This is a genomic window from Propionimicrobium sp. PCR01-08-3, assembly GCF_030286045.1.
Classification (GTDB): domain Bacteria; phylum Actinomycetota; class Actinomycetes; order Propionibacteriales; family Propionibacteriaceae; genus Brooklawnia.
In genome coordinates this window covers 2,066,449-2,527,821 of sequence record NZ_CP127390.1, presented here as the reverse complement: position 1 = coordinate 2,527,821, position 461,373 = coordinate 2,066,449, and the positions used below count along the sequence as shown (strand labels likewise).

Below are 461,373 nucleotides of genomic sequence, written 5' to 3'. Positions count from 1 at the left end.
GGAATGATCCCTCGGTCAAGTCGGGGGGCTTCCCGTCCATTCGATCCAGTCATCGTTTGTCGCGTCGATCCCTCGGCCGGGGCCTGAGGGCTCCAAGACTCGGGCGGCTACTCGGCCGGGCCCCCGAGATCCAGGCCGCGGACGATCTGCTGGACCTCGGCGAAAGCATCGTCCAAATTCGTGCTGCCGAGTTGGGTGATGCGGATGGCCGAGGTGAGGAACGTCATCGCCAGGTCGGCATAGACGATGCCGCGGCGTGCGGCCTCATCGGCGTCCATCCCCTGGGCCCGCAGTTGATCGGCGAGCACGACACGCACGGTGGCCCTGGCATCCTGAGTGACGGTTCGCACGCTGTGCACGAGCTGCGGGTAGCGGTTGATGATCTCCTGGCGGAGCTGGTAGTCGTCCAATTGCCGGCTGAACAGCCCGCGCGCGATGAGCGTGATCGACTCCCAGGGGTCCTCGTCGGCGGGCCGGGCTTCCAGTTGGGCCTTCATGCGCTCACCCACGTTCGGCGGCAGCCCCAAGATGGCGGCTTCCTTGGTGGGAAAGTAGTTGAAAAAGGTCCTCGGTGAGACACCTGCCGCGGCCGCAATGCGGTCGACGGTCGCCGCGTCCAAACCCTCTTTTTGGACGAGAACCAGTGCGGCGTGATGCAGATCGCGCCTGGTCTGGCGCTTCTTTTGTTCGCGCAGGCCGCACGTCGATTCGTCACCGGCCTCGTTCGGCGACCAGACGACAGGTTCCTCGGCAGGGGTGCCGGGCATATCGGGATACCTTTCTCTGCGAGATCTGTTGCGACCTCTTTGAAGATCGCGCGGGTAGCTCAGCAAGAGGCATCCTGCGCGTGCAGTGCGAACTTGCGTCCGCCATGGCGTCAGGAGCCCAAAATGTCCTTGTCGTGGCTGAGCCCATCCGCACGGCCTCTGTGGGTGATTTTAGATCATGGCCGAATTGCTGCCATATCTTTGGCAGTGGTTGCCAGGTGGTGAATTCGCTTGCCAGCCGCCTGTCTTGCCAGCCTCGCCGGTTACGCCGGTACCGCTTCCTGGTGGCCCAGGTGTGGTCGCGGGGAGGAACCGGTCTTCGGAATCCGCTAAAGACTGGGTGGATGAGAGCATGGCCATTTGCACAATGTCCGGGTGGGTCACAACCAGATGAAACAAATTGCCAGCCTTCATCATCTGCAATCTTGCATGGACTGCAAACACGAGTATAGTCGTCTCATCGCCGCGGATGGGACGTCCGTGACTCTTGTAGTTCTTGGAGGCAAAACAACAGTGAGTGCTCAGGCACCAGCAGTCTCGCCGAGTCGGGCGAGCAGGCGCGCCGCACGCCGCGAACAAGCGGCGGCGTCCACCCCACAATTCAAACTGAGCCCAGCTGCACGCAATGTCTTCATCGGTCTGATGCTCGGCATGCTCGTCAGCTCGATCAGCCAGACCATCGTCGGGCCCGCCATGCCCCGGATCATCGCCGAGCTGGGCGGGATGGAGCACTACTCGTGGGTCGCCACTGCGGCCATGCTGGCATCGGCCTGCGTGGTGCCGATCGTCGGCAAGCTGTCCGACATGTTCGGACGCCGCGGCTTCTACATCGCCGGGCTGATCGTCTTCATGTGCGGGGCCGCCCTGTCGGGAGCAGCTCAGAGTTTCTGGTGGCTGGTCGCCGCCCGGGCCGTGCAAGGCCTCGGCATGGGCACCTTGCAGCCGCTGTCGCAGACCGTCATTGGTGACATCATCCCGGCGCGATCCCGCGGCAAATACCAGGGCCTGATGGGCGCTATGTTCGGCGTGACCTCGGTGCTCGGCCCGCTCGCCGGTGGGGCGATCACCGATCATCTCGGCTGGCGCTGGCTGTTCTATCTGCCGATTCCGCTCGGGCTGGTGGCGCTCTACTTCATCGTCCGGTTCCTGCGCATCCCGAACAACGGGGTCAAGACCAACTTCGACATGTGGGGCACCCTCACTCTGGTTCCGGCGCTGGTGGCCATTCTGCTGGCGACCAGCTGGGGCGGCGGCACCTACGCATGGAACTCTGCGACCATCGTCGGCATGTACGCGGCAGGTGCGGTGCTGCTCGCCGGGTTCGTGATCGCCGAGCTGCACGCGGACAATCCGCTGCTGCCGCTTCGGATGTTCAAGCAGAACGTCTTCACGCTGTCGGTGTTGTCGGCATTCGCGATGTCTGTTGCGATGTTCGGTGCCATCATCTACGTGCCGGTTTTCGCCCAAGGTGTGCTCGGATCGTCCGCCACCAACTCGGGGATCATCTTGATGCCGTTGAGTCTCGCCATGATCGTGACCTCGAGCGGCGTCGGCCTGCTGATCACCAAGTTCGGACGCTACAAGGGCTTCATGATCACCGGTCTGCTCGTCCTGATCGCCGGATATCTGGGCCTGACCACCCTGAACGTGGACTCGTCCAAAGTCAGGCTGTCGCTGATGCTGGTGGTGATCGGTTTCGGGCTGGGGCTCGCGATGCAGGTGTACACGCTGGTCGTGCAGAACCAGGCGAAGCGCTCCGAGATGGGCATCGCCACCTCGGCCGTCCAGTTCTTCCGCAACCTGGGTTCCACGGTGGGCACCGCGGTGCTCGGCACAGTGATGAGCTCGTCGCTGCAGCCGAATATCCTCGGGTATCTTTCGGACGACATGAAGGCGCAGATGGCCCAGTCCGGCCAGACGATCGATGCCGGGTCGGTGCTCGATTCGTCGGCCCTCAGCTCGCTGCCGCCTGAGATCGCTCAGGCCGTGCGGTTCGGGATGGCCGATTCGATGAATCAGGTCTTCTGGATGGCGGTGCCGTTCGCCGTGGCCGCGTTGGCATTGACGTTGTTCATCAAGAACACGCCGCTGCGCACCACGCTCGCGCCTGATGACCGGGTGGAAGCCCGGGTGTCGGGCTTGGCCGAGACCGGTGCTGCGATGGGCGTCGGGGATACCGGGAACGGGAATGCCGCTGACGCTGATGCTGCCGTCGCCGAGGGAGCCGAGCAGATCCTGGTGGACGCCGAGCGCGGCGTCAAGCCATCGGGAACCGAGGCCGGTAGCCGCGATCCGAGCTACGCGAAAGCCTGATCGGTTTCTTCTCGTGGCCCGAGTTGGCTCCCGGTGTGGACGCCCACTCGGGCCACGCTCGCGTTGTGGATTCTCGCTCTCGGCACAACACGAGCAAACGCCATAGCGCGAGCGAGGCTGCGGTGGATCGACGATCAGGCGCCCACTACGGAACCAGGATCACCTTGCCGGTTGTCTGACGTGATTCCAGGGCGCGATGGGCGTCCGCGGCTTCGACGAGCGGGAACTCGCGTCCGATCGGCACCTTCAATTGGCCGGACGCCGCCTGGCCGAACACCTCGCCTGCACGCCACAGGGTTTCGTCCCTGGTCAAGGTGTAGTGGGCGAGGGTCGGACGCGTGATGAACAGCGATCCGGCAGAGTTCAGCCGTTGCAGATCGAACGGCGGCACCTGGCCAGACGATCCGCCGAACAGCACCATCATGCCGCGAACCTTCAGGCTCGCCAGGGAGGCGTCGAAGGTGGTCTTGCCGACCCCGTCGAAGACCACGTCGACCCCGCCACCGGCCAGCGCGCGCACCCGGCGGGGCAACTCGGTGGTCAATTCATCGGCGGGGATCTCGGTGTAGAGAATCACATCGGACGCTCCGTAGCCCTTGGCGATCTCGGCCTTCTCCGGGGTGCCCGCGGTACCGATCACCCGTCCGCCGTGCGAGGTGATCATTTGGGTGAGCAGGCCTCCGACGCCACCGGCCGCGGCATGCACCAGCGCGACGTGGCCCTCGTTGATCGGGAAGATCGAGCGGCACAGGTAATGCGCGGTCAGGCCCTGCATCGGCAGCGCCCCGGCCGCCTTCATGTCCATGCCTTCGGGCACCGGCAGCAGCTGATCTTCCTTGACAGCGACATATTCTGCGTAGGAGCCGGGTGCGGACGCCCAGGCCACCGGATCTCCCTCCTTGACTTCGGACGAGACCCCGGGGCCCACCGAGGCAACGCGTCCGGAGCCCTCATCGCCTGCGATGTACGGATAGTCCATCTTGTACACGCCGGAGCGGCGATAGGTGTCGATGAAGTTCACGCCCGCGGCGTCCACCTTGACGACGACTTCGCCGGGACCGGCGACGGGGTCGGGCGCATCTGCGTATTCGAGTACTTCTGGTCCGCCAGCGGCGGTGACGATGACAGCCTTCATGGGGCAATTCAATCACTCGTATCGGCGAATGATCGCAGTTTCGCCGTGCTCGGCCTCCTCTGTGGCGAGGCGATTGGGTGAAGCGATTGGGCGCCCAAAGGTCCCGTCATGGGGCCAAACTGCACCCGGGTGGATGGGCTGGCGGCTGGTGTGAAGGGTTTCGGTTCGGGGGAGAGGCCTGGGCGAGGCGGCTGGGTTCCGAAAGATCCCGTCATGGGATCAAACTGCACCCAGGAAGGCTGCGGCACCGGGCGGAGCCGCAACGAGGGATGAGTTTCCCTGCGCGGCCCCGCCTCTCTTGGTATTTGGGCGGGCTCGGCCTGAATCCGAATCACCCAACCGGTGGCCCTGAATCAACCTATCGGCAGCAATGACGCCGCCATCACTATCGGCAGCGAGATCAGCGAACCCATCGCCGTCACGGTGGTCATCGTCTTCAGCGTGCCCTGGGTCGAGAGCCCGAGCAGCGCCTTGTACATCCAGAAGAAGTTGCTGTTGACCTGCAGAGCGAACAGCGAGCCGGAGGCGATCGCCAGACCGATGATGATCGGGGCAATCGGCAGGCCACTGACGACCGGGGCGAGGATACCCGCGGCGGTGATCGCGGCGACCGAGACCGAGCCGATAGCCATGTGCATCAGGGCTGCCACGAACCATGCCATCAGGATGATCAGGACGACCGGCATGCCGTGCTCCGCGGTGAACAGGCCACCCAGGATGTCGGCCAGACCGGTGGCCTTGATGACGTCGCCCAGCGAGCCGCCGACACCGGTCACCAGCAGGATCTCGCCGGAGGTACGAAGGCCGCTGGTGAAGGCGTCCTGGGTTTCCTCGGCCTTCACGTAGTGGCGGGTCATGGCGTAGGCGATGAGCAGGCCGACGAACAGCGCGACGGTGGCGTCCCCGATGAAATTGACGATCGGCACATCCAGCCCGGCGAGCCCCGCGAAGGCACCGAAGGCGATCATGAGCAGCGGAACCAGGATGGGGCTCATCGCCGCTAGCAACCTGGGGCGCTTCTCGGCGGCCATGGTCTCGGAGGTCTCGACGTCGGTCAGGTTGTCGTCGCGGTCTTCTTCGTCCTTCTCCTCTTTCCACCAGCCGTGGGTCAGCATGCGCCGATAGATCCAGATGGTGATCATCGCGGTCAGCGGGCCGATGACGATGCCGAAGAGCAGATAGGTGCCCATGGTCAGGTCGAGCAGGCCGACGATCGAGATCGCGGCGAGCCCCGGCACCACGAAGACGTAGCCGGCGAAGATGCCGATACCGAGTGCTCCGGCCATCCACGGGCGTCCGATTGCGCCGATGTACTTGGCGGACGACCGGGCCACGGGTGCGGCCAGCACGACCTGTACGTCCACGTAGATGGACGGCGCGATGGTGGCCAGCACGGCGGCCAGCGCGTAGGGCAACCGCTTGGCGGGCACTGCGCGCACCAGCGCCTCGACCATCATCTGGAAGGCGCCGATCTTGTTGAGCATGGCCCCGATGAGCACGCCGAAGCCGATCAGCAGACCGATGTCGGCCATGATGTCGCCGAATCCGGTGGTGATGGCCTCGACGGTTGCCATCATGCCGATTCCGCTGGCCAGGCCCAGATAGAGGGCGCCCAGCACCAGGGCGACGATCGGATCGAACTTGAACTTGATGATGAGTAAAACGACCGCGACGATCGCGATCACGGTATGCAATGCAGCCATGGGCAGACTCCCTTGTACAGAATCCCAATTTCGCCGCCTTGCGTCATTGCGCGGCCTCGCCCGGGCGATCGGTGCGCGGGCAGACACGCTGGGAATCGGGGTAAGGCCGATATCCCGGCAACGGCGTACATCGTTGACTCCGGGGGTTCCCGTCGCGCCGATGTGGCGGTATCACCCCAGCTTCGTGCTCTTGGTGCGCGCAGGGCATCCTTGTGTTCATAGTGTTCACCGTTCCTCGCAGCGTCGCCTCGCACGTGCTCGCCGTCCTCGGCGTGGTAGCCGTGCTCGTCGTCGTGCTGTCGGTGGCGATGGCCTACGGGCAAGCCCGGCGCCAGGTCGAGGCGACCGCGGTGCAGAAGGTGACCAGCATCGCTACGACGATCGCGGCCACCGACGATGTGCGCGAGGGCATCGAGGCGGACGATCCGGCTGCCGCTCTGGCAGGTTTCGCCGAGCATGAACTGGCCCTGACCGGTGCGGATTTCATCGTGATCATGTCGCCTGACGGGGTGCGGTACACCCATCCCGACCCTGATCAGGTTGGCGAGATCTATCTCGGCACGGTCGCGGACGCCCAGGCCGGCGGGACGGTCGTGGAGGATTACGTCGGAACCCTCGGCCCTTCCACCCGTGCCGTGGTGCCGGTCATGGTCTCAGGCCAGGTGCGGGCGTTGGTGGCCGTCGGGGTGCTGCGTGAAAAGGTGACCGCACAGATGCGTCCGCTGATGCCCCAGATCGTGGTGGCCGGACTCACCGCGGGCGTGTTGTCGGGTGCGGCCGCCTTCGTGGTGGCTTCGCGGGTGAGACGGCAGACCATGGGGCTCAATGCGGACGATCTGAAGCGCCTGCACGATCATCATGAGGCCGTGCTGCATGCGGTGCGCGAAGGGCTGATCATCGTCGGCGCGGACGGCAGGGTCGAGGTGATCAACGATGAGGCACGGCGTCTGTTGGGGTTCGAAGACGATGTCGCCGGACGCAGGCTTGTCGAGCTGGGCCTGCCCGCAGACCTGGAACGGATGCTGACCGCCTCGGGTGAGCAGGCTGATATTCCGCAGGTGCAAGGTGGCAGGGTGCTGCTGGTGTCGTCGCGCGAAGTCTCCAGATCCGGGCGTGGCGCCGGGCCGGCGAGGTCGAAGGCTGAGCCTGATGATGCATGGCCGGCAGCCGTCAAGACCTCTGATCATTTGGTGTATCTCGCGCCGAGGACTGCTCTCGTCCGGCTCCTTCGCCAGGGGAGCGGAGGCAAGTCGGATGGCGACCGGCACGATCAGCAGCCGAACGGGAAGGGGATGCGAGCGCAGGGATCGAGCACGCTGACCACTCTGCGGGATCGTACGGAATTGGAGGCGTTGACCGGCCAGCTGGGAGCAGCCCGCAGCCTGGCGAATGCGTTGCATGCCCAGGCACACGAGGCCGCCAACCGGATGCACACCGTGACGACACTGATCGAGCTCGGACGCACCGAGGAGGCATTGAGCTTCGCGACCGATGAGTTGCGGGCGACACAGCGGCAGCGCGACGCCGTGCTCGCTGCTATCGAGGAGCCTTCGGTGGCGGCCCTGTTGCTGGGAAAGAATGCACAGGCTGCCGAGCGAGGGGTGTCGTTGGAAATCGATGACGATGCCTACCTGCCCGAAGGTGTCATCGGGGTGCGGGCTGCGGTGACCATTCTCGGGAACCTGATCGATAATGCGATCGACGCGGCGGCCGGTTCGTCCGAGAAACTGGTGACGGTCGACGCCGAGGTTGCTGATGGACGGGTGATGTTGACCGTGAGTGATTCCGGCCCGGGGCTGGACGCTGATGCTCTGGCTCACGGTTTCGAGCGAGGCTGGTCGACCAAGCAATCCGGCGCTCCGGCCGGAAGGGGGATCGGACTGGCGTTGGTGCGCCAAACGGTCGATCAGCTGGGCGGTAGCGTCCAGGTTTCGGAGGGGCCGGGTGCGGTCTTCAGCGTGAGAGTTCCGGTCAAGCCCGGTGCCGGTCATCCGGATTCTCGGGGGACGGACGAAGAGAAAGGTTAGGAGGAGCCGATGATCCGTAGTTTGCCGGGCCGTCGGTATGATGCCCACCCGTTTATCGGGGTCGGCGGTGTCCGGGGCCAGGTTTTTGCACCTGTCGCACGCCGGGGAGCAACATGAATGACCTGCGAGTGCTCGTGGTGGACGACGAGCCATTGGCTGCGGAAGGGCATGCGTCCTATGTGCAGCGGGTGCCGGGGTTCGAGGTGGCCGGAGTTACCGGCACGGTGCAGGAGACGCTGCGGATGCTGCGCGGGCATGAGGTCGATTTGGTGCTGCTCGATCTGAATCTGCCGGACGGGAACGGTCTCGATATCGTGCGGCGCATCCGGGCGGCCGGAGGTACGGTCGACATTCTGCCGATCACCGCGGCCCGCGAGGCCCGGCTGGTGCGCAACGCGGTCGCGCTCGGTGTGATCGGGTATCTGCTGAAGCCGTTCACCTTCAACGATCTGCGTGAGCGGCTGGAGGCCTATCAGCGTTTCCGATTGCAGCTGGCGTCCGACGAGGTAACCACTCAGCGTGGCGTGGACGCGGTCTTCCGTGATCTGCGGCGCCCGGTGGAGGCTCCCTCGGTTGCTCCGAAAGGTCTGGTCAACGAGGTGTTGGACGAAGTCATCGCAGCGTTGCGTGCGTCCGCACCCGAGGGCATGAGTGCGTCCGAAGTTGCTCACGGTCTCGACACCTCGCGGGTGACGGCCAGACGCTATCTGCAGTATCTGGCCGATCAGGGACGCGCGATCCGCAGTCAACGCACCGGCGGCTCCGGTCGTCCGGAAGTGATTTTCACCTGGCACGAGTGAAGGCTCAGGGTCGTCTGCCTCAGGCTCTTCGATTCGCTCACGTTGGGTCGCGTGGCCGATCGCGGGGACATCCAAATCGAAGCATGCAAGGCGCACGACGCTTATCGCCCGCTGGCTGCAAGTAAGAAGTCAGGGCCCACTGGTAACCCAAGATGCCAACTAGGTGCTAGCGAAAACGCAGATTCAAATCTGGGCAAAATGCCGATCCGGCACGATGCAAAATGTCGAGTGAATTAGCCTGTGGGCTGCGGTCGAGAAGCTAGAAACCTGTAGATGATTTGGTCTACGGAGATTAGCCTTAGAGGCATGAGTGATACGACGACGATCCGGGTCAGCCGCTCCACCCGCGATCTACTCAACGAACTGGCGGCCCGCCGAGGCGTGACTGTGGCTGCTGCTGTTGCCCGCGCCGTGCGGTTGCTCGAACAGGAAGCCATCGGTGACGATTTGGCCACTGCCTTGCGTGACGATGAGGTGGACTGGCTCGATGCTGACGCCGGGTGATGTTGTAGATCTCGATCTAGGAGCACCGACAGGATCCGAAGCAGGAATGCGCAGACCTGCGGTCATCATCACGGCCAACCGGATTCTTCGTGGCGGGTCAAACGTCGTCCAGGTGGTTCCCCTCACCCGCACGATCCGCGACAGCGGTTCCGAGATTGTCATCGAACCCGATGCGCATAACGGCCTGGTCGCAGTTTCGGCCGCGCAATGCCAGCACATTCGCGCAGTCGCCACCACGCGGGCGGGGGAACGGCTCGGCAACGTTGGGCCGGTCGTCCTTCGGCAGCTCCGCGATACGGTGGCGACCATCATCGACGCCTGAGGCTGAACCCCCATGAGGACGCGTAGTAGCCGAAAAGCGGCGGATGCAGACTTATTGTGAGTGATTTCGTGTCCTGCATGCACCAAATCATTCACGATAACGTCGGTCCGGCGACGGGGCCTAAGTTGTGCCCTATCAATACTGCGTTCCCGATGCTGCGTCCAGGAAGGTGAGTGCAGCTCAGTCGCTGAGATCATCGGATAGCTCATCAGCTACGGCGTCGAGCATTCTCTCCATGAGGCTGTCATTGAAAGTGGGCACCCACGGCAAACGATGTTCTGTGCACAAACCGGTCCGAAGACTCATCCCGCCCTTCAAGCGTGCTCCCGCGATGATGAGGGTGCGGGTGACTGGCGAAGCGAGGACGTTGGCGTCGAGAAAGAGAAGATGTGCCTCACTCACGGAATAACTCGGCTTCGATATCGGCGGCAGACTCTTCGGCCATCCGGTGGAGCAGTTCTCGACTGTAGCGTTCGTATTCGGCGAGCGGAATGCGATGGTGGCTACCGACCTTCGTGGCGCGAATATCGCCGTCGGCGATTCGGCGCAGCACCGTGGAGCGTGACATTCCCAGACGGTGAGCGACTTCGGCTGGGGTCAACAATTCGACCCGTGAAGTGAAGTCGACGACTTCGCCGCGCTCCTTCGCGGATTCTAGGAACGCGTCAATGCGTGCCCTATCATCACTCGATAGGTGCGCCGGGTTCACGGTAATTGTCTCGCTCATCTGGCCAGTCTACATTTTTCTGGTCACTTACAAAGGTGCAAGTGGTCATGATCGGGTAAGAGGCTGTCGGATGGCAGCCGAATCGATCATGCCTGCTTCTCACTGGGCTTACCAGACCGCTCAATCGCTTCAAAATGGCAGACAAACTCGCATCCATCACCTGACGGGTGCAGTTTGGTCTCGTCATGGGGCCTTTCGGGCCTAACACGGACGGCGTGCGTTCAGGTCAGCGCTCCCACAACTCGGGCTGGACGCCGCCGCCTCGCTCGTTGACCGAGGACTGAAACCAGGGGAGGGTCATCTCTTGGACGAGCTTGGTGCGTTCGGCGTGATCCAGGAACAATGCGGACGCTCCGGCGAGCGCGATCTGCGACATCTGCATCGTCGACAGCCCGAAGGCCTCGCTGACAAGGGAGTACTCGCGGCTCAAGGTGGTATTGCTGACCAGCCGGTTGTCGCAATTTAGCGTCACATTGAATCCGAGCCAGATCAGCGTGCCGATCGGATGCACCTTCATCTCGGACGCCACCCCGGTCTGCAGATTTGAGCTTGGGCAGATCTCCAGCGGAATCTGCTGGTCACGGACGAACCGGGCGAAGCGTCCGAGCTGGTAGCGTCCGGTCGTCTGATTGCGGGTGATGTCTTTCACGATGCCGACGCCGTGCCCGATACGCAACGCGCCGCAAGTCTGCACCGCCTCGTGCATAGATTCCAGCGGGCCCTCTTCACCGGCGTGGATGGTGTACGGGAAGTCGTTCTCACGTAGCAACTGAAAAGCTGCGAGATGCTTCGCAGGGGGATTGCCCTGCTCGCCGCCTGCGATATCGAAGCCGGTCACCAGGTCAGAATCGCGGTGCCGCAAGGCAAGCTCGGCGATCTCGACGGCCCGGCCGGCGTGCCGCATGGCCGTCACGATCTGCCCCGCGATGAACGATTTCCCGGAGGTCTCGGCCTCGGCGATGCCTTCGCGCAGCCCCTCGCCGACCGCCTCGACCGCCTCGTCCAGACTCAACCCGGCACGAAGATGCTGCTCGGGAGCCCACCGGGCCTCGCCTGCAACCACACCGTCGGCGACCTGATCGGCCACCCACTCGCGGGCCACCCGGCGCAGATCGTCGGCGCGCTGCATGCAGGCGGTGGTGTGATCGAAGGTGGTCAGGTATTGCGCGAGCGATCCCGAGTTGGCTGTTGCGAAGAACCAGTCACCGAGTTCATCTGCCGAAGAAGCGGGCAGCCGATGCCCGATCTCGTCCGCGATCTCGATCATCGTCTGCGGACGCAGACCCCCGTCGAGGTGATCATGCAGGGAAACTTTGGGCAGATTGCGGAAGAACTCAACGGACGCCATGGAGGGTAATCCTAGAGGGTTCAGGCCAGCAGCGTCCGGTCGCTCAGCTGGACACCTTTGAGACCATCGAATTGCGCCATCAGGTCGGCCACCGTGGCCTTCTTCTTGGCCTCACCCTGCAGCTCGAGGATGATCTCGCCCTCGTGCATCATGATCAGCCGGTTGCCGAGTTCCAGCGCCTGCTCCATGTTGTGGGTGACCATCATCGAGGTCAACTGATGGCGTTCGACCATCTGCTTGGTCAGCCGGGTGATCAGGGCGGCGCGCTGCGGGTCGAGGGCCGCAGTGTGCTCGTCCAACAGCAGGATGCGCGGCTGGGTGAAAGCGGCCATCACCAGCGACAACGCCTGGCGCTGCCCACCGGACAGCAACCCGACGCGGGCGGTCAGCCGATTCTCCAGCCCTAGCTCGAGCGTCTTCAACTCTTCACGGAACTGCTCACGGCGGGCATTGGTGACGCCCATCTTGAGGCCGCGTCCACGATTGCGGGCCCAGGCGATCGCCAGATTCTCTTCGATCGTCAAGTGCGGGCTGGTGCCCGCCATCGGATCCTGGAAGACCCGGCCCACCTGCCGGGCAACCCGGTAATCGGGCAGCCTCGTGACGTCTTGGCCGTCGATCCAGACCGACCCCAGATCGGGGCGGTATCGTCCGGCCACCACATTGAGCAGCGTCGACTTGCCGGCTCCGTTCGAGCCGATGATGGTGGCGAAATCACCGGCGTCCAGGGTCAGCGAGACATGCCGCAGCGCGATCTTCTCGTTGATGGTGTGCGGAAAGAATGCTTTCGTAACCTGGCGAACCTCAAGCATCGGTGCGCTTCACCTTCTTCACGATTCCCGGACGCACGGCTCTGACCTCTCCCGCGTCAACGGCCTCAGGTGCGGATTTTCGATCCGGTTCACCGAACACCTCGGCCGCCGACTCCTTGTCGCGGCGGCGAGACCGCATCCTGTTGAAGACATCCCACCTGGGCAGCAACAACGCGATGACCACGATCAGCGCACTGAGCAGCTTCATATCGTTCGGGTCGAACCACGGAATGGTCAACGCGGCCTGGATGATCAAGCGGTAGATGATCGAACCGATCACCACGGCGATCGCGGTGATCCAGATGCGTCCGGTGTTGATGATCGCGGTGCCGATGATGACCGAGGCCAGCCCGGCCACGATCAAACCGATGCCCATACCGATGTCGGCGTAACCCTGGTATTGCGCGAACAGCGCCCCCGAGAGCCCGACCAACCCGTTACTCAAAGCCAGCCCGAGCAGGGTCATCGCGTCCGTATTGACGCCCTGCGCCCGGGCCATCGACTCGTTGTCGCCGGTCGAACGCAACGCCAATCCGACATCTGTCGACAAGAACCAGATCAGAACGATAACGAAAACCGCCAGCACACAGGCCAAGATCCCGACAGACACCCAGGTGCCGAGCAGTGCCTGATCACGCAGCGGGGTGAACAAGGTGGTATTGCGCAGCAGCGGCACATTCGCCTTGCCCATGATGCGCAGGTTGATCGAATACAGCGCGATCTGGGTCAAGATGCCGGCCAGCAGCGGATGAATCTTGCCCCAGGTGTTGAGCAGCCCGGTGATCAGGCCAGCGATCAATCCGACGACAGTTGCCACCAGGGTGGCCGTCCATGGCTGCCAACCCGCAACAATCAGGGTCGCGGCCGTGGCGGCACCGGTGGTGAAACTGCCGTCGATAGTCAGATCGGCGAAGTCAAGAACGCGGAAGGTGATATACACCCCGAGCGCCATCAACCCGAAGATCAGACCAAGATCGATCGCTGTGATCATGCGTTACTCAACCGTTTCGTCAGCCTTGTCGAGCAGCTCCTGCGGAATGGTGACGCCCATTCGCTCGGCTGCGGTGGTATTGATGACCAGCTTGGGAGTCTTCTGCTCCTCAACCGGCATGGACGCAGGGTCTTCGCCATTGTTGAGGATCCTGACCGCCATCTCGCCGGTCTGCCTGCCGAGCTCATAGTAGTCGAGCCCGTAGGTGATCAAACCGCCCTTTTCGACGGAGTCGGTCTCGCCCACCACCAGCGGGATCTGCTGGTCCTCGGCGACCGAAATCACCGAATCGAGACCGGCGACCACATTGTTGTCGGTTGGCACGTAGATCGCATCCACGTCCAGTGACTGAGCGGCCTGCAACACCTCGGCGGTCGTGGTGATGGTCTTCTCGACCACCTCCAGGCCCTCATTGTCGGCGGCCTCTTTGGCGAGCTCCACCTGCACGGCCGAGTTGACCTCGCCGGAGGAATAGATGATGCCGACCGATTCGGCGTCCGGCGCGATCTGCTTGATCAGGCCGATCTGATCGGCGACCGGGTTGAGGTCAGTGGTGCCGGTGATGTTCGCGCCAGGGGCCTCGTTGGAGGCGACCAGGTCGGCGGTCACCGGATCGGTGACCGCGGTGAAGAGAACGGGAGTGTCGGTGATCGACTGGGCAGCGGCCTGCGCAGCGGGGGTCGCGATCGCGAGCACCAGATCGAGATCGGCGCTGGCGAACTTGTTCGCAATGGACGAGGCCGTCGCCTGGTCGCCCTGCGCGTTCTGCTCGTCAAAGACAGGATTCAGGCTCGCCTCCTCAACGGCAGCCTTGAATCCCTCGCGGGCATTGTCCAAGGACGCATGCGACACAATCTGGGTGATGCCGATATGGACAACGCCCGTCGTCGGCTCGCCGCCACTGGCAGAGCTCGAGGTGTCGGAGTCTGAGCCGCAGCCGGCCAACAGGAGTGCCCCGGCCGAGGCGAGCGCGGCGAATGCGCGCCAAGTCTTCTTCACGATGGTGTTCCTTCCACGTCATTCGCGCCGCGGCCGCTGCGGCACGCTGCAAGAACGTACGCTACCTGTTGCTGATTTTGCTGCGACCAGCATCTCATCCGCATCTGACAATCTGTAACCGGCCCGCAGCGAGGTATATCGGCTATCTTGTGGACGAACCGGGTGGCTGATTCCACCGGCCGGTCTCGCCGCCGTCTTCATCGTCCGAATCAAAACTGTCCTGGACGCGTGGCGGAGCCTTGGGCTGGTTCTGCTGGAAAGGCGGGATCGGTTGATAGGGCGGAACGATCGGGCCGGGTCGATTCTGTGGACGATGCATCTTGGAGCGCATGCCGCGCGGGAAGACAAACATCAACAGGAAGAACATCCACCAGAACGAGAAGTAACCGTTGCCCATCACCATCAACAGCACGATGCCGATTCCGAGGATCACACCCCAGTAGGTGCGCAGAAATTCCTGCCAGCCGCCGCTACGTTGCTGGGTACGGCTGACGTGTGCGCCGTACGAGCCGGTCTGCGGAGAATACGGGCTCAACTGCTGCCCGGGTTGCGGCGTCCACAAATAGGCGCTGCCGCCGGGCAGATCGCTCAGCAGGTTGTTGAGCTGGTAAGGATCGTCGGTTTGCAACGCGATCTCCACGCGTTGCTTGAGGCTCTTCTCGTCGATTTGCCCCGAGGCGTGGCTACGTTGCAGCGCACCGATCACGCGGTCGCGGTCCGCATCCTCAATGGGCATCTGGCTCATGTGTCAAGGCTACCCAGCGGGCAGAACCGGCCAACCGTGGTCCGGTCAAAGGGTATGCGTGAAGTCAAGGGATACGCCTAAAGGCGCTTCCATGGACGCAAAAGTGGTGCGGGCCCGGGTCTCATTTTGACTCCGGGCCCGCACCATCAGCCAATATTCTCTGTCCTGCCCGCCGGTGACGTGTTGCGGCCAGAGGCTGTTAGCAGTTCGTCGAGCGCGACTTACGCAGCCGCACCGGTCAGCTGCTCGGTGATCGCCTGGTTGAATGCGGGGATGTCACCGGGATTGCGCGAGGTGATCAGCGTCCAGCCGTTGGCCGGGCATACCTTCACCTCTTGGTTGACCCAGGTGGCTCCGGCATTTGTCAGGTCGAGACTCAGCGTCGGATAGGAGGTCGTCGTCTTGCCCCCGGCCACGCCGGAGTTGATCAGCAGCCACGGTGCGTGGCAGATGGCCGCGACGACCTTGCCGTTGTTGGCGAACGCCTGGACGATGCGCTGGGCGTCGGGATCGACACGTAGCGAGTCGGCGTTGATGGTGCCACCGGGGACGACGACGGCATCGTAGTCTGACGGGTTGGCGTCGGCGAGCGAGATGTCGGGGTCGACCGTCGCTCCTGGCGTCTTGTCGCCTTCGAGGGTCTGAATGGTGTCGGTCTGCGGAGCCGCGACCGTCACGTCCGCACCCTGTTCCTTGAGATAGGCCAGCGGCTTGGTGAGCTCCGCAGATTCGGTCCCATAGTTCGTCGAGAGGATGAGAATCTTCTTGCCATCGAGCGTTGCCATGAGTTTTCTCCTTCCTTGGTAATGAGGGGTTCCAAAGAGCTTCGCGGCATGCAGCCTCCCGGACGTTGTTCGCCGGAGCCGCCAACCGACGCGTGAATTCTTTGTCAAAACCCTTTGTAACCCAGCCTGCTGCAAGAGACCGGCTTATCCAAGCCCGCTATCGGAAAGAAGGTTCTTGCCCGCGCTCACTCGTCCGAGTCGTGTGAGTCTTCGAAGATGACCGCCGATTGCACGCCCTTGATTTCGGATAGCTCGGCAACCAGGTCACGCAGCGGCAGGCCGCCACTGAACCGGACGACGACCTCCACGCTCGGCGGGTCAGATTCGCGGCGCTGTCTCGTCGAGATCACCGACGATTGAAACCCCATTTCGGTGGACGCCGTCAGTACGCGTCTCAGCACCCCGAGCTGATCCTCGTAGCAGATTCGCACCAGCATCCGGCGATCGCTGCCCGGAAGGCGGCGGACAAGCGGCCCAACCCCCAACACGATGATGAGGTAGAGCACTGTTGTGACAAGGGCCAACAGCAGTAGCCCTGCGCCGCACGACATGCCGACGGCCGCCGACAGCCAGATACCGGCCGCCGTTGTCATACCGCGCACCGAGTCCCGGTTCACGAAGATGACGCCCGCGCCGAGAAAGCCGATGCCGCTGACCACCTGGGCGGCCACTCGCATCGCGTCCCAGGTGATCGGGTGGGCCGCATTCAGCAGCGGATACATGCCGACGATGGTGAACAGGCAGGCGCCCATCCCCACCAACGCGTGGGTGCGCACACCAGCGTTCTTGTGATGGATCTGCCGTTCCAAGCCCACCGACCCGCACAGCACGGCGGAGGCCAGTACATAGAGCGCCTCCGACCCGAAGAGCGTCCAATCGATCTGGCCCATCTGCGCGCTGCACCCCCTGTGGCTGGAACCGCCGCTTACAGCTTACGGCGACCGGCTAGAGTTGATCCGGCGTCGGACTGCTCCATGGGCGTCAGGGAGGCACAGATGAACCAGAGTGGCAAACACCGGATCGTCCAGAAATTCGGCGGTTCGTCGGTTGCCGACGCCGAGTCGATCAAGCGTGTTGCCAAGCGGGTTTTGGCGGCCGGCCAGGCCGGCAACGAGGTCGTCGTCGTCATCTCTGCGATGGGTGACACCACCGATGATCTGATGGACCTCGCCCTTGAGGTCAGCCCCGATCCGCAGGCCCGCGAGTTGGACATGCTGCTCACCACCGGCGAACGGCAGTCCGCCGCGCTGCTGGCCATGGCCCTCAACGATCTGGGTGGCCAGGCACTCAGCTACACCGGTAGTCAGGCCGGTGTCATCACCACCGCCCAGCACGGCAACGCCCGCATCATCAAGATCACCCCCGGACGCATCGAGAAGTCGCTGTCGGAGGGCTTTATCGTCATCGTCGCCGGATTCCAGGGCGTCGCCCAGGCCACCAAAGACGTCACCACCCTCGGACGAGGCGCCTCCGACACCACGGCGGTCGCGCTCGCGGCCTCCCTGGGCGCCGATGTCTGCGAAATCTATTCGGATGTCGACGGTGTCTTCAGCGCCGACCCCCGCATCGTGCACGGCGCCCGCCAACTGTCCAAGATCAGCTACGACGAGATGCTCGAACTTGCTGCCTGCGGCGCGAAGATCTTGCATCTGCGCTGTGTCGAATATGCCCGCCGCGAGGGCGTCACCGTGCATGTGCGCAGCTCGTTCAGCGACAAGCCCGGCACTTTGGTCACCGGCCAGATCAGTCTTGAGAAAGGCAACGCCATGGAAGAAGCCATCATCAGCGGCATCGCTCACGACCGTAGCGAGGCCAAGATCACCGTGGTGGGCGTGCCCGACAAGCCCGGCGTGGCAGCGTCCATCTTCGACATCATCGCCGATCAGGACATCAACGTCGACATGATCGTCCAGAACGTTTCGGCGGTTTCGACCGGCGCGACTGACATCACCTTCACGCTGCCGATGAGCGATGGGGCAAAGGCGATGGAGGCGCTGACCGAGGCCAAGGAACGCATCGGATTCTCCGAGGTCCGCTACGACGACAAGATCGGCAAGGTCTCGGTGGTCGGCGTCGGCATGCGCACCCATCCCGGTGTCACCGCGGATTTCTTCAGTGCGCTGGCCAAGGCCGGCATCAACATTTCGATGATCTCCACCTCGGAGATCCGTATCTCGGTGGTTGTCGACGTTGCCGATGTGGACGCGGCAGTTCAGGCCGCTCACACCGCCTTCGGCCTCGATAGCGACCAGGAGGCGGTCGTCTACGCAGGAACCGGGCGTTGAGCTCAGGCAACCGGCCTCCCGAGCAGCGTCCCCGCAGGGCCGCTGCCAACCCCCCAGCAGGCGCTGCCGTCCCCAAAAGGGCGGCAGATTCCTACGAGCCCGCAACCAGCTCTTTCCAGCGCTTCGATGATGCCGAGGCATTCATCGAGACCCGGCTGATCCCGAAGATCGATTGGACGAGCGAGTTCGGCGACTATCCGAATTCTGCTTCGTCCACCCGGCATGCCCCACGCCGGCCGGAGCAACCGCCGGACGATGCCGACGCCGGGAAAACCGAACTGCTGCCCACGGTCGGAACCAGCGGAGCCGAGACGACCGGCGAAGAACAACCCGGGGCGATGCTTGACCAGATCGACGAAACCGATCGTAAGAACCTCGGCCGCAACTCACTGCTGATGGCGTCCGGAACTCTGGTGAGCCGCATCCTCGGCATGGTCAATGCCTCCCTGCAATTGGCGGTGCTCGGCACCGCGATCGCGGGTACGGCGTTCAAGGCCGCCAACACGTTGCCCAACTTCTTTCTGGTTTTGTTGTCGGACGGCATTTTGAACGCCGTGCTGATCCCACAGATCACCAAGGCGATGAAGCGCCCCGACGGCGGCCAGGACTTCGTGAACCGCCTGCTGACGGCTGCATTCGCGCTGATCGCCGGGGTCGCGCTGGTGTGTACCGCGGGCGCCGGATTGCTGATGACGGCGCTCACCTCGCTGTCGGGCACCGGGCTGGATCTGGCCATAGCTTTCGCGTTCATCTGCATGCCGCAGGTGCTCTTCTACGGCATATTCGCCGTTCTCGGGAACATCTTGAACGCGCGTGGCCGGTTCGGGGCATTCGGCTGGGCGCCGGTGGCCAATAATGTGATCGCGATCGCGGGCTTGATCGTCTTCTTGTGGATGTGGGGCAAACAGCCCGATGCCGCCAGCTGGACGGCCGAGATGATCTGGGTGATGGCGGGCAGCGCCACGTTGGGCATCGCGGTGCAGGCCGCGATCTTGATTCCCCCGCTCTACCGCTCGGGGTTCCGCTGGCGTCCACGTTGGGGGCTGCGCGGGCATGGCTTCGGCCAGTTCGGACGCTTCGCCGGGCTGACCTTCTTGGCATTGGTGATCGCTCAGGCGGGCGGCCTGTTCATCATGAAGGTCGGTACCTATCTCGCTGATGCCAGCCATGCGCAGGGCACCGAGGTCGGCAACTACGTGCACTATCAAAGCGCGCTGAGCCTGTTCCAGATGCCGTATTCGCTGATCGCGGTCTCGTTGTTGACGGCGCTCTTCCCGCAGTTGGCCAGGGCCTGGCAACGCCGCGATGACCCGAAGGTGGGATTGCGCGATATGCAAGACCTGGTGCATCGAGGGCTGACGCTGCCGGCTTTGGGCATCATTCCGGTGGCGGTGCTCTTCTTCGCCCTCGCCACCCCCGCGGTGCGGGTCGTCTATTTCTCTGTGGACGCAGACCAGGCCCGCGGCATCGCCCAGGCATTGATGGTCATGTGTGCGGCCATGCTGGGCTACACGATCGTCACCTTGCAGCAGCGGTACTGCTTCGCCACCGAGCAGGGCAAGACCAACCTGTGGATGCAAAGCCTGCTGACGGCGATCCAAGTGGGTTTCGGGGCGTTGGCCTATGTCGTCCCCTTGGAGTACGGGCTGTTGACGATCTGCTTGGGTATGTTCTTCGGCAATATGACGGTGGCCCTGGTCTTCGTCGCCTACGCCAGGCGCCAGATCGGTGGGCTCGGATTGGGATCGGTGCTCGCCTTGTACATCCGGCTGTTCATCGCATCGGCGATCGCCGGGGTCAGCGCATGGTTGACCTACCGGCTGGTGTTGGCCTTCGGAGGAGCGGGCGCATGGATCTGGCAAGTCGGCGGGGGAGTCGCCGGCGGTGTGGTCTTCATCGCGCTGCTGGTGATCGGCGCCTGGCTGATGAGGATCTTTGAGTTCTTCGATCTGGTCAATCCGGTGCTGCGCAGGCTGCATCTGCCGCAGCTGGGGAGCAAGCGCTGAGCCCGAGGTCCGGGATGATTTCCACTGCGTTCATTGGAATACTCAAGCGGTGGTTTCGGACTACCTGACCGAATGGTCACGACGGATCGCTCTGGGGCGGGCATTGAGTCAGATCCGCGTGCTGTAGCAGCCTGTGTAGCGGGAGCTCAGCTTGCGACGTCGTCCCAGGCCAGCTGCGGTTTGAGCAGCCACTCGAGCGCATTGCAGCGTTGGGTGACGATGACCGGATCTGCTCCGGAGCCGGCCTGGGCATGCGAAGGATCGCGGTTGTCGAGCGCCCATTTCAACGACGCGAGGCATTCGTACTCGTCCAGTAGCTCACCGAGGTCGCGTGCCTGAATTCCCTCCAAGAAGCCCTGTTCGCCGCCTTGGAATGCGATCTCCTTCACCTTGGCAGGCTGGCAGGCCACCGAGGGCCAACCCAGGGTGGTGCGATCGATTGCCCACAGCAGCTCATTGGCGGCCTCGGAGCCTGACTGCAGGCGGCGGGCCAGGTCGAGGTCGTGGGCGTCCATGAGCTCACGCTCCGATGGGGACAGTGCCGACATCGCGTGCGGGAACACCGCCCGCATGGCGCGGGGGTCGAGGGGCTTTTTGGCGATGACCGAGCCTGCGAAGTCGTTGGTCATGACGAGGGCGATGATTCGCAGCCCCACGTCCGAGGCGTCCCGCACCCGGGTTTCGTCGCGGCTGCGCACCGGCGGCAGCTCGCCAGGTACCTGCAAACCGTGGGCAGAGGCCAGCCACCCGCGAATGGTCTGTGCCCGATGGGTCGATTCAGTGGTCAGCGGGACGCGTCCGGTTGGTGCGCCATGGGCGCCTGCCAACAGCGGACGCCCGGTCGGGTCGAGTACGGCGCCTTCTGCGACCAGGATCGCGTTGGCCGTGGTCGCCCACGCAGCAAGGGCTGTCAGCTGGGTGGATTCGGACGCATCGAGAGTGAAGGTGTAGCTGCGCTGGGTGTCGCGAACGTGGCGCAGCAGAAGGCAGATGGATTCGCCCGGTTGACCGGCGCCCGCGCGCCTGACGTAATCCTCGAGTGCTGCAAGATCGGCGGTGAAGAAGGCATCTTGTTCACCGGAGGTGTGCCAGCGAAAATGCTCGTCCACGGGGGTGAAGTCGTGCGGCACATGCTCGTACCGCGTCGAGTAGGCGCTGATCAGCATGTCTCACACAATAGTTGGGTTGGCCCTGGAGTGCTCACCTGGACATCAAGCGGGACGCCCGGGTCAGCAAAGACAGGCGGCTTGGGCCGATTCGAGGTCGTAGCTGTCTTGGAGGCCGAGCCAGAACTGATCAGTGGTGCCGAAGTAGTGGGCCAGGCGCTGTGCTGCGTCCTGGTTGACGCTGCATTTGCAATGGACGAGGTTCTGGATCTGCGCGAGCGATAGCCCGGTGGCCTGCGCGAGGCGCTTGGGGGAGACGCCGAGCGGGATCAGTAGCTCCTCCCGGAGGATCTCGCCGGGATGAATCGGAGCGACAGTGGGAGCAGCGAGGGTGGTCATGAATACCCCTTCTTGACGGCCGACATGTCCGGCGCCGGATCGGCCGGCGTCGATGCTAGTTGTTACGGGGCCGCCATTGCTGGTCGGTCTCAGGCCCAGCCCATCTCCGCCGAGCGGTGCACATGACGCGCGCCTACCGTCAGATCCGGGGCCGATCCACCCCGGGGATTCCGCGCTGTGCGCGGCCGGCCGTGAAGCAGATCTTCGTTGGACCCAAGGAGAAAACATACTCGGCCTGTCAAGTCGGTGAGTGCGCGTTCGCAGCGCAGATAGTAGACACATCAATTCAGTCGTTCAGCCGATACTCCCAATAGCCCGGACGACGGCGTTCATGAGCGCACACAACAACCATGATCTCGGCCTCGTGAAAGAAGTAGATGACATGGAACGGGAATCCCGAGACTCGCCGTGAATAGATCTGTGGCTCAGTCTTTTTCGCGCGGTAGTAGCTCCAGTGCATCGTTGGATCGAGGATGCTCTCGACAGCGTCTCGCGCTGCTTGAGCCAGCTCGTAGCCCACGCCAGGCTCCCTACGCTCTTACCATTCGGCGGCCAGCGCAAGTTCTTCTTCAGCATCAGGGTGCTGGTCCCAGTCAAGTATCACTCGTGCAGCGCGTCGAGCCGGGCGCGGATACGGTCGAAGGATTCCTGGCCGCTCACAGACTTCACCTTGCCAGTGAGAAGATCATTCACCCGCTGGCTGACTACCTCATACCCGGCTTCGATGTAGTCGGCAAGTTTCGGCGTCATGACCGAAGTTTACGGGCGCGGGAACCGCAAAGAAAGCTTGCCCCTCGCCGACAGCAACGGAGCCTGCACCGGGGTGACCATGCACGACGACCCGCACCATATCCGCGCCAAAAATAAGAAAAATCCCGCAGCATCAGTAAACGATGTCGCGGACTTTACAGTGTCGGGGTGCTTACGCTGATGCACTCAACCCTCTCCTTGGCCTCGGCAATTCGAGCAAGCTCGATTGCTCTCGACTTTCGTCGGGGTGACGGTGTCTGGTTGCAGGACATCGTTCATTGGTGTCCCGTGTCATCGTTCACTTAGTGTTTCAGGACATCGTGCAGAGCATGTGTCGCGGCATCATTCACCTGGTGTGCCGCGTCATCGTTCAGTCATGAACCAATCAAACAAGAACCGTGTCATCGTCCTGGCCATCATCGAGGGCGGCCTATCACCAAGCGAAGCTGCTACCCGATTCAACGTTTCAGAACGGTGGATCTACATACTGCTCGCCCGATACCGGCAAGCCGGCCTCGACGCGGTCGGGGTCTGATGCAGGAACAGGTGACATTGAACATGGCTAGTCAAGAGCGCTGGCCTGGAAGGATGTCATCATGCCCAAGCCGTTCCCCAAGGAGTTCCGTGACGACGTGGTCCGTGTCGCGGAGAATCGTGATCCAGAAGTCACTCTCGCGCAGATCGCGAAAGACTTCGGCGTCCATGTCGGCACTCTCGACAAGTGGATGCGACAAGCCCGCATCGAGGCCGGTGATCAGCCGGGCGAGACGAAGCAGGAGTCCGTGGAGGTACGTGAGCTGCGTAAGCGCAACCGGCTCCTCGAGCAGGAGAACGAGGTGCTGCGTCGCGCGGCCGCGTATTTCGCGCAGGCGCATCTGCCGGGAAAAGGGACGCTTCTATGCCTCCGTGTCAAGCCATCCGAGTCCGAAGTTCTCGGAACAGAGACCTGCAGACGTATCGCTTGAGGCACCGTCGAATCTCGCGCTTGGAGAGCCCTTCGGCACGCCGGCGCTCAACGTATTCGCAGGTGACGGGGTCGTAGCTCATCCGCGTGCGGACGACGACATCGACGGCACGGTTGAGTTGCCGGTCGCCCGAGCGGGAGAGTCGGTGGCGACTGGTGTTGCCCGAGGAGGCCGGCAATGGAGCTATACCGCCGAGAGCGGCGAAAGCCGCTTCAGAGCGCACCCGCCCGTGATGCGAGTACGAGGCCACCAGGATCGCTCCTGTGACCGCGCCGACCCCCGGGATGCTCTGGAGGCCCGGGGCAAGAGTCTCGGTCAGCACGGACAGCGCCTGGTGGTTCTGCTGAAGTGACCTGGTCTGCTCGATGATCGACTTGGCCAGCCTTCTTCCCTCTTCCCGGAAGACTCGTTTCGATGGCTGATCTCGCCCGGTTCGCCAGGTCGCGATGGTGGCGATTTGCGCGTCTGTGAGCGGTTTGCGCGCATCTATTCCGACGTCGGTGGTGCGCAGGAGTGCTGTGAGCGCGTTCTTGTTGGCCGTGCGCTGCTGATCGATCAGTGACCGGCTCGCCAGCAGCACGCGGAGCGCCGCGCGGTCACCGAAGCGACGTGGCTGAGCAAGTTTCTCGACGTCCGTGGAAAGCGCCGTTCGAGCGGCTGCTTCTGCATCCAGCGGGTCCGACTTGCCTGTTTGTGCTCGGGAACGGCGGTAGAGAGGTCGGATCTCGGCCACCTCGATCCCCTCTGTCAGAAGGGCGGTGGTGATGCCGGCACCGTACGAGGAAGTACCCTCCACGGCGGCGAGCACCGGCTTCCCGTGAGTCCTTCGTCGGATCCAGGTGACTGCACGCTGCATCCCGGGGGCAGTAGTCGGGAACGATCTCGTATCGACCACCGCTCCCGTCCGGGATTCGATGATGCAATACGTGTGAGTACGCGCGTGGGTATCGATCCCTACGACGTGCTCGTAGCGTTCAGTAACGGTGGTCATGGTGAGTTCCTCCAGTCGTCAGCACATCAGCGGACTGGCCCGGGTCGCTCAGAGTCACATCTGTAATGAGTCACGCCCCTGGGGACGGACAGGCTTCTGATCAAGGCATCTGCGCGGAGAGACCGAGCCGTAGCTCAGCCGAGGACACGTCCTTTTGAAGACATCGCGAACTATTCACGAGTCGGTTCTACCCGGAGTCACTCGGCCGAGCTACGGCTCAGCATCCCAGCCGGCCGCGGGCCCGCCAGAGGCCATTACAGCTCTACCCGCTCGTGAGTGAGCTCGCCGTGGACGGGATCCCCGTCGTGGTGTCGTGCCGGGTCTTGAAGCTTGCTCGCCAGCCCTACTACCGCTGGTTGCGTCGTCCCGTCTCCCGGCGGGAGCTGGACGAGGCGTATCGCGCGAACGCGTTGTTCGACGCGCATCGCGATGACCCGGAGTTCGGGTATCGGCTCCTCGCCGACGAAGCCCGCCAGGAGGGCGAGTCGATGTCGGATCGAACGGCGTGGCGGATCACGTCGTCGAATGGGTGGTGGAGCGTGTTCGGGAAGAAGCGTGGCAAGAACGGCAAGAAGCCCGGCCCTGCCGTTCACGACGACCGCTGCGTCGTCATCGATGAGGACGGGCGTGAGCGTCACCAGTTCAGTGCCTCTCGGGTGAATGAACTGTGGCTGACCGATATCACCGAGCACAAGACCGCCGAGGGCAAGCTGTATCTCTGCGCCGTCAAAGACGCATTCAGCGGCCGGATCGTGGGCTACTCCATCGACTCGAGAATGAAAGCGTCACTCGCGGTCCGCGCCGTCCGAAACGCCGTCCGGATGCGCGGCAACGTTGCGGGCTGCATCGTCCATTCGGACCGAGGATCCCAATTCCGAAGCCGGAAGCTGCGCCGTGAACTCGCTGCGCACAAACTTGTCGGTTCGATGGGCAGAGTCGCGTCCTGCGGTGACAACGCGGCGATGGAATCGTTCTTCAGCCTGTTGCAGAAGAACGTGCTGAACCGGCGCTCCTGGGCCACGCGTGAGGAGCTTCGCATCGCGATTGTCACGTGGATCGAGCGAACCTATCATCGCCGTCGCCGGCAGGCCCGCCTGGGTCGTTTGACGCCGATCGAATTCGAGACCATCATGAACGAAGAACTGGCCCTCGCGGCCTAACCAGAACTGTCACCTGTTCCTGCATCAGACCCATGACCCGACACACCAAGTGAACGATGACCCGCAACACCCACCCCAAACCATGCACGATGACCCGCAACATACCCGCGCCAAAAACACGAAAAATCCCGCAACATCACTGAACGATGTCGCGGGACTTCACATCGTCGGGGTGACAGGATTTGAACCTGCGACCTCTTCGTCCCGAACGAAGCGCGCTACCAAGCTGCGCCACACCCCGATGGCCCTTGAGCCGCGAGCTAGCTTATCGCACCTTTTGATCGGGCACCAATTCAGTTGTCCCGAATCGCATGCAGCACGGGCCGGTCTCGGCTTCCTAGCGTTGCTCGGCGCGGATTCTCTGGAGTGGTCGTGCTGCTCGCAGCGGTCTGGCTACGGCGTCGGACTATCCTCGCCCAACCAATCTCAGCAGCGTTGCCTCCGGACGACAGAACAGCCGCAATGGAACGGTCGGGGCCGTGCCGATACCGGCCGAGACATGCAACCAGGATGCGCGGCCCTCGCTGCTCCAGATACTCAGTCCGGACGCCTGCTCGGTCGGCAGATCACAGTTGTCGATGATCGCCCGATTCACGGGCAGGCAGATCTGGCCGCCATGAGTGTGGCCGGCGAAGATCAGCTGCACACCGTCGGCGGTCATGGCGTCCAAAATGCGTCGATAGGGGGCATGGGTCACGCCGATGGTCAGGCCGGCATCTCGGAGTGCGGGCCCGGCCACCGCCGAATAATCGTCGAGACCATGGTGAGCGTCACCGGTGCCGCGGAAGTCGATCGTCCGGCCGCCAATTTCGAGCCTCGCCGACTTGTTGTCCAGATAGGCCCAGCCGGCCTCGGTCAGCGCGTCCTTCAGCTGCCAGGTGGGCAACGGGCGACGTTTCGCCGACTTGCGCGAGTTGCCGAACAGGTAGCTTGCCGGATTGCGGAATCCGGGCTCCACGAAATCGTTGGAGCCGAACACAAATGCTCCCGGCCGCGCCAGTAGCGGAGCCAGCGAATCGAGCAGCGGCCCGATTGACTCGGCGCTTGAAATGTTGTCGCCGGTCGTGATCACGAGGTCGGGCTCAAGAGCGCCCAACCAGTCGATGAAGCGGCGCTTGCGCAACTGATAGGGCATCAGGTGAATATCCGACAGATGCAGCACTCTGATCTCGGGCGATCCGAAGGGCAGCATCGGCACATCGACCCGGCGCAGGATAAAGGCACGTGCCTCGGCCCACGCTCCTGCGGTTACTGCACTTCCCAGACCCACCAGGCTTCCGGCCGCGAGCGCGGCGAGTTGGCATCTCCTCATGGATGGGCAGCGCTATTCATCGACCGGTGGGCGCGGCCCACGCGTTGAATTTCGACTGGGGCATGCCTTCCATCGCCACTTGCATGATCGGACGCCAGAGGCCACCCGCATCATTACGACCGTTGGCGTGGAATGTTCCGCCACCCAATGGTGTGAGCGGAATGTGCGTGACATCGCGGGACTGCTCGGGCAAGGCCTGCCAGGCCGGGCTCATGTTGTCGCCGGCCACCACGACCGAGGTCGAGATGTCGGGGGTGTAGCCGACGAACGCCGAGCTCGATGCCGAGTTGTCAGAGGTACCGGTCTTGGACGCCTGATCGATTCCGTTGGGAATATTCGTGGACGACGACAAACCTGAGGTATGAGTCTTATTCAATACGTAGTTCACGCCGTCGGCCACCGATGGGTCGATCGTCTGCTGGCAATCGGCGCTGGGTGCCGGAATCTCGACACCGTTGCGGTCGTAGAGCGAGTCGATGATGATCGGATTGCAGCGAGTGCCTCGGTTGCCGAAGGTCCCGTATCCGACGGCCATCGACAGCGGGGTCACCTTGGCGGCACCAAGGGTGAACGACGGAATGTAATCGTAGTCATCCAGGGTGGCTTCGCCCTCAACAGGTTGGGAGATCTCGACTCCGGCCCGCTTGGCCATGTCGACGGCCTGGCAGACGCCGACATCGCGTTCGAGGGACACCCAGTAGTTGTTGACCGACCACATCATGCCGGTCACCATGTTGAAGTTGCCCTTGTCCTGACCACTTACAGCATTGGTGGTCGAATAACTGTCGCCGAGCTGGAACTTGTCATCGCCGCAACCGCGGAACCATTGTCCCTGCCAGTTCTGCGTCTTTTGCACGTTGTAGTACGTGGAATCGGGGAAATGGCCCTGCTGAATCGCAGCGGCCGCCGTCCAGGTCTTGAACGTCGAACCGAAGAGGTACCCGTCGGCGCCACCCATGGCATAGTTCACCGAATAGTTCCAGGCCGTCTCGCCGGCACCTTCGCCCATGGTCGGACGCGACTGAGCCATCGCCAGGATTCGTCCGGTTGAGTTCTCGACAGTGTCGGCGACGGCAATCACAGCATCCTCAGGCCCGACGACAGCGCTGATGGTGCTTTGCGCGGCATCCTGAATTGTCGGATTGATACTCAGCGTGATCTCCAGACCTGCGCGGTTCAGCACATCGCGGCGAGCGTCCTCGTCGTCACCGAAAACCGACATCTGGTCACTGGTCAGCACCCTGGACGCATAGTCGCAGATGAAGGGATAGCGAGTGCCCTGGCAGCCACTGCCGATCGTCTGCACCTGGGAAGCATCGAAACCGGCGGCGGCGGCTTCGTCTGCGGTCTCTTGCGACATGCCTTGATAGCGCACCTGCGCATCCAGCACGGCCTGGCGGCGCGCGACGGCTGCGTCCGGATTATTGACGGGATCGGACTGACCGGGGTTCTGTACGATGCCAGCCAGCATCGCTGCCTGAGCGACGTCCAAATCTGCCGCGTCGATATTGAAGTAGTGCCGCGCTGCCGCCTGCACCCCATAGGCACCGTCGCCGTAGTAGGCGATGTTGAGGTAACGCTCCAGGATCTCGTCCTTGGACAGGCTGTTCTCGAGCGCGATCGCGTAGCGCATCTCGAGAATCTTGCGGTTCATATTGGGGGCCTGGGCCTCCTCGACGCAAGCCGTATCCCCGTTACACATCTGCAGCCGCACCTGCTTCACGTACTGCTGAGTGAGCGTCGACCCGCCGCCGCTGATGCCACCACCGGCAGCGTTGCCGAGAGCGGCACGCACGATCGACTGAATATCGACCGCACCATGCTCATAGAAGCGGTGATCCTCGATGCCGATCTGCGCGGCCTGCATCTCGGGTGAAATCTGATCGAGCGTCACATACTGGCGGTTCTCGTCGAAGAAGGTCGCGAGCACCGAGCCATCGGCCAGGTACATCTTGGACGCCTCGTGCTGTTCGGGCACCGACAAGTCAGCGGGCACGTCTCGCAACGCTGCCGCGCCCGCCCGGGTCACCCCGGCGGCCAATGCCGCGAAGGGGACGCCGAGTCCGGCAGTCAGCACTCCGGCCAGAATGCTGACTACCGCGAACATCAGCAGCGAATAAGCTTTGCTTCCCGCAGTCTTTACGCTCACGACCTCTAGGGTACGTGACGAGACTGACAATTCTCACGCAGGTTTGCAGCACGGCTTCATTGTTGTGGACTGCCTATGAGGCTCTGCAAGACAGGGCAGGGGCGTCCTGACTATCACGAATGCAAGATTGAAGGAGCTGCCCTGGGTCGTCGCCCGTTGCAGCGGAATGCCCGTTGTCCAGCACTCGTCTCAGCGCAGCCCGGAAGTTTTACACCCCTAGTCGCCAGGTGTAAGTTGGGGGCTACCCCACCACTGAAGGGAGCGTGCGTCGATGGCCGTGCCTGACCCTGAAGACTGGCCGCTGCTGGCCAAATGCAGAGGAATGAATGACGCCCTATTTCCTGAGGGCAAAGACCAAAAAAGAGCCAAAACAATTTGTATGGGATGCCCGGTGCGCGCCCAATGTCTGGCAGAGGCGCTGGACAATCGCATCGAATGGGGCGTTTGGGGCGGCATGACCGAGCGGGAGCGACGTCAGCTGCTGCGTCAGCGTCCGGATGTCGAGTCATGGTCGGCTGTGCTGAACGCGGCCGTCAACTCCAGCGGTACCGTTCGCGTCGTGGACGAACAGTTTGACTCTCCCGAACAAGGGTCTCGCACCAAGGGTCCATCCCACCCGATTCAGGGCAAGCGGATCACATCTCAACGTTGAGGTTCGATGTATTACGACATTCGAGTTTCCCGACTGGTCGGGCCCGTGTGCGACTCGGGGTTTCCTGACTATAACTGTCGAATGATGTGTTCGTCGGTCGAGCCGAACGAGCACCAGGAAACGAAGTGACGGTCACGGCGCAGCGTGAGCTCGATGATCAATACATCGCGCGCAATGTTTTTTGGCGGCCGCCGCAGTCCAGATCGATTGGGGACGGTCGGGGAGATTTGCGCTGGGCTGTTCGTGATCTCGTGACAGTTCGGAACGATGGGCTTGACTTACAGCGCGGTGGGGCATTAGGAATATTGCCAAGCAGTCGGGTCGGCACTACTGGTTTGATTCGCTGAGGTAGGTGAACATTCAATCGTCTTGACGTGAAGATAATTGAGTGAATGTCCAGCAGTATGCAAAGAAGCTCTGGATTGTTCTTTATCTATCTAAACGCGCGGGCGTGGCGCGTTATTGGGGGCATCTAGGGGTAAGTGCCCCCGCCGGACGAGGGGAATTTCGTGGGGATTAATGAAGTCATTGTATGGATTTTAATGATCTGTATGGTGTTGGGCGGGCTGGACCGGGCAATCGGAAATAGGTTTGGTTTAGGCGAAAAATTCGAAGATGGCATCAATGCCATGGGGCCGCTGGCGTTGTCCATGGTTGGTGTCTATGCTTTGTCACCTATTCTCGCGAAGATTCTGGGTGTCGTTATTCGTCCGGTCTATGAATTCTTGGGAGCCGATCCGGCAATGTTCGCGGGTACATTGCTAGCGAATGACATGGGAGGTTGGCCGCTCGCGCAAGCACTAACTGACAATCCAGATGCGCAGAAACTTTCCGGTTTGGTGTTGGGCGCCATGATGGGCGCGACGATCGTCTTCACAATCCCGGTCGCATTGGGGATCATCAACAAAGAAGACCGAGGCTTCCTGGCACGAGGAGTGCTGGCAGGCATTATCACAATCCCAATCGGGGTCGTGGTCTCTGGTTTGGTGGCAGGTATGCCAGCGGGATGGGTGTTGCGTCAGACGGTGCCGATCATTTTGGCCGCTGCCTTGATCGCTCTCGGTCTTTGGTTCAAGCCGGACGCCATGACCAAAGGCTTCGAAGCTTTCGGTAAGGGTCTGGTATTCATGATCTCCGTCGGCCTGGTGATTGGTATCTTCCAGGAGATGACCGGGGTCATGATTTTCAGGGGTGAGTGGGAAATGCTTCCGGTCACCGATGGCTTTGCGACCGTGGCATCGATCGCCATGGCCTTGGCAGGCGCGTTTCCTGCCGTGCATCTGATCGTCACCTTCGGCCAGAAACCGCTGGCAGCACTCGGTAAATTGATCGGCATCAGCGATACAGCGGCCGGTGGACTGATCGCGACGCTCGCGAACAACATTGCGATGTTCGAGATCATGAAGAACATGGATGCCAGAGGCAAGATCTTTAACGCGGCCTTCGCCGTATCAGCGGCTTTCGCTTTCGGCGACCATCTGGGCTTCACAGCAGGTGTCATGCCCGACATGATTGCCGCAGTTATCGTTGGCAAGCTGGCGGCCGGAATCACAGCGGTGGCTGTTGCTTACCTCATCTTCGCCAGGTCCTTCCCTGGCGTCGGGAAGGCCAGCGACGAAGCGAAGACGGTAGTCGCTGGTGGCGACACTTCTGATCCGGATACCGGTGCAACCCCCTCAGGGAGCTGAACTCAGATGCGCATTGCTCGAGTCGTCGGATCGGCGGTGTCGACCATCAAGGTGGACACGTTGCGTGGCAATAAGTTGCTGGTAGTGCGAGAAACATCCGTCAATGATGAGCTTGAGGGTAAGCCATTCGTGGCGGTCGATGGCATTGGCGCGGGTGAGGGTGAACTGGTCTTGATCAGTGAAGGTAGTGCTGGGCGGCACACCGATCTGACTACCGACGCGCCCGTTGATGCCGTCATCATGGCGATCCTCGATTCTCTCGAGGTCGGCGGCGAAACCACTTTCAGAAAGAGCTGAACTCGTAAATCGGTCCCGAATAAGCGGGGGCCGAGACATGCCAAAGGGGCGGCAATCGAAATAAGGCAGCTGTGCAGATGCTTGGATAGATCGAGAAATTACAACCACGTCTATTCATGAAGTCTTCCACAAGATTTCGGGCGAATGAACAGACGCGCACCGGTGATCTATTTGCCGGTAAAGGGTATGGGAAACCCGCATAACAAGGGAGCATGACCGTGGATCATCGAAATCAGGGGGTGAAGTGATGTTGTTGCGGACGAAACTTTTCGGGCATACCTACGAGTTCGCTGACATCAAGGAATTGTTGGCGAAAGCCAATGAAGAAAAATCTGGTGACCAGCAGGCAGGCATCGCGGCGATCTCTGCCGCGGAGCGCGTTGCCGCACGTGAGGTGCTGGCGCAAGTCCCCTTGAGCGTGCTGCGTGAAAATCCGGTGGTGCCTTACGACGAGGACGAAGTCACCCGTGCGATCGATGATGCTCTCAACGAGACAATCTACAACGATATCAAGGGCTGGACGGTCGGCGACTTCCGCGAGTGGATCCTCTCCAACCACACCACCGGTGCAGATCTGCACCGGGTGAGTAACTCGTTGACAGGTGAGATGATTGCCGGTGTCACCAAATTGATGGGCAATCTCGATCTGATCGTTGGGGCGAAGAAGATCCGCAACGTCACCCATTGCCAGAACACGATGGGTCTGCCCGGCACCATTGGTTCCAGACTTCAGCCGAACCATCCGACCGACTCGGTCGAGGGCATCCAGGCAGCCACTTACGAAGGCCTTTCTTACGGCTCGGGTGACTCGGTCATCGGCATCAACCCGTCCGACGACACAGTCGGCTCGGTGAGCCGACTGCTCGAGATGACCTACAACGTCATTCAAAAGTGGCAGGTTCCGACCCAGAACTGTGTACTGGCTCACGTCACCACGCAGATGGAATGTCTGCGGCAGGGAGCTCCGGCAGGTCTGATCTTCCAGTCCATCGCAGGCTCGCAGAAGGCCATGGAGAGCTTCGGCATTTCTGTCGGACTGCTCGACGAGGCTTATGGTCTGGCAAAAAGGTACTGCTGGACCTCGGGCCCGAATTACATGTACTTCGAAACCGGCCAAGGATCGGCATTGTCCGCCGATGCGCACAATGGTGGCGATCAGCTAGTGCTTGAAGCTCGCAACTACGCAATCGCCCGCCGTTGGCATCCCTACCAGGTGAATACCGTGGTCGGCTTCATCGGTCCAGAGTATCTGTATGACTCGGTGCAGATCATCCGCGCCGGCCTCGAGGACCACTTCATGGGCAAACTCGCGGGCATCTCGATGGGTTGTGACGTCTGCTACACCAATCACGCGAGATCCGACCAGAACAGTAACGACAATCTTGCCGTGCTGCTTGCCGCTGCCGGCATCAACTTCATCATGGGCATTCCGATGGGGGACGACGCGATGCTGAGCTATCAAACGACCAGCTTCCACGATGCTCCGGCTATCAGGCAGGCACTCGACATGAGCCCACTGCCCGAGTTCGAGAAGTGGATGGAAGAGATGGGGTTGTGGGCGAATGGACGGCTCACTGACAAGGCCGGCGACGCGTCCATCTTCCTGCAGAGGTGAATGAGATGAGCCAGAGTATTGAGGAAATCGTTGCCCGCGTCCTGGCGGAACTGAAGACCGAGGGCCTCGAGCCCCATGACGCGGCCACCGCGCCCCAGACCTCCAAGGTGTCGAACGAGGGCGGCGATCTGGTTATCGACCTCGCGGACCCCACGTTGGAGGGCCCACGTCACGCAATGCTGGTCGACGATCCCGCCGATCCCGAGGGCCTGCGTGATCTGATGGATTCGACCAGCGCCCGGTTGGGGGTTGGTCGCGCGGGTCCTCGTCCGAAGACCCAGACCATGCTGCTCTTCCAGGCCGACCATGGTGTCACTCAGGACGCGATCTACGGTGTGGTGACCGACGAGGTCAAAGACAAGTTCAACCTTTTCACGGTGCACACTCGTGTCGATGACCGCGCCGAGTATCTGCTGCGTCCCGATCTCGGCCGGTTGCTCAGCGATGAGGCCAAGCAGGAACTGAACGAGAAGTGCGTGAAGTCTCCGGACGTGCAGATCTGCGTCGCCGATGGTCTGTCGGCCGCTGCCATCGACAACAACCTGGGTGATATCTACCCGGTTATCGAGCAGGGCTTGAAGTCTGCAGGCCTCAGCATGGGCACTCCGTTCTTCATCGAGAACGCGCGCGTGGGGGTCATGAATGATATCAACGCGATCATCAAGGCGAAGGTCTTGATCTTGCTGATCGGTGAGCGTCCGGGTCTAGGCATCGCGGACGCGATGAGCGCCTATATGGGCTTCGATCCGCAGCCGGGTAAATCAGATGCCGATCGGGATCTGATTTGCATGATCACCACCCATGGTGGCACCAATCCACTCGAGGCGGGCGCGTACATCGTGGAGTTCATCAAGCGCATGATCCAGTATTCAGCTTCGGGCGTGAAGCTGCGCGAAGTTGCTGGCAGCTAGGAAAGGAAGGGTAAGGAATGGGGATTCTCGATCCTGTAAAGCCGTCAATCCTGGCGGTGCGGATCATTCCGAATGTGGACCGTGGCTTTGCTGAAAAGCTTGGCCTGAATGCTGATCAGCGCTCGGTGGGTTTGATTACCTGTGATATCGATGATTCGCTATATGTATCGCTCGACGAGGCAACCAAGTTTGCCGAAGTCGACGTGGTCTATGCCAAGAGCTTCTACGCCGGTTCCGGATATCCGTCTGGCCCGCTCTCTGGTGAGATCATCGGCATGCTGGCAGGTCCCACGCCGGCAGAAGTGCGTTCCGGCGTGGACGCCTGTGTGTCCTTCTGCGAGGAGGAGGCCTGGTTCTACGCGGCCGATGAGGCAGGGGAGTTGACCTTCTTCCCGCACTTGATCAGCAGCACCGGTTCGTACCTGTCAAAGGAGGCAGGCATCAATCGAGGCGAGGCGCTTGCCTACCTGATCGCGCCACCTCTCGAGTCGGCCTATGCACTCGATCTCGCTATGAAGGCCGCCGATGTGTCGATGCAGGTGTATTTCGAGCCACCGAGCGAGACGAACTTCTCCGGTGGTCTATTGACTGGGTCACAGTCTGCATGCCGGGCTGCCTGTGCAGCATTCCAGGATGCCGTACTTGACGTCGCGGCCACTCCGAAGAAGTTCTGATCCGCAACCATCTGTCAAGGAGTGAATTGATGAGTCAGACAATGGACGCCGACCTGCGTTCGGTTCAGCAGGCGCGTGACTTGGCCGTTGGGGCACGGGAAGCCATGCGTTCGTTCCAGTTCGCGTCGCAGCAGCAGGTCGACAAGATCTGCGAAGCGATGGTAGCTGCGGTGATGAGGGAGGCGGGGCGTTTGGGCCAGCTGGCCCATGACGAGACCGGTTTCGGGTATCCGGCGCACAAGAAGTTGAAGAACGAATTTGCAGCGCAAGGCGTGTGGGATTCGATCAAGGATATTCCGACCTGTGGCGTGCTGCGTCACGACGAGGTCAACAAGGTCGTCGAGATTGGCTGGCCGGTCGGCGTGATCGTAGCGTTGACGCCATCGACCAACCCGACCTCGACGGCAATCTTCAAGATCCTGATCGGCGTGAAGGCACGCAATGCTGTGATCGTGGCACCGCATCCGTCCGCCCAGAAGTGCACAGCCGAGGCCGTGCGGGTGATGGCGGAGGCGGGCGAGGCTGCGGGGCTGCCGAAGGGCATGATCGGTTGTCTCACCGAACTGACCATCGAGGGCACGACCGAGCTGATGAGCCATCGAGCGACTTCGATGATTTTGGCGACCGGTGGGCCGGGCATGGTCAAGGCGGCGCACAGCCAAGGCAAGCCGGCCATCGGTGTCGGGCCCGGCAACGTTCCGGTCTATGTCGATCGTTCGGCGCATATCGTGCGGGCGGCTCAAATGATTGTTGAATCGAAGTCGTTCGATTGCTCGACCATCTGTGCCACCGAGCAATGCGTCGTCGCTGATCGTCCGATCGCCGATCGGTTGAAGGCCGAGATGCAGGCCCGTGGTGCCTACTTCATGTCCAAGGCAGAAGCCGACAAGCTGGCTGCCATCATGTTCCGTCCCAATGGCATGATGCTGGCGCAGTACGTGGGCCGTACCCCCCAGGTGCTGGCGAAGGCGGCAGGCTTCAGCGTTCCGGATTCGGCTCGGATCTTGGTCGCCGAGCTCGACGGAGTCGGCCCTAAGTATCCGCTGTCGCGCGAGAAGCTCACTTCGGTGCTCGGATTCATGGTTGCCGATGGCTGGCGGGCCGGCTGTGAGCGGGCCATCCAGCTGCTGGAGTTCGGCGGCGAGGGGCACTCGGTGGCGATCCATTCTCGAGACGAGGAGGCGATCTTGGCGTTCGGTGTCGAGAAGCCCGCCTTCCGGGTCCTGGTGAATACCTGGGGCTCCTTGGGTGGTGTCGGTTTCACCACCGGTATTCGCCCATCCATGACCTTGGCTCCCGGCGGCATCGGCGGTTCGGTGATCTCCGGAAACGTGACCGTCGAGCACGTGCTGAACGTGAAGCGAGTTGCTTACCACAAGAACCAGGTTCCCGAGGTGGCACGTGCCCACGGTGGCATTCTCGAGAACGTTGACTCCGAGGTTCGTGAAGACGATCCGGTTTCGGTGCCGACGTCGACGTCCGGTAAGGGAGCGGATGCAGATGCGGCGCTCGTGGAGAAGGTCGTTCGCCAGATCCTCACCGAACTTCACAAGTGAGGCCCGCAGGAGGTAGTAGATGAGCGAGACTCAGAGTAAGCAGGTCGCGCGAACTCGCAGAGTTCGGGCAGCCGGAGTGAACTCCGCCGCCGAGCCGAACCCTCGGAGCGCGACCAGCGGTAAGGTCTCTGCAGTCGGCGAGGCCTTACCGACGGTGACCGAGACGGCGGTGGACACCGTCGACGAGGCCGCCGTGGAATCAACCAAGACAACTGAACAGGCTAATGAAGATCGAGCCGAGACAACCGTCACGGTTCCTGAACCCGCAACTATTGAAAACAAAGCAGCAAACACTAGAAGGAGTACTTCCATGGCTGATATCAACATGATCGCGCTCGGAATGGTCGAGACCAAGGGTCTCATCGGTTCCATCGAGGCCGCCGATGCGATGGTGAAGGCCGCCAACGTCAAGCTGATCGGCAAGGAGCAGATCGGCGCCGCTTACGTGACCGTGATGGTGCGTGGCGATGTCGGCGCCGTGAAGGCAGCAACGGACGCCGGCGCTGCCGCGGCCGCTCGTGTAGGCGAGTTGATCTCGGTCCACGTGATCCCGCGTCCGCACGGTGATGTCGAACTCATCTTGCCGCATCGTTCGGCTGAGTGATCTTTGTCTGGGCGCGACGAAAAACTAGCGATATTCAGCGGTAGTTCTTTTGAACGCCCCTAACGGACGCCCGGGGCGCCGCAGCCCGAATCGACGGACTGCGGCAATGCTCCGGTGAGTATTCGACTGCTTATCTTCGAAAGTGATGCATTATGGCCAAGATCGTTATCACAGCTGATCAAGTGCGCGAGGCTTGCGCCAGTGGCGCACTCGACGTTCCTGTGGATGCTCTCGTCACTCCGTTGGCAAAGGACGTAGCTGCCGAATTGGGCGTGACGATCACCCAATCGGGAGCGGCCGCGTCTCCGCAATCGTCCGGGCAGATCTCAAGTCAGGCACCGGCGGCTGCCGGCGACCTGTCCGATCGCGTTCGGGCCATAGTGACATCGTTGTTGGGTTCGGGTGGGGGTGGCTTTGCCGCCCCCACCGTGGCCCGCCGTCCGGTCAAGCTCTCGAGCTACCGGGACGCGCCGATGTCGGTGTTCCCCTATCCGGGACCTCCCGCAGGCATGGAGGTCAAGACCGGGGACGTTGTAACCGGGAACGATGGCGCGCCAATGGCCGCCGGGTATATGACCCTCACGAAGGGTGACTTTCCGTGGACATTGACCTACGACGAAATACAGATCGTTCTTGAAGGCGAATTGCGTCTGGGTGGTGACGCCGGCAACAAGGTCGGACACCCCGGAGATGTCTTTTACGTGCCGAAGGGCTCGTCGATCACTTTTGGCACCCCGAACTGGACGAAGTTTATTTACGTGACGTTCCCCGCGGAGTGGGAAGACCAGATCGGATGATCGTCACCGAAGCTGATCTTCGTGACCAACTTCGGCGTCCATCGATGGGTGCCGAGGTCACGGTTCCGGCGGGGGCCCGTCTTTCGCCGTCAGCGGCCGATTTCGTCAAACAGTGGGCCTTGGTGATGGTTGACTCGAATGGCATGGCCGCCGGTGCGCAGCATGCCGCTACGGAGCCAGGCAGCGCCAACGATCAGGATCACGAGTGGGACAGAGCCTCGGTGTTTCCGGTGAACTTCGCAGGCGAACTGCCCACCTGCATGACCTGCGGTACTCCGCTGAAGCACAAGCCCTCCGAGATGACTCAGTTGGACGCGCATCATTTTGCATTGAAGACTCATCCGCGAATCAAGCTGCGCGGGGAGGTCGACTCCTTGCACGCGCTCGTGCTGTTGACTCAGCGGATGGCCAAACTTGAGGGCGACAGCAAGCTGGTCCGCGACCTGGGCACGGTCGCGGCCTATTGCCGTGAACTCACGTCGGCCGAATACAACGAGCGGCCGGTCGCGCAGCTGGAACTGGCCGACTGGGATGCCGAGCGTATTCATCAAGCGACCCACGATCCGAAGGGCACTCTGGGTATTGAGCACCTCACGATTGACGAGGACGAGCCCGAACTGCAGCACTGGCTGAATATGGCGCGTACCAAGTCGCGCGAGATCGAGATCACGGCCATGGAGGCATTCGGATCTCCTGCACCCGAGTGGGGTGCGACGATCTGTCATGCATTCAATCGGCTGTCGAGCACCTTCTACTTCTTGCAGTTGCGAATGAAGGCGGGTCTCGAGTAATGAGCCCGACCATTGAACAGACGATGCGCCGGGCGGCCTCCGTGCTGGCGAAGCCAAGACGTATTGATCCGGCGTTGCCGATCAAGGTCGGGGTTGATCTCGGGACCGCATTCACGGTGATCGTGATAACCGACGAGCGTGGCAAGCCACTGGCGGCGGCCAACACTTTCGCCGACGTGGTGCGTGACGGCATCGTCTGGGATTTCGCCGGTGCAATGGAAGTTGTCCGGGATCTCAAGACTCATCTCGAGCAGGTTACTGGACGCACTCTCAGCGCCGGATCCGTGACTATTCCCCCCGACGTATCGCTCAGCGATAGTCGCGCCCACCATTATGTGTTGGAGGGTGTCGGTATCGAATGCGCCGATGTCGTCGACGAACCGACCGCGGCCAACGCTGTACTCGGTGTGAAGAACGGGGCCGTGGTCGACGTGGGCGGCGGCACAACCGGCGTAGCGATCATTCGTGACGGCGAAGTCATCGCTACCACCGATGAGCCGAGTGGCGGCACGCACATGTCGCTGGTCATTTCGGGCGCCTTCAAGATCCCGTTTGCCGATGCTGAGGCGCGCAAGGTCGACGTCGGCCAGCAGCAGATGCTGCTGCCGGTGGTGCGTCCGACCATGCAAAAGATCGCCAGTATCGTGCGCGACGCGATTGCGGGCCACGGCGTGGAGAAGATACATATGGTCGGCGGCACCAGCGCGTTCTATGGATTCGCTGAGATCATGGAGCAGGTTACCGGCGTCCCGAGCCGGGTCGCACCCGAACCGATGCTCGTTACTCCTCTTGGCGTGGCTCAATGGGCCAGGCCGATCATTGAAGAGGGGATGTGAACGCGATGGCCATGAATGTGGGCAGCTATCAGCTACGGGCCTTCTGCCATCTCGATCGTCTCCAGCCGCAATTCGCCGGATTTGTCGGCAAGATCGCCAGCGGTGCGCCACCGGTTGAAGGCATGAGCAGTCTGTATGTCGAAATGGCCCCGGGTAACTGGGTGTTCCAGGTCATGGACAAGGTGTTGAAATCAGCAGATGTCCTACCGGGAGCGCAAGATGTCGAACGTCAGTTCGGCATGTTCGAAGTGCACTCGATGTCTCAGGCCGATGTGATCCGCGCAGGTGAGGTGGTACTCGACTGCCTCGATTTGCCCATCGAGTCGAGAGTAGCCCCGAAGATCGTCTCCGAGCAGATCATCACCAATGTGCATCCGTCCCAGGCACAGGTAATGAATCGTCTGCAGATGGGGACGATGATCGAGGGTGGTCAGACGGTGTTGATCATGGAGATTGAGCCCGCGGCCTACGTCACCATCGCGGCCAATGAAGCCGAAAAGGCCGCTCCAGTTTTCCTCAATCAAATGAATGTCCTTGGTATGTACGGACGCATGTGGATGTCCGGCACCGAGTCGGACATCCACGCAGCGCGGGAGGGCGCTGCCCAGGCAATCAACTCCATCGTCGGTCAGTAAGGGAGCGCTCATGTCACGCCATGTCATCACCGCCACGACAATCAGCGAACTGTTGAACGAGGGCACGACGTGCCTGCAGCTTGCGCCGGGCGACATCATCACCGCGCTGGCCGCCGAGGAAGCGCAGAGCAAAGGGGTGCGGGTTATTCCTGCTGCCAACAAGCCGCGCGGGAATGATAGTGGAGTTTCGCCGCAGCCTCATACTCAATCGGCGACCACTCCGCGTCCCTCCGAGGTAGCCCAGGCACTGTCGGTGGAGGATCACTCGGACAACACGCATTCTGACGTGCGGAAGGCGGTCATCGCAGCCTTGGGTCATGCCCCCGAAGGGCTGGACCAGATCATCTCCAAGGTCATGAAGTAGGGCTGCTGCCGTGACGAGCGAATATGGACGGCCTGCCGTCTACCTGTGTCCGACTGAGCATTGCCCGCACCTGTTGCAGATGGCCATCGGCCTGCTTCCCGAACTAGCCGGGCGCTTCGGCGCCGTTGGAGTCTTTAGGCCGATTATCGCAGAGCCGCCCACTGACCCGGTGCTGGACGAAACCATGCGGCAGGCGGGCACGCGTTCAGCGATCCGGCACTGGGGGGCAAGTGCCGACGAAGTACTACATAACCCCGCTGATGTAATGGCGCAGATCATCGAGCGATACGCAGAGTGCGCCGCCCAGTACGATGCGTTGCTGGTGTTGGGCAGCGAATATGATTGCTCGTTGGCTCCCATTGAGCTTTCCTGGAACACCCGCATCTCGGCCAACATCGATGTTCCGATGATTTTGGTGGTGCCGTCGCACGGTGGCGCGCAGCAGACCGTCCGGCGTGCCGAGGTAGCCATCGACGAAGCGACCCGCAACTTCGCACAGGTTCTTGCGGTCATCACCCCCCGCTCCCGAGGCCAGCAACTCGAAGTTTCGGAGTTATCCGAGATCGCCGTCCCGGCATTTGTGGTGGACGAAGTGACGAGCGCGTCGACCGGGCTGACCGGTGCTTTGGATGAGTTGGAAGCACGCGTGGTCGCAGGCACCGAGGACCTATCTGCCTTGCAAACCGGCAAACTGCTCGTCGCCGACATGGGATTGCGCCATCTGCTACCCGAATTGGAGTCCGATTCGACCGTCGTGTTTTCAGCAGACCGTAGCGAGATCGGCTTGGGGATGCTGATCGGCGGCGCGTCCGGTCAGTTCAGCAAACCCGCCGGGGCTGTGGCTGTCGGACCATGGCCGCTGGCGGATGAAGTTTGCGCCTTGTGGAACAAACTGAATCCGAACGCTCCTCTGCTCCGCTCACCGAAGTTGATGGAGCAGGTCTACCGAGTGGTCACCGAACGAAACCAGGTGCCCACGCAATTGAGTGCCGTGGAGCAAGCCGAGGCTCGTAGTGTTGTTGCCTCACAGGTGAATATGGCGCTCCTGTTCGATGCCGCTCGCCCGCTCGGACGCGAAGACATCGTCACGCCGCTGATGTTCGAGCACCGACTGTTGGAGCAGGCTCGCAAGGCCGACCAACACATCGTTTTGCCCGAGGGTGCCGAGGAACGGATATTACGTGCGGCCGCCCGCCTGCTCGCCGAGCGGATCTGCCGATTGACCCTGCTCGGGAACCCCGAAGCCATCAAGCAGATGGCGTCCGATCTGGGGCTCAGCATCGCCGGCGCACAGATCATCGATCCCGAGACGAGTGAACTGCGCGAGAAGTTCGCGGCGCAGTACGCCCAGCTGCGGGCAAAGAAGGGTATCAGCCTGGAGCAGGCCCGTGAGCGGGTCGGTGATGGCAGCTACTTCGGCACCATGATGGTGCTCGAAGGCTTGGCCGATGGCATGGTCTCCGGATCGGTCAATACCACCGCGCACACGATTCGTCCCGCCCTTGAAATGATCAAGACGAAGCCGGGTGTCTCGGTCGTGTCGTCGGTCTTCTTGATGTGTCTGGCGGACCGGGTACTTGTCTTTGGTGACTGCGCGGTGAACCCGAATCCAACGCCTGAGCAGGTGGCCGATATAGCAATAACATCAGCTGCCACTGCGAAGCAGTTCGGTGTGGATCCCAGGGTCGCGATGCTGTCGTACTCGACCGGCAGTTCAGGCAAGGGCCCCGATGTTGATCAGACGATCGAGGCAACAAGGATCGTCAGGGAGCGGGCACCCGAACTCGTCGTCGACGGCCCGCTGCAGTATGACGCGGCGGTTGATGCGGCGGTTGCAAACACCAAGATGCCCGACTCTCCGGTGGCAGGTAAGGCAACCGTGATGATCTTCCCGGATCTGCAGACCGGCAACACAACCTACAAGGCCGTACAGCGCAGTTCAGGGGCGCTGGCCATCGGGCCCGTGCTGCAAGGACTCAACAAGCCGGTCAACGATCTGTCGCGCGGAGCCTTGGTATCAGACATCGTCAACACGGTCGCTATCACCGCTATTCAAGCCGGATTGGAATGATGATGGAGAAGACGATGCGAGCTGCTGTTGTCACGCAGTTCCGTCAGCCGCTAGAGGTCCGAGAGGTGCCAGTGCCGCGACCCGGACGCGGCCAGATTCTGATCCGGGTGCACGCTTGCGGCGTCTGCCATACCGATTTGCACGCTGTCAATGGTGACTGGCCGGACAAGCCGCCGCTGCCGCGTATTCCCGGGCATGAGGTCATCGGGGAAATCGTTGAGGTTGGCGAAGGCGTCGACTACCTGAACGTCGGTGAGCGGGTAGGAGTGCCCTGGTTACATTGGGCTTGCGGAACCTGTGAGCAATGCCTGTCGGGCTGGGAGACTTTGTGCACACAGCAGCAGCGAACCGGCTACGAAGTCGATGGTGGCTTCGCTGAATACATGGTCGCGTCCGGCCACTTCGCCACCAAGATCCCGGTTGGCATCGACGATCTCACGGCCGCGCCATTGGTTTGCGCCGGCCTGACCGTCTATAAAGGCCTGATGATGACCAGCGCTGACCCGGGCGATTGGGTGATCATCTCGGGCATCGGCGGGCTGGGACATCTCGCGGTGCAGTACGGAAAGGCAATGGGCTTCCAAGTCATCGCCGTCGATATCGAGGACGAGAAGCTGGACTTGGCGTCCAAGCTGGGTGCGGCGATGACGGTCAATCCACGTAACACCGATCCGGTTGGCTATCTGCAACGCCAGATCGGCGGCGCGCATGCCGCACTGGTGACAGCGGTTTCGCCGCCGGCATTCGGGCAGGCAGTCGGTATGATGCGCCCGGGCGGCACTGTCGTGCTCAACGGGCTCCCGCCGGGAGATTTCCCGTTATCGATCTACGACATGGTGATGCGCGCGATCACGTTGCGCGGGTCCATCGTCGGTACCCGTTTCGATCTGGGTCGGGCCCTGCACCTGGCCGCGCAGGAGAAGATCATTCCGACCGTGCATACCGCGAAGCTGGACGACATCAACGAGGTCTTGGAGAACATGCAAACGTCGTCGCTTCCAGGCCGCACCGTTCTCGAGTTGGGCTGAATCATGGCTGAGCAGATACTCAGCGTAGGTATCGATGTGGGGACGTCCACGACGGAGGTGGTCTTCAGCCGATTGACCATCGAAAATACCGCCAGTGCCTTCTCGGTCCCGCGTATCTCGATCGTCGCGAAAGAAGTCATCTATCGAAGCCAGATCTATCTGACGCCCCTTGTCAGGCCAGATCTGATGGATGTGGACGCGTTGCGGGCCATCGTCGAAGCCGAGTACCAGGCGGCGCAGGTGCAGCCGGGTGAGGTCAATACCGGCGCCGCCATCATCACTGGCGAGACGGCTCGCGCCGATAACGCCGAGCAGGTGCTGCACGCACTGAGCGAACTAGCCGGCGACTTCGTGGTGGCAACTGCCGGTCCGGCACTCGAATCGGTGCTGGCGGCTCGTGGCGTCGGCATCGACTCTTGGTCCAAGGAGCATCGTGGCATCGTCGCGAACCTCGATATTGGCGGCGGCACCACCAATATCGCTGCTTACAAGTCGGGACGGCTACTGGGGGCGTCGTGCCTCGACATCGGGGGACGGCTTGTTCGGGTCATTGACGGCAAGATCAGCTATCTGTCGCATCAGATCAAGCGCTTGGCCGAAGCATCTGACATCCCGCTGGCAGTCGGAGATACCGCCGATCCCGCACGGCTGCAGACCTTGACGAGGGTGATGGCACGGCAGCTTGCGATGGGGCTCGGCTTGGTGCATCCGGATGCGACTCATGCTTCGATGTATACCAACGCCGGGCGTGCCTTGAACTCGGAGATCGCGCCGGGCACGATCAGCTTTTCCGGTGGCGTGGCAGATCTCATTGATGCCGATCGTGCTCTGAATCCCTTCAGGTATGGCGACATCGGGCCGCTGCTGGGTGCGGCGATCGCCGATGACAGCGCATTCAGATTGGTCGAGCGGTTTCATGGTGCCGAGACGATCGGCGCGACCGTCGTTGGTGCGGGAGTGCACACGACCGAGATCAGCGGTTCCACGATCGAATATGCGCGGGACCTGCTTCCCATGCAGAATGTGCCCATTCTTCGGATCAGTGACGAGGACGCGGCTGATCCCATCCGGCTTGCGGCGACCATCAAGGCTGAACTCGCGATGTTGAATCCTGATGACCCCAGTCAGAGCGTCGCCGTGGCTTTCAGCGGATATGACATCGACTCGTTCACGGCCGTCCAGGAGACGGCCGATGCGATCATCTCCGGCGCAGACGTGGTGCTGAGCGGCCCGTACCCGCTTGTCATCGTGCTCGAGAACGACCGAGCGATGGTGCTCGGCCAGGCGCTCAAGGTGAAACGCGGACGTAGCGATGATGTCGTCTGCATCGACAGCATCTTTACCGGGCTGGGCGACTATATCGACATCGGTGTGCCGGTAGGGGCCGGGCAAGCGGTGCCTGTGGTCGTGAAGACTTTGGTGTTCAACGATTGAACATCAGAATCGTGTGTGCGGCTCGTGGTTTGTCGCCCGAGTTGGCTTCGGTCGCGGCTCTCAATTGGCGATCATGCAGCGACAAACATTGTCTGGCGTCGGGCTCTCTTTCGTTTGCAGGAAGACCGTGCCGCATTGGCTCAATCGTCGTAAAGCAACTACTGACCATAGGATTAGCTCATGGAGCTGGCGAAACTTGGGCTGAGCAAACGGATGGGCGATCAAGTCTTCGATGCGATTCGGGATGCCATCATGAACGGTGATCTTCCCGGTGGTCAACGGCTTCAAATCCGTCAGGTCGCTGAACAGTTGGGCACGAGCGTGATGCCTGTGCGAGAGGCGATCAGACGGCTGGAATCGACCGGGCTTGTGGAGTCTCAGCCGTACCGGGGTGCCGTCGTAAAGGACTTTACGACCATCGAACTTCTTGATGTTTACGCGGTGCTTCGACTACTTGAAGCTGAGGCAGCTGCCTTGGGAGCAAGCCATGCGTCGGTCGAGGATGTGCAGCGTTCACGTGAATTGCTTCACAAGATGGAGCACTCGTTGGCCGACAAACGTGCAATTGACTATCTCGACGAGGACGAAGAATGTCTCGCTGTCATCTATTCGGCGGCCGGTAACCCTTTCCTTGTGGAGACTATCAAGCAGGTGTGGCAGCGCTGCCGCTCTTACAAAATACTTGGCGCGCGGCGAGCAATCAGCGCGGAAATCGATTCTGACCTACTTTCTTATAGGGAGCGCCTCGTCGATGCCGCCCAGGCGCAGGATGCCGAGATGGCGGCTGAAGCTACTCGAGGGTCGTTGGATGCGGCCACGACGCTCATTCAGACCGCTCTCGCCGCAGCTGCCCGGAAGTGACAAGGATCCAAAGCCCGCATCCGTCGGTTTACGCTTACTGCGTCTCGTCCCGATGTCCTGGTTGTCTCTTGCATGGTGGGCCCACGCATGCCTTAATGCTCGGTTGCAGCGGCCCCGGTCTGGTGCCTTTCCAATACTGCACCTAGTCGAATTGGGGGACGATCACGAAGCTGCAGGTCAACGACAGGCCGACCGCCGCGCATTCGTTATGCTTGATAACGTTGGCCGAACGGCCACCCCAGCACCGTGGATGGGGTGCATCAACAATGAGGAGCAGACCTTGATGTCGCGACCCTTTCCCCTGATCACCACCGTCGCTCTGGGACTTGCGCTCGGCTTGTCCGCTTGTGGCGCCTCATCGACGCCATCTATGCCGGGCGACAGCGCGAGTGACGTCACCGAGACCAGCGCGAGTGCATGTGATCTCGTTGCCACCGACCCCGATTGGTACGCCGATAATCTCGATCGCATAAACGAGATGATCACCGAGCTCGGCGACTGCGGGAGCTCCGGAGACGCCGATGGAGCCCCATTGGCGCTCTTCGACTGGGACAACACGGTGGTCAAGAACGATATAGGCGATGCACAGACGTTCTGGATGATCGCCAACGGTAAGGTGAAACAGCCCGCCGGAAGCGACTGGGCAACGGTGAGCAGCTATTTCACCGATGACGCCGTGAGTGCTCTCAACACGGCCTGTGGCGCCGTCGCGCAGCCCGGGGAGACCTTGCCAACCGACACCGAGGCAGGCTTGGCATGCGCCGATGAGATCATCGAGGTCTATTCCGAAGGTGAGACGACCGGCGACAAAGAGGCGTTCCAGGATTTCAATGCCAGACGAATGGAACCGAACTACCCCATGGCAGCCCAGCTGTTGGCCGGATACACCCAGGACGAAATCAAGGAGTTTGCCGGACAGGCACGTGATCAGAATATCAACGCGGACGAAGGGACCGAGCAAAAGGTCGGGTCTCACGAAGTGACGGGCTGGGTTCGCTACTACGACGAGATCACCAACCTGATCGAGGTACTGAACGCCCACGGGTTTGATGTGCGAATCATCTCGGCGTCGGCCGCGCCTGTCGCCGAGGCCTGGGGAGAATCGCTTGGATTCACTCCCGAGAAGGTGATGGGTGTGATGACCCAGGAGATTGACGGTAAGTGGAGTTCAACTATCGCGCCGTGCGGTGGCGATGACGCGTCCATTCCCTACATCGAGGGCAAACGATGCCGGGTGAACGAAGAGGTCTTCGGTATCACCGGCGCGGCAGCCTTCGAGCCTGCTCCGCAGGATCAGCGCCAGGTCTTCGGGGCGGGCGACTCCGACACCGACGTGACCTTCCTGTCCGATGCGACCTACCTACGGCTGGCCATCAATAGGAACAAGACCGAACTGATGTGCAACGCCTACGCGAATTCTGACGGCAAGTGGATGGTCAACCCGATGTTCATCGATCCGAAGAACCAACAGGACGAACCCTACGAATGCTCAACCAAGGGACGCATCGAGCCCGACGGTTCGACGTCTCCCTTGATGGATGCCGACGGCAACGTCGTTCCTGATCAGGAGGACACGGTCTTCTAGCAATTCGGCGATCAAGGACCTGGTGCAACGTCTCAGCAGGGGACGCGTATTCTTGTTACCCGAAAGTCGCGGTTCGGGGCACAGTAGCGTCCGGGCCGTCCGTAGTAGCCATTGCTCAGAGGGGAGCCATGATGGCCATGAGCCAGTTTGGCAACAACGCCGTATCTCGTCCACCATCCGCCCAGCGGCGCGGCGCGAGAAGGACGCTCGGGATACTCGGGCTTGGGGCCGTCGGCTTACTGGCCGGTTGTTCGGCAGGTGGCAGCCAATCCGAGGGTGTGCACGGCGGCGAGGCCAGCCTTGTTTTGCCCGACCTGTCGTCCGTATCGTTTTTCGGAGTGCAGGGCAACCATCTGCTGATGTTCGGCCAACTGGTTTGTTTGGCAGGCCTGCTGTTCGGAGTGCTGACCTACAACAAGCTGCGTAATTTGCCGGTGCATGAATCGATGCGCGAGATCAGCGAGCTGATCTATCAGACCTGTAAGACCTATCTGGTGCAGCAGGGCAGGTTCCTCGTGGTTTTGTGGTTGTTCATCGGTGCGGTCATTTTGCTGTATTACAAGGCGTTGGTCGGTTTCTCCTGGGGTCGGGTGGCTGTCATTTTGGCTTTCAGCTTGATCGGGATGGCCGGTAGTTTCGGAGTGGCCTGGTACGGCATCCGAGTGAATACCTTCGCTAATTCGAGGACGAGTTTCGCGGCTTTGCGCGGCAAGCCGTATCCCGCACATGCCATCCCGATGCAGTCGGGAATGAGTGTCGGGATGGTGCTGATCAGCGTGGAGTTGTTGATGATGCTCGTCATCATGCTTTTCCTGCCGGCGAACATTGCGGGCTCCTGCTTCATCGGGTTCGCGATCGGTGAGTCTTTGGGCGCGTCTGCACTGCGTATTGCGGGAGGCATTTTCACGAAGATCGCCGATATCGGCGCGGATTTGATGAAGATCGTTTTTCATATCAAGGAGGACGACGCACGTAATCCGGGCGTGATCGCTGATTGCACGGGTGACAATGCGGGTGATTCGGTGGGCCCGTCTGCCGATGGCTTCGAAACCTACGGGGTGACCGGTGTCGCGTTGATCACGTTCATTCTGCTGGCCGTCGATGACCCGATGGTGCAGGTTCAGTTGCTGGTGTGGATCTTCACGATTCGTATCGTCATGGTGATTGCCTCCTTCGTGTCGTATGCCATCAACTCGGCGATCACGAAGGCGCGCTACCAGGATTCGGCCGAGATGGATTTCGAGGCGCCGTTGACCCAGCTGGTGTGGCTGACCAGCATCGTGTCAATCGTGCTCACCTATCTGACCAGCTTCGCGATGATCTCGAATCTGGACGACGGCATGTGGTGGAAACTCGCCACGATCATCTCGTTCGGCACGCTGGCCGGCGCGTTGATTCCGGAGTTGGTGAAGGCGTTCACTTCGGTGAAGAGCCGTCATGTGAGAGAGGTCGTGGTCAGCGCCCAGCAAGGCGGAGCGTCCCTCGACATCTTGTCCGGGTTGGTGGCCGGCAACTTCTCGGCGTTCTGGCTGGGTGCTGCGATTCTCGGGCTGATGGGTGGCGCGTTCTTCGTCAGCACGCTCGGGCTGGGTGCGCTGATGCTGGCGCCGGCGGTGTTCGCGTTCGGTCTGGTGGCGTTCGGGTTCTTGGGTATGGGCCCGGTGACGATTGCCGTCGACTCGTATGGTCCGGTGACCGACAACGCGCAAAGCGTGTATGAATTGTCGACGATTGAAGAGATCGACGGTATCGAAGCCGAGATCGAGCATGATTTCGGCTTCACCGTGCAGTGGGACAACGCCAAACGCTATCTCGAAGAAAACGACGGTGCCGGAAACACGTTCAAGGCGACCGCGAAGCCGGTTTTGATCGGCACGGCCGTGGTCGGCGCCACCACGATGATTTTCTCCATCATCATGAGCCTGACCGAAGGATTGCAGAATGGTGTGGAGAATCTCTCGCTGATTCATGCCCCGTTCTTGCTCGGATTGATCGCGGGCGGGGCGGTCATTTATTGGTTCTCCGGAGCGTCCACCCAGGCCGTCACCACCGGCGCCTATCGGGCGGTCGAATTCATCAAGAAGAACATCAAGCTCGACGGCGTCACCAAAGCATCGGCCGACGATTCGAAACGAGTGGTGGAAATCTGCACCCGCTACGCGCAGCGCGGCATGCTGAACATTTTCCTGGGCGTTTTCTTCGCCACGCTGGCATTCGCGTTCGTCGAACCGTATCTGTTCATCGGCTACCTGATTTCGCTGGCATTGTTCGGTCTCTATCAGGCCATCTTCATGGCGAACGCCGGCGGTGCTTGGGACAACGCGAAGAAACTCGTCGAGGTCGATTTGGACGCAAAGGGAACCGAATTACACGATGCGTCGGTCGTGGGTGACACCGTGGGTGATCCCTTCAAGGACACCTCGTCGGTATCGCTCAACCCGATCATCAAGTTCAGCACCCTGTTCGGACTGCTGGCAGTCGAACTGGCGGTCTCGATTTCGTCGGCCGGCAGCGGCCTGCTGACCCACATCCTCGCGGCAGTGTTCTTCGTGATCGCCATCTACTTCATCTGGCGGTCGTTCTACGGCATGCGGATCGGCCACGACCTGGGCGACGTCAAACAAGAACTCGCCGGTGACTCCCAATCGGTTGACGCCGGGCGTCCTGTTGACCTTCCGGCGGCACAACCCAAACCACGATACGGTCACCCGGAGAACTTCGGTCACGAAGTCGTACCCGGCACCGAACTCCAAGGATCACACTCGTAGCATCCTGAACCCGAAGCAGGCGGCGATCCTGGGATCGTTCCCGGCGGTCGCCGCCCGCAACGAGTGGTAGTCGCGCGCTTCAGCTGTGGCGCACTCACCACTCTTCGTGGACGTTTGCGTCCCAGGCCTTGTCCTCGCCGAGATCGACGGTCGCCAGGTCGGTCATCTCCTGGTCGCTCAGTTCGAAGCCGAAGAGGTCGGCGTTGCGGTGCCAACGTTCCCGGTTCTTGGACGCGGGGATCACCACGATGCCCTGCTGAACCGCCCAGCGCAGCACGACCTGTGAGACATCGACGCCGTGGCGCTCGGCGATGGTCTGCACGATGATCTGGTCCATCGCGTGTTCCTGGTTGCCCAGCGGACGCCAGGCCTCCGCGACGATTCCCCGTTCGGCCAAGAAGGCGCGGACCTCGGTGCGGGCCAGGGCGGGGGAGAGCTGAATCTGGTTGACGACCGGCCAGACCCCGCTGGCCTGATAGAGCTCCTCGAGTTGATGCGGCAAGAAGTTCGAGACCCCGACGTGCTTGACGAGCCCTTCGGATTGCAGTTCCAGCATTTCCTGCCAGGTTTCGGTGGCGAGCCCCCGCGACGGGTTGGGCCAGTGGATCAGCAGCATGTCGACATAGTCGGTGTTGAGCTTGCGCAGCGAATCCTCGAGCCCGTGCCGGGTGAGCTCGCGTCCCTGATCGACGCCTGCCACTTTGGTCGTGACGAAAATCTCGTCGCGCGGCACACCGGACCGGCGGATCGCCTCGCCCACGGCGACCTCATTGGCATATTGCGCTGCGGTGTCGAGCAGCCGGTAGCCGTCCTTGATGCACTCGGCCAGCAGATTGGCCAGCTCGTTTCCCTTGGTAAACAGGGTCCCGGTGCCGACCAGAGGTATGGAGCCTCCGTCGAGCAGCGGGACTGTGGGAATGGTGATCTGTTCCATGAATCCACTCTGGCACGGTATGGCGTCCGGGCGCGAGGGACTCCCGAACAGCGAATGTGCCGAAAGCGAATCAGACCACCCCGCACAAGGCGGCGCCGGCCGCGGTCGAAGCGACTACATTCCGCTGAAGAATGGCAGCGGCCGCCGCGCCGAAGAAGGAAAACCGGCCGCCCGGTCGAGGATCGATACGGGCCTGCCGACACCCGATAACCTTGGAGACATGAGTGATGCATCGCAGCCAACCAAGTGGGAGTACTTCGTCGCCCCCGTCCTGAGCCATGTCGCCCAGCAGATTCTCAACAACTTCGGCCAGGACGGCTGGGAGCTCGTCCAGCTTGCCCCCGGCCCCAACCCGGACTCGCTGGTCGGCTACTTCAAGCGTCCGCTCGTCCAGGAGGCATGATGAGCGCCAGCCAGCGATTGGACGACCTGGGCATCGAACTGCCGGCCACCCCGGCACCTTTGGGTGCCTATGCCCCGGCCAAGACCGTCGGGACGCAGGTCTTCACCAGTGGTCAGCTGCCGATCGAGGCCGACGGCGAGGTGGTGACCGGGCGTCTCGGTGCCGATCTCGGTGTGGACGACGGCAAGCGTGCGGCCAGGGCGGCGATCTTGCGTGCATTGTCCGCTGTGGTTTCGGTCGCCGGCAGCCTGGACGCGATCCGCGAGGTCGTGCGGGTGTGTGTCTTCGTGAATTCAGATCCCGGGTTCACCGACCAGGCGCTGGTGGCCAACGGTGCGTCCGAGCTGCTCATCGAGATTTTCGGAGAAGAAGGACGCCACGTGCGCAGTGCTGTCGGCGTGGCAGTGCTGCCGGCCAACGCGGCCGTGGAGGTCGAATTGGTGGTCGAGGCTGCGTGAACGCCGAACCCGAGGACGTCTTCGGGTTACTGCATGCGACCTATCCGGACGCACGCTGTGAACTCGACTTCACGGGTCCTTTCCAGTTGCTCGTGGCGACCGTGCTGTCTGCACAGTCGACCGATGTCGGGGTGAACAAGGTCACGCCCGTGCTTTTCAAGCGCTGGCCGACTCCTCGCGCCCTCGCCGAAGCCGATCGTGCCGCGGTCGAGGAGGTCATTCGTCCGACCGGGTTTTTCCGCAACAAGGCCGCGTCCATTCAGGGCCTGGCCATGATGATCACCGACGATTTCGACGGCAAGGTTCCGGTCGAGATCGAAGACCTGGTGAAGCTGCCCGGAGTCGGACGCAAGACCGCCAATGTGGTGCGAGGCCACGCCTTCGAGCTACCCGCGATCACCTCGGACACGCATGTCATGCGCGTCTCGAAACGGCTCGGCTGGACGGCATCGTCCAAACCCGAGGTCGTCGAGAAAGACATTCAGCGGCTTTTCGATCCGAAGCTGTGGACGAAGGTCAGCGACACCCTGATCTTCCATGGACGCCGCTGTTGCCATGCCAAGAGGCCCGCCTGCGGGGCATGCCCGGTGGCTGAATTGTGTCCGAGCTTCGGTGCGGGGCCCACCGATCCCGATGTCGCAAAAGCGTTGGTGAAGTCGTGAACGGACAGTTCGACGACTTGGCGTTGAAGCTGCATGATCCCGAACTACCCGACCTGCTCACTCCCGAACGCAGGCCGCACGGCCGGGCCCGGGCAGCGGTGCTGATCCTGCTGTCCGAAACTCACGACCCCGACCTGGTGTTCACCGAACGCGCCACCGGATTGCGCAAACACGCCGGTCAGATCTCCTTCCCCGGCGGTTCCTATGAGCCCGGCGATGCCGATGCTCCCGCGACGGCGCTGCGTGAAACTCAGGAAGAAGTCGGTCTACCGCCCGACAAGGTGAAATTGCTGGGACGCCTACCGGTCACCAGGCTGCCGGTCTCCAGCTTCGATGTCGCACCGGTGGTGGGCACCTGGAGCGGCCATGATCCGATCGAGATCACCAGTCCGGACGAAGTTGCGTCCATTCAGCGCTGGACAGTTTCGCAACTTTCCGACCCCGGCAACCGGGTGACGGCCCGCCATCCGGGTGGGCACACCGGACCGGCGTGGGTCTTCGGCGATTTCTTTTTGTGGGGCTTCACGGCGTACTTGACCGATGCTCTGCTGCGCCTGGGTGGTTGGACGCAGCCATGGGACGAACAGCGTCTGGTCGATGTGCCCAAACGGTTTATGCGCGACCGGCTGCCTCGCTAGCCCGATCCAGGTCTGGCCTGAATTGCGGAACCGGCTTGAGGGCCCTTAGGCGGCCGCCCAATCGTCCGGCTGCTGGGATTCGTCCAGGCGAGCGGCCGAGGTGATGGAGATCGCGTCGCTCGGCCCTGTGGAGTTCTTGGCGTCGGCACTGCCGCGTCCGATCGCCTCGGACACCGCGCCGATGCTGGCCTTGGCCTCAGCGATGGTTGCTTCGGGTGCTTTGACCTTGCTGACCTGGCTCTTGCCGAACAGCGCCAGCGCCGCAACGATCAGCAGGCAGAGGACCGCCATGGTGAGGAATCCGAACATGAGCGCGGTGAGCTCGTTGCGGTTGGCGATCTCGTGGAAGAACATCGACAGCGCGAATCCGCCCGTCAACATCAGCAGAAAGAGCGCCGTCAGCGCGACCACCAGGGCTGCGATGAATGAGCCTGCTCCAATGCCGCCATGCTTGGCTGCAGGCTTCAGTTCCGCCATCGCCAAGTCCTTGATCTGGCTCAGCATGGTCGGCACGGTGGTCTTTAGCACCTGGATGTAATCGGCGATGCCTGGGCGATCGGCCATTGTCAGTCCCTTCGTCAACTGGCCGTCATACTATCCGGACATTTACGGCCAGTCCCCAGCCTAGTGCTGTGATCACGCGCGCGAGCAAAGGATCTCCAAGAATGTTGAGCGCGAATCCGTGGCTGGGGGCGAACACAGATCAGCCGCTTCTGGTCACGGCCCGAAGTCGGGAGACCAGCTGAATGGGGCGGAGAACTGCAGATCACAACCGATGATCGAACACGGCGAAACAGCCCGGTGGCAACCGAAGCCGAGTTGTTAACTCATCGGACGCTCTCGTAGCGTGGTCACTGTGCGTCCCCATGACCCGAGCTTTGGCATCGGCCTGTCCATCGCCTTGTTGTCGTCGTTTTGTTTCGGTATGGCAGGAACGCTTGCCGCAGGCTTGTTGCAGGTCGGCTGGTCGCCTCTCGGCATTGTGATACCGAGGGTAGGCATCGGCTCATTGGCCATGCTCGGACCGGCGATCATTGCTCTCAAAGGACGCTGGCATATCGTCCGCGAAAACTGGAAACTCATGGTCGGATATGGACTGTTCGCGATCGTGATGCCGCAAATCGGGCATTTCAATGCCGTGCAATATGTTCAAGTCAGCCAGGGGCTGCTGATTCAGTTTCTGGCGCCCATCGCGATCGTCATCTGGTTGTGGATTCGTCGGGGCGAGCGTCCCTCGATACGCACGGTGCTCGGTTCTTTGGTTGCGATCGGCGGCCTGCTGCTGGTGCTCGAGGTCTTCGCAGGTGGCGCCGCTTTCGACATCCGGGGTGTCGCCTGGTCGATATTCGCGATGGTCGGCAATGCTGCCTATTTCGTTTTTTCCGCAGAGAACCGGATCGGACTGCCACCCATCGTGCTTGCTGCGGGCGGGACGACGGTAGCAACGCTGGGGCTCGGTGTGGTCGCGGTCATCGGGCTTCTGCCGTTCGAGACATCAACCGCTCCGGCGAACTATGTGGGTATCGATGTGCCCTGGTGGTTGCCGATCGTCGCGCTCGGGGTGCTCAGCTCCGGCATGTCCTATGTGACCGGAATCATGGGCGGCAGGCTGCTCGGCGCCAGGTTGTCGTCCTTCGTCGGCTTGGCCGAGGTGCTGTTCGCCACGATCCTCGCGGCCGTACTGGTGGCGCAACTGCCAGCCATCGGGCAGATGGTCGGCGCCGTGCTGGTGCTGGCCGGGGTGATTCTGGTCAAGCTCGGGGAGAGTCCTGCTGCCGAGGGCATCGCGGATGCCGGGAAGGATTTCGGCGCGGAGGCATTGCCGCCGACCCGGCGGGCACGCGGGGCAAGGGCCGAGCAGTAAGAACCGCAACCTTCGTTCTTCCGAACCGCGGGCGCCTCTACCAGGCTTTGTCTACTGGTGTTGCCGCCTGTCAGCAGCCGGAAACCCGCTCAGGACGTTCCGGACAACTGCGCCGGGGTCGGACGCGGCCATGATCGCGCGGACGAGCGCCACGCCGGCGATACCTGTCGCTGCCAGCGCCGGCACATCTGCCGGCTGCACATCGCCGATCGCCACGATCGGCAGGCTGGTCGCCTCCACCAAGGGGCGATAGCCTGCCATGCCCAAGGGCGTGCGTCCGGAATCTTTGGTGGGCGTCGGACGAAAGGGCCCGGCCCCGACGTAGTCGATCACGTCGGCGAGTTTGTCTGCTGCCCGCACCAGTTCGAGGGTGCCGGTGGTCATTCCGATGATCGCGTTCGGGCCGAGCATCGCGCGGGCATCGCGTGCCGGCAGGTCATCTTGTCCCAGGTGGACGCCATGCACCGCCGCGCCCGAACGCATCGCGGCGTAAGCGACATCGGCCCGGTCGTCCACCACTACCTTGGTGTGCGGATTCGCCGCGTGCACGGCATCGGCCGTGTCCACCGTGAGGTCGAGCAATTCCCTGGCAGTGATGTCCTTCGCACGTACCTGAATCATGCCGGCGCCACCAGCGGCTGCCTGGGCGGCCACCTCGACGGTCCGGCGATCGGTACCCGAGGTGACCAGATAGCAGCGCAGGTCGAAATTCGCGGAGTGGTTCGGCATCGGCGGCCTTTCTCGGAGGATTTGTGGTTATTCGCGGACAGGGGATTTTCTACGGGATTGGCGCTGCGAGCGCCGCTGCCTGCTCGCCGACCTCGTCCAGCGCATCGAGCAGCGCCGCGCGGAAGGTACCCGGGCGCGGGGCTCGGGCGGCGGCGATCTCACCCGCGATATTCATCCAGATCGTGGCTGCCAGCGCTGCCTGTAGGTGATCACCGGTAACGGCAACGCAGGCGGCGGTGAGGCCGCCCAGCAGGCAACCGGTGCCGGTCACCCGCGACAGCAGCGGATCGCCTCGGTGCACGTGCCGGTCGTCACGGCCATCGGTGACCAGATCGACCGCACCGGACACCGCGACCACCCCGCCTGTTCGTGCGGCGACCTGGTGGGCGGCCTCGGTCACCTGCAGGGCCTGGGTACCGATGCTCGCGTCTGCCCCGCGCCCGCCTTCGCCGCCGGTCAACGCCACGATCTCGGACGCGTTGCCGCGCACCACGGCGGGCCGGGAATCGAGGAGTCGCCTTGCCAGCGGCGTGCGTACCGGGGCGGTTCCGATGGCGGTCGGGTCGAGCACCCACGGCCGCCGGTCGCGCAGCGCAACCTCGACGGTGGCCGGAATCCCGGTCATGGCATCGGTGCTGAGGGTTCCCAGGTTGATCAGCAGGGCGTCGGCGATGGTGTCGACTGTGGGTGCCTCCTCGAGAGTCTCGGTCATCACCGGACGCACACCGGCGGCGAGCAGACCGTCAGCGACGATGCCCATCGATACGGCAGCGGTGATGCAATGCACCAATGTGCTTCGCTGACGCACCTGCGCGATGATCTGTGCGACCGATCCCAGATCGGCGTCGTTCGCCAAGTCCAGAGAACTCATCGGGTGGCTCCCATAGCAACGCTGTCGATGTCCGCTTCGATGTCTGCAGAGCTCAACTTCGGCCCCATCAGTGCACCGACGGTGACCAGGATTCCACCGACGGCCACCAGGCCCATGATCGCCGGATGCGATCCGAAGACGCCCTCCAGCAACGGAAGATAGAAGGGATAGAGGGCGGGGATGATCAGCGAGAGGCTGTATCCCATGCCGTATCCCGTCGAGCGCACCTCGGTCGGGAAGCGCTCCGACAAATAGCAGGCGATCGGGCCGTAGGCGGCGACGGTCGCCACCTGCAAGGCGGCCGCGAGCAAGGCGGCGCGTCCGAGGCTGTGCGAGTTCACGGCCGCCCACCACAAGAACGGACCGAGCACCGCTGAACTGATTCCCCAAGTCACCAGCAGATTGCGGCGTCCGGTGAAGGTCGACAGATGGCCTGCTACCGCCATCGCAATGGCCTGCGCGAACGAGGCAATACCCATTGCCACCGACACCTGGGTGGCGGGCAACCCGGCGTCCGACGCGAGGCGCGCCGTCAACAAGATCACCGTGGTGTTGGTGAGCAGCCACAGACCGGTCATCATGGTGAAGACCTGCCAGAAAGCGGGCGCCTAGCGTCCGAAAAGCACCTCGCGAACCCCGGCTTGAGGGCGGGCCGGCGCCTTCTTGGCATGATGAAACACAGGCGCATCGGCCACCCGCGAGCGGTAGTAGGCGAGCATGCCCAGCGAGAAGCAGGTGCCGATCACGAACAGCAGCCGCCAACCCCACGCGGCATAGCGGTCGGGTCCGAGAAGGACCAGAGACCCCGCGACCGCGAACGCGATCGAGCCCTGTGCCCAGGGCGCCATCGACAAGATCAGCCCGCTCATCAGGCCGCGCCGGTTGGGCTTCGACCACTCCATGGCCAGCGGAATCGCTGCCGAATACTCACCGGCGACGAAGATGCCGCCGAGAAAACGCAGCAGCAGGATCAGGGCGATGGTGCCGATGCCGATCAGCTCATAGGTTGGCATGCAGGCGATCAGCAGTGCGCAGGTGGCGGTGCCGGTGATGGCGACCTTCGTGGTGCGGGTGCGTCCGAGCTTGTCGGAGATGCGTCCGAAGATCATGCCGCCGAGCGGACGCCCGAGCATCATGGCGATCACCACCAGCGCTCCGGTGCTGGCTGCGACGGTGGGGCCGGCGAGTATCACCAAGGCGGGGGCGAGCGCGGTCAGCGGCAAGAAGACGTGCACGTTGTCGATCCAGTTGCCGATGACTCCGGCGCGCAGGGCGGCGCGTCCCTCGCGGGGCATCGAAGACTGCATGGCGATCTGGGTTGCGCTGGGCGGATCGTCGGCGATGAAGGTCGAGGACGATGAATCTGTTGGTTGATAGGCAGAGGTATCCAAGGCGGACAATCCCTTCGCTAGTACGAACTAGAGCAGGTTCCACGGGTGTGATCTCAGCGCCCATTGGGGCACCCCGTGTCCACCGCCCAGTATGGCACCGCGGGTGAATGGGTGAAGCGGATTCTCCGCGATCCGGCGCTTGCGCGGCAGCACCAGGGCTCGTTCGCTCGCATTGGGCGCGGGCGAAACCTCAGATCGGGATGACCAGAGACCCGTCGCCGAAAGAGATGGGTTGGGTGAGTTCGTGGTGATCGACATGTGCCCGCCAACACTGCATCTGGTAGGGCAGACGCAGCTCCGACATGCGAGCGGCGCTATCGAGAATCTGGTTCACTTCGCTGATCAGATGCCGTTTGGTGGCGTCGTCCAGTCCGCTCACCTGACGTTGGCTCGAAACCATCTCGACCAGATCGCGGCGGGCGACCGGAGCCCACAGCCTGAACTCGCGGCGCTCGATTCGCGGAAAGTACTTGCTCGTCAGGAGGTCTTCGTGGCCGCCGCCTCCGCTGCCTGACATGGCGTCCGGATCGATGGTGCGCATCAAAGTGATCAATCGGCGCACCCACGGCACTGTGTCGTCCCGGACGATTTGCCAGCCGGCGACCCAGCCGCCGGCCTGGAGTGCACGGCTGATCTGGCCGTGAGCCTGATGTGCACTGATACGGGGACGACCGGGTTGCGAGCGCCACGGGCCGCCGAGGAGTACTACATGTGCTACGCAGGGCTGGACGGGAAGCTCGTCCGCGCGTCCGACCATCGCGATGAGGGCCTCGCTCGCGGGGCGGCCGGCAAGAAGCTGACGGCAGCGCTGGAGGTCGGGATCGATTGCGACAACTCCGTGCCCCTCCTTGACCAGCCGGTTGACGATGCCCCGCGAGCAGCCGAGAGCGACGATGCGCACCGGCTCGTCGCCCACCAGCCACTGCAAGGCTGTGGGGGGCAATGAGAGACGACCGACCGCTGACATGGAGACCACTTTAGAGCCGATCCGATGATCTTCGAACTGCTGGCGAGAGTCTGAGTTCTATGAAGGAACCGGTTCGTCCGATGCATGAAGCACGCGCTCAATGAACGCTGCGACTCCGTCCTCGGTATTGGCCGCGATGATCTGGTCGGCTGCCGCCAACGCATCCGGGGTGCCGCTGGCGACCGCCACACCGAGCCCCGCCCAGGTGATCATCTCGACATCGTTCGCAGAGTCGCCGATTGCGGCGACTTCACTTGTGGCAATTCCATGACGGGTGGCCAGCAGCTCAAGCGTGCTGGCCTTGCTGACTCCGGCCGCCGACATTTCGATGAACGGCACACCAGATGTCGTGGGGTTGACGCCCGCATGTGACGCCCGCTGACAGATCTCGAAGAGCTCGTCCAAGCCGATGCTTGCGTGCCGGGCGATGATCTTCACGGCGTCCTGCGCCCACAATTCATCCAGTGATATCTCGTCGAGGTCGTCGGGATTGCGTCCGTGATTGCCCGGTTGCATCAAGGAAAGGTAACCAGGGCCAGGCAGTATTCCGTAGCCGCGGTCGATCAGGGTGGCGAATTTCGTGCCCGGAGCGAGCCTGGATACCTCCTTGATGAGAGTCTTGCAGACCCCGGCTGAAATCGGACGCTCCAGGAGTACCTGGTCGGCGTTAGCGTTGTAGACCACCGCCCCGTTGGAGCAAACCGCCAACTCGCCCAATTCGGGCGGAAGGATGGCAGGCATGTCGATGACCGATCGTCCGGTTGCCGGGATCACGAGGATCCCTGCCTCTTGAGCGGCCCGGATCGCGTCCCGGGTGCGCGGCGAAGTGGTTTTGTCCGGCAACAGAAGTGTTCCGTCGAGGTCCGTCGCGATCATCCGGATTGCCATGGTGTTCGTACGCTGACCTTTCGCTTAGGTGAACCTGGGTTACAAAGACCGTCCGCTGCTTCCGTCGTCGCGGAAATTCTCCGAGTTATCCACAGCGGCCAACTATTTTGAACGATCGGGGTCCGACTTGCCAATACTTTGGGCATGTCGGCACCTTTGATCGTTTCCCGAGATTCTGCCATTGTCGAGACCATTATGGCCGCGGCGGCAGCCGTGCAGGCCACCCCGGAGGTGGCGCGTGATACCGAGACGGTGCGCCGTAATTGGCTCCGCGCATCGGTCGTGCTGATCGGCTCCGATCAGGCCCCCTCGGTGGCGGGTCTCGGCCTGCCGGCGCGCCGCAACGTGCATCTATGCGGCCAGGACGCGACGGCTTTGACCACCTGGTCGGTTCCATTGGATGCCTCGGTGATGGTGCTTCCGGCCCAAACCGGATTCGTGAGTTCGCTGCTCGCCGAAGGTGGTGAAGCAAGCGAGGAAGCCCCGGTTATCGTCCGGATCGTCGGCGGCAGCGGTGGCGTGGGAGCCACAACCTTGGCGGCGGGCCTTGCGCAACGTGCAGCCAAACACGAGTTCAGAGTCGCATTGGCCGAACTCGATTCGACCGGTGGCGGCATCGATCTGCTGTTCGGCGCCGAGCAGATGCCTGGCTGGCGCTGGCCGGATCTGAGTTCTGCATCCGGGCATATCAGCGATCTGAGCGGCCAGTTGCCCAATGTCAGTGGAGTCGATCTGATCTCGACGGGGCGTCCCCGACTCGATCCGACCGTCCGCGGTGCGACCGGACTGCCCGGCATCGAGTCGATCAATGCTGTGATCGCCTCGTTGACGCGAACCCACGACGTTGTGATACTCGATGCCGGTTCGCATCCCGACGATCCGGCACGCTCACGCGCGGTCACCGTCCTGGTGGTGGCGGCTGAGGTCAAGGCCGTGATGGCTGCCAGGAGCCGTATCGCGGCGTGGGGTCTCGGTGACGCCCTGATCGTTTTGCGCAAGGGCCCCGGATGGCACCTCGATGTCGAGACAGTCTGCGAAACCCTGGGATTGCCGGTGATCGGAACGCTCCCACACGATTCATCGCTGCCCGGTTTACAAGAGGCAGGGACTCCACCAGGCATGAAACGAGGCAAGTATTCCCGGGCTTGTGACGCCATCCTGGTCGAGCTGATGCGAGATGAAGGATGACCTGGGATGGATGATCACGATCTCGAGATGGTGCGCGTCCGACTCGCCGGATTGGGCAGGCGATGGACGCCGCAAGACGTGGCCGACGCATTGCGTGCGCTCGGCCTGGTCGTCAGCGATGCGATGGTTCTCTATACCGTGGGGGCTTTGCGGCAGGGCAGTATCGGTGCCGGACGCCTCGAACCGCTGCTCTGCCTTGAGGGCCTCACCGACATCTTGGTGAACGGCCCGGATCAGGTCTTCATCGATCGTGGGCACGGGCTCGAGCCATCCGACATCTGCTTCGATTCGGACGCCGAAGTGCGGCAGCTGGCCACGAGGCTTGCGGCCAGCGTGGGACGCCGATTGGATGACGCCTGCCCATTCGCCGACGCCCGGCTCGCCGACGGTACCCGCCTGCATGCCGTGCTCGGCACCATCACCGACCCCGGAACGTGCTTATCGCTGCGGATACCTGCGCGCCGCTCCTTCTCATTGGACGACTGGGTCACCAACGGCTCGATTTGCGAAGAAATGGCCCAGGTGCTGCGCGCGCTCGTCGCATCGAAGACAGCATTCCTGATCTCCGGCGGCACGGGGTCGGGAAAGACCACGTTGCTTGCCGGACTACTCGGACTGATGCCACATGACCAACGGCTGGTGATCGTGGAGGACTCACGAGAGCTCGCCCCCGATCATCCGCACTGCATCCGGATGGAGTCCCGACAAGCCAACTCCGAAGGCGCCGGCGCAATCACCCTGACCGACCTGGTCAGACAGGCCTTGCGGATGCGCCCCGACAGATTGGTGCTCGGCGAGGTGCGCGGTGCGGAACTGTGCGACCTCCTGACCGCGCTGAATACCGGGCATGAGGGCGGTTGCGGAACGGTGCACGCCAACTCGGTCGCTGATGTTCCGGCCCGATTGGAGGCCTTGGCCGCCCTCGGCGGATTGAACAGGGACGCCTGCCACGCGCAGGTCGCGTCCGCGCTGCGGGCGATCGTGCAGGTGAGCCGGTTGCCCGATGGCAGAAGAACCGTGACCCAGATCGGGAATGTCATACGCGCCGAGAACGGCCAGGTGTCGATCGAGGTCGCGCTGGCGAGCCGGGACGGCACTGACGTTCGACGTGGGCCGGGTTGGCAGGCGCTCGCGGAACTGCTCGGACTCACGATCACCCAGGGTGTGGTCAATGCACCGATTGCCCGGGCTGCGATCGATCTACCGCATAGCCAGGCGACAATCGACGCACACCTCACCCGGGCCGAGGTCTATACACCGCGTAGCCAGGCTTCGGTGGGAGGTCATTCTCTGGCACCCGATGGCTTCGCTGCAGCTCCGCGTAGACAGGCCGCCGCATGATTGCCCTCGCCTGTATCGCACTGTCCTGCTGTCTGATCTGCTGCTGGCCGACGCGCTCAGGCCGGCGGTTAACCGAACTCCTGAAAGGCGGCCAGAAGAATCGGCAATCTCATCGCTCAAACCGCTGGTTGATCGTTGTCGCGGCCGGGATAACGGTGACGATATCGGCAGTTCTGATGCCATCGCTGTTGGTCTGGCTGATCCCCGGCTCGGTCGTCGGCTGCACTGCCTACTGGCTGATCGCGAACGGGCGTGCCGAGAGAACTCGGCACCACAACAGCGAGGAGGTCGTCCAGATCTGTCTGGCCGTGGCGACTCAGCTGCGAGTCGGCGACATTTCGGCCGCGGCGCTCAGCACGGTTGCCGCGGATGCGCCGCTGTTACAGCCGGTGGCCGCGACCCAGGCGATCGGCGGAGACGTGCCGGCCGCCCTGCGTACAGCGGCCGAGCAGCCGGGATGCCAAGGGCTGGCGGCATTGGCCAGGTCGTGGCAGTTATGCCAGGTGACCGGCGCCCCGACAGCCGATGCCGCGACCCGGGTTGCCGATGGACTCCGAGCGGAAGCTGCCGCCGAGCGTCTGGTGGCGTCCGAGCTGGCTTCACCGAGAGCGACCGGACGTATGCTCGCGTTCTTGCCGGTACTCGGCATCGGCTTGGGATTCACCACCGGCGGCGACCCGCTCACGTTTCTGCTGGGCGGGCTTATCGGGCGCATCTGCCTTGGGGCGGCCATCTGTTTGGTGTGTGCAGGATTGGTGTGGACGACCCAGCTGGGCAAATTGCCTGGGTCAAAGGCGGAGGCGTCATGATTTCTCTCGTCGTTGCTGTCGTCGCCTGTGGGCTGGCGGTGACTTGGCTTGTGCCCGGTCCCAACCGAGCGGCGCTGCGCCACGTGCGTCCGCCGGGCGCCGGAGATGTTTGGCCCGCAAGTCGAATTGATCGGAATGCGGATCGTTGGTCGGCCGTCTTCGGAGTAATGCGTCAGGTGTCCTCACTGCAGTGGCGGTTCGGGATGCTCGCTGGAGCTCTTTGCTGGCTGTTGATGGGGCAGAGCGTTGGTGCCGTCGTGGCGGGTTGCGCCGTTGTGCCGGCTGCGATTGCGTTACTGAGATGGCTCGAAGGGGCAGAGGAACGCCGCAAGATTCAGGTACAGGCTACGCAGCTGCCGGCCTGTCTGGAGTTGTTTGCCGCCGCTTTGGATGCGGGCCTGCCATTGCGTGCTACGGTCCGCCATCTTGCCGCCTTGGTCCCCGAACCGAGCGCCGAACTCCTGCGGGGTGTACTCGGCCATCTCGATCTCGGACGATCGGACTCGCAGGCCTGGCTCGAACTGCGGGAGCATCCGGTCTGGGGCCAAGTCGCGCGTGATTTGGCCCGCTGCGCCTCGTCGGGTGCGGGCGTGGCCGAGACGCTCGCCGTCCATGCCCAAGAGGCGAGGGCAACCGCCAGAGCGCGTCGAGAGATGGCCGCTCACACCGTCGGCGTGCGCTCCGTGTTACCGCTGTCGTGCTGCTTCCTGCCTGCTTTCATCCTGGTGGGTGTCGTCCCGATCATCGCCGGAACCATCGGATCGTTTGCCCTGCTCGGATGATGCGTGAGGTGGACGATCGTCGAGGTCTGGGTTGTATCGGGCACCGCGTCGTAGGCCAGCTGCGCGGACCCGCCGAGTTCATGGCGATGGACGCGGCCCACGCAAGGCTGTGGCCGGTGGATGGAGAGTCCGGAGACGCTGTGCCAAATTGTGACCGGTTCCTCGGCGGGCGCTCAGGCCGGTCTGATGTCGCGCTGCCAGGAAGGACAATAAGGATGCGCTATAATTCTGTACATGGTTACCATTTCTTTGGCCGCTGCTCGCGCAAATCTCTCGAAGATCGTGGAGTCCGCAATGACTACTCATGAAAGGTTCGAGATCACGCGCAATGGAGAGAGCGCCGCGATGCTGTTGAGCATGGATGACTACGACTCTCTCCTGGAAACAGTCGATATTCTGAGTCGCCCCGATGAGGTCGATGCAGTACATGAAGGGCTTGCGGATGTCGACGCAGGGCGGCTTGAGAGTCTTGATGAGGTTCATGCGGCGATGATTTCTCGCGGCAGGCAGTCGTGAGTCAAAGGTATGACGTCGAGTTCACCAGGTCCGCTCGGCGTGCGCTCACCAAGGAACTTCCGGAAAAGGTGGCGGCTGCGGCATTCGAGTTCATCAGTGGACCGCTCCGGGAGAATCCATATCGAGTCGGCAAACCCCTGCGCGAGCCGCTGGCCCCGCTGTACTCAGCACGGCGCGGCGAGTATCGAGTGCTCTACCTGATCATTGATGAGCGTGTCGTGGTTCAGGTGGTCGCCGTCGTCCATCGCAGGGATGCTTACAAGCGGTAGTGCGGGTCCCTCGCGTGCTGGACGCTGATCTTCTTCGGTGCCGAGTTCGGTGACGGCTTGCGGGTTCCACACGTGCTGGACGTCCCTATTGAGAGCGGCGCCGGCCTCGCGATTCTGCAAAGCAGCAGGATCTATGTCCACGGTGGCCGAAGTCCTGCTGCAGCTGCAGTCTGCGTGGCCACGAATCGGATCTTAACGGGGCGGCGACGTAGCTATGACGCGCCGTCCGGCGGCCGTCAATCTTGGATTCCTGACTCGGCGCCTCCGATTTGTCCACAAAGTGTTGTCCGTTTGAACGGTCTGCGATCCATTTACCAATACTTGGGACGGCCCGCAGAAGCGGAGTCTCATCACTTGAAAGGAGCCAGTCATGGCCATCCAGCTCGATACCTGCAAGACCAATACTCAAGTCGACCTCAATGCTGAGAAATTGCCGATTGCTGTCGTCCAACCGAATCTGCGTGCTCTTCGTTTGCGCAGAGCCTGGGAGAGGGGAATGGCCACAGCTGAGTATGCTGTCGGGATTCTTGCCGCGGTTGCGCTCGCGTTGGTCCTGCTGAACATCTTTAAAGACAGCGAGTTTCTCAGTGCAATGTTAAAGGTCGTCATCGGCCTCATCGGCAAGGTCGGAGATACCATGTCAGATATCTCCCTCGTCAATCCCTGATCTGATTTTGCTCGGGTGAGATGTGCGTCCGAGAGTCAGTGCGATCGGCATGTTCGTACGCGCATTCACCCGAGCAATCTATTTCCAATGATCGGCCATTCGGCAGGAGAAACAACGATGTATCGAGGTGGGGGTTCTGTCGTAGTCGCGTTGCGAAAACAGCGTGGGATGGTCACATTCGAGCTGGCCATCGGAATATTGGCCGCTTGTCTATTGGCCGGGATGCTCGGCTGGACGATCGGTCTGGTCGCACTGCAGGCGCGCTGCTCGGACGCTGCCGGCCAGATCGTGCGGCAGTTGGCCCGTGGTGACGACGAGGCAGCCCAAGAGGCCGAAAACCGGGCGCCCGACGGCGCGGACATAGAAGTCACCGAGGCGCCGGGCGTGATCACGGTACTGGTATCGGTTGATGCCAACTGGGGAGCGCTCGGCCCGGTCGAGATTAAAGGGCGTGCAAGCGCTCCTGACGGTGGGCGGTGAGACCCATGGCGGATAGACGCTCGCTTTCACGACCTGCCATGGGATCCGAGCGAGGTGCCGGAAGCATGCTGATCCTGGCCGTCGTGATCGTGCTGTTCATGGTCGCAACGGTAGGAGCCTGGTTCGCTGGTTGGCTTGCCAGTGGAGCTCGTGCCAGGAGCGCTGCAGACGTGGTAGCAATCGCTGCTGCGCAAGCCCAACACGACGGGCGAGAGGCCTGCTCGGTCGCCGAGGAAACTGCGATCAACAACAATGCGGCATTGACGAACTGCGAAGTGACCACTGGATGGGGCGAATTCGTGGTTGACGTCTCAGTCTCCGCCGAGATGCGCCCGCAGGTTCCAGGAGGTCCCGAATCGGTCGAAGCGGATTCGCGGGCCGGCATCGTCTCCGACGAAGGATGATTCGTGCCAGTCCACGGAGTGACGAGATGACGGCGAACGTTCCGGATTCAACCCCACTGAAAACGCGCGGTCGCGCCGCGGGGCTTCGCCAGCGAGGTGCTCTGCTCCGGCAGAACTGTGGCTTTTCTCGCTGTTCGGGCGGCGGCACCCGGCGGCCTGAAGGTATCAAGTTGGTACCATTTGATTATGGCCATGCAATTGAGGATCAGTGATGAGGAGAACAAGATGCTCGAGGAGCTGGCTCAACAAGATGGACAGTCGAAGACCGCGACGGTGGCAGCACTCGTCCGCGAGGAGTGGGAACGCCGTGAAGCGCGCGCCTTCACACGAGCAAGCTTGGACGATATTTCGCGGCGCCGGTCGAATCTGCTGGACCGGCTCAGCAAATGAACCTCTGGTGGCCGACTTTCACCGATGTCCAGGAATGGCTCGCTGATAACGGCTACGGCACGAGCGACTGGGGTTTGGTAAATGCCGCCCTGGCCCGACCGCTGACCACGGTCGGGGGAAACGACGCTTACCCGGATCTTTTTGACAAGGCGGCGGCTCTGTTGGACTCCATCGAGCGCTCCCATCCGTTCGTTGATGGCAACAAGCGAGTCGGGTTCTTGTTGGTCGATCTCGTGCTGCGTGGCAACGGGATTGATGATTCCGCGGTTACCGACGATGCCTGGTATGAACTCATCATGGAGACAGCCTCAACTCATCTGGAAGTCGCTGAACTTGCTCAGCGCCTGCGAGGCCTCGTTGACGCGAATTGAACTACTCTCTTTCGGCCGATCAGCGTCCATGCCTATCTGTGCAATCTTCTAATCAAGCAGAACGGTAAGCAGTTCCGCGGCGGATGACTTATCCAGCATCCGATTGCCATTACCGCATTTCGGGGAAACGCAGCATGACGGGCAGCCCGTCTCGCAGCTGCAACTGTCGAGCCGATTCAAGGCCGCCTTCCACCATGACTCGGCCACCTCGAATCCGTGCTCCGCGTAGCCAGAACCACCGGGCGCGCCATCGTGCACGAAGATGGTGCACATGTCGGTGTCGGGGTGCAGCGCCGTCGACAAGCCACCGATATCCCAGCGGTCGCATGGCGCGAATGCTGGCAACAGTCCGATCGCGGTGTGTTCGGCAGCATGCACCGCGGAGCCCAGCCGGGCAGCCGAAAACGACAGTCGGCCAATGGCATCGTCCGGGATCAGCCACCACATCGACTGAGTGGTCATCTGTCGTCTCGGCAATTCCAGGGGCGTTTCATCCCAGACATCACTGGTCACCGAATCGCGGCGCAGATATCCGGTCACCTGACTCGACAATTCGACTTCGCCCCGACAGACAATTCCTCGGCCACAGGGGTATTCGTCCAAGGTTGAGATAATGTGCACGTCACTGATGCCCAATGGCTGCGTGTAATAAGGCAATTCCACCGATTTCACCAAGGCGATCTTTTCGCCCGGAAGATATTTGGTCACCAGCCATTGCTCGCCCTGATGCAGATAGACCGCGCCCTCGTACACCGTGCGGTCGGCGGCCGATTGGTCGACGCTGCCCAGCACCCGGCCCGACGACGCTTCGACGATTTCCACCGGACGATCGTTCGAACCGCGAAGATCGATCTCGTCGACCGCGCGGTAGTCCTTCGTCCAGAACCAGCCGGTCGGCCGCGCCCGCAGCAACCCGCGGTCGGTCAATCCGCTGGCAAGCGAGGTCATCGTCGGCCCGAACCACCGTTGGTCCTCGGATTTCAGCGGTGCTTCCTGCGCGGCAGCGGCAAGCTGTGGACCGAGCACGTAGGGATTCTGGGGGTGCAGCACCGTCTGCTCCACCGATCCATCGAAGATGAACTCCGGATGATCGAGCAGGTGCTCGTCCAAGGGATCATTCTTGGCGAGCAACACCACCAGTGCGTCCTTGTCGCCGCGGCCAGCTCTGCCGGATTGCTGCCAGAAAGAACCCAAGGTACCGGGAAATCCTGCCATCACCACCGCGTCCAGACCCGAAATATCGATGCCCAATTCCAAGGCATTCGTCGCCGCAACTCCGGCCAATTCTCCCGACCTCAAATCCGATTCCAGTTTCCGCCTATCACCGGCCAAATAGCCCGAACGGTAACTGGCGACCTTTCGTCCGGAATCGATGTGCTTGCCCGCTCGCAGGGCAATGAGTTCGGCCTGCGCCCGGCTTGCGACGAAAGTGATCACCTGCTCGCCGTCGTCCACCAGCTTGGCCAGCAGCTCGGACGCCTCGCCCGGCGCATCGGTTGCGGGTTTCCACAAAACGACATCGCGCGCGGCATGCGGAGAGAAATCCTCGGATACTTCGGCGATCGGCTCGTCCTCACCGATCAGCAGCGCACCGGAACGTCCGGGATCATTGGATGTCGCCGAGGCCAGAATGAAGACCGGATCGGAACCGTAGGCATGGCACAACCGGCGCAATCGGCGAAGCACCGCCGACACCTGAGAACCGAAAACACCGCGGTAGCGATGAGCCTCATCGACCACCACATAGCGCAGAGAACCGAGGAAACCGGACCAATTCGCGTGGTTCGGCAGTACCGAGCGGTGCAGCATGTCGGGATTGCTGAGCACGAAAGAGGCGTAGTCACGCGCGAATTGCCGCTCGGCTGGCAGGGAATCGCCATCCAGGCAGGCAACCTGCCAGCCCTTCGGTCCGAGCGCCCGGGCGGCCGCCCACTGATCATGAGCCAACGCCTTGGTTGGGGCCAAGTAAAGCGCAGTGTGCCTGGCCACGCCGAGCCTCGACCGCAGGTCATTTCCGGTGAAACCCAAGCTTGCCTGGCCCGGTGGTACCGCGGTGGCGGCCATGATCGGCAGCAGATAGGCCAGTGATTTTCCGGACGCCGTGGCCGTGCTCATCGCCACATGCTCGCCACCCCATGCCCTGTTCGCGGCGTTGACCTGGTGCAGCCAGGGCCGCTCGATGCCGGCTGCCACGACCGACTCCCGCACGGCGGTGGGCAGCCAACCGGGCCAATCGGCACATTCGCCGGCAACCGCATCGCGATGCCGCACACACACCACGCGCGAATCACTCGCAAGCCAACCAGGAACTGCCACGGCTTCAACATTGCCACGGGCCTTGATTTGTTCGACCTCGCATGACGCCTCGGCCATCGACCGCCGGTCGACGGTTACTGGCATCGACCAAAGACCGGTGGCTAGGTGCGGCGTTCTCGAGTGCGCTCCTCAGCCATGCACCGGGATGTCGGTTCTGGTAAACCGGGCGGTGGCAACGGCAAGCATCGCGCAGGCCCACAACGCGAGCGTGACCATCGCAGCGGGTGCGCTGATGCCTGCGGACAATTGCACATCTGCCCCGAGCGCGGAGAGCGGAGTGCTGGCGATGAGATCGGGGCCCAATCCGAACGGCAGATAGAGCGTCGGGTTACCGGCTTCGAAGATGAGCAGCGCGAGAGGCCGGACGATGCTCTCGATGACAATGGCGGCGAAGACCGCGCTGATCGTCGCCACCTGGTTGCGGACGAGTAGCCCGATCCCCATCCCGAGCAGTGCGTAGAGAATCAGAGCGGCAATACCTCGACCCCACATCGACAGGAGCGCTGTGACATTGATCAGGAGAGGTACATTCTGAACGATCAGGCCGAGGCCCAAGATGCCGCCTTGGACGACGATGAGAAGGATCGCTGCTGCGACGCTCGTGGCGATGATCGCGGTCGCCTTGGCAAGGATGAGGCGCGGCCGAATCGGCTGGTTGAGAACCGCATTGATGATCGAGCCGCGACGGAATTCTCCGGTGATGGCCAGGGCGCCGAACAAAGTCGCCGCGATCACGGGCAGACTCGTGCCGACGCCCGTGTTCCCAAGGATGTCGGCGATGAGTGTTTGGATTTGCGGGCTCGCCAAGGTCAGGGCGGCGAGTTGCTCCTCGCTGAGCCGATCCGCGCTGGTTGCATTGGGGATGACCTTGTTGAGGGCGATCAATCCGTCGATCAGGCTCGGCAAGAATGCAACGAGGAGCCCCACGAACAGGGCTTCCGCGACCAGGATCGCGAGAACGACTCGCGTAGTCAGGCTGTAGCGGATGCGAAGCAGTTCACTGCTGATCATGATGACTCCTGGGGCGTGTGGTTGAGCGTGTCGAGATAGAAGGCTTCGAGGTCTGCGCCGGCGGGGAGTTCGTCCATCCGTGCCTGTGCGACGATGCAGCCACTGGCGATGATGACGATGTCGTCGATGAATCGTTCGAGCTCGTTGAGGATATGGCTGGTGACCAGCACGGTCGCGCCGGCATTCGCGTACTTCGCCAGCAGGTCGCGAAGCCAGATCATCCCTTCCGGGTCGAGTCCGTTGGCGGGCTCATCGAGAATGAGGACGCGAGGCTCGGCCAGTAGAGCGAGAGCGAGTCCGAGTCGCTGGCGCATGCCCTGGGAGAATCCGCGGACCTTTCGGTTCGCGGCGTCGCTCAGTCCCACTTCTTCAACGACCTCCCGGATCCTGCTGCGCTGCGTCCGGGTTGCCGACGCCGCGATCCTGAGATGTTGGACGGGGGTGAGCCCCGGATGTAGGCCGGCGTTTTCCAGCAGCACCCCGACGGACGACCCCGGCCGCGTCAGTGATCGGTAGCCAGCGCCTGCGAACGATGCGGAGCCACTATCGGGTTCGGCGAGTCCGAGAGCGATCCGCACGGTTGTGGTCTTTCCCGATCCGTTCGGTCCGAGGAATCCTGTGATGCGTCCCGGGGACGCAGAGAAACTGGCCGCGTCCAAGACCCGCCGCGTCCCATAGCTTTTTGTGACGTCTTGAATGACGAGGGGCATGCTCATGGCCGGTGCTCCCGTCCGGTGAGCACGGCGTTCGCCGGCCTTACGAGCCAACTGGGGACGGGCTGTCCTGACGCTGATACTGGTAGAAGGCGTCGCGGAGCATGACCCAACACTTGACCGACAGCCTCAACTCGGAGCTGGTCTTTGATTTGATCTGTCTGCCCTGAGGCGCGGCTGGGTATGGGGCGGGCACGTTGCTTCGTGAGGTGATCGCTCATGCCTCTCAATGCTGTCGAGGCTGCTTCGCCTGCACATCTGTCGCAAGATAGAGATCTGCGGGAGGTTCTTCTGAAGATGTGATCTCGTGATGGGGGCGCCCCTTTTTGCGAGATGCCCATCAGTGGAGGCCTCGGCCGTAGCTGTGATGCTGCGGTGTTCGTCCAATCGTCGCGCCAGGCTGGGATCAGTGAGAGCTTTTAATGCAGGCAGGCTGGGATGGGATACACGTGGTGGACTTCTGTCTTCCGCCAGAGGCGCTGCGCGTCTTCAGCGATCAGAATTGAAGATATGAATTCGCCAGCATCTCCCGGCCCCGAAGCTCGGCACCAGAGTCCGCCCGGCCGCTCGCAGGTGCTGGCCGTCGCGGTGGTGGGTGGGCTCAGCTTGCTCGTCGTTGTGTTCTATCAGTGGGCCGTCCGTCTGATGGCCGGGACCAACCCGGCTCTCGGAGTTCCGCCCCTGTGGACATACGCGATATGGATTGCCGGCACCCTCATCTCGGCAGGCATCTTATGGTGGCATCAGCGTCATCCGATCGCCGTATTTGTGAGCGTGTTTGTTCTGCACCTGATCGGGTCGGTCTTGATCGGCAATGGAGGCCTCGGCGGTGTTGCATTGCCGCTGTGGTTCAGCGTGTATGCGCTTGCCGCCTTCGCTCCTTTGCTGACCGCAGTCATTCTGGGCATGAGTGCGTGGTTCGTCGCAACGATCGTCCAACTGCTTGTCGTGGCGGCGTCGGGGCTGTCGCTGTCCGGGCCCGAGATGGCCTTCGCAGCGTTGAACCAGGGGTTCTTCTTCCTTGCCTCGTTCATGATCGGCGTCGGCATGCGGATGCAACGGCAGCGCACCCATGACGCGGCCGAGCGGGCGTCCCTGGCCGAAGCCCGTACTCGCGCGGAAGCCGCTGAAGCCGTGACGCGCGAACGCAACCGGATGGCGCGAGAGCTGCACGATCTTGCCGCGCACCAGATCATGGACGTGCTGCTGACAACTCGTGCGGCACTGTTGACCGGTCCCGATCCGGTTCTGGAGGAGATCGATCAAAAGACCGCTAAGGCGTTGGAGAGCGTCCGATCGGTCGTCGGGGCTCTTCGCGAGGCGGATACGGATACATCGGACGATGAGCTGCTTGCCGACGCAGTCGTGCGCACGATCGAACAACTGAGCCGCGAACGTGGTCTGCAGGTCAGCCGCCGGATCGACATCGGGTACGAACCAGCGAGTGCTATCAGGGTGACCACGATCAGCGTCTTGACCGAGGCGCTCGTGAACGCTGCGACTCACGCACCCGGAGCGAGTGTCACGGTCGTGCTGAGCAGCGACGCCAGCAGCCTTCGGCTCGAGGTTCGAAACCCGCTGTTTGCGGGCGCGGATCGAGGCATAGGCGCCAGCCATGACGCCGGAGCACTCCCTCCGCCCCGTGGGGAAACAGAACGAGGCCTGACCCCACCAATTCATCAGTTGGACGCCGTTCGGGTTCGTGCGGGCACGCGACATCGTTCGGCCGACTCCGGATATGGGCTGCTCGGGGCGGCAGAACGGGCACATATTCTGTCCGGCCGTTTGACCGCCGGTGCCGCAGACGATGGTGACTGGGTACTTGCACTCACGCTGCCGACGACATCGATGCCGACAGAGGTGACGCTGTGATCGAAGTACTGATCGCCGACGACCAGGCCAGCGTCCGCCGTGCGCTTCGTGCCTTCCTGGAGAGCCAAGACGACATCCGGGTCACGGCCGAGGCCGGCAGCGGCCCCGAAGCCGTCCACAAGGCAGGAGAGCATCGCCCCGATGCCGTGCTGATGGACGTCCGAATGCCCGGTGGCAACGGCATTTTGGCAACCGCGGCTCTCGCGGGTCCCGACGTTGCCGATCCGGTACCTGTCGTGGTGATCACCACTTTCGATCTTGATGAGTATCTGTTCGGCGCGTTGGAGAACGGGGCGGTTGGTTTTGTCCTCAAAGACGCGCCGCCTGCGCACATCATCGATGCCGTTCGCGCGGCGGCCACCGGAGACGGGCTTGTCTCGCCGGCGGTCACGAGGCGAGTGATCAGTGAATTCGCCCGCCGCCGCAGTACTGCGCGTCCGAGATCGCCGGTGCCGCACTTGACGCCCCGTGAGCGGGACATCCTCGACGCGCTCATCCAGGGGTACAGCAATGCCGAGATCGCTGAGCAGCTGTTCATCGAGATCGGCACGGTGAAGACCCACGTCTCCAGCATCATCCGCCAACTCGGCGTCCGTGATCGTGTGCAAGCCATCGTGTGGGCCTACCAAAACCCAAACTGGCGGATCGACGTCGAAGGAGAACAATCACGGCTGCAACGCTCATGATGTAGCAGCAAGCGATGGATCATGGCTCAGCCGAGGTCGTCCGTTCATCAAGAAGCTTTGCTGTCATGTGAGAGGCGAACTCGGTGGCGTCGTCTTCGGTGTCGAATGGCTCGACCTCAGCGTCCAGACGGATGTCGAACGGGAACCCACGGTGCTGGTTGAACGCGGCCACGAATACCCGCATTGCGTCGGCGGGCGTGGTTCCCAACCGTCGGGTGGTTTCGCGGAACAGTTGTTCTTGGGATGTCTCGACGCGGGTAGCGAGCTGAACAGTGTCTGCCACGTTCTTGCCTGTCGTTGTCCTCCTCATAGCGACCTCCTGCTCACAAATACTACCAAGTACTAGCAATCGCGATCGAGGATTATTGGCTGGCTTCCTTGGCGTGATTTCAGGCAGGTCATGCAACAGTAGAGGGGTGAACACAATCGATGGGCTGCGCGAGGCGCTGATCAAGGCGGATTACACGACTGACGCCGTGCTCGAGCGAATCGGGGAAGCCGGGCAGGAAGGCTTGCACCGCAACTGCACGATTCCCGCTCGCGATGCATTGCGCGGGGACGATTCGCCCCTGGCAACCTTGATCAAGTTGTTTCCGCTCAATCGGACGGTCGATGCCGGCCAGGCGAAGGCTGCGCTGCCGGTCGAAGCGTTGATCACCGAAGGGCTGCTGGAGCCGGTAGGGGACGACCAGGTCCGGGCGACGGTTGATCTTCGTCCGTACGGGTTCGAGATCGGTTCTGACCAGGCATCAGATGGACGCCACAAGCTTGCCGGGGATCAAGAGATCGGCGATGCCAACTACACCCGCCAGTGGGATGGCTGGGTCGTCTCCGATCCGACTCCCGGACTCGACTACCAGACCACGCCGACCAAGCCGGACTATGTTCTCGGCGTAAGTCCCGCGTCCACCACGCTCGCCCAGCTGACCATCGACGCCCACGTGGGCAGCGCGCTCGATCTGGGCACCGGATGCGGCGTCCAGAGTCTGCACCTGTCGACGCATGCTGACCGCATTACCGCCACCGACGTGAACCCGCGCGTCCTCAAACTCGCGCACCTGACCGCGGCACTCAACCAGATCGATGTCGACCTGCGCAAGGGAAGCCTCTATGAACCGGTCGAGGGCGATAAATTCGACCTGATCGTCAGCAATCCGCCCTATGTCATGAGTCCGCCCACCGGCGAGCGGCTCATCTACCGCGAGACCGAATTCACCGGTGACGGACTCGTCGAAGAAGTGGTCAGCAAATCGGCTGATCATCTCAATCCGGGCGGGGTGTGCCAGGTGCTGGGCAACTGGGCCGTCACCGACCAGCCCTGGGAAGACCGGATCGCAGGTTGGGTGCCCGAAGGCTGCGACCTGTGGGTGATCGAACGCGAGCGGCTCGACCCGTACGCCTATATAGAGATGTGGCTCACCGATGCCGGCCTGGTTGGTGGCCCGGAATGGGAGGCCAAGTACCGCGAGTGGCTGGACTACTTCGATCAACTCGGCGTCCGGGGCATCGGCATGGGCTGGATCACCGTCACCAATGCCGGACGCACGACCCCCGACATCACCATCGAATCCTGGCCGCACGAGGTGCAACAACCAGTCGGCCCGGTGATCGCGCAACGCCAGACCGACATCAGCCGGGCGCAAGCAAGTGATGACCAGCTGTTGTCCGCCAACCTCAAACTGAGGAGCGACATCGTCCAAGAAAGCCTCGGCGCCCCCGGAGCCGAAGACCCGCAATATATCGTGCTGCGCCAGCACGCCGGGCTGAAACGGGCCCTGCAGGTCGACACCGCGCTCGGCGGGGTGCTCGGAGCCTGCGACGGAACCCTGCCGCTCGGGGTCATCATGGACGCAGTCGCGAACCTGCTGGACGCCGATCCCGCCGAGCAGCGCGGCGATCTGCTGCCGAAGATCCGCAGCGCGATCGCCGAGGGATATTTCGAATCCCTATGACAGGCGTGGTAACTTCCCGAGTGTCTGGGGACAACCCTCAAAGGGAACGTCGGTAAGAGAACACTGCCGCTGCACATGGCACGCGGCGATCGATGACCGGCGGGCCCCGAAATCATTACGAGAAATACCGAAGGACCGCACAGTGGCCACTGCACCCCGCCGATTGGTGATCGTCGAGTCGCCTACCAAGGCGACCATGCTCACCCGCTTTTTGGGTTCCGGCTACATGGTCGAGTCGAGCCGCGGCCACATCCGCGACCTGCCCACCAACGCGTCCGAAGTGCCCGCCAAGTACAAGGGCCAGTCTTGGGCCAGGCTCGGGGTCGATGTCGAAGACGATTTCACCCCGCTATATGTGGTGAGCTCGGACAAGAAACCGACGATCCGCAAGCTGAAAGACCTGCTCAAGGACGCCGACGAACTCTATCTGGCAACTGATGAGGACCGCGAAGGGGAGGCCATTGCCTGGCATCTGCTCGCGGAACTCAAACCCAAGGTGCCGGTCAAGAGGATGGTCTTCCACGAGATCACCCCCGAGGCCATCAACGCCGCCGTGCAGCACCCGCGCGAGCTCGACACCGACCTGGTGGACGCCCAAGAGACCCGCCGCATTCTCGACCGCCTTTACGGCTACGAGGTTTCGCCGGTGTTGTGGAAGAAGGTCATGCCGAGGCTCTCGGCCGGACGCGTGCAGTCGGTCGCGACCAGGCTGCTGGTCGACCGCGAGCGTGAGCGGATGGCGTTCACCTCGGCGTCCTATTGGGATCTGCTCGCCACCATGGATGCAGGCCAGGGCGCCAACCCCCGCCAGTTCGATGCCCGGCTGACCGGACTGAACGAGTGGAAGGTTGCCCGCGGCTCCGATTTTGATTCGACCGGAAAGCTCACCTCCGACGCGTTCGTGGTGGACGAGAAACTCGCCACCGACCTCGCCGAGGCCCTCAAGAACGCCGCGTTCAGCGTCGACTCGGTGGAGGCCAAGCCGTTCAGCAGGCGCCCGGCGGCACCGTTTCGCACCACGACCTTGCAGCAGGAGGCCGGACGCAAGCTCGGCTTCACCACCGACCGCACTATGCGGGTCGCCCAGGAGCTCTACGAATCGGGCTTCATTACCTATATGCGTACCGACTCGGTCTCGCTGTCGGACCAGGCCATCAACGCCGCCCGGGCGCAGGCCACATCTCTCTACGGGGCGGACTACGTGCCCGCCAAACCGCGCATCTATGCGTCCAAAGTGAAGAACGCCCAGGAGGCGCACGAGGCGATCCGGCCCGCCGGCGACACCTTCCGCACCCCGGCGCAGGCGAAGCTCGGCGGCGACCGGGCCAGGCTCTACGAGCTGATCTGGCAGCGCACTCTGGCCTCTCAGATGACCGATGCCCGCGGGCAAACCGTCAGCGTGAAGATCGGCTCCGAGCTGGCGCAGCGGCTGCGCGCCGGCGGCACCGAGATGACCACCATCGAAATCCGCACGGCCACCTTCTCGGCGTCCGGGCGCACCATCACCTTCCCCGGCTTCTTGAAGGCCTACACCGACGCGACCGACGATGAGCAGGGTGATCAGGCCAAGCTGCCACAGCTTGCCCCCGAGCAGAAGCTCGACCTCGCCGACGTGGCAACCGAGTCGCATCAGACCAAGCCACCGGCCCGATTCACCGAGCCGACTCTGATCGCGAAGCTCGAAGAGCTGGAGATCGGGCGTCCGTCGACCTACGCGTCCATCATCCGCACCATCACCGCCCGCGACTATGTCTACAAGAAGGGCACCGCGCTGGTGCCGACCTGGCTGGCGTTCGCGGTGACCAGGCTGCTGGTCGAGCACTTCCCCCGGCTGGTCGACTACCAGTTCACCGCCGCCCTCGAGGACAAACTCGACGAGATCGCCGCAGGGGATGCGAAACGGCTGAAGGTGCTCAGCGACTTCTTCTATGGGGCGCCAAGCCATGAGCGTGAGGGCCTGCGCGACATGGCTGCCGATCTCGGCGATATCGATGCCCGGGCGCTGTCGACCTTTCCGATCGGCGATGCCGAGCTGGGCATCAACGTGCGGGTCGGGCGCTACGGCACCTATGTCGAGGACGCCGAGGAGCGCCGGGCGAATGTGCCCGATGACATGGCTCCCGATGAGCTCACGCCCGAGGTCGCCCAGCAGCTGCTGGCTACGCCGAACGGTGAGGAGCGCGAGCTCGGCACCGATCCTGAATCCGGTCACGAGATCATCGTCCGCACCGGACGCTACGGCCCCTACGTCACCGAGGTGTTAGACGTCGACGAGTCGGTGCCGAAGACCAAGCGTCCCAAGCCGCGCACCGCGTCGCTGTTCTCGTCCATGCAACTCGACACCGTCACGCTCGGCGACGCGCTCAAGCTGCTGAGCCTGCCCCGGGTGGTCGGCACCGATGACGAGGGCGTCGAGATCACCGCGCAGAACGGACGCTACGGCCCCTACATCAAGCGCGGCAGCGATTCGCGAACCTTGCCGAGCGAGGAGTCGTTGTTCACGGTGACCGTGGACGAGGCCAAGGAGCTGCTGGCCGCGCCACGCACCCGTGGACGCCGGGCCGCCGCCGGGCCGTTGGCCGAACTGGGTGCCGATCCGGCCACCGGGAAACCGCTGGTGATCAAGGACGGCCGCTTCGGGCCCTACATCACTGACGGCGAATACAACGTGACGGTGCCGAAGAGCCAGCCGGTGGCCGAGGTCACCTTGGACATCGCCGCTGACCTGATCGCCGCCAAGCGCGCGAAGGGCCCGGCCCCGGCCAAGAAGACCAGGAAGGCGTCGGCCGGTAGGTCGTCCGGGGCGAAATCGACCGCCAAGACGACCACGAAGAAGGCGGCATCGTCCACCAAGAAGGCTCCGGCCAAGAAGACGACAACCGCCAAGAAGGGCAAAACGGCAGGGGAGTGATCCGCGGATCGGTCCACTTGGGGCCATCCGAACGGGCGGGGTGAGCTCTTCGGAGATCGGCGCGCGCCGACGCTGCGGGGCGACGGCTCTCGAAGTATCTGGGATAATTCGAGAGATAAGACCACCACGCAGCACTTCCACGGGCAGGACGATCGACATGGCAAAACGCCAACGCAGTTATCTCTTCGAGATGCCGTATCAGGTGGATGCCCCGATCCTGACCGACGAGGCTTCGGGCATCGACCGGGTGCTGCTGCGCTGCCGGGGTGATCGTCCAATTTGCACCATCACGCTGATTGACACCAGCGACGAGCGGCTCAGCAGAGCAGGGATCCTGCTGGCGCACCGAGTGGTCGAGCAACGTGGCGAGTGGGTTCTGCAAGCACCCGATTGGCAGCCCTGGTTGCCCGCCGACTATTCGGAACCACTGGACTTGGGCGACGAACTGCCGGAGGATCTCGCCGGGCTCCTTTGCTCGTTCCGCAGGCGGGCGGCCATCGGCCCGGTGGCCAGCGTCACCGTCGAGCGCGCCTGCTATGTGCTGCTCGACGTCGACGGTGCCGTGATCGGTGAAGTCCGCGACGATCGGACGACGGTACGCCGCGGCGGGCTCGCCGTGAGCCGGCATCGCGACGTCACCTTCACCCCGGACGATCAGATGACCTCGCTACAGCGCAGCGTCGTCATCGAACGACTCGCGCAATCCGGTGGCGTCAAGGTGGCCGGGTTCGGGGAGCCTCTGCAGCGTCTGGTGGCTATCACCCACCCCCAGCCGCACCCGCAATCGGTGCCCAAGCCGGCCAAGATCAGCGGTGAGGATTATCTGACGTGGCTGTTCACCGATCTGCTCGATGCCGTGCTGTGCGCCGATCTGCGGGTGCGCAAGAACGAGGTGTCCGATACGGCTTTGCTTGCCGACGAGGTGAGCCACGCGGCCGGCACGGTGCGTGGCCTCGACTGCGTGATCGATCCGGCCTGGTCGAGCGAGTTCGTCTGGAACGCCGACAAGGTGGCAAAGCTCTCACCCCGCAGCAATCCGGCCGAGCTGGGCGACCCCTACTTCGCAGTTTTGGATCTGTTGGCGCAGGCGATCAGGGCTCCCCGGTTGCGTCCGGTGGCCGACGATGACGAAGCTCCCGATCCGAGTGCTCCGGGGAGCGCCCGCCGGATGGTGAAGGACTGCGCAGTCGAGCAGCTCGCCGAGTTGGTAGCGGCAGCCGATTCGTTGACCACCGAGTCCGGTGACCACGAGTGGACACATGCGCTGGGCCTGGCACAAGGATTGGCCCGCACCCTGCAGGCCGGCGAGCCGGTGCTCGGCAAGCTGCGCGCCAGAATGGGCCGGGTGGCAAGCGTGCTGAGCGCACTGGCGGGGGCCACGGTGGATCTCGATGATCCCGGCAGCCCGAGCATCGCCGACATGACTCCCGCACAGGCGTATCAGGCCGGACGCGACTATCAGCGCTCGCTCGATCGGGCCGGTGATCCGCGACGGGAGTTCTGCGACTCCTGGCCGAAGGTGCGTGCCAGGATCATGGACGAGTGGCCCGAGCTGAATCAGAGCAAGGCGAGCCAGGTGAAGGCTCTGCTGCCGGGGCCACAATCTCCGGGGACGAAATCGTCAGCAACGAAATCGACGCGCGCTACCAGGGCTGCGGCTAAGAAGGCGGGCGAGGCGCCCGATGGATCGACGAACCCGGTGGGTACGGGGATCGATGGATCAGTCAACGTGGCGGGGACAACCCCTGATGAGGCCGCCGGACCGGTTGGCAAGGGACGAGATGGGTTGCCCGAACCGGCCGACGAGGGGCAGAGCGAGCCGGTCGATGAACAGTCCGACGCAGCAGCAGGCGAGCCGGAACAGGCCGCCGATGAGTGATCGCGGATTGTTCATCGTCTTCGAGGGCGGCGACCGGGTCGGCAAGTCCACACAGGTGAGGGCGCTGGCGAGCGCCCTGGAACTGTCGAAGATCGACCACGTCGTCACCTACGAGCCGGGCGATTCGGTCGTGGGAACTCAGATCAGGAAGCTGCTGCTCAGCCCGGCGTCCGATCTCGATGATCGTTGCGAGGCTCTGCTCTACGCGGCCGACAAGGCACAACATGTCGCGAGGGTGATTCGTCCGGCACTGGCCGGCGGGAAAATTGTCGTATGCGACCGCTACGTTGACTCCATGCTTGCCTACCAGGGAGCCGGACGCTTGATCGACACCGATGAGCTGGCCCAGATCGCCGATTGGGCGACCGGCGGGCTGCGCGCGGATCTGACGGTGCTGCTCGATGTCGATCCGGCGCAGGCGGTGTCGAAGGGCCTCGACCTTGACCGGCTCGAACTGGCCGGCGCTGATTTTCATGCCCGGGTACGCGAGGCGCTGCTGGCTCGCGCCCAGGGTGATCCGGGACGCTACCTGGTGCTGCCCGGGCTGACGAGTGTGCGCGGCACGGCGGCGTCCATTCGCGAGCTGGTCGGCACAATGCTCGGGCGCGAACTGAGCGTCCCCGAACTGTACGAGCCGGGAGAGCGCCGTGGCTGAGCATCCGGGCGACCTCGCGGCGGCCCCACCAGGCGGACAGTCCACCGCCCGTCCTCTCCAGGGCGTGTGGGCAGAACTGGTCGGTCAGGATCGTGCCGTCGCCACCCTGAGCGCCGCGGCCGATGCCGCCCGGAAAACCGGCGGTGACACACCGCATCAGGCGATGACCCATGCTTGGCTGATCACCGGCCCGCCGGGTTCGGGACGCAGCAATGCCGCCCGATCGTTCGCTGCGGCCTTACTGTGCGACCGGGGTGGCTGCGGCGAATGCGCGATCTGCCGCAGTGTGATTTCCGGGGCACACCCCGACGTCACCTTGGTGCGCACCGAACAACTGTCGATCTCGGTGGCCGAGGTGCGCGAACTGGCGCTGAAGGCGTCCATGTCGCCGACGGTCGGACGATTCCAGGTGATCGTCGTGGAAGACGCCGACCGCATCACCGACCAGGGCGCCGATGCCCTGCTGAAGGCATTGGAAGAGCCCCCGCCGCGTACGGTGTGGTTGCTTTGCGCCCCGACCGCCGAAGACGTCATCGTCACGGTGCGATCCAGAACACGCCACGTCAACCTGCGTACCCCGCTTGATTCGGAGGTGGCCCGGCTGCTCGTCGAGCGCGACGGCGTCGACCCGGCGGTGGCAGCCCACGCGGCCCGGGCCGCGCAAGGACATATCGGACGAGCCCGTGCGCTCGCCCGCAGCGACCAGGCGCGCGCCGCCCGCGAGCAGGTGCTGAAAATCCCGGGTTCGCTGTCCAGCGTCGGCTCCTGCCTGCGGGCCGCCGCCGACATCGTCGAGGTGGCCACCAAGGACGCCGAGCGGCGCACCGGCGAGATCGACGCCCGCGAACTGGCCGAACTCAAGGAAGCCCTGGGGTATGGCACCAAAGGGGCGCGTCCCAAGCAGGCGGCCGCTGCTCTCAAGGAGTTGGAGGATCAGCAGAAGGCTCGGGCGAAACGCCTGCTGCGAGACGCCCTCGACCGGGTGCTGACCGAGCTCACCACCTGGTATCGCGACGTGCTCACCGTGCAGGTGCATGCCATCGACCCGTCGCGGGAGGTGTCGTTGCAAGGATTCGGCCTGATCAACCAGGAGATGAGCGAACGGATCGCGAGCCAGGCGCGTTCGTCCACCGCCGAACAGACGCTACGCAAAGTGGACGCCATACTGGCCGCCCGGCAGGCCTTGGAGCATTCTGTCGCCCCTCTGTTGGCGATGGAGGCCCTGATGCTGAATCTCGCCGATCCCGACTGAGGGAGCTGATCAAGGCGCCGTCGGCGTGTCACCCTACGTTTTGCAGGGCCGAGGCCTCAAGATGGGAACTGATTTATTGGGCTCAACCATCGACAGCGAGGACAGCTTGTGAGTATCGCCACCGAGGATGTGATCGGACAGGCCACGCGCGCGCTCGACAGCGAACCGCTGGCCTCGAGCCAATCTCGGGCTGTGCGTGCCTCGTCATTGGCAGGCGCCAGCCCGGCTGTGCCGCGTGACCCGAGGCTTCTGCAGGCCGAGCAGGCCGACTATGAGGCGCGGCAGGCTGCCGCAGATGCCGAAGCTGCGCAGGCAGCCGCTCAAGAAGCTGTTGCGCGGGCTGCAGCCGCGAAGGCCGCAGCCGAGAGGTCGAAGGCAGAACTGGCGACCGCCCGGGAAGAGGCGAAGGCAAAGGCAGAAGCTGCCGCGCTGGCGGTGCGCCTCGAGCACGACAGAGCAAATGAAGCAGCCGCGGCGGCGCGGGTGCGACGCCGTGCGGTGCGCGACGAGCAATTGGGCACCGTCCACACGGTGGAGACCGCCGCCGAGCCGCAAGTCGTCACGGTGGTCAAGAACAGCACGGATCGTCTTTCCGGATCGCTGGCGCTCTTCCTGGTTCGCCTGGCGCTGGCGGCGTTCGTCGCCATCATCGGCTGGCAGTCGCTGGTTGATAGGCAGGCAACTGTCGATGCGCTGAGCTATGTGGGCCTGGACGCCCAGACGGCAGGGGCTGCAGGCTGGGGCGTCAGTATCGCGCTGCTCGTCATTGCGGTGTTCCTGCTTATCGGTCTCGGAACCCGGGTGTTCTCAGTGATCTTGTTGATCGGCACTGTCGGATTCCTGGTCTTTTTCCGGTTCGGAAACTTCAGCCCATTCATGGAAGGCCAGTTCGGCTTCTATGGCGACCGGGATGTGCTGTTGGCTGTGATGGCCGCGATTCCGGTTCTGATGGGCGCCGGCAGGTGGAGCGTGGACGCCTACTTGCGCCGCCGTAGGCAGCGGAACAAACTCGAAGACTGACGTTTGACCAAGGCGAGAGGTGCCGGATCGAAACATGACCGGCGGTAAGCTGTCGTCCGTGCCCCGGTCCCGACTTGTCATACTCATCGTGGTTTGCGCTGTGGCGCTGAGCGGCTGTCTGGCATCTCCACTCAAGCTGTTCGGCGGATATCTGCCGCGTCCATCGCACACCTATGCGGACGAACCCTCACCCGATCGTCCGATCGAGGCCGGCATCAGCCAGGCCGAACCGCCCGGCTTCGCCAACGCGTTGGGCGACTCGGTCAAGGACTACGCCGGCCAAGAGCTGACGTGGAGCGACTGCGACGGCTATCAGTGCGCGACCTTCCTGGCACCGCTGGACTGGACCGATCCTGGTGCGCAGGCAATCACCATCGCCATGAAGATGCGTCCGGCCAGCGTCGGCCCCTATCAGGGGGTGCTGATGGTCAACCCGGGCGGTCCCGGTGGATCGGCCCAGGACTATGTGGATGCGATTCCGGTGTCGGGGCTCGAAGGCTTCGACGTGATCGGTTTGGATTCGCGCGGATCGGGGCAATCGACGCCGGTCGTTTGCGGTACCGGACCCCAGACCGATGCCTACTTCGACACCGACCTCAGCCCGGACGATCAGGCCGAGCGCGACGCTCTGATCAGCGCGCAGCAGGCTTTCGACCAGCAATGCCGCGACAACTCCGGGGCGCTGCTGGATCACATTTCGACCATCGAGACCATCTACGACTATGAGCTGGCTCGTAAGTTGATGGGTGCCGACAAGATCAGCTTCTACGGAACCAGCTACGGTACCTTCCTCGGCGCGGTCTATGCTCAGCTGTACCCGAAGAACGTTCGCCGCATGGTGCTCGACTCGGCCATCGATCCCCGCCCGGACGAAGAGGTCACCCAGGCCGAGGGTTTCGACCGGAGCCTGCGGGCCTTCGCGGATTGGTGCGGATCGGTTCAGTGCGGCCTGGGGGCCGACGAGCAGAGTGTGATCGACACGATCACCGGTTTCTTGGATGGGCTGGACTCCAGCCCCCTCCCGACAAAAGACGGACGACTGCTCACCCAGTCTCAAGCACTGTCGGGGATTCTGCTGTACATGTACGACGACGCCGACGCCTATCCCGAGCTGAGTTCGCTGCTGCAATACACCATGGAAACAGGCGATGGCAGCTACTTGCTGCAAGTCGCCGACGCCATGAACGATCGCAACGACGACGGCTCCTACGGTTCGCTTGCCTATTCGTTCCCGGCGATCAGCTGCGCCGACTGGGGCGACAAGGGCGTGCAGGATGCCTTCGACCAATGGACCCAGGACGAGCAGGCCGCCCCGATCGTCGGCACGTACTCCGGGCCCTCGCTGGTGTGCCCGCTGTGGACCGCAAAGGCGGCGCCGGCGATCGACTTCGACGGCAAGGGCGCTCCGCCTATCCTGATCCTGCAGAACACCGGGGATCCGGCAACTCCTTATGAGGACGGTGAGGCCCTTGCAGCGGAGTTGGAGTCGGCGACCCTGGTTACCCGGGATGCGCCGGGTCATGGTGTCTATGACGCGGGCAGCCAGTGCATCGACTGGATCGTGGTCGATTATCTGGTGAACGGTACCGTTCCGCCCGACGGCACTCGCTGTACCGACGGCTGAATCAATCCGGGCTCAGCCGGCGAGCGGGACAACGATCTGGTCGTCCAGCCGGTGGGTGCGGCCGAACAGATCCACGTCGAGCGGGTCTCCCGACAGCAGCTTCAGTTGCACATCCTCGCCCGAAACCTGCACTGCAATGAGGCGATCCCTGAATCCGATGGTGAAGGAATAGCGGGTCCAGCCGTCGGGGCAGAACGGACGAAAACCCAGTCTGTCGTCCCGAACCCTCATGCCCGCGAATCCCTGGACGATGGCCAGCCAACCGCCGCTCATCGACGTGATGTGCAAACCGTCGTCGGTGTCGTCGTTGTAATTGTCGAGGTCGAGCCGGGCGGTGCGTCGGTAGAGTTCGACGGCCTTGCCTCGCTCGCCGATGGCTGAGGCGATGACCGAATGGATCGATGCCGACAGCGATGACTCGTGCACCGTCATCGGCTCATAGAAGTCGAAATTGCGCTTGATCTCGTCCGGGCTAAACCCATCCTCGAACAGGTAGATCCCTTGCAGCACATCGGCCTGCTTGATGAAACACGACCGCAGAATCTTGTCCCATGACCAGTGCTTGTTGAGTGGTCGCTCAGCCGGGTCAAGCGTGTCGACGGTACGCAGATCCTTGTCGAGGAACGTGTCGTGCTGCACTTGAACACCGAGTTCGGGATCTGCCGGCAGGTACATGGTGGCAGAAATCGTGCGCCAGTGTTCGCGCTCGGTGTCGCTGATGCCGAGTTCGGACGCGCGGTCGGGTAGTTCGTCCAGCACATCGCAGGTATAGCCGAGCACCCAGGCTGCCAGATAGTTCGTGTACCAGTTGTTGTTGACATTGTTCTCGTACTCGTTCGGGCCGGTCACCCCGTGAATCATGAATGCCCGGGCACGCTTCGAATAATGCACCCGGCCCGCCCAGAATCGGCTGATCTGGGTCAGCACCTCGATGCCGGGGCCGTCGAGGTAGGAACGGTCACCGGTGTAGCGCGTGTAGTTGGCGATGGCATAGGCGATCGCACCATTGCGGTGAATTTCTTCGAAGGTGATCTCCCATTCGTTGTGACATTCCAGCCCATCGAAGGTGACCATCGGGTACAAGGCCCCAGGCAGCCCCTGGCGCCCAGCGTTGGTGCGGGCCTGCGGGAGCTGATTGTGCCGATAGGTCAGCAGCGACCTCGAGACCAACGGATCGGCGACGGCCAGATACAACGGCAGGAGATAGATCTCGGTGTCCCAGTAGGTCGCGCCTCCGTACTTTTCTCCGGTGAACCCCTTCGGCCCGATGTTGAGCCGCTCATCCTCCCCGTAGTAGGTGGAGAACAGCTGGAAGAGACTGAACGCGATGCCCTGTTGTGCCTCGTCATCGCCTTCGATCAGCACGGCGGCTCGCGACCAACGCTTTTCCCATAGCGCGGTATGAGTTGCCTTGTGCGATTCGTACCCCCGGGTGGCAGCATCACCGAGCAGTCTTGCCACCGCCTCGGCGTGCTGATCCGGGGCGAGGTCACGTGAGGTGACCACTGCCACGGTCTTGTTCAGGCAAACCGATTCTCCGGCGCCGAGATTACTGTTGAGTCGGCATCCCACCCGCAGCGGGTCGTCGATTTCGCCACTGAGATTCAGCCCCTCGGCATGAAGCGCCATGCCGCCGGTCACCGTGAATTGCGGGGTACCGAACAGATTAGGTTTCGTCCGCATCGAGAGGGCCGGGTGCTTGCCACCGCAGCGCCACACGACATCCCAGAAGCGTTCGTTGTAGTTCGATTCCACGTTGTAGACGTCGCCGTCGATCTGGGGAGATAACTCAATCGCAGCGCTCCCGGAGACCACGGAGATTCGGACCTTTTGAAGACACAGTTCAGGGGTTGCCAGTGACAAGAATCGCTCGAACTCCACATGCACCTGAGCGTTGTCGACGTGATAGTCGAATGACCTCGTCAGCAGCCCGTTACGCAGATCGAGGCGGACATTGAAGTTTCCCGGGGTCCCGCGATACAGATCGACCTGCTCGCCATTGATCCGGATCGGAATGGCGATGATGTTCATGGCATTCACCGATTTTCCGAAGTACTCCGGATAGCCGTTTTTCCACCAACCCACGCGGGTTCGGTCGGGATACCAGACGCCGGCGAGATAGGTGCCCTGATGCGTGCTGCCCGAATAGCCCTCTTCGAAGTTTCCACGCATGCCCATGTGGCCGTTTCCGGTCGACGTCATGGATTCCATCAGCGCCATGTCGGCGTCATTCAGCGTCCGCGCCGAAATCGCCCAGGGCTCTACCGCGAACACCCGCTGCGTCATGTCGACCTCCTCCTGCGTTCCAAGTACCATCATGGTACGGAAACGTTTCCCGTGAGAAGATATCCGAAGCAACGAGCCTGATACAACATGCATGGTTCGGGCGGTCCGTCGGAGGAGGTGAGAATGTTCTCACGTCTGTTCAACATGGACGCTCCGTTCTGGCGTGCGATGGGCGCCATCGGTGACCTCATCTGGCTGAACGTGCTGACCATCGTCTTCTCCGTACCGGTCATCACGGCAGGGGCCGCGCTGACCGCGCTGTACGACACCGCCCGGCGTGTCAACGAGGGCATCGACGCCGGAATCACCCGCACCTTCGTCGCATCCTTCAGAGCGAATCTCGGCCAATCCACGCTGGAGTGGGGTGTGGTTTCGGTTGTCGGTGCGCTGATCGCCGGGTCCTGGCTGGTGGGCGGTCCATCGCTGCTAGGGATCCTGAAAGCCGTAGTCAGTATTCTATATCTGATGGTCTTTCCGTTCGTCTGGGCGCTCCAGGCGAGGCTTGCGAATACGGTGCCGAATACCTTACGCAACGCTGTACTGGTCGCCTTCGGCAGGCCGCTTCCGGCACTAGCAGTGCTGCTGATCGAGTTGGCCCTCGGTGGCTTGACGATCGCCGTGGGCACGTGGTGGCCGCAAGGGTTGATACTGCTTCTGCTGCTCGGATTGCCGATGGTCGTGTTCGCCACCACGCCGCTGATCGAGCGCGCCATCGCACCGATCGTCGCGCAAGCCGCGCCGCAACCACACGATTAGATCTCGATCCGGTTACGGCTGGTTGCGGTGCCGCACGGCGAAGTGTAAGTTCTGGACTACCGACCGGAATCGGTTCCGATGCAGCACCGCCGTTCCGGACGAAAAGGCCGGACCAAGGAGAGTCCGGCATGCAGTCCTCACGAAGGAGTATCCCCGACGATGAACAAGCACAAGATCCTCACGTCCGTGGCCGCGGGCCTCGTGGCGTTATCACTGACGGGTACGCTCGCCGCGTGCGGATCCGGTGACTCGGACAAAGGCTCCGACGGCAGCGTCTACTACCTGAACTTCAAGCCGGAGCAGGCATCCGACTGGGAGGCGTTGGCCGCCGACTACACCGCCGAGACCGGCGTGAACGTTACCGTGCAGACGGCCGCCTCCGGCACCTACGAAACCACGCTGAAGTCCGAGATGGCGAAGTCCGAGGCGCCGACCCTGTTCCAGGTGAACGGCCCGGTCGGCCTGCAGACCTGGAAGGACTATGCGTCCGACCTGTCCGATACCTCGATCTACGAGCACCTGAGTGACCAAAGCATCGCATTGACCAATGACGAGGGCGCGCCGGTCGCGATCCCGTATGCGATGGAGACCTACGGCCTCATCTACAACAAGGCGCTGCTCGACAAGTACTTCGCGCTGCCCGATGCCGCGATCACCTCGATCGACCAGCTGACCAGCTTCGATGCGCTCAAGAAGGTCGCCGAAGGCATTCAGGCCGACAAGGACGAGCTGGGCGTGAGCGGCGCATTCACCTCGGCAGGGTTCGACTCATCGTCCGATTGGCGCTTCAAGACCCACCTGGCCAACCTTCCGCTCTACTACGAGTACAAGGACGACAACATCGTCGGCCAGCCGGCCACCATCAAAGGCACCTACCTGCCGCAGTACAAGAACATCTTCGATCTGTACATCAACAACGCGACCGTCGAGCCGTCCTCCCTGTCGGGCAAGACGATCGAGGACGCGAATTCCGAGTTCGCGCTCGGCCAGGCGGTCTTCTATCAGAACGGCACTTGGGCATACAACGACATCAAGGGCCAGTCGGTGAGCGACGAGGATCTCGGCATGCTGCCGATCTACATCGGTGCTCCAGGCGAGGAGAACCAGGGCCTGACAACCGGTTCCGAGAACTACTGGGTGATCAACAATGAGGCCTCTGAAGCGGACCAGCAGGCCACCAAGGACTTCCTCGACTGGGTCATCACCTCCGATACCGGGCGTGATGCGATCGCCAACACCATGGGATTTGTGACCCCGTTCGATACCTTCGCCGACTACCAGTCGTCCAACCCGCTGGTACTGGCAGACGCCGCCTATCAGGAAGCCGGAAAGACCTCGGTCACCTGGAACTTCACCACGATGCCGTCCGAAGAGTGGAAGAACGGCGTCGGCCAGGCGCTGCTCCAGTACGCGCAGGGCACCGGTGAATGGGACGCGGTCAAGACCGCATTCGTCGATGGTTGGGCGACCGAATACGAGCTCACCAACGCCAACGGCTAGTCGGCCGATCACCGTGGGTGGGCGCTGCTGGGCGCCCACCCACCTTTTCCGCGAGGACTCTTTTAGATGAAACGATCGTTAACCCGTTGGGGCTGGCTGTTCACCGGCCCGACGGTGCTCGCCTTCATGATCGGTTTTGTTGTTCCGTTCGTGCTCGGCGTCTACCTGTCATTCACCCGATTCACCACGGTGACCAAGTCAAAGTGGGTCGGCCTGGCCAATTACAAGGGTGTGTTCTCGGACGCCACGTTCCTGCATTCCCTGTGGTACACGGCGGCGTTCACGATCGTCACGACCGTGTTGATCAACGTCATCGCGTTCGTGGTGGCCTATCTGCTGATCAAGACCTTCCGCGGGACGAATATCTTCCGCTCGGTGTTCTTCATGCCCAATCTGATCGGCGGCATCGTCCTCGGCTACATCTGGATGCTCTTGCTGAACGGCATCCTCGGCTACTGGGCGAGGTCGATCACATACAGCGGCTCCTACGGGTTCTGGGGCATGGTCATCTTGATGTGCTGGCAGCAGGTCGGCTACATGATGGTGATCTACATCGCCGGGTTGCAATCGATTCCGACCGATCTTTTCGAGTCGGCCGAAGTCGATGGGGCCTCTCGGCGGCAGACCCTGTTCAATATCACGATTCCCTTGGTAATGCCCTCCATCACGGTGTGCACCTTCCTCACCATCACCAACGGCTTCAAGCTTTTCGACCAGAACCTGGCATTGACCAACGGAGCACCCTCAAGGATGTCCGAATTGCTCGCGCTGAACATTTACAACACGTTCTACGGACGCACCGGTTTCGAGGGCGTCGGCCAGGCGAAGGCCGTGATCTTCCTGCTGATCGTCGCGGCACTCGCGATGCTGCAGAACAGACTGACTCGTTCGAAGGAGACGCTGTCGTGAGCAAGGTCAAGCGTCCGGGTCTGTGGACCGTCATCTTCACGATCATCAGCATCGGTTACATGTTTCCGATCGTTCTCGTGGTGATCAATTCGTTCAAGGACAAGGTGTTCATCTCGTCCCAGCCGTTTTCGCTGCCCAACTCGGAAACGTTCGTCGGGCTGGCGAACTATGCGCGTGGCGTGCAGCTGACGGAGTTCTTCTCGTCCTTCGGATGGTCACTGATCATCACCGTCGGATCGACGGCGCTGATCCTGCTATGCACCTCGATGACCGCCTGGTGGATCGTGCGGGCCGACAACAAATACGCGAAGACGCTTTATTCGGCGTTCCTGCTGAACCTCGTGGTGCCGTTCCAGATGGTGATGTTCACCCTGTCGTGGCTGACGGACTTCTTGCATCTGGGCAATCCGTTCGGTCTGTGGATCGTTTACCTCGGATTCGGCGCCGGGCTGGCGGTGTTCATCTTTACCGGGTTCGTGAAGTCGATCCCGCACGAGATCGAGGAAGCCGCGACGATCGACGGTTGTGGGCCGGTGCGGACCTTCTTCCAGGTGGTCTTGCCGATCATGCGGCCGTCGGTGGTCACCGTCGCCATTCTCGAAGTCATGTGGTTGTGGAACGACTACCTGCTGCCCTATCTGACCCTGGACATGAAGAAGTTCAAGACGATTCCGATCGCCGTCCAATACCTCAAGGGTGGCTATGGCTCGGTGGATATGGGTGCCATGATGGGCATCCTGGTGCTTGCGATGATTCCGGTGATCGTCTTCTATCTGGTCGCGCAGCGCCACATCATCAGCGGAGTGGTGGCCGGCGCTGTCAAGGGCTGACCTCGCTTCATCGCGAGGGGGTGTAATGCGTGGGCGATATGACGATCAAGGAGCTTGCCCGCATCTGTGGGGTGGCTGTTTCGACCGCGTCCAGAGCACTCAACGATCGCGAGGGCATCAACGCCGAGACACGTGACCGCATCCTCGCCACCGCGAAGCAGTACGGGTATGTGCCGAACGCAAGTGCCCGAAGCCTGAAGATTTCGGCCAATCGGACGATTTCGGTGATCATTCAAGGCGAGCCGAGCCCGCTGCTCATCGATGTTCTGCTCATCCTCGAGGAAGCGTTCGGCAAGGCAGGATTCGCCATCACGATGTCGCATGTGCCGGTGCGCAGCGCGCATTTTGCGACGGTGGAGCGCATCGTGCGCGATGGCAAGTTCGCCGGTGTGGTCTTTCTCGGACGATACGGAGACGCGCAGTCCACCGACTCGCACCTGCTCAGCAGACAACTCGCCGAGCTCGACGTCCCGATCGTGTTCTGTACGACATCGGACTACTCGGGCTTGCGCTCGGCTCATTCGTCGGTGTGTGTGGACGACTATTCCGGCGGCTTCGATCTCGGCGCGCGTCTGGCAGAACTCGGGCATCGGAAGGTCGCGTTCGTGGGTGCGGGTTCTGCGCAGGAACAAGGTCAGGTGTGGGCGCTGAGGTTTGCCGGGGTGCGCGCGGCGCTCGCCCGGGCCGGGAACCAGGCCGATCCGCACGTGATCGTCCCCTCGGAGTTGCCACACGAATTGTTCACCATGGACAACGGCTACCGCTCGATGCAAGCCTGGCTGGCCCACGGCGAGCACGAATTCACCGCCCTGGTCGCCTCCTGTGATGCGGTGGCGGTCGGTGCGGCGCGCGCGTTGCACGAGGCCGGGATCCGGGTGCCGGGCGACTGTTCGGTGACAGGATTCGACGGCCTGAACGTGGGGCGCTACTTCGTTCCGCGGCTCACCACGATCACCCAGCCGCTCGCCGAGATCGCCAGCGCGACGGCGCGGGTGCTGCTCTCCACCATCGCCGATCCCGGGCGCCCCACCGAACAGGTGCTGATCAGAGGGCGGCTGACCGAGGGCGAGTCGGTGGCGGCGGCGTGACAGCGGACCGGATCCGGTTTCGCGCAACGGCGCCGGTGTCGGTATAGTTTGCGTGGTTGGTCCGGCCACGGACCAGCGTGCCACCATAGCTCAGTCGGTAGAGCGACGCTCTCGTAAAGCGTAGGTCACGAGTTCGATTCTCGTTGGTGGCTCCAGCGCTCGGCCGGTCGGAGCCGGATCAGCCTAGCTCACTGCGGTGAACTGCGATGTGTCCTCGTCCCGATAGATCGTCTGCGAGCCGATGTCGGTCGCGCCGGTCTTGCGCCGCAGCAACGGCAACCCGACAAGCATGAATGCCACCATCAGCCAGGCTGCACCGACCTCGACCATGAATCCGCCGTGCGATCCGGCGGCATCCACCAGGCGCCCACCGACGGCGGACCCGAGCGACACTCCGACATTGAGCGCGGTTGTCGTCCAGGTCAGGCCCTCGGTGAGCTGCACCGGTGCGAACACCCGCGTCACGATCGTGTTGACGTTGGTCATGGTGGGGGCGCAGGCCGCGCCGGTGATCAGCATCACCACCGCCAGCATCACCAGAGAATGTGCGAACAAGAAGGTAGATACCCCGACCGCCAGCGCCAGCACGCCCGCGGCGAACAGCTTCCATATCGGGCTGCGCCAATTGCGAGACCCGTATGCCAATGCCGCGGCGCACGAACCGAACGAAAAGATGGCCAACAATATGCCGGATGCGCTCGCCGCACCTTGCTCCTGGGCGAATTCGACGACCGCGACATCGTTCGCGCCGAACAGTGCACCCGCTCCGATATAGGTGGCCATCAGCACCAGGACGACAGGGTTGGCTAGCACGCTCCGGCGCTTTTCGGATGCGCTGCGGGGGCGAGGAACCGGTTCGGTGGCCCGCTGGGCGAAGAAAATCGTGCTGCCGACCAGAAAACACGCCACGGCAACAAGCAGTCCTGTGACCGGGTGAAGCATGGTGCCCAGCACGGTGGCAAGAATCGGTCCGACGATGAAGGCGAACTCGTCGAAGGCCGCCTCCAGCGCGTATGCGGTACCGAGTTGATCGGCCCGGTCGGCGACCCGCGCCCACCGTGAGCGGACGAGCGCGCCCGGCGATCCCCAGGTGGCGCCGGCAATCATCGATGCCGCGAAAAGCAGCCACGCCGGCGCGTGGTAGACGATGGCGACGGCCAGCGTCAAAGTCGCCGCAGCCGAGGCCAGCAGCGAGGGAAACATGACGCGACGCTGCCCGTACTCATCAACGAGGCGGGCCAGCAACGGCGCACAGGCGCAGGTGGCCAAAATGTTCGCGGCACCTACCGCCCCGGCCAGGGTGTAGTTGCCGTACGCGGCCTTCACCGAGAGGATCGTCGCGATACCGATCATGGCCATCGGCATCCGCATGATCAGGCCCGAGATCGAGAACTTCCATGCCTCGTTGATTCGCAGAACATCCAAATATTTCGAGAGCACGATCATCCACGATATCCGACGTCGCAAGGCGCAAGTGAATCGGAGGGTGGCAAATCAGCGTTTCCGATAGGGTTCGAACATGGGACAGGTTGCCGACCCGAGGTCGCGGGTGCTGATCGGGGTGGATGAGTTGCGAAACCGGTTCGGTACGCCCGAGATGCCGCAACTGCTGGATGTGCGCTGGCGGCTCGGCGAACCCGCAGGTGCCGGACTAGAACGCTACCGTGCAGGGCATCTGCCCGCTGCCCGATTCCTGAGCTTGGAGGCGGTGCTCACCGGCCCGCACACCGACCCCCTGCTGGGGCGTCATCCCTTGCCGTCCCCAGAACTGGTGGCCGCCGGGCTCGGCGAACTGGGCATCGAACCGGACAAGGAGATGGTGGTCTACGACGAGCCGGGCTCGTTTGCTGCCGGCCGCGCGTGGTGGGTGCTGCGCTGGCTGGGACTCGAGGTACGTGTGCTGGACGGCGGCATCACCGCCTGGCAGGCGGGCGCCGAACCAGCTTTGGAGACCGGCGACCCAGCCCCGGTCGAGCCGACCGAATTCGGGCCGCTCACCTCGGGCCACCTGCCCACTCTCACCGCCGATGAGGTGTCGGCCTTCGACGGCACGGTGATCGACGTCCGGGCGCCCGAGCGGTACCGCGGTGAGTCCGAGCCTCTCGATCCGGCGGCCGGGCATATCCCTGGTGCGGTGAATCGTCCGGTGGGCGCGTTCTGGGAGACCGACGGAACCCTGCCCTCGTCCGAACGGCTCGCCCAACTCCTGGATCTTCCTGCCGAGGGCCCAGTGGCGGTTTACTGCGGCTCCGGTGTCTCCGCGGCCCAGGAAATATTGGCGTTGGCCGGCCTGGGCATCGAGGCCGCGCTCTATCCGCCATCCTGGTCGGGCTGGTCCGCCGACCCTGATCGTCCGGTGGCGGTGGGGGAGTAACGCCGTTCGCGCGATGGGGTCAGTGAGCGGATTGCCAGACGACGTCGAAGGGTGTCGGGGCTGAGATCTTGCGCTGGATTCCTGCGGTGACGAAGTCTTTCGCGGCATCGACGGCGTCGTGCAGTGAGTGTCCCAGGGCGAGGCCCGCAGCAACGGCCGCGGCCAGGGTGTCCCCTGCGCCGGATACCGGTGCGCCGGCGACCTTGGGGCGTGCGTAGCTCACCAGTTCGGAGCCGTCCCACAAGACGTCCACGGCGTTGTCGCCGGGGATGGTCATGCCGCCCTTCGCCAGCACGGCGGAGCCGATGGCGTCACCGATCTTTTTTGCGGCGTCGGCCAGGGCGCCCACTGAGTCGATGGAGCCCACGCCGGCGAGGGTGCAGGTTTCGAAATAGTTGGGGGTCACGACGTCGGCCAGTGGCAGTATGTCGGCGCGTAAGGCGGTGTCGATATCCAATGCCGCGCCGGGTTCTTGTCCTTTGCAAATGAGGACCGGGTCGACGACGATGTTCCTCAGCTTGGCCGCTACCAAGATGTCGCGGGTGGCCTCGATCGTCGGCACGGTTCCCAGCATGCCGACCTTGACGGAATCGGGTGCCGTCCATTCGGCCAGGATGGCTTCGCTTTGATCGCGCAGTACCTGCGGGTCGACGGGGGTCAGACGGTGATTCCAGCCGTTGTTCGGGTCGAATGCCACGATGCAGGTGAGCGCGGCTGCGCCGAAGACGCCGAACTCTTCCAGGGTGCGCAGGTCGGCTTGGACACCGGCCCCTCCGGTGGCCTCTGAACCCGCGATGACGAATGTGACCGGCGGCTGAGACACGAGCATTCTCCTTCGGACGAGCGATGGATGACACAACAAGGATGCTGTCTATCGGTGCCCACTTTAGAACCGTCGTGTTCACCCGGTGGACGAGAGGCTCCCGTGGAACCGGCCGGATCAGCTCACGATGACCGGAACCACCGTGAACCCACCGATCGGCGGCTGCGCTCGCTCGGCGGGAATGTCATCCGAGAGCCTGATCTGCGATACGCCATTCAGCAGGGCGCGGATCGCCACCCGCAACTCCAAGGTCGCCAGCGGACGCCCAGGGCACACATGTACGCCGGTGCCGTAAACCAGATTGTGCTCGGCGTTGTGCTGCGGATCGAAGCGATCGGGGTCACCGAACACGGCCGGGTCCCGATTGGCGCCCGTCCAGTTCACGATCACTCGCTCGCCGGCATGAATCAACATCGCGTCGACCTCGGTATCGACGGCCGCGACCCTGCGATTCGACACGAACGGGTCATCGATCCGCAAGATCTCGTCGATGGCGCGGTCCAGTTGCTCGTCCGGCAGCCCACGGAACGCCCCGATGTGCTCCGGGTGGGTGGCGAGCCAGTGCACGATCACGCCGACACACAGCGCGATCGACCCCAGATCGCCGCCGGTCCAGTTGCGCAGCACGGACACCAGAGTCGGCTTGAAATCAGGCTCGTCGCGGAGCACATCGATCAACTCGTCGGTGACGTCACCGGTTCGGGGCCGCGCACCGCTCAGGCGTGGCTCGACGATACCCATGATGATCTCATCGAAGCGCTGCGCGACCGCCGCGGTGCGCGCCAGCTCCCCCGAGCGAGTGGCCTCATGGTTCTCGGCCATCCAGGCCAGCAACGCGTGTTCGCTCTCGTGTGGCCAGCCCAGCCAACGCGACTGGGCACGCACCGCGAACCTGGCGCCGAACTCGGTGACCGCGTTGAAGACCGTGCCACGGTCGAGCCGGCCCACCAACTCGCGTGCAACCTCCGAAATCACCGGCTCGAGCGCAGCCATACGCTCGGCGGAGAAGAAAGGATCGATGATCTGCCGCATCCGGGCATGTTCGGCACCGTCAAGCCCGTTCGGTACCTGCAAGAACCTCGACACGGCGCTGGAGAACCTGTCATCTGCCTTCGCGATCGCGGCGACATCGGCATACCTGCAGGCCACCCACGCATCATCTCGCCTGGTGAGGCCCTCCTCGCGCAGCCGATCGTAATCCTGCCGGGGATCCGTGTGTGTCATAGGGCAGCCCTTCTGCACTGTTCGATGGTCGCATGTCCAAATGAATTGTATTAAATAGCGGACGGGTGGGTGTCCGGTCGGCGATGCGCCTGTGGAGAACACCCAGATCCTCTTTCCTGGAGCATTGGAGTGGCCTGACCAATGGCCCCACCGTCGGGCGCTGGTTGAGTGCTCGGTAGATTGGTGGCTGTGTTGGATTGCGTAGTGATTGGAGCCGGTCTCGCTGGGCTCGCTGCAGCGGACGAACTGATCGCGCGCGGCAAGAGGGTCGCGGTCGTCGAGGCACGCGATCGCGTGGGTGGACGAGTCCGGGCGACCGATGTCGATGGCGTATCCGTCGACAGCGGTGGTCAGTGGATCACTCCCGGCAACGAATCCATGCTCGAACTCGTCCGTGAGGCAGGGTTGGACCTCGTCGGGCCGCAGGAGGGCTCATATCTGCTGCGCACCGGCGGATCGGTGGTGCGCAGCCACCAGCAGGCGGACAGGACACCAGCCCTTTCGCCGTTCGAAACCGCGGATCTGGGCCAAGGCGTCGTCCGGTTCCGCAGGTTGTCCGAGCGCATGGTTACCGATCCGACGTGGACCTCGACCAACAAGACGTGGCTGAACCAGCCACTGTCTCGCTGGATCAAGACGAACGTCCGCACTCCGGCGGCGCAGCAGGATTTCAGCACCGCGATGAAAGGTGTTCTGGGCGCGGAAGCCGATTCGGGGGTCACGCTGGGTGCTGCGCTGCGAGCCGGACGCAACGGCATCGATCTCGAATCGCTGTTCGCCGTCGGTGGTGGGCTGAAGCTTCGCAGGGTGCTGGGCGGTATGCACCAGGTGGCCGATCACCTGGGCGACCAGGTCGGGGATCGGATCCAATTCGGTGTCCAGGTGACCGGAATCACCCAGGCGGCCGACCGCGTCATCGTGCACACCGCCTCCGGTGAGCAGATCGAGGCACGCACCACACTGGTGACGCTGCCCCCGTGGCTGGCCATGAAGCTCGACTATTCGCCCGGTTTGCCCGAATGGCGTTACGAGACCGTCGCCCGTACCTCGCCCGGAGCCGCGATCAAGGCATTCGTGGTCTATCCGACGCCGTGGTGGCGTGAATCCGGGCTGAGCGGGCAGATGAGTGCGGACGACGGCACCATCCGCGCAACCTTCGATCTGACCGAACCGGGTGGGCCCGGCGTGCTCACCGGAATGTTCGGAGGGAAGACCGCCGTTGCCATGTCGCAGGCCGGCCCCGCGGCCCGCGAGCAGGCTTTCATCGACGCATTGGCTGCCGTTTTCGGCCAGGTAGCCCGCCAGGAGCACAGCTACCTCGATCATGACTGGTATGCGGACCCGTTCACCCAGGGCAGCAACACCCCCCACTTCGCGCCCGGCATCTGGAGCATGAACGGTCAGCTGTTGGCGCAGGCGGAGGGGCCGATTCATTTCGCAGGGTCCGAATATGCGCACAAGTTCAACGGCTACCTGGAAGGTGCCATTCGCTCGGGACGCGACGAGGCCCGCGCGATCGCCCGTGAGCTGGGATAGAGCCGCTATCTTTTGATTGAGTGTTTGGTCGGCAGTCGGCGCAAACCATGGTCGTCCGTCGTGCGCGGGCACGTGATAAAGGAGTCACGATGAGGGCACTTGTCATTACGGGGGCCCGCGAGGCCGCAGTGCAAGACGTTCCGGCGCCGGTCGCGGTGCCCGGTGAAGTCGTCGTGGACGTGAAGCGATCCGGTATCTGTGGCACCGATATCGAACTTTTCACCGGCGAACAGCCCTACTTCGACACTGGTCACACATCCTTTCCGGTACGGATCGGACACGAGTGGATGGGCGTCGTGTCGGCGGTCGGCGAGGGGGTCGATGCGGCCTGGCTGGGAGCTCGGGTGACCGGCGACACCATGCTCGGCTGCGGCAAGTGCAGGCTGTGCCGCACCGGTCGAGGCTACGTCTGTGAGTCCCGCACCGAACTTGGTATTCGTGGCGGACGACCCGGAGCTCTCGCCGAGCAGGTCGCCGTGCCCGAGACTGCGCTGCACAGGTTGCCCGACTCCGTGGACGATGCGATGGGCGCGATGGTGGAGCCGGGCGGTAACGCGTACCGGGCCGTGCAGGTGGCAGCGCTCGATCCGGGCGACCGATGTCTGGTGCTCGGGGCAGGGACGATCGGTCTGCTCTGCGGACTGTTCGCCAGGGCCGCCGGTGCCGAGGTGCATCTGCTCGGGCGAAGCGAACGATCGCAGGACTTTGCCCGGGCCATCGGTTTCGAGCACGTCTGGACCCGCGAGACCCTCCCCGACCTGGGATGGGATGCGGTGATCGAGGCATCCAACGCGCAGCAGCTGCCGGCGACGGCACTCGACCTGGTGGAACCCGGCAAACGGGTGGTCTACATCGGGCTGGCCGGCACCCCGAGCCTGATCGACACCCGGAACCTGGTGCTCGCCGATGTCACCGCGGTGGGCGTGCTGAGCGCCTCACCGGGGCTCGCTGGAACCATCGAGACCTATGCGGCCGGAGCGGTCGATCCGCGTCCACTTGTCGCCGCGACCCTGTCGCTGGACGAACTGCCCATGGTCCTCGCCGGCGGGCGGCCGCAGGGCAGCGGGGCAGGGCCCAAGTTCCACGTCAGGATCTAACCAACAAAAAGGATCTGGGGTGGCAAGTGCCACCCCAGATCCTTTGTCGGTATTCAATTCGTCGATTTCGACCTAGATCGCCGAGTCGCCCCGCTCGCCGGTCCTGATCCGGACGACGTCTTCGACCTGGGTCACCCAGATCTTGCCGTCTCCGATGGATCCGCTGCGGGCCGCTTGACAGATCGTCTTGACGATCACGTCGACATCCTCGTCCGAGGACAAGATGTCCATTCGGATCTTGGTGATGAAGTCGATGGTGAATTCTTCGCCGCGGTAGACCTCGGTGTGGCCACGCTGACGGGCGTAGCCCGAGCATTCGCTGACCGTCATTCCGCTGATGCCCTGCTGAGCCAGCGCGATCTGCACTTCGTCGACCGCGTCCTCTCTCAGAACAGATGTGATGAGTTTCATACGGTCACCTTCGCAGAGTCGTCGTCGGAGGTCTTGGTCGGGTCAGCGATAAGGAGGGTCTTGTTGTAGGTGGAGTACTGCACCTTCGACAGGTCGTAGCCGACCTCGGCGTGCTCGACCAGGTCGATGCCGCTGGTCTCCTGCGACGGGGCAACCCGCATGCCCATGATCTTGTCGATCACCTTGGCGATGATGAAGGAGACCACGAAGGAGTAAACCAGGACGATCGCGGCACCTGCGGCCTGACGGCCGAGCTGTGCGACGCCGCCACCGTAGAACAGGCCCGCGGTATCGATGCCACCGGTGAGGTCGGGGGAACCGAGGAAGCCGATGGCCAGGGTGCCGATCAGGCCGCCGACCAGGTGAACGCCGACCACGTCGAGCGAGTCGTCATAGCCGAACTTGTATTTCAGCGAGATGGCCATCGAGCAGCCGACGCCGACCAGGATGCCGATGATGATGGCGCCGACAGGGGTGACAGCGGCAGCGGCGGGGGTGATGCCGACCAAGCCTGCGACGATGCCGGAAGCGGCGCCGAGGGAAGTAGCGTGACCATCGCGGATACGTTCGGTGAGCAGCCAGGCGAGCATCGCGGCGGCCGGGCAGACCATCGTGTTCACCCATGCCAGACCGGCGGTTTCGTTGGCTGCGAGGGCAGATCCGGCGTTGAAGCCGAACCACCCGAACCACAGCAGAGCGGCGCCGAGCATGACCAGGGTCAGGTTGTGCGGACGCATGGGAACCTTGCCGAAGCCGATTCGTTTGCCGAGCACGAGGGCCAGGGCCAGAGCGCCGGCACCGGCGTTGATGTGGATGGCGGTGCCGCCTGCGAAGTCGATCGCGCCGATGGTGTTGGCGATGAAACCACCATGGGCCGAGACCGAGTCATCGAATGCGAACACCCAGTGAGCTGCCGGGAAGTAGACCAGGGAGGCCCACAGAAGTGCGAAGAGGCACCAGGCGCCGAACTTCATCCGGTCCGCCGCCGCGCCCGAGACCAGAGCCACCGCGATGATCGCGAATGCCGACTGGAACCCGACGAAGACGTATCCCGGTATGGTGCCGACCTCGAGACCTGCGATATTGCTCAGGCCGAAGAAGTCACCCGGATTGCCGAGGAATCCGCCGATCGAGTCGCCGAATGCAAACGAGAAGCCGTACAGCACCCAGGCAACACCGACGACGCCCATTGTTCCGATTGAAAGCATCATCATGTTGAGCACGCTCTTGGAGCGCACCATGCCGCCGTAGAAGAAGGCGAGGCCGGGAGTCATTATCAGGACGAGGGCCGCACTGACCAGGACCCAGGCAGTGTCGCCAGCACTGATCTCAAGGATTGTCATGGCCTCAATCGTGGGCGACCAGCGTTGCCGCCGAGTTGTGACCGTGTTACAAGCCGGTTATCGAATGGTCCTTCACGTTACGGTGTGGTTTCGGCGCTGCCGCCATCTCACGGCAACTCGGCGCTGATACTTTCACGTTTTTGTGAGCCCGCCGGGGTAACCTTAGAGCTACCCCGGGGCCGCAGGACGACGGCTCATGGCGGCCACCACGGTAAGTTGAGCGATCACGGCTTCGCAGCCACCCATCGCGCACGATCGGGCGTGGCTGCCGGGACGCTACTGGCGGTAGCCGGATGAGGTGGTTGGAGGCAGATGTTCTGCTCGCAGTGCTTGATGGCTGTGGGTCCGCGAGATCGGGTCTGCAGCGCGTGCGGGGCTGACCTCACCTCTCCAGGATCGGTCCGGCTGACCGATCCACGCCGAGTGCCGGGCACCTCACGGCAAAGCTCGGCCTCATCAACCAGAGCCGGTGGCGGGCCACAGCCGGTGGCCGATGTCGTTGCCGCTGCGCCGGTCTTCGTTCCGCCCGAGAGCACCCAGCCCGCCTTTCCGGACGACGCCTCGGCTGTCGTCGAGGCGCCTCCCGCCGCCGGGCAGGACGCGCTTTCGTCCGAAACCGCAGACTCGGCCCCGGCTGCGTCCGGTCCGCAACCTTCCGGCCGATCCGAACCGCAGACAGGCGAGCCCGGTCCCCGACAGGTGAGTGGCTCGACTCGCGCACCGGTGCCCGGCCAGCTCGTCGCCGCGGCGACGTCCGGCCAAGTTGCCTCCGCGGCTGCGTCCGGGCAGGTGGCCTCCGCGGCCGCGCCTGCCGCACCCGCCAAGGGCGGAGCAACCAGGGCGTCCCATCCGCAGGTTCCCCGCGTCGAGCCGTACCGGCGGATGATCAGCGTGCCCGTCGAGCGCGATCCCGATGAGCTCAGCCTGTGGGATGACTACGGGGTGGCCGATGCCCCCGAACCGGCGCGGGTCGACCTCGATTCGAACCGCCGCGACCAGGTCAATCAGATGATCGGGGCATCCGCGGTGCCGGCTGCGAAAGCGCTCTCGGTGGCGGTGGTTCTCGGCGTGACCGCACTGGTGCTGGTCTTGCTGGTCGGACGACTGCTGACCCTCGATTCTTTGATACTCAACCGCGCGGATGCGGCCTCGGCCGAGACCAGCGTCTCGGCAGAACCTGCTCCCGAGGAGACCGCTGCGGCAGAGCCGGCCACCGAAACCGAAGAAACACAGTCGCCCAGCCCGACCCCGACACCATCCGCCAAGGTCACGCCAGCGATGGACGCCGGGGCCAAGGAATGCGATTCCGGAGTCTGGGCAGGATCCCAGACGTCGTGTGTGCTCGCCAACGAGGTCGCCAAGCAGGTCGATCGGGCGATGACCGACTCGGTGACGGTCGAGGCGTTCAGCTCCTCGTCCAACCGGAATTACCGGCTCGAATGCTCGGCATCCGAAGGTATCAGCTGCGTCGGGCTCGACGGAGTCGAAGGCCTCGCGGTGTGGATCGTCGCCGAACCCGCGGCCTGATCACCCGTCTTTCGATCATCTGTCCTTCGCCGGCCGTGTGACGTCGGTGAGTTGGGCACCCTGCCCGTAGTCCGCGATGTTGGCCCAGCTGGTGTCAAGACTGAACTCGCTATAGGCCGAGGTGGGGAACCAGCAGCTGATCTGATCTGCCTCGTGTGGTGCCGAGGTCCACGCCAATTCTGCCGCGAGGCTGGGGATGCCGGGTGAATGCGCGATCACCAGCAAAGACGTGACGTCCTCGGTGATCTCACTGATGCGCTGCCGAATGGCGTCGGCCGAACCCAGATAGAGGGCATCCATGAATTCGACCGGAACACTGTCGCCGGAAGGGGTCCGAAGCCTCAACGCCTCATAGGTCTGCCTGGTGCGCATGGACGATGACGAGAGCACGAGCTGGATGCCTCGTCCGGCCAACTGCAGCCCTGCTTGCCGAGCCTGCAGGATGCCCGCCGGCGCCAATTCGCGATCGAAGTCGCTGACCGGCCGGTGTGATTCGGCCTTGGCATGGCGCATCAGGAACAGCGTGTGAGTCATGGCTGAACTTTACCCGTGGACCGGCGATCAGGTTCGGTCTGCGACGGCGACCACCAGATCACGATTGATCGAGGCATCGACCCGGTGTTCGAAGTTACGCCAGGGACCCTCGTCGCGCGGGCTGAGCCCTGCACCGGCGAGCATCGCGACCATCTCGGAGCGGGGCAGGGTGTAGGTGTTCCAGGAGATGCCGATCGCGCCGCCCGGCTTGAGCTGTCCGCGCCACACCGGGATCGCCTCCGCAAGCAGATGTGCGGGCGAGCGATCCCTGCCGGGGGTGGGCCGCCCCGGCCGGCCCTTGGGCCCTTGCCCGGACGAGGCACCCCGCCGGTCGGAGCCGCGTTGCTCGGCCCCGTGCACGACCCCGTACGGAGCGTCGGTGACGATCGCATCGAAACGTTTGCGGCCGAACAGCGCGGCCGAATCCCGGGTGTCACCGGTGAACACCGTCATCTGCAGGCGTGGCCTGCCGGGCATTGCCGGACGTTCGTGAGTTGCCTCGTCCAGTCTTGCTTCGGCGTCAAATCTGCGCCCGATCGAACGCCCCTCCCGGCGCACCGGCGACACATCGGCCGAGTGCTTGATCCGTTTGGTGCGCAGGTAGGTCTTGAGGTAGCCGGCCAGTGCCTCGAAACTCTTGGCATCGGCTTCCACACCGAATCCGTTGTGCCCCAACTGCCATGCGGCCAGCAGCGTGGTGCCGCGCCCGGCCAACGGATCGAGAATGTCCAATGGTCCCGGACGAGAAATCTGACTGCAGACCAAGTGCAGCAGCATCCGGGTGAACGCCTCGTTGGTCTTGCCCGCGTACTTGGGGATGGTGACCAGGTCATCGTCCATGACATCGAGGTTCGGCAGATCCAGCGGACGAAGCAGACCGGCGCCGGTCTGTTCGAATCCCATCAGCAATGCGGACTGGGCGGCCAGCGCCAATTCATCGATCTCATCGGCGCTGAACCGTATTCCCTGCGCCCTGCCCCAGACCGCCGGGCTGATGGAGTGCGCGAAGTCCGACGTGACCGCAAGCTCCGCCGCCGACAACGCAGGGGTGGCTTCGCGATAAACACGATTCGCCGAGGGGTCCAGCAACATCAGATAATCGGGCACCCGACCATCGTGTCACGTGCCGCGAGGCGGGCAAAAGTGAAGCTGCTTCAGGTAGCCGCCGACGAACCAGCGCAACCGGTCGGTCCGGCGTCGGGTGGTCTATTGCAGGTCGACCTTCTTGTGCTCGTAGCTGGTGCCCTTGGCACGGTCGATGGACCGGCGGACCTCCGCCTCGGCGGCCTCGCGTCCGACCCAGCTCGCGCCCTCGACGCTCTTACCGGGTTCCAGATCTTTGTAGACGGTGAAGAAGTGCTCGATCTCCAACAGCATGTACTGCGGGATCGCGTCCAGGTCGTCCAGATGGTTACGGCGGGTATCTGCGGTGGGGATGCACAGCACCTTGTCGTCACCGCCCATCTCGTCTTGCATCTGGAACATCGCGACGGCGCGGCACTCGACAAGACAACCGGGGAAGGTCGGCTCGGCGACGATCACCATGGCGTCCAGCGGGTCACCATCCTCGCCGAGAGTGCCCTCGATGAACCCATAGTCGTACGGGTACTGAGTCGAGGTGAACAAGGTGCGGTCGAGACGGATGCGCCCGCTGGTGTGATCCATCTCGTACTTGTTCTTGGTACCGCGGGGGATCTCAACGGTCATATCGAACGTGATACCGACCTTCGGTTCCACGTCGTCGTTATTCCGGAAGTCGTCGATCACCGAAACGCTCCTTAAGATGAGACTGTTAGACACCAGAAGACTGCAAATGTCGAGACTAACGCTATCCGGTCGGGAGGATTCAGGTGGGGAAGAGCGAAGGACGCGTCAGACGATTTCGCCCACCACTGTGGTTCGGCTGGCTGAGCTGGCTGCTCGTCGTGCTGCTGTTGGCGGCATCGGCCGCGTACGTGGCAGGCCCGCTGGCACGCGAGCGGGGATGGAGCGTCGACGGTGGCCAACCGAGCATCGATCCCCAGATCATCGCCGAGATCCACAGCGCCCCATCGGGAAACGGCGCGATCTCCGAAGCCTCCGAACCCGGCTACCAGAGCGCGGACGCCGATCACATCGCTGCCGTTTTGGACGCGACCCAGCCGACGCTGTCGGGTAGCTACGGTGTCGCGGTCGCCGACCTGACGCAGGACGGCCTCAGCTATGAATCGTCGGCGCACACCGCGCTGACCCCGGCGTCCACCCTCAAGATCATGACCGCGATCGCCAGCCTGGATGCCCTGGGTGCCGAGCACACCTTCATCACCTCGGTGGTCAGCACCGCCCAGGATCAGATCGTGCTGGTCGGTGGCGGGGATCCGCTGCTGGCTTCGACCGACGACAGCTATTCGGCGGCGTCCACCATCGATTTGCCGACCACCGCCGATCTGGCCGCGAAGACCGCGGCTGCCCTGCAGGCGCGAGGCGTGACGCAGGTCAGCGTGGGCTACGACGACTCGCTTTTCGCCGGCGATGTGTGGCATCCGGACTGGGCCGAGGGCGACCGCGAGTTCGTGGCGCCGATCGGTGCGCTGAGTCTGGACGAGGGGGCCGGCGTCGCCGGTACGGACTCCGGCTCGGCGACCGTCGCCGCGAAGTTCTGCGAGCAGCTGGCGGCGGCCGGAATCGAGATCACCGGCGAGGCGACCGCGGCCTCCGCCGACGCCGGCGAGGAACTGGCCAAGGTGGAGTCGGTGCCGCTGGGCCTTCTGGTACAGGAGATGCTGACCCATTCCGACAATTTCATCGCCGAGATGCTGCTGCGCCAGCTGGCGATCGCCGACGGGCACGAGGCGTCTTTCACTGGCGGCACCGAGGCTCTCACCGATCGCCTGACCGAACTCGGCCTGTGGGACGACGGCCAGTACCTCGCGGACGGCTCGGGCCTGTCGATGAACGACAAGATCACCCCGGCGGCGCTGGTCGAGGCTTTGCAGCTGGCCTATCAGCGTCCCGAATTGAGCGCGGTGCTCGCCGGGCTGCCGGTGGCCTCGTCGACCGGCACCACGGCCAGCCGGTTCGCGGACGATCAGAGCGCCGCGGCCCGCGGTGTGGTGCGCGCCAAGACCGGCACCTTGGACAGCGTCTCCTCGCTGGCGGGATACACCATGACCACAGACGGCGCGCTGATTGTGTTCGCCCTGATGGGTAACGGTTTGCCCACCGATCAAGACGTCCGGACCTGGTTCGATCAGGCGGCCGCCGCCCTGGCCGACTGCGAGTGCGCGGCGGGCAGCTGAGGGTTCGATACTCTGGGGGCCATGACTTCGATGCCGTGGATCGACTGGGACGCTGCCGCTCGAACCGGTGGCACCCTGGTGAATCCCGGCCCACGGGCCAGCCGTACCGAACGCGAGCAATTGGTCGCCGAACTGCGCGCCGACGCCCGGCGCAGTACCGAAGCGATCGTGGACGCAACCAAGCTGCCCGTCGCCGGCCACGCGCGCGAACTGGTGGTCGACCGCGCGGGCATCATCCGGGCCAACTCGAATACCGCACGGCAGATGCTGGGTTCCGTGACCGACGACCGGCCCGCCGGCCGGGCAGCACAGCTGGCCGGCCACGCGCGCGGTGTGAGCATCGGCACCGCGCTCGGTCTGCTGGGTTCGAGGATTCTAGGCCAATACGATCCGTTCGGTGCAGAACCCACGCTGTATCTGGTGGCGCCGACGATCATGGCGGTCGAACGGCAGCTCAAGGTACCGGCGGCTGATTTCCGGATGTGGGTGGTGCTGCACGAGCAGACTCACCGCGTCCAATTCGCCAATGCGCCGTGGCTGCGTGACTATTTGATCGAGCGGGCCCGGGCGATCGCGGCGGCCGAGACCGAGGACGGCGGCGAGGGGTTCTGGCGCGATCTGCCGGGCCGTGTCGCGCAGGCCCGAAGCGACCGCGAAGACCATCGGCCGGCCAGCATGCGTGTGCTGAATGCCTTTTCGTCGCCGCAGACCGTGACCGCGATGGCCGAGGTGAGCGCGGCGATGTCACTGCTCGAAGGCCATGCCGACGTGATGATGGACCGCAGCGGCAAGAAGCTGATGACGTCGGTCTCGATGATCCGCAAGAGGTTTCAGGGCAGGCGCACGCCGAGCGGCATCTGGGTGGTGCTCAACAAGATCTTGGGCATGGACGCGAAGCAGGCGCAGTATGCGGAAGGCGCCGCATTCTGCCGCGAGGTGCTGCGCAAGGGTGGCGCCGAGTTGCTGAACGAGGCGTTCGCCGGCTCGGCGGCCCTGCCGTCCATGACCGAATTACTGCACCCGCAGCAGTGGTGCGAACGAATCTCGGGCAATGGCTAGACGGGCCTTGGGGCCGGCCGCACTGCAGGTCGTCCAGGCCGTGCAACAGGTATTCGCAGCGCTGGACGACCCGAGCCGCGAGATCGTGGTGGCCTGCTCGGGCGGTGCCGATTCCACGTCGTTGGCCTGCGCGGTGGGTCATCTGGCAGGCAAGCCGGCCGATCGGACGCCCAGCGTGCGCGCCGTCATCGTCGACCATGGTCTGCAGCCCGGTTCTGCGCAGGTCGCCGCGGCCGTGGCTGCCCGGTTGGAGGGTATCGGCATGCCGGCGCAGGTGCGGCGCGTCGAGGTGCTCACTGATTCTCCGGACGGCACGGAGGCGGCCGCCCGCGACGCCCGCTATCAGGCGCTGAGTGAGATGGCCGGGCCACATGCGGTCGTCCTGCTCGGTCACACCCTGGACGATCAGGCCGAGACCGTGCTGCTGGGACTCGCCAGGGGGTCCGGCACCCGCTCGCTGGCAGGCATGCCACCGCGTTTCGGCACCGCACCCCAGTTTCGGCGTCCGTTGCTCGGCTTGCGCCGGACGACGACGGCCAAGGCGTGCCGCGAATGGGGCATCGAGGTCTGGGACGACCCGCAGAATGCCCAGCCGGAATTCGCGCGGGTGCGCGTCCGGCAACGGGTGATGCCCATGCTGGAGGCCGAGCTGGGGCCGAGGTTCGCCGAGGCGCTGGCCCGCACCGCGATCCTTGCCAGACAGGATGGGGACGCCCTCGACGACTGTGCCGAAGCCCTGATTCCGGCCTCGGGCGAGGGCTTGGACGTGACCATGCTGGCGGGGCTTCCCGAAGCCGTCGCATCCAGGGTCTTGCGTGGTTGGCTGGTACGCGCCGGTGCCGACCAGCCCGGTTTCGCTCATGTCCGTTCGGTGCAGGCGTTGGTGGATCGCTGGCATGGCCAACGTGGTGTCGATCTGCCCGGGGGAGTACGGGTGCGGCGCAAGGCCGGTCTCCTCGTTGCCGATCGTCCGGGCGAATAGGCGGAGACGGTCGCCATGGGTCGTGGCAAGAGATCGGCGCGTCGATCTGCGCCGGTGGTTCCTCGAAGGGGCCAGAGTCCGGTGGCTGCCGGGGCGCCCGTGAGTGGGCCGGGAAACGCTCGGTGTCATCGTGCCGACCGGCCCGCTAGACTCCGGTGAGTGGATGCCGCGGATATTTCTGAAGATCTTGCACACGTATTGCTGAGCTCCGATCAGGTTCATGAACGGGTTTGTGAGCTGGCCGAACAAATCGACGCAGATTACGCAGGTCGTGACCTGCTGATGGTGGGCGTGCTCAATGGCGCCATGATGGTGATGTCCGACCTCACCCGGGCCATGAAATCGCATTGCCGTATCGATTGGATGGCCATCTCTTCCTACGGTTCGGGGACGAAGAGCTCGGGCGTGGTCCGGATTCTCAAAGACCTCACCACCGACATCACCGGGCTCAATGTGCTGATCGTCGAGGACATCATCGACACCGGCCTGACCTTGAGCTACCTGATCCAGAATCTGCGCTCGCGTGAGCCTGCCAGCATCGAGGTGATGACGATGTTCCGCAAGCCGGACGCCATCACCTCGGCGGTGGAGGCACGCTATGTCGGTTTCGATATTCCCACCGAGTTCGTCGTCGGATACGGCCTTGACTACGACGGGCGCTATCGAAATCTGACCGATGTGGCCACCTTGGCGCCGCATGTCTATTCCTGAACAAGTGCCGGCCCGGCGCCCCAGCCGACCGTCGCCGCTTCGATGATCCACAGGCCGTGCGGCGGCGAGGTCACGCTCAAAGCGTAGTTTCGGCCGGTTCGTCTTCTGACGAGATGACAGGCAGATGGCCCGGATGTGGCTAAGCTGTGGCTTATTCGGCCGTTCGGCGAAGACGAATGTGAAGGACGATATGTCGAACCAAAACTACGGCCCCGATAACCGACCCCAGGGCCCTCAGCAGCCTGGGCAAGGCGGGCAGCCAGCATCCCAGAATCCCGGCGCTCAGCCGTCGTCGCCGAATCAGGGCGGCGAACAGCCGACGTCGCAGTATCCGACCAGCCAGCAGCCCACATCGCAGTATCCGGGCGCTCAGCCATGGAACGGACAGCAAGGCCAGGGCGCCAGCGCCTCCCAGCAGTCGTTCCCCGGAAGCCAGCCGTCCGGCCAGGGGTCGCAGTACCCGGGTTCGCAGCCCGGTAACCAGAACTTCCAGGGCGGCTACGGCCCACAGGGAGCGGGCCAAAACTACGGTGGTCAGACTCCTCCGCCTGGTGGCCCCAACCCACCCACGGCAGGGGGCAAGGGCGGCCCGGGCAAGTGGATCGCGATCGGTGCCGTCGTCCTGATCGTGGCCATCATCGCCATCTTCGCCTTCACCCGCTTGGGCGGCAACAATGATGAGCCGACCGGGCCGTCGAGCGACATCGGTTCCGCCTCGGCTCCGGCCACCTCGGGCGACGTGCCCAGTGCACCGGCGAGCGGCGGCACCCAGATGGACGAGCTCGAGGTCGGTCAGTGCCTGCAGTTCGTCGAGGTTCCCGGCGCGACTCCGGAAGCCGATGGCAGCATCTCCGTTACCCATCAGGTGGTCGACTGCAACCTGGCAGGCGAATTCAAACTGATCGTCGCCTCGGTTGACAGGGGCGATGTCGAATGCGCCACCGACTACGTGAATTACTACCAGACCGGCTACCTGGGCAGCGACTACGCAACCCTGTCGCTCTGCCTGGCACCAGTGCTCGATGTCGGCGTTTGCTACGTGCCGGACAACATCAAGGAATGGATCCCGGTTCCCTGCACCGATCCGGAGGCTGATTTCAAGGTCGAGAGCGAAGTCCCGGGCACGGACGCGTCCAGCTGCTCCTACCCGGACGTCGCCTTCATCCTGCCCGATCCGGAACCAGCAAAGGTCTACTGCATCACAGATCCGACAGCGTGATCTCCTGACCTCGAACCCACCGGCGGGTCACATCCAAAAACAAGCCGGTGACTGTGAGGCCAGCACATGGACGCCAGGTGGGCGCCGGGCCCGAGAGGGAACCGGCGCCCACCTCGTGTCGCTAGGATGTTGCCCGACTTCGTGAACCGAGAGGAAGACATGGCCGACTCGAAGAAGAAACCCCGCAGGGCGGTGGTCCAACTCGCCGAAAACCCGGCCGGTTACGATCCTGAGCGGATCGAGGCCGCGGTACGGGAGTTCCTGATCGGCATCGGTGAAGATCCCGATCGCGACGGATTGCAGGAGACCCCGGCTCGCATCGCCCGTGCCTGCGCAGAGATCTTCGCCGGGTTGACCCAGGATCCCGAAGAGATTTTGTCGACGACCTTCGATGCCTCGCACGACGAGATGGTGCTGGTGCGCGACATCGAGGTGCAGAGCTTTTGTGAGCATCATCTGCTGCCTTTCCATGGGCTCGCCCATGTCGCCTATATTCCGCCGGAATCGGGCCGGGTCACCGGCCTGAGCAAGATCGCCCGGCTCGTCGATGTCTACGCGAAGCGTCCTCAGGTGCAGGAGCGGCTGACGACTCAGATCGCCGATGCCCTGGTGGCCCACCTGCACGTGCGGGGCGCCCTGGTGGTGGTCGATTGCGAGCACATGTGCATGACGATGCGTGGCGTCCGTAAACCCGGCTCCCGGACGACCACCTCGGCAGTGCGTGGGCAGTTACGCGATCCCGCGACCCGGGCCGAGGCCATGAGCCTGATCGTCCAGGGACGATGAACCGGCAGCGCACCTTGGTCATGGGGGTGGTCAACGTCACCCCGGATTCTTTTTCCGATGGCGGCCTGTGGCTGAACCCCACCGACGCGATAGCTCATGGTGAAGAGCTCATCGCCCAAGGCGCGGACCTGCTGGATGTCGGCGGTGAATCGACCCGGCCGGGGGCCGTGCGTCCGGCCGCCGAGATCGAACTGGAGCGGGTCCTTCCGGTCGTCCGTGGACTTGCCGGGAAGGCTCCGGTGAGCGTCGACACGATGCGGGCCGAGGTGGCCCGGCAGGTGATCGATGCGGGCGCGAGAATCATCAACGATGTCTCCGGCGGGCTGGCCGATCCCGGGATGCTGGGCATCATCGCCGCGTCCGGTGTCGAATACGTCTGCCAGCACTGGCGGGGGCACGGCGCGGTGATGAACCGGCTGGCCCGATACGACGATGTGGTGCCCGAAGTCATCGACGAATTGCGGGCCCGGCTGCAAGCATGCGAGGAATCCGGGATCGACTCCGAGAAGATCATCGTCGACCCCGGGCTCGGTTTCGCCAAGACGGCCGAGCAGGATTGGTCGATACTCGCCCACGTGGACGCCTTCTCGGTGCTCGGCCATCGGGTGCTGATCGGGGCTTCCCGCAAACGGTTCCTCGGTCATCTGCTGGCCGACAGAGAGCCCGCCAGCAGGGACGGCGCGACTGCCGCCATCTCGGTCATTTGCGCGCAGCAGGGGATTTGGGCGGTCCGGACCCACGAGGTGCGCGGGCAGCGAGATGCGATCGCCGTCGTCGAGCGCATCAAGCGGTCACAAGGTTAGCTGCGGCCAGACCGGTGGGCGACGGGAAGTGAACCGGCACACCTGATGACAGGCCGATCGACCCGGGCCTGAATCAGACCGTGGTGGTCAGATGAGCCGAACCTGGGCAATCGGCCGACCGGGTCGAGTAGCCTTCGCGCATGGACACTCAGCAGCGGGCGGTCATCGCCCTCACCGGTCTGGCCGGCCGGGGATATCACGGAGTTCTGGCCGACGAGCGTCAAACCGGTCAAGATTTCATTGTCGATCTTGAACTCGTGGTCGATATGCCATCCGCAGACGAGATCACCGAAACCGTCGATTATGGCGAATTGGCCACCACGGTGGTCGGTATTGTCGAGGGTGAACCGGTGAATCTCATCGAAACACTGGCGGACCGGATCGTATCCGCGGTGCTCAAAGATCAACGCGTCCAAAGCGTCACCGTTACCGTTCATAAGCCACAGGCGCCGATCACCGTCCGATTTGACGATGTGGCCGTGATGATTTCAAGGAGTAAACATGACTGAGATCTTCGCTATTGATGTCGACACCCTGGGCGATCTCAGGCCACTCAATCAGGTGGTCTTCAGTCTCGGCTCGAATGAAGGTGATTCGGTCGAGAATCTTCAGGCAGCCGTGGACCGGCTGGCGGAAACTCCGGATGTGATCGTGGCCGACGTCTCGTCGATCTATTGCACGGCGCCGGTGGGTAATGTCGATCAACCCGACTTCTATAACGCAGTTGTGATTGCCGATTCAACTCTCGAGCCATTGACGCTGTTGCAGCGCTGCTTGGCAATAGAAGAGGCATATGGCCGGGTACGCGACCCGGATAATCCGCACGGACCCCGCACTTTGGATATCGATCTGATTCAGGTCGGACGACGCGTCAGTGATACCGAAGAATTGACGCTGCCGCATCCGCGAGCACACGAACGCGCTTTTGTGCTCGTCCCGTGGCTGGAAATCGACCATCGTGCAGAGCTTCCGCAAGGACGCGTCGATGATCTGGTAGCCACCATGGATACTTCGGGGGTAAACAAACTCACAGGCGTTTCGTTAATCAAACCGTGATCCCGACTTGCAGTTCGGCTATAGTTGCGGTGGAATTACAGGGACCGCAAAACGTGTGTCACCCACACCTAGGAGAAGAAATGGCTCAAAGAGTCGAGATTATTCTGATCGACGATATCGACGAAAGCCCCGCTACCGAAAAGGTCCGCTTTGGCCTTGACGGAGTCAACTACGAGATCGATCTTTCGAAGAAAAATGCTGATTCCCTGCGCGAGGCATTGGCGCCTTATGTCGGCGCCGCACGCCGCGTCCGTGGCCAGCGCGCCCGTTCGGCGGGCAGCACCGCTGCGGCCGGCTCCTCGCCCGCCGAGATCCGGGCCTGGGCTGCTGACAACGGTTATGAGGTGAGCGCCCGGGGCCGCGTCCCCGCCGAGGTGCGCGCCGCCTATGAGGCAGCCAACAACTGACATACCGCGATCGCTTCCGGTTCGTCGGTTGTCCTGACCCCGTGACTCGGGCCGAAAACGCTTGAAACGGTGCCGAATGATGGATCAAGCCGACGGCGAACGTAGGAAGTTTGCCGAACGGTAGACGGTTATAGGGAGTGTCACCTGATGCTGGTCCCTTGAGGATCAGGATTGGGAGGCACTCCCTAGACTATTTGTGAAGGCGCCAGGCAACTGGCGCAACGGAGGGCTTGCAAAAGCCAACCAGAGGAGTCGAATGTTCGAGCGTTTCACTGATCGCGCGCGCCGAGTTGTGGTCCTGGCCCAAGATGAGGCCAAGATGCTCAACCACAACTACATCGGCACAGAGCACATCCTGCTCGGCCTGATCCACGAAGGTGAGGGTGTGGCCGCCAAGGCCCTCGAGCAGATGGGTATCTCGCTGGAGGCCGTCCGCGAACAGGTAGAAGAAATCATCGGTCATGGCCAGACGCAGCCGACCGGTCACATTCCGTTCACCCCACGTGCCAAGAAGGTGCTGGAGCTCTCGCTTCGCGAGGCGCTGCAGATGAACCATTCCTACATCGGCACCGAGCACATCTTGCTCGGTCTGATCCGTGAGGGCGAGGGCGTAGCGGCGCAGGTGCTGATCAAGCTCGGCGCCGATCTGAACCGCGTCCGCAACACCGTGCTGCAGTTGCTCAGCGGCTACCAGGGGTCCTCGTCCGAGGGCCAGCCGATCACCTCGGGTGCCCCCGAGATGGGCGAATCCCCGCGCGGCAATCAGACCGTCCTCGACCAGTTCGGTCGCAATCTGACCCAGGCGGCCCGCGAGAACCGGCTCGACCCGGTGATCGGACGCCAGACCGAGGTCGATCGCGTGATGACCGTGCTGAGCCGCCGCACCAAGAACAATCCGGTGCTGATCGGCGAGCCGGGCGTCGGCAAGACCGCCATCGTCGAAGGCCTCGCCCAGCGGATCGTCCGCGGGGATGTTCCCGAAACCCTGCGCGACAAGCAGATCTACACCCTGGATCTGGGTGCCTTGGTCGCCGGTTCGCGTTATCGCGGTGACTTTGAGGAGCGCCTGAAGAAGGTGCTGAAAGAGATTAAAAGCCGCGGCGACGTGATGCTGTTCATCGACGAGATCCACACCCTGGTGGGTGCGGGTGCCGCCGAGGGCGCGATCGACGCCGCGTCCATCTTGAAGCCCATGCTGGCCCGCGGTGAGCTGCAGACGATCGGCGCCACCACTCTCGAGGAATACCGCAAGTACATCGAGAAGGACGCCGCCCTCGAGCGCCGCTTCCAGCCGATCCAGGTCGCCGAGCCGTCGATCGCCCTGACGATCGATATCCTCAAGGGCCTGCGTGATCGTTACGAGGCGCACCACCGGGTGACCATCACCGATGAGGCGTTGACCGCCGCCGCCAACATGGCCGACCGCTACGTGCAGGATCGTTTCCTTCCCGACAAGGCGATCGACCTGATCGACGAGGCCGGCGCCAGGATGCGCATCAAGCGGATGACCGCACCGCCGGATCTGCGCGAGTTCGACGAGAAGATCGCCAGCGTCCGCATCGAGAAGGAGGCCGCGATCGACGGCCAGGATTTCGAGCGTGCCGCAGGCCTGCGGGACGACGAGAAGAATCTGCTCGCCCAGCGCAGCGAACGCGAGAAGGCCTGGAAGGACGGCGACTCGGATTCGCCCGCCGTTATTGGCGAGGAGGAGATCGCCGAGGTGCTGGCCAGCTCGACCGGTGTGCCGGTCGCCCGGCTCACCGAGGAAGAGTCCAGCCGGTTGCTGCGGATGGAGGACGAGATCGGCAAGCGTTACGTCGGTCAGGAAGAGGCCGTCAAGGCGCTGTCCCGTTCGATCCGGCGTACCCGCGCCGGCCTGAAGGATCCGAAGCGTCCCAGTGGCTCGTTCATCTTCGCCGGCCCGTCCGGCGTCGGCAAGACCGAGCTGACCAAGGCGCTCACCGAATTCCTGTTCGGTGACGAGGACGCCCTGATCACCCTCGACATGAGTGAGTACTCCGAGAAGCACACCGCGTCCCGGATGTTCGGTTCGCCTCCCGGCTACGTCGGATACGAAGAGGGCGGGCAGCTGACCGAGAAGGTTCGCCGCAAGCCGTTCAGCGTCATCCTGTTCGACGAGATCGAGAAGGCGCATCCCGACATCTTCAACTCGCTGTTGCAGATTCTGGACGAAGGACGCCTGACCGATGCTCAGGGCAGGGTTGTCGACTTCAAGAACACCGTCATCGTGATGACCACGAACCTCGGTAGCCGCGACATCTCGAAGGGTGTCTCGCTCGGGTTCTCGCGTGCCGACGATGCGACGACCAGCTACGAGGCGATGAAGGCGAAGGTGAACGAAGAGCTCAAGCAGCACTTCCGTCCCGAATTCCTGAACCGCGTCGACGAGACCATCGTGTTCCACCAGCTGAGCCTGACCGATATCCAGCACATCGTCGATCTGATGGTCGCTCAGGTCGAAGAGCGGCTGGCCGATCGCGACATGGGTATCGAGCTGACCCCGGCCGCCCGGGAACTGATCGCCAAGCGCGGTTACGATCCGGTGCTGGGTGCCCGTCCGCTGCGCCGTGCGCTGCAGCGCGACATCGAGGACCCGATCGCCGAGCAGATCCTCTTCGGCGGGCTGTCCGCCGGGTCGATCGTGGTGGTGGACGCGGTGCCGGGTGCCGACGAGCACACCACCGATGCCTTCACCTTCGTCGGAACTCCGAAGGAGGCTCTGCCGGATCACCCGTTCGCAGAGCTGAGCGGAGACGCCGAGGCAAGCTGATCGGCTGATGTGGGCGTGAAGCTCAGACCATAAAGAGTGGGTGGTGGTTCCCAACCGGGAGCCACCACCCACTTTCTGTCTTTCTAGCTCGAGCGGATCGTCCGCCGCCCAATGGCCAGCAGACCGGCCACCAGCAGCACGGCACTGCATGCGACCAGGAGCGCAGCTCCCTCGCCATCGAAACCGGAGTTCAGCGGGTCGCCACCAAGCGCCCAATGCCAGGGGGAGAGCCGTGCCCAATCGAATTCGAGATCTGCCAACGGCAGTAGGGCGTGCAGCACGTATCCGGCTGCGATGACCGCGAACGCGACGGCATTGACGGCAGAGGCGCGCATTCCGATGCCGGCCAGCGCCAGCACCAATGATGCCTGCAGCATGCCCAGAAGAAAGACGCTCAAGGTGACCGCTGCGATGCCTGCCGGTTCGATCTCCATATCGAACCATGGGGCAGTTATCCAGATCGTCGCACCGGTGACCGCGGCAATACCGGCAAGCACCAGAAATACCGCGACGAAGCGGCTGATATAGACCTGCATCCTGGATACCGGAAGTGCCAGCAATAGTTCGAGCCTGCCCGCGTCCTCATCGGCTGCGGTGAGCGCATTCATCTGCACCGTGCCCAGCACTGCGAACAATAGCGGCATGAAAACCGCATAGAGGTTTCCGTTGAGGAATCCTGCCGGGGAACCAAAGTCGTTCAGTCCGAGCGAGGAGATGACTTCGGGCGGTAACCCCGCAAATATCGACTCCAGTGATCCGGAGCCACTCATTGAAGGCCAAAGCGCCACCACTGACGCCGTGAGTGCTATCAGGCAGATGCACCAGATCACGGCGGCGCGTCTTTGCGTGGCCATGGCCCGGGTGAACAATTCGAGTTTCATGATTCACCTCGTTTCGCGTCCGTTGGCTGATCGGAGCGGTAGTAGGAAAGGAATGCCTGCTCCAAATCCGGCTCGGGCGCGGTGAGCGAATCGAGTTCATAATCGGCCAGCCGCGACAATAGTGGGCCGGGAGGCCCCGACCAGTGGATCAGCAATTCTCGGGAGTGCGGCTTTTCGACCTTTATGGTGCCGGTCAGTTGCTCGAATTGCGTTGCCGCCGGGGCATCGGTTCGGAAGTTGGCCCGGAAGATCTGTGGCAGATCTCCGCGCAATTGTTTGGTGGGCCCCGACGCGACGATTGCTCCGGCCCGAATCACGAGCACCAGATCGGCAATGCGTTCGACCTCGCTGAGAATATGGGACGACAGCAATATGCTGGTGCCCCGCAGCGCGGCTTCGGAGAGAATGGTCATGAATTCTGACTGGACGATCGGGTCGAGCCCATTTGTTGGCTCATCCAGAATCAGCAGGTCGGGTTTGGACATCAGTGCGCCGACCAACGCGACCTTTCGCCGGTTTCCGGTGGAGAGCCCGCGCACCTGCCGGTCCGGCTGAACGTCCAGCCGTTCGATCAACTCGTCGCGAAATCCGGCGTCCACCGTGCCCCGCAATCTGGCCCAACTCGCCAGCGTCGTCTTGACGCTGAGCCGGTCGTCCAATCGCAACTCACCGGGGGAGTAGCCGACTCGTCCTCGCACCTTGACGTCGCGCTGCGGCTCGGAGCCGAAGATTCGCACACTTCCGGCACTCGGACGGGCCAAACCGAGCAGCATCCGGATGGTGGTGGATTTTCCGGCGCCGTTCGGACCGACGAAACCCAGTACGGTTCCCTCCTCCAGTGACAGGTTGAGGTCACGGACCGCCGTTAGATGGCCGAACTTCTTGCTAAGGGCTATGCATTCGATCGGTGGTGACATCATTACTCCTTCGGTTGATTGTCGAGAGCCTCTCGGGTGGCGTCCAAGATTCCCTGATCGCGGTAAAGGCCCCGGGAGAACAGCTCCATGGTCGGCATGGTGAGCCGGGCCAGTCCCTGGCCGGTCAGGGTGCCGGTGCCGAGCACGCGGGCAACCTGCCGATGCATCACCACCGGGGCGAGCCCCATCGCGGTGAGCAACAGTGCCATGCCCTGAAGATCTGAGACCGGATGGATCACGCCGGCCGCCTGCTGGGCTTCAAGCATCTCCAAGGTGCCCTGCAGCATCCGATCGAAGAGATCATCCGAGCTTGGTGAGTCGTCTGTCAGCATGCGCGCCAGGTAGTCCAGCGCCGGATCATAGGAATCCAGATCGCCGAGCATCGCCTGAATCGACTCGAGAGTCGGAGCCGTGCCCACCGAATGCCGGTCGTCAGTGAACTCGGCGACGACATATTCATCGCACGCCTTCTTCAGCCCGTTCTTGTCTCCAAAGTGGTGGACGACCAGGCCTGCGCTCACCTCGGCACGCTCTGCGATGGCGCGCAGGCTGGCGCGCTCGAAGCCCTTCTCGGCAAACAACTCGATGGCGGCATTCCGGATCCGTGCCTTGGTGGTGAGGTCACCACGATCGTTGATTGAACGCATGTTTAATAGTGTAAACAATCGTTCAAGTTATGTTGAGGATGCGGCGTGCACGATAAGGTGAGGTCAGGGTATGACGAAGAACGAACGGTTGTTGCTCGTCCGGCCCCAATGGCGTACCGACGGAGGTGAACCGCGTGAAGCTCGTGGCGATTACCGGAACCAATGCAAGTCATTCTTTTAACCGTCTGCTGCTGAATTTCATGAAGCGACACTTTGCCGAGGCCGCCGACATTGAGGTCTGCAACATCGCGGATGTTCCGATGTTCAACGAGGATGTTCCTGAGCAGGATCCGGAGCCGGTCACCCGGTTGAGCCGTCAGATCGTGGCTGCCGACGGGGTGATCATCGGTTGCCCGGAGCACAATCATTCGGTGCCGTCGGCGCTCAAGAGCGTGCTCGAATGGCTGTCGTACCGGCAGCATCCGCTCAACGGCAAACCGGTGATGATCGTCGGCGCTTCCTACCATCCGCAGGGGTCGTCGCGGGCGCAGATCCATCTGCGTCAGATTCTGGATTCTCCGGGCGTCAGCGCCCGGGTGCTGCCCGGCAACGAATTTCTGCTGGGTGGGGTCAAGGACGCTTTTGACGATCAGGGTGAGTTGGTGGACCCGGGCACGATCACTTTCCTGGAGCAGTGCTTCGCCGATTTCATCGATTTCGTCCGCCTCGAGCAGGGCCGAGAGCAATCGAGCGTGCTGGAGTCCGCGGGACGAACGAAGGGGTTGCAGCCGACCGGATACAGCAGTCAGCCCGAACCCGCATCAACGATCAAAGGAGATCAAGAGATGGTGCAATCACATGCCGTTCATTGGGACGCGACCTATGACGTCGTCGTGCTGGGCTTCGGCGGGGCGGGAGCTACCGCCGCCAGGTTCGCAGCGGACGACGGCGCCACGGTGCTGCTCGTGGACTCGGCTCCCGAAGGCCACGAGGGCGGCAACACCCGAGTGTCGGGGCAGTTGGTCTGCTACGGCGACGATGAAGAAAAACTGCGTGCCTACTACCGTGCCCAGTTGGGCCCGATGGATCTCGATGAGGCGATCGTCGACACCTATGTCGAGGGCATGGCCGGCATGAAGAGCTACTTCAGGCAGTACCTGGATGTCGAACCCGTCAGCTCGAAGCAACTGCTGGGCGCAGATTTCGGGATGTTCCCGGAGTATCCGGAATTCGAGGGCGGAGACTGCATCGACCTGCTGCTCGTCCACGAAGGATTCTTCGACGGCGCACTGTGGAAGATCTTGCACCAGAAAGTGGCCGACCGGGCCGACGCGATCGATGTCTGGTACAGGTCTCCGGCCCGCCATCTGATCAAGGCGGACGATGGACGCACGATCGCCGGCGTCCAGATCGAACGCGAACACGTGCTGCGCAACATTCGGGCGCTGAACGGTGTGGTGCTGGCCACCGGCGGATTCGAGAACAACCGGCGGATGATCCAGGACTACCTCGGGGCGCCACGGCTGGCACCGGCCGGATCCCTGTTCAACAAGGGCGCAGGGGTTGACCTGGCGATCGAAGCGGGCGCAGACCTGTGGCACATGGCCAACTACGAGTCGCTCGGCCTGCAGCACGGACTGACCTTCGCGGTGCCCGACGGTGAGCGCGGCCCGCTGCTCGTCTTCGGCTACGACGACCTCGCGACCGGCAGCCTGCTGACGGTTGGGGACGATGGCTCCCGCTACTTCCGCGAAGACGAGACGAACCGCCACGGCCACATCTTCGATCACGGGATCTGGCGGGTGCCACCCGCGCAGGCGCACCCGCACCTGATCTTCGACCAGGAGAAACACGACGAGATCGTGCACGGCGAGCATCCGGAGGTGCTGGACCGGGCCGTGCAGGCCGACACCGCAGAACAACTGGCGGAACTCATCGGGGCCGATCCGCAGACCCTCGCGAAGACCATCGAACGGTTCAACTCCTTCGTCCAGCAGGGTACAGATTACGAGTTCGGACGCGACCCCGAGACCATGCGCGCCTTCGATCAGGGGCCCTACTACGCCATAGCGATGTTGCAGGGCATGCTCAACACCCAGGGTGGCCCTCGGCGCAACTCGCGCGCCGAGATCCTCGACCCCGATGGGTGCCCGATCGGGCACCTGTATGGCGCCGGCGAGCTCGGCGGGGTGTGCGCGGGCGTCTACCAGGGCGGCCAGAACATCGCCGAGTGCCTGATCTTCGGCAAGATCGCCGGGCAGAACGCCGCCGTGCCGAAGCAGCAATCCGGCGTGCAGGCTTCGCGCCAGGACGATGTGGCGCCCGCCATGGTGGCGACCAACACCGGGCAGACGCTCGGCAGCTTCAAGAGTGACCTGGCGCAGAGCCAAGCAGACATTCCGCTTGGGCCCGGCCAATTCATCGGACGAAGCAAGGCCGGCATGGGCGCCGAGATCACCGTCCGCGTCACGGTGGACGACGACCGGAAGCTCCGGGACATCGAGATCATCAGCCAGTCCGAGACCGGGGACGTCGCCGGCGAGGCACTGCAGAAGCTGCCCGCGCAGATGGTGGCCCGCGACAGTGCCGACGTCGATGTGATCTCGGGTGCGACGGTGTCGAGCAACGCTCTCAAGGCAGCCGTCGCCGACGCGCTGCGCCAGGTGCCCGGACGCTGATTGTGAGGAATCGATGAAACTGGCAGCCATCGTCGGGACCAATGCCGAACTCTCTTTTAACCGGCTTCTGCTGCTCTGGATGCAGAAGCATTTTGCCGGGCTCGCCACCATCGAGGTGCTGGAGATCGGTGGGCTGCCGGCCTTCAACGAGGACTTGGAGACCGGCGAGCAACCCGAGGTGCTGGCCTTCGCGCAGCAGATCGAGGATGCCGACGGTGTGATCATCAGTTGCCCCGAATACGATCACTCGATTCCGGCAGTCCTGAAGAGCGCGTTGGAGTGGATGTCGTATCAGCTGGAGTCGCTGAAGGGCAAGCCGGTGCTGATCGTGGGCGGTTCTTACGGCCCTCTGGGTTCGGCCCGTGCCCAGCTTCATCTACGGCAGATCCTCGCCTCGCCCGAGATCCAGGCGAACGTGCTGCCCGGCAAGGAGGTACTGCTCGGCAACGTGCAGCAGATCATCGACTCCGATGGTGAGCTGACCGACGCGTCGGCCGTCGAGGTGATGAACGACTGTTTCTCGGACTTCCTGCGCTACGTGCAGGGCGTCCAGCGGGCGCAATCCGAGAGGGAATAGCCGTCATCGGTGAGCGTGAAGCTGTCGGCCAAGCCGGGTGACAGATGGATCGTCCGATCTCGGGTGACGAAGACGAATCCGATTTCGAGGCCCGGAGGGATCAGCTCAAGGGTTGCTCGCGCGCCGTTGAAGAAGCCGATGGTCGACCAGATCTCCGCCGTGGTGGACGAGGCGGTCACCGCGGTCACACTGACCAGGTCGGTTTCCAGCGGATACCCGGTCCGCGGATCGAGAATGTGGTGCCAGGTGCGTCCGTTTGCCGTGTGGGTTCGTTCATAGCTACCCGTCGTCACCACCGAACAGGCGGGCAGCGCGAGCGTCCCGAGCGAATGCCCGCGGTCGGCTAACGGTGATTGGACGCCGACCCGCCAGCGTCCATCGGGATGCGGTGATCGGCCAACGGTGACGACGTTGCCGCCGAGATCGATGACACCACGGCGAAATCCCGGAGCCCGCCGCCAAACCTCGGCGATGGCGTCGGCGATGTACCCCTTGGCGATCGCGCCGAGGTCGAGCCTCATGCCGACGCGCTCGAGAAAGACCGAATGGGCGTCGTCGTCAAGACGGATCTGCTGCGGATCGATCAGCTGCCGGGCCTTTTCGACCTCGCCGGCCGACGGCTCGCGGGCATCGTCGAAACCGATCCGCCACGCCTGGACGAGCGGCCCGATCGCCACATTGAAGCCTTTGTCACTGCGGCTGACCAGCACCGATTCCCTGACCAGCCGATAGCCGGCCGGGCTGACTTCGACCGGCGCGATCCCTGCGGCCTGATTGATGCGCCCGATCTCGGACGAGGACAGGTTGGCGCTGAGTAGCTCTTCGTATTCTCCGACGAAGGCCACCGTGCGACCGAGCAGCGCGTCCGGATCGGGGGCGTCGACCATCAGCGTGACACGAGTCCCCAGCGCGTAGTAGCTCCTGGTCGCCCGCGTCATCTCACCGACGCTAGCCGAGAGTCGCGCAAAACTGGTTGTCGTCCGTCTATCGACAACCCATCGGGTCGGTGGCACCATTGACCCTCGTGAATATCTTCGGGGTCAGCCCCAAGGTAACTGAGAAGAACGAGAACACCGGCCCGGCCGGCCGCCCCCGCACCCGGAGCAGAGCTCTCGCCATCGGGGCGCTGGGCGTGGTCTTCGGCGACATCGGCACCAGCCCCCTCTATTCGTTGCAGACCGCATTCAGCGTCAACCACAACGAGGTTCAGGTCACCCGGCTCGATGTCTACGGCATCATCTCGCTGATCGTCTGGTCGCTGATCCTCATCGTCACCATGAAATACGTCGTCTTGGTGATGCGCGCCCACAACGACGGCGAGGGCGGCATCCTGTCGCTCACCGCCCTGCTGCGCGGCAGGCTGAGCGGCACGAGGCTTCGCGCCACCATCCTGACGATCGGCATGGTCGGGGCCGCGCTGTTCTTCGGCGACTCACTGATCACCCCGGCGATCTCGGTGATGTCCGCCATCGAAGGCCTCCAGGTGGTCAACCCCGACCTGGACGCGGTGGTGCTGCCGGGATCGGTGCTCGTCCTGGCGGTGCTGTTCTGCGTCCAGCGGTTCGGTACCGGAAAAGTCGGACGCGTGTTCGGGCCCGTGATGATCTGCTGGTTCGTGACGCTGGCGCTGCTGGGCGCGGCACAGATCGTCCGTCACCCGGGCATCCTGCTGGCCTTGTCACCGACCTATGCTGTGGAGTTCTGGCTTGCCCGCCCGCTGATCGCTTTCGTCGCGATGACCGCGATCGTGCTGACCATCACCGGGGCCGAGGCACTCTACGCGGATATGGGGCATTTCGGTGCCGGGCCGATCCGCAAGGCCTGGTTCGGTCTGGTGCTGGGCAGCCTGCTGCTCAACTACCTGGGGCAGGGCGCCATGATCATGAACAATCCGGCGGCCATCGTCAACCCATTCTTCGAGCTGGCGCCCGACTGGGCGCGTATCCCACTGGTCGTGCTCGCCACCGCGGCAACCGTGATCGCCTCGCAGGCCGTCATCTCCGGGGCCTACTCGATGGCCCACCAGGCAACCAGGCTGGGCCTGTTGCCCAACCTGCGCGTCCAGCACACCTCGAACGACGAGTACGGCCAGATCTACCTACCGGCCGTCAACTGGCTGCTCTTCGTCGGAGTGCTCGCCCTGATCTTCGGTTTCGGCAGCTCGACGGCGCTGGCCAGCGCATACGGGCTATCGGTGACCGGCATGCTGGTGACCACCACCGGCCTGCTCACCTTGACCGCCACCCGGATCTGGCACTGGCCGGCTTGGCGCGTCGCGGTGCGGATAGTCCCGGTCGCTGCACTGGAACTGCTCTTCCTGGCCGCGAATGTGACCAAGATCGTGCACGGCGGCTGGCTGCCGCTCGGTGTCGCGATGCTCATCGTCACGGTGATGGCGACCTGGCTCAAGGGCAACCGTTATGTACTGAGCCGGCGTGCCGAGATCGAGGGCGAACTGCCCGACTTCCTGAATCGCATCAAGGCAAGCGTGACGACCCGGGTTGCCGGAGAGGCCGTCTATCTGCACGCCAATCCGGGCACCGCGCCGCTGGCACTCAAGGAGAACGTGCGTTTCAACCGCGCACTGCACGAACGGGTCTATGTGGTGCGCGCCAAGACGGCCTCGACTCCCCGGGTCAGCGACGACGACCGCGTCCGGATCGACGAGTTCCCTGGCCACTACTCGGGGCTCTACCATCTGACGATCACCTTCGGGTTCAAGGAGATCCGGGATCTGCCCGGCGTCCTCGATTCGGTGGCCGAGCGCTGCCCTCAGCTGCAGATGGATCCCGACCAGATTCGCTACTTCGCGTCCGTGATGACTCTGCAGACCGGCGGCGCCTCGAAGATGGCCGGCTGGCGCAAGCACCTGTACATCTGGCTGGCCCGCAACGCCGCTCCCCGCGGCGAGGCATTCCACCTGCCGCCCAATCGGACGATGCTGATGGGCGGCACGCTGCAGATCTGAGCCTCCGACAAATTCCTTAGGTTGGCCGCCGCTGCAGCAGGTATCGGACGCGGTCGCCGCGGTCGGCGATACGGACGAACCCGCAGGCCTCCAGTACCTGGATGGATGCCAGGTTTCCGGCGTCGGTCTCCCCGACGACGGACGACAGGCCCGGCTGGGCGAAGCCCCACGCAGTCAACAGGCGCACGGCCCGGCTCGCGAGACCCTGGCCGCGGGCCGACGGCGCCAGCCCGTAGCCGATCTCGGCGCTGCCGCGCAGATCGGGTGGGGTGTGGAATCCGGCGTCGCCCACCACCAGACCGTCGCCGGCGCGGACGATCAGATAGATGCCGAATCCCGGCACCCAGTTGTCGATGCCGAGGCTGTCCCGGAAGATCCTGGCGGCGGCCGCGGTATCGGCATGCGGGTAATCGGGCACGGCCGGCAACGGACTGCGTCCGGAAGCGAGTTCTTGAGCCTGGGCAGGATTGACCGGAATCAGTTTGATCACGCCATCGCTGAGTTCCATATCACGGCCTACTCTCAAAGGTCGCGGCCGAGCAGCTCCATCGCGGACAGCACTTCGTCCAAAGGAAGCTGGCCCGGCGCCGAACCCTCGCCGCCCAGAGTCGCGAATGTCGCGCAGGATCCGAAAACCTCCCCGGCGAGCCTGGACACCACGCCGAGAGGGCCCATCGACATGGTGATCAACGGCACCTTGGACGACGCAGCAGCCACCGCCGTCGCCTCCAACAGCGCTGCCACATCAATGGGCTTGCGCGGCATCACGGCGATCTTGGCGATATCGGCACCCAACGACGCCATCGCGTCCAGCCGGTCGGCGATCTCGACCGCGCTCGGAGTGCTCGCAAAGTCGTGATTCGAGGCGATGATCGGCACCTTGTGTGCCCTCGCCGCCTCAAAACACCTCTTGACTGCGGGATTCAGATACTGCACATCGACCATGTCGATAGCACCCGAAGCACAAGCATCGGCGATGATGTCGCGGTAAGAATCGCCCGGCGGGTTCCAGTCGCTGCCCTCATGCTTGGTGCGCGGGGTGAACAGGAGAGGACGCTCGCCGATGATCTCATGCAGCCGGGCGGCCATCGCAACAACCTTGGAGTGATCGTCGCGCGCGGCATAGCGGTCGACGCGCCATTCGACCATGTCGGTCCTGCTGGCCGCGATCCGCTTCGCCGAGGCGATCAGGGTGGCGTCGTGAGCATCGGTCAGCGGCACGATGACTTTCGGGCGCCCAATGCCCAACTCGACTTGCCGAATCTTCAAGATCGGACGGCCCCTGACTACGCTCATGAGCCAACGCTAGCCGTCGCCCGGCGTCCGTGAAACCCACCGGCGCTAATGAGGTGCTGAAAAACGGGCATTCGGCAATACTTGGTGCGTGGACGCGATGGATTCGACGAGAACTGGTTCGGCATATAAACGAAAAGCCGGCAATTCATTGCGCAGAATCTTCCAGGTCGGTATTCGCTTCGGGCTCACCGCGCTGGCGCTGATCCTTCAGCTGGCGGTCTTTGCCATCTTGATGCTGCGCGGCAGCGAGGTGGCGCCATGGATCGGCACTTTGTCGGTCGCGGTCAGTGTCGGTGTGGTGGCATTCATCCTGAACTCTCACATGCAGGTCGAATACAAACTGGCCTGGGCGATACCGATCATGCTGATGCCGCTTTTCGGCGGCGCCTTCTATCTGCTCTTCGGATCGCGCACCGGTGGGCACCGGCAGACGCTGCGCTACAGCGCGCTGCAAGATCTTGCCGCGCTCGACCTTGAATCGAGCGTGGGCACCGTCAACGCGATCGCACCGAGCGGGGACGCAGCCCCCGCGTTGGAGGTGGCTTCCGGTGCCCGGATAGTTCCGAGCAGCGGATCCGGTGCGAGCCGGGACAACGACGGCAGGTCGAATGCCCGGCCGGACGGCGGTGGATCGGACGGTGCCGATCCGAGGGTCGCTCAAGCCGACGCGGACGGGGACGCTGCTGCCCTTGATGCCGGCGACTCGGCCGCAGCCAACGCCCAGGTCGCCGTCACTGGCCCGGCTGCCGATGAGCCGGTCGCGACCACCGTCCACTCTATTTCGGCGCCCGTCGACCCGGGAGCCGCCAGGCAGATCGCGTTCTTGGAGGCCATCGGCCCATTCAAGGCATACGAGCAGACCGAAACCACCTACTATCCGGTCGGCGAGGCGGCCTTCGCCGACATCCTGGAAGCTCTCGAGAACGCCCAAGATTGGATCGCGATGGAGTATTTCATCGTCTCCGACGGCAGCATGTGGCGGCAGATCTTCGATGTGCTGGTCCGTAAATCGGCCGAGGGCGTGCGCATCTGGTTCATGTATGACGACCTCGGTTCGCTGTGGAAGCTTCCCGACGGCCTGGTCAAGGACCTCCGGGACGCAGGTATCCGCGTCCACGCCTTTAACAGGCTCGGTCCCGGCCTGACGCTGCGCTACAACAACCGGGACCACCGCAAGTTCACCGTGGTCGACGGAGTCGTCGGATTCACCGGCGGCATCAACCTGGCAGACGAATACATCAATGCCATCGAGCGTTTCGGGCATTGGAAGGACACCACGATCCGGCTTCGCGGGCCCGGCGCATGGGGCATGGCGTCCCTGTTCTTCACCATCTGGGATCTGGTCACCGGCGATCAGACCAATCGCGCGGAATTGCACCCGAGCGAAGAACGCCTGGCCGGCTGCCCCAGCGGGTCCGGAGTGGTGCTGAACTATGACGACACCCCGTTCGACGATGTCTCGGTTGGCTGGGCCGCCTACCGCGCGATGATGAGCCGTGCCAATTCGAAGATCGACCTGACAACGCCCTATCTGGTTCCCACCAGCGAGATGATCAGCGAGCTCACCGCCTTGGCGCAATCCGGGATCAGGGTGCGGATCGTGACTCCCGGCATTCCCGACAAGGCGTATGTCTATGCGGTGACCCGGTCGAACTATCGTCCACTGGTCGAGGCCGGTGTCGAACTCTACGAGTACACGCCCGGGTTCGTGCACGCCAAACAAATGATCGTGGACGATGAGACCGCGATCATCGGGACGATCAATTTCGACTTCCGCAGCTTCTACCTGCACCAGGAGAACGCGGTGTGGATGTACCAGACCTCCGCGATCGCGGACATGTCGGAAGACTTCGAACAGATCGTCGCAAAAAGCCGCCGCGTGAGCGTGGACGAGGTGCGTTCGACACCATGGTGGCGCCGCGCCTACTGGCTGGTGCTGCGCACCTTCTCGCCGCTGATGTGATCGGGGCGGCCGATCATTCGGCCGAGAAAGCCCACATCACGCCGAAGCGGTCGAAGACCTGACCGTACCAGCCGCCCCACGGCGCCTTCTCGAACGGCATGCCCACCTGGCCACCGGCGTCCAATAGCTTTTGCTGATAGCCCCTTGCCTCATCCGCAGAGTCGGTTTCGATCAACAGCGAGTAGGCGGTGTCGCGCACCGGATAGTCATGCTCGGGGTCCATCGAGTCACCACCGGCGAGCACCCCGAAGGGCAGCGTCAGCGTCACATGGGCGACGGCATTCGGATCGGGTTCGAAACCCATCCCCTCCATCGCCGGCGCATCGCCGTAGCGCATGAGGTTGAGCTGGCCGCCGAACACGTCATGCCAGTGTTCGAACGCCTCGCCCGTGGTGCCGGGAAGTGCAATGTAGGTAGCGAGAAACTTGGCCATGATGGCCTCCCTCGGTCGTTACGTGTTGTGCCTCCGATATTCAATTCTGCCGCAAGTCAGGAAACGCTCCCATGCCACGGCGGCCCCGATGGGGCATTCTCGTTAAACATTCATGAATCGGCGTGGAACCCGTTGAGGGCGTGCTTAGGCTGGGATGCGTGAAATGGAGCAACTACCGCGCCGCCTTGTTCGACCTCGACGGAGTTCTCACTCCCACCACAGACCTTCATAGACGGGCCTGGTCGCAGATGTTCAACGATTATCTGCGCGGCCGGGGAGTCACCGACCCCTACACCGACGACGACTATTTCGCCTACGTGGACGGCAAGCCCCGCTACCAAGGGGTGGCGGCCTTCCTGAACAGTCGTGGAATCGAACTGCCTTTCGGTGATCCCGGCGATGCTCCGGCCATCGAATCGGTGGCGGGGCTCGGCAACCGCAAGAACGAATACTTCAATCAGGTGCTCGCGCGCGATGGCATCCAGCCCTATCCGGGATCTTTGAAGCTGCTGAATCAGCTGCGCCGAATCGAGCTGCCGATGGCAGTGGTGTCGTCCTCGCGCAACGCCCGGGCTGTGCTGGAATCGGCCGGTATCACCGGCTATTTCGAGCTCGTCATGGACGGCAATCTCGCCGGTGAACTTGACCTGCCCGGCAAGCCTGCGCCCGACGTCTTCGTCCGCGCTGCCGAGATGATCGGCGTGACGCCTGCCGAGGCGGTCGTGCTGGAGGACGCCCTGTCGGGCGTGACCGCCGGTGCCGCCGGAGGCTTCGGCCTGGTGGTGGGCATCGACCGCGGGGCCGGCGTGCAACCATTGACCGATGCCGGAGCAGATCTGGTCGTTGCCGATTGTGAGGAGTTGCTCGCGTGATTCACAGGACCAAGACCGATCTGAATCCGCTGGACGATTATCGCTTTCCGGCCGATGAGTGGGCGTTGATCGAGACCTACCCGTGCGACGACGACCTCGGCAAGACCGAGACCTTGTTCTCGACCGCAAACGGCTATATCGGGATGCGCGGTAACCCCGAAGAGGGCCGCGATTCGTACATGGTCGGCACCTTCATCAATGGTTTTCACGAAACCTGGGATATCCGCCATGCCGAGAACGCCTACGGCCTGGCGCGCACCGGCCAAACGATGATCAATGCGCCGAGCGCGATGATGATCCGCCTTTATGTGGACGACGAACCGCTGCTGCTGAGCGTGGCAGATCTGCAGTCATATGAACGCAGAATGGACTTTCGCGAAGGTGTGCTGCGCCGTGAATTGGTGTGGCGAACACCGGGCGGTAAAAGGGTCCAGGTGACATCGACCAGAATGGTCAGCTTCACCGAGCGGCATCTGGCGTTGATGACATTCGAGGTGAAGCTTCTCGACGGCGATGCCCCGATCGTCATCTCTTCTCAGATCGTCAATAAGGAAGATTTCGACGACATAGCCGGCCGCCGCGCCACGCGTTCGGACGAGGACCCGCGTAAGAGTCCGGGACTCAATCACCGGGTATTGCAACCCGAAATGAGCTGGCATAGCCCACGCCGGATGATTTTGGGATATCAGGTCGCAAATTCGGGTATGACATTGGCCGTCGGTGCCGATCACCGCATCGAAACGTCGAATATGTACACCGAATTGGACGACACCACCGCCGACCAGGGGCGCAAGATCTACCGGGTGGCCGCCAAGAAAGGACAACCGATTCTCGTCACCAAGGCGGTCGCCTATCACTCGTCGCGGGGAGTGCCGGTACGAGAATTGAGCGATCGGGTGCGGCGCACTCTCGACCGCGTCCGTGAAACCGGATTCGACATCTACTACGAAGCTCAGCGGCAATGGCTGGTCGATTTCTGGGAATCCAGCGACGTCTCGGCCGGGACCACCCCGAGAATCCAGCAGGCCATCCGCTGGTGCACCTTTCAGCTCGCCCAGGCCACCGCGCGCGCCGACGGGTCGGGAATCCCGGCGAAGGGTCTGACCGGGGACGGCTATGAAGGCCACTATTTCTGGGACAGCGAGGTATACATGGTGCCTTTCCTGACCCTGACCAATCCGGAGCGTGCCCGAAGCGCCTTGCGGTTCCGCTACACGCATCTGGACGATGCCCGCGAGCGCGCCGGTGAGATGTCGACCAAGGGTGCGCTGTTTCCGTGGCGCACCATCAATGGTGAAGAGGCGTCCGCCTATTATGCGGCAGGAACTGCCCAGTATCACATCGATGCCGATATCGCCTATGCGATCGGGCATTACCTGGCGATGACCGGCGATGCCGAATTCGCATTCGGTGAAGGCGCCGAGATACTGGTCGAAACTGCGCGAATGTGGGTCGACCTCGGATTCTGGCGAGTCAGCGAGGTGGAGACATTCGAGATTCACGGCGTGACCGGCCCCGATGAATACACCACGGTGGTGAACAACAACACCTATACCAATGTGATGGCGCGGTGGAATTTGCGGTTGGCCGTGTGGATGGTGCGCACCATGGCGGAACGAGCCCCGCAGGCCTATCAGCGGCTGGTGCATACCGTCGGGCTGCGCGACGAGGAGATCGCCGAGTGGGACCGTTGCGCCAATGGAATCAGGATTCCTTTCGATGACAGGCTGGGAATTCACCCGCAGGATGATGCTTTCGTTGCCAAAGAAGTCTGGGATCTGGAAAATACCCCGGAAGATTCCTATCCGCTGCTTCTGCACTATCACCCTTTGGTGATCTATCGCTTCCAGGTGCTCAAACAGGCCGATGTCGTATTGGCGCTTTTCCTGCGCAGCAACGAATTCAGTCTCGAAGAAAAGCGCGCCGACTTCGAATACTACGATCCGATCACGACCGGAGACTCCAGCCTCTCGGTGGTCATGCAGGCGATCGTGGCCGCCGAGGTCGGCCATCAGGACATGGCCCTGGACTACTTCTACGAGGGGCTGTTCGTCGACATCGGCGACACTCACAACAATGCCTGCGACGGCGTCCATATCGCGTCGTCCGCCGGCACCTGGCGGGCCTTGGTCTGTGGCTTCGGCGGGCTGCGCGACGACGAGGAGGTGCTGTGCTTCGATCCGCGGCTGCCGCGCAAGTGGGATCACATGAACTTCGCGCTGGCCTACCGGGGCAGCCGCATCCGCGTGAATCTGACCCGCCGCAACATCGGTTTCACCTTGCTCGACGGAGAAGCCGTCAAGCTGCGGGTGCGCGGCACCGAGTATGTTGTCGCGCCGGATACGCCGCTGAATGTGAGGCTGTCTCATCAGGGCGTTTATCTGCCTCCGCTGACCTCGACGCATCCGATCATCGGCGGCCGGCGCACCGACGGCACGTTGATCACTGCGGAGGTGCCGCAGGCCTCCGATGTGGAGTTCCACACCGAGGAGTTCCCGGCGGTGCCGCAGACCGTCGAGAACGAGTAGCGGCGTCGAGAACGAGTAGCGGCGTCGAGAACGAGTAGAAGATGGCGCGGATAGAGCGGCCGTAGCGATCATGTTCCGATGGGGGCCGGACGCCAGAACCGAGCGGAGCTGGGTAGAAGGCCCATGCACACCGAACCGTTCAGAGGAACCTCAGAGCGTCACCATCCCGGCGTCTTGACGGACGAGCCCATCGGTGACCAGTGCGGCGAGGCAGTCTGCTGCTTGCTCCCGGTCATGCCAGCCCGAAAGCAGGGCCTCGACCGGTAGGCCCTCGGGTGAGTTGCGGACGATGTCCAGCAGCTGTCCGCGGCATTGCCTGTTGGTGCCGTGCCAGCTCTGAGTTCTGGACGCCACCGCAGAGGCCGGGTAGCCGGCGCCCCGCCAGCTGCATTGCTCGCTGACCGGGCACGACGCGCACGCCGGCGTCCGGGGGAGGCAGGCCAGCGCGCCGAATTCCATCACGGCCGCTGCCCATCGGGCGGCCTTCGCGCCGGCGGCGTCGGTGTATTCCTGGGCGCGCATCCGCTCGGCCTTGGTGAGGTGGGCCGGCGGTGCTGCCTCGGGCAACTCGAGACGGGTCAGCACCCGGCGCACATTGGTGTCGAGAACCGGCACGCTGGCGCCGAATGCGAAGCTGGCGATCGCAGCGGCCGTGTAGGCCCCGACTCCGGGCAGTGCCGACAGCGCGTCCACATCACCGGGAACCCGGCCGTCATGACAGCGGACGATGGCCTGAGCGCTGGCATGCAGCCGAAGCGCGCGGCGTGGATAGCCGAGGCGTCCCCAGGCAAGAACTGCCTCGCGGCTGGGCTCGGCGGCCAGATCGGCCGGGGTCGGCCAGCGCTGCAACCAGGTTTGCCAGACCGGCAGCACTCGGGAGACCGGGGTCTGCTGCAGCATGAACTCGCTGACCATGACTCCCCACGGGGTGCTGTGCCGCCAGGGCAGGTCGCGTTCATTGTCGTCGAACCAGTCGATCAGCGCCCGCACCGTCGTTGCGCGGTCGTGTTCGGGCTGGTTGCTCACCTGTTCCAGGGTAGAGCCTGCCGATTGCGCAACCGGGGCAACTGCCCGCGTGGGAGCCGATCGGCAGGCGAGATTCCGCCTACGATAACGCCATGCAGGGTTGGCTCAAACCCATCGGCCCCGAAGACCCGCGTATCTACTGGATACGGCGGGCCGTCGTGCTCTTGGTGATATTCGCGGTGATCGCAGCGATCGTTTGGCTGGCAGTACGCCCCAGGTCCGTCACCGCGACCCCGGTCGAGTCGAGCCCCTCGAACAGCGCAACCGTCTCGCCGGACGCCGAGACACCGCAGCCGTCGCCCTCCGAGAGTCCCTCGGAAGCCTCCGATGGCGAACCGACTCCGGGTGCGGAGGCGACCGAGGCGACCGAGGCAGAGACATCAGAGTCCGCGGACGCCGAGTCCTCCGAAACTCCTGATGCCGCCGAGCAGGCTCCGGCTGCCTGCCAGCCGAAGAACCTCAGTTTGCGAGTCGAAGGCAACGAGGCGCTGGCACAAAGCGAGACCTCGTCCGCTTTTCATGTGGCAGTGGCTACCACCGAGGAAAGCTGCCGGCTCGATCTCGGAGCTGCCGGAACGGCGCTGGCGATAACCTCGGGCGCCGATGCGATCTGGAGCACCGCCGACTGCGATCAGTGGCAGCCGAGCGATGTGCTCGAACTGACCGCCGGCGCAGAATCCGGCTTCGATGTGAGCTGGCCGGTGCGGCGCTCCAATGGCTGCGAGATCACCGAATCCGTGCTCGGTGTCGGCACCTACGTGGCCACGGCCACGATAAAACAGGCGAGCGCCCGATTCGTGATGCAGATTCACTACTGATCCGACTGCGGTCACCATCGCTAGTCAGCTGGTCATTTCCTGTGGTGTTGCTCTCGGGGCCGGGCCAGAAGTGCTCAGCTCTGTGCTCTGCTCATGATGTGTGGCGCATCTTCTGGACGGTGACTACTGGATATGGACCGACTCACGTCGATCTTCGAATAGCGGACTCACACAGCTAGCGGATCGAGTCCGAGATCCGGGCGAGACCATCGCGGATGGCCCTGGCCCGGGCCGGACCCACACCGGAGACGTCGGCGAGCTCCGACCGAGAGGCGGCCAGTACCGCCTGCAGTGAGCCGAAGTGATCGAGCAAGCGTCCGGCGGTAGCGGTGCTCATCTGGGCCGATTGCGAGACGATCCGGTAGCCGCGGGTGCTGAGATGCTCGTCCAGATCGCCCGATGCGAAGCCGATGGCATTCGCCACCGTCACCGGATCCAGCAGGTCACCGGTCGGCAGATGCCTGAGCACGTCGAGAGTGAAACGTTCGGCATCGTCATTGCGATAATCCAGCTCCAGCAAGGTGGCGAGCTGATCGATGCCCTGGGTCAGCTCGTAGAGCTGCAATTGCAGGAGCCGGCCGTCGACGCCGAGGGCCTCGACATGGCCTTCCAATTCTTCGGCGAGTCTGCGGACCATGGCGAGTGGCTGCACTGCCTGCACCAGGTCACCGACGGTGACCAGCCCGTCCATCTCCAGCCCGGACAGCGTCAAGGTCGAGGCATTGAGCCGTTCGCGGTACCTGGACAGCGTTGCGACGGCCTGCTCGGCGCGAACCAGGATCTGGTCGGAGGACTCGATCGGATATCTGAGACCCGACATGAACAAGGCGATGGTGGCCATGGCGGCCGACACGGTCACCACGGGCACGTTCGACTGCAACGCGATCCGATCGGCGGTGCGGTGCCTGGTGCCGGTTTCGATGGTGGGCAGGCTGGACGAGGGAGAGAAGTGGACGCCGGCGGCGATGATGGTCGTCAGTTCGTTGTCGACAATGATGCCGCCGTCCATCTTCGCCAGCTCGCGAAGAGCGGTGGGCGTGAAGTCGGTGTTGATGATGAACCCGCCGGTCGAGATCTGTTCGATGACCGGGTTGGTGCCGAGCACGATCAATGCGCCGGTGTGGCCGGCGCGGATGCGTTCCAGGCCTTCGCGCAGCAGCGTGCCGGGTGCAAGCAACGCTCGATACTTGCGGTACCGCTCGGCGTCGTGCCCCAGATCTTTGCTCACGGCGTCCAGTCTATGAGGCCGATGTGTGCAAGTCCCGGGAATGCCGTAGCCCGAGGACGCCCAGGGCCTCGGCAACGGTCGAAACCTCCACGACCTTCAACCCGTGCATGCGGGGCAGCTTGTTGTTCGGGTCCCGGTTGCCGGTGGGCACCAGAGCGAGATCGAATCCCATCCGGGCCGCCTCGCCGACCCGCTGTTCGAGGCCGGGCACCCGGCGCAGATCACCCGCCAGCCCGATTTCGCCGAACGCGACGACCTTGCGGTGACAGCCCTCGTCCAGGCCTGCGGAGGCGATCGCGATGGCCAATGCGAGGTCGGCGCCCGGGTCCATGATCTTGGCGCCGCCGACCGTCGACACGTAGATATCGCTCCTGGACAAGGTGAAATGCGCTCGCCGCTGCATGACGGCAACGATCATCGCTACCCGGGAGCCATCGACCCCGTGGGTGACCCGGCGTGGGGGAGTGTCGCCCGCCACCGACGCGACCAACGACTGCACCTCGGCGAGCATGCAGCGGCTGCCCTCCCTGGTGACGGTGACGCAGGTGCCCGGTGCCGGGTCGTCGTTGCGTGAGGTGAACAAACCCGAAGGGTCGGGCACTTCGACGATGCCGTGCTCGCCCATCTCGAAGCAACCCACTTCGTCCGAGGGGCCGAACCGGTTCTTGACCGCGCGCACCATCCGGAATCCGGAATGCCGATCGCCCTCGAAGGAGAGCACCACATCGACCAGATGCTCCAAGAACCGGGGGCCTGCCACTTGGCCGTCCTTGGTGACATGCCCGACGATAACCACTGCCATGCCTCGGCGCTTGGCCACCCGCACCAGAGCGCCGGTCACCTCGCGCACCTGGCTCACCCCGCCGACCGAGCCCTCCGCCTCGGCCGTGCCGATGGTCTGCACCGAGTCGACCACCAGCAGGCTCGGCGCGGTCTGCTCGATATGGCCGAGCACGGTGCCGAGATCGGTCTCGGCCGCCAGATAGAGCTGGTCGGCCAGCGCGTGGGTGCGTTCGGCGCGCAACCGCACCTGGGCGGCGGACTCCTCACCCGAGACATAGAGGGTCTTGTTGTCGCCGCCTGCCCACTTGGCTGCGACCTCCAGCAACAGGGTCGATTTGCCGACCCCCGGCTCACCGGCCAGCAGGACGACCGCGCCGGGAACCAGACCGCCGCCCAGCACCCGGTCGAGCTCACCGATGCCGGTCAGCTTACGTTTGGCGGTCTCCAGGTCTACTTCGCCGATCGGTACCGCGGCCTGCGCCGGAACCGATGAGCTGACCGTCTGTAACTTGGGTGCGCCACGCTCGGCGACCGACCCCCAGGTCTGGCACTCACCGCAGCGTCCGACCCAGCGGACAGATGTCCACCCGCATTCGGTGCACTGATACGCGTCGGTCTTGGTAGCCATGCAGATGAGACTAGAGGGGAGCACCGACAATTCTTATGGGTGCAGCCATGTCTGAGGCGAGTGCGTCAATGACTGGGTCAGTGCGGCGCAAGATTCGTAAGATCCCCTAGATGGAACGAAAACTTTGGCGGATCGGTATCCCACGCGGAGGACCTCGCTTAGTCCCCGCCCAATCCGCCGGGCGCCGTCATGTTGGGGACCCCGTCGCAATCAGCTTGAACCGCACCAGGCCGCGTCCGGGAACTTCGAACGCCGGACTCAGCCTGAGCCGGGAATTGTCTCAGATCTGCACCGCTCCTCGTCCGGGCACTTCGAAGGTGACCGACGAGATACCGGGCGAACCGTTCGGGCTGGTGAAGTCGATCTTGATGTCGTCCAGCAGCTCGCTGATCGGTGCGCCCACCCAATCCTCGACGCGGGCACGGGATCCCGCGATCTCGATGGTGTCAACCCGCACGTCGCTGTGCAGTGCTGAGGGCAGCACATCGGGCTCGGACTCCCATTTCAAGAAATAGGGCAATTGCGGGTCGGTGATCAGGCCCTTGACACCGATCTGATGCCACTCGAGGCGACGGCCGTCGGGGAACTGCCTGGAGCCGGGCACCGCAGCGCGGTCGAGGCGACGTTCGAACGGGGCGAGATCGTCCACGGCGATGACCCAGCCCAGCCAGCCACCACCCTTCTCCTGCCGGTCGCGGACGACCTGGCCGTAGACGGCCTTCTCCGCGGCCGGATGATCGAGCACCTCGACCGCTTCCAAATAGCGGCCATCGGTCAGCGGCAAGATGTGGTTCCTGGTTCCGAAACGAGGGTGAAAACCGCCGTCCTTGAACTCACGTCCCAGGGCCTCGCTCAACTCGTCGACGGTGGCCTGCAGACCTTCGGGACCAGCTACGAATGTCAGATGGTCGATATGCATAAAGTCATTGTGGCAACAGCGGGTGTTATTAGCGAATCGTGTAGCAGCGCCGATGGTTGCCAGCGGCGGCTGGTGCCTGAACCGCGGGTGGGCCGGCGAAGTACCGTGGAGTCGTGCAAGCTGCTGAAGATCCGGAACGTGCCCGGCGAGTGCTGCCGGACGATGAGGCGGAGAGCTGCGCGGGTGAATTCGGTCGTGGCTACGATGCGGGGGCGATCCGAGGGGATGACCAAACACCCCGACGGCCCGCGAGGGCTTCGGCCGGCACCGACTCGGCCGGCCTGCCTTCGGGTTTGCCGAGGGTCGGGCTGAGCACGTCATCGGTTTTTCCCGAGTCAACTCACACTGCCTTTCGGATGGCGGCCGATCTTCATTACGACGGCGTGGAGTTGATGGTCGGCACCGATGCCGCCAGTTGTGACCTCGACAAGGTTCGTGAGTTTCAGGACGAATACCAGGTCGCGGTGCTGAGCGTCCATGCACCCTGCCTGATGCTGACACCCCGTGTGTGGGGGACCGATCCCGAAGGGAAATTACGGCAGGCAGTCACCGCGGCGACATTGCTGGGCGCTGATCTGGTGGTCGTTCATCCGCCGTTTGCTTGGCAGCGCACGTATGCGGCCGGTTTTGCGCACTTGGTCCGTGAGCTGTGCGAGCACAGTGGGATCATCGTCGCGGTCGAGAACATGTACCCGTGGCGGGGGCCGGGTGTCGCGGCGCAGGCCTACGTGCCCGATTGGGACCCGACCGATCAGCCCTACGATCATCTGACGCTCGATCTTTCGCATGCTGCCACCGCCGGGGCCCGTTCGCTGAGCTATTTGGACGATTGGGGGCCCAGGCTGCGCCACCTTCATCTGACCGACGGCAATGGCTCGGTACTGGACGAACACCTGATGCCCGGCGAGGGAAATCAGCGTGCCTGGCAGGTCGTCGAGACGCTCGTTTCCCGCGGCTATCAGGGCCATATCATTCACGAGGTGAGCACCAGACGCCGGGCGGGCTACGAAGCACGTTCTCAGGTGCTGGCCGAGTGTCTGGCCCGGACTCGTGAGCAGATAGCTGCCGCGGCTCCCGTTGCGGGGTACGGTGAACGGCAATGAGCGAACTGGTGATGCGCTGGGCACAGCGTCCACGGGTGAAGAAGGCTGCACTGACGACTTCTGCAGCACGTGATCTGGTGGCCCGCTATGTTGCGGGCCAAGAAATCCATGACCTGATTCCGGTACTGAAATCGTTGATCGGAAAGGGGCTATTGGTAGGGGTCGAATATCTCGGCAATCGCGTCGACAATCTCGAAGAATCTGCTGCAAACGAGCAGACCTATCTCACGATCGTGCGTCGGCTCGAATCGGCCGGAATCGCGTCGCAGGCAGAGATCTCATTAAGGTTGAGCCGACTCGGCCAGCGCTTGGGAGCCGAAGGCAGGCAATTCGCGCTGCTCGCCGCCCGGAGGATCAGCCGAGCTGCCAGCAACGCCGGGGTCGCAGTCACGCTCGACATGAGCGGAAGTGAGTTGACGACCCCCACTCTGGATGCCTGGGGCGAGCTTCAGCAAGACATTCCCGCGACCGGAATCACCGTGCAGGCTGCGCTTTTTCGCACACATCGTGATATCAACGATTTGGCGCTGCCCGGCCGACGAATTCGGCTATGCAAAGGCGGATTCCAGGAATCCAAACAGGTTGCTTTCACCGCCCGGCATGAAATCGACCTGGCATTCGTCCGTGATCTTCGAGCATTGATGAACAGTCAGGCCGAGGTGCTGGTCGCCAGCCATGATCCGCGGATGATTTCGATAGCCGAGGAATTGGTCAGGCGCAGTGGCCGCCGGCCGGAGAGCTACGAATTTCAGATGCTCTATGGCATCAGGCCCTATGAACAGCGTCGGCTGGCCGACATCGGTCACCGGTCGAGGGTGCTCGTGCCGTTCGGGCCGGGATGGTACGACTACTACTCGCAGCGGCTGGCGGAGCGTCCGGCGAACGCTGCCCTGTTCGCCCGTTCCCTGATCGGGAAGCGCTGAGATGAAGCTGGTCGCCCATGCCTGCGCAACTTGTACCTGCCCGGCCCTGACGAGGGCCTGCTTCGGCCAGAACACACCCGGTTCGCCGAATCGCCGGCCGGCCGAAAGGGTCTGAGGTGGCGGCCACCGCAGTGCGCTCGCGTCCGCACCTGGTGCTTGAGACGGTGATCGTGCTCGGCATTTGTCTCGGCAAGTCGGCCGTGATGTCGATTCTGAACATCATCAACCGGCTGACCTATCAAGTGCCCTTGTCGGAGCAGACATCGACGATGAACTCGGCGGTCACCCCCGACCGGCCGTGGCTCGATCTGATGTATCAACTGGCGAACAACCTGTTTCCGTTCTTCTTCGCCTTCGCGGCGATTTACCTGCTGTGGCGGGTATGGCCGCCGCGCGGCGGCAGCGTGTGGCAGGCGATCGGGCTGGACGGCAGACACGTTGGGCGCGACATCGGCGCCGGAGTCGGTGTGGCGGCTTTGATCCTCGGGCCAGCGCTCGGCTTCTACCTCCTGGCCAGACAACTCGGCATCAATACCACGATCGTGATGGCGAACCTCGGCGAGAACTGGTGGACCATTCCGATGTATTGTCTCGCCGCCTTCCAGAACGGCTTTCTGGAGGAGGTCGTGATGATCGGCTACCTGACCACCAGATGGCGGCAATCCGGCTGGCATCCGGCGGCGGCCATCGTGGTCAGCGCGCTGATCCGCGGCAGCTATCACCTCTATCAGGGCTTCGGCGGATTTGTCAGCAACCTGGTTTTCGGGCTTTTGCTCGGCTGGCTCTATCACCGGACGAAGCGGCTGTGGCCGCTGGTGATCGCGCACACCGTGATCGACATCACGGCCTTCGTGGGATATTCGCTGTTGGCCGGAGTGGTCAGCTGGCTTTAGCGTTGTGGGGGTCCGTCGGCTCGCGCTCGCGGTATGGCGTTTGCTCGCGCTGTGCTGCGAGCTGGAATCCATAAGGCGAGCCGGAACGAGTTCGTCGTCCAGAAAGGGAGCGGGAAACGGGGCCGGAGTCCGCAAAGGGTGCGGGGTCAACCTGCTTGGCGCGCTGCTCCGCAGTGGGCACGTCGGGTGCTGCCGGGCTGTGGACGATAAACTGAGCGTCATGCGAGTTGGAGTATTCGGTGCAACCGGTCAGGTGGGCGGCGTCATGCGGACGCTGCTCGACGAGCGCAATTTCCCCGTCGATTCGATGCGTTATTTCGCCTCGGTTCGTTCCGCGGGCAAGAAGCTCGACTGGCATGGTGAGCAGATCACTGTTGAGGACATGGCCACCGCCTCGTTCGACGGCCTCGATATCGCGATCTTCTCCGCAGGTAAGACCGCCTCCAAGACCTATGCACCGAAGGTCGCAGCGGCGGGCGCGATCGTGGTCGACAATTCGTCGTGCTGGCGCGGCGACCCGGATGTTCCGCTGGTGGTCTCCGAGGTCAATCCCGAAGACGCGGTGAACCCGCCCAAGGGCATCATCGCCAACCCGAACTGCACCACCATGGCCGCGATGCCGGTGCTCAAGCCGCTGAGCGACGCCGCAGGGCTGGAACGGCTGATCGTGGCCACCTATCAGGCCACCTCAGGCTCCGGCGTCGCCGGCGTCCGCGCCTTGCACGATCAGACCGAAGCCGCGGTCACCCAGGACTTCGCCAGGTTGGCCCTCGACGGTCAGGCGGTCGCCACCCCCGACGACCTCGGGCCCTACGTCGCCCCGATCGCCTTCAACGCCGTGCCTTATGCCGGGTCACTGGTTGATGATGGCACTCTAGAGACCGACGAAGAGCAGAAGCTGCGCAACGAGTCGCGCAAGATCATGCACCTGCCCGAGCTGCTGGTCAGCGGCACCTGCGTGCGCATCCCGGTGTTCACCGCGCACTCCCTGGTCGTGAACGCCACCTTCGGGCGTCCGATCAGCCCGGACGAGGCCAAGGCGCTGCTCGCCGATGCTCCCGGCGTCAAACTGGTCGACATTCCGACGCCGCTGCAGGCCGCAGGCATCGACCCGAGCCTGGTCGGACGCATCCGCGTCGACCAGTCGGTGCCCGACGGTAAGGGACTCGCCATGTTCATCTGCTGCGACAACCTGCGCAAGGGCGCGGCGCTGAATGCCATCCAGGTCGCTGAACTTGTCGCCGCCAACCGTGGCTGAGCAATTCATGGCCGAGCAACCGAACGAGGCCGATGGGCCCGATCGCAGTCAGGCCGTCGTCATTGTCGGTGGCGGCGTGATGGGTGGCGCGATCGCGTCCGGGCTGGCCGCCGATGGTTGGACGAATGTCACCGTCGTCGAGCCGACCGAGACCCGCCGCGCCGAGTTGGCCGACGAATTCGGTCTGAAGGCCGTGGCCGGAGCCGACGAGATCGCCGAGTCACCGGACGTCGTTGCGATCGTCGTCAAGCCCAAGGTGGCGCCGAGCGTATGCGAACAGGTCACGCCGCTGATCGCCGACCGAACCCTGGTGATGTCGATGTGCGCCGGGGTCACTCTCGGCGAGCTCGAAGCCAATCTTCCCGACGCGGTTCCACTCGTCCGGGTGATGCCGAACACTCCGGCCCAGGTGGGCAAGGGCATGTCGGCGCTGTCACCGAATCCGCACGTCAGCGACGAACAGTTGGCGTTGGCCGACGCTTTGATGCAGGCCGTCGGCGAGACCATGGTCGTGCCCGAATCGTTGCAGGACGCGGTCACCGGGGTCAGCGGATCGGGCCCCGCGTACGTCTTCTACTTGGCCGAGGCACTGATCGAGGCCGGCGTTCAGGTGGGGCTCACCCGTGCACAGGCCGACAAGCTGGCCCGCCAGACGATCATCGGATCGGCCCAGCTGCTCGCGTCGGGCGAACACCCGACGATCTTGCGGGAGCGCGTCACCTCGCCCGGCGGCACCACGGCGGCAGCAATCCGTGAGTTGGACGCTCACGCCACCCGCGCCGCTGTCAGCGATGCCGTGTGGGCCGCGTACCGGCGCAGCCGCGGCGAGTAGGCGAATAGGCGTACTCCGGCGATGTGATCAACGCCGGAAACAGGGTTTGTTCAATCCAAAGCCAGCGCGGTAAACTGCTCAAGTTGCGGTTTTACCGCGCAGGGGCGAAGTTGTGCTTGTCGCAGCTCGCCTCACCTAAGCATTCAGATTCTCGAGAGGGTCACAGTGGGATCGGTCATCAAGAAGCGCCGCAAGCGGATGGCGAAGAAGAAGCATCGCAAGCTGCTCAAGAAGACGCGCATCCAGCGCCGCAGGGCAGGTCGCTAAGTTCAGTCTGGGCCAGGTGCCCGGCAGCAAGCTTCGAATTGTCGGCGCTCACCGTTAATGTTCTCGGTGAATCCACGCTGACGTTTCGTCATACGTCCGCAGGTTGAGGAGTTGCCGTGAGTGAGCAGCCATCAGCGGTGGCGCTGGCTGATTGTGACCCCACCGCGTTGGCGGTGAGTCACGATGACGGGCGAGGCAACCCCGGATACGTAATTTTCGCCGGAGTCGGCCTCGGCGGTCCGCTGCGTCTGACACTGGCGGGGCTGAAAGCCATCGAAGAGGCAGACGTTCTCGTCCTCAGCCCCGGCGTTGACGAAGCGCTGCTTGGCGAGCCGGAGGTCGCCGTACCGGCCGAGGTGCCGCGGCTGCTGGCTGGCGCTACCCCGGATCTCGGCGTCATCACCTCGCTCGTCGACTCCGGCCTGTGTGTGGTCTGGTTGTTGTCCGGAGACCCTCTGATGGATTCCGAGGCAACCCCGTATGCGGCAAGGCTCAAGGCAGCCGGTTGCCGAATCGACATGGTTCCCGGGCTTTCCCGGCTGAGTTTGGCTCTGACGTCCGCCGGCATCAGCCCGGACGCCGGATTCCAGTTGTGGTCCGGTAAGGCCGACGCTGCCGACGAAAAGCCGTCCTTCGTGGCGCTGACGCCCGGGCAGAATCTGGACGACATCGCGCGCCATGCGTCCAAGGTCGGTCTTGGTGACGACACTCCCGCCCTGGTGGTCTCCGACTATGCGACCACTGCCCAGGTGAGCAGGACGACTACACTCGCGCAGCTGGCCGAGACCGTGCAAACGATCGAGGGACGCCCGGCCGCGGTCGTCGTCGGTGCGGCGGCCGATCGCGACCCTGATCTCAACTGGTACGAGTCGAAACCGCTTTTCGGCTGGCATGTGCTGGTGCCCCGAACCAAGGGTTTGTCGGGCGTGATGGAACGCCGGCTCGAACATCACGGTGCCATCCCGGTGCAGGTGCCGACCATCTCGGTCGAGCCGCCGCGCAACCCGCAGCCGATGGAGCGCGCCATTCAAGGGCTGGTCGACGGCCGCTATCAGTGGATCATCTTCAACTCAGCTCAGGCCGTGCGGGCCGTCACCGAACGCCTCGTCGGGCTCGGCCTTGATTCCCGGGCATTTTCGGGATTGCGCATCGCTGCCGTCGGGCAGAACACCGTCGAGGCCTTGCGTGAATGGGGCATCAAGCCCGATCTGGTGCCCGAGGGCCTGCAGCGCTCGGCAGCGCTGGCGGTCGAGTTTCCGACCTTCGACGATCTGCTCGATCCGATCAACCGGATCCTGATTCCCCGAGCCGATATCGCGGTCGATGCGCTGGTGAAAGGCATGAACGAACTCGGCTGGGAGGTCGAGGACGTGGTCGCCTACCGGACCGTACGTGCTGCTCCGCCGCCGGCAGAGATTCGCGAGGCCATCAAGGCCGGACGATTCGACGCCGTCGTTTTCGGTTCCGCATCCACCGTGCGCAATATGGTCGGCATCGCGGGCAAACCGCATCCCGAGACGATCATCGCGGCCATCGGGCCGGCGACAGTGGCCGCATGTGAAGAGGCCAATCTGCGGGTCGATGTGGTCGCCGAGAATCCGACCCACGTTCAGCTGGTGGACGACCTGGCCGAGTTCGCGGCCAAACGCACCGAGGGGTTCATCGCTCGCGGCGAACAGGTGCGCAGGCCGTCCCAGCGCAAGGGACGCCGCAGGCAGCACAGTTCTTGAACGATGGGCCGGTAAGGTTTAGGCGTGGAAGACAGCTATCCGACAGACCCCGAACCCGCCGTCCAGGTGCACGTGGTGCGCCACGGCGAGGTCTTCAACCCCACCGGCATTCTCTACGGGCTCCTTCCCGGATACCACTTGTCAGAAAACGGCAAGGCGATGGCCGCCAGGCTCGGTGAATGCTTTGCGCCGGTGCCGCTCAAGCAGTTGCGTTGCTCACCCCTCGAGCGGGCGCAGGAGACGCTCGCGCCGATCGCTGCAGCCCATCCGTCCCTTGAGGTGCACACCGATCCGAGACTGATCGAGGCCGACAACAAGCTGGCAGGCCAACGGTTCGGTAAACGCAATACGGCCATCTTCGATCCGCGCAACTGGCATTATTTCGTCAACCCGATGAAGCCGTCGTGGGGGGAGCCCTATACCGAGCTGGCGTCCAGAATGCTGGCGGCGATCACCGAGACCGCCCATGAATTGCCGCCCGGCGCCCAGGCCGTGCTGGTCAGCCACCAACTGCCGATCTGGATCGCCCGGCTCGCCGCAGAGGGACGCCGGCTCGCCCACGACCCGCGCAAGAGGCAGTGCACGCTGGGCAGCGTGACGACCTTCCGGTTCACCGAAGGCAGGCTGAGCGGTGTGACCTATGCCGAACCGGCCCGCGACCTGCTGAGGGAAGACGGCAACAAGGCGTTCTCGTCCGGGCATTGATGTGCGACGGCGAGCGTGCTGGCTGCGTCTTCGACGGTTGGAATAGGGTTGACCCATGCAAAACACAACGGCCGGCCCCGATCATGTCGATCTGTGCATCATCGGGTCGGGATCGGGCCTGTCGCTGATCGACGATGACATCAATGACTGGCAGATCGCACTGATCGACGACGGCATCGGCCCCAACGACATCTTCGGTGGCACCTGCCTGAACGCCGGCTGCATCCCCTCCAAGATGCTGTCGCTACCGGCGAGCGCGAGTCTGTCGCCTCAGCACGCCGCTCAGGTCGATGTCGATCTGAGTCTGAAGAAGGTCGACTTCAAGGCGATTCAGACACGCACCTTCGGACGCACCGACTCGATCTCTGCGGCCGGGCTGGTAGGGCTGGGCACCAGGCCCAACGTGCAGGTCTTGTTCGGGTCGGCGACCTTCGTCGACGCACACACCATCCAGGTCGGCAGACGGCGGTTGACCGCGGATCGCATCGTCATCGCCGCGGGCTCGCGTCCACGCCAGATGACCGCACCGGGCTTCGACGACCCCTACTTGCATGCGTTCGTGCATACCTCGGAGTCGATCATGCGGATTGACGAACTGCCGAAGCGACTGATCATCTTGGGCGGTGGCATCGAGGCCGTCGAATTCGGCCACATCTTCGCTGGCATGGGTTCGCAAGTGTCGATCATCAATCGTAGTGAGCCATTGCTGCGGGCCTACGACTCGGCCATCGGTATCCGGGTGACAGAGGAGCTGTCGCGACGGGAGCGCATCATGCTGCGGCTCAACCAGCGGGTCACCGGGCTCGACACCGACGACGTCGGCGGCGTGGTGCTGACCACCGAAGATTCCTTCGGCATCGAGTACAGCTATGAGGCGGACGCCGTGCTGGTCTGCATCGGTAGGGTGCCGAACGGCGACCAACTTCGCGTCGACAAGGCCGGCATCGTCCTGGACGACAAAGGTTTCATTCCGACCGACGAGCACCTGCGCACCCCGGTGCCGCACATCTGGGCGCTCGGCGACGTCTGCTCTTCGATAATGCTGAAGCATCTGGCCAATGCGCAGGCCCGGCTGGTGAAGCGCAACCTGCTGGCTGAGCGGGATGGGCGTCCGCTAGAGGTGCGGGACGAGCGCTTCGTGCCGAAGGGCATCTTCACCGAGCCGCAGGCCGCCTCGGTGGGAGCCAGCGAAGAGGGGCTGCAAAAGACGGGCGTCGAATACATCGTTCACGTTCAGGAATATGCGTCTGTTGCCTATGGCTGGGCGATGAACGACTCCGGACACTTCGTGAAGCTGCTCGCCGACCCCGCCGGCGAGCATCTGCTCGGAGCGCATATCGTCGGGCCGCAGGCCACCACTTTGATTCAGATTCTCGTTCAGGCGATGAGCCTCGGGCAGACGATCAGCGAGACGGTCAAGGGCCAGTACTGGACGCATCCGGCGCTCACCGAGGTGATCGAGAACGCCCTGCTGGGAGTGCTGCAGAAGGCCGAACTGCGCAGCGAGCCCCGGTAGCCCGGTGAAGGATATCTCGCTCGCATTCGGAGATGCAACAGGTGCCCATTGAGCCGGTTGATGTGGGTGGTTGCCGGGATGCTTCGGGGAAGGGTTTACGAAATTTCGTGCGATGTTGCCCGCCGTCATCTCTGAATCGGAGGGGAGAAGAATGAGGTTTATTCCCAAATCGTTGATGGGAGCACTCATTGTGGTGCTCGGGCTGAACGCGTGCGGCACGAACTCGAATGGGCCGGACGGGTCTGCTGAGAGTAATTCAGCGAGTTCTCCAGCCACCTCCTCTGTGAGTAACTCGAACCCCGCTTCGGATGGTGCGACGAGCAGTGATCCGGCGGCGGCCTGCCTCGACTATGCCGGTGAGTTGAGTCTTGCTCAGCAAGTCGGCCAGCTGTATATGACGGTATTGATGGCCGATTCGAGCCCGGACGATGTGATTGCGCAGATCGGCGCGAACGGCAATGGTGCGGTGATCCTGCTTGGCAATCGTACCGGCGGCATGTCCGCTGTACAGGCCGAGACGGGTCAGCTTCAAGGGTTCGCTCCCGGTGGGGTACCGCTGCTGATCGCCACCGATCAGGAGGGCGGCCTGGTACAGAAGCTCGCCGGTCCGGGCTTCGATACCATTCCCTCCGCTACCGAGCAGGCGGCGCTTTCCGACGATGAATTGCGGACGAACTGGCAATCATGGGGTGGGCAACTCGCCCAGGCGGGGGTCAACTGGAACCTCGCCCCGGTGGCCGACGTAGTGCCGGCCGATCAGGTCGGCAACAATGCGGCCATCGGACAATTGGACCGTGGTTACGGTTCGGACGCGGCGATGGTTGGCGACAAGGTCACGCAGGTGATCACCGGATTGAGCGATGCCCAGGTGGCGAGCAGCGTCAAACATTTCCCTGGGCTCGGACAGGTGAATGCGAACACCGATTTCGAGGTCGGTTACGACCGGGTCAGCACCTTGAGCGCCGATGAACTCACGAGCTTCCAGGCCGCGATCGACGCCGGTGCATCATCGGTGATGGTGTCGTCCGCTGTCTATGAGCAGGTCGATCCCGACAACCCGGCAGTTCTCTCGTCCCAGATCGTGACGGGCGTGCTGCGTGACCGGATGGGTTTCGACGGTGTGGTCATCTCGGACGATCTCGGCGTAGCCGCGGCCGTGTCCGGTTACCCGGTGGCCGAGCGTGGCACGGATTTCTTCAAAGCAGGCGGCGACATGGCGGTGGTGGCCGACGGCGCTGCGGCCCAGCAGATGCTGGACGCAACGCTGGCCGAAGCCCAAGGCGACGCAGAGTTCGCGTCCGAGATCACGAAGAAGACAGCGCGAGTGCTGCAGCTGAAATCAGATCTAGGGCTGATGAGTTGCACCGTCTGACCGCTGGCTCAGCGCAGTTTGACCGACCGGGCGGCCCAGTGCCGCATCGGCGGCGTCGAGATTCCCTGAGTCGGCTATAGCACACATTGGCCACGACCTCGGGCAAGCCCTTCAATCCGTCGGCGTGATCACGGGTCCAGCCGGTCGACGCGACCAACGCGTCCAAGATCTCACCCCTGTGGGTCTTGCCCCGCTCACGCGTACTCGCGGGCGAACTTCTTCGTGATCTCACGGCGGGCAGCCATCGACAGATCCTTGCTCACACGGCCCAGGAACCCGATCAATCATGCGGACATTCTCATCTGAGGCACGCGTGAACTTTCCCGGACCTTTTAGCTGAGTCAAGTCGCAGACTAGACAACTGACGCTAAAATATCCATATACGGCATGTTCGTTCGGTGGCAGTGTCGCCACAGACCTGGTGAATCACTCGATGAGGTGCTGGCGTCGCGATCAGAGGATGCGGCCCTTCCGTCTCATCACGCCAGTTCAAGGGGTCGGGCGATGCGTCACCCCTTCCAACCGATACGACCTACGTCAGGACGAGACCATGAGCGATGAAAAGCGAACGTTGAAGCTGGTGCGGCCCCTTGTGCTCGCGCCCATGGCCGGAGGACCGTCGACACCGCGACTCGCCGCTGCCGTCGCAGAGGCCGGCGCACTTCCGTTCCTGGCAGCCGGGTACCTCACCCCCGGCAAGCTCCGCGAGGACATCGAGGACCTGGAGAGCCGAACTGCGGCGCCCTTCGGCGTGAACCTCTTCACCCCGGACCCGAGCGGCCAGGACTGCGATCTCGGCACCTACCGCCGCTACCGGGACAAGGTCCTCAAGGCCGCCGACGCCGGCGAGGCACTGTTGCCGGAAGACCCGGTCTGGTCCGATGACGCCTTCGACGACAAGCTCGAGGTCGCCCTCGCCTCGTCTGCGCACTTCGTGTCCTTCACCTTCGGTCACCCCTCGCGGTCTATGATCGAACGCATCCACGACGCAGGGAAGCTGGTCGTGCTCTACGCGACGAGCCGCCCGGGCATCGACGCCATCGCAGCATCGGACGCCGACGTGATCGGCATCCAGGGGCCGGAGGCCGGTGGCCACCGGGCAACGGTCGCTGGAGTCGACGACGACTCCAGCGAATCGCTCGTCACGCTGATCGAGCATGCCCTTACTGTTTCCGATAAGCCCGTGTTCGCCGGTGGCGGTGTGGCCACCGCCGCCGATGTGCTTGCCCTGCTGCGTGCCGGAGCGACCGCCGTCCAGGTCGGCACCCTGTTCCTCGATGCCGACGAGGCAGGGACCAAGAAGACCCACCGCAGGGCACTTCGCGAGCTCACCGACCGCAACACGGTCATCACGACGGCCTTCACCGGGCGGCCAGCGCGTGCGATCGCGAACCGGTTCACCGACTCCCTGTCCGAGAGCGCCCCGGGCCTCTACCCGCAGCTGCACTTCCTCACGTCCGCTCTGCGCAAGAACGCTGACGAGCACGACGATGCCGAGAACCTCAATCTCTGGGCCGGAACCGGCTTCACCCACGTGAGCGCACAACCCGCCGCCACCATCGTGCGCAGTCTTCTCCCATACGCACCACCGGTCGAAGAGCCCGCCACATCCGATGCGGAATCTCGGCAGCGGGTAGCGGTCGTCGGCGCCGGACCGCGTGGGCTGGCCGTCGTCGAACGTCTCGTGTCCCTGGCCGCGACCACCGGCAGGCAGTTCGACCTCGACTGGTACGACGACACCTCGTTCGGGGCCGGACGGGTGTGGAGCCCGTACCAGACGACCGCGCTGCTGATGAACACCGTGTGCTCCCAGCTGTCCGCTTTCCCCGACGCCTCAGCCGGATTCGAGGAGGACTACGTACACGGCCCGGCGTTCTATGACTGGCTCCAGACCCCGGAGGCCGCACGCTGGCTCAAGGATGACCCTGTCCTCCTGGCCGAACGGGCCGACGTCGAACCGAACACCTACACCTCCCGCGCGCTCTACGGCGCCTACCTGACCTGGTCCGCCGACCGTATCGTCAGCGCTGCCGGGCCGAACCTACGGATCCGGCGCATCTCGAAGAGGGTGACCGCTCTCGACCGCGACCGGAACCTCCGCCGGATCTCGACCAGCGACGACACCCAGCGGAACTATGACTACGTCGCCCTCGCCCTGGGGCACCTGAGCGCTCAGCCGACTTCGAAGGAGAACCGGCGGTTGACGACGGCGGAGGACGCGGACTGATCCGTTCCCCCTCGCACACGAAATCGTGAATCGGCGTTCTGCCGCATGATTCCGCGGTTTCTGCGAGGCCCACCTGTGGATAACTGCACCGCGATTCACAACCTAGCAGCGTCGGTAGCACATGAGTTAGCACATGAAAGCGGGCCGGATCACGAGAAGCGGCCTATCCGATGGCCACGCCAAAGAGTGCCCCAATGGCGTATGTGGCGATCATGGTCGCTGAGCCCATGACCACGTTCCGGAGAATTGCGCGACCGCGCGGCGCGCCACCGAGCGCAGCGCTGATCCAACCGGTGAGGAAGAGGCCGATCACAACTGCGATGGCTGCGATCCAAACTCGGTGTCCGCCGACGGGGAGCAAGATCATGATGAGTGGGATCAGCGCTCCAACGGCGAACGCAATGAACGATGACACGGCGGCTGCCCACGGGCTTGTGAACTCTTCATGGTCGATTCCGAGTTCGACCTCTGCGTGAGCGGCGAGAGCGTCCGTCTCGGTAAGCTGCACCGCGACCTGATGTGCGAGGTCATCTGAGAGGCCCCGCTGTCGATAGAGCTCGGTGAGTTCTTCAAGCTCCTCCTCGGGCATGGTTTCGAGCTCCCACCGTTCTTTTGCGATGAGCGCTTTCTCTGTGTCGCGTTGGGTGCTCACCGAAACATACTCTCCGCCAGCCATTGAGAACGCCCCGGCAACTACGGCGGCGATACCGGCCCCGTCGCGATTGCCAGTACGTTGTTTGGTGTAGCGGCAGCGACACCGACGACGACACCCGCGGTAGAGACGATGCCGTCGTTTGCGCCGAGCACCCCTGCACGTAGCCAGTTCAAACGTTGGCCCACGTTCTGCAGGTGGGCTTCGCCGGGATGCGGCGTGGTGCTTGAGTCGGATGCCATATTGTTCATTTCCTGTCTTGGGTCGTGCTGAAGTGAAGTTGTTCCGTCGATGCGACTGGTGATGATCGTGTGATTCGCTCAGATCGTGGGCCGACTGCACGGAGTGCGCCGAGGATGGCCACCAGGTCAACGACTTCTTGCAGCCACGCGCCGAGGAGTGCTGGGAGGAACCCGAAGGCGGCGATGAGCATGAGGCCGACGCTGATGATGATGCCGAGCCAGATGCTTTGCAGTGCGATGCGCACGGTGTCCTTGCCGATGCTCACCGCGCGCGGCAGGGCCGAGAGCGTGTCGTAGCGGTTCACGATGTCCGCAGACTCCGATGCTGCGGTTGCACCGCGCGCCCCCATTGCGAAGCCAATATCCGCAGCAGCGAGCACCGGGGCATCGTTGAGGCCGTCACCGACCATGATGAGCGGGCGGGGCTGCACGCTACTGACAATGCGAACTTTGTCGCCGGGGCGGCACTCCGCGTGCACCTCGCTGATTCCAAGGCGCCGCGCGATGGGATCGGCGGTGGCTGCAACGTCTCCGGTGACCATGAGCGTACGCTCGATACCGAGTGCGCTCAGCTGACGGAGAGCCTGGGCTGCTTCTTCGCGCACTTGGTCGCGCATGACGATGGCTCCGGCGAAACGGCCATCGACTGAGACGTAGATTGCGAGTTCCCCTGGAGCAAGGTCTGCCAGCACGAGGTCCGGCGCGGAGTGGCGCACCCAGGAGGGCTTGCCGACACGAACCGTCACTGCCTCAGGTGCGTCAGGAGTGCGGAACACAGCCGCGACTCCGTTTGTCGCGATCTCCTCGGCATGTTCGGCTTCGACGAGCGACAAGCCGTGCTGTTTCGCGGCCTGCACGACGGAGTCCGCAAGCACGTGAGAGGAGTACACCTCCGCTGAGGCTGCGAAACGCAGCAGCTCGTCTTCGCTGGCGCGGTCGGTGGGCAGAAGGCGTTCGAGCACTGGCTTGCCGGTCGTGATGGTGCCGGTCTTATCGAATGCCGCCGAGCGGGCTCGTGAAAGCTGTTCGAGGGTGCCGCCGCCCTTGACGATCAGCCCGAACCTCGCGGCACGGCTCATGCCACCGAGAAACGCGACCGGCGCGGCGATCAGCAGCGGGCATGGGGTCGCCACCACCAGCACCTCGGCAAACCGGACAGCCTCTCCACTGACCGCCCACGCGATCCCGGCGATCACGAGCGCGAGCACTGTGAACGGCACCGCGTACCGATCTGCGAGCCGCACGACTTTGGCTTTGCTCCCCGCGGCTTGTTCGACGAGCCGAACAATCTGCTGATACTCGCTCTCGGCGGCCGGAGCCGCAGCCCGCATGGTGACTGCGGCTTGTCCATTCACCGCACCGCTCGACACTTTCTCTCCCGCGTCACGCTCAACGGGCAGACTTTCACCGGTCAATGACGACTCATCGAACACGGCGTGCTCGGAGACGAGGATCGAGTCCACAGGCACGAGTGCACCCGGCCGCACCAACAACAGATCACCCACCTCGACTTCTTCGACCGGTATGTCCTCGGTCGTGACCTCGGCAGTATGCCCGTGCATGTCCGCGCCGGGTGCGCTTGGGGCGAGGATGCGCGTGGCCTGCTGGGGTGCCTTACGCAGCAGCGCGGTCAGTTCCCGCTTCGAACGGTTCTCAGCGTAATCTTCGAGGGCCGCCCCGCCGGTGAGCATCAGCACCACCACGAGCGCCGCCCACGGCTCCCCAACGAGCACTGCAGCGGTGATTGCCGTCACCGCAAGAATGTCGAGCCCGGCGTGCCCTCGGATGAGCTGCCGGATCATCCCGACCGCCTCCCACCCGGCAATCACGAGCGCATACGCACCCACAATCCAGCTGGCCGACTCACTGGCCGGAGTCGCTAAGAGAACCAACCCGATCATAGCCACCAACAGTGTTGAGATCACGAGTGGATATGCCCTGACCAGAGATGAAAAACGGCTCATGCTTCAATCCTCCCAGGCGGGCACGCTTCTCGCATTGCAGGCCAGCCTCGCCTGAGTATCCGCGTAGCGCGTTCAGAGCAGCAATGCCCCGGCTCCTGCGGCCCCGAGCACTACCGCCCATGCCGGTGTTTTCCAGGACGTGAGTGCGACAAACGCGAGTGCCGCGACGACGAGTGATGCGGCGTTCGTGACACCCGCGGTGAATACGGGGTCGTACAGCGCGGCGGCGAGCAGCCCGACGACTCCGGAGTTCACGCCCGTCAGCACACGCTGCACTCTCGGCGCACGACGCAACCGCTCCCAGAAGGGCAGCACCCCCATCACGAGCAGCGCACACGGCAGAAAGATCGCGAGCAGCGCAATGGATGCGCCGAGCAGCCCACTCGGGCCGCTCGTGGTGACCGCTCCGAGAAACGCGGCGAAGGTGAACAGCGGCCCTGGCACCGCCTGCGCGGCACCATACCCCGCGAGGAACGCACCCGGCTCCACCAGTCCAGTCTGCACTGTCTCAGCCTGCAAAAGCGGGAGCACGACATGCCCGCCGCCGAACACGAGCGACCCCGCACGATAGAAGGTGTCAATCAGGCCTACCGTGGCGTTGCCGGTGAACGCAGCAAGAATCGGCAACCCTGCGAGCAGCATGACGAACACAGCCAGGCTCAACCATCCGACTGCGGGCCGCAGGCGCACCCGGAAACGCGGTTCATCGTTCTCGGCCGTGCTCGGGGATCGACAGACGAAGAACCCCGCGATCCCGGCCAAGGCCATCGCGCCGAGCATCGTCAGCGGGCCGGGTACGAGCAGCACGACAGTGAGCACCCCGACAGCAATCGTCGCTCGTCGCGCATCAGGCGTGAGTGACTTTGCCATCCCGAGCACAGCATGACCCACGACCGCGACCGCCGCAGCCTTCAGGCCCAGCACCCATCCAGCCTGCGATACGTCGCCAAGGGTCGATACGCCGAGCGCGAACCCGAACAGCAATACCGCAGATGGCAGTGTGAACCCGAGCCATGCCGCGACAAGACCGAGTATTCCAGCTCTCTGCAAACCGATCGCCATGCCGACCTGGCTTGATGCCGGGCCGGGAAGAAACTGGCACAATGCGACAAGATCCGCATACGCGCGATCACCCAGCCACCTGCGTCGCTCGACGAACTCTGCTCGAAAATATCCAAGATGAGCGACCGGGCCACCGAACGACGTGCACCCTAACCTCAAGAACACCAGAAGGACCAGCAATGGCGCGCCAAATGTCGGTGCCGCTCGAATTCTGGTCGGTTTTGCTGGTCGAAAAGTGAACGGTTGTGGGCAGTTTAGCCCTCGTTGTTGTCGGTTGTTGTTCTGATGCTGGGGAGGCTGTCGATGCCTCGGTTGCGGAGTCGGTAGCTGGCTCCTTTGAGGGTGAGGACGTCGGCGTGGTGGACGATGCGGTCGATCATCGCAGCAGCGACGACTTGGTCTCCGAAGACGCCTCCCCAGCCGGAGAATGGCAGGTTGGAGGTGAGGATCAGGCTGGCGTGTTCGTACCGGCTGGACACCAACTGGAAGAACAGGTTCGCGGCGTCTTGTTCGAAGGGGAGGTAGCCGACCTCGTCGACGATGATCAGGCCGTAGCGGCGTAGCCGGGTGAGTTCGGCAGGCAGTTTCCCGGCGTGGTGGGCGTCGGTGAGGCGGGTGACCCAGTCGGTCGCGGTCGCGAACAGGACGCGATGGCCGTAGTGGGCCGCCTTGATACCCAGGCCGATGGCGAGGTGGGTTTTGCCGGTGCCGGGCGGGCCGAGCAGGACAACGTTACGGGCCTCGGCCAGGAAGCCGCCGGAGGCGAGCGCGGCGACTTGCTGGCGTATTGCGGGTTGGGTGTCGAAGTCGAAGTCGTCCAACGTCTTGCGGGTGCCGAACCCGGCGGCCCGGATCCGCATGTCGGCGCCGGAAGCGTTGCGGGCGGACAATTCGCGTTCTAACACGGCGGCCAGGTAGTCCTCGAACGTCCAGCCGGCAGCCCTGGCTTGATCGGCCAGCCGGGTGGCCGATTCCAGGATCCGGGGCGCTTTGAGGGCGCCGGCCAGCCAGGTCAGCTGCTTGGTGCTGTCGTTGGTCTCGGTGGTCATCGTGGGCCTGCCTGGGTGTCGATCCCGAACGCCTTGTCGTAGTCGGCCAGGTCACGAACCAAGTCATCAACCGTGGGTCGCGGCCGGGGTTGTTGGAACTCGCGTCGCAGCCGGGCGGCGGTGGCCACATGGGCCGGGTCGGTGAGGGTGAGGCCCCGGGCCCACAGCCGGGAATGCTCGCCGACGAGCCTGCCATCCAGCCGCACCTGGACTCGGTCGAGGTCGGCGCGGGCCTCGACCATGCGGCCGATCGCGGTCGGGTCGACGGAGTAGTCGTTCGACGCGATCCGCACGTAGTAGTCGCGGCCCAGCCGCACCTGGTTGCGCCACCCGACCACAGGTGGCACCGGCGGCAGGGCGAGCATCGCAGCCCGATCGATCTCGAGCCGGTCAGCAGGCCGCGCGGCGATCGTGCGTACCATCCGGGTGTTCGCCGTGGCCAGCCAATCGGTGAACTGCTGGTTGAAATCGGACGGGGACATGAACTTCCTCTACGTGCCCACCGGTGATGCGACGGTGCGGACGGCTGCGAAGCTGGCCGACAAGCAGCACGTGCTCCTCCTCGGTCTGGGGCTGACATTCTTCGACTACATCGAACTGCTCACGACCAGGCTCGGCGGCAGGTACGTGCGCACCGAGGACGGACTCAGCTACGAGCCCTCGGGCACGGAGCCCCGCCTCTACGTCAGCTCCCGCCGCGGTGTCCCATACCACGCGCGCGGGGTCAACGAGAAGGCCCCCGACGAGCGGTGGGAACCGAAGTTCCTCACCCTCGCCTACACCGAGCAGCTGCGCAGACAGCGCGAAACCGGGCCGGTGTCCTTCGGCCGCGACGTCTGGCCAGCAGTCGTGCGTGAGGTCGAACTCGCCTACACCCTCGCACAGGCCAACGAACGCTCCGCGGGACTGACGACCGAGGACGTCCATGCGGCGCTGACGGCAGGCCCCGAGGCCTACCGGCAGTTGCGGCAGCATGCGGGTCTGCCGGCTGCGGGCTTCCCGTGGGTCAATGTCAAGAAGTGCTCTTGAGTGCGCATCTGCTGCTTGCTTCCTGCGAAGATTGACATGTGACTAATCAGTCACATAATCTTTCAGTGTGGACAATGACGCTGTTTTCAAGGCCCTGGCCGACGAGACGCGCCGCGCCCTGTTGGACCGTCTCTTCATGCATGATGCCCTGACCCAAGGAGAGCTTGAGGAGGGGTTTCCGCTGAGCCGTTTCGGCATCGCCAAGCACTTGAACGTGCTCGAAGACGCCGGGCTGATCACCACGCGCCGCGAGGGCCGATACAAGCTCCACTTCCTCAATCCCGTCCCGATCCGGCAGATCCACGACCGCTGGATCGGCAAGTACACCGCGTCACGCGTCGCGGCGCTCACTGATTTGAAGACACAACTCGAGGAGTCATCATGACGAACACCGATGCCGGGGCACCGGCCACCGCACCGCAGATCTACCGGATCTTCATCAAGGCATCCGCCGACGCCATCTGGGACGCGATCGTCACGCCAGAGTTTACCGCCAAGTACTTCTACGGCTCTCACGTGGAGACCAGCGGCGAAGTCGGTACCCCGTTCCGCTATCGCTCGCCCGACGGCACCTCTCTCTGGGGAGACGAGACGGTCCTCGAATCCGAACCCCCGCACCGGCTCGTCGTTGGCTGGCGATCCCTGTTCAGCCCCGATGCGGTCGACGAGCCCGCCAGCCGCGTCACATGGCAGATCGACGATCAGGCCAACGGTACCTGCATGGTTACCGTCATCCACGATCAACTCGATGAGTCCCCGCACACCGCGGCCGGGGTCTTTGGCGCCGGATGGATGCTCGTCCTCAGCGGCCTGAAGACCCTCCTAGAGACCGGCGAATCGCTCGCCGAACGCCGCTGATTGGCTTCGACCACAACCACCGTCAAGAGAATCATGGCGCAGAGTCAGAAGACACCCGAAACCGACCTTCGCGGAAGGTTCTTCACACCTTCACGCTACGACGAGTTCTGCCATTTCCGGCCCCAACGACGTCACCCTCCCGGCCGCCGGGCCCCGTCGCAGTACCGTGAACACGCTCCGCGCCAGATGCCGCTTCAGCGCGCGGATTGCTTCTATGTTGGAGTTCCCGAGCGCCCGCCTCGCGGCAAGGTATTCCTGCGCGGGCGGATACATGCGCTTCTGCGTGATTGCGATGCGATGGATCGCAGCGTTCATCCGCCGGTTCCCACCACGATTCAGTCTCACCCGCTGACTGTTTCCAGAGGACGCTGGGATCGGCGCGCAGCCGGTGAACATCGCGAACGCCGCCGCCGACTTGAATCTTGAGGGATCACCGGTCTCGGCAACGATCCGCGCCGCCGACATCGGTCCGCACCCCGGCAACTCCAGCAGTTGCGGAGCCTCGACCTTGACCCGTTCTTCCAGTTCACGCTCCAGGCATCCAGCGCGGTCGCCGAGCTCCTTGATCCGTTCGATCAGGTCCAAGCAGATCGAGACCTCGACACCGCCGTCACGCTCGCTTAGGAACGCAGCGACCATGGTGTTCCACTTCGGCCGATGCAGTTTGCGAGCCGGGATCGTCGCGGCAAAGTCCGGGTCTATGTCATGGAGATGCCACCGCAGCCTGCAACACATCCGTACCATCTCACCCACCAGATCCTCCCGATGGTCCAGGAGCACCTTCACCTCGCGGACATCGGTCTCCGGCACCGCGACCGGCAGGTCCTCCGCCAACGCTGCACGTGCGCAAGCCAGCGCGTCGATCGGATCGGACTTCCCGATTGCACGCACCCGACGCCGGTAGTCCGAACTCATATGCGTCGGCACCCACACGACCTGCTCGTCTTCGGCGAGTAGGAACCGCACCAGACCGCCAGCGACGTGACGCACGTCCTCTACCGCCCATCGATGAGGGCCGAGCTTCCTCGCCCAGGCCAGCAGGACCCGATACCCGCGGGGCCGCGCGGTGGCGTCTTTCACGTCGAGCTGTCGGCCGTTGCCGTCCACGGCGACGGCGACCAGGACATCTTTATGCGGGTCGAGCCCGATCACGATCTTCTCGTTCATCTCTGTTCTCCTCTCACTTTTCAGGGGTCGACCGGTGGACATGCCTCAATCAAGAACCCATTACGGGGTCACGCTCCAATGAAGTCACACCGGCCCTCAGCGAAGCGGCGACGGGCGACATGACAAGACCACGTCAACCACGAAGGCGACCTCAGGGAAGGAGCCAACCCGCCACCACGCTTCCCATTCTCGAAGCCCAGCACGATCCGTTCCTTCCTCGCTCATCGTGATGACAGCACGGGAACGAGTCAGCCCGCCGCCGCTTCACCGGCCACCGTCAACGAAGACGGCACGACCACACTGACATTGGAGCGACAAGACGTGCTCGAACCCCGGATCAGCACCGACGGCGTCGAGAGCACCGCGCAGTACCAGCAACGGGCCATCGCCTATCTGCAGCGCGATATCACCGAGACCCGACGGGGCAACAAGCGCGGCGCCTTCAAAGCGGCACTGGACGTGCTGCGCGACATCCGCAACGAAGTCCGCCAGGCCGTCCAAGAAGGCACCATCACGGACTGGTCCTTCCGCGAGGAACTCAGCTCGTTCTACACACCGTTCAACTCCTTCGTCTCCATCGGCCCGCCGCTCTATCGGGTCGAGCAGCTCGCCGCGGCGATGCGGGCAGGAACGGTCACCCTGTTGCCGCCGGATCCGTTCATCAGCCCCGACGCGGACATGCGCACCGTCACCGTCACAGGCCGCTACTTCCCAACCGAGCCCATCTCCGTCGAGGCGGTCGTCGAAGCTCGCCAACCCCGGGTCGACGCGCTCGGCACCGCCGACGAGCTCCTGCAGAATCTGCTCAACGCGGGCCTGGTCGGCGTGCACCGGTTCGATGACAACTTCACCAGTTCCGGTGCCGTTGCCGTGAACCCGCGCGACTTCCGCGTCCTCGACCCGCACGGGCAAGCCGATGACCGCGTGCTCCTCTACGGAGTGCCCTCGGAAGGCCTGCACTGGGGCACCGCGGCCACGATCCGGCCCTTCGTCAACTCCGTGATCTTCCAGGACGCGAACTCCATCGCCCATACGATGCTCACAGACGACAGCGACAGCCCGGCGACGACTCACCACGAAGGGAGCCAGCCATGACCAACGCAGAACGACCCGACGCCGACGCGATCCGGCGACAGGTACTCGGCAACAACTACGTCAACACGACCCTGAAAGGCTGGGCTCCTGCCGAGCCCGTGCTCGAACTGCTCGAGAACACCCCGTGGGGGTTCCTCTGGCCCCGAGACGAGCTGACCCTGCGCGAACGCAGCCTGATCACCGTGGGCATCCTCGCCGCTCTCGACCGCACACACGAGCTGCGCACACATATCCGCGGCGCCCGCCGCAACGGCTGCACGTTCGAAGAGATCGTCGAGGCGATCCTCCACGCCGGGGTCTACTCCGGCATGCCCGCCGCCGTCGAAGGCGCGAAAGTCGCCCAAGCGATCGCGCAAGAAGAGCAACAAGAAGCAGACCCCGGCGACGCGACCGCGCGCGACTAACCCCGACGCAGGGAACGAATCTCACGTCATGGTCAACGGTCGCGCGCGCGTGCTCACGGCACAGGTGACCGCCGGATTCGCCGTGGCGATGGGCATCGGCAGGTTCGTCTACACCCCGATCCTGCCCATCATGGCCACCGCCCTCGCGCTGCCGGCGGCCTGGACCTCGTGGATCGCGGCGGCGAACTACCTCGGGTACCTCATCGGAGCACTCCTGCTCTCCCGCTACCCGGCCTGGATCAGCACCACGCTCCTGCGGACCTCGCTGGTCCTAGTCGTCGCCACACTCGCGGTCATGCCCTGGTCCGAGGGGCTGATCTGGTTCTGCGCGACTCGGCTGCTCTCCGGGCTCGCCTCGGCCTTCGTCTTCGTCTGCCTCTCGCACAGCGCGATCGACATCGGCCGCAAGGGCGGGGAGCCGGGTCTGGCCTACGGCGGAGTGGGAGTCGGTATCTGTCTCTCCGGCCTGCTTGTCCTCGGCCTCGGCACCCTCACCTGGGACGCGCTGTGGTACGTCTCGGCAGGCCTGGCTGCCGTGCTCACCGTGCCGGCCTGCGCCATCCGCCTGCCCACTGTAGAGCCAGCCCCAGCCTCGGGCGCCGGCTCTGCTGTGCCCGAGCAGCTGCCCGGCCGAGCGGGTGTGCGAAGCCGTCGGGCGTTGATGGTCACCTACTTCCTCGAAGGGGTCGGCTACATCATCGTCGGCACCTACCTCGTGGCCGTCGTGCAGGAGACCACGACCACGGAGATCGCCACCAGTGTGTGGGTCGTCGCCGGAGTTGCTGCGATCGTCTCACCAGCGATCTGGCGACGCCTCCGCCTTCGTGCGAGCGCCCGTATGACCTTCGCCGCCGCGTATACCATCCAGCTCGGGGCCGCGCTGTTGCCGCTGATCTCCGGCAGCGCCGCCGCGGCCTTCGTTGCTGCCGCCCTGTTCGGGGCGACGTTCATGGGTATCACGCAACTCTCGATCAGCGAGGCCCACGAACTACGCATCAAGAGCGCTCCCGCCCGCCTTACCGCGGTCTACGGCCTTGGGCAGATCCTCGGCCCGATCCTCGTCGCACCGGTGATCGGAAACGGGTACAGCAACGCGTTCATCCTCGCCACCGCACTCCTCATCGGATGCGTCCTCGGATCCCTGCTGCTCCCCGCAAAGCGGTAGCGCCGGCGCCGGTGGCCTGCATCTGGTCGCCCGTGGTCGACGATGGTGCCGGTGCTCCGACATCCCGGCCCTCGGTGGTGTTCAGGCGTGGAAGGAGTGCATGTCGAGGAGCCACTGCTGGGCCTGCTCGACGCTCGGCACAAAGCCGATGCCGGCCCGGTGGCAGCGGAAAGCGCCCGTTCTCCACCGATTTTTCCACCATTTGCTCGTCATTTCCCCCAGCCTTTCTCGCCACTTTCGCCCTTTCGCTGAACAGCGCGTTGGGTATGACTTTGGAGGATTCGGCGTGGGCTGGGCTGGTATAACGGTGGTGCTGAGCTCCTACCCAAGCCAAGGGTTGACCAGATCTACTCCGGTCTGGGCAAAGTCTTTCGTGTTGCGTGTCGCGCATATCGCGCGGTGTGTCCTGCAGATGGCCGCGATCTGGGCGTCAGCCGTGCTGATCGGCATCCCCGCTTGTTCGCGGGCGAACAACACGTCGGCGTAGTGCGTAGCGGCGTCATCATCGAATGCCAAGATGGCCGATGTGTCGCGATACGGGCCCACTGCAAGGTCAATTGTCATGTGCAGCTGGAATCTACGTTGTCCATCGGGCAACCGCCGCACTCCGGCGAGTAGTTCGCCGAGTGTGATGGCGGTGATTGCGACCTCGCCTACCAGCGTCTCCATCCAGGAGACAACGCGAGCATCTGGCCGTGACTTGATCGTCTCAGATATGACGTTCGTGTCGAGGACGATCATTCGAACTCCACTGCACGCGCTGTGTCCGTTCTTTCGGGCACAGCGAGGTCGTCGATGCCGCCGATCTGCTGAGCGGCATGCATGAGGGCCAGGCCGATGTGCGGGGGATTCACACCCTTAGCCAGGATGTCGCGCGCCTCTGCTTCCATGGAACGCCCGTGGCGCTTGGCTTGATTAGCGAGTTGTTCTTTCACGGATTCGTCGAGTCCGCGCACGATGATGGACGACATCTGATGCCTCCGTTAGCCTTGTATTGATATCACGAATGCTAGCATCCTGGGTCAAGCGCTCCGCTGGAGTCACTGTGTCCATAGGCAAGGCAGGTGTGGACGACCCCGGCGTGCTATTCCATGGCCGCCTTGATTTGGTTTTGGGTAAGAGCGCGGTCGGCGTAGATCAAGCGGATCGCGGCCGGATCGGGGTTTCCCGCGTCGGGGCCGCGGTGTTGCAGCGCGAGTCCCACCTTTTCGGCGACGTGGGCCGAGGCGAGATTGTGCTCCAGCAGGTAGGCGACCACGGGTAGCGCGGGATTTATCCGGTGCGCCTGGCTTATCGCGTGTTTAGCCACACGGGTTGCGATTCCTCGGCCTTGCGCTTCGATGCCCAGCCGGTAGCCGAGATTCCAGAATGCGTCATGCTTCACCCAACAGCCCACGTTGCCCATGACCTGATTCGTCCTCGCATCGCGGACTATCCAGGACGAGAGTCCGTCTTCTTCCCAGCCAGCGATCCAGGCTTGCACCATGCTTTCGGTCGTCTGAAGCCGCTCGTGGCGTCCTGAGGGCAGATGCGTCCATACTCTCGGATCGCTGTAGATCGTGTGAATAGCCGCTACGTCGTCGAGCGTCGGCCTGTCGAGATGGAGATCGTCCATGTGCATGTACCTCAGCCTCGCAGACATCCTCCGGATGATCCACAGCCCGTCCTGCTGCAGGGCATGCATGCCGAGACGTTTCGACTGGACGCGGGCGGCCATTAGGACTTTCATGTGGGACGTGGAGGTACGTCGTGGAGTGTTGCTGTCGGGGATCAGATCAGCTTGCGCGAAACCTGCCGAATGTACTCACCGTAGTCACGCAGCGCAAGTGGGACGGCGGCGGCCACTTGGGCAAGGTCGATATCGGTGTATTGATGAACCAGTATGTTGCGCAGCCCGATGAGGGCTCGAGAGCCGCTGCCAGTTCGGTAGTGATGAAGTCGGCCTTCGCGATGAGATCGAATCCTTGGCGATAATCCTCGGGAGGCTCCTTGCGAGCAGCTATCGGCTCGTGCATGAAACCGCTTCCAGGTGGGAGGCGTCGGACTTGTTTCGAGACGTTGAGTCCATCCAAATCGTCAAGCTTGCCTGGTCACCGTGCCAGGAGAGATCCCAGTTGCCTTCGTCCAGAGGATTTGCTCCCGGATCATCGGACGACCAGCCGGAGTCCGTTCGCTCTAGCAAGGCGAATGCCGAGGACGCGACATACACGCGGCCGCTGGCTCCCAGCAGTCCCTCGTTCATAGACAGGATCACTCGGCAGCCTTCGGGGCCTACGGGGGTCAAGACTCGATAGTGGGTTGCGAACACCGCCATCAGGAAGACTGCCAGTGCGATGAAAGCGAACATGAGCACGCTGTACAGAGTGACGAGCACGAACTTTGCGTGTGCCAGCTTGCGCCGTGCTTTGGTCTCTGGCCACGGAGGGGGATCCGTGAACGCACACCAGGTCCAGCAAGCCAAGCCGAGACCGCATCCGATAGCGACAAGATGATGGGGTGTGACGACTACCCGCCCGAGCAAGTATGCGGAGTCTGCATTCAAAAGCTGTTTGCTGAACCGCTCTGAAGCAATCAAAAAGATAAGCAGCGGAGACATGAGAAGCAATCCGATCCACCACATGACACGCCTTTTGGTGAGAAATGACTGCTTCTTCATGGGGTAGATCGTCGCACGGACGCCTCAGCGGTCGTCGTCGACTCTATGAATCGCGACCCTGGTAGGGGTGCCGGAAATGACGTTCGGACGAGCGTCCGACCTAGCGGTCATGCCTATCGACCAAAGTGAGTACTTTCGTCGCGGACTTTGACGGCGGAGGCCGGGCTATTGGTGATGATTCCGTCGATGCCCTGGGCGATCAAGTCACGCCAGACCTGCGGGTCGTCCACTGTCCAGGCGCGTACCGGGATGCCTACCTGCTGATAGCGGAAGACTTCCCCGCCGGGTTCGAGGAGTTGGGTGAAATGTGGGTGGGCTTGCGGAATGCCGACCGCTTTCAGATAGGTCCACGGCTCGAGCATCCCGTCGGGATAGAGCGCGGCGACCTGGATCGACGCGTCGAGTTGCTGGATCTCGCGGAGTAGCCGGTGATCGAAACTGCTGATCACGATTCGTTCTGCCATGCCCGAGGCGGCAATGTGCTGCAGCACGTTGCGGGCATAACCGGGGTAGACCGGCGGTAGGTTCTTGAGCTCGACGTTCAGCAGCCGGTCGGTGGGCGCGAACAGCTCGAAGACTTCGTCCAATCGTGGGATGCGTGCCACGCCGGTACTGGCATCACCCACATCGAGCTTGCGCAGATCGGCGTAGCTCGTCTCGGCAATGACCTTCTTCTCACCGCCGGGGCCTTCCAAGGTTCCGTCATGCGCGCAGACCAGGACGCCGTCCGAGGACTGGTGGACATCGAACTCCAGCCCGTCGGCTCCGTCTTCGATGGCCGCTTCGAACGCCTCCAACGTGTTCGACGCGGTGATCTTCTCAGACCTGGCGTGCGCCCAGATCAAAGTCATGAGCCCTCCTTGCGATTCAGTATGAGACCAAGCCGAGCCGTTCGACGACAGATCAGCTCATGCTGCTTGCAGCGGAGTGATGGCATCGATTTCTTCGCGAGCGCGATCCTTGGCGAGCTCCAGGTCATGGTGCGTCTGCAGATTGAGCCATATTTGCGCAGTGGTGCCGAAATAGCGGCCCAGCCGCAACGCGGTGTCAGCCGTGATCCGGCGCTTTCCGTGGACGATCTCGTTGATACGCCGTGGCGGCACACCGATGGAGACCGCCAGTCTGTTCTGAGTGATACCGAGAGGTTCCATGAACTCCTCTTGGAGTATTTCTCCAGGATGCACAGGAGCCATTTTCTCAGTCATGTCATCCTCCTAGTGGTAGTCCGTGATTTCGACTTCAGTGGGTCCTGCCTTGGTCCATGTAAAACAGATCCGCCATTTCTTGTTGATACGGATGCTGTGTTGTCCTGTGCGATCTCCATGAAGGGCTTCGAGGTGGTTGCCCGGCGGGATCCTGAGATCCTGCAATGTGTCGGCGGCATCGAGTAGCCACAGCTTGATCAGTGCGTTGCGTTGGATTTGCGGATCCAGTGTTCGAACGGTCTCGCGCATGAACAGCCGTTCGGTCTGCTTGTCAGCGAACGATCTGATCACAACCAGCAGCCTATAACGTGATACGTCATAGGCGCAATGTCTTGGTCCTCAAGGCTCACTACTTGCTGCGCAAGTTACCCGAACTGGCCGGTGATGTAGCGCTCGGTGTCGGGCAGCGAGGGGTTGGTGAAGATCTTCTCGGTGTAGTCGAACTCGATCAGGTGACCGGGCTTGCCGGTGCCCTCGATGTTGAAGAAGCCGGTCTTGTCGGACACCCGTGAGGCCTGCTGCATGTTGTGGGTGACGATGACGACCGTGAAATTCTCCTTGAGCTCTTGAATCAGGTCCTCGATGGCCAGCGTCGAGATCGGGTCCAGCGCCGAGCAGGGCTCGTCCATCAACAGCACCTCGGGCTCGATAGCGATCGCCCGGGCGATGCACAGCCGCTGCTGCTGGCCGCCCGACAAACCGTTGCCGGGAGCATCCAGCCGGTCCTTGACCTCGTTCCACAGATTGGACCCACGCAGCGAACGCTCGACGACCTCGTCCTGTTGGGACTTGGGCATCTTGCGGTTGTTCAGCTTGATGCCGGCGAGCACATTGTCGCGGATGCTCATGGTGGGGAAGGGGTTGGGCTGCTGAAAGACCATGCCGATCTGTTGGCGCACCCGCACCGGATCGACATTGGACGCGTAGATGTCCTGCTCGTCGAGCAGCACCTGGCCCTCGACCCGGCCACCCGGAGTGAGCTCCAGCATCCGGTCGAGACTGCGCAGCACCGTCGACTTGCCGCAGCCGGACGGCCCGATGAACGCGGTCACCGAGCGCGGTTCGACCACCATGCTGACCCCCTGCACGGCAAGGAAACTGCCGTAGTAGATGTCGAGGTCTTTCAACTCCATACGCTTGGCCATGAGTGGGATTTCTGCTTTCTGTTTCAGGTGTGCGTCCAGCCGGTTTCGGCAATCGCGCAGCGTGCTGCGCGGAGGTAAATACAGCTCAACGATTGAGTTTGGGGGCGAACTTCTTGGCGACGATGCGTCCGACGATGTTCAACGCCATCACGATGAGTACCAGCACCAGCGCGCCCGTCCAGGCCCTGTCGAAGAAGGCATCTTGGGGTTTGCCGGGCCTGGTGTATTCGTAATAGACGAACACCGGCAGCGAGGTCATCGGATTCACATCGTTCGCTCCGCCACCGGGCAGCGGGTTGGTGACCAGTGAATCGGTGAAGCCCATGGTGACCAGGAGTGGGGCGGTCTCGCCGATCACCCGGGCGATCGCCAGGATGACGCCGGATACGATGCCCGAGATGGACGTCGGCAGCACGACCTTGAGGATTGTCCGCCAGCGGGTCACCCCCAGCGCATAGGAGGCCTCGCGCAGCGAGTTCGGCACCAGCCGGATGATCTCTTCCGAGCTTCGCACCACATAGGGGATCATCAGCACCGACAGCGCAACGGCACCCGCCAAGCCCGATTTCGAGCCGGGGGAGAACAACACCGCGAACAGGCCGTAGGCGAACAACCCGGCCACGATCGACGGGATACCGGTCATCACATCGACTAGGAAGGTGATGGTTCTCTTCACCCAACCCTTGCCGTACTCGACCAGGTAGATCGCGGTCAGCAGACCGACCGGCACCGACACCACGGTGGCGATTCCGGTGACGATCAGCGTTCCGGTGATGGCATGCGAGGCCCCGCCACCGTCGCCCACGATGTTGCGTTTCGACATGGTGAAGTAGTCGAGGTCGAAACGCGCCAGGCCACGCGAGGTGACCTCGACCAGCAGTGACACCAGCGGAATCAGGGCCAGCACGAAGGCGCCGAAGATGATGTAGCGGGCTAGCCGGTTGGCGGCCCGGCGCCTGCCCTCGACTGCGAACGAGAGCGCATAGATGCAGACCAGGAAGATCACCACACCCAATACGAGCGCACCCGCGAGATTGAACGAGCCCATCAGCGCGAGCACTGCGGCGCTGACGCAGACGGCGATCACGAACAGGCCGACATCGGTGAACTTTGGCAGCTGACCCGCGGTCAGCACGGTCTCGGCCGAGCTGAAGCTGTGTGAAGACTCGGTCGGACGACCTGTCTGCTCGGTGACGGTGCCGCTCACTTCGACTCCTTACCCGCGCGCCTGCTTTCGCGTCCGGCTCTGCCGAATGCCGGACGCCCGGTGATGGCTCGTCCGGCCATGTTCACCAGGAAGGTGATGACGAACAGCACCAGCCCGGTCGCGATCAGCTGAGGAACGGCGAAGCTGTCGGCCTCGGGGAAGCTCAGGGCAATGTTCGCCGCGATGGTGTTCGGATTCTCCGAGGTCAGCAGATCGAAGCTGATCGCGCGTCCACCCGACAGCACCATGGCGACGGCCATCGTTTCGCCCAGTGCGCGTCCGAGCCCCAGCATGGACGCGGAGACGATGCCCGATTTGCCGAACGGCAACACCACCTGCTTGATCATCTCCCAGCGCGTCGCGCCCAATGCCAGCGACGCCTCTTCTTGCAGCTTGGGAGTGCGCAGGAAGACCTCGCGGGTCAACGACGTGATGATCGGCAAGATCATGATGGCCAATACCAGCGCCGCGGTCAGCATGGTGCGTCCGGTGCCCGACGCCGTACCGCTGAAAATCGGGATCCAGCCCAAGTGAGTGTTGAGCCACTGATAGATCGGCACGAGCATCGGCGCCAAGGTGTTGATTCCCCACAGCCCGAAAACGACCGAAGGCACCGCAGCCAACAGATCGATCACGAACGCGATCGGAGTGCTCAGCCTCTTGGGCGCATAATGTGAAATGTAAAGGGCGATACCGACAGCTATCGGCACGGCGATCAGCAGCGCGAGAAAACTCGCCCAAATCGTGCCGAAAAGATAGGGAGCGACATAACTCCAGGTATTGCCGTAATGCTGATAGCGCTCATCGCCGAGAAAAGCCGGCATCGCCTGCACGATCAAGAAGAGCGCAACCGCCGCGAGAATGGCCAGAATAAGGCCACCCGAGCCGACGGAAATACTCTTGAATACGGAATCCCCGACATGGCCGCGATCGGACGTGAGCGATTGCTCCGGTTCCTGGTCGCCGGGGGTGGCTACTGGGCTTTCAACTGTCATGAATTCTCCGGACGCCTGTCGGAATGGTGATATCACCAAGAACGTCCCCGGATGCACCTCTCGCCGAACGGCGGTAGGCCGACGGCGAGCGGTGCACGTGGGGCGCTCGTTTGAATGAAGAGTAGCTGGTCACTTGATGGACGCGGCGGCTTCCTGAACTCCGGCCGCGAGCTCGCCCGACAGCGGGGCGTTGCCTGCCTGCGGGATGGCGTCTTGTTGGCCCTGATCCGAAACCACGTAGCCGATGTAGGCGTTCACCAGTTCGCCGACCGACGCATCCGCATACTCCTGGCAGGCGATCGCATACGAGACCAGCACGAACGGGTAGCCGGCCGCGGTGCGGTCGAGTTCGAGCGCCCAGTCGTTGTCTTCGCGGCCGGCGACCTTGGCCGACGCTTCGATGATGGCCGCCGCCGCATCGGCTTCCGGCCCGACGAAATCGGACGAACCGTCTTGGCTGTAGAGCGCCACGCTCATGCCTTCGGAAAGACCCGATTCGTCGGCGTAGCCGATGGTGCCCGAACCATTCTGCACGGCAGCGACGACGCCGGAGGTGCCCTGCGCTGCCTCACCGGCCAGCGATGCCGGCCAGTCGCCGGACGCCTCGTCCGTCCACACGTCGGGGGCGACCTGCGCCAGGGTGGCGGTGAAGTTCTCGGTGGTGCCCGAGTTGTCCGACCGGTGCACCGGGGTGATCGCCAGGTCGGGCAGCGAGACGCCCGAGTTCAGTGCGGCAATGGCCGGATCGTTCCAGTTGCTGATCTCGCCGCGGAAGATCTTCGCGATCACGTCGGCGTCCAGGTGCAGCTCGTCGATGCCTTCGAGGTTGAAGGTGATCGCGATGGGCGACACATAGATCGGCAGGTTCAGCGGCGTGCTGCCGGCGGCGCAGCTCGCGAACGTGCCGCTCATCTCGTCGTCATTCAGCGCGCGGTCGGAGCCGGCGAATGCGGCGCCGCCATCGGCGAATGCGGTGCGTCCGGCACCGGAGCCGTCGGGGGAGTAGTTGACCGTGACGCCCGGATTGGCGGACTGGAAGTTCGCTCGCCACACCTCTTGGGCGGCCTTCGCGGAGCTGGCGCCGGTGCCCTGCAAGGTGCCGGACAGGTTGCTTGCGGCACCGGAGCTGTCCGTCGAAGTGGGGGTATCAGTCTCATTGGTGGCGCAAGCCGACAGCGCCAGAGCGGCTACGGCGGCCAGAGCGGCACCCGCACGCACAGTCTTCACAGTGATTCCCTTCGGGGTTCGTCATCGCGACAGGTTCCTGACCTGCGCAAGATCGCTTCGGCCGGTTGGCCGCAGCACACGATCTTCGCTTCACAAGCTAGGCCGCGTCCGTAACCAGTAATCCATGCCCCGGTGAACAGCAGGTGAACGGATGATTGACTTGGTGTCCGGACTGGGGTGGCCATGTGGGTTGTGCCGTGCAGAAGGGTAGCCGAGTCGGAGCGGGCAGCTATGTGGGTAGCGAAATGGGCGGGGCCAAGGCAGTGGGGGCCCTGGTCACAGTTTCGGCGGAATGTACAGCGTCTGGCCGTCTCCGGCGCCGGGGTACAGAATCGCCACCTCGCCCGGCCTCAGCACGTGGTCGGGAACCACATTGAAGTAGTTGAACATTGCGGGCAGCACCGGCCGGTGCCCGCAGACCGCCAGCGGCGTCGCAGCATCACGTGATCGCTTGGCGAGCTCGGCCATCGCCTTGGTCACTCGTTTGGGATGCCGCTCGGCCGATTCTTCACTGAGCGCCGGATAGCCCTTGATCTCGGCTCCGATCTTTGCCGCATACGGCGACAGCGTGGCCATGCACCGGGTCGAATCCGAGCTGGCGAGCTCGCCCACACCGAACGCCGCCAGCAGGTTGGCCAGTGCTTTCGCCTGCCGCCTGCCGCGTTCGGTCAGTCTGCGGTCGGCATCGTCTCCCTGCCACTTCTTGCGGCTCATCGCCTTGGTATGGCGGACGATGAACAGCGGCTTGTGCTCGGGGCGGCGCAACGCCTCGACCGTGGTCTTGACGTCGTCGGCGTAGCTGAGTTCGCGGATCGCTTTGGCGGCCGGCCACCATTCGACGAGGTCGGTCTCGTCGTCGTGGTCGAGCACGTCGTCGCTGGCCAGCTCGGCCACCCACCACTGCACGATCTTGACGTGCGAGTTGATGGGGTAGCGGGCCGTGGTGAGCGGACGCAGCAGTCTGATGTGATGCCCGGTCTCTTCGCGGACCTCACGAACCGCGGTGACGGCAAGGTATTCGTCCGAGAGCATCTTGCCCTTGGGCAGGCTCCAGTCCTTGTAGCTGGGACGATGCACGACCAGGACTTCGCGATGGTCCCGGTCGCCGCGCACCACGACCGCGCCACTGGCATTGATCACTCGTGACATCGTCAGTGCCGGCGGGTCGAAACTCGTTCGATCAGATACTCCTGCAAGTCGCGCAGCGGCCCGCCGTCCTCATCGGTGGTGACCGGCGTCCAATCCTGATCGTGCAGCCGCCAGCTGACGGTCTGGTCGTCGAAGGCGAGATCGAACAGCGCGCCGATCTGGGCGATGTGGTCGGGATGGGTGATCGAGACGATCGCCTCCACCCGGCGGTCGAGATTACGGTGCATCAGGTCGGCGCTTCCGATGCCGACCGATGGCTTGCCGCCGTTTTCGAACCAGAACAGCCGGGAATGCTCGAGGAACCTGCCGAGTATCGACCGCACCCGGATATTCTCGCTCAGCCCCGGCACCTCGGGACGCACGGCACAGATGCCGCGCACCCACATGTCGACCGGCACCCCCGCGTTCGAGGCGCGGTACAGGGCATCGAGCACCGCCTCGTCCACAACCGAATTCACCTTGATGCGGATCCGGGCCGGCAGCCCGGCGCGATGATTGGCGATCTCATGATCGATGTTCTCGATCAGACCCGAGCGGATGCCCTGCGGAGCCACCAGCAGTCTGCGGTAGTTCGTCTCGCGGGTCATGCCCGACAGATGGTTGAACAACCGCGCGACATCGTCGGTGACGATGGGGTTGCTGGTCAACAACCCCATGTCTTCGTACATGCGGGCCGTCTTCGGGTTGTAGTTGCCGGTGCCGATATGGGCGTAGCGGCGCAGCCCGTCGGGCTCGTCGCGCACCACCAACATCAGCTTGCAGTGCGTCTTCAACCCGACCATGCCATAAACCACATGGACGCCGTACTTTTCCAGTTTGCGGGCCCAGGCGATATTGGCCTGCTCATCGAAACGCGCCTTGATCTCGACCAGCGCCAGCACCTGCTTGCCGGCCATCGCCGCCTCGATCAGGGCATCGATGATCGGTGAATCGCCGCTGGTGCGATACAGGGTCTGCTTGATCGCCAGCACCTTGGGGTCGGCCGCGGCCTGCTCGACCAGCCGCTGCACACTGGTCGCGAACGAGTCATAGGGGTGATGGACGAGTACGTCCTTCTTGCGCAGCGCCTTGAAGATGTCGGCCGGCTTGCTCGACTCCACACCCATCAACAGATCGGGATGGGTCTTGGGCAGGAAGCCGGGATAGTTCAGGTTCTCGCGGTCGATGCCGCCCAGCGAGAACAACCCGGTCAGGTCGAGCGGGGCCGGAATCTTGAAGACTTCCTTTTCCGAGATGTCCAGCTCGCTGGTCAAAAGATGCAGCATCTCGTCGTCGATGGTCTCCTCGACCTCGAGGCGCACCGGGGAGCGTCCGACCTTGCGGCTGAGCAGCTCTTTCTCGAGAGCGAAGAGCAGGTTCTCGGCGTCGTCCTCTTCGACCTCGACGTCTTCGTTGCGGGTGACGCGGAAGGTCGTGTAGTGCAGGATCTGCATGCCGGAGAAGACTTCGTCCAGGTGCTGGATGATGAGCTTCTCCATCGGGATGAAGCGTCCACTTCCGAGCGGCACGAAGCGGGAGAGAATGCTCGGCAGCTTGATGCGCGCGAACTGCCGTCCGTCGGAGTTCGGGTGGTTCAAAAGCACCGCGAGGTTGATGGAAAGCCCCGAAATGTAGGGGAACGGATGCGAGGAGTCGACCGCCAGCGGGGTGAGCACCGGGAAGATCCGCTCGGTGAACAGCTCATGCATGCGCTGTTGCTCGTCTTCGGTGAGCTCACTCCAGTCGAGGATCCGGATGCCTTCGGACTCCAATGCCGGACGAACGTCTTCGGCGAAGACCCGAGACTGCTCGGTCACCAGTTCGGCGGTGCGGGAGAGAATCATGTCGTGCAGATCGCGCGGCATGATGCCCGCCGGCGACGGCACCGCCACACCGGCATCGATGCGCCGCTTCAGTCCGGCCACCCGCACCATGAAGAACTCGTCGAGATTGGACGAGAAGATCGCCAAGAACTTGGCGCGCTCCAGCAGCGGAACGCGCTTGGCGTCCTTGGCCAGATCGAGGACCCGATTGTTGAATGCCAGCCAACTGAGTTCGCGGTCGGAATAGCGACCGTCGGGAAGATCATCTGTGGCCGATTGCTCCACCTGAAGCGACATCAATCCTCCTCGACATGACCATACGAGACGTCAGTATGGGCGACCTCGAACCCGGCAGACCGATACATCTGTACAACCCTGTCGTTCGCCGCCTCGACATACAGATCGATCACCGATGCGCCCCGGTCACGCATGTGAATGATACCGGCCTCGAGCAGCGCCCTGCCAAGCCCGCGGCCGTTCAGATCGGGGCGCACTCCGATGACATAGACCTCGCCCTCGTTGCCTTCCACCTTCGTCCAGTGGTAGCCGGCGAGTTTGCCGGATGCGGCCTCCCGCGCCACCAGCAGATCGGTATCGAGGTGCCACGGTTCGTGCATCCGGGCCAGGAAGTCGTCGGCGGCAAGGGCGCCCTGCTCGGGATGCTGGGCGAATGCGGCGGCGTTGACCGCAACCAGATCGTCGAGGTCGTCCGGCCGGTAGTGATCGAGGACGAACCCCGCGGGCAGCGGCGTGGGGGTTTGCAGGGTGGAGGTCGCCAGATCGAGGCGCATGATCAGCAAGCCGCGAATCACTTCCAGCCCCAGCGCGGACGCCAGCGCTTGGGCACCCGGAAGGTCGCCGAACGCCCACCAACTGATGGGGTGATCGGCCGAAATGATGCGCTCGGCCAGCGCGCGTCCGATGCCATGGTGGCGGTGATCGGGATCGACCACCAGCTGGACGGAGCGGTCGCGGGTGTCGAGTTGCGCGTAGCCGATCAGTTCTGCCGCGGACTCCTCCAACGACGCCAGCCAGTGGACGACCTCGGCGCTGCCCTGCCCTGCCAAGGCCAGCTGGGCGGCCTCGTTGAGCGGATGGCTGCCGTCGGCGGCCGCGGCCTTATCGGCAAGGGCCGACACGGCGGCGACATCGGCGTCCGGAAGATCTTCGTGGCGGGTAATGCGGGTCATGATTGCCTGTCTACCGCGAATCTGTAGCCGACGTTGCGAACCGTGCCGATGCAGGCGTCATATTCGGGGCCGAGTTTTGCGCGCAGCCGCCTGATGTGCACGTCGACCGTGCGAGTGCCACCGAAATAGTCGTAGCCCCACACTTCGCTGAGCAGTTGCTCACGGGTCAGCACCCGGCCCGGATGCGCGACCAGGTACTTCAGCAATTCGAATTCGGTGTAGGTGAGGTCGAGCTGCACGCCGCCCACCGTCGCGACATAGGCGTCCTCGTCGATGGTCACCGGTCCGGCGCTCAGCACGTTTCCGGACGATGTCGTGGCCATCAGCAATTTGATGCGGGCATCGAATTCGGCGGGGCCGGCATCTTCGAGAATGAAATCCTGGACGCGCCAATCCGCCGAGATCACCGAAAGCCCGCTGGCGGGAACGAGCAGCAGAATGGGCCAGCCCGAGGTAGCGTTCACGAGCAGCTGACAGGTGGCGCGGGCCGCGGCCAGATCTGCGCGGGCATCCACCATGGCGATGGCCGAGCCGGCCGGGATCCTGATCGCCTGGTCACCTCCGAGAACCGGGTGCACGGTGTGGCTGAGTAGGCCGAGAGCGCTGGGGGGAGGAGCAGCGTTCGCCTGGCCGGCGGCCGGGGTGACGAAGACGATCTCGGCCACGCGCATCACTCCCCAAGATTCGAACCGATGAAGCACTTTCAACTGCGACTAGGATACCGAGCCCCAATCGGCCGAGTCGAGCAGGACCGTAACTGGACCGTCGTTGACAAGCTCGACTTTCATGTCTGCGCCGAAGACGCCGGTCGATACTTCTGCCCCCAGATTACGCAGGGCCGCGCAGTAGGCATCGACCAACGGCTCGCTGATGGGCCCGGGGGCGGCCTTGCTCCATGACGGACGCCGGCCCTTGCGGGTATTCGCGTAGAGCGTGAACTGGCTGACCACCAGGATCGGGGCATCGATGTCGCTTGCCGACAACTCGCCGTCCAGGATGCGCAGCTGCCAGGTCTTGGCGGCCATCTTCGACGCGATCTGTTCGCTGTCGTCGTGGGTGACGCCGACCAGCGCCAGCAGGCCGGGCCGGACCAGTTCGCCCGTCACCTCACCGTCGACCAGGACCCTCGCCGAACTCGCTCGTTGTAAAAGCACTCGCATGCCTCAAGTAGTAGCGCACGGTTGCGGCGGAATGTGCGATTGGTTCTTCCCCGCAGAGCGTGCCCGTGTGGTCGGGAGCAATCTGGCGCGCATAGGCGCGTTGGGTTCGGGGGCGTCCCCGAGGGCCCTGGTTTTCGCTCTCGGTAAGGCCACTGACAGATCCAACTACACTTGCGGCGTGGCCCTGTTCACCGTGATCGCGCTTGCCGCTGCAACCATCCTCATCGGGGTTGCGGCGCTCTTCGGATTGGTGCAGGTGTTGTGGAGCGCTGATCGCCTGAGGTCGGCCGACAGGGAAACGAACAAGGTGACTCGAAGAAACGACAGGAGCAGACGTGGCCTTCGAAATCAATCCTGACCTCAACGAGGCCCTGATGCCGCTGGCGTGGCTGATCGGCAGCTGGCAGGGCAATGGGCACGGCACCTGGCCGGGTGTGGGTGATTTCGAGTTCGGCCAGCAGATCGATTTCGCGACCAACCAGAGCCCTTACCTGCACTACCTGTCTCAGACGTGGACGCTGGACGCCGACGGCCAGCCGGACAAGCCGCTGACCATGGAGACCGGGTTCTGGCGTCCGGTCGGTACCGGCGAGGTCGAGGTCGTGCTGAGCAGCCCGGAGGGCTGGTCGGAGGTGTGGGCGGGCTCGGTGACCGGCGCGAAGATCGAACTCACCACCGATGTCGTGATGCGCACCACGACCGCCGAGGTGCCCTACACCGGTGGCCATCGGCTCTATGGCAACGTCGAAGGCGACCTGTTGTGGGCGTTCGACCGGGCGACCACCGATGTCGAGTTGCAGCCGTATATGTGGGCAAGGCTGGCCCGCTCATGACTCGCATCGAAGTCGAAGACGGGCCCGATCGGGGCATGGCCTGGCATTTCGGCGAGCCATTCGCCGAGCAGCGGATGATGGAATCCGGCTTTGGCGTGGTGCGGTTGTCGAACCGGGAAGTGTTCACCATCACCGGCGATGAGCGACTGAAGTGGTTGCATACCTTGGCCTCGCAGGACTTGGAATCTCTGCCGGCAGGTGAAGGACGCGACGTGCTGGTGCTGGAGGCAAACGGGCACATCACTCGCGCCTTCTGCCTGGTGGACGACGGAACCACCGCATGGTGCTGGACCGAGCCCGGGGCACGCGAGGAATTGCTCGGCTGGCTGGCATCGATGAAGTTCTGGACGGCTGTCGACCTGGTGGCCCGCGAAGACTTGCAGGTGTACTGGCTGGGCAGCCAGATCGCGGTGCCGGGGGCGGTTCTTGCCCTGCGGTCCTCGGGTGTTGCTGATGGGGCCGAGGTCGTGCTGCCCGCCGGCTATGAATTTGGTGGTGTCGACGAGGCCGGACTGTGGGCCCATGAGGCGTTACGCATTGACGCAGGCATTCCCCGAATTGGCCTAGACACCGATGGCAAGGCGATCCCGAACGAAATCGGGCTCTTCGGAACAGCACTTGACAAGGGGTGCTATCCGGGCCAGGAGACGGTGGCGCGTATTCAGACCCTAGGTCGTCCGCCGCGCCGGCTGGTGCGATTGCTGTTCGACGGTGAGCTGCCCGATCCTGGTTCCGAGATCACTCTCAATGACCGGGTGATCGGACGAGTCGGCACCGTTGCCCAGCATCACGAGCTCGGCCCGATCGGGTTGGGCCTGGTGAAACGCTCGGTGGATACCGATGTCGATCTGGTGGCGGACGGTATCGCGGCGGCCCAAGAAGCGCTCGTCGATCCCGAAGTGGGGGAGCACTTCCGCCCGAAGTTGTGATTGGCCTCGCAGATACATGAAAAGTGGATTTGCCTCAAGCTTTTCAACGCCAGCAACTCGGGCCTTGAAATGGTGCAATCCTCTGCTTTTCAGCTTATCTATTTGACGTTTAGTTGTAGAAGCTGACGCTGAGCATAGCGTCAAAAATGCCGGGTTAGGGGGTGAGTGGTTGTCCTGGCATGTTCCAGGACAACCACTCAGGTAGAATGGGCGGGAAAAGCTGCCACTTACTGTACTGGGCGGCCCTTTTGGTTTCGAGTGATTTTCACAAGCAAGCAAATGAGGGCGACCAAGTTAAGTGAGATCGCAATAGTTAAGAACGGTCGTCCGTTATCTTCTGCCGTTGCGTTAAGGAATCCTAGAATCGCGCAGACGAGCCCGGCAATGCCGAAGATTAGGCCCGTTATTACTAGCGGATCTCGAAAAGTCATAGCGTTTCCAATCTGTTGCGCCACACAGATCACTGGGCACTGCAGGTCGGGACAGGAATCACAGGGTTCTGAACCTTTACTACAATTCCAGTTCCAGGGGCAGTGCATGCTCCAAGCAGGCCACCGCTGGCTGCAAGTGCCGCACCGATAACCGCGGCCGCGGGAGCGCCGATTCCTGACGAAGCCGCTATGACGCCAGCAATGGTGGCTGCGGAGCCGCCTGCAGCGACGACCGCCATGACGTTCGCTGCTTGACAAGAGGTTAGGTACACGGTCGGCGGAACTGGCTCGAAGCCTGATGTACCTGCGCAGCCTTGAGGGGAGATCTCGTCTGTAACGTACCGCTGAACGTTCGCATCTATGTCAGAAACGACCTCCGGATCAGCGGCTACGTCGCCGCCGCCGTAATAGTAGCCTTCGGCGAAATCATAGAGGAAGGTGCTGTCTTCAATAGTTTTTTCAGCGGCTGGAAGGTTCAATACTTGATCTGAGATGTAAGGATAAGTGGCTTCTAGGTTCTCCTCTAGAACTACTGCTTCCTCGCTTTGGCCCCCCCAATTGGGCGCCAACTCCTTGGCCTGAGACGGGGCGACATAAGTGATACTTATAGCAAATGTCGCTGTGACACCAACAATAGTGGTCAGTAGCTTGCGAAACATCTTTGTTTACCTCACTTCCGTCGGGGTTTCGTTGAGGTGCTATCACCGTAAACACATCGGCAACGCGATGTCAATAGAAATATCGGAATCTCCGGGTTGTGTTTTCATGCGGAGCGCACCGCGCTTCCGATGTAAGGGGTGAGCGGCACTGTTCGTTGGCGGGGTAGTTGAATCTGCAACTCGGCATGTAATAAATAGGGCCAAGCGAGTTTGTCTTGAGGGGATGCAAATCGACATTAAAATACTCGATGGTTGTCGATAGGTGTGGTCGCCTAAGCTACGCTGATAGCGAGTCAGCACTCCCACATGATGTCGCTGTTACTGTTGATCCTACTGGAACAAGGGGAGAATGAACTGTGCTCTGAGTGCTAGATAAGCCGAGCAATCGACGTCCGGACTAGCATATTTTCCACTGCTACACAACATTTGGGGTTCTCCTGTGCAGATTTGCAACTTTGCTATGTTCGTCACGGTTTCAAACTATGTCTTAGAAGTCAAGTCGAATCGACTGGCCAGAGTTGCTGTCAGACGCCATGAGAGCGAGGTCCCTTGTAGGAGCACAAGCTCTGAGTGAGACGCATGCACATGCTAATGTATGTGCATGTCGACCTTGGAGCGCAGACTCCAGATTCTTCTGGATGAGCAGCGATACCAGCGGATCGCAGCGGAGGCCGAGCGGCGGGGCGGCAGTGTTGCGTCCGTCGTAAGAGATGCGATCGATCTGGCTTTTCCTCCTGACCAGGATCTGCGGATACAAGCAGTCGGCCGGTTGCTGGGGCACGACCCTTCCGGTGAAGCCCCTGATCTTGACGACCGCGCATGGGCCAAGACCCGTGAGGCAATGGAGAATGAATTGATCGAGCGGTTCTCATGATCGCTGCCTTTGTTGATACCTCGGTGTTGCTGCACGCCGTGGGCGGTGAACACCCGATGCGTGATGCCGCCCGAACTCTACTGACGAGGATCGCGGACGACCTCGTCGTACATATTGGCGCAGAGACAGTTCAAGAGTTTGTATTCCACCGAATGCGGATCGGACAGCGGGAGAGCGCGATCGCTATGGGGCGGGACCTTGTTGATTCGGTGACTATCCACCCATTCGACGAAGCCATCGCTCGGCGTGCGATCGAGCTGATGGCTGATTCGCCCATCGGAGGTCGCGATGCTGTACTAGCAGCGACCGCGCTGGAGGCCGGTTTTGATGCCATCGTGACCGATGATGCCCGCTTCGTGAGTGCGGGTGGCTTGCGAGTCGTAAGCACCGATGAATTCTTGAAACCCCATCCCTCGGAGTAAGACTGTTGATCGGCGTGCTTGCTCGATTAGGGCATTGCGGGCCGCCACCCGTAGCCGTTGTCCCGCTCCACCATTTCGCACTCGACTGCATCGCCGACGTAACCGATGAGGTTACGGAACCAGTAGGTTGCGTCCGGATTCCAACCGGCGATGACTGTCGCGACGTCGTCTTCGGCCGGGATGGCAGTACCCGCAGCCTGGAGGTAAGCCGCAGGCTGCAGATGAATGGCGTCATAGTGCTCAATGACCTGAGCCCAATCGGGCACCACCCAGCGGCCGTCGCGTCCGGTGGTGCTGTACCAGTCACCGCGCTTTTGATAGGTGCACTCGAAGGGGAACCTCCGGCAAAGATCAGCCCATGCCTCGGCTGAATCGACCTCATAAATTCGGTTCAGCGGGGAGATATCAACATGCCGGGCTTGAGCGTTTTCCCAATCCATGGAGTCCTCGACGAACCACAATCCGGCAGGGCTTGCATCGAAAAGCTCGCGCGCCGTTACCGGGGTATCGAACGGATCGGGTGTCGACCACCAATACGCACTCGCACATTTCGCGGCATCACTTGGCTGGTTACGCTCAGATCGGCGTTCCCAGGCAATGTTCTCATCCCGAAGACGGGAGAAGTGCCTGATCGGGTCGGTAAGTGGTGTCTTGAAACGGCCAAGGGCCGGGCTATCGTCCTGCCACGCGACTGCCCACTGCCGTTCCTGGTCAACCTGTGTCCGCCACCACTGTGTGCAATCCGAAGCAGCAATATGCTCGGCGACGCGGGTCAGTGCCGCTCTGACGGGCTCGGCCGCGGCGAGTATGTCCTCGCCGTCGGGTGGCTGCCAATAACGGGCATTGTCGACCGCCATACCCAAAGCATCACGCAGCAACTCGTGCGTCACTGGGAGCAGGTCGACGCGATCGAGTGAGGCCGCGACCTGCTCCGGTGAAACGACCGGAAGTTCGGGTTCGGGTCCTGGCTCACCGTCGTCCACTGCGATCGCGTACATGCCAGAAGAGCCGGGCGGCTTAATCGCCAACACCGCGAACCAAACAGTCTGGCGGAATGAGTCGTCGAGCAGCTGTGCAAAAGCGAGCAGCATCCTGCGGCCGCGCGGTCCACTCACCAGCATCTCAGCGAGCGTCGACTTGTTGTGCGGCATGGCGCCCCCTACGGGGCCTCAGCTCTTATGTCCGCGGTCGCGCTCGGCTTGCACCTCGGGCGGGACGACGCCGTCGGCATTCGCGGGCGTCCAGGCCTCGCTACGCAGCCACTCCGACCCGCAGCTCAGACAGTGAAACAGGCGTCCGCCGTCGCGAACCTCGCCCGCGGCCACCCAGGTGCATTTTCGCTGGCAGGGATTCTGGCGCAGATACGACATGGGTCAATCATGCCCGCAGGAGGGAAGAGTCCGTCAACCTCGGCAGGAACTCGATAAGTAGCACTCGCAGCGGATGAAGCCCTCAAAGAAGCCGATTGACTGCGGCGGATACAAACGAACAAACCCCAGATCCACCTGCATCGCACCTACGTCGAGTAGACGGAGCAGCAGATCCGGGGTTCGTCGCGAACTAACCGGGCTCAGCCCGCGTCAGGTTTAGCGCTGGTCGGCGTTCTTGGAACGGATCCGGGTCTTGGCGCGGTCCCGTTGGTCGAGTTGCACCTTGCGGACGCGGACGGCGGCCGGGGTGACCTCCAGGCATTCGTCCGGGGCACAGTACTCGAGCGACTGCTCCAGGCTCATCTTCACCGGGGGAATCAGCCGCTCCAGCTCGTCGCCGGTCGACGAGCGCACGTTGGTCAGGTGCTTCTCCTTGGTCGGGTTGACATCCATATCGTCCGGACGAGAGTTCTCGCCGACGACCATGCCCTCATAGGTCTGGTCACCGGGGGAGACGAACAAGGTGCCGCGCTCCTGCAGGTTGAACAGCGCGTAGCTCGACACGGTGCCCATCCGGTCGGCGACCATCGACCCGGTCGGGCGGATGCGCATCGCACCAACCCACGGGGTGTAGCCCTCGAAGACGTGGTTCATGATGCCGGTGCCGCGGGTCGCGGTCAGGAACTCGGTGCGGAAACCCAGCAGGCCGCGCGAAGGCACCACATATTCCATCCGCACCCAGCCCGAACCGTGGTTGGTCATCTGCTCGAGCATGCCCTTGCGGGCGCCCATCAATTCGGTGACGGTGCCCAGATGCTCTTCTGGCACGTCGACGGTCAGCCGCTCGGTAGGCTCCTGGGTCTTGCCGTCGATCTCCTGGGTGACGACCTCCGGCTTGCCGACGGTCAACTCGAAGCTCTCGCGGCGCATCATCTCAACCAGGATGGCCAGCTGCAATTCGCCGCGGCCTTGCACCTCCCAGGTGTCCGGACGATCGGTCGGCAGCACTCGGATCGACACGTTGCCGACCAGTTCCTGATCGAGGCGGTTCTTCAGCAGCCGTGCGGTCAGGTTTTTGCCCGACTTGCCGGCCAACGGCGAGGTGTTGATGCCGATGGTCATCGAGATCGATGGCTCGTCCACGTGAATCAAGGGCAGCGGACGCAGGTCGTTCGGGTCGGTGAGAGTCTCGCCGATGTTGATCTCGGGAATGCCCGCCACGGCGATGATGTCTCCGGGGCCGGCCTCGTCGACCTGCACCCGGTCGAGTGCCTGGGTGATCAGCAACTCCGACAGCTTCACGTTTTGCACGGACCCGTCGCGGCGGCACCAGGCCACGGTCTCGCCGCGCTTGATGGTGCCCTCGACGATGCGGCACAGAGCCAGGCGTCCGAGATAAGGGGACGAGTCGAGGTTGGTGACGTGCGCCTGCAGCGGCGCACCTTCGTGATAGGTCGGCGCCGGAATGTGGTCTCGGATCGTCTCGAAGAGCTTCTCAAGGTCGGTGTCTTCGGGCAGGCCGCCGTCGGCGGGCTTGGCCAGCGAGGCGCGTCCGGCTTTGGCGGAGGCGTAGATGACCGGGAAATCGAGCACCTCGGCCTCGTCGTCCTCCAACAGGTCGAGGAACAGATCGTAGGTCTCTTCGACCACTTCATCGATCCGGGCGTCCGGACGATCGACCTTGTTGATCACCAGAATGATCGGCAACTTCTTGGCCAGCGCCTTGCGCAGCACGAAGCGGGTCTGCGGCAGCGGTCCCTCGGAGGCGTCCACCAGCAGCAGCACGCCGTCGACCATCTCGAGACCACGTTCGACCTCGCCGCCGAAATCGGCGTGACCAGGGGTGTCGATGATGTTGATCAGCAGGTTGGAGCCGTCGTCGGCCATGGTGTGATGCACGGCGGTGTTTTTGGCGAGGATCGTGATGCCTTTTTCACGCTCCAGATCCATAGAATCCATCACCCGTTTTTCGACGTCGGCGCCCTCACGGAAGGCGCCGGACTGCCACAGCATGGCATCCACGAGCGTGGTTTTGCCGTGGTCGACGTGGGCGACGATGGCGACATTGCGCAGATCTGAGCGACTTGGCATGGGGCTCCTGAAAGTAATGGGGCGGCGTCGCATGAAAAAACCGAACCCATCGGAGGTCCGGCAACACCGCGCACCGGCCAGTTTACGCGCAGCTGGCGATATCGCTATCGTCGAGTATCCCGGCGGTTGCCAATGTGGCTTCTTCAGGGGTTGAAGGGATAGCTGTGGGATTTCTGGGCGATTCTCCTAAGCTTGCGGCATGAAGGCCTTCGGATTCCTGAGCTTCGGCCACTACGCACTTCCCGGACAGCAGGGCCCGGACGCGCGCGCGACCCTGCACCAGGCCATCGAGCTGGCCCGTTTCGCCGACCAGATCGGTGTCAACGGCGCCTACTTCCGCGTCCACCATTTCGCGCCGCAGGGCTCGTCGCCGATACCGCTGCTGGCCGCCATCGCGGCGACCACCAAGCGGATCGAGGTGGGCACGGGCGTCATCGACATGCGCTAGCACATGTCTGGGTTGCAGCACTGGCTCTGACGATGAAGAGCCCGGAGGCTGCCTCCTGGCTCTTCATCGTCGGGTGACGGGTCAGTCGTCCTCGTCTTCGAGGTCCTCTAGCACTTCGAACGGCGACTCGACGTCGCCGCGCCAGGCCTCCAGGCCCTCGCGCACCGCGAGCACCGCCACGACCAGCGCCGTGACCGAGTCAGCCCACCACCAGCCGAACAGGCTGTTGAGGACGAGGCCGATGAACACTGCACCGGAGAGGTAGATGCACAGGATGAGCTGCTTGGCGTCGGCCATCACGCTCTTGGAGCCCAGCTCCCGCCCGGTGCGGACCTCGATCCACGCCAGCAGAGGCATGACGACCAGGCTCAGCGCGGTGATGCCGAGGCCCAGCGGGCTGTGGTCGGGGCCCTCCTGGCCGACCAGGGCCAGCACCGCGTCGATCGAGACGTAGGCCGCCAGCGCGAAGAACGCGATGCCGATGGCCTTGACGGTGACCGTCTCCCACCGCTCAGGGTCCTTGCGGGTGAACTGCCAGGCGATGGCCGCGGCCGAGAGTACCTCGACGACCGAGTCGAGGCCGAAGCCGATGAGCGCCGCGGACGAGGCGAGGACGCCCGTCCAGACTGCGACGATCGCCTCGATCACGTTGTACGTGATCGTGAAGCCGACGATGAAGCGGACGCGCCGGTGCAGCGTCGCGCGGCGCGCGGTGGTCAGGGTCTCGCTCATGCTCCCACCGCCGTTCCACAGCAGCCCGGCACCGAGCATGCCGGGTCGATGCACGGCGCGTCCTCGTCCACCGCGAGCGTGACGTCGATCAGGGACGTCAGCGCCGCGGCGAGGTGCGGGTCGGCGATCTCGTAGCGCGTCTGGCGGCCCTCGGGCTCGGCGACGACGATCCCGCAATCGCGCAGGCAGGTCAGGTGGTTGGACACGTTCGAGCGGGTCAGCTCCAGCTCGCGCGAGAGCACGGCCGGGTAGCTCGGGCCGCCGAGGAGGGTCATCAGGATCCGGGAACGCGTCGGGTCGGCCATGGCGCGGCCGAGCCGGTTCATGACGTCGAGGCGTGAAGCAATAGTCAGCATACGATGACTATACAGTGCTAGCTGACTACTCGTCCATTTGTGCGGGCTGCCGCACGCGCTCCGCGCCCTTGCCCTCGGGAGGCGTGGTCACCGCTTGCGCCAGCTCGGCCACGTCGGCATCCCACGACCCCTCCACGTCTCCACGAGACCGGCGGCCCACCGGACGGACGCGAAGAGCCCGTAGCCGGCCCCAGCGAGGCCCACGGCGACCACGAGCCAGCGCCCGACGCCGAGCCACACGCTCCCGTCCACGTCCAGCGCCCACTGAGCGCCCGTGATGAGCCCAGCGATCCCCATCCAGAGCCCGGCGACGACCACGACCACCGGCAGGAGGGCGAGGCACATCGCGGCGGCGGCCGACCACAGCTGCCGGGCCTCCAGCCTCGCGGTGGCGGCGATGATCCGCTCGGCCCGCTCGTTCGACGCGTCGAGGTTCGCGGTCATCACGGACGAAGCCTCCCCGGCGACCTGCTCGACGGCCTTCTTGACCCGCTCCTCGGTGCGCTTCTCGATCCGTTGCACCGCGCCGCCGACCTGGCTGACGAGCTTCTGGTTCGCATCGGCCTGCTCCTTCAGCCCCTCAACAGCCGAGGCCGTAGCCGCGTGACTCCTCTGCGCCTCCGCGACCAAGGCCCGCGACGCGGCGTTCAGCCTCTCGCCGTTGAGACTCTGCGCGAACTCGCCGAGCGTGCTCGCGATCTCGTTCTGCCTGCTCTCGATACTCGCGATCCTCGCGGACACGTCGCTGGAGGGCGAGGAGGTCGACGCCGGGGCCGTGATCCGCTCCAGCCGCCTGGTCGTCTCCTCGTCCATGACCTTCACGAACCCCGCGAGCCTCTTCTGCTGCTCGGCCACCCGGTCGAGCCTCGCGGTCTGCGCCTCGACGGCGGCGAGGATCGAGGTCAACACCTCCATCGTCTCCGGACTGCCGAGCTGCTGCCGCTGCTCGTCCTGCGCGTTCTGCTGCTTCAGCCTGTCGAGTGCTGCGCTCATAGTCCTGCTCCTTCTGGTGCTGGTGGTAGTCGAAGAACGCCTGCGCGCCCTCCGGGGTGAAGTCCGCCGAGAGGGCGCTCGTGCGCTTACGGCGCTCGGCACGCCCGGACTCGCCGCGGCGGTCCTCGATGTAGAGAGTCCACGTCTCCTTGCCGACGTTCTTGCCCCGCTTGCTCACGGCGGTGTGCAGGCGCATCCGCGGCACCCGCTCGTCGTCGTCGCCGAGCTGCTGGTTCTGCTCCGCGATCACCGCTTCGAGACCGGCCCTGTCCACCGCACGGGGATCAGCCAGGGCGGCGCTCATCCGGTCGCCCATCTCGCGGTCGAGCCCTCCCTCGGCGAAGTCCTCGCGGCGCAGCTCCCAGTCCTTCGGCGCGTGCTCCAGCCGCTTCACGACCGAGAGGCCGTGCTCGCGCATCAGGTCGTCGTTCGCCGACTGCACGCCCCGCTGGTTCCCGGCCTTGCGGTCGTGGAACGTGCGGTAGTCCGAGAGCGCCTTCCCGGTGCGGTTGTTGTGGTTGATGACCAAGATGTGGTTGTGCGGCTTGCCGCCGCGACCATCGGTGTGGGTGACCACGAGGCAGTCCGAGTCCGGGTGCATCCTCTTCGCCAGCAGGTAGCCCAGATCGTTCACCCGCTGCACGTCCTCCGGGTTCTTCGGGTCGAACTCCTCGTCGCTGAAGCTCTGCCGGTAGTGGAGGGCTTCGATATCGCGCTTCGTGTTCTGCGTGAGCGCGCGGGCACGCGCCGAGAACGCACCCGGGCCGCCCGGCACGTCGCACGTGACCGCGACCCCGCGCTCGTCCTCCTTGCCACGGATGTAGCGCTCCGTGTCCGCGGCGCTCGTGCTCGGGCTGTAGTGCGTGGTGCTCACGATGCCGTCCGATCCCCGAGCAGAGCGCGGACCTCGCGCAGCAGCTCGATCAGCTCGGGCACGTCCGCCGACAGCGACACCGCCTCACCGGCCCGCGCGCGGCGGTCCAGGTCGTTGACGTTGATCGCCAGCGGACGCACCTGCGCGGCCAGCTCGCGGGTGTCCGCCGAGGCCTGCACGCGCGTCTCGACCCCGAGCAGGTGTGCGGCCACGGCGGCGTCCAGCTCCTCGCTCCGAGCGGCGTGCAGGGCATCGCGCACGACGCTCCGCACCCACGTGCTCGGAGCCAGCCCGAGCCGCTTCGCACGAGTGCGAAGCGCCCCGAGCGTGGCGTCATCGAAGCGGGTATCGAGCCGCCCGCCGCTGCCACGACGACGCTCCGCGCCGCCGTGACTCTGCCGCACAGCCTCCGCATCAGCCCGACCAGTGTTCACCTGGGAGTCGGCCTGCTGCTCCACCTGTACGCCAAAGTGGCAAGCAGTAGCCGTGTCGGACATTTCGCTGACGCTCATGTCCTCCCCGGCTGCTTGCGAGGGGCCTCCGGCCCCCTCGACCCCCGGGGAGAGCGAGTGCTGATCGGTGCTCATGCCGCACCTCCCGCGAGCGGCACCGGCGGCGCGCTGAAGACGACGCCGCGCGCGGCCAGCGCCGCGGTGCTGTCGTCGAGGCGACGCTGCGCAGAGGTCACGAGCCCCGTATCCGGCGACCGAACCGCGACGGCATCGAGCACCACGTCCAACGTCTCGGCGTGCGTCAACTCGGCGTCAGTCTCGGCCTTGTCGTAGCCAAGCCACACCGTCTCCCGGTTCACGTTCCCGTTCCGGTCCGCACCCGGGAGCCAGATGGTGCGCTTGTACGGCTCGACCTCACCGACCCGGCTGACCGAGTAGTGCGGCTCGCCGTCGATCTTCCGAGCCTCGATCATCAACGTGATGCGACGCACGACCTGGTCGAGGGAATCGCCCGTCGAGCGCTTCCCCGGGATGAAGAACCCGAACTCGACCGGATCGACCGACACCGCGATGAGGATCAGGCGCGGGGCCGCGTCCGGCTTGTTGTAGTAGCGCGCCGAGATCGGCCCGCCCTGCCGAGGATCGAGCAGCTGGAGGAAGTCGGCCCACTCCATGACTCGCGAGCTGGGCTCGTTCATCATGAAGATCGGCTCGCCGTTGTAAGCGTCCGGACCGTTCTTCGCCGTGGCGCGGAAGACCGGCCAGCCCAGCCGCGCCGACAGCTCTGCGGCGACCGACTCGACAAGGTAGCTCTTGCCCTGATCGCTCGCGCCCATCGCCCAGATGACCGTCTTCTGGAAGACCCCCGCCCGGAGCTTCTCGACCTCGAACAGCATCTCGCGCTTGGCGCGGTTCTTCAGCGCCAGGTTCACCTTGGCCTCGTTGCGCGTGTAGATGTCCATCAGGGTCTTGTCCCTCAGGATGTCCAGCTCATCGACCTCACCGTCGAGCACCTTCTGCACGAGCGTGTCGCCCAGCTCGTTCCACTCCTTCATCGGGACCGCGGCCTTACGGCCGATCACGGCGCGGCGAGCCCAGGCGTCGCGGTGCTCGGCCTCGATCTCGGCGTAGTCCTTCCCGCGGAGGGTGACGACCTCCTCGACGCCGTACTGGTGCTTGTCCGGGTCCTTCGCGTGGATCAGGTACGACCATGCGTTCTCGATCCGGCCGCCGCGGGGCGGACCCTTGACGACGCTCTTGTCGCCGAACCCGAACACCTGATCCATCGCGGTGCACTGGAGCTTGCCCTCGACCTTGCGCCCGGGGCTCTGCTGAATCACCACGTGCACGTGATCGTCCTTGGGGCACCCGTCCGCCAGCACGTCCTTGTCGTGCTTGATGATCCAGAACCCCTGGCAGTCGCCTCCCGCGACCGCGTAGCGGCGCAGGATCTCCTCGCCGATCGCTCGCACATCGCTCGAGAGGATCAGGGCCACGTCCCAGCCCGGCCAGAACTCCGGCTTGAGCTGCTGCGTGAACGTCACATACGCCGACGGCTTGCGACCACTGGGACCGCTCGTCTTCTTCTGTGCAGCGCTCACCGCGACCACCGCCCGGAGTGCGCGCCATTACGAGGGCGGCGCCTCAAATGGCGCGCGTCATGGCGCGCGTCAGAAGCACTGCTGAAGCCGCTGCGACGGGCGTCGAAACGCCTCGCGGAACGGCTCTGAAACCCCTGCTGACCAGGCACGTTGTAGCACGGGGGGCTATCGGCAAGCTTGAGCCCCCGCGCGTAGGAACACACGCTGCGCGCCATCTGGTAGCAAGAGTCCGGGAACTCTTCGAGGGAACGACACACTGGAGGCACCCGCCCTCGTGCGCTGCGCGCACTCGGTTGGGGGTCAGGGTGGTGGAGCGGGGCATGCGATCACGCATCAGCGACCACCGCCTTGCGGTAGCGCTTGATGACGGCCTGATGCGTGACGCCGAGGGCGTCGCCGATCTTCGCCCAGGTCACGCCTTCGGCGCGGGCGTCGGCGACGGCGATCTCGACGGACTCCTCCAGCACGGAGCGGAGCACGCCGAGGTCGTAGAGACGTGCCTCGGACTCGGCGAGGGAGGGGTCGCCCTGTCGCCAGCGGAAGCCGTTCACGTGGTCGAAGGCGGCGGAGTTGGCGCTCATCAGTGACCACCACCCATCACGGCGGCGACCGCGGCGCGCTGTCGCGGGGTCAGGGGCGTGCGAGCCAGGCGTTCACCGGCCAGACGACCAGCAGCACGAGCGGCGGCGATGACGGGATCGAGGCCGTCTGCCTGCGGAGAAGGAGTGGAGCCCTGATCGAGGCCAGGGCGGTCGAGCGCGGATGCGCGGGGAACGTCGATAACGACAGACATCGGAAGTCCTCAGACATGAGTATCTTCCGGTTCCCCGCCACGGTAATTGGGCTGTTTGACCGGCTACTCATCCGGGAGCAGAACCCCGCGCTTCTAAGTCGCGGCCCCGGTGGGATCTTCTTGTCTGCAACCATTCTCCCACGAGTCGACTCACCATTGCAATGACGAGTCGACTCATGAGTCAGTCGCGACGCGGCTCTATCCGAATCAGGTCGGGGTCGAATTTCACGTGACCGGGCGTGATGGGCTCGATGGTCACCGTCACCAGCTCGTCCACGAGCATCCGGCGGCGGTCCACGTCCAACACCTTCCACTTCGCCTCGACCACCTCGCGGCGCTCCGCGGTGCCGACCGGCTCCTCGACGTCCGCGAGCAGCTTCGCCGCCGCCGACACCGAACGGTCGAGCAGCTCCGCGTCGATCTCGTCGATGCGGGCCTTCACGTCGTTGATCGCTGCCGTTATCTCCAGGACCGGCTGATGGATGTCGCGCAGCAGCGGGCTCAGCTCCTTCACCCGATCGACCAGGGCGTTCCGCTCCGTCAGCAGCTCCTCGCGATCCGGCCCATCGTCCTCCTGTGGCATCACGAGGTCGTGCACGTCCACCGAGGACAGACGCGTGAGCACCGCCTCGGTGACCATCGCATCGACGGGCTCGCGCTGGCGGGTGAGATGGAACTGCTCGCCGCAGCGGTACGTCGGCTGCTTGCGGCTGTTCGTCCCCGAGACGAGCGTCGCGCCGCACTTCCCGCACAGCCCGATCGTGGACAGGAGATACTTCGGCTGGTTCCCCTGCCTCGCCGACCTCCGCACGTTGTCCTCCAGCTTCGCCACCGCGGCCCGCCACGTCTGCTCGCCGACGATGGGCGGGAACGCCTCGCCCTGAACCGGGTACAGCTCGCCCGACGCGTAGTGCTTGATGTAGCCACAGTAAAGCGGGTTCGCGAGCAGGTAGCGCACAGCATCGACGGAGAACTCCGACCCACGCGCGGTGAAGTGACCGGCGCTGTTCAGGTCCTCGCGGATTCGCCGGATCGACAGGGACGGCTCGCCGAGGAACGCATCGAAGGCCCGCCGTACGGCGGCGGCCTCCTCCTCGATCAACTCGCCGTCCCTCGTCCAGCCGAACGCCTTCCAGGTGGACGTGGGGATGCCCTCGGCGCGTCGGCGCTCGTTCGACCTGATTTGTCGCTCGGCCTTGCGTCGTGCCTCGAACCGGGCGAGAGCGGCGAGCATCGTCGCCCGGAACTCCCCGTCCGCCGTCGAGAGGTCGATCTCGCCGTCAACGGTGACGACGCGCAGGCCGAGATCGATCAGTGTGTTCAGGTCCTTCGTGCTACGCAGGAGCCGGTCCATGTCCACGGCGACGACCATCGAGAACCGGCCAGCCTTGGCGTCTTCTAGCATCTCGGCCCAACGGGTGTCAGCCCGGCGCTTCTTCGTCGCCGACACCGCGTTGTCGTCGTAGACCTCGACGACCTCCCAGTCCTTGGCCTCGGCCAGCGCCCTGATCTTCCGCAACTGGGTCTCGACCGTCCAGCGATCGCCCTTGCGGTCCATCGAGGCACGGACGTACGCCGCCACCTCGTTAGTCTTCCTCAGCGCTACCAGCTCGACCATGCAACCAAGCTTACGCGAGCGAGTGTTGCAACCACTATATGCGCTACGAGAACCCGCTCTACCTGGCCGAAGAGGCCGCGTCTCTGGACCTGATCGCCGACGGACGCGTGGCTCTGGGGATCTCCCGCGGATCTCCAGAGCCGGCCGAGCAGGGCTGGAAGGCTTTCGGCTATCAGGCCGAGGCGCCCAACGGCGCAGACATGGCCCGCAGCAAGTTCGAGCTTTTGCTGGCAGCGGTGGCCTCAGGTGGTGTCGCAACGTCCGCGCCGCTCGACGAGCAATATCCCAGGATGTACAAGCCGGGCATCGCGCTGCCCGTCTTCCCGCAATCGCCAGACTTGAGGCGGCACATCTGGTGGGGTTCGGGGACGAACAAGACCGCCGAACAAGCCGCCCGCGACGGCGTCAACCTGATGAGTTCGACGCTGGTCTCCGAGGCGGACGGCAGTTCGCTGGGTGAACTACAGGCCGAGCAGATCTCTCATTACTGCGCCGCATGGAAGCAGGCCGGTCACGATTGGACGCCCCGGGTGTCGGTCTCCCGGTCCATCTTCCCGCTGGTCAGCGACCGCGACCGTCAGTTGTTCGGGCTGCAGGCGACCTCGTCCGATGAGGTCGGCTATCTCGATGGCGGCAACGCCACCTTCGGACGCACCTACGCCGCCGAACCCGACGTCTTGATCGAACAACTGAAGGCGGATCCTGCCATCGCGGCGGCAGACACCTTGATGCTGACCATCCCGAACACGCTCGGCGTCGAGGCGAACCTGGCCGTCTTGCGTAACTTTGCCGAACAGGTTGCGCCGGCGCTGGGCTGGGTTCCTTCGACCGAGGGGCCCGTCGAGGGGTACGCGATCGGCTAGAAGGTTTGCAGCCGGACGATGCCGTGCTCGCCGTCGACGGTGATGATGTCACCGTCGTGAATCCGGTGGGTCGCCGAACCCGTGCCCAGCACCGCGGGGATGCCGTACTCGCGCGCCACGATCGAACTGTGCGACAACGGTCCGCCGACATCGGTCACCACGGCTGCCGCCATCGCGAAGAACGGGGTGTAGGCGGGCGTCGTGATGGGAGCGACCAGCACATCACCCGGGCGCATCTTCGTGAAGTCCTCAGGGCCGAGCAGCAGCCGCGCCGGACCGGTGGCCTGGCCGGAGCTCGCCCCGAGACCCTTCAACGTCGGTCCGGTCTGCTCGGTCTCGTTGCTCGGCATGAATCGCTTGAACAGCCGGTAATAGAAGCCCGATTGCGGTAGCCAGCCCGGCGGCGGGGCGAGACGCTGGCCGCGCCAGGTCTGCTTGCGTTGTTCGACTTCTCTCGCCAGTGGTGCCCCGGTTTGCCACTTTGAATCGGGAGTCTGTTCCGTGGCCGAGCACGCCCTCTCATCTTGACGAGTCGTTTCGTCGCCACGAGGTTTGCGGGACTTGGCAGCCGACGCCTCGGCCTGCGTGTCCTCGCCGCCGTCAGGCTGTCCATCATCCGGTTTTCCGGTGGCCGGTGACGTTTCGGCAGGCCGTGTGGATTGCGCCAGATCAAGCGCATCCGCGGCGTGCTCGGCCTCGTCCAGCCTCAGCCAGAAGACATCGTCCGCGTCGTCGATCACGAAGGCCGCGGCAAGCCTGCTGCCTAGTTCGCGCAGCAGCCGGCGAGCGGTCGGCCAGCCAAGGCCGATGTCGGCGAGCGCATCCTCGCGCAGCGGGCCCAGCCGGTGCGCCTTCTCGAGCCATTTATGCAGCATCTTGCGCCGCACCGGCCCGACGTTGCGGTCGAGCCAGGCCTCGGCCCGGTGTCGCTCAGATGCCAGATGCTCCAATCGGGCATCGGGGTTGGTCGCATGCCCGGAAACCGCGTTCTTGAGGGCGGCCATCACCGGTGCAGGGTCATCGGCGGCGACCGGCTGCATGACATCGAGGTTGTAGGTCAGGTGACCGAAATTGGCCAGGTGCTCGTCCAATCGGCGCTTGAACTCGTCGGCGTGCTCGGGTGGCACTGGCCTGTCCGCAAGCACCGCCTCGGCAACTCCGGGAGTCTTGCGGCACCAGGTCGCCAATTGATACAGCGAGCGTTCGGCGCGGATCGGCGTCGACTCGTACCCCAATAAGAAGGTCAGCGCCGGCGGCTTGTCGACGTTCGGACGACCCAGCACCAGCGCGTTGTACAACCGGGTGAACACGATCTCGGGCAGCGCCGCCTGCGGAATAACGGCCTGCACATAGGTGTAATACTCGGCGCCAGCGGCAGTGATCTCCGATGCGCCACGGAGCAATTCGGCGCCCTCAAGAGTGCCCGGATCGCGTTCGGACCATTCGTCCACCACATGCCGGTATCCGGGTAGGCCGCGATCACGCCACAGGGTGACGCCGTTCAGGTTCGTGGCGCCGAATACCGTTCTCATGCCCCCGGGTGCCATCCGCATCATTCGGCCCATTCCGGCCGTGCTGTAAAAGTAGTAGCCATAGCCGTTGACGGTGGGGAAGTCGAAGTCGTCGGCATGCAGAGCATCGGAGCCGAAGTAGCGGTCCAGTACGTTCTTCAGAGAATGGGTGACCGCAGGCCGGGCGAGGTCCGCGAACAGCGGGGAGAGCGGATCAGGCAGCTGCTCGGTGATGGAGGCACGCATATACATGCCATCGCTGCGCTCTGTCGGCCAGCTGGTGGGGATCGGCCCGGTCGGCTCGGGCAGCGCGGTGATAGGACGGCTCTGGGTGAGCCAGAAGGTGCCATCGGCGAGCGCCCATTCGATGTCTTGAGGTGCTCCGAACAGTTCTTCGACCCTATGTCCGAGGTCGACCAGGGCGAGCGCCTGCTCATCGTTCAGCACGGACGCACGCCGACGGTGCTCGGGCAAGGGTTCCGCATGCGTGCCGCCATCGTCTCGAATGGTGTGTTTTTCCTTGTCTGCGATGGTTCGGTGAAGGACGCGATGGTCGGCGACGACCAGTTCGTCCGGGGTGACCTCTCCGGAGACCACGGCTTCACCGAGCCCCCAGGCGGCATTGATGACGGTCTCGGTGCGGCGTCCATTGGCCGGGTTGGCGGTGAACATGACCCCGGCGGCGTCGGCGTCCACCAGACGCTGCACCACCACGGCGAGGCTCACGTCCGCATCGTCGATGCCGGCCTTGTCGCGGTAGGCGATGGCCCGGTCGGTCCACAGGGAGGCCCAGCACCGGCGGACGGCGTCCACCACCTGGTCGCGTCCGCTGATGCCGAGGTAGGTGTCCTGCTGGCCTGCGAAGGAGGCGTCGGCCAGGTCTTCCGCGGTGGCTGACGAGCGGACTGCTACCACGACGTTGTCGTCCTCTTCGTCGCCGAGCCCTGCATAAGCCTCGGCGATAGCCGAGGCGAGCTCGGCCGGTATCGTCCGTTCGAACAGGGCACGGGCCTCGGCACCCTTGATGCCCGGACGCAGCTCGTCGGCGATGCGGGTGCGGCGGACGAAGGTGTTGTAGGCGGTAGTGGTGACCACGAATCCGTCGGGAACCGGGAATCCGGCACGGACGAGTTCGCCCAGATTGGCGCCCTTGCCGCCGGCGATGGCGATGTCGTGACGCGTGACGTCATGTAGCGGTGTGACCCAAGTCATCTTGAGCTCCTTTTGACGTGCCGAGTTTACCTTCGTCAGTGCGCATAGGCGCTCGACGATCGGACTGTTCCGCAGGATCGCTGTGCCCCTGGCCTCGACCCAGGTAACCTCGACTTCAGGTGTCGACCGCATGGGAGAGGAAAAACAGATGAGCGAGACCCCGGCTTCCCCGCAGGGCCAGGCAACACCCGACCAGGCAGCGGCAACCCAGCCGCTCGCTCCGCCGCCTACCGCCAATGCGTTGACGCTCGAGGCTCCGGCACCGATGCCGGTCGTCGCAGAGACTCAGGCCCCGCAGATGGCTCCGCCGGTCACCGAGGAGCAGCGTCCGGCCTTGGACGCCAAGGTCAATCAGTTCATGACCGCCATCATGGCTGAGCAGGCAAGTTCTCCCGAGTTCAGCGCACAGGCCGACGCGGTGCGGTCGATGGGCGATGGCGATATCCGCCGGGCCGCCGAGATGAGTAACCGGCTGCTCGACACCCCGATCAACGAGATGAACAAGGGTGGGCTGAGCGACGTCTCCAAGGTGTCGGCAACCCTGGTCGAGCTGCGCAAGACTGTCGAAGGCCTTGATCCCTCCGAGGTCAGCAAGCCGAAGAAGTTCCTCGGGGTGATTCCCTTCGGCGACAAGATTCAGGACTATTTCCGTAAGTACCAGTCGAGCCAGCAGCATCTGAACGCGATTCTGCACGCGCTGCGTTCCGGCCAGGATGAGCTGACCAAAGACAATGTCAGCCTCAATATGGAAAAGCAGCAGCTGTGGGACACCATGAACCGGCTCAACCAGTACATCTATCTGGCTGAGCAACTCGACACCCAACTGGCCGCACAGATCGCCGAATTGCAGGTCACCGACCCGGCAAAGGCGGATGCCCTCAACAAGGACGTGCTGTTCTACGTCCGGCAGAAGCATCAGGATCTGCTCACCCAGCTGGCGGTCTCCATTCAGGGCTACCTGGCGATCGACGTCATCATCAAGAACAACACCGAACTGATCAAGGGCGTCGACCGGGCGTCCACCACGACGGTTTCGGCGCTGCGCACCGCGGTCATCACCGCGCAAGCACTCGGCAACCAGAAGCTGGTGCTCGATCAGATCAGCGCATTGAACACCACCACCTCGGGGCTGATCGAGCGCACCAGCGAAATGCTGAAATCCAATTCGGTGACCATTCAGCAGCAGGCCGCCAGCTCGACGATTTCGATCGAATCGCTGCAGAAGGCGTTCGCGAATATCTACGAGACGATGGATTCGATCGACAGTTTCAAGATCGAGGCGCTCAACAACATGAGCCAGACGATCGGGACGCTGGAGACCGAGGTCGCCAAGTCGCGCGCCTATCTCGACAGGGCCCGTGAATCGGACGACCGGCAGGCGATCACCAACTCGCTCACGGTGCCCGACTACAACATCGGTTAGGAATAGTTGATGGGAATCTTTGGCTGGCTGAAGGGCGACCAGAAACCTGCCGACCCCGAAACCTTGGCGTCGCCGGCTCCGACTGCCGAAGACATCGAGAAGGCCTTGGCCAAGGCCGAGCGCATGGTGCTGGATGGGCACGCGCCGACTCCGGTGCTCGCCCGGGTGCTGCGCATCATCACCGTGGTGCGCGCGATTCTGCCAAGGCTCAGCAATCTCGGACTCGATTCTCAGGACGCGTACACGGTCGTCGCGACCGCCACCGATTATCTGCCCGAGTCGGTGGCCGGGTACCTCGGCCTGCCGCGCGACTGGGCGGACACTCGTCCGGTCGCCAATGGCAAGTCGTCGCTCCTGCTGCTGGTCGATCAGCTCGACCTGCTCAGCCTGACCATCTCACGGATGTATGACGCCACCAACCGGCAGGACGCGGCCGCCCTGGTCGCTCAGGGGGCCTTCCTCGATTCGAAGTTCGGCGGCCAGATGAAGCCCGCCCGGATGGATCAGCCAGCTCAGGCGTCCAAGAACCTGCTCGATCTGTAGGTGCGGCAGCCAAGATTGGCCTGGGCGGTCATTCGCTCGCAGAGACCTATGCAGTGCTGACACGGCTGCCCGGAGATGCTCGGTTGAGTTCCGCTGACGCGGTGCGAGCTTGCGCGATATGGAGTATCTGGCGGAGCAACTTATGACGGCTTGGTGGGTTTGACCGCTCGCGCACATGGTGCGGTTCTCGTTACCCGCGATGCGCGTGCCCGGCCCACGTATGAGGCACTCGGCGTGCAGGTCGAGGTGCTTGCCAGCGCTTGAGGGAACTGAGTCCCTCATCAATTGCGCAATTGCGCGTCGCTGTTTGATTCTGCTCTTGAAAACTCGAGATCATATTCGAAATTATCCGCTCAAGACACTGTTATTCACACCTATGTTCGGGTAGACTCTTGCTATGGAGACCACTACCGTAGCCTCGGCCACCGACGTGACTGTTCATGTCGACGTTGAGCCGATCTGCGGTGCGGGTGCTTTGGTGCGGCCGGCCGGTGAGGCCGAGGCCGTGGCAGCCCTGGATTACGCGCACCAGCAGAAACGAGCGTTCGAGGTCGCCGAACTCATCGCGATCCTTCACACTGCTGACTTGTGGAAGATCGATTCGGGGGCTGTGTTCGAGGGCATGGAACGGCTGATCGAGCCCGGCCATGACGGCACTCCGAAAGTCGGAGACTTCCTCGCTTTGGAGATCGGGCCCTTGCTGGAGATGACCGCCCCGGCTGCCTTGTCCCAGATCGGTTTCGCTCTCGATTTGCGGCATCGGCATCCACAGATGTTTAAGAAAGTGATTGCCGGCCGGGTGCAGGTGTGGCGGGCCAAGAAAGTGTGCGAACGCTGCGCCGCCTTGTCGTTGGAGGACTGTCTTCAAGTGGACGAGAAGATGGCCGATGTTCTCGAATATCAGACGATGTCGCGGGCCATGAGACTGCTCGAAGAACAGATCATCGCCGCCGATGTCGAGGCTGCACGGCGACGGGCCGAAGCCAAACGGCTGCAGCGCTTCATCAAGATCAGCCCCATCGATGACGGCCACGTCTCCATCTACGGCATCGTCAATCCAGAGGACGGGTTGATGTTCGATTTCGTCCTTCGCAAGATCGCCAACACCCTGCCCGCGAAGCCTGATCCTGAAATCGGACGAGATGTCGACATGCGCCGAGCCACCGCACTGGGCATCCTCTGTCGCCATTTCCAAGACCAACCCTGCCAGCAACCCCGGTTGCCCGGTACCACTATCGCGGCTCATGACCACGAGCCGGAGCAGGAACCACCACCCGAGTGGGAGCCTCCGCAATCCGACAAACTATCCGGCTGCGCAGGGTCCCCTGATTCCCGTTCGGACACGCCTGTGGCTCCTGAAGGGGCCGGCGGTATCCCGGTCCCTGGCGGGCGGCCCGACCAGACACCATGTGATTCTTCCCAAGCACCGGTGGGCATGAATCGATCTGCACAACAGAGCGCAGAGGCCAACGAGCCTGATCGCAGGGTTCCTACCTGGCGACGACGATTGGAATCAATCTTCCGGGACGACCATGCCCAAAGTGGGAACGAGGAAGGCACGGGTCTGCCCAGGTCAGCCGGAAAAGCGAAACTCAACCATAGGGACCTTGCGCTTCTTGATGAGCTGAGCAACTTGCAACCACCCGCCCAAGAACCACCCGACTGGGAGCCACCCGGGCCACAGTTCCTTTCCACACCGGCCGCAGCGACCGGCGACCGCGTCCACGGGCGGGGCCCAGACTCGCGCGAGCTATCAGAGGCGGCAACCGGCCAGGAACCAGAGCAGCGCCGACACGGTTCCTCACTGCCTGCATGCCCACGCCCGCCCGAAGGCACCGCCATGCCCACGCATACCCTTGTCGTGCACGTCAACGCCACCGATCTGACTCCCGGTGTCGCCCTCGTCGACAGCTGGGGACCTCTGCTCGCAGAGCAGCTGCCAGAGTTCTTGAAGGGCTCGAAAGTGATCGTCCGGCCCGTCATCGATCCGGAGCAGATTCAGCCATCCGATGCCTACCAGGTACCCGGCCGGATGCGGTTCGCCATTGAGCAACGCAATGCGGTCGACGTGTATCCGTACGGCATCCTGCCTGCCGGCCGATGCGACCTGGACCACACAATCGCCTACGAATCCGGCAAGAAGGGCCAGACTCATCCCGGGAATCTCGGACCACTGTCACGCAAGGCGCATCGCGCCAAGACGCATGGCGGTTTCCGCCTTGAGCAACCCAGCCCCGGGCTATTCGTTTGGACCACCAAACTCGGCTACCGGTACGCCGTCACCGCAGCAGGCACCACGCGTATCCAGGTGCCATGATTCGGTGCGACGCTGATACATCCGTCAAACTAGAGCAGTTCGTCGTGGCTGCCGGTTCGGGTGAATACGAGGACGCCATCGTCGATCGCGTATATGAGTAGCCAGTCGCCTTGGATGTGGAGCTCCGGATAGCTGGGGAGATTTCCGGTGCGCTGATGATCTCGGTGCTGCTTGAGCCAATCAGTATCTTGAGCGGCGACAGCTTTAACTGCAGCTTTCAGCGAACTCATGTCGTAGTGCTTGCGTTTCAGCCTGATTGCACGCCCTCAACTGATCTGGACGGTGCAGATGCGCTTGCCGACCTTCAGTTGCCCGACCGGCATGTCGCGCTGGCTGGCGCGAACGAAGCCCTCGATGAAGCCCCGATGAATCGCGCAAACCAAGGGCAATTGCTCGGGCGGGATGGCGGAGCGAAACGGGCAGCGGATGAAACGCAGCGTGGAGTTCTCGCGAACCACCCCGAAACCGCGATCGGCAAGGCTGCTGGTGAGTTCATCGAGCACCTGATCGGGAGGAGTGTCTCGGCCGGCGACGGAGTCTCCCCACTCGCGCCCGGCGTCCTCGGCGACGGCGATGGCATCGGGGCTGGTCGCCACAAAATGTCGTAGCAGCAGTTGAGTGAGCTCGAGCAGGTGCGTACTGGTCACCGAGGGCGCCTCGCTGGTGGCCATGTAGCCCTGGGGCGGGCGTCCCTGAGACCCGGTCGGAATCGGTGCCCGATGTGCAAAACCGGCCTCGACCAGTGCATCCAGGTGAAATCGCGCCGCATTCTTGTGCAGATCGAGCTCGTTCGCCACCTCGGAGACCGTCACGGGTTGGGTGGTGCCCTCCAGTAGGCCAAGCACTTTGGCGCGAGTGGGTCCCAAGCCGTGAGGCTGCTCGTCGACTTCACTCGGGGACACGACCCCTATTCTTACACTCTCGATTTCGGGCGGCTCGGCAGGCTACTGTTTTGTACATGTTTGTTGGTGAATTGGTCGATCGATTCGGCAGGGTCGGACGCGACCTGCGCGTGTCGTTGACCGATCGCTGCAATCTGAGGTGCAGCTACTGCATGCCCGCCGAAGGGCTCACCTGGTTGCCCACCGATCAGACGCTGACCGACGACGAGGTGCTGCGGCTCTTGCGGGTGGCGGTCGAACGGCTGGGCATCACCCGGATCAGATTCACCGGCGGCGAGCCGTTGCTGCGCAAGGGGCTGGAGCGAATCGTCCATGGCGCGGCGGCATTGCGCGGTGCCTCGGGACGCCCGGAACTGGCACTCACCACCAATGGTCTCGGCCTCGCGCGGTGTCCGAAGGGTTGATCGACGGCGAGCCGGTCATGTTCGCGACCAACTACCTCGTCCTGATCACCCCGGCGGACAACCCCGCCGGCATCACCGGATTCGACTCCTCCTTGGACGGCACCAAGCTGGTCATCTGCGCGGCAGATGTGCCGTGCGGTGCCGCGACCCTGAAGGTGGCTGAGGCGAACGGAATCACGTTGAACCCGGTCTCCGAGGAGTCCAAGGTCACCGATGTGCTGGGCAAGGTCACCGCGGGCGAGGCGGACGCGGGCCTCGTCTATGCCACGGACGCGGCAAGCGCGGGCGACGAGGTCAAGACCTTCGACATCCCCGGCGCCACCGATGACCCCAACACCTACTGGATCGCCAAGGTCACCGACGCTCCCAACCCGCAGGGCGCCGACGAGTTCATCTCACTGATCACCGGGCCCGGTGCCGACAAGCTGGCCGAGTACGGGTTCGGCCCGGCTGCATGAACCGGTTCCCCCGCTGGGCGTGGCTGCCGTTCACCGGTGGCCTCGCCCTTCTTGCGGTGCCGTTGCTGGGCATGCTGACCCGGGTGCCGTGGGGGCGGCTACCCGGGCTGTTGGCGTCCGATCGTTCACTGGACGCGCTACGGCTCAGCCTGGTCACCTGCCTGATTTCGACCGGGATCGTGCTGGTGCTCGGCGTGCCCATGGCTCTGGTGCTGGCACGCAGCCACGGTGCCTGGACGAGCGCCGCGCGGACCCTGGTGACCGTTCCGATGGTGTTGCCGCCGGTGGTCGCCGGTCTCGCGCTGCTGGTGACCTTCGGCAGGCGGGGCCTGATCGGCGCGCCACTGTCGGCACTGGGTATCGAGATCGGTTTCACCACGATCGCGGTGATTCTGGCGCAATCTTTCGTTTCGTTGCCTTTCCTGGTGGTGTCGTTGGAAGGCGCCTTGCGCGCCTCTGGTGGGGCATACGAGGAAGTCGCAGGCAATCTCGGTGCCTCGCCCTCGCGCGTGTTCTGGCGCGTCACGCTGCCGATGGCCGGCCCGGCGCTGGCCTCGGGCACGGCGCTGGCCTTCGCGCGTTCGCTCGGGGAGTTCGGCGCGACGCTGACCTTTGCCGGATCGCTGCAGGGCACCACCCGCACCTTGCCATTGGAGATCTACCTGCTGCGTGAATCGGATTCCGAGCTCGCTTTGGCGCTGTCGCTGGTGCTGGTCGTGGTGGCGGTCGTGATCGTCGGGGTCGCCACCCGGTTGAGGGCATGGGGCGAGCATGGCTGACCGGCTGCGATTGGACGCCACCGTGAGCGCCCGCCACTTCGAGGTCGGTCTCGGGGTCGGTGAGGGGGAGACGGTCGCGATCGTGGGGCCGAACGGGGCCGGCAAATCGACGCTGCTGCAACTGGTCGCCGGCACTCTTCGTCCCGATTCAGGTGAGATCAGCCTGCATGGGGAACTGCTCAGCGGGCCAGGACTGCACATACCTCCGCACCGCCGCCGTTTCGCCTATGTCGAGCAGCGCTCGCTGTTGTTCCCACATCTGGACGTGCTGGACAACGTCGCTTTCGGCCCGCGCTCGCGCGGCGCGTCCAAAGCGGCGGCCCGGCAACGTGCCATGGACGAACTGAGCATCCTCGGTGTCGCGGAGCTGGCCAAGTGCCGTCCGGCGCAACTGTCGGGTGGCCAGGCGCAGCGAGTGGCGATCGCCCGGGCGCTGGCGATCGATCCACAGATCCTGCTGCTCGATGAGCCGTTCGCGGCCCTCGACGTCTCGGTCACACCGCAGCTGCGTCGACTGCTGCGAGATCGACTGAGCGAACGGACCGCACTGCTGGTCACCCACGACCTACTCGACGTGATGACACTGGCCGACCGCTTGATCGTCATCGAGGGCGGCCGGGTGGCGGCAGACGGCCCGGTCGACGCCATCTGCGCGGCCCCGCCCACTCAGTTCCTCGCCGACTTCGTCGGAGTCAGCCACCAAGTGAGCGGCATGCCTTGAGGACTCTGTCAGTCCCTTACCTCCGGGCTGCTAGGTTGAATGACACCGCGAGGCCACGGCCGGACACTTCGATGGAGTGATGATGACGAGCAGAACCCTTCGCACCGCCCTGGATGAGTTGACCACACTCGCTCAGGGGCTGAGCGTCGACCCCGGGCAGGCGCGCATCGAAGGTGAGCAGCTGGCCGCCGCGGTCTGCGAACCATCGACCGGCGCCTATCTCGACTGGGCGCACGAACTCGGACGCGAACCCAGCTCCCAGGAATTCTTCGCCGCAGCCTCCAAGGGACGCCGCTGGCGGGCCGGCCCGACACCGCTGATGAGCCAACTGGGCAATACTTCGGTAGAACAGGCCCAGCAGTACCTGACCGCATTGTCGGCCGTGGTCGCCGCAGCCTGCACCCTCGGGCAGCCGACCCCGCAGGTCGCCGGGCTGGCCGCGTCGGCGACCGCGGCGCAACAGCAGGCCCTGCCCGGCGGTAACGTGCCCCACGATCTCACCTCGTTGGACGCGCCCGGCGGGCTGGACCCCGACCTGCTGACCAAACTGCAGACCTCCCAAGACCGTCTCAAGGCGATGGACGAGTTCACCCGGGTCGGCAATCAGGCCTTCGAATCGGTCCTCGAACAGATGCGCGTCAACCAGGCCCGCATCGACGCCATGCGAACCTCGCCCGTGGTCGACTCCTCGGGAGGCGGCGCGCCTCAGGCTCCCGGATACGCCCCGGTCCCCGGGCTTCCGGATCCCGGCGCGGACGATGCGTCCGGGCAGCCTCAGGTGGCTGCGGCGTCCGATGATCGCCCCGAGCACCAAACCGAAGAAGAAACGGCCGAACCCGAGCGCAGCGTCGACGAACTGCTCGCCGAACTGGACGAGCTGATCGGCCTCAAAGAGGTGAAGGCCGAGATCAAACGGCAGGCGGCCATCTTGCACGTGCAGGCGCTGCGCGCCGAGGCCGGGCTGAAGGTGCCGACGATCACCCGGCACCTGGTCTTCGTCGGCAACCCGGGCACCGGCAAGACCACCGTCGCGCGGCTGGTCGCGGGCATCTACAAGGCCGTCGGGCTGCTCAGCAAGGGCCAGCTGATCGAGGTGGACCGCTCCGAACTGGTCGCCGGCTATCTCGGGCAGACCGCCACCAAGACCGCCGAAGTGGTGGCGTCCGCACTGGGTGGGGTGCTGTTCATCGACGAGGCCTATTCGCTGTCGGGTGATCAATACGGCGAGGAATCCATCAACACCCTGGTCAAGGAGATGGAGGACAATCGCGACGATCTGGTGGTCATCGTCGCCGGCTATCCCGCACCGATGAGCACCTTCATCGCCGAAAATCCCGGGCTGGCGAGCCGCTTCAGGACAGAGATCCAGTTCGCGAACTACTCCGACGACGAACTCATCCAGATCTTCGAGCAGATGGTCACCAATTCTGACTACGACCTCGCCGAGGGTGCCCTGGACGCCTTCGTCTTCGACCTGTCCCGTCAGGTGCGAGACGACACCTTCGGCAATGGACGCTACTGCCGCAACGTGCTGGAGGCTGCGATCGGGCATCAGGCCTGGCGGCTGCACACCGACGCCTCGCCCAGCATCGAAGAGCTGCGGCTGCTCACCCGCGACGATATTCTCGGCGATGCCGTGCTGGCGCCCGGCGACGAGCTGGTTGCCGACGCGGACGAGAACCGGAATCAGGGGAACTCCCAATGAGCAATACGTGGTCGCCGATACCAACCGGCCCGGCGCCGGGCCCGCGCGGCCCGCGCCAGGCATTCGGCCAGCAGACCTCCGTCGGCTCGGCATGGAATGGTGCGGGACTCACTCGTCCGGCACCTGTATCGAAACCGGCAAAGACCCGCGAGAACCCGGCCGGCACCGGTTCGATGACCACCTCGACCGTGCTCGCCTGGTGGCGGATCGTACTGGTCGTCATCTGCCTGGCCGCTGCCGTGGTGGCACCACTGGCACTCAGCAACAACCGCCAGGCGGTGCAGAGCGTCAACGCCGCCACCCAGCAGATGCTGCGTCTGGAGAACGTACGCAGCGAACTGCTCACGGCCGAGGCGTCCGCCACCCAGGCGGTGTTGCTGGCCGCCGAGGGTGCGGCACCCGACACCGGCTATCTCGATTCGCTCGATTCGGCGGCAGCCGATCTGATCGATGTCGCGCAGTCCGACAACCAAGATCGCGGCGCCCTGCAGAACATCAGCATTCAGCTCACCAAGTATTCCGGCCTGCTCGCGGTGGCGATGAACACCGGCAGCCAACAGGACATGCAACGGGCGAGTGACCAACTAACCTTGCAAGTCATCCCATCGCTCGACCAGCAGATCTCACGGCAGACCGACATTCTGGAGAATCAGGGAGGCAACCAGCAATGGCTGATCGCGGTGCTGGCTGTGCCCGTCGTGCTGTTGCTCGTGGCGAGCATCGTGATCGCCAGACGCACCCGACGGGTGCTCAATCTGGGCCTGGTGCTGGCGCTGCTGGGCGCGGTAGCTTCGTGGGGCATGGTGACGCAGCTCGTGACCACCAGCGCCGCCAGCATCTCCGCCGTGCAGACCAGCGGGGTGAGCCAGGCGACCGCGGTCGCGCAAGCCTACGGAGGCGTCACGGAGGCGAAGGCCATCGAAGGCCGGATGCTGCTCGGCATCACCGATCAGGCGGATGGCGCGCAGGCCTACACGACCGCCACCGATCAGGCCTCGCAGGCCATCGGCGAACTCGGCAACTCCGACGCGTCCGATCAGATCGGGCAGCTGATCTCGACGCATGAACAACTGATGGCGGCCACCGATCGTCCGAGTGACGACCTGGTGGCCTCGGCCCAAGCACCCTACGACTGGCTGACCGAGTGGCTGGCCGGGCAATCCGATTCGATCGGCACCGAGGTGTCGTCCGATCTGAGTGATCACGCGGCGTCGGTCGGCCGGCTGGCGGTCGTGGTCGGGCTCGTCATGGTCGTGGCCGCCGTCAGCTCGGCGACCGGTTTGAGCGGCTCGTTGCGGAGGTACCGATGAGTGGTGTGAGTGCTCCACAAGCCCCCGGACGCCTCGGCGAGGCGATCGATGTGCCGGCCCTGCGGTCGTATCTGATCGAGGTCGACAAGTGGCTGGAAGCCCGGCGTGCCGAGCTGGAGGCCCTCGATCTGGCCGTCCAGGACAGCGACCAGGCGGACGACCTGACCCGCGACATGGCGCTCGGATTGCAGCTGTGGCAGTCGATCCAAACCCGCTACCGCAGGTGTTTGCAGGTGTGGGATCGCGGCCGGGTCGGCGTGAAAGAACGCGAACAGCTGTCGTCCCTGGTCTGGGGACGGCTGGACGATGACGCCTGGAGCCAGACAGCCTCCAGCGGGCTGTCGTTGCCCGAGGCCTGCCGGATGTCGGATGCGCTGACCGGGCAACTGCGCAGCCGGTTGCAGCTGGACCCGGCCGGTACCGAGGCGGTCGGCAGGCTGCGGGATCTTCGGGCCAGCATGGAGCGGCTGCGCGATCAGGTGGCATTGGAGCCCGCTCAGTCGGCGGCCTCGGCGCAGGCGAGGCTTGCGCAGTTGGAGCAGCGGCTGGCGTCGGTCAGTGAGAAGGCCGGACGCGGCGGTGATGTCGGCGGGCTGCTCGGCCCGCTGGAAGCCGACGCCGCCACTTTCGAACGGGACCTGATCGTGGGCGGCGTACAGCGCCGCGCCAATGCCCAGGCACAGCGTCAGACCGCCGAACGGGTCGAGGTCGCGCAACGGTTGCGGGCCGACCTGATCGCGCGCGGCCAGCAGCTGGACGAGATGGTCGACCAGGTCACCGCCACCGTCGGAAACCCACCCAAATATGCCGTGCCCGACGTGACCGCCCTGGGCCCGGTGCCGGTCGGCGACCCGGCCGGGCTGGAGGCCTATATCGTCCGGCTGCAGAAGGTGGCCCAGGCGATGGATGTCGTCGCCCACGCCTATTCGGATGCACTGCGCGCATCCCAGGTGCTGGCCAACGAACTGATCATGCTGCGGTCGGAGGCCGAACGCCAGCAGATCGCCGACCAGAACCTGACCGCTTTGCTGCAGGTCGCCGACGATCTCGTCCGGACGACACCGCAACCCAGCGAAACGCTGTCCGCGCTCTTGGACACCTGCCGGCGCTACATCGACTGGCTGGCATCTCGCCCGCAGGCTTCGGGCGGGCGCGGGCCCGGCGCTACGGTGGAGGAATGAAGTGCCGCCAGCCCGGATGCACCGGGACGATTGTGGACGGCTATTGCGACGTGTGCGGCATGCCGCTGTCGGCACCGGCTGGCCGGGCGTCTGGAGGGTCCACGGGCAGTGACAAGCCGCGACGGTTCGCCGCCGGACCCGAGCCCGGCCAGATCCGACCCGAACCCGGCCAGATCCGTACCCAACCGCCGTCGTCGCACCAGGCGCCGCAGCGCGCGTCCGGCCCGCTGGGCAGACGTGGTGGACCGTGCCCGCAGCCGGGCTGCCGGGGCACCATCGTGGACGGCTACTGCAATGTGTGCGGCAACCCGCCCGACGCCAAGCCGCCGAGCGCCACGCCCGAGTTGCTCGGCACCACCTTGTCGACCACCGCCACCGCGGCCGAGCTGGGCACCGTTTTGATGGGTTCGGCGTTGGCCGGGCCGGGCGCGGAGCGCACCTCGGTGCGCTCGGACGCGCATCGCAGCCGCACCCGGATCGGGGCCGGGGTGACCACCGTGCCGCCCGCCCCGGCGATCGACCCCGCCAAGGCGGTACTGAGCGATCCGGTGGTGCCCGAGCCCCGGCGCACCTGCCCCAAGTGCGGCAAGTCGGTGGGCCGCGGGCACGACGGCAAGCCCGGCGACCCCGAAGGCACCTGCCCCAACTGTGGGGCGGCCTTCAGCTTCTATCCGGCCATCAAGCCCGGTGAGCTGGTGGCGCAGCAGTACGAGGTCGCCGGTGCCATCGCCTATGGGGGTATGGGATGGATCTACCTGGCCAAGGACCGCAACGTCTCGGATCGCTGGGTGGTGCTGAAGGGTCTGCTGAATGCCGCCGACGATGACGCCAGCGCTGCGGCGAAATCGGAGAAGGAATTTCTGGCTGCGGTCGAAAATCCGCTGATCGTAGAGATCTATAACTTCGTTTCTCATGCCGATGCCCGCTATATCGTCATGGAATACGTGCCGGGACGCTCCATCACCGAACTATTGAAACAGCGGATGGCGGCGAACAAGGGCAGCCACGATCCGCTGCCGGTCGATTGGGCGCTCGCCTATCTGATCGAGATATTGCCGGCCTTCACCTATCTGCACGACAACGGTCTGCTCTACTGCGATTTCAAGCCGGACAATCTGATGCAGGTGGGTGACTCGGTCAAATTGATCGATTTGGGTGCGGTGCGCCGGATCAACGATCAAACCTCACCCATCTTCGGCACGGTCGGTTATCAGGCCCCTGAAATCGCCGACACCGGCCCGACGATCGCCAGCGATATCTATACGCTGGGCCGCGGCCTGGTGGTGATGAGCTCGGAGTTTCGCGGATATCAAACCGAATACGTCGACACCTTGCCACCGCTGAGCAAGATGCCGCTGTTCGCCGAGCACGATTCGTTCTATCGGCTGGTGAAGCGTGCCTGCGCTCCGGTGCCCTCCGATCGTTTCCAATCGGCCGAAGACCTGCGCGTCCAGGCGATGGGGGTGCTGCGCGAAGTGGTGGCCCGGCGAACTCCTGCCGCGGCGACGACATCGGCCCCGTCCACCTTGTTCACTCCGCCGCTGACCGCCGGTGAAGGACACGGATGGGAGCAACTGCCGAAGTTGTTGGCCGATCCGGCCGATCCGATGACCAACTGGATAGCCTCGATCACCTTGGAGGACGCCCGGGAGCGGATGGGTGCGCTGGAACGCGCCCCGCAGCGCAGCGCCCAGGTGATGCTCACCCAGATCGAGATCGCGCTTTCGTTGGGCGACCATGGCACGGCCTCGCGGATCATCCGGGAGCTGCTGAAAGCCGACCCCTGGGACTGGCGGGCCATCTGGATGCAGGGCCTGGCCGCGGTCGCGTCCCATTCCTGGCACGAAGCGCAGGCCCCGTTCAACACGGTCTACGCGCAGATTCCTGGTGAGCTGGCGCCCAAGTTCGCGCTGGCGGTGACGTGCGAACACAGCGAACAGCCCAGGCTGGCCGAGGAGTTGTTCGCGATCTGCGCGAGCACCGGTGCCGGTTATGTGACCCCGTCGGCGTTCGCGATGGCCCGCATCAGGCTGGCCCGCGGCGATCAGGATGGCGCACTGGATGCCTTGGATCTGGTGCCGGTGACCAGCCGCGGCTACTCGGACGCCCGCACCACCCGGGCCACCCTGATGCTGCAACGTGACGGAAATCTCGCCGATCTCGACCAGGCATGGCAGGCGATTCAGGCCGCGAAACTCGATCAGATCACCGCCACCACGCTGCAGGCGGAAGTGCTGGAGAAAGTGGTGAGGCTGGTGCACGCAGCCCATGGCCGTCCGGTGGGACCCTTCGACGGTCAGCCCGCGACCGAACGAAATCTGCGTCCCAAGCTGGAGCGCGCCTATCGTGACCTGGCAACGTGGACGAGAGACGATGACGAGCGCCGCCGTCTCATTACCCAAGCCGACTCGACTCGTAGATGGAGCCTGCTGTGACCGAATCCGATATGTCCAACCCGGCTGCCGGCGAGCAACCCCCGGCCCGATGGTCGCAGCCGCCGGAAGGCTCGGCTGCCCCGGGCAATTGGTCGCAGCCGCCGGCGGCGGGCCCACGCCGGCCCGTCGGATCGACCCAGGCCGAACATTGGGTCGGTGATCCGGCCGCGGCAGGCGATCAGCAACAGCCACAGCCACCCGTGTCGTCGAATCTGGAGCCGGACGCAGAGGCCACCGCCGAGCAGGCCGCCGCAGCAGCGGCGATGAGCAGGGTTTTCATGCCCGAGGTGCGCACCTGTCCGAAGTGTGGCGGCGACATCGACTGGGACGGCTATTGCATGCAATGCGGAGCCAAGGCGCCCAGCGCCCGCGACCACCTCGAAGAGCACCCGGCATCGTGGGTGGGCGGGGTCTGCGACCGCGGCATGCGGCATCCTCGCAACGAGGACGCGATGGCGTTGCAGGCCGGCCTCGAACCCGGCGGCAAGGCCGTGCTCGCGGTATGCGACGGGGTCTCCATGTCGACCGATTCGGACCGGGCGTCGCTCGCCGCGGCGCATGCGGTGCTCGGCTACATCGGCAGCCGTACCGATTGGGACTGGAACTTGCTCGACCTGACCCCGGCGGGCTCCGCTCGCCAGATGCTCGATCAGACCGCGAGGATCGCCAATGAGGCGGTGCTCGCCAATTCGAATCTGGACGAGGCAAGCCCTGCGTCCTGCACCTTGGCGCTGGCCCTGGTGAACGGGCCGCAAATACTGTCCGCGACGCTCGGCGATTCCCGGGTGTATTGGATTCCCGATGCCGGTGAGGCCGGGTTGCTGAGCACCGACGACTCGATGGCGCAGGAACAGATCGCGGCCGGGGTCGAACGTTCGATCGCGGAATCGGGCATGCACTCGCACGTCATCACCCGCTGGCTCGGTAGGGACGCCCCCGATGTGCGTCCCACGCTCGCCTCGATGGTGGTCGACGGTCCCGGCTGGCTGCTGGTGTGCTCGGACGGTCTGTGGAATTACGCATCCGATCCGGTCGCCCTGGCGCAGGTCGTGCAGCAGGTCGCGGACGAGCAGCCCGAATCCGGGCCGCTCACTCTCGCCCAGAAGCTGGTGGACTGGGCGAATCAGCAAGGCGGGGAGGACAACATCACCGCCGCGCTCGCCCGGATCGAGGCGCCCGCCGAACCCGACCCGGAGATCATGGACGACCAAGCAGCCGATCTGGACACTCCCACCACCCGGCTGCATCCGAACGCAGGATAACCTGGCTTCGACTGCTGACGAAAGGATGCTCCGTGGCCCAGTTCAACTCCACGGTTTACCAGAACGAATATCTGCCCGACGGTGGCACGGATGTGAACGCCATCGTGCGGATCGGAGTCAGCGACGCCGGGTCCGCCGGTTCTGACGGCGCCGCCGGAGAGATCATCATCATCGACTGCTCCGGTTCGATGGGGCAGCGAAGCATGCTGGCCGCGCGCCAGGCCGCGATGGTCGCCCTCGACAACATTTTGGACGGCACCTACTTCGCTGTGGTCTCGGGCACCCACCAGGCCTATCTGGCCTACCCGATCGTCCAGTCGGGGCCGGGCATGGTCGAGATGACCGCCAGAACCAGGCGCGAGGCCAAGGACGCCATCAGCCGGCTGATCGCCGACGGCGGCACCGCGATCGGCAAGTGGCTGCAGCTGACGCTTTCCCTGTTCAAGTCGATGGGCGGGCTGGTCTCCCAGCGTCACGCATTGCTGCTGACCGACGGCGCCGACGAGCACGAGACCCCCGAGCAATTGGACGCGGCCATTCGCGCCTGTGCCGGCAATTTCCAATGCGACTGCCGAGGCGTCGGCACCTACTGGGTGGTGTCCGAGGTGCGCAAGATCGCACGCGCTTTGATGGGCACGCTCGACATCATTCCGGACCCGTCGATGATGGCCGCCGAGTTCGCCAAGATCATGCAGACCTCGATGAGCCGCGGGGTGTCGTCCGCGAACCTGCGGGTATGGACGCCGCAGGGCGCGCAACTGCTGTTCGTCCGGCAGGTGTCGCCGACCGTCGAGGATCTGACCCATCAGGGCAAGCCGATCAACGCGCTGACCACCGATTTTGCGACCGGCGCGTGGGGCGATGAGGAACGCGACTATCACGTCGCGGTCAGGCTGCCGGCGAAGGCCGTCGGCCAGGAGCAGCTGGCCGCCAGGGTGCAGCTGGTGACCGGCGAGCAGCCCCGGACGCAGGGCCTGGTCAAGGCGCTGTGGTCGAGCGACGATTCACTGACCGCGCAGATCAACAACGAGGTCGCGCACTACACCGGGCAGACCGAGTTGGCGTCCGCCATTCAGGAAGGCCTGGCAGCCCGCAAGGTCGGCGATCTGTCGACGGCGACCAGCAAGTTGGGACGCGCCGTGCAGCTGGCCGAGCAGACCGGCAATCATGAGGCGACCACCAAGCTGCGCAAGGTTGTCGACGTGGTCGATCCCGGCACCGGAACGGTGCGGCTGAAGTCGAAGGTCGATCGGGCGGACGAGATGGCGCTGGACACCGCGTCCACCAAGACCACCCGTACCCGGCAGTCGAGCGAGGCCGGCAGCGGGAACCAATCGAACGGACAGGCGGGTTAGGCGATGGCGGCGTTGTGTCCGGCAGGCCACGAGAGCCTGACCGATGATTACTGTTCGGTGTGTGGTGCCCCGATCGAGGCCGCCGGCCAGGGGCAACCTGGGCAAGATCGGCCGGGCGCAGTGGCGCCGGGCAGGTCTGGAGCACCCGCGCGTCCGGCTCAAGGAGCGCCCCCCGGACAACAGGTCTGCCCGGTCTGCCATTCGGTGGCGTCGGCGGACGCCTTCTTCTGCGAAACCTGCGGCTACGACTTCCTCACCGGAGCGCTTCCCCGGGGGCTCCAGGATCCTGCACGCCCGAGTGTAAGTGAGACGGGCTCACAAGAAGCTGACAACCGGGCCGCAACTGTGGTTGAAGCATCCGATGCGGTTGATCCCACGGCCTCTGATCAGGAAACCCATGGCGCGGCGGGGCATTGGGCGAGTGAAGCCGAGGCCGGCGCGAACAGCACGGGTCCCGGTGATGAAGCAATCCGAGTGTCCGAATCTGAGGCACCGATCGAATCAGATACGTCAGCGGAATCGGACGCAGCTGCTGGGTCCGATACCTCCGCCGAGCCGGATAGGTCGGCTGAACCAGCGAAACCGGTGCCCAACTATTTCGATCTCGGCGAGACCCCGAGCCACGAAGATCTCGATAATCCGCTGGTTGTCGACGATGCTCCTGAGGCAAGCGCCCCTGTCAGGCCGCAACCTGCGCCATCCTCCTCGTTGGAACTGGGCGAGGGAGACAGCGGGGCCGGCTCTGATCGCTCAAGCGCCCTGGACCTTGGCTCAGCGACCTCTCAACGCGGGGACCACTCACCTGGCGCCCCCTTCGTAGAAGGGTCGGGCGACGGGTCGTCCGGGGCATCGGGGCCGCAGGATGATCGCCCATCGGGCAGTCTTCTCGACCTCGGCGACGCCGGGGATGACGTGCCCAGCCCGAACTCGTTGCGTCCATTTGCGCGGGCCGAGCAAGCCACGCGTTCACCTGCCGGGCCTGCGGGCGGCGGAGCCTCGCCGCAACGGCCGGGCATCCAAACAGCAGGGACCAGGCAACCTGAGGGCGCTGGACCATCGGGACGGGAGGGTTCCGCCCCTGCTCAAGCGTCCGCGATGCCCACTCAGCACGGTCCCGCCCGGTGGGTCGCCGAGATCTGGATCGATCCGGAGTGGTACCGGCTGCAGCAGGCTCCCGAACAGCTGCCCTCACCCGGCCAACCGATCATCAAGGGGCTTCGCACTCCGCGAGTGGTCATCGGACGCACCTCCGGTGGCGTCCACCCCGATCTCGACTGCGTCGCCGACACAGGAGTGAGCAGACAGCAGGCTGCTCTGACCACCGACGGCGTGCGCTGGTTCATCGAAGACCTGGGGTCGTCCAACGGTACCTATGTCGGCAGGGTCGATCAGCCGCTACCGATCGATCCGATCACCCGGCGCACCGAACTCGGGCATCACGACCGTATCTACGTCGGCTCGTGGACGCGGATCGTGGTGCGTCCGGCCCTGGTTCAAGAGGCGGATTTCTGAGAACAAGGTTCGGGATCCTTCGTCCCATGGGGCTATTCGTCCACTGACCTCGGTCGCGCAGACCTACAGCCGGGCATGCACGGGATAACCCCCGCTTGATGACGCCGCCACGCTAGGCGTGCCAGATGTCCCAACTGATCTTGATGGCGAACGCGGCAACGACGCCGATCAGGACGACGCGGATGAATCCGGCTCCCCTGGCCACTGCGACTCGCGCGCCGACGTAGCCGCCTGCCAGGTTCGCGGCAGCGATCATCAGGCTGTATCTCCACATCACCGCGCCTTGCGGAATGAAGATCACCAGCGCGGCGAGGTTCGTGGCGAAGTTGGCGATCTTGGCCTTCGCGCTCGCCTCCAAGAACGCGTAGCCGAGCCATCCGGCCAGCGCGAAGACCAGGAACGATCCGGTTCCCGGGCCGAGCGCGCCATCGTAGAAGCCGAGCCCCAACCCGATGCTTGCTGCTGCCACATAGTGCTTCGTCCCGTGGTATCGGAGGTTTTCACGGAACCCGACCTTGGGCTTAGCGAGCACATAGCAGCCGACCGCCAGCAGGGCGATAAGCACGATCGGGTCGAAGGCCGCGCGCGGGATGTGGGACGCGGCGATCGCGCCCAGCGCCGATCCGGCGAACGCGGAGCAGGCCAGCGGCCAGGCGGTCTTGAGGTCGGGGTGCACCCGCCGGAAGTAGGTGATGCTCGAGGTGCTCGTCCCGGCGATCGACCCCACTTTGTTGGTAGCCAGCAGCTGCATGGGTGCGGCGGCCGGGAAAGCCACCATCAGCGCGGGCAGCTGAATCAGCCCACCGCCGCCGACGACGGCGTCCACCATTCCGGCAAGAAACGCGGCCCCGACGAGCAGCAGCACTGCTTGTATCGTGAGGTCCGGCACGCGGGAAGTTTAACCCGACGACTGAGCCGTGCCAGCAAATGGGCAGCTTTGGCCGCAAAGTTGTCGTCCAGCTAGAGTGATGTGGCAAGAGCCCTCTTGCTGACAACCTCTGGCAGGGGGCTTCACTGTGTCTCGGGGCGGATTCTCCGGGACGAACAGGAAGGTATGCATACATGCCGGGCATCATCGTTCTGGGCGCCCAGTGGGGCGACGAGGGCAAGGGTAAGGCGGTCGACGCGCTGGGGGAGCAGGTCGACTACGTCGTCCGCTACTCGGGTGGAAACAACGCCGGCCACACTGTTGTGGTCGGGGGAGAGAAGTTCATCATGCATCTGCTTCCCGCAGGCATCTTGAACCGCAATGCGACCACCGTGATCGGCAATGGCGTGGTTATCGACCCCGAGGTCTTGTATCACGAGCTCGACGGGCTGACCGAGCGTGGAGTCGCGGTCGATCATCCGCTGATCAGCGCAAACGCGCATCTCATCGCTCCCTACCATCAGACTCTCGACAAGGTCACCGAACGCTTCGCGGGCAAGAAACGCATCGGGACGACCGGGCGGGGCATCGGCCCGGCCTACTCCGACAAGATCAACCGCATCGGGTTGCGGGTTGCTGATCTGTTGGACGCCGATCTGCTGCACGACAAGGTCGCCGCCTCTTTGGAGCAGAAGAACCAGACCTTGGTCAAGATTTTCAACCGGCGCGAGATCGATGCGGAGCAGATCACCGAGCAGCTGCTGAGCTATTCCGAGCGCATCCGGCCTTATGTGGTGGACTCCGGGCGCATCCTCAACGATGCCCTGGACGAAGACAAGGTCGTGCTCTTCGAGGGGGCTCAGGCTCACCACCTCGATGTGGATCACGGCACCTACCCGTTCGTGACAAGCTCGAACCCGACTGCCGGTGGTGCCTGCACGGGCACCGGAGTCGGCCCGACCCGCATCGACCGGGTGATCGGCATCGCCAAGGCGTACACCACCCGGGTGGGCGAGGGGCCCTTCCCGACCGAACTTTTCGACGACGACGGCGAGAAGCTGCGCCAGGACGGCGGCGAGTTCGGAGCGACGACCGGTCGTCCGCGCCGCTGCGGCTGGTTCGATGCGCCGATCGTCGAGGTTGCCGCGAAGATCAACGGCTGCACCGACATCTTCCTCACCAAGCTCGATGTGCTATCGGGCTGGGAGAAGATCCCGGTCTGCGTCGGCTACGACATCGATGGCACGCGCAGCGACGTGTACCCGATGACTCAGCCCGAATTGTGCGCTGCCAAGCCGATCTACGACTACCTGCCGGGCTGGATCGAGGACATCACCGCGGCGCGCAGCTTCGATGAGTTGCCCGCCAACTGCCAGGCGTATGTGCACGCACTCGAGAAATTGGTGCACTGCCGGATCAGCGGTATCGGTGTCGGCCCGGGACGCGAAGAGTCGATCATCATCAATCCGCTGGTCTGAGATTCGTCCCACCAAGGACTGAGGACGACCTGCGCCGCGTGGCGCGAGCCATCGCCGGCGAACTCTGATTAGACTGCCTGACTCTGGCCTGATTTTGGCCTGAACGATGGCCGGAGTCAGGCGGATTTGGAGAGCATGAGCAAGCGCAGGTCGTCCACATCGATTGCGGGCCGGTTCGGCGTAGTCATCGTGGCGGTGATCGCGTTCATCGCCTATCTGTATTCGGGAGATGTCTTTGGCGATCTCGGCGGCCTGCCCTCGGCCGATGGACCGGAGGTTTCTCTCAGCCCAAGTAAGATCGACTCAGTTGAGGCTGCGCGCGAGCTGCTGGCGCAGTTGGGCGTCCAAGACGTGCAGAATGCCGATAGCTACCAGCGTGAGCTGTTCGGGCAGCGCTGGGCCGATGTCGACCATAACGGATGCGACACACGCAACGACATCCTGGCTCGCGACCTGACCGAGGTGGAGTACCGGGAAGGCTCCGGCTGCGTGATCGTCGCCGGGACGCTGGACGATCCGTATACCGGCGAGACGGTGATCTTTGCCAAGGCCGATGCGTCCAAGGTGCAGATCGATCACTTGGTCGCGCTGGCCGACGCCTGGCGTACCGGAGCCTTCGCGTGGGACGACGAGACCCGCGAAGAGTTCGCCAACGATCCCGACAATCTGCTGGCCGTCGACGGTTCGGCCAATCAGTCCAAGCAAGACAAGGACGCATCCCAGTGGCTGCCGGTCAACACCGGCTTTCAGTGCGACTACGTGGCGGCTCAAATCTCGGTCAAGGTTGACTACGGATTATGGGCGACGCCCGCTGAATATGAGGCCTTCGATCACGCCCTGAGCGTCTGCGGGGTATAGTAGGCCTGTAGCTGTCTACGGCACTCTGTCTCATTAAGGTGCCGTGAGGCCTGATGCACGCAGTTGTCCACAGGTGGCGATGGCTCGCTTGACGCTTGCTGCCGGATAGCTGAGACTGTGGGTACCTGTCAGTGGCGACGTGGGACCCCAGGAGTTTCAGATGCGTGGACGCATGGGTGTAGTGGCGGTCGGTTTATCGGTTGTGCTCGCTTTCGGGGCGTGCACTCCGGGCGGTGCGGAGCCGAGCGGAGGTGAGGCTTCGTCGGCTACTCCGATGGCTTCGGTGTCTGCGACGCCGTCGTCGGATGCTGAGATGGACGCACTGTATGCGGAAGCCGAGCAGGTCTTCTGGCGGTCAATGGAGTTGCGGTATGCCTATGAATTACGGGGCGATTTTGCGCCGTTCCCTGATGAGATGAGCGAATTGCTCGCTGATAGGTACCTTGAAGCCGCGAAGGCTCAGTACGATTTTTACGTCGAAAAGCAGTGGCACAGTCCTGAAGGCGCTGAGCCAGTAGTAGCTGTTGCTCGATATCCGGGCGCGGCCAAGTCAGGGTCTGAAGTAGCGCTGGTGGCATGCATCGATACTCGGCCCACTCCCGCATTGAACAGCGATGGACAGATTGTTTCCGAGGGAAACGTGCATCGTTGGGAAATGTTCTTTAAGCATTTCGACGGGAAGCTGAAACTTTTCGACGGGACCAGCAAGGAGATGAGCGAATGCTGGGTTGGATGACTCGTGTCCTAATAGTCCTGTCTATTTCGCTTGTGTTGACGTTACTGCCTGTCCAGCCTGCGCAGGCAGAGAGTGACATTTTGTCGGGATCTGGAGGAGGCGTCGAGACCAGTTCGAGTGGTTCTGAGGTGACCGTGTCTGCTGAGCAGACTGATGCTGGGGTGGCGGCGGATTCGGGTTGGGCTGTGGTGGATGGTGATCCTGGTGTCGCTGGTGGTTCTGGTGGCGGTGAGGATGTGCCGGTGGTGGTGTGTGATTTGTTCTCCCATGTGGCTGCGGAGGGTGCTTCGGGGTTGAAGTGTCCGAATGGCGGGAGGTTGTTGCGGGGTCCGGCGCCGACGGCGCCTGTTGCGGAGGTCCCGGTGGTGGATGTGGGTGCTGTTGCCCGGTCTGCTGTTGCGTCTCTTGGTGTTCCTGCGCCTTTGGTTCGGTTGTCTCCGGAGCCTCAGGATAATGAGTGGGGTGCTTTGGGTGTGGGGTTGCCGATTTGGGGTTGGGTGGATGATCCCGGCTCTTTGACTCAGTCGGCCAGTGCGGAGGGGATTGATATTTCGTTGACGGCGTCGCGGGGGACGGTGGTCTTTGATTGGGGTGATGGCACCATCTCGGAGTGCACGGCGATGATGGAGCGTCCGGCGGGTGTGGATCCGTTGACCTCGTCTCCGACGTGTGGGCATACGTATCTCAAGCGTGGCGATTACATGATTACTGTGACTTCGGAGTGGTCGGTGGCGTGGTCGGCGTTGGGTCAGCATGGTGAGGTGCCGTTGGTCTCGAATACCGTGACCTATGAGATGCCGATCCGCGAATTCGTCACCGTCGTCATCGGCTGATTTTCCCTTTCGTGCATCTGGAGGTGCTCCCGCGCCTCGCGCTGAAGCCAGATGCTCCTGCCATGAATCGGCATCTCTCATGCCGTCCGGATATTCCCGCAACGGGGGCTCGATTTGACGAACGCCGGTAACTGGACGGTTACGTGGCTGACATATCGGATTGCGAGAGTAATTCCCGAGATACGGAATACGGGACCAAAATGCGATCCATTGCTCGCTGACTGCCAGTCCCTCTTCGCGCCGTGTCCGTCGAATGATGACCCCGGTCGAAAGGAATGCAGATGGTGTCGAGAACACGCATTGCTGTGGCAATTATTGCTGCGGGCGCGTTGGGCCTTACCGCATGTGGCGCGCAAGTCGACAGCGCGGAGTCAAGTTCATCCGGAACCAGTGCCGCATCGGGGACCTGCGTTGATACGTCCGGGTCCACGATCAAAATCGGCTTCGTCAACTCGTTGTCCGGAACCATGGCGATCTCCGAGAAGACTGTGAGCGATTCCCTGCACCTAGCTGCTGAGGAGATCAACGCGGCCGGCGGAGTAAACGGCAAGACCCTGGAGATCGTCCAGGAGGACGGCGCGTCCGAGCCCACCATCTTCGCCGAGAAGGCCGAGAAACTGATCTCGCAGGATTGTGTTGCGGCTGTCTTCGGCGGTTGGACATCGGCCTCTCGCAAGGCAATGCTCCCCGTTTTCGAGGACAATGATTCGCTGTTGTTCTACCCGGTGCAGTACGAGGGACTGGAGGCCTCACCGAATATCTTCTACACCGGAGCGACCACCAACCAGCAGATCATCCCCGCCATGGACTATCTGAAATCGCAGGGCGTGACGTCGCTCTTCCTGGTGGGCTCCGACTACGTGTTCCCCCGCACGGCAAACAAGATCATCAACGCCTACGCCGAGGCTAACGGTATTGAGATCGTGGGCGAGGAATACGCCCCGCTTGGGCACACCGACTTCTCCACGATCGTCAACAAAGTCAAGGGATCCGGCGCCCAGGCCGTTTTCAATACGCTTAATGGTGACTCGAATGTCGCATTCTTCAAGGAATACAAGAATGCCGGCCTCAGTGCCGAGTCGATGCCGGTCATTTCGGTTTCCATTGCCGAAGAAGAAGTCGGTGGAATCGGCCTCGAGAATGTGGAGGGCCAGCTCGCTGCCTGGAATTATTTCCAGACAATTGAGAGCCCGCAGAACACCGAATTCGTCGAGGATTTCAAGGCCGAGTACGGCGATGACCGGGTGACCTCCGATCCGATGGAGGCTGCGTACACCTCGCTCTATCTGTGGAAGGCGATGGCCGAGAAGGCCGGCGGCTTCTCCACAGAGGAGATCACCGCCGCCGCTGACGGCGTCACCTTCGAGGCCCCCGAGGGAACGGTGACGGTAAACGGCGAGAATCACCATATCTCGAAGACCGCGCTGATCGGCCAGATCGATTCCGACGGGCTGCTCCATGTGGTCTGGAGTTCGGAGGCTCCGATCGAGCCCGACCCCTTCCTGGAGACCTACTCCTGGTGGGAGGGACAGGCCTGATCAACGAGGTCATCCCTCACACCTGAATCGACCACGAGGGCGCGGTGCCCCTCACCAATGCCGGGCACCGCACTCTCGCTCCACCTTCACCTCATTACTGAAAGGCAGCGCGATGGATGTGGTCATCTCCCAGCTGCTCGCCGGGATCTCCCTGGGATCGGTGCTTCTGCTAGCTTCGTTGGGCCTTTCGCTGACCTTCGGGCAGCTCGGCGTGATCAACAATGCCCATGGCGAGTTCATGATGGCCGGCGCCTATGCGGCCTATATCGTGGCCGGACTGATCCCGTACTCGGGAGTTTCGCTCCTGGTTGCGCTACCGGCCGGTTTCCTGGTCGGAGGCCTGTTGGGCGCGTTCTTGCAAGTCACACTGATCTCCCGGATGAGAGCGCGTCCACTCGACACCTTGCTCGCCACCTTCGGCGTGGGACTGGTGCTGCAACAGCTCGCTCGCGATGTCTTCGGGGCACAGCCGGTCTATGCAGTCACTCCCGGCTGGCTGAGCGGACCCGTGTGGGTTGCCGGCGTCGAGGTACCGGCGACCCGGGTCTTCATTCTGCTGGTTGCCGTCGCCAGTCTCGTCGGGCTGTATCTAGTGCAGCAGCTCACCCCGCTGGGCCGGGAGATCCGCGCCACGGTCGAGAACCGCGACCTGGCCGAAACCTCGGGCATCTCCACCAGCTTCGTGGATGTGCTCACATTCTTCATCGGGTCGGGGATCGCCGGCCTCGCGGGAGTGGCATTGACATTGATGGACGCCATCTCCTTCGACTTCGGCTCCGGATACCTCGTGGACGCTTTCCTGGTCGTCGTGGCCGGCGGAGTGGGCCAGCTCAAGGGAGCCGTGATCGCCGCCTTCGGGCTCGGCATCGCCCAGGCCTTCCTCGAATACTGGACGGACGCCTCCGCCGCGAAGGTGATCGTCCTGCTGCTGGTCGTCCTGCTGCTGCAATTCCGCCCACAGGGCCTGGTCTCGGTCCGCACAAGGAGCCTCGCATGACATTCATCAAGAGATCATCGCTGTGGATCTGGCTGGCGGTGGCCATCATCGCGATCGCCATCGCTCCGATGCTGCTCAGCGGCTTCAGGCTGAGCTTGCTCGCCAAGTACATCTGCCTGGCGATGGTCGCCGTCGGCGTCGGGCTGGCCTGGGGGCAAGGTGGCATGCTGACGCTCGGCCAAGGCCTGTTCTTCGGGCTGGGCGGATACATGATGGCGATGCATCTCAAGCTGGTGGACGCCGGCCCCGGCGGGGTGCCCGACTTCATGTCGCTCTACGGCAACGGCCAGGTGCCCGGCTGGTGGGAGCCGTTCCGCAGCCCGGCAGTCACATTGATTCTGATCGTGGTGATACCTGCCACCGTCGCCTTCGTGCTCGGCTGGGCCGTGTTCGCCCGGCGCGTCCGCGGGGCCTATTTCGCGATCCTCTCGCAAGCACTGGTAGCCGCCTTCGCTCTTTGGCTGGTGAACCAGGGCACCTCGACCGGCGGCTTCAACGGCATCACCGACTTCAAGGGATTCTTCGGCTACAGCCTGAAAGATCCGGCGAACAAACGCATGCTCTACTTCATCGCTGCCATCGTGCTGATCGGCATGGTGCTGCTCACCCGGCAGATCATGCGCTCGCGGTTCGGCGAGCTGCTGATCGCCGTGCGCGACGAAGAGAACCGGGTACGGTTCCTCGGTTACAACCCGGCGATGATCAAAACCCTCACTTATACGATCGCAGCGGTCTTCGCGGCCATCGGTGGCGCGCTGTTCGTGCCGATCGTCGGCATCATCTCGCCGAAGGACGTCGGGGTCACCCCGTCGATCCTCTTCCTGGCCGGTGTCGTGATCGGCGGCCGGACGACCCTGCTCGGCCCGGTGCTCGGAACCATTGCGCTACGGCTCATCGAGACCAACCTCTCGGAGACCTACCCGGGATTTTGGACCTACTTCCAAGGCGCATTGTTCATTCTCGTCATCGCTTTCCTCCCGCAAGGCGTCGCGACACTCGGGCCCTGGCTGAAGAGGTTGGCCGACCACTATCGCTACCGCCGAACCAAAGTATCGGCCCGGGCCCGCGAGACCCCCGAATCCATCGAGGCACCCGAACTGGCGGGAAGGACCTAGCCATGGCTCCACGACCGGACTTTCAAGCGCTGGAACAAGCGATCTCCGCGCCCGCCGGTGAATTCCGGCGTGACTACCTGCAGGTCAAGAATCTGCGGGTCGACTTCGACGGATTCGTTGCGGTCGACGGCGTCGACCTGGTGGTCACCGCGGGCGATTTGCGTTTCCTGATCGGTCCCAATGGCGCCGGGAAGACCACCCTCATCGACGCCATCACCGGGTTGGCGAACGCAACGGGGTCGGCGAGTTTCGGCGGTGTCGAACTGCTGGGTCTGCCCTCGCACAAGATCGTGCGGGCATCGGTCGGGCGCACCTTTCAGACCGCGAGCGTGATCGAGAAACTCAGCGTGCTGCAGAACCTCGACATAGCAGCTGGCCTGCACCGCAAACCGCGCGAGCTCGTCCGCCGCCGCAAGGGCATACCCGAAGAGGTGCAGATCGCAGCGGAGACAATCGGGCTGACCGGCCTGCTGAATGCGCCGGCCGGTGTGCTCGCCCACGGCCAAAGACAATGGCTCGAGATCGGCATGCTGCTCGTCCAGGGCGCCCGGTGCCTGCTGCTCGACGAACCGGTGGCCGGCATGAGTGCGGTCGAACGGGAACAGACCGGGGAACTGCTGAAACGCATCGGCGACCAGCGCACCGTCGTCGTGGTCGAACACGACATGGAGTTCTTGCGCAGCTTCGCCAATTCGGTGACGGTGCTGCATCAGGGCAAAGTGCTCGCCGAGGGGACCGTTGCCGAGGTGCAGGCCGACCCGAAGGTGATCGAGGTCTATCTAGGAGAATCCGATGCTGCAGCTTGAATCGGTCACCACGGGTTACGGACGAGTCTCCGTGGTCTTCGATGTCTGCCTCACGGTTCCGGACGGCAAACTGGTCGCGGTGCTGGGCAACAACGGGGCCGGCAAGACGACGCTGCTGCGGGCAGTCATGGGGCTGCTGCCGGTGCGGACCGGCTCGGTGGTCTTTGATGGTGCGGATATCACCAAGCTGAGCACCAATAAGCGAGTCCGCCGGGGCATCGCGTACGTTCCGCAGGGCCAGCAGTCGTTCGGGCAGCTGACTGCCCGCGAGAACCTCGTGCTCATCGCCGAACGCCATGGGCAGGCCGGTGCAAGACGAATGAGTGAGGCACTCGACCTTTTCCCCGCCTTGGGTGGGCTGCTCACGCGCCGGGCCGGTTTGTTGTCGGGCGGTCAGCGCCAGCAGCTGGCGATCGCCAGGGCCTTGATCACCGGTCCCAAGCTGATGGTTCTGGACGAGCCGACCGAAGGCATCCAGCCGAATGTCGTCGCCGAAATTCAAGCGGCGATCTCGACGATGATGAGCGGAGCAGGCATCTCGGTGCTGATGGTCGAGCAGCATGTCGGCTATGCGTTGGAGATGGCGGACTCATTCGCCGTGCTCGCGTCCGGACGAGTGATGAGCACCGGAGCAGGTGGTGCGGCCGCAGTGTCTCAGGCGCGCGAAGCGATGGCACTATAGTTTGCGGCTCAGGACTGCCCACTAGGATGATTCGATGCCCTCCGCTCTGCATGCTCGCCCAATTCGCGCTTCCAACCTCTCCGTCGAGGAGTTCCTGCGTTGGTACTGACCCAAGGATGGGCTGACGGAGTCCGCCAGGATGCTCGGCATTCGAGCTGCTGACAGCAAGGACTCTTGACCGTCCGGATCACGGGGAGGCTTGGCGGACGCGAGTTCGTATCGCCTTCAGCTTGATCCTGAGCTATCCTAGACGTGCGGCGGGCAGTAGCCCTCAGAACCTGGCAGTCTTCCGGACGGTACGACGGGCCAGGTTCACGCGTTTCTATAGCTTGATCACACGGTTCTCGATGATGGGATCGACACGCCTCCTCCAATCTCCGCCTTTCGCGTAACACCAGGCGAGAGCGTCGCTCACCCAGAGGAGAGGCTGTTCGTGCGGCAGGGCATGCTTGTATTTCAGCGTGCGCTTGAGCTCTAGCCGCAGGGCAGCGCTTATGACCCTTCGGTCTGCGCCCATAAGTGATTCATCTCGTTCGATGATGAGTTCCGACGAATCGGATCGGGCACATTCTGAAACGATAGATGCCAGGCAGAGATCGCGAGCTTCTTTGTTCGGTAGGCCGGATGAGACCCAAACGGCGGCACGCAGGTCGAGTTCGCACATGCGTGAAAGGATCTCCCGGCGGCGACTATCCCGTTCGCTCTTGAAGTGAAGCCGTCGTTGACCAGGCCTGAGCAGTTCCCGAAGCGCTCTCTCAGAGGTTCGAAGCGAGCTGTGGGGTGACGCACATGCTGCGATGATGTATCCGCGTGACTTCGACTCGTCTATGAAGACGCGGTCGCCAGAAGAGAACATCATGAACGGTGCGAGCGCACATCAGCCTGCGCGGTGATGTGTGAGCTCGAGCGAGGTGGCGCTGGTCGAATCTAGGTTCATGGCAACTACCGTATTGCACTCCTCTGACATGGCTGGACGGCCTTGACCCCAGACAACGCGCTATAAGGGCAGGCGGGCGGGCGGGACGAGGACCAGCGGGCAGTGGCCGGCAGCCAACCGGCCGAAAGATCGGGCGGTAGCTAGTTCGGCTGCGGTGCGGCCACAAGCTCGTGGTACCAGGCCTGCCAGCAGGTGTCCATTGGCCGGTGGTCATGGTCGCTGCCTAGCCGACGCACCATGGTCCCAGGTTCCGCTAAGTCGAAGGCGGCCAGATCTGTGGGAATTTTCGCCGTGGGACGCCAGCCCAGCGCGATGATCGAGTCGAGCACCCTGTTTTCGCTGAGCACCCCGACGCGCCCGCGCCGACCGCGACTCAGATCGAGGTCCTCGATCAGCAGAGGTTCACCATCAGTGCTGGAGGAGGACGCGTGGAATTTGCTAACCAGATCTCCGCCACGCTGACCGGAGCGTCCGAATGTCAAGATTTCGCGCTGCAGCAGCCGGGCATGTGTGCCGAGTTTCACTCGAGTGGAGCGGCGCACTCGGGCATCGTCCGAGATCACGAATGGCTGGCCCTGCCAGATCAGCGTTCCGCCATCGGCGATCTCGATCGAGATATCCCACTCCGAATCGCCGTCGCCGCCATAGGCGACGGTGCCGACCGGCTCGACGATCTCCAGCGTGCAGCCGGCACCCACCACGATGTCGATCCCGATGCTGTCCCCGGCCAGCAGCACCATCTGGGTCCCGACGAGAGCGACCTGCGCGGTGCCCGGAGAACTGGCGGACAAGATCCGAGGTGAGAGGACATCGCCTTCAAGTGTGATCAGGGGTGCCGGCGAGACAACGATTCGGGCGCGCATCAGTGCTGGTGGGAGTGGTTATGCCCGGGCCCATCTCCGGCGTGGGAATGCACGGTGCCGTCGGCGTGCACGTGTGGTGCCATCGGTCCCGGATCGACCGCGACGTGGTGCCCGCTGCGGAAACTGGCCAGCGAATCTAGCACCCACTGCTCCAGGGCTGTGATCGAGCCCGGATCTTTGCGGGAGACCCCGAGCACCGGACGCCCCTGACGCACCTCGCGTCCTTCCCGGATCATCCGCGCGACGTCCACCTCGACGAACGGCCCGAGATCGGTCTTGTTGATCACCAGCAGATCGGCCCTGGCGATGCCCGGCCCGCCCTTGCGCACCACGTCGCCGCCACCGGCCACGTCGAGCACGAAGATCTGCACGTCGACCAACGCGGGCGAGAAGGTAGCGGTCAGATTGTCGCCTCCCGACTCGATGAGGACGACATCCACCGGCGCAAAGTCGGCCTCGATATCCTCTGCGGCAAGCAGATTCACTGTGACGTCGTCGCGGATGGCGGTGTGAGGGCAGGCCCCGGTCTCGACCGGGCGGATCCGCTCGGGATCGAGCACCCCGGCAGCCTTCAAGAAGCGGGCGTCCTCGTCGGTATAGATGTCGTTGGTCACCACGGCCAGCGATAGCGAACCGGACAACGCGCGGCAGATCGTGGCGATCAGCGAGCTCTTGCCGGTGCCCACCGGCCCGGCTACCCCGAGCCGCATCGCACGGGTCGGTGCATCTGGCGATGCCATCTGTTGATCTTGTACGGACATGTCGTCCTCCTTGGCTCTGGTTTGGATCTGAGAATTGGGCTCAGGCATGGAACAGCCGCTCGGTCGCGTGGGCGTGCTGCTCGGCCCATAGCTCCAGTTGCGGTGCCGCATGGGCAGGGATGTCTTCCGGACGAGTGAGATCCGCGACCCTCTCGGCCATCGCGTCCACCTCGGGCAGCAGATCTCTGGTCAGGGCGGCGATCTGCACGGGATCGGTGGGTTCGAGCTTGAGCAGGGCGGAGGTCGCCGATTGCAAATCGTCGTAGCCGATCAGTGAGGCCGTCTCGCCAGGCCCGAGTCCGGCCCTGGCCGCCGTGACCCCGATCAGTACGGCACGGCTGTGGCGTCCGCACCGCTCGCCACCGGCCGAGGGCCACAAAGCGTCGACCAATCTGGACTGGCCGCGTCCGAGTTGCCGGGAATTGTCTCGCAGCGCCCTGCTCGGCGTCCGCGCCGCCCACGCGCGTTCGACCGGATCCAACTCACTGCCCGCGAGTTCGGTGAATCGGGCCACCACCGCGGTGGCGGCTTCCACCTCGGTCACCGTCGCCAGCCTGGTGAGCACGTAATCGGCCACCGCACCGGCGGGCATACCGGCCTGAAGGGCAGGCTCCAGGCCCGCCGATTGGGTGTGGGTGCCAACCGGCAGTCGCACATCGGCCAGGAACGCCATCATCATGGCCTGGGTGGTCATCAGTAGAGCGTGTAGAGCTGGGCCATCGGCAACTCATCGACCGGGTCGGGGGTGATGCGCACACCATCGACGTCGATCGCGAACGTCTCCGGATTGATGTCGATGGCAGGCGTGGCCGCGTTGTTCTTCATGTCGGCCTTCGATTTGTCCCGAGTCGGCGCGATCGGCAGCAGCTTGCGGCGCAAACCGAGTTCGCCGGCAAGCCCCGCGTCCAAGGCGGCGGGAGCAACGAACGAAACCGACAACTGCGGTGCTGCGGGAGCGGCAAGAGTCGGACGCTCGACCACCGGCTGCGGGGTGGTGATGGACGCATTCGGATCGCCCAGCGCACCCCAGACCACCGCACCGCCCTTGATCACCATCTCGGGACGCACCCCGAAGAAGCGGGGATCCCACAGCACCAGATCGGCCAGCTTGCCGGCCTCGACCGAACCGATGACCGAGTCGATCCCGTGCGCGATGGACGGGTTGATGGTGTACTTTGCCACATACCGGCGGGCTCGTTCGTTGTCGGCAGGCAGCCCACCGCCGAGCGCGCCGAGATGGGCCTTCATCACATGCGCGACCTGCCAGGTGCGAGTGATGATCTCGCCTATGCGGCCCATCGCCTGCGCGTCCGATGAGGTGATCGACAAAGCACCCATGTCGTGCAAGATGTCTTCGGCGGCGATTGTGGTGGCCCGGATTCTCGACTCCGCGAAGGCCAGATCCTCCGGTACCTTCGGGTTGAGATGGTGGCAGACCAGCAACATGTCGAGATGCTCATCGACGGTGTTCTTGGTGTGCGGCAGAGTCGGATTGGTGGACGCGGGCAGCACGTACGGCTCGGCGGCGAGCTTCAAAATGTCCGGGGCGTGACCACCGCCGGCGCCTTCGGTGTGGAAGGTGTGAATCGAGCGTCCCGCGATCGCCCGGATCGTCGATTCGACATACCCGGCCTCGTTCAACGAATCCGAATGCAGGGCGACCTGCAACCCGAACTCGTCGGCGGCCCTCAAAGCTGCGTCCAAGGCAGCCGGGGTGGAACCCCAATCCTCGTGCACCTTGTAGCCGCCCGCTCCGGCGAGTGCCTGCTCCGCCAGGCCTTCGGCGCTGACGGTGTTGCCCTTGCCCAGCAACAGCACATTGACCGGATACGGGTCGAACGCCCGGTGAATCAGCCCGAGATGCCACGGGCCGGGTGTGACGGTGGTTGCCTTGGTGCCCTCCGCGGGCCCCGTGCCGCCACCGCTGATCGTGGTGATGCCGGTCGACAGGGCCTCCAGGGTTTGTGACGGCGAGATCATGTGGACGTGCGAGTCGAAACCGCCCGCGGTCAAGATCTTGCCCTCACCACTGATGATCTCGGTGGACGGCCCGATCTCGAGATCGGGATGCACCCCGTCACTGATGTCGGAGTTGCCTGCTCTGCCGAGCGCTGTGATGCGGCCGTCCTTGATGCCGACGTCGGCCTTTACGATGCCCCACCAGTCGAGCACGATCGCGTTGGTGATCACCGTGTCCGGGGCGCCCTCAGCACTGGTCACCGAGCCTTGCAGCATCGATTCGCGGATCGACTTGCCGCCACCGAAGACCGCCTCATCGCCGCCGAAGGTGAGGTCCTGCTCGACCTCGATCCACAGATCGGTGTCGGCCAGCCGCACCTGATCGCCGGTGGTCGGGCCATACAGCGATGCGTATTTTTCGCGAGTGATCTGCATCTCAGGCCTCCTCGGCGTGGCCGGTGGATTCGCCGAGGCCACCGCCGTCGGTCTTGCCGATCTGAAGGCCGGGGACGCGCCTGTTGCCGCGAATCGTCACTGCCTGCACGGTGCGGGAGACGCCCGGCTCGAACCGGTGTGAGGTGCCTGCGGGGATGTCGAGCCGGAAACCGAACGCTTTCGCCCGATCGAAGTCGAGCGCCGAGTTGGCGTCCGGCAAGTGGAGATGCGAACCGATCTGCACTGGACGATCTCCGGTGTTCGTGATGACCAACTCGATCCGTTCGGCAGGGGAGCGGTCGGCATTGATCTCAACTGTGCCCGGCCTGACACGAATTGCTCCGGGGCCCTCACCGGTGGTTGTCGCGGCGACCGGATGATGCACGGTGACCAGCTTGCGTCCGTCTGGGAACATCGCCTCGACCTGCACCTCGGTGAGCAGCTCTGCGACACCCGGCATGACGTCGTCTTGGGTGAGCACCGTGCGCCCCGACTGCATGAGTTCGGCGACGCTGGCGCCGTCGCGCGCCCGCTCGATGATCCACGATGTGAGCAGTGCCACGGCCTCGGGCTGGTTGAGCTTGACGCCGCGGTCACGACGATCGCGAGCGACCATGCCGGCCAGCGCCAGCATCAGCCGTTCTTGATCACCTGGAGTCAGATGCATGGTCGTACTCCTCTATCCGAATGAACCTGGCCCGAAGATGCCCACCGCGGCGTCCGTGCACGACTGTCGTTTGCCGTATCCCGGCAGTGGACTTGTGCTGCGTCTGGTTTGCCGTCGAAGACGTTAGCAAGTTGTCATTACATGCCGGTTACATTCGTAGGTCGATCAGCGAGTGGTTCCTGCGGGCGTGACTGAGTATTGGTAGCCGAGTCGTGAGGTCCAGGTGTAGTGGCCGGGGCTCGGTTGTTCGAGTTTCCAGCCGCCGTGGGTTTTCGCTCTGTGGGTTGTTCGGCTGAGGGGGCCGAGATTGTCGAGTCTGGTTTGCCCGGGTGGAGCGTTCATCCCTCGTGAGTGTTGAGCGCTTTGCGCTTTCAACTCTTTCGTTGGTCTCGGCAATTCAAGCGAGCTTGATTGCTCTCGGCCTTCCTTGGAGTAGGGGATCGTGTGGTCTTGATCGCAGTGTTTTGCTGCGGTGGTTCCGTAGGGGAAGACGTCGACCGGGTTGCGTTGCTCGATCGCGAATCGCATTTTGTCCGGCACCTGGTAGGAGTCGGTGGGTTCAATGGTTGAGGGATCGATTATGGGCCGGACGATCACTTTCGAGTCTTTCAGGAATTCGGGGAGTCTCGCCGTGAGGAGTGGTCCCCAGTCGTCGATCCTGGCTACATCGACCGGTACCGCGGTGAGCGCGGGGTCGGCTGCGTTGATGTGGACGACGAGGATGTGGGTGGGCATGGGGTTGTTGTCGCTGGGGTTGGCCTTCGTGTTGTGTGTTGGTTGGCCGGCAATCGCGGCGGTTGCGTCGGGATGTGGATCTCGTCTGCTGGTTTCTGTTTGCTGGGGCAGGGTTCCATTGCTGAGGTCGGGGAGCTGTGCCGGTTGCTGCCATTCGCGGCAGAGGTGGCCTAATGCTTGTGCCCGGCGGATGTTGTGGTCGGTGAAGGAGTCTGGTGTGTCCAGGTTGTGGGGGAGGACGGCGGCGACTTGTTTGAGGATGTGATCGAAGAGGATGCCTTCGTCTGCGCCCACGATGCCATAGATCGATATGTGGCCGTCTTCGATGGGTGAGATCCGCAGGAATCGGGCGTTGCGTTTGGCTTCGACGCGTTGTTGGGCGCGGACGGGATCGGCGGCGATGATCCATTCTTCCAAGTGCTTGTTCGCCCGCCCTGGTGTCATTGTGCGGAGGGCTCGGGCGAGTTTGGCGTCGACTTCGAGCGCCGCCGCCAGAGGCAGTTCCTTGCACTTTTCAGATGCTTTCACGGCTTGCCAGACGCGAATGTTGCCCGCTAGCACTTGGTGCAGTGTCTGCGGTAGTCGGTAGGCGAGATCGAGCGCTTCGCCGATTCGCAGGACGGCTGATCGGGGAGTGATCCCCAGCAGCGGTCCGATCTCCAAGGCCAGGTACTCGCCCAACTGTGGGGTGCCGTCGTGTCCGTAGGATCTTAGATTTTCTCCGCAGCTACTGCGGTCCAAGGCTGCGTCGATTTCGTCGAGGTTGACGTGCCAGAGTTGGGCGGCGTACAGGATGGCGATGAGTTCGGCGCATTCGGCTGCTACCAGTTGGTGGTGGGCGTGATCGAGCGCGGCGAATGCTTGCTGGCGGGCTTGGGAGGACACTTCCAACAACGGATCGGCGACCCGAGCGACGGACGCAATGACAGGCATATCAGGCTCAGCGGGTGCGATCATCCTACGGATCGGTTCGGGTACGGCCGGTGAAAGTAGGGCCTCAACTGATGCGTTCTTGTCGGCAGGTATCAGGGCTTCGGGAGATAACCCCTCGGTATCAGGTGGCGTCATACTGGTCGCGGCCGGGTCCGGATCTGCGTCGTTGCGCGGACTGGTAGGCGAAGCCGGACAAGCCGGCGGTTTCACAACGAAATCCAGGCCCTCGGCAGGGGTCTTTCCCTCGTTGGGGAAGATACGGTCGAGAACTTCTTTCCAGCTATCCGGTTCTTGGCCGTCCGCGCGGTCGGCAGCATTAGCAGCAGCCAGGGATGCTGCCCGCCTGCCGGCTCTTGCTGAAGGTGTCTCCATGAAAGAAGTCTACTCGAACACGAGTACGAATACAAGCATCATTCAAACACATTTCGAAATATTCGAACGTGAATTCGGGTAGGGGGCTGCTTTGGGGCAGCAGGGGCCCAGTCGATCTGACTTCGGATGCTGCGACTTATCAGATGCCGATCCGCGAATTCGTCGCCGTCGTCATCGGCTGAGCGTTCGAAAGCGGACGCGGATTTGGTGCTGGTTGATCTTGAGGTTGACGTTGACAACGCCGATGAGACTGGTCATCTCATTGCATGCCGGTTATGTTCGTACGCCGGGCCTGGCCGGGCTCTGCGTACGGCGTCGGTCGATGACTCCAAAATGAGCCGCTGTGGGGCCGAAGGTAGGTGCCGGTCTTGGTGGGTTCCATCGTCCAGCACACGTCTGCGAACTCGTCGAGCAATCGTTGGTCGTGGGAGATCAGCAGCGCACCGATGTGCCGCTCATGGACCTGGTCGCGTATGCATTGCAGCAGGTCGATGGCGGTCCGTTCGTCGAGCATGGCGGTGATCTCGTCCAGCACCAGGTAGTCGGGTTGCAAGGCCAAAGCTCGGACGACGCAGGCTCGTTGCAGCTCGCCACCCGAAACCTGGTGTGGATGACGGGTCAGCAACGCCGGATCGAGTCCGCAGCTTTTGGCGAGTTCGTCGATGTTGACATCGACCCCGGCGAGCCGGGCCGGAAGCTCGATCGCTTCGCCCAACCTCATTCGGGGATCGACCGCGGTGAACGGCTGCTGAGAGACCCAGCCGACCTTGCGGCGGATCGCCGGCGCAAGCTTCAACCCCGCGTCCTGAAGCCGGTGACCGTCGATCTCGATGCTGCCCTCATCGGGCGCCACCAACAACGCCAACATGGACGCCAGAGTCGACTTTCCGACGCCCGATGGCCCGGCCAATCCGACGATTTGGCCGCGAGGAATCTCGATATCGAGATCGTGGACGATCGGACGCCCACCCAGGACACGAGTGACCCCTCGCGCCGCCAGCACCCGGGTGGCCTCAGCATCAGATGCTGGCGCCTGGTCTGCCAGGTGATCTTGGGTAGCAACACTGGTCATTTCGCCCACGTCCGATAGCGCCGGCAGTCCGCGCACGGTTCGACTGGTGGTCGCGGTCGGCGGGTGCGGGCGCCTGTCATGGATTCCGGGTTCGGGGTCCGTCACCGTAGTCCTCGGGGGCTGCCCGTCCTGGATCAGAAACGCGCGTTCGGACAACTGCTGACCCGCGGTATCAGAGTCGGGTGCTATTTCCGAGTGGGCGGGACCGGTGGCCGAGTGGTGACGGGAGATAGGGCGACCCGGAATCGCATCTGCGCCTCCTTGGGTGATGATCGTCCCGTTCTCGATGATCAACACTTGGTCGGCGAAGCGGCGAGCCAGATCGGCTTCATGCGTGATGAGCAGCACCGCGTGACCGCTGTGGGCAAAATTGGCGAGCGAACCGATGATCGCCCGCGCAGAATCTGCGTCCAACCCGGATGTCGGCTCGTCGGCAAGGAGCACCGGCGGATGCGCGATCATGGCAGCCATCAGACCGAGCCTGCTCAACTGCCCGCCGGAAAGCTGATGGGGGTAGCGATCGAGCCAGTTAACTTCTGCGCCGCACGTCCAGCACAATTCCCGGATACGCTGGTCGGGGTCAGCGCTCGCGACGTGCGGATGGGTTGACAGGAGTCTTCCCGGGCGCCGATCGATGGATTCGGACGCGAGCGGAGGCTTATGTGACAGCACCCGCATGGCCTCGCGCAATTGTGTGCCGATGGTGCTGGTTGCGGTGAACCCGGTCACCGAGCCCTGAATCGTGACACCGGTGATCCGGCCGAGAATTCGCGACCTGAAAGTTCGGCCCGAGGTTCGGACCAGGTCCCAGTGTTCTTCGCCGCAGCACAAGTCGGCTGATCCGGATACCGTTGCCTCGCCAGGAAGCATGCCGGTCAGGCCATTGATGAGGGTGGACTTGCCTGCACCGGAAGGGCCGAGAAGCACGTGTAGCTCACCGGGTTGAAGGCCGAGAGAGATCCCGGCAAGAGCCGCATGGTCGCCGTATTCGACCCGCAGGTCATGCACGGCAATGCGCGCCTGGGCGTGGCCCGCTGTCTCGGATGGATGGTCAACCGGACGTCGCCTCATGGTCGTGAGCTTTCGGCGTCACTAGGGGGCCGGCCGTCGGCTGGCGAGCGTGTTGAAGCGAACGAGTGTTGTGCGAGCGTATCGGCGGACGAGTGCTGGGGTCGATGAGCCATTGCTGCGGGGCGTTGGTTGGTCGCAGGGTCGCCGACGCTAGTAGCGTCTGCTGACTTCGGCCTACGACCTGTTGATTTCGTCCTAGGCGATGCCGATCCCGACCGACCGTTCGGGCGGACCAGCGCGGTGATGGTGACCGTCGTGACGATGAGTAGCCCGGCCGGGGCGGCGAGCGTCCACCAGCTGCCGGTGAGCAGCGCCTGCTGACCGAGATTCAGCAGCGACCCGAGCGAGGGTTGGTGCGGCGGTAGGCCCAGCCCGAGGAAGGTGAGAGTCGATTCGTGCCAGATCGCATGCGGAATCAGCAGCCCGAATGCCACGCTCAACTGGTTGGCGAGCCGGGGAAGGCCGTGATAGCGGAGCAGCTGAAGCCTGGTGAATCCTTGGGTGATGGCGGCTCGGTAGTGGTCGCGTGCCGACAAGGCGAGCATTTCTGCCCGGGCGAGGCGCGCGGTCTGCGGCCAGTGGGTGATGGCGACGACCATGATGATGGCGAGCAGCGAGCCGCGGAAGGTGGCGGCAATCACGATGCCCAGCAGCAGATGGGGCAGCGAGTTGAAGCCGTCGACGATCCGCATCACGAAACGGTCGAATCGTCCGCCGATCAGCCCGCACGATATGCCGACCGCGGAGCCGATAACCACGGAACTGAACGCGCCGGCCAGCGCCGCCAGAATGGAGATCCGCAGACCGTAGGCGCATCGGACGAAAAGGTCTCGCCCGGCCAGGTCAGTGCCGAAAAGGTGCTCGGCGGACGGTGGCCGCGCACCGGTCTGATAGGCCACGTCGCTGAGCTGGATTCCGGAAACCAGCGGGATGACGATTACATACACGAGCAATGCGGCCACCGTCGCGGCTGCAAGCAGTCGTGGTCTGACAGCGGGTATATTAAGGCGCGCCGCTGTGGGTCGGTACCTCTCGATGTTGCCGCTCATGTGTCTACACCTTCTGTGCGAGCGGGCCAAGGATTCTGCTGATGCCGGGAACGAAAGGGTTGGCGCCTGGACAAGGGGCCTGCTGTCGACTTCATCGGAGGCTGTTCACAGTTCATGGGGGTCCGTCCTCGGGTCACACCAGACCAGTGCCAGGTCGGCGATCAGGCCGCCGAGCAGAGCCATCGCGGCCAACAGCATGGAGACCACGCCGAGCAACGGAAAATCCTGGGCGAGGGCCGCGCTCACCAACGATTGGCCGAGCCCGGGCCACGAGAAGATCTGCTCGACGAGCACCGAGCCCGCGATCACCTCGGTCAGCCTGGCGCCGGTGATGGCCAGCACGGGGATCATCGCGGTCGGCAAGATATGCCTAGCCAACACCCGGTATTCCGGGATGCCGCGCAATCGGGCGGCGCGCACCCCCGGATCGTCCGATGCCTCGATCAAAGCCTTGCGCAGATGCAACGTGATCCAGGGCAGCTGGCCCGCGGCGACGGCGCTCATCGGCAAGACCAGGTGTCTGGCCAAATCGGTGACGCCGAGATCGAGCCCGGGCGTGCCGGTGCCGCCAGCGGGCAGCGTATGCAGTCCGAGAGCAAAGACCGCCACCAGTCCTAACCCGAGAAGGAACGGCGGAACTGCTGCCAGCACCCACATCACCAAATCGAGCAGCTGGGAGACGACACCATTCGGACGCCGGGACGCGATCAACGCCAGGGGCACCGAGATCAGGAAACCGAGCAGCAGACCGCCGGCCATCAGCAGCATGGTCCAGCCCAGCCGGGCCGAGACCACGTCGGCGACGGGCATCCGAGCCGACATTGAATAGCCGAGATCGCCGGTCAGCAGCGATCCGAGCCAGGCCAGCCACGTCCCAAACCAGGAGCGGCCGCCAACAGCGTTTTCGATCCCCTCCCGTCCCGCGCCGTTGGTGAACTCGTCCTGAGAGCCGAGAAACGCCGAGGTGGGGTCAACCGGTGAGAACGCGGCCAGCACGAAGACCAGCAGACTGAGCCCGAGCAATAGCGGGATCAGCCAACCAAGCCGGCGAGCGATGAGCCGGGCAGTCTGGGCGGCGCGGGACTGCGTCCGGATGCGGCCGGAGTCGTTTCCTTTCCAGGCCGACCACCAGATGGCGCGCCGAGGAGAGGTATTAGGCACACCGGTGGGTGTGAACCGGGGCTGCCCCCGGCCAGAAGTTCCCCGATCGTTGACGGTTGCACTCATCGCCAGCTCGCCACATTCCACCACGGACCCCAGGCGATGCCATGCTCGTGGGGCTCAGTCACATGTTCGATGGGGGAGTGCTGCTCGAGTCCGCGGGCGACGTAGGTGTGCTCGAGCACGAAAACGCTCACCGTCGGTGGATCGGCGATCAGCGCCTGCTGCAGTTCGCGGTAGTCGGAGTCACGCGCTGCCGGATCGGGCTCGCTTCTTGCGGCGTCCAGCAACGCATCCACCTCGGCATTGCGGTACCCGCTCGGGTTCGAGTACGGATCATCCGGATCGAAATCGGCGAACGACGAATGCAGCGCGCTGTAGGCCTGCGTGTCGGGCGAGTAGGGCACGTCGCCGCCACCCAGCACGAACGCCGTGGTCTCCATCTTCTGCTTGGCCTGCGGCCGGTCGACTGCGCTCAGCTGCACCTCGATACCGAGCTGCGCCATATCGGACGCGAACGACTGCGCGATGTCGCGACGCACGCTGTCTTCGGCGAAGTACATCAGCTCGAACGAGAATCGGACGCCGTCCTTCGCCCGGACGCCGTCTTCGCCAACTGGCCAACCGGCCTCGTCTAGCAGGGATGCGGCTCGCTCGGGGTCATAGCCGAATGTGGCGTCCGGGTTGAAAGCATCTCCGAACGACGGAGTGATGGGCGTGCTGATCGCGGTGCCGTGACCGGCCAGGATGCCGTCGACCATGGCCTGCCGGTCGGTGCCCAGATTCAACGCGATTCGCACATCGGGGTCGGTGAAAAACGGCAGCGACTGCGGCAAGGTGATGCCCCGGTAGTCGCCGGTCTGGTTGCTGAACATCTCCAGGCCCTGTTGGCCGTCAAGGCTTGAGGCGACGACCGGCGAGAGCTGGGCTCCGTCGAAGTCACCGGCCAGCAGGCGCTGTGCCCGGGCGTTCTCGTCCGGCACGAATCCGATAAAGATCTGGGCGATCGACGGCGTGCCCTGCCAGTAGTCGTCGCGGGCCTGCAGCGTCATCGAACTGCCTTGCTGCCAGTCGGCGAGGGTGTAGGGGCCGGTGCCGACCGGCTCGCGGGCCAGCGACGAATCGAGTATCGAGCCGCTCACCATTTCGGAAGAAGGAATGCCGAGCATCAGCATCACGGGGAAGTCTGCATAGGGCTGTGACAAGGTGAATACCACGGTATCGGCGTCGGTCGCCTCGACGTCGGTGACGATCTGATAGCTGCCGCGCAGCGGCGAAGCAGTAGCCGGGTCGAGCACCGCCTCGTAGGCGGCGACGACATCGTCCGCATCGAAAACAGAACCGTCGCTGAAGGTGATGCCCTGGTGCAGACTGACTGTCCACTGGGTCAGATCGGCGTTGGCGACGGGCATCTCGGTGGCCAACTCGGGCTCCAGTCCGTCCGGGCCGACGGTGACCAGCGAGTCATAGAACTTCGACGTGATCGAAAACGTGTACTCAAGGGGGTTGAGGGTCTCGTATTCGTTGGTTTCCGCCAGCCGCAATGTCGTGCTCGCATCGTGGGGATTGGTGGGCGTGCCAGATCCGGTCGCCTGGCAGGCGACGAGCGCGAGCGCCACCGCAGCCCCGGCCAGAACCCTCAAAACACGCATAAGTCTTTCTATCTCAGGCGTCCGACATTTTCTCCCGCCGTGATGCTAGCAATCTTGCATGACGCACCGGTTACGTCGCGTGCGAGTGCGGGCGGTCGTCCTCGCTCCGAATTAAGCGAAAGCCAGCGAAGGCAGAATCACCGAGAGTATATACTGTTGACGAGGCCTAATATATATGGAGGCGATATGACCAAGACACTGATCGACCTTGATGACGAACTGGTTCAACGCGCACAAGAGGCGTCCGGCATCCGGACGAAGAAGGGCGTCGTCACTGCGGCACTGGAGGATACGGTTCGTCGTGCCGCGCTCGACCGCTATGTCGAGTTCGTTTCATCAGGTGCTCTTGACGATCTGGCCGACCCTCAGGTGACCCAATCGGCACAGCGATGAGGCCGCTGTTTCTTGTCGACAATTCCGTCATCCAACGGCTCGCCAAACCCGTCGTACGACAAGCCTGGCGAGGGCTGACGGAGCGCGGGGACATTGCAAGCTGCCTGCCGCTGCTGCTGGAGGCGGGATACTCGGCGCGCTCGGCGCCCCATCATGCCGAGTTGCTTGAGCTTGAGCAGAGCGCGAAGGTCGTGCTCGCGCCGGCGCCGGAGATCCTGACCATCGCGCTCACGATCCAAAGCGCGCTCTTCGCGGCGGAGAAGGGTCGATCTGCAGGGGTGAGCGATATCCAAATCGCGGCGACTGCGATGCATTACTCGAGCCCGGATCGCCCCGTCGTGATCGTGCACTACGACGCAGATTTCGATCAGATCGCCAGCGTCATGCCTCAGTTGCAGACGAAGTGGATTGTTCCCCGCGGAAGTGCGGACTGACTTGCTCGGTGGCACCGTTTGCCAACAGCCTTTTTCTCGGACGGACGCCCTTGTGGTCCACGCCTTCAACATCATCGACCTGAGTGGTGATGATCATCGGGTCCGGTGCGCTGCTACGACGACTTGAGAACCTTGCAGCAGCAAAGACAGTTCCGTCTACCTTCGCCTGATTACGCGATTCTCTGGACTGTCCGGACTCGTACGGACGCGAGGCCGGGGAGTCGCCGCCTACGGCGTCGGGCGCTGAGATCAGGGACGAAAGGCATCACCGACGTGGCTGCCTTTTCCGTCGCGGCGATTGCTCGTCGATTTGACGCCGACATCCGGTTGTCATCACGAGATGACAATCCTCGCGCTGCGGTGGCGCGGCCCTGATCGAATGCGGTTTCCTGAACGGTGTTCGCCGTTTGCCTCGGCGGCGACGGTTACGAAGGACTGGAAGCGCGTATGACAGAGCAGGTTATGGTCGATCCGATATCGGCGGAGGGTGTGAGCCAGCGGATCGCCGGCTCCGACACGTGGATTCTGCGGGGCTGCTCGGTGCAGTTGCCGCGTGCCGGGCTGACGGCGATCGTGGGGCCGAGCGGCGCGGGGAAGACGTCGCTCATGTATTGCCTGAGCGGGCTGGATCGCCCGGCCGAGGGGCGGGTCCTACTCGACGGCACCGACATCTACAGGCTGGGCCGGGAACGGCGGGCGAAATTTTTGCGCGACCGAGTGGGGTTCGTGTTCCAGCAGTACAACCTGATCCCGTATCTCACGCTGGAGGAGAATGTGCTGCTGCCGGAGCAGCTCGCGGGGCGGCGCGTACCCCGCGATGAATCGACGCAGATGCTGGCCCGGTTCGGGCTGGAGGAGAAGCGGACGACGGTCGCGAGCGCCCTGTCGGGTGGGGAACAGCAGCGGGCGGCGCTGTGCCGGGCGATGCTGCTGCGTCCGTCGATCGTGTTCGCCGACGAGCCGACCGGTGCGCTCGACAGCGCGAACTCGCAGCTGGTGCTGCGCGTCCTGCGGGATCTCACCATGCAGGGCACGACGGTGGTGATGGTCACGCACGACGTCGATGCGGCCGCGCTCGCGGATCGCGTGGTGTTCATGCGAGACGGGGCGATCACCGGTGTCACCGGCCCGCTCGACGCGGACAGCATCCTGGCCCGGATGCGGCAGCTGCCCGCCGACTCGACGCGGGAGGGCTGAACGGTGCTGAGACACGTGCTTCGGATTCTCCGCCGCGATCTGCGGGGCTGGATGCCGGTAATCGTGGTGATCGCCCTGGTGACAGTGCTGATCGGGACGTGCATGAACCAGTTCGTCTGGACTAACAGCCCCGGCTTCACACAAGCTGCGACACGGGCGGGGCTTGATCCGGCAGCGTTCGGTATCGTGTCGGTCACGATCTACGTCCTTGTCGCGGTGCTGTCGTTCTTCGCACTCACCGTCGTCGGATCGGCGACCGTGGAGCGCACGCGGGGCACGTTCGCGCAGTGGCGGCTCGCCGGTGCGACGCCTCGGCAGATCCGATCGGCCCTGTGGTGCCTCGTCGCCGTCGCGAGCATCACCGGTGCGCTGCCGGGGTCGCTGGTGTCGATCGGGGCGAGCGCGGCGGCGATCCCGGTGTTCAATCAGATGGCCGCGAACAGTTTCCCCGGTGGTCTCGGGGACTTCGATCCTCCCGCCTTCCATCCGTCATTCCTCGCGTGGGCGGCGTCGTTCTCCCTCGGGACGATCACGTGCCTGCTTGGGGCATTCGTGCCGTCCCGACGTGCCGCTGCCGTAGAGCCGGTCGAGGCGGTGCGCGGGCTGGCGGTGCGGCGTCGCCGGGGCGCGTGGGGCAGGTGGGTGTTCGGCGGACTGCTGCTCCTGATAGCGGTCACGTTCTCCCTCGGCGGCGCGTTCGCTCCAGCCGCGTTGGAGCCGGGTGTGGAGGCGGCCGGGATGGTGAACGCCGCGATCCAGGCGGGATTATTCGCCGCTGCAGGCGTCTACGTTCTTGGCCCCGAGCTCATCCCCATCGTTCTCGCTCTCATCCGCGTGATCCTGCGCCCGTTCCGGGCCGTAGCGCTCGGGGTGCTGGCGACGCGGGCGGCACGTGCGGATGCCGAGGCGAACGCGAACATGATCGCGCCGCTCGCGGCCGCGCTCGGGCTGGGCGGGGTGATCTTCACCGTCCTGCGCTCCTACCAGACGACGATGCAGGCGGCGGGGTTCGAGCTGGCCGTCCCGAACTATTCGGACACGGTCGTGATGACAGGGTTGTTCGGGTTCGTGTGCCTGCTCACCAGCGTCGCCGTCATCATGCTCTCCGGCCGGGATGCCGTCAGGGAGCAGGCGGTGTTGCGCAGCGCGGGCATGACGCCAGGCCAGGTGCTCGCCTTCACCGCCTGGCGGAGCGTCCTGCTCACCGGCTGTGCGGTTGTGTTTGCGCTGATCCCGATCGGCCTCGGCGCAACCCTGCTTGTCTCGCGTTCTGTGATCCTCACCGGGCATCCGATTCTCGACATCCCCTGGACAGGGCTCCTGGTCGCGGTGCTCGCCTGTTGGGGAGCGTTGTTCCTCGTCCAATGGCTTCAGGTGGCATCGTGGGTTCGTCGGGAGATCGCGGTAAGCCTGAGAAGAGCGTAGGGGTGCATGTGGGCAGGCAGACAACACACGTCGCGCGTGATGGCCTGCACGCGATCTGGTCGTCCCTCGATGAGTGGACGCAGCAGTCCGCGCGGGCACCGGAGCGCCCGACCGTCGGCGCCATGATCTCGGTTCTGTTGTGCACGAGCTATCAGACGCTGCTGGTGACCCGACTGCTCTTTGCCGGCACCGTGCTCGACGGCACCGCCTACCTACTCACCCGTGACTGGTATGGCGCGCTGATCGTCATCTTCATGACCATCGGTGCGGCAGTGCTGCTGATCTGGAGACCGCGACAGCCCTTGGTGGTGCTGTTGATCGAGTGTCTTCTCTACGGCCTCGCCTCCGCGTTTCAGATGAGCGACTACCTGGTGTTTCCGCTTCTGTTTGCCTTGTTCAGTTGCGTCGCGCGTCCGGCGGGCCGGCAGATCGCCGCCGGAATCGGTGTTGTGTGGGTGGTGATGACCGTCAGCGCGCTGGTCTCGGCAGAGCCGAGCGCGTTCGACTCGGAGTATCTGGGCCAACTGGTAACTGCCGCCGCGACGATCGCGCTGGCGGTGGCCGCCCGGAGCGTCCAAGGTTGGCGACGCTCTCGCCTGCAAGCGTTGAGCGAAGAACGCCGCTCCGAGCAGCTCGCCTGGCAACGAGACCGCGCGATCTCACGCACCCGGATCGCGGCCGAACTGCACGACAGCGTCGGCCACGGTCTCACGACGATCATCGCCCTGGCCGAGGGGCTGACGGGAACGACCGGCGACGCCACGGTCGATGAGGCGCTGGCAGGTATCAATTCGGTGGCCCGGGAGAGCCTGGACGACACCAGGCGGGCGGTTCGGGCATTGGCCGATCCGGACGATCAGCCCGAAGACACCTCGTCTGTCCCGGTTCGGGTGCATGAGTGGGACGAGATCCGTGGCGTGCTGGGGCGCGTGCGCTCGCTCGGAGTGACCGTCGTTTTCACCGAGACCGGACGACGGCCATCAGACATATGCCATGCCGATCTCTGCTTCGCCCTCACGCGGGAGGCCATCACGAACGCGATGCGTCACAGCGACGATCTACGGCAGATCACCGTCGCCTGGGATCACGACGACGACGTGGCGACGACGGTCACAGTGCGAAGCGTCAGCGATCCATCACACGAGGCGGGCACGTCCGGCCATCCGGCCGCGTCCGAAACCGGAACCGGGCTACAGCGCTTGCAGGCGATGGTCATCGAAACCGGTGGCACGATGAGCTACGGGGCGTCCGCGGCCGGCGAGTGGACCGTGCAGGCGAGAGTCCTGGCAGCCGGCGAGGCAGACCGATGATCGACACAGCGGGATCGTCGGGCGCGCGGCTGGGCGTCATGCTGGTGGACGATCAGCGCCTGGCGCGCACCGGGTTCGCCCTGATGCTGCGGAAAGCGGCCGACATCGACGTGGTCGCCGCGGCGGCATCGGGACTTGAAGCCATCGACATCCTTGAGCAGCGGACACGCGATCGCCTGCCGCTGCCCGATGTTGCGCTGATGGATGTCCGGATGCCTGTGATGGACGGTATCGAGGCAACCCGCCGGATCGCCGGCCGGTATCCATCGGTCAAAATCCTCATCCTCACCACCTACGACGAGGACGACTACGCATTCGGCGCGATCGCCGCGGGAGCGTCCGGCTTCTTGCTGAAGGACGTGCGCACGCCGCAGCTGATCACCGCCATTCACGCGGTCGCTCAGGGGGACGCGATCCTCACCCCGAGAATCACCCGGCAGGTCATCGAACGTGGGGTGCCGAGGGCGCTTCCGGCCGATCGGCGTGAGCGCATCAGAGAGCTGTTCGACAGCCTCAGCCCGCGCGAGGCCGCCATTGCACGGCTGATCGCGGACGGGCTGTCCAATGCCGAGATCGCCGAGCGTCTCGTCCTGCAGCAGCCATCGGTCAGAAGGAATGTCAGCAGAATCCTCGCCAAGCTTCACTTGCGCGACCGCGTGCAGATCGCCGTCGAGTGGTACAGGGCCGGGTTGTAGCTGCGGGACGACGCCGCGAGCCTGCGGAAATGCCGACTGACCGACTCCGTGATGCCGCTTGCCATCATTCTCATTCACGAAGTTCCGTCATACACTAGCGACATGTCGATGACTGTTGCTGAGGTAGAACAAGCGATGCTTGCGCTTGACCAGCGCGAGATTGCTGCTTTGGTGCATCGCGGCATTCAGGCACTCGACCAGGACGGCGAGACCGCGAGCCAAGAAGAAGTCGATGCCGCCTGGCGTAATGAACTCGCGAAGCGCATTGATGATATTCAAAGCGGCAATGTTGAGACAATACCGCTGGAAGAAGCGTTCGCCAGCGCCCGGGCGGCACTGGCGGCAATGCGGTAGTGAACCACGTCAGAGATACCCACGCGAAGGCTACGGCCGAACTGATTGAAGCCGCGAAGTGGTACGAGAGCAGGCAGTTCGGCCTCGGCGACGATTTCCTTGAATCGGTCGAGGGAGCCGTAAGTCTCATTCTTGAATGGCCACAAATCGCGCCCGTATTCCCTGGCTGGGATCGCGAGCCAGTCGTTCGCACTCAGGCCGTCGCGAGATTTCCTTATCGAGTGCTCTACTACCTGACCGAAAGCAAACTCATGGTCGTCGCCTTCGCGCACAACCGTCGTAAGCCGGGCTATTGGGAAGATCGCCTCTGATCTTACGAGGCGACAGGCGAGTAGTCTGCGACAGGTTCTTCCTTTGAACCTGACCGCCGCTCGGCGTCGACCTCAGTCGGGCTCCGCGGGCAACTTGCTACTGTCAAGAGGCATGGAGGCGACGGGGTCCGCGGCGACTGCGGTGACTCCTGTGCCTCCACCAGCCGGGCGGTCGTCGTTGCCATGGTTTCGGGAGCACCCGCGTCTGATCGATGGGTTGATCGCTGCCGGGGTGTTCGTGTACATGGTGCCGTTTCTGCCGCTGTATGCGGACGATGCACTGCGGCTGATCGTGATGCTGCTCGTCTCGATCGTGCTGTGTTTCTCGTATCTGTGGCGTCGCCGGTTCCCGTTGCCGGTGCTCGCGGTGATGCTGGTGGCGGCTTGTGTTCCCTTCTTGCTGGACGCGGACAACGCGCTGATCGTCGCGGACGCGATGCTGGTGCTGTCGGTCTACAACGTCGCTTCCCGCTACCGATGGCCGGTGTCGGTGCCTGCGGCGGCCGCTGTCATCTGTTGGCTGGTCGTCGCAGTGCAGGACCTGCTGCGGCTGAAATGGGTGAACATCGGCGATGTCGGTGTGCTTGTCGTCGTGATCGCGTGGGTGTGGACGTGGGGAACACTCGCCCGGGTTCGGCGAGCCTATATCGAGGGCTTGCGTGAGCGGACCGCTCAGCTGGAGCGGGAGCAGGCGGCGCTGGCGCAGGTCGTCGCTGCGACGGAGCGGGCGAGGATCGCCCGGGAGATGCATGATGTCGTCTCGCATGGTTTGACCGAGGTTGTGGTGCTCGCTGACGCCGCCGCATCTACCGTCGATGCCGACCCGGCGCAGGCACAGACAGTGATGTGGCGGGTGCGGGATACCGGTCGGAGTGCGCTCGCGGAGATGCGGCGCATGCTCGACGTGCTCCGTGACGACGAGCCGGGTTCGCACGCCCCACAACCCGGCATCGATCGCCTGCCCGATCTGATCGGCCAGGCGCGTGAGGCGGGCTTGCCGGTCGAATTCACCGTCGAGGGCACCGTGGTTTCGTTACCGGCCGGGGTCGATCTGGCCGTGTTCCGCGTGGTGCAGGAAGCACTGACGAATGTGCGTAAGCACGCCGGCACGGTCTCTCAAGTCGACGTGCGGCTGGATTATGGTGATGAAGCGGTGATGGTCACGATCAGCGACGACGGCACCGGCTCATCGGACGCAGGCGATGTACCCGGTGGTGGGCATGGACTGGTCGGAATGACCGCGCGCGCCGCCGCGTACGGCGGGACGGTGCAGGCAGGGCCGGGGCCCACGGGCGGGTTCACGGTGTCGGTGCGGCTGCCGGTGGGAGGAGAGTCATGAGCGTCCGTGTGCTGCTGGTCGATGACCAGGAGATGATCCGGGTCGGGTTCCGGATGGTGCTCGACGCCCGTGACGGCATCGACATCGTTGGAGAGGCCGACGACGGCGACACCGCCCTCGCGCTGCTGGACGAGGTCGAGGCGGATGTCGTGCTGATGGATGTGCGGATGCCCAGAATGAGTGGGGTCGAAGCGACCCGCCGCGTCCGGGAACGCGAGAACCCGCCCAAGGTGCTGATCCTGACGACCTTCGATCTGGACGAGTACGCCTATGAAGCTCTGCGGGCAGGGGCGTCGGGGTTTCTGCTCAAGGACACTCCGCTCGATGAGGTCGTCACTGCGATCCGTCATGTGTACGAGGGTGATGCGGTGGTCGCGCCGTCCACGACTCGCCGCCTGCTGGACCATTTTGCCCGCAGGCTGCCGGCACCCGCTACTGAAGAGCCGGCGCCGACGCAGAAGGTTTTCGATGAGTTGACGCCGAGGGAGCACGAGGTGATGCGGCTGGTCGCGCGAGGCTGGTCGAACGCGGAGATCGCCGAGCATCTGGTGCTGTCGGAGGGCACCGTGAAGGTGCATGTCGGTCGCATTCTCACCAAGCTCGATCTGCGCGACCGGGTCCAGGCGGTCGTCCTCGCCTACGAATCCGGACTCGTCGAAACCGGCACCACCTGACCCCTTGGATCGCCGAAATCAGCCACACAAGCCGGACGCCGTTCCATGACTGCCCGGCCCCGCGGCGCATATGCCGCAAGTGATACGGCGCACGCGGTGTACGCCGTGAGCGGTAGGCGGAAGATATGCCTGCAGCGAGACGATCCGGAACTGTGATTTCGGGATCGTGGAGGCATGTCCTCCGCGATTGTCGAAACGTCGAACCTGACCAAGCGCTACGGCGGGCACTCCGTCGTTGAGAACCTCAACCTGCGCATTCCTGCCGGGAGCGTGTACGGGTTCCTCGGCCCGAACGGGGCCGGGAAGTCCACGACGATGAAGATGCTGCTGAACCTCGTCCAGCCCACCAGCGGCGAGGTTCAGATCATGGGACAGCCCATGACCCGCAGCACCCGCCGGAACCTGCTCGCCGAGATCGGCTCCCTCATCGAGGCCCCACCGGGATATGCGCATCTGACCGGGGTCGAGAACATGCGTCTGGTGCAGCGGATGCTCGGCCTGAACCGGCAACAGATCGACCACGCGGTCCGCACCGTGCGGCTGCAGGATCAGATGGACAAGAAGGTCCGCAACTACTCCCTCGGCATGAAGCAGCGCCTCGGGATCGCGATGGCCCTGGCACGCAAGCCTCGGCTCCTCATCTTGGACGAGCCGACCAATGGGCTCGATCCCGCGGGGATCGAGGAAATCCGTCATCTGCTGCGGCAGCTGGCCGAAGGCGGGGTGACCGTGATGGTGTCCTCGCACCAGCTCGGCGAGATCGACAAGACCGCCACCATGCTCGGCATCCTCTCCGGCGGCAGGATGATCTTCCAGGGCTCCCGCTCGGAGCTGACGGCCGCGTCCAACCCGGATGTCATCATCACTTGCTCCAACCCACAGGCCGCCGCCGTCACTCTGCAATCGTTCGACGCCCGCCTCACCGCGGCCGGCGAGGTTGCAGTTCCGGGCCTGGACGATCGGCAGACCGCCGACGTCGTCGCCGCGCTCGTCGGCGAGGAGGTCGGCGTCTATGGGGTGCGCCGCCACGAGCAGACTCTCGAGGACGTGTTCATGAATCTGACCGCAGGGGGCGGGCTGTGAACCGCCGGATAGCAACCGGACGCGCAGTCGTGAACGAGTTCGCCAAGATGCGGCATCTGAGCGTCGGGCTGGTCTCGACGGTCATGGTCATCGGAGTGTTGGCCCTGTCGCTGTTCGCCGTCGCGTCCAGCCCGGACTTCGACCCCGATACCCCGGACGCCTGGAACGCGCTGCTGGGGGGCATGTCCTTGGGCGTTCCGCTGATCTCCCCGCTGCTGTTGGCGGTACTCGCATCCCGTCAGGTCGACATCGAGCACCAGGGCAGTGGGTGGCTGCTGCAATCCACCTCCGGCATCACCCCCGGTGAGGTGTGCCGGGCCAAGCTCGTCGCGCTCGGGATCATCGTCACCGCCATCACGATCGGCACCAACCTGATCGTCCTCATCGTCGGAAAGTTGCTCGCGGGAATCCTGCCTCCGGCCCCGCTCGGGCACTGGGCCGGGTTCACGTTCTGCATGCTCGCGGTGAATCTCGCGGTCCTGGCGTTGCACATCCTGCTGTCCGCGAAGGTGGAGAACCAGCTCGTCGCGCTGGGCATCGGAGTGCTCGGCTGCATCCTGGCCGTGTTCTCCCAAGGCCTGCCAGCCGCCGCAGCGCACGTCACGCCGTGGGGCTACTACGCGCTTGCCCAAGCCGCCGGCTACCAGGGCGACCAGCTCCTGATGCTACCGATCTCCTACCCGAGCATCGTCGCCCTCGCCGTGATCGTCGGGGTCGTGTTTGCCGTCCTCACCTTCCGCTTCGACCGTCAGGAGGCCTGACATGAGCGCACTGTCCGCCGAACTGATCAAGCTCAAACGCTCCCTGGCGTGGTCGATCGTGGTGTTCCTGCCCATCGTCCTCGTCCTCGCCGGGGCCGCCACTCAACTCGCCGCCAGCCGCCGGCCCGACAACGGGTGGCACACCGTCTGGCTGCAGTCCGTCGGCTTCTATGGGCTGTTCCCCCTCGCAATCGGCATCGCGATCCTCGGCTCCCTCGTCTGGAGGCCCGAGCACCGCGGCAGCAACTGGAATGCCCTCATGAGTGGCCCGGTCTCATCGCTGCGCATCGTCACCGCGAAAGCCGTCGTTGTGGCAGTGCTCACCGCGATCATGCAGCTCGTCCTGCTGGCCGCAGTGATCGTGATCGGCAAAGCCGCGTTCGGGCTGCCGGGCATGTTGCCCACCGAATACCTCGCTGTCACCGCCCTGCTGATCGTGGCGACCATCCCTGCCGCCGCGCTCCAGTCGGCGCTGTCGATGTTCCTGCGCTCCTTCGCAGCCCCGATCGCCGTCGCCCTGGTCGCCTCCGGCATCTCCACCGTCGCTCTCCTGGCCGTTGGTAACGCCGCGCTCGTCTCGCCCTACGGCGTCGCGACGAGGGCTGCGCTGCTGGGGACCGGATCGTTCGTCGATGACGGCACCATCACCGGCGGCGACATCGCCGCGATCCTCATCTCGACCGTGATCCTCGCCGGAACCGTTGTGATGCTCAGCGCGGCGGCACTCGACAGGCACGACACCCACGTGTGACGGGACGGCTACTCGACAGTGATCGTGACCTCGATCGGATCGGTCGGCGTCTCGCCCTGATCGCAGTCAGCCACTACCTCGGCGCGGTAGCAGTACTGGATCGTCAGTGTCGTCTCGCCGGCTTCTTTCCCGGTGACAACGATGCCCATTTCGGACGGCCCGCCGGGTGCATCTCCGACAGACGCGATGTGCATGTCGGCATCAGCGACGTTGGGGTCGGTCGAGTCGATCACGCCCCACGCGTCGCCGATCGACTGGTTGTATTCGCCGATGTCAAGCAGAACCTGCTCATTCACGTCAATCGATACGGACCCGGCGCGGGCGTCCTCAGTTCGGCTCGGTGTGGGTCGCGGCGTCGTTGAGGGCGAACTTGCATCGTCGCCTGGTGGCAGATCTTTGCATCCGGTGAGACCCACGAGTGCGACCATAAGTATTGCTGAAACCGCCCAGCACCCTGTTCTCGTCATAGTTTGCCCTCGCGGGGAGTTGTCCCATCGACGCCTTGGAGCTACCTACCGTACAGCCAGACGTGCCGCATCCCTCGCACATCGAGCGGCGCTGGATCTGAGCACAGCGGTCCCTTAGGGTAGCGCTGTGGATTTTCTGGCCGATTTCGGCGCGACGGCCTGGCGTGTGGTGCGGGCCCATTGGGGTCAGATCCTGGCCATCCAGCTGCTGGCGGGCATCGGCCAGACGATCGTCCATTCGCAGGCGGTGGAGCGCGGCGGCTCGGATGCCATCGCCGGATTGCTGCTCACCGGATTGGGCACGCTGATCGCCGTCGCCGGACTGGTCGCCACCTGCGTGGTCTGCCACGACGTGCTCGCCTCGGTTCGGCCGCTTCCCGATGATCGGCAAGGACGCAGGCGCGAGATTGCCGAGACTTTCACCGTCACCGTTTTGCCGTTCTTTCTGCTCTACCACTCTTGGGGTCTCTACCAGGACGACCTGAACCGTTACGCCCGCGATGCCCTGAACTCGCTCGATTTCTCGGCGGGCGAGGGAGGCGCAGGTTCGATCATCGATGTGCAGGTCACCGCAGCGGTGATCATCGTCATCGCGGCGGCGTTCGTCGGGCGGATCGCGATACACAGGTGGCTGCCCGAACTCGCCGGCATCAAGACCGTCGTCCTCATCCTCCTCGAAGCGGTGTGGGCCTTCCTGGCGGCCATGATCATCGGGCAATGGCTACGCGACATCACGGCCTATCTCGGCAATATGTCCGTCATCGTCGGCATTCGCAAGGCACTGGACGACGTAGTCGTGTGGGGCCAGACTCTGTTGACATCGCTGGACTTCGTCCTGGCGGGCGCATACGCGATCTTCACCCCGCTGCTGTGGGTGACCCTGGCCGGGATCACGATCGTGAAAGGAAACCAGTTCGCAGACACGGGGCTGGCGCGGCGGTTGGAAAAAATTGCCGATCGACTACCTCCGATCGTCGACGACATCGTTGCAGAAACGATCATCGACCTGCGCGATCGCTGGATTCCTGTGGTGGGCGCCATCACCGTGCTGGCGCGGGCCGGGGCAGTCGCGCTGGCGACGGCGGTCGCGATAGGAACTCTGGCCACCTTCGCCGGCGGCTGGTTCACCGCCGGGCTCGCTCATCTGCCCACGCCGGCGGCGGCACCGTTCACCGGGCTGCTCGGAGAGGCCCTGATCGGCCTGGGCGGGCAGTTGACCCTGGCAGCCACGGTCACCGTCGCGCTCGTCAGCTTCGATGTGCTGTATCGCCGCGCCCACTCAAGCGATCTCGACCGCCAGCCACCGGAACGAATCCTCGCCGACCTGTAGATAGAACGTGGCCTCGGCGACTTCTCCCGCGGGCAGGATGAAATAGAACTCGGACTGCTGGGCTGCCGGGTCGGTTCCGTCACAGGCCACTTCGGACGCAGAGAAACGGGGGCGGTGACTGGACGAGATGTCGCCGACGGTCACGTCCAACGCGGCCGCGCAATACTCCACGTCGTCGCTGGTTTGGGTGGGCAGATACAACGATGAGACCCTCAGTATCTGTTGTGCCTGGTCATCGATGCGTCCGATATCGAAGCGTTCACTGTCGCCGAACTCGGCGGAGGTCACGGTGACCGACGCCCCGCCGATCTGGACGGCGTCGCCGGTTGACACGGTCCGGGTCCAGATCGGTTCATCGCGCAGCAGCTCCCGGAAGCCCCGCCACGACGATGTCACCACCAAGACCAGGGCCAGCATCAGCACCACGGCCAGCCACCGCACCTGCCTGTGTGGGCCGGTCATCGCGGCACCTGGGCGGTGATGGCGTCGTCCAGTTGCACAGGAACCGTCATCGTGATGACGGCGCGGGTTCCGAAATTCTGGTACCAGGGGTCGAGTTGCGCCACCTGGAAGCTCACCTGGGTACCGCGGATCTCCTCCCAGGTCTCGGCACCCACCACGAAGACGGTGTCGACCTGGGCTTGCTGACCGGGCACGACAGGAGGGCCGGCGGTATCGTCCTGGCAGGCCGCGGGCAGATAGCGCACGCCGTCGGCGGTCATACCGCGGTCGGGAAAGTTGCCCGATTCGGTGAAGACATAAGAGGCGCGCAAGAGCAGGAAGATGCCGTCTTCGCTGCATTCGGTCCCGTCGAAGCTCGCCTTCGGTGCGGCGGTCAACTCGGCGTTCTGCACGGTGATGGTGGCAGCGTCGACGCCGCCGTCGCCCACCGTCTCGTAGTCGGCCCGCCATTCGGCGTTGCCCGGCGAGAACTGATGCAGGACCAGCGCAACCGCGACGATGGCGACGGCGATCGCCACGGAACCGAGTGACCACCGGCCCTTCAGCGCTCTCATCCGGCTACCACCGCCACAGGAGTGACCAACACGGAGTGATCGGGCAGGGCCAGCGCGTTCTCGTTCTGCGTCTGCCACCGGCCATCCAGGATCAGCAGTTCGGCCTCGGGCTGCCCATCGTCCAACCGATAGCTGAGCTCAAGCTCGATCGGCACCTGCGGATTCAGGTATGAGACCAAGACATCATTGGCGTGCACGCCTGACGGCCGCTCGCGCTCGCCTTCCACACGAAATGCGAAGACATCACTCACGGGAACCGGATGATCTGCGATGACGGTTGCCCGCACCCGGGCGACGATGCTCTCATCGTCCCTGCTCAGCGCGTGAGTATCGACATGGACGAGAGATGTCTCGATGCTGTCACCGATACTCAGCTGCGTGAGCCGCTCGCCGCCGTACTGACGCAAACCTCCGGTCATGACTCCAGCAATGATCAGGCCTACGACGAGCGAAAGAATCGCGGCTGCCCGGATTCGCCTGGTTAGCACCTGAAGGAGTATAGGTGCTTGCCCCCTAATCGCCGAGGCAGACACGAAATGCGAAGTCGCGCCATCCCACCTTGTACCGCATCGTGATCGAGGTGACGGGAACGCAAGTACTTTGTGCCCCGATGAGGTCACAGCCGGGTTCGCGAACGGAGTCCCTGGGACCCCTCGCCGGCTGCCGCTCGCTGCGGCATTGGTGGGTGGCATCTGGGCTAAACTCACCTCGTGAGCGCAGCCCAAACTGGCATTCCGTTGACCGTTCTGGTGGTGGGGTCCGGGGGACGAGAACACTCCTTGGCACTGGCCATCTCTCATGATCCTTCCGTCGAAGCGGTACACATCGCACCCGGCAATCCGGGCACTGCGGCCATCGGCACCAATCACCCGGTCGACATCCTCGATCCGGACGCGGTCGCCGCGCTTGCCGTCCAGATCGGCGCGAACCTGGTGGTCGTCGGGCCGGAAGCACCGCTGGTGGCGGGCGTCGCCAATGCCGTGCGGCAAGCAGGAATCGCGTGTTTCGGACCGAGCGCCCAGGCGTCCCAACTCGAAGGCTCCAAGGCCTTCGCCAAACAGATCATGGCCGAGGCCGGTGTGCCCACCGCAGGGCATCGGGTCTGCCACGATCAGGCCGAGCTGGTCCAAGCGTTCGATGAATTCGGTGCCCCCTATGTGGTCAAGCATGACGGCCTGGCCGCAGGCAAAGGCGTCCTGGTCACCAATGATCGTGAGGCCGCGCTGGCTCACGGTGCCGGTAGCGACCAGGTCGTTGTCGAGGAGTTCCTCGACGGGCCCGAGGTCAGCCTCTTCGTGATCACCGACGGGACGCGCGCGCTGCCGCTGCAACCCGCCCAGGACTTCAAGCGGGTCGGCGATGGAGACGAGGGCCCGAACACCGGCGGCATGGGCGCCTACACCCCGCTGCCCTGGCTCGCTCCCGGAACCGTCGATCAGGTCATGACCGAAGTGGTCACCCCGACCCTGGCGAAAATGCGCGAACTCGGCACCCCCTTCGCAGGCCTGCTCTATGTCGGCCTGGCCATCACCAAGACCGGCCCCAAGGTGATCGAGTTCAACGCCCGCTTCGGCGATCCCGAGACCGAAGCTGTGCTGCCGCTGCTCGAAACCCCGCTCGGCCAGGTGCTTTACGCCGCGGCCAGCGGAAGCCTTGCCGATATCGGCCCGCTCGAATTCAGCGACCAGGCCGCGGTCTGCGTGGTGCTGGCCGCCGACGGCTACCCGGCCGCCCCGCGCAAGGGCGGACGCATCGCCCTTCCCGCCGACACCGACGACGTCCATGTCATCCAGGCAGGCACAGCACTCGATTCGCAAGGGCGGCTCATCGCGAACGGCGGACGCGTCCTGGTGGTGGTGGCGACCGGCAAAGACATCGCCGGAGCCCGCGAGGCCTGCTACACCCACATCGGCACCATCGACTTCCCGGACGGCTTCTGCCGCTCCGATATTGCCGCAAAAGCGGTCTGACGAGGAGATTCAGTTGACTATTCCCGACGTGCTGGCCAACCGTTATGCCAGCGAGCAGATGCGCGCGATCTGGTCGCCTAAGACCAAGATCATCGCCGAACGCAAACTGTGGATCGCCGTCCTCGAAGCGCAGCGCGACCTCGGCGTCGAGTTCGGTGGCGACGATCCCGACCAGGTGATCGCCGACTACCGGGCGGTCATCGACGACGTCGACCTCGACTCCATCGCCGCCCGTGAGCGCATCACCCGTCACGACGTGAAGGCACGCATCGAAGAGTTCAATGCATTGGCCGGCCACGAGCACATCCACAAGGGCATGACCAGCCGCGATCTGACCGAGAACGTTGAGCAGCTGCAGGAGCTCGACTCGCTCAAACTGATCCGCTCCCGCACCGTCACCGTGCTGGCCAGGCTCGGCGAGTTGGCCGCGCAATACGCCGATCAGCCGATCGCCGGACGCACCCACAACGTCGCCGCCCAGGTCACCACCCTCGGCAAGCGGTTCGCCACCTGCGCCGACGAGTTGCTCATCGCGCATGCCAGGCTGGACGACCTGATCGGACGCTACCCGGCCCGCGGCATCAAGGGGCCGGTCGGCACCAGCCAGGACATGCTCGATCTGCTCAGTGGCGATCTGGCGAAGCTGGACGAATTCGAGGCTCGCATCGCGTCCGGTCTCGGGTTCGCGAAGGTCCTCGACTCGGTCGGCCAGGTGTATCCGCGCTCGCTGGATTTCGACGCCATCTCGGCACTCGCTCAGACGGCGGCGGCCCCCTCGAACCTGGCCACCAGCATCCGGCTGATGGCAGGAAACGAGCTCGTCACCGAAGGGTTCAAAGAGGGCCAGGTCGGGTCGTCCGCGATGCCGCACAAGATGAACACCCGCAGTTGCGAGCGCGTCAACGGGCTCGCCATGGTGATCCGCGGCTACCTGTCGATGGTCAGCGAACTGGCAGGTGACCAGTGGAACGAGGGTGACGTCAGCTGCTCGGTGGTGCGCCGCGTCGCGCTACCGGACGCCTGCTATGCGCTCGACGGGCAGTTCGAGACGTTCCTCACGGTGCTCGACGGTTTCGGAGCCTTCCCGAAGGTGATCGCCGCCGAACTCGACCGCTATCTGCCTTTCCTCACCACCACCAAGGTGCTGATGGCCGCGGTGCGCAAGGGCGTCGGGCGCGAGGACGCCCACGAGGCGATCAAGGAGAACGCCGTCGGCGTCGCCCTCGACATGCGCACCACCGGTGAGCGGACGAACCGGCTCTTCGACCGGCTGGCCCAAGACCCCAGGCTGAACCTGAGCAGAACCGAACTCGACCACCTGGTGAGCGCACCGCTGGAGTTGACCGGCGCCGCCGCCCGCCAGATCGAGCGCGTCATTGCGCAGATCAAGCCCTTAACCGACGCAGATCCCGAAGCCGCCGCCTACCATCCGGGAGCCGTGCTCTAGAAGCAGGAAACACAACGCCTTGGCCCTGCGACGGGACCCTATCCAGTTGCGAGCACAGACAGCATGCGACGCACTCTTTTGCACTTTTCGTCTCGCTCGGGCGCGATTTGCCCTACTTGGATGGCAGCAGCACGTCGCGGCGACGGCGACTCAGGAGATCAGCGTGACCACCGGTTCGTCCCCGGAGAGGTCGACACTGAAGAAGCTGGTGCGGTCGCGGGTGTAGCCGTCGAACGTGCCCTCGGACCCGTCGTCCAATACGCCCTTGCCCTCGGCGGTCGTCTGATAGCGCACCGAGACCGTCTGGGTAAAGGCGTCCTCGGCCGACCAGCCCTGCGTAGGCAACTCGATCTGCGAAGCGGGATCTTCGGGCGACAGCGTCCAGGTGATCGAGCCGTCCTGGGCGTGCCCGTTGTCGAACTGCAGCACCCAGTTACACGTTCCGGGAGCGGTCTTCTCGGCCACACAACCGGCGATGATGCCGCGAATCTGGCCGGCAACCTGATCTTGGACGCCGTCGGCGACGACCAGCTCGGCATTGATCGATGTGTCGCCGCCGGTGAAGACCGCAAAGTTGGCCTGGCTCGACGCGTATGACAGCAGCGTCAAGCCCGAGGTGATGGTGTAGCTGCCCGGCAATGCGCTCACCGTCGCCGGTCCGGACGGCACCTCAACATCGTTGATCAGCACCGACTGCCCAGCGGCCAGGTTGATCTGGCCGAGCACATCCGAACCCTTCGCCTTCCACTCGCCGTCCACTTTCATGAACGACCACTGCACGACCCTGGTGTCATCGCCGATCTGGACGCTTGCCTGCTGCGAATAGGTGCCTCCGGAATGGCTGCTCACAAACTCCGGGTTGAACACGAAGCTGTCGGGATTGCCCGTCAAAGCGTCATTGGTGAGCAGCGGCTGATCTTGGGTCAGTGACGGGTCGCCGGCAGTGTCGAGATAGCTGAGTGCGGTGTCGGCATCGCCTTGCTGAATCGCGGTCAGGAGCCCGGTCATCGCAGCCTGGCTGTCGCGCTCGTCGTTGCGTGACGTCAGCCAGTCGATCAGGAAGTAGCCACCGATGCCCACGATCAGCACGATCGCGACGATGAGGGCGATGATGCGCCGGCGCTTGGCCTTCGCGGCGTTGACCGGATTGGGTTGATAGGCGGACGCAGCAGCCGTGCCGCCCGATTGGGGCGTCTGCCGAGCGTAGGTGGGGCCTTGGGCCGTTCGGTAAGGGCCCGGCGGCAGGGGATTGGACCCCTGATTCCCGAATCCTTGCGGCGGACGCATGCCGCCCGCATCACCGGAGAACTGCTGGGCCGACGGAAAGGAGGCGGGCTGATGAACCGGACGCCAGGCCTCGCCCGGCTGCTGGAGCGAGCCGTCGCCCTGTCCCGGATGCGAGCTTTCTGATCCCGGATCGGAATTTCCCTGCTCCGGATTCGGCGGATTGGTCATCGTCAAGCCTCCTTGGTCCGAAGACGAATTCTAGCCGGACTCGGCCGGTGTCTTTGCTTCAGACGTGGCTGATGATCCTCTTCGCCCTGCCGCTGGACATTTTCCGGTTGACGACGCGAGCCAGCTCACTACCGACCCGGTGCGCGGTCTTCTCGTCCGGCCGGCCGGTGCCGGAAATGAACCAGCCGAGTTGAAGACGGACATCCTGGCCCCAATTCGCTGCGCGGCGCAGTTCGTCGTCCACGGTGCTGGCGAGCCGGTCTTCGGAGCCGAAACCGATCGCCCAGGGAAGCAGGCGTCCAAATTCGCTGCTCACCGCCGAAACGGGAATGTCCTCGGAGCGCAGATCATGCAGTTCTTGGCGAAGCTGCTCGGCGTGCGCCCGGGCGATCTGCCCGGCGGGGGTGAAAAGGCTGCGAGCCCGCCCGTTGGACGCCAACAGCACACCGGCGGCTATCACCCCGAGACCGCCGATCACTCCGCGGAAGTCTTTGGTCGCGACCCAATCGATCAGCATGAAAGCCGTGGCGAGAAGCCCCAATACCAAGACCAGCGCGCCGATCCAGCCCCACCGGGAGTGATGCTCCCTGACGTCGGTTGTCAGCCAATCCAGCGCCCGGATGTGATCGGACAGCGAGGTACGTGCCGTCTCCAGGGGCGCGTCCGGATGATGATGCAGTTCATTGAGGGACGCCGGTCCGTCGCGAAGCGGTCCGTCGAGGAGTATCCGCTCGTAATCCAGCAGTCCCGAATCATCGGCAGGTTTGGAGGTACGGGCCAGCTCCCAGGTCGGTCGTCCGCCAGGGGTGTCCGCAGCGGTGATGACGAGATAGCCACGAGTCGCCAGATCGAGCAGGGTCACCTTGATATCACGAAGGCCGGCGTCGCCATCGGCGAGCACTCCGATCATGCCCGGACGCAGCTCCGCGGGCGGGGTCAAGGTGGGTTCGGTGTCGAGCAGGCCTGCTCGAATCGCCGTCTGTGTCTTGTCCGCGGGCGTACGGCGCACCACAACGACAGTCACGGCTGCGGCCAAAATTGCGAGCCCCACTATCAAGAAAACCAGTTCGAGCACCGAGTCACCCCCTGCGGCCACTTTACTGGGCGGACGCAGAGTTGATCTGTGTGCCACTCCGCCGTGTCACGCCCCTATGCTGAGCACGTGAGTCAATACGAGAATCTCGGGCTGCCTCTCATCCATGCCGGAAAGGTGCGCGAACTCTACGCACTGGACGACCCCGGCAAGCTGCTGATGGTGGCGACGGACAACATCTCTGCCTACGACTTTGTACTCGAGCCCGCCGTCCCCGGCAAAGGCATCGTGCTCACCCAACTGTCGTTGTGGTGGTTCGGCCAACTCGCCGACCTGATCGACAACCATCTGATCTCCACCGATGTGCCGGCGGCCGTGGCCGGCCGCGCGATGATCACCGAGCGTCTCGACATGGTGCCGATCGAGGCGGTCGCCCGGGGCTATCTGACCGGTTCGGGGTGGATCGAATACCAGGATTCCGGCACCGTGTGCGGGGTTCAGCTGCCGGCCGGCCTGCACGACGGCTCTCGGCTGGCCGAGCCGATCTTCACCCCCGCCCGCAAGGCCGAACTCGGCGAACATGACGAGAACATCAGCTTCGAGCAGATGTGCGCCGAGATCGGCGACGATCTGGGCGCGAAGCTGCGCGACGCCACACTGAGCATCTACCGGCGTGCCGAGCAGATCACCCGCGAGCGCGGCATCATCCTGGCCGACACCAAGCTGGAGTTCGGGCTGCGCGCAGACGGCACCTTGGTGCTCGCCGACGAGGTTCTGACCCCCGACTCGTCACGTTTCTGGGACGCCCGGGAATGGGAACACGGCAGGCTCGCCAGCTTCGACAAGCAGTACCTGCGGGACTGGCTGGCACACGATTCGGATTGGGACCGCTCCGGGAGCGTCCCGCCACCACCGCTGCCCCCGCACATCGTCGAGAAAACCCGGGAACGTTATCTGCTGGCCTTCCAGCGGCTGACGGGTGACGAGCTCGTCCTGAATTAGCCGATAGGATTTTGGCCATGACACGAGTAGTCGTCGATGTGATGCCCAAGCCCGAGATCTTGGATCCGCAGGGCAAAGCGGTCACCGGATCGCTGCAGCGCCTCGGCTATCAGGGCCTGACGGTGCGTCAGGGCAAACGTTTCGAGATCACCGTCGACGGTGAGTTGACCGATGAGCGGCTCGACCAGATTCGTGATGCGGCCGAAAAACTGCTCGCCAATACGGTCATCGAGAGCTTCGACGTGCGGGTGGAAGAGTCGTGAGCCGCATCGGCGTCGTCACCTTTCCCGGCTCCCTGGACGATCATGACGCTCTGCGCGCCGTCCGGCTGGCCGGTGCCGAGCCGGTGCCGCTGTGGCACGCGTCCGATTCATTGAGCGATGTGGACGCGGTGATCCTGCCCGGCGGCTTCAGCTACGGCGACTATCTGCGCTGCGGCGCCATCGCCCGTTTCGCACCGATCATGGACGAGGTGGTGAGCGCCGCCAACGCGGGGATGCCCGTACTCGGTATCTGCAACGGATTCCAGGTGCTGTGCGAATCGCATCTGCTGCCCGGCGCGATGATCCGCAACGAGCAGCGCAAATTCGTCTGCAAGCAGCAGAAGCTGCGGGTGGAGACCGTCGACACGGTGTGGACCTGCGATTTCTCGGTAGGGCAGCAGATCACCATCGTTCTCAAGAACGGTGAGGGCAACTACCAGGCGACCCCCGAAACCCTGCGCAAGCTGGAGGAAAACAACCAGGTGGTGTTCCGCTATCTCGGCAATCCGAACGGGTCGCACAACGACATCGCCGGCATCACCAACGAGCGCGGCAACGTGGTGGGTTTGATGCCGCACCCCGAGCACAGCGTCGAGGCGCTGACCAGCGAAACCCGTGACGGCCTGACGTTCTTCAGCTCGGTGCAGCACTTCTTGGCGCTGGCTTCGTAAGACCCTGTTTTGGGAGTGCTGGCGTCGGCCACCGCCGGACTCAGGCCAGTTGGCCGATCTGCAGTTCGGCCAACTGGTTATTCGCCTGCTCGTTGCTGCTGTGCTGAGCACTGAAGGCCTCGGTGGCGTCGGTACCACACAGCGCGATGATGCGGTCGCGGCCGCCAGGATGCTGATCGATCCAGCTAGTCAGATCGTAAACGTTGCCGTCTATCGCTGCCCAGCAAGATTCCACCGAGGTGTGCTGGGCAACCTCATCCAGGGTGATCTCTGAAGCGACGGTTGAGTCGTCCGCCGGTGCGCTCGATGATTCGGAACTGGCTGGTGTGGAGGCATCCGAGGTACTGGTTGACTCCGCAGCGCTGATGCGTCCACCCCAGGCGGCTTGAGCACCGCTGTGGCCGACCAGCACGGTGAGCGTTAGTGCCGCGCCGGCCAACACCGCGGTCAGCCAACCGAGCAGACGGATCGCGAGGGAATCGGTATCGGCGGTCGTTCGTCGCTGTAATAGCCACCAACCGAGCGCGACCAGGCTGAGCACGACCGCGACGATGGTCAATAGGGTGCCCAGCTGGGCATGGCGGTCGGGAGTGCCGACGTGTGTGGCCAATTGGCGTCCGGATAGTACGGATATCCCTGCTGCTCCGGTTCCGATCACGGTTCCTGCGACGGCGAGCCAAGCATAGGACCGTCGCCAGCGCCGGACGAAAATCACTGCGAGCAGAGCGAGGGCCGATAGTGGTAACAGGATCACTGTGGCATGCACAATCAATGCATGCACGGGTAGGCCGTCGATAGTGTCAAAGATGTTCATCATGCCCATCGTAAAATGGTTGACCTGTCAATTACCTATGAACTTGTGTGCTAAGTCGGCAGGTTCTTGTGTCTTCGATCGGCCCCAATTCAGTGATATTTCGGTTTTCAGGCGGCTGCCGAGTCGACCAACTTTGCCAATGGAGAAACCGGGGCGAGCCCGGCGAGCAGCTCCACACCGGCGAGGCTGCTGGTGTGGCAGTCGACGAATTCGGCGTCCGGGTGTTCGTCCAGGACGCGTGAGCAGAACTCTTCCCTGATGATCGCGGAACCGAAGATCCGCCCGTTGAGCCCGACCGGCGGATCGGGTACGGCTCCGAGCTCGGCCCGGCGCAGCGCCGAGTTGGCCGAATGGGCGAGTTGATTGCCGGCCGCCCGGCAGATCTCGGCGCACACCTCATCGGTTGCGGCGAGATCGGCGACGGGCTGGGCATAGGACGCGATGCGGGCGACTTTCGCCTCGTCGTTCTGGAGGCTGAGGTAGAGCGCCGGAAGATCCGGGAAGTCGGTCGTCACGACCCCTGTCAACCGGGTTTCGGGCCCGCGTCCATCGAAGGCACGCATCACCGCTTCGAGCCCTGCCCGGCCGATCCAGTATCCGGATCCGGCGTCACCGATCAGATAGCCCCAGCCATCGACGCGCGCCGTCCGCCTTGGCCCGACGGCCAGCGTGACCACGCCGGTTCCGGCCGCGACCATCACGCCCTGCCGAGCGCCGAGCGCGGCGAGATAATTCGTGATCGAGTCATGGGCAAGCCAGACCTGCGAGATGCCGTCGTCGGCGAGCAGCTTCAGCAACTCTGCCGCGGTGGCGTCGTCCGGTAGCCCGGTCGAGCCGATCGCGACGCCATCAACAGCACCGAACGCAGCGATGCCCACCCGAATCCGGTCGGCCAGCTGAGGCAAAACGGGGTAGTCGGTGATCACGGCGTCGGTCTCGAAGACCTCGGCAACGCCTGCCACCAGGCGGCAACGAGTCTGCCCCGCGTCAACGCTCAACACTGCGCTCATGGACACAAAATAGCCGCAACGCGCTTACACGCACTCCAGAATCCCGAAAGCTCCGTCCTTGCATCTGGCGCACACTCAGGCGCGTTGTGCCGGCGAGCACCAGCCGGTGCGCGGTCAACGGGCGAGCAGCCGCGCTCGCTCGGCTAGCCTTATTGCGTGGTCGACACCGTGCAGAATGCCCGCGAAACTCCGGATACCGAACAGCCCTGGGCCGCGCTCGGGCTCAAGGAAGACGAATACCGGCGCATCCGTGAGCTGCTGGGCCGCCGCCCGACCGGCGCCGAACTGGCGATGTACTCCGTGATGTGGTCGGAGCACTGCAGCTACAAGTCCTCGAAGATTCACCTCAAGCGCTTCGGCGCGCTGCCCCAGACCACCCCGCGGGGGGCACTGCTGGCCGGCATCGGTGACAACGCCGGCGCGGTCGACATCGGCCAGGGCTACGCCGTCACCTTCAAGTCCGAGTCACACAACCATCCCTCCTTCGTGGAGCCCTACCAGGGCGCCGCCACCGGCGTCGGGGGTATCGTCCGCGACATTTTGGCGATGGGCGCCCGGCCGATCGCGGTGATGGACGGATTGCGTTTCGGCCCGCTGGACGCCCCCGACACCGCCCGTGTGCTGCCCGGTGTGGTGGCCGGCGTGGGTGGCTATGGCAACTGCCTGGGCCTGCCCAATATCGGCGGCGAGGTTTACTTCGACGCCACCTATGCCGACAATCCCCTGGTCAACGCACTGTGCGTAGGCGTGATGCGGCACGAGGACCTGAAATTCGCGAAGGCGACCGGTGTCGGCAACAAGGTCATCCTCTACGGCGCGTCGACCGGCGCCGATGGCATCGGTGGAGCGTCCATCCTGGCGTCGGAGACCTTCGACGATTCCAAGCCCTCCAAGCGTCCCGCGGTGCAGGTGGGCGACCCGTTCATGGAGAAGCTGCTCATCGAATGCACCCTCGAACTGTTCCGGGCCGGCGTGGTCGCGGCCTTGCAGGACTTCGGCGCGGCCGGCATCTCGTGCGCCACCAGCGAGCTCGCCTCGGCCGGTGACGGCGGCATGCACTGCGAACTCGATCTGGTGCCGCTGCGTGATCACACGATGAGCCCCGAAGAGATCTTGATGAGCGAGTCGCAAGAACGCATGATGGCGATCTGTGAGCCGGACGATGTTGATCGGTTCATGGAGATCTGCGCCAAATGGGATGTGCAGGCGACGGTCATCGGCGAGCTGATCGAGGGCAACGAATTGCAGATCGACTGGCATGGCGAGCGCATCGTCGACGTCGATCCCCGCACGGTTGCCCACGAGGGGCCGACCTACGACCGCCCGCAGGCGCGTCCGGATTGGATCGACCAGCTGAACGCCGACCATGCCAACAACTTGCCGCGCGCCACCAGCGGCGCCGAACTCGCCGATCAGCTGCTGAAGTTGGTGGCCTCGCCGAATCTTTGCGATCGCAGCTGGGTGACCGATCAATACGATCGTTTCGTCCGGGGTAATTCGGCGCTCGCTCAGCCCGACGATGCGGGCATGATCCGCATCGATGAGCTCACCAACCTCGGCATCGCGCTGGCGACCGACGCCAACGGGCGCTACTGCGAGCTCAACCCCTACCTGGGGGCGCAACTCGCCTTGTCGGAGGCCTACCGCAATGTCGCAGTCGCGGGCGCGCAGCCCGTCGCGGTCACCGATTGCCTGAATTTCGGTTCCCCGGAAGATCCCGAAGTCATGTGGCAGTTCGTAGAGGCCATCAAGGGCCTGGTCGACGGGTGCGGCAAGCTCGGCATCCCGGTCACCGGCGGCAACGTGAGCTTCTATAACCAGACCGGCGGACGCAATATCTTGCCCACCCCGCAGGTGGGCATTCTCGGCGTCATCGACGATGTGCGTCAGCGCGTCCAGGGTGGCTTCTTCAACCCCGGCGACGCCATCGTGCTGCTCGGTGAGACTAAGGAAGAACTCGGCGGCTCGGCCTGGTCCGAGACCATCCACTCTCACCTCGGTGGTCTGCCGCCCTTCCCGAACCTGGACGCTGAACAGGCACTCGCCGCCGTCATGATCGAGGCGGGCCGGCGCGGGTTGCTGAGCGGTGCCCACGATCTGTCCGAAGGCGGTCTGGCGATCGCGCTCACCGAGTCCTGCCTGCGCCGCGACCTCGGGGCGAGCGTGCAATTGCCCGAAGGCTTGGACGCCACCGCAACGCTGTTCAGCGAGACTCCGGCCCGCGCGCTGATCTCACTGCCAGCCTCGAAGCTGGAGGCATTCCTCGCGTTGTGCGCCGAACATGGCGTGCCGACAGCACAGATCGGCGAGGTCAACCGTGAGCGTGTGCTTGAGGTCGATGGGCTGTTCACGCTGTCGCTGGACGTCATCAGGCAGGTTTGGCAGGCGCCCATCCCGGCGGCGATGGCCTGAGTCGAGGGGACGGTATTCCGATAGATCCTGCCTGAGCCGAGGCGGAGACAATTGCCGGGAAGTGAGCCTATCTTTTCGGATCGCGACGGCACTTCGCTCGTCCCGGCGAACCCGCAATTGCTGCCACCCGCGCTGCCTGGCAGGAGCTGATCCCCGCAGCGATGGTCTGAGTCGAGGGGACGGTATTCCGATAGATCCTGCCTGAGTCGAGGCGGAGTCAATTGCCGGAAAGTGAGCCTATCTTTTCTTTCCGGCGAACGTCGGCAATTGCGTAGCCTCGGCGACCCCGCGTACGCCTACCGGCAAAAGACCTCGCCGGGCGCCGCAACTGGCATTCGCGGTAGTGTCAGAAGCATGGTTGATGTTGCTGCTCTGCGCGAACGCACCGAGGCCGTGCTGCCGTCGGTGACCGACGATCTGATCAAGCTGGTCGCCATTCCGTCGATCAGCGCCCAGCCCGAGCACGCCGACGATGTGATGGCGGCCGCGAATGCGATCGTCTCGCATCTCAAGGCGCTCGATTGCGATCGGGTGAAGATCGTCCAGGCGGGTGGGCAGCCCGCAGTGATCGCGCATTTCGATGTCGACCCCGGCAAACCGACCGTGTGCCTGTACGCGCACATGGACGTGCAGCCGACCGGTGACCTGGCGCACTGGTCGTCCGAGCCATTCAAGGCTGACAGGCGCGGCGATCGTCTGTTTGGACGCGGCACCGCCGACGACAAGGCCGGCGTGGCCGCTCACCTCGCGGCGTTGCGTGCCTTCGGCGGCAAGCCTCCGGTGAACGTGACGGTGCTCATCGAGGGCGAGGAAGAGATGGGTTCCCCGACTCTCGGACGCATCCTCGCCGAGAACGCCGACGAGCTCAAAGCCGACCTCTATGTGGTCGCCGACTGCGGAAACTGGGGGATCGGCGAACCGGCGTTCACCACCAGCCTGCGCGGCGTCGTCGACTGCACGGTCGAGCTGCGCACCCTCAGCCATGCAATTCACTCCGGCGAGTTCGGTGGCGTCGTCCCCGATGCGCTGACCACGCTGTGCCGGCTGCTGGCCACCTTGCATGACGCCGACGGCAATGTCGCGGTCGAAGGCCTGGTGAGCAGTGAGGATACCGACGTCGAGCAGACCCCGGAATCGGTTCGTCAAGACTCCGCCGTGCTCGACAGCGTGCAGCTCATCGGCAGCGGGCCGGTCGCGTCCCGTACCTGGCTGAAGCCGGCCATCTCGGTCATCGGGCTCGACACCACCCCCATCGCGACCTCGTCCAATACGCTGATCCCTTCGGCGAGCGCCCGCATCTCGGTGCGCATCGCCCCGGGCGACACCGGCGCGAACGCTCTCGCGTGCCTTCGCAAGCATCTCGAAGAGAACGTCGACTGGGGTGCTCAGCTGGTCTTCACCGATGGCGAGGCTGCCGAGCCGACCCGCACCAGGCTCGACCCCGAGGTGATCGACAAGGCGAACTGGGCATGGCATGAGGCCTTCGGTATCGATCCGATGCAGATCGGCACGGGCGGATCGATCGGCATGATCGCCGAGTTCCAGGAGATGTTCCCGCAGGCGAGTGTGCTGGCTACGGCTGTCAGCGATCCGGACTGCCGGATGCACGGTATCGACGAGTCGCTCTACCTGCCCGATTGGGAAGCGGTCTGCCTGGCCGAGGCGTTGCTGCTTGCGGCGCTGGGCGAGTGAGGTCCCGCCAGGATTCACCCGGGTCGGCGTAGTCGGGCTTCTCCGTCTGGCTCGCAAGCCCAGAGGACTGGGGTTGGTGGCGGACGCCTCAAGGCACATCTGTCCGGTGCCGTTCACCGCGCCGCGCATCGATGGATCGGCGCTGCTCGGTGTCCGGATATCGGCGCCCGAACCCTTCCCAGAAATAAAAGAACGCGAACCTTGCGGAAATATCTGAGACAGACTTTCTTTTGATGCCCTCTGAGCCTAGCCTTACCTAAGGACGCATCGAGGGTGAGCTTTCATCATCGATGACTTCCGAGGCTTGACATCGCTGACGGGGCCGCGACAAGCGGCGAGCGGTGGGAAATCAGGCTATGACGACTGATGAGGGGGAGCGTCCCAGATGACCGATAGTGTCCCTGTCGAAGCTATCGACTGTGACCGTACGGCCCGATCCGTGACCGCGCGCATCTTGCGCGGCGCCGGCAACGCGTCGCTGCTCGCATACCGGTGCAGCCCAATGGTTTCATGTGAGGCCATGGTGCACGGCATATCTCGAAGCGGACGCCTCGTTGTAGCGGCGTGCCCCGATAGTGCCGATCCTGTGGCCGAGATGGAGCCGGGCCAAAGCTATGCCATCCGGATGGACATCACCAAGGAATCGCCGGAGCCCGGGTTCCGTCTCGTTGCCGCGACCGTGCACCTGCTCGGCGAGCTCGAGTGGCAGCCCGACTGGGCCACCGACGAACTGATCGACGCCGGTGAACTGCCGTGCGATGTGGCGGCGATCGCCAGCGCGCCAGGTGGACGCCTGGGTGTCATCACGACCGACCGCTGCCTGATTCACGATGCGGCGGGCGTCAGATCGTTTGCTTTCGACGAGCTCATCCAGGCCGACGGCAGCCCCGCGTTCCCGCTGCCAGCTGACGAGTTGGACGCTCATCACCTGGTGATGGCACTCAGCAATGACTCGCTGCGCGGCATCCGCGATTCGGTGCTCAAGGGGACGATCGAGGGGCGCCTGTGCTCACGCCAGTCCTTGCTCGCCGGTTGCCCGCATACCTGGGATCAGGTGCTTTGCGCGGACGTCGATTGCACGGGCATCACGATGCTCACGGTCGAGCCGACCGAGACCTACTCGGTTTTCGCGGCCTTTGACCGGGAGGTCGGTTGCCTCGATGAACTGAATGACCAGGTTCAGCGGCTGGTGTCCGCGACCCTGGTGACCACGCCCGGGTGGGAGAACTTCTGAACCGCCTCGGCCTGGTAACTCACGATTCGAAATCAGAGCGATAACGTGAGGCGATGCCGTAGTTCCGAATAGAACACGGCATCGCCTTATTTAGAAAAACCTCCGAGCTGCCCAGCGGCGCGAGAGCCCCCATGTGTTCAGATCAATTCGGCGAAAGCCGTCCCGAACACTCTCATGCCACGCGTTCCGGCAGGGGCAAAGGGGACTCAGTTGCCCTCGGCCAGTGCCAGCTCTTCGTCCTCGATAGCGGCGATCTTCGCGAAACGATCGTTGAACTCCTGGTCGACGAGCCCCTTGAACTCGGCACCCAGGAAGGCGTCCACGATGGCCTTGGCCACTTCGGGACCGACGACGAACGCGCCGAAGGCGATGATCTGTGAGCCATTGTTCTCGCGGGTGTGACGCGCCGTGAAGGGCTCGGAGCACACCGCGGCGCGGATTCCGCGAACCTTGTTGGCGGAGATCGAAATGCCGATTCCGGTGCCGCAGATCAGCACGCCGCGTTCGACCTCGCCGTCGCGGATGGCATGCGCGACCTTGCGCGCATAAGTTGCCGAGTACTCGGGCTCTTCGCCGTCGCCGGGCCCGTAGTCGACGACCTCATGGCCCGAGGCAATCAGGTGATCGACGATGATTCCCTTCAGGCCGAAGCCTGAACCGTCACTTCCAATTCCGATTTTCATGGGTCAATTGAACCACCCAGACCCTATAGGATCCCAGCGCAGCAGATGATCCTACAGTTGTGGCCGCAGTGGGCCATGGCTCACCGTGTCGGCGTCATTACGGCGCCAGGCGCTCCCGAACCCATATGCCGGCATCGAGCCGGTAGCGGATGCGGTCATGCAGCCGGGATTTGCGTCCCTGCCAGAACTCCCAGCTGTCGGGCACCAGCCGGTAGCCGCCCCAATGATCGGGCCTGGGCGGATTGAGACCGAATCGAGTGGTCAGCTTGGCAACATTGGCGACCAGGACGCCCCGGTTGGCGATCACCTGTGACTGCGGGGACGCCCAGGCGCCGATTCTGGAATCCAGGGGCCGGACGGCGAAGTAGGCGTCCGACTCCTCGGCACTGACCTTCTCGACCCGGCCCTCGACGCGCACGACCCGCTCCAGTTCGACCCAGTGAAATTGCAGGGCGGCATAAGGATTGCCAGCCAACTCCTGAGCCTTGCGGGAGTTGTAATTCGTGTACCAGACCAGGCCGCGTTCGTCCACGTCTTTGATCAACACCACGCGGGTCGAAGGCCTGCCATCGGCACCGACTGTCGCCAGGGTCATCGCATTGGGCTCGGTCACGTTCTTGGCCTTCTCTGCCTGGTCGAGCCAGCGCAGAAACAAGGCCAACGGTTCCGAGGTCGTGTCGGCCTCGTCCAGTTGGCCCTGTTCGTAACTCTTGCGTTGATCCGCCAGCCGCTTACCCATGCCTGCCACCGTAGTCCCAGGGCCGGCGCCGGGAGCCGGGAGGCCGGAGGATCGGCAGAACACAATGAATCCGGCGCCCGCTGGTCTCATCCATCGGACGCCGGATTCTTTACTTACCGCTTACTTCTTACGCGGCACCACGATGTTCGGGCACTCGCGGCCCTTCAAGACGTCGATGACGTTCTGCATGGTGCGCCGCTTCAACTGGTAGTAGGACTCCTCCGAGTAATAGGCGGCATGTGGAGAAAGCACCACGCGCTCGAGGCTCAGCAGCGGGCTGCCAGCCGGGATCGGCTCGGTCTCCAGCACATCGAGCCCGGCGCCGCGAAGCTTGCCCGACTGCACCGCGCGCACCAGCGCATCGGTGTCGACGACGCCGCCGCGCGCGGTGTTCACGATGATCGCGCCGTCCTTCATCTCGGCGAGCTTGTCATCGTTGATCATGTGGCTGGTGTCGGGGGTGAGCGGCACGTGAATGCTGACGATGTCGCTGCTCGCGAGCAACTCGTCTTCGCTGACGACCTTGAAGCCGTCGGCCTCGGTGGTGCCCTCAGGAATCAGCACGTCGTTGACCTGCACGGTGAAGCCCAAGCCCTTGGCCTTGGTCGCAACGGCGTGGCCGATCGCGCCAAAACCGAGCACGCCGAAGGTCTGATCGCAGAACTGATGAATCGGTGCTGCCGTTGCCAGGTCCATGGTGGAGCGGCGGGCGAGTGAATCGAGCTTCGGCAGGTTGCGCGCCACGGCCAGCGCAAGAGCGATCGCGTGATCGGCCACCGACTGGGTGCCGTAGTCAGGAACATTGACGACGGTGATGCCGCGCTCCTCGGCGGCGTCCAGGTCGATGGTGTCGACGCCGACACCGTAGCGTCCGATGACCTTCAGCTCGGGCAGCAGGTAATCCATCACCTCCGGGGTGATGTCCGCGTACTGGACGAGCAGGCCTTCCGATCCCTTCACTCGCGGATCAAGGCCGGCGTCCTTACCGCCGTCTTCCAGAATCTGGAACTCGACGCCTTCGGCCTCGGCAACACCCTGCTCGATGTCCCACGCATCGTGGTCGAGATCGGTGATCGTTACGCGCATCTTCTGGCTTCCCTTCATCGTTGAAAACTCTCGACCCGATTATCCCATATCCTCTATCAGCCGTGACACCCACATCGCGTCCCCGGCTGTCCGGCGGTTGGCCGGACTCCGCAGTCTGTCGAGCAGGCGCGATACGATCACCACGTGACGTCACCTGAGATGACTGACGATCGTCCACATGAAGAATGTGGAGTTTTCGGGGTCTACGCCCCGGGCGAGGCCGTCTCGAAGCTCACCTACTACGGGCTTTACGCCTTACAGCACCGTGGTCAAGAATCCGCCGGGATCGCTGTTTCCAACGGCAAACGGATCATGGTCTTCAAGGACATGGGTCTGGTCAGCCAGGTCTTCAACGAGGCCACGCTGAACTCATTGACCGGGCATCTGGCCATCGGGCACGACCGCTATTCGACCACCGGCGCGTCCGTGTGGCAGAACGCGCAGCCCACTTTCCGCCAGATCGGTTCGGGCGGGCTGGCGCTGGCACATAACGGCAACCTCACCAACACCGACGAGCTCGAGGAACTCCTGGCCGGGCAGGAGGACGTGCCGCACAAGGACAAGATGGACTCCTCGAACGACACGGCGTTGATCACGGCGCTGATGGCGAGCTATCCCGCCGATCGGTCCATGGAGCAGATCGCGCTGGATGTGCTGCCCAAGCTGGCCGGTGCATTCTGTCTTACGTTCATGACCGAGACCGCGTTGTATGCGGCCCGCGACCGCAACGGCGTTCGTCCGCTCGTTCTCGGACGCCTGGAGAACGGCTGGGTGGTCGCCTCCGAAACGGCTGCCCTCGACATCGTCGGCGCCACATTCGTCCGCGAGGTCGAGCCCGGAGAATTCATCACCATCGATTCGGCGGGGTTGCGTACCTGCCGCTTTGCGCAGCCGAACCGCAAGGGCTGCCTGTTCGAATACGTCTATTTGGCCCGCCCCGACACCAGAATCGCCGGACGCCCGGTGCATCCGACCAGAGTCGAGATCGGACGCCAGCTGGCCAGGGAATATCCGGTCGAGGCCGACATGGTGATGCCGGTGCCCGAATCAGGAACCCCGGCGGCGCTCGGTTACGCGAATGAATCGGGAATCCCGTTCGGTATGGGGCTGGTCAAGAACTCCTACGTGGGCCGCACATTCATTCAGCCGTCACAGTCCATCAGACAACTGGGCATCAGGCTGAAACTCAATCCGTTGCGCGAGGTCATCACAGGCAAGCGGCTGGTGGTGGTGGACGACTCGATCGTGCGGGGCAACACCCAGCGGGCGTTGATCCGGATGCTGAGGGAGGCCGGCGCCACCGAAGTTCACGTGCGGATCAGCAGCCCGCCCGTCGAGTGGCCATGCTTCTACGGTATCGATTTCGCCACCCGGGCCGAGTTGATCGCGCCCGGGCTGAGCACGGCAGAGATTGCCCAGGCCATCGAGGCCGACTCGTTGGGCTATGTCAGCTTGCCGGGATTACAACAGGCGGTCGGTCTGGACGCCGGGCAGCTGTGTTCGGCCTGCTTCGACGGCCACTACCCACTTCATATTCCCAGCGAGGCGGCGGCCACGCTGGGCATCGATCAGGAGGACGCGTGAGACCCCGCCAATCGCCTGTAGGGGGCCGGCTGGGCCGAGCGGTCGACGCCGGTGGCTCGGCGTGGCGGCGTCCACATCACATCGGCGCTCTATCCGAGAGCGCCGGCACACGAGAGGTGGCCCAGTGACCGAATCTGCCTATGCCCGCGCCGGCGTCGACATCGATGCGGGTGACCGTGCCGTCGAACTCATGAAGGCCCATGTGGCGAAGGCGACCAGGCCCGAGGTGATGGGGGCGCTGGGCGGCTTCGCGGGCTGCTTCGATGCCTCCGCGCTGAAGGACTACCGGCATCCGGTGCTGGCCACCAGCACCGACGGGGTGGGCACCAAGGTGGCCGTCGCGCAGGCGATGGGCGTCTACCACACCGTTGGCTGGGATCTGATCGGGATGCTGGTGGACGACCTGGTCGTCTGCGGAGCGGAGCCGCTGTTCGTCACCGACTACATCGCGTGCGGGCATGTGGTGCCCGAGCGGATCGCCGGAATCGTGTCGGGCATCGCCGAGGCCTGTGCCGGCGCGGGGGCCGCGCTGCTGGGCGGGGAGACCGCCGAGCACCCGGGCCTGATGGGCGTCGATGACTTCGACATGGCCGGCGCCACCGTCGGCGTGGTGGAGGCGGACGAGATGCTCGGTGCCGAACTGGTGCGTCCGGGTGACGTGATCGTCGCGATGGCGTCGTCCGGTCTGCATTCGAACGGCTACTCGTTGGTGCGGCGGGTCTTGCTCGAAGACGCCGGACTGAAACTCGACCATCCCGTCGCCGAACTGGGGCGGACGCTGGGCGAGGAGCTGCTGGAGCCGACCCGGGTGTACGCGCTCGACGCACTGGCATTGATCGCCGGCGTCGAGGTACACGCCATGAGCCACATCACCGGCGGAGGGTTCGCCAACAACCTTGCCCGCGTGCTGCCGAACGGTGTAGCGGCGCGCATCGACCGTGCCAGCTGGACGCCGTCGCCGGTCTTCGAGCTGGTGCGCCGGCTCGGCAAGGTGAGCCGGCCGGATATCGAGGCGACGCTCAACATGGGCGTCGGCATGGCTGCCGTGCTGGCTCCCGACGCGGCGGACGCAGCAGTCCGGCTGCTGGCCGGCCGGGGCATCGACGCCTGGATCTGTGGCGAGATCGTCGCTGCTCCCGATGCCGAGGGTCGAGTGGAACTTGTCGGGGAGCATCGCTGAAGGCCGCACTCTGTATCGGTCTGAGTCGCTCGCCCGCCCGCCAGAGGTAAGGACGGCGTGGCCGGGCGAGTCGTTCCCCTGCCGGATCTCCCTGATTTTTTCGATGAGATGAAACTGGCCGTGGGAAGCCTGTTGATCCCGTTATCAGGATCGGTCGCGCCATCTCGATTGTGATCAACGGGCGATCCTGCTTTGGCCTCGCGGCGTTCGATTGGGTAGCCTAGGTGCCACGACAGTTTCTTATTCACATTGCCGCGGCCGAGGCCGCGAGGGACAAAGCGAGGGGGTCGACCCGATATGGGGCGCGGCCGTGCAAAGGCGAAGCAGACAAAGGTAGCTCGCGATCTGAAGTATCGTTCGGTGAACACCGATCTGGCTTCACTCGAGCGAGAGCTCCGTGGGGACTCGAACAAGGTAGAGGACATCTACTCCGAGATTCCGGAGCAATACGCCGATCTAGCTGCTCAGTACGACGAAGACGACGCAGTCGCCTATGACGATACCGAGGACGACGAGGATCGTCGCTGAATACAGCCTCGCGTGGAGGTCCCATCGTGTGGACGCAAGACCGGGTGTTGCCCGGCTACCAGGCATGCTCTTGGCAGCTTGAGGACGCGATCTTGGCCGACGGCGAACCCGATCGTCCGTTGACTGCGACATTGGTGCGGCGTCAGGAGCCACACCATCATCGCGCAGTGCTCTACGTACACGGGTGGAACGACTACTTCTTCCAGACTCATTTGGCGGACTACTGGGACAGACGAGGTTTCGACTTCTACGCGGTGGATCTGCGGCGATATGGACGCAATCTGCGGCCAGGCCTGTTCGCCGGTTACATCACGAACCTGGCCGATTACAGCGCGGAACTTGACGAGAGCTACCGGCTGATCGCTGAGGACGGCCACGACCTGATCACCTTGACCGGGCATTCAACCGGCGGATTGATCACTGCGTTGTGGGCAGCTCAGAGTGATCGGCCCGTCAACGGCCTGGTGTTGAATTCACCGTGGCTCGACATGAGCGGATCCAGGCTGGGCCTACGGGCCATGCGTCCGCTTTTGGAGGGGGCAGCGGCGCTTCGGCCCACCTCCGGCATTTCGACGAGCGAATCCGAGCTCTACGCGCAGTCCATCTCCAGCTCGATGAATGGCGAATGGGATTACGATCTCGACTTCAAATCGAACAAGGGCTTCGTGCCGAGATTGGGCTGGGCGAAGGCGATCGTGGCCGGGCAACATCAGGTGGCCGCCGGGCTCGACATCGGCTGCCCGGTGCTGATGATGACCAGTGCGCGGAGCAACTTGTCCGCCGCGGTGTGGGACGACTCGCTGAAGTCGGTCGATCTGGTGCTCGATGTGGAGAAACTAGGGGCGTTGGCCTGGAAGCTGGGCCCGGTGGTGACGCTGGTGAGAATCGAGGGCGGGATGCACGATCTGATCCTGTCACCGCACCCGGTGCGCGACGAGGTCTTCGCCGAGATGACGCGCTGGCTCAAGGTTTACGTTCGCTGAGGGTGCTCGCGGCTATGCCGCTCAAATGTGGCCAGGGGCGGGGTCGAACCGCCGACCTTTCACTTTTCAGGCGAACGCTACTACCAACTGAGCTACCTGGCCATGGCGACCCCGACGGGACTCGAACCCGCGACCTCCGCCGTGACAGGGCGGCGCGCTAACCAACTGCGCTACGGGGCCAGATCGCTTTGCCTGGTTTAGGCAACTCGGAAACTATAGCGTGGTTTTCGAGCGGAATGCAAAACGGCACTGCCTCAACTGTTCGCTTCGGAAATGAGCGCTTGTCAGTGCCACTTTGATGGCTAGTTTCGTCCTCGAGCATCGCCCCGGACGAGTATGGCGTTGTCGCCGGCACCGCCTTCCGCTGGCGGCTCTCCTAGGATGGATCCATGAGCACAATCGAACGACCAGTCGTACTCATCACAGGCGCGAGCCGGGGCATCGGACGAGCAATAGCCGACGCTCTCGCCGGCGAATGGCGGATCCTGGTCGGCGGTACCCGTCTCGAGTCGGTTCAGCCGGCCGTCGATGCGCTTCCGGACGCGGCGCCCTTTGTTGCGGATCTGACCGATCCAACTGCCGTTGGGGCCGCAGTAGCGCAATTAGACCGGCTGAACGCTGTCGTCCATTCGGCCGGCGTCAGCGAAGGATCGACGGTCGAGGAGACATCGCGCGAGCAATGGGCACACCAGTTCGAACTCAACGTCGTGGCAGTCGCCGACCTGACACGAATGCTGCTGCCGTTATTGCGCGCCTCCCGCGGTCACGTGGTGGCCATCAACTCAGGTTCCGGGTTCACCTCCAACCCCGGAAACGGGCCATACTCGGCGTCCAAATTCGCATTGCGGGCCTTCACCGACGCATTGCGCGAAGAGGAACGCGGGCGCCTGCGGGTCACCTCCATTCATCCCGGACGCGTCGACACCGACATGCAAAGGCAGATTCAGGAGCGACTCGGGCACGAATACCAGCCAGAGAAGTACCTGAAGCCGTCATCGATCGCAGCCGCCGTCAAGTTGGCGTTGGATGCGAGCGAGGACGCCACTGTCGAGTCGGTCGCCGTGCGTCCATCGGGGCTGCCCAGGTCTGAGAGACCTTAGCGGCACCGTCGTCGCGGCGCGGAGCCCGGGCACCTCACGGAGGGCAGTCCGTCGAGCGATGGACTGGACAACTGATCCGGTGCTTTCGCGGCCCCGGGTATCGTTCGAGGTGGCCGGCGAGCGTCCAAGAAGTCGAAGAATGGGTGGGGCAGTGGATCAACGGGAGACCACTCGATTGCTGCAGCAGGTCGCCGATGGCGAGATATCGGTCGACGACGCGGTGCAATCTCTGCGGCAAGCGCCGATCGAAGACCTCGGATTCGCCAAGCTCGATCTGCACCGTGGCCTTCGGCAGGGCATTCCCGAAATCGTTTATGGCGCGGGGAAAACCTCCGAGCAGGTGCAGCAGATCACGGCGGCACTGTTGGACGCCGGTCAGCACACCGTGATCGTGACACGCTTCGACCTCGAACCAGCTCTCCAACTCGAACAAAGCACAGGCGAGCAGGTCGGCTTTCGATACTTTCCCGAGGCGCGCATCGCCGTCGCCGGCGTGCTGCCCATCCCGGACGGTGTGGGGAAGATCGTGGTGGCCACCGGCGGCACCAGCGATCAAGCCGTCGCCGAGGAGGCCGCGGTGACCGCAGAGGCGCTGGGCAACGATGTCGTCCGGCTCTACGACGTCGGTGTAGCAGGCTTGCACCGGCTGCTCGCGCACACCGACGAGATCATGGAGGCGTCGGTCATCATCGCGCTGGCCGGCATGGAAGGCGCGCTGGCAAGCGTGATCGCGGGGCTGGCCGATTGCCCGGTGATCGCTGTTCCCACCAGCATCGGTTACGGCGCCTCCTTCGGCGGCCTTGCCGCTTTGCTGACCATGCTGAATTCGTGCGCGAGCGGGGTCAGCGTCGTGAACATCGACAATGGATTCGGGGCCGGCTATCTGGCCAGCATGATCAATCACCTGGGAGTGAAGAAGTGAAGACGCTCTATCTGGATCTCGGCATGGGTGCGGCCGGCGACATGCTGACCGCTGCCCTGCTGGAGCTGATGCCCGAGCGGCGCGACGAGTTCTTGCGGTTGATGAACGGGCTCGGGCTGCGCGGAGTTACGGTCGAGGCCGAGCCGAGTGTGAAGTGTGGAATCACCGGTACGCACGTGGATGTGCAGGTGAACGGCGAGCACGAACAAAGCCTCGACGTGGACGACCATGTGGCCGCCGCCGACATGCCTGAGCGCGGCCGCGTCATGGACGCCACGGAACAGCGGCCTCATGATCATGATGATCACCACCACCGTCATGGCCACCCGGGAGAGGCTCCGGACGAGGGCGACGCGCACCATCACCATCACTCGCACACCAGCTACCCGCACATCGTCGAACTGATCTCGACGCTCGCGATCGGCGACCGGGCCCGCACCGACGCGATCGCCGTTTACTCGCTGCTCGCCGACGCGGAGTCTGCGGTGCACGGCATGCCGGTCGACCAGGTGCACTTCCACGAAGTGGGGGAGCTGGACGCCATCGCCGACATCGTCGGATGCAGCGTGCTGATGAGCTGGCTCGAGCCCCGTCGGGTGCTGGCCTCGTCACTGAATGTGGGCAGCGGAAAGGTTCGTTGCGCGCATGGCATCGTCCCGGTGCCGGCACCGGCAACCGAGCGACTGCTGCGAGGCATTCCCGTTTATGGCGGCACCATTCGCGGCGAACTGTGCACTCCCACGGGGGCCGCGCTGATCAAGCACTTCGTGGACGAATTCGTGGCCACCATGCCGCCGATGCGCGTCACCGCTGCGGGCTACGGGATGGGCACCAAAGATTTCGAGGCCGCGAATTGCGTCCGCGCATTGCTGGGGGAAGTAGCTGACCCGGATGCCGGGAAGCAGGGGCCGGCAGACGCAAAGCCCGTCACCGACAATACGGACGGGCCTGGTGCCGGTGATGCTATTCGGCTGGGTACCGGCGGCAGCGATCGGGCAGAAGCGACCGTTACTGATGTCGACGATGTCGATCTCACGACCACCGGCTCGACCGATGAGGTCGTTGAACTCAGCTGCAACCTGGACGACATGACCGGAGAGGCGATCGCCTACGCCCAGCAGAAGCTCTTCGCTGCCGGTGCTGTCGAAGTTTTCACCACCGCCGTCAGCATGAAGAAGGGACGCCCAGGTGTGCTGCTCACCTGCCTGTGCCCGACGGTGGTCAAAGACGTCGTAGTGAGAACCATATTCGCGCACACAACGACCATCGGCGTGCGCGAACATATCTGCCACCGGTACACCCTCGAACGCTCCGAGCAGACGGTCGAAACACGGTTCGGGCCGGTACACGTCAAGGTCGCCGCCGGATACGGGGTCGAGCGCCGCAAACCCGAGCACGAAGATCTCGCGGCCATCGCCGAGCGCGAGCACATCAGCTTGGAGGAGGTCCGTCGCGCCGTTCCGTGACACTGACGTGGGATTAAGCACCGCCCGACTTGTTACGTTCCTCATCGCTGAAAGCTGCCGCCTTCTTGGCGGCGGCTCCGTCCGCTCCGCTGGCCATTGCCGAGCGAAGCCTGCTGATCGATCCGGATGCGGCCTGATAGGCGTCCGAACTGTTGGCGCGGGCGTAGCTCAGCGAATAGTCGGCGGCGATGCCCATCTTGGCACCCTGCTCGATGGCATCCTGGTCGGCGCCGAGATAGAGGAACGTCCAGGAGTAGGTCTGTTCTTGGGTGGTGATCATCTGGCGGACGACCGGGTAGCTGAACTCGCGGGAGGCGTTCTCCAGCCCGTCGGTAACGATCGCGACGACCACCGTGGCCGGACGCCGATCTTCGGAAAGCGCTGCGAGCCTGGCGCCGAGCTCATTGACCGTGCGTCCGATCGCATCGAGCATTGCGGTCGTGCCGCGAGGGATGATCTCGAGCGGCGGGACCTCGGCGAGCGGCAGATCTTGGTAGCCGACCTCGTACTTGTCGTCGAACCGGGCCAGCGAGACCAGGCATTCACCCGGCAGCTTGCGCTGCTCGGCGATGAACGCGTCGAATCCGCCCTCGGCGTCGCTGCGGATGGACTGCATCGAACCGGAACGATCGATGATCGCCTGAATATAGGTGAGGTTCGGGTTGGTCATGACTTGTTCTCCAAGAGCCCCCGCAGATAGCCGATCTGGCCGAGGTGTTGGGTGATGTCGTTGACGACCGAGACCAGACGCACCTCCGCCGTCACCTTGAAGGGATCATCAAGAACGGCGTCAAGATCATCATCGCTCAACCCGTCCAGGATCTGCAGCGTCGCCTGATGAACCGCGTCATAGTAGTCGCTCAACAACGCCGGATCGTCGAGGCAGAACGCGCGAACCTGCTCGGCCGTCTGCCCATAACCCATCGCGCCGGGTTCATAGGGAAGCGCGAACCGCTCTTCCCAGCCGGATTGCGAGTAAACCTGCGGACGCTTACCGATCGGCGCCATCTGGGCGTCCTCGCAGCGCCCGATGTGCCACGCCAGCCAGGCGATGTGGTTCGCTTCGGGAGCGGGCTGCCAGAGCAATTGCCGGGCGCTCAACCCCTCGATCGAGGTGGGCAATTCCTCCGCGACGCGTCCGAAGCCGTCCCGCAGGATGTCCAGAGCATGCATCAGATCAGTCCTTTCTCGGTGAGCCAATCAGAGGCGATCTGTGACGACGGAAGCTGATCGTCCACACTTCGCTGATTGAGTGCGATCAGATCGTCCAAGCTGAGTTCGGCCGTGACCTTGTTGATCACCGCCGCAGCGTCGTCGTCCACAGCATCGGACGCGATCGGAACCACGTTCTGCGGCAGGATAAGCGCCTCGGGATCGCTCAACCCCACCAGATCATTGGCCGCAATCGCCGGGCTCGACGAATAGATATCGGCAACCTGCACGGTGCCGTCGGTCAGGGCCTTCACGGTCAACGCGGAACCGGAGTCCTCAATGGGGGTCAGGCTGCCCTCCACCCCGTAGACCTCTTTCAGACCCGGAATGCCGTAGGGGCGGGTCTCGAATTCGGAGTTCGCGCCGATCGTCACCGGCTGGGGGAGTTTGGCCAGGTCAGCGATCGACTCCAGCCCGTACTCGTCGGCGGTTGCGCGGGTCACCGTGTAGGAATCCTGATCGGTCGCCTCTGCGATGTCGAGTGCGCGCAGACCGTCGGGCAGCGAATCGCTCAACGCGGCGAGGACTTCATCCGAAGTGCCGGTGGCTTTCGACTCGTCGATGTATTGCAGAAGATTTCCGGTGTATTCGGGAAGAAGATCGATGGAGCCGGATTCAAGCTCGGGCATGTAAACCTCGCGCTGACCGATCTGGTATTGACGATCAACCTGGTAGCCGTCGGCCTCCAGCGCCTGCGCATAGAGCTCTGCGATGATCTCGTTCGAGTAGTACTGCTGCGATCCGATGACGAGGGTTTGACCGTCACCTGATGAGGCGGATCCTCCGGAATCATCGAGTGGATCGTCCGACCCACAAGCGGCCAGCGTCAGCGCGAGCAACACAGCGCTCAACAATGCGGGGAGTTTCTTCATCGGGCCCTCCTTGGTTGACTTCTTGCAACGCTAACGCGTCCCTGTGACAAAAAATGCGGGCACGAAAAATGCCGCGTCCTGTTCACCAGTGGAGAACGCGCACGTCACTGCGTGATACCGAAGGCAGCAGCCAGTTCCGCTTTGGTGGGGGCTCCGGCCTGCGCGCCCACCTTCAAGCAGGCATGGGCGCCGGCCGCACTGGCCAACCCGGCGGCACGCTCAAGCTCGTATCCCTGGGCCAGTAGCGAGGCCAATGCTCCGACGAAGGTGTCTCCCGCGCCGGTCGAATCCACCGGAGTGACCGGGTAGGAATCGATTTTGGAAACCGTGCCCTCGGCGGCCAGCCAGGAACCCTCGGCGCCGAGCGTGATGATCACATTGACCGCGTACTGGTCGGCAAGCAGCCGGGCGATCGCCGCGTAGTCCTGGCCGGGCTGCTCGGGCAGGCCCGCAACGGTGATCGCTTCGAACTCGTTCACGACGAGAAGATCGACATCGGGCAGTAGCTCGGCGACCGGGGCGGCGGGCGCAGCGTTGAAGATGGTCATCGCGCCGCGCCGATGCGCGATCGCCAGCGCGGCGATCACCGACGGTGTCGGTATCTCTAGCTGTAGGACGACGATGTCGCCGGTCCGCAACTCGGCGAGCCCCGCTTCGACCCGTTCCTCATCGACCGCGCCGTTTGCTCCTTCGATGACGATGATGGCGTTTTGGCCCGAATCGGTGCGGGTGACGACAGCGAGACCGGTGTTCAGCCCGCTCACTTCGTCCACATGGGTGGTGTCGACGCCATGGAAGCGGAGATTGTTGGCCATCACCGGGCCGAATTCGTCGTCCCCAACGCATCCGACAAAACGAGTGGACGCTCCCAGCCGGGCTGCGGCGACTGCCTGGTTGGCGCCCTTGCCGCCGGCATCGTGCGCGACGGCATTGCCGTGCACGGTCTCTCCGAGCTTGGGATAAACCGAGGTGCTGATCAGCAGATCCTGATTGATGCTGCCGACGACATAAACCTGGTGCTCATTCACTCGACCAGGGTACCGGGCGGACGCCCGGCCGGATCTTCCATCGTCATGCCAAAGCGCATGCTTGTCGCCGAGCGGTGATGAACAGGGAGTGCCGCCGGCCAAAGCGGACTGAGTAGCGCTGCTCACCGGAGCGTATCCGGCCACCGGACCGATGGCCGCAGCCTGCGGTCAGCGGCGAAGCAGTCGGCGCAACCCTGTGCTGAGCCCGGCGAAGCCGAGCTCGCCGATGATCGCAAGAGCCACAGCAAGAATGGACGCGGCCAGCATCTGCGGATAGTCCTGCGTCTTCAGCCCGAGGAAGAGGTAGCGGCCCAACCCGCCGCCGCCGACGTAGGCGACCAGGGTGGCGGTCGCGATCACCTGCAGGGTCGCCGAGCGGAGACCACCGATCAATTGGGGCAGGCCCAGCGGAATCTCCACCTTGGTGAGCAGCTGCCAGCCGCTCATGCCCTGCGCGCGGGCAGCATCGATCGTGGTCGCGGGAATCGCATCGATACCGGCATAGGCGCCGGCGAGTATCGACGGCAGGGCGAGGACCGCCAGCGCCGCGAGCGGGGCGCCGACACCCACGCCCGACATCAGGGCGATCAGGGTCAGCACGCCCAGCGTGGGGAGAGCTCGTGCCGCCCCGGTTGTGCCGACGACCAGTCCACGGCCGTGTCCGGTGTGTCCGATCCAATAGCCGAGGGGGATCGCGATCGCTGCCGCGGCTCCGGTGGCGATCAGCGTATAGAGCAGATGCTCGCCGAGCCTGGCCCAAACGCCGTCGGTGCCGCTCTGGTGCGTCGGATCGGCTATCCACGCGAATGCCTGGGTGAGGTAGTTCATGCGCGGCTCCTCGTCCATGGCAGGGCGAGGCGGCCCAGCAAGACCAGTAGGCGGTCGACGGCGACGGCCAGCAACGCTGTGCCGATGATGCCGGTGACGATCTCACCCATGATGCCGCGCTGGAATCCGTCGGTGAACAAGGTGCCCAGGCTCGGGATGCCGAGGACGGCGCTGGCGGTCACCAACGCCATGGTGGAGACCGCGACGACTCTGATCCCGGCGAGCAGCCCCGGACCGGCCAAAGGAAGTTCTACTCTGAAGAACCTCTTGGCCGTGGAATAGCCGAGAGCAGTCGCGGAGATGATCGTGTCGTGGTTGACCCCGCTCAAGGCGTCGGCCGTCGAACGCACCATCAATGCGATGCCATACAGCGTCAGGGCCACGACGACGTTCACCGATGAGCGGACCGAGGTGCCGATCAGGGCGGGCAACACGATGAGTAGCGGAAGGGAAGGGATCGCATAGATCAAGGAACTTCCCGTGACAAGCAGGGATCGCCATCTGGGGTGGCGATAGGCCAGCCAGCCCAGCGGCAGCGACAGCAGGAAGCTGAGCAGGACCGGTGGCAGCGCGAGCAAGAGATGGCTCGACAAGGCCTGCCAGATCGTTGCCCCGTTGTTCTGCACCCAGTTCACGATGGACGACCATCTGATCGTCGGGCCGGATTTGTTTCCGGATGGTCAGCCGACGCGCGTCGTGGGGAGGCAGCGGACTTCTCCGGGTATTTGCTGGCATGGTCCGGTTGATCTGCGGAGGATCGTGGTGCCGCGGGATCTGTCGTCCTGCCGGTCTGAGCCACTCGCCCGACCGGGCGTCCTTGCTGGTCGAGGACCAGTTGTGCCCCACCGGTCTCTCGAAGCTGCAGGGCCAAGGTGGCGTCGACGCCGAGAAAGTTGGCGACGAAGTCGTTGGCCGGGTGGGCGATCAGTTCGGTGCTGGTGCCCTGCTGTTCGATGCGTCCTTTTTCGGCGAGGACGACGATGTGGTCGCCCAGAGCGAGCGCCTCGGCGATGTCGTGGGTGACGAAGAGAATAGTGATGCCGAGTTTGCGCTGCAACTCGCGTATTTCGCGCTGCAGATCGGCGCGGACGATGGGGTCGACTGCGCCGAAGGGCTCGTCCATGAGCAGCAATTTGGGGTTCGCGGCGAGCGCCCGGGCAACCCCGACGCGCTGTTGCTGCCCGCCGGACAGCTCTGCCGGATACCGGGCGGCGAGTTGCGGATCGAGGCCGACCAGGTGCATGAGCTCGCGGGCATGGGCCTGCGCCGGTGCCTTTTTGACGCCGTTGAGACGGGGAACGGTTGCGATGTTGTCGATGACCCGGCGGTGGGGGAGCAGGCCCGATTCTTGCATCACATAGCCGATCGTGCGCCGCAGCTTCACCGGATCGAGTTCGGCGGTGTCGCGTCCGTCGATGAGGACGCGTCCGCTGGTGGGGGTGACCATCCGATTCACGCTGCGCAGCAATGTGGTCTTGCCCGAGCCGGACGACCCGACGAGCACGGTGAGGCTGCCGGGCTCGACGCTCAGGTTGACATCTTCCACCGCGACGGTCGGTTCTTGACCCGGTCTCGGGTATCGCTTGGTGAGGTGATCGAAGCGCACCCCCGGGGCGCGGTCCGGCGATGGCTGCGTGGCTACGGGGTTCTCGGCTGCCATGAAGTCACATTAGTCACGACCGGCAAATGGTGGCGGTTTTCAGGCGACCGAGGAGTTTCGTACCACGAGGCGAGGGCCGACGAATTCGACACCATGTGACTGCTTGCCGTCCATCGCCTCCGCGAGCCTTTGGGCGGCGAGACGCCCGACGTCTTCGAGATTCATGTCGATGCTGGTGAGCATCGGCCGTGCCCCTGCGGTGAGAATCTCCCAATTGTCGTGGCCCACCACGGCCACCGATGAGGGGACCGCACGGTCCATGTCATGCAGGGTGTCCAATGCGCCGCGGGCGACCTGATCGCTGCCGCAGATGACCCCGTCGGTCTCGGGATGCTGAGTGATGGCCGTGTGCATCGCTGCCCGCCCCCAGGCCTCGGACCAGTCCCCGAAGTAGGGCCGACCGCCGGCGGGTTCGAGGCCGGCTTCCTGTAATCGTTCGACGGCTCCGCTGACTCGTTCGACCGAGGCGCCATAGCTGCGATCGCCGCCGATGACCGCGATATGGCGGCGTCCGGACATGATGAGGTGATCGGCCGCGAGACGCCCGGCACTCGTGTTGTCGTAGACGATGGAGCAATCCTCGGGGTCGTCGGAGGCCGCATATGCGTAGACGACCGGCATGGGAATGTTGTGGCCGAGGGAAGGCCTGGGGTCGGGACGTGCTCCCACGATGATCAGCCCGTCCACGCGCCGCTCCATGAGGACGCCGAGATGGTAGCGCTCTCGGATCGAGTCGCCCCGCGCGTCACACAGCAGGACCGAGACCTTGTTGAGGCCGAACGCGTCCTCCGCGCCCATCAGTAGCGGGATCGAGAAGCGGCCCTCAAGGTCGTGGGTGATCAGTCCCACGGTTCCGGTGCGGCCGGTGAGCAGCGATTTCGCCAGGGTGTTCGGGACGAAACTCAGTTCGCCGGCGGCCGCTACCACGCGTTGGCGGGTTTTCGCGCTGACATCGCTGCGGCCGTTGAGCGCCTTCGAAGCGGTTGAGATGGACACCTTGGCGAGCTTTGCGACATCAACCAGCGTCGGTTGGCGCGACGATCGAAAAGGTATCGCATCCGTCGACGACATGGTTACCTCTTCCTCGAAAACCTCAGGCTTTCACGGGACTCTACACGGTCGTCCACGATATGGCGCTGTCAGGCGGGTTCGCAACGCTCAGGTAACGAAAACGAGTGGGGGTTGACGACGCCGACCCAGCGTGTCAATATTGTCGCAAACCTTTTCGAAGGTTTCGGACAGGGAATGACCCCCGTCTCCCCGTCCCATAGGGACTCTCGAAGTGGAGAGGACCATTCATGAGAATCCGTACCTTCTTGGCCGGTGCCGCCGCGCTGAGTATCGGCATCGGGCTGACTGCCTGCGGTGGCAGTGAGACCCCTGGCGGTACCGACGGCCAAACGGCCGACAGCGCGTCCGCCGTCGGTATCGATGACGGCACAACACTGACCATGTGGACTCGCGCTCCTTTGGAGCGCCAGGCCAAGAATGCCGTCGAGGCCTATAACAATTCCCATCAGAATCAGGTGCAACTGGAAATCCTGCCCAACGACGACGTCGAAGGAAAGGTCGGCGCGGCGGTCCAGACCGACTCGTTGCCCGACATCCTGGCCGGCGATGTGGTGCGTATCCCGTACTGGGTCGAGCAAGGGGTGTTCGCCGACATCACGTCGCAGATCGAGGCCCTGCCCAACAAGGACGATCTGCAACAGGGCCACATCGACGCAGGCACCCTCGATGGTTCGATGTACACGCTCCCATTCGTGACCGATATCTCGGTGATGGTCTGGAACAAGGACCTCTACGAAGAAGCCGGACTGAATCCGGACGAGGGCCCGACCACTGTGGCCGAGTTTCAGGAGCAGGCTGCCAAGGTCGCCGAACTGAACAAGGACGGCGTCTCGGGCAGTTACCTCGCCGGTCAGTCCGGCGGCGCGCTGGTCTTCACCTTGTTCCCGATGATGTGGGCCAGCGGCGAGGAGGTCATCCAGGACAACCAGGCCAACCTGAACTCGGACGCCGCCAAACAGGTCTACCAGGCGTACAACGATCTGGCTGCGATGCCGAACGGTTTGGGCGCAGGCTCCAAGGAGGAGACCGGAGCGACCTGGACCGCTCCGTTCCAGGACGGCAATGTCGGGGTCATGCAGTATCCCTACACCGCGGTGAGCGGACTGTTCGAGACCGCCGACTTCGATATCGGCGTGGCGGGCATCCCCGGCACCGACGGCGGCCAGTCCACGTTCCTCGGCGGCGACGCCTTGGGTATCTCCAACAGCTCCGAGAACGTCGACCAGGCCTGGAATTTCATGGCCTGGTTGATGTCCGATGAGGCGCAGCAAGAGGTCTTCGCCGACAATAACGACACTGCGTCCAACCTGACCGTGCTCGAGAACGGCTATCAGGACGCAGATCCGCGCACGCTGATCGCCAATGCGACCATCAAAGACGGACGCACGCCGGTCGCGACCGCGTTCAATGAGGCATTCAACGCGGCGGGCTCACCCTGGCAGTTGCTGATCCAAGATGCGGTGTGGGGCGACGGATCGAAGGTGGACGAGTCGAACGACTCGATCACCTCGGTTCTCGGCGGCTAGCCCGACCTCGGACCGGGTGCGATTCGCCATCGGCGGGCAACACCCGGCCCGATCCCTGATCCGCTTTCGCAAGCGAGGAATTATGACCATTCAAATGAGCGCGCCCCCGGCGGCAGCACAGCCACGCCGCGCACCTTCGCCTACCGGGAGGCGAAGACCGGTTGGGCTTTCGCCTCACCCGTCTCCCTGATCCTGCTCGTGCTGTTCGTCGCTCCGATCGTCCTCGTCCTGGTGATGTCGGTATCGAAGTGGACGTTGATGGGCGGCAACCGCGGGCTCGACGGCATGGAGAACTTCGCCAAGGTGCTGAAGGACCCGATGCTGATGGACTCGGTGTGGTTCACACTCAAATACACCGTGATCACCACCATCATCCACATGCCGGTCGCACTTGGCCTCGCACTGCTCGTGCAGGAGGCACGCCGGTGGAACAACTGGCTGCGGACCGCGATTCTGGTGCCGTCGGCGCTCGGTATCGCGTCCGCATCGCTGTTGTTCTACGCGCTGTACTCGCCACAGGTCGGCCCCATCAACAAGGTGCTCGCCTCGCTCGGCCTGTGGGATCAGAATGCCTCGCTGCTCGGCACCCCCTCAGGTGCGCTGTGGGGGACGGTTTTTCTGGTTGTCTGGCACTTCTCCGGGTTTTACATGCTGCTGATCATGGTCGGCCTGCAGGCGATTCCCACCGACGTCTACGAGGCCGCGCGCATCGACGGCGCCAACCGGTGGCGGACGTTCACCGAGGTGACCCTCCCGCTGCTCAAACCCACCATCGCCATGACGCTGATCATGTCGATCACCGGCTCGCTGCTCGCCTTCGACCAGTTCTATGTGCTCACCAAGGGCGGACCGAACAACTCGACGATGACGGTGGTGCAGCTCATCTACCGTTACGCATTCGAGACGAAGAAGGACCTGGGCATGGCGGCCGCGCTGTCCGTGCTGGTTCTGGCGGCACTGATCGTGATCAACGCCGTGCAGCTGCGGGCCATGGGCGTGTCCGGCAAGGAGGAGAAGTGAACCACAATTCCGCTTCGAAGACGGTCTACTACGTCTTGACCAGCTGCCTGGCAATCACCTTCCTCGCGCCACTGGTGTGGGCGGTCATCAGTTCGGTGTCGCCAGCCCCTGGCACCGCCCAACTCGAAGGCTTCGGCTTCGGCAACTATCGATCGTTGTTCGACTACAGCCTCGGATTGCCGACCTATCTGTGGCATTCGGTTGTGGTCTCGGTGGTCGCCGTCGTCGTCACCATGCTGGCTGCGGCTACCGGTGGCTATGCTTTTGCGCGGTTCAATTTCCGCGGCAAGAATCTGCTCTTCGTGCTCGTGCTGTCGGTGATGATGGTGCCGGTGGCGGCGCTGTTGATTCCGCTCATCGTGTGGATGAAGCAGATCGGTCTGGCTGATTCGCTGGTCGGCGTGGGTCTCGTGCTGACGCTGTTCCAGTTGCCGTTCGGTGTCTTCATGATGCGCAACTCGTTCGCCGCCATTCCGAAGGAGCTGGAAGAGGCCGCGAAGATTGATGGTTGCAGCGATCTGGGTGCGTTCTTCAAAGTGATGTTGCCGACCGTGCTGCCCGCACTCATCACCGTCGGGCTCTTCGCATATCTGGCGGCCTGGAACGATTTCATGGTCTCGCTGTACCTGGTCTCCATGGACAATGCGCCGCTGCCCCTGGCACTGGTCAATATGCGTCAGAAGGCTATGGGGGTCATCGACTACGGCAGCACCACGGCGGGTGTCGTCATCTTGACCCTGCCGGCGCTGGTTCTTTTCCTCGCCCTTCAGAAGTACTACGTCAAGGGCTTCACCTCCGGCGCGGTCAAGGGCTGACCGACGTGCAGCGAAGGAGCACAATGCATATTCAGGCCGGCTTCTCCCCGGTCGTGCCCGGTGCAGGAGCACTGCGTCCGCTGGGTATCGACCATGCGCGCATCACCGGTGGTTTTTGGGGGCGTCGCCAGTGGCTCAACCGCGAGGCGATCATCCCCCATGCGTTGAAGTGGGAGACCAGGGTTGGCTGGATCGACAACTTCGTCCATACCGCAGCCGGCGACATCGCCGATCATCGGCATGGACGAGAGTTCTCCGATTCCGACGTATACAAGCTGGTCGAGGCAATGGCGTGGGAGGTCGGCCGCACCGGCGATCTGGAACTGGACGCGGAGATCGAGCGCCTCGGTTCGCTCATCGAGGCTTGCCAGCACGATGACGGCTACCTGAACACCCGTTTCGGAAATCCCGGCCAGCAGGCCCGCTACTCCGATTTCGCTTGGGGTCACGAACTGTATTGCTACGGCCATCTCATTCAGGCCGCAGTGGCCAGATTGCGCACCGGTCACGAGGGGACGATAGTGCGGGTGGCGCTGAAAGCGGCCGACCACGTGCTCTCGGCCTTCGGCGAGAACGGACGCCACAACGTCTGCGGGCATCCGGAGATCGAGGTGGCTCTGGCCGAGCTTTCGCGGGTCACCGGTGAGCCCCGCTATCTCGAACAGGCCCAGATCTTTCTCGATCGGCGAGGGCACGGCATCTTGCCGGACATCGAATTCGGCCGCTCCTACTACCAGGACGACGAGCCGTTCCGCGAATCGCGGGTCTTGCGAGGCCACAGCGTGCGGGCCCTCTACCTGTGCGCTGCCGCCGTTGATATCGCCGTGGAATCGGGCGATGCCGAATTGCTGGCGATCGCGCGGAAGCAATACGATGCGACGCTCGCGCGCCGGACCTACCTCACCGGAGGGATGGGCTCGCACCACCAGGACGAGGCTTTCGGCGATGATTTCGAGTTGCCGCCCGATCGTTCCTATTGCGAGACCTGTGCCGGAATCGGATCGATCATGGTGGCCTGGCGGCTGCTGCTGGCCACCGGAGAGCTCGGCTATGGCGACATCATCGAGCGGACGCTGTTCAATATCGTCGCCACTTCGCCATCTGCCGCCGGCGACGCCTTCTTCTACGCCAACACTCTGCACCGGCGCACCCCTGCCGCCCAATCGAACCTGGACGAGCCGTTGCCCAGGGCGAGTTCGTCGTTGCGGGCACCCTGGTTCGACGTGTCCTGCTGCCCGACCAATGTGGCACGTACCTTGACGAGCCTGGCCGGTCTGCTGGCCACCAGTTCGGACGACGGTGTTCAGATCGTCCACTATGCCGACGCGGAACTGACCGCCACGATTGCGGCAGGGGCGGTACGGCTGAGAGTCGAGACGGACTATCCCGACGACGGTGAGGTGGTGATCACTGTCGCCGAGGCACCTGGACCGTTCTCGCTGGACCTACGGATACCTGGGTGGGCGTCCGGGGCGACGGTCGACGGTGAGGCTGTTTCTGTGGGAACCCACAGAATTGCGGATGTCGTGGCCGGCCGGACGATCCGGCTGTGCCTGCCGCTCGAGCCGAGACTGACGTATCCGGACGATCGGATCGACGCGGTGCGCGGCGCCGTGGCGGTGGAGCGGGGACCCCTGGTGCTGTGCTCGGAGTCGGTCGATCTTCCCGAAGGTGTCGCCATCGACGGCTACGAGGTCGAGGCCGGCGTCCTGCCGCGTCCCGCCGGACGCACAGGTGCCACGATGCCGGCTCGGCGCGTCCGGCACGACGACTCCGGCTGGCCCTACGGGTCCACGACGGATCCTGAGGTGACCGACGCGATCGAGGTACCGCTGGCGCCCTATCACGCCTGGGGTAATCGTGGACCGACCTCGATGCGCATCTGGCTCCCCGAGCGGACGCCGTAGCCGACTCACCAGTAGGTCCTTCTGGGCGCCGGGTCCTCGGTGGTTACGGCCTTAGCCCGGGTCGGTTCGGCTAACGATGCCGAAGCGTTCCCCTGGCCGAGAAAGCGGTCTATTGCTAGAAATGGATGGACCTGAAGGAGCAAGCAGCAGGTTCTGCCTTCTTCATGGATATTTCGCGGCTCCGACGGCGCGATGAATCGCCTGTGAAAGGAAAAGACGTGAGAATCGGGTTTATCGGGCTCGGAGCCATGGGGCTGCCGATGGTGAAGAACGTGGCAGCGGCCGGATTCGAGGTGATGGCTTACGATGCAGTCCCCGGTCGGGCCGACTCGATACCAGGGCTGACACCGGTTACCACGGTAGGGGAGGCTGTAGCCGGCGCCGACATCATCATCACGATGCTGCCCAATACCGGCAACGTCGAGGCCGTGCTTTTCGGCTCCGACGGTGTGATCGGTTCGATGTCGCCGGACGCCGTTGTGGTTGATATGTCGTCGATATCGCCGATAGCGACCAGAAAGTTCGCCGAACGAATCCGTGCGGCCGGAGGCAGATACTTGGACGCGCCGGTATCCGGTGGGGTATCTGGCGCGGAGTCGGGGAAGCTGTCCATCATGGTCGGTGGGGAGATCGAGACTCTCGACTTCGTGCGTCCGGTATTGCAGAGCATAGGGAAGGCCATCACCCTTGTCGGTGGTGTAGGCGCCGGGCAAGGTGCCAAATTGTGCAATCAGGTCGTGGTTGCCTGCAATATTGCCGCGGTTTGCGAGGGGTTTGCGCTTGCGAGTGCGCTTGATCTGGATCTTGAGACTGTCCGAACCGTGCTTGCGCAAGGCGCGGCACAGTCGTGGATGGGGGACAACCTGGGTCCGAAAATGATCTCCGGTGACGATTCGGCCGGCTTCCGGATAGCCCTGCAAGTCAAAGACCTGGGGCTTGCCCTTGAGGCCGCCAAGAGCGAGTCGGTGCCGCTGCCTGCGACGTCCGTGGTGAACTCGCTTTATCTGGAGGCGATGGCGCACGGCGAGGCCGCCAACGGCAATCAATCGCTGCACCGGGTCTACGAGCGGTTGACGAATCGGACGATAGCGCAGGAGGAACAATGAGAGTTGTCGTGGCTGCTGACCATGCAGGGTTCAAAGGCAAGGCCATCGTGACCGGCACGTTGAAGCGCATGGGGCACGATGTCGTCGAGATCGGTGCGGTCGATGAGACACCCATCGACTTTCCTGACGTTGCAGTCGAGCTGGCCAGACAAATCCTCACGGGTGCCTGCGAGCGCGGCATCATGGTGTGCGGATCGGGCATTGGAGCAGCCATGGCCGCCAATCGGATACCGGGCATCCGTGCAGCGCTCGCGCACGATATCTACTCCGCGCACCAGTGCGTCGAACACGACAACGCCAACGTGCTGTGCCTGGGCGCCGATATCGTCGGGCCCAAAGTCATGTCGGAGCTGATCGAAACCTATATGCATGCACAGTGGCTTCCCGATGATGAATTCCATGCACGGGTGGCTAAACTTGATCGGCTGGCGGAAGCATTCGAGGCAAAGTTGCCACCGCAATAGGTCCTGAGGAGAAAACTCATGAGTGCTTCAAGGCGCGATTTCCACAACGAGGATCCGAAGCAGTTCGTCCGGCTGATGGAGCAACTTGCTCGCCGGTAGGACGCCGTAGGGGAGCAAAAGTAGCTACGCTCTGATTGGTTGTTTCTCCGGCTGTAGCGTACGTCGGAGCGCGAGGCGGGAGTCCGACCGAGTGAACTGCCCGGATGTGAACCTGACCGTAAATCACTCGACCCGAGACGAGCCGGCCTGATGGCGGATACGAGCACCGAGGCCACCTTTCCTTGTGCATCGACCATCCGAAGACGAGGATAGAATCATGCAGACCGACTTGAAGCGAGCGAATGAGAGCCGGGTGCTGGTTTCGGGCCTGGGCATGCTGGAGTCGGTGCGCGTGACGCCGGGAAGTGTGTGGTTCTCGGACTGGACGGCAGGGCGAATCTACCGGTACGTGTTAGAGACGGGCACGCTAGAGCTCCAGGCTGAAGTGGCATCGATGCCACTGTGCTTCGAGCCTGTCTGCGATGAAATGTTCGTGTTCGACGCGACTTCCGGCCTCGTGTTGCGGGGTGTTGCCGGAGGGCGGCCTCGCGCGTGGGCCGATGTCTCCGGACTCGCGGAAGGCGGTGGGAATGAACTGCTCGTCCATGACGAACGCGTCTACGTCAACTTCGGGAACTTCGACCCCCGGAAGGGATTCCCTGATTCGGCGGTTGGACTAATCGCATGTATCGAAGATGACGGATCGGCGCGCGTTGTCGCGGACTCCCTCGCATTCCCCAACGGCATGGCGCTCAGCAGCGACGGCTCGGAACTCGTCGTGGCGGAGTCGCACGCCGGAAGATTGTCCGCCTGGAGGATCGCGGAAGACGGGTCGTTGACCGACCGGCGCGTCTGGGCGAATATCGAGGGTGCTGCCCCAGACGGGATCAGCATGGCCCCTGACGGCACCTGCTGGTTCGCCGATGTGCCGGCCCGGGCCGTCGTGCGCGTGGCCGAAGGCGGTGAGATCCTCGAACGGATCACACTCGATCGCGGAGCATTCTCATGCGCTTACGCGTCCGGAGACAACATGCTCTATGTTGTCGCCGCTCACTGGCCCGGCGGCGCTCGGCTGTTCGATTCCTCCCATCAGTGGGACGGACAGCTCATCGCGGTTCCCGTCGGCACATAGAGAAAGAGCGTACCGACACTGCGCTCGTCTCTTGCGTGGTCGACTCCAGCGTGGGCGAAGCCACGTGGAGTTAAGAACTCCAGGCGATGCATATAGGCATCTTCGCTTGCACGTGAAGACGTCCCGCGCGTGTCACGAATCGCTCTTGCGTCCGGCGTAGTCAATGCCGCAGCTCTCCCTGCGCTCGTGCCGCCGAATCACCTTCGACCGGCGAACGGACGCTCGGCAGAACTTGCTGCCGAATAAGATGGACGGATCATGAGTGATTCGGTCCGACTTGATGCTTGGTTGTGGGCCGTGCGTGTCTATAAGACACGATCGGCGGCGACCGCGGCAATTCGAGGCGGCCACGTACGGGTCAACGACAACCCGGTGAAGGCCGCTTACCCGGTGAAGGTTGGGGACGAGGTCCGTGCGCGCATCAACGGTTTCGACCGGATTCTCAAGGTGGAAAAGCTGCTGGTCAAAAGGGTCGGCGCGGCTCTTGCGGCCGAGGCTTACGAGGATCTCACTCCGCCGCCACCGCCTCATCAGCTCGTCACTCGGGTGGCCGTTCGAGATCGCGGGGCCGGGCGCCCGACCAAGCGTGAACGCCGTGATCTGGATCGACTCCGCGGTCGCCGGTCACAGTAGTCCCGCGGTCCGTTGATGGATGCATAGACGAGATTGGTCACCTCGGGATTGGATTGCCCGGGCAACCTGGCCGGCCGCGCGAACCCACAAGTGGAGAAGTTCAAACAGACCGCGCCAGCTCGTCGATAGCCAGAACAAGTCCGCCGTGTCGTGGCTTCAATACCGCGTGGGCGAGGGTGGCTAAAGCTTCGGCAATTCCTTCAGGATTGCGGAGAGACACAGCCAGATTGTCCCAGAATCGACGACCTCCTCGGGTATAAAGATCCTGGACGTGGAGGCCTCGCATCCACCCATCTCCATGTCCTACTCGATGCGCCCCAGGAGCGACTCGTTAAGGGCGTCGGTCAGCTCGTGATCAACTGGTACCGATCGACCATCGAGGCTGCGCACCGGGGCAGCCATGCGTCCGGATGACACGAACCACATCGCATCTGCGCGATATACGTCGTCCATGCGGAGGAGAGCTTGGGCGGTGGCGTATCCGTGTTCGGCAAAGAACGCGAACGCCGAACCCTGAGTGGTGCCCGCCAGCACGCCGAGCGCTGACGAGGGCGTCCAGATGCGGGCATCGACGCGGACGATCAGCGATGATGTGGGGCCTTCCAATGCGTAGCCATCCGAGCTAACGAACAAGGCATCGTCCGCTCCGCGGCGGGCGGCCTCGCGTCCTGCGGCCTTGTTGACCGCATACGACAAGGTCTTCGCGCCCGCCAGCAGCCACGGCGCTCGCGCCGCGATGTCGTGCGGGTAACCACGGTCGAGGGTGATGATGTCGATGCCTTCGCTGCGCTCGCGCGAGAAATCGGCGCTCGGGAATGCGACCACCCAGCAGGTTGGCGCGGCTGGCATCGCATCCTCGACGCCGCGAGTCATGACGATCTTGATCAGCAGCTCGCGCTCATGAGTCATCTGGTACTGCTCGGCGGCCGCCCGTCTGACCGCTTGTTCCAGCAACCCCAAGTCTGGACGAGGCAGTTCGAGCATTGCCGCCGAGTTCTGCATCCGGCGCAGGTGGGCGGTCACCGCCTGTGGATGCCCGTCAACGACAGCGAGCACCTCAAATATGCCGTCTCCCCTTGTGACTCCCAGATCAAGGACGGATATCTGGGGGCCATTGACATCGATCGCAGTCATGCGATCGGACGCAGAAGCCGTCTCGGACATGTCCAGCATCAGGCACAGGGTCATGGAGACACGCTACCGTCGGCCACGCTCTTCGGCAGATAGGGACCACCATCAGTCCCCGACGGACGCTGAGAACCGCGTCCGCACGCTCCGTAGTTCAGGCCGCGGACGACAGCTGATGAATGCCGCGGCGGGCGAACCACGAGGTGGCCGCGTCGAGGCGGGATTCGTCGGCGTCCAACTCGACGGTCAGCACGCTGATGGGGAAGATCTCCATGGTGGTGACCCGCTGAGCGACGAGGCGATAATTCACGCCGACTTCGGCGGCAAGTTGCGCGAGGGTTCCGCGCCCGGCATCGGCGCCAACGAAAAGAAGATCGAGAGTCATGACTGTGTGCTCCTGGTGCTGAAGGTCGTTGAGGAGGGGATTACCGCCCAACTCCCAGCCCAGGTGCAGTCAGTGCCCTTCAGCAGATGCGAAGGATCAGGAGCGGGCGCCGCGCATGCGGCAACAACACCGACAACAGCTCATGGAGGACATGAAAGACGCGGACGTGACCCCATCGGCCAGCATGCTCGCAGTCATCGTCACGCGAAAAACTCTACATGAGTGGAGCAGCAAAAACTATCTGGTCCATTTCGTAAATCTGTCCCGGCATCGGCCGTCCTGTTCGAGTCGCACGAGCTTATGTTCCGGAAGAAGCTACACCTCACGCAGGAATGACGATGATCCCGTCATGGTCGCTCACTAGGTGATCGCCCGGCCGAAACACACAGCCACCGAAATGGACGTCCACATCGCGTTCGCCCAGACCCTCTTTGGCGCTTTTCTGCGGGTTGGTCCCCAATGCCTTGATGCCGAGACCCAGCGGCGCGAGTGCGACACTGTCGCGGACGGCACCATTGATGACGATGCCCTTCCAGCCATTGCTGACGGCGAGATCACCGATGCGGTCACCCATCAGGGCGCGTTCGAGCGACCCGCCTCCATCGACGACGAGGACGCGTCCGGCACCGGGCTCACCGAGCACACTTTTCAAGATGACGTTGTCGTGGTGACAACGCACCGTGGTGATCGTCCCCTCGAAGGCACTTCGTGCACCGAACTGGCGGAACTGCGTCCAGCAACTCGTCGCGATGTCTCCGAGTTCGTCCCAAAGGTCGGCTGTGGGCTTCATGACGCTAGGTCCCTTCCGCTGGCGAGACGAGAGATTGCCTCGACCACCAGGCTTGTGTCGATGTGGTGCAGCATCACCTTGGCCGCGCTCGACGAATCTCCCGCAGCGATGTACTGGACGAGCAGGCGATGCTCCTTGTCCTTGAGGTCACGAGCCTGTTGTCCGCGATCGATCTTCAATGCCATCATGCGGTAACGATCCGCCTTGTCCCAAAGTGTGTCGAGGGTGCCGATCAGAAGCTCGTTATGTGAAGCGCAATAGATGGAGCGGTGAAAACGCCGGTGCGCGATCAGCTCGTCTACGGTCGCGTTCACCGGTAGCGCTCGCAGCTTGGTCCCGCATTCGCGGATAGCGGCGATATCTTCGCGAGTTCGGCGTTCGGCGGCCAACGAGGCGGCCAGCGGATCAAGGGAGCGCCTGATCTCAAGCAGATCGCGGGCCTGTTCCAGCCGCAACTCGGTGACCCGTGCGGTGCGATGGGATTCGAGGGTGATAAGACCTTCACTTTCCAAACGCCTGAGGCCCTCACGGAGCGGGGTCGTGCTGATACCGAGCCCCGCGGCGATTTCGCGTTGCGGAATGATGTCGCCTGCCGCCAGCTTTCCCGACAGGATCAGGTCTCGTATGCCCCGGTAGGCCAGATCGCCCTTCGTGCCGTCGCCCACCGTTGCCTCCTCAAGTCGAGGCTTAACTCTAACGGCAGGCGACTCGCCGATATCAGCTGCCCGGATCATAGCTGTCATTGGATCAGGCCCGATCGCGATTCAGCCGTTTGCCCCCACGCAATACACGTTGGGGAGGCGGCTGTGGCGACGAGCGTTCCTTCGTCCAATCCATTGTCTGAGCGCGGAAGCGAACAGATGGTTCCGCTGATTTCATTTGCGACGAGGATCGATTGCTCAGCCGGATCGGCAACGAAGAATCGTGGACGATGACCTTGGGTCGATACCCAATGGTCGGGCCGTAGGGTGCCATCGGGTTGTACCGCGAAGACACCGATCGTGTCCGGTTCGGGTGTGGCCGGCGGAAAATCATCGCTTATCCCGCTCCTGTTCGAGGCGAATACCCACCGCCCATCCGCCGACGCACAGATCTCGGACGCGCAGGAGTCGAACAGGGCGTCGTCCGGATAAGAAGGAAGCACCTGAATACCGCTCAACCGGCCGGTATCTGCATCCCACCGGCACACATAGATGTCCGACCGCAGCTCGGTGATCACATAAGCAATCTGCCCATCAGGATGAAAGGCAATATGGCGAGGGCCCTCCGCCCGCTTCGTGCGGAACTGGCCGTGCAGCCGCAGCTTTCCGGTGCCTTGATCGAAATCAAGGATCCACACGGTGTCATGCGCGCGGTCACAGACAAGCAGCCAGCGCCCCGAAGGATCGAGCACGGTCTGGTGTGGGTTGGCGCCCTTCTGCCGCTCGGCGTGGGGGCCGAGGATGCCCTCGGGAGTGAACGAATCGACTGCAGCGCCCAGGCTCGCGTCCTGCCCGACGGGAAGGACGATGATCTCGCCGGGTACGGCAAGGCAGGCGACGATCAGCCACGAACCAATTTGGAGCAGGTCGACGGGGTTGGCGTGGCCGATGTCGATCAGGCCGCCCGGCGACAGCAATCCGCTGTCTTGATCGATATCCAGCCAGCCCACCTGCCGCGAATCGCCATAGGCGACGTATAGCGTGCGCCGATCGTCCGACACCAGCAGGTAGGTCGGGTTGGCCGGAACCTCATGCGGCCGTCCCTCTCCGTCGTCGGCGACAATGGTTTGCAGTGGTGCCCACTGCGCCATCGGTGGCGCATCCCAGACGGTGATGCCGATCCCGGACGCTTTCCGGGCAGCAGTGCTACGCGATCCGACGTATGCGACGTATCCATTCGCCATGGTGTCAACCCCCTTGTCAACGGTGAAACAGCTGAGCCTGGCACCGGCTATCTGCGTAGCGCTTCAGCCTGTTCATCGGTCAACGGCTTGATCTCGCGGCCATGCAGCAGGAGAGCCAGCTTCGCGGTTTCCTCCAGTTCTTCGATGGCGTCGACCGCGGTCGGCAGATCTTTGCCGCCGATCACCGGTCCGTGGTTGGCGATCAGGATGGCGTGATGGTCTGCTGCCAGGCGTTCAGCCAAGTCACGCAACGAATCATCCCCTGGAGCGTGGTAAGGAACCAGCGGCAGGTGGCCGACTCGCATCGCGTAATAGGCGGTGAGCGGAGGCAGCACGTCTGCGGGATCGACATCGGCCAGACACGAGACCGCTACCGAATGCGTGCTGTGCGTATGCGCAACTGCGCGGTCATCGGGGCGGGCCCGGTAGAACGCTGCGTGCAGGAACGCCTCTTTCGACGGCTTGGCACCACCGATATGTTCCCCTGCCAGATTGATGATGGCGAGATTGTCGGGATCGAGGTCGCCCAATGATCCACCGGTGGGGGTCAGAAGGATGCGGTCGTCGATTCGTACACTCAGGTTGCCGGTGCGTCCGTGGGTCAGCCCTCGGTTGAAGAGTGATGCGCCCATCCGGCACAGCTGGACGCGCAACTCGCGTTCGTCATTCACGGCTTGTCCTTTCTAGCAGGTCATCGGATCCAAAATTGCCGGATTTCAACAGCAGGGCGAGTTCGGGATTCCGCGCGATACACCAGGGCACCCCGCGATCGGCCTCTTCGCCGATAAGCACCGAATGCACCCGCAGTGCGTTGACGACGGCGCCGGAGGTCTCGCCACCGGCAACGATGACACGTCTCGATCCCTGCGCAACCCGTCTCGCTGCCGCGCGGGCAAGAATCTGCTCGAGCTTCTCCCCGGTGTCCGGCCCCAATGCCTGACCGCTGGCCCGGCGCTCCTCAATGGAAGCGGACGAGTAGACGAGCACCCGGGGATCGGCGCTATGCGCGTCCAACCATTCGCTGACCTGGTCGTCCAGCTCGGCCACCGAGCCGACGGCCGGATCGACGCGGAAGGCGGGCATCTGTTGCTTGGCCAGCGCGACCTGCCGAAGCGTCGTGTCGGAACAGCTCCCGGCCACGACGACGGCGTCCCCCTCGGGTAACCGGGGAATCGCGCCGGTCGGCCTTTCTGACTGATCGCCGTAGACCACTCCCATGGCGCGAGCTAGCCCGGCGCTGCCGCTGACCAGTTTCTGGGTCATGCATACTTCGGCCAGCCGTGCCAGGTCGTCCTCATCGGTGGTGTCCGCGATCAGATGCCGCACGCCGCTTGTGCGTTGCGAATCCAGCCACTCGATCACCTCGGAGCTGCTCGAGCCCAGCAGCCGATCGTGGGACAGCAGACCGACCTCGCGTGTGGTTTGGGACGCGAGAACCCGCACCAGATTCGGATCGGTCATCGGGGTCAGCGGGTGCCGGGCCATCGACGATTCCGAGAGCAACTGGGTGCCGACGAACATGTGCCCCTGAAAAACAGTACGTCCGTGCTCGGGCGAGGCGGGGACCGCAATCACCAGGCCGCTATCCAGCGCGTCCATCACGGCATCGGTGACCGGGCCGATATTGCCTTCGGCAGTGGAATCGAAGGTTGAGCAGTACTTGATATATGTCTGCTCGACGCCTGCGTCCCGAAGCCAGGCAAGGGACGCCAAGGATGCTGCGACCGCGTCTTCTGCCGGGATCGTTCGTGATTTGAGCGCCACCACCAGCGCTGTCACGTCCGGCGGGGGTGACTCCTGCGGAACATCGAAAGCAAGCGCTGTCGCCACCCCGCTCCGGCGCAGGGCAGCGGCCACATCGGTTGCGCCGGTGTAATCATCGGCGATAACTCCCAGCCACGGTGTCGCCATCAAGACTCCTCGTCAATCAGTCAGCAGCGTGTCGCGCAGTGTGGCTGCCGCCATCTGCGGCGGAGCCAGGGTGGGAACGCCCAAAGCCGCTTCCACGGCAGCGCGCGCGGGTGCTACCGAAAACATGCCGAGCACGATCATGTCGGCCGGCTCGGAATGGCCTCGTGCTGCTGCGATCAGCACGTCGGCGAGCGTTTGCGTGTCGTTCGCCGCGGCCGCCGGCCCTGCCCCGGGGACATCCACCCCGATCAATTCGGGCAGCTGATCGCGTTCCTGCAGGTATGCGCGGAGCCTGCTGATGGAATCCGCTACCGGTGTGGGCAGCGGGCCGAGTAGCAGGACACGGTGGGGCCGCCGCTCGGCGATTGCATCGAACAGTGCCTCGTCCGAACCCAAAATGGGCTCCGTGTGCCGGGTTCGCGCAGCGATGGCGGCAGGCCCGTACATCGAGCACGACAGCAAGACTCCCTGCGCGCCGTGCTCGATCGTGTAGTCGATCAACTCGCCCATGCGGCCGGCGAGCTGAGCAGTGAGCCCGCCTGCGGCGTTGGCGTCCTTGATCAAGCGGTCGTCGAGCACATTCCATACCTCGGCCTCCGGAAAGGCCTCCGACATGGCCCCGGCTGCGGGAGCCATGGCATTCGGGGTCGCATGGATGACGGCGATCGTCGGGCGAGCAGACATCGCTCAGTTTCCCGCGATGTGGTTCGCGACCGCCGCAGCGAACTCGGAACAGGTGGCCGATCCGCCCATGTCGGTCGTGCAGACGCCTGCGGCGACGGTGTCGGTGACGCCTTGTTCGATCAATCTGCCTGCCCGAGTGATCGCCGGGTCGTTGTGTTTTCCTCCGAGCCAATCGAAGAGCATGGCGGTGGAAAGAATCATCGCTATCGGGTTGGCCTTGTCCTGACCGGCGATGTCGGGGGCCGAGCCATGTGCGGCTTGAGCCATCGCGCGGGTATCGGATGCATTGAGCGATGGTGCCAGGCCGAGAGAGCCGGCGAGCTCACCGGTGAGGTCGCTCAAGATGTCGCCGAACATGTTCTCCGTGACTATCACATCGAACTCGGGCGCCCGGCGCAGCAGGTGAACGGTGAAGGCATCGATGTGGTAGTCGTCCACCGTCACATCGGGGAAGTCTTGGCCGACTTCTCGGCAGACGTCGCGGAACATGCCGGTGGTGAGCTTGAGCACATTCGCCTTGTGGACGATCGTCAGCTTCTTGCGGCGCCGCTCGGCAGCCTCGAAAGCCGCTCGCGCGATACGTTCACAGCCGGCGCGAGTGATGATGCCGAGCATGATCGCCACGTCGGGAGTGGGCATGAACTCACCGGTGCCCTTAAAGGTGCTCCGGTCGGCATAGAAGCCCTCGGTGTTCTCGCGGTAGATGACCAGATCGGTGCCGGGCTTGAGCGGACTGGAGCCTGGGAAGGCCTTGGCCGGGCGGATGTTCGCGAAGAGATCGAAATATTTGCGGATGGTGCCTGACGGATTGAGCTGAGACTTGAATGGTTCGGGATAGGCCGCGCTGTCGTGCGGGCCGAGAATCCAGCCGTCAGTTTCGGCGAGGGCCTCGAGCGTGCTCACCGGAGTGGCCTCGTTGAGCTTCTCGATTGCTTCGAAGCCGAGTGGCAACCGGCGCCACTGAATGGGCTGCGCATTGGCGGCCTTGACAGCTGCGTCCGCGATGAGGACCGAGGCGGGCACGATCTCGGGACCGATGCCGTCGCCATTGAGCACCCCGAGTGTGTAGCTGCGTCCGTCAGTCATTGGGTCTCCTTGATGTCAGCGAAATGAGGGGATGTCGCCGCATCGCTGCGGCTGCACTCTCTGAGAGAAGATTATAACTGTGACGACGTTGGGTCAAGGGTGTTTCTGAATCCAAGCCGCGTGCTCAGCGCCGATAGATACCAAACTCAAGACTTGAAATGATTGACCATTGAGTTTGCTAATGACATCATGTTATAACAGTTTGGCAGTGGTTCGACTGGCTATGAGGCCGGCGACCTGGCCCGCAAGCACAACCGGATTCCAAAGGAGGAATGCGTTGTTCGGCATGGCAATCTGGGCGCTGGTCGTCTACCTCGCGGTAATCGTGGTGGGCGCAGTCGTTCTCAAGCGCGGCATCGGCGAGTCCATGGTGGTGGCATTCGTCGTGCTCTGCGTCTTTGGTGGCAAGCAGTTCTTGTCCTTCTTGTGGTTGGGCATCGAGTCGGCACTCGATCAACCGGTGGTATTCGCAGCACTCGCCTTCGTATTCGTCGGATACCTCCTGGGCGAGACGGGCATCATCTCGCATCAGGTCAACATCCTCAACTCGCTGCTCGGACGCTTCAAAGGCGGCCCGGGATACGTCGCGACAGTTGCCTCCGCAGGCTTCGGTGCATTGACCCATTCCGCGGCAGCCAACGCTGCAACGATCGGTTCGGTTACCGTGCCATGGATGCAGAAGTCGAACTTCAAGTCGTCGACGGCTGCGACGGTCATCGCCGGCAACTCGGGAAACGGGACGGTCATCCCGCCGAGCGCGGCATACCTCATCGTGGTCGGGCTGGCCACCGTGCAGCCGAACATCGACTCCGGAAATACGCTGCTCGTGATGTTCGTGGTCGCCGGCTATACCGTGCTCTGGCGATTGCTGTGTGTCTACTTCTTCGTCCGCCAAGGCAAGGCGGGAAAGCCCGATCCCGCATCGTTGATGCCCATGAGGCAGTCGTGGAGCCAAGGTTGGTTCACCTTGCTGGTCTACCTGGGAATCTTGATCCCGCTGTTGCTCACGATGGGCCCTGGGCCGGCGCTCTTCAACTCGCTATTCGGAGAGGAGACCGGCAAGGCGCTGGTAAAAGGTATCGACATCTTGATCTGGATGCCGGTTCTGTTGGGCCTGATCGGGCTCCTGGTCGGACGAAAGCAGCTTCCGAAATCCGGCAAGGAATGGTTCGGATTCGTGTCGAAGGTCGCTCCGCGATATAAGGACATCGGTGCGACACTCGTCTTCTCCTTCGCAGGAAGCGCCGTTCTGCTGGAACTCGGACTTGATCAGCAGCTTCAAACAGCTATCACCTCGCTGCACCTGCCGGCAATTCTGACCACGTTGATCGTCGTGGTGGTGATCGTGCTGGTCGGTGGACCACTCAGCGCAACGGCCACTGCGGCAACCATCGCCGGGGCCGCCTTCGCGGTGCTGACCGCAATCGGAGTCGATCCGGCGCTCGCGGTGGCGACGATCATGGTGTCGATCTCGACAGCGGACGCCTCCCCGCCGGGAGGCCCCGCAATCTTCATCGGCTCGGGCATCGCTCAGGTCGACCCCGGCACGACCTTCAAGCCTTTGATCCTCTACTACGTTCTGCCGTTCATCATCTTCGCCGTAGCCATTGCTATGGGCGTCGTACCGACGCCCGCCTAAGGAGGGGGACATGTCTGAACCCGTGAATGAAGAAAAGTTCGGGCCGACGAGAAAGACCCTTATCAAGATCGGCAATGTCGTTTTCGTGGTCCTGCTGGCGGTCATGCTGGCGCTCGGCGTGGTGGTGGTCGTGGTGCAACTGGCCGGCCTCATCGGCGGTCGGACAGCCCTCGTCACCGGATTCGGCGATGACGGCTTCACGAAGATCGCGTGTCTGGTGGCGGGGCTTTTGGGCATCCACACGTTGATTCTGGCGAAACTGCACGGCTGGAAGCCGAGTGACTAGTTGCACCCGATGGGCGGCTCGCCATGGTGGCCGAGGCTTGGACGCTACCCGTCGAAAGAGGTTATAACTGATCTACTGGCGCGGGATCGGCGTCGAGTCTTACGAGTCCGCAATGTAAGCGTGAATGACAGCTTCTCACACAGCTCGTCGGGGAATCTTTACAGGACTCTTGACTAACCGTTATAACAAAAGGCATGCTCGTGTGACATCGCGATACCGGCGTCGGTTCGCGGTCGAAGTCAGCAGGTAATGAAGCAATACCGACAGATACGTCCTGGCGCGGCTCAGGCCGCGCGGGACGACGAACGTGGCAAGCCACGTGAAACAAGGAGGAGTCATGGTCGATTCCGGGTTCAGCCGGCGCGCATTCATAGGTGGTATCGCAGGTGCGAGTTCAAGCCTGCTACTTGGATTGACGGGCTGCACGGGTCAGCCAGGAAGTACCGGTTCGGGCGCAGGAGGCGGCGCCGCGTGGATGCCGGACCGCAATGCTGCACTCATCATTCACGCAGATGCAGGTGGCTCGTCGGATCTTTTCGGCCGAGAGGTCGCCAAGTTGCTGGTCGATAGCAAGGCGGTTCCCGTCGCGGTATCCCCCGAGAATCGCCCGGGCGGCAGCGGGGCAGTGGCCTACACCTTCATGAAATCGAAGACCGGCGACCCGAATTATCTGGCCACTTTGTCCTCCTCATACCTGACCGCGCCGCTGAGCGAAGACCTCGAATATTCCTATGAAGACTTCACGAATCTAGGTTTCTTGTGTGCGGATGCGTTGATGATCGCGGTTCGCAAAGACAGCTTCGCCTCGCTCGATGAACTCATCACCGCCGGAAAGGCCGCCCTGGGTTCGCTCAAGTTCGGCGGCACTCAGACCGGATCGGCCGACTCGATTCTGCTGTACCTGCTCGAAGAGAAGACCGGGGTGAAATTCACCTATGTCAGCTTCGAAGGCGGCTCCGAGGTCAATGCCGCGCTGCTCGGCAGCAACGTCGACGTGATTGCCACCAATCCGGCAGAGGTCAAGGGGCTGATCGACGGTGACCGGGTCACGGGGCTGGCGGTCTCGACCGCCGAACGCATGGAAGGCATCGACGTTCCGACGATGAAAGAAGCGGGTGTCGACATCGAATTCTCTCAGGCGCGGGGAATCATGGCGCCGGGTGGCATCACCGACGAGCAGAAGTCGTTCTGGGTTGAGGCGCTGCGCACCGTCGGCCAGTCCGAGGAGTTTGCTGCTTGGGTGACTGACCAGGTGATGATTCCGATCGAGTACTACGGGGACGAAGCCGAGCAGTTCGTCGCGTCCGAGTCGGAGAAGTACGTCGAATACTACAAAGCACTCGGTTTGAGCTAGGGGAAGCGATGAGTGCTACGCAACGCCGCTCCTTCATGAACCAGGCGACGCTCGTGCCGGCACTGATCCTGCTGGTCTTGCTCGGCTGGATCGTGCTGTCCACGCAGCTGAGCTTGTGGACGGATCAGGGACAGCCGGGGCCGGGCTTCTGGCCGCTGGTGCTGAGTGCTCTCGGGGCGGTACTGGCCGCTGTCATCACCGTGCGTGCCTATGCCCAAGGCCGTAGGGGTGACAGCAGTGCGGGCCAGAATGCCGCCGATCCTGATGACCTGATATCCGTGAGCGAGGACGACGGCGAGAGTGGAGTTTACGAGGAGACCGGACGCGGCGCCTGGCTGCGTCCATTGGGCATCTTGGCCGGTCTGGTTGCCTTCATCGCACTGATGCCGGTTCTCGGATTCATGATCGGGCTCACGTTGTTCCTGCTTTTCGTCTGCCTCGTCTTGATCAAGATGCCGCTCGTGCAGTCGCTGCTACTCACCGCGGTGTTGATGGCGATCACGTACTTCACGTTCGCGGTCTTCTTCGGCGTGCCGTTCCCGACCGGACTCCTGGGGGTGTGAGTCATGGACATCATTGATTTCTTGATGCAAGGTTTCTCGATCGCGCTTACCCCGACCAATCTGCTTATGGCGATGATCGGTTGCCTACTCGGCACGATTGTCGGGGCGCTCCCGGGCGTCCAACCGTCGGGAGCGATTGCCCTACTGCTGCCGCTCGGCGCGACTCTGGAGCCGACGTCTGCGATCATCATGCTCGCGGCCACCTATTACGGTGGAATGTACGGGGGGACGCTGACCTCGGTGCTGGTCAATATCCCGGGCGAACCATCCAGTGTGGCGACGACCTTCGACGGCTACAAGATGGCCTTGAAAGGGCAGGCGGGCAAGGCGCTCGGGATCGCTGCGATCGGGTCGTGGATCGCGGGAACCGTGAGCGTCTTCGGCTTGATGCTCTTCGCCCCGCCGCTCGCCGACATCGCCGTGAGCTTCGGGCCGCCGGAGTACCTGGCATTGGCCCTGGTCGGGTTGACCATGATGACCACGATCGGGCGTTCGTCGCCCATCAAGGCCGCGCTGATGTGCGTACTGGGGCTGCTCTTGTCGACGATCGGGACGGATCCCATCGTGGGCACGTCGAGATTCTCGTTCGGCAACATCAACCTGCTGGGTGGCCTCGACTTCTTGCCGATCATGATCGGCCTGTTCGGGCTAGCCGAGATCTTCGACATCCTCGCGCATCGGACGAGGGTCGATCCGCTCAAGACCCCGCTGCGCGGATTGCTGCCGAATCGCGAGGACTGGAGGAACGCCAGCTGGAGCGTCGGGCGGGGCGGACTGTTGGGGTTCTTCGTGAGCCTGGCGCCGGGTGCCGGGCCGACCGTTTCGTCGTTGCTCGCGTACGGTGTCGAGAAACGTGTCGCCAAGCGCCGCAATCTTTTGGGTACCGGCATCGTCGAAGGCGTGGCGGCGCCGGAGTCGGCCAACAACGCTGCGGCAACCGGTGTCATGGTGCCGATGCTGACGCTTGGAATCCCCGGCTCGGCGAGTACCGCCGTGCTGCTGGGTGGGCTCATGATGTGGGGCATTCAGCCCGGCCCGCTGTTGATTCCCGAGCATCCGGACATCTTCTGGGGCCTGGTGGCGAGCATGCTGATCGGCAACCTGATGCTTCTGATCATCAATCTTCCGCTCGTGCCCGTTTTCGCCAAGGCCCTTCAGGTCAAACCGACCACCTTGGTGCCGATCGTCATGGCGGTCGCCCTGGCAGGCACCTACAGCCTGAACAACAATCTGTTCGATGTCTTGGTTGCCGTGGTGGCCGGCGCGATCGGGTACGTCCTGATGCAGCACAAGTTTCCTGCTGCTCCACTGGTGCTCGGCTTGGTGCTGGGACCGCTGGTCGAGAAGTCATTGCGGCAGAGCATCCAGATGGGGGGAGGGCAGCATCGGCATCCTCTTCACCAGGCCGGTTGCTGTTGTGTTCTTGCTGATCGCTGTGGCGCTGCTGGTGTCCGGACCTATCATGCGGCTGGTCAATAAGGGACGCCGCGGACCTGCGCTCACTGTGGAATCCGTCAAGCCTGAGAGCGGCGAGGTGGAAGCCTCGAGCATCACAGAGTCCACCGACGTTCCTGACGGTGGCGAAGCTGCCGGATCGCGTCGTGATCGCGGATAGCCCGCACTGATCACGGATGAACTTCCTGGTCCATCGGCGTCCTGACATCTGCGTTCTCGTCGGGCACCCAGCGCAGGAGATCACCCGGTTGGCAGTCCAACGCCTCGCAAAGGCCAGCCAAGGTCGTGAATCGGATAGCCTTAGCTCGCCCGTTCTTGAGGACGGCGATGTTGGCGGGGGTAATGCCCACCTGGTCGGCCAAAGTGCCGACCGCCATCTTCCGTTTGGCGAGCATCACGTCGATATCGACGATGATCGGCATCAGATCACCTCGTTGAGTTCAGACTGCAGGTGCTTCGCCTCGGAGTCCCGCGCGACAGCCTGCGCCAGCAGCGTTCGCATCACATAGACCACGAGCGCAACACCTGCGATCACCAACGCGAAACCGCAGATCAACGCAACCAGGCCCCGTGCGACCTCATCGCCAGGCACAGCATGATTTGCGAACCGGGCAACCACCGCTATGGAGAACACCAGTACCGCGGCAGCGCTGATCGCGCCGATGATCAGATCCACGAAACGGAAGGCGGTATGTGAGAACACTGTCCTGCGGTTGACCATCGTGAGCAGCCGCCAGATACACACGGCGACGATCTGCAAGGTCGCGACGCCGAAAACACCGATAATCGTCAATGAAACCTCGACCCCGGTCGGCTCCTTGTCAGTGTCCCACCACAGCAGCGCCACGATCGCCGCCTGGACGATCACCGATCCGGCCAGCGCGATCCCGATCACCACACGCAAGGCCCGAATGACCCATGTACTCATAGCTGTCTCTCTACCTGAGATTCGATATAAACCTATCGTATTTCGATAGTTTTGCACAAACAATATGCCCGAATAGGGATGATCCTGAGGTTCATCAGAACGACATCGGGATCGATGCGTTGCTCCACCTCAACGGCCTGCCGCCCCGTTCGTCGAACGGATCGCAGTTTGTGGGTGGTACCTGATCGCGCTGTCTGATGGGCAGTCCTGCCCATCAGCGCGTGCACGACCCATTTTCGGACGGGGAGCATGGTAAGAGCGTGCGGCGCAGACATGAGATTTTCCCCGCAGCTCGGTTGGGCGGACGCCGACGTTGCGCCGCAACCTGTAATTATGAAAATAATATGCATAAGGACCGCAAACTTTAGCTTGACGATTGCGTAAGACGGTGTGACTATAGATGCACGGGCGCAGCCGTCCGTGAGGCTCCGAGAGATCGCGGGGCCCAACTACATCGACGTAGGGGAGAATGCCATGTCACCATCGGATATGCGGGGCCACCGCCTGTGGTTGGCTGCCGCGCTTGCTGCCTGCACCGCTACCGCCGGGATCGTTGGATGCTCATCCGGCGGTGAGGCCGGTTCCTCGGGATCCGCCGGAAGCGGCGGCGGAGAGACATACACCATCGGCGTTGTCGAGCAACAGCTATCCAACCCGTTTTTCGCTGACCTCCAGAGTTCAGCTGCCGATGCTGCCAAAGAGCGGGGCTACGACGTCATCACTGCAGAGTCGAAGACCACTGGGGACTCGGCGACTCAAGTCGACGCGATTGAGCAGATGATTGCGCGCAAGGTCGACGGAATTGTGCTTGACCCGGCCAACGCCACCGCTTTGGTAGACGTTGTTCAGCGGGCCCGTGATGCCGGCATCACCGTCATCACCGTCAATACGTCGCTTGATCCCGCCGACACAGCTAACGCGTCCTATCAGACTGACAACGTTGTAGGTGGCAGCCTCATGGGTCAGTACGCGAAGGCTCAATTGAGCGGGGCGGAACCCCAAATCGCCATGCTCGACTACGACCTGTCTGATGGAGCTGCCGCAGACCGGCACAATGGCTTCCTCGAGGGTTTCGGCATCACGGACGACTCGCCGGAGATCGTCGGAACCGCTCTGACAGAATCAAGCGTGGAGACCGGCCAGTCTGCGATGGAGAATCTCTTGTCGGCTCACGCCGGTATCAACGTTATTTACACCATCAACGAGCCGGTCGCTCAGGGTGCGGCGGCAGCGATCGATAACACGGGGAAGTCCGGGAACGTTATTGTCACGTCCATCGACGGCAGTTGCTCTGGTGTGCGAAGCGTTCAGTCGGGTGACATCGACGCCACCGTCATGCAATTCCCCGGCAAGATGGGCCAGCTGGCCGTCGAAGCAATTGCCAATTACCTAGAGAACGGCACCGAACCGTCCGGAGTCAATGACTCCGGTACAACGCTCGTGACCGATAATCCAGTCGACGGCATAGATTCCCAGACCGTCGAATGGGGACTGGAGAACTGCTGGGGTAACTGATTCCAATTGTGTAGGACCGCCCACGGAGAGCGGTCCTGCGCTGGACCCTAACCGTTCACGGAAGAATGCAAACATATGACAGACACACTCGCAGAGTCTGATGCCAGAGCCGAAAATCGGAGGAAGCCGGATGACCATGGGCGAGGCAAGGACGTCTTTGCGAAGATCAAGACCGCGCAATCAACCGGACCAATCCTCGCACTGATCATCGCCGTAATTATCTTCTCGCTCTCGACAGACACCTTTCTTAATGCTCCGAACCTATCTCTGATTCTCCAACAGACTGTTGTCGTCGGAATGCTTGCTATCGGACAGACGCTGGTCATACTTACCTCGGGAATCGACCTGGCCAATGCCGCCAGCATGGTGCTAGGAATGGTCCTTGCAGCGAAGGTTGCCCAGGACCATGGCGGCGCACTCGGTCTCATTGTCGCGCTCGTAGTCTGTGTGGGCATTGGCCTGATCAGCGGGACGCTTGCCTCAAAACTGCGTCTGCCGGCCTTCATCGCCACCCTTGGTATGTTCACGATCCTCACAGCCACCTCTCGACTCATCACAAACTCGCAGAGCGTTCCGGTGGCCGATCCAGTCTTGCGTCTGCTGTCTACCGGCACGACGATCGGCGATTTCAAGATCACACTCGGGACGGCGCTGTGGATCGTCATGATCGCCGTCATGATCTATGCGCTGAACCGAACGGCGTGGGGACGCCATGTTTATGCGGTGGGGGACTCGCCCATCGCCGCGCGCGCCAACGGTGTTCAGGTAAACAGGGTGCTCCTATCGGTGTACGCGGTGGCGGGTCTGACCTATGCGATCGCTGGCTGGCAGTCCTTCGGTCGCGTTTCGGTGGCTGATCCGAGCGCCTATCAGAACGGCAACATGGACGCGATTACGGCTGTCGTTATCGGTGGGACTTCGATGTTCGGCGGGCGAGGGGGTGTTTTCGGATCGATGATCGGCGCGATCATTGTCGTCGTTCTGAAGAACGGGCTTACCCAAGCGGGCATCGATTCCCTTTATCAGGAGATCGCCACGGGCATCCTCGTGATCGTGGCTGTCCTCGTGGACCGATTCTCACGGAAGGCTGACGCGTAATGGCACAAGAACAGCAGGCTCCGCAAGTCGTTCTTGAGGCGCATGGGCTCACCAAGACTTTTGGACATGTCCGCGCGGCGACTAATGCGGATTTCGAGCTTGCTCAAGGCGAGATTCTCGCGGTCGTGGGGGACAATGGCGCTGGGAAGTCGACCCTCATCAAAATGCTGACCGGCGTCATGTCGCCCGATTCCGGAGAGATTCTTCTTGATGGTGAGCCGGCTCATTTCGCAAGTCCGCTCGATGCGCGACTGGCGGGACTGGAATGCGTGTACCAGGACCTCGCAGTCTGTCCACAAATGGATATCGCGTCGAATGTTTTCATGGGGCGAGAACTCCGTAAGGGGGGCCTCGTAGGCAGGCTTTTCCGCAACCTGGACAAAAGGGAGATGCGCAAGCGTTCCGCAGCGTACATCGCGGACCTCGGCGTCGGCATCCACTCCGTGGACCAGCGGGTCGAGACCTTGTCAGGAGGACAGCGCCAGGCGGTTGCCATTGCGCGGGCCGCTGCGTGGGCTTCCAAGGTTGTCATCATGGATGAACCCACTGCGGCACTTGGGGTGCGCGAGTCCGGTGAAGTGCTCGAACTGATCCAACGCGTGAAAGAGAGAGGACTGCCCGTGGTGCTCATCAGTCACAACATGCAAGAGGTCGGAGGGATCGCGGACCGGATCCACATTCACCGGCTTGGTCATCGCGCTGCAGTTGTGGATCCGAAAGTCACCTCCATGAGTGATGTGGTGGCGGTCATGACGGGAGCTCTTGCTCCGACAGAAGTTGAAAGCGCCCTCATCGAAAGGAAGGCCCCAGAAGATGCATAAGCCAACCCAAGCCGACACGTTCTCGTTGGTCGGTAAGACAGCTGTCGTGTCAGGCGGCAGCAGCGGGATAGGACAAGGAATCGCGCAGAAGCTCGCGGAAGCCGGTGCCGCCGTGATCGTTGCGGCCCGCCATGCGGAGGCCTGCCAGAGCACGGTTGACCAGATCGTCCAGACAGGAGGGACTGCGGAGGCACATGAGTTGGACGTGACGACTCGCGAGTCCGTGGAGAGGCTCTGCCAAGACGTCGTCGCCCAACACGGCGGCGTCGATATCGTCGTCAACTCTGCGGGAATCGGTTTACACTCCACGGCACTTCAGCTGACTGATGAGGATTGGGACCGAGTCCTTGATACGAACTTGAACGGTACATGGCGCATGTGCCAGATTTTCGGGCGTGTCATGGTCCCGGCTGGTCATGGTTCAATCATCAACATAGGATCCATGTCCGGACAGATCGTCAACCGCCCACAATGGCACCTGCCCTATGGCGTGTCCAAGGCTGCCGTTCACCACCTCACTCGTTCTCTGGCTGCTGAGTGGGCGCGTGACGGCGTTCGCGTGAATTGTATTGCTCCGGGTTACGTACGCACAGCGATCGCCTCGACCGAGTACGAGGATTATGCGCACTACTGGCGGGATGAAGTACCTATGGGACGCTATGGATCTCCGTCCGAGATCGCGCCCCTCGCCCTCTACCTCGCCAGCGACGACTCCTCGTTCATGACAGGCACGGTTCTCACCATTGATGGGGGATACACGCTGTGGTGATGGACACCCCGAAAGTGGCTGTCGGTCTCGACGTCGGGACGAGTTCAGTCAAAGGGACGGCCATCGTTGAAGACGGACGAGTGATCAACGTGCGCTCTGCCGTCTACCCGACAGGGGCTCCGCAGCCTGGATGGGCTGAACAGAGCACGCAGTCCTGGTGGCTGGCGACGGTTGACGTCCTGCGCCAACTGCTGAGCGAGCTCGCAAAGGAGTCGGTGCAAGTCAGCCCTAGCACCAGCACCGTCGGGCTGACGGGTCAGATGCATACCAGTGTCTTTCTAGACGATCGCAGGAAGGCTGTCAGACCATCGATCCTGTGGTCAGACAAACGGGCCGGAGCTGAATGCGCATGGATCAACCGGCACATTCCGCAGTACGCCGAGATCACTGGCAATCAGGCTATGCCGGCGCTCACCGTCGCGCACGCCCTATGGCTGCGCGCTCATGAACCGGAAGCGTTCGCCCGGGTCAGCCTGACTCTCAATCCGAAAGACGAGATTCGGCGCCGTCTCGGTGCGGGTATCGCGACAGACTTGAGTGATGCGTCAGGGACCGGGTTGCTAAACACACACACGGGCACATGGGACTCCGACTTATGCGCGCAAATCGGGATACCGATGGGGTTTCTGCCACCGACTGTCGCCTCGCATGAGATCACAGGAACGATCGGAGAGCACAACTGCATGTTGCCTGATGACCTGGCCGCAGTGTTGGGCGGAGTTCCCGTGGTCGCAGGATGCGGCGATCAATCTGCTCAGGCGGTGGCCTTGGGAGTCACGGACCTTACAACAGTCGGCCTATCGCTGGGGACCTCGGGTGTGGCATTCACGGTGAGTGCTCAGCCCGTGGCTGGCTCATTCCGGCATGTGACAGGTAGCCAATGGCTGGTCCTCGACTCAAGCCACAGCTCCGGCCTCGCCCTCGAGTGGATCGCGAGCCTATTGGGCCAAGACGTAGGAAGACTCGCTGTCACCGCCACAGGGCCCACCAATGCCCCTGTGTTTCTGCCCTACCTTCAAGGTCAACGAGACACAGAGAACGGAGGGGGCGCGCCAGGTTCCTTCATCGGGCTGACTTCCTCCCAAAGTTCGGGCGACCTCGTCTACTCAGTAATGGAAGGCGTCGCGTTCGACCTGAGGACGCTCGCAGATAAGGTAGCAGACGCATCTCGGATCGGAGGAGACTTCCGACTCGTCGCGTCAGGCGGAGGCACAGAGATCGACCGGTGGCGCAGCATCCTTGCCCAAGTGTTTGAGCAGCCGATTAGATTCACTGACCGAGGCTCCTCCTTCGGCGTGGCTCAAATAGCAGCCGAGAGCAGCGGGTGGGCCGTCCCTGACGAGCCGGATCACGCAGTATCCGGGGGACGTCGTGGAGAGGCGGAGTACAGCGGGCCGCTCAGTGACCGATGGCATCAGTTCACTAAGCTGGCACGTGTCCTAACCGAGACCGGCGCATGAACCCAGATGGACTGCGGGAATTGAGCGTTTACAACATTAATCTCAGACGATCCCATTGTGCGGGAAAGAGAAGGATGGTGCGTCCTTGAGCGCAGCGAACCACTCCCGGCGACAGAAGACCGGACCCGGGGCAGTGCTGCGCACAATCATTGAGGCGGGCGGCTCCGCCACCCGTAGCGAGATCGCCCGTGCGACAGAACTGTCGAGACCGACCGTCGATGAACGCGTGACGGCACTGACGAGGCTTGGACTGGCCCGCGCAACCACCGCGCGCAACTCGACTGGTGGGCGTCCCGCCAGCAGTATCGAGTTCGCCGCGGAACGGTTTATCTCGCTGTGTGTTGATATTGGTGAACGATACGCTCGGGTGGCGTTCGTGGCGTTCGGTGGGAAGATTATTGCTCAACAAGCGATTCCAATCGACCTGACCGTCGCCTCAGACCACCTGCTCTCCAACGTCGTTGTCGCCGCAACCGAACTGCAGGACGGACTGAAGCCAGAACAGCGTCAGATCGCGGGAGTCGGCGTCGGCGTTCCTGCCCCCGTGGACTATCCGGGCGGTCGTACCGTGGGCTGGTCCGTGATGTCCGGGTGGTCAGGCTTTGATATCGCAGGGTACTTTCGCGACATCTTTGGCGTTCCTACATTCGTCGACAATGATGTGAACCTCCTTCTCCTTGCTGAGAGCGAGACGGTTTTAACAGACGTAGAGCATGTGCTGTTCGTAAAAATCGGTCAGGGCATAGGCAGCGCGCTGAAGATATCCGGAGCAATCGATCGAGGCGCCGATGGCGCCGCGGGGGACATCGGGCACGTCCATGTCGCAGGTCGCGAGGACATCATCTGTCGATGCGGAAAACGTGGATGTTTGGAGGCGCTCGCTGGCGGATGGGCGCTTGCGAGGGACTTTGCTGCGCGCGAATCATCCTATGCGGGGATCGATGCAGGTGAGGTTGCAGACGTCATCCAGCACGGCACTCCGCTGGTAATGGATTTGGTCCATGAGGCGGCGCAACGTGTGGGTGAAGCGGTGGCTGTGGCCACGAGCTTGCTGAACCCACAGGCGATCATCATCGGCGGTCGGGTCGGATGCGCTTCGGACCAGTTCGTGGCAGCAGTTCGAAGCGTCGTCTACGAACGCTCGCTGCCGCTTGCTACACGCAAGCTATCGATCCTGAACAGCCAGTTGGATGACACAGGCGGCGTGCGGGGTGCCGCGCTTCTAGTAGAGCAAAACCTGCTGTCGGAAGAACACATCGATGACCTCGCGTTGAGGAAAGACGCCAAAACGTGAGCGTGATGAACTGCTTCCCGTGCGAAGCGATCGCTAATGACTGGAGTCTCTGTGCTCGTCAACGTGAGATTTGATGCTTATATTTCTACTGTGCGGATGCAGAGGCGATCTGTAACCATGGCGGCAAGTCAGCTTCCAGGACGATGATACAAACCGTCTTGTTGAATTCAGAATCAGACCCTGAGCGAGCAGTCCTGGTAGCAGCAAGGAATCCAGGCCACTGCCGATGGCAAGTTTGCGAACAAAAACAGCCCAGCAGACTTGCAGTCTGACTAGGCTGTTCGATTCGTATCCCCAACCGGATTCGAACCGGCGCTGCTGCCTTGAAAGGGCAGTGTCCTAGGCCGCTAGACGATGGGGACGCGAGGGCTAGCTTAACCGACAGTCGCGCTTACCCCCAAACTCAGCTCAGTAGTTCACCGAGACGTGCACATGATCCATGTGGTTGGCCGTCGCCGAGCCACGATCGGCCATCGCGGTCCAGCCGCTTTGGCCATTGATCCAGATCTGCTGGCGGTAGATGATGTACTCGATATTCAGCGAATCGGCATTGGCCTGCATGTAGGCGGCGATCTGGTTGCCGAGATCGACATCGCTGACCCCGCCAGGCAACATGATGTCGACCGCCCGGCCGCTGGGATGGTCCGGAATCGAATCGGGACGCACCCCGTACATCGTGCCGATTTGCGGGAAATTCGCCCGCACCGCATAGACGATGCCCTTGCCGGAGTCAGTCAGGCCGTCCAGGCCGGATGAGCCGCCGGTGTTCAGCGAGGTTCCGGTATCAGACCCGGGCGGGACGCTCGGTCCCTGCGAGGGGCCCGAACCACCACCGGTGGTCACCGGGGTGTCGCTGACGTAGGTGGTCGAGATCCACAGCAGCGTGCCGCCGTCATCGACCTGGCTGTAACCGTTCTGGGTGACACCGGTGAGTTGAATCTCGGTGCCGGGATCCAGTACCCGCGCAACTCGATAGTCGAGGCTCGGCCCGGTGCGTAGGTTCACGTCGGTGGTGGTGTATCCGGTCGTCGTCTGACCGGCAGCCGGCTCCTCCTCGTCCACCTCGCCGGTGTACGACAGGAACTCGCTGGAGACCCAGCCGTCCTGGCCGTTATAGATCACCGGGGTCCAGCCGCTCTGGTCATCGCCACGCGTGCTGATCTGTTCCCCGGTCGAAAGCGTGCCGAGGACCGGGTAGCTGGTGCCGGGCCCGCTGCGCACGTTGAGTGCGGTCCTGGCGTTGGCGCTGCCGGTGGCCACGGAGCCTTCGTCCGGAGCCGGATCGGTGCTCGGCTCCGGTGCGCTCGTGTCCGTGTCGGGGACTTCGGTCTCGTCGGAGGTTACAGGTTCGCTCGGCTGGTCCTCGCCGGAGGTTGTCGGCTCACTCGGCTCGGCCTCACCGGCCACACCGTCGTCCGCTGGCACCGCCGGTTCATCAGGAGCCGTGACATCGGCCGACGACGCGTCCCCACTGCCGGTATCCGCGTCGTGCTCGGGAATGGTGACGACATTGCCGAGGTCGTTGTCGTTGTCGGGGAAGCCGTCGCCACCGGTACCGGAATTGTCGGCGGTGCCGCCTTCATTCACGACCTCGGGAGCCTGCGGTGCCTCCGGGGTGACCGGGTACGGATTCGTGGCCGGAGCATCGGTGGTGGCGTCCGATTTCAGATAGGGCGCATAGCAGAACGCATCGCGTCCCTTGTACTGCACGGGCACCCAGCCGCCCACCTGCTCACCGGTCACCGCGACGGATTCGCCGACCGTCAGCACTCCATAGATCGTGGTCAGGGTGGACGCCGCCGCCCGCACATTCAACGGCTCGATCGCGGTCGCGGTCCCTCCCGGAGCAGCATCGATGCTGTCCAAAGTGGAGTATTGCGAGAAAACCCAGGCGTCCTGCCCGGCGTAGCTGACCGGTGTCCACTCGCCCTGCGGGTCGCCGCGGCGCTCCACCTGTTCACCGGCGGACAGCACTCCGAGGACCGCCGACCCGGTGGTGGGTTCCGCGCGCACGTTGAGGGCGCTGGTCGCTATCAACGTGTTGTTCGACGCGAGCGCGAACTGGGGGACGAAGATGGTCCCGCCTATCACCACGCTCGCTGCCGCCGCGGCCGCCAGCGCAGTGCGAATCCGCCGTTTTGCGGTCATCATGCCGGTTCCTTCCGGATTGGAGTTGAGGATTGAGGCTCTCGAATCACCCAGCAGGCTGAGGGATCGGCGACGATTCGAGCCGGTCGCCCTAATTGGTTGAAGACCACCGCGCCGGCCTGCCGGTCAGCGAGCGTCACCGGTTCACTTCCGGACGCCTCGGCGAGGCTTTTCAGCGCAGCCAGCTCGCCGAGGACGACGGCTACTTCAAGTTTTCCGGCAAGCTTGTTCGCGATGATCGTCTCGAGCACCTCGGCGTCGATCGTCGGGGCAGCGATCACCAGCGGCTGCATGTCAGCGGACGCAGTACTCAACAGCGCCAGGACCTCTCTGAGACTGCCGATCCCATCGGCACAGACAAGGACTCTCGGCTGTTCAAGAATCGACCTGGTGCCGGTGTGAGTGGCCAGCGTGGGCGCTGCGAGCACACAATCGGTTCTGATGGTGGACGATTCGGTGAGCTGTGCTGCCAACCGGCGTTCTTGGTCGGGGCCGAAACGGGCCGCGGCCGGTGCGGCATCGAGAAGCTCGTCAGCCGTGACATAGCCGGGAGGTTCCTCGGGATCGGCGCGGTCGCGATCCCGGCCGAGCCGGATGGGCCGCGAAGGGCCGTCTTCCGGCCCGGCATCGGACCCCGATTCGAGCCGTCGGGCACTGCGCCGATCAGCGAGCGCGGCCATGATCACCAATCCGATACCGATCACCACGATCAGGGTGACGATCACAGCCGGGCTCACCATCCACCTCAGGCCAGGTCAGCGCAGGCCGAGCTGGGAGCTGCAGGCGGGCCAGGCGCCCCAACCCTGTGCTGCCAGCACCTTCTCGGCGATCTCGATCTGCTGCGCCTTGGTGGCCAGGTCGGCTGTCGGCGCGTAGTCGCCACCTCCGAATGCCAGCCACGTGGAGTAGCTGAACTGGACGCCGCCGTAGTAGCCGTTGCCGGTGTTGATGGCCCAGTTGCCGCCCGATTCGCACTGGGCGATCGCGTCCCAGGTGCTGGTGTCGGTAGACCCGCTCGAGCTATCCGACCCGCCGGTGTCAGGCGGGGTGCTCGGCTCTTCGGGCGTGGCGACCTCGACCGGGCTCGAGCTCACGAACTGTGTGCTGATCCAGCGCTGGGTGCCGCCATAGTTGATCTGGCTGTAGCCGTCCTGGCTGACGCCGGTCAGCTCGATCTCGGTGTTGGTCGCGAGAACCTCGACCACGCCGTAGTCCAGGCCGGGGCCGGTACGCAGATTGACGTCTTCATTGGTGTAGCCGATGGACACGGTCGCCGGTGCCTCCGGCTCTGCGGGAATCTCCGGCTCCTCGACAGGAGTCTCCGGCTCCTCGACAGGAGTCTCCGGCTCCTCGACAGGAGTCTCCGGCTCCTCGACAGGAGTCTCCGGCTCCTCGACGGGAGTCTCGGGCTCGGGGGCTTCGGCCTCGGCGGGCTCCTCGGATTCGGCCGGGGCCTCCGGTTCCTCGGCCTCCGCCGCGTCCTCGGGCGCTGTCACCTCGTCGGGCTGCGTCACCTCATCGGGATCTGTCGCTTCGTCAGGAGACTCGGCGTCAACGGGAGCTGCTTCACCCGGGTCCGTCTCATCGCTCTCGCCAGGCGCGACGACCTCGGGTTCGGCTGTCGTCTCGCCCTCAGGATCCGCAGCGGCGTCGTCAACGAGCTGGCCGGCGTCCTCTTCGAAAATTGCCGACCCGCCGGTGGACAGGTACTGGCTGGCCACCCAAGCATCCTGACCCCGATAGCTGACCGGGGTCCATCCGCCGTCGTCGCTGCCGCGAGTGACGACCGATTCGCCGGTTGCGAGCACCCCGATGACACCATTCTCGGTGCCGGGCCCACTGCGCACATTGAGCGTGGTGAGGGCTATCGCGGCACTTTGGCTGATGCCGCCGTCCGCAGTAACCGGTGCGCTGGTGGAATAGTCGAAGTCGAGGTATGCGGCGTACACGAAACTGTCATGGCCGTTGTATGAGACCGGCACCCAACCACCGATCTGGTCGCCGGTGATGTCGACGCTCTCGCCTTCGTGCAGCACGCCAAAGATGCTGGTCAGGGTCGACATTCCGGCGCGGACGTTCAATGCTTCCGTCACCGTGGCGGTGCCGCCGGCGGCCGACTCGATGTCGCCGAGCCTGGTGAACTCGCTGGCCACCCAGGCGTCCTGCCCGTTGTAGCGGATGGGCGTCCATTCGCCTTGGGGATCGCCCCGGCGTTCGACCTGCTCACCGGCCGACAACACACCGATCGTTTGCGAACTGGCCGCCGGCTCGAGACGCACATTCAATGCGACTGTCGCCGTCAGGGTGTCGCTGGCCGCGAGCGCAACCTGCGGAATGATGAGGCTGCCCGCCAGCAAAGTGCCGGTCGCGACAACGCCAGCAATCCAGGCGCGCCTCCTTGATCTGACTGCCATGGTGCGGGTTCCTTCCACGCGTGGTCGTCAGCCGGAGTTGTTCCCGGGTCACCGATGGCAGCATGCGGCATCGAGGCTGCCTGGGGCGATCCCAGGGCCCGCGCTCGACTGTTCGCGACTCAACTCGGACGCAGCACGCCGGCGAACGCCTCGCCGAACCATCGCTCGGCCCCGCCGTGGCTGTTACCGTCCTCATCTCGCGCCACTCACAGTTCCATCGGTGGCTCGGGGCTGCGGCGTCTTCCCCGGCCGCACCCGTAAGGATGCGACCACGCCTAGCCCCGGCCATCTCTGCGACGGTAAGGGGAGTAACGACGTGCAGGCCAGCCCGCTGAGATTTCGTTAAACAGGCAAACCCGACGTGGCTAGCGAAAATGAGAATTGCATTCAGCTCAACCCCTACTTGAGGTTAAGGGCAATCCCTTATTACGGCTTGAAGCCTGGTGCCCGAGGACAGCCACTCGGGCGCGCGTGGACCGCCCCAATAGCCAAGCGTGGGGCAAAGAATCGATGCCACGTGGCGCAATTTCTCCCCACTCGTGCCGGTTCCGGCCAGTTGATAGCCGAGCGTGGGGCAAAGAATCAATGCAACAGGTGGCCGGCGATTCCTTGCAGAACTCTCACGCCGGGCATGCGACTCCGGTGCGCACATGGCAGTCGTAGCCGCCCGGATTCGCATCGAGGTATTGCTGGTGGTAATCCTCGGCGAAATACCACTGCTTGGCGGGCTCGATGGCGGTCGTGATCGTCCCATAACCGGCCTCGGTCAGCGCATGCTGATATTCGTCCCGGATCTTTTCGGCGGTGGCCTGTTGCGCGTTCGAAACGGTGAACAAAGCAGAACGGTACTGGGTGCCCGTGTCGTTGCCCTGCCGGTCGCCCTGGGTCGGGTCATGATGCTCGAAGAAGAACCTCACCAACTCGGCATAGCTGATCTTCGCCGGATCAAAGACCACCCGCACGGTTTCGGCATGTCCGGTCATCCCGGTACAAACCTGCTGATAGGTGGGGTTGGGGGTATAGCCGCCCTGATATCCGGCCGCAGTGGACAGCACGCCGGGTACCTGCCAGAAAAGCTTCTCGGCACCCCAGAAACAGCCCAGCGCGAAATAGGCGGTTTCCGAACCCGGGTATTCGGCGTTCAACGGCCGGCCGAAGATGCGGTGCTCAAGGCTCGCGTCCAGCACCGGGGTATTGCTTCCCGACAAGGCGGTCTGCGCGGTCACATGAACAGGCTTTCCGAATCCGAACATGGTCTCAAGTTTATGCCGCGTCCCTGCCTACAGCCCCACCTCATCGAAGCGTTCCGCTGCGAGCTTGCGTCCGAGTTCGATGAGCCGGTGGGCGTCATTGAAGTCGAAGGTGGTCGCTGCGCTCGCCGGTATCTCCACGTGCACGTCGGGCGGATTCACCGCAAGCCGGGACGCCTGGATGCGCTCCTGCATGACATCGAGGGTCATCGTGGTCATGCTCGCGATGCCGAGATCGTCAGGCAGCGGCTCGAACAAACCGTCGGCGGTGCGCGACCTCGCCCGCGATGGCAGAACCTCGGCCAGCCTCTCGGGAAGACGCCCCAGACCCGCCCTGCCCGACTCCTTCATCTGATCGGACGACATCTCGACGGCCCCGCCGAACTCGCGCTCGTGTGAGCGTCCGAGCAGCGAAACCGCAACGGTCACATCGGTATCCCAGCGCAGCGAGGTCTCCATCGGCAGCGGATTGACCAGGCCGCCGTCCACCAGCAACCGGTGATCGAGCATGACGGGCTCGAAGATCGTGGGAATCGAGATGGACGCCCGGATCGCCGCGAGCAGCGGGCCATCGTGGAACCAGATCTCGCGGCGCGCGAACAGGTCGGTGGCCACCGCCGTGAACGGCATCGGGAGCTCCTCGATACGCACATCTCCGATGATTCGCCCGAGCAGGTGCATGACGCGATCGAGTTTTATCAGGCCAGGAGCAGTCAGCGACGGCCGTGCCAGCATCAGCACATCGGTGCGGGTCAGGCGCTTGGCTACCTTGGTCAGATCATCCAATTTGCCGGCCGCGTATGCGCCGCCCATCAACGCCCCGATGGACGACCCGGCCACCGCAACGATCTCGTGCCCGCGCGATGCCAGCTCTTCAATCGCTCCGATATGGGCGTAACCGCGGGCGCCGCCCGAACCGAGCACCAGGGATACCTTCATGGTCGCTCCTCGTTCCCGCTAGGTGATTCAAACACTCACCCGGCATTGGTAACACTCACTCAGCCTTGGTGACATTCACCCAGCAGTCTGCCAGTCACAGTCGCCAACCCTCACGCCCTGGCCTGCAAAAATCCTGCTAGGCCTGGTTGAGATCCCAGTTGATACCGCCGTCGCCCTGGTCGGTCAGCGCCTGGTTTGCTCTGCTGAACGGCCGCGAACCGAAGAATCCGGCACTCGCCGACAGGGGTGAGGGGTGTGCCGAGGCGATGATCGGAACTCCTGCGCTCGCCAACGTCGGGGTGAGCGACTGCGCGTCGCGTCCCCACAAGATGGCGACCAGCGGCCCGCCGCGGTGCGCCAGGACTTCGATGGCCGCCTGGGTCACCGGCTCCCACCCCTTGCCACGATGCGAGGCCGAGCGTCCGGGCCGCACCGTGAGGCACCTGTTCAACAACAGCACGCCTTGTTCGAACCAGCCGGTCAGGTCACCGTGCGGTGCGGGCGCGATGCCGAGGTCGGACTGTAGCTCCTTATAGATATTGATCAGCGACTTGGGCAGTGGACGAACCGAGCGTTCGACGGCGAAGCTCAGTCCGATCGGGTGCCCGGGGGTCGGGTAGGGGTCCTGGCCGACGATCAACACCCGAACGTCGGCCAGCGGCCTACTGAACGCACGGAGCACCTTGTCTCCCGAGGGAAGATAGCCGCGTCCCGCCGCGATCTCATCACGCAGAAAGGTGCCCATCCGGTGGATCTGCGGCTCCTGGTCGGCCAATGCCTCGGCCCAGTCGGAAGCCATCAGTTCAGAAATCGGACGAGCGGTCATCCCAGTAGGCTAGCCGCTATTGATCGGACGAGCGCCCGTGGTGCCGCAGCGCAAGAGCCGACCAGCATCCGATACCGGCCATCAAGGCAGCGCCGATCCCGAAGGCGACCGGCAGTGGAAAATGATCGGCGAGGGCACCGGCGGCCAGCGGGCCGATGATGGAACCGAGGTCCGACGACATTTGGAAGACCGCCACCGGGGTGCCGCCGTTGCTGCCGATCACATCGCCGACCAGGGCGGTGGGTGCCGGCGACATGATCGCCGATCCCGCGCTGAAGGCACACAAGATCACGACCAGCCACCCGATATTCGGGGCGAACGGAATGAGCGCCGATGACAGGGCGCAGGTGACAAGACCGGTGATCAGCATCGGACGCCTGCCCCAGACGTCGACGAGCCGGCCGGCCGGCTGCAGCACCAGCGCCTGCACGACCGCAGCTACCGCGAACGCGATCCCGGTCCACGAGGTCGGACGATCCAGTACCTCGACGACCAGAATCGGGACGAGGGTCGAACGCGCGCCCTGAGACTGCCAGCCGGTGGCGAAATTCGCCGCACAGGCCACCTGGTAGCGGGCGTGGCCCCAGGCGTCGGCGAAACTGAATGCTTCCGGCTTGGTTTCGCCGGTCGGGGTGAGGTCGCGATGGGTGAGAAGCAGCAAACCGGCGCCGCCGGCCAACACCAGCGTCCCGGCATAGAAGAAGAAAGGTGCCCTGATCGAGACCGCTGCCAAGAGACCACCCACGGCAGGTCCGGCCATGCCGCCGATCAGGAAGCCGCCCGAATACAGGGCGCTCGCGCGTCCTCGTTGCAGCGGGGACGCGCTGGCCAGCAGCAACGACATCGAAGCCACCGAGAACATGGCCGATCCGAGCCCGCCGATCCCCCGCAGCACCAGCAACTGCAGATAGCTTTGCGACAGGCCGGCACCGGCGCTGCTGAGCGCGACGACGCCGATACCGATGCCCAGCGCCACCCGTTCGCCGATCGCCCGGTTCAGTCGTCCGCAAAAGGGCCCCATGAGCAGCCGGGCCAGGGCGAAGGCACTGACCACCGCACCGACCTGAAAGCTGGTCACCTTGAAACTGCGGGCAAAAACAGGCAGTACGGGCACCAGCACGCCGAAGCCGATCGCGACCAGCAAGGCAACCAGAGACAGCACCCAGACATCGCGGGGCATGGTGTTGCGTGGCAGACGGGGCACCCAGCCAGATTATCCCGGCTGTCACGCTGGTTCCTTCTTCGGCCGGTGTGCATGCGCTCGATCGAGCAAGGACGTGACAGGCCGGGCCACGACCACGGCGGAGGGGTGCACTGAACCCGCCGATCATCGAAGGCCGGCCTGTTCGCCCTCGGCATCCAACAAGGCCATCACTTGGACGTTCACCACAGCCGGAACCAGTTCGTCCCTATGCTAGAGAACAGTCTTTCAACTTGGAGGTTTGTAGATGACTGCCACTCCCGGCGCCACCCCGGTGCCATCCCCGACCTCGGGTACCAGCCAATCCGATGACATCTTTTTTACCCCGAAATGGCTGAGGATCGGTGCAAGCTGGGGGTGGCGTCTTTTGGTGCTTGCCGCGGTGACCGTGGTGCTGTGGCAGATCGGTGCCAAGATGAGCCAGATCGTCGTCCCGCTGATCTTGGCGTTGTTGTTCACCTCCGGGCTCGGTGGTTTTTGTGAATGGCTGGTTTCCAAGGGGTGGCCGCGCTGGGCCGGAAGCATCACGGCGCTGCTGGCCTTCTTGCTGGTCATCGCCGGATTGCTGGTGGTCGTCGGTGCTCAGGTCGCCCTGCAATGGTCGCAGCTGGCCAATGCAGCCACCCAAGGTGTCGAGGGCCTGTTGAATTGGCTGGCCTCGGGGCCGCTGCACGTCAGCGCGAGCCAGGTCAATGACCTCATCGACAAGATTGTGTCTTATGTGCAGGATTCGGCACAGAACATCGCCACGGGGGTGGCCGGTGGCCTGGCCAGTGCCGGGTCGACCATCGGTTCCTTGTTCGCTGGCTTGGCGACCTGTCTGTTCGCCACTTTCTTCTTCCTCAAGGACGGATCGCGGATCACCGGAACCGCCCGAGAGATCGTCCCCACCCATGCGATGGGCGCGATGGAGCCGTCACTCCGTGGTGGCTGGGCGTCGCTGAGTTCTTATGTGAAGGCGGCCGTTATCGTGGCCGGTGTCGATGGAGTCGGCGCCGGCCTGGGTGCTTTGCTCCTGGGATCCAATCTGTGGTTGGCCATCACCGCCTTCACTTTCGTCTGCTCATTCGTTCCGCTGCTCGGCGCGATCGTTGCCGGGGCCGTCGCAACGTTGGTGGTCTTGGTGACTTTGGGATTCACCAAGGCCGTGATCATGCTGATCGTCTTCGTCGGGGTGATGACCCTTGAGTCGCATGTGCTTCAGCCACTGGTGCTCGGCAAGGCCGTGGAGATTCACCCGTTGATCGTGTTGCTCGGCATTTCGGCCGGTGCGATCGTCGCGGGTATTTCGGGTGCGTTGTTCGCCATTCCGTTGGTGGCGTTCATCAGCGGGTGTATCAGGGGCCAGAAGCTGCTCGACCAAGAGGCCGAACGCAAACAGAAGAAGGCCGAAGCACGGGCGGCCCGTCAAGGACGTTCTCGAGTCAAATCGTCGGATCGTGAGCAGGAATCCTGAAGCGAGGTGCAGGCTTCGAGCCGAAGCTCTGGTACCCGTCGGTGACTCAACACTGAGGGTAAGTTTGGACGCATGAGCGACCCTGCCACGTTGAATCGCATTCTGCATGACCTCGCCGAGGGCAAGATCGATGCCGACCAGGCGTCCGGACTGATCGCCGATTTGGACGCACCTGCGGCTCGTCCGGCCGACGAGTCGCTCTATGACGCTCCACCGGCCCGGGCCCTCGACGATGACGCGGCCGACGAGCAGCCTGCCGAGGCAGCCGATAACGGCGTGCCCGCCGACGATCCGGACGGGCAACCGGCCTCGGCCCGGCCGGCCGAGCAGTCACAGCAGCCCGACCCGGCAACGGCGCCTCACGATGAGAAGACCGCCGGGGACGCGGGCGAGTCCGGTCCGACCGGATGGCCGAAATCGGACTCGGATCAGGGTGCGACGACGCCTGCGGGGCACAGCCTGTTCGACATTCAGATGGACGACGTCGCCGCGGTCGCAGGCGAGGTCTTCCGAGATGCCGGCGAGATCGCCCGCGGCGCCTGGCAGCGCCTCGGCTCGCTGGCGAGCAGCGTGCTACCCGGCGATGCGGCACCTTCCGAAAGTTCAGGCGCGGATACCACCACCCAGCCGGCCGCGCCGACCTCGCGTCCGTCTTCGGGACGATCGGTGCGCAGTGTGATCGTCCGCTCGGTCGGACGACGGGTGCGCATCATCGGAGACCAGCGCACCGCCTCGGTCACCGTCGAAGGCCCGCACAATGTCCGCCGCGAGGGCGCCATCCTGGAGATCAGCACCGAAGGTGAGATCGGCCTGAACACCGGGGGATTCAACTTCATCAGGCCGCCACGCTCCATCGACGACCTGAGGGTGCTCGGCTTCGGCCAAGAGCTCGTGGTGCGGGTCAACCCTGCGATCAGGGTCGATGCCGAGGTCACCGGAAGCAAACTGACCACCAGCGGCGTACCCACCTTGGGCAATATCCGGGTCAGCGTCGGGCAGGCCAGCCTGTCGGATGTCGTCCAGATCGAGGATGCCTTGATTCAGGCGGGCGGCGCGTCGTTGAGCGGGCCGATCAGCGAGGGCCGTTCACGCATCAAGGTCGAATCCGGCAACCTGACCGTCCGGCTCACCCAAGGCGCGAGCGTCACCGTCCGCTCGCAAAGCCAACTCGGACGCATCAGTTGGCCGGGCGACCCGCAGGACCTCACCGATGAATACGTGGTCGGCAACGGGTCGGCCGCTCTCGAAATCAGCCTGGTGATGAGTCGGGTCGTCGTCAAGGCCGATGAGTAGCAGCACCTGATGCGTTCAAGCCGCTGAGCGCCTGCACCGGATCTTCGGTCATGGTGCCCGCTTTCGGGCCCGAGCGGTGCGCGATCCAACGGGCCAATGCCGACAGCGAGATGTTCACGGCCAGGTAGATCAGCAGGACGACGATGAAGATCGAGAAAGAGTACTGCGTCGAACCGTAGTAGTCCTTCAGCTGATTCGAGATCCGCAGAATCTCCGGATAGGCCACCACGTAGGCGAGTGAAGTGTCCTTCAGCAGCACCACCAGCTGCGCGACGATGATCGGCAACATCTGCCGGAAGGCCTGCGGAAACTCGATGAAGATCCGCGTCGCGAAGCGGCTCAGCCCCAAGGACAGACCCGCCTCACGCTGCCCCGCGGGCAGGGCCTGTAATCCTGCCCGCAGAGCCTCGCCGATGATCGCGCCGTTGTAGATGGCCAGCGCCAACACCACCGCCCAATATCCGCCGGTGCCCAGTGCCAGCAGAATGAAGAGCATCATCAGCAGCACCGGCATGCCCCGGAAGAACTCGAGCACGACCGTCGAGGGAATCCGGATCCATCGCTGCGGGGCGGTGCGTCCGAAACACAGGGCGATACCGAGCAGAATGGCAAGTAGCGCCGCAAGACCGGCCGCGCGCAGCGTGCCCTTGAGCAGGCCGCGAATCAGCAGGCCTTCCCACACCTCGCCGTCGGCGAAGATGTCCCAGCGCTCCGGCGACCACACCCCGGTCAGCTGCGCCCCGTTGACCGTGGTGCGCGGCTGGCCCAAGGCCCAGATCAACCAGCTGAGCAGGGCCGCGATACCGACGGCCGCGACAACCGAAAAGACACGGGACAGCGCCCGGGTTCTCGGCCCGGGTGCGTCGTACAGGACGCTCGCAGACTCGGCACTCATCGTTGCACCGCCACCTTCCGTTCGACGTAATTGGCCAGCTGACCGAGCGGAATGGTGATGATCAGATAGCAGCAGGCGATGCCCAACAGGATGGGAATGACCGCGTTGCCGTTGTTGTTGGCGAGCGTCTTGGAAACAGCGAAAAGCTCGACGACCAAGAATCCGCCGGCAACCGATGTGTTCTTGGTCAGGGCGATGATGACGTTGATCAGCGGCGGCACCACCATGCGCAGCGCCTGCGGCAAAATGATCAGCGCGATGGTCTGCCCGAATCTCATGCCGAGAGAGCGCGCCGCCTCGGCCTGGCCCAGCGGGACGCCATTGATTCCCGAACGGATGGCTTCGGCAACGAATGACGAGGTATAGAGGCTGAGCGCGAGGTAGGCGCCGACCTTCGAGTCGAGGCCTATCTGCAAGGCCGGCAACACCACGATGATGAAGAAGAACACCAAGGTCAGCGGAGTGTTGCGCATGATCTCCGTATAGCCGGTGGCGATGCCGCGCAGGCTGGCGATCGGTGAGATTCGCAGCAATGCGACGAGGGTGCCGATGATCATGGCACCCACGCCGCCGACCGCCAGCAGCTCGAGAGTGACCCGGAATCCGGCCCAGTACATATCCAGATTCGAGAACACGGCATTCATGCGCGCCTCCTAAGGATCTGTGGTCGTTGCGGCTGCTGCGCCCCGGATGCGATGGTGCGCCAGATAGCGGGCGCAGATTGATATATCTGGCGCACCAAGTGCGGGATCGTCGTTTAGCGCCCGACGGGACCGACCTGGTGATTAGTACCGGTCGAGCTCGGGCGGCTCCGGGGTCGGCAGCACGGTGCCGGCGGTAGCCGTCCAGGCTTCCTCCCAGCGGCCATCGTTGTAGGCGGCTTGGAGAGTGTCGTTGATGAACGCGCGGAACTCGTCATCGCCCTTGGCCAAACCGATGCCATAAGGCTCGGAGGTGAACGTGTCGTCCACCACCTCGAACTCATCGCCGTTCTGGCTGACCAGGCCGGCCAGAATGACGTTGTCGGTGGTCAGCGCGTCCGCCTGGCCGGTGCGAATCGGCTCCAGGCAGTCGGAGTACTTGTCGACAGTGATGATCTTGTCGGTGTATTCGGCGATGTTCTTCTCGGACGTCGACCCGGTCACCGTGCAGATCGTGGCATCGCCCAGATCAGCCGGGTCGCTGATGTTCATCGGGTTGCCGCTGGGCACGAGGAACGACTGGCCGGCAATGTAGTACGGGCCGGCGAAATCGATGACTTCCTTGCGGGTGTCGTTGATCGTGTAGGTGGCCACCACGATGTCGACCTGACCGTTCTGAATGAACGGCTCGCGGTTTTGCGAGACGGTCTCAACCCAGTTGATATTGTCCTCGGACAGTCCCAGTTCGCCGGCGATGATCTTGCCGATCTCGACATCGAACCCTTCCGGAGTGCCGTCGGGGCCCATCAACCCGAAGAGCGGCTGGTCGAATTTGGTGCCGATGGTGATACTGCCGGCTTCGACGAGCTTGGCCATTGTTGTGCCTTCGTCGAACGTCTTGTCCGAACCAGCGTTGCCCCCGCCACAGGCAGACAGCGCTAACGCCGTTGTCGCAGCCACAATGCCGGCGGCGATCCTTGTGAGCTTCATTGATGCTCCCTTCGGTTACTCGTTTTGTTTTCAGAGAATCTTGGAGAGGAAGTCCTTCGCACGCTCGGACTTCGGACGGGAGAAGAATTCTTCGGGGGAGTCCTGCTCGACGATCGCCCCGTCGGACATGAAGACCACCCGGTCGGCGGCCTTCTGCGCGAAGCCCATCTCGTGGGTGACGACCAGCATCGTCATACCCGATTTTGCGAGTTCGACCATGACGTCGAGCACCTCGTTGATCATCTCGGGGTCGAGGGCGCTGGTGGGCTCATCCAAGAGGATCAGTTTGGGATCCATCGCCAACGACCTGGCGATGGCGACACGCTGCTGCTGGCCGCCCGACAATTGCGCGGGCAACTTGTTCGCATGATCGGCGACGCCCACACGCCTCAGCAGCTCCAGCGCCCGCTTCTCGGCGTCCGGCTTCGGGATTCTGTGAACCTTGATCGGCGCCAAGGTGACGTTCTGCAGCACGGTCTTGTGCGCAAAAAGGTTGAACGCCTGGAAGACCATCCCGACGTCGCTGCGCAATTGGGCCAGTTGCTTGCCCTCTTCGGGCAGCGGCACGCCATCGATGCGGATCTCGCCGGAGTCGATCGTCTCCAGCCGGTTGATCGAGCGGCACAGCGTCGACTTGCCCGAGCCCGAGGGGCCGATCACGATGACGACCTCGCCCTTGTTGACGTCCAGATCGATGTCCTTCAGCACATGGTTCGAGCCGAAGTACTTGTTGACGCCCCGGATCTCCACCAGCGGACGCTCGGCTGCGGACTCAGACATGCACCGAAGACTACGGGTCGGCTAGCGGCGATGCACCCAAAAGCCGGCTTTCTCGGCAAATCTTTTGCAAGACCGTAACCTGCCGAGGTTTAGTCTCAGCCTTTGAAGGGCGCGACATCGACGATGGTGACGTCGATCGTCTTGCCGTTGGGAGCCTCGTAGCTGACCTTGTCGCCCTTGGCGGCGCCGAGCACTGCCCCACCGAGGGGGGATTGCGGGCTGAACACATGGGTCTCGATGTCGTCGTCCAGGCCGAGCATCTCGCGGGAGCCGAGCAGAAACTTCTCGGTATCGTCCTCGTCGTCGAAATACGCGATGGTCACCAAGGTTCCGACTGCCACCTCATTGGGATTCTCGGGCACCTCGCCGACCTTCGCCTGCCGCAGCATCTGCTCGAGCTGAGCGATTCTGCCTTCCATCTGGCCCTGCTCGTCGCGGGCCGCATGGTATCCGCCGTTTTCTGACAGGTCGCCCTCTTCGCGAGCCGCAGCGATCTTGGCTGCCACCTCGGGGCGACCATGCGTCTTGAGGTGGTCCAGCTCGTTCGACAGCTTCTCGAAAGCGTCACGTGTCAGCCACACCGTCTCTTGTTCAGCCATCCCACGAGTCTAGCCAACGATCTAAGACTTGTGTCCGCCCGGCGCCGGTCGTCCATAGGCTGGTCTCGTCGCGCGGGCAGCGGCGGTTTCACCGGTCGTGGAACGGCTGGATGCTCAATCATCTCTTGGGCACAATAGGGATTATGTCCATTCCCCTCAGCGCACAGGCTGCCGATGGTGAGCAGTTGCGGCTCCTGCATGTGCACGCTCATCCCGATGACGAATCCAGCAAAGGCGCGGCCACGACGGCCAAGTATGTGGCTGAGGGCGTCCGGGTAGTGGTGGCGACCTGCACCGGAGGGGAACGTGGTTCGGTGCTCAATCCGAAGATGGATCGTCCCGACGTGTGGGCGAACATGCCGGCGGTACGCAACGCCGAGATGACCAAGGCCCGCGAGATTCTCGGGGTCGAGCAGATTCCGCTGGGATTCATCGACTCCGGGTTACCCGAGGGCGATCCGCTTCCTCCATTGCCGGAGGGGTCGTTCGCGACCTACGACCCGGCGGTTGCAGCCGTGCCCTTGGTGAAGGTCATCCGCGACCTGCGTCCGCATGTGTTGACCACCTACGACGAGAACGGTGGCTACCCGCATCCCGACCACATTCAATGCCATCGAGTCTCGATGAGCGCGCTCGCGCTGGCCGCCGATCCCAGGTACCGCACCGATCTCGGACCGATCTGGTCGGTGCCGAAGGTCTACTACCAGATGGGCTTCCACCGGCTGCGTTATGCCGCCTTGGACGCTGCCATGCACGAGATGGGCATGGATTCGCCCTATGCCGAGCGGCTCGCGCAATGGGACGACCGCAATTACGAACACCGCATCACGACGAGGATCGCGTGTGCGGAGTACTTCGAGGTGCGCGACGAAGCATTGCGTGCCCATGCCTCCCAGATCGACCCCGACGGCATGTGGTTTTCGGTGCCGCTTGAGGTTCAGGCCAAGGCCTGGCCGACCGAAGACTGGCAGCTCGTCTACAGCGCTTTCCCGACCGTGATTCCCGAGGACGACCTGTTCGCCGGATTGCGTCCGGCCGCGCCCTCGGAACCCGATCCCTCGGATCTCTGGGTGATTTGAGGCCTTCTTCTCGAAGAGGTAAGCGGTGCGAACGCATCACGTGCGCCTACCCGGTTGCTGCCCGCACCGACCGGCCCGTGGCGTACTGCGATCAGCAGCTGCTGGGGAATCACAGGCGTCTCCAACGGCGCCGGCTGGTGCATGCGCTGAGATCAGATCGCTCGAGAGTTTCGGCGCCGTATCGCTCTACCCCGACCAGGTAGGCTCCTTGGTTATGAACCTTCGATGGCCTGAGTCACAGCCGGTGCTGGGGGGCGACCCTGTGATCTTGCGGGGTTGGCGTTCGTCCGATGCCCAGATGGTCTATGAAGACTGCCAGGACGAGACCTTGCAGGAATTCACCACCGTTCCGTCTCCCTACACGATGGCCGACGCCGAGGAGTTCGTTACCCTCGGGCCCAGCCTGTGGCAAGCACATACGGGAGCGAACTTCGCTATCACAGATCCCGCGGACGCCGTCATCGGTGCGATCTCCTTGCAGAACTTCAACGAGCCCGAGGCCAGCTGTGAGGTCGGCTATTGGGTGGCGGATTTCGCCCGCGGTCAGCGGGTGGCCAGACGAGCCGTCGAGTTGATCGTCGGGTGGGGACGCGTCGACCTGGGGTTGGCCAGGTTGATCCTGAAGATCCGGCGCGAGAACACCGCGTCGATCGCCGCCGCACTCGCCGCGGGGGCCACTCCGACCGGCGTCACAGTGGATGAAGAGGCTCGCGGGGTCGTCCACAATTTTGGCATTTACGAGATCTGACGTGGCCCAAAGACTCGCGCATCAGGCCAGCCCATACCTTCGCCAGCACGCCTCCAATCCCATCGACTGGTGGCCGTGGGGGCTCCAGCCCTTCGCGGAGGCGAGACGCCTGGACCTGCCGGTGCTGGTGAGCATCGGCTATTCGTCGTGCCACTGGTGCCATGTGATGGCCGCCGAAACCTTCAGCGACCCGGCGGTGGCCGACCTGCTGAACGGCTCATTCCTCGCCATCAAGGTCGACCGCGAGGAACACCCGGATGTCGACCAGGCATTCATGCGGGCCACCCAGGCATTGACCGGTCAGGGTGGCTGGCCCAACACGGTGTTCTGCACTCCCGACGGGAAGCCGTTCTTCGCGGGCAGCTATTTCCCTCCGGAGCCTCGCTTCGGCCTGCCCTCGTTCAGTCAGGTGGTCCAGACGCTCGGGCAGGCATGGCAAGAACGTCGCATGGAAGTGCTCGACTCGGCCCGGCTGATCGTGAACAGGCTGGCCTCGCTCGATCGTCCATCGATGGTGGGCACTCCGGATTCGGAGCTCGCACCCGATCGCCTGACCGAACTCGTCCTCGCGGACGCCGACCCGACTCACGGCGGGTTCGGCACGGCGCCGAAGTTTCCGCAGGCGCCGATCCTGGACGCACTATTCGTGCGCACCGACCAGGCGGCCAACGACGCAGCATTGTTCGCCCTCGAGGCGATGTCGCGCGGCGGCATCTGTGATCAGGTCGGCGGCGGCTTCCACCGGTATGCGGTTGACGAGGGCTGGGAAGTACCCCATTTCGAGAAGATGCTCTACGACAACGCCTTACTGCTCGGCACCTATACCCGCGGGTGGCTTCGTGCGATACCCGACGACGGCACCGAACAGCGAGAGATCTTCGAGCGCGTGGTGCGCGGCATCGTCGGCTGGCTCGAAGACGAGATGAGACTCGAGGGCGGGGCATTCGCGTCCAGCCTGGACGCAGACTCCGAAACCGACACGGGCGAGCACGCCGAAGGTGCCTACTATCTGTGGAGCCCGCAGCTCTTCGACGAATACCTCGGCAAGGATTCCCGTTTCGCCCAGGGAGTGTTCCACGTCACACACAAGGGCAACCTGCCGGCCGGAGCGCACGCGCCCACCGACGGCAGCGGAATGTCCACTCTGCAATTCCATGGCCTGCCGCACCCGGGCAGGGTCGCCAACATCACGGCCGGGCTCAAGGCCATCCGGGAGCGCCGTCCATGTCCGGCTCGTGATGACAAGGTCGTCGCCGCCTGGAACGGTTTGCTGATCGATTCGCTGGTGCGGGCCGGCATGGTGTTCGGAGAGCCCACCTGGCGCGAGCTCGCCCGCGCCTGCGGCGAATACCTGTGGACGAAGCACTGGGACCCGGATCGTCAGATCCTGGCCAGGGCAAGCATGGCCACCGATGAAGGCATCACTCGTGGCGCAGACGGGGTGTGCTCCGACTATGCGTGTGTAGCGCTCGGTTTCTTGAGCCTGGCTCAAGCTGTCGATCCTGGCTGGATGGAGCCTGCGGTGGCGCTGCTGGAGCGCGCCGTCGAGCTTTTCTCCTCGGTTGACGGCGGGTTTTGTGAGACGACGGCCTTGCATCCGGGGCTTTTCGAGCGTCCGAAACGATTGGCGGACGAAGAACTGCCCAGCACGACCTCGGTCATGGAGGTCGCGTTGCGTTCGGCGGCCCGGCTTACCGGACGCCGCGATCTGCTGGCCCGGGCGGACGCTGCAGCGATGTCCCTGCGTCCGTTGCTCGCCTCATCTCCCCGATCGAGCGGTTGGGGCTTGGCGAGCTTGCTGGCCCGCTCCGAGGCCGAACGAGGCTGGGGACCCGCCGAGGTCGTGATCGTGGACGAGTCGGACCATCCGGCCGCCTCGCCGCTCGCGCAGGCCGGCTGGCGGCTGGCGCCCTGGGGCAGCGTGATCGTCGCAGGTGCTCCCGGCACCACCGGTTTTGGGGACCTGTTCGCCGACCGCACCGAATTGGACGACGAGCCGACTGCCTATGTCTGCCGGGGGCAGAGCTGTCAACTGCCGGTTACCGACTGGTCGAATTTGCGTGGGTTGCTCTGGGAGACCAGCTAGCATCGGCATCCCGATGTGCCTTGCCGGTTTCCTTTCTGGTTCCCGCGCCCGGGGCCGCTATTTCCCGTAGCGGCGCTCGCGCTGTTCGTAGTCGCGTAGTGCCCGGTAGAAGTCGACCTTGCGGAAATCGGGCCACAGTGCTTCGCAGAAGTAGAACTCACTGTGAGCTGACTGCCACATCAAGAATCCGCTGAGCCGTTGCTCGCCGGAGGTCCGGATGATCAAGTCGGGGTCGGGTTGCCCCCGAGTGTAGAGGTGCTCGGAGATCTGATCGATCTCCAGATGCTCGGCCAGTTCGGCGAGAGAGGTGCCCCTCGCGGCTTCCTCGGCGAGCAGTGAACGGACCGCATCGGTGAGCTCGTGGCGTCCGCCATAGCTGACCGCAACGTTGATGTGCATGCCTTGCCGGTGTTCGGTTTCTTCGACAACCCTTCGCAGGGCCTCGGCGATACCATCGGGCAGCAGGCCCAGGTCCCCGACAACCATGATGCGGTAATCGCGGGCCTGGGCGAGATCTTCCACCAATCCGACGATCACGTCGAGCAGCGGCATCAGTTCGTCATCCTGGCTGCGGCGCAGGTTGTCGGTGGACAGCACCCACAAGGTGACGATCGGAATACCGATCTCATCGCACCACGTGACGAACTGTTTGAGCTTGCTGGCTCCGGCCTGGTAGCCGGCGGCGATCGGCATACCGGGAGCATTCGCGCGTGCCCAGCGACGGTTTCCGTCGGCCAGTACTGCGACGTGCTGGGGCAGGGCATCGTGACGCAATTGCGTGCGAAGCCGCGACTCGTAAAGCTGGTAGACCGGTTTCTTCAATTCGCGCGGCATCAGGTCCAACGCCCGGAGCAGTCGCGACTGCGCGTTGTCCATGGCCATGAGGACATTTAACCGCGCCTTTCCAATTAGTGCTTCCATCTGCGGAAACCTACGGTACCGTAGGTTACGTGATAGCCGTTGATGACCGGACCGGAGCAACCGTCGTTGTGACCGAGGTCAAACCGAAGCTGCGGGGCGTTCTGCACCTGATCAACACGCCGCTTGCCCTTGTCGGCGGGCTGGTGCTGCTGATCGCTGCCGGCTCTGTGCCCTTGCGGATGGCCTGTGCCGTGTGGACGCTGACCGCAATCATGCTCTTTGGCAACTCGGCGCTCTATCACCGCGGACGCTGGAGTGTGAAGGTCGCCGCAATTCTGCGCCGTATTGATCACTCCAATATCGCGGTTTTCATCGCCGGCACCTACACCCCGCTCGCCGTCGCATTGTTGAACGGCGCCTCGCAGGCTTTGCTGCTGGGGTTGATCTGGGGCGCTGCGGTGCTCGATGTCGCATTTCGGGTGCTGTGGATGGGCGCACCCAGGTGGCTCTACGTTGCGCTCTACCTGGTGATGGGGTGGGCAGCGATCTTCTGGATGCCACAGCTTTCGGCTGCTGGCGGGCCGGCGGTGGTGATCTTGTTGGTTCTCGGTGGGCTGTTCTATTCGGCAGGCGCAGTGATCTACGCGCTGAAAAGGCCCAATCCGAGCCTGACATGGTTCGGATTTCACGAGATCTTTCACGCCGGCACCGTGCTCGGAGCGCTCTGCCACTGGGCCGCCATCCTGATCGCGGTGCTGTAAGAAAGAGCCCTCGTCCGCGGGCATCGGGTAGGAGGGCAAAGCGGTACGTGACATTTTCGCGACGCCGTTTACAACCTGTTGGCTGGATCTGGGCGAGGACAATTGTGCAGCCGGGCCTGAGGGTGCTGCACGGGGTCGGGCTCACCGGTTCCGAGCCTTTTCGCCGATAGCCCGACTGGTCACCGAGAAGCACGGACGATGTCTAGAAAGCCGAGAATCTCAGTCGGCTTGCCCTGCCTGTTCGGCCCGGGCGGCGTCAATTTTCGCTTTGGCTCCGTCGAGCCAACCCTGGCATACCTTGGCCAGTTGTTCGCCACGCTCCCACAACTGCATGGACTCGGCGAGCGGAACGCCACCGGATTCGAGTTTGGTGACGATTTCTGCCAGCTGCTGGCGGGCCTGCTCGTAGGTCAACTGCGGTTCGGTCTCGGGGCTGCTCACCGGAGCGCCTCCTCGGCAACGCTCTGGTACGGTCTCGCACCGAAGGACGCTGGTAGTCGCCGGATCATCGCGTTCATGAATCTTCCTCCTGATAGTCGACCTCGACGAACAGCTGCCCGTCACTCAGATACAGCAGCAACTGGTCGCCCGGATCGGCGTCATTGACCGAGGTGACCGAGCCGCCCTCGGCATCGGCGACGATCGCGTAACCGCGTTCCAGAGTCGCCTTCGGTGACATCGAACGAATCCGGGTCACCGCATGGGCCAGGGCAGTGCGCTCATTGCCGAGCTGCTGATCGATGGCCCGGCCCAGCCGATGCCGGTAGCCGTCCAGCCATTCCTGGTGGGAGGCGAAGCTTCCCGACGGGTCGCGCAGCACCGGACGTGAGACCAGCTGGGTGAGCCAATCTTGTTCATTTCGCACCCGGGTGATGATCGCCTGCCGCAGCCGGCTCAGCTGCACCGCAAGCTGCTCGGACTGCTCACGGGCGTCCGGCACGGCGATCTTCGCGGCCTCGGTCGGCGTCGAGGCGCGGCGATCCGCCACCAGATCGAGGATGGGGCTGTCCGGCTCGTGGCCGATGGCACTGATCACCGGGGTACGCGCGGCAGCGACCGCGCGCACCAAACCCTCATTGCTGAACGGCAGCAGGTCCTCCAGCGAACCGCCACCACGAGCAATGATGATCAACTCGATGGCAGCGTCCGCGTCCAGCTCGGCCAGTCCGGCCATCACATCGGACGCGGAGTCCGGCCCCTGCACCAACGCGTGCCGCACCTGCACCTGGACGCCCGGCCACCGCTTGCGGAGATTGGCCAGCACGTCACGTTCGGCGGCGCTGTTGGCGCCGGTGACCAGCCCGATCCGGCGCGGCAGAAATGGGAGCCGTTTCTTGCGTACCGGGTCGAAGAGGCCTTCGGCCTGCAGTTTTCGCTTCAGCTGTTCGAGTTGCACCAGCAGCTGGCCCTCGCCGGCGATCCGCAGTTCGGAGCACTCGAACGACAATCGGGTGGTTTTTGTCCAGACCCGCGGAGTGAGGCAGGCCACGACGGTCATGCCTTCGGTGAGCGGACCTGCGGCGTCCAACACCTGGGTGCTGCACGTGATGGTTGCCGAATTCTCGGCTCGCGAATCGCGCAAAGTCAAGAACTGGGTTGCTGCTTGTCTGCGTCGTAACTCGATGACCTGCCCGGTGACCCAGATCCAGCCGCAGCGTTCGACCCAGCCGCGCACCTGCTCGATGACCGCGCCAAGTGGCTGTGGCGTGTCGGGGGAGTTGCGTGCGCTGCTGGGTGGGGTAGTGGCCATCAGCGTCGCCGGCGAGTGTCGTGTTTGCGCAGCTGTGGTGGCAGAGAGAAGGTCAGTGACTCGTCGACCAGCCGTTCTTCGACGGCCGGCGGGAACCCGAGCTCGACCAGCCTGTCGAGCACGCCGTCCACCAGCGTCTCCGGCACCGAGGCACCCGAGGTGACGCCGATCTGATTGACATCGGTGAGCCAGGCCGGATCGATCTCGGACGCATCGTCCACCCGGTAGGCGGCCTTGGCACCCGCCTCGAGTGCGACCTCGACCAACCGGACGGAGTTCGACGAATTGCGGGAACCCACCACGATCACCAGATCGGAATGCGAGGCGATCTGCTTGACCGCATCCTGCCTGTTCTGGGTCGCGTAGCAGATGTCGTCGGACGGCGGATCGACCAATTTCGGAAACTTGTCGCGCAGCTTGCCGATGGTCTGCGATGTCTCGTCGACGCTGAGCGTGGTTTGGGTGAGCCAGGCGACCGGCTGATCGGTGGGCAGATCGAGCTTGTCGACGTCGTCCGGGTGCTGAATGAGAGTGATGGATTCCGGCGCCTCGCCCGTGGTGCCTTCGACCTCTTCGTGGCCGTTGTGGCCGATCAGCAGGATCGGGAGCCCCTGGCCCGAGAAGCGTTTCGCCTCGTGGTGCACCTTGGTGACCAGCGGGCAGGTCGCGTCGATCGTCCGCAGCCCGCGTGACTTGGCCTCCGCACGCACCTGCGGTGAAATGCCGTGTGCGGAGAAGATCACCAGGGCACCGGCAGGAACCTCGCTGAGTTCATCGACGAAGATCGCGCCCTTGGCTTCCAGGCCTTCCACGACGTGCTTGTTGTGGACGATCTGCTTGCGCACATAGACCGGAGAACCGAACTGCTGCAGTGCCCGTTCGACGGTGACGACCGCTCGGTCAACGCCGGCGCAATAGCCGCGGGGCGCCGCGACTGCGACGCGTTTGGTCACCGGCTCAGCCTCTGATTCGGTCATATGGACAAGCTTAGGCACGATCCCAACCCCCCTGATGAGCACGTCAACCTTGTGGCAGTAGCTCACCGCTCTCGCACCAGTTGGACGCGCGCGCGTGGGTCCGCATGCTGCCCATCGGCGTCCGCGATCAGTTCGGGAGCCGACAGCGCGCGCGGAGCCTGCTCGACGCCCTTCTGCGGGCTCAATTCCTTTTCGGTGACCTGAAGGTCCCGGAACCGGCGTGCGCTGACCAGCACGCGGGTCTCCAGTGAACCCAGGGTCGAGTTGTAGTGGTTGACCGACTGCTGGAGCGAGCGTCCGAGCTTCGCGAACGCCTCGCCCATTGTGATCAGCCGGTCGTAGATCTCCCGCCCGAGGCTGAAGACCTCGGCGGCGGAGTCGGCCAGCGCGGCCTGCTTCCAGCCATAGGCGACGGCTCGCAGCAGGCCGATCAGCGATGTCGGGGTGGCGATGACGATGTTGCGGGCGGCCGCATATTCATGCAGGTCGGGACGCTGAGCCAGTGCTTCTGTCGCCAGCGCCTCGCTCGGGATGAACAGGATGACGAATTCGGGTGTGCCGGTGTCGGATTTCCAATACTGCTTGGCCGACAGCTGGTCGACATGGGATTTCACGTTCGTGCCGAACTGAGTCAGCCTTGTCTGCCGCTCGTCGTCGGATCGCGCCTCCTGGGCGTCCAAGAAGGCGCTCAGGGGCACCTTGGAGTCGACGTAGACGAACTTGCCCTCGCCCAGCATGATCTTCATGTCGGGCCGGATATGTGCGTCGGAGGATGTCACGGTGCTTGCCTGCTCATAGAAGTCGCAGTGGTCGAGCATGCCGGCGATCTCGACGACCCTGTGCAGTTGCAACTCACCCCAGGCGCCGCGTACCTGTGGCTTGCGCAACGCCGTCGACAGCGTGCTCGTCTCGCGGCGTAGCGATTCGCTGGTCGCCACCACTTGGCGCACCTGTTCGCTCAGCTCGGCGGCCTGGGCCGATCGTGCCGTCTCGACCCGGTTGAGCTGGGTATTGAGCGCGGTCAGACCGTCTTTCACCGGCGTCATCAACGCTTCGGTGCTCTTGAGGCGCTGCTCGGCCGCGGCTTCGGCGCGGCGCTGCTGTTCGGCCAAGGTCTGATCGGACAAAACCTTGAATTGGTTCGCCAAGGTCTCGCGGTCGCCGGCGATCTCCTCGAACCTCTGCACGGCGGCGTCCCGTTGAGCCTCGGCCACGGCAACGGCCGCGTCCGTCTCGGCACGTACCTGCGCCACCGCAGCCTGGCCCTCGGCCTTGACGCGCGCCAGCGCAGCTTCACTTCGTGACCGGCCGACGATCACGCCGATCGCACAACCGGCCAGCAGGGCGATGATCCAGCCCAGCACTGTGGTGAGTTCCATGAAATGCACCCTGCCAGCCGGCACTGACATTTTTTGAACGTGTGATGGCGATCAAGGTGCCAGGTCAGCTCGCGCGCAGTGCCTGACTGGGCGGCATTCCACGGCTGATCGCGTCCGGACTACCGCTATTGCTGCGCTGCATGCGGCGACAAGTACGGTGATAAGGACACGGACCAGTGATCTTCGAAGCCGCCGCGATGGCAGCCCTACATGACTGACTGCCTTGGTTAGACGAACAGCTGCAGGTGATACGAGTAGAGCGACGAGACGTAGACATGGTCACCGAACTCGATGATCCGGCCTTCCTTGTCATAGGTGGTGCGCTGCATCGTGACCAATGCCGAGCCCGAATCGATGTTGAGCAGGTCTGCGTCGCTTCGGGTGGCCAGCCTGGCGCCTATCGTCTGCTCGGCCGAATAAGGATTGACGCCGCGCTTGCGCATGCAGGCGTACAAGCCTTGCTCATTGAGTTCGCTGAGCGAGGGGGCGACGTCGTAGGGGATGAGGTTGGTCATGATGGCCAGCGGCGCATCATCGATATAGCGCAACCGGCGGATCCGCACGATCTCGATGCCGGTGGCTGCCTTCAGCCGGTGTGCCTGGTCTTCGTTGGCGAGCAGCACCTCGTAGCTGAGCACCTCGCTGCGGATGGCGTAACCGGATTCCTTCAGATCGTCGTAGAGCGACGTCAACCCCAATGGACGATGCACGTGGCGCGGGGCGACTCGCGTGCCGACACGGCGACGGCGCACCACCAGGCCACGATTGACCAGCTCCTCCAGTGCCCGTCGGGCGGTCGGGCGAGAGACCTGCAGCCTGTTCGCCATCGCCACCTCGTCCTCGATGAGTTGGCCCGGCACCAGCCAGCCAGAAGAAATCATGTCGCTGAGCGGCTGAGAGATCTGATGATAGAGCGGGGTGGCAGAGTCGCGGTCGACGACGATCTCGGGAGTGAACGGTATGTCTACCGATTCCGGTCGTGCTTGCGTCACTATTTCTCGATTCCTGCATTGCGGGAGGCATCCGGCTCCACGAGTGATGCTCCACTCCTTCGATGCGCGAACACCCGGCACGAACTGCCGTGCCGGGTGTCACAACGCCATTCAGTGAGATCTTACCGTGTCACTCCTCACGCTGGAAGGACATCGTTGCTTTGAAGGTGGCCTCGCTTGGCCACCGTGTGGTGATGGCCTTCGCCTTGGTGTAGAACTGCACACCTTCGGGGCCGTGGATGTGCAGATCGCCCATCAGCGACTCCTTCCATCCACCGAACGAGTAGTAGGCGACCGGGGTCGGAATAGGTACGTTGATGCCGACCATGCCGGCCTCGACGTCCAACTGGAAGCGGCGCGCAACGCCGCCGTCGTTGGTGAAGATCGCGGAACCGTTGCCGAACGGTTGGGCGTTGACGATGCGCATGGCTTCGTCATAGTTGTCGGCGTGGACGATGGCGAGCACCGGTCCGAAGACCTCCTGGGTGTAGACCGGGGCGTCGAGCGAAACGTTGTCGAGCACGGTCGGAGCGAGGAAGTAGCCGTTCTCGTGGCCGGGGATGACCAACGGACGGCCGTCCATGACGACTTTGGCGCCCTTGGCCACCGCGTCGTCGATCAAGCCGGTGATGCGCGTCTTGGCGACGTCGCTGATGACCGGTCCCATCTCGACGCCGTCCTCCATGCCGGGGCCGACCTTGATGTTGGCGGCATGCTTGGCGACTTCTTCGGCCAGCTTCGGGCCGATTCCGCCGACCGCCACCACGACGGGCAGCGCCATGCAACGCTCGCCCGCCGCTCCGAACGCGGACGCCGAGATGTGCTCGGCAGCGAAAGCGAGGTCGGCGTCGGGCATCACGATGGCATGGTTGTTCGCGCCGCCCAGCGCCTGGACGCGCTTGCCGTGCTGCACACCCGTGTTCTGGACGATATGTGCCACCGGCGTCGAACCGACGAACGAAATGGCATCGATATCCGGATGCGTGCAGATGGCCTCGACGGCCACTTTGTCGCCGCCGATCACATTGAACACACCGTCCGGAAGACCGGCTTCCTTGTACAGCTCGGCGGTCAGCAGGGAGGCCGAGGGCACCGGGGATGCGCATTTCAGGATGAATGCGTTGCCCGACGCGATGGCCAGCGGATGCATCCACATCGGCACCATCGCCGGGAAGTTGAACGGCACGATGCCTGCCACCACGCCTACTGGCTGGCGGATGGTGTGGATGTCGACACCGGTGGAGATGTCGAAGGAGTTCTGCCCCTTCAGCGCGACGGTGATTGAGGTCGCGAAGTCCAATGTCTCGCGTCCACGCTGGATCTCGCCGATCGCATCCGAGTAGTTCTTGCCATGTTCGGCGACGATCATCTGGGCCATCTCGTCCTGGTGATCCAAGACCAGCTGGCGCATCTTGTACATGATCGCCTGCCGCTTGGCCAGCGAGTAATGACTCCATTCCTGCTGCGCGCGGCGTGCGACCTTGACCGCATGATCGACGTCTTCAGCGCTCGCATGTAACAGTTCGGCGCTCACCTCACCGGTAGCGGGGTTGTGTACGTCAAAGGTTGATGCCGGATTGCCCTGGTAGTAGGCACCATCAATCCAGTGCTCAATCGTCCTCACCATAGTTCCTCATCTTTCATCGTTGAAGGACTCGGCGGTCGCCGGCCATTGTGGCTTCGAGTTGTCGCGTCATCGGAGGCGACTTGCGGCTGCCGAAAACCACCTTAGCAAATGTCGTTACATGTTGCTAGACGTGTGGGGTGCGTGCTTCGTCAGGTGGTTGATGTGGTGCTCGAGTGAATCTGTTATTGGCGTACTTGAACCAGTGTGACAAGGAATGATAATCAGGACTCAGAGAATCTGAAGTATGTGAAGAGCCGCTCGTTGTTGGTAGTTACAAATCTTCTTTCTTGGATGGCTATTCGTGATGCGGCTGGCTATGCTTTAGCTCGGACGAAGGAGTTCGGCGCCCACAGCGATGACGCCAGAGCGTGCGAGATCACCAGCTGACTGCAGCTCATAGGGGACCGGGCCATCCATCGTCACGTGATGCGGCTCAGCACGGAGCCGACACCTTCGGACAAGAGAAAGAGCGCGACATGGCAGAAGCTATTCCGACGACGATGCGGGCCGCCGTTCTGCGGGACATCGACAAGGGCTTGGAGATCGAGGAGATCCGCACTCCGCACCCGAAAGCCGGCGAGGTGCTGGTCAAGGTTTCCGGTTGCGGGCTGTGCCACTCCGATCTACACGTGATCTCCGGCGCTATCGCCTTTCCGCTGCCGGCCGTACTCGGTCATGAGGTCGCCGGCGAGATCGTCGAGGTCGGACCCGGAAATGAGCACACCGGTTTGCAGACCGGCCAGCGGGTGGCCGGCGGATTCTTGATGCCGTGTGGTCAATGCGAGGCGTGTTCTCGTGGCCGAGACGACCTATGCGATCCCTTCTTCAGCCTCAACCGCCTCGAAGGCAAGCTCTACGACGGCACCACCAGGCTCGCGTCGCTCGACGGCGAACCGATCGCCATGTACTCGATGGGCGGTCTCGCACAATACTGCGTGATTCCGGCGACCTCGGTCGCCGTTGTGCCCGATGACATCGACCCGATCAAGGGTGCCATCCTCGGGTGCGCTGCGATGACGGCCTACGGCGCGGTGCGCCGCGGTGCCGACCTGCGCTACGGCGAGTCCGTGGCGGTGGTCGCGACCGGCGGAGTCGGTTCCAACATCATCCAGATCGCCAGCGCGTTCGGCGCCAAACAGGTCATCGCCATTGATGTGGCCGACGACAAGCTCGCCGTCGCCAAGGGGCTGGGGGCAACTGATGTCGTGAACTCCTCGACGGAATCGGTACGCGAGAAGGTTCTGGAGCTCACCGGTGGCGTGGGCGTCGACGTTGCCTTCGAGGCGCTGGGGCGTCCCCAAACCTGGGCGTCCGCTCTCGACTGCCTGCGCGACGGTGGACGCATGGTCCCGATCGGGCTCGGCGCCGGCGTCCAGACCGCAGAGGTCGAGATCAACCGCACGGTGCGCCGGTCGATGTCGATCATCGGTTCCTACGGCGCCCACACTCGCCAGGATCTACCTGAGGTCGTCCGGCTGGCGGCGGCCGGCGTCATCCGCTACCAGGACATCGTCACTCGTGAACTCCCACTCGACAAGGTGGCCGAGGGCTATGCCGCCTTGCGCAAGGGTGAGATCACCGGACGCGCGGTCATCAACATGTCGCTGTGAGATGACCGCCAGGGCTTTCGCCGGCCGATGCAGCAGTCGCGAGCTCAGCTCATTGCGTCGGCGAAAGTTCAGCCCGATCTCTTCATCGAGACCACGCCCACCTGCCCCTGCCACGGCGTGGGCGTCGGAGGGCAGCCTCAGCACCTTCCGGTGTGACACCGGATGGTGGTCTAGCCTGAGGCCATGCCTGCTTCCGACGCTCACGCGACAACCTTCCTCGATTTCGTCAAGGATTCACCCACCTCGTATCACGCCGTTGCCGCCATCAGCGCTCGGCTGAGGGCCGCAGGGTTCGTCGAGGTCGACGAGACCGAGCGATGGTCCGACGCTCTCCCGGCCAATGGATTCGTCCGCCGGGACGGGGCGTTGATCGCGTGGCGCCAACCTTCGGACTGGACCGCCCGCACCGCGCTGCGGGTGGTCGCATGCCACACCGATTCACCTGCGCTGAAGGTGAAGCCGGTAGGTGAATTCTCTCGTGCAGGATTCCGGCTTGCCGAAACCGAGATCTATGGCGGCCCCATCTTGGCGACCTGGTTCGATCGCGATCTGATGATAGCCGGCCGCCTCATCGATACCGAAGGCCGGACTCATCTCGTCCGCACACCTGCGATAGCGCGCATTCCCAGCCTGGCTGTGCATTTGGACGCGAGCCTGCGCAAAGATCTGAGCGTGGACGCTCAGCGAGACCTCAACGCCGTGCTCGGTCTGGAGGCCACTGGTGCGAGCGGGCCAGCCGGTTCGGCAGACTCGGTGATTGCCGTTGCGGCGGCACAACTAGGACTGGACGCCGACGATGTCTTGGCCGAAGAACTCTTCTTCGTCCCGGCCGAGGAACCCGCGCTCATCGGCATACATGGCGAACTGGTGGCGTCCTACCGGCTCGACAATCTGGCGTCGGTTTTCCCCGAGCTCATCGGGTTCACCCAAGCGGAGCCGACCGATCACGTTCAGGTGCTGGCGGCCTTCGATCACGAGGAGATCGGGTCGGGCACGCCCAGTGGCGCGTCCGGGCCGTTCTTGCCGCAGGTCTTGCGCCGGCTGAGTCTTGCGCACGGCCATGACGAGGACGCTCATCTGGCCTGGGTTGCGCGCGGAGCCGCGCTATCGGCGGATGTTGCGCACGGCGTGCATCCTGTCCGATCCGATCGTCATGACCCGGTGGTGCAGCCGCGGCTGGGTTCGGGTCCGGTACTGAAGTGGAGTGCGCCGATGCGCTATGCGACCGATGCCGCATCCACCACGTATTGGGTTCGGGCTTGCAAGAGCGCGGGGGTGGAGCACCAGGTCTTCGTGAACAACAACAATGTGCCGGGCGGCAGGAGCCTCGGGCCGCTGCTGGCGACAAGGCTCGGCATCCGAACAGTGGACGCAGGAGTTCCGGTGGTGGGCATGCATTCGGCACGAGAATTGTGCGCGGCGAGCGATCTCGAAGGTTTTGCCCTGGTGACCAAGGGGTTCCTGGAACTCGATTAGTTCCGGCTGCTCGTCGTGGCATGCGCCGCGGGTTACTTCAAAGGTCTTTCCGAACGTCACGGGCTTTGGGTCCGGCGGGGCCGGGAAGTCCGGCCGGACCGAGAATCGTGCCCGGCTTCGACTTCGCTGTTCACCAACTCGCGAGCACCGCGCCGATCATCACCAGCATGATCAACACGTAAAAGGCGAGTAACACGGTGCCGATGATGCCGATCACGTATCCGGCGGTGAGGTTCCCCTCGCCGGCGTAGACCCCGGGGTGCTCGCGCACATCTTTGCGGCCGCGGGCGGCCAACGCCAACGCAACCGGGCTGAGGAACGGAACGAAGAAACCGATGACGCCGAGCACGATGCTGCTGGTGGCGTTCGGGTGATCCGGACGCGGGTAGTTGGGATTCAGGTAGGGGGTCATCTGCGACCGCGGCGAGCCCTCATACGGTTGCGTCCAGCTATCTTGGACGCCGGGCTGGTAGGCCGCGTTCGCTGCCAATGGATCCGCTGGCGGTGTCGGCTGCCCGAAGCCCGGCTGGGGGCCGGATTGACCGTAATAGTCGTAGCTATTGTCTTCGGGCGCCGTGTTCGGCCGGTAATCATCACTGCGGAAAGCGGCGTCCCGATCCGGGTCGTAACCCTGCCAGCTGCCCTCGCTACTCACTGTGCGCCTCCTCAGTTTCGGCAACCTCACGTCTTTCGTCATCCGTGCCGCATCCATCCTGTCACGGCGCAGGGCTGAAACCGTCCCACTCGAATCCTGAGCTATCCCCAATGCTGTGCTACCCAAATCCACGATCCCGATCGCAATCTCGCGGGCGAGGTGAGCGAATCTGGCTGGTCTGCTGCACTCGGCTCACACCGATCGCAGCAGCGCAGATGAGGTGAGCCGACTTGACCCCGGCGACCGACCGGGGTTCTGGTCGAACCGGCCGAGGGCATGAGTAGGCTGGTTCGATGTGGCACTAACCATCGGAATCGTGGGGCTTCCCAATGCGGGCAAGTCCACCTTGTTCAATGCACTCACCCGCAACACCGTTCTCGCGGCGAACTATCCGTTCGCGACGATCGAGCCGAATGTGGGGGTGGTGGGCGTACCGGACGAGCGGTTGGCGGTGCTCGGCAAGATGTTCGACTCCGAACGTCTGGTGCCGGCCACCGTGAGCTTCGTCGATATTGCAGGCATCGTGAAGGGTGCTTCCAAGGGTGAGGGCATGGGCAACGCCTTCCTCGGCAATATCCGCGAGGCCGACGCCATCTGCCAGGTGACCAGGGTGTTCACCGACGACGATGTCACCCATGTCGATGGCAAGGTGAATCCTGCGTCCGATATCGACACGATCCGGACCGAGCTGATCCTCGCCGATCTGCAGACCCTGGAAAAGGCGATGCCGAGGCTGGAGAAGGAAGCCAAGATCAAGAAGGAGTCGCGTCCGAAATACGAGGCGTGGGTCGAGGCCGAGAAGACGTTGAACGACGGCGTCGGCATCTTCCAGGCCGGGCTCGATCCCGAGCCGTTGCACGATCTTTTCCTGCTGACCGCCAAGCCGTACATCTACGTCTTCAACCTCGATCAGGACCAATTGACGGACGCCGACCTGCGCGCCCGGTTGAGTGAGATCGTCGCGCCGGCCGAAGCTGTCTTCCTGGACGCGAAGTTCGAGTCCGAGCTGGTCGAGATGGACGAGGACGAGGCCCGCGAGTTCCTCACCGAGGCCGGCGTCGATGAGCCGGGTCTGGATCAGTTGGCCCGGGTCGGATACGACACATTGGGATTGCAGAGCTTCCTGACCGCCGGACCGAAGGAATCCCGCGCCTGGACGATCAAGCAGGGCGCCACCGCACCCGAGGCCGCCGGCGTCATCCACACCGATTTCCAGAAGGGTTTCATCAAGGCCCAGATCATGAATTACGACGACCTGGTCGAGCTGGGCAGCGAGGCCGCGGTCAAAGCTGCCGGCAAGATGCGCCTGGAGGGCAAGGACTACGTGATGGAGCCGAACGACATCGTCGAGTTCCGGTTTAACGTCTGACGTCCGTACAGCACGGTCGCCTCAGCTGACGCAACATCTTCGCTATTCGGTAATACCGGTTATACTTCAGCTTATGAAGACTGCTGTTTCTGTGCCCGATGAGGTATTCCGTGAGGCTGACGAGGTAGCGGCGAGGCTTGGCTGGAGCCGCTCGCAGCTCTATGCCCGAGCGGTCGGTGAATTTTTGGAGCGTCAAGGCGACGATCCGGTGACATCTGCATTGGACGCTTTGGCTGACGAGTTGAGTGACGAGACTCCTCCCTCGATGGGACGTACGCTCATCGACTCCGGGAGCTGGGAGTGGTAACCAGGGGAGAGATCTGGTGGGTGGATTTCGGTGACCCTATCGGATCGGAACCGGGCTACCGGCGTCCCGCGCTCGTTGTTTCGTCCGATCGTTTCAATCGGTCGCGCATTGCAACTGTCATCGTCACAGCGTTGACCAGCAATCTGCGTCTGGCAGTGATGCCGGGGAATGTGGAACTCGAGAAGGGGGAAGCGGATCTCCCGAAGGACTGCGTGGTCAACGTGTCGCAGACGTTGGTGATCGACCGTTCGCGGTTGAGCCAATCCGTGGGCACATTGTCGGCTCACCTGATGGCGAAGGTCGATGAAGGTCTGCGTCTGGTTCTCGCGCTTTAGCGACGGAAAGCACAACCGCAAGGAGTAGGCGATGACAGCGGAACTGCGAGCGGTACGTCTCAAGCACGCTCATGCACTGCAGAGGCTATTGGACTCGAATCCTGACTATGCGCGGCGCGTGGGCGGCGGGGAATCCGCCGAAGAAGCGCTGACCATTCGTCCGCCGGGCACCGAAGCCTCCCAGAAGTTCGATCTCGGGCTTTGGGAAGGCGACGAGTTGGTTGCATTCTCGGACGTGATTCGTGGTTGGCCGAGCGAAGAGATCGCCTATATCGGCTTGTTGATGACGCATGGGGAGCGTCATAGGACGGGCCTCGGCCAGCGGATGCATCTGGCGGTTCTCGATCTCGTCGCGGGTTGGCCGGAGATCACGACGCTGCGACTGGCCATCGTGGCGACGAACAAGGACGAGGCAGAACCGTTCTGGCGCCGACTCGGATATTTACCCACAGGCGACGAAAAACCGTATGAGACAGAGAGCCTGAAGACCGTGGCGCATATCTGGGAGCGCCCCTCACGCGAGGACATTGATAGTCATCTGAGCTACGCATCAGGATTGTATCGAGGCGTCTTGTTGTTGTGCTGAATGAATGTCGCAACGTAATGAACAGGAGAGACACATGGCATCCGAACAGCGGGTAGTGATTCTCGGCGGGCACGGCAAGGTCGCTTTGCTCGCGGCACCCAAACTCCGAACCGCCGGATACGCGGTTGACTCGGTGATACGCAATCCTGAGCAGCAAGCTGACGTAGAGCAAGCGGGTGGCAACCCGGTGATCCTCGACATTGAGTCGGCCGATGTCGATCGATTGGCCGAGGCATTCGCTGGGGCGTCCGCGATCGTTTTCTCGGCCGGTGCCGGTGGTGGCAATCCGGCGCGTACCAACGCCGTCGACTATCAGGCGGCGACCAGGGCGATGGACGCAGCACAGCGCGCCGGCGTCACCCGATTCGTCATGGTCTCCTACGCGGGTGCTGATGTCGATCTTGATCGCGTCGATCCGAACGACTCGTTTTATCCCTACGTGCAGGCCAAGCATGCCGCCGATGCGTACCTGCGTGATAGCGGACTCGATTTTACGATTCTCGGCCCGGGCTCGCTGACGCTGACGCCCGGCAGCGGCGAGATCACGATCGCCGATCCGGATGGCGGGATAAATGGTGAACCGGCTGCCCAGGGCCGAGCAGTAACGTCCAGAGAAAACGTTGCGTCGGTCATCACACACGTGATCACAAACAATGCGGCAATCCGGGAGACGGTGAATTTCTACGACGGTGATACTCCGATTGCCGACGCGATCCGATAACGGAAGCTAGGACGCAGGTTAGAGTGCCCAGATAACTAGCGTCGTACAGCGAATTTCCTGAGAATGTGCTTGGTGCAAGAGTACGGGGCGGTTCTTTGATCATTGGGTGCGATTAGGGCCGCATATCGGCCGTAGGCGCACACCCAATAACTGCGTTGATTGTCTCGCGTGATACGTGAGTGAGTGGGTGGTGCTCACAGCCCCACCCAGTTGGCGGAGAGATCCCAGAGGCGAGCGGAAGCGGCTTCGTCCCGAGCGCCTCGGGGGACCCTCGGGCGCCGTTTCTCGTAGTACTCGCCGGAGCGCCAGTCATCGCCGGGGACTCCTTCGGCAAGCCAGACCAGCTGGTCCGCGCCCTGCTCGGGCGTGATGGTGATCCGATCTTTCAGCTTCGTCCGGTAGAGAAAACGCAGCACCTTCGAGTTCTCGGCGCCGAAATTGGAACCGACAAGCAGCCGGGCCGCGGCAGCCCCGATGCCATCGCTGGAACCCGTGATGACTATCGTCCGAGGCTCTGACCTGGCGCGCAACTGACCCTCCAACAGGTTCAACCGGCTTCGTTAGCAGGTCATCGACCGCTGAGCTGATCCTAGGCCCGAACCCACCTGCACAGTCTGCATGTCTCGCTGACTCGGTGTGGGTTGCCGTACTTGCAGTGCGCAAAAACTGCTGGTCAGCGAGGCGTCGACGCAGCTGGTCGGCGGGCTGAGATAAGGTGTCCGAGGCGTTTGCGTCGAAACCTAAGAGAGAGGAAGGCTCCCGGGGGAAAGGCAACCCGGGATTGGACTGGCCTATGACCACTGATCAGAACCTCACCAAGGAAATCCTCAGCTACCTCAAGGACGCCAGGTCCGTGGAGGAAGAAGACGATCGGCCGAAGGGACTGGACAGATGGGTCTTCGCTATCGCGGCCTTGATCGTCGTCGCCTTCTTGGCATGGGGAATCGCCGACGCCGAAGGATTGGGACGCGTAGCCTCAGGTGCATTGAGCGCAGTCATCGAGGATTTCGGGTGGCTGTTCGTGATCGCGTCCTCCGTTTTTGTGCTCTTCGTTCTTGTTGTTGCGATGAGCAGGTTCGGACGCATCCCTCTCGGCCAGGACGATGACACTCCGCAGTACTCGACGTGGTCGTGGATCTCCATGATGTTCGCCGCCGGAATGGGCATCGGGTTGATGTTCTACGGGGTCGCCGAACCACTGTTCTTCTACGCTTCGCCGCCGCCGGGCACGGTTGACGGCGAAAGCGCGGCAGCAGTGAGCGTCGCGATGGGCACGGCACTGTTCCACTGGACGATCTACCCGTGGGCGATGTATGCGATCGTCGGTCTCGGTATGGCATATGGCACCTACCGACTGGGCCGCACCCAGCTGTTCTCGTCCATGTTCGTAGGATTGTTCGGCCCCAAGGCTGTGCACGGTCCGGGCGGGCGGTTGATCAACATTCTGGCAATCATCGCAACGCTGTTCGGTTCCGCCTGCTCGCTCGGGCTCGGTGCGTTGCAGATCGGTGGCGGTCTGGTGCACAGCGGAGTCATGTCGCAGACCAGCTCTGTGCTGTTGGTCGGCATCATCGCTGTGCTCACGACCTGTTTCATAGCGTCGGCGATCTCGGGAATCGAGCGCGGCATCCAGCTGCTGTCGAATATCAATATGGTGCTCGCGGTGGTGCTGGCCGTCCTCGTCTTCATCATCGGGCCCACCTTGTTCATGCTCAACGTGATCCCGACCTCGCTCGGTGCGTTCATCGGGAACCTTCCCGAGATGGCATCGCGAACCGCTGCGAGCGGCGACGAGACAATGGCCGAATGGATGTCGAACTGGACGATCTTCTATTGGGCGTGGTGGATCTCCTGGTCTCCTTTCGTCGGGTTGTTCATCGGACGCATCTCTCGTGGACGCACAATTCGCCAGTTCGTGACCGGTGTGCTGGTCGTTCCCTCGCTGGTCTCGGTCCTGTGGTTCGCGATCTTCGGCGGCGGGTCGATCGGCGTCCTGCAGCGTGTCAGGGACGCCGGCCAGTTCACGAATCTTGTCGAACGTGCGGCAGACGGATCGGTGAGCGTCGACTCGGATCTGGTCTTGTTCCAGTTCCTCGAGTCGCTGCCGATGCCGGCGTGGCTGGCTGTTGTGTTGGTGGGGTTGTGCGTGGTGCTCGTCGCCATCTTCTTCGTCACCGGCGCCGATTCGGCGTCCATCGTGATGGCGGGGCTTGCCGAGAACGGTGCCGAAGAGCCTTCCAGGTGGCACGTGGTGTTCTGGGGTGCGGCCACCGGGGCTGTCGCGGCCATCATGCTGCTCGCCGGGGGCGATCATCCCGATGCCGCACTCGAAGGTCTGAAGAACATCACGATCGTTTCGGCGCTGCCCTTTGTGGTGATCATGCTCATGCTGTGCCTGTCGATTTGGCGGGATCTGAGGAAGGATCCGCTGATGCTGCAGAACCAACTGGCGCGCGAAGTCTTGGAGCATTCTGTCGCTTCGGGCATCGAGCGCTACGACGGCGAGGTCTTCGAGTTGACGACCCGCTCCCCAGCGGTGACGAGAGATTTGAGGCGGCGCCGTAACCAGTGGCCGATGCGAGTGCGCCGGCAGCGCTCTCGGGCCCGCTGAGGCGGCGGGACACAGAAAAGGGGACGAGCTCCTGATCTCCTCGATGCCGTGACCGTAGAGACAGATCTCGTCGAACGAGCAGGCGTGGCGGGACCAGCTATGCCTGGTTGCTTGCGACGGCGCGAATGATCCGCAGCGGTCGATCAGGCCACCGATGGCGCATAGCGGGAGGACTCTCATGAGTACTCGGCATGAATAAGGAACGGTAATTCACGTGATGAGTGAGAAACACGAGCTGGCGGGCCGGCCGCGGCGGCCGTCCCCGATGGGTGGACGCCGGCCCACGCGCGAGGATCTGCTGCGTTTCGCTGTCGACGACCCAGACGCGATCGACGACATTCTGCCCCGATCGGACGATCAGCTGCACATGCTGATCGTGGGCATCAACCCAGGCCTGTGGACCGCTGCTGTCAACGCGCCCTTCGCGCGTCCGGGCAACAGATTCTGGCCTTCCCTGTACCGTGCGGGACTCACCGATCATGTGGTCGATGCGGCAGCGGGTTTGTCGTCGCAGGACGAGAATCAGCTACTCAGCAGGGGCATCGGCCTGACGAATCTCGTCGGCCGGGCAACCGTGCGGGCGGACGAGTTGACCCGTGCCGAGTTGCGTGCCGGCGGCAGCCGCCTGACCCAGCGCGTCACGAGCTTGCGTCCGCACGTGGTGGCGATAGCGGGAATCACCGCGTTTCGGGCGGCATTCGCGCAGCCGAAGGCGCGTCTGGGAGAGCAGGACACTTCGGTGATTCCCGGCTGGCCGGCGAACGTGCGATTGTGGGTGGTTCCGCAACCCAGCGGACTGAACGCCCACGAGACGATCGACAGCTTGGCCGAGCGCTGGAAAGAAGTGTGGAACGTCGTGGAGCGGCTTGCCGGCTAAATTGCTGCCACGACGCGAACCACAGCCCGGTACCTTTCGGAGCCCGCATGCAAGGCTGCCGAAGGATTCTGAACTCGATGAGGCCGCAGGAATCCTGCGCCCGCTCGGCCGGGTGACCAATACTTTGCAGCTCAGCGAGCGCGCGTTCTGCAAGCTTCCACTACATCACGCACAGTGATGGACCGATCGGCTAATCGGTCAGTACTCGGGCGAGATCGTAGGAAGGTGCTCGCTCCACCTGATCGAGCAAACAGCTTCGGGCATCGCGATCCGGACGGAAACGCAGCAGCGTGACGGCATGCCTGAACCGCACGCCCTGAAGCTGGTCGAACGCAACCTCGGCCACCAACTCGGGCCGCAGCGTCACTGATGCAACAGGATCGGGCTTCGAAAAACGAGATCGTGGACGCACCACGGGCACCGGCTCACCCGATGCATCGCGGACGACCAGAGGCTCGAGTTCTTCGACGAGCTGGTCACGCATGGCACTCGAGAAGGCACCGATGCCGCCGACCGGCAGCAGCGTCCCCGAGGCGTCGTACATGCCGAGCAACAACGATCCGACCCCGTGCCCGCGTTTGTGGACGCGGTAGCCGATCACCACGGCCTCGGCGGTTCTCGAATGCTTGGTCTTCTTCCATCCACGCTTGCCCGGCTGATAAACCGAATCCCGGGGCTTCGAGACGATGCCGTCCAATCCGGCGCCCTCGAAACTCTCGAAGGCGCGTATCGCCTCATCGAGGTCGCCCAGTACGGCGCTGAGATGTGCCCCCGGGTGTGCACGTGCCGAAGCAAGGTCAGCAGGCCCGGTGGCACCATGGCCGCCGCCGCGGGCCGTCGAGAAGACCGACTCCAATTGCTCGCGCCGTTGCTCCCAGACCAGTGCGGTGAGGTTGCGCCCATCAAGAGCCAGGGCGTCGAAGAAGACCAATTCGGCAGGGGTCTGTTCGCTCAGCAACGCGATCCTGGAGGCCGCCGGATGAATGCGGGCGCTCAACGCGTCCCAATCGAGTCGCTGGCTCCCGGGCTCACCCGCCCGCACGATGAGTTCACCGTCGAGGATCGCCCCGTCCGGCAGCCAATCGGACAACGCGTCCACCACTTCGGGAAAGTATCTGGTGAGGGATTTCTTGCCGCGGCCATCCAAGGCAATGACTTCACCGTCGCGGCTCACGATGCACCGGAAACCATCCCACTTGGGCTCGTGAACGAATCTCGGATCGGTCGGTATCTGATCGACAGCGCTGGCCAGCATCGGATCGATCGGCAGCTCGAGTGGCAGACTCATGCGTCCATTCAACACGAACGGGGGCATTCTCCGAACGAACCTGGGCGTCGTTGCGACCGGTGCCGCGCGCCGTGTTCCCATGGTCCAATCGGTTTGCCTGACCGGCCCGCCGTGAGCAATCGCATACGCCGCGGCATTCGCCCAACCCGTTGTTCGCAGACAAAGGCGGCAGCCACGCGTTCCACGATTGCTCCGGGGTGAGACGTAACATGCCCGAAACGAATCTTGGCGTCCGTCAAGGTAGGCTGAAGGTCCGTGGGTAACGCTAAACAGACCAAACACGTATTTGTTACTGGAGGCGTCGCCTCCTCTTTGGGGAAGGGCCTGACGGCGTCGAGTCTCGGCAATCTGCTGGTTGCTCGTGGACTTCGGGTGACCATGCAGAAGCTGGATCCCTACCTCAATGTCGATCCCGGCACGATGAATCCTTTCCAGCACGGCGAGGTCTTCGTCACCGATGATGGCGCCGAGACCGACTTGGACATCGGCCACTACGAACGATTCCTCGACCGCAATCTGAGCGCGGACGCCAATGTGACCACCGGGCAGGTCTATTCCACGGTGATTCAGGCCGAGCGCCGCGGAGACTATCTGGGCGAGTGCGTGCAGGTGATCCCGCACATCACCAACGAGATCAAGGCGCGCATGCTCGCGGTCGCCCGTCCGGACGACGACATCGTCATTCACGAACTGGGCGGCACCGTCGGCGATATCGAGTCGCAACCGTTCCTGGAGGCTGCCCGTCAGGTGCGTGCCGATATCGGGCGCGACAACGTCTTCTTCCTGCATGTCTCGCTGGTGCCTTATATCGGGCCGAGCGCCGAGTTGAAGACCAAGCCGACCCAGCATTCGGTGCAGGCACTGCGCGGTTCGGGCATCGTCCCGGATGCGATCGTCTGCCGTTCCGGAATGCCGATTCCCGACTCGATCAAGCGCAAGATCGCGATGTTCTGCGACGTCGACACCGAGGCCGTGATCAGCTGCCCCGACGCGTCCAGCATCTACGAGATTCCGAAGGTGCTGCATTCCGAGGGTCTGGACGCCTACCTGGTGCGCAGGCTGGCGTTGCGTTTCCGCGATGTCAACTGGAAGAAATGGGACGATCTGCTGGATCGTATCCACCATCCGAAGCATCAGATCACCATCGCGCTGGTCGGCAAGTACATCGATCTTCCGGACGCCTATCTGAGCGTGGTCGAGGCCATCCGTGCCGGCGGCTTCGCGAACTGGGCGAAGGTCGACATCCGCTGGGTGGCCAGTGACACCTGCGAAACCGATGAGGGCGCGGCCGAACACCTGGGCGACGTCGACGGCATCGTGGTCCCCGGAGGCTTCGGCATTCGCGGTGTCGAAGGAAAACTCGGCGCCATTCGCTACGCGCGCGAGCACAAGATTCCGACACTGGGGCTCTGCCTGGGCCTGCAATGCATGGTGATCGAGGTGGCCCGTGATGTGGCCGGCATCGAGGGCGCGGCCTCCAGCGAGTTCGATCCGGACACCCCCGCTCCGGTCATCGCGACCATGGCCGAGCAACAGTCGATCGTGGCGGGCGAGGGCGACATGGGCGGCTCCATGCGGCTGGGCGCCTATCCGGCCGAGCTGGTGAAGGGCACGCAGGTGCAGCAGCTGTACGGACGCACGAAAGTCTCCGAACGGCACCGGCACCGCTACGAGGTCAACAACTCCTACCGCAAGCAGCTGGAGGATACCGGACTGGTGTTCTCGGGGCTTTCGCCCGATCACAACCTGGTGGAGTTCATCGAGCTGCCGAAAGACACGCATCCGTTCTTCGTCGCGACTCAGGCGCACCCCGAGTTCAAGTCGCGTCCGATCGGTTCGCATCCGTTGTTCAAGGGGCTGATCGCTGCCGCGGTCGAGTATCACGATCAGCACTGACGTGCCTGGCGATGATCCAGCACGCCCGGGCGCATGACTCGGCTCTACCGATTTGTGCCGATGCCGCCGGGCGCAGATTCCCTCCCGGCCGGCATGGTGGTTGAGACGGATCTTAAAGGTGAGATAGACCTGAGGTCACTAGAACCAACAGAAAGAGCGCACGATGGACGATCCCACCGGGCTGATCGACCAGCCCGAGAGCTGGCCGGTGACCTCCCACGAAATCAAGGCGACCGGACGAGTCGAGAGCTTCGTGGAGGACAAGATCACCACGCCGAGCGGCGAGCAGATCACTCGGCAATGGGCGAGTCACCCGGGTGCGGTGGCGGTGATGGCGATGGACGACCACGGACGCATCGCCGTCGTCCATCAGTATCGTCATCCCGTCGGCTTCCGGCTGGTCGAACCTCCCGCCGGGATTTTGGACCATGCCGGAGAATCGGGCTTGGTCGCGGCGCAGCGCGAGCTGGCCGAGGAGGCGCGGCTTCAGGCCTCCGATTGGCGAACCCTGGTCGATATCTTCACCTCGCCCGGCGGGCTCGAAGAATCCATCCGGATTTACTTGGCCCGCGATCTGAGCCCTGCCGACCTGCCGGACGGCTTCGTCATCGAGGGCGAAGAAGTCGATATGGGGCTGTACTGGATGCCGCTCGACGATCTCGTGGAGCTCGTCTATCAAGGCAAGATACAAAGCCCGACGCTGGTGTCCGGCACGCTCTCTCTGGCGCTCGCTCAAGCACAGGGACGCCTGGATACGTTGCGTTCTTCCGAAGCCGACTGGCCGGCGCGTGCCGTGAAAGAACAGCGCGACCGGGACTTCGGCTGAGGTAATGGACCGATGCCGGAAGGCCACTCGGACACCACCCGGCCTGGACACACTGGTCCTGGTCCGGGCGGCGACACTTGCGTGATGGTCGGAACCCTCGAATGACCACAACAGGCGACGAAGCGTCCGCTGGTTCTCTGCGACTACAGCGCTTGGTCATCGGATATCTCGATCACCTGACGGTTGAGAGAGGGCTGTCGCCCAACACGATCGCTGCCTACCGCCGGGACCTCACCCGCTACGTCGTCTGGCTGACCAAACGTGGCATTCATGACGTCACCGAGATCTCGACTTCCGACATCGAGGCGTACCAAATGAGCCTCGTTGCGGGAGACGAGACGCACCGACCGCTTGCGACATCGAGCGTTGCGCGGATGATCGTCGCGGTCCGTGCCTTGCATGGCTTTGCAACCAGCGAAGGGTTGGCGTCCGAGAACGTAGCCATTGATGTGAATCCCCCGAACGTGGGAAAGCGGCTGCCCAAGGCGTTGTCCGTGGACGAAGTGCAGCGCCTGCTCGACAGCATCGACCGCACCGAACCGATCGGGCTGAGGGATGCGGCACTGCTCGAAATGCTCTACGGCACAGGTGCCCGTATCACCGAAATCACCAGCCTCGATGTGGACGACCTGACCCGCATTCGTGACGACCCGGAAGCCGGCCTGCGACTGGTCGGGAAGGGTGACAAGCAGCGGATGGTTCCGCTCGGAAGTTACGCGCGTCAAGCCGTGGACGCATGGCTGGTGCGCGGACGCCCGGCCCTGGTCGCTTCGGCCGGACGAACCAGCCCGGCCCTCTTCGTCAATACACGCGGGAACAGGCTCTCGCGACAAAGCGCGTGGGGGATCATTCGGGACCGTGCTGCCCAGGCGGGCATCACCACCGAGGTTTCACCTCATAGCCTGAGGCATAGTTTCGCCACTCATCTGCTGGACGGTGGGGCAGACGTTCGGGTTGTTCAGGAACTGCTGGGGCACTCATCGGTGACGACCACGCAGATCTACACCGAGGTCACAGTCGAGCACCTGCGCGAGGTTTACCGAAGTACACACCCCCGGGCACGGGGATGACGAGCGGTGGAAGGGTGACATCCTCACCTTGGAGGCGAGCGGATGCGCGTGCCAGTTCGGCACCGGCCGCTCCACCAGGTCCTGGGCGTCAGACCGATGGTTGGCTCATTGGCCCGACCTTCTCTGCTGAGCCGATGAGTGGCACTCTCGCGGTGATTCTGCTCGCTTTCGCGACCGTCCACCCCAGCCGAAATCACTCAACCGACACGGCAAATGAGCCGCCGAGAGAGGTCGGCAACCGTTGGCAACCGGAAGGCGGTCCGGATTTGCGAGGTTGCAGGGGCGTGTGTAATGTAGGCGAAGCCTTCTGCGGGAGACGAACTTCAAAGGCTCAGGCTATCTGGGTTTGGCTAGGTGTTTTATGGCTTGGCTGGGTTGTTGGTTTCGTGTGGTTGGTGGATCAATTTGATAGCGGATCGTTTTGGTGTTGAGGGTGTGTGTCCAATTGGGGCCCGCCGTGATGTGCTGAATGATCTGCTGGGGAGTGAGGCCTTCGGGTTTGACTTCTGCGGGGTAGCTCGCTAAAGTTGGTCGGGTCGCTTCGGGACGGGAAACCGGTTCGGGAGAGACGAAATTGATAATGGAAGATCGATCTTGATAAGAGATTCGGCGGCAGTTCTTTTGGAATTGCTTCAGGTTTCTTTGATGGATTTCTAGTAGACATTTGTCTGCCTGGTTCCTCCGATTTGACGAGGAATTGTTTGGTTTGGTAGTGTTTGCTGGGTTGCCTGGCTGGGGTCCTTGAGGTTTTTTCTTGGGGGTTTTGGTTGTGGTGTCCGATTTTTGAGAACTCAACAGTGTGCTTTTATAGTCAATGCATTTATTTTATGGCATGAGCAAATGTTTTTTGTTTGTTTGTGTTTCCCGTGCCAGGACTTTGGTTTTGGTTTGGGTTTCCTTTGATGAAAATTTTTGCTGGCTGATGGCCTTTTGGGTTGTTGGTTGGTTTTTTTGTCAGTGTTTGGATTCTCTTGGGGGATTGTTTTTACAGTTTTTCATCGGAGAGTTTGATCCTGGCTCAGGACGAACGCTGGCGGCGTGCTTAACACATGCAAGTCGAACGGTAAGGCCTCTTCGGGGGTACACGAGTGGCGAACGGGTGAGTAACGCGTGAGTAACCTGCCCTTCACTTTGGGATAACAGTGGGAAACTGCTGCTAATACCGGATATTCACATCTTGTCGCATGGTGGGGTGTGGAAAGTTCTGGCGGTGGGGGATGGGCTCGCGTCCTATCAGCTTGTTGGTGGGGTGATGGCCTACCAAGGCGTCGACGGGTAGCCGGCCTGAGAGGGCGACCGGCCACATTGGGACTGAGATACGGCCCAGACTCCTACGGGAGGCAGCAGTGGGGAATATTGCACAATGGGCGGAAGCCTGATGCAGCAACGCCGCGTGCGGGATGACGGCCTTCGGGTTGTAAACCGCTTTCAGCAGGGACGAAGCTTTTGTGACGGTACCTGTAGAAGAAGCACCGGCTGACTACGTGCCAGCAGCCGCGGTGATACGTAGGGTGCGAGCGTTGTCCGGATTTATTGGGCGTAAAGAGCTTGTAGGTGGTTGGTTGCGTCGAAAGTGCAAACTCAGGGCTTAACTTTGAGCCTGCTTTCGATACGGGCTGACTTGAGGGATGTAGGGGAGAATGGAATTCCCGGTGGAGCGGTGGAATGCGCAGATATCGGGAGGAACACCAGTGGCGAAGGCGGTTCTCTGGACATTTCCTGACGCTGAGAAGCGAAAGCGTGGGGAGCAAACAGGCTTAGATACCCTGGTAGTCCACGCTGTAAACGGTGGGTACTAGGTGTGGGGGACATTCCACGTTCTCTGTGCCGTAGCTAACGCATTAAGTACCCCGCCTGGGGAGTACGGCCGCAAGGCTAAAACTCAAAGGAATTGACGGGGCCCCGCACAAGCGGCGGAGCATGCGGATTAATTCGATGCAACGCGAAGAACCTTACCTGGGTTTGACATATACCGGAAGCGTTCAGAGATGGGCGTGCCGTAAGGTCGGTATACAGGTGGTGCATGGCTGTCGTCAGCTCGTGTCGTGAGATGTTGGGTTAAGTCCCGCAACGAGCGCAACCCTCGTCCAATGTTGCCAGCGGGTTATGCCGGGGACTCATTGGAGACCGCCGGGGTCAACTCGGAGGAAGGTGGGGATGACGTCAAGTCATCATGCCCCTTATGTCCAGGGCTTCACGCATGCTACAATGGCCGGTACAAACAGTTGCGAGCTTGTAAGGGTGAGCGAATCTGAAAAAGCCGGTCTCAGTTCGGATTGGGGTCTGCAACTCGACCTCATGAAGTCGGAGTCGCTAGTAATCGCAGATCAGCAACGCTGCGGTGAATACGTTCCCGGGGCTTGTACACACCGCCCGTCAAGTCATGAAAGTCGGTAACACCCGAAGCCGGTGGCCTAACCCCTTGTGGGAGGGAATCGTCGAAGGTGGGACTGGTAATTAGGACTAAGTCGTAACAAGGTAGCCGTACCGGAAGGTGCGGCTGGATCACCTCCTTTCTAAGGAGCCATTCATAGCCCGCGATGTTTCGTGTGGTTCATGTTTCCACTGGTTTGCCGGCGAGTGTTCGGTGAGTGGTGGTGGCTGTTTATGTGTGGAAGCTTGACTAGGAAAGCCAATACGGTTCGTGCCGGCTAGTACTGCCCTTTTGTGGGGTGTGGAGGGTTGGTGGGGGTGTTCGGTTGGTGTATTGGGAGCACACTGTTGGGTGTCTGAGGGATCGGCCATCGGTTGGTGATTCTTCTAGCGGAGCTTGCTGGTCATGAATGTTTTGTTTGTGGCTGGTGGGTTGTCGCCCGTATGTTGAGAACTTTACAGTGGACGCGAGCATCTTTTGTGGCAAACGTTTTGTTGTGTTTGCTGCTGTATTTTTTGTTGTTTTGTGGTAGGTAAGCTACTAAGTGCAATCGGTGGATGCCTGGGCACCAAGAGCCGATGAAGGACGTGGGAATCTGCGATATGCCTCGGGGAGTCGATAACCAGGCTGTGATCCGGGGATTTCCGAATAGGGAAACCTTGAAGTTACCGGAGTTATGTCCGGCGACCTCTGCCTGAATGTATAGGGCAGTTGGAGGGAACGCGGGGAAGTGAAACATCTTAGTACCCGTAGGAGAAGAAAACAATTGTGATTCCGTGAGTAGTGGCGAGCGAAAGCGGAGGAGGCTAAACCATGCGTGTGTGTGAGCCGGCAGGTGTTGCATGTGTGGGGTTGTGGGACTGTTTGAACCTTGCTGCCGTGGGGTTGACGAGTGATAAATGACTGTTGAAGTGGAAGCATTCTGGGAAGGTGCGGTAGAGAAGGTGAAACCCCTGTAGACGTAAGACAGTCACTCGTGAATGGTATCCCAAGTAATGCGGAACTCCTGAAATTCTGCATGAATCTGGCGGGACCACCCGTTAAGCCTAAATACTCCTTGGTGACCGATAGCGGACAAGTACCGTGAGGGAAAGGTGAAAAGTACCCCGGGAGGGGAGTGAAATAGTACCTGAAACCGGTTGCATACAATCCGTCGGAGCGACGGCTTTTGGTCATTGTGACGGCGTGCCTTTTGAAGAATGAGCCTGCGAGTTAGTGGTGTGTGGCGAGGTTAACCCGGGTGGGGTAGCCGTAGCGAAAGCGAGTCCGAATAGGGCGATTTGAGTCGCATGCTCTAGACCCGAAGCGGTGTGATCTATCCATGGCCAGGGTGAAGCGACGGTAAGACGTCGTGGAGGCCCGAACCGACCAGGGTTGAAAACCTGGCGGATGAGCTGTGGATAGGGGTGAAAGGCCAATCAAACACCGTGATAGCTGGTTCTCCCCGAAATGCATTTAGGTGCAGCGTTGCGTGTTTCTTGCCGGAGGTAGAGCACTGGATGGTCTAGGGGGCTTACCAGCTTACTGAAATCAGCCAAACTCCGAATGCCGGTAAGTGAGAGCGTGGCAGTGAGACTGCGGGCGATAAGGTTCGTAGTCGAGAGGGAAACAGCCCAGATCATCAGCTAAGGCCCCTAAGCGGTAACTAAGTGGAAAAGGATGTGGAGTTGCGGTGACAACCAGGAGGTTGGCTTGGAAGCAGCCATCCTTGAAAGAGTGCGTAATAGCTCACTGGTCAAGTGATTCTGCGCCGACAATTTAGCGGGGCTCAAGTTATCCGCCGAAGCTGTGGCAATCACACGATGCCTGATTCCTTGTGGATCCAGGTGTGTGGTTGGGTAGGGGAGCGTCGGGTGTGCGGGGAAGCGTTGGGGTGACCTGGCGTGGAGTGCACTCGAGTGAGAATGCAGGCATGAGTAGCGAATGACGGGTGAGAAACCCGTCCGCCGAATATCCAAGGGTTCCAGGGTCAAGCTAATCTGCCCTGGGTGAGTCGGGACCTAAGGCGAGGCCGACAGGCGTAGTCGATGGACAACGGGTTGATATTCCCGTACCGGCGGAGCAACGCCCGTGTCGAATCGCGTGATGCTAAGCACGCAAGCTGTCCTGGCGCGCCTTCGGGTGTGTGGGGTGGTGAGTCTGTGAACCGATCGTGTAGTAGGCAAGCTGCGGAGGGACGCAGGGAGGTAGCCGTACCGGGTGATGGTTGTCCCGGGGTAAGTGTTCGAGGGTGTCGGGTAGGTAAATCCGTCCGGCATATAGCCTGAGGCATGATGCATAGACCGTTAATGGTTGAATTCGGTGATCCTGTGCTGCCTAGAAAATCTTCGTGAGCGAGTTGTGAGCCGCCCGTACCCTAAACCGACACAGGTGGATGAGTAGAGAATACTAAGGCGATCGAGATAATCGTGGTGAAGGAACTCGGCAAAATACCCCCGTAACTTCGGGATAAGGGGGACCGGAGGGGTGCAAGCCCTGAGGGTCGCAGAGACCACGCCCAAGCGACTGTTTACCAAAAACACAGGTCCGTGCCAAGTTGTAAGACGATGTATACGGACTGACTCCTGCCCGGTGCTGGAAGGTTAAGGGGAACTGTTAGCGTATGCGAAGCGGTGAACTTAAGCCCCAGTAAACGGCGGTGGTAACTATAACCATCCTAAGGTAGCGAAATTCCTTGTCGGGTAAGTTCCGACCTGCACGAATGGAGTAACGATTTGGGCACTGTCTCCACCACGAACTCGGCGAAATTGCATTACGAGTAAAGATGCTCGTTACGCGCAGCAGGACGGAAAGACCCCGGGACCTTTACTATAGTTTGGTATTGGTGATCGGGACGACTTGTGTAGGATAGGTGGGAGACTGTGAAATCATCACGCTAGTGGTGGTGGAGTCATCGTTGAAATACCACTCTGGTCGTTCTGGTTATCTAACCTGGGACCATGATCTGGTTCAGGGACAGTGCCTGATGGGTAGTTTGACTGGGGCGGTCGCCTCCTAAAAGGTAACGGAGGCGCCCAAAGGTTCCCTCAGCCTGGTTGGCAATCAGGTGTTGAGTGTAAATGCACAAGGGAGCTTGACTGTGAGACAGACATGTCGAGCAGGGACGAAAGTCGGGATTAGTGATCTTACGGTGGCAGGTGGAAGCGCCGTAACTCAACGGATAAAAGGTACCCCGGGGATAACAGGCTGATCTTGCCCGAGCGCTCACAGCGACGGCATGGTTTGGCACCTCGATGTCGGCTCGTCGCATCCTGGGGCTGGAGTCGGTCCCAAGGGTTGGGCTGTTCGCCCATTAAAGCGGCACGCGAGCTGGGTTCAGAACGTCGTGAGACAGTTCGGTCCCTATCCGCTGCGCGCGTAGGAATCTTGAGAAGAGCTGTCCTTAGTACGAGAGGACCGGGACGGACTAACCTCTGGTGTGCCAGTTGTTCTGCCAAGAGCACGGCTGGTTGGCTACGTTGGGAAGTGATAACCGCTGAAAGCATCTAAGTGGGAAGCACGCTTCAAGATGAGGATTCCCACACCCTTGCGAGGGTGGTAAGGTCCCCGACAGATCATCGGGTTGATAGGCCGGACGTGGAAGCACAGTAATGTGTGGAGCTGACCGGTACTAATAGACCGAGGGCTTACCCCCAAAACAAACAATCCTCTTACACCAGCACACATGTTGTGTTGCCACGAGGGTCTCGCGTCCACTGTGAAGTATCCCAGGATACGGACAACCACCCAAACCCTCGGGGTTCGGATGCCGGTTTGACAAGTATTCTCATAGAGTTACGGTGGTCATAGCGTAAGGGAAACACCCGGACCCATTCCGAACCCGGAAGTTAAGCCTTACCACGCCGATTGTACTGCAGCCGCCAGGCTGTGGGAGACTAGGACACCGCCGAACACCACAAACTCCCCTTTCAACAATCCAAACGGTTCTTGAAAGGGGAGTTTTTTTATGTAGTTGAGGCTTCCGCAATACCGTTGGTATCTCGTTCACTATTCGGCTGGTCAGCTGCGTCCACAAATGTGGATGGGCGCGATCGCTGACGCGAAGGTACCGATTTCGTCGTGCTGGCGGCAAGACCGCCGATGTGCCTCATGATCCGGGCAACCTCGGGACGGCGGTGACGGAATGCCAGGTAGTCTCGACCATGCGGTTTTCGTACACTTGTTGATCGCAGTGATGAGACCAGATAGCTCAAGCCGGCAGCGTCCGGCAGATGTGAACTCGCCCCATATAACACCAGACAGGCAGAATTGAATCCATGAACTCCTCAGACCAACGACGCGGCGGCAACTACTCCGGCGACGACCGCAGGCCTTCCGGACGCGGCGGCTCCCGTCCTTCTTCCGGTGGTGGTTCTCGTGGAGGCTACTCGCGAGGGGGCGGATCGTCTCGCGATAACCGAGGAAGCGGCGCGCGCTCGGGCAACCCGCGCGGCGGGTCGTCGTCCAAGAACTATTCGCGTCGTGACGACTACAGCGGCAATGACTCTCGGGGCGGCCGCTCGTCATGGAACGACGGTTCACGCAGTGGCGAGTCCCGCGGTGGTTACGCACGTTCTCGTGACCAAGGACGCGGATACTCACGCGATGACGACTTTGGTGGCCGTGCAGGCGAGCGACGCGGTGGTGGCTCCTACGGCAAGAGTTCGTCGAACAGCTATGGTCGCGGTGGATCCCGCGCGTCTTCTGGTGACGATTCTCGCGGCGATCGTCGCGACAGTTACGGTGATCGTGGCGGCCAGGCTCGCGGTAGTCGATCTTTGGGCGGCTACGGCGGCGGATCGCGCGGATCGTCGAAGAATTACTCGCGGCGCGACGACTTCAGAAGCGACGATTCGCGAGGTGGCGGGTACTCACGAGGTGAGCATTCTCGTAGTCGTGACGATCGGGGCGGCGAGCAGCGTGGCGGCTATTCCCGTCGTCCAGAGAGTGACCGGCGTTATGGCTCTGATGACCGCAGGGGATCGGACGATCGCGGACGACGGTCCCAGCGTGATGAGAACAGGCCGTATGGCGAACGCGGCCGCGGCTCGTACGGCGAGCGCGGACGTAGTTCCTCTGGTGACCGAGGTAAGCAACCCTACGATCGACGGGGCGACGACCGCCCCTATGCAGATCGGAACCGCAAGCCGTATGCCGATCGTGGCGGGCGATCAGAGGATCGTGGCAGTGACGATCGTCGGTCCTATGACAACAAGCGCGGCGGATCTTACGGGAATCGCGGGTCCGGACGCTCGTCCTATGACCGTCGGGATGATCGTCGCTATGGTGACCGAGACCGCAAGTCTTATGGTGACCGAGATCGGCGATCGGACAATCGCGGAGGAGAGAATCACCGCTCCTTTGAAGAGCGCCCCTTCGGAGGGCAGAGGCGTTCGTCCAGCCGCGACGACCGCCGTCTGGACGATAGGCGGTCGTATGACCGCCGTTCGGGTGATAGCGCATCTGACAGAGGTTTTCGCGGTGGTCGAGACGACCGTGGCCCGCGCAATTTCGGACGCCGCGGGGAGGATCGTTTTGAGCGGGAGGCCCGTCCGTTGCCACCCGGATTGGAGCCGGCTGACAACGAGCCGGAGCTACCCGAGGGCTACGACCAGACGGCACTGCCGCCGTCGATGCGGGCGGAGTTGCGTTCGCTGAGCAAGCAGATGGCGGAGAAGGTCGGTGGGCATCTGCAGGCAGCGGGTGAGCTCCTGGAGATCGATCCCGAGTTGGCGCTACGGCATGCCCTGGTGGCGCGCAGGTTGGCGTCCAGACTGCCGGTGGTCCGCGAAGCCGCGGCAGAGACTGCGTACCTGGCCGGCCACTTCGATGTAGCGCTCACCGAGTATCGTGCGCTGCACCGCATCACCGGTGACGATGACTATCTTCCGATCATCGCCGACTGCGAGCGCGCCGCCGGCAAGTATCCGGCAGCGCTGCGGACCCTGCGGGAGGCGCGCGAGGCGAAGCTCAGCCTGCCGCAGCAGGTCGAGGTGATCCTGGTCGAGTCCGGGGTACGCGATGACATGGGCCAGTCGGATGAGGCGTTGCGGTTGCTGAAAGATGCGATCAGCGGCGGTCATGGCGGACGCCAGGGCCAGGCGCGGCTGCGCTTCGCCTACGCCGACCTGCTGGCTGAGCGGGGACTCACCGAAAAGGCCGTCGAATGGTTGCATTCCGCGCACAAGTATGACGAGAGCGGCGTGCTCGACATCGACGACAGGATCGCCGAGATCAAAGGCGAGCCGGTCCCCGATCGTGACGGGCTCGATGAATTCGAACTGCTTGATGTCGAGGAGGTCCAGGAGCCACTCGACGATCCAGATGATGAAGCGGCCGCGCCGGTGGCTGAAACGCTAGCCGACGGCCCCGAGCGTGCGGAGGAGGTGTCACCAGATGAGGCCGCGGCCCAAGCCCATGGTCCGTCAATATCTGGTGAGGCCGATGCTGATGACGTGGCCGACGGCGAATACCCTGACGAATCAGATGCTGATGCGGCTGCCGAGGTTGATCTTTCAGACAAGGAACAGTCCACAGACGTCGAAGCCATCGCAGGATCGGCTGACAGCGCCATAGTTCAGGGCGAGACGATCCAAAACGATTCCTCGGACAAGGCCGACCCGGATGAGGCCCTCTCTAACCATGAGGCGGCCAATTCGTCGAACGACGCTGAGCCCGTGGGCGACGACTCGTCCGATCAGACCGAAGACGATCGGGAGGAGCAGTGAGCCGCTTCATCGATGCCTATGACTCCGTCATGTTCGATCTGGATGGCGTGGTCTATCTGGGGCCGAACGCGGTGCCGCACGCCCCCGAGGCCCTGGCCCAGTTGCGAGAACTGGGCGTTAAGGTGGGGTTCGTCACCAACAATGCCGGACGCAGCGCCGACGTGGTGGTGGCTCAACTCAAGGATCTGGGCATCGAATGCCGTGGCGAGGATGTCGTCACATCGCCCCAGGCCATTGCTCAGCTGATGGTTCGCGAGTTGCCGGCCGGGGCGAAGGTGCAGATCTGCGGAGCGCAGGCGCTGACCGATGAGATCGCGGCCGTCGGATTCACCATCGTCACCGACTTCCGCGAGGAGCCGGTAGCGGTTGTGCAGGGATATGACCCGAACCTTTCCTGGCCGAGTCTCGACAATGCAGGCTGGGCGATTCAGCGCGGCGCGCGTTGGTTCGGTACCAATACCGACATCTCCCGGCCGACTCATCTCGGAATGGTCGCCGGTGCCGGTGCTCAGATCGAGGCCCTGCACACGGCCGTCCCCGATGCTCAGATCACGGTTGCAGGCAAGCCCTATCCGCCGCTTCTGCAAGAAACCATCGCGCGGATGAAGGTAACGTCCCCGGTCTTCGTCGGAGATCGGCTCGACACCGATATCGAGGGTGCTCATAATGTGGGCATCGACTCCTTCTTCGTCTTCACCGGCGCGCACGGCAAGAAGGACCTCGCCGGGGCCATCCCGCAGCAGCGTCCCACCGCGATCGGATGGGACATCAGCGGTCTTCTCGCGCCGCGCAGACAGGCGTCCACTCTCGAAGATGGCAGTGTGACTTGCGGTAATGCGCGCGCCGAGATATCGGGGCGGGCCGTGCAGATCACCGCATCGCTCACCAGCGTGGACGAACAGCTCGACGCACTATGGGCGATCGTGCAACTCACCTGGGCGGATGAGACGCTCGACGCCGCGCACGCTCTCGATCAACTGGACAAGCTGCACTGATCATGGACGAACAGCAGGACGCCGGCACCGATCAGTTTCCGGTCACCGGCCATCCACCGATCGGCTCAGCGCCGGCCAACATGGACAAGCCGCAGGCCAAGACCACCGATCTGCCTCCGGTCACCGGTAACCAGCTGATCGACTCCGCCCTTGCCGGGCTGGCGGGCAGCGACCGGCTGCCGGTCGACGAGCAGCTCGAAAGGCTCAGCGCCGCGCATGATGCCTTGGCTCAGGTTTTGGAGAGCTCCCGCAACGGTGGGCTTCCGATGCCGAACCCTGGTTCGCGTCCGCAATGAGTGAGCGGCTCGATCAGGCGCTGGCCCACCGGGGTCTTGCCCGGTCGCGGTCCCACGCGTCCGAACTGATCAAGTCGGGCAAGGTGCGCCTCAACGGGGAAATCAGCAGGCGGGCTTCGCAGCAGGTCGTCGCAGCCGATCAGATCGATTGCGAGATCGACCCCTGGGTATCTAGGGCCGCCCACAAACTGATCGGGGCCCTCGACCAATCGGGCATCGAAGTGCCCGCCCGGGTGCTGGATGCCGGAGCGTCCACCGGAGGATTCACTCAGGTGCTGCTCAGCCGTGGCGCGCAGGAGGTGTATGCGGTCGACGTGGGTCATGGCCAGCTCGCCGACGTCGTGCGCGAGGATGCGCGCGTGCGGGTGCGGGAGGGGCTCAACCTGCGTGATCTGGTGTCGGCAGATCTCGATGGAGAACCGGTGGATCTGGTGGTGGCCGACGTGTCGTTCATTTCTTTGCGGATGCTGCTGGCCCCGCTTTTCGCCGTCCTGAGACCGACCGGCAAGGCGTTGCTGATGATCAAGCCGCAATTCGAGGTCGGACGCAAACGGCTGGGCGCCGGGGGAGTCGTCCGTTCACAAGACGACCGCAGGGAAGCGATCGACGGGGTCATCCATGACGCCGCCGAGCTCGGCTGGACGCCGAGTTGGCGCGCAGACAGCAAGCTGCCCGGACCATCGGGCAACCTCGAGCATTTCGCGTGCTTCGCGCAAAAATAGGAAGATGCCTCGACGAGCTGGAAAGGATGCATGCATGGCACATCCACATCGTATTTCCGGGGCCGGTAGGCTACGGACGTGACGAACAGCATTCATTCTGACCAGCGGCGCGTGGGCATTCTGTTGCATCCGGCGCGTCCGGAGGCGATTGATGTTGCTGAGAAGTTCGTGCAAGGGCTGGCCGATACCGGCATCGTCTGTGTCGGATTCGGGGATAGGATCGCCGAATTACGAGAGCGTGTGCCGGGCGTCGAAATCGGGCACAGCAGCCTGACAGATCCCGAACGCGTCGAACTGATGGTTGTCTTCGGCGGCGACGGGACGATCTTGCGCGCTGCCGAGGGTGTCGTGCCGCGCGGCGTTCCGCTGCTCGGAGTCAATTTGGGGCACGTCGGGTTTCTTGCCGAACTCGAATCGCACGATGTGCACAAACTCGTCGAGCAGGTTGTGCAGCGCAACTACAGCGTTGAACGCCGGCTGACCCTTGACGTGCATGTGCTGGATACGAACGGCGCAAGGACCTGGTCGTCTTTCGCGGTGAACGAGGTGTCGTTGGAGAAAGCGGCCCGCGAGAAGATGCTGGACGTACTGGTCGAGATCGATCATCTTCCGGTCTCCCGCTGGAATTGTGACGGCATGCTGGTCTCGACCCCCACGGGCTCGACCGCCTATGCCTTTTCTGTCGGCGGGCCGGTCATCTGGCCCGATGTGCAGGCCTTTCAGGTGGTGCCGATGGCGGCGCACGCACTGTTTGCGCGTCCGCTCGTGCTGGATCCGAACTCCGTTGTCGACCTGACTTTGTCGGAGACGAGCCCGACCCCGGGTGTGGTCTGGTGCGATGGACGCAGGTCGTTCGACATCGCACCTGGGACGCGGATCCACGTTCAACGCGGCACCCATCCGCTGCGGGTGGCCCGATTGCAGGAACAGCCATTCACGTCACGTCTGGTGAAGAAGTTCGAGCTCAACATCGATGGATTCCGAAACAGGCGACCCTGATGCTCACCGAACTGCGCATCTCGAACCTCGGCGTGATCGCGGACGCGACCATCGAGCCGAGTGCGGGCATGACCGCGATCACCGGTGAGACCGGCGCAGGCAAGACCATGCTCGTCAGCTCGCTGGGACTGCTGCTGGGGGAACGCGCCGACTCCTCGGTGATTCGGCGGGGATCCGGCCGGACGCTGGTCGAGGGCCGGTTCAACGACGTGGACCAGGTCGCCAAGATCCTGGATGAACTCGGTGCCGAAACCGAGGCGGACGAACTGCTGGTGGCCCGTCAGGTGAGCAAGCAGGGCCGGTCCCGAGCATTTGTCGGTGGTGTGCAGACCCCGATCTCGAGGCTCGCCGAGGTTACCGGTGAGTTGGCGACGATCCATGGTCAGTCCGAGCAGATCCGGCTCGGTAATCCCGATCGGCAGCGCGAGGTGCTCGATCACGCGGGTGGGCCCGAACTGTCTCGTGTGCTCGACCAGTATCGGCAGGCCTATCGCCAGCGAGACGAGCTACGGGCCGAGCGCGACGACCTCGTCCATCATGCTCAGGAGCGCGCCAGGGAAGCCGACCTGCTGCAATTCGGGCTCGACGAGATATCGGGCGTCGATCCGCATCCTGGTGAGGACGCCGAGTTGGCGGCCGAAGCCTCCCGGTTGCAGGCTGTCGACGATCTGCGGATGTTGGCGGTGCGCGCGAGCCACGCTCTATCCGGGTCTGATGAGGGTGACTTGGATGATCCGGGTGCGGTCGGGCTGGTGGGTGTCGCCCGCAATGAGCTCGCCGATATCGCTCGGCTCGACGAGCAGGCCTCCGACCTGGCGACGACTGCGCGCGCCCTGGCCGGTCAGGTCAACGAACTGGCGGCCGACGTTGCATCCTACCTGGCTGATTTGGACGCCGACCCGCTTCGGCTAGAGACGCTGACCTCCAGACGCGCGGCTCTTGCCGGGCTGACCCGCAAGTATGGCTCGACGATCGACGACGTTCTTGACTGGGCACAACAGGCCGCGACGCGACTGAGCGGGCTGGGCCAGGGTGATCAGCGGGTCAGCGAGCTCGATTCACTTTTGGCCGAATTGGACGCCCGGTTGCTGGATCTCGGCGGTCAGATAACCGAGAGGCGCGAACAGGCGGCGAGCCGCTTGGCATCCGCGGTGCAGGAGGAGTTGGCCGCGCTCGCGATGCCCCATGCCAGACTGCGTTTCGAGTTGCAACCGTTGGGCCGGCCGGGGCCGCACGGCATGGAGCACGTGCAGCTGCTTTTCGCTGCGAACCCGGGTGCCGAACCCGGTCCGCTGGCCAAGGTTGCCTCGGGTGGTGAGCTGTCGCGCGTCCGGCTGGGGTTGGAAGTCGTGCTGGCCGCCGACGATCCGGGCCATGTTTTCGTCTTCGACGAGGTGGACGCGGGGATCGGCGGAACAGTCGCTATCGAGGTCGGGCGCCGGCTGGCCAGGCTGGCCGAATACTCGCAGGTGATCTGCGTGACCCATCTAGCCCAGGTGGCGGCCTTTGCGTCCGCACACTGGGTCGTATCGAAGTCGAGTGACGGCGAAGTCACCACCAGCGATCTGAGTCTGGTCACCTCACAAGATCGCGAGGCCGAACTCGCTCGCATGATGGGCGGCCTGGACGACAGCAAGTCGGGTCTCGCGCATGCCCGCGACCTGCTGCGCCAGGCACAGAGCTAGCGACTGCGCGCTCGCTTCTTCTGGACCTACGGCGCTGGTTTGGAGCTACTGGTCGCCGGGTTTGAATCGTTCGTCGCTGAACTGGTCAATGTCGGCAGAGGCATAGTTTCTGGGCCTTGCCCGAGGCGGGTTGGGTGGCGAGAATTGGCCCGGGCCACGGGTACGCCCGTGATAAGTTGCGTTCGGTATTTCGATGAAGGAGTGAACCCTTGAATCCCTCCGATGAGCTTCCTCCATTCGGCGCCGGACGCCATTTGCTGAGCGTCCAGCAGTTCGACCGGGCCTCGCTACAACATCTTTTTGATCTGGCCGATCTGGTGCGTCCGATCGCCGAGCGCCGTGCCGTGTGCACCGTGCTCGACGGCGCCATTCTCGGCAGCCTGTTTTTCGAGCCGAGCACCCGTACCCGGTTGAGCTTCGAGTCGGCTTTCCTGCGGTTGGGTGGCGAGGTCACGACCACTACGGGATTCACCTTCTCGTCCATGGCCAAGGGGGAGTCGATCGCCGACACCTCACGGGTGGTTTCCGGTTACTCGGACGCCCTGGTCGTGCGCCATCCCGATGAGGGGTCGGTCGCCGAGTTCGCGGCAGCGTCGGTCGTCCCGGTGATCAACGCCGGCGACGGCGCGGGCGAACACCCCAGCCAGGCCCTTCTCGACTTCTACACTCTCGAATCCGAACTGCGCTCGCGCGGCAAGCCGGTGGATGGCTGCACGATCGCCATCGTCGGCGACCTGAAATATGGACGCACCGTGCACTCACTGATGAAGCTGTTGTCGCTGGCCGACTCCATCACGTTCAAGGTGTTCAGTCCGCCCAGCCTGGAGTTGCCGGTCGAGGTCGAGAAATATGCGCGAGAGCGCGGCCACCGGGTCATCGACTGCGAATCGGTGCCCGAAGCGGTGACCGGCGCCGATGTGGTCTATGCCACTCGGGTGCAGCGCGAGCGCATGACCGAAGAGGTGCTGGCTACGGCGAATATCTCCGGAAACCTGCTGAACAAGCAGATCCTCACCGAGGCTGAAGCGACCGACATCATCATCATGCATCCGTTGCCCAGGGACTCCAGGATGGATTCGTTCGACTTGTCCAGCGACGTGGACGACCTGCCGGGGCTTTCGATCTTCCACCAGACCGACAACGGTGTGCTGATCAGGATGGCAATCTTCCTCACCGCACTCGGCTGCTCGGCCGACTCGGTGAAGGCGACCATCAAACAACGCCCCTGGGATGCGACGCTTCGCTGGAACTAATTCTGCTTGGTGATGGCCTCCCACAGGCCGCTCAGGTAGGCGATCCCCAGGGCCCGGTCATACAGGCCGTAGCCCGGGCGTCCCTGCTCACCCCAGATGTCGCGTCCATGATCGGGACGGGCATATCCGTCGAAGCCGGAATCAAAGAACGCCTTCATGATCTCGTACATGTCGAGCGAGCCGTACGCGCTCGGGTGGGCGGATTCGTGGAAGTCGACATCGGAGGTGAATTTGATATTGCGGATTTGCGCAAATGGAACCTTGTCGCGTCCGGCAAATTCGCGGATCAAAGCGGGCACATCGTTGACCGGGTTTTCGCCGATCGACCCGGTGCAGAAGGTGAACCCGTTGTAGGGCGAATCGTGGAACGATTCGATACGACGTAGATCGTCCGCATTCTTGGCGATACGGGGCAGGCCGAACAGCGCTTTCGGTGGATCGTCCGGATGCATAGCCATCTTGACGTCGTATTTCTCGCAGGCCGGCATGATCGCCTGGATGAAGTACTTGAAGTTCTCCGCGAGGTCGTCCGAACTCAGCGGGGCATAGGCTTCCAGTAAATCCTGCAGATGCGATAGCCGTTCCGGCTCCCAGCCCGGCAGTTTGTGGCCGCCGAGGTTGTTGGCATTCATCCGATCCATGGTCTCTTGCGCGGTGCCCTGCACGAGCGCGTCCTCGTAGGCCATCGTGAAGGAGCCGTCGGGCAACGGATGACGCAATTCGGTGCGCACCCAGTCGAAGACCGGCATGAAGTTGTAGCAGATCACCTTCACGCCCACGGACGACAGGTTCTTGATCGTGGCGATGTAGTTCTCGATCGCCTGGTCGCGCCCCCGGCCGCCGATCTTGATGTCGTCATGAATATTGACGCTCTCGACCACTTCGAACTTCAGTCCCGCGGCCTCGATCTGATCGCGCAGCACAGTGATCTCGTCCATCGGCCACACTCCGCCGACCGGGACATCGAATAGTGCGCCGACAACGTGGGAAACGTTGGGCACCTGCCGGATGTATTCGAGGGGGATCGGGTCATCCTGTGCGCCGAACCAACGCATTCCAAACTTCACTGTGCCTATCTTCCTTCCATATCCGAGCACAACTCCGAGGTGGGAGCCAACATTTCGTCGGCTCCCACCTCTCGTCGCAGTTAACTACTTCGCGGGGTTTTCCTCATTTGCCTTCTTGGTGGCTTCGTAAAACGATGAGCGGAAATCGTTGGTGCTCATGTATTCCTCAACCATGGGGGCCACCAAAGCCTTGAATGCCTCGGTGTCGACATCGTCATTGAATTCGGCGCCCAGTGCCTTGCTGCGTTCGATCGACTCATCTTCATACGGAATGAAGTCCTCGCTGGCCTTCTGGCAAATTTCGGGAGCGATCTCCAACAGTGCTGCGCGATCGGCCTCGTCCATCTTGTCAAGAGTCTGAGTGCTCATCAGCAAGAAGTCGGGAATCATCAGGTGGCGAGTGTACGAGTAGTACTTGGCGACCTCATCGTGCTTCATGGCATTGAACGAAGGCTCATTGTTCTCGGCACCATCCAGCACGCCGGTTTGCAAAGCGGAATAGACCTCGCCGTAGCTCATGGGTGAGGGGATTCCTCCGAGAAGCTCCAGCATGCGTACCTGCGAATCTGACTGCTGAACGCGAAGCTTGAGACCTTTGAGGTCGTCCGGAGTCTTAATCGGATGCTTTGTATTGTAGATACTGCGCTGTCCTGCGTTGGCGCCGCCGAGAACACTGATCTGCTTGCTGTCTTCGAGCGAGCTAAACAGATCGGCATTGAGTTCGGTGTCGTTCAGGATTGCCATCTGGGCTTCCCGGGAGTCGAATACGTAGGGCAAGTTGTAGACGACGAAGTCCTCATTGAGTCCCTCGACATTGGCGCCGCCGATCCAGGCGAAATCGACGGTGCCATCCGAGAGGTTCTGGACGACCTCCGAACTGGTTCCCAACGTTTCGTTTCCGAAGACCTGTACGGTGTACCGGCCGTCGGTGGCCTCTTCGAGGCGCTCGGCCAACTCAAGACCCGCCTGGTATTGCGGATGCTCTTCGGGCTGGCTCACGGCGAGTTTGAGGACGGTTTGCTCTGTGGAGCCGCCGTCACCCTCGCCCGATCCGCCGCCACAGGCAGCGAGACCGATCGTGAGTAATCCTGCGACGGAGACTGTGAGCAGTCGTGTCTTTTTCATTGGTGCAGCGCCTTCCTTGGTGCTAATTGCGGACGTTCGACGGCCGAAGATCATTTCTGATCTGCTTGATGTTCGTGTTTCTTGAGGCTCTTGCCGACAGGTGAGAAAGCGCCTCAATGATCCATCGGATAGCAAGATGCTAGCACTAGTATGTCAGTTATGTCATCAGCTTGGTTCGCCGCAAATCGGATCAAATCGGCGTCAAGTGCGAGCCGTTAAGCTGGTCGCATGGGTGAAGCGAGGGGGACGACCAGGCAGCGAGTCTACGACGAGCTGCGCCGCAGGATCGTGACCCTGCAATATCCGCCCAAGGCGGCCATTTCCGAGAAGGACCTGGCCGGTGAACTCGGAGTCTCCAGGACTCCGGTGCGGGAAAGCTTGCTGAAGCTGAGGGAAGAGGGCTTCGTCCAGGTATTCCCACAGATGGGTACCTTCGTTTCGCACGTCGATATCGATCGGGTCAGTTTGGCCCAGTTCATTCGAGAGGCGATCGAGTGCACCGCGCTCGCAGGGTTCGTCCAGACCGATGAATCGACTGCTCATCTGGATGCTTTACACGAGAACTTGGCGGCTCAGCATCGGGTGGCTGCCGACGGGGGAGATCTTGCCGAGTTCTTCCAATTGGACGAGGCTTTTCATCTTGAGTTGCTCAAATTGACCGATCATGAGTCGGCCTGGCCCGTCGTTGCCGCCGAAAAAGGTCATCTCGACCGCGCGCGCCAGTTCGGTCTGGTGATTCATCCGATTGAGCACCTCATCGAGCAGCATCAGGGCGTCATTGACGGAGTGGAATCGGGCGAGCTCGGGCAGGCTGTGACCGTGTTGCGCCAGCATCTACGAGAGATTCTGATCGATCTGGCGAAAGTTCGCGATCAGAATCCCGAGATATTCGATTCGCTGCAGCTTCGTCCGGTACGCCGGCTCGTCACCACCCTCGAACCGAGATAGGCCGGGCCCGGAGACGGACAACGCAACGGAGGCAGCGGGTACGATGCGGCGACCAGCGGATGCCGCGTGCGCAACAGAGGACTTGAAGTATCCACGGTTCTCTCGATAAGGGCGGACCTCGCGGGAGAAAACCCATTAATCATGACCGGAAACAAAGTCCGGTACGATAGTCTTCCCCAATGAGTATGACCTTGGTCGTCGGAGTCGTGCAGTGAAACCGGTCGCCACCGAGCTGCGCACGCCCTGGGCCGACGAGGCGTTGGACGCGGAGTGCCCGCTGGCGAATTACCCGCGTCCACAACTGGAACGCAGCGAATGGTGTTGTCTCAACGGCACCTGGGAATACGCCATTCGTCCTTCATCGGTGGCGCAGTTGCTTCACGAACGCCCGCCGGAAAGCTACGACGGACGAATCCGAGTACCTTTCGCGCTGGAGACGGTCGCCTCGGGAGTCACTCGAGAACTGCTGCCCAGCGAGACGCTTTTCTACCGGCGCGTCATCGAATTCGATGAAGCATGGACGTCGCGCCGGATCGCCCTGAACTTCGAAGCAGTCGACTACCGAGCCGCCGTGTGGGCAAACGGCGTGCTTGTAGGCGAGCATCGCGGGGGATATCTGCCGTTCAGTGTCGAGCTTCCGGCGACTTCGGAACCTGTCGAAGTCGTGGTCGGCGTCCGCGATCCCGGACCGGCGGGCGGCCAACAGTACGGAAAACAAGCGCTTTCGACACCGAAAGAGATCTGGTATACGCCGACCAGCGGCATCTGGCAGACGGTCTGGGCCGAACCACTTCCGGCCAACGCCATCACCTCGGTCAACACCACCAGCTATGCCGAACTCGGTGGTTTCAGCGTCCTCGTACACACCGAGGAACCATGCCGTCTCGAGGTCGCCGTGGAATCTCCCGACGGCACACAGACGATCGCGCATGGCAGATCAGGCCGGCCGATCGAAGTCGCGCTGCCGTATCTGCGCCCGTGGACGCCGGACGATCCCTATCTCTATCGGGTCGAGGTCAGCAACACGGACGACAAGGTCACGTCCTGGGCGGGGCTGCGCACGGTCACGCTCGGCAGGGTCAAGGGGCAGCGCCGAATGGATCGGCCGGTGATATTGCTCAACGGTGAGCCGCTGCTGTTGAACGCCCCGCTCGACCAGGGGTATTGGCCGGAGAGCGGAATGACGGCACCTTGCGACGAGGCCCTGATCTTCGATCTGCAGCAGATGAAAGACCTCGGATTCAACGGCGTGCGCAAGCACGTCAAGGTCGAGTCGCGCCGGTTCTATCACCATGCCGACCGGCTCGGCATGCTGGTGATTCAAGACGTGGTCAACGGTGGACGCCCCCGGGTCGGCATTCCCCGGTCCCGCGCAGTGATGGCGCTCGACCTGCAAACCCGGGACCGGAGCCGGCGAGGACTCATCGCCGCCGGCCGTGGATCTCAACAAAACCGGGACGAGTTCGAGGCGGACATCGCCGGCATGATCAACGTGTTGCGCGGGCATCCGAGTGTCGCAATGTGGGTGATCTTCAACGAAGGTTGGGGGCAATATCACACCCTGCGCTTGGAAAGAATGGTCCGCAAACTGGACGACACCAGGTTGATCGATTCGGCGTCGGGCTGGTTCGATCAGCGCGGTGGTGACTTTCGCAGCCGCCACCGATATGTGCTCAAACTGAAGCGTCCACCACGAAGAGATCGTCGGCCGCTGCTCTTGTCAGAATTCGGCGGCTACTCTCTGAGCCTCGAAGGCCACCTATGGGAAGGGGCCGGGCGCTTCGGCTATCGCTTCTTCGACAACTCAGAACAGCTCAGTAAGGCGCTGGCCAAGCTCTATCGCGATCAACTCATTCCACTGGCCAAACACGGACTGCGAGGATGCGTCTACACGCAGGTGAGCGATGTCGAAATCGAAACAAACGGCCTCTTGAGCTACGACCGCAAGGTTCTCAAACCGGACGCCGAAAAGTTGCGTGCACTCAACACTGAGCTCTATCGGGCCTTCGAGAAGGCGCTGCCTCACAGGTGAGCCACCAGCGCCGGTCGTGCACGCTTGGCTGAGGGAGCCAAGGTGCGGCAGTGATCGCACCGATCAAGAGATGATCTGTCACCAGATGCGGAGGTGCTACGCGAGCCCGAGCCACTCCTTCCAGGCCGGTAGCTCGCGTGCGATCTGGGCCTCGCCCGCGGCATAGCTGCGAGCGAGCTTCACGACATGCTTCTCCTGGTTGTTGACCAGATATCCGTCGGGAAAGAAGACCATCGCATCGCCGGCCGCCTCCAACTCGAGCAGCTCCTCGCGAGTGCGGTTGTAGTTTGCTGCGCGCCGCGCCAACGCGTCGACCACCGCGGGGTATTGGCGGAAGTACTGGCGTACCATGCGGCTGATGCGCATGGGCTCCTTGATATATGACCTGGGGCGGGTCAGCACCACAAGAAACTTCTGGTAGCCGGCCGCCTTGGCCGCGTCCAACGCGATGCCGCCGCTGGGGCCGAGCGCTCCGTCCACGTAACTGTGCTCGCCGATGTGCACGGTAGGCATGAAGAAGGGCAGGGTCGATGACGACTGGACACGGATCATCAGATCGTGAGCGGTGGGGGTGTCGTCGCGCGTCCAATAGAAGGAGCGTCCGGTGTCGGCCTCGAAGACGCCCAGGCTCATGGCGGCGGGATTCGCTTGGAAGGTCGCGAAATCGTAGGGCAGGGCGCCGTCGGGGAGCCCGGATTCTTGATAGATGTAGTTGGCGTTGAACATGCCCCGGCCGCGCACGAAGGTTCGCAGGTTGCCGAAGAGCGGGTCGGCCGCGAAATCAACGAACGATTGACGCGCCCGGAGACCGTCTCTGGCGAGGTAGTTCGCGGTGTTGGACGATCCCGCCGAGATCCCGGCGACCCAGTCGAGGTGGATTCCTGCTTTGAGCAACGCCACCACCACCGCGGCCGTGTAACTGGCACGCATGCCTCCGCCCTCGAAAATGAGTGCGGTGTCGGTGACATTGCTGGTCAGAACAGGGGTAGTGAGGTGGTCGTGCATGTGCCCAGTCTTTCACGATCATCGGGTGTGTTCTCAGGATGGCCGCGCCAGCTGATGCTTCGGCACGGCGGCAGGTCACAGACCGAAAGACAAAGCAATGGCAGAATGAGGGGCGTGGGAGGTTCTGTGCAGGAGCCCCCGAGTGCGATGGACGGATCGATGTCAATGCGGCCTGCCCTGGCATGCACGAGCAGCGTCGGCCGATGGACGGTGCGCCCAGATAGTGAAAGAACTGAGAGGAAGAGCGTGAGCGACAAGAAGCTACAGGTCGGATTCGTGGGAGCCACCGGATTGATGGGTCACGGATTGGCGAAGAACATTTTGCTCAAGGGGTATCCGCTGGCCTACACGATGCGCAAACGCGCACCCGAGGGCCTGGACGAATTGGGTGCGACTCGCGCGTCCGACAACGTCGAACTGGGACGCACCAGCGACGTCATCGTGATCTGCATCACCACCGCTCAGGATGTGAAGCAGGTGGCGACCGAGATCTTGACCGACCCGAAGCCGGGCCTGCTCATCTTGGACGCCTCGACCTCCGAGCCTTCGGTCACCTACGAACTCGCCGAGCTCGCCAAGAGCAAGGGGGCAAAGTTCGCCGACATCCCGCTGACCCGCGGCCCTGCCGAAGCGGAGGCAGGCACCGTGAACGTGCTCGTCGGCGCGGACGACGAGTTGTTCGCCGAGGTCGAGCCGATCGTCTCCTGCTTCGCCGACAACATCTACCGCTGCGGCGACGTCGGTGCAGGGCACATCATCAAACTGGCCAATAACACCGCCTTCCAGGCCGCGCTGACCATCTTGGCCGAAGGCTTCTCGGTCTGCGTGAAGTCGGGTGTCGATCCGGCCAAGCTGGTCGAGGTGCTCGGCGGCGGCGGTTTCGCCAACGGCGGCACTCTGAACATCATGGGCAATTCGCTGAAGGGCGACTTCGAGACGCTGAAATTCCAGCTCGACAATGCCCGCAAGGACGTCCGCTACTTCTCCAGGCTGGCGGCGGATCTGAGTGTTCCGCTGAGCGTCGGCGACGGCGTCCATGAGGCACTCGAGATTGCCAGTGCCCAAGGGTTCGGTGGTGAGTTCTGTGCCGCTCTCACCAAGTCGCAGGAGAAGCTGAACAACATCGCCATTCAGTCGGCCGAGTAGCCGCAGCCTGAGCCTTCGCGGCCCGCCGTCCGCGTAAAAAGCGCACTTGGTATGCTGAGGCCGTCTGAGCGATGGACCGTTTCTACTGCTCGGGCCCGTGGAACTGACCGTCAGGTTTAGGTCCATCGCAGGAGCTTTCGAGTGGCCGATGGCGACTCGAAAGATTGAACCCCTGGCTTCATGAGAAGCCTTTTCACACTGGGAGGAGTGAACCGATGACGACACCTACTCCACCAGCAGGCGCGTCAACGGATGTCGTGGACCAAGTCCCCGACGACCTCGTTCTCGCCGGTGACTTCGAGGCACCCACGTACGATCGATGGGCAGCCGAAGTCGCCAAGGTATTGAACAAGGGACGTCCTGAAAACAAGCAGCTGAGCTCTGAGAAGGCTCTTGAGCGGCTGCAGGTCAGGACAGTTGACGATATCGTGATCGAACCCATCTACACCATCGATGACGCGATCGGTGATCTGGGAGCGCCTGCATCCGAGCCGTTCAGGCGCGGCACGACGGTACGCAACGGCGATATGGACGCGTGGGACGTTCGTGCGCTGCATGAGGATCCCGATACTGCGGTCACTCGCAAGATGATCACAGCCGATCTTGAGCGCGGCGCCACCAGCATCTGGTTGCGCGTGGATCCGGATGCCGTTGCCGCCAAAGATCTCGCCAGTGACCTCGGCGACGTGCTGCTCGATCTCGCAAAGATCGACGTATCGAGCCGTACCGATCAGCAGGCCGCGGCGGATGCGCTGCTCGCGATCTTCGAAGCGTCCGACAAGGACAAGTCGGAGTTGTCGCTGAACCTGGGCCTCGACCCGATCGGTTTCGCTGCGCTCAATGGGACGACGCCCGACCTCTCGAAGCTCGCCGGCTATGTGAAGCGCCTGGCCGAGTTTAAGAAGTCTCGTGCAATCGTCGTGGACGGCACCATCTATCACAACGCCGGTGCCGGCGATGTTCACGAGGTCGCCTGGATCGTGGCTGCCGCGGTCGAGTACGTGCGCAATCTCGTCGAGCAGGGCATCAGCGTGGACGACGCCTTCGACTCGATCAATTTCCGCGTCACGGCCGCCGTCGACGAACTGTTGACGATTTCCCGGCTGCGCGCCCTGCGTGTGGTGTGGGATCGCGTCGGCGAGGTCTTCGGCGTCAGCCCCGACAAGCGCGGAGCACGCCAGCAAGCAGTGACGTCGTGGCGTGAGATCACTCGTGACGATCCCTACGTCAACATCCTGCGCGGCGCCATCTCGACCTTCAACGCTGCCATCGGTGGCGCAGAGGCCGTTACCGTGCTGCCCTTCGACACCGCTTGGGGCCTGCCCAATGAGTTCAGCCGCCGTGTTGCTCGCAACACGCAGGTCGTGCTCTCGGAGGAGTCGAATATCGGGCGCGTGAACGACCCGGCCGGTGGCGCGTGGCTGTTCGAGTCGCTGACCAACGAGATCGCCGACGCCGCGTGGAAGGAATTCCAGGCCGTGGAGGCGGCCGGTGGAATGGTCGCCGCCCTGGGCGCAGGCCATGTCGCCGAGGTGCTCGCCGATCTCAATGCCAAGCGGGCCAAGCAGATCGCCACCCGTAAGCTGCCGGTCACCGGTGTTTCGGAGTTCCCGAACCCTGCGGAGAAGCCGGTCGAAGGACGGGTTGCTCGTCCGCAGGCCGAGTACGCGGGCCTGACCTGGACCCGCAACGCGGAGGTCTTCGAGGCCTTGCGCGATGCGACCGCCGGTAATGCGGACGCCAAGGTATTCCTGGCTTGCCTGGGAACCCGCCGTGACTTCGGTCCGCGCGAAGGCTTCGCGTCGAACTACTTCCACGTCGCAGGGTTGGAGACCCCGAGCGTGGAGAGCGGAGACGTCGCCGAAGTCGTGAAGGCTTGGCAGGCATCGGGTACGCCAGTGGTGTGCCTGTGCTCGTCCGGCAAGATCTACTCGTCGATCGGAGCCGAGGCCGCCAAGGCGTTGAAGGACGCCGGTGCCGCCAAGGTGCTGCTGGCAGGCAACATCAAGGAACTCGGTGACGTTGACACGTCCGGAATCATCGATGGAACCATCGCCATGGGCGTGGACGTCGTGAGCGGATTGAATGACATTTTGAACACACTGGGGGTGACTAAGTGAACGCCTTACCTCGTTTCGATCAGATCGAGCTGGGCACCCCTGCTATCTCAGCGGATGCGCAGGCTCGTTTCGACGAGATTCTGAACGCCGAAGGCCCCGTCGATTGGACGACCCCGGAAAAGATCGATGTCGAGCACCTGTATGGCGCCGACGTCTACGAAGGCATGGATCATCTGCATACCATGCCCGGTATTCCGCCGTTCCTGCGCGGGCCGTACGCGACGATGTACACATCGCGGCCGTGGACGATTCGCCAGTACGCGGGTTTCTCGACCGCTGAAGAATCGAACGCCTTCTATCGGCGCAACCTGGCCGCCGGCCAGAAGGGCCTGTCGATCGCATTCGATCTGCCGACCCACCGTGGCTACGACTCGGATAATCCGCGCGTGGCCGGCGATGTCGGTATGGCCGGTGTGGCCGTCGACTCGATTCTCGATATGCGGCAGCTGTTCGACGGTATTCCGCTCGATCAGATGTCGGTGTCGATGACCATGAACGGCGCCGTGCTGCCGATCTTGGCGCTGTATGTGGTGGCCGGTGAAGAGCAGGGCGTCAAGCCTGCCCAGATGGCCGGAACGATCCAGAACGACATCCTCAAGGAGTTCATGGTTCGTAACACCTACATCTACCCGCCGGCTCCGTCGATGCGGATCGTCTCCGACATCTTCGCGTTCACCAGCGCAAACATGCCGAAGTTCAACTCGATCTCGATTTCTGGCTACCACATGCAGGAAGCGGGAGCGACCGCGGACCTCGAGATGGCCTACACGCTGGCCGACGGTGTCGAGTACATTCGCGCCGGTGAATCGGTCGGTCTGAAGGTCGATCAGTTCGCTCCGCGGCTGTCGTTCTTCTGGGCGATGGGCACGAACTTCTTCATGGAAGTTGCGAAGATGCGCGCCGCCCGCATGCTGTGGGCACGGCTGGTTCGCCAGTTCGATCCGAAGAACCCGAAGTCGATGAGCCTTCGCACCCACTCGCAGACCTCCGGCTGGTCGCTGACCGCTCAGGATGTCTACAACAACGTGGTGCGTACCTGCATCGAGGCCATGGCAGCCACGCAGGGCCAGACCCAGTCGTTGCACACCAATGCGCTGGACGAGGCCATCGCGCTGCCGACCGATTTCTCGGCTCGTATCGCCCGTAACACCCAGCTGTTCTTGCAGCAGGAATCGGGCACCACGCACAGCGTTGACCTGTGGGGTGGTTCGGCATACGTCGAGAAGTTGACTCAGGAGCTGGCTCGTAAGGGCTGGGGGCTGATTCAGGAGGTCGAGAAGGCCGGTGGCATGACCAAGGCCATCGAGGCCGGCATCCCGAAGATGCGGATTGAAGAGGCTGCTGCTCGTGCTCAGGCTCGCATCGACTCCGGCCGTCAGCCGGTCATCGGCGTGAACAAGTACGTGCCCGAGCAAGACGATCCGGTCGAGGCTCTCAAGGTTGACAACCGCGCGGTGCGTGCCGAGCAGATCGCCAAGCTGGAGAAGCTGCGTGCGGGGCGCGATCCCGAGGCCGTCAAGAAGGCCCTCGAGAACCTGACCTGGGCGGCCGCGAATCCTGATCCGACCGATCCGGATCGTAACCTGCTGAAGTTGTGCATCGACGCTGCTCGTGCGCAGGCTTCCGTGGGCGAGATGTCGGATGCTCTGGAAAAAGACTTCGGACGCTACACCGCGCAGATCCGCACGATCTCCGGCGTGTATTCGAAGGAGTCCGGAAAGACGAAGGGCATGGAAGAAACCCACGAGCTTGTCGAGAAGTTCGAAGAGGTCGAGGGCCGTCGTCCGCGTATCTTGATTGCCAAGATGGGCCAGGACGGGCACGACCGGGGCCAGAAGGTGATCGCTACGGCCTTCGCCGATCTGGGATTCGATGTCGATGTCGGCCCGCTGTTCCAGACGCCTGAGGAGGCTGCTCGTCAGGCAGTTGAGGGTGATGTGCACGTCGTCGGCGTTTCGTCGCTGGCGGCCGGCCACCTCACCCTGGTTCCTGAGCTACGCAAGGAACTGGACAAGATGGGCCGCGAAGACATCATGGTCGTGGTTGGCGGTGTCATTCCCGAGCAGGACTTCCAGGAGCTGCGGGATGACGGCGCTGAGGCGATCTACCCGCCGGGAACCAACATTCCGGCCTCTGCCGCTGATCTGCTTCGCAAGCTGATCAAGAACGCTCAAGAGGATAATGAGTAGAAAAATTGATGTTCCGTCTCTGATCGACGGCGTCAAGGGTGGTGACCGGGCCGCACTGGCCCGGGCCATCACCCTCGTGGAGTCCCGCAAGCCAGCGCATCGGCCGCTGGCGCGGGAGCTCCTGCGAGAACTGACACCGCTGTCAGGCAACTCAATTCGACTGGGCTTGTCCGGTGTTCCCGGGGCAGGCAAATCCACCTTCATCGACGCGCTCGGCTGTGATCTGATCGAGCAGGGTCACCGGGTCGCCGTATTGGCGGTCGATCCGACCAGCTCGGTCTCCGGTGGCTCGGTGCTCGGCGACCGTACCCGGATGGGCCGGCTCGCCGAATCCGAAGCCGCGTTCATCCGGCCGTCACCTACGGGTCTGCAGCTCGGCGGTGTCGCCAGGGCGACCCGAGAAGGCATGGTGCTTGTCGAGGCCGCCGGCTATGACATCGTGATCGTGGAGACGGTCGGTGTCGGGCAATCCGAGGTCGCCGTGCAGGGCATGGTCGACACCTACTTGATTTTGATGCTGGCCCGTTCCGGTGATCAGCTGCAAGGCATCAAGAAGGGCATTCTCGAACTCGCCCAGGTGATCGCGGTCAACAAGGCCGATGGCGATAACGCCGGAGAAGCCCGGGTCACCGCACGCGAGCTATCGATCGCGATGAAGCTCGTCTCCAGTGACACCGAGCGCCGCGTCCCGGTGCTGACCTGTTCCGCGCTGAAGGAGATGGGCCTCGAAGAGGTCTGGCAGGCAGTCCTGGACCATCGCAAGTACCTGGAGCAGAAGTACGGGCTGGCCAATTATCGCGCCGCCCAGCAGGTCGGCTGGATGTGGAGCCTGACCGAGGCTGCGGTGCTCGACACGCTGCATGAGACCCATGACCTGCGCGAACTCGCCCGCGATATGGAGGCTCAGGTTCGTTCGGGCAGCCTCAATGCCCTGGACGCTTCCGCCGAGTTGCTGCGCCAGTTCGCCGCCAAGGTTCCCGAACAGGATTGGGCGCACGGCCGGTAGCAATACGTCTGACGTGGCAAATGGCTCCGGGCTCATTCGGCGCCGCGGAGCAGAATAGCGGATGTGAATGAGCGGTCAGGCGAGCATGAGCGACGACGGAAGAATTGGGCGGGCCCTGCGAAGACCGGCAAACGGTCTGCAGGCAGAGCACATGAGTCGAGCAGCGTAGGCCACGAACTTCCCGGCGTCGGCGAATATGCCATGCTGTCGGACCGGCACACCGCGGCATTGGTCGCACGGGGGAGTATCGATTGGCTGTGCGTCCCCAGGTTCGATTCTGGGGCGGTCTTCTGCCGATTGCTCGGTGACCGCGATGGCTCGCACTGGCTGATCGCGCCTCGTGGTGGACATATCGTCCGCCAGCAGTATCGCGACGCCAGCTTCATTCTGGATTGCGTCTGGGAGACTCCGACCGGCGTCGCTGCCAGCACGGACCTCATGCCCCTTGGACCGTCCCAGAACCGGGTCGAGATCATCCGGCAGATCAGCTGTACCAGCGGCGAGATCGATGTGGACGCCGCCCTCATCATGCGGTTCAACTACGGCCGCGTCACACCGTGGGTCAGGCAGCTCACCGACTCCAAAGGCGAGCAGGTGCTGTTCGCTCAGGCCGGGCCGGATTCCCTGACCCTGCACGGCCCCACACTTGAGCCTCATGGGTTGGCCCACCACGAGCGTTTTCACTTGACTGAGAGGCAGACCCTGACCTGGACGCTGACCTGGCGTCCGTCACATCTGCCGATAGCCGTGGACGAAAGCAGCGTCGACGAACGCATCGAGCGGACGCTGGCCGAAGTGCGCGGCTGGCATTCAGACCTGAAGGTGACCGGTCCCTACGCCCAGGCCGTCAGCCGCTCGATGTCGGTGCTGCATGCACTGACGCTGCGCGACACCGGCGGAATCGCGGCCGCGGCCACCACCTCGCTGCCCGAGCTCGTCGGCGGTGAACGCAACTGGGACTATCGCTTCTGCTGGCTTCGTGACTCGGCCATGACGATCTCCGCGCTGGCGGCACACGGACATCATCATGTCGCCGAGAGTTGGCGGCAATGGCTGCTGCGTGCGGTCGCCGGCGACCCGGAGGATCTGCAGATCATGTACGGCCTCGGCGGGGAGCGCGAGCTTCCTGAGCGGCAGCTCAGTCACCTCGCCGGGTATCGGGGATCGACACCTGTGCGGGTGGGCAACGCGGCCGTCGAGCAGTACCAGGCCGATGTCATCGGTGAGGTGATGGTCGCCCTGGCCTCGTTGCGCGATGGCGGGTTGACCGAGGACGAGTTCTCGTGGTCATTGCAGCGCAATCTGCTCACCCAGCTCATCCGGCGTATCGAGGAGCCCGATCGTGGCATCTGGGAGATCCGCGGCGTGCCACAGCGATTCACCCAGGGCAGGGTGATGATGTGGGCGGCATTCGACGCCGGGGTACGGGGCATCACCGATCACGGACTCACCGGGGACCTCAAGAACTGGACGCGGCTGCGCGACCGGCTTCGTAGTGAGGTCCTCTCACTAGCGGGAGACTGCGGATATTTTCCGCAGCATGACCACACCGGCGAGGTGGACGCTTCGCTGCTGCGTATTCCGCAGATCGGCTTCGTTGCATACGACGACCCGCTGATGCTCGCCACGGTTGCCCGCATCGAGCACGACCTGATCGACGGACACGGATTCGTTCGCAGGTACCGCACGACCGGAATCGACGGCCTGCCAGGTGACGAGGCGACATTTGTGATGTGCACGCTGTGGCTCGTCGAGCAATATGCGCATACCGGCCGCAAGGACGAAGCCGTGAAGCTGATGGATCAGGTGCTCGGAGCTCGTAGTGAGCTGGGCTTACTGGCCGAGGAATACGATCCGGCCAGCGGCCAACTGCTCGGCAACTACCCGCAGGCGTTCAGCCACCTGGCCCTGATCAGAGCCGCGGACGCGCTGTCGTAGGCCCGACTGAGGCAGAATGAACGAGTGGTGACCAACGAGATTCCGGTTTTTGGAGGTCGGCCCCAGCTGGCATCGCTGCCCGAGCGGGTTGCTATCGTGGCGAACCCCCTCAGCACCCGGGCGAGCAGTGCGATCTCCGAGATCGTCCGGCAGTGCCGCGGCGCCGGCATCGAGGTTCCCTCTTCGTTTACCACGACGGTCGGAGAACTGGGTGATGGCCAGGCGCGCCGTGCGGTCGCCGAGGGGGCCGAGCTGGTGATAGCGATCGGTGGCGACGGCACGGTACGCAAGGTCGCTGAAGGCGTGGCAGGCACCGGCGTGAGGCTCGGGATCATCGCCTTGGGAACCGGCAACGTGCTGGCGTCCAATCTCGGACTGACCAGACTGAGCCTGGCGGATCAGGCGAGCGCGGCCCTGCGTGGGCCTCACGTTGAGATGGACCTTGGCTGGGCGCGCATGCGCACCACGACTCGAGTGGCGACAGCGCAGGCGCCGGGCGAGGAGCGGAGCCCGCAGACCGGTGCGTCCGGTCAGGTTTCGAGCGAACAGCTGGTGTGCGAGGAGCCGTTCGTGACGATGTGCGGTATCGGACGCGATGCCCTGGCGGTGAGCCGAACCGGTTTGATATCGAAGAAGCGTGCGGGCTGGGGTGCCTATGCGCTGTCGGGAGCGGTCGAGGCGCTGCTGCCACCTATCGCGATGTCGGTTCAGATCGACGATGACCCGCTCACCGAGGTGCGCTGCTGGAGCGTGCTGGCCGGGAACACGCCCGGAGTTTTGGGAGGTGTGCTGGTCTATCCGGGCGCGTTGGCGGATGACGGCGAGTTGATGGCTCTCGAGGTGCCGTTGAAGCGGATCCATCAGTGGCTGCCGGTGATGATGAAGGGGCTCACCGGGCATGATCGTCCGGTACCGGCGTTGCGCTACAGCACGGCGAGAAGGCTGAGAGTTTGGCCGAGTCGCCCGCTGCCCGCGCAATTGGACGGAGACGTGGTCAACGATGTCGTCGAGTTGGACGTCAGCGTGCGTCGGAGGTGCGTGAAGATCCAGCTTCCGCTTTCAGCAGATGCGTAGACTGGGCCAATAAATAGGTGGGCTGCCGCTCACAGCAATAGGGTGGTCCCGTAGCAATCATCGGGTCCAGGTGCACTGACAGGCATCGTAGGCCGAAGCGACGAACCTGGACCGAGCCGACACAGTGTTGTCGAGACGGCGAGTGGAAGGAACAGCGTCAAGTGACCGATTCCGTGCGTATCACCGGTTTGGAAACCGACTTCGAGACATCCATTGTTCAGTCGACAGTCGGCTCGTCAGGTATCGACATAATGAAATTGCTGGATCAAACGGGATACACGACGTTCGACGATGGGTTGGCAAATACCGCGTCCACGAAGTCGTCGATCACCTATATCGACGGGGAAGCCGGAATCTTGCGATACCGCGGCTATCCCATCGAGCAGTTGGCCCGCGAATCCACCTTTTTGGAGACTGCTTATCTGGTGATTTACGGCGAATTGCCGAACGCGGCCGAATTGGCCGAGTGGGAGGACCGTATTCGCCGCAAGACCATGGTCGATGAGCGGATGCGCGAATTCTTCCGGATGTTCCCGCGCAGATCGCATCCGATGCCGGTTCTTGCCGCTGGGTTGATGATGTTGTCGACCTACAGCTTCGATTCGGTGGGGGACAGCCCCGACGCAGTCGAGAAGGCGACCGAGCGGCTGATCGCGAAGGTGCCGACGCTCGCGGCCTACGGTTACAAGAACTCGCGTGGTGAGGCGATGCTGTATCCGGATAACTCGCTCAGCTATATTGAGAATTTCATCCGGATGAGTTTCGCCTACCCGACCGAACCTTATGAATTCCACAAGGAAATCACCCGGGCACTCGAAGTGCTGCTGATTCTGCATGCCGATCATGAGCAGAATTGTTCGACCTCCACGGTGCGGTTGATCGGGTCATCGGGCGCGAATATCTATGCTTCGGTTTCCGGCGGCGTCAACGCACTGTCAGGGCCCTTGCACGGCGGTGCCAACCAGGCGGTCGTCGAGATGCTTGCGGCCATCAAGGACTCCGGGATGTCGGTCAAGGAATATGTGCAGCAGGTCAAGGACAAGAAGGCCGGCATCAAGCTGATGGGCTTCGGGCATCGCGTCTACAAGAACTATGATCCGCGTGCCGCAATCATCAAAGAGCACGCTGACAAGGTGATGAGCCTGAAAGCAGGACGCCGCGATCTGCTGGAGATCGCCCAGGAACTGGAGCAGGCGGCCATGGAGGACGACTACTTCACCGAACGCAAGCTCTACCCGAATGTCGACTTCTACTCCGGGCTGATCTACGAGGCGATGGGGTTCCCCAAGGAGATGTTCACCGTGCTGTTCGCGATCGGGCGGCTGCCCGGCTGGATAGCCCAGTGGCGCGAGCTCCGATCGGATCCGAAGGCCAAGATCGGTCGTCCGCGCCAGATCTACACCGGGGTACCCGAGCGCGAGTATGTGGCGATGAGAGATCGCAAGTAGCTCTGTTTGAGCCTTGAGACCCGGCGTCTCGTCCAGGTGGGGCGGGACGCCGCTCTTTCGGTCCCCAGTGCAGCCGCGCCCGAAATCGCCAGACGCGCCAGGTATATCTGGCGCGGGAGCAGATTTCGGGCGCGAATAGGCGAACAGAGCGCGTCGAACAAGCGAACAGAACAGAGCGCGCGAACAAGGGAATAGATCGCGTCGAATCTGTGAGGAAGTCTGCGCCTACTCAGCAGCACCACTGGCGGTCACCGGGGGCTCGGACGACCACGGGAACGCGATCCATTTGGCGGTCCGCTTCCACACATAGTCGGGTTCGACGATGGTGGTCGGCTTCGCGTAGATGACGGCGCTGCGCACCTCGGCACCGAAACCACGGAGCAGCTTCAGCACGAGCGCGAGGGTGCGTCCGGAGTCGACGACATCGTCCACCACCAGAATCCGGCGATCGCGGATCGAATCGGTATCGAGCATCGGCGCCAACAACACGGGGTCGGGCAAGGTCTCGGCGACATCGGTGTAGAACTCCACGTTGATGGCGTCGGTGAGTTTCACGCCCAAGGCGTAGGTGAGCGCGCCGGCCGGAATCATGCCGCCGCGGGCGACCCCGATGATGACCTCCGGGTCGAAATCCGAATCGGCGATTTCTTGGGCAAGTTCTCGTGAGCCTGCACCGAACCCCTCCCAGGTAAGAATTTCCTTGTCTTCGAGGTCACTGGAGTCCGCGTGGTAGGCCATGGGCACATAGTAGTCAGTTCATAAAGAGGCCGTCACCCGAGCTGCTTCGGCCGGAAGGCGGCACTCGGCCGGCGACCGAGCTGCCGTCGGTCTTCAGGCAATGCGTGGGATGCGAGCCTCGGCAACTGTTGCCATGTCTGCTGATTGAGCGTCCCGAACGATGGCTGTCGCCAGGCAAGCGTGGGGGAGGGTGCGTTAGGCTTTGGGGTGGATTCTCCGCGCTTATGGCAAGACGCTCAGCGGATCTAATGCAAAGGAAGCAATGTGAGCAATTTCACTTGGACCGACGAAGACCGCAGGGCAGTAGACACCGCGCGTGTGTTGGCTGCCGACGCGGTACAGAAGGTCGGCAACGGGCATCCGGGAACCGCTATTTCGCTTGCCCCGGTTGCCTACCTGCTGTACCAGAAGGTGATGAAGACCGATCCCAACGACGAGAAATGGATCGGACGCGACCGTTTCGTTCTGTCGGCGGGTCACGCGTCGATCCTTCAGTACAACCAGCTTTTCCTCGGCGGGCTCGGCCTCGAACTGGACGACATCGAGTCGCTGCGCACCTTCGGGTCACGCACCCCGGGCCACCCCGAGTACGGACACACCAAGTTCATCGAGACCACCACCGGCCCGCTCGGTGCGGGCGTGAGCAATGCCGTCGGCATGGCGATGGCCGCCCGGCGTGCTCGCGGCGTCTACGACCCCGATGCCGATGGCGAGTCGATCTTCGACCACTTCGTCTACACCATTTTGGGTGACGGCTGCATGCAAGAAGGCGTGCAGGCCGAGGCCGCGTCCCTGGCGGGAACCCAGGAACTGGGCAACCTCATCATGATTTACGACGACAACCGGATCTCGATCGAGGGCGACACCAAGATCTCGTTCGGCGAGGACGTGTCGGCCCGCTACGAGGCCTACGGATGGCATGTGCAGCAGGTCGACTGGACCGGCGGCTCAACCAGCTACGGCGAGAACATCGAGCAGCTCTACGACGCGATCATTGCTGCGCAGCAGGTCACCGACAAGCCGTCGTTGATCCACCTCTCCACGATCATCGGCTGGCCGCTGCCCAATCTGCAAGGTTCTGAGAAGGTCCACGGTGCGGCTCTCGGTGATGAGGAGATCGGTCTTCTCAAGGATCTGTTGAAGTTCCCGCACGAGAGCTTCGGGATCGAAGATGAGGTCGTTGACTTCACCCGCAGGCAGTTGCGCGAGCGCGGCAAGGCCCTTCGCGACGAGTGGAACGTCAAGTTCGACAAGTGGAGCGAAAACAATCCCGAGGGCAGGGCGCTGCTGGACCGCGTGCGGGCACGAAAGCTGCCGGACGATCTTGAGCTGCCGACCTTCGAGGAAGGTTCGAAGGCGACACGCGCGGCGTCCGGTGAGGTGCTGGCGGCGTTGGCGCCGCAGCTGCCGGAGTTGTGGGGTGGTTCCGCCGATCTTGCCGGCTCGAACAACACCACCATGAAGGGCGAACCGAGCTTCCTGCCCGCCGACCGCGCCACGACTGAATGGCCGGGCGGGCTGTATGGACGCACGCTGCACTTCGGTATCCGTGAGCATGGCATGGGCGGCATCGTCAACGGCATCAACGCGGACGGGCTGACCCGCGCCTATGGCGGTACCTTCTTCGTGTTCGCCGACTACATGCGTCCGGCCGTGCGGCTGGCAGCGATCTCGGGCTTCCCGAGCATCTTCGTGTGGACGCACGACTCGATCGGTGTCGGCGAGGACGGCCCGACCCACCAGCCGATCGAGCACCTGGCCGCCTACCGGGCAATTCCGGGGCTGTCGATCGTGCGTCCGTCGGATGCCAACGAGACCGCCGTTGCCTGGCATGAGATCCTCAAGCTCACCGACCAGCCGGCCGGCTTGATCCTCACCCGTCAGAACACCCGGATCGTCGATCGCACCAGCGGGGAGTTCGCTTCCGCCGAGGGCTTGGCCAAGGGCGCCTACGTGCTGAAGGAAGCCAGCGCCGTTCCGCAGGTGATCTTGATCGGTACCGGGTCTGAGGTCGAGGTCGCACTGGACGCTCAGACTGCGCTCGAGGCCGAAGGCGTGCCGACTCGCGTGGTGTCGATGCCGTGTCAGGAATGGTTCGACGCGCAGCCCGAGGAGTACCGCAACGAGGTGCTGCCGCCCGAGGTGAAGGCGCGGGTGAGCGTCGAGGCAGGCATCGCCCGAGGTTGGGAGAAATACGTCGGCGATCAGGGCCGTTCGGTTTCGATCGAGCACTACGGTGCGTCCGGCAAGGGCACCGTGCTGTTCACCGAATTCGGCCTGACTTCGGACGCGGTCGTCGCCGCGGCCAAGGAGTCGCTGGAGGCCTGAGGGTCCGCTTGATAAGAATTGAGCAAGAACGAATAGCTGGTGGGGTCGGCCTTCGGGTCGGCCCCACCAGTGTTTCGCGATGAGTAGTGGAGGCGTTCAGGCATGGGGTCAGCATCGGCACCGACTCAGGAAACGTGGCCGACGAAGGCTAAGGTAGCGATTCGCCGGGCGACCCTGGCGGACGCTCCGGCGATCCACGCCGTTGTCGAGTCGGCATACCGGGATCAGACCGCGACCGGGTGGACGACCGAGGCCAACATTTTGGCCGGCAAGCGCACGCGTCCGGAAGCCATTGATGAGCAGATCAGCAGACCGGATTCGATGATGCTCGTCGCCTGCGATCCGGGCAATGGCGGTGCCGTGCTGGGCACCTGCCATATCGAAAAACACGATGGCTACGGATATTTCGGGATGTTTGCCGTCGATCCCACGGCCCAAAGCCGAGGCATCGGACGCGCGCTATCTGACGCGGCTGAGCAGGTCGTGACGAAACAATGGCAGCTCGACCGCATGCAAATGACCGTGATCGCACAACGGGGCGACCTGATCGCGTGGTACGAACGGAACGGTTACGTGCGCACCGGGGCGACCGAGCCGTTCCCGGGCGGTGAGACCTCGACCCCCTTGATCGACGACATTCACATGGTCGTGTTGGAGAAGCTGTTGGCGTGAAAAAGCTGGTTACGCCAGGGTCCGGCGGGGCCCTTTGCTTAAAACCGCCGCCGCTGCGCTCGGCTATTGGCGCCCGGGGACGGGCGATGGCTGACCGAGACCAGAACGACCGGATCAGCTGAAGAGATCTACGCTCGAGGTATGAGCGATGCACACGATGAGGTGAGCAGGGCTGTTTCGGCCGCACGTACTCGGTTCGAATCGGGGCGGACGCGTCCGCTGGCGGCGCGTCGCAGAAACTTGCGGGCGTTACGGAAACTGATCACCGAGAATGAACGCGAGTTCGCTCGCGCGGTGCACCAAGATCTCGGCAAATCGGCAACCGAGACCGGACTGATGGAGATCAGCATCGTCCTCGGCGAGGTCTCGCATGCGCTGCGGCATCTGCGTCGGTGGCAGCGTCCGAAGCCGGTGAGATTGCCTGTCACGTTGTGGCCGGGCCATGCCCATCTGGCGCCGGAGCCGTTGGGTGTGGTGCTGATCTTGGCACCCTGGAACTATCCGATCCAGCTGCTGCTGGCCCCGCTGGCCGGTGCGCTTGCCGTCGGAAACACGGCTGTGCTGAAGCCAAGTTCGCAGACGGTTGCGACCTCGGGATTACTGGTGCGGCTGATTCCACGGTATTTCCCCGATGGCGCGGTGACGATCGTGGATGGCCAGACTGCGCGGGAAGGCGAACTGCTGAAGCGGCGGTTCGACCACATCATCTTCACGGGCAGCGCCGACTTCGGGCATGAGATATTGCGGGCGGCGGCCGAGCATCTGACCTCGGTGACCTTGGAGCTTGGTGGTAAGTCGCCGGCCTGGTTCGACGACGACCGGCATATTGATCGCGCGGCGCGGCGATTGGCGTGGGCGAAATTCAGCAACGCGGGCCAGACCTGCGTCGCGCCGGATTATGTGATGACCACTCCCGATCGTGTCGACGCACTGGCCGCGGCGCTTGGCCGGGCGATCTGGGAGCTGTGGGGCGACGATCCACGGACCAGCCCGGATTATGGGCGGATCATCAGTGCGAAGCATGTGGATCGTCTCGCATCGTATCTGGACGACGTCGATGTACGCGTGGGCGGTCAATTCGACAGGGACGATCGGTACGTTGCGCCGACGGTCGTCGTGGTGGGTCAGGGGCAGCCTGTTGTGGGCGCGGAGGCGGCTGCCGCCGTGATGCGCCGTGAGATCTTCGGACCGATCCTGCCCGTGGTGTCGGTCGCGTCTCCGCAGGCAGCAGCGGATGCGATCAAGGGATTCGAGAAGCCCCTGGCGATGTATGTCTTCAGTGGCTCAAGGCGGACGCGGAGGTTGTTCGAGCGGGCCACCTCGTCCGGAGCGATGGTGCACGGAGCCGGACTGGTGCAGTTGGCTGCGTCCGGACTGCCGTTCGGGGGAGTGGGTGGCAGCGGCATGGGCGCCTATCACGGCGAGTACTCGTTCAAGGCGTTCTCCCATGCCAAACCCGTGTTGACCAAGCCGCTCCGGCCGGACGTCTTACGGCTGGTGCAGCCGCCGTATCCGCAACCGTGGACCGGCTTGGTCCAGCAACTGATGCGCAGAGGCTGACGGTGGCGCCCTGGGCATGCCTCTAGCGAGGCGGAAGATAACGACAGATCTGCTTCACCCGGCCAGCGAACGCGGTCGTCGAATAACGCAGTGGCGATCGATGAGTACCGGCGCCGACGACCGGCGGTCATTCGGACTCGATTTTTTTAACGGCGTCGCACGCGGGGATCCAGGTCCAATGCGCTCCTCAACCCGAACCCGTGTGAGGGATCGCTGGGTTCAGGCAGGATGAGTTCAGAGATCCGCGTAGCTGCATGTCCATCGACAGGTAGGCCTGCGAACTGGCGGATGGACGGGCCCAGGATCCTGGTGGCCCGCATGGGAGAATAAAACCTGTGGTGTGGGAGCAGGGCGTGGGTCGGAACGGAGTCTCTCTAGGATTCGCTGCCTATTTTCTGTGGGGGCTCTTCCCGCTGTATTTCAAGTTGCTGTCGCGGTCGGGCGCATTCGAGGTTGTCGCTTACCGCATCGTCTGCTGTCTCGTGTTTTGCGTGCTGGCGATCGCGGTTCTGCGCGGTTGGCGGCAGATCGGCGATGTGCTGCACAATCGGCGGGCAGTGGTTGTGCTGGCGGGCGCCGGGTTGCTGGTCTCCTTCAACTGGACGATGTATGTCTGGGGCGTCAACAACGGGCATGCGCTCGATGCGTCTCTCGGATACTTCATCAATCCGCTGGTGAACGCGGTGTTGGGCGTGGTGCTGCTCGGGGAGAAAATGCGGACGGCACAGTGGGTCGCCTTCGCGATCAGTGCGGTTGCTGTCGTGGTGCTCGTGGTGGGCTATGGAAGCGTGCCCTGGGTGGCGCTCGGCCTGGCATCCACGTTCGCGACGTACGGGCTGATGAAGAAGAAGGTCGGCGCAGGAGTGCCCGCGCTGCCCGGCTTGGCGATCGAGACGAGTGCAGCCACCCCGTTCGCACTCGGATATCTGGTCTATCTGGGTGTCGTCGGCGCCAACACGGTTCATCTCGAGTGGTACGCAGTGTTGGTTGCGCTCGCCGGACCGGTTACTGCGATCCCACTGCTGCTTTTCGCGTCCGCATCGGCCAAGGTGCCGCTGAGCACAATGGGCATCCTGCAATACGTCTGCCCGATCATGCAGTTCCTTACTGCCTGGCTGATCTTCGCCGAACAGATGCCGCCTGCCAGGTGGCTTGGCTTCGCCATCATCTGGGTCGCAGTCGTGATCTTCATAGTGGACGCTCTGGTGCACTCGCGCCAAATGACCGTGCAACAGGCGGACGCCGAAGCTGAGCTGGTGGCTGGGTAGCGGGTTTCATCCCAATGCGAGTGTGTGTCGACGACGCTTGAAGACGGGACTGTCGTAACAGTTCAGAACGAGGAGCAACTGCATCGCACAGCCGGCTTCGCGATGCCCAGAATGCGTCGTCCCCGACAGGGCCTTGCTGTTGAAGGTGCCGGAAGAAGCCGCGTGAGGCGTCCAGACAGGCGATGACGGCCGAGGGTGTTGTGGGACGCGAAACCTGTAGAACAATGGATGGTGGTTTCACTAAAGGAGGACCCCATGATCCTGAACGAAACATTCACCCTCTCCAACGGTGTCACGATCCCGAAGCTCGGGTTGGGCACCTGGATGGTCGATGACAACAAGGCAGCGCAGGCGGTGCGCGATGCCGTGAAGATCGGCTACCGCAACATCGACACTGCCGAGGCCTACGGCAACGAACGAGGCGTCGGTGAAGGGGTGCGCAGCAGCGGCGTGCCGCGTGACGAGTTGTTCGTTTCTACCAAGCTCGCCGCCGAGATCAAGGACTACGACACTGCGGTGGCGGCGATCAATGGCTCGCTCGAGACACTGGATATCGGCTACATCGACCTGATGCTGATCCATGCGCCGCAGCCGTGGGCTGAGCTCCATCGCGCCGATTACTCCGAGGGCAATCGGCAGGCCTGGAGAGCTCTCGAGGAGGCTTATCAAGCAGGCAAGATTCGCGCTATCGGGGTCTCGAACTTCCTCGAAGCCGACGTGGAGAACATACTCGAGTACGGCAGCGTGGTGCCGCAGGTCAATCAGATCGAAGTCAATCCCGGAAACACCCCGACCGAGCTGATCGCCTTCTGCCAGGCGAAGAACATCCTCGTCGAGTCTTACTCGCCGATCGCGCACGGCAAGATCTTGACCAATCCGGAGGTGGCCACCCTCGCGAACAAATACGGAGTAAGCGTTGCGCAGCTGTGTATCCGATACACGCTGCAGCTGAACACGGTGTCACTACCCAAGACCGCCAACCCCGAGCATCAGCGCACCAACGCCGACGTCGATTTCGTCATCTCGGACGATGACATGGTCTCGCTGCGAGATCTCCATACGGGCGACTGAGCAGGCCGTGGTGTCGCAGACTGGGCAATGGCCGGATTGCGAGCGTCGCGGCCACGGCCACATTGGTGACGACCGCAACCAACGAAGTCGAGAAAGCACGCCTCATTTGCTTGACGTCCCCTTTGAATATCCTTGCAGTCAACAATGACTGGGGCAGTTTGCGCGTGCACCGGCGCTCCGTGCAGTCACATCCCTTGTGATAGCGACGTGCTGTGAAGCCTTGTCGGACCAACGTAGATGTATGCCTACTGGGTAGATTGTTGACGCCAAAGGGCGGGACAGATAATGTCTACTACGAACTGATCCTCAGTAAGGGCTGCCACGTTTGCAGCTCGGAATGCTCCGCTGTTGACCCGCCCCTCGGGGCGGGTCCAGTATTTCCCCGATAAGGTGGGCCAAAGCTCAAGTTACAGTTGAGCTTTGGTGGTGTCTCTGAAATTTGTCGTTGCGAGGCGCTAGCTTGATCTTATGTCGCATTTGCAATATCGGGTCGGCATCGACGTCGGCCTGAATTCGGTAGGCCTTGCTGCAATAGAGGTCGATGGTTTCGAATTTCCCAAGCGCGTGCTTTGTATGGAATCGATCATTCATGACGGCGGAGTTGATCCAACTGCAAACAAGACTGCCGGCACCAGAAAGGCGATATCAGGTGCCTCACGGAGAATGCGAAGACTGATCCGACATCGGCGAAACCGTTTGAACGATCTCGACAACGCCTTGCGGGCAATGGGATGGCCCATTGTTGATCTTGAGACAATCAAGGATCCACGATTCCCTTGGAAGGCTCGTCTAGAGCTGGTTTCCTATCGAATTGATGATCACGACCGACTCGTGATGTTGCTGTCTGTTGCCGTGCGTCATATTGCCAGGCATCGTGGCTGGAGAAACCCTTACCTTTCGATCGAGTCGCTGAAGCGAGAGGCGGCTCCGTCGAAGTATCTCTCGGCTCTCGCTGAGAGCATTGAAAAGCGTTTGGGTAGAGAGATGAGCGCTGACCTTACGGCTGCCGAGATGGTGGATCTTGCAGCGCGGACGCTCCCTCCCAAAGAAGCTGCCGTGTTCAAGATTCGCGGTCCTGAAAACAAGGCCAAAGGCAAGCAGGCCGGGTTGCTGGAGTCAAAGATTCATCAGTCCGACAACGTTCGCGAGCTTCGGAGGATCTGGTCGACCCAGGAGTTGTCCAATGAGACGTTCGACCTTGTAGTCGACAAAGTATTTCAGGCGCGAAGCCCGAAGGGATCGGCAGCGAAGCGCGTCGGTCATGATGTGCTCCCGGGAATGACTGGCCAGATCAGAGCGGAGAAAGCATCGCTGGCTTTCCAGCGGTATCGTATTGCGTCGATTGTTGCGAATCTACGTATTGCGGAGTCTTTGAGTGAGCGTTCCCTGGATTCGCGCGAACGCCGTAGCATCACGGATTTCCTTTTCGCTGCCTCGGACGACGTGAGCTGGAGCGACGTAACTGATCACCTGGGTATCGATAGACGCTCCCTTAAAGGAACTGCGAAAGAAACCGCTGACGGCGAACGGGCAAGTGCGCGGGCGCCGATCAACGTGACTGACCAACGCGTACGGGCGGTCAAGGTGAAAGAACTGACCGAATGGTGGCATGACTCGGACGAGTGCGACAAAGAAGCGCTCATCGAGGTCATTTCGAACGGTTCAGGATCTGGAGCAGGCCACGAAGCGATCGCTCGAGCAGAGGAGTTCATTGCGTCTCTACCCGAAGAGGCCATGGGAACCTTGGACAACATCAAACTTCCAGAAGGACGAGCAGCCTATTCTGTCAAGAGCCTGAGACTTCTTACTGATCGAATGCTTGAGACCACCGAAGATCTGCACCAGGCCAGAAAGTCAGTATTTGGTGTGTCGGACGATTGGCGTCCTCCTGCTGACCCAATCGGAATGCCGGTAGGAAACCCTGCCGTGGATAGAGTCCTTGCGATTGTCGCTCGGTGGCTGGCGGCGGCCGAGCGTGAATGGGGTAAGCCGCTAAGCGTCAATATTGAGCACACTCGAGACGGCCTGATGAGCGAGAAGAAGGCACGCGAGCTTGACCGTGCCAACAATCAGCGATTCCAAGATAACCAACAACGGCGACATGATCTGGCGACCTACCTAGCGGAGAACCGTGACCTCATTGCAGCGGGGCTCGATAACTCGTTTGACGAGGTGTCAGATCAAGAGATGAGGCAGCTTTCATCCCGTGACGTTGATCGGTGGCGTGCGTTCCAACGGCAGGAGGGGAAATGCCTGTATTGCGGAGGAGAGCTAAAGTACCCGGTCTTCGAGATGGATCACATTGTGCCGCGCGCGGGCCAAGGTGCGACAAATACGCAGGTCAATCTCGCAGCGGTGTGCCGAGACTGCAACCATTCCAAAGGAAAGCAGCCATTCTCGGCTTGGGCCAGCAGCGGTTCTAGGGCTGGTGTGAGTCTGGGCGAGGCAATCAAGCGCGTCAATGGGTTCCGCTTCTTTGGGTTCGAGGACAAGGACAGGAAGTATAAGGAGCGCTTCAAGCGAGACATGGTTTCCCGGCTTAAACGAACCGATCAGGATGATCCGATCGACAATCGGTCGATTGAATCGGTCGGCTGGATGGCGAATGAGCTTCGACATCGTATAGAAGAGCACTTCAGGAGCGCCGATGACTCGACGACCGTCAATGTGTTTCGTGGCTGGATCACTTCGGAAGCGCGTAAGGCAGCCGGCATTCAAGACCGTGTGCTCCTGATCGGTGGTTCGGCAGGAAAGACACGTTTGGATAGGCGGCACCACGCGGTTGATGCGGCCACAATTGCAATGCTGCGGCCTGGGGCGGCGCAGGTGCTCGTTGTGCGCAACAACCTTCGTCAGACGAATCGCATCGATCCGAATCAAGCAGTCGATTGGAAACTCTACAAAGGCGCGGATACCGATCTATTTGACACATGGACGCTTCAAATGGAAAGGCTCGCGAACCTCGTTCAGGCCCATCTCGATCAAGATCGAGTGCCCGTGTGGGAGCAAACTCGGCTTCGCTTGGGAAGTTCGTCTGGGCATGAAGACACCATTCGCAAGACCTTGAAGGTGCCGGTAGGTAGGGCGTTGCCTGTAGAGCTTATAGACCGGTCAGCGACCGCCCAGCAGTGGGTGGCGCTTACAAGGGCTAAGGGCTTCGATCCCGGTGCGGGTCTGCCCGAGGACCCGAGACGGTCGATTCGGGTCAAGAACGAGTGGTTCGACGCCACTGACAAACTGGAATTCTTCCCTGCAAAGACAGGCTGCGTGGCTGTTCGGGGCGGGTACGCCGAGCTTGGATCATCTTTCCATCATGCGCGGATTTACTGGTGTTCAATACCGATGAAGTCCGGGAAGGTCAGGCAGTTCTACGCCATGATGCGGGTGTACCAGGTGGACCTTCTGCCTTATAAGGGTAAGTCAGCTGATCTTTTCAATGTAGAGATTCCACCGCAGGCAATCTCGCGTCGTGCTGCTGAGCCACGTCTCCGAGCTGCACTGGACTCTAGACAAGCCGAGTATCTGGGCTGGTTTGTGTCCGGCGACGAATTGCTGCTCGACATGAGTTCTCAAAACAGCGGCAAAGTTGGAGCAATCCTGAACGCGTTTCCCGGCACAAGACGGTGGGTTGTTTCCGCCTTCGATCAGATTTCTAAGCTGTGCTTGAGACCCCGCCTACTTGCGTACGAGGGGCTGGATGATTCCGTCGGTTCCGAAGTCGAGATTGCTCTCCGGAAGGGCTGGATCGTTAGCGTCGATGTGCTCTTCGGAAAATGCAGGCCGACGATAATTCGTCGAGACGTGCTTGGCCGCGTCCGGCTGTCTTCATCCGCGCATCTGCCGGTGTCCTGGACCTGTGGTGGAGCCGAGTCGAGCGTGTGATGTAGCTACTTCCGAATCCTATGGTGCGCTGACATGGAAAACTGGCGGATCCTCGATCTGACGTCTTTCAAAGGACACGTTGGGTACAGACGTGGGCAATTGATCGTCCAAAGGGATGCCGAGGGCGAGGACTATGTGCCGCTGGCCGATGTCAGCACCTTGCTGATAGGCCTACACACATCGATTAGCGGTGCGGTTCTCCAACAACTCGCTGCCTTTGACGTGATCACCCTGGTTTGCGATTGGCGAGGCGTACCAGTAGGTGGGATGTATGGGTGGCGGGACCACACGCGTGTTGGGGCCCGCCACCTCGCCCAGTCTGAGGCAAGTGTTCCACGGTGCAAGAACGCATGGGGGCGCATCATCTCCGCCAAGGTTCACGGGCAGGCTACCAATCTGCGACTCGCTGACAACGAAGATTGGCCTGAACTGGACCGGCTCGCACGCTCCGTTCGTTCGGGTGACCCGGACAACATCGAGGCACGTGCTGCCCGTCTGTACTGGAGGCGCGTGTTTGATGAACCTATGGGGCGGTGGCCGGGCAGTGGCATCGACCGGAACGGACTGCTGGATTATGGCTACACCGTTCTAAGAGGTCATGCGGTCCGTGCTGTTCTGAGCGCCGGTTTGTCTCCGAGCTTGGGCTTGTTTCACCGTGGGCGAGGAAACTTCTTCAATCTGGCGGATGACCTGATGGAGCCATTCCGCCCGGCTGTTGATTGGGTCGTGTCGCAGCTTGACGCAGACATTTCACCCGATCACCCTGCGGTAAAGCACGCGTTGGTGCGAGCGTCAACGCAGGTCTTCGCCTCTGACGGCAAGAGCGTGAGTAGCTGTCTGACCGATCTGGCTCAGCAGCTGGGCCGGTACTTTGAGCGCGACGTCGACCGGCTGACAGTGCCGGCCTGGGATGGGCCTTCATCGGGGTGACAGATGCCAACAACGGAGGAGCAGGTGTGGTGCATGGTGATGTTCGACCTTCCGGTTGAAACCAAGAGCCAGCGCAGAGAGGCGACGGCTTTCCGGAATCTTTTGCTTGACAACGGGTATCAACGCGCTCAGTACAGCGTCTACGTGAGGTTCTCGCCTTCAATCCATTCGATCCTGCCGACAATAGGCGTGATCAAAAACGATCTTCCATCGGGCGGTGAAGTCAGGATCGTCTTCGTAACGGACCACCAGTGGGCCAAGGCGCTCAGATTTTGTGACGAGGTACCCAGATCACAAGAGCGTTCACCTGATCAGCTCACGATTTTCTGACGTGCTGTGGAGTATAACCCCTTGACAGCCCCACAATTTGGTGATTGCGGAAGTCTATCAAGGGGTTATCGAACTGATCCCCAGCTGGTTCGAAGAGTATCTAGAAGAAGTTCGAAGTCTATCAAGGGGTTATCGAACTGATCCCCAGCTCCTTCCACTCGCCAACCAGACCGAGCGGAAGTCTATCAAGGGGTTATCGAACTGATCCCCAGCGCACCTCGGGTGGCCTGATCGTGGACGAGAAGTCTATCAAGGGGTTATCGAACTGATCCCCAGCCGGTATGTGACCTGCAACTCACGTGAGTGAAGTCTATCAAGGGGTTATCGAACTGATCCCCAGCCGTAGGTCATGCCGCGGCCTCGCTTTCGGAAGTCTATCAAGGGGTTATCGAACTGATCCCCAGCCCCGCCTTAGCGAGGGCGCCCGACGGGTGAAGTCTATCAAGGGGTTATCGAACTGATCCCCAGCTAAAGTCTGTTCATGGGGTTGCGCATGAGAAGTCTATCAAGGGGTTATCGAACTGATCCCCAGCACGGGTCGCCTGCCAAGTAATCGAGTAGGAAGTCTATCAAGGGGTTATCGAACTGATCCCCAGCTCGCGATTCTCGCTGTGGCATCAAAAGGGAAGTCTATCAAGGGGTTATCGAACTGATCCCCAGCGGTGACGAGTAGCTGCGCGCCGCAGTCGGAAGTCTATCAAGGGGTTATCGAACTGATCCCCAGCAAACCAAGCCCTCGGTGAGTAGTTTAGTGAAGTCTATCAAGGGGTTATCGAACTGATCCCCAGCGTTATTGGCCCGGTCGGCGAACGCAACGGAAGTCTATCAAGGGGTTATCGAACTGATCCCCAGCTGAAGCCGAGGGGGCCCTGTCCGATCTCGAAGTCTATCAAGGGGTTATCGAACTGATCCCCAGCCTCGCCAAGTCCAAACTGACCGGCGACGGGAAGTCTATCAAGGGGTTATCGAACTGATCCCCAGCGAGTCGGACGAGTCGATGGGCGGCACCTGAAGTCTATCAAGGGGTTATCGAACTGATCCCCAGCCCGACCAGCTACGAGCCAGGCAGTGATCGAAGTCTATCAAGGGGTTATCGAACTGATCCCCAGCCAGGTCAGAACATACATTTCGTCATCCTGAAGTCTATCAAGGGGTTATCGAACTGATCCCCAGCGCAGGTGACGCCGTTGTCGTGGTCGCCGGAAGTCTATCAAGGGGTTATCGAACTGATCCCCAGCTCCACCGCGATCGCCGCGATGAACGCTGGAAGTCTATCAAGGGGTTATCGAACTGATCCCCAGCGCCGCCCTCAACATGCTGTCCTCGATCGGAAGTCTATCAAGGGGTTATCGAACTGATCCCCAGCCAAATCGAGATGGAAGACACGCTGAATGGAAGTCTATCAAGGGGTTATCGAACTGATCCCCAGCGTGCGGGACTGCGGCCGCCGTTGCAGAAGAAGTCTATCAAGGGGTTATCGAACTGATCCCCAGCACCTTGCTGGCGTCAATAACGAGATCGAGAAGTCTATCAAGGGGTTATCGAACTGAGTTTTCTCAACTCTTTTCGCGCCACCTGGAAGGCTCTCGGTATTGAGGGATAATCGACGCTGGAGTTGTTTGTCCTCCCTGGCTGCCTCGTGGGGCTTATCGGCCCATAAGACCATTGAACTGCCAGATGGCGTGGCTCAGCCCGCCCACAGGGCCGCTGAAGCCAGATACAGCACGACGATGTGGACCGGGTAGAAGATGTAGAAAAAGTACTTCATGCCGCGGCCTTTGCGTCCGTTATAGAACCAGATCGGGATGATGGCGAAGACCATGATCCACTGGGTCGTGCCGAGCGCCGCATATGCAGCCGCGACCAGGGCGATGCACAGGCATTGGGATTTAAGGTTCAGCAGCAAGCAGAGGGTGCATATGCGTACGCTCAGAAGGCCTTGGCGCTCGCCAGCTCCACTGCCTGATCGAACTCGGCGTCCACGTCGGGTTTCTTGGTCAGCAACGAGACCACGACCGCCACGATGACGTTCACGATGAATCCGGGCACCAGTTCGTACAGTGCGCTCCACGGGGTGTACTGCCAGCAGAAGACCGTCACGGCGGCGCAGATCATGCCGATCATGGAGGCCGGCGCTGTGAGCCGCTTCCAGAACAGCGACAGCAAGACGATGGGTCCGAACGATGAGCCGAATCCCGCCCACGCGAACGCCACCAATCCGAGGATCGTGTTGTTCTGCGTCCAGGCGAGAGACCCCGCGATCACGGCCACCAAGAAGACGCCGCCGCGTCCCAGCCACACCTGAGCCCGGGGGCTCAGCTCACGCTTCAGCCCGATCTTCGTGAGATCCTCGACCAGCGCGGAGGATGACACGATCAGCTGTGACGACACCGTCGACATGATCGCGGCCAACACCGCGGCCAGCACGAACCCCGCGATGAGCGGATGGAACATCAGTTGCGCCATGGCCAAGAAGATGGCCTCCGGGTCGTCCAACGTCAACTCAGGATGCTGCGTGAAGTAGGCCAGACCGGTCAGACCGGTGAAGACCGCGCCGACCAGCGAAATAAACATCCAACCGATACCGATCCGGCGTCCGGCTGTCGCGTCCGCAGCAGAGCGCAGCGCCATGAACCGGGTGACAATATGTGGCTGGCCGAAATACCCGAGGCCCCACGCCAGCCCGGAGATGACCACGACGGCGGTTGTCCCCGAGAACAGCGAGAACGCATGCGGATTCACCTCGGTGACGACATCGACCATCGTGCCCGGGCCACCAACCGCAACGAACCCAAGAATGGGGACGACCACGAGCGCCACCATCATCAGCAGGCCTTGCATCATGTCGGTATACGAGGCTCCCAGGAAGCCACCGAACAGCGTGTAGAGCACCGTGACACCTGCGACCAGCAGCATGCCGGTGTGGTAGTTCGAGCCGAACGAGTTCTCGAAGAACACGCCGCCTGCGACCATGCCGCTCGACACGTAGAAGGTGAAGAACACCAAGATCAGCGCGCCCGCGACCACCCGCAACATGCGCGAGCCATCCTTCAGGCGGTTCTCCAGGAAGGATGGGATCGTGATCGAATTCTGCGCGACTTCGGTGTAGGTGCGCAGCCTGGGCGCAACGAACTTCCAGTTCAGCCACGCCCCGATCAGCAGACCGATCGCAATCCACGAATCGGCCAGCCCCGTCACATAGAGGGCTCCGGGCAGCCCCATCATCAGCCAACCCGACATGTCGGACGCGCCGGCGCTCAGCGCAGCGACAGTCGGTGGCAGGTTGCGTCCGCCCAGCATGTAGTCGCTCAGATCGTTGGTTTTGCGGTTGGCCCAAAAGCCGATGGCAATCATGGCCGCGAAATAGATCATGATCGCGACGAGCATGAATACGTTGTCAGAGTTCACAGGTGTCTCCTCACCTTTAGCCCAAACCCACCGATTCGTGGCTCAGCTCACGGTCCATCTCGACCGGCCAGTGCGCACCTTTCGTGTTGCTGGCCACGGCATTCATCGGCGGATCCGGACGCGGGTCGCCCGGGGTGGCGCTTGCGCAAAATCTATCCGCGCGAAGGCCTCTGCGTGACAGCGGGTCTCTATTCGGACGCGTAAGTCGCGAACCGCCTAGCTATGAGCCCCTTCGAAGCGCGGCAGATCACGACTTTGGCCATGCTTGAGACGGTGAGGAACACCAAATCCGCGGCATCGGCCTGCTGTGTCGATCCTGTTACAGTTTCGGAGCTCACAGATGTGGCAGAGCAGGGGTCAGGGTTTCGGCTGCGGCCCGCGTGCTGCCGGACGCCACATGCCGAGCATGGTCTTGCCTCGCGTCAACGGCACCTCGCCCAGTGGGACGAAGCCGTGCCGCGCATAAAGCCTGGCGCTGCCGGGCGTCGTCGACTCCAGATAGGCGGCGTCATCGGGGGCGAGTCGAGTAATGCCGTGGTCGATCAGTGCACCGCCGACTCCGTGTCCTTGTGCCGCGGGGGAGATACCCAGCAGGTAGAGGTACCAGTGCGGGAAGACGGGATGGTGTTTGGCCGACTGCCATTCGCCGTACAACGACGTGACATATCGCCATCCGAGTCGGCGAGCATACGCCGGAATCGTCCGGATCGAGGACAGCGGTCCACCATGGCTACTCGGAGGCATCCACAGCGCTGCGCCGGCCACTTCGCCATCTAACTCGGCGACATCGACCACGCCATGTGGTAGATACTGCGTCCGGATTTCGTAGCCGAACAATTCGCCCACTTGCTTGCCTGCATCAGCCGCGTCGCCGAACATCAGATGGGTGTAGGAATCGTCGGCAAAGGCTTCCCCCAGCAAGGCGGCCATCGCGTCGATGTCCGCGTCCTGGGCCGGACGAACCGCTATCTCACTCACATGGGCGACCCTACCGGAGCGATTCGCAGCCATGCCGGGGTGACGGTGTCGGACGCGGGCCTACGACGCTCGTGGAGTGACCGCGATCGGCGGAGGATCCGCGGATCATCGTCAACGATGAGGGATCGTGTAGGTCAAACTCCCAGGACAGGCGCCGGACCTACACGATCCGACGAGGGAGGCTGCGGGCAGCCCCACACGTGAGGCTGGGGCACGGGCCTGGGGGCCGCAAATTCGGATCAAGAACAAGAGATCAAAAGGGGAAGAGAAACAAATGGTGGGCCACCCCGATCGGGGCAGCCCACCATCAGCAGTTCAATCCGCTTCCCGCATCACATGGTGCGACCCGGAAAGGCTGCTGCGAATTCAGCAGCTCATTCGGCGGCACTCGGATGAGTCATATCCACCGGAACGACCCAGGCGTCGAACTCGTCTTCGGTCAGGAAGCCCGACTCCAGAGCCGACTCCTTGAGAGTCAGGCCCTTCTTGTGCGCGTTCTTGGCGATCTTCGCGGCCTTGTCGTAGCCGATATGACGGTTGAGCGCGGTCACCTGCATCAGGTTCGAATCGAGGTTGGCCTGAATACGGGCCAGGTTCGGCTCGATGCCCACCGCGCAGTGATCGTTGAACGACACGCACGCATCGCCCAGCAACTGAATCGACTCCAGGCAGCACCACGCCATCACGGGCTTGAACACGTTCAGCTGGAAGTTGCCCTGGCTGCCGGCGAAACCGACGGTCGCATCGTTGCCGAACACCTTGGTGGCGACCATGGTCATGGCCTCACACTGGGTCGGGTTCACCTTGCCCGGCATGATCGAGGAGCCCGGCTCGTTCTCCGGGATGATCAGCTCACCGATGCCGTTGCGGGGGCCGGACGCGTACCAGCGCACATCGTTGGCGATCTTCATCAACGCATCCGCCAGCACACGCAACGATCCGGAGACCTGCACCAGCGCATCGTGGGCTGACAGCGCGGCGAACAGGTTATCGGCCTGGGTGAACTCGATGCCGGTCTGCTCGGTGATCTTCTTGGCAGCCAGCTTGCCGAATTCGGGATGGGCGTTCAGGCCGGTTCCGACCGCGGTGCCGCCGATGGCTAGTTCGCGTGCACGCGAATCCGCATAGCGGATGCCATCCAGAGCGAAGTCGAGCTGGGCGACCCAGCCACTGATTACCTGGCCGAGCGTCACCGGGGTGGCGTCCTGCAGATGGGTGCGTCCCACCATCACCACGTCGACGAACTCGTCGGCCTTCGCGGCCAGGGTGTCGCGCAGCTTGGCGACATCGGCGTACAGCTTCTCGTTGATCTCGGTGACCACGGCGATATGCATGGCGGTCGGGAAGGTGTCGTTCGAGCTCTGGCCACGGTTCACGTGGTCGTTGGGATGCACCGGCTTCTTGGTGCCCATCTCGCCGCCGGCGATCTGGATCGCTCGGTTGCTGATCACCTCGTTGGAGTTCATATTCGACTGGGTGCCCGAGCCGGTCTGGAAGACCACCAGCGGGAAATCCTCATCGAGCTTGCCCTCGATGACCTCGTCGGCCGCCTGGACGATCAGGTCGGCGATGTCCTTGGGCAGTTCGCCCAGGTCACCGTTGGCCTGAGCCGCACATTTCTTGAGCACACCGAGCGCCTTGATCATCGGGCGTCCCCAGACGAAGGTGGGGCGTCCGATATCGAAGTTCTGCAGGCTGCGCTGGGTCTGTGCGCCCCAGTACCGGTCGTCTGGCACCTCAATTGTGCCCATGGAATCGGATTCGATGCGTGACATGGCTCAAGCCTAACGATGAGGCCGTCGTCATGTGCAGGCAGGTGCCGGTTCGATCTCGGGAAATGAATAGACGTTTTCATTTCGCTCGACCTTCTTTGGGACGCCACCGAGCTCCGCCAGGTTATCCTTGGCTGAATTCAGGCACCACTGGCGAGGCTGAGGAGCTCTTTTGACGCACACGGCTACCGGCGCATCTCGAGTCGAACGATCAGGCCGGAGGCTCCCCGTTCTTATCGGATGGATAGCCGGCGGGGTGCTTGCACTTGTCGCCGTCAGTTACCTCGTTGCGCACTTCATGGCGACCGATACGGTGCCGCGTAACGCCACCGTCAGTGGGGTCGCCATCGGCGGCATGAGCATCGACGAAGCAACGCAGACACTCACCGACCAGCTTTCGCCGGGCGACCAGGCAAGTTTCGTGCTCGTGGGAGAACGCAATCAGTCAGTGGAGCTGTCGCCGGCTGATGCCGGCCTGAGCGTCGACTACCAGGCAACTGTCTTTAAAGCAGGCGCCGGCTCCACCTGGGATCCGCGGATTCTGGTCCGGGTGATCACCGGTGGCGGACGCACCAGTCCGGTCGTCCAGGCCGACAAACCGCTTCTGACCAGCATGATCGAAGGGCTCGAACAGGATTTCACTCGCGATCCGGCGAACGCCGCACTGAGCCTGGACGCCGCGACAGTGCAAACCGAGTCCATGCTGCGGGGTACCGCTCTCAACGTCGATGCAACCGCGTCGGCAGTGCTGAAGGCCTATCAGCAGGCAACTCAGCGTCCGGTCGATGCACGAGACGAGGCTTTCGAGGCCCAGGCCGATCTCACGGTGACCGATCCGGATGTCACCGATGAGGACGCCGCACCGATAGCGGAGCAGGCCACCGCGGCGCTCCTCCCGGTCACCGTCCGAACTCCCGAGGCCGAAGCCGAACTGCCTGCCGAGCGCATAGCCGAGGTCATGACCTTTCGGGTGACCGACGGAGAGCTCGCCATGGAGATCGACTATCCGACGCTCTACGACAATGCAACCGAGGTGCGCGAACCGCTCTCCACCGTGCTGGGCAAGGACGCCACGGTCGAACTCCAGGCGGGACAACCCACGGTCGTTGATTCGGTCGACGGCCGGGGCATCGGCAAGGACGAGTTCGTGGCGGAACTCACCGAAGTGATCGAGGATCCCGCTCCCCGGGCCATCGACCTGGAGATCGTCGATGTGCCCGCCGCCTTCACCACCGAAGACGCCGAGAACCTCGGTATCAAAGAGGTCATCGGAGAGTTCACCACCTACTACCCGTATGACTCCTACCACAACACCAACCTCGGGCTGGCCGCCGCAGGCATCAACAACGAACTGGTCAAGCCGGGTGAGACCTTCAGTCTGGCGAAGGCCACCGGACCGCGAAACGAATCAACCGGCTACGTGCCCGGCGGTGTGCTGGTCGGCGATCACATCGAATACGCGGTCGGTGGGGGAGTCTCCCAATCGGCCACCACTACGTATAACGCGGCCTTCTTCGCCGGTATGACTGACGTCGAGCATCACCCGCATACGGAGTATTTCAGCCAATATCCGCCCGGACGTGAGGCCACCGTCTACGAAGGCGTCCTCGATCTGCAGTTCCGCAACGACACCCCTTACGGTGTGTTGATGGAGGCGTTCATCGATCCGGCCACACCCGAAGGCCGGGGATCGCTGACGGTGCGGGTCTGGTCGACCCAGTACTTCGACTCGGTGACGGCGTCCGACCCGGTGCTGTCGAATTACACCTCCGGCCAGGACAAGGTCTCGACCAGCCCCAGCTGCGTTGCCCAGTCGCCCGCACAGGGTTTCGACGTCAACTATCAGCGCATTCTGGTGTTGGACGGTCAAACCACCACCGAGGACTATTTCTGGCGGTACTCGCCGATCAACCGCATCCAATGCAAGCAGCCCGAGCCGAAACCCGCAGAGTCACCATCTCCTTCGCCGTCTTAAAGGTCCGCGCTCGCCCGAGGTTCGGACGCCGGAAGGCAAGCAATTTACGGGTATACAATCTGCGGGGTGGCCGGTCCGCCTGGGGCCGGCGAATCGAACAGGAGATTGTGAATGACATACGTCATTGCCCTGCCGTGCGTAGATGTGAAAGACCGCGCGTGTGTTGACGAATGTCCTGTCCAATGCATCTATGAAGGCCCCCGTTCTCTGTACATCCACCCCGACGAATGCGTGGACTGCGGCGCTTGTGAACCGGTCTGCCCGACCGAGGCCATCTACTACGAGGACGACCTGCCCGACGACCAGGCCGAATGGCTCGACATCAACACCCGCTTCTTCGACGACATCGGTTCGCCCGGCGGCGCCGCCAGCGTCGGTGTCTACGATCACGATGAGCCGCGCGTAGCCGCGCTTCCTCCGCAGGTATAGCGCATGGCCAGCCGTTGGACGCGGGTCTCCGCGAAGCTGCCGGCCTTTCCCTGGGACACCCTCGGCGAGGTGAAGTCCCTGGCCGCGGCACATCCGGGTGGCGTCGTCGATCTGTCGGTCGGCACGCCTGTTGATCCGACCCCCGACATCGTGCGCGAGGCCCTCGCCGCGGCTTCCGATGCTCACGGCTATCCGCAGACCCGGGGGACGCCCGAGTTGCGCGCCGCGATCATCGGATATTTGGCGAAGCGTTGGCAGGCCGAGGGGCTGGACGAGAAGAACGTGCTGCCGGTCATCGGCACCAAGGAGGCCGTCGCCTGGCTGCCCACCCAGCTCGGGCTCGGTGTGGACGACCTCGTGGTGATCCCGAAGTGCGCGTATCCCACTTACGATGTCGGGGCGAAGTTGGCCGGCTGCACGATCCAGCTGTGCGACGACCCCGACGAGATCGAGGGCCGCGCGTCCTTGATCTGGATCAACTACCCGGCCAATCCGCATGGCGCGATCGCCTCGGACGACCTGCTGCGCCGCTGGGTGCTCGCTGCCCGTGAGCAAGGGGCTGTGCTGGCCAGCGATGAATGCTACGGCGAATTCGGCTGGGACGAGGAGCCGTCGTCGGTGGTGCGTCCGGATCTGTGTGGTGGCTCATACGACAACATCGTGCTGGTGAACTCGCTGTCGAAACGCTCGAACCTGGCCGGATACCGGGCCGGCTACCTCGCTGGTGACCCCGATCTGATCACCGAGCTGCTGGAGGTGCGCAAGCAGTCCGGCATGATGGTGCCGGCCCCGGTGCAGGCCGCCATGGTCGCCTCGCTGGGCGATCAGGCGCATGTCGAGGTGCAGCGCGAACGGTACCTTCGCCGCCGTGCTGTGCTGATGGACGCGCTGTCCAAGGCAGGTTTCCGGATCGATGATTCGGAGGGTTCGCTCTACATCTGGGCGACCCGTGGCGAGGGCAGCCGGGCCACCGTCGCCTGGTTGGCCGAGCGGGGCATCCTCACCGCTCCGGGCGAGTTCTACGGTGACTCGACCCACGTCCGGGTGGCGTTGACCGCCACCGATGAGCGGGTGGACGCAGCAGCAGAGCGCCTGTTGGCAGAAGTTTGAGTCTCACCGGAACTCAGATCGCCAGGGCAGGAATCCGAGGCCACAATTTCACTGCTCCAGAGCCACAGTTTCGTGCCCGGAACCTCGGAGTACCTGAACGTGCACAACGAGGCTTAGATAGAGACCATTAATCTGACCTATGGAACCGCCAGGTCAGAGAAAGCTTGATGACATGGCTTGACCGGTCGTGAAGAGGTGTCAACGCTGGCCTTATCCAATAGGTGTAGAGCGAGTAGTTATCGCAGATTCACCACGACCGGGGCTGCTGCTGCTTCGGCAGGCTGCCAGTAGGCATACTCGTCTCCGGAGACCGTGAACGACTGGTCGACTGCCTGAATGCTGGTCATCCCCAGATCTTGGCCGCGCATCACCGCGAGTTGGGCGACCGCCCACGAGGTGGTGTCGTCCGCGGTGCTGATCAGCAAGGCACCGGCGTCCGATGTGGTCACCGAGACCGCATCGCCCCACACCGTGGCGATGAAGTCGGTGAGCACAGCCGGGTCGGCGGCATTGTCCGCCCGGTCGATGCAGCTCACTGCGGCGGGAGAGAAACCGGTCAGCGCGCTGGCCCAGGCGCGTCCCTTTGGCTCGTGCTGGGCGTACTTCTCGGGGTGGCCAGAGCGCTGCACGGCCTGCGCCACGTCGTTGATCACCCCCGATTCCCAGTCGTCAACTTTCACCAGCGCCTCATAGAACTTGCCGGCCGAATACCAGGGATCCATGATCTGGTCGGCGGTGCCCCAGCCCTGCGACGGGCGCTGCTGAAAAAGCCCGAGCGAATCGGCGTCACCGTAGTCGAGGTTGCGCAGATCGGATTCCTGATAGGCCGTGACCAGCGCGATCGTCGCGGCGCGGGCGGGCAGTCCGCGCCTGATCGACTCCCCGACGATGACCGAGGCGTTGACCGACTGTTCCCAGGTGAGATTCGTGGTGAAGTCGTCGACGCTCACCAAGCAGCCTTGTTCCGGCTTCACGGCTTCCTCCTGCTCGCCGTTATGGGTGGCGATATAGGTGACGATCGAGGCGATCAACACCGCGAAGGCGACAATAACCACGATCCCGATGGCACCGCCGGTGCGGCGTGCCGGAGCAGAGCGAGAAGGGCCCGGACCGTATGCCATTTCGTCAGTTCGCGTGCAGGGCGGAGTTCAATTCGATGCTCTGGCCAGCGCGCGGCTTCACGACGACGGCGCCGGTTTGAGAATCGCGCAGGAAGAGTAGATCGCTCTTGCCGCTGAGCTCACGGGCTTTCGCGATGTCACCGGAGGGCAACCGCACCTTGGTGCCGGCGGTGATATAGAGACCCGCCTCGATCACGCAGTTGTCACCCAGCGAGATGCCCAAGCCCGATTCGGCGCCCAGCAGGCAGCCTCGTCCGATGCTGATCATCTCTTTGCCGCCGCCCGACAGCGTCCCCATGATGGACGCTCCGCCGCCGATGTCGGAGCCGTCGTCGACAACGACGCCTTGGCTGATGCGTCCCTCCACCATGGAGGCGCCGAGGGTGCCGGCGTTGTAGTTGACGAAGCCTTCGTGCATGACCGTGGTGCCCTCGGCCAGATGTGCACCCAGACGCACCCGGTCACCGTCGCCGATCCGCACGCCACTGGGGACGACATAGTCGAGCATGCGGGGGAACTTGTCGACCGAGAGCACAATGAGCCCGCCCCGGCGCCCCTGCAGGTCGGCGCGGATCTCTTCAAAGCTGTCGGCGTGGCAGGGGCCCCAGCTCGTCCAGACCACGTTCGGCAGCACGCCGAAGATGCCGTCGAGATTGATGCTGCGCGGTTTGCGGAGCCGCTTGCTCAGCAGGTGAAGACGTAGGTAGGCGTCCTCGGTGGTTTCGGGCGCAGCGTCCAGGTTAATGACGGTCTGCACGAGCTCGGTGACCACGTGCCGGGTCTCGCTATGGAAGCGATGGGCGCGCAGCGACCGGGGCGCCAGCGAATCGTCGCTGCCCGGCTCGCCGATCTTCGGATCGGGATACCAGGTGTCCAACACCTGACCGGACGCATGGACGCATCGCAGGCCCCAGCCCCACGCCTTCAGTCCGGGGGCGGTCGTCGGGTCGAAGTCACTGGACGCGTCAAACTCGCTCATGGGAAATACTTTAGTCGGCGCCACCGACATTGCCATTCGCATTGTTGTCGCCGATCTGCCGACCCTCGTGTGACGTCAACCGTTCGGATACCGATGCGTGACGCCCGATGGCGAATCCGCTCTCACGAGTGTTGGCGACGGAGACAGTTTGTCGCGCGACCCGTACGCGAAATGACGTGTGATGGCACGGGATGTAATAGCCGAACGGTTACCAGCTCGGATTCAACATTCGATAGGTGTCGCGCCGCACCTGATGCGGCGCTGGCCACTGATCAGTCGTGCATCCATCATCTAGGCTGGCTGCCATGCCATTGCCCACCGATAATCTGCTCGAGTTGTTCCGGGCCATCGTCGACATCGAGTCGGTCAGCCACAACGAACGCGAATTGGCGAACGAGGTAGCGGCGGCGCTTCGCGCGTGCGCGCATCTGGAAGTGGTGCGCGACGGCGATGCGCTGATGGCACGCACCGATCTCGGACGGCCTGAGCGGGTCATCATCGCGGGACATCTCGACACCGTGCCGGTGGACGGAAACCTGCCCTCGACGATCACGGGTAGCGGCGACCAAACCATCGTGCACGGACGCGGCACCTGTGACATGAAGGGCGGCATCGCCTGCATGGTCTGGCTCGCGCAGCGGCTGACCGCGCCGAACCGCGACATCATCTGGGTGTTCTACGACTGCGAAGAGATCGAGAACACCGCGAACGGGCTGCGCAGACTGGCCGCCAACCATCCGGAGTGGCTGAAGGCCGATCTGGCGGTCCTGATGGAACCCACCAGTGCGCAAATCGAGGGCGGCTGCCAGGGCACGACGCGGTTCGACATCACCACCATCGGGGCGGCCGCGCACAGCGCCCGCAGTTGGCTGGGTCATAACGCCATCCATGACATCGTCGACGTGCTGGAGCGGGTGCGTGGGTTCGACGCCCGGCAGATCGAGGTCGACGGACTCACCTACCGTGAGGGACTCAACGCCACATTGATCAACGGGGGGTTGGCGTCCAATGTGGTGCCGCCCAGCTGCACCGTGCAGATCAACTACCGGTTTGCTCCCGATAAGTCGGGCGAACGGGCGCTCGCCTTGATGGAGAAGCTCTTCGACGGGTGGACGCTTGAGCTGCGCGACCTGTCGCCGGGGGCGCGTCCGGGCCTTGACCAACCGGCCGCCGCAGCATTCGTGCAGGCGGTCGGGGGAGAGCCTCGTCCGAAATATGGCTGGACCGACGTCGCGAGATTCGCCTCGCTGGGCATGCCCGCGGTCAACTTCGGGCCCGGGGACGCGGGAAAGGCGCATGCCATCGATGAAGAATGCCCGCTTGCCGATGTGCAGGCGTGCGTGGACGCCCTGACCCGTTGGCTGACCGGTTGTGACACCATGTGAGCATGGGTTGGGTTTTCGCTGCGCTGATGATCGTGATCGTCGGCTTCATCTTCTTCGCCGCAACTGGCCGGGGTGGCGAGATGGCGCCCCAGGTGGACGATCGCCCGGCGCCCAGAGTCCCGTCCAAAGGCGAACCGATCACCGCGAAGGACCTCGACGGACTCTCGTTCGCGGTAGTCACCCGAGGCTATTCGATGGAACAGGTGGACGCAGTACTGGACCGTGTTTCGGCACAACTCGATGGCACCTCTGATTCGTCCGAAAAGATGGACGAAGGCGCGCCCGTCGACCCGGAACTCATCGGTGGAGTGCCCAACGGCTGGCCGGAGAGCCTCTGATCCCACGTCATCAGGTTCGATCTGGCACGAAGAGTTGACGAGCGCAGCAAGCCACATCCGCGCGCAAAGCTCGTTGTGAACATGCCGGGCTAACCCGTTCGGTGGATGGCAATCAGACTCCGAAAGCTACCCTAACCGGCCCGCTGCTGGGAGCAATGCGGAATAATGGTATCTGGTAGTTCGTCAGACGGGCAGAAATGAGGATGTAATGGCAGCGATGAAACCGCGTACGGGTGACGGCCCGATGGAGGTCGCTAAAGAAGGCCGTGGCATCGTGATGCGAGTTCCGGTGGATGGCGGTGGCCGGCTGGTGGTCGAGTTGAACGCTGAAGAAGCGTCCTCCCTGCTGGAGTGCCTCAAATCCGTGGTGGGCTGACGACCACATCAACTCCGGCACACACTTTCATGTGAAACGCGAAGGCCGGTTGGGTGAAACCACGATGGTTCGCCCAACCGGTCTTCTTTGTTTTTATTTGCCGGATGTTTCCGATACCCCGCCCTGATCCCCGGTTCCTCTCATCGCTGCACCGGATGCTTCGGCGCTATCGGGTTCAGGGTCATCACACGGAGAAATGCAGCATTGCAGACGGCTTTGGCCTGCGGGTCAGGCAGGCTTTCCCGATCACTTCTTCTTGGCGTCGTGATGGGCGATGGCCGCCTTGTAGACCTCCACGGTCTCCCGGGCGATCTTCTCCCAACTGAACTGGTCGATGCAGCGCCGGCGGCCGGCAAGGCCCATCTCGCGGGCCCGTGACCGATCGCGGGTCACCTGGTTCAGCTTGTCGGCGAAGTCCTTCTCGAATGCCTCGATGTAGGACGCATCGCCGGCCTTGGCCGGGTCGTAGGGCACCAGCAGCCCGGTCTCGCCATCCACCACGACCTCGGGAATGCCGCCGACGGCCGAAGCCACCACCGGAATCTCGCAGGCCATGGCCTCAAGATTGACGATGCCGAGCGGCTCATAGATGGACGGGCAGGCAAACACTGTCGAATGGGTGAGCACCTGCCGCACCGACTCGCGGGGCAGCATCTCCTGCACCCACTTCACGCCGCTGCGCGATGCGTCGAGGTCACCGAACGCCTTGTTGAACTCTTCGGCGATCTCCGGGGTGTCGGGGGCGCCCGCCAGCAGCAGCACCTGGGTGTCCGGATCCAGCAGCTGTGCCGCGCGAACCAGATGGACCAGGCCCTTCTGGCGGGTAATGCGTCCGACGAAGGTCACGATCGGCTTATCAAGATCGACGCCCAAGCCTTCGATGATGTCGGTGTTGGGGTCGGGCTTGAACTCGTCGGGATCGATGCCGTTCCTGACCACGTGAATACGCTCCCGCTCGACGAACGGGTAGGCATTCTGAATGTTCTCGATCATGGCCGCGGAGACCGCGATCACGGCGTCCGCATTCTCATAGGCGGTCTTCTCGATCCAGCTCGAAACCCGATAGCCACCGCCCAGTTGCTCGACCTTCCACGGACGATCGGGCTCCAGCGAGTGGGCGGTCACCACGGTCGGGACGTCTTGGAACTGGCCGGCGATGATGCCGGCGAACTGCGCATACCAGGTATGTGCGTGGATGACGTCGACCTCGGGCACGGCGGCGGCCATCGCAACGTCGGCGCCCAGCGTACGGATGGCGCCGTTGGCGCCTTCGGGGTAGTTCTCGGGATGGGCGGTGGCGCCTTCGCGGGGCTCGCCCATGGCCTGAACGTCAACGAAGTCACAGAACTTGCGGAGTTGGGGAACCAGTTGTCCGACGTGGACGCCGGCACCGCCGTAGATATAGGGAGGGTATTCCCGGGTGAGTATCGAAACGCGCATGACCTGATCGTGTCACATGACCTGGATTTGCGGCAGCGCGAACGAGAAAAAAACTCCAGGTGAACCACGAATTGCCTCAGGTCTTCGCCCAAGGTGAGGGTCACCAGAAAAGGCGGTGCTCAGTGGCCGGACTCGCGATGCCCGATGGCGTGGGTGCAGATGCTCGTCTCGGGCTGTGACCGTGCCGGGCGGAGTAACTCCTCCTCCGAGGTGAGAGCGCTCGGAGCCACCAGTTTTCTATATGTGTTGCCAAGTTGGGCGCGAGACCTTAAGTTCATGTCATGGCACAACCCAAAGTTCTCTCGATTGTTCTTGCCGGGGGCGAGGGCAAACGACTCATGCCCCTCACTGCTGATCGGGCCAAGCCGGCCGTACCCTTCGGTGGCACCTACCGCCTCATCGATTTCGCCCTCTCAAATATGGTGAATTCCGGCTTCACGAAAGTCGCCGTGCTCACCCAGTACAAGTCGCATTCGCTCGACCGGCACATCACCGTCAGCTGGCGCCTGTCGAGCATGCTCGGCAACTACATCACGCCGGTTCCGGCTCAGCAGCGCCGCGGACCGCACTGGTATCAGGGCAGTGCTGATGCCATCTACCAGTCGATGAACCTGATCAACGATGAGAATCCCGATTACATCATCGTCTTCGGCGCCGACAACATCTATCGGATGGATGTCGCGCAGATGCTGCAGGCGCATATCGATTCCCGGCTGCCTGCCTCGGTTGCGGCTATCCGGGTGCCCAGAAACGAGGCTTCGGCGTTCGGCATCATCGATGCCGGCTCTGACCGGGTGATCGAGCGTTTCTTGGAGAAGCCGAAAGATCCGCCAGGGCTTCCCGATTCACCGGACGAGTCGTTCGCCTCCATGGGCAACTACATCTTCAGCCGGAAAGAATTCGTGGAATGCCTGGAAGCCGACGGGCACGACAAGGAATCCAAGCACGACATGGGCGGCAACATCATCCCATCGTTCGTTGACGCCCACGAATGCTCGGTCTACGACTTCACCGAGAATGACGTCCCGGGCTCCACCGAACTCGACCGCAACTATTGGCGTGACGTGGGCACCATCGATGCCTTCTTCGATGCTCATATGGACCTGATCTCGGTGGTTCCGCAGTTCAACCTGTACAACCAGCAATGGCCGATCTGGACTCAGCAGCCGCAGCTGCCCGGCGCGAAGTTCACCTTGCACGGCACCGCCGAAAGCTCGATCGTGACGAACGGCTGCATCATCTCCGGCGGCGATGTCGATCACTCGGTGCTCAGCCCCGGTGTGCGTATCGAAAATCATTCATCGGTCGATGGTTGCGTCATCATGCACAACTCGCGGGTCGGGCAGAACTGTGTGCTGCGTAACGTCATCCTCGACAAGAATGTGGTCGTGCCCGACGGCGTGCAGATCGGCGTCGATCACGAAGCGGACGAGGCGCGCGGCTTCACGATCTCGGACCACGGCGTCACCGTCGTCCCGAAGAATGTCGAGGTCACGCCGATTTAGGGGCGCGGCCGAAACAAGTCCTAGCAGAAACAAAACGGCGAACCGGGGGTTCTGGACTGCTTACACAGCCCAGAACCCCCGCTTTGCTGCGGCTGAGGTCAGGGGTGGTAGACGCATTCGCGGGCGGTCCTGCCGGCTGCCCGCCGCCGGGGTTCGTAAGCTCGCCTTAAGGAAGCCTGCTGCTGTTGCAACGCGAGCAATCTTGTTTTGGGAGAGCGGTATGTACGAAGGCGAGCGAACTCGACGGAACACGAGCGTGTATTCGGCCGATAGCTTCAGTTCTTGACGGCGGCGAGCAGCCCCTCGCCCAGCGGGAGCAGCAGCGGGGTGAAGATCTCCGCCTCCTGTACCGCGGTGAGTGCCTCCCGGATGATGACCGTCTCATCGGTTTCGTCCGCCGGATCGGCGACCAGGTCTTGCCACAGGGCGTCGTTGATCACTGCGATGCCACCAGAACGCAGCAGCCTTTCGGCCTGCGCAACGTATTCCACATATTCGAGCTTGTCCGCGTTGATCAGGACCAGGTCGTAGGCACCATCGCGCAGGTTGTTGAGCACGTCGAGCGGGCGTCCCGAGATCAACCGGAAACGCTGCGAGGGAATTTGGTTGTCACGGAAGGTCTGCTTCGCGTCCAACTGCCAGTCGACCTCCGAGTCGATGCTGGTGAGGACGCCGTTGGGATTCATGCCCTCGAAAAGCGCCAGGCCGGTCGTCCCCGTGCCGGTGCCGATCTCGACGACCGCCGTGGCATCGAGCGCCTTGGCGAGGAAGGTCAGGGCAGTGGTTACGCCGTTGGATGGCGCAGGAGCATCGTCTGCGATCGCATTGCGCCTGGCGGCACTGACCTGTTCAGAGGCAGGAACATAGTCCTCGGCAAAAGCGACCGAACGCTGGTCGAGCAGGAAAGTCTCACTCACAACCGCAATCCTACTGGTAATGGCTGCACAACGCCTGCGGTGCCGACCCGAATGGTTCACGGTAGGCTCCCGCCGGAGAATTATCGCTGCCCGTCGCTTCGCAGAATTGGGCGCCTGACCATGGTGAACGCAGAAGACTTGTCGAGGGTGAGCACGTCTATCATGGTGCCATGACTGAACCAGTGCTCGGCCGGCTAGCAACTGCCATGGTGACTCCTTTCGATGCCGAAGGCGGAGTCGATCTGGTGAAGGCGCAGAAGCTGGCCCTCCGGCTGGTAGATGAGCAGCGCAATGAGATTGTCCTTGTCAACGGCACCACCGGTGAATCACCCACCACCACCGACGAAGAGAAAGCGCGGCTCGTCGGTGCGGTGAAGGAGGCAGTCGGAGACCACGCCAAAGTCGTGGCAGGCATCGGCACCAATATCACCGCTCACTCGGTGGAGTTGTGCCACCAGGCCGCCGCCGCCGGTGCCGACGGGCTGCTGGCCGTGACGCCCTACTATTCGTTGCCGCCCCAGGACGCCATCGTCGCGCACTTCGAGACTTTGGCCGGCGCGACCGATTTGCCGATGATCCTTTACGACATTCCGCACCGTACCGGGCGTCCTATCGAGACGTCCTCACTGATGCGGCTGGCCAAGCATCCCAATATTGTGGCCGTGAAGGACGCGAAGAACGACATCGCCGGATCGGCTGAGGTGATGGCCGCCACAGACCTCAACTACTTCGCCGGGGACGACGCCAAGGTGCTGCCGATCTTGTCGGTCGGCGGTGTCGGCGTGATCGGCACATCCACCCATTTCACCGGACGCCGCACAGCCGAGCTCTTGGACGCCTGGTTCGCCGGGAACACGGCAGAGGCCCTGCGCATCTATCGCGAACTGCTGCCCGTCTACACCGGCGTCTTCGCCACCCAGGGCGTCATGATGGTCAAGGCGGGGTTGGCGCATCAAGGCTTCGATGTCGGCGGTCTCCGGGCCCCGTTGCTGCCCGCTTCCAAAGCCCAGGCCAAGGCATTCGGCGCCATTTTGGATCAGGCGAATCTGTAATTCTTCGTTCTTAGGTCACGCAGGTGATTCCACAGGAGTTTTTCGGTATCGGCGCAAGTGAGCTGGTGCTGCTGCTGGTGCTCGGAGTCATCATGTTCGGCCCGGAGAAATTGCCCCAACTCAGCCGGAAGGCCGCCCGGGTGGTGCACTTCGTCCGCGTCTTCGCCAATCAGGCGATGGGGTCGCTACGCGACGAACTGGGACCGGAATACAAGGACCTTCAGCTGTCGGACCTGAACCCGAAAACCCTCGTGCGCAAAACGCTGCTAGCCGACATCGAAGATGACATCGTCGAGATCAAGCGGGATCTCGACGGGGTACGCAACGATCTGACCGGTGCTGCGTCCGATATCAACGGCGAGGTCAGATCGGCGAAACCCGTCATCAGTGCGGCCCCGGTGACAGCCAAGGACGGCGCGCCGGAGGGGTCCACACCTGGAACCGGTACGGCCCAAGCTCAAGCTTCATCGTCCCCGAATGCACGTGACAAGCGCATTCCCTGGGACGATGAGGCCACCTGATCAGTGAGTGATCAGGCTGAGCGGCTTGCCGGCCACCGAAGGCTTGGTCTGCACGAGGTGCCCGGCGACCGAGCTGATCGCGACGGCAGCGGGGGAGTCCGGTTGCGCAATGACCACCGGGGCGTTGATCTCCGCTCCGGCACCGAGAGCGAAATCCATCGGGATCTGGGTGAGCAGCGGCACATCGTGAGCCAGCCGATCGGTCAGTGCGTCCGCGGTCTGCTGGCCGCCGCCCGTGCCGAAGAGTTCGACACGATGCGTCTCGCCGCAATGCGGGCAGGCGGTCTCGAGCCAGCTCATGTTCTCGATGACGCCGATCACGTTTTGATGCAGCATCGACCCCATGGTGCCGGCGCGCTCTGCAACCCAGGCGACACTGGGCTGCGGGGTGGTGACCACGATCATGTCGCTGCCCGGCAGCTTCTGGCCGATCGACATTGCGACATCACCGGTGCCCGGAGGCAGATCGATGAGGAAGAAGTCGAGATCGCCCCAGAAGACCTCGGCGAGTAGCTGGGTGAGTGCGCGATCGAGGATCGGGCCGCGCCAGGCGATCACCTGGTCCTTCGACTCCTTCAGCATGCCCATGCTGATCACCTTCAGCGCGGCCTTCTTGCCGTCGGCGCTGACATACTCGACCGGTACCGGCATGATCATGGAGTCGACCATGGTGGGCCGGGCGTCCTCGGGAATGCCCAGCAGGTCGGGGATCGAGTGGCCGTAGATGTCGGCGTCGAGCAGTCCGACGCTGAAGCCCTGCTTGGCGAGATCCAAGGCCAGGTTGACCGTCATCGAGCTCTTGCCGACACCGCCTTTGCCGGAGGCGACGGCGATCACCCGGGTCAACGAACCCGGCTGAGCGAATGGAATGACAGGCTGCGGAGCGCCGCCACGAAGCTTGCTGGTCAGTGCGGCGCGCTGCTCGGCGCTCATCGCGCCGATCTCGAGCTTGAGACCGGTGACTCCGGGCACCTTGTTCACTGCGGCGGTCACGTCTTCTTCGATGGTGTTGCGCAGCGGGCATCCGGCAACGGTCAGCAACACGGTGACCTGGACGACACCGGCCTCGTCGATGGCCAGTTCGTCGACCATGTCCAGATCGGTGATGGGGCGCCGGATCTCCGGATCGATCACCGTGGACAGCGCTTGGCGCACGTTCGCCAGTATCGGATTGGTTTCACTCACGGGTTCATCACTACGCGACCGAGGGAATACTTTCAAGTTGGGGCACGCTTCGAAAGATTATCGCTGCCCGTCGCTTCCCGGATCGAGCACCCCGGACCGCATCGTCATGCAACCTGGGCGGTTGGCGAAGTCGTTGACGGGCGATGCACTGAGGAAAGGAAACCACCCGACGAGCTAGTTCTTCGCCGTCCCCAGATTGGCTTGCCCATTGCCGGCCTCGGCCTCGGGCTCGTCGTCCCGGCCTTCCAACTCCTCCAAGAGCTCCCGCAATTGATCGCGCAATTCGCCGCGGACGAAGTCTCGGGTCGTCAACTCGCCCATGTTGCCGCGCAGCGCGGCGATCTCGCGGGCAAGGTAATCCATGTCGGCCCGGCTCTGGGCGGCGACGCGGCGGTCCTCGTCCAGGCTCAGCCGGTCGCGGTCTTCTTGACGGTTCTGGGCGAGCAGAATCAGCGGAGCCGAATAGGACGCCTGGGTGGAGAACGCAAGATTGAGCAGGATGAACGGGTAGGGATCCCATTTCAGGCCGAACAACCCGATCACATTGAGCGCGATCCACACGGTGACGAAAACCGTCATGCCCATCAAGAACCCGGCACTGCCCATACCGCGGGCGATAAGTTCGGCGAAGCGCCCGAACCAGTCGTCGTCGAAACGCAGCCATTTCGGCCAGCTGAAGGACGAACGGCGTCCGGGCGTACTCAGGCGGTCCTCGTCGCGGCGGGAATTGTCAGCCATTTTCGCCCTCCTTCACTTCCATTTCGCCGGCCTCGTTGCCTTCCATCTGGTCGCCGCGCCAGTCGTGCGGCAACATGTGATCGAGCAGGTCGTCGACGGTCACCGCGCCCACCAGCTGATGGTCGCGGTTGACCACCGGCGCCACCACCAGATTGTAGGTGGCGAAGTAGCGGCTGACCTGGGGCAGATCGGCGTCGGTGGCAAGCGGCTCCAAATCGGAATCGACCATCTGGCCCAGCTGCAGGCTGGGAGGTTCTCGGAGCAGTCGTTGCACGTGCACGGCGCCGAGGTAGCGTCCGGACGGAGTGTCGTGCGGCTGCCTGGTGACGAAGACCATGGACGCCAGGGCAGGCGTCAGCTCCTCTTGCCGGACCTTGGCGAGAGCTTTGGCGACCGTGTCGTCGGCGCCCACCACCACCGGCTCGGGGGTCATCATGCCGCCCGCGGTCAGCTCCTCGTATTTCAGCAGATTGCGCACATCTTCGGCGTCCTCGGGCTCCATCCGGCCCAGCAGGTCTTCGGCGAAATCGGTCGGCAGGTCATGGATGAGGTCGGCGGCATCGTCGGGATCCATCTCGTCGAGTACGTCGGCTGCTCGTTCGATCGCCAACGACTGCAGCAACTCGACCTGTTCATCCTCGGGCAGCTCTTGGAAGGCGTCGGCCAATTGCTCATCGTCCAAAGCGCTCGCCACTTCGGCCCTGCGGTCCGGATCCATGTCGTAGAGTTCGCGGGCGACGTCGGCCGGTTTCATATCGGCGAGCTGGGCGAGTTTGGCGTCGGTGCTCTGCTCGGCATACAGCACCTGCGAGCCGATCAGCGACCACGGTTCGACGACCATCGAGCCCTTGTTGGACGACGGCAGGCCGAAACGCCGGGTCGGGTTGATCTCGCGCAGGGCAACTTCACTCAGCTCCCACTCACGGTTGCGCACCTCGGCCATGGCGATGTCGAAGATCGACTGTTTCTTGCCGTCGAGGATCACCGTGCGGTCGAAGAGTTCGTCGATCGCCAAGGTCTCCGACGCGCGCCGGTTGAAGCGCCGGGTGTCGATGACGCCGATGATCAGCACCTGCGTGGGATCGATGGCGTGAACCCTGGTCATCGGGACGAAGATGCGTCGCCGGGCGAAAAGCTCGACGACCAGACCTCGCACTCGGGGGCGTCCGGTAGCCCTGGCCTGGACGACGACATCACGGATCTTGCCCACCTGATCGCCGGAGGCGTCCAATACCGGCAACCCCTGCAGGCGGCTGATGAAAACCGAGGAAGGATTGCTCACGGGCAAAGTGTAACCGCACGGCACCGGCGCCGGTTCGAAGCAGCGCTGGTTCGCCTCGCCCGGACTACTGGCGGGTCTCGATCGGGGGCATGAACCATCTTTGAGCACCGGCCTTGTGTCTGCCGGAGCGTCGCGCGCCGGTTTTTCGTCAGTGCCACGTTCTAGACTTTGCATCATGACGACGAGGCATACCCCACGACCCTTCCGCGCCCGCCGCACGGTGCTCGCCGTGCCCGGCAGCTCGGAGCGCTTCATCGCAAAATCGCGCGGGCTCGATGTGGACTGTATCTTTCTCGATCTTGAGGACGCGGTCGCGCCGGCGGCGAAAGTCGAGGCACGCGATCAGATCGTCCGGGCGCTGAACGGCGGCACCTGGAAGGCGCCGACGGTGACGGTGCGAGTGAATGCGTGGGATACCCCGTGGACGACCGGTGATGTGGTGGGCGTGGTGGGCGCCGCGGGAGCCAAGATCGATGCGCTGGTGCTGCCGAAGGTGACCTCGGCCGAACAGGTGGTGGCTCTCGATCTGGTGCTCGGCCAGGTGGAGGCGTCCGCGGGCCTGGAGGTCGGCAAGATCGGTTTCGAGCTGCAGATCGAGGAGGCGCTCGGCCTGCAGCATGTCGACGAGATCGCTCAGGCGAGCGAGCGCATCGAGACGCTGGTTTTCGGACCCGGTGACTATATGGCCGCGATGGGCATGAAGGGGCTGTCGGTGGGCAGCCAACTCGACGGCTACCAGGCGGACGCGTTTCATTACGCGCTGATGCGGATCTTGATTGCGGCCAGGGCGAACGGATTGCAGGCGCTCGATGGGCCGTATGTGTCGATCAGGGATCTGGCCGGCTTCAAGGCGTCGGCAGCGAAGGCGGCCGCGCTTGGGTACGACGGTAAGTGGGTCGTCCACCCTAGTCAGGCCGAGGCCGGCAATGAGATCTTCACTCCCGATGCGCAGCAGATCGAGCGCGCCAAGCGGATCGTGGCTGCCTATGCGGCGGCCGGCGAGAAGGCCGAAGGTGCGACCGGTGCGATCGTGGTGGACGATGAGATGGTCGACGAAGCCGGTTTCAAGGTCGCCAAAGCGATGCTGGCGAAGCTGGGGACGAGTCGAGACTGAGTTCCGCTTTGCACTCGGGGCGGCGCAAAGATGAAGGCGCGAGATGCTGAATCGGCCGATCTGATCAGGTGGCGGCGGTCCGGGCCCCTCATCAGACCTACGCGATGAGCATGAACCGGGCGGTTCAGCCAAGGGCTGAGGGATAACCGGCGAATACACAGCCGGGTCATAGATTCCGGACGTAGGAAATGACCGATAGGGTGAGTAACGGAGGTCGATCGCAATGTCTATGAATCAGCCCGCCCCGAGGTCGGCGCAGGACGTTCTCAAGCTCAGGCGGCCCATGTCTGTCGCCATCTACAACGACTACACCGATGCAGCCCATGCGGTCGACTACCTGGCCGATCGGCAGTTTCCGGTGGCCACGCTGGCCATCGTCGGCACCGATCTGCGCAGCATCGAGAAGGTCACCGGCAACATGACCTGGGGCAAGGTGCTCGGTGCCGGATTCCTCCAGGGATCGATGTGGGCCGGCATGTTCGCGATCATCATGTGGGTCATTCAGCCGGGCAGCGACCTGCTGACGATGCTGCTGATGGGGCTGGTGGGCTTCGGCCTGGTGGGCATGGCGATGGCCGCTTTGCAATATCGGATGCGCGGTGGGCAGCGCGACTACACCTCGACGACCGCGATCATCGCGACGCATTACGAGGTGCTCGCAGAGGCGGAGTATTCCGACAAGGCCCGTTCGATGCTCGGAGGCGGCAAGTCGTATCCGCGCTCGGAGCCTGCTGCCGAAAACCAGGAACCGGCGATGCTCCCGAAACAATCCGAACTGGACAAGCTGCCTCCGCCCACTTGGCCGGCGCCTTCGTCCGGCGAGACTGCGACCGGAGAGATCGACGGCGTGACAGGCGCAGGCGGGCAGCCCTCGGGGAATCAGCCCGAGGCCAGTGGATTCCCGGGAGCTCAGCAGTATCCGGCACCGGCACGGCAGTCCGAACAAGGGACGCCGACATATGGCCCCGGCGCCTCGGGCGATCCGACGCCAGAACAATCCGGACCCGGTTTCGTTGAACCGTCGCCAGAATCCCGGCCCGAAGACGGCTCGCATGCGCCCGGAAGGGACAGCCGCGAGAACAAAACCAGCGCGTCCAATCTGTCGTACGGGCAGTACTGGAATGAGGGCGATGCCCCGGGCATCGGCAACGTGCCGAAGCGCTTCAGCGAAGATGAGCAGGGCAGCGATGACTCCGGTGGCGAGGACGACGACGCTGACCGAAACGCGGATCAGCAGCGCAGGGGAGACAACTCCGCAGGCTGAGCCCGGATGATGCGCGAGCACACTGGCAGCGGAGGCCGTCGGCTCAGACACGGATTTTGCTTCCGAACTAATAAGTGGTGCATTCAGCACGGTTGTGCTGAATGCACCACTTATTGTGTCGTGCTTAGGACCTTAGGTGAAGCCGCGTGTGGGGTCTACTTCAGCAGACCGGCCATCCAGGCTTCGACATCGTCCGACTCGCGGGGCAGCTGATCGCTGAGGATCTCGCAGCCGTCCTCGGTGATCAGGATGTCGTCCTCGATGCGCACCCCGATGCCGCGCAGCTCTTCGGGCACCATCAGGTCGGTCGACTTGAAGTAGATGCCCGGCTCCACGGTGATCACCATGCCTGGTTTCAGTTCGCCGCGGTAGTCCTGGCGCAGCGCTTGCGCGCAGTCGTGCACGTCGAGCCCGAGATGGTGGCTGGTGCCGTGCACCATCCAGCGGCGGTATTGTCCCCCGACCTGCGGGTCGAGGGCCTGGTCGGCGCTCACCGGCAGGACTCCCCACTCGGCGAGCTTGCTGGCGATCACCGTCACCGCGGCCTGATGCACATCGGAGAACAGGGCGCCCGGCTTGGCTGCCTCGAACCCTGCCTGCTGGGCGGCGCGCACGGCGTCGTAAACCTTGCGCTGGGCATCGGTGAAATGGCCGTTGACCGGCATCGTGCGGGTGACATCTGCGGTGAACAGGCTGTCGAGCTCGACTCCGGCGTCCATCAGCATGAGGTCGCCGTCATGCAGATCGCCATCGTTGACGATCCAATGCAAGGTGTTGGCGTGGTCACCGGACGCGGCGATCGTGTCATAGCCGACCGCGTTTCCCAGATGCCGGGCATGCAGACCGAACACGCCCTCGGCCCAGCGCTCGCCACGAGGCTTCGCGACCGCATTCGGCAGCTCACGGACGACCGCTTCGAAGCCGACGGCCGTCGCGCGGCATGCCTGACGCAGCTGATCGACCTCGAAATCATCCTTGATCAGACGTAGCTCGCTGAGCGTGACGACCAGCTCGGCGTCCGCTTTTTCTGCGCGCCCGCGCCACGCGTCCAACTTGTTCGCAAGCTTCGGATCGGTCTCGCGCAGCATCCGGGTGGGGGTCTGGGATGCCATATTTTGCAGCGCCGGTTCGAGATCGTCGATGCTCGCGGTCTCTATCTGGCCGAGCGCGGCCATCTCCTCCAGCGACTCGCGCTGGCCCACCCACATCTCGCCATAGCGGGAGTCGGCGTAGAACTCCTCGTCGGTGCGTGGCACGCGCGGATGGAAATAAAGAATCGGCCGGTGTCCGCCCGCGGCGGGCTCCATCACCAGCACGGCATCCGGCTCACGATCGGTGCCCAACCCGGTCAGCCAGGTGAACGCCGAATGCGGACGGAAACGGTAGTCGCAGTCGTTGTTGCGGGGCTTGAGGCCACCGGCCGGAATGATCAGCCGCTCGCCCGGGTAACGCTCGGACAACTGCTTGCGGTGTGCGGCCGCTGCAGTCGCGCCTGCCACCGGCGCCGGAAGCTCGGTGCTGTAGGGAGCCCAATCGTCGCAGATGAACTTTTTGAACGCGTCCGAGAAGGGCGAATTCCGATTGGTAATCGTCTTTTGCTCACCGTTAGCCATCAAATCCTCCGAACATGCATTGGGCGGCGGTTCCACGTCCGATCCTACTCGGACGCATCTATCGGGGCGGGGGACGGTATGTGCGGCGCTGGGCGATCGTCCGGAGCGGAGCATGTGCGGATCGGATCGACCGAGCCGAACGATATGCACAGCCCGTACAGGAAAGCTTCCCGCACCGGATAGAGCAAGATACGTAAAGTCCTCCATTGAAACTGCAATTTTCGTCTAGTTCGCGCCCAGAGAAATTCCTATCGTCGTGGTGTCCAACGAAGGAAGGCAGCGCGAATGCGGATTTGCAGCAAAGTGGAGCGTGTCGAGCGGCTGAACGATCAGACCGCGATTCACACCGACGGCGTCGAGGTCAGGGTCCGGTTCGTCACCGATGACATCGTGCGCATCAGGGCCGGATTCGACGGCGGTTTCGATGAGGCGTCCTACAGCTTGGTGACCACTGCTTGGCCTGATCGTCTCGATGAATTCATGGGGGATAGGCGCACCCGCATCGAGCCTGCTCAGGCAAGATTCACCGACGGCGACGATGAGGCGATTCTGCAGGGCGACCATCTCAAGGTGGTGATCGAAAAGGACCCATTTCGGATCTGCGTCTATGACGGCGACGGCACCCTGCTGCACGCGGACATCGTCGATCTCGGCTACCAAGAAGACAGCAACCGCCGCCGGATTCACACCAGCCAGATCGCCGACGACGACTGTTTCTACGGATTCGGCGAGAAGAGCGGCATCTTCAACAAGGCGCAAAAGGCCATGTCGATGAGCCCGAAGGACGCGATGGGCTACGACCCGCGCGAAACCGACTCGCTCTACAAGCACATCCCGTACTACGTCAAGCTCAATCGCGGCACTCGCAAGGCGGTCGGCTACTTCTACCACAACACCTCCGAGTGCGACTTCGACATGGGGCGTGAGAAGAGCAACTACTGGCCCCGGCACAGCCGCTACCGGGCTGACGCCGGCGACATCGACCTCTTCCTCATTGCCGGTCCGACCATCCGCGAGGTGGTGCAGCGCTATACCGACCTGACCGGCAAGTCGGTGATGCTGCCGAAAACCGCGCTGGGCTACCTCGGGTCGTCCATGTACTACCCCGAACTGCCCAAAGACGCAGACCAGGCGATCGTCGGATTCATCGACACCACCAAGAGCTACGACATCCCTGTAGATGGTTTCCAATTGTCGAGCGGGTATTGCGAGACCGAGACCACCGAGGGTCTCAAGCGCTGCTTCTTCACCTGGAACGACGAACGGTTTCCTGATCCCGAGCGTTTCTTCGCCGAGATGACCGAGCGAGGCATCACGGTGTCGCCGAATGTGAAGCCGGGGATTCTGCTCGTCCACCCGATGATGGAGCAGATGCAACGCGAAGGGATCTTCGTCAAGGATGCCGCCGGCGATAAGGACGCGTTGGGCACCTGGTGGGGTGGCAAGGCCCACTTTGTCGATTTCACGAACGAGCACGCCCGCGAAGTGTGGAAGGAGTTGCTCACCGAATACGTGCTCGACAAAGGCACCTCGTCGGTCTGGAACGACAACTGCGAATACGAGAGCGTCATCGACAAGGACGCCCGCGTCTCGTTCGATGGAGCAGGTGGCACCATCGGCCACCTCAAATCGGTGATGCCGAACCTCTTCTGCCAGATAACCGAGGACGCCATAGAAGAAGCCTTCGGCAATGTGCGGCCGTTCATCGTGTGCCGTTCCGGGCATGCGGGTATTCAGCGTTATGCGCAGACCTGGGCCGGAGACAACCGCACCGGCTGGGATTCCCTCGAATACAATATCGCCACCATTTTGGGCATGAGCCTATCGGGAGTGGCCAACCAGGGCGCCGACATCGGCGGATTCTATGGCCCCACGCCCGAGCCCGAGCTATTCGTCCGCTGGGTTCAGAACGGTATATTCCAGCCGCGCTTCTCCATTCATTCGGTCAATACCGACAATACGGTGACCGAGCCGTGGATGTATCACGAATACACCGGTTACATTCGTGACGCCATCCAGTTCAGATACCGCATGTTCCCGTATTTGTATTCACTGATGGCCAGAGCCCACGAGACGGGGCTGCCGATCATGGAGCCGATGTGCAGCGCCTTCCAGGATGACCCTGCCTGCTACGACGAGGGCGTCGACTTCATGCTCGGAGACTCGCTGCTGGTCGCCAACGTGGTGACAAAAGGGGCGACGACCCGCCGGGTGTATCTGCCGGCCGATGAGACGTTCTACGATCTGGCCACGCGCGAGCGCTATCTCGGTGGCCGGGCGATCGAGGTGCCGGTCGAGCTGGGCACCATCCCGGTCTTCGTGCGCGCCGGTGGCATCGTTCCATTGGCGGATGAGCAACTCACCAACCTGGCCACGCAGCAGGTCACCAAGTTGCATCTGCTGTGTGCGCCCGACCGCGACGGACAGTTCACCCTGTATGAGGACGATGGCGTCAGCCGGGATTACGAATCCGGAATCTGGCATCGGATGCGGATCGATATGCGGGCCGGTGAGCAGACCGTGCTCGCGTTCAGCAATGAAGGTGGCTATCGCAGCCCGATCGAATCGGTTCTGCTGGATGTCATTCACCGGGAGAAAGCGCCGTTCTGGGTGAAGGTCGACGGAGTAGAGCTTCCGCATTTCTTGAACCGGCGAGCCTTCGATGAGGCCGAGAGCGGCTGGTATTACTCCCAAACTCTCAAGTCGGTGCAAATAAAGTACCCGAATCCTGACGCCGATTATGAGGTCGTCGTCTCGTTTGAACAATTCGACATGATCGGAATGTGATTGTCGGTGAGAAAGAAAGCACACATGAAAAGGATCCTTGCTGCGTTGCTGGCAGGAATGTTCTCGGTCACCTTGGCTGCCTGTGCCCAAACAGGTGTGTCCAATAGCGAGGATGCGACCTCGGACAATCCGATGGTCCTGCAACTGGCGCATAACTTATCGGAAACCCACGTGACATCCATTGCTCTGCAAGATTTTGCAGACCGCGTGGAGGAAGCCAGCGGTGGGCGTTTGATTGTTGAAATATTCCCGAATGGCCAGCTCGGGTCGGAGACCGAGGTGCTCGAGCAACTCCAGGCCGGTGTGGTGGATATGACCCGAGTTGGGTCACCGGGTCTGGCCACCTATAACAACGGCTACCACGCGTTCGGTCTCCCCTTCATCTTCGAAGACACCGAGCATTTTTACGAGACCATGGACTCCGATGAGATGCGAGAGTTCTTTATGTCCTCCTATGATGATGGTTTCGTAGGTCTGACCTACTACACCTCGGGCGCGCGTTCGTTCTACACGGCCGACACCCCCATTGAGAAGCCCGAAGATCTCCAGGGCTTGAAGATTCGTGTTCAGGACATGCGCTCTCAGACCGAAATGATGGAGGTACTGGGCGGTACACCGGTTGTGATGGGATTCGGGGACGTCTACACCGCACTGCAAACGGGAATCATCGACGGCGCCGAGTCGAATGAGACGGCACTTACCCAGAGTCAGCATGGTCAGGTTGCCAAGGTCTTTTCGCTGACCGAGCACACCATGATCCCGGACATGCTGGTGATCTCCTCGACCGTTTGGGACGAGCTGACACCGGAGGACCAGGAGCTGCTTATCGACGCCGCTGTGGCGTCCACCGAAGCTCACAAGATCGCCTGGGACGAGGAGATCGCAAGCGCAGTTGAAGAGGCCAGCACCGAAATGGGGGTCGAGTTTGTACGCGATATCGACAAGACGCCCTTCCAGGACGCAACCGCAGGTCTCGCTGACGAATTTGCAGCCGAGTACGACCACGTCGACGACGTGCTCGACATCGTGGATCAGTACCGATGAGGGGAACGCGAAGCATGAAGAATACTCTGCGGCAAGTCAAACGGGCCACAAACTGGGCTCTGTCGCGTATCGCAGCCGTCCTGCTGATCGGGATGGCGGCCCTGGTGGTCTACCAGGTGTTCACTCGCTACGTCCTCGGCTCCCCGTCGGCGTTTACCGAAGAACTCGTACGTTACTTCCTCATTTGGACAGGGTTCATCGCCGCCGCGTACGCCTTCGGTAGTCGTCAGCACATGGCGCTGCTGTTCGTTCGAGATAGGTTCCCGGGCGTCTCACGGAAGGTTGTAATGGTCTTCACCGACCTCCTGATCCTGCTGTTCGCGCTCTTGGTGATCACTATAGGTGGCGCGAGACTGGCGCTCAGCGCACGGCTAGAGCTATCGGCGCTGCTCGGCATTTCTCGAGGACTGGTCTACGCCGTTGCCCCGCTTTCCGGAGCCTTCATCGTGCTCATTCAGCTGATCAACATTTGGGAGGATGCCGCCGGCGTCGAACTCCTCAATGATGAGAAGGAGGAAGTACGATGACCATCGGACTTGCCATAGCGGTGCTTTTTGCGACGTTCTTCGTCCTCTTATTCCTCGGCCTGCCGATTTCGGTTTCGATCGGTGTTTCATCGATTGCCACCACGCTGTTCTTCTTGCCGTGGGATCAAGCTACCTTCATCGTGATGCAGAAGATGAACAATGGCATCGACAGCTTTAATCTGATCGCCATTCCCTTGTTCGTTCTCGCTGGCAACATCATGAACAATGGCGGAATTGCACGGCGTCTGATCAGGTTCGCCCAACTGGTGGTCGGACGCATTCCAGGATCACTCGTTCAGACGAATATCCTCGGCAACATGCTGTTCGGCGCTTTGTCCGGGTCAGCAGTGGCTGCGGCGGCCGCTATCGGCGGCACGCTGAGCCCGTTGGAAAAGGAAGAAGGCTATGATCCGGCATTTTCGGCCGCCGCGAATATCTCCTCGGCACCCACGGGTCTACTGATTCCGCCCACGGCGGCGTTCATCGTCTATTCGACCATTGCCGGCGGCGTCTCGATCTCCGCATTGTTCATGGCCGGATTATTCCCAGGCATCCTGATGGGCGTGGTCTCCATGGTGATCGCATTCGTCTATGCCAAGCGGCACAACTATCCGACCTCGCCAAAGGTTCCGATCAAGGAGCGGGCGAAGATCACGCTGGACGCGATCCCCAGCCTGCTGCTGATCATCATTGTGATCGGTGGCATAGTGGCCGGTATCTTCACCGCCACTGAGGGCGCCGGCATCGCAGTGTTCTACTGCCTGATCCTCTCGCTGATCTACCGATCGCTGAATGCCAAGAACTTCATGGATATTCTCCTGAAGTCGACCGCGACTACAGGAATTATTCTGTTCCTCATCTCTGCGTCTACCGCGATGTCGTGGGTGATGTCTTACACCGGGATTCCGACTGCGATCAGCGAGGGCATGCTCTCACTGTCGGAGAACCCGTTGGTGATCTTCCTAATGATGAACGTGATCTTGCTCGTCGTCGGGATGTTTATCGATATCACTCCGGCGATCTTGATCTTCACTCCGATCTTCCTGCCGATCGCAACCTCCCTCGGCATGGATCCGATTCACTTCGGCGTCGTTTTGGTCTTCAACATGTGCCTGGGCACGATGACGCCTCCGGTGGGGTCGGTGCTCTTCGTAGGTGCCGGAGTAGGCAATGTCAGTCTCGAGAAGGTGATACCGAGATTGCTGCCGTATATCTTCGGCATCATCGCGATGCTGCTGCTGGTCACCTATCTTCCTACTATCTCAATGTGGTTACCAGGACTCATGGGGCTGCTTTCCTAGCAATTCGACAGTCCGTCCTGACCAGGTAGGCCCATCGCTTCGGCGCTGGGCCTACCTAGCTTGTCAGGCTTCGATGAAACCCACGAGCTCTGTTTGCATGCGAGCTTCTAGCTGATTGCGCCTGCTCATCGTCGGCGACATCGCCGTGACCTGCCTGAATACCCTGTTGAAGTGCGTGACGTTGGCGAAACCAACCTGTTTGCTGATCTGAGTGACGCTCATCCCCGTCTCGTTGAGCAGTCGTTGGGCGCGCCCGATCCGCACATTATTGACATATTGCATGATCGTGGAGTGAGTGAGTTTCTTGAATTCCCGGCATAGATAGTACTGACTAATGTGGAATTCGGATGCGATCCTATCCAACGTCAGCTGCTCGTCGTGATGGTCATGCAGGTAGCGAATAACCTGCGTCATGCGTTCGGTGCGTTCGATTCGTGAATTCGTCGGCGTCTGCCGGACCACGTTGATCAACAGATCGGTGATCAGTAGCCGCATCTGCTCTCGCTGGAACTCCCCAAGGACGTCTTGGATATGAGCGAGTTCGTCCAGCGTCCGGTCAATGGTGCGCCGTACCTGACCGCTCACCCGATACGAGCTGACCTGACTGTTCAGCCGCTGTGCCACTTCAGGAACCAGGACGGCTTCGGGCGCGAAGTAGACAACCATCCTCTTGAACCGGACATCTGTCTCGCCATACGAGTGGTGCATAACGAACGGCGGAAATATCATCATCTCCCCGGATTCGATGCGGTATAGATGGTCGCCGGCAACGTGATTGCGCGTCCCTGATTCGAGGTAATACATCTCGAAGTAGGTGTGATAATGCGATTGACTCATATTGTCGTTGACGCCGTGAGCACGGGCTAGCGCGACCTCGTTGCCGCCCGACATCAGGTATTCCGCCTGGTCGAACATGGCTATCCTCCCTTCGGCATCACCTAGGTTAGGACGTCGGCAGCGACGGCGAGGAGCCGTCCGGAGCAGCGTGCCGCAGTCCGCTACGAATGTGCAGTTGCGAATGCAGCGACTAAACTTCTCGCAACGAAAGGTTGTTCATCAATGCAAGCTGATCCCACTGCCCAGCAGGCGCTGCTGCAGGTCGCCGACCTCGATACCCAGGTGGCCAGGCTGCGCCACCGCCGCAAGTCGCTGCCCGAGAACGTGCAGCTGGCCGAGCTACAGGCGAAGCGAGGCAAGCTGAGCGAGCAGATCGTGGCCGGCCAGACCCGCTTGACCGATGCAGAAGCCGAACAGGAGCGGCTGGAGATCGATTTGGCTCCCGCTCAGGCCCGGCTCAAGCGCAACCAAGAGAAGATCGACTCCGGTCTGATCACACAGAAGGCGCTGCAGCCCATGCTCGATGAGGTCGAGCACCTGAAGGGACGCATCGCGAACCTCGAGGACACTCAGCTTGAGATCATGCAGCGGATCGAGGACGAGACCGAAGCAATCGACCGCCTCACGGCAGCCCGCAAAGAGATTGAGACGACGATGCGCGATCTGCTGGCCAGCCGCGACAAGTCCGCCGCCGAACTCGATATTCAGATCACCAATATCGCCGAACAGCGCAGCACCCTCGCCGGTCGCTTGCCCGCCGAACTCATCGCACTCTACGACAAGATCGCCCAGAGGGTCGGCGGCACCGGAGCCGCTGAGTTGCGTGCCCGTCGCTGTGGTGGCTGCGGGCTGGAGCTGGACGTCAGCGAACTCAAGCGGCATGCACATGCCTCGCCCGATGAAGTGCTGCGTTGCGAAGAATGCGGACGCATCCTGGTGCGCACCGATAACTCGGGGCTGTGAGCGTTACTGCTCGTCCAAAATCTGAAGGATGCGCCGAAGCTCGGCGCGGTCGGCCTTGGTCAGGCGAGTCAAGAATGCTTCACCCTGCTCGGCGCGCACCTTACTGATCTGTTCGGAACGCTCCACGCCCAGGGGAGTGGCGCTGACCAAGATTGCGCGCCGGTCGCTCGAGTCGGGCTCCCGGACGAGCATCCCGCAGCCGACCAACGCGTCCACCACTTCGGTGGCCGAGCGCATGCTGATGTGCAGGCATTCGGCCAGCTTGCTCGGACGAATCGGTCCGAGCGCGATGATCTGCCGCAGAGCACGCGACTGATGGGGGCTGACGCCGTACGGTTCCAGCGCGGCCAGTGTGGCGCGCCGCTGCTTGCGGGCGACGCGAGCGAAGAGCTCGCCCAGGTCATCGGACGATCTCTGGTCGCTCGGCTTGCGTTCGCTCACTGTACCGGTCTCTCTGCTCATTCTGATTGAGCCCAAATCTACTGACTTGCGCCTGTGGTGTGCTTTGGCCCAAACACGCTGGGTGCCTCATCCTTGTGCCGAAGGCCATATGCCGGGCGCCGCGCACATCGGTTGGCCCCGTCATTTATCAGATCAAGGAATGCCGCCGTGCATATGCTTTCGTGATGATGGAAGCCGGTTGACGGGATGCACGAGGAAAACATTTGTCCGCTATCTCGGCTCAATGTCCGTTGGAACTCTGGACATGTCCGTCGCCCTCCTGTTGTCCGGCCTTCAACGGCTGGGCTCAGTCCTTGTGCGCACCCAACTGCTGAGGTAACCTCTTGAATATTGCTGAGGTAACTACTTAATCACTGTACCTCAGTAATGAGTGAATTTGGATATCCATCCTCGGGACCTCGATGGGTCATGACAGGAATGTCGAGTGATAGGGATGGGGAAGTCGCTGCTGTTCGTTGGCCCCGCAGCGGGTAGCGCACAGCCGACGGTGGAGGGAGGTGAGCGGCCATGGCAAACCATGGAGGCGCCGTATATGGGCCGCGACGGATCGATCCCGATGATAAGGCACAGCTTCAGCAGGCGCCGGTGAGTTGGCAGCGAGTCACGAGGCTGTTCGCGTCGCAACGGTGGCGTTTGATCCTGCTCGTGGCCATCATCGTGGCGATCGCCGCCATCAGCATGGGGCAGCCGTTCTTGCTGCGTGCGGTGATTGATGATGCGCTGCCTAACCGGGACACGCATCTGCTGCTGCTCGCGGTTGCGGGCATGATCGGTATTGCGGTGGTGACCGCGATCGGCGGTGTCTGGCAAACCTGGCTGGCCAGTGCGATCGGTGAACGCGTCATGCACACGTTGCGTGTCGATGTTTTCGCCAATCTGCAACGTCAGTCGATCGATTTCTTCAAGCGGACTCGCGCCGGAGAGATTCAGTCGAGGCTGGTCAACGATATTTCCGGCTTGCAGTCGGTGCTCACCACGACGGCGACCTCTGTCGCGTCCAACCTGACGACGGCGGTGGCCACGGCGATCGCCATGGTCGCGCTCGACTGGCGGCTGAGTCTGATCAGCCTGATCATTCTGCCGCCGGCCATCTGGGGCACCCGCAAGGTCGCCCTGGTGCGCCGCGACATCACCGACGCCCGGCAGCGCGCGTTGTCGCAGTTACACGGTGAGGTGGACGAAGCGCTCTCGGTCAGTGGAGCGATGCTGTCGAAGACCCTCGGTATCACCGATCGGCGCACCGACTCGTTCTCCCAGATCTCGACCAAGCTGATCGATCTCGATATGCGCTCCCAGCTGGCCGGCCGCTGGCGGATGGCGACGATGAACATCATCTTCGCCGCATTGCCCGCGATCATCTATCTGGCTGCGGGTTTCGGTCCTGCCACCGGTGGCCTGACGATCGGTACGGTGGTTGCCTTCACGGCGTTACAGTCGCAAATCTTCCGGCCGATCATGGGCTTGCTGAACGTCGGGGCGCAGTGGGTGGCGTCCATGGCATTGCTCAGTCGTGTCTTCGAGTACCTCGACCTGGTGCCTCAGGTGCCGGCACCTGGCGATCCGGTGGCTGTTGACCCGGGGGAGATACGCGGCGAGATCCGTTACGAGCACGTCGACTACGCCTATCCGGACGCTGATCGTCTGGCGTTGTCCGGCTTCGATCTGCAGATTCCGGCCGGCAATTCGGTCGGTCTGGTCGGCTCGACGGGTTCGGGCAAGTCGACTGCCGCGTCCTTGCTGTCGCGGTTGGCGGATCCGACCAGCGGACATGTCACGATTGATGGCATTGATCTGCGCGACATCGACCCAAACCAGCTTGCGTCCATTGTCGGAGTGGTGAGCCAAGAGACCTATCTGGTGCATGACTCGCTTCGCGGCAATCTGCTGCTGGCCAAACCGGACGCCGGCGACGACGAGCTGTGGAGTGCACTGGAGGCGGCCCGTATCGCCGATGTGGTCCGCGGTCTTCCGGACGGGCTGGACACTCTCGTCGGTGCCCGTGGGCACCGGTTCAGCGGGGGAGAGCGGCAACGTGTTGCCGTGGCCCGGACGCTGCTGCGTAACCCGCGCGTCCTGGTTCTTGACGAAGCTACCAGTGCGCTGGACACCAGTACCGAGCACGAGTTGCAGGCGGCCCTCGACCACCTGGCGAACGGACGCACGACTTTGACGATCGCGCACCGGCTGGGCACGATCCGCGACGCCGACGAGATCGTGGTGCTCGAAGATGGACGAATCGTGGAGCGAGGGACCCACGAACAGCTGATCGAGTTCGACGGACGCTACGCTGAGATGGAACGTCAGTATGCGATGGGTATCCAGACGGCATCGCCGCGGTCAGCTTTGGCGAGTGCCGTGGCGGAATAGCGCCCATGATGGGCGCCGGATCTACACGATATGGGCAGGCAAAGAAGGAGAGCACGCGCATCGTCGCATTGTGTACGGATGCGGTCCATGATGGGCGCCGGAGCTACACGATGTGAGGGCTGGCAGAGCGGCAGCGGGGCCGGGTTAGGGCGATAGCCGTCCGGGGGAATAAGCTGGGCTGCTGGATGAGTCGGCCGGGTGATCGCGGCGCAAGCTGAGGAAAGTCCGGGCTCCACAGGGCAAGGTGGTGGGTAACGCCCACCCGGGGTGACCCGCGGGACAGTGCCACAGAGAACAGACCGCCCAGATACCGGTTCGCTTCGGCGAACGAGGTCCGGGTAAGGGTGAAACGGCGTGTGTAAGAGACCACCGCGCGGCTGGCGACAGTCGCGGCACGGTAAACCCCACCTGGAGCAAGACCAAGAGGACGCCCACGGGCGTCTGCGGAAGTGTTTGAGGGCTGCCCGCCCAAGCTTCCGGGTAGGTCGCGCGGCTGGGTCGAAAGGCCCAGCGGAAGGCCACCAGCAATGGTGGTCGCAGATGGATGATCACCACTCCTTCGGGAGATCAGAACCCGGCTTACGGCCGACTCATCCTTACTCGTTCGATCTGACTAGGTGCGATACTAAGATTCTTGGGCGTTGGTCCGCCGAGAGTCCGCAGGATTGAGCGCTGCGTCGACAGCCTGCCTCGTGCGATCCTCGGTGTTCGGCCAAAGGTGGGCGTAGGTGTCCAGCGTCTCCTGTGCGGACTTGTGTCCAAGGTTGGCCTGCACGGTCTTGATGTCTAGGCCGGCAAAGATCAGCAGGCTTGCATAGTGGTGACGGAGATCGTGGAACGTGATGTCGTTCGGAAGATTGAGCGGTTCGTAATCGCCTCCCGAGCGCTTGGACTTGGCGATAGCGTCAGCGTCGGCCGCACGCACTTTGGAGAGAGCCCGGCGCCATGCTCTGGCAAAGTTCTTTCGGCTCAACGGTGCGCCTCGCTCGCCGACGAAGACCAAGTCGTGCACACCGATTCCGTAGGTCTTGATGTGTGCAGACAGGGCAACGGCCACCGAGTCAGGTAGCGGGATCTCGCGATTGGACGAAGGCGTCTTCGGCGGGCCGAAGCCTGCCACGATGTTTCCCTTCTCATTCTTCGCTTTTGACCACTGTCGGTCGACCTTGATGAAGCGCTTGAGGAAGAGAATCCGATCGATGGTAAGGCCTGTCACCTCGCCGAAGCGCATACCCGTTCCAGCCGAGAGCGTCACCATCGCCTTGAACCGATCGGGCAGTGCATCCCGAATCGCCTCTACCTGACGAATCGTCAGCGGGTCGACCTGCTCGTGGACGACTTCGGGCAGTTTGATGCCGTCGCATGGCGTCTTCGCGATGCGTCGGTTCGTTGCCGCGTTTTTCAGGACCGAGGCGACGTAGGCGTAGGTCACCTCGATGGTCGCTGGCGCGAGAGTCTCGGAAAGCCGGCGAACCATGCCCTGAATGTCGGCGGGTTTGAGCGTGTCGAGCGGTCTTTCTCCAATCAACGGGTAGGCGCGCTTGAGCGAGGTCTTGGCTTGGTCAGCTGTATTTGGACGCCAGACCTGCGAGTCTCGCCACTGCTCCGCGTAGGCCTCGAAGGTGATCCGGCCGGCGCCGGGATCGACATACATTCCGGTCACGACCGACGCGGTTACTTCGTTCAGCCACCGAACAGCATCCTTCTTCAGCTTGAAGTGACGCGCGTGCTCCTTGCCCGCAGCGTCCCGGTATCTTGCCCGGAAGACGCCGTCAGATCTCTTCTGGATGCTGGTCATCGTCAGATTCCCCCCAAAGTGACGCCAGCATCCGATATTCACCCAATGCTGCTTCCGGCTGCTGTTTGCAAATGGTGTCCATTGCATCTGCTGCTAGCTCTTCATTAAGAGCAACTCCTGCGTGATCGGCGCGCTTAAGCGCCCGACGCACTTCCTCAATTGCTTGGTCCAGAGATTGCGCATGATCCTGAAACCTCGCCTTCTGGGCGTGCACGGCCGAGATCGCAGCGTGCACGTCTTGAACAATTCGGTGCTCCTTAGCGGAACTACTTTCTGGCTGGGGCCGAAGGGCGTTGGGCGTGACATGAAGTACATCGGCTATGTCCAGCGCCTCTTCAAACTTCAAAGCTCGCTGGCCGGCTTCGATCTTTGTGATGGTTTGGGGATAAAACCCTTCGAGGCCGCGCGAGCCGAGTTCGTTAGCCAGCTCGGCTTGAGTGATCCCATTTAGCTCGCGTAGTCGTCTGATCGCCGCGCCGATCTCAGCATCTTTCGTTCCCATGGCCAGCACTCTAGCAACAAACACACCAAACAAGTACATGCGATTGACACCAAACAGCGTGTAGTGTCAGTATCGTACAAAGTAGAAACACTTAAACGGTGTGTTGGGCGGGGGATGACATGACTGACAGATTGGGATTCAAACCAGAGTTCGAGAAGTTGCTATCGACGCCGGAGCTTGCCGAGGTTACGGGGTTGCCGGAGGCCACGATTCGATATTGGCGCTATATGGGCACCGGGCCGAAGTCCGCGAAGCTCGGTCGGCGCGTGGTGTATCGCGAATCGGATGTGCGTCAGTGGATCGATGAGCAGTTCGCCAAAGGGAGTGCAGCATGACTTCGCTAGCCCCCTGTGGGGGCATCTCGAACCAGCCGACCGGAGCTGACGACCAATCCGAAGGGGCCAGGAATGAAAGTAGCCGCCCGTGGGTGGAGTCCCGGACGGCTACCAAATTGGCTAACGAAGCTGAGGCCAGCATATCAGCAGACCGGGCTCATGAATACGGTCGTGGTCGACCTGTCGGCCCGTCGCGGCCGTCGGTTCAGATGCTTGCAGACTTGCCTGACCTCGCCGAGCGGCTGTCTCTCTCGGTGCTGGTCGACGCACTACGCGAAGCCATGCCGGCCTACTGGCTGCGACGGGCCGAGCAACTGGAATCGATCGGGACTCCCTTCGCTGATGGGGCTGCTGCCGAGTGCAGGCGTCATGCCTGGCTGTTAGCGCAGATGTCGTCCGCCGAGGTGGCCGAGTTCTTCGATCTTGAGGAGGCAGCGTGACCTCGATGTTCGATAGCGATCGAGATCCCGGCAAGGAGGTGTTGCCGGGGGAGTTGCCGGAGAATATGCGGCCGTTGGCGAGACCGAGCCGTAAGCCGGTGGTCGGCTGGAAGGTACTGGCTGGCGTTGAGGAGCATCTGAAGCGGTTCGTGATCTATCCGGGTCCTGACGAGCTGGTGGCGCATGTGTTGTGGATCGGGCATGCCTGGCTGATGAACTGCTGGGACTCGACGCCACGGCTCGCATTCTTGAGCCCTGAGCCTGGTTCGGGGAAGTCGCGTGCTCTGGAGGTCACAGCACCGTTGGTGCCCAACCCCGTGCACGCGGTGAATGCCACCCCGGCGTATCTGTTCCGGAAGGTGGCTGATCAGGATGCGCGGCCGACGATCTTGTTCGATGAGATCGACACGATCTTCGGGCCGAAGGCCAAGGACAACGAAGAGCTGCGCGGTCTGTTGAACGCCGGCCATCGGAAGGGTGCTATCGCCGGTCGCTGCGTGGTGCGCGGCAAGGAAGTCTTTACCGAGGAATTGCCGGCGTATTCTGCGGTTGCCCTTGCTGGGCTCGATGATCTGCCGGACACGATCATGACTCGCTCGGTGGTGGTGCGGATGCGCCGCCGGAAGTCATCGGAGCCGAAGCCAACGCCGTGGCGGGGCAGGGACGCCGAGAGCAAGCCGGTGGTCGAGCTGCGTAAGCAGTTGGCGCGATGGGCTGAGTCTGTTGCCGGTGATGCTGGCCAGTCGTGGCCGGTGATGCCCGAGGGTGTGGAAGACCGGGACGCGGACGTGTGGGAAGCGCTACTGGCGGTGGCTGACCTGGCTGGTGGCGTCTGGCCCGAGCGTGCTCGTGGTGCGGCTACTCGCATGGTGGCCAGGTCTCACGAGAAGGCGCCGTCGTTGGGTGTCCTGCTGCTGCGTGATACCCGGCAAGCATTCACCGATGCGCAGGTTGATCGGCTATCTACCGATGATCTGCTCGATCGCCTAAATGGCATGGAGGAATCCCCGTGGTCTGGGCTGAAAGGTGGTCCGCTTAATGCGCGCGGGCTGTCGTTTCGATTGGGGAAGTATCAGATCGGCCCGAAGCAGATCAAAGAGAACTCGGTCAAGTATCGCGGCTACGACTCACGAGACTTCGCCGATGCATGGGACCGATACCTTGAGCCCCGCCCGTCAGGTTCTACTGACGGTACTGACGGTACTCCGGTACCCGAAGATCAAGGCAGCGGTACCGGAGTACCGGAAGTACCGGATGAAAAACCTCACGGGGGGGAGCAGAACCAAGATCTGTTCCCGAACATCTGCGCGGTCTGTGGCGAGTCCATGATCGTGGCCGAGCCGGGACAGACGATTCACCCGAACTGTGGTGATGCGTCGTGACTGCCGTGTTGACGCCGTGCGTCGTGTGTGGTGTGCCGTGCGCGTCGGGTCGTTGTGATGAGCATCCGGTGAGGCACCGGTCTGATCGGCCGAGGCGAGCGTCGCGTGCTGCTGGGTATGACACGAACTGGAACAAGCTCAGCTTGCGTGCTCGTCGTTTGCAGCCGTTCTGTTCTGATTGTGGGACTACGGAGAATCTGACGTGTGACCATTTGCCTATTGCGTGGGAAAGGCATGAATTGGGGTTGCCTATTCGATTGCAGGATGTCGATGTGGTTTGTCAGAAATGCAATAACCGTCGTGGTTCGGCTCGTGGTGAAAGGAATACCAGGGGGGATAACCCGATTGGCTCTTCCGGGCGGGGCGTCCGGCAGTCGCATTTTCAATCACTCACCGAGGATGAATCGTGAAGGCGGGTCCGAAGGGCTCTGCGGTTGAGGCCCCGCTTGAGTGGTCCCCGAGGTCGAAGGGTGCTCGTCAGTTCGCTCTTTTCTGCTCGAAGTACGTCGTCACCCCGAAGGGCACGGGCGCGCGTAAGCCGATGAAGCTGCGGGATTGGCAGATCGAGTTGGCCGGCTCTTTGCTGGATGATCCGAGGCCGCGTATGGCGTTGTGGTCGTTGCCTCGTGGCCAGGGTAAGTCGACTCTGGTGGCCGCCTTGGGGCTCTTCCACGTGTTTATGAGCGGTATCGAGGGCGCGCGGGTCGTGATCGTGGCTCAGGACGAGCGGTCGAGTTCTCGTCTGCTGCATATCGCGGCGAGGATGGTCGAGCTGAACGAGGATATGGGCGAGCGCTGCCAGGTCTACAAGGACCGCATTTACATGCCTGGTAGCGATTCCCAGATCTTGGCTCTGCCTGGTGAGTCGGCCCGGATCGAGGGTGAGGACGCGTCGCTGGCGATCATGGACGAGATCGGTTTCTGCCGTCGTGACGCTTACGAGTCGCTGGTGAACTCGACCGGCAAACGGGCTGAATCGCAGATGCTGATGATTGGCACGCCTTCGCCGCCGAGCTGGCGGGAGACCTCGCCGATGCTCGATCTGGTGCTGGAGGCCAGGGCGAACCCGCAACCCGACTTGGCTCTTGTCGAGTATGCGGGTGACATCGGACATCCGGTGGACTGCGAGCACTGCTGGGCGCAGGCTAATCCGGGCCTGGATGACCTTGTGAGCCGTCCGCATCTCAAGTCGGTGCTTCCACCCCGGACAAGAGAGTCGGAGTTCCGTAGGGCGCGTCTGGGTGAGTGGGTCGAGCAGGATGACGCATCGCTGCTGCCTGCTGGTTTGTGGGCTGAGCTGGCCACCGGTGAGATCATCCCGGACGGCGCCGATGTGGTGCTGTCCCTGGATGGTTCGTTCAACGGGGATTCCACCGCGTTGCTGGTTACGCAGGTGTCGACCAGCCCGTTGATGAACCTGGGTGGCATCTGGGAGCCGCCCGCCGGCCAGGACGACTACCGGGTCCCGATCCTTGAGGTGGAGGACCGTATCAGGGAGCTGGCCAAGCAGTACAAAGTGATCGAGCTGACCGCCGACCCGTACCGCTGGGCGCGGACGCTGCAGGTGATCGCCGAGGAAGGAATACCGACGACCGAGTTCCCGCAAACGGCGGTGCGGATGACTCCGGCGACCAACGACTTCGTGCAGTCCTGCCTTAACCACGAAGTTAGCCATGACGGGACGCCGGATCTTGCCCGCCATATCGGGAACGCGATTCTGACCGATGACGTGCGAGGGGTCCGAATACGGAAAGAGAACAAGAGTTCGGCCCGCCATATCGACCTGGCTGTGACCGCGATTATGGGCCACTCGCGAGCCACCTGGAAAGCCACGCATAAACCGAAACGCCGACGGGCAATGAGTTTCTAAAAGGAGACAAGATGATGGATCAATTGACAAGAATGCTGACCGCGCTCGATGCCGGGGCGGCACGACGAGCGACACTTGAGAACTACTATGCCGGGACGCAGCCCTTGGCGTTCCTGACGCCCGAGGCACGGGAGGCTATCGGCACCCGGTTCAATCGCATGGCCTCGAACGTGCCGCGTATCGCGGTGCACTCGCTGGCCGAGCGGTTGCGGGTCACCGGGCTGACGATCGATGGGCAGGCCGCGCCGCAGCTGTGGAATGACTGGCTGGCCAACGACCTGGACCAAACATCTGGTGTGGTGCATCGCGAAGCCTTGGTGCTCGGTGAATCCTTCGTGATCGTCTGGGCCGATGCCGTCGGGACCCCGCTGGTGACTGTGGAGAGCGCCCACCAGGTCGCCGTCGAGCGAGATCCTGCGACCAGGGCTGTGGTGGCTGCTGTGAAGCGCTGGACGGCCGGGGCACCTGACCAGCCCACCGGCACCGAGGCCGTGCTGTATTTGCCCGACCAGATCATCCGACTGCACTCGGACGCCGTAGGAGCCACTAGCGGCTTCACGACCACCACTGTGGTGCCCAACGCGTTCGGCGTGGTCCCGGTGATCCCGTTCTCGGGCTCGGATCGTATCTTGAGCGGGCCCTCGTCCGAACTCGACGACATCATCCCGTTGGCCGACGGTTTGAACAAGCTGCTCGCCGATCTGATGGTGTCGAGCGAGTACAGCGGCCGCCCGCGCAGATGGGCGACCGGTATCGAGGCGATCGAGGTCGAGGACGAGGACGGGGAAACCCACGCGGTGAACCCGTTCCCCGAAACCAACCGGATGATGCTCGCCGAAGATCCCGCCTCGAAGTTCGGCCAGCTCGACGCCACTGACCTCGCCGGATACGAAGCCGCCGTCAGGGTGCTGCAGGCCCAACTCTCCGCTGTCTCGGGACTCCCGCCGCACTACCTGGGTGCCTACGGTGACCAGCCGGCCAGCGCCGATTCCTTGCGGGCGTCCGAAGCCTCGCTGACGGCGAGGGTTGAGGCCAGGCAGTCGGCATTCGGCCGGAGCTGGGAGCAAGTCGCCCGGCTGATGGTGGCCGTCAGGACCGGCCAAGACCCCGCCGAGATCAAGGCCCGCATCTCGTGGGCCGACCCCGCCACCCGCAGCGTCGCACAGGACGCCGACGCTGCCGTGAAGCTCGTGGCCGCAGGTGTGCTGCCCCGTGAATACGCCCTGCGCAAGCTCGGCTACAGCAACGACGAAATTATCCAGATCAACAACCAGATGGCAGGAGCAAGCAATGAGTGACGAACTGACCGAAGATCCGACCACCACCGGGACCGATGGCGTCAGCACTACTGACGGCGTCAATGGCCAATCCCTTACTACTAGTGAGGGTGTCGGCTCGATCGACACCCTAAGCAGTACTGAGGTCATCGACCCGGCCGATGGCGTCGGCAATACCGACGCATTGCAGGACGACGCCGATACCTTCCCGCGGGAGTACGTCGAGAAGATCCGCAAAGAAGCCGCTGAGGCCCGCGTGAAGGCGAAGCGCGCCGAGGATCTGGCCCGTGAGGTGTTCACCCTCAGGGTGGCCGCCACAGGCAAGCTGGCCGACCCGAACGATCTGCCGTTCGATGAGACCATCCTGGACGATCCCAGCAGGCTGGACGCCGCCATCGACGAGCTGATCAGCCAGCACCCGCACTACGCGACCCGGATGCCGCACGGGGACATCGGCCAGGGAGCCAAGCAGACGGACGGCGGGAACGTCGACCTGGCCGCCATGCTTCGGGCAGGTGCACGATGAGCGACTACATTCTGATCGAGCTGCGCCGTATCGCCGACGCCCTGGAGACCATCGCCAAGGAGTATGCACCAGACCCCAAGCCGCTACCTCCGCTGCCGCCGATGCCGCGCAGTGTGCGCCGGAGCAAGCCCCTGCTGCCGGAAAGGTGGTGACCCGATGAGCAGATGGCGACGCAAGTTCGAGTTCACGCTCGTGGCCGAAATCAAGGAGTATGACAAGTACGGCAACCCGATCGACCCGCCACGCCAGCGGACCATCGAGGGCTGCACCGACTGGCCCAACAGTACCGACGAGGACGAGCAGGGAGCCGTGCAGACCACCGACACGAGGACGCTCTCACTGCCGCGGGGTGAGGCCATCATCCCCTCTGATTGGGACCTGATCTACCCCGACGGCAAGAAGTGGAAGATCATCGGCGAGCCCTACGCCTACACCCGCGGGGTGATCATGACAATCGAACGTAAGAGCTAGCCGCCATACCCTCCTGGGGTATATAGTGAAGATGTGGTCCACGGAGTCAGGCACTCCCTGACACTCCCGTTTAGCTCCTGGCGGGCGAACGTTTCCAACCGAAACCAAGCCCGCTAGGAGCTATTTTCATGTCTGTCGACACCACTACCGCAACCGAACTCACGTACGAGCAAATCCAGAAGATCCTCATCGCGCCGCTGCAAGAGCAGAGCGTCTTCCTCGCCGCAGGCCCGCGCATCTTCGACACCGCCGGACCTATCCGCATCCCGAAGAACCAGCCGGCGACCGCCGAAGGGCTCGGCTTCACCGGCGAGAACGAACAGATCGGTGAGCGCGACATCGAGTTCGACGAAGTCACCCTGATGCCGTCCACGATGAAGTCCGTCAAGACGCTGACCCGCTACTCGAACGAGCTGGCCCGCCAGTCCGCCATCGGCCTGGACGCAGCTATCAAGGACCGGCTCGTCAACGACGTGGCAGCCAAGCTCGATGCGCAGTTCCTGTCGGCTGCCGGCGACGGCGTCACGACTCCCAAGGGCCTGTTCGCCTACACCGGCACGCAGACCCTCGCTGTGGGCGGTGCGTTGAGCCTCGACGCACTCTTGACCGCCTGGGGCCTGGCCCTGGCCGCCAACGTCAACATGGCCGGCCTCAAGTGGCTGCTGACCCCCGGTGACTTCGTAGCGCTGCGTAAGGTCAAGGACAAGAACGACCAGTACCTTCTGCAGGCCGATCCCACCGCCGACGGCGTGTTCCGGCTGTGGGGATGCCCGGTCGTCGTGTCCAGCCGCATCCCGGACGACGCCGAGACCGGTCGCGCAGCTCTCGTCGACTTCTCTCAGATCGCCGTGGCCCGCGACATGGCCCCGAGTGTGAAGATCCTGACCGAGCGGTTCGCCGACTACGACCAGCAGGCGATCCGCGTGGTGGCCCGCTACGACGCCGCACCGCTGAACCCTGAAGCGATCGTCACCCTGACCGGCATCACCCGCTGATCATGGCAGAGATGAAGGCCCCGGCTGCCGGCGAAGCCCTGGCCTGGCTGGCCGGGGACGGTGAGTTCAACACCGAAGACGTGACCGGAGTCCTGCCCCTGGTGACCTCGCTGGCCAAGGCGTACACCAGGGGCAAGGGCTTCGACGACGACATGTGTGCCGACGAAATCCGGGCAGTGATCTACTCGGTCACCGCACGAGTACTCAAGAACCCGTCAGGCCTCAGAATCAGCGAGACCGAAGGCCCACGCTCCTACAGCATCGCCGGCTGGGCCGGGTTCACCCTACTCGAACGCCAGGTGCTCGACCGCTACCGCGTCAAAGCGCTGTAGCCCCAAAGATGTCCGGCAGAGCGCCGGGCAATGCGTTCACCTCAGGACGCGCCGTTAGAAAGACTCCCCGAAGGTTTCCTGGCCTTCGGGGAGTCTTTTCGTTGGCTTCACCGAAAAAGGCACGTGCGTAACGCACGCGCAGCTCTCTGACGACACTCAAGCCCTGCGCGGCTCGGTCTCGACAACCTCTCCGGTCTCGAAGTCGATCACTTCGGGCCCGGATGCCGGGTCGTCGGGGATCGGGTCGGGTTCGGGATGTTCGGGTGAGGTGTAAAGAGTCTTTACACCTGTGGTCTTGCGGTCGTTCGATTCAAGTGGGTCGGGTTCAGGTGAGAACTCGGTTCTCACCTTCTGTTGAATCTTCGACACCCCGCGTTGAGAGATGCCCGCCACTGGCGCAATCGCTCTCGTGCTCATGCCTTGCGCGGTCTCCAGTCCGCAAGAAGTCCGCAAGTCCGCAAGAAGTCCGCAGAATCACCGTATTTAATCCAACACAACAAAGATAGTCAATAGTGTTACGTACCTAGTCAAGCGGCCTTTCATTGCGTCTCCGCTGGTGGTTGATAGATACCGTTCAGAACCCGGCTTACGGCCGACTCATCTGTATTCAGTCTTGCCGGTTCTATGGGTCTTGATGCCGGAGATCTATGCCTATAGAATCGAGTGATGAAGCGCAGGGATCTGATGAAGCGAATCATCTCCTATGCTCGTCGGACAGATCAGGACTTGCGCATAACTGAAGGCGCGAATCACACGAAGGTCAAGCTGGGTGAGCGCCAGGCAGTCGTAGCTCGGCACAGTGAAATCAGCGATTTGACTGCCAAAGGGATCTTCAAGCAACTCGGGATGGAGTGATGACGATGAAGGTTACTGCTCGCGTTGTTCGCGATGGGAAATGGTGGGCCATTCACGTGCCAGAACTTGACATTTATACACAGGCCGCACGCTTGGACGAAGTCACTGGCATGGTCAAAGATGCCGCTTCTCTGCTGACTGATCGTCCCGAGTCGGATTTTGACGTGTCAGTTGATCTTTCGGATCGCGATTATGCGGCATTGGCCGAGGACTATCGAACCAAATCAGAAGCTGCGAGACAAGCGGACTTGGCGGCGGCCGCTGCTTCCCGGGCCGCGGTGGCACAAATGCGCGCTGATGGATTGACTTTGCGGGACACCGCGCAAGTCCTGGGTCTATCAGTCCAACGAGTTTCCCAATTGGCGCGCGCTTCTTGAGCTATATCCTCAGGGCCCGGTTCACGAGGTATAGCGTCAGCCGGCGATGACGGCGCCGCCGACCGGGCGGATGCGGACGATCTGGCATTTGCCCTCGCCGAGTACTGCGTCCATGCCTTGACGGAAGTCTTCGGCCATCTCGGCCGGTACCCAGGCCTGGATCGTGCCGGCGAAACCTCCGCCGTGGACGCGGGCGGCCCCGCGTCCATCAAGAAGGTGCTCGGCGAGTGCGAGGGATACGCCGACCGCCTGCTGACCAGGATCAGAACAGCCGAAGAGATTCTGCAACAAGGTGGCGGACGAGATTCCCGACGCACGTACCAATGCCAAGAAGTCGTCGAATCGCCCTTCGGCCAGAGCAGCGGCCTGCTCGGGAGCGCGCTTGGTTTCGGCGAAGAAATGCGCCGCCCGCAGTACGCCCCGATCCCCGGCCTCGGCTCTCACCTCGGCTAGATCCGCCCAGAACTCGTCCGGGTCGACCTTGTTCAAGAACTGCTTGCCGAAATGCCCGGCCACCGACCGCATCTCATTGGCGATGGCCGCGTATTCGTCGGTCAGGTCGGCATGATCGGCGCCGGAATCGATGATGCACAGCACGTGGCCCGAAGCGGCCATGTCGAAGTCGACCGGTTCGATGCCGGGCGCCGCCGGATCGCCGAAATCAATATGAACGACATTGCCGAGCGAGCTGGCCATCTGATCCATCAAGCCCGAGGGCTTTCCGAAAAAGACATTCTCGGCATACTGCCCGACCTGGGCGAGCTCGACCGCGGTGAGCTCGTCATTGCAGAAGAGATGGTTGACGATGACGCCGACCAAGATCTCGTAGGCAGCCGAGGATGATAGCCCTGATCCGCCGGGTACATCGGAAGTGATGCAGGCATTCCAACCGGCGATCCGGTATCCGCGATCGGCGGCGGCCCGGCAGATACCGCGGACCAGTGCCGTTGAGCTGCCGTACTCGGATTCGTCCGGCTCAAGGTCGTCGGTGTCCACTTCAAGGTCGGGGAATCCCGCCGAAGAGATCCGGATAACCGACGAGTCGTTGCGTCCGGCACAGGCGGCCATGTCGAGGTTTACGGCACCGGCGAGCACGTGCCCGTGCTGGTGGTCGGTGTGATTGCCGCCGATCTCGGTGCGTCCGGGTGCAGAGAAAAGCGCGGCCTCGCCATCCGCGCCGAATACGGATCCGAAACGAGCGATCAGTCTGGCGAATCTGATGCGGGACTCCTCCAATTCGGAGTGGTCGCCTGCATAAACGTGCTGAATCTGATCATCGAACTCGCCCAACGCAAGCTCACGTTTGAGATCTGGAAGTTTCACCTGAGTTCCTCGCCTCTTCGCATGGTCAGCAGGAGCTTAGCCCAGACTCGGCGATTCCTGGTGCTCAACGGTCACTGTGATCGTTTGATCAGCTGGGCCGGGAATGGCGACCCCGCGAACACAGGGGCGTCCGCTGACTCCATGTGCACGCGATCCGCGCGAACGGGGAAGTGCCGCCTCACGCAGAGGCCGACTGTGCCATGCCATCCTGGCGGATCGCGGTGGGCAACTTGAGCAGATCGGCTCCGGGCAAGAACAGCTTGGCTTCCCGCACTCCGGCGCCGATACAGATCCATTCGGTGTCGGCGACTGCGCCGTCGACCCACAGCGGCCAGTCATCCGGGAGCCCGACCGGAGTGATCGCGCCGTATGGCATTCCCGAGGACGCCACCGCGTCGTCCATGGACGCGAACGAGCACTTACGCACACCCAGGGTTTGCCGGACGAAATGGTTGATGTCGAGCCGCTGATCTGCCAACACCTGGCACGCGACCTTGCGCACCTCACCGTTGCGTTTGCCGGTGATAAGCACAATATTTGCGGACGCGCTCAACGGCACTCCGTAGTTAGCGCACATCACCTCGGTATCGCTCAATGCCGGATCGATCTGCGCGACCAGCGCATCCGGCACATACTGCTGCACCGCGGCGAAAGTCGACGGCGCCAGCAACTCGGGGTGTTCGAGCGCGGGAAGGGGATCAAGTTTGCCGAAGATCGGATTACGCATGGTCTCCAGCGTGCCACGCGGATGGCGACGAAGGTTCGACGTATCAGACTCAGGCAGCATCAAGGCGACGCACCTTGGGCACACCGGCCGCACGCTCGGTTGCCAAATCATATGCCGACTGCAATGCGAGCCACACGTGAGCCGTACCCACGCCCGCTTCTTCGAGTCGCACTGCCAGGTTTGACGAGATGCGGGCATGTTCATGCAGTACGCGACTAAGAGCTACACGCGAAATACCCAGCCGTGCAGCGGCCTCGTTAACGGTAAGTCCGAGTTCTGGAAGCACATCCTCACGAAGAATCGCGCCGGGATGCACCGGGTTCCGCATAACCATCTCACTCCTCCTTCAGTGATAATCGCGATAGTCGACGAGTTCCACATCCTGACCGACAAATTTGAACGTTACGCGCCACTTCCCGTTGACCCTCACGGACCAGTGCCTTGCCAGATCGCCCTTTAGCTCATGCAACCGAAAACCAGGTAGATCGAGATCGGACGGCTGTTGTGCGACATCAAGCAGTGAGAGTATGCGAGTGAGTTTCGGTACATGGTCGCTCTGCACTCCCTTCTTCGAACCACTTCGATACAGCGCCTCAAGGCCCTTGTGTCGAAAGCTAACGATCATAATTGACTGTATCTCGTCGCGATACAAAATGGAAGCGATCGGCGACTCATGCCGTGTCCGAAGCTAACTGCACAGCTGAAAGAATGTTTGGCGAGATTGAGGACGCCCTCGAACGCCAGCGCCTCGCGACCAAGGTCGTGTGGCGTGCCGCTGATGCCCACCAGCAACTCGCGAATTGCCGGTGGGCGCTAGGGTCAACGTCTATGAAGAGAGTCGCGAGCGTACTGGCCTCAATCGCTGTGGCCGGCGCCATCCTCGGCAATTCTGTGGCAGTGGTGCTTGCGTCAACCTTCAGCTACCGCTGGTTTTCTGCAGGTGCGGTCAACAACTATCAACTCACCAATGCCGAAATGCAGGCCAACTATGACCGGGTGGTGCATTTCAGCCTTTTCCCGTGGGTGAGCGAGCTGCAATTAGAGACCTTGCCGATGTCCGATTCGGGACGCCAGCACTTCGCCGACGCGAAAGACATCTTCCAAGTGTTCGTTCAGGGTGGGTTGATCTGCCTCGTGGTGGCCGTCATGATCGGGATCTGGTTGTGGCGCAGGCACCATGCGTCCGGGTTCCTGACGGCGGGCGGGATCCTCACGTTGGCGACGCCATTGGTGATCGCGACTCCGCTGCTCATCGACTTCGACAAGGCCTTCGTGGCCTTCCACGAGATCTTCTTCAGCAATGACCTTTGGATCTTCGATCCGAAGACCGACCCCATCATCAACTATCTGCCCGAGTCGCTGTTCATGCGCAATGCATTCGCGATCTTGACCGTCATGATCGTGCTCAGCGTCGCCGCGATCATCTGCGGACGCAAGGCCCGGTCACGGGCCAAGGCAGACCGCGCTGCTGCTTGATCTCGTTCCGTCACCGCGAGCTGGGTGTCCAGCCAACTGGAGGATGGCGGGAGTAACCCGGCACAGCCGAATTGCTCCCGCCATCAATGGGGTCGATGGCCCCGGCACCGAACAGCGCTACGGGCGGGCAACGACTCCGTCGTATGAGCGGTGCCCTTCCAAGGACGACAACGCCTCATCGGGCAGCGCCGGATACTTGGCGGCCTCTTCAGGAATGAAGTCAACTCCCCAGCCCGGCTTCATCCATGGATAGATGCGTCCGGCCTCGGCGATCGGCGCGCCGGGGAAGATCCGCTGTGTCTGCTCCGCGGGCTGATGATGCTCATGGACGCGAACATTCGGGCTGGCCAGCTCGATCGCGATATTCGCGGCATGCCCGACGGGGCTCAGATCAGTCGGCCCATGGAAGGTCACCTGCGAGCCGAAATACTCGGCCACGTGGGCGAGCTTCAAACCCGGAGTAAAGCCGCCGATCATCGATAAATGGCTGCGAACCACATCGATGCTGTGATCGGCGAGCGCCTTTTGATACTGCTCGGGAAGGGTGAAGACCTCACCGATCGCGATCGGCTGGGCGGTCTTCGAGCGCAGCAGCGGCAGCCAGTCGAGGTGCTCGGGCGGAAACGGATCTTCGAGATACACCAGGTTGAAGGGTTCGAGAGCCTGCGCGATATGGAAGAGCTCCTGCGGCTCGTAGCGTCCATGCACGTCGACGGTGAACCCCAACTCATCGCCGTACGCGGCGGTGAGAGTGGTCAAGATCTCTGCGGTACTGGACGCGAACTGCTTCGCGGTCAGCTTCGGATGCCCGAAGTCGGGCCCCTCGACCATCGCCCGGAACTTGGTGAATCCCTGCGACACCCGCACGCCGACCTTGCGGACGAGGTCGTCCAACGAGCTCGCGAAAACCGACAGATGGGTCGGCAGATATTCGTGAACCTGGCCACCTATCAATGATCAGACGGGCTCGCCGCACAGCTTGCCCTTGATATCCCACAGCGCCATGTCGACCCCGCTGATGGCGCTGTTCTCGATCGGGCCACCACGCCAGTAGGGGCCGACCTGCATCGACGCATAGGTGTCGGTGACGCTACGGACGGGTCGTCCGATCAACCGTGGCGCCAGATAGTCGCGCACGACGCAGGCGACAGCGCTCGCACGATAGGCAAACGTCGCACAGCCCAAACCGTAGATCTCTGGGTCGTCGGTCGACACCTTGACGACCACCAGATTGACCCCTTCGGGGGCGGTGATGAAGCAGTCGACAGCGGTGATCTTCGGTGACGAGTCCCGGGCATCCCAGGGCGCTCTCAGGATTTCGTTGTTCACTATCACTCCGACACCTTGAAACGATCATTGAGTTTGATGGGCGCTACCTTTCCGACCAGTACGGTGATGGCGAAGATCGTGACAATGCCCATCAGGCCACCGACGATGAGCGGGATAGTGAAGTTGCCGCCGGCGGCGTCCACGACGAATCCGACGAACATCGGGCTGATGAACGATCCGGCCCACAGCGCACAGTTCTGGATGCCTGCGAGGCGGCCGACCGAAGCCTCGTTCGGTGCGAGGTCCGCGGGCAGCGCCCACATGGCGCCGGACGCGAACTGGGTGCCGAAGTTGGCGAAGGCCAGCATGGCCAAGGCGAAGTACCCGTTATCGATGAAGGCAGCCGGAGCCATGGTCATGGCCGAGAGCACGCCCAGCGTAATGGTGAGCTTGCGGGAGAAACCGAGCGACTTGCCGATCTTGACCAGCCATCGGTGAAGAACCCGCCGAGCAGGTTACCAACGACACCGCACACGATCGGGATAGCCGCGAGGGTTCCGGTTTGCAGCAAGGTGAAGCCGTAGACCGTGGCCAGGAAGGTCGGCAGCCAGGTCATGAAGAAGCTCTGCGAGAAGCCACGGGTGAGGAAGGCGAGGATCAGGCCCCAGACCTTGCCGCTGCTCAGCATCGCCCACAGCGAGTAGGCGGCTTCGCCCGGGTGGTTACGTGCTTGATCCACATTGAGCATGTCGAGTTCGGCCTTGCCGATGCGCGGGTGCTGCTGCGGACGACGGTAGAGCCAGATCCACAGCAATGCCCAGATGATGCCGACCACACCGCAGACCAGGAACAAGGTTCGCCATCCCGACAGTGCGATGATGCCGGCGACGATCGGATAGACGATCGCCGCACCGACGGCACCGCCGGTATCGAACAGGCCGGAGGCCAACGCGCGCTCACGCAACGGCACCCATTCGGCGACGGTCTTATCATCAATATCTTTAGAGACCAGTACTTCAAGTACTTCAAAGAGCTGAACAAATTCATGTTCGATTCCGACGAGAAAAGTTCAGAAATGGTGCATCACATGGACGATCCCGACGACTCGCATACGTTGGTCTACCGGTATCTCACTCGGCAGATTTCTGTGACACCCGAGGAGCTGGTGGCCAGCTACATGATCGGGAACCGCACCAACTTCACTCGGTATCTACGGGAGCGAGACCAGCGAAAGAGCAAGTGAGGTTCCGGGTCACCGCCGGACGATCTGGGTGCGCAGCGAGGTCAGTCCGCGTAGCGTAGACGTGGTATCGGCGCTGGTGGAAAGCACGTAGAGCCCGATCGTGAGGTCCTGATCGGGGAAGTACCCGACATCGATCTGCGCCGACATTTGACACAAGGGGTACTGTTCCGAGCTTGCCGGAGGCCCCCCGAATTGCAGGTGAGAGATCTGGAAACCATCGGGGGAGTGCGCAGGGCAATTCGTCACGATGGACGCCTGGTAGTTCGTCCAATCGTGTCCGCTGAATTCAACTGGCGCCGATTCGGACGTTAACACCGTGAATTCATTGTCCGAATATCCCAGGCCGAGCGCGGGTAAAGCCAACCGCCGCTGATCGAATTCGGCGATCTTCGTGACTTCGTCGTCGGTCAGTTCTCGCCCGAGACCTTGCACATAATAGCTGCCCACATAAGCGCCGTAGAGCGGATTCTCGGGGTCGTAGATGCCTGAATAACCGCGCCACGGTTCGAAATCTGCGAAGGTGAAATCCACCGTGAATCGCACGTCCTCACCCAACCACTGCGACATTCCGGCATCATCATTGAAAGTGACCATCAGCGGATACAACTCCGTGCCGTCCAACGGCATATCGGCGCGAATTCCGGTGTCGTGGGGGACCGAATCACGTTCGTAAACCCAGTCATAGCCCGACATCAGGGCGAGAGAACGGATCTTGGCGCACCACGGATTGACCGCCACATTGGCAACCAAGAAGACGACGACGCCGAGCGCGATGAGCCGCCTCAGCCACCGTGACCTGGTGGATCGACCCTTGCCCGATGGCCGATCTGCGGCAGACAAGTCGTGTCCGGGGCAATCGGCATCGTCCCGCTCAGTCGCGGCGACAGAGACAGCGTCGGCGCGAGCATCCGGGCCACGACCATCTGCGGGTCGCTCGACACCGCGGTTGTGGTTTGCGCCCAGACCGTTCATCACGATGCCGACTGGCCAGATCTAGGCCGCCGGACGCTCCGGAATCTCACCGCCCACGATCAACTCGCCGCTGCTGGGCACCGTCAGGATTTCTGAACCGGTATCGGTGACCACCAGTGTCTGCTCGAACTGGGCCACCCACGACTTGTCCTGGGTGACGACGGTCCAGCCGTCGTCCCACTGCTCCGTGCGAGCGCTACCCAGGGTGAGCATTGGTTCGATGGTGAAGGTCATGCCGGGCAGCATGGTCGTATTGAGCATCGGTTCGTCGTAGTGCAGCACGATCAGCCCCGAATGGAAGGCTGTGTGGACGCCGTGTCCGGTGTACTCACGCACCACGCCGTAGCCGAAGCGCTTTGCGTAGGCCTCGATGACCCGGCCGATCACCGACAACGGACGTCCAGGCTTGACGGCCTTGATGCCGCGGTACATGGCCTCACGGGTGCGCTCGCTGAGCTTCTTCGCCTCGTCGGAGACATCGCCGACATAGAAGGTCGCGCAGTTGTCGCCGTGCACGCCATCGATAAAGGCAGTCGAATCGATCTTGATCAGATCGCCGTCCTGCAGCGGACGCGCATCGGGGATGCCGTGGCAGATGACCTCGTTGACCGAGGTACAGATGCTCTTCGGGAATCCCCGGTAATCCAAGGATGCGGGATAGGCGCCCAAGTCACAGAGGTATTCGTGGGCGACGGCGTCCAGATGCTCGGTGGTCACACCCGGACGAATCTCGGATGCGGCGACCAGGATCGAGTCGGCGGCGATTCGTCCGGCTTTCTTCATCTTCTCGATGATCTCGGGGGATTGCACATGTGAACCGGTGTAGTGCTCCGCTGTCATCTCCCCGGCGTAGGGCGGCTTTTGCACGTTTGAAGGCACATGACGCATCGGGCTGACTGGGTAGGGTTTCATCGGTTCACTCACGCCCACGATTCTAGGCGCCGTGATTCACTCGACTCGAAGCGACGCCGTGGACGCGTCCACCAGTTGCTGGCGGACATCGTCGCCGATGGTCACCGAGGTGAAGTAGATACCCATCCGGGCGGGATCACCAAGATCGATCACGATGATGTCGACGACATCGCCCTCGATCTCGGGCATGTCCGGCGAAGAGATGCGTACTTCGGACTGCATCCACCAGGCGTCGTGGCCGTCAACGGTGGTGGCCTCGTTCTTCAGGTCGACGCGTTCGGTGAAGTTCTCGTAGTAGCCGGACGACGCATAGCATTCCATGGATTGCCGGGCGGCGATCTCGGGGCTGTCGAAGCCGTCCTCGTAGTTGAGCTGGCCCACCGCGATATTGCTCATCCATCCGGGCCGCACCGTATCCATCTGGCTGTGCAGGTCTGACACCCACTGCAAGTACATTCCGCTGTTCGACCAGCCGGAAATCTTCTCCACCGAGATTCCGCCGCCGTGGATCCGGCCGTCGCTGCCTTGGCTGGTGTCATCGTCGTTGAGTGTCACGGGGCAGGCGATAGTGCTGGCATTGTCGGTCGGTGGAGGTGTCGGCTTGGAGGTCTCGTCCCAGCCGCTCACGGTCGGTGCCGCCGAGTTCGTGTCTTCGGGAACATTGCCGCCGAACCCGCCGCCGGGGCCGTTATTGCCGAAAATGAACCATGCGACGATGAGCAGGGCCACGACGATGACCGCGCCGCCGATCAGTAGCGGTGTCTTGCTGCGGCTACCAGGGGAGGCCGGATCGCGGGAACCTCCGCCGTTGCCAGGTGCCGGGTCTGCCGGGTTAGCGGTCGTCTCATTGGACCATGCAGAGCCGTTCCAGTAGCGGAAACGGCCCTGACTGCCAGCAGGATCGGGGTACCAACCAGGCATAGACATGTCACGCAGTCTATGTCAGGGCGGACCGACGATCGGACGACCGCATTGACCAGTGCAGTCCTGATCCGGATGGGGATTCGTTTCGTGTCTGTAACAAATGGCGTGTCGGGAGCATGCACCGAACCGGGGAAGATGCTGGCAGACTGGGTGCCATGGATCGTCAGACCGAGTTCGTTCTGCGCGCTGTCGAGGAGCGCAATGTCAAGTTCATCCGCTTGTGGTTTACCGATGTGCTTGGTTACCTCAAATCCGTTGCGATTGCCCCGGCTGAGCTTGAAGGCGCTCTGGTCGAAGGTATCGGTTTCGATGGTTCCGCGATCGAGGGGTATGCCCGCATCTACGAAGCGGACATGATCGCGCACCCTGATCCCGCCACCTTCCAGCTGTTGCCCTGGCGCACTCAGGCCGGCACCGCACGCATGTTCTGCGACATTGCGATGCCCGATGGGTCGCCTGCGATGGCCGATCCCAGGCACGTTCTCAAGCGCGCACTGAAGCGCGCCGCGGATATGGGATTCACCTTCTACACCCATCCGGAGATCGAGTTCTTCTTGTTGCGCAACCCTCTTGAATCGGGTCTGGAGCCACATGCGCTGGACAACGGCGGATACTTCGATCACAACACCATGGACGAAGGCACCGACTTCCGTCGCGACGCCATCAACATCCTCGAACAGATGGGTATCTCGGTCGAGTTCAGCCACCATGAGGCAGCACCTGGTCAGCATGAGATCGACCTGCGTTACGCCGATGCGTTGGCGATGGCCGACAACATCATGACCTTCAAAGTGGTGCTCAAAGAAGTGGCGATCGCTCAGGGCATCCGGGCGTCCTTCATGCCGAAGCCGTTCACCGACCATGCCGGCTCGGGCATGCACACCCACATGAGCCTGTTCGAGGGTGATCAGAACGCCTTCTACGATGTGACCGACGAATTGCGGATGAGCAAGATCGGCAAGCATTTCGTCGCAGGTCTGCTCGCCCATGCCGCGGAGATCACCGCGGTGACCAACCAGTGGGTCAACTCGTACAAGCGGCTCGCCTGGGGAGGCGAGGCACCCAGCTACGTCTGCTGGGGACGCAACAACCGTTCCGCCCTGGTGCGCGTCCCATTGTTCAAGCCGGAGAAGTCGAGCTCGGCGCGCGTCGAATACCGCGCGATTGACTCGGCGTGCAATCCCTACCTCGCCTACGCGCTGCTGCTCAACGCCGGTCTGGACGGTATCGAGAAGGAATTGCCGTTGCCGACCGAAGCCGAGGACGACGTCTGGTCACTCACCGATCGTGAACGCTCGGCCCTCGGAATCACCTCGCTGCCGCGCAACCTCGAAGGCGCGGTCGAGCTGATGGAGAACAGCGAATTGGTTGCCGAAACCCTCGGCGAGCACGTCTTCGATTTCTTCCTGCGCAATAAGCGCAATGAATTCGATTCCTATCGGCGTGAGGTGACGCCGTGGGAGTTGCGCACGTTGCTGCCGAAGCTCTGAGAAGTCACGCCAACCGGAGTATCGGGAACATCCGGGCCGTCTCGTCGGCATGAATACCGGACGAGGTGAGCTCGCTGCCGGATTTGATCTGCTCCCAGGTGCTGCGTCCGGTTGCCAATTGCCAAAATGCGGTGGGGGTCAACTCGACGACATTTGGGGGAGTGCCGCGTCGGTGCGCGGACGCCGTCGACAGTGCTCCCACCTGGACCGCCGCATACGGTGGAACTCGCACCTCGATCGTCTGCCCCGGATAGCGCTCGGCAATCACCTGGGTGAGCGTGCGGAGCGCCTCCGCCAGCGACGGTCGCTCGGCCTTCCCGTAGGTGGCCAACGCGATGTCCACGGCCACGATCAGGCCGGTCCGCAGGTAGTCGGTCGTCCGAACAGCGCCAAAGCGGCCTGCCACCTGATCGGGCAGATCGGCGGTCGCCAAGATATCGGAAAGCTCTCCGGCGGCCGGCTGCACCTGCTTGGCCAGCACCAAGGCCGGGTCATCGCCGATCTCGCCTTCGATCTCATGCTTGATCGCGTCGTGGCCGAGCGAGTGCTCGAGGACATACTCGGCGAGAGTCATCGGTGCGCTGCGGGCCACCGAATCGAGGTCTGCGAGACAACCGTTGACCAGATGCATCAAACGGCCCAACTGATAACGATCCAGCTGGGCGGACGATGCGGCGAGCGCATTCAGCTGGGCACGGAAGGCCGTGCAGATACGATTCAGCGACCGTTGCGTGTGCTCTGCCATCTCCATCCCTTCCGCGCGGCGCCATTCCCGAAGCGAGCTTCGACGATAAGAGACTACGCTGGCGACCATGAACGGACGCACCAGCACTGCAGCAGGTGATCTCGCCCGCCGGGGCTTCAGCGATGCCAGTCGTGCCCAGGACATGGTGGACGCGATCGATGCCCGGCACACGGCCTGTCCGAGCCCGGAAAGAATGCTCGATCTGCTCGGCGGCGCGGCAGATCCCGATCTGGCGCTGCAGGGTATGGCTGCCCTCGACGACTGCGCGTCCGAATTGATTGCCGACGTCCTCGCCGATGACAGCTGGCTGAACCGGTTGATCACCGTATTGGGCGGTAGCCAGGCATTGAATCTGTTCTTGCGGGCGCATCCGGAGGCGGTGCGGGCGCTCAAGGTGGCCCCGCGCAGACTGGACGCCGAGAGGCTTCGTGGCGAGGTCATGCAGACGGTGGCGCCCGGAACATCGTGGGACGACGACCTGGTCATCGACGACCCGCAGGCGCCGGATCGGCTACGAATCGCGAACAGGGTGCAGCTCGTACGCATCGCCGGCCGTGACCTCGGCCACTCGAAGCCCGCCGAGATCGTCGATGATGTCGCGGCGGAGTTGACCGATCTGGCCGATGCGGTCATGGGGATCGCGCTGGCCTGCGCGCGCGGCACGGTTCCCGATCAGCACAAGGCTCGGCTGGGCGTGATTGGCTTGGGCAAGTGCGGTGCCCGTGAGCTGAACTACCTTTCGGACATCGACGTGCTTTACGTGGCTGAGCCCGCGGGCGACGACGTCGACACCGATGAAGCCATGCAGATCGCCACCAAGGTTGCGGCGGCCATGACCAGGATCTGCTCGGCGCACTCGGCGGGCGGCACGATCTGGCAGGTGGATGCCGCATTGCGTCCGGATGGAAATGCCGGGCCACTCGTCCGAACCATGGCATCGCACCGCGCGTATTACGAAAAGTGGGCGAAGAACTGGGAGTTTCAGGCCATGCTCAAGGCCCGGCCGATGGCGGGCGATCTGGCGTTGGCGCAGGAGTTCTGTGACATGGTCTCGCCGATGGTCTGGGAGGTCGGTGGGCAGCCCAACTACATGGCGGAGACCCAGGCGATGCGGCAACGCGTCATCGACCTGGTTCCGGCCCGCGAGCAAGAACGTGAGATCAAACTGGGCGCGGGAGGCCTGCGAGATATCGAGTTCAGCGTGCAGGTGCTGCAGCTGGTACACGGACGCGCCGATGCCAGACTGCGCACGGCGGCCACGCTGCCATCGTTGGCCAAGCTGATGGAGTTCGGATACATCGGACGCGCGGACGGCGCCAACCTGGACGAGTCGTACCGGTTCTTGCGGGTGCTGGAGCATCGGGAGCAGCTTTTCCGGTTACGCCGGACCCATTTGATGCCCGACGATGACACCGATCTGCGCAGGCTGGCTCGCCAGGTGGGGCTGAACGACGGCAAGAAACTGTGGGATCTGTGGCGCACCGTGGCCCGGCACGTGAAGCGGCTGCAGCAACGCGTCTTCTACTCGCCGCTGCTGGAGGCCGTGAGCAGGCTGAGCGGTGACGAGCTGAAGCTGTCGGCCGAGGCAGCCAGCGACCGGCTGCTGGCTTTGGGCTTCAGCGATCCGCGCGCCGCGCTGCAACATATCGAAGCCCTGACGACCGGCCTGAACCGTACGGCGGAGATCCAACGCCAGCTGATGCCGGCCATGCTCGGCTGGTTCAGCGAGGGACCCAACCCCGATCTGGGGCTGCTCAGTTTCCGCAGGCTCTCCGAAGAGATGGGTTCGACGTCGTGGTACATGCGCGCGTTGCGCGATGAGGGCTGGATGGCGGAGAGACTTGCCAGGATCTTGTCGACCAGCCGCTATATCAGCGACCTACTGCGCCGGGATCCGGCGGTGGCTCAGCTCCTGGTCAGCGATGAGATCCGTGCGCCGCGCAGCCGCGACGACCTGAACGTCTCCATGACGAAAATCGTGGAACGGCACCAGGGTTCGCCCGATCAGGCCATCAATGCGGTGCGGTCGCTGCGCCTTCGGGAGCTCTTCCGCATTTCGGCGGGCGATGTGCTCGGCACCATGACACTCGACGATGTCGGTCGCGGGCTGAGTGACCTGGCCGGGGCCAGTGTGGACGCCGCGCTGAGCATCGCGATGGGCGAGGAAGCCGGGCGGGTGCCGATCGGCGTGGTGGCCATGGGCAGTTGGGGTGGCGGCGATATGGGCTATTCGTCCGATGGGGACGCCCTGTTCGTGGTGCCGGACGATGCCGAACCCGCCGATGTCGACTGGGCCGCAAAGGTCATCGCCAAGATGCGTTCGCTGCTCGGCGGGCCCGGCCCCGAGCCGCCGCTGAGTATCGATGCCGACCTTCGCCCGGACGGCCAGAACGGTCCGATGGTGCGCAGGCTCGGCGGCTATCTCAGCTACTACCAGCGGTGGAGCGACACCTGGGAGTCGCAGGCCCTGTTGCGGGCCGGCTTCGGTGCCGGCGACCGCGAACTCACCCAGCAGCTGCTCGACGGTGTGGCTTTCAGGCGGTACCCGGCAGATGGTATCAATGCCGCACAGATCGCCGAGATCCGTCACCTCAAGGGACGCATGGAACGCGAACGCACCAGGCGGCGGGGGTCTGCGTCCGAGAATGTGAAGCTGGGGCCCGGCGGGTTGAGCGATATCGAGTGGACGGTGCAGCTGATCCAACTGCAATACGCGGGCGCTGCCAGGAGTCTGCGGGTGACAGGCACCACTGAGGCCTTGGAGGCGGCCCGTAGAGAGGGATTGGTGAGTGACACCGACGCGCTGGCCCTGGAGACGGCCTGGCGGATGGCCGGCCAGTTGCGCAACAAGACGATGCTGGTGCGGGGGCGGGCATCTGAGATATTGCCGTCGGATACGCGTGAGACTGCCTCGGTCGCGACCCTGCTCGGCTACCGGCAAGGCCAGGCGTCCCAACTCATGGATACCTGGGCGAAAGCCGCGAGACATGCATCTCAGGTGGTCGGGCGGCTTTTCTGGGGATCGGACAGATGAGGATACTGCTCCTCGGCGGCGCCAGCGAGATCGGTCTGGCGATCGTGCGGGAGTTTGTTGCCGGTAATGCTGAATCGGCAGCCTCCGCGCTCAC

At 63.1% G+C, this 461,373-nt stretch carries 437 protein-coding genes, 5 tRNA genes, 3 rRNA genes, 1 other RNA gene, 4 pseudogenes, 1 CRISPR repeat array and 1 riboswitch (1 of these 452 only partly in view); of the genes and pseudogenes, 258 read left to right on the top strand and 192 right to left on the bottom strand.

The window, feature by feature from the left end; genetic code table 11:
• Nucleotides 1–107 precede the first annotated feature (107 nt).
• Nucleotides 108–767 carry a TetR/AcrR family transcriptional regulator gene (locus QQ658_RS11705; RefSeq protein ID WP_286025020.1) on the bottom strand — a complete coding sequence of 220 codons (660 nt, stop codon included), beginning with the start codon at nt 765–767 and terminating at the stop codon, nt 108–110.
• 513 nt (nt 768–1,280) lie between these two features.
• On the opposite strand from QQ658_RS11705, the gene QQ658_RS11700 reads away from it, so the two are divergent.
• On the top strand, nt 1,281–3,080 hold the full coding sequence (locus QQ658_RS11700; RefSeq protein ID WP_353057926.1) for an MDR family MFS transporter: 1,800 nt from the start codon (nt 1,281–1,283) through the stop codon (nt 3,078–3,080).
• A 145-nt stretch (nt 3,081–3,225) separates the two neighbouring features.
• On the opposite strand, the gene QQ658_RS11695 is transcribed toward QQ658_RS11700, so the two are convergent.
• On the bottom strand, nt 3,226–4,215 hold the full coding sequence (locus QQ658_RS11695) for a quinone oxidoreductase family protein (RefSeq protein WP_286025018.1): 990 nt from the start codon (nt 4,213–4,215) through the stop codon (nt 3,226–3,228).
• A gap of 353 nt (nt 4,216–4,568) precedes the next feature.
• Nucleotides 4,569–5,918 carry a GntP family permease gene (locus QQ658_RS11690; RefSeq protein WP_286025017.1) on the bottom strand — a complete coding sequence of 450 codons (1,350 nt, stop codon included), beginning with the start codon at nt 5,916–5,918 and terminating at the stop codon, nt 4,569–4,571.
• A gap of 221 nt (nt 5,919–6,139) precedes the next feature.
• Here QQ658_RS11690 and QQ658_RS11685 point away from each other — a divergent pair, with 221 nt between their 5' ends.
• The 4 genes from QQ658_RS11685 (at nt 6,140) to QQ658_RS11670 (ending at nt 9,571) form a co-directional block, all read left to right on the top strand.
• Nucleotides 6,140–7,945 (top strand): sensor histidine kinase, encoded by a 1,806-nt coding sequence (locus QQ658_RS11685; protein ID WP_286025016.1) that lies wholly within the window; start codon nt 6,140–6,142, stop codon nt 7,943–7,945.
• Between the two features lie 113 nt (nt 7,946–8,058).
• On the top strand, nt 8,059–8,745 hold the full coding sequence (locus QQ658_RS11680) for a response regulator (RefSeq protein WP_286025015.1): 687 nt from the start codon (nt 8,059–8,061) through the stop codon (nt 8,743–8,745).
• 306 nt (nt 8,746–9,051) lie between these two features.
• Entirely contained in the window at nt 9,052–9,249 is a 198-nt protein-coding gene (locus tag QQ658_RS11675) for a hypothetical protein (protein WP_286025014.1), read from the top strand.
• A 46-nt stretch (nt 9,250–9,295) separates the two neighbouring features.
• Nucleotides 9,296–9,571: a type II toxin-antitoxin system PemK/MazF family toxin gene (locus QQ658_RS11670; protein WP_286025013.1), complete on the top strand. Its 276-nt coding sequence runs from the start codon at nt 9,296–9,298 to the stop codon at nt 9,569–9,571.
• A 180-nt stretch (nt 9,572–9,751) separates the two neighbouring features.
• Here the strand turns inward: QQ658_RS11670 and QQ658_RS11665 are convergent, their stop codons facing one another.
• The 9 genes from QQ658_RS11665 to QQ658_RS11625 form a co-directional block, all read right to left on the bottom strand.
• The gene (locus QQ658_RS11665) at nt 9,752–9,973 is read right to left on the bottom strand and encodes a hypothetical protein (protein ID WP_286025012.1); all 222 of its coding nucleotides are present in this window, start codon (nt 9,971–9,973) and stop codon (nt 9,752–9,754) included.
• Entirely contained in the window at nt 9,966–10,298 is a 333-nt protein-coding gene (locus QQ658_RS11660; protein WP_286025011.1) for a helix-turn-helix domain-containing protein, read from the bottom strand. Before QQ658_RS11660 ends, QQ658_RS11665 begins: the two co-directional genes overlap by 8 nt.
• Nucleotides 10,299–10,524: 226 nt before the next feature.
• The gene (locus QQ658_RS11655; RefSeq protein WP_286025010.1) at nt 10,525–11,646 is read right to left on the bottom strand and encodes an adenosine deaminase; all 1,122 of its coding nucleotides are present in this window, start codon (nt 11,644–11,646) and stop codon (nt 10,525–10,527) included.
• A 20-nt stretch (nt 11,647–11,666) separates the two neighbouring features.
• The gene (locus tag QQ658_RS11650) at nt 11,667–12,458 is read right to left on the bottom strand and encodes an ABC transporter ATP-binding protein (protein ID WP_286025009.1); all 792 of its coding nucleotides are present in this window, start codon (nt 12,456–12,458) and stop codon (nt 11,667–11,669) included.
• Nucleotides 12,451–13,449, bottom strand: coding sequence for an ABC transporter permease (locus QQ658_RS11645; RefSeq protein WP_286025008.1), 999 nt, complete (start codon nt 13,447–13,449; stop codon nt 12,451–12,453). The genes QQ658_RS11650 and QQ658_RS11645 overlap by 8 nt, the downstream gene beginning before the upstream one ends.
• Before the next feature lie 3 nt (nt 13,450–13,452).
• A complete protein-coding gene (locus QQ658_RS11640; protein ID WP_286025007.1) occupies nt 13,453–14,448 on the bottom strand; it encodes an ABC transporter substrate-binding protein in 996 nt (331 codons plus the stop codon).
• Nucleotides 14,449–14,590: 142 nt separating this feature from the next.
• Nucleotides 14,591–15,193: a DUF1707 SHOCT-like domain-containing protein gene (locus QQ658_RS11635; protein WP_286025006.1), complete on the bottom strand. Its 603-nt coding sequence runs from the start codon at nt 15,191–15,193 to the stop codon at nt 14,591–14,593.
• 221 nt (nt 15,194–15,414) lie between these two features.
• The gene (locus QQ658_RS11630; protein WP_286025005.1) at nt 15,415–15,978 is read right to left on the bottom strand and encodes a type 1 glutamine amidotransferase domain-containing protein; all 564 of its coding nucleotides are present in this window, start codon (nt 15,976–15,978) and stop codon (nt 15,415–15,417) included.
• A gap of 185 nt (nt 15,979–16,163) precedes the next feature.
• A complete protein-coding gene (locus QQ658_RS11625) occupies nt 16,164–16,868 on the bottom strand; it encodes an MgtC/SapB family protein (protein ID WP_286025004.1) in 705 nt (234 codons plus the stop codon).
• A gap of 105 nt (nt 16,869–16,973) precedes the next feature.
• Here QQ658_RS11625 and QQ658_RS11620 point away from each other — a divergent pair, with 105 nt between their 5' ends.
• Entirely contained in the window at nt 16,974–18,263 is a 1,290-nt protein-coding gene (locus tag QQ658_RS11620; RefSeq protein ID WP_286025003.1) for an aspartate kinase, read from the top strand.
• Complete coding sequence (murJ, locus tag QQ658_RS11615; RefSeq protein ID WP_286025002.1) at nt 18,260–20,269, top strand: murein biosynthesis integral membrane protein MurJ; 2,010 nt, start codon at nt 18,260–18,262, stop codon at nt 20,267–20,269. Before QQ658_RS11620 ends, murJ begins: the two co-directional genes overlap by 4 nt.
• Nucleotides 20,270–20,415: 146 nt before the next feature.
• On the opposite strand, the gene QQ658_RS11610 is transcribed toward murJ, so the two are convergent.
• From QQ658_RS11610 to QQ658_RS11595, 4 genes are all read right to left on the bottom strand, one after another.
• Nucleotides 20,416–21,435 carry a DUF4272 domain-containing protein gene (locus QQ658_RS11610; protein WP_286025001.1) on the bottom strand — a complete coding sequence of 340 codons (1,020 nt, stop codon included), beginning with the start codon at nt 21,433–21,435 and terminating at the stop codon, nt 20,416–20,418.
• A 63-nt stretch (nt 21,436–21,498) separates the two neighbouring features.
• The gene (locus QQ658_RS11605; RefSeq protein ID WP_286025000.1) at nt 21,499–21,774 is read right to left on the bottom strand and encodes a HigA family addiction module antitoxin; all 276 of its coding nucleotides are present in this window, start codon (nt 21,772–21,774) and stop codon (nt 21,499–21,501) included.
• Between the two features lie 286 nt (nt 21,775–22,060).
• Complete coding sequence (locus tag QQ658_RS11600; protein ID WP_286024999.1) at nt 22,061–22,294, bottom strand: hypothetical protein; 234 nt, start codon at nt 22,292–22,294, stop codon at nt 22,061–22,063.
• 80 nt (nt 22,295–22,374) lie between these two features.
• On the bottom strand, nt 22,375–22,524 hold the full coding sequence (locus tag QQ658_RS11595; RefSeq protein WP_286024998.1) for a hypothetical protein: 150 nt from the start codon (nt 22,522–22,524) through the stop codon (nt 22,375–22,377).
• 376 nt (nt 22,525–22,900) lie between these two features.
• Between QQ658_RS11595 and QQ658_RS11590 the strand changes: the two genes are divergently transcribed.
• Complete coding sequence (locus QQ658_RS11590) at nt 22,901–23,059, top strand: helix-turn-helix domain-containing protein (protein ID WP_286024997.1); 159 nt, start codon at nt 22,901–22,903, stop codon at nt 23,057–23,059.
• 61 nt (nt 23,060–23,120) lie between these two features.
• Nucleotides 23,121–23,393, top strand: a pseudogene (locus QQ658_RS11585) (transposase); the annotation flags it as partial.
• Between the two features lie 40 nt (nt 23,394–23,433).
• Here QQ658_RS11585 and QQ658_RS11580 read toward each other — a convergent pair.
• Nucleotides 23,434–24,480, bottom strand: coding sequence for an IS110 family RNA-guided transposase (locus QQ658_RS11580; RefSeq protein ID WP_286024996.1), 1,047 nt, complete (start codon nt 24,478–24,480; stop codon nt 23,434–23,436).
• Between the two features lie 251 nt (nt 24,481–24,731).
• Here QQ658_RS11580 and QQ658_RS11575 point away from each other — a divergent pair.
• Nucleotides 24,732–25,640, top strand: a pseudogene (locus QQ658_RS11575) (IS3 family transposase); the annotation flags it as partial.
• A 167-nt stretch (nt 25,641–25,807) separates the two neighbouring features.
• Here QQ658_RS11575 and QQ658_RS11570 read toward each other — a convergent pair.
• From QQ658_RS11570 to QQ658_RS11560, 3 genes are all read right to left on the bottom strand, one after another.
• Nucleotides 25,808–25,881: transfer RNA gene (locus tag QQ658_RS11570), tRNA-Pro, on the bottom strand.
• 165 nt (nt 25,882–26,046) lie between these two features.
• Complete coding sequence (locus QQ658_RS11565) at nt 26,047–26,952, bottom strand: metallophosphoesterase (RefSeq protein WP_286024995.1); 906 nt, start codon at nt 26,950–26,952, stop codon at nt 26,047–26,049.
• Nucleotides 26,953–26,968: 16 nt separating this feature from the next.
• Nucleotides 26,969–29,101, bottom strand: a complete 2,133-nt coding sequence (locus tag QQ658_RS11560; RefSeq protein ID WP_286024994.1) for a transglycosylase domain-containing protein — start codon at nt 29,099–29,101, stop codon at nt 26,969–26,971.
• Nucleotides 29,102–29,372: 271 nt separating this feature from the next.
• Here QQ658_RS11560 and QQ658_RS11555 point away from each other — a divergent pair.
• From QQ658_RS11555 to QQ658_RS11465, 19 genes and pseudogenes are all read left to right on the top strand, one after another.
• Nucleotides 29,373–29,630 (top strand): annotated as a pseudogene (locus tag QQ658_RS11555) (WhiB family transcriptional regulator); the annotation flags it as partial.
• A 632-nt stretch (nt 29,631–30,262) separates the two neighbouring features.
• Complete coding sequence (locus tag QQ658_RS11550; RefSeq protein ID WP_286024993.1) at nt 30,263–31,441, top strand: ethanolamine utilization protein EutH; 1,179 nt, start codon at nt 30,263–30,265, stop codon at nt 31,439–31,441.
• A 6-nt stretch (nt 31,442–31,447) separates the two neighbouring features.
• Nucleotides 31,448–31,738 carry a EutN/CcmL family microcompartment protein gene (locus QQ658_RS11545; RefSeq protein WP_286024992.1) on the top strand — a complete coding sequence of 97 codons (291 nt, stop codon included), beginning with the start codon at nt 31,448–31,450 and terminating at the stop codon, nt 31,736–31,738.
• 247 nt (nt 31,739–31,985) lie between these two features.
• Nucleotides 31,986–33,353 carry an ethanolamine ammonia-lyase subunit EutB gene (locus tag QQ658_RS11540; RefSeq protein WP_286024991.1) on the top strand — a complete coding sequence of 456 codons (1,368 nt, stop codon included), beginning with the start codon at nt 31,986–31,988 and terminating at the stop codon, nt 33,351–33,353.
• A 5-nt stretch (nt 33,354–33,358) separates the two neighbouring features.
• Nucleotides 33,359–34,264 (top strand): ethanolamine ammonia-lyase subunit EutC, encoded by a 906-nt coding sequence (gene eutC / locus QQ658_RS11535; protein WP_286024990.1) that lies wholly within the window; start codon nt 33,359–33,361, stop codon nt 34,262–34,264.
• A 17-nt stretch (nt 34,265–34,281) separates the two neighbouring features.
• Entirely contained in the window at nt 34,282–34,938 is a 657-nt protein-coding gene (gene eutL, locus QQ658_RS11530; protein ID WP_286024989.1) for an ethanolamine utilization microcompartment protein EutL, read from the top strand.
• Nucleotides 34,939–34,967: 29 nt separating this feature from the next.
• On the top strand, nt 34,968–36,494 hold the full coding sequence (locus QQ658_RS11525) for an aldehyde dehydrogenase family protein (RefSeq protein ID WP_286024988.1): 1,527 nt from the start codon (nt 34,968–34,970) through the stop codon (nt 36,492–36,494).
• 325 nt (nt 36,495–36,819) lie between these two features.
• Nucleotides 36,820–37,098 (top strand): BMC domain-containing protein, encoded by a 279-nt coding sequence (locus QQ658_RS11520; RefSeq protein ID WP_286027106.1) that lies wholly within the window; start codon nt 36,820–36,822, stop codon nt 37,096–37,098.
• A 152-nt stretch (nt 37,099–37,250) separates the two neighbouring features.
• Complete coding sequence (locus QQ658_RS11515) at nt 37,251–37,895, top strand: cupin domain-containing protein (RefSeq protein WP_286024987.1); 645 nt, start codon at nt 37,251–37,253, stop codon at nt 37,893–37,895.
• A complete protein-coding gene (locus QQ658_RS11510) occupies nt 37,892–38,686 on the top strand; it encodes a cobalamin adenosyltransferase family protein (protein ID WP_286024986.1) in 795 nt (264 codons plus the stop codon). The genes QQ658_RS11515 and QQ658_RS11510 overlap by 4 nt, the downstream gene beginning before the upstream one ends.
• A complete protein-coding gene (gene eutJ, locus QQ658_RS11505) occupies nt 38,686–39,522 on the top strand; it encodes an ethanolamine utilization protein EutJ (RefSeq protein WP_286024985.1) in 837 nt (278 codons plus the stop codon). Before QQ658_RS11510 ends, eutJ begins: the two co-directional genes overlap by 1 nt.
• A gap of 5 nt (nt 39,523–39,527) precedes the next feature.
• Entirely contained in the window at nt 39,528–40,157 is a 630-nt protein-coding gene (locus tag QQ658_RS11500; protein WP_286027105.1) for a hypothetical protein, read from the top strand.
• 10 nt (nt 40,158–40,167) lie between these two features.
• On the top strand, nt 40,168–40,521 hold the full coding sequence (locus QQ658_RS11495; protein WP_286024984.1) for a hypothetical protein: 354 nt from the start codon (nt 40,168–40,170) through the stop codon (nt 40,519–40,521).
• A 10-nt stretch (nt 40,522–40,531) separates the two neighbouring features.
• Complete coding sequence (gene pta, locus QQ658_RS11490) at nt 40,532–42,592, top strand: phosphate acetyltransferase (protein ID WP_286024983.1); 2,061 nt, start codon at nt 40,532–40,534, stop codon at nt 42,590–42,592.
• Nucleotides 42,589–43,620: an alcohol dehydrogenase AdhP gene (gene adhP / locus QQ658_RS11485; RefSeq protein ID WP_353057925.1), complete on the top strand. Its 1,032-nt coding sequence runs from the start codon at nt 42,589–42,591 to the stop codon at nt 43,618–43,620. Before pta ends, adhP begins: the two co-directional genes overlap by 4 nt.
• Nucleotides 43,621–43,623: 3 nt before the next feature.
• Nucleotides 43,624–45,054: an ethanolamine ammonia-lyase reactivating factor EutA gene (locus QQ658_RS11480; protein WP_286024981.1), complete on the top strand. Its 1,431-nt coding sequence runs from the start codon at nt 43,624–43,626 to the stop codon at nt 45,052–45,054.
• Nucleotides 45,055–45,234: 180 nt separating this feature from the next.
• Entirely contained in the window at nt 45,235–45,915 is a 681-nt protein-coding gene (locus QQ658_RS11475) for a GntR family transcriptional regulator (RefSeq protein ID WP_286024980.1), read from the top strand.
• A 283-nt stretch (nt 45,916–46,198) separates the two neighbouring features.
• Entirely contained in the window at nt 46,199–47,500 is a 1,302-nt protein-coding gene (locus QQ658_RS11470; protein WP_286024979.1) for an HAD family hydrolase, read from the top strand.
• A gap of 137 nt (nt 47,501–47,637) precedes the next feature.
• A complete protein-coding gene (locus QQ658_RS11465) occupies nt 47,638–50,268 on the top strand; it encodes a sodium-translocating pyrophosphatase (RefSeq protein ID WP_286024978.1) in 2,631 nt (876 codons plus the stop codon).
• A 94-nt stretch (nt 50,269–50,362) separates the two neighbouring features.
• Here QQ658_RS11465 and QQ658_RS11460 read toward each other — a convergent pair whose 3' ends face one another.
• Nucleotides 50,363–51,202, bottom strand: a complete 840-nt coding sequence (locus QQ658_RS11460) for an aldo/keto reductase (protein WP_286024977.1) — start codon at nt 51,200–51,202, stop codon at nt 50,363–50,365.
• 220 nt (nt 51,203–51,422) lie between these two features.
• Between QQ658_RS11460 and sp36 the strand changes: the two genes are divergently transcribed.
• The 4 genes from sp36 to QQ658_RS11440 are packed head-to-tail and all read left to right on the top strand — an operon-like array spanning nt 51,423 to nt 53,363.
• Nucleotides 51,423–51,605, top strand: coding sequence for a Sp36 family protein (gene sp36, locus QQ658_RS11455; protein WP_286024976.1), 183 nt, complete (start codon nt 51,423–51,425; stop codon nt 51,603–51,605).
• A complete protein-coding gene (locus QQ658_RS11450) occupies nt 51,605–52,063 on the top strand; it encodes a RidA family protein (protein ID WP_286024975.1) in 459 nt (152 codons plus the stop codon). The genes sp36 and QQ658_RS11450 overlap by 1 nt, the downstream gene beginning before the upstream one ends.
• Entirely contained in the window at nt 52,060–52,725 is a 666-nt protein-coding gene (gene nth / locus QQ658_RS11445) for an endonuclease III (protein ID WP_286024974.1), read from the top strand. The genes QQ658_RS11450 and nth overlap by 4 nt, the downstream gene beginning before the upstream one ends.
• On the top strand, nt 52,722–53,363 hold the full coding sequence (locus tag QQ658_RS11440; protein WP_286024973.1) for an NUDIX hydrolase: 642 nt from the start codon (nt 52,722–52,724) through the stop codon (nt 53,361–53,363). The genes nth and QQ658_RS11440 overlap by 4 nt, the downstream gene beginning before the upstream one ends.
• A gap of 45 nt (nt 53,364–53,408) precedes the next feature.
• Here QQ658_RS11440 and QQ658_RS11435 read toward each other — a convergent pair whose 3' ends face one another.
• Complete coding sequence (locus tag QQ658_RS11435; protein ID WP_286024972.1) at nt 53,409–53,927, bottom strand: phage holin family protein; 519 nt, start codon at nt 53,925–53,927, stop codon at nt 53,409–53,411.
• 283 nt (nt 53,928–54,210) lie between these two features.
• Here QQ658_RS11435 and QQ658_RS11430 point away from each other — a divergent pair, with 283 nt between their 5' ends.
• The gene (locus QQ658_RS11430; protein ID WP_286024971.1) at nt 54,211–55,227 is read left to right on the top strand and encodes an EamA family transporter; all 1,017 of its coding nucleotides are present in this window, start codon (nt 54,211–54,213) and stop codon (nt 55,225–55,227) included.
• 51 nt (nt 55,228–55,278) lie between these two features.
• Here QQ658_RS11430 and QQ658_RS11425 read toward each other — a convergent pair whose 3' ends face one another.
• From QQ658_RS11425 to QQ658_RS11400, 6 genes are all read right to left on the bottom strand, one after another.
• Nucleotides 55,279–55,956: a thiamine phosphate synthase gene (locus QQ658_RS11425; protein ID WP_286024970.1), complete on the bottom strand. Its 678-nt coding sequence runs from the start codon at nt 55,954–55,956 to the stop codon at nt 55,279–55,281.
• Between the two features lie 49 nt (nt 55,957–56,005).
• Nucleotides 56,006–56,827 (bottom strand): hydroxyethylthiazole kinase, encoded by an 822-nt coding sequence (thiM, locus tag QQ658_RS11420; RefSeq protein ID WP_286024969.1) that lies wholly within the window; start codon nt 56,825–56,827, stop codon nt 56,006–56,008.
• On the bottom strand, nt 56,824–57,408 hold the full coding sequence (locus QQ658_RS11415) for an MFS transporter (RefSeq protein ID WP_286024968.1): 585 nt from the start codon (nt 57,406–57,408) through the stop codon (nt 56,824–56,826). The genes thiM and QQ658_RS11415 overlap by 4 nt, the downstream gene beginning before the upstream one ends.
• Nucleotides 57,409–57,435: 27 nt before the next feature.
• Nucleotides 57,436–58,218 (bottom strand): MFS transporter, encoded by a 783-nt coding sequence (locus QQ658_RS11410; RefSeq protein ID WP_286024967.1) that lies wholly within the window; start codon nt 58,216–58,218, stop codon nt 57,436–57,438.
• Nucleotides 58,210–58,304: riboswitch (TPP riboswitch) on the bottom strand. (Overlaps the previous gene by 9 nt.)
• A gap of 104 nt (nt 58,305–58,408) precedes the next feature.
• Nucleotides 58,409–59,185, bottom strand: a complete 777-nt coding sequence (locus QQ658_RS11405; RefSeq protein WP_286024966.1) for a methyltransferase — start codon at nt 59,183–59,185, stop codon at nt 58,409–58,411.
• Nucleotides 59,186–59,242: 57 nt separating this feature from the next.
• Complete coding sequence (locus QQ658_RS11400) at nt 59,243–60,061, bottom strand: Cof-type HAD-IIB family hydrolase (RefSeq protein WP_286024965.1); 819 nt, start codon at nt 60,059–60,061, stop codon at nt 59,243–59,245.
• Between the two features lie 156 nt (nt 60,062–60,217).
• Between QQ658_RS11400 and ssd the strand changes: the two genes are divergently transcribed.
• The 11 genes from ssd (at nt 60,218) to QQ658_RS11345 (ending at nt 67,290) form a co-directional block, all read left to right on the top strand.
• The gene (gene ssd, locus QQ658_RS11395; protein WP_286024964.1) at nt 60,218–61,261 is read left to right on the top strand and encodes a septum site-determining protein Ssd; all 1,044 of its coding nucleotides are present in this window, start codon (nt 60,218–60,220) and stop codon (nt 61,259–61,261) included.
• A 6-nt stretch (nt 61,262–61,267) separates the two neighbouring features.
• Nucleotides 61,268–62,602: a TadA family conjugal transfer-associated ATPase gene (locus QQ658_RS11390; protein WP_286024963.1), complete on the top strand. Its 1,335-nt coding sequence runs from the start codon at nt 61,268–61,270 to the stop codon at nt 62,600–62,602.
• 176 nt (nt 62,603–62,778) lie between these two features.
• Nucleotides 62,779–63,411, top strand: coding sequence for a type II secretion system F family protein (locus tag QQ658_RS11385; RefSeq protein WP_286024962.1), 633 nt, complete (start codon nt 62,779–62,781; stop codon nt 63,409–63,411).
• 233 nt (nt 63,412–63,644) lie between these two features.
• Nucleotides 63,645–64,193 (top strand): type II secretion system F family protein, encoded by a 549-nt coding sequence (locus QQ658_RS11380; RefSeq protein WP_286024961.1) that lies wholly within the window; start codon nt 63,645–63,647, stop codon nt 64,191–64,193.
• 234 nt (nt 64,194–64,427) lie between these two features.
• The gene (locus QQ658_RS11375; protein ID WP_286024960.1) at nt 64,428–64,709 is read left to right on the top strand and encodes a type II toxin-antitoxin system Phd/YefM family antitoxin; all 282 of its coding nucleotides are present in this window, start codon (nt 64,428–64,430) and stop codon (nt 64,707–64,709) included.
• Nucleotides 64,706–64,978, top strand: a complete 273-nt coding sequence (locus tag QQ658_RS11370) for a type II toxin-antitoxin system RelE family toxin (RefSeq protein WP_286024959.1) — start codon at nt 64,706–64,708, stop codon at nt 64,976–64,978. Before QQ658_RS11375 ends, QQ658_RS11370 begins: the two co-directional genes overlap by 4 nt.
• 370 nt (nt 64,979–65,348) lie before the next feature.
• The gene (locus QQ658_RS11365; protein ID WP_286024958.1) at nt 65,349–65,645 is read left to right on the top strand and encodes a DUF4244 domain-containing protein; all 297 of its coding nucleotides are present in this window, start codon (nt 65,349–65,351) and stop codon (nt 65,643–65,645) included.
• A 168-nt stretch (nt 65,646–65,813) separates the two neighbouring features.
• A complete protein-coding gene (locus QQ658_RS11360; protein WP_286024957.1) occupies nt 65,814–66,125 on the top strand; it encodes a TadE family type IV pilus minor pilin in 312 nt (103 codons plus the stop codon).
• A 5-nt stretch (nt 66,126–66,130) separates the two neighbouring features.
• A complete protein-coding gene (locus tag QQ658_RS11355) occupies nt 66,131–66,529 on the top strand; it encodes an Rv3654c family TadE-like protein (protein WP_353057924.1) in 399 nt (132 codons plus the stop codon).
• Between the two features lie 186 nt (nt 66,530–66,715).
• Complete coding sequence (locus QQ658_RS11350) at nt 66,716–66,919, top strand: hypothetical protein (protein WP_286024955.1); 204 nt, start codon at nt 66,716–66,718, stop codon at nt 66,917–66,919.
• Nucleotides 66,916–67,290, top strand: coding sequence for a type II toxin-antitoxin system death-on-curing family toxin (locus tag QQ658_RS11345; RefSeq protein WP_286024954.1), 375 nt, complete (start codon nt 66,916–66,918; stop codon nt 67,288–67,290). Before QQ658_RS11350 ends, QQ658_RS11345 begins: the two co-directional genes overlap by 4 nt.
• A 48-nt stretch (nt 67,291–67,338) precedes the next feature.
• Here the strand turns inward: QQ658_RS11345 and QQ658_RS11340 are convergent, their stop codons facing one another.
• Genes QQ658_RS11340 through QQ658_RS11330 form a run of 3 tightly spaced genes read right to left on the bottom strand, consistent with a single transcriptional unit; the run spans nt 67,339 to nt 71,333 of the window.
• Complete coding sequence (locus tag QQ658_RS11340; protein ID WP_286024953.1) at nt 67,339–69,690, bottom strand: DEAD/DEAH box helicase; 2,352 nt, start codon at nt 69,688–69,690, stop codon at nt 67,339–67,341.
• 45 nt (nt 69,691–69,735) lie between these two features.
• Nucleotides 69,736–70,617, bottom strand: a complete 882-nt coding sequence (locus QQ658_RS11335; protein WP_286024952.1) for an ABC-2 transporter permease — start codon at nt 70,615–70,617, stop codon at nt 69,736–69,738.
• Nucleotides 70,614–71,333: an ABC transporter ATP-binding protein gene (locus tag QQ658_RS11330; RefSeq protein WP_286024951.1), complete on the bottom strand. Its 720-nt coding sequence runs from the start codon at nt 71,331–71,333 to the stop codon at nt 70,614–70,616. The genes QQ658_RS11335 and QQ658_RS11330 overlap by 4 nt, the downstream gene beginning before the upstream one ends.
• 507 nt (nt 71,334–71,840) lie before the next feature.
• Here QQ658_RS11330 and QQ658_RS11325 point away from each other — a divergent pair.
• A complete protein-coding gene (locus tag QQ658_RS11325) occupies nt 71,841–73,202 on the top strand; it encodes a sensor histidine kinase (RefSeq protein WP_286024950.1) in 1,362 nt (453 codons plus the stop codon).
• Nucleotides 73,199–73,888: a response regulator gene (locus QQ658_RS11320; protein WP_286024949.1), complete on the top strand. Its 690-nt coding sequence runs from the start codon at nt 73,199–73,201 to the stop codon at nt 73,886–73,888. Before QQ658_RS11325 ends, QQ658_RS11320 begins: the two co-directional genes overlap by 4 nt.
• A gap of 19 nt (nt 73,889–73,907) precedes the next feature.
• Here the strand turns inward: QQ658_RS11320 and QQ658_RS11315 are convergent, their stop codons facing one another.
• Nucleotides 73,908–74,198, bottom strand: a complete 291-nt coding sequence (locus QQ658_RS11315) for a hypothetical protein (RefSeq protein ID WP_286024948.1) — start codon at nt 74,196–74,198, stop codon at nt 73,908–73,910.
• A gap of 106 nt (nt 74,199–74,304) precedes the next feature.
• On the opposite strand from QQ658_RS11315, the gene QQ658_RS11310 reads away from it, so the two are divergent.
• The 7 genes from QQ658_RS11310 (at nt 74,305) to QQ658_RS11280 (ending at nt 85,181) form a co-directional block, all read left to right on the top strand.
• The gene (locus tag QQ658_RS11310; protein ID WP_286024947.1) at nt 74,305–75,840 is read left to right on the top strand and encodes a DUF7059 domain-containing protein; all 1,536 of its coding nucleotides are present in this window, start codon (nt 74,305–74,307) and stop codon (nt 75,838–75,840) included.
• Between the two features lie 142 nt (nt 75,841–75,982).
• Nucleotides 75,983–78,751 (top strand): type I DNA topoisomerase, encoded by a 2,769-nt coding sequence (topA, locus tag QQ658_RS11305; protein ID WP_286024946.1) that lies wholly within the window; start codon nt 75,983–75,985, stop codon nt 78,749–78,751.
• Between the two features lie 157 nt (nt 78,752–78,908).
• On the top strand, nt 78,909–80,630 hold the full coding sequence (locus QQ658_RS11300) for a CYTH domain-containing protein (RefSeq protein WP_286024945.1): 1,722 nt from the start codon (nt 78,909–78,911) through the stop codon (nt 80,628–80,630).
• Nucleotides 80,623–81,285 (top strand): dTMP kinase, encoded by a 663-nt coding sequence (tmk, locus tag QQ658_RS11295; RefSeq protein WP_286024944.1) that lies wholly within the window; start codon nt 80,623–80,625, stop codon nt 81,283–81,285. Before QQ658_RS11300 ends, tmk begins: the two co-directional genes overlap by 8 nt.
• A 64-nt stretch (nt 81,286–81,349) precedes the next feature.
• Complete coding sequence (locus QQ658_RS11290; protein WP_286027104.1) at nt 81,350–82,537, top strand: DNA polymerase III subunit delta'; 1,188 nt, start codon at nt 81,350–81,352, stop codon at nt 82,535–82,537.
• Between the two features lie 108 nt (nt 82,538–82,645).
• Complete coding sequence (locus QQ658_RS11285) at nt 82,646–83,557, top strand: DoxX family protein (RefSeq protein WP_286024943.1); 912 nt, start codon at nt 82,646–82,648, stop codon at nt 83,555–83,557.
• 58 nt (nt 83,558–83,615) lie between these two features.
• Nucleotides 83,616–85,181, top strand: coding sequence for an alpha/beta hydrolase (locus tag QQ658_RS11280; protein WP_286024942.1), 1,566 nt, complete (start codon nt 83,616–83,618; stop codon nt 85,179–85,181).
• Between the two features lie 12 nt (nt 85,182–85,193).
• Here QQ658_RS11280 and QQ658_RS11275 read toward each other — a convergent pair whose 3' ends face one another.
• On the bottom strand, nt 85,194–87,467 hold the full coding sequence (locus QQ658_RS11275) for a family 65 glycosyl hydrolase domain-containing protein (RefSeq protein WP_286024941.1): 2,274 nt from the start codon (nt 87,465–87,467) through the stop codon (nt 85,194–85,196).
• Nucleotides 87,468–87,590: 123 nt separating this feature from the next.
• On the opposite strand from QQ658_RS11275, the gene QQ658_RS11270 reads away from it, so the two are divergent.
• The 6 genes from QQ658_RS11270 (at nt 87,591) to QQ658_RS11245 (ending at nt 92,705) form a co-directional block, all read left to right on the top strand.
• Nucleotides 87,591–88,223, top strand: a complete 633-nt coding sequence (locus tag QQ658_RS11270; RefSeq protein WP_286024940.1) for a YesL family protein — start codon at nt 87,591–87,593, stop codon at nt 88,221–88,223.
• 159 nt (nt 88,224–88,382) lie between these two features.
• A complete protein-coding gene (locus QQ658_RS11265; protein WP_286024939.1) occupies nt 88,383–89,723 on the top strand; it encodes an ABC transporter substrate-binding protein in 1,341 nt (446 codons plus the stop codon).
• Between the two features lie 66 nt (nt 89,724–89,789).
• A complete protein-coding gene (locus QQ658_RS11260) occupies nt 89,790–90,632 on the top strand; it encodes a carbohydrate ABC transporter permease (protein WP_286024938.1) in 843 nt (280 codons plus the stop codon).
• Complete coding sequence (locus QQ658_RS11255) at nt 90,629–91,462, top strand: carbohydrate ABC transporter permease (protein ID WP_286024937.1); 834 nt, start codon at nt 90,629–90,631, stop codon at nt 91,460–91,462. The genes QQ658_RS11260 and QQ658_RS11255 overlap by 4 nt, the downstream gene beginning before the upstream one ends.
• Nucleotides 91,463–91,500: 38 nt before the next feature.
• On the top strand, nt 91,501–92,550 hold the full coding sequence (locus QQ658_RS11250; protein ID WP_286027103.1) for a LacI family DNA-binding transcriptional regulator: 1,050 nt from the start codon (nt 91,501–91,503) through the stop codon (nt 92,548–92,550).
• Between the two features lie 79 nt (nt 92,551–92,629).
• Nucleotides 92,630–92,705: transfer RNA gene (locus tag QQ658_RS11245), tRNA-Thr, on the top strand.
• A gap of 28 nt (nt 92,706–92,733) precedes the next feature.
• Here QQ658_RS11245 and QQ658_RS11240 read toward each other — a convergent pair.
• The gene (locus tag QQ658_RS11240; protein WP_286024936.1) at nt 92,734–93,996 is read right to left on the bottom strand and encodes an MFS transporter; all 1,263 of its coding nucleotides are present in this window, start codon (nt 93,994–93,996) and stop codon (nt 92,734–92,736) included.
• 73 nt (nt 93,997–94,069) lie between these two features.
• Between QQ658_RS11240 and QQ658_RS11235 the strand changes: the two genes are divergently transcribed.
• Nucleotides 94,070–94,924, top strand: coding sequence for a sulfurtransferase (locus tag QQ658_RS11235; RefSeq protein ID WP_286024935.1), 855 nt, complete (start codon nt 94,070–94,072; stop codon nt 94,922–94,924).
• 19 nt (nt 94,925–94,943) lie between these two features.
• Here the strand turns inward: QQ658_RS11235 and QQ658_RS11230 are convergent, their stop codons facing one another.
• The gene (locus tag QQ658_RS11230) at nt 94,944–95,753 is read right to left on the bottom strand and encodes a bifunctional hydroxymethylpyrimidine kinase/phosphomethylpyrimidine kinase (protein ID WP_286024934.1); all 810 of its coding nucleotides are present in this window, start codon (nt 95,751–95,753) and stop codon (nt 94,944–94,946) included.
• 111 nt (nt 95,754–95,864) lie between these two features.
• A complete protein-coding gene (locus QQ658_RS11225) occupies nt 95,865–96,971 on the bottom strand; it encodes a cytochrome P450 (RefSeq protein ID WP_286024933.1) in 1,107 nt (368 codons plus the stop codon).
• A 204-nt stretch (nt 96,972–97,175) separates the two neighbouring features.
• On the opposite strand from QQ658_RS11225, the gene QQ658_RS11220 reads away from it, so the two are divergent.
• The gene (locus QQ658_RS11220; RefSeq protein ID WP_286024932.1) at nt 97,176–98,507 is read left to right on the top strand and encodes a flavin monoamine oxidase family protein; all 1,332 of its coding nucleotides are present in this window, start codon (nt 97,176–97,178) and stop codon (nt 98,505–98,507) included.
• 89 nt (nt 98,508–98,596) lie between these two features.
• Nucleotides 98,597–99,604: a zinc-dependent alcohol dehydrogenase gene (locus QQ658_RS11215; protein WP_286024931.1), complete on the top strand. Its 1,008-nt coding sequence runs from the start codon at nt 98,597–98,599 to the stop codon at nt 99,602–99,604.
• A 72-nt stretch (nt 99,605–99,676) separates the two neighbouring features.
• Here the strand turns inward: QQ658_RS11215 and QQ658_RS11210 are convergent, their stop codons facing one another.
• Nucleotides 99,677–100,015 carry a P-II family nitrogen regulator gene (locus QQ658_RS11210; RefSeq protein ID WP_286024930.1) on the bottom strand — a complete coding sequence of 113 codons (339 nt, stop codon included), beginning with the start codon at nt 100,013–100,015 and terminating at the stop codon, nt 99,677–99,679.
• Complete coding sequence (locus tag QQ658_RS11205) at nt 100,012–101,358, bottom strand: ammonium transporter (RefSeq protein ID WP_286024929.1); 1,347 nt, start codon at nt 101,356–101,358, stop codon at nt 100,012–100,014. Before QQ658_RS11205 ends, QQ658_RS11210 begins: the two co-directional genes overlap by 4 nt.
• Before the next feature lie 486 nt (nt 101,359–101,844).
• On the opposite strand from QQ658_RS11205, the gene QQ658_RS11200 reads away from it, so the two are divergent.
• On the top strand, nt 101,845–102,885 hold the full coding sequence (locus tag QQ658_RS11200; RefSeq protein ID WP_286024928.1) for a hypothetical protein: 1,041 nt from the start codon (nt 101,845–101,847) through the stop codon (nt 102,883–102,885).
• A 15-nt stretch (nt 102,886–102,900) separates the two neighbouring features.
• Here QQ658_RS11200 and QQ658_RS11195 read toward each other — a convergent pair whose 3' ends face one another.
• From QQ658_RS11195 to QQ658_RS11185, 3 genes are all read right to left on the bottom strand, one after another.
• The gene (locus QQ658_RS11195; protein WP_286024927.1) at nt 102,901–103,419 is read right to left on the bottom strand and encodes a SixA phosphatase family protein; all 519 of its coding nucleotides are present in this window, start codon (nt 103,417–103,419) and stop codon (nt 102,901–102,903) included.
• A gap of 27 nt (nt 103,420–103,446) precedes the next feature.
• Complete coding sequence (locus QQ658_RS11190) at nt 103,447–104,526, bottom strand: TRM11 family SAM-dependent methyltransferase (RefSeq protein ID WP_286024926.1); 1,080 nt, start codon at nt 104,524–104,526, stop codon at nt 103,447–103,449.
• Nucleotides 104,527–104,625: 99 nt separating this feature from the next.
• On the bottom strand, nt 104,626–105,186 hold the full coding sequence (locus QQ658_RS11185) for an inorganic diphosphatase (RefSeq protein ID WP_502928913.1): 561 nt from the start codon (nt 105,184–105,186) through the stop codon (nt 104,626–104,628).
• A gap of 83 nt (nt 105,187–105,269) precedes the next feature.
• Here QQ658_RS11185 and dacB point away from each other — a divergent pair, with 83 nt between their 5' ends.
• The 11 genes from dacB to QQ658_RS11130 all read left to right on the top strand — a co-directional run bounded on the left by dacB (nt 105,270) and on the right by QQ658_RS11130 (nt 116,511).
• A complete protein-coding gene (dacB, locus tag QQ658_RS11180) occupies nt 105,270–106,697 on the top strand; it encodes a D-alanyl-D-alanine carboxypeptidase/D-alanyl-D-alanine endopeptidase (RefSeq protein ID WP_286024925.1) in 1,428 nt (475 codons plus the stop codon).
• A 21-nt stretch (nt 106,698–106,718) separates the two neighbouring features.
• Complete coding sequence (locus QQ658_RS11175; RefSeq protein ID WP_286024924.1) at nt 106,719–107,756, top strand: Rv3626c family coenzyme F420 biosynthesis-associated protein; 1,038 nt, start codon at nt 106,719–106,721, stop codon at nt 107,754–107,756.
• Nucleotides 107,749–108,738, top strand: a complete 990-nt coding sequence (gene tilS, locus QQ658_RS11170) for a tRNA lysidine(34) synthetase TilS (RefSeq protein ID WP_286024923.1) — start codon at nt 107,749–107,751, stop codon at nt 108,736–108,738. Before QQ658_RS11175 ends, tilS begins: the two co-directional genes overlap by 8 nt.
• A 159-nt stretch (nt 108,739–108,897) precedes the next feature.
• On the top strand, nt 108,898–109,449 hold the full coding sequence (hpt, locus tag QQ658_RS11165) for a hypoxanthine phosphoribosyltransferase (protein WP_286024922.1): 552 nt from the start codon (nt 108,898–108,900) through the stop codon (nt 109,447–109,449).
• A 190-nt stretch (nt 109,450–109,639) separates the two neighbouring features.
• Nucleotides 109,640–110,668, top strand: coding sequence for a hypothetical protein (locus QQ658_RS11160; protein ID WP_286024921.1), 1,029 nt, complete (start codon nt 109,640–109,642; stop codon nt 110,666–110,668).
• Nucleotides 110,669–110,827: 159 nt separating this feature from the next.
• On the top strand, nt 110,828–111,454 hold the full coding sequence (folE, locus tag QQ658_RS11155) for a GTP cyclohydrolase I FolE (RefSeq protein ID WP_286027101.1): 627 nt from the start codon (nt 110,828–110,830) through the stop codon (nt 111,452–111,454).
• Nucleotides 111,451–112,257 (top strand): dihydropteroate synthase, encoded by an 807-nt coding sequence (gene folP, locus QQ658_RS11150; RefSeq protein WP_286024920.1) that lies wholly within the window; start codon nt 111,451–111,453, stop codon nt 112,255–112,257. Before folE ends, folP begins: the two co-directional genes overlap by 4 nt.
• Before the next feature lie 140 nt (nt 112,258–112,397).
• Nucleotides 112,398–112,766 carry a dihydroneopterin aldolase gene (folB, locus tag QQ658_RS11145; RefSeq protein ID WP_286024919.1) on the top strand — a complete coding sequence of 123 codons (369 nt, stop codon included), beginning with the start codon at nt 112,398–112,400 and terminating at the stop codon, nt 112,764–112,766.
• The gene (folK, locus tag QQ658_RS11140; RefSeq protein ID WP_286024918.1) at nt 112,759–113,313 is read left to right on the top strand and encodes a 2-amino-4-hydroxy-6-hydroxymethyldihydropteridine diphosphokinase; all 555 of its coding nucleotides are present in this window, start codon (nt 112,759–112,761) and stop codon (nt 113,311–113,313) included. The genes folB and folK overlap by 8 nt, the downstream gene beginning before the upstream one ends.
• 80 nt (nt 113,314–113,393) lie before the next feature.
• The gene (locus QQ658_RS11135) at nt 113,394–113,720 is read left to right on the top strand and encodes a histone-like nucleoid-structuring protein Lsr2 (protein WP_286024917.1); all 327 of its coding nucleotides are present in this window, start codon (nt 113,394–113,396) and stop codon (nt 113,718–113,720) included.
• A gap of 256 nt (nt 113,721–113,976) precedes the next feature.
• Nucleotides 113,977–116,511, top strand: coding sequence for an ATP-dependent Clp protease ATP-binding subunit (locus tag QQ658_RS11130; protein WP_286024916.1), 2,535 nt, complete (start codon nt 113,977–113,979; stop codon nt 116,509–116,511).
• An 83-nt stretch (nt 116,512–116,594) separates the two neighbouring features.
• Here the strand turns inward: QQ658_RS11130 and QQ658_RS11125 are convergent, their stop codons facing one another.
• From QQ658_RS11125 to QQ658_RS11115, 3 genes are read right to left on the bottom strand one after another with little or no spacing between them, the layout of a single operon-like run.
• Nucleotides 116,595–117,392, bottom strand: coding sequence for an efflux permease Rv1217c-related protein (locus tag QQ658_RS11125; RefSeq protein ID WP_286024915.1), 798 nt, complete (start codon nt 117,390–117,392; stop codon nt 116,595–116,597).
• Complete coding sequence (locus QQ658_RS11120) at nt 117,389–118,312, bottom strand: ABC transporter ATP-binding protein (protein ID WP_286024914.1); 924 nt, start codon at nt 118,310–118,312, stop codon at nt 117,389–117,391. The genes QQ658_RS11125 and QQ658_RS11120 overlap by 4 nt, the downstream gene beginning before the upstream one ends.
• Nucleotides 118,312–118,956: a TetR/AcrR family transcriptional regulator gene (locus tag QQ658_RS11115; protein ID WP_286024913.1), complete on the bottom strand. Its 645-nt coding sequence runs from the start codon at nt 118,954–118,956 to the stop codon at nt 118,312–118,314. The genes QQ658_RS11120 and QQ658_RS11115 overlap by 1 nt, the downstream gene beginning before the upstream one ends.
• A 125-nt stretch (nt 118,957–119,081) precedes the next feature.
• On the opposite strand from QQ658_RS11115, the gene QQ658_RS11110 reads away from it, so the two are divergent.
• A complete protein-coding gene (locus QQ658_RS11110) occupies nt 119,082–121,574 on the top strand; it encodes an NAD(P)H-dependent oxidoreductase (protein ID WP_353057923.1) in 2,493 nt (830 codons plus the stop codon).
• Nucleotides 121,575–121,587: 13 nt separating this feature from the next.
• Nucleotides 121,588–122,151 (top strand): NADPH-dependent FMN reductase, encoded by a 564-nt coding sequence (locus tag QQ658_RS11105; RefSeq protein WP_286024912.1) that lies wholly within the window; start codon nt 121,588–121,590, stop codon nt 122,149–122,151.
• Here the strand turns inward: QQ658_RS11105 and QQ658_RS11100 are convergent.
• Entirely contained in the window at nt 122,109–123,089 is a 981-nt protein-coding gene (locus QQ658_RS11100; RefSeq protein WP_286024911.1) for an FAD:protein FMN transferase, read from the bottom strand. The genes QQ658_RS11105 and QQ658_RS11100 overlap by 43 nt on opposite strands.
• 179 nt (nt 123,090–123,268) lie before the next feature.
• On the opposite strand from QQ658_RS11100, the gene QQ658_RS11095 reads away from it, so the two are divergent.
• The gene (locus QQ658_RS11095; RefSeq protein WP_353057962.1) at nt 123,269–125,119 is read left to right on the top strand and encodes a potassium transporter Kup; all 1,851 of its coding nucleotides are present in this window, start codon (nt 123,269–123,271) and stop codon (nt 125,117–125,119) included.
• Between the two features lie 16 nt (nt 125,120–125,135).
• Here QQ658_RS11095 and QQ658_RS11090 read toward each other — a convergent pair whose 3' ends face one another.
• Together QQ658_RS11090 and aroD are read right to left on the bottom strand one after the other, a co-directional pair.
• On the bottom strand, nt 125,136–125,627 hold the full coding sequence (locus QQ658_RS11090; RefSeq protein WP_286024909.1) for a GNAT family N-acetyltransferase: 492 nt from the start codon (nt 125,625–125,627) through the stop codon (nt 125,136–125,138).
• Between the two features lie 14 nt (nt 125,628–125,641).
• Complete coding sequence (gene aroD, locus QQ658_RS11085; RefSeq protein ID WP_286024908.1) at nt 125,642–126,415, bottom strand: type I 3-dehydroquinate dehydratase; 774 nt, start codon at nt 126,413–126,415, stop codon at nt 125,642–125,644.
• 97 nt (nt 126,416–126,512) lie between these two features.
• Between aroD and QQ658_RS11080 the strand changes: the two genes are divergently transcribed.
• On the top strand, nt 126,513–128,378 hold the full coding sequence (locus tag QQ658_RS11080) for a phospholipase D-like domain-containing protein (RefSeq protein WP_286027099.1): 1,866 nt from the start codon (nt 126,513–126,515) through the stop codon (nt 128,376–128,378).
• A 13-nt stretch (nt 128,379–128,391) separates the two neighbouring features.
• Here QQ658_RS11080 and QQ658_RS11075 read toward each other — a convergent pair whose 3' ends face one another.
• Nucleotides 128,392–128,811: a VOC family protein gene (locus QQ658_RS11075; protein ID WP_286024907.1), complete on the bottom strand. Its 420-nt coding sequence runs from the start codon at nt 128,809–128,811 to the stop codon at nt 128,392–128,394.
• A gap of 158 nt (nt 128,812–128,969) precedes the next feature.
• Here QQ658_RS11075 and QQ658_RS11070 point away from each other — a divergent pair, with 158 nt between their 5' ends.
• Entirely contained in the window at nt 128,970–129,683 is a 714-nt protein-coding gene (locus QQ658_RS11070; protein ID WP_286024906.1) for an HAD family hydrolase, read from the top strand.
• On the top strand, nt 129,683–132,211 hold the full coding sequence (locus tag QQ658_RS11065; protein WP_286027098.1) for a glycoside hydrolase family 65 protein: 2,529 nt from the start codon (nt 129,683–129,685) through the stop codon (nt 132,209–132,211). The genes QQ658_RS11070 and QQ658_RS11065 overlap by 1 nt, the downstream gene beginning before the upstream one ends.
• Before the next feature lie 150 nt (nt 132,212–132,361).
• Here QQ658_RS11065 and QQ658_RS11060 read toward each other — a convergent pair whose 3' ends face one another.
• Nucleotides 132,362–133,237: an HhH-GPD family protein gene (locus QQ658_RS11060; protein WP_286024905.1), complete on the bottom strand. Its 876-nt coding sequence runs from the start codon at nt 133,235–133,237 to the stop codon at nt 132,362–132,364.
• A gap of 92 nt (nt 133,238–133,329) precedes the next feature.
• On the opposite strand from QQ658_RS11060, the gene QQ658_RS11055 reads away from it, so the two are divergent.
• Nucleotides 133,330–134,055, top strand: coding sequence for a hypothetical protein (locus QQ658_RS11055; RefSeq protein ID WP_286024904.1), 726 nt, complete (start codon nt 133,330–133,332; stop codon nt 134,053–134,055).
• 175 nt (nt 134,056–134,230) lie between these two features.
• Here QQ658_RS11055 and disA read toward each other — a convergent pair whose 3' ends face one another.
• The 3 genes from disA to QQ658_RS11040 all read right to left on the bottom strand — a co-directional run bounded on the left by disA (nt 134,231) and on the right by QQ658_RS11040 (nt 137,613).
• The gene (gene disA, locus QQ658_RS11050) at nt 134,231–135,283 is read right to left on the bottom strand and encodes a DNA integrity scanning diadenylate cyclase DisA (RefSeq protein WP_286024903.1); all 1,053 of its coding nucleotides are present in this window, start codon (nt 135,281–135,283) and stop codon (nt 134,231–134,233) included.
• A 10-nt stretch (nt 135,284–135,293) separates the two neighbouring features.
• On the bottom strand, nt 135,294–136,694 hold the full coding sequence (gene radA / locus QQ658_RS11045; protein ID WP_502928912.1) for a DNA repair protein RadA: 1,401 nt from the start codon (nt 136,692–136,694) through the stop codon (nt 135,294–135,296).
• Between the two features lie 280 nt (nt 136,695–136,974).
• Nucleotides 136,975–137,613, bottom strand: a complete 639-nt coding sequence (locus QQ658_RS11040) for a VOC family protein (protein ID WP_286024902.1) — start codon at nt 137,611–137,613, stop codon at nt 136,975–136,977.
• A gap of 113 nt (nt 137,614–137,726) precedes the next feature.
• On the opposite strand from QQ658_RS11040, the gene QQ658_RS11035 reads away from it, so the two are divergent.
• The 11 genes from QQ658_RS11035 (at nt 137,727) to QQ658_RS10985 (ending at nt 150,439) form a co-directional block, all read left to right on the top strand.
• Nucleotides 137,727–138,716 carry a sugar phosphate isomerase/epimerase family protein gene (locus QQ658_RS11035; RefSeq protein ID WP_286024901.1) on the top strand — a complete coding sequence of 330 codons (990 nt, stop codon included), beginning with the start codon at nt 137,727–137,729 and terminating at the stop codon, nt 138,714–138,716.
• Nucleotides 138,713–139,639 carry a proline dehydrogenase family protein gene (locus QQ658_RS11030; protein ID WP_286024900.1) on the top strand — a complete coding sequence of 309 codons (927 nt, stop codon included), beginning with the start codon at nt 138,713–138,715 and terminating at the stop codon, nt 139,637–139,639. Before QQ658_RS11035 ends, QQ658_RS11030 begins: the two co-directional genes overlap by 4 nt.
• A gap of 116 nt (nt 139,640–139,755) precedes the next feature.
• Nucleotides 139,756–140,532 (top strand): CPBP family intramembrane glutamic endopeptidase, encoded by a 777-nt coding sequence (locus QQ658_RS11025; protein ID WP_286024899.1) that lies wholly within the window; start codon nt 139,756–139,758, stop codon nt 140,530–140,532.
• Between the two features lie 211 nt (nt 140,533–140,743).
• Nucleotides 140,744–141,790: an aspartate-semialdehyde dehydrogenase gene (locus QQ658_RS11020; protein WP_286027096.1), complete on the top strand. Its 1,047-nt coding sequence runs from the start codon at nt 140,744–140,746 to the stop codon at nt 141,788–141,790.
• Complete coding sequence (gene proC / locus QQ658_RS11015) at nt 141,783–142,622, top strand: pyrroline-5-carboxylate reductase (RefSeq protein WP_286024898.1); 840 nt, start codon at nt 141,783–141,785, stop codon at nt 142,620–142,622. The genes QQ658_RS11020 and proC overlap by 8 nt, the downstream gene beginning before the upstream one ends.
• 165 nt (nt 142,623–142,787) lie before the next feature.
• Nucleotides 142,788–142,889 (top strand): 30S ribosomal protein bS22, encoded by a 102-nt coding sequence (locus QQ658_RS11010; protein ID WP_084669282.1) that lies wholly within the window; start codon nt 142,788–142,790, stop codon nt 142,887–142,889.
• A gap of 116 nt (nt 142,890–143,005) precedes the next feature.
• Nucleotides 143,006–144,619 (top strand): uroporphyrinogen-III synthase, encoded by a 1,614-nt coding sequence (locus QQ658_RS11005; RefSeq protein ID WP_286024897.1) that lies wholly within the window; start codon nt 143,006–143,008, stop codon nt 144,617–144,619.
• Between the two features lie 24 nt (nt 144,620–144,643).
• Nucleotides 144,644–145,324, top strand: a complete 681-nt coding sequence (locus QQ658_RS11000) for a histidine phosphatase family protein (protein ID WP_286024896.1) — start codon at nt 144,644–144,646, stop codon at nt 145,322–145,324.
• Nucleotides 145,325–145,379: 55 nt separating this feature from the next.
• Nucleotides 145,380–146,840: a mycothione reductase gene (locus QQ658_RS10995; RefSeq protein WP_286024895.1), complete on the top strand. Its 1,461-nt coding sequence runs from the start codon at nt 145,380–145,382 to the stop codon at nt 146,838–146,840.
• A 283-nt stretch (nt 146,841–147,123) separates the two neighbouring features.
• Nucleotides 147,124–148,212, top strand: coding sequence for a glycoside hydrolase family 3 N-terminal domain-containing protein (locus QQ658_RS10990; protein ID WP_286024894.1), 1,089 nt, complete (start codon nt 147,124–147,126; stop codon nt 148,210–148,212).
• Between the two features lie 550 nt (nt 148,213–148,762).
• Nucleotides 148,763–150,439: an FAD/NAD(P)-binding protein gene (locus QQ658_RS10985; protein ID WP_286024893.1), complete on the top strand. Its 1,677-nt coding sequence runs from the start codon at nt 148,763–148,765 to the stop codon at nt 150,437–150,439.
• Between the two features lie 163 nt (nt 150,440–150,602).
• On the opposite strand, the gene QQ658_RS10980 is transcribed toward QQ658_RS10985, so the two are convergent.
• The 6 genes from QQ658_RS10980 to QQ658_RS10955 all read right to left on the bottom strand — a co-directional run bounded on the left by QQ658_RS10980 (nt 150,603) and on the right by QQ658_RS10955 (nt 155,890).
• On the bottom strand, nt 150,603–151,091 hold the full coding sequence (locus QQ658_RS10980; RefSeq protein WP_286024892.1) for a VIT1/CCC1 transporter family protein: 489 nt from the start codon (nt 151,089–151,091) through the stop codon (nt 150,603–150,605).
• A 41-nt stretch (nt 151,092–151,132) separates the two neighbouring features.
• Nucleotides 151,133–151,333, bottom strand: coding sequence for a VIT1/CCC1 transporter family protein (locus QQ658_RS10975; protein WP_286024891.1), 201 nt, complete (start codon nt 151,331–151,333; stop codon nt 151,133–151,135).
• Nucleotides 151,334–151,338: 5 nt separating this feature from the next.
• Entirely contained in the window at nt 151,339–153,135 is a 1,797-nt protein-coding gene (locus QQ658_RS10970; RefSeq protein ID WP_286024890.1) for a heavy metal translocating P-type ATPase, read from the bottom strand.
• 234 nt (nt 153,136–153,369) lie between these two features.
• Complete coding sequence (gene chrA, locus QQ658_RS10965) at nt 153,370–154,524, bottom strand: chromate efflux transporter (protein ID WP_286024889.1); 1,155 nt, start codon at nt 154,522–154,524, stop codon at nt 153,370–153,372.
• Between the two features lie 89 nt (nt 154,525–154,613).
• The gene (istB, locus tag QQ658_RS10960; protein WP_286024888.1) at nt 154,614–155,408 is read right to left on the bottom strand and encodes an IS21-like element helper ATPase IstB; all 795 of its coding nucleotides are present in this window, start codon (nt 155,406–155,408) and stop codon (nt 154,614–154,616) included.
• Entirely contained in the window at nt 155,405–155,890 is a 486-nt protein-coding gene (locus tag QQ658_RS10955; protein WP_286024887.1) for a Mu transposase domain-containing protein, read from the bottom strand. The genes istB and QQ658_RS10955 overlap by 4 nt, the downstream gene beginning before the upstream one ends.
• Here QQ658_RS10955 and QQ658_RS10950 point away from each other — a divergent pair.
• From QQ658_RS10950 to QQ658_RS10940, 3 genes are all read left to right on the top strand, one after another.
• Entirely contained in the window at nt 155,889–156,437 is a 549-nt protein-coding gene (locus tag QQ658_RS10950; protein WP_286024886.1) for a hypothetical protein, read from the top strand. The genes QQ658_RS10955 and QQ658_RS10950 overlap by 2 nt on opposite strands.
• A 67-nt stretch (nt 156,438–156,504) precedes the next feature.
• Nucleotides 156,505–156,822 carry an ArsR/SmtB family transcription factor gene (locus QQ658_RS10945; protein ID WP_286024885.1) on the top strand — a complete coding sequence of 106 codons (318 nt, stop codon included), beginning with the start codon at nt 156,505–156,507 and terminating at the stop codon, nt 156,820–156,822.
• On the top strand, nt 156,819–157,295 hold the full coding sequence (locus QQ658_RS10940; protein WP_286024884.1) for an SRPBCC domain-containing protein: 477 nt from the start codon (nt 156,819–156,821) through the stop codon (nt 157,293–157,295). The genes QQ658_RS10945 and QQ658_RS10940 overlap by 4 nt, the downstream gene beginning before the upstream one ends.
• 90 nt (nt 157,296–157,385) lie before the next feature.
• Here QQ658_RS10940 and QQ658_RS10935 read toward each other — a convergent pair whose 3' ends face one another.
• Nucleotides 157,386–158,447, bottom strand: coding sequence for an IS110 family RNA-guided transposase (locus QQ658_RS10935; protein ID WP_286024883.1), 1,062 nt, complete (start codon nt 158,445–158,447; stop codon nt 157,386–157,388).
• Between the two features lie 336 nt (nt 158,448–158,783).
• Here QQ658_RS10935 and QQ658_RS10930 point away from each other — a divergent pair, with 336 nt between their 5' ends.
• From QQ658_RS10930 to QQ658_RS10920, 3 genes are read left to right on the top strand one after another with little or no spacing between them, the layout of a single operon-like run.
• Nucleotides 158,784–159,557: a hypothetical protein gene (locus tag QQ658_RS10930; RefSeq protein ID WP_286024882.1), complete on the top strand. Its 774-nt coding sequence runs from the start codon at nt 158,784–158,786 to the stop codon at nt 159,555–159,557.
• Nucleotides 159,554–159,961, top strand: coding sequence for a carboxymuconolactone decarboxylase family protein (locus QQ658_RS10925; protein ID WP_286024881.1), 408 nt, complete (start codon nt 159,554–159,556; stop codon nt 159,959–159,961). The genes QQ658_RS10930 and QQ658_RS10925 overlap by 4 nt, the downstream gene beginning before the upstream one ends.
• A gap of 28 nt (nt 159,962–159,989) precedes the next feature.
• Complete coding sequence (locus QQ658_RS10920; RefSeq protein WP_286024880.1) at nt 159,990–161,126, top strand: YbfB/YjiJ family MFS transporter; 1,137 nt, start codon at nt 159,990–159,992, stop codon at nt 161,124–161,126.
• Between the two features lie 81 nt (nt 161,127–161,207).
• Here the strand turns inward: QQ658_RS10920 and QQ658_RS10915 are convergent, their stop codons facing one another.
• From QQ658_RS10915 to dtd, 18 genes are all read right to left on the bottom strand, one after another.
• Nucleotides 161,208–161,339, bottom strand: a complete 132-nt coding sequence (locus tag QQ658_RS10915) for a hypothetical protein (RefSeq protein ID WP_286024879.1) — start codon at nt 161,337–161,339, stop codon at nt 161,208–161,210.
• 108 nt (nt 161,340–161,447) lie between these two features.
• A complete protein-coding gene (locus tag QQ658_RS10910) occupies nt 161,448–161,867 on the bottom strand; it encodes a type II toxin-antitoxin system VapC family toxin (protein WP_286024878.1) in 420 nt (139 codons plus the stop codon).
• The gene (locus tag QQ658_RS10905) at nt 161,864–162,097 is read right to left on the bottom strand and encodes a FitA-like ribbon-helix-helix domain-containing protein (protein ID WP_286024877.1); all 234 of its coding nucleotides are present in this window, start codon (nt 162,095–162,097) and stop codon (nt 161,864–161,866) included. Before QQ658_RS10905 ends, QQ658_RS10910 begins: the two co-directional genes overlap by 4 nt.
• 113 nt (nt 162,098–162,210) lie before the next feature.
• On the bottom strand, nt 162,211–162,747 hold the full coding sequence (locus QQ658_RS10900; protein ID WP_286024876.1) for a GNAT family N-acetyltransferase: 537 nt from the start codon (nt 162,745–162,747) through the stop codon (nt 162,211–162,213).
• Nucleotides 162,748–162,896: 149 nt separating this feature from the next.
• On the bottom strand, nt 162,897–163,025 hold the full coding sequence (locus QQ658_RS15455) for a HepT-like ribonuclease domain-containing protein (protein ID WP_353057961.1): 129 nt from the start codon (nt 163,023–163,025) through the stop codon (nt 162,897–162,899).
• A 100-nt stretch (nt 163,026–163,125) separates the two neighbouring features.
• Complete coding sequence (locus QQ658_RS10895) at nt 163,126–163,782, bottom strand: hypothetical protein (protein ID WP_286024875.1); 657 nt, start codon at nt 163,780–163,782, stop codon at nt 163,126–163,128.
• A 113-nt stretch (nt 163,783–163,895) separates the two neighbouring features.
• Complete coding sequence (locus QQ658_RS10890; RefSeq protein WP_286024874.1) at nt 163,896–164,633, bottom strand: glycerophosphodiester phosphodiesterase; 738 nt, start codon at nt 164,631–164,633, stop codon at nt 163,896–163,898.
• A 57-nt stretch (nt 164,634–164,690) separates the two neighbouring features.
• Nucleotides 164,691–164,987: a HigA family addiction module antitoxin gene (locus QQ658_RS10885; RefSeq protein WP_286024873.1), complete on the bottom strand. Its 297-nt coding sequence runs from the start codon at nt 164,985–164,987 to the stop codon at nt 164,691–164,693.
• A gap of 9 nt (nt 164,988–164,996) precedes the next feature.
• Entirely contained in the window at nt 164,997–165,278 is a 282-nt protein-coding gene (locus tag QQ658_RS10880; RefSeq protein ID WP_286024872.1) for a type II toxin-antitoxin system RelE/ParE family toxin, read from the bottom strand.
• A gap of 74 nt (nt 165,279–165,352) precedes the next feature.
• Nucleotides 165,353–166,132 carry a phosphate ABC transporter ATP-binding protein PstB gene (pstB, locus tag QQ658_RS10875; RefSeq protein WP_286024871.1) on the bottom strand — a complete coding sequence of 260 codons (780 nt, stop codon included), beginning with the start codon at nt 166,130–166,132 and terminating at the stop codon, nt 165,353–165,355.
• An 85-nt stretch (nt 166,133–166,217) separates the two neighbouring features.
• A complete protein-coding gene (pstA, locus tag QQ658_RS10870; RefSeq protein WP_286024870.1) occupies nt 166,218–167,339 on the bottom strand; it encodes a phosphate ABC transporter permease PstA in 1,122 nt (373 codons plus the stop codon).
• Nucleotides 167,336–168,334 (bottom strand): phosphate ABC transporter permease subunit PstC, encoded by a 999-nt coding sequence (pstC, locus tag QQ658_RS10865; RefSeq protein ID WP_286024869.1) that lies wholly within the window; start codon nt 168,332–168,334, stop codon nt 167,336–167,338. The genes pstA and pstC overlap by 4 nt, the downstream gene beginning before the upstream one ends.
• Before the next feature lie 129 nt (nt 168,335–168,463).
• On the bottom strand, nt 168,464–169,561 hold the full coding sequence (gene pstS / locus QQ658_RS10860) for a phosphate ABC transporter substrate-binding protein PstS (protein WP_286024868.1): 1,098 nt from the start codon (nt 169,559–169,561) through the stop codon (nt 168,464–168,466).
• Between the two features lie 276 nt (nt 169,562–169,837).
• Nucleotides 169,838–170,701 carry an NUDIX hydrolase gene (locus tag QQ658_RS10855; RefSeq protein WP_286024867.1) on the bottom strand — a complete coding sequence of 288 codons (864 nt, stop codon included), beginning with the start codon at nt 170,699–170,701 and terminating at the stop codon, nt 169,838–169,840.
• Between the two features lie 11 nt (nt 170,702–170,712).
• Entirely contained in the window at nt 170,713–172,809 is a 2,097-nt protein-coding gene (locus tag QQ658_RS10850; protein ID WP_286024866.1) for an RNA degradosome polyphosphate kinase, read from the bottom strand.
• Nucleotides 172,809–173,702, bottom strand: coding sequence for a mycothiol synthase (gene mshD, locus QQ658_RS10845; protein ID WP_286024865.1), 894 nt, complete (start codon nt 173,700–173,702; stop codon nt 172,809–172,811). The genes QQ658_RS10850 and mshD overlap by 1 nt, the downstream gene beginning before the upstream one ends.
• The gene (locus QQ658_RS10840; RefSeq protein ID WP_502928963.1) at nt 173,699–174,373 is read right to left on the bottom strand and encodes a winged helix-turn-helix domain-containing protein; all 675 of its coding nucleotides are present in this window, start codon (nt 174,371–174,373) and stop codon (nt 173,699–173,701) included. Before QQ658_RS10840 ends, mshD begins: the two co-directional genes overlap by 4 nt.
• Before the next feature lie 42 nt (nt 174,374–174,415).
• Entirely contained in the window at nt 174,416–174,862 is a 447-nt protein-coding gene (dtd, locus tag QQ658_RS10835; protein WP_286024863.1) for a D-aminoacyl-tRNA deacylase, read from the bottom strand.
• Nucleotides 174,863–175,040: 178 nt separating this feature from the next.
• Here dtd and QQ658_RS10830 point away from each other — a divergent pair, with 178 nt between their 5' ends.
• The 3 genes from QQ658_RS10830 to ygfZ are packed head-to-tail and all read left to right on the top strand — an operon-like array spanning nt 175,041 to nt 176,624.
• Nucleotides 175,041–175,220, top strand: coding sequence for a hypothetical protein (locus QQ658_RS10830; RefSeq protein WP_286024862.1), 180 nt, complete (start codon nt 175,041–175,043; stop codon nt 175,218–175,220).
• Nucleotides 175,221–175,236: 16 nt separating this feature from the next.
• Complete coding sequence (locus tag QQ658_RS10825; protein ID WP_502928962.1) at nt 175,237–175,695, top strand: heme-binding beta-barrel domain-containing protein; 459 nt, start codon at nt 175,237–175,239, stop codon at nt 175,693–175,695.
• Entirely contained in the window at nt 175,692–176,624 is a 933-nt protein-coding gene (gene ygfZ, locus QQ658_RS10820; protein ID WP_286024860.1) for a CAF17-like 4Fe-4S cluster assembly/insertion protein YgfZ, read from the top strand. The genes QQ658_RS10825 and ygfZ overlap by 4 nt, the downstream gene beginning before the upstream one ends.
• A gap of 460 nt (nt 176,625–177,084) precedes the next feature.
• On the opposite strand, the gene QQ658_RS10815 is transcribed toward ygfZ, so the two are convergent.
• Entirely contained in the window at nt 177,085–177,714 is a 630-nt protein-coding gene (locus QQ658_RS10815; RefSeq protein WP_286024859.1) for a hypothetical protein, read from the bottom strand.
• A gap of 601 nt (nt 177,715–178,315) precedes the next feature.
• On the opposite strand from QQ658_RS10815, the gene QQ658_RS10810 reads away from it, so the two are divergent.
• Nucleotides 178,316–178,588, top strand: coding sequence for a hypothetical protein (locus QQ658_RS10810; RefSeq protein WP_286024858.1), 273 nt, complete (start codon nt 178,316–178,318; stop codon nt 178,586–178,588).
• Nucleotides 178,585–179,010 carry a type II toxin-antitoxin system VapC family toxin gene (locus QQ658_RS10805; protein WP_286024857.1) on the top strand — a complete coding sequence of 142 codons (426 nt, stop codon included), beginning with the start codon at nt 178,585–178,587 and terminating at the stop codon, nt 179,008–179,010. Before QQ658_RS10810 ends, QQ658_RS10805 begins: the two co-directional genes overlap by 4 nt.
• 26 nt (nt 179,011–179,036) lie before the next feature.
• On the opposite strand, the gene QQ658_RS10800 is transcribed toward QQ658_RS10805, so the two are convergent.
• The 3 genes from QQ658_RS10800 to typA form a co-directional block, all read right to left on the bottom strand.
• Nucleotides 179,037–180,161, bottom strand: a complete 1,125-nt coding sequence (locus tag QQ658_RS10800) for a hypothetical protein (protein WP_286024856.1) — start codon at nt 180,159–180,161, stop codon at nt 179,037–179,039.
• An 18-nt stretch (nt 180,162–180,179) separates the two neighbouring features.
• On the bottom strand, nt 180,180–180,380 hold the full coding sequence (locus QQ658_RS10795) for a hypothetical protein (RefSeq protein WP_286024855.1): 201 nt from the start codon (nt 180,378–180,380) through the stop codon (nt 180,180–180,182).
• 216 nt (nt 180,381–180,596) lie between these two features.
• On the bottom strand, nt 180,597–182,471 hold the full coding sequence (gene typA, locus QQ658_RS10790; RefSeq protein ID WP_286024854.1) for a translational GTPase TypA: 1,875 nt from the start codon (nt 182,469–182,471) through the stop codon (nt 180,597–180,599).
• Between the two features lie 199 nt (nt 182,472–182,670).
• Between typA and QQ658_RS10785 the strand changes: the two genes are divergently transcribed.
• On the top strand, nt 182,671–182,919 hold the full coding sequence (locus tag QQ658_RS10785) for an LLM class flavin-dependent oxidoreductase (protein WP_286024853.1): 249 nt from the start codon (nt 182,671–182,673) through the stop codon (nt 182,917–182,919).
• Nucleotides 182,920–183,000: 81 nt separating this feature from the next.
• On the opposite strand, the gene QQ658_RS10780 is transcribed toward QQ658_RS10785, so the two are convergent.
• From QQ658_RS10780 to QQ658_RS10740, 9 genes are all read right to left on the bottom strand, one after another.
• Nucleotides 183,001–183,651: a cation diffusion facilitator family transporter gene (locus QQ658_RS10780; protein WP_286024852.1), complete on the bottom strand. Its 651-nt coding sequence runs from the start codon at nt 183,649–183,651 to the stop codon at nt 183,001–183,003.
• Entirely contained in the window at nt 183,648–184,007 is a 360-nt protein-coding gene (gene cmtR, locus QQ658_RS10775; protein WP_286024851.1) for a Cd(II)/Pb(II)-sensing metalloregulatory transcriptional regulator CmtR, read from the bottom strand. Before cmtR ends, QQ658_RS10780 begins: the two co-directional genes overlap by 4 nt.
• An 87-nt stretch (nt 184,008–184,094) precedes the next feature.
• Nucleotides 184,095–184,637 (bottom strand): hypothetical protein, encoded by a 543-nt coding sequence (locus QQ658_RS10770; RefSeq protein WP_286024850.1) that lies wholly within the window; start codon nt 184,635–184,637, stop codon nt 184,095–184,097.
• On the bottom strand, nt 184,588–185,874 hold the full coding sequence (locus tag QQ658_RS10765; protein ID WP_286024849.1) for a relaxase/mobilization nuclease domain-containing protein: 1,287 nt from the start codon (nt 185,872–185,874) through the stop codon (nt 184,588–184,590). The genes QQ658_RS10770 and QQ658_RS10765 overlap by 50 nt, the downstream gene beginning before the upstream one ends.
• Complete coding sequence (locus QQ658_RS10760; protein ID WP_286024848.1) at nt 185,871–186,461, bottom strand: hypothetical protein; 591 nt, start codon at nt 186,459–186,461, stop codon at nt 185,871–185,873. The genes QQ658_RS10765 and QQ658_RS10760 overlap by 4 nt, the downstream gene beginning before the upstream one ends.
• A complete protein-coding gene (locus QQ658_RS10755; RefSeq protein WP_286024847.1) occupies nt 186,458–187,927 on the bottom strand; it encodes a Rep family protein in 1,470 nt (489 codons plus the stop codon). Before QQ658_RS10755 ends, QQ658_RS10760 begins: the two co-directional genes overlap by 4 nt.
• A gap of 326 nt (nt 187,928–188,253) precedes the next feature.
• Nucleotides 188,254–188,508 (bottom strand): hypothetical protein, encoded by a 255-nt coding sequence (locus QQ658_RS10750; protein ID WP_286024846.1) that lies wholly within the window; start codon nt 188,506–188,508, stop codon nt 188,254–188,256.
• The gene (locus QQ658_RS10745) at nt 188,508–188,720 is read right to left on the bottom strand and encodes a hypothetical protein (RefSeq protein WP_003780572.1); all 213 of its coding nucleotides are present in this window, start codon (nt 188,718–188,720) and stop codon (nt 188,508–188,510) included. The genes QQ658_RS10750 and QQ658_RS10745 overlap by 1 nt, the downstream gene beginning before the upstream one ends.
• A 181-nt stretch (nt 188,721–188,901) precedes the next feature.
• Entirely contained in the window at nt 188,902–190,338 is a 1,437-nt protein-coding gene (locus QQ658_RS10740) for a recombinase family protein (RefSeq protein ID WP_286024845.1), read from the bottom strand.
• 38 nt (nt 190,339–190,376) lie between these two features.
• Here QQ658_RS10740 and QQ658_RS10735 point away from each other — a divergent pair, with 38 nt between their 5' ends.
• A complete protein-coding gene (locus tag QQ658_RS10735; protein WP_286024844.1) occupies nt 190,377–191,201 on the top strand; it encodes an LLM class flavin-dependent oxidoreductase in 825 nt (274 codons plus the stop codon).
• On the opposite strand, the gene QQ658_RS10730 is transcribed toward QQ658_RS10735, so the two are convergent.
• The gene (locus QQ658_RS10730; RefSeq protein WP_286024843.1) at nt 191,198–193,924 is read right to left on the bottom strand and encodes a PEP/pyruvate-binding domain-containing protein; all 2,727 of its coding nucleotides are present in this window, start codon (nt 193,922–193,924) and stop codon (nt 191,198–191,200) included. The genes QQ658_RS10735 and QQ658_RS10730 overlap by 4 nt on opposite strands.
• Before the next feature lie 148 nt (nt 193,925–194,072).
• Here QQ658_RS10730 and QQ658_RS10725 point away from each other — a divergent pair, with 148 nt between their 5' ends.
• From QQ658_RS10725 to QQ658_RS10715, 3 genes are all read left to right on the top strand, one after another.
• On the top strand, nt 194,073–195,347 hold the full coding sequence (locus tag QQ658_RS10725; protein ID WP_286024842.1) for a toxic anion resistance protein: 1,275 nt from the start codon (nt 194,073–194,075) through the stop codon (nt 195,345–195,347).
• A 9-nt stretch (nt 195,348–195,356) separates the two neighbouring features.
• Nucleotides 195,357–195,890, top strand: coding sequence for a hypothetical protein (locus tag QQ658_RS10720; protein WP_286024841.1), 534 nt, complete (start codon nt 195,357–195,359; stop codon nt 195,888–195,890).
• A 397-nt stretch (nt 195,891–196,287) separates the two neighbouring features.
• Nucleotides 196,288–198,207, top strand: a complete 1,920-nt coding sequence (locus QQ658_RS10715) for a DUF222 domain-containing protein (protein ID WP_286024840.1) — start codon at nt 196,288–196,290, stop codon at nt 198,205–198,207.
• Between the two features lie 29 nt (nt 198,208–198,236).
• On the opposite strand, the gene QQ658_RS10710 is transcribed toward QQ658_RS10715, so the two are convergent.
• Nucleotides 198,237–198,458, bottom strand: coding sequence for a type II toxin-antitoxin system mRNA interferase toxin, RelE/StbE family (locus QQ658_RS10710; protein WP_286027095.1), 222 nt, complete (start codon nt 198,456–198,458; stop codon nt 198,237–198,239).
• 15 nt (nt 198,459–198,473) lie between these two features.
• Nucleotides 198,474–199,109: a helix-turn-helix transcriptional regulator gene (locus QQ658_RS10705; protein ID WP_286024839.1), complete on the bottom strand. Its 636-nt coding sequence runs from the start codon at nt 199,107–199,109 to the stop codon at nt 198,474–198,476.
• A 56-nt stretch (nt 199,110–199,165) separates the two neighbouring features.
• Between QQ658_RS10705 and QQ658_RS10700 the strand changes: the two are divergent.
• The 11 genes and pseudogenes from QQ658_RS10700 to QQ658_RS10650 form a co-directional block, all read left to right on the top strand.
• Nucleotides 199,166–199,498: pseudogene (locus QQ658_RS10700) on the top strand (radical SAM protein); the annotation flags it as partial.
• Nucleotides 199,498–199,971, top strand: coding sequence for an extracellular solute-binding protein (locus QQ658_RS10695; protein WP_502928911.1), 474 nt, complete (start codon nt 199,498–199,500; stop codon nt 199,969–199,971). The pseudogene QQ658_RS10700 and the gene QQ658_RS10695, both read left to right, overlap by 1 nt.
• Entirely contained in the window at nt 199,968–200,750 is a 783-nt protein-coding gene (locus tag QQ658_RS10690; protein WP_286024838.1) for an ABC transporter permease, read from the top strand. Before QQ658_RS10695 ends, QQ658_RS10690 begins: the two co-directional genes overlap by 4 nt.
• Nucleotides 200,743–201,471, top strand: a complete 729-nt coding sequence (locus tag QQ658_RS10685; RefSeq protein ID WP_286024837.1) for a sulfate/molybdate ABC transporter ATP-binding protein — start codon at nt 200,743–200,745, stop codon at nt 201,469–201,471. Before QQ658_RS10690 ends, QQ658_RS10685 begins: the two co-directional genes overlap by 8 nt.
• An 82-nt stretch (nt 201,472–201,553) precedes the next feature.
• Complete coding sequence (locus QQ658_RS10680; protein WP_286024836.1) at nt 201,554–203,176, top strand: AAA family ATPase; 1,623 nt, start codon at nt 201,554–201,556, stop codon at nt 203,174–203,176.
• On the top strand, nt 203,173–204,486 hold the full coding sequence (locus QQ658_RS10675) for a hypothetical protein (RefSeq protein ID WP_286024835.1): 1,314 nt from the start codon (nt 203,173–203,175) through the stop codon (nt 204,484–204,486). Before QQ658_RS10680 ends, QQ658_RS10675 begins: the two co-directional genes overlap by 4 nt.
• The gene (locus QQ658_RS10670) at nt 204,483–205,667 is read left to right on the top strand and encodes a hypothetical protein (RefSeq protein WP_286024834.1); all 1,185 of its coding nucleotides are present in this window, start codon (nt 204,483–204,485) and stop codon (nt 205,665–205,667) included. The genes QQ658_RS10675 and QQ658_RS10670 overlap by 4 nt, the downstream gene beginning before the upstream one ends.
• Nucleotides 205,664–208,102 carry a serine/threonine-protein kinase gene (locus QQ658_RS10665; RefSeq protein ID WP_286024833.1) on the top strand — a complete coding sequence of 813 codons (2,439 nt, stop codon included), beginning with the start codon at nt 205,664–205,666 and terminating at the stop codon, nt 208,100–208,102. The genes QQ658_RS10670 and QQ658_RS10665 overlap by 4 nt, the downstream gene beginning before the upstream one ends.
• Entirely contained in the window at nt 208,099–209,364 is a 1,266-nt protein-coding gene (locus QQ658_RS10660; protein ID WP_286024832.1) for a PP2C family protein-serine/threonine phosphatase, read from the top strand. Before QQ658_RS10665 ends, QQ658_RS10660 begins: the two co-directional genes overlap by 4 nt.
• A 32-nt stretch (nt 209,365–209,396) precedes the next feature.
• On the top strand, nt 209,397–210,719 hold the full coding sequence (locus QQ658_RS10655) for a vWA domain-containing protein (protein WP_286024831.1): 1,323 nt from the start codon (nt 209,397–209,399) through the stop codon (nt 210,717–210,719).
• A 1,095-nt stretch (nt 210,720–211,814) separates the two neighbouring features.
• Nucleotides 211,815–212,231 (top strand): FHA domain-containing protein, encoded by a 417-nt coding sequence (locus QQ658_RS10650; RefSeq protein WP_286024830.1) that lies wholly within the window; start codon nt 211,815–211,817, stop codon nt 212,229–212,231.
• 112 nt (nt 212,232–212,343) lie between these two features.
• On the opposite strand, the gene QQ658_RS10645 is transcribed toward QQ658_RS10650, so the two are convergent.
• Nucleotides 212,344–213,120, bottom strand: a complete 777-nt coding sequence (locus QQ658_RS10645) for a sulfite exporter TauE/SafE family protein (RefSeq protein WP_286024829.1) — start codon at nt 213,118–213,120, stop codon at nt 212,344–212,346.
• 173 nt (nt 213,121–213,293) lie between these two features.
• On the opposite strand from QQ658_RS10645, the gene QQ658_RS10640 reads away from it, so the two are divergent.
• The 9 genes from QQ658_RS10640 to QQ658_RS10600 all read left to right on the top strand — a co-directional run bounded on the left by QQ658_RS10640 (nt 213,294) and on the right by QQ658_RS10600 (nt 222,142).
• Nucleotides 213,294–214,577 carry an adenylosuccinate synthase gene (locus tag QQ658_RS10640; RefSeq protein ID WP_286024828.1) on the top strand — a complete coding sequence of 428 codons (1,284 nt, stop codon included), beginning with the start codon at nt 213,294–213,296 and terminating at the stop codon, nt 214,575–214,577.
• A 135-nt stretch (nt 214,578–214,712) separates the two neighbouring features.
• Entirely contained in the window at nt 214,713–215,435 is a 723-nt protein-coding gene (locus QQ658_RS10635; protein ID WP_286024827.1) for an HNH endonuclease family protein, read from the top strand.
• A gap of 274 nt (nt 215,436–215,709) precedes the next feature.
• A complete protein-coding gene (locus QQ658_RS10630; protein WP_286024826.1) occupies nt 215,710–216,171 on the top strand; it encodes a hypothetical protein in 462 nt (153 codons plus the stop codon).
• Complete coding sequence (locus QQ658_RS10625; protein WP_286024825.1) at nt 216,156–217,004, top strand: hypothetical protein; 849 nt, start codon at nt 216,156–216,158, stop codon at nt 217,002–217,004. The genes QQ658_RS10630 and QQ658_RS10625 overlap by 16 nt, the downstream gene beginning before the upstream one ends.
• A 275-nt stretch (nt 217,005–217,279) precedes the next feature.
• Complete coding sequence (urtA, locus tag QQ658_RS10620) at nt 217,280–218,542, top strand: urea ABC transporter substrate-binding protein (protein WP_353057922.1); 1,263 nt, start codon at nt 217,280–217,282, stop codon at nt 218,540–218,542.
• Nucleotides 218,543–218,654: 112 nt separating this feature from the next.
• Nucleotides 218,655–219,539 carry an urea ABC transporter permease subunit UrtB gene (urtB, locus tag QQ658_RS10615; protein ID WP_286024823.1) on the top strand — a complete coding sequence of 295 codons (885 nt, stop codon included), beginning with the start codon at nt 218,655–218,657 and terminating at the stop codon, nt 219,537–219,539.
• The gene (gene urtC, locus QQ658_RS10610; protein ID WP_286024822.1) at nt 219,536–220,654 is read left to right on the top strand and encodes an urea ABC transporter permease subunit UrtC; all 1,119 of its coding nucleotides are present in this window, start codon (nt 219,536–219,538) and stop codon (nt 220,652–220,654) included. Before urtB ends, urtC begins: the two co-directional genes overlap by 4 nt.
• A gap of 2 nt (nt 220,655–220,656) precedes the next feature.
• The gene (gene urtD, locus QQ658_RS10605; RefSeq protein ID WP_286024821.1) at nt 220,657–221,460 is read left to right on the top strand and encodes an urea ABC transporter ATP-binding protein UrtD; all 804 of its coding nucleotides are present in this window, start codon (nt 220,657–220,659) and stop codon (nt 221,458–221,460) included.
• Nucleotides 221,447–222,142 (top strand): ATP-binding cassette domain-containing protein, encoded by a 696-nt coding sequence (locus QQ658_RS10600; RefSeq protein WP_286024820.1) that lies wholly within the window; start codon nt 221,447–221,449, stop codon nt 222,140–222,142. The genes urtD and QQ658_RS10600 overlap by 14 nt, the downstream gene beginning before the upstream one ends.
• Before the next feature lie 1,077 nt (nt 222,143–223,219).
• Here QQ658_RS10600 and QQ658_RS10595 read toward each other — a convergent pair.
• The 10 genes from QQ658_RS10595 to QQ658_RS10550 form a co-directional block, all read right to left on the bottom strand.
• Entirely contained in the window at nt 223,220–223,870 is a 651-nt protein-coding gene (locus tag QQ658_RS10595; protein ID WP_286024819.1) for an urease accessory protein UreD, read from the bottom strand.
• Nucleotides 223,871–223,941: 71 nt separating this feature from the next.
• Nucleotides 223,942–224,703 carry an urease accessory protein UreG gene (gene ureG / locus QQ658_RS10590; protein ID WP_286024818.1) on the bottom strand — a complete coding sequence of 254 codons (762 nt, stop codon included), beginning with the start codon at nt 224,701–224,703 and terminating at the stop codon, nt 223,942–223,944.
• A gap of 40 nt (nt 224,704–224,743) precedes the next feature.
• Nucleotides 224,744–225,397: an urease accessory protein UreF gene (locus QQ658_RS10585; RefSeq protein WP_286024817.1), complete on the bottom strand. Its 654-nt coding sequence runs from the start codon at nt 225,395–225,397 to the stop codon at nt 224,744–224,746.
• Nucleotides 225,397–227,097: an urease subunit alpha gene (locus QQ658_RS10580; RefSeq protein ID WP_286024816.1), complete on the bottom strand. Its 1,701-nt coding sequence runs from the start codon at nt 227,095–227,097 to the stop codon at nt 225,397–225,399. The genes QQ658_RS10585 and QQ658_RS10580 overlap by 1 nt, the downstream gene beginning before the upstream one ends.
• A gap of 1 nt (nt 227,098) precedes the next feature.
• The gene (locus tag QQ658_RS10575; RefSeq protein ID WP_286024815.1) at nt 227,099–227,764 is read right to left on the bottom strand and encodes an urease subunit gamma; all 666 of its coding nucleotides are present in this window, start codon (nt 227,762–227,764) and stop codon (nt 227,099–227,101) included.
• A gap of 165 nt (nt 227,765–227,929) precedes the next feature.
• Nucleotides 227,930–229,804: a DUF222 domain-containing protein gene (locus tag QQ658_RS10570; RefSeq protein ID WP_286024814.1), complete on the bottom strand. Its 1,875-nt coding sequence runs from the start codon at nt 229,802–229,804 to the stop codon at nt 227,930–227,932.
• 259 nt (nt 229,805–230,063) lie between these two features.
• Nucleotides 230,064–231,947, bottom strand: coding sequence for an ABC transporter ATP-binding protein (locus tag QQ658_RS10565; RefSeq protein WP_286024813.1), 1,884 nt, complete (start codon nt 231,945–231,947; stop codon nt 230,064–230,066).
• Nucleotides 231,944–232,909: an ABC transporter permease gene (locus QQ658_RS10560; protein WP_286024812.1), complete on the bottom strand. Its 966-nt coding sequence runs from the start codon at nt 232,907–232,909 to the stop codon at nt 231,944–231,946. The genes QQ658_RS10565 and QQ658_RS10560 overlap by 4 nt, the downstream gene beginning before the upstream one ends.
• A gap of 192 nt (nt 232,910–233,101) precedes the next feature.
• Nucleotides 233,102–234,223, bottom strand: a complete 1,122-nt coding sequence (locus QQ658_RS10555) for an ABC transporter permease (RefSeq protein ID WP_286024811.1) — start codon at nt 234,221–234,223, stop codon at nt 233,102–233,104.
• Nucleotides 234,220–235,809, bottom strand: a complete 1,590-nt coding sequence (locus tag QQ658_RS10550) for an ABC transporter substrate-binding protein (RefSeq protein ID WP_286024810.1) — start codon at nt 235,807–235,809, stop codon at nt 234,220–234,222. The genes QQ658_RS10555 and QQ658_RS10550 overlap by 4 nt, the downstream gene beginning before the upstream one ends.
• Nucleotides 235,810–235,995: 186 nt before the next feature.
• On the opposite strand from QQ658_RS10550, the gene QQ658_RS10545 reads away from it, so the two are divergent.
• From QQ658_RS10545 to QQ658_RS10485, 13 genes are all read left to right on the top strand, one after another.
• Entirely contained in the window at nt 235,996–236,202 is a 207-nt protein-coding gene (locus QQ658_RS10545; RefSeq protein ID WP_286024809.1) for a type II toxin-antitoxin system VapB family antitoxin, read from the top strand.
• Complete coding sequence (locus QQ658_RS10540; protein WP_286024808.1) at nt 236,199–236,636, top strand: PIN domain-containing protein; 438 nt, start codon at nt 236,199–236,201, stop codon at nt 236,634–236,636. The genes QQ658_RS10545 and QQ658_RS10540 overlap by 4 nt, the downstream gene beginning before the upstream one ends.
• 447 nt (nt 236,637–237,083) lie before the next feature.
• Complete coding sequence (locus QQ658_RS10535) at nt 237,084–237,833, top strand: ABC transporter ATP-binding protein (protein ID WP_286024807.1); 750 nt, start codon at nt 237,084–237,086, stop codon at nt 237,831–237,833.
• A 51-nt stretch (nt 237,834–237,884) separates the two neighbouring features.
• Nucleotides 237,885–239,258 (top strand): FtsX-like permease family protein, encoded by a 1,374-nt coding sequence (locus QQ658_RS10530; RefSeq protein ID WP_286024806.1) that lies wholly within the window; start codon nt 237,885–237,887, stop codon nt 239,256–239,258.
• Nucleotides 239,216–240,568 carry a sensor histidine kinase gene (locus QQ658_RS10525; RefSeq protein WP_286024805.1) on the top strand — a complete coding sequence of 451 codons (1,353 nt, stop codon included), beginning with the start codon at nt 239,216–239,218 and terminating at the stop codon, nt 240,566–240,568. Before QQ658_RS10530 ends, QQ658_RS10525 begins: the two co-directional genes overlap by 43 nt.
• Nucleotides 240,565–241,263, top strand: a complete 699-nt coding sequence (locus QQ658_RS10520; RefSeq protein WP_286024804.1) for a response regulator transcription factor — start codon at nt 240,565–240,567, stop codon at nt 241,261–241,263. Before QQ658_RS10525 ends, QQ658_RS10520 begins: the two co-directional genes overlap by 4 nt.
• 102 nt (nt 241,264–241,365) lie before the next feature.
• A complete protein-coding gene (locus tag QQ658_RS10515) occupies nt 241,366–241,617 on the top strand; it encodes an addiction module protein (RefSeq protein ID WP_286024803.1) in 252 nt (83 codons plus the stop codon).
• Nucleotides 241,617–241,928, top strand: a complete 312-nt coding sequence (locus QQ658_RS10510) for a type II toxin-antitoxin system RelE/ParE family toxin (protein ID WP_286024802.1) — start codon at nt 241,617–241,619, stop codon at nt 241,926–241,928. The genes QQ658_RS10515 and QQ658_RS10510 overlap by 1 nt, the downstream gene beginning before the upstream one ends.
• A 112-nt stretch (nt 241,929–242,040) precedes the next feature.
• A complete protein-coding gene (locus QQ658_RS10505; RefSeq protein WP_502928910.1) occupies nt 242,041–243,267 on the top strand; it encodes a sensor histidine kinase in 1,227 nt (408 codons plus the stop codon).
• Complete coding sequence (locus QQ658_RS10500) at nt 243,264–243,941, top strand: response regulator transcription factor (RefSeq protein WP_286024800.1); 678 nt, start codon at nt 243,264–243,266, stop codon at nt 243,939–243,941. Before QQ658_RS10505 ends, QQ658_RS10500 begins: the two co-directional genes overlap by 4 nt.
• 174 nt (nt 243,942–244,115) lie before the next feature.
• Nucleotides 244,116–245,024: an ABC transporter ATP-binding protein gene (locus QQ658_RS10495; protein WP_286024799.1), complete on the top strand. Its 909-nt coding sequence runs from the start codon at nt 244,116–244,118 to the stop codon at nt 245,022–245,024.
• Complete coding sequence (locus tag QQ658_RS10490) at nt 245,021–245,785, top strand: ABC transporter permease (protein WP_286024798.1); 765 nt, start codon at nt 245,021–245,023, stop codon at nt 245,783–245,785. Before QQ658_RS10495 ends, QQ658_RS10490 begins: the two co-directional genes overlap by 4 nt.
• Nucleotide 245,786: 1 nt before the next feature.
• Nucleotides 245,787–246,536, top strand: coding sequence for an ABC transporter permease (locus QQ658_RS10485; RefSeq protein WP_286024797.1), 750 nt, complete (start codon nt 245,787–245,789; stop codon nt 246,534–246,536).
• Between the two features lie 8 nt (nt 246,537–246,544).
• Here the strand turns inward: QQ658_RS10485 and QQ658_RS10480 are convergent, their stop codons facing one another.
• Nucleotides 246,545–246,832, bottom strand: a complete 288-nt coding sequence (locus QQ658_RS10480; RefSeq protein WP_286024796.1) for a hypothetical protein — start codon at nt 246,830–246,832, stop codon at nt 246,545–246,547.
• A gap of 298 nt (nt 246,833–247,130) precedes the next feature.
• Between QQ658_RS10480 and QQ658_RS10475 the strand changes: the two genes are divergently transcribed.
• Nucleotides 247,131–248,333, top strand: coding sequence for a hypothetical protein (locus tag QQ658_RS10475; RefSeq protein ID WP_286024795.1), 1,203 nt, complete (start codon nt 247,131–247,133; stop codon nt 248,331–248,333).
• On the opposite strand, the gene QQ658_RS10470 is transcribed toward QQ658_RS10475, so the two are convergent.
• From QQ658_RS10470 to QQ658_RS10460, 3 genes are read right to left on the bottom strand one after another with little or no spacing between them, the layout of a single operon-like run.
• On the bottom strand, nt 248,283–248,795 hold the full coding sequence (locus tag QQ658_RS10470; protein ID WP_286024794.1) for a hypothetical protein: 513 nt from the start codon (nt 248,793–248,795) through the stop codon (nt 248,283–248,285). The two genes, QQ658_RS10475 and QQ658_RS10470, sit on opposite strands and share 51 nt — an antisense overlap.
• Entirely contained in the window at nt 248,792–249,349 is a 558-nt protein-coding gene (locus QQ658_RS10465; RefSeq protein WP_286024793.1) for a hypothetical protein, read from the bottom strand. Before QQ658_RS10465 ends, QQ658_RS10470 begins: the two co-directional genes overlap by 4 nt.
• Nucleotides 249,346–249,837 (bottom strand): hypothetical protein, encoded by a 492-nt coding sequence (locus QQ658_RS10460; protein WP_286024792.1) that lies wholly within the window; start codon nt 249,835–249,837, stop codon nt 249,346–249,348. Before QQ658_RS10460 ends, QQ658_RS10465 begins: the two co-directional genes overlap by 4 nt.
• Nucleotides 249,838–250,086: 249 nt before the next feature.
• On the opposite strand from QQ658_RS10460, the gene purD reads away from it, so the two are divergent.
• Both purD and purB read left to right on the top strand, forming a co-directional pair.
• Nucleotides 250,087–251,319: a phosphoribosylamine--glycine ligase gene (purD, locus tag QQ658_RS10455; protein WP_286027094.1), complete on the top strand. Its 1,233-nt coding sequence runs from the start codon at nt 250,087–250,089 to the stop codon at nt 251,317–251,319.
• Nucleotides 251,320–251,377: 58 nt separating this feature from the next.
• Entirely contained in the window at nt 251,378–252,766 is a 1,389-nt protein-coding gene (purB, locus tag QQ658_RS10450) for an adenylosuccinate lyase (RefSeq protein WP_502928961.1), read from the top strand.
• 150 nt (nt 252,767–252,916) lie between these two features.
• Here purB and QQ658_RS10445 read toward each other — a convergent pair whose 3' ends face one another.
• Together QQ658_RS10445 and QQ658_RS10440 are read right to left on the bottom strand one after the other, a co-directional pair.
• Nucleotides 252,917–254,221 carry a hypothetical protein gene (locus QQ658_RS10445; protein ID WP_286024790.1) on the bottom strand — a complete coding sequence of 435 codons (1,305 nt, stop codon included), beginning with the start codon at nt 254,219–254,221 and terminating at the stop codon, nt 252,917–252,919.
• Nucleotides 254,222–254,279: 58 nt separating this feature from the next.
• The gene (locus QQ658_RS10440) at nt 254,280–255,296 is read right to left on the bottom strand and encodes a DUF2207 family protein (RefSeq protein WP_286024789.1); all 1,017 of its coding nucleotides are present in this window, start codon (nt 255,294–255,296) and stop codon (nt 254,280–254,282) included.
• 87 nt (nt 255,297–255,383) lie between these two features.
• Between QQ658_RS10440 and QQ658_RS10435 the strand changes: the two genes are divergently transcribed.
• From QQ658_RS10435 to purQ, 3 genes are read left to right on the top strand one after another with little or no spacing between them, the layout of a single operon-like run.
• A complete protein-coding gene (locus QQ658_RS10435; RefSeq protein ID WP_286024788.1) occupies nt 255,384–256,256 on the top strand; it encodes a phosphoribosylaminoimidazolesuccinocarboxamide synthase in 873 nt (290 codons plus the stop codon).
• A 17-nt stretch (nt 256,257–256,273) separates the two neighbouring features.
• Nucleotides 256,274–256,519, top strand: a complete 246-nt coding sequence (purS, locus tag QQ658_RS10430; protein WP_286024787.1) for a phosphoribosylformylglycinamidine synthase subunit PurS — start codon at nt 256,274–256,276, stop codon at nt 256,517–256,519.
• Complete coding sequence (gene purQ / locus QQ658_RS10425) at nt 256,516–257,190, top strand: phosphoribosylformylglycinamidine synthase subunit PurQ (RefSeq protein WP_286024786.1); 675 nt, start codon at nt 256,516–256,518, stop codon at nt 257,188–257,190. The genes purS and purQ overlap by 4 nt, the downstream gene beginning before the upstream one ends.
• A gap of 40 nt (nt 257,191–257,230) precedes the next feature.
• Here purQ and QQ658_RS10420 read toward each other — a convergent pair whose 3' ends face one another.
• Entirely contained in the window at nt 257,231–258,004 is a 774-nt protein-coding gene (locus QQ658_RS10420; RefSeq protein WP_286024785.1) for a cytochrome b5-like heme/steroid binding domain-containing protein, read from the bottom strand.
• Nucleotides 258,005–258,111: 107 nt separating this feature from the next.
• Nucleotides 258,112–259,014 (bottom strand): N-acetylglucosamine kinase, encoded by a 903-nt coding sequence (locus tag QQ658_RS10415; RefSeq protein ID WP_286024784.1) that lies wholly within the window; start codon nt 259,012–259,014, stop codon nt 258,112–258,114.
• A gap of 156 nt (nt 259,015–259,170) precedes the next feature.
• Here QQ658_RS10415 and purL point away from each other — a divergent pair, with 156 nt between their 5' ends.
• From purL to QQ658_RS10400, 3 genes are all read left to right on the top strand, one after another.
• On the top strand, nt 259,171–261,426 hold the full coding sequence (gene purL / locus QQ658_RS10410; RefSeq protein ID WP_286024783.1) for a phosphoribosylformylglycinamidine synthase subunit PurL: 2,256 nt from the start codon (nt 259,171–259,173) through the stop codon (nt 261,424–261,426).
• A 354-nt stretch (nt 261,427–261,780) separates the two neighbouring features.
• Nucleotides 261,781–263,118: a M20/M25/M40 family metallo-hydrolase gene (locus tag QQ658_RS10405; protein ID WP_286024782.1), complete on the top strand. Its 1,338-nt coding sequence runs from the start codon at nt 261,781–261,783 to the stop codon at nt 263,116–263,118.
• A gap of 385 nt (nt 263,119–263,503) precedes the next feature.
• Entirely contained in the window at nt 263,504–264,352 is an 849-nt protein-coding gene (locus QQ658_RS10400) for a hypothetical protein (RefSeq protein WP_286024781.1), read from the top strand.
• Between the two features lie 206 nt (nt 264,353–264,558).
• Here QQ658_RS10400 and rpiB read toward each other — a convergent pair whose 3' ends face one another.
• The 3 genes from rpiB to QQ658_RS10385 all read right to left on the bottom strand — a co-directional run bounded on the left by rpiB (nt 264,559) and on the right by QQ658_RS10385 (nt 266,860).
• Nucleotides 264,559–265,035 carry a ribose 5-phosphate isomerase B gene (rpiB, locus tag QQ658_RS10395; protein WP_286024780.1) on the bottom strand — a complete coding sequence of 159 codons (477 nt, stop codon included), beginning with the start codon at nt 265,033–265,035 and terminating at the stop codon, nt 264,559–264,561.
• Nucleotides 265,036–265,132: 97 nt separating this feature from the next.
• The gene (pdxH, locus tag QQ658_RS10390; protein WP_286024779.1) at nt 265,133–265,774 is read right to left on the bottom strand and encodes a pyridoxamine 5'-phosphate oxidase; all 642 of its coding nucleotides are present in this window, start codon (nt 265,772–265,774) and stop codon (nt 265,133–265,135) included.
• A gap of 120 nt (nt 265,775–265,894) precedes the next feature.
• On the bottom strand, nt 265,895–266,860 hold the full coding sequence (locus QQ658_RS10385; RefSeq protein ID WP_286024778.1) for a C-terminal binding protein: 966 nt from the start codon (nt 266,858–266,860) through the stop codon (nt 265,895–265,897).
• Between the two features lie 159 nt (nt 266,861–267,019).
• Between QQ658_RS10385 and purF the strand changes: the two genes are divergently transcribed.
• From purF to QQ658_RS10365, 4 genes are all read left to right on the top strand, one after another.
• Nucleotides 267,020–268,444 (top strand): amidophosphoribosyltransferase, encoded by a 1,425-nt coding sequence (gene purF, locus QQ658_RS10380; RefSeq protein ID WP_286027093.1) that lies wholly within the window; start codon nt 267,020–267,022, stop codon nt 268,442–268,444.
• 124 nt (nt 268,445–268,568) lie between these two features.
• Nucleotides 268,569–269,624 (top strand): phosphoribosylformylglycinamidine cyclo-ligase, encoded by a 1,056-nt coding sequence (gene purM / locus QQ658_RS10375; RefSeq protein ID WP_286024777.1) that lies wholly within the window; start codon nt 268,569–268,571, stop codon nt 269,622–269,624.
• A gap of 360 nt (nt 269,625–269,984) precedes the next feature.
• Nucleotides 269,985–270,152 (top strand): DUF3073 domain-containing protein, encoded by a 168-nt coding sequence (locus tag QQ658_RS10370; RefSeq protein WP_502928909.1) that lies wholly within the window; start codon nt 269,985–269,987, stop codon nt 270,150–270,152.
• 26 nt (nt 270,153–270,178) lie between these two features.
• Nucleotides 270,179–271,135: an alpha/beta hydrolase gene (locus QQ658_RS10365; protein ID WP_286024775.1), complete on the top strand. Its 957-nt coding sequence runs from the start codon at nt 270,179–270,181 to the stop codon at nt 271,133–271,135.
• Between the two features lie 28 nt (nt 271,136–271,163).
• Here QQ658_RS10365 and QQ658_RS10360 read toward each other — a convergent pair.
• Nucleotides 271,164–271,237: transfer RNA gene (locus QQ658_RS10360), tRNA-Phe, on the bottom strand.
• A gap of 1 nt (nt 271,238) precedes the next feature.
• Nucleotides 271,239–271,315: transfer RNA gene (locus tag QQ658_RS10355), tRNA-Asp, on the bottom strand.
• A 209-nt stretch (nt 271,316–271,524) separates the two neighbouring features.
• On the opposite strand from QQ658_RS10355, the gene QQ658_RS10350 reads away from it, so the two are divergent.
• From QQ658_RS10350 to larC, 3 genes are all read left to right on the top strand, one after another.
• Entirely contained in the window at nt 271,525–272,235 is a 711-nt protein-coding gene (locus QQ658_RS10350; protein ID WP_286024774.1) for an SDR family oxidoreductase, read from the top strand.
• 139 nt (nt 272,236–272,374) lie between these two features.
• A complete protein-coding gene (gene larB / locus QQ658_RS10345; RefSeq protein ID WP_286024773.1) occupies nt 272,375–273,157 on the top strand; it encodes a nickel pincer cofactor biosynthesis protein LarB in 783 nt (260 codons plus the stop codon).
• Nucleotides 273,154–274,623 (top strand): nickel pincer cofactor biosynthesis protein LarC, encoded by a 1,470-nt coding sequence (gene larC, locus QQ658_RS10340; RefSeq protein WP_286024772.1) that lies wholly within the window; start codon nt 273,154–273,156, stop codon nt 274,621–274,623. The genes larB and larC overlap by 4 nt, the downstream gene beginning before the upstream one ends.
• A gap of 13 nt (nt 274,624–274,636) precedes the next feature.
• On the opposite strand, the gene QQ658_RS10335 is transcribed toward larC, so the two are convergent.
• The 8 genes from QQ658_RS10335 to QQ658_RS10300 form a co-directional block, all read right to left on the bottom strand.
• A complete protein-coding gene (locus QQ658_RS10335) occupies nt 274,637–275,293 on the bottom strand; it encodes a vWA domain-containing protein (RefSeq protein WP_286024771.1) in 657 nt (218 codons plus the stop codon).
• Entirely contained in the window at nt 275,290–275,796 is a 507-nt protein-coding gene (locus QQ658_RS10330; RefSeq protein ID WP_286024770.1) for a mycothiol transferase, read from the bottom strand. Before QQ658_RS10330 ends, QQ658_RS10335 begins: the two co-directional genes overlap by 4 nt.
• The gene (locus tag QQ658_RS10325) at nt 275,796–276,707 is read right to left on the bottom strand and encodes an ABC transporter substrate-binding protein (RefSeq protein WP_286024769.1); all 912 of its coding nucleotides are present in this window, start codon (nt 276,705–276,707) and stop codon (nt 275,796–275,798) included. The genes QQ658_RS10330 and QQ658_RS10325 overlap by 1 nt, the downstream gene beginning before the upstream one ends.
• Before the next feature lie 104 nt (nt 276,708–276,811).
• Nucleotides 276,812–277,735: a ribokinase gene (locus QQ658_RS10320; protein WP_286024768.1), complete on the bottom strand. Its 924-nt coding sequence runs from the start codon at nt 277,733–277,735 to the stop codon at nt 276,812–276,814.
• 168 nt (nt 277,736–277,903) lie between these two features.
• Nucleotides 277,904–278,563 carry an ABC transporter permease gene (locus QQ658_RS10315; RefSeq protein ID WP_286024767.1) on the bottom strand — a complete coding sequence of 220 codons (660 nt, stop codon included), beginning with the start codon at nt 278,561–278,563 and terminating at the stop codon, nt 277,904–277,906.
• On the bottom strand, nt 278,560–279,198 hold the full coding sequence (locus QQ658_RS10310; protein WP_286024766.1) for an ABC transporter permease: 639 nt from the start codon (nt 279,196–279,198) through the stop codon (nt 278,560–278,562). Before QQ658_RS10310 ends, QQ658_RS10315 begins: the two co-directional genes overlap by 4 nt.
• Nucleotides 279,195–280,223, bottom strand: coding sequence for an ABC transporter ATP-binding protein (locus QQ658_RS10305; protein ID WP_353057921.1), 1,029 nt, complete (start codon nt 280,221–280,223; stop codon nt 279,195–279,197). Before QQ658_RS10305 ends, QQ658_RS10310 begins: the two co-directional genes overlap by 4 nt.
• Before the next feature lie 39 nt (nt 280,224–280,262).
• A complete protein-coding gene (locus QQ658_RS10300; protein ID WP_286024765.1) occupies nt 280,263–281,294 on the bottom strand; it encodes a LacI family DNA-binding transcriptional regulator in 1,032 nt (343 codons plus the stop codon).
• A gap of 227 nt (nt 281,295–281,521) precedes the next feature.
• Here QQ658_RS10300 and QQ658_RS10295 point away from each other — a divergent pair, with 227 nt between their 5' ends.
• The 8 genes from QQ658_RS10295 (at nt 281,522) to QQ658_RS10260 (ending at nt 289,936) form a co-directional block, all read left to right on the top strand.
• On the top strand, nt 281,522–282,820 hold the full coding sequence (locus QQ658_RS10295) for an ABC transporter substrate-binding protein (RefSeq protein WP_286024764.1): 1,299 nt from the start codon (nt 281,522–281,524) through the stop codon (nt 282,818–282,820).
• Nucleotides 282,821–283,018: 198 nt separating this feature from the next.
• On the top strand, nt 283,019–283,840 hold the full coding sequence (locus QQ658_RS10290; protein ID WP_286024763.1) for a carbohydrate ABC transporter permease: 822 nt from the start codon (nt 283,019–283,021) through the stop codon (nt 283,838–283,840).
• Complete coding sequence (locus QQ658_RS10285; RefSeq protein ID WP_286024762.1) at nt 283,837–284,655, top strand: carbohydrate ABC transporter permease; 819 nt, start codon at nt 283,837–283,839, stop codon at nt 284,653–284,655. Before QQ658_RS10290 ends, QQ658_RS10285 begins: the two co-directional genes overlap by 4 nt.
• A gap of 23 nt (nt 284,656–284,678) precedes the next feature.
• Nucleotides 284,679–286,562 (top strand): glycoside hydrolase family 127 protein, encoded by a 1,884-nt coding sequence (locus tag QQ658_RS10280; RefSeq protein WP_286024761.1) that lies wholly within the window; start codon nt 284,679–284,681, stop codon nt 286,560–286,562.
• A 218-nt stretch (nt 286,563–286,780) separates the two neighbouring features.
• Nucleotides 286,781–287,668: an NAD(P)-dependent oxidoreductase gene (locus tag QQ658_RS10275; protein ID WP_286024760.1), complete on the top strand. Its 888-nt coding sequence runs from the start codon at nt 286,781–286,783 to the stop codon at nt 287,666–287,668.
• Nucleotides 287,665–288,132 (top strand): RpiB/LacA/LacB family sugar-phosphate isomerase, encoded by a 468-nt coding sequence (locus QQ658_RS10270; protein WP_286024759.1) that lies wholly within the window; start codon nt 287,665–287,667, stop codon nt 288,130–288,132. Before QQ658_RS10275 ends, QQ658_RS10270 begins: the two co-directional genes overlap by 4 nt.
• Before the next feature lie 316 nt (nt 288,133–288,448).
• Complete coding sequence (locus QQ658_RS10265) at nt 288,449–289,303, top strand: SMP-30/gluconolactonase/LRE family protein (RefSeq protein WP_286024758.1); 855 nt, start codon at nt 288,449–288,451, stop codon at nt 289,301–289,303.
• A gap of 258 nt (nt 289,304–289,561) precedes the next feature.
• Entirely contained in the window at nt 289,562–289,936 is a 375-nt protein-coding gene (locus QQ658_RS10260) for an RNA-binding S4 domain-containing protein (protein ID WP_286024757.1), read from the top strand.
• Between the two features lie 303 nt (nt 289,937–290,239).
• On the opposite strand, the gene QQ658_RS10255 is transcribed toward QQ658_RS10260, so the two are convergent.
• The 9 genes from QQ658_RS10255 to QQ658_RS10215 form a co-directional block, all read right to left on the bottom strand.
• Nucleotides 290,240–291,124, bottom strand: a complete 885-nt coding sequence (locus QQ658_RS10255) for an aminodeoxychorismate lyase (RefSeq protein WP_286024756.1) — start codon at nt 291,122–291,124, stop codon at nt 290,240–290,242.
• Between the two features lie 94 nt (nt 291,125–291,218).
• A complete protein-coding gene (locus QQ658_RS10250; RefSeq protein ID WP_286024755.1) occupies nt 291,219–291,449 on the bottom strand; it encodes an NIL domain-containing protein in 231 nt (76 codons plus the stop codon).
• A gap of 322 nt (nt 291,450–291,771) precedes the next feature.
• Nucleotides 291,772–292,239, bottom strand: a complete 468-nt coding sequence (gene rraA / locus QQ658_RS10245; protein WP_286024754.1) for a ribonuclease E activity regulator RraA — start codon at nt 292,237–292,239, stop codon at nt 291,772–291,774.
• Complete coding sequence (locus tag QQ658_RS10240) at nt 292,236–292,904, bottom strand: GntR family transcriptional regulator (protein ID WP_286024753.1); 669 nt, start codon at nt 292,902–292,904, stop codon at nt 292,236–292,238. The genes rraA and QQ658_RS10240 overlap by 4 nt, the downstream gene beginning before the upstream one ends.
• A gap of 74 nt (nt 292,905–292,978) precedes the next feature.
• Nucleotides 292,979–294,124: a lactonase family protein gene (locus QQ658_RS10235; protein WP_286024752.1), complete on the bottom strand. Its 1,146-nt coding sequence runs from the start codon at nt 294,122–294,124 to the stop codon at nt 292,979–292,981.
• Nucleotides 294,125–294,171: 47 nt separating this feature from the next.
• Entirely contained in the window at nt 294,172–294,795 is a 624-nt protein-coding gene (otnC, locus tag QQ658_RS10230; protein ID WP_286024751.1) for a 3-oxo-tetronate 4-phosphate decarboxylase, read from the bottom strand.
• Nucleotides 294,788–296,035, bottom strand: a complete 1,248-nt coding sequence (gene otnK, locus QQ658_RS10225; RefSeq protein WP_286024750.1) for a 3-oxo-tetronate kinase — start codon at nt 296,033–296,035, stop codon at nt 294,788–294,790. Before otnK ends, otnC begins: the two co-directional genes overlap by 8 nt.
• Before the next feature lie 12 nt (nt 296,036–296,047).
• Nucleotides 296,048–296,719 (bottom strand): aspartate/glutamate racemase family protein, encoded by a 672-nt coding sequence (locus tag QQ658_RS10220; protein WP_286024749.1) that lies wholly within the window; start codon nt 296,717–296,719, stop codon nt 296,048–296,050.
• Nucleotides 296,720–296,722: 3 nt separating this feature from the next.
• The gene (locus QQ658_RS10215) at nt 296,723–297,805 is read right to left on the bottom strand and encodes an isocitrate/isopropylmalate dehydrogenase family protein (protein WP_286024748.1); all 1,083 of its coding nucleotides are present in this window, start codon (nt 297,803–297,805) and stop codon (nt 296,723–296,725) included.
• 286 nt (nt 297,806–298,091) lie between these two features.
• On the opposite strand from QQ658_RS10215, the gene QQ658_RS10210 reads away from it, so the two are divergent.
• From QQ658_RS10210 to QQ658_RS10190, 5 genes are all read left to right on the top strand, one after another.
• Nucleotides 298,092–299,444 (top strand): TRAP transporter large permease subunit, encoded by a 1,353-nt coding sequence (locus QQ658_RS10210; RefSeq protein ID WP_286027092.1) that lies wholly within the window; start codon nt 298,092–298,094, stop codon nt 299,442–299,444.
• A 10-nt stretch (nt 299,445–299,454) separates the two neighbouring features.
• Complete coding sequence (locus tag QQ658_RS10205; protein WP_286024747.1) at nt 299,455–299,730, top strand: hypothetical protein; 276 nt, start codon at nt 299,455–299,457, stop codon at nt 299,728–299,730.
• 475 nt (nt 299,731–300,205) lie between these two features.
• A complete protein-coding gene (locus tag QQ658_RS10200) occupies nt 300,206–301,084 on the top strand; it encodes a tripartite tricarboxylate transporter substrate binding protein (RefSeq protein ID WP_286024746.1) in 879 nt (292 codons plus the stop codon).
• 8 nt (nt 301,085–301,092) lie between these two features.
• On the top strand, nt 301,093–301,647 hold the full coding sequence (locus tag QQ658_RS10195) for a tripartite tricarboxylate transporter TctB family protein (RefSeq protein ID WP_286024745.1): 555 nt from the start codon (nt 301,093–301,095) through the stop codon (nt 301,645–301,647).
• Between the two features lie 3 nt (nt 301,648–301,650).
• Nucleotides 301,651–303,126: a tripartite tricarboxylate transporter permease gene (locus QQ658_RS10190; RefSeq protein WP_286024744.1), complete on the top strand. Its 1,476-nt coding sequence runs from the start codon at nt 301,651–301,653 to the stop codon at nt 303,124–303,126.
• A gap of 146 nt (nt 303,127–303,272) precedes the next feature.
• Here QQ658_RS10190 and QQ658_RS10185 read toward each other — a convergent pair whose 3' ends face one another.
• Nucleotides 303,273–303,524 (bottom strand): helix-turn-helix domain-containing protein, encoded by a 252-nt coding sequence (locus QQ658_RS10185; RefSeq protein ID WP_286024743.1) that lies wholly within the window; start codon nt 303,522–303,524, stop codon nt 303,273–303,275.
• Nucleotides 303,524–304,030, bottom strand: a complete 507-nt coding sequence (locus tag QQ658_RS10180; protein WP_286024742.1) for a DUF2975 domain-containing protein — start codon at nt 304,028–304,030, stop codon at nt 303,524–303,526. The genes QQ658_RS10185 and QQ658_RS10180 overlap by 1 nt, the downstream gene beginning before the upstream one ends.
• Before the next feature lie 474 nt (nt 304,031–304,504).
• Between QQ658_RS10180 and QQ658_RS10175 the strand changes: the two genes are divergently transcribed.
• From QQ658_RS10175 to QQ658_RS10155, 6 genes are all read left to right on the top strand, one after another.
• Nucleotides 304,505–305,545 carry a substrate-binding domain-containing protein gene (locus QQ658_RS10175; protein ID WP_286024741.1) on the top strand — a complete coding sequence of 347 codons (1,041 nt, stop codon included), beginning with the start codon at nt 304,505–304,507 and terminating at the stop codon, nt 305,543–305,545.
• Nucleotides 305,546–305,620: 75 nt separating this feature from the next.
• Entirely contained in the window at nt 305,621–306,643 is a 1,023-nt protein-coding gene (locus tag QQ658_RS10170; protein ID WP_286024740.1) for an ABC transporter permease, read from the top strand.
• On the top strand, nt 306,643–307,464 hold the full coding sequence (locus QQ658_RS10165; RefSeq protein WP_286024739.1) for an ATP-binding cassette domain-containing protein: 822 nt from the start codon (nt 306,643–306,645) through the stop codon (nt 307,462–307,464). The genes QQ658_RS10170 and QQ658_RS10165 overlap by 1 nt, the downstream gene beginning before the upstream one ends.
• Complete coding sequence (locus tag QQ658_RS10160; protein WP_286024738.1) at nt 307,457–308,233, top strand: SDR family NAD(P)-dependent oxidoreductase; 777 nt, start codon at nt 307,457–307,459, stop codon at nt 308,231–308,233. Before QQ658_RS10165 ends, QQ658_RS10160 begins: the two co-directional genes overlap by 8 nt.
• Nucleotides 308,233–309,693 (top strand): xylulokinase, encoded by a 1,461-nt coding sequence (locus QQ658_RS15450; protein ID WP_353057920.1) that lies wholly within the window; start codon nt 308,233–308,235, stop codon nt 309,691–309,693. Before QQ658_RS10160 ends, QQ658_RS15450 begins: the two co-directional genes overlap by 1 nt.
• A 133-nt stretch (nt 309,694–309,826) precedes the next feature.
• Complete coding sequence (locus tag QQ658_RS10155; RefSeq protein ID WP_286024737.1) at nt 309,827–310,987, top strand: ROK family transcriptional regulator; 1,161 nt, start codon at nt 309,827–309,829, stop codon at nt 310,985–310,987.
• A 289-nt stretch (nt 310,988–311,276) separates the two neighbouring features.
• Here QQ658_RS10155 and QQ658_RS10150 read toward each other — a convergent pair.
• From QQ658_RS10150 to QQ658_RS10115, 8 genes are all read right to left on the bottom strand, one after another.
• A tRNA-Glu gene (locus tag QQ658_RS10150) sits at nt 311,277–311,349 on the bottom strand.
• Nucleotides 311,350–311,395: 46 nt separating this feature from the next.
• Nucleotides 311,396–313,138, bottom strand: a complete 1,743-nt coding sequence (locus tag QQ658_RS10145) for an SH3 domain-containing protein (protein ID WP_286024736.1) — start codon at nt 313,136–313,138, stop codon at nt 311,396–311,398.
• Entirely contained in the window at nt 313,135–313,875 is a 741-nt protein-coding gene (locus QQ658_RS10140; RefSeq protein WP_286024735.1) for a hypothetical protein, read from the bottom strand. The genes QQ658_RS10145 and QQ658_RS10140 overlap by 4 nt, the downstream gene beginning before the upstream one ends.
• Before the next feature lie 15 nt (nt 313,876–313,890).
• On the bottom strand, nt 313,891–315,549 hold the full coding sequence (locus QQ658_RS10135; protein WP_286024734.1) for an SH3 domain-containing protein: 1,659 nt from the start codon (nt 315,547–315,549) through the stop codon (nt 313,891–313,893).
• Nucleotides 315,550–316,169: 620 nt separating this feature from the next.
• Nucleotides 316,170–316,802, bottom strand: coding sequence for a peptide-methionine (S)-S-oxide reductase MsrA (msrA, locus tag QQ658_RS10130; RefSeq protein ID WP_286024733.1), 633 nt, complete (start codon nt 316,800–316,802; stop codon nt 316,170–316,172).
• A 27-nt stretch (nt 316,803–316,829) separates the two neighbouring features.
• Complete coding sequence (locus QQ658_RS10125) at nt 316,830–317,738, bottom strand: patatin-like phospholipase family protein (RefSeq protein WP_286024732.1); 909 nt, start codon at nt 317,736–317,738, stop codon at nt 316,830–316,832.
• Between the two features lie 136 nt (nt 317,739–317,874).
• Complete coding sequence (locus tag QQ658_RS10120) at nt 317,875–318,564, bottom strand: uracil-DNA glycosylase (RefSeq protein WP_286024731.1); 690 nt, start codon at nt 318,562–318,564, stop codon at nt 317,875–317,877.
• 16 nt (nt 318,565–318,580) lie between these two features.
• Entirely contained in the window at nt 318,581–319,768 is a 1,188-nt protein-coding gene (locus QQ658_RS10115; protein ID WP_286024730.1) for an MFS transporter, read from the bottom strand.
• 244 nt (nt 319,769–320,012) lie between these two features.
• Here QQ658_RS10115 and QQ658_RS10110 point away from each other — a divergent pair, with 244 nt between their 5' ends.
• Together QQ658_RS10110 and QQ658_RS10105 are read left to right on the top strand one after the other, a co-directional pair.
• The gene (locus QQ658_RS10110) at nt 320,013–321,221 is read left to right on the top strand and encodes an AI-2E family transporter (protein ID WP_286024729.1); all 1,209 of its coding nucleotides are present in this window, start codon (nt 320,013–320,015) and stop codon (nt 321,219–321,221) included.
• A 72-nt stretch (nt 321,222–321,293) separates the two neighbouring features.
• Entirely contained in the window at nt 321,294–322,514 is a 1,221-nt protein-coding gene (locus QQ658_RS10105) for a hypothetical protein (protein WP_286024728.1), read from the top strand.
• Here the strand turns inward: QQ658_RS10105 and QQ658_RS10100 are convergent.
• The 5 genes from QQ658_RS10100 to greA form a co-directional block, all read right to left on the bottom strand.
• Complete coding sequence (locus QQ658_RS10100; protein ID WP_286024727.1) at nt 322,498–323,409, bottom strand: amino acid ABC transporter permease; 912 nt, start codon at nt 323,407–323,409, stop codon at nt 322,498–322,500. The genes QQ658_RS10105 and QQ658_RS10100 overlap by 17 nt on opposite strands.
• Nucleotides 323,406–324,053, bottom strand: coding sequence for an amino acid ABC transporter permease (locus QQ658_RS10095; protein WP_286024726.1), 648 nt, complete (start codon nt 324,051–324,053; stop codon nt 323,406–323,408). The genes QQ658_RS10100 and QQ658_RS10095 overlap by 4 nt, the downstream gene beginning before the upstream one ends.
• Before the next feature lie 141 nt (nt 324,054–324,194).
• Nucleotides 324,195–325,040 (bottom strand): glutamate ABC transporter substrate-binding protein, encoded by an 846-nt coding sequence (locus QQ658_RS10090; protein ID WP_286024725.1) that lies wholly within the window; start codon nt 325,038–325,040, stop codon nt 324,195–324,197.
• A gap of 30 nt (nt 325,041–325,070) precedes the next feature.
• Complete coding sequence (locus tag QQ658_RS10085; protein ID WP_286024724.1) at nt 325,071–325,820, bottom strand: amino acid ABC transporter ATP-binding protein; 750 nt, start codon at nt 325,818–325,820, stop codon at nt 325,071–325,073.
• Between the two features lie 95 nt (nt 325,821–325,915).
• Nucleotides 325,916–326,419: a transcription elongation factor GreA gene (gene greA / locus QQ658_RS10080; RefSeq protein ID WP_286024723.1), complete on the bottom strand. Its 504-nt coding sequence runs from the start codon at nt 326,417–326,419 to the stop codon at nt 325,916–325,918.
• A 143-nt stretch (nt 326,420–326,562) separates the two neighbouring features.
• On the opposite strand from greA, the gene mca reads away from it, so the two are divergent.
• The 3 genes from mca to QQ658_RS10065 all read left to right on the top strand — a co-directional run bounded on the left by mca (nt 326,563) and on the right by QQ658_RS10065 (nt 330,332).
• Nucleotides 326,563–327,498 carry a mycothiol conjugate amidase Mca gene (gene mca, locus QQ658_RS10075; protein WP_286024722.1) on the top strand — a complete coding sequence of 312 codons (936 nt, stop codon included), beginning with the start codon at nt 326,563–326,565 and terminating at the stop codon, nt 327,496–327,498.
• Between the two features lie 214 nt (nt 327,499–327,712).
• A complete protein-coding gene (locus QQ658_RS10070) occupies nt 327,713–328,246 on the top strand; it encodes a GNAT family N-acetyltransferase (protein ID WP_286024721.1) in 534 nt (177 codons plus the stop codon).
• 1 nt (nt 328,247) lies between these two features.
• Entirely contained in the window at nt 328,248–330,332 is a 2,085-nt protein-coding gene (locus tag QQ658_RS10065; protein WP_286024720.1) for a thioredoxin domain-containing protein, read from the top strand.
• Nucleotides 330,333–330,389: 57 nt separating this feature from the next.
• Here the strand turns inward: QQ658_RS10065 and QQ658_RS10060 are convergent, their stop codons facing one another.
• Nucleotides 330,390–331,214: an isoprenyl transferase gene (locus QQ658_RS10060; protein WP_286024719.1), complete on the bottom strand. Its 825-nt coding sequence runs from the start codon at nt 331,212–331,214 to the stop codon at nt 330,390–330,392.
• 71 nt (nt 331,215–331,285) lie between these two features.
• Between QQ658_RS10060 and trhA the strand changes: the two genes are divergently transcribed.
• The gene (gene trhA, locus QQ658_RS10055; RefSeq protein ID WP_286027091.1) at nt 331,286–331,954 is read left to right on the top strand and encodes a PAQR family membrane homeostasis protein TrhA; all 669 of its coding nucleotides are present in this window, start codon (nt 331,286–331,288) and stop codon (nt 331,952–331,954) included.
• A gap of 219 nt (nt 331,955–332,173) precedes the next feature.
• Here trhA and QQ658_RS10050 read toward each other — a convergent pair whose 3' ends face one another.
• From QQ658_RS10050 to QQ658_RS10025, 6 genes are all read right to left on the bottom strand, one after another.
• Entirely contained in the window at nt 332,174–332,395 is a 222-nt protein-coding gene (locus QQ658_RS10050; RefSeq protein WP_286024718.1) for an exodeoxyribonuclease VII small subunit, read from the bottom strand.
• A 73-nt stretch (nt 332,396–332,468) separates the two neighbouring features.
• The gene (xseA, locus tag QQ658_RS10045; protein WP_286024717.1) at nt 332,469–333,704 is read right to left on the bottom strand and encodes an exodeoxyribonuclease VII large subunit; all 1,236 of its coding nucleotides are present in this window, start codon (nt 333,702–333,704) and stop codon (nt 332,469–332,471) included.
• Complete coding sequence (locus QQ658_RS10040; RefSeq protein WP_502928908.1) at nt 333,704–334,681, bottom strand: 4-hydroxy-3-methylbut-2-enyl diphosphate reductase; 978 nt, start codon at nt 334,679–334,681, stop codon at nt 333,704–333,706. The genes xseA and QQ658_RS10040 overlap by 1 nt, the downstream gene beginning before the upstream one ends.
• Before the next feature lie 62 nt (nt 334,682–334,743).
• Nucleotides 334,744–336,060 carry a DNA recombination protein RmuC gene (locus QQ658_RS10035; protein ID WP_286024716.1) on the bottom strand — a complete coding sequence of 439 codons (1,317 nt, stop codon included), beginning with the start codon at nt 336,058–336,060 and terminating at the stop codon, nt 334,744–334,746.
• 227 nt (nt 336,061–336,287) lie between these two features.
• Nucleotides 336,288–337,052 carry a GntR family transcriptional regulator gene (locus tag QQ658_RS10030; RefSeq protein ID WP_286024715.1) on the bottom strand — a complete coding sequence of 255 codons (765 nt, stop codon included), beginning with the start codon at nt 337,050–337,052 and terminating at the stop codon, nt 336,288–336,290.
• A gap of 130 nt (nt 337,053–337,182) precedes the next feature.
• Nucleotides 337,183–338,676, bottom strand: coding sequence for a CoA-acylating methylmalonate-semialdehyde dehydrogenase (locus QQ658_RS10025; RefSeq protein ID WP_286027089.1), 1,494 nt, complete (start codon nt 338,674–338,676; stop codon nt 337,183–337,185).
• A gap of 479 nt (nt 338,677–339,155) precedes the next feature.
• On the opposite strand from QQ658_RS10025, the gene QQ658_RS10020 reads away from it, so the two are divergent.
• A complete protein-coding gene (locus QQ658_RS10020) occupies nt 339,156–340,289 on the top strand; it encodes a zinc-binding dehydrogenase (RefSeq protein WP_286024714.1) in 1,134 nt (377 codons plus the stop codon).
• A gap of 183 nt (nt 340,290–340,472) precedes the next feature.
• Nucleotides 340,473–341,765 carry a M18 family aminopeptidase gene (locus tag QQ658_RS10015; RefSeq protein ID WP_286024713.1) on the top strand — a complete coding sequence of 431 codons (1,293 nt, stop codon included), beginning with the start codon at nt 340,473–340,475 and terminating at the stop codon, nt 341,763–341,765.
• A 130-nt stretch (nt 341,766–341,895) separates the two neighbouring features.
• Here the strand turns inward: QQ658_RS10015 and QQ658_RS10010 are convergent, their stop codons facing one another.
• Nucleotides 341,896–342,420, bottom strand: a complete 525-nt coding sequence (locus tag QQ658_RS10010; protein WP_286024712.1) for a DUF4190 domain-containing protein — start codon at nt 342,418–342,420, stop codon at nt 341,896–341,898.
• Nucleotides 342,421–342,715: 295 nt separating this feature from the next.
• Here QQ658_RS10010 and ychF point away from each other — a divergent pair, with 295 nt between their 5' ends.
• The 5 genes from ychF to QQ658_RS09985 all read left to right on the top strand — a co-directional run bounded on the left by ychF (nt 342,716) and on the right by QQ658_RS09985 (nt 345,738).
• Nucleotides 342,716–343,789 carry a redox-regulated ATPase YchF gene (ychF, locus tag QQ658_RS10005; RefSeq protein ID WP_286024711.1) on the top strand — a complete coding sequence of 358 codons (1,074 nt, stop codon included), beginning with the start codon at nt 342,716–342,718 and terminating at the stop codon, nt 343,787–343,789.
• Nucleotides 343,790–343,862: 73 nt separating this feature from the next.
• Entirely contained in the window at nt 343,863–344,096 is a 234-nt protein-coding gene (locus QQ658_RS10000; protein ID WP_286024710.1) for a ribbon-helix-helix domain-containing protein, read from the top strand.
• Complete coding sequence (locus QQ658_RS09995; RefSeq protein WP_286024709.1) at nt 344,090–344,431, top strand: type II toxin-antitoxin system PemK/MazF family toxin; 342 nt, start codon at nt 344,090–344,092, stop codon at nt 344,429–344,431. The genes QQ658_RS10000 and QQ658_RS09995 overlap by 7 nt, the downstream gene beginning before the upstream one ends.
• Before the next feature lie 31 nt (nt 344,432–344,462).
• A complete protein-coding gene (locus QQ658_RS09990) occupies nt 344,463–345,017 on the top strand; it encodes a GNAT family N-acetyltransferase (protein ID WP_286024708.1) in 555 nt (184 codons plus the stop codon).
• 34 nt (nt 345,018–345,051) lie between these two features.
• Nucleotides 345,052–345,738 (top strand): SDR family oxidoreductase, encoded by a 687-nt coding sequence (locus QQ658_RS09985; RefSeq protein ID WP_286024707.1) that lies wholly within the window; start codon nt 345,052–345,054, stop codon nt 345,736–345,738.
• A gap of 194 nt (nt 345,739–345,932) precedes the next feature.
• On the opposite strand, the gene QQ658_RS09980 is transcribed toward QQ658_RS09985, so the two are convergent.
• Complete coding sequence (locus QQ658_RS09980) at nt 345,933–346,289, bottom strand: hypothetical protein (RefSeq protein WP_286024706.1); 357 nt, start codon at nt 346,287–346,289, stop codon at nt 345,933–345,935.
• 242 nt (nt 346,290–346,531) lie between these two features.
• Here QQ658_RS09980 and QQ658_RS09975 point away from each other — a divergent pair, with 242 nt between their 5' ends.
• Nucleotides 346,532–348,349 carry a BCCT family transporter gene (locus QQ658_RS09975; protein ID WP_286024705.1) on the top strand — a complete coding sequence of 606 codons (1,818 nt, stop codon included), beginning with the start codon at nt 346,532–346,534 and terminating at the stop codon, nt 348,347–348,349.
• Between the two features lie 217 nt (nt 348,350–348,566).
• Nucleotides 348,567–349,226, top strand: a complete 660-nt coding sequence (locus QQ658_RS09970; protein WP_286024704.1) for a mismatch-specific DNA-glycosylase — start codon at nt 348,567–348,569, stop codon at nt 349,224–349,226.
• A 190-nt stretch (nt 349,227–349,416) separates the two neighbouring features.
• On the opposite strand, the gene QQ658_RS09965 is transcribed toward QQ658_RS09970, so the two are convergent.
• The gene (locus QQ658_RS09965) at nt 349,417–350,514 is read right to left on the bottom strand and encodes an ATP-dependent DNA ligase (RefSeq protein WP_286024703.1); all 1,098 of its coding nucleotides are present in this window, start codon (nt 350,512–350,514) and stop codon (nt 349,417–349,419) included.
• Nucleotides 350,515–350,769: 255 nt separating this feature from the next.
• Between QQ658_RS09965 and pyrG the strand changes: the two genes are divergently transcribed.
• From pyrG to pyrB, 14 genes are all read left to right on the top strand, one after another.
• Complete coding sequence (gene pyrG, locus QQ658_RS09960) at nt 350,770–352,410, top strand: CTP synthase (protein ID WP_286024702.1); 1,641 nt, start codon at nt 350,770–350,772, stop codon at nt 352,408–352,410.
• 163 nt (nt 352,411–352,573) lie between these two features.
• Nucleotides 352,574–353,236 (top strand): NUDIX domain-containing protein, encoded by a 663-nt coding sequence (locus QQ658_RS09955; RefSeq protein ID WP_286024701.1) that lies wholly within the window; start codon nt 352,574–352,576, stop codon nt 353,234–353,236.
• A gap of 101 nt (nt 353,237–353,337) precedes the next feature.
• Nucleotides 353,338–354,306 carry a site-specific tyrosine recombinase XerD gene (gene xerD, locus QQ658_RS09950; protein WP_286024700.1) on the top strand — a complete coding sequence of 323 codons (969 nt, stop codon included), beginning with the start codon at nt 353,338–353,340 and terminating at the stop codon, nt 354,304–354,306.
• Between the two features lie 995 nt (nt 354,307–355,301).
• A 16S ribosomal RNA gene (locus QQ658_RS09945) occupies nt 355,302–356,822 on the top strand.
• A 388-nt stretch (nt 356,823–357,210) separates the two neighbouring features.
• A 23S ribosomal RNA gene (locus tag QQ658_RS09940) occupies nt 357,211–360,314 on the top strand.
• 141 nt (nt 360,315–360,455) lie between these two features.
• A 5S ribosomal RNA gene (rrf, locus tag QQ658_RS09935) occupies nt 360,456–360,572 on the top strand.
• The 16S, 23S and 5S rRNA genes sit together here, the layout of an rRNA operon.
• Before the next feature lie 692 nt (nt 360,573–361,264).
• Nucleotides 361,265–362,317 carry a hypothetical protein gene (locus QQ658_RS09930; protein WP_286024699.1) on the top strand — a complete coding sequence of 351 codons (1,053 nt, stop codon included), beginning with the start codon at nt 361,265–361,267 and terminating at the stop codon, nt 362,315–362,317.
• Nucleotides 362,227–363,387, top strand: coding sequence for a tetratricopeptide repeat protein (locus QQ658_RS09925; RefSeq protein WP_286024698.1), 1,161 nt, complete (start codon nt 362,227–362,229; stop codon nt 363,385–363,387). The genes QQ658_RS09930 and QQ658_RS09925 overlap by 91 nt, the downstream gene beginning before the upstream one ends.
• Nucleotides 363,384–364,382 (top strand): HAD-IIA family hydrolase, encoded by a 999-nt coding sequence (locus QQ658_RS09920; RefSeq protein WP_286024697.1) that lies wholly within the window; start codon nt 363,384–363,386, stop codon nt 364,380–364,382. Before QQ658_RS09925 ends, QQ658_RS09920 begins: the two co-directional genes overlap by 4 nt.
• A 2-nt stretch (nt 364,383–364,384) precedes the next feature.
• On the top strand, nt 364,385–364,678 hold the full coding sequence (locus tag QQ658_RS09915) for a hypothetical protein (RefSeq protein ID WP_286024696.1): 294 nt from the start codon (nt 364,385–364,387) through the stop codon (nt 364,676–364,678).
• Complete coding sequence (locus tag QQ658_RS09910) at nt 364,675–365,400, top strand: TlyA family RNA methyltransferase (protein WP_286024695.1); 726 nt, start codon at nt 364,675–364,677, stop codon at nt 365,398–365,400. Before QQ658_RS09915 ends, QQ658_RS09910 begins: the two co-directional genes overlap by 4 nt.
• 78 nt (nt 365,401–365,478) lie before the next feature.
• Nucleotides 365,479–366,399 carry an NAD kinase gene (locus tag QQ658_RS09905; RefSeq protein WP_286024694.1) on the top strand — a complete coding sequence of 307 codons (921 nt, stop codon included), beginning with the start codon at nt 365,479–365,481 and terminating at the stop codon, nt 366,397–366,399.
• Nucleotides 366,399–368,084 carry a DNA repair protein RecN gene (gene recN / locus QQ658_RS09900; protein WP_286024693.1) on the top strand — a complete coding sequence of 562 codons (1,686 nt, stop codon included), beginning with the start codon at nt 366,399–366,401 and terminating at the stop codon, nt 368,082–368,084. The genes QQ658_RS09905 and recN overlap by 1 nt, the downstream gene beginning before the upstream one ends.
• Nucleotides 368,085–368,293: 209 nt before the next feature.
• A complete protein-coding gene (pyrB, locus tag QQ658_RS09895; protein WP_286024692.1) occupies nt 368,294–369,337 on the top strand; it encodes an aspartate carbamoyltransferase in 1,044 nt (347 codons plus the stop codon).
• Here the strand turns inward: pyrB and QQ658_RS09890 are convergent.
• Both QQ658_RS09890 and QQ658_RS09885 read right to left on the bottom strand, forming a co-directional pair.
• The gene (locus QQ658_RS09890; RefSeq protein ID WP_286024691.1) at nt 369,334–370,404 is read right to left on the bottom strand and encodes a mannonate dehydratase; all 1,071 of its coding nucleotides are present in this window, start codon (nt 370,402–370,404) and stop codon (nt 369,334–369,336) included. The genes pyrB and QQ658_RS09890 overlap by 4 nt on opposite strands.
• 84 nt (nt 370,405–370,488) lie before the next feature.
• Complete coding sequence (locus QQ658_RS09885; protein WP_286024690.1) at nt 370,489–371,529, bottom strand: TRAP transporter substrate-binding protein; 1,041 nt, start codon at nt 371,527–371,529, stop codon at nt 370,489–370,491.
• 228 nt (nt 371,530–371,757) lie between these two features.
• On the opposite strand from QQ658_RS09885, the gene QQ658_RS09880 reads away from it, so the two are divergent.
• Nucleotides 371,758–372,477, top strand: a complete 720-nt coding sequence (locus QQ658_RS09880; protein ID WP_286024689.1) for a GntR family transcriptional regulator — start codon at nt 371,758–371,760, stop codon at nt 372,475–372,477.
• Nucleotides 372,478–372,688: 211 nt separating this feature from the next.
• A complete protein-coding gene (locus tag QQ658_RS09875; RefSeq protein WP_286024688.1) occupies nt 372,689–374,509 on the top strand; it encodes a glycoside hydrolase family 2 protein in 1,821 nt (606 codons plus the stop codon).
• A 96-nt stretch (nt 374,510–374,605) separates the two neighbouring features.
• Here QQ658_RS09875 and QQ658_RS09870 read toward each other — a convergent pair whose 3' ends face one another.
• Nucleotides 374,606–375,487 (bottom strand): patatin-like phospholipase family protein, encoded by an 882-nt coding sequence (locus tag QQ658_RS09870; RefSeq protein WP_353057960.1) that lies wholly within the window; start codon nt 375,485–375,487, stop codon nt 374,606–374,608.
• Nucleotides 375,488–375,760: 273 nt separating this feature from the next.
• Between QQ658_RS09870 and QQ658_RS09865 the strand changes: the two genes are divergently transcribed.
• From QQ658_RS09865 to QQ658_RS09835, 7 genes are all read left to right on the top strand, one after another.
• Entirely contained in the window at nt 375,761–376,660 is a 900-nt protein-coding gene (locus QQ658_RS09865; protein ID WP_286024686.1) for an NAD(P)-dependent oxidoreductase, read from the top strand.
• 215 nt (nt 376,661–376,875) lie between these two features.
• Nucleotides 376,876–378,780, top strand: coding sequence for a methylmalonyl-CoA mutase small subunit (gene mutA / locus QQ658_RS09860; RefSeq protein WP_286024685.1), 1,905 nt, complete (start codon nt 376,876–376,878; stop codon nt 378,778–378,780).
• Nucleotides 378,777–380,969 (top strand): methylmalonyl-CoA mutase, encoded by a 2,193-nt coding sequence (gene scpA, locus QQ658_RS09855; protein WP_286024684.1) that lies wholly within the window; start codon nt 378,777–378,779, stop codon nt 380,967–380,969. Before mutA ends, scpA begins: the two co-directional genes overlap by 4 nt.
• A complete protein-coding gene (gene meaB, locus QQ658_RS09850; RefSeq protein ID WP_286024683.1) occupies nt 380,962–381,975 on the top strand; it encodes a methylmalonyl Co-A mutase-associated GTPase MeaB in 1,014 nt (337 codons plus the stop codon). Before scpA ends, meaB begins: the two co-directional genes overlap by 8 nt.
• A gap of 63 nt (nt 381,976–382,038) precedes the next feature.
• Complete coding sequence (locus tag QQ658_RS09845) at nt 382,039–383,913, top strand: glycoside hydrolase family 15 protein (RefSeq protein WP_286024682.1); 1,875 nt, start codon at nt 382,039–382,041, stop codon at nt 383,911–383,913.
• A 24-nt stretch (nt 383,914–383,937) separates the two neighbouring features.
• Nucleotides 383,938–384,987 carry a diacylglycerol/lipid kinase family protein gene (locus tag QQ658_RS09840; protein ID WP_286024681.1) on the top strand — a complete coding sequence of 350 codons (1,050 nt, stop codon included), beginning with the start codon at nt 383,938–383,940 and terminating at the stop codon, nt 384,985–384,987.
• A gap of 161 nt (nt 384,988–385,148) precedes the next feature.
• Complete coding sequence (locus tag QQ658_RS09835; RefSeq protein ID WP_286024680.1) at nt 385,149–386,435, top strand: citrate synthase; 1,287 nt, start codon at nt 385,149–385,151, stop codon at nt 386,433–386,435.
• Between the two features lie 225 nt (nt 386,436–386,660).
• Here the strand turns inward: QQ658_RS09835 and QQ658_RS09830 are convergent, their stop codons facing one another.
• Nucleotides 386,661–387,173, bottom strand: coding sequence for a phosphoribosyltransferase (locus tag QQ658_RS09830; RefSeq protein ID WP_286024679.1), 513 nt, complete (start codon nt 387,171–387,173; stop codon nt 386,661–386,663).
• Between the two features lie 264 nt (nt 387,174–387,437).
• Here QQ658_RS09830 and tkt point away from each other — a divergent pair, with 264 nt between their 5' ends.
• The 8 genes from tkt (at nt 387,438) to cas2 (ending at nt 399,214) form a co-directional block, all read left to right on the top strand.
• Nucleotides 387,438–389,501, top strand: a complete 2,064-nt coding sequence (gene tkt / locus QQ658_RS09825) for a transketolase (RefSeq protein WP_286024678.1) — start codon at nt 387,438–387,440, stop codon at nt 389,499–389,501.
• Nucleotides 389,502–389,603: 102 nt separating this feature from the next.
• Nucleotides 389,604–390,173: a GNAT family N-acetyltransferase gene (locus QQ658_RS09820; protein WP_286024677.1), complete on the top strand. Its 570-nt coding sequence runs from the start codon at nt 389,604–389,606 to the stop codon at nt 390,171–390,173.
• 66 nt (nt 390,174–390,239) lie between these two features.
• Entirely contained in the window at nt 390,240–391,733 is a 1,494-nt protein-coding gene (locus QQ658_RS09815; protein ID WP_286024676.1) for an aldehyde dehydrogenase family protein, read from the top strand.
• 353 nt (nt 391,734–392,086) lie between these two features.
• Nucleotides 392,087–393,001 (top strand): EamA family transporter RarD, encoded by a 915-nt coding sequence (gene rarD, locus QQ658_RS09810; RefSeq protein WP_286024675.1) that lies wholly within the window; start codon nt 392,087–392,089, stop codon nt 392,999–393,001.
• A 255-nt stretch (nt 393,002–393,256) separates the two neighbouring features.
• Entirely contained in the window at nt 393,257–394,072 is an 816-nt protein-coding gene (locus QQ658_RS09805) for an aldo/keto reductase (protein ID WP_286024674.1), read from the top strand.
• A 468-nt stretch (nt 394,073–394,540) separates the two neighbouring features.
• The gene (cas9, locus tag QQ658_RS09800) at nt 394,541–397,954 is read left to right on the top strand and encodes a type II CRISPR RNA-guided endonuclease Cas9 (protein ID WP_286024673.1); all 3,414 of its coding nucleotides are present in this window, start codon (nt 394,541–394,543) and stop codon (nt 397,952–397,954) included.
• Nucleotides 397,955–397,987: 33 nt separating this feature from the next.
• Complete coding sequence (gene cas1, locus QQ658_RS09795; protein ID WP_286024672.1) at nt 397,988–398,884, top strand: type II CRISPR-associated endonuclease Cas1; 897 nt, start codon at nt 397,988–397,990, stop codon at nt 398,882–398,884.
• Between the two features lie 33 nt (nt 398,885–398,917).
• Nucleotides 398,918–399,214, top strand: coding sequence for a CRISPR-associated endonuclease Cas2 (gene cas2, locus QQ658_RS09790; RefSeq protein WP_286024671.1), 297 nt, complete (start codon nt 398,918–398,920; stop codon nt 399,212–399,214).
• Between the two features lie 49 nt (nt 399,215–399,263).
• A CRISPR array of direct repeats spans nt 399,264–400,772; the repeat unit is 36 nt; unit sequence GAAGTCTATCAAGGGGTTATCGAACTGATCCCCAGC.
• Nucleotides 400,773–400,901: 129 nt separating this feature from the next.
• Here the strand turns inward: cas2 and QQ658_RS09785 are convergent.
• The 4 genes from QQ658_RS09785 to fumC all read right to left on the bottom strand — a co-directional run bounded on the left by QQ658_RS09785 (nt 400,902) and on the right by fumC (nt 405,375).
• A complete protein-coding gene (locus QQ658_RS09785) occupies nt 400,902–401,120 on the bottom strand; it encodes a TraX family protein (RefSeq protein WP_286024670.1) in 219 nt (72 codons plus the stop codon).
• Nucleotides 401,121–401,143: 23 nt separating this feature from the next.
• The gene (gene putP, locus QQ658_RS09780) at nt 401,144–402,622 is read right to left on the bottom strand and encodes a sodium/proline symporter PutP (protein ID WP_286024669.1); all 1,479 of its coding nucleotides are present in this window, start codon (nt 402,620–402,622) and stop codon (nt 401,144–401,146) included.
• Between the two features lie 357 nt (nt 402,623–402,979).
• Entirely contained in the window at nt 402,980–403,600 is a 621-nt protein-coding gene (locus QQ658_RS09775; RefSeq protein WP_286024668.1) for a GNAT family N-acetyltransferase, read from the bottom strand.
• A 374-nt stretch (nt 403,601–403,974) separates the two neighbouring features.
• Nucleotides 403,975–405,375 (bottom strand): class II fumarate hydratase, encoded by a 1,401-nt coding sequence (gene fumC, locus QQ658_RS09770; RefSeq protein WP_286024667.1) that lies wholly within the window; start codon nt 405,373–405,375, stop codon nt 403,975–403,977.
• Nucleotides 405,376–405,628: 253 nt separating this feature from the next.
• Here fumC and QQ658_RS09765 point away from each other — a divergent pair, with 253 nt between their 5' ends.
• The 3 genes from QQ658_RS09765 to dapC all read left to right on the top strand — a co-directional run bounded on the left by QQ658_RS09765 (nt 405,629) and on the right by dapC (nt 408,886).
• Nucleotides 405,629–407,347 carry a VanW family protein gene (locus QQ658_RS09765; protein ID WP_286024666.1) on the top strand — a complete coding sequence of 573 codons (1,719 nt, stop codon included), beginning with the start codon at nt 405,629–405,631 and terminating at the stop codon, nt 407,345–407,347.
• Nucleotides 407,348–407,458: 111 nt separating this feature from the next.
• Nucleotides 407,459–407,776 carry a ferredoxin gene (gene fdxA / locus QQ658_RS09760; protein ID WP_286024665.1) on the top strand — a complete coding sequence of 106 codons (318 nt, stop codon included), beginning with the start codon at nt 407,459–407,461 and terminating at the stop codon, nt 407,774–407,776.
• A 3-nt stretch (nt 407,777–407,779) separates the two neighbouring features.
• Nucleotides 407,780–408,886: a succinyldiaminopimelate transaminase gene (gene dapC / locus QQ658_RS09755; protein ID WP_286024664.1), complete on the top strand. Its 1,107-nt coding sequence runs from the start codon at nt 407,780–407,782 to the stop codon at nt 408,884–408,886.
• Nucleotides 408,887–409,122: 236 nt separating this feature from the next.
• On the opposite strand, the gene QQ658_RS15445 is transcribed toward dapC, so the two are convergent.
• Together QQ658_RS15445 and dapD are read right to left on the bottom strand one after the other, a co-directional pair.
• The gene (locus QQ658_RS15445; protein WP_353057919.1) at nt 409,123–410,007 is read right to left on the bottom strand and encodes a hypothetical protein; all 885 of its coding nucleotides are present in this window, start codon (nt 410,005–410,007) and stop codon (nt 409,123–409,125) included.
• 4 nt (nt 410,008–410,011) lie between these two features.
• Nucleotides 410,012–410,986, bottom strand: coding sequence for a 2,3,4,5-tetrahydropyridine-2,6-dicarboxylate N-succinyltransferase (dapD, locus tag QQ658_RS09745; protein WP_286024663.1), 975 nt, complete (start codon nt 410,984–410,986; stop codon nt 410,012–410,014).
• Nucleotides 410,987–411,291: 305 nt separating this feature from the next.
• On the opposite strand from dapD, the gene dapE reads away from it, so the two are divergent.
• The 3 genes from dapE to QQ658_RS09730 all read left to right on the top strand — a co-directional run bounded on the left by dapE (nt 411,292) and on the right by QQ658_RS09730 (nt 413,085).
• Nucleotides 411,292–412,371, top strand: coding sequence for a succinyl-diaminopimelate desuccinylase (gene dapE, locus QQ658_RS09740; protein ID WP_286024662.1), 1,080 nt, complete (start codon nt 411,292–411,294; stop codon nt 412,369–412,371).
• A gap of 2 nt (nt 412,372–412,373) precedes the next feature.
• Complete coding sequence (locus QQ658_RS09735) at nt 412,374–412,709, top strand: DivIVA domain-containing protein (protein WP_286024661.1); 336 nt, start codon at nt 412,374–412,376, stop codon at nt 412,707–412,709.
• Nucleotides 412,710–412,917: 208 nt separating this feature from the next.
• Nucleotides 412,918–413,085 (top strand): DUF3117 domain-containing protein, encoded by a 168-nt coding sequence (locus QQ658_RS09730; protein ID WP_286024660.1) that lies wholly within the window; start codon nt 412,918–412,920, stop codon nt 413,083–413,085.
• Nucleotides 413,086–413,331: 246 nt separating this feature from the next.
• Here the strand turns inward: QQ658_RS09730 and glgA are convergent, their stop codons facing one another.
• Nucleotides 413,332–414,525, bottom strand: coding sequence for a glycogen synthase (glgA, locus tag QQ658_RS09725; protein ID WP_286024659.1), 1,194 nt, complete (start codon nt 414,523–414,525; stop codon nt 413,332–413,334).
• A 281-nt stretch (nt 414,526–414,806) separates the two neighbouring features.
• Here glgA and glgC point away from each other — a divergent pair, with 281 nt between their 5' ends.
• A complete protein-coding gene (glgC, locus tag QQ658_RS09720) occupies nt 414,807–416,030 on the top strand; it encodes a glucose-1-phosphate adenylyltransferase (RefSeq protein WP_286024658.1) in 1,224 nt (407 codons plus the stop codon).
• A 275-nt stretch (nt 416,031–416,305) separates the two neighbouring features.
• Here glgC and QQ658_RS09715 read toward each other — a convergent pair whose 3' ends face one another.
• A complete protein-coding gene (locus tag QQ658_RS09715; protein WP_286024657.1) occupies nt 416,306–416,947 on the bottom strand; it encodes an O-methyltransferase in 642 nt (213 codons plus the stop codon).
• Nucleotides 416,948–417,117: 170 nt separating this feature from the next.
• On the opposite strand from QQ658_RS09715, the gene dapA reads away from it, so the two are divergent.
• Together dapA and QQ658_RS09705 are read left to right on the top strand one after the other, a co-directional pair.
• Nucleotides 417,118–417,999, top strand: a complete 882-nt coding sequence (gene dapA / locus QQ658_RS09710) for a 4-hydroxy-tetrahydrodipicolinate synthase (protein WP_286024656.1) — start codon at nt 417,118–417,120, stop codon at nt 417,997–417,999.
• A 23-nt stretch (nt 418,000–418,022) separates the two neighbouring features.
• On the top strand, nt 418,023–418,520 hold the full coding sequence (locus tag QQ658_RS09705) for a sec-independent translocase (RefSeq protein ID WP_286024655.1): 498 nt from the start codon (nt 418,023–418,025) through the stop codon (nt 418,518–418,520).
• Here the strand turns inward: QQ658_RS09705 and QQ658_RS09700 are convergent, their stop codons facing one another.
• From QQ658_RS09700 to QQ658_RS09690, 3 genes are all read right to left on the bottom strand, one after another.
• The gene (locus tag QQ658_RS09700; protein WP_286024654.1) at nt 418,521–419,705 is read right to left on the bottom strand and encodes an Mrp/NBP35 family ATP-binding protein; all 1,185 of its coding nucleotides are present in this window, start codon (nt 419,703–419,705) and stop codon (nt 418,521–418,523) included.
• A gap of 174 nt (nt 419,706–419,879) precedes the next feature.
• Nucleotides 419,880–420,443, bottom strand: a complete 564-nt coding sequence (locus QQ658_RS09695) for a DUF1003 domain-containing protein (protein WP_286024653.1) — start codon at nt 420,441–420,443, stop codon at nt 419,880–419,882.
• The gene (locus QQ658_RS09690; protein WP_286024652.1) at nt 420,436–421,725 is read right to left on the bottom strand and encodes a magnesium transporter MgtE N-terminal domain-containing protein; all 1,290 of its coding nucleotides are present in this window, start codon (nt 421,723–421,725) and stop codon (nt 420,436–420,438) included. Before QQ658_RS09690 ends, QQ658_RS09695 begins: the two co-directional genes overlap by 8 nt.
• A gap of 175 nt (nt 421,726–421,900) precedes the next feature.
• On the opposite strand from QQ658_RS09690, the gene QQ658_RS09685 reads away from it, so the two are divergent.
• Nucleotides 421,901–422,839, top strand: coding sequence for an HpcH/HpaI aldolase/citrate lyase family protein (locus tag QQ658_RS09685; protein ID WP_286024651.1), 939 nt, complete (start codon nt 421,901–421,903; stop codon nt 422,837–422,839).
• Between the two features lie 283 nt (nt 422,840–423,122).
• Nucleotides 423,123–424,103 (top strand): YflT domain-containing protein, encoded by a 981-nt coding sequence (locus QQ658_RS09680; protein ID WP_286024650.1) that lies wholly within the window; start codon nt 423,123–423,125, stop codon nt 424,101–424,103.
• A 155-nt stretch (nt 424,104–424,258) separates the two neighbouring features.
• Here QQ658_RS09680 and QQ658_RS09675 read toward each other — a convergent pair whose 3' ends face one another.
• A complete protein-coding gene (locus QQ658_RS09675; protein ID WP_286024649.1) occupies nt 424,259–425,716 on the bottom strand; it encodes an aminopeptidase P family protein in 1,458 nt (485 codons plus the stop codon).
• Between the two features lie 285 nt (nt 425,717–426,001).
• Between QQ658_RS09675 and QQ658_RS09670 the strand changes: the two genes are divergently transcribed.
• Genes QQ658_RS09670 through QQ658_RS09655 form a run of 4 tightly spaced genes read left to right on the top strand, consistent with a single transcriptional unit; the run spans nt 426,002 to nt 431,375 of the window.
• Nucleotides 426,002–428,503, top strand: a complete 2,502-nt coding sequence (locus tag QQ658_RS09670; protein WP_286024648.1) for a glycoside hydrolase family 31 protein — start codon at nt 426,002–426,004, stop codon at nt 428,501–428,503.
• 6 nt (nt 428,504–428,509) lie between these two features.
• A complete protein-coding gene (locus QQ658_RS09665; protein WP_286024647.1) occupies nt 428,510–429,547 on the top strand; it encodes a TRAP transporter substrate-binding protein in 1,038 nt (345 codons plus the stop codon).
• A gap of 14 nt (nt 429,548–429,561) precedes the next feature.
• The gene (locus tag QQ658_RS09660; protein WP_286024646.1) at nt 429,562–430,074 is read left to right on the top strand and encodes a TRAP transporter small permease; all 513 of its coding nucleotides are present in this window, start codon (nt 429,562–429,564) and stop codon (nt 430,072–430,074) included.
• Entirely contained in the window at nt 430,071–431,375 is a 1,305-nt protein-coding gene (locus tag QQ658_RS09655; RefSeq protein WP_286024645.1) for a TRAP transporter large permease, read from the top strand. Before QQ658_RS09660 ends, QQ658_RS09655 begins: the two co-directional genes overlap by 4 nt.
• A 63-nt stretch (nt 431,376–431,438) precedes the next feature.
• Here QQ658_RS09655 and QQ658_RS09650 read toward each other — a convergent pair whose 3' ends face one another.
• Entirely contained in the window at nt 431,439–432,290 is an 852-nt protein-coding gene (locus QQ658_RS09650) for a helix-turn-helix transcriptional regulator (RefSeq protein ID WP_286024644.1), read from the bottom strand.
• A 144-nt stretch (nt 432,291–432,434) separates the two neighbouring features.
• Here QQ658_RS09650 and QQ658_RS09645 point away from each other — a divergent pair, with 144 nt between their 5' ends.
• Entirely contained in the window at nt 432,435–433,175 is a 741-nt protein-coding gene (locus tag QQ658_RS09645) for a zinc ribbon domain-containing protein (RefSeq protein ID WP_286024643.1), read from the top strand.
• A gap of 3 nt (nt 433,176–433,178) precedes the next feature.
• Here the strand turns inward: QQ658_RS09645 and QQ658_RS09640 are convergent, their stop codons facing one another.
• Nucleotides 433,179–433,616, bottom strand: a complete 438-nt coding sequence (locus QQ658_RS09640) for a MarR family winged helix-turn-helix transcriptional regulator (protein ID WP_286024642.1) — start codon at nt 433,614–433,616, stop codon at nt 433,179–433,181.
• A gap of 528 nt (nt 433,617–434,144) precedes the next feature.
• Here QQ658_RS09640 and QQ658_RS09635 point away from each other — a divergent pair.
• On the top strand, nt 434,145–436,004 hold the full coding sequence (locus QQ658_RS09635; protein ID WP_286024641.1) for an ABC transporter ATP-binding protein: 1,860 nt from the start codon (nt 434,145–434,147) through the stop codon (nt 436,002–436,004).
• 186 nt (nt 436,005–436,190) lie between these two features.
• Nucleotides 436,191–436,601, top strand: an RNA gene (gene rnpB / locus QQ658_RS09630) — RNase P RNA component class A.
• A gap of 28 nt (nt 436,602–436,629) precedes the next feature.
• Here rnpB and QQ658_RS09625 read toward each other — a convergent pair.
• Nucleotides 436,630–437,889: a tyrosine-type recombinase/integrase gene (locus tag QQ658_RS09625; RefSeq protein WP_286024640.1), complete on the bottom strand. Its 1,260-nt coding sequence runs from the start codon at nt 437,887–437,889 to the stop codon at nt 436,630–436,632.
• On the bottom strand, nt 437,777–438,343 hold the full coding sequence (locus QQ658_RS09620; protein WP_286024639.1) for a helix-turn-helix domain-containing protein: 567 nt from the start codon (nt 438,341–438,343) through the stop codon (nt 437,777–437,779). The genes QQ658_RS09625 and QQ658_RS09620 overlap by 113 nt, the downstream gene beginning before the upstream one ends.
• A gap of 80 nt (nt 438,344–438,423) precedes the next feature.
• Between QQ658_RS09620 and QQ658_RS09615 the strand changes: the two genes are divergently transcribed.
• The 10 genes from QQ658_RS09615 to QQ658_RS09570 all read left to right on the top strand — a co-directional run bounded on the left by QQ658_RS09615 (nt 438,424) and on the right by QQ658_RS09570 (nt 445,932).
• A complete protein-coding gene (locus QQ658_RS09615; RefSeq protein ID WP_286024638.1) occupies nt 438,424–438,639 on the top strand; it encodes a helix-turn-helix transcriptional regulator in 216 nt (71 codons plus the stop codon).
• Nucleotides 438,640–438,860: 221 nt separating this feature from the next.
• Entirely contained in the window at nt 438,861–439,079 is a 219-nt protein-coding gene (locus QQ658_RS09610; protein WP_286024637.1) for a hypothetical protein, read from the top strand.
• A 5-nt stretch (nt 439,080–439,084) separates the two neighbouring features.
• On the top strand, nt 439,085–440,461 hold the full coding sequence (locus QQ658_RS09605; protein WP_286027088.1) for a DUF3631 domain-containing protein: 1,377 nt from the start codon (nt 439,085–439,087) through the stop codon (nt 440,459–440,461).
• Between the two features lie 406 nt (nt 440,462–440,867).
• Nucleotides 440,868–442,331: a terminase large subunit domain-containing protein gene (locus tag QQ658_RS09600; protein WP_286024636.1), complete on the top strand. Its 1,464-nt coding sequence runs from the start codon at nt 440,868–440,870 to the stop codon at nt 442,329–442,331.
• Nucleotides 442,332–442,342: 11 nt separating this feature from the next.
• On the top strand, nt 442,343–443,629 hold the full coding sequence (locus tag QQ658_RS09595) for a phage portal protein (protein WP_286024252.1): 1,287 nt from the start codon (nt 442,343–442,345) through the stop codon (nt 443,627–443,629).
• A complete protein-coding gene (locus tag QQ658_RS09590) occupies nt 443,622–444,134 on the top strand; it encodes a hypothetical protein (RefSeq protein WP_286024635.1) in 513 nt (170 codons plus the stop codon). The genes QQ658_RS09595 and QQ658_RS09590 overlap by 8 nt, the downstream gene beginning before the upstream one ends.
• The gene (locus QQ658_RS09585; protein ID WP_286024250.1) at nt 444,131–444,286 is read left to right on the top strand and encodes a hypothetical protein; all 156 of its coding nucleotides are present in this window, start codon (nt 444,131–444,133) and stop codon (nt 444,284–444,286) included. Before QQ658_RS09590 ends, QQ658_RS09585 begins: the two co-directional genes overlap by 4 nt.
• Nucleotides 444,287–444,290: 4 nt before the next feature.
• Nucleotides 444,291–444,605: a hypothetical protein gene (locus QQ658_RS09580; RefSeq protein ID WP_286024249.1), complete on the top strand. Its 315-nt coding sequence runs from the start codon at nt 444,291–444,293 to the stop codon at nt 444,603–444,605.
• A gap of 128 nt (nt 444,606–444,733) precedes the next feature.
• The gene (locus QQ658_RS09575; RefSeq protein ID WP_286024634.1) at nt 444,734–445,600 is read left to right on the top strand and encodes a phage major capsid protein; all 867 of its coding nucleotides are present in this window, start codon (nt 444,734–444,736) and stop codon (nt 445,598–445,600) included.
• 2 nt (nt 445,601–445,602) lie between these two features.
• On the top strand, nt 445,603–445,932 hold the full coding sequence (locus QQ658_RS09570) for a hypothetical protein (protein ID WP_286024247.1): 330 nt from the start codon (nt 445,603–445,605) through the stop codon (nt 445,930–445,932).
• 156 nt (nt 445,933–446,088) lie between these two features.
• Here QQ658_RS09570 and QQ658_RS09565 read toward each other — a convergent pair whose 3' ends face one another.
• A complete protein-coding gene (locus QQ658_RS09565; RefSeq protein ID WP_286024633.1) occupies nt 446,089–446,280 on the bottom strand; it encodes a hypothetical protein in 192 nt (63 codons plus the stop codon).
• Between the two features lie 318 nt (nt 446,281–446,598).
• Between QQ658_RS09565 and QQ658_RS09560 the strand changes: the two genes are divergently transcribed.
• Both QQ658_RS09560 and QQ658_RS09555 read left to right on the top strand, forming a co-directional pair.
• On the top strand, nt 446,599–446,787 hold the full coding sequence (locus QQ658_RS09560; protein ID WP_286024632.1) for a hypothetical protein: 189 nt from the start codon (nt 446,599–446,601) through the stop codon (nt 446,785–446,787).
• 5 nt (nt 446,788–446,792) lie between these two features.
• Nucleotides 446,793–447,164, top strand: a complete 372-nt coding sequence (locus tag QQ658_RS09555; RefSeq protein ID WP_286024631.1) for a hypothetical protein — start codon at nt 446,793–446,795, stop codon at nt 447,162–447,164.
• A gap of 36 nt (nt 447,165–447,200) precedes the next feature.
• Here QQ658_RS09555 and QQ658_RS09550 read toward each other — a convergent pair whose 3' ends face one another.
• From QQ658_RS09550 to QQ658_RS09535, 4 genes are all read right to left on the bottom strand, one after another.
• Nucleotides 447,201–448,487 carry a galactokinase gene (locus QQ658_RS09550; RefSeq protein ID WP_286024630.1) on the bottom strand — a complete coding sequence of 429 codons (1,287 nt, stop codon included), beginning with the start codon at nt 448,485–448,487 and terminating at the stop codon, nt 447,201–447,203.
• Nucleotides 448,488–448,665: 178 nt separating this feature from the next.
• Complete coding sequence (locus QQ658_RS09545) at nt 448,666–449,214, bottom strand: YbaK/EbsC family protein (protein WP_286024629.1); 549 nt, start codon at nt 449,212–449,214, stop codon at nt 448,666–448,668.
• 49 nt (nt 449,215–449,263) lie between these two features.
• On the bottom strand, nt 449,264–449,548 hold the full coding sequence (locus QQ658_RS09540) for a HigA family addiction module antitoxin (RefSeq protein ID WP_286024628.1): 285 nt from the start codon (nt 449,546–449,548) through the stop codon (nt 449,264–449,266).
• A 12-nt stretch (nt 449,549–449,560) separates the two neighbouring features.
• Entirely contained in the window at nt 449,561–449,839 is a 279-nt protein-coding gene (locus tag QQ658_RS09535) for a type II toxin-antitoxin system RelE/ParE family toxin (RefSeq protein WP_286024627.1), read from the bottom strand.
• Between the two features lie 203 nt (nt 449,840–450,042).
• On the opposite strand from QQ658_RS09535, the gene QQ658_RS09530 reads away from it, so the two are divergent.
• Nucleotides 450,043–450,690, top strand: coding sequence for a TIGR01906 family membrane protein (locus QQ658_RS09530; protein WP_286024626.1), 648 nt, complete (start codon nt 450,043–450,045; stop codon nt 450,688–450,690).
• A 117-nt stretch (nt 450,691–450,807) separates the two neighbouring features.
• Here QQ658_RS09530 and QQ658_RS09525 read toward each other — a convergent pair whose 3' ends face one another.
• From QQ658_RS09525 to QQ658_RS09510, 4 genes are read right to left on the bottom strand one after another with little or no spacing between them, the layout of a single operon-like run.
• A complete protein-coding gene (locus tag QQ658_RS09525; RefSeq protein ID WP_286024625.1) occupies nt 450,808–451,644 on the bottom strand; it encodes an enolase C-terminal domain-like protein in 837 nt (278 codons plus the stop codon).
• A 3-nt stretch (nt 451,645–451,647) separates the two neighbouring features.
• Nucleotides 451,648–452,019 carry an enolase-like domain-containing protein gene (locus QQ658_RS09520; RefSeq protein WP_286024624.1) on the bottom strand — a complete coding sequence of 124 codons (372 nt, stop codon included), beginning with the start codon at nt 452,017–452,019 and terminating at the stop codon, nt 451,648–451,650.
• A gap of 2 nt (nt 452,020–452,021) precedes the next feature.
• Nucleotides 452,022–452,378: an MFS transporter gene (locus tag QQ658_RS09515; protein ID WP_286024623.1), complete on the bottom strand. Its 357-nt coding sequence runs from the start codon at nt 452,376–452,378 to the stop codon at nt 452,022–452,024.
• The gene (locus tag QQ658_RS09510) at nt 452,375–452,929 is read right to left on the bottom strand and encodes an MFS transporter (RefSeq protein ID WP_353057918.1); all 555 of its coding nucleotides are present in this window, start codon (nt 452,927–452,929) and stop codon (nt 452,375–452,377) included. The genes QQ658_RS09515 and QQ658_RS09510 overlap by 4 nt, the downstream gene beginning before the upstream one ends.
• A gap of 105 nt (nt 452,930–453,034) precedes the next feature.
• Here QQ658_RS09510 and QQ658_RS09505 point away from each other — a divergent pair, with 105 nt between their 5' ends.
• Entirely contained in the window at nt 453,035–453,202 is a 168-nt protein-coding gene (locus QQ658_RS09505; protein WP_286024622.1) for a hypothetical protein, read from the top strand.
• A gap of 9 nt (nt 453,203–453,211) precedes the next feature.
• On the opposite strand, the gene QQ658_RS09500 is transcribed toward QQ658_RS09505, so the two are convergent.
• From QQ658_RS09500 to QQ658_RS09490, 3 genes are all read right to left on the bottom strand, one after another.
• A complete protein-coding gene (locus QQ658_RS09500; RefSeq protein ID WP_286024621.1) occupies nt 453,212–454,042 on the bottom strand; it encodes a hypothetical protein in 831 nt (276 codons plus the stop codon).
• Between the two features lie 153 nt (nt 454,043–454,195).
• Nucleotides 454,196–455,086, bottom strand: coding sequence for a type I methionyl aminopeptidase (gene map / locus QQ658_RS09495; RefSeq protein ID WP_286027086.1), 891 nt, complete (start codon nt 455,084–455,086; stop codon nt 454,196–454,198).
• Between the two features lie 36 nt (nt 455,087–455,122).
• Nucleotides 455,123–456,013 (bottom strand): DUF2510 domain-containing protein, encoded by an 891-nt coding sequence (locus QQ658_RS09490; protein ID WP_286024620.1) that lies wholly within the window; start codon nt 456,011–456,013, stop codon nt 455,123–455,125.
• 152 nt (nt 456,014–456,165) lie between these two features.
• On the opposite strand from QQ658_RS09490, the gene glnA reads away from it, so the two are divergent.
• Nucleotides 456,166–457,500, top strand: coding sequence for a type I glutamate--ammonia ligase (gene glnA / locus QQ658_RS09485; RefSeq protein ID WP_286024619.1), 1,335 nt, complete (start codon nt 456,166–456,168; stop codon nt 457,498–457,500).
• Nucleotides 457,501–457,504: 4 nt separating this feature from the next.
• Here the strand turns inward: glnA and QQ658_RS09480 are convergent, their stop codons facing one another.
• Nucleotides 457,505–458,245, bottom strand: a complete 741-nt coding sequence (locus QQ658_RS09480; protein ID WP_286024618.1) for a sterol carrier family protein — start codon at nt 458,243–458,245, stop codon at nt 457,505–457,507.
• Nucleotides 458,246–458,312: 67 nt separating this feature from the next.
• Between QQ658_RS09480 and QQ658_RS09475 the strand changes: the two genes are divergently transcribed.
• Nucleotides 458,313–461,279, top strand: coding sequence for a bifunctional [glutamine synthetase] adenylyltransferase/[glutamine synthetase]-adenylyl-L-tyrosine phosphorylase (locus QQ658_RS09475; RefSeq protein ID WP_286024617.1), 2,967 nt, complete (start codon nt 458,313–458,315; stop codon nt 461,277–461,279).
• On the top strand, nt 461,276–461,373 hold the start of the coding sequence (gene dprE2, locus QQ658_RS09470; protein WP_286024616.1) for a decaprenylphospho-beta-D-erythro-pentofuranosid-2-ulose 2-reductase. The gene runs 766 nt beyond the window's last position; only the first 98 of its 864 coding nucleotides appear in the window; it begins with the start codon at nt 461,276–461,278; its stop codon lies beyond the right edge, outside the window. The genes QQ658_RS09475 and dprE2 overlap by 4 nt, the downstream gene beginning before the upstream one ends.

Excerpts from the sequence above, each read along its gene's own strand:
- QQ658_RS11705 (WP_286025020.1), bottom strand. The coding sequence starts at position 767 with ATGCCCGGCACCCCTGCCGAGGAACCTGTCGTCTGGTCGCCGAACGAG.
- QQ658_RS11695 (WP_286025018.1), bottom strand. The coding sequence starts at position 4,215 with ATGAAGGCTGTCATCGTCACCGCCGCTGGCGGACCAGAAGTACTCGAA.
- QQ658_RS11690 (WP_286025017.1), bottom strand. The coding sequence starts at position 5,918 with ATGGCTGCATTGCATACCGTGATCGCGATCGTCGCGGTCGTTTTACTC.
- QQ658_RS11680 (WP_286025015.1), top strand. The coding sequence starts at position 8,059 with ATGAATGACCTGCGAGTGCTCGTGGTGGACGACGAGCCATTGGCTGCG.
- QQ658_RS11675 (WP_286025014.1), top strand. The coding sequence starts at position 9,052 with ATGAGTGATACGACGACGATCCGGGTCAGCCGCTCCACCCGCGATCTA.
- QQ658_RS11670 (WP_286025013.1), top strand. The coding sequence starts at position 9,296 with ATGCGCAGACCTGCGGTCATCATCACGGCCAACCGGATTCTTCGTGGC.
- QQ658_RS11660 (WP_286025011.1), bottom strand. The coding sequence starts at position 10,298 with ATGAGCGAGACAATTACCGTGAACCCGGCGCACCTATCGAGTGATGAT.
- QQ658_RS11655 (WP_286025010.1), bottom strand. The coding sequence starts at position 11,646 with ATGGCGTCCGTTGAGTTCTTCCGCAATCTGCCCAAAGTTTCCCTGCAT.
- QQ658_RS11650 (WP_286025009.1), bottom strand. The coding sequence starts at position 12,458 with ATGCTTGAGGTTCGCCAGGTTACGAAAGCATTCTTTCCGCACACCATC.
- QQ658_RS11645 (WP_286025008.1), bottom strand. The coding sequence starts at position 13,449 with ATGATCACAGCGATCGATCTTGGTCTGATCTTCGGGTTGATGGCGCTC.
- QQ658_RS11635 (WP_286025006.1), bottom strand. The coding sequence starts at position 15,193 with ATGAGCCAGATGCCCATTGAGGATGCGGACCGCGACCGCGTGATCGGT.
- QQ658_RS11630 (WP_286025005.1), bottom strand. The coding sequence starts at position 15,978 with ATGGCAACGCTCGATGGCAAGAAGATTCTCATCCTCTCGACGAACTAT.
- QQ658_RS11625 (WP_286025004.1), bottom strand. The coding sequence starts at position 16,868 with ATGGGCCAGATCGATTGGACGCTCTTCGGGTCGGAGGCGCTCTATGTA.
- QQ658_RS11620 (WP_286025003.1), top strand. The coding sequence starts at position 16,974 with ATGAACCAGAGTGGCAAACACCGGATCGTCCAGAAATTCGGCGGTTCG.
- QQ658_RS11610 (WP_286025001.1), bottom strand. The coding sequence starts at position 21,435 with ATGCTGATCAGCGCCTACTCGACGCGGTACGAGCATGTGCCGCACGAC.
- QQ658_RS11605 (WP_286025000.1), bottom strand. The coding sequence starts at position 21,774 with ATGACCACCCTCGCTGCTCCCACTGTCGCTCCGATTCATCCCGGCGAG.
- QQ658_RS11595 (WP_286024998.1), bottom strand. The coding sequence starts at position 22,524 with ATGACGCCGAAACTTGCCGACTACATCGAAGCCGGGTATGAGGTAGTC.
- QQ658_RS11590 (WP_286024997.1), top strand. The coding sequence starts at position 22,901 with ATGAACCAATCAAACAAGAACCGTGTCATCGTCCTGGCCATCATCGAG.
- QQ658_RS11580 (WP_286024996.1), bottom strand. The coding sequence starts at position 24,480 with ATGACCACCGTTACTGAACGCTACGAGCACGTCGTAGGGATCGATACC.
- QQ658_RS11565 (WP_286024995.1), bottom strand. The coding sequence starts at position 26,952 with ATGAGGAGATGCCAACTCGCCGCGCTCGCGGCCGGAAGCCTGGTGGGT.
- QQ658_RS11545 (WP_286024992.1), top strand. The coding sequence starts at position 31,448 with ATGCGCATTGCTCGAGTCGTCGGATCGGCGGTGTCGACCATCAAGGTG.
- QQ658_RS11540 (WP_286024991.1), top strand. The coding sequence starts at position 31,986 with ATGTTGTTGCGGACGAAACTTTTCGGGCATACCTACGAGTTCGCTGAC.
- eutC (WP_286024990.1), top strand. The coding sequence starts at position 33,359 with ATGAGCCAGAGTATTGAGGAAATCGTTGCCCGCGTCCTGGCGGAACTG.
- eutL (WP_286024989.1), top strand. The coding sequence starts at position 34,282 with ATGGGGATTCTCGATCCTGTAAAGCCGTCAATCCTGGCGGTGCGGATC.
- QQ658_RS11525 (WP_286024988.1), top strand. The coding sequence starts at position 34,968 with ATGAGTCAGACAATGGACGCCGACCTGCGTTCGGTTCAGCAGGCGCGT.
- QQ658_RS11520 (WP_286027106.1), top strand. The coding sequence starts at position 36,820 with ATGATCGCGCTCGGAATGGTCGAGACCAAGGGTCTCATCGGTTCCATC.
- QQ658_RS11515 (WP_286024987.1), top strand. The coding sequence starts at position 37,251 with ATGGCCAAGATCGTTATCACAGCTGATCAAGTGCGCGAGGCTTGCGCC.
- QQ658_RS11510 (WP_286024986.1), top strand. The coding sequence starts at position 37,892 with ATGATCGTCACCGAAGCTGATCTTCGTGACCAACTTCGGCGTCCATCG.
- eutJ (WP_286024985.1), top strand. The coding sequence starts at position 38,686 with ATGAGCCCGACCATTGAACAGACGATGCGCCGGGCGGCCTCCGTGCTG.
- QQ658_RS11500 (WP_286027105.1), top strand. The coding sequence starts at position 39,528 with ATGGCCATGAATGTGGGCAGCTATCAGCTACGGGCCTTCTGCCATCTC.
- QQ658_RS11495 (WP_286024984.1), top strand. The coding sequence starts at position 40,168 with ATGTCACGCCATGTCATCACCGCCACGACAATCAGCGAACTGTTGAAC.
- adhP (WP_353057925.1), top strand. The coding sequence starts at position 42,589 with ATGATGATGGAGAAGACGATGCGAGCTGCTGTTGTCACGCAGTTCCGT.
- QQ658_RS11480 (WP_286024981.1), top strand. The coding sequence starts at position 43,624 with ATGGCTGAGCAGATACTCAGCGTAGGTATCGATGTGGGGACGTCCACG.
- QQ658_RS11475 (WP_286024980.1), top strand. The coding sequence starts at position 45,235 with ATGGAGCTGGCGAAACTTGGGCTGAGCAAACGGATGGGCGATCAAGTC.
- QQ658_RS11470 (WP_286024979.1), top strand. The coding sequence starts at position 46,199 with ATGTCGCGACCCTTTCCCCTGATCACCACCGTCGCTCTGGGACTTGCG.
- QQ658_RS11465 (WP_286024978.1), top strand. The coding sequence starts at position 47,638 with ATGAGCCAGTTTGGCAACAACGCCGTATCTCGTCCACCATCCGCCCAG.
- QQ658_RS11460 (WP_286024977.1), bottom strand. The coding sequence starts at position 51,202 with ATGGAACAGATCACCATTCCCACAGTCCCGCTGCTCGACGGAGGCTCC.
- sp36 (WP_286024976.1), top strand. The coding sequence starts at position 51,423 with ATGAGTGATGCATCGCAGCCAACCAAGTGGGAGTACTTCGTCGCCCCC.
- QQ658_RS11450 (WP_286024975.1), top strand. The coding sequence starts at position 51,605 with ATGAGCGCCAGCCAGCGATTGGACGACCTGGGCATCGAACTGCCGGCC.
- QQ658_RS11435 (WP_286024972.1), bottom strand. The coding sequence starts at position 53,927 with ATGGCCGATCGCCCAGGCATCGCCGATTACATCCAGGTGCTAAAGACC.
- QQ658_RS11425 (WP_286024970.1), bottom strand. The coding sequence starts at position 55,956 with ATGCCGAACCACTCCGCGAATTTCGACCTGCGCTGCTATCTGGTCACC.
- thiM (WP_286024969.1), bottom strand. The coding sequence starts at position 56,827 with ATGAGTTCTCTGGACTTGGCGAACGACGCCGATCTGGGATCGGTCGCA.
- QQ658_RS11415 (WP_286024968.1), bottom strand. The coding sequence starts at position 57,408 with ATGATGACCGGTCTGTGGCTGCTCACCAACACCACGGTGATCTTGTTG.
- QQ658_RS11405 (WP_286024966.1), bottom strand. The coding sequence starts at position 59,185 with ATGTCAGCGGTCGGTCGTCTCTCATTGCCCCCCACAGCCTTGCAGTGG.
- QQ658_RS11400 (WP_286024965.1), bottom strand. The coding sequence starts at position 60,061 with ATGATCGCGACGGACCTCGACGGAACACTTCTGTTGCCGGACAAAACC.
- ssd (WP_286024964.1), top strand. The coding sequence starts at position 60,218 with ATGTCGGCACCTTTGATCGTTTCCCGAGATTCTGCCATTGTCGAGACC.
- QQ658_RS11390 (WP_286024963.1), top strand. The coding sequence starts at position 61,268 with ATGGATGATCACGATCTCGAGATGGTGCGCGTCCGACTCGCCGGATTG.
- QQ658_RS11385 (WP_286024962.1), top strand. The coding sequence starts at position 62,779 with ATGCCATCGCTGTTGGTCTGGCTGATCCCCGGCTCGGTCGTCGGCTGC.
- QQ658_RS11380 (WP_286024961.1), top strand. The coding sequence starts at position 63,645 with ATGGGGCAGAGCGTTGGTGCCGTCGTGGCGGGTTGCGCCGTTGTGCCG.
- QQ658_RS11375 (WP_286024960.1), top strand. The coding sequence starts at position 64,428 with ATGGTTACCATTTCTTTGGCCGCTGCTCGCGCAAATCTCTCGAAGATC.
- QQ658_RS11365 (WP_286024958.1), top strand. The coding sequence starts at position 65,349 with ATGGCCATCCAGCTCGATACCTGCAAGACCAATACTCAAGTCGACCTC.
- QQ658_RS11360 (WP_286024957.1), top strand. The coding sequence starts at position 65,814 with ATGGTCACATTCGAGCTGGCCATCGGAATATTGGCCGCTTGTCTATTG.
- QQ658_RS11355 (WP_353057924.1), top strand. The coding sequence starts at position 66,131 with ATGGCGGATAGACGCTCGCTTTCACGACCTGCCATGGGATCCGAGCGA.
- QQ658_RS11350 (WP_286024955.1), top strand. The coding sequence starts at position 66,716 with ATGGCCATGCAATTGAGGATCAGTGATGAGGAGAACAAGATGCTCGAG.
- QQ658_RS11345 (WP_286024954.1), top strand. The coding sequence starts at position 66,916 with ATGAACCTCTGGTGGCCGACTTTCACCGATGTCCAGGAATGGCTCGCT.
- QQ658_RS11340 (WP_286024953.1), bottom strand. The coding sequence starts at position 69,690 with ATGCCAGTAACCGTCGACCGGCGGTCGATGGCCGAGGCGTCATGCGAG.
- QQ658_RS11335 (WP_286024952.1), bottom strand. The coding sequence starts at position 70,617 with ATGATCAGCAGTGAACTGCTTCGCATCCGCTACAGCCTGACTACGCGA.
- QQ658_RS11330 (WP_286024951.1), bottom strand. The coding sequence starts at position 71,333 with ATGAGCATGCCCCTCGTCATTCAAGACGTCACAAAAAGCTATGGGACG.
- QQ658_RS11325 (WP_286024950.1), top strand. The coding sequence starts at position 71,841 with ATGAATTCGCCAGCATCTCCCGGCCCCGAAGCTCGGCACCAGAGTCCG.
- QQ658_RS11315 (WP_286024948.1), bottom strand. The coding sequence starts at position 74,198 with ATGAGGAGGACAACGACAGGCAAGAACGTGGCAGACACTGTTCAGCTC.
- QQ658_RS11300 (WP_286024945.1), top strand. The coding sequence starts at position 78,909 with ATGGCAAAACGCCAACGCAGTTATCTCTTCGAGATGCCGTATCAGGTG.
- tmk (WP_286024944.1), top strand. The coding sequence starts at position 80,623 with ATGAGTGATCGCGGATTGTTCATCGTCTTCGAGGGCGGCGACCGGGTC.
- QQ658_RS11275 (WP_286024941.1), bottom strand. The coding sequence starts at position 87,467 with ATGACGCAGCGGGTGTTCGCGGTAGAGCCCTGGGCGATTTCGGCGCGG.
- QQ658_RS11270 (WP_286024940.1), top strand. The coding sequence starts at position 87,591 with ATGTTCTCACGTCTGTTCAACATGGACGCTCCGTTCTGGCGTGCGATG.
- QQ658_RS11265 (WP_286024939.1), top strand. The coding sequence starts at position 88,383 with ATGAACAAGCACAAGATCCTCACGTCCGTGGCCGCGGGCCTCGTGGCG.
- QQ658_RS11260 (WP_286024938.1), top strand. The coding sequence starts at position 89,790 with ATGAAACGATCGTTAACCCGTTGGGGCTGGCTGTTCACCGGCCCGACG.
- QQ658_RS11250 (WP_286027103.1), top strand. The coding sequence starts at position 91,501 with ATGACGATCAAGGAGCTTGCCCGCATCTGTGGGGTGGCTGTTTCGACC.
- QQ658_RS11240 (WP_286024936.1), bottom strand. The coding sequence starts at position 93,996 with ATGATCGTGCTCTCGAAATATTTGGATGTTCTGCGAATCAACGAGGCA.
- QQ658_RS11235 (WP_286024935.1), top strand. The coding sequence starts at position 94,070 with ATGGGACAGGTTGCCGACCCGAGGTCGCGGGTGCTGATCGGGGTGGAT.
- QQ658_RS11230 (WP_286024934.1), bottom strand. The coding sequence starts at position 95,753 with ATGCTCGTGTCTCAGCCGCCGGTCACATTCGTCATCGCGGGTTCAGAG.
- QQ658_RS11225 (WP_286024933.1), bottom strand. The coding sequence starts at position 96,971 with ATGACACACACGGATCCCCGGCAGGATTACGATCGGCTGCGCGAGGAG.
- QQ658_RS11215 (WP_286024931.1), top strand. The coding sequence starts at position 98,597 with ATGAGGGCACTTGTCATTACGGGGGCCCGCGAGGCCGCAGTGCAAGAC.
- QQ658_RS11210 (WP_286024930.1), bottom strand. The coding sequence starts at position 100,015 with ATGAAACTCATCACATCTGTTCTGAGAGAGGACGCGGTCGACGAAGTG.
- QQ658_RS11205 (WP_286024929.1), bottom strand. The coding sequence starts at position 101,358 with ATGACAATCCTTGAGATCAGTGCTGGCGACACTGCCTGGGTCCTGGTC.
- QQ658_RS11195 (WP_286024927.1), bottom strand. The coding sequence starts at position 103,419 with ATGACTCACACGCTGTTCCTGATGCGCCATGCCAAGGCCGAATCACAC.
- QQ658_RS11175 (WP_286024924.1), top strand. The coding sequence starts at position 106,719 with ATGACTTCGATGCCGTGGATCGACTGGGACGCTGCCGCTCGAACCGGT.
- tilS (WP_286024923.1), top strand. The coding sequence starts at position 107,749 with ATGGCTAGACGGGCCTTGGGGCCGGCCGCACTGCAGGTCGTCCAGGCC.
- QQ658_RS11160 (WP_286024921.1), top strand. The coding sequence starts at position 109,640 with ATGTCGAACCAAAACTACGGCCCCGATAACCGACCCCAGGGCCCTCAG.
- folE (WP_286027101.1), top strand. The coding sequence starts at position 110,828 with ATGGCCGACTCGAAGAAGAAACCCCGCAGGGCGGTGGTCCAACTCGCC.
- folP (WP_286024920.1), top strand. The coding sequence starts at position 111,451 with ATGAACCGGCAGCGCACCTTGGTCATGGGGGTGGTCAACGTCACCCCG.
- folB (WP_286024919.1), top strand. The coding sequence starts at position 112,398 with ATGGACACTCAGCAGCGGGCGGTCATCGCCCTCACCGGTCTGGCCGGC.
- folK (WP_286024918.1), top strand. The coding sequence starts at position 112,759 with ATGACTGAGATCTTCGCTATTGATGTCGACACCCTGGGCGATCTCAGG.
- QQ658_RS11135 (WP_286024917.1), top strand. The coding sequence starts at position 113,394 with ATGGCTCAAAGAGTCGAGATTATTCTGATCGACGATATCGACGAAAGC.
- QQ658_RS11130 (WP_286024916.1), top strand. The coding sequence starts at position 113,977 with ATGTTCGAGCGTTTCACTGATCGCGCGCGCCGAGTTGTGGTCCTGGCC.
- QQ658_RS11125 (WP_286024915.1), bottom strand. The coding sequence starts at position 117,392 with ATGAAACTCGAATTGTTCACCCGGGCCATGGCCACGCAAAGACGCGCC.
- QQ658_RS11120 (WP_286024914.1), bottom strand. The coding sequence starts at position 118,312 with ATGATGTCACCACCGATCGAATGCATAGCCCTTAGCAAGAAGTTCGGC.
- QQ658_RS11115 (WP_286024913.1), bottom strand. The coding sequence starts at position 118,956 with ATGCGTTCAATCAACGATCGTGGTGACCTCACCACCAAGGCACGGATC.
- QQ658_RS11105 (WP_286024912.1), top strand. The coding sequence starts at position 121,588 with ATGAAACTGGCAGCCATCGTCGGGACCAATGCCGAACTCTCTTTTAAC.
- QQ658_RS11100 (WP_286024911.1), bottom strand. The coding sequence starts at position 123,089 with ATGACGCGGGCGACCAGGAGCTACTACGCGCTGGGGACTCGTGTCACG.
- QQ658_RS11090 (WP_286024909.1), bottom strand. The coding sequence starts at position 125,627 with ATGGAACTCAGCGATGGCGTGATCAAACTGATTCCGGTCAATCCTGCC.
- aroD (WP_286024908.1), bottom strand. The coding sequence starts at position 126,415 with ATGAGCGTAGTCAGGGGCCGTCCGATCTTGAAGATTCGGCAAGTCGAG.
- QQ658_RS11080 (WP_286027099.1), top strand. The coding sequence starts at position 126,513 with ATGGATTCGACGAGAACTGGTTCGGCATATAAACGAAAAGCCGGCAAT.
- QQ658_RS11075 (WP_286024907.1), bottom strand. The coding sequence starts at position 128,811 with ATGGCCAAGTTTCTCGCTACCTACATTGCACTTCCCGGCACCACGGGC.
- QQ658_RS11055 (WP_286024904.1), top strand. The coding sequence starts at position 133,330 with ATGCAGGGTTGGCTCAAACCCATCGGCCCCGAAGACCCGCGTATCTAC.
- radA (WP_502928912.1), bottom strand. The coding sequence starts at position 136,694 with ATGGCTACCAAGACCGACGCGTATCAGTGCACCGAATGCGGGTGGACA.
- QQ658_RS11040 (WP_286024902.1), bottom strand. The coding sequence starts at position 137,613 with ATGCATATCGACCATCTGACATTCGTAGCTGGTCCCGAAGGTCTGCAG.
- QQ658_RS11030 (WP_286024900.1), top strand. The coding sequence starts at position 138,713 with ATGAGCGAACTGGTGATGCGCTGGGCACAGCGTCCACGGGTGAAGAAG.
- QQ658_RS10995 (WP_286024895.1), top strand. The coding sequence starts at position 145,380 with ATGCAAAACACAACGGCCGGCCCCGATCATGTCGATCTGTGCATCATC.
- QQ658_RS10985 (WP_286024893.1), top strand. The coding sequence starts at position 148,763 with ATGAGCGATGAAAAGCGAACGTTGAAGCTGGTGCGGCCCCTTGTGCTC.
- QQ658_RS10975 (WP_286024891.1), bottom strand. The coding sequence starts at position 151,333 with ATGGCATCCGACTCAAGCACCACGCCGCATCCCGGCGAAGCCCACCTG.
- QQ658_RS10970 (WP_286024890.1), bottom strand. The coding sequence starts at position 153,135 with ATGATCCGGCAGCTCATCCGAGGGCACGCCGGGCTCGACATTCTTGCG.
- istB (WP_286024888.1), bottom strand. The coding sequence starts at position 155,408 with ATGACCACCGAGACCAACGACAGCACCAAGCAGCTGACCTGGCTGGCC.
- QQ658_RS10950 (WP_286024886.1), top strand. The coding sequence starts at position 155,889 with ATGAACTTCCTCTACGTGCCCACCGGTGATGCGACGGTGCGGACGGCT.
- QQ658_RS10955 (WP_286024887.1), bottom strand. The coding sequence starts at position 155,890 with ATGTCCCCGTCCGATTTCAACCAGCAGTTCACCGATTGGCTGGCCACG.
- QQ658_RS10940 (WP_286024884.1), top strand. The coding sequence starts at position 156,819 with ATGACGAACACCGATGCCGGGGCACCGGCCACCGCACCGCAGATCTAC.
- QQ658_RS10925 (WP_286024881.1), top strand. The coding sequence starts at position 159,554 with ATGACCAACGCAGAACGACCCGACGCCGACGCGATCCGGCGACAGGTA.
- QQ658_RS10920 (WP_286024880.1), top strand. The coding sequence starts at position 159,990 with ATGGTCAACGGTCGCGCGCGCGTGCTCACGGCACAGGTGACCGCCGGA.
- QQ658_RS10915 (WP_286024879.1), bottom strand. The coding sequence starts at position 161,339 with ATGACGAGCAAATGGTGGAAAAATCGGTGGAGAACGGGCGCTTTCCGC.
- QQ658_RS10910 (WP_286024878.1), bottom strand. The coding sequence starts at position 161,867 with ATGATCGTCCTCGACACGAACGTCATATCTGAGACGATCAAGTCACGG.
- QQ658_RS10905 (WP_286024877.1), bottom strand. The coding sequence starts at position 162,097 with ATGTCGTCCATCATCGTGCGCGGACTCGACGAATCCGTGAAAGAACAA.
- QQ658_RS10900 (WP_286024876.1), bottom strand. The coding sequence starts at position 162,747 with ATGCACATGGACGATCTCCATCTCGACAGGCCGACGCTCGACGACGTA.
- QQ658_RS10895 (WP_286024875.1), bottom strand. The coding sequence starts at position 163,782 with ATGAAGAAGCAGTCATTTCTCACCAAAAGGCGTGTCATGTGGTGGATC.
- QQ658_RS10890 (WP_286024874.1), bottom strand. The coding sequence starts at position 164,633 with ATGACTTTGATCTGGGCGCACGCCAGGTCTGAGAAGATCACCGCGTCG.
- QQ658_RS10885 (WP_286024873.1), bottom strand. The coding sequence starts at position 164,987 with ATGACTGAGAAAATGGCTCCTGTGCATCCTGGAGAAATACTCCAAGAG.
- pstB (WP_286024871.1), bottom strand. The coding sequence starts at position 166,132 with ATGGCCAAGCGTATGGAGTTGAAAGACCTCGACATCTACTACGGCAGT.
- pstC (WP_286024869.1), bottom strand. The coding sequence starts at position 168,334 with ATGACAGTTGAAAGCCCAGTAGCCACCCCCGGCGACCAGGAACCGGAG.
- QQ658_RS10850 (WP_286024866.1), bottom strand. The coding sequence starts at position 172,809 with ATGTCGCTTCAGGTGGAGCAATCGGCCACAGATGATCTTCCCGACGGT.
- mshD (WP_286024865.1), bottom strand. The coding sequence starts at position 173,702 with ATGACCCGCATTACCCGCCACGAAGATCTTCCGGACGCCGATGTCGCC.
- QQ658_RS10840 (WP_502928963.1), bottom strand. The coding sequence starts at position 174,373 with ATGCGCGTGGCCGAGATCGTCTTCGTCACCCCGGCCGCCGGCCAGGCG.
- dtd (WP_286024863.1), bottom strand. The coding sequence starts at position 174,862 with ATGCGAGTGCTTTTACAACGAGCGAGTTCGGCGAGGGTCCTGGTCGAC.
- QQ658_RS10825 (WP_502928962.1), top strand. The coding sequence starts at position 175,237 with ATGCCGCTGGCGTGGCTGATCGGCAGCTGGCAGGGCAATGGGCACGGC.
- ygfZ (WP_286024860.1), top strand. The coding sequence starts at position 175,692 with ATGACTCGCATCGAAGTCGAAGACGGGCCCGATCGGGGCATGGCCTGG.
- QQ658_RS10815 (WP_286024859.1), bottom strand. The coding sequence starts at position 177,714 with ATGTTTCGCAAGCTACTGACCACTATTGTTGGTGTCACAGCGACATTT.
- QQ658_RS10810 (WP_286024858.1), top strand. The coding sequence starts at position 178,316 with ATGTCGACCTTGGAGCGCAGACTCCAGATTCTTCTGGATGAGCAGCGA.
- QQ658_RS10805 (WP_286024857.1), top strand. The coding sequence starts at position 178,585 with ATGATCGCTGCCTTTGTTGATACCTCGGTGTTGCTGCACGCCGTGGGC.
- QQ658_RS10800 (WP_286024856.1), bottom strand. The coding sequence starts at position 180,161 with ATGCCGCACAACAAGTCGACGCTCGCTGAGATGCTGGTGAGTGGACCG.
- QQ658_RS10795 (WP_286024855.1), bottom strand. The coding sequence starts at position 180,380 with ATGTCGTATCTGCGCCAGAATCCCTGCCAGCGAAAATGCACCTGGGTG.
- typA (WP_286024854.1), bottom strand. The coding sequence starts at position 182,471 with ATGCCAAGTCGCTCAGATCTGCGCAATGTCGCCATCGTCGCCCACGTC.
- QQ658_RS10785 (WP_286024853.1), top strand. The coding sequence starts at position 182,671 with ATGAAGGCCTTCGGATTCCTGAGCTTCGGCCACTACGCACTTCCCGGA.
- QQ658_RS10780 (WP_286024852.1), bottom strand. The coding sequence starts at position 183,651 with ATGAGCGAGACCCTGACCACCGCGCGCCGCGCGACGCTGCACCGGCGC.
- cmtR (WP_286024851.1), bottom strand. The coding sequence starts at position 184,007 with ATGCTGACTATTGCTTCACGCCTCGACGTCATGAACCGGCTCGGCCGC.
- QQ658_RS10760 (WP_286024848.1), bottom strand. The coding sequence starts at position 186,461 with ATGAGCACCGATCAGCACTCGCTCTCCCCGGGGGTCGAGGGGGCCGGA.
- QQ658_RS10750 (WP_286024846.1), bottom strand. The coding sequence starts at position 188,508 with ATGAGCGCCAACTCCGCCGCCTTCGACCACGTGAACGGCTTCCGCTGG.
- QQ658_RS10745 (WP_003780572.1), bottom strand. The coding sequence starts at position 188,720 with ATGTCTGTCGTTATCGACGTTCCCCGCGCATCCGCGCTCGACCGCCCT.
- QQ658_RS10740 (WP_286024845.1), bottom strand. The coding sequence starts at position 190,338 with ATGGTCGAGCTGGTAGCGCTGAGGAAGACTAACGAGGTGGCGGCGTAC.
- QQ658_RS10735 (WP_286024844.1), top strand. The coding sequence starts at position 190,377 with ATGCGCTACGAGAACCCGCTCTACCTGGCCGAAGAGGCCGCGTCTCTG.
- QQ658_RS10730 (WP_286024843.1), bottom strand. The coding sequence starts at position 193,924 with ATGACTTGGGTCACACCGCTACATGACGTCACGCGTCACGACATCGCC.
- QQ658_RS10725 (WP_286024842.1), top strand. The coding sequence starts at position 194,073 with ATGAGCGAGACCCCGGCTTCCCCGCAGGGCCAGGCAACACCCGACCAG.
- QQ658_RS10720 (WP_286024841.1), top strand. The coding sequence starts at position 195,357 with ATGGGAATCTTTGGCTGGCTGAAGGGCGACCAGAAACCTGCCGACCCC.
- QQ658_RS10715 (WP_286024840.1), top strand. The coding sequence starts at position 196,288 with ATGGAGACCACTACCGTAGCCTCGGCCACCGACGTGACTGTTCATGTC.
- QQ658_RS10690 (WP_286024838.1), top strand. The coding sequence starts at position 199,968 with ATGAACCGGTTCCCCCGCTGGGCGTGGCTGCCGTTCACCGGTGGCCTC.
- QQ658_RS10685 (WP_286024837.1), top strand. The coding sequence starts at position 200,743 with ATGGCTGACCGGCTGCGATTGGACGCCACCGTGAGCGCCCGCCACTTC.
- QQ658_RS10680 (WP_286024836.1), top strand. The coding sequence starts at position 201,554 with ATGACGAGCAGAACCCTTCGCACCGCCCTGGATGAGTTGACCACACTC.
- QQ658_RS10675 (WP_286024835.1), top strand. The coding sequence starts at position 203,173 with ATGAGCAATACGTGGTCGCCGATACCAACCGGCCCGGCGCCGGGCCCG.
- QQ658_RS10670 (WP_286024834.1), top strand. The coding sequence starts at position 204,483 with ATGAGTGGTGTGAGTGCTCCACAAGCCCCCGGACGCCTCGGCGAGGCG.
- QQ658_RS10665 (WP_286024833.1), top strand. The coding sequence starts at position 205,664 with ATGAAGTGCCGCCAGCCCGGATGCACCGGGACGATTGTGGACGGCTAT.
- QQ658_RS10650 (WP_286024830.1), top strand. The coding sequence starts at position 211,815 with ATGCCCACTCAGCACGGTCCCGCCCGGTGGGTCGCCGAGATCTGGATC.
- QQ658_RS10640 (WP_286024828.1), top strand. The coding sequence starts at position 213,294 with ATGCCGGGCATCATCGTTCTGGGCGCCCAGTGGGGCGACGAGGGCAAG.
- QQ658_RS10635 (WP_286024827.1), top strand. The coding sequence starts at position 214,713 with ATGAGCAAGCGCAGGTCGTCCACATCGATTGCGGGCCGGTTCGGCGTA.
- QQ658_RS10630 (WP_286024826.1), top strand. The coding sequence starts at position 215,710 with ATGGCTTCGGTGTCTGCGACGCCGTCGTCGGATGCTGAGATGGACGCA.
- QQ658_RS10625 (WP_286024825.1), top strand. The coding sequence starts at position 216,156 with ATGCTGGGTTGGATGACTCGTGTCCTAATAGTCCTGTCTATTTCGCTT.
- urtA (WP_353057922.1), top strand. The coding sequence starts at position 217,280 with ATGCAGATGGTGTCGAGAACACGCATTGCTGTGGCAATTATTGCTGCG.
- urtB (WP_286024823.1), top strand. The coding sequence starts at position 218,655 with ATGGATGTGGTCATCTCCCAGCTGCTCGCCGGGATCTCCCTGGGATCG.
- urtC (WP_286024822.1), top strand. The coding sequence starts at position 219,536 with ATGACATTCATCAAGAGATCATCGCTGTGGATCTGGCTGGCGGTGGCC.
- urtD (WP_286024821.1), top strand. The coding sequence starts at position 220,657 with ATGGCTCCACGACCGGACTTTCAAGCGCTGGAACAAGCGATCTCCGCG.
- QQ658_RS10600 (WP_286024820.1), top strand. The coding sequence starts at position 221,447 with ATGCTGCAGCTTGAATCGGTCACCACGGGTTACGGACGAGTCTCCGTG.
- ureG (WP_286024818.1), bottom strand. The coding sequence starts at position 224,703 with ATGTCCGTACAAGATCAACAGATGGCATCGCCAGATGCACCGACCCGT.
- QQ658_RS10585 (WP_286024817.1), bottom strand. The coding sequence starts at position 225,397 with ATGACCACCCAGGCCATGATGATGGCGTTCCTGGCCGATGTGCGACTG.
- QQ658_RS10580 (WP_286024816.1), bottom strand. The coding sequence starts at position 227,097 with ATGCAGATCACTCGCGAAAAATACGCATCGCTGTATGGCCCGACCACC.
- QQ658_RS10575 (WP_286024815.1), bottom strand. The coding sequence starts at position 227,764 with ATGCATCTGACTCCAGGTGATCAAGAACGGCTGATGCTGGCGCTGGCC.
- QQ658_RS10570 (WP_286024814.1), bottom strand. The coding sequence starts at position 229,804 with ATGGAGACACCTTCAGCAAGAGCCGGCAGGCGGGCAGCATCCCTGGCT.
- QQ658_RS10565 (WP_286024813.1), bottom strand. The coding sequence starts at position 231,947 with ATGAGGCGACGTCCGGTTGACCATCCATCCGAGACAGCGGGCCACGCC.
- QQ658_RS10555 (WP_286024811.1), bottom strand. The coding sequence starts at position 234,223 with ATGAGTGCAACCGTCAACGATCGGGGAACTTCTGGCCGGGGGCAGCCC.
- QQ658_RS10550 (WP_286024810.1), bottom strand. The coding sequence starts at position 235,809 with ATGCGTGTTTTGAGGGTTCTGGCCGGGGCTGCGGTGGCGCTCGCGCTC.
- QQ658_RS10545 (WP_286024809.1), top strand. The coding sequence starts at position 235,996 with ATGACCAAGACACTGATCGACCTTGATGACGAACTGGTTCAACGCGCA.
- QQ658_RS10540 (WP_286024808.1), top strand. The coding sequence starts at position 236,199 with ATGAGGCCGCTGTTTCTTGTCGACAATTCCGTCATCCAACGGCTCGCC.
- QQ658_RS10535 (WP_286024807.1), top strand. The coding sequence starts at position 237,084 with ATGACAGAGCAGGTTATGGTCGATCCGATATCGGCGGAGGGTGTGAGC.
- QQ658_RS10530 (WP_286024806.1), top strand. The coding sequence starts at position 237,885 with ATGCCGGTAATCGTGGTGATCGCCCTGGTGACAGTGCTGATCGGGACG.
- QQ658_RS10520 (WP_286024804.1), top strand. The coding sequence starts at position 240,565 with ATGATCGACACAGCGGGATCGTCGGGCGCGCGGCTGGGCGTCATGCTG.
- QQ658_RS10515 (WP_286024803.1), top strand. The coding sequence starts at position 241,366 with ATGTCGATGACTGTTGCTGAGGTAGAACAAGCGATGCTTGCGCTTGAC.
- QQ658_RS10505 (WP_502928910.1), top strand. The coding sequence starts at position 242,041 with ATGGAGGCGACGGGGTCCGCGGCGACTGCGGTGACTCCTGTGCCTCCA.
- QQ658_RS10500 (WP_286024800.1), top strand. The coding sequence starts at position 243,264 with ATGAGCGTCCGTGTGCTGCTGGTCGATGACCAGGAGATGATCCGGGTC.
- QQ658_RS10495 (WP_286024799.1), top strand. The coding sequence starts at position 244,116 with ATGTCCTCCGCGATTGTCGAAACGTCGAACCTGACCAAGCGCTACGGC.
- QQ658_RS10485 (WP_286024797.1), top strand. The coding sequence starts at position 245,787 with ATGAGCGCACTGTCCGCCGAACTGATCAAGCTCAAACGCTCCCTGGCG.
- QQ658_RS10470 (WP_286024794.1), bottom strand. The coding sequence starts at position 248,795 with ATGACCGGCCCACACAGGCAGGTGCGGTGGCTGGCCGTGGTGCTGATG.
- QQ658_RS10465 (WP_286024793.1), bottom strand. The coding sequence starts at position 249,349 with ATGAGAGCGCTGAAGGGCCGGTGGTCACTCGGTTCCGTGGCGATCGCC.
- purB (WP_502928961.1), top strand. The coding sequence starts at position 251,378 with ATGCGCGCGATCTGGTCGCCTAAGACCAAGATCATCGCCGAACGCAAA.
- QQ658_RS10445 (WP_286024790.1), bottom strand. The coding sequence starts at position 254,221 with ATGACCAATCCGCCGAATCCGGAGCAGGGAAATTCCGATCCGGGATCA.
- purS (WP_286024787.1), top strand. The coding sequence starts at position 256,274 with ATGACACGAGTAGTCGTCGATGTGATGCCCAAGCCCGAGATCTTGGAT.
- QQ658_RS10420 (WP_286024785.1), bottom strand. The coding sequence starts at position 258,004 with ATGAACATCTTTGACACTATCGACGGCCTACCCGTGCATGCATTGATT.
- QQ658_RS10415 (WP_286024784.1), bottom strand. The coding sequence starts at position 259,014 with ATGAGCGCAGTGTTGAGCGTTGACGCGGGGCAGACTCGTTGCCGCCTG.
- QQ658_RS10405 (WP_286024782.1), top strand. The coding sequence starts at position 261,781 with ATGGTTGATGTTGCTGCTCTGCGCGAACGCACCGAGGCCGTGCTGCCG.
- QQ658_RS10400 (WP_286024781.1), top strand. The coding sequence starts at position 263,504 with ATGACCGATAGTGTCCCTGTCGAAGCTATCGACTGTGACCGTACGGCC.
- rpiB (WP_286024780.1), bottom strand. The coding sequence starts at position 265,035 with ATGAAAATCGGAATTGGAAGTGACGGTTCAGGCTTCGGCCTGAAGGGA.
- pdxH (WP_286024779.1), bottom strand. The coding sequence starts at position 265,774 with ATGGGTAAGCGGCTGGCGGATCAACGCAAGAGTTACGAACAGGGCCAA.
- QQ658_RS10385 (WP_286024778.1), bottom strand. The coding sequence starts at position 266,860 with ATGCGCGTAACGATCACCGATCTCGACCACGATGCGTGGGACATCGAG.
- purF (WP_286027093.1), top strand. The coding sequence starts at position 267,020 with ATGACTGACGATCGTCCACATGAAGAATGTGGAGTTTTCGGGGTCTAC.
- QQ658_RS10350 (WP_286024774.1), top strand. The coding sequence starts at position 271,525 with ATGAGCACAATCGAACGACCAGTCGTACTCATCACAGGCGCGAGCCGG.
- larB (WP_286024773.1), top strand. The coding sequence starts at position 272,375 with ATGGGTGGGGCAGTGGATCAACGGGAGACCACTCGATTGCTGCAGCAG.
- QQ658_RS10335 (WP_286024771.1), bottom strand. The coding sequence starts at position 275,293 with ATGACCAACCCGAACCTCACCTATATTCAGGCGATCATCGATCGTTCC.
- QQ658_RS10330 (WP_286024770.1), bottom strand. The coding sequence starts at position 275,796 with ATGCATGCTCTGGACATCCTGCGGGACGGCTTCGGACGCGTCGCGGAG.
- QQ658_RS10325 (WP_286024769.1), bottom strand. The coding sequence starts at position 276,707 with ATGAAGAAACTCCCCGCATTGTTGAGCGCTGTGTTGCTCGCGCTGACG.
- QQ658_RS10315 (WP_286024767.1), bottom strand. The coding sequence starts at position 278,563 with ATGAACTACCTCACCCAGGCATTCGCGTGGATAGCCGATCCGACGCAC.
- QQ658_RS10305 (WP_353057921.1), bottom strand. The coding sequence starts at position 280,223 with ATGGCAGCCGAGAACCCCGTAGCCACGCAGCCATCGCCGGACCGCGCC.
- QQ658_RS10300 (WP_286024765.1), bottom strand. The coding sequence starts at position 281,294 with ATGTCGTCGACGGATGCGATACCTTTTCGATCGTCGCGCCAACCGACG.
- QQ658_RS10295 (WP_286024764.1), top strand. The coding sequence starts at position 281,522 with ATGAGAATCCGTACCTTCTTGGCCGGTGCCGCCGCGCTGAGTATCGGC.
- QQ658_RS10280 (WP_286024761.1), top strand. The coding sequence starts at position 284,679 with ATGCATATTCAGGCCGGCTTCTCCCCGGTCGTGCCCGGTGCAGGAGCA.
- QQ658_RS10270 (WP_286024759.1), top strand. The coding sequence starts at position 287,665 with ATGAGAGTTGTCGTGGCTGCTGACCATGCAGGGTTCAAAGGCAAGGCC.
- QQ658_RS10265 (WP_286024758.1), top strand. The coding sequence starts at position 288,449 with ATGCAGACCGACTTGAAGCGAGCGAATGAGAGCCGGGTGCTGGTTTCG.
- QQ658_RS10260 (WP_286024757.1), top strand. The coding sequence starts at position 289,562 with ATGAGTGATTCGGTCCGACTTGATGCTTGGTTGTGGGCCGTGCGTGTC.
- QQ658_RS10255 (WP_286024756.1), bottom strand. The coding sequence starts at position 291,124 with ATGACCCTGTGCCTGATGCTGGACATGTCCGAGACGGCTTCTGCGTCC.
- QQ658_RS10250 (WP_286024755.1), bottom strand. The coding sequence starts at position 291,449 with ATGACTCTCGATCTTCTTTTCGTTGGCGCCGATGCCGGGCGCGGAACC.
- rraA (WP_286024754.1), bottom strand. The coding sequence starts at position 292,239 with ATGAAGCCCACAGCCGACCTTTGGGACGAACTCGGAGACATCGCGACG.
- QQ658_RS10235 (WP_286024752.1), bottom strand. The coding sequence starts at position 294,124 with ATGGCGAATGGATACGTCGCATACGTCGGATCGCGTAGCACTGCTGCC.
- otnK (WP_286024750.1), bottom strand. The coding sequence starts at position 296,035 with ATGGCGACACCGTGGCTGGGAGTTATCGCCGATGATTACACCGGCGCA.
- QQ658_RS10220 (WP_286024749.1), bottom strand. The coding sequence starts at position 296,719 with ATGTCTGCTCGCCCGACGATCGCCGTCATCCATGCGACCCCGAATGCC.
- QQ658_RS10215 (WP_286024748.1), bottom strand. The coding sequence starts at position 297,805 with ATGACTGACGGACGCAGCTACACACTCGGGGTGCTCAATGGCGACGGC.
- QQ658_RS10210 (WP_286027092.1), top strand. The coding sequence starts at position 298,092 with ATGGCAATCTGGGCGCTGGTCGTCTACCTCGCGGTAATCGTGGTGGGC.
- QQ658_RS10205 (WP_286024747.1), top strand. The coding sequence starts at position 299,455 with ATGTCTGAACCCGTGAATGAAGAAAAGTTCGGGCCGACGAGAAAGACC.
- QQ658_RS10200 (WP_286024746.1), top strand. The coding sequence starts at position 300,206 with ATGCCGGACCGCAATGCTGCACTCATCATTCACGCAGATGCAGGTGGC.
- QQ658_RS10195 (WP_286024745.1), top strand. The coding sequence starts at position 301,093 with ATGAGTGCTACGCAACGCCGCTCCTTCATGAACCAGGCGACGCTCGTG.
- QQ658_RS10190 (WP_286024744.1), top strand. The coding sequence starts at position 301,651 with ATGGACATCATTGATTTCTTGATGCAAGGTTTCTCGATCGCGCTTACC.
- QQ658_RS10185 (WP_286024743.1), bottom strand. The coding sequence starts at position 303,524 with ATGCCGATCATCGTCGATATCGACGTGATGCTCGCCAAACGGAAGATG.
- QQ658_RS10180 (WP_286024742.1), bottom strand. The coding sequence starts at position 304,030 with ATGAGTACATGGGTCATTCGGGCCTTGCGTGTGGTGATCGGGATCGCG.
- QQ658_RS10175 (WP_286024741.1), top strand. The coding sequence starts at position 304,505 with ATGTCACCATCGGATATGCGGGGCCACCGCCTGTGGTTGGCTGCCGCG.
- QQ658_RS10170 (WP_286024740.1), top strand. The coding sequence starts at position 305,621 with ATGACAGACACACTCGCAGAGTCTGATGCCAGAGCCGAAAATCGGAGG.
- QQ658_RS10165 (WP_286024739.1), top strand. The coding sequence starts at position 306,643 with ATGGCACAAGAACAGCAGGCTCCGCAAGTCGTTCTTGAGGCGCATGGG.
- QQ658_RS10160 (WP_286024738.1), top strand. The coding sequence starts at position 307,457 with ATGCATAAGCCAACCCAAGCCGACACGTTCTCGTTGGTCGGTAAGACA.
- QQ658_RS15450 (WP_353057920.1), top strand. The coding sequence starts at position 308,233 with ATGGACACCCCGAAAGTGGCTGTCGGTCTCGACGTCGGGACGAGTTCA.
- QQ658_RS10145 (WP_286024736.1), bottom strand. The coding sequence starts at position 313,138 with ATGATGACCGCAAAACGGCGGATTCGCACTGCGCTGGCGGCCGCGGCG.
- QQ658_RS10140 (WP_286024735.1), bottom strand. The coding sequence starts at position 313,875 with ATGGTGAGCCCGGCTGTGATCGTCACCCTGATCGTGGTGATCGGTATC.
- QQ658_RS10135 (WP_286024734.1), bottom strand. The coding sequence starts at position 315,549 with ATGGCAGTCAGATCAAGGAGGCGCGCCTGGATTGCTGGCGTTGTCGCG.
- msrA (WP_286024733.1), bottom strand. The coding sequence starts at position 316,802 with ATGTTCGGATTCGGAAAGCCTGTTCATGTGACCGCGCAGACCGCCTTG.
- QQ658_RS10125 (WP_286024732.1), bottom strand. The coding sequence starts at position 317,738 with ATGAAGGTATCCCTGGTGCTCGGTTCGGGCGGCGCCCGCGGTTACGCC.
- QQ658_RS10120 (WP_286024731.1), bottom strand. The coding sequence starts at position 318,564 with ATGACCGCTCGTCCGATTTCTGAACTGATGGCTTCCGACTGGGCCGAG.
- QQ658_RS10110 (WP_286024729.1), top strand. The coding sequence starts at position 320,013 with ATGACTGCCACTCCCGGCGCCACCCCGGTGCCATCCCCGACCTCGGGT.
- QQ658_RS10105 (WP_286024728.1), top strand. The coding sequence starts at position 321,294 with ATGAGCGACCCTGCCACGTTGAATCGCATTCTGCATGACCTCGCCGAG.
- QQ658_RS10100 (WP_286024727.1), bottom strand. The coding sequence starts at position 323,409 with ATGAGTGCCGAGTCTGCGAGCGTCCTGTACGACGCACCCGGGCCGAGA.
- QQ658_RS10095 (WP_286024726.1), bottom strand. The coding sequence starts at position 324,053 with ATGAATGCCGTGTTCTCGAATCTGGATATGTACTGGGCCGGATTCCGG.
- QQ658_RS10090 (WP_286024725.1), bottom strand. The coding sequence starts at position 325,040 with ATGAAGCTCACAAGGATCGCCGCCGGCATTGTGGCTGCGACAACGGCG.
- QQ658_RS10085 (WP_286024724.1), bottom strand. The coding sequence starts at position 325,820 with ATGTCTGAGTCCGCAGCCGAGCGTCCGCTGGTGGAGATCCGGGGCGTC.
- greA (WP_286024723.1), bottom strand. The coding sequence starts at position 326,419 with ATGGCTGAACAAGAGACGGTGTGGCTGACACGTGACGCTTTCGAGAAG.
- mca (WP_286024722.1), top strand. The coding sequence starts at position 326,563 with ATGTCCATTCCCCTCAGCGCACAGGCTGCCGATGGTGAGCAGTTGCGG.
- QQ658_RS10070 (WP_286024721.1), top strand. The coding sequence starts at position 327,713 with ATGAACCTTCGATGGCCTGAGTCACAGCCGGTGCTGGGGGGCGACCCT.
- QQ658_RS10060 (WP_286024719.1), bottom strand. The coding sequence starts at position 331,214 with ATGGCCATGGACAACGCGCAGTCGCGACTGCTCCGGGCGTTGGACCTG.
- xseA (WP_286024717.1), bottom strand. The coding sequence starts at position 333,704 with ATGGCCACTACCCCACCCAGCAGCGCACGCAACTCCCCCGACACGCCA.
- QQ658_RS10040 (WP_502928908.1), bottom strand. The coding sequence starts at position 334,681 with ATGACCGAATCAGAGGCTGAGCCGGTGACCAAACGCGTCGCAGTCGCG.
- QQ658_RS10035 (WP_286024716.1), bottom strand. The coding sequence starts at position 336,060 with ATGGAACTCACCACAGTGCTGGGCTGGATCATCGCCCTGCTGGCCGGT.
- QQ658_RS10020 (WP_286024714.1), top strand. The coding sequence starts at position 339,156 with ATGGCAGAAGCTATTCCGACGACGATGCGGGCCGCCGTTCTGCGGGAC.
- QQ658_RS10015 (WP_286024713.1), top strand. The coding sequence starts at position 340,473 with ATGCCTGCTTCCGACGCTCACGCGACAACCTTCCTCGATTTCGTCAAG.
- QQ658_RS10000 (WP_286024710.1), top strand. The coding sequence starts at position 343,863 with ATGAAGACTGCTGTTTCTGTGCCCGATGAGGTATTCCGTGAGGCTGAC.
- QQ658_RS09990 (WP_286024708.1), top strand. The coding sequence starts at position 344,463 with ATGACAGCGGAACTGCGAGCGGTACGTCTCAAGCACGCTCATGCACTG.
- QQ658_RS09985 (WP_286024707.1), top strand. The coding sequence starts at position 345,052 with ATGGCATCCGAACAGCGGGTAGTGATTCTCGGCGGGCACGGCAAGGTC.
- QQ658_RS09975 (WP_286024705.1), top strand. The coding sequence starts at position 346,532 with ATGACCACTGATCAGAACCTCACCAAGGAAATCCTCAGCTACCTCAAG.
- QQ658_RS09970 (WP_286024704.1), top strand. The coding sequence starts at position 348,567 with ATGAGTGAGAAACACGAGCTGGCGGGCCGGCCGCGGCGGCCGTCCCCG.
- QQ658_RS09965 (WP_286024703.1), bottom strand. The coding sequence starts at position 350,514 with ATGAGTCTGCCACTCGAGCTGCCGATCGATCCGATGCTGGCCAGCGCT.
- QQ658_RS09955 (WP_286024701.1), top strand. The coding sequence starts at position 352,574 with ATGGACGATCCCACCGGGCTGATCGACCAGCCCGAGAGCTGGCCGGTG.
- xerD (WP_286024700.1), top strand. The coding sequence starts at position 353,338 with ATGACCACAACAGGCGACGAAGCGTCCGCTGGTTCTCTGCGACTACAG.
- QQ658_RS09930 (WP_286024699.1), top strand. The coding sequence starts at position 361,265 with ATGACGACTTTGGTGGCCGTGCAGGCGAGCGACGCGGTGGTGGCTCCT.
- QQ658_RS09915 (WP_286024696.1), top strand. The coding sequence starts at position 364,385 with ATGGACGAACAGCAGGACGCCGGCACCGATCAGTTTCCGGTCACCGGC.
- QQ658_RS09910 (WP_286024695.1), top strand. The coding sequence starts at position 364,675 with ATGAGTGAGCGGCTCGATCAGGCGCTGGCCCACCGGGGTCTTGCCCGG.
- recN (WP_286024693.1), top strand. The coding sequence starts at position 366,399 with ATGCTCACCGAACTGCGCATCTCGAACCTCGGCGTGATCGCGGACGCG.
- QQ658_RS09885 (WP_286024690.1), bottom strand. The coding sequence starts at position 371,529 with ATGAAAAAGACACGACTGCTCACAGTCTCCGTCGCAGGATTACTCACG.
- QQ658_RS09880 (WP_286024689.1), top strand. The coding sequence starts at position 371,758 with ATGGGTGAAGCGAGGGGGACGACCAGGCAGCGAGTCTACGACGAGCTG.
- mutA (WP_286024685.1), top strand. The coding sequence starts at position 376,876 with ATGACGACACCTACTCCACCAGCAGGCGCGTCAACGGATGTCGTGGAC.
- meaB (WP_286024683.1), top strand. The coding sequence starts at position 380,962 with ATGAGTAGAAAAATTGATGTTCCGTCTCTGATCGACGGCGTCAAGGGT.
- QQ658_RS09830 (WP_286024679.1), bottom strand. The coding sequence starts at position 387,173 with ATGGCCTACCACGCGGACTCCAGTGACCTCGAAGACAAGGAAATTCTT.
- QQ658_RS09820 (WP_286024677.1), top strand. The coding sequence starts at position 389,604 with ATGGGGTCAGCATCGGCACCGACTCAGGAAACGTGGCCGACGAAGGCT.
- QQ658_RS09805 (WP_286024674.1), top strand. The coding sequence starts at position 393,257 with ATGATCCTGAACGAAACATTCACCCTCTCCAACGGTGTCACGATCCCG.
- cas9 (WP_286024673.1), top strand. The coding sequence starts at position 394,541 with ATGTCGCATTTGCAATATCGGGTCGGCATCGACGTCGGCCTGAATTCG.
- cas1 (WP_286024672.1), top strand. The coding sequence starts at position 397,988 with ATGGAAAACTGGCGGATCCTCGATCTGACGTCTTTCAAAGGACACGTT.
- cas2 (WP_286024671.1), top strand. The coding sequence starts at position 398,918 with ATGGTGATGTTCGACCTTCCGGTTGAAACCAAGAGCCAGCGCAGAGAG.
- fumC (WP_286024667.1), bottom strand. The coding sequence starts at position 405,375 with ATGTCACGCATCGAATCCGATTCCATGGGCACAATTGAGGTGCCAGAC.
- fdxA (WP_286024665.1), top strand. The coding sequence starts at position 407,459 with ATGACATACGTCATTGCCCTGCCGTGCGTAGATGTGAAAGACCGCGCG.
- dapC (WP_286024664.1), top strand. The coding sequence starts at position 407,780 with ATGGCCAGCCGTTGGACGCGGGTCTCCGCGAAGCTGCCGGCCTTTCCC.
- QQ658_RS15445 (WP_353057919.1), bottom strand. The coding sequence starts at position 410,007 with ATGGCATACGGTCCGGGCCCTTCTCGCTCTGCTCCGGCACGCCGCACC.
- dapD (WP_286024663.1), bottom strand. The coding sequence starts at position 410,986 with ATGAGCGAGTTTGACGCGTCCAGTGACTTCGACCCGACGACCGCCCCC.
- dapE (WP_286024662.1), top strand. The coding sequence starts at position 411,292 with ATGCCATTGCCCACCGATAATCTGCTCGAGTTGTTCCGGGCCATCGTC.
- QQ658_RS09735 (WP_286024661.1), top strand. The coding sequence starts at position 412,374 with ATGGGTTGGGTTTTCGCTGCGCTGATGATCGTGATCGTCGGCTTCATC.
- QQ658_RS09730 (WP_286024660.1), top strand. The coding sequence starts at position 412,918 with ATGGCAGCGATGAAACCGCGTACGGGTGACGGCCCGATGGAGGTCGCT.
- glgA (WP_286024659.1), bottom strand. The coding sequence starts at position 414,525 with ATGCGCGTTTCGATACTCACCCGGGAATACCCTCCCTATATCTACGGC.
- glgC (WP_286024658.1), top strand. The coding sequence starts at position 414,807 with ATGGCACAACCCAAAGTTCTCTCGATTGTTCTTGCCGGGGGCGAGGGC.
- dapA (WP_286024656.1), top strand. The coding sequence starts at position 417,118 with ATGACTGAACCAGTGCTCGGCCGGCTAGCAACTGCCATGGTGACTCCT.
- QQ658_RS09695 (WP_286024653.1), bottom strand. The coding sequence starts at position 420,443 with ATGGCTGACAATTCCCGCCGCGACGAGGACCGCCTGAGTACGCCCGGA.
- QQ658_RS09685 (WP_286024651.1), top strand. The coding sequence starts at position 421,901 with ATGACGACGAGGCATACCCCACGACCCTTCCGCGCCCGCCGCACGGTG.
- QQ658_RS09680 (WP_286024650.1), top strand. The coding sequence starts at position 423,123 with ATGTCTGTCGCCATCTACAACGACTACACCGATGCAGCCCATGCGGTC.
- QQ658_RS09675 (WP_286024649.1), bottom strand. The coding sequence starts at position 425,716 with ATGGCTAACGGTGAGCAAAAGACGATTACCAATCGGAATTCGCCCTTC.
- QQ658_RS09670 (WP_286024648.1), top strand. The coding sequence starts at position 426,002 with ATGCGGATTTGCAGCAAAGTGGAGCGTGTCGAGCGGCTGAACGATCAG.
- QQ658_RS09660 (WP_286024646.1), top strand. The coding sequence starts at position 429,562 with ATGAAGAATACTCTGCGGCAAGTCAAACGGGCCACAAACTGGGCTCTG.
- QQ658_RS09655 (WP_286024645.1), top strand. The coding sequence starts at position 430,071 with ATGACCATCGGACTTGCCATAGCGGTGCTTTTTGCGACGTTCTTCGTC.
- QQ658_RS09650 (WP_286024644.1), bottom strand. The coding sequence starts at position 432,290 with ATGTTCGACCAGGCGGAATACCTGATGTCGGGCGGCAACGAGGTCGCG.
- QQ658_RS09645 (WP_286024643.1), top strand. The coding sequence starts at position 432,435 with ATGCAAGCTGATCCCACTGCCCAGCAGGCGCTGCTGCAGGTCGCCGAC.
- QQ658_RS09635 (WP_286024641.1), top strand. The coding sequence starts at position 434,145 with ATGGCAAACCATGGAGGCGCCGTATATGGGCCGCGACGGATCGATCCC.
- QQ658_RS09625 (WP_286024640.1), bottom strand. The coding sequence starts at position 437,889 with ATGCAATGGACACCATTTGCAAACAGCAGCCGGAAGCAGCATTGGGTG.
- QQ658_RS09620 (WP_286024639.1), bottom strand. The coding sequence starts at position 438,343 with ATGTACTTGTTTGGTGTGTTTGTTGCTAGAGTGCTGGCCATGGGAACG.
- QQ658_RS09615 (WP_286024638.1), top strand. The coding sequence starts at position 438,424 with ATGACTGACAGATTGGGATTCAAACCAGAGTTCGAGAAGTTGCTATCG.
- QQ658_RS09605 (WP_286027088.1), top strand. The coding sequence starts at position 439,085 with ATGTTCGATAGCGATCGAGATCCCGGCAAGGAGGTGTTGCCGGGGGAG.
- QQ658_RS09595 (WP_286024252.1), top strand. The coding sequence starts at position 442,343 with ATGATGGATCAATTGACAAGAATGCTGACCGCGCTCGATGCCGGGGCG.
- QQ658_RS09590 (WP_286024635.1), top strand. The coding sequence starts at position 443,622 with ATGAGTGACGAACTGACCGAAGATCCGACCACCACCGGGACCGATGGC.
- QQ658_RS09585 (WP_286024250.1), top strand. The coding sequence starts at position 444,131 with ATGAGCGACTACATTCTGATCGAGCTGCGCCGTATCGCCGACGCCCTG.
- QQ658_RS09580 (WP_286024249.1), top strand. The coding sequence starts at position 444,291 with ATGAGCAGATGGCGACGCAAGTTCGAGTTCACGCTCGTGGCCGAAATC.
- QQ658_RS09575 (WP_286024634.1), top strand. The coding sequence starts at position 444,734 with ATGTCTGTCGACACCACTACCGCAACCGAACTCACGTACGAGCAAATC.
- QQ658_RS09570 (WP_286024247.1), top strand. The coding sequence starts at position 445,603 with ATGGCAGAGATGAAGGCCCCGGCTGCCGGCGAAGCCCTGGCCTGGCTG.
- QQ658_RS09560 (WP_286024632.1), top strand. The coding sequence starts at position 446,599 with ATGAAGCGCAGGGATCTGATGAAGCGAATCATCTCCTATGCTCGTCGG.
- QQ658_RS09555 (WP_286024631.1), top strand. The coding sequence starts at position 446,793 with ATGAAGGTTACTGCTCGCGTTGTTCGCGATGGGAAATGGTGGGCCATT.
- QQ658_RS09545 (WP_286024629.1), bottom strand. The coding sequence starts at position 449,214 with ATGCGTAATCCGATCTTCGGCAAACTTGATCCCCTTCCCGCGCTCGAA.
- QQ658_RS09540 (WP_286024628.1), bottom strand. The coding sequence starts at position 449,548 with ATGGTTATGCGGAACCCGGTGCATCCCGGCGCGATTCTTCGTGAGGAT.
- QQ658_RS09535 (WP_286024627.1), bottom strand. The coding sequence starts at position 449,839 with ATGATCGTTAGCTTTCGACACAAGGGCCTTGAGGCGCTGTATCGAAGT.
- QQ658_RS09530 (WP_286024626.1), top strand. The coding sequence starts at position 450,043 with ATGAAGAGAGTCGCGAGCGTACTGGCCTCAATCGCTGTGGCCGGCGCC.
- QQ658_RS09515 (WP_286024623.1), bottom strand. The coding sequence starts at position 452,378 with ATGACCATGGCTCCGGCTGCCTTCATCGATAACGGGTACTTCGCCTTG.
- QQ658_RS09505 (WP_286024622.1), top strand. The coding sequence starts at position 453,035 with ATGGTGCATCACATGGACGATCCCGACGACTCGCATACGTTGGTCTAC.
- map (WP_286027086.1), bottom strand. The coding sequence starts at position 455,086 with ATGAAACCCTACCCAGTCAGCCCGATGCGTCATGTGCCTTCAAACGTG.
- QQ658_RS09490 (WP_286024620.1), bottom strand. The coding sequence starts at position 456,013 with ATGTCTATGCCTGGTTGGTACCCCGATCCTGCTGGCAGTCAGGGCCGT.
- glnA (WP_286024619.1), top strand. The coding sequence starts at position 456,166 with ATGGATCGTCAGACCGAGTTCGTTCTGCGCGCTGTCGAGGAGCGCAAT.
- QQ658_RS09480 (WP_286024618.1), bottom strand. The coding sequence starts at position 458,245 with ATGGCAGAGCACACGCAACGGTCGCTGAATCGTATCTGCACGGCCTTC.
- QQ658_RS09475 (WP_286024617.1), top strand. The coding sequence starts at position 458,313 with ATGAACGGACGCACCAGCACTGCAGCAGGTGATCTCGCCCGCCGGGGC.